At 62.7% G+C, this 460,254-nt stretch carries 395 protein-coding genes, 2 tRNA genes, 14 pseudogenes and 2 riboswitches (2 of these 413 running past the window's edge); of the genes and pseudogenes, 219 read left to right on the top strand and 192 right to left on the bottom strand.

Annotated features, from left to right (window positions below):
• A protein-coding gene (locus ACVWWD_RS14900; protein WP_023771147.1) for a LacI family DNA-binding transcriptional regulator crosses the window boundary here: on the top strand, positions 1-787 show its 3' portion. It extends 248 nt beyond the left edge of the window; the window shows 787 of its 1,035 coding nt (coding positions 249-1,035); the start codon falls outside the window, past its left edge; the stop codon is at positions 785-787.
• Here ACVWWD_RS14900 and ACVWWD_RS14905 read toward each other — a convergent pair.
• From ACVWWD_RS14905 to ACVWWD_RS14915, 3 genes are all read right to left on the bottom strand, one after another.
• Positions 775-1,728, bottom strand: coding sequence for an alpha/beta hydrolase (locus ACVWWD_RS14905; RefSeq protein WP_352552853.1), 954 nt, complete (start codon positions 1,726-1,728; stop codon positions 775-777). The genes ACVWWD_RS14900 and ACVWWD_RS14905 overlap by 13 nt on opposite strands.
• 77 nt (positions 1,729-1,805) lie before the next feature.
• Positions 1,806-2,954 carry a Gfo/Idh/MocA family protein gene (locus ACVWWD_RS14910; RefSeq protein ID WP_352552850.1) on the bottom strand — a complete coding sequence of 383 codons (1,149 nt, stop codon included), beginning with the start codon at positions 2,952-2,954 and terminating at the stop codon, positions 1,806-1,808.
• Between the two features lie 264 nt (positions 2,955-3,218).
• The gene (locus tag ACVWWD_RS14915) at positions 3,219-3,980 is read right to left on the bottom strand and encodes a DeoR/GlpR family DNA-binding transcription regulator (RefSeq protein ID WP_023771144.1); all 762 of its coding nucleotides are present in this window, start codon (positions 3,978-3,980) and stop codon (positions 3,219-3,221) included.
• A gap of 162 nt (positions 3,981-4,142) precedes the next feature.
• Between ACVWWD_RS14915 and ACVWWD_RS14920 the strand changes: the two genes are divergently transcribed.
• The 12 genes from ACVWWD_RS14920 to ACVWWD_RS14975 all read left to right on the top strand — a co-directional run bounded on the left by ACVWWD_RS14920 (position 4,143) and on the right by ACVWWD_RS14975 (position 15,697).
• On the top strand, positions 4,143-4,943 hold the full coding sequence (locus tag ACVWWD_RS14920; protein ID WP_023771143.1) for a beta/alpha barrel domain-containing protein: 801 nt from the start codon (positions 4,143-4,145) through the stop codon (positions 4,941-4,943).
• A gap of 3 nt (positions 4,944-4,946) precedes the next feature.
• On the top strand, positions 4,947-5,897 hold the full coding sequence (locus ACVWWD_RS14925) for a PfkB family carbohydrate kinase (protein ID WP_023782291.1): 951 nt from the start codon (positions 4,947-4,949) through the stop codon (positions 5,895-5,897).
• 88 nt (positions 5,898-5,985) lie between these two features.
• Positions 5,986-7,131, top strand: a complete 1,146-nt coding sequence (locus tag ACVWWD_RS14930) for an ABC transporter ATP-binding protein (protein ID WP_023771141.1) — start codon at positions 5,986-5,988, stop codon at positions 7,129-7,131.
• A 110-nt stretch (positions 7,132-7,241) separates the two neighbouring features.
• Positions 7,242-8,489 (top strand): ABC transporter substrate-binding protein, encoded by a 1,248-nt coding sequence (locus tag ACVWWD_RS14935; protein WP_352552846.1) that lies wholly within the window; start codon positions 7,242-7,244, stop codon positions 8,487-8,489.
• 120 nt (positions 8,490-8,609) lie between these two features.
• A complete protein-coding gene (locus ACVWWD_RS14940; protein WP_023771139.1) occupies positions 8,610-9,506 on the top strand; it encodes a carbohydrate ABC transporter permease in 897 nt (298 codons plus the stop codon).
• 6 nt (positions 9,507-9,512) lie between these two features.
• Positions 9,513-10,355: a carbohydrate ABC transporter permease gene (locus ACVWWD_RS14945; protein WP_023782289.1), complete on the top strand. Its 843-nt coding sequence runs from the start codon at positions 9,513-9,515 to the stop codon at positions 10,353-10,355.
• 50 nt (positions 10,356-10,405) lie between these two features.
• Positions 10,406-11,227: a sugar phosphate isomerase/epimerase family protein gene (locus tag ACVWWD_RS14950; protein ID WP_023794652.1), complete on the top strand. Its 822-nt coding sequence runs from the start codon at positions 10,406-10,408 to the stop codon at positions 11,225-11,227.
• A 4-nt stretch (positions 11,228-11,231) separates the two neighbouring features.
• Positions 11,232-12,308: a Gfo/Idh/MocA family protein gene (locus ACVWWD_RS14955; RefSeq protein ID WP_023782287.1), complete on the top strand. Its 1,077-nt coding sequence runs from the start codon at positions 11,232-11,234 to the stop codon at positions 12,306-12,308.
• Complete coding sequence (locus tag ACVWWD_RS14960) at positions 12,308-13,126, top strand: sugar phosphate isomerase/epimerase family protein (protein WP_352552842.1); 819 nt, start codon at positions 12,308-12,310, stop codon at positions 13,124-13,126. Before ACVWWD_RS14955 ends, ACVWWD_RS14960 begins: the two co-directional genes overlap by 1 nt.
• Complete coding sequence (locus tag ACVWWD_RS14965; protein WP_457103161.1) at positions 13,126-13,956, top strand: alpha/beta fold hydrolase; 831 nt, start codon at positions 13,126-13,128, stop codon at positions 13,954-13,956. The genes ACVWWD_RS14960 and ACVWWD_RS14965 overlap by 1 nt, the downstream gene beginning before the upstream one ends.
• The gene (locus ACVWWD_RS14970; RefSeq protein WP_023794649.1) at positions 13,953-14,675 is read left to right on the top strand and encodes a ribulose-phosphate 3-epimerase; all 723 of its coding nucleotides are present in this window, start codon (positions 13,953-13,955) and stop codon (positions 14,673-14,675) included. Before ACVWWD_RS14965 ends, ACVWWD_RS14970 begins: the two co-directional genes overlap by 4 nt.
• On the top strand, positions 14,675-15,697 hold the full coding sequence (locus ACVWWD_RS14975; protein WP_023794648.1) for an ROK family protein: 1,023 nt from the start codon (positions 14,675-14,677) through the stop codon (positions 15,695-15,697). Before ACVWWD_RS14970 ends, ACVWWD_RS14975 begins: the two co-directional genes overlap by 1 nt.
• A gap of 152 nt (positions 15,698-15,849) precedes the next feature.
• Here the strand turns inward: ACVWWD_RS14975 and ACVWWD_RS14980 are convergent, their stop codons facing one another.
• On the bottom strand, positions 15,850-17,178 hold the full coding sequence (locus ACVWWD_RS14980) for a dicarboxylate/amino acid:cation symporter (protein WP_023771131.1): 1,329 nt from the start codon (positions 17,176-17,178) through the stop codon (positions 15,850-15,852).
• 304 nt (positions 17,179-17,482) lie between these two features.
• Here ACVWWD_RS14980 and ACVWWD_RS14985 point away from each other — a divergent pair, with 304 nt between their 5' ends.
• The 3 genes from ACVWWD_RS14985 to ACVWWD_RS14995 are packed head-to-tail and all read left to right on the top strand — an operon-like array spanning position 17,483 to position 21,106.
• Complete coding sequence (locus tag ACVWWD_RS14985) at positions 17,483-19,300, top strand: ATP-binding protein (protein ID WP_435053973.1); 1,818 nt, start codon at positions 17,483-17,485, stop codon at positions 19,298-19,300.
• Positions 19,297-20,652 (top strand): sigma-54-dependent transcriptional regulator, encoded by a 1,356-nt coding sequence (locus ACVWWD_RS14990; protein ID WP_352546579.1) that lies wholly within the window; start codon positions 19,297-19,299, stop codon positions 20,650-20,652. Before ACVWWD_RS14985 ends, ACVWWD_RS14990 begins: the two co-directional genes overlap by 4 nt.
• A gap of 28 nt (positions 20,653-20,680) precedes the next feature.
• Entirely contained in the window at positions 20,681-21,106 is a 426-nt protein-coding gene (locus ACVWWD_RS14995) for a GNAT family N-acetyltransferase (RefSeq protein WP_352546578.1), read from the top strand.
• Here ACVWWD_RS14995 and ACVWWD_RS15000 read toward each other — a convergent pair whose 3' ends face one another.
• The 9 genes from ACVWWD_RS15000 to murA all read right to left on the bottom strand — a co-directional run bounded on the left by ACVWWD_RS15000 (position 21,107) and on the right by murA (position 31,704).
• Complete coding sequence (locus tag ACVWWD_RS15000) at positions 21,107-22,222, bottom strand: anhydro-N-acetylmuramic acid kinase (protein ID WP_457103629.1); 1,116 nt, start codon at positions 22,220-22,222, stop codon at positions 21,107-21,109.
• The gene (locus tag ACVWWD_RS15005; protein WP_352546585.1) at positions 22,222-23,181 is read right to left on the bottom strand and encodes a serine hydrolase domain-containing protein; all 960 of its coding nucleotides are present in this window, start codon (positions 23,179-23,181) and stop codon (positions 22,222-22,224) included. Before ACVWWD_RS15005 ends, ACVWWD_RS15000 begins: the two co-directional genes overlap by 1 nt.
• A 91-nt stretch (positions 23,182-23,272) precedes the next feature.
• Complete coding sequence (locus tag ACVWWD_RS15010) at positions 23,273-25,021, bottom strand: ABC transporter ATP-binding protein (RefSeq protein ID WP_352546577.1); 1,749 nt, start codon at positions 25,019-25,021, stop codon at positions 23,273-23,275.
• Positions 25,018-25,857: an ABC transporter permease gene (locus ACVWWD_RS15015; protein ID WP_352546576.1), complete on the bottom strand. Its 840-nt coding sequence runs from the start codon at positions 25,855-25,857 to the stop codon at positions 25,018-25,020. The genes ACVWWD_RS15010 and ACVWWD_RS15015 overlap by 4 nt, the downstream gene beginning before the upstream one ends.
• The gene (locus ACVWWD_RS15020; protein ID WP_023782276.1) at positions 25,857-26,816 is read right to left on the bottom strand and encodes an ABC transporter permease; all 960 of its coding nucleotides are present in this window, start codon (positions 26,814-26,816) and stop codon (positions 25,857-25,859) included. The genes ACVWWD_RS15015 and ACVWWD_RS15020 overlap by 1 nt, the downstream gene beginning before the upstream one ends.
• Positions 26,817-26,847: 31 nt before the next feature.
• Entirely contained in the window at positions 26,848-28,359 is a 1,512-nt protein-coding gene (locus tag ACVWWD_RS15025; RefSeq protein WP_457103162.1) for an ABC transporter substrate-binding protein, read from the bottom strand.
• A gap of 120 nt (positions 28,360-28,479) precedes the next feature.
• Positions 28,480-29,403, bottom strand: coding sequence for an N-acetylmuramic acid 6-phosphate etherase (murQ, locus tag ACVWWD_RS15030; RefSeq protein ID WP_352546574.1), 924 nt, complete (start codon positions 29,401-29,403; stop codon positions 28,480-28,482).
• A 166-nt stretch (positions 29,404-29,569) separates the two neighbouring features.
• Positions 29,570-30,451, bottom strand: coding sequence for an N-acetylglucosamine kinase (locus ACVWWD_RS15035; RefSeq protein ID WP_352546573.1), 882 nt, complete (start codon positions 30,449-30,451; stop codon positions 29,570-29,572).
• Positions 30,448-31,704 carry a UDP-N-acetylglucosamine 1-carboxyvinyltransferase gene (gene murA / locus ACVWWD_RS15040; protein WP_352546572.1) on the bottom strand — a complete coding sequence of 419 codons (1,257 nt, stop codon included), beginning with the start codon at positions 31,702-31,704 and terminating at the stop codon, positions 30,448-30,450. Before murA ends, ACVWWD_RS15035 begins: the two co-directional genes overlap by 4 nt.
• Before the next feature lie 152 nt (positions 31,705-31,856).
• Here murA and ACVWWD_RS15045 point away from each other — a divergent pair, with 152 nt between their 5' ends.
• Positions 31,857-32,717, top strand: a complete 861-nt coding sequence (locus ACVWWD_RS15045; protein WP_352546571.1) for a MurR/RpiR family transcriptional regulator — start codon at positions 31,857-31,859, stop codon at positions 32,715-32,717.
• Positions 32,718-32,722: 5 nt separating this feature from the next.
• Here the strand turns inward: ACVWWD_RS15045 and ACVWWD_RS15050 are convergent, their stop codons facing one another.
• The 3 genes from ACVWWD_RS15050 to ACVWWD_RS15060 all read right to left on the bottom strand — a co-directional run bounded on the left by ACVWWD_RS15050 (position 32,723) and on the right by ACVWWD_RS15060 (position 37,263).
• Positions 32,723-34,078, bottom strand: coding sequence for a glutamine synthetase family protein (locus ACVWWD_RS15050; RefSeq protein WP_457103163.1), 1,356 nt, complete (start codon positions 34,076-34,078; stop codon positions 32,723-32,725).
• A 240-nt stretch (positions 34,079-34,318) separates the two neighbouring features.
• The gene (locus tag ACVWWD_RS15055; protein ID WP_023771116.1) at positions 34,319-35,017 is read right to left on the bottom strand and encodes a GntR family transcriptional regulator; all 699 of its coding nucleotides are present in this window, start codon (positions 35,015-35,017) and stop codon (positions 34,319-34,321) included.
• Positions 35,018-35,202: 185 nt separating this feature from the next.
• Positions 35,203-37,263 carry a N,N-dimethylformamidase beta subunit family domain-containing protein gene (locus ACVWWD_RS15060; RefSeq protein ID WP_352546569.1) on the bottom strand — a complete coding sequence of 687 codons (2,061 nt, stop codon included), beginning with the start codon at positions 37,261-37,263 and terminating at the stop codon, positions 35,203-35,205.
• A gap of 436 nt (positions 37,264-37,699) precedes the next feature.
• On the opposite strand from ACVWWD_RS15060, the gene ftsZ reads away from it, so the two are divergent.
• The 12 genes and pseudogenes from ftsZ to ACVWWD_RS15120 all read left to right on the top strand — a co-directional run bounded on the left by ftsZ (position 37,700) and on the right by ACVWWD_RS15120 (position 51,149).
• Positions 37,700-38,737: a cell division protein FtsZ gene (gene ftsZ / locus ACVWWD_RS15065; protein WP_023771114.1), complete on the top strand. Its 1,038-nt coding sequence runs from the start codon at positions 37,700-37,702 to the stop codon at positions 38,735-38,737.
• Positions 38,738-39,133: 396 nt separating this feature from the next.
• Positions 39,134-39,234: pseudogene (locus ACVWWD_RS15070) on the top strand (MgtC/SapB family protein); the annotation flags it as partial.
• 103 nt (positions 39,235-39,337) lie between these two features.
• Positions 39,338-40,312, top strand: a complete 975-nt coding sequence (locus tag ACVWWD_RS15075) for a sugar-binding transcriptional regulator (RefSeq protein WP_023782268.1) — start codon at positions 39,338-39,340, stop codon at positions 40,310-40,312.
• Between the two features lie 45 nt (positions 40,313-40,357).
• A complete protein-coding gene (locus ACVWWD_RS15080; protein ID WP_023771112.1) occupies positions 40,358-41,803 on the top strand; it encodes an ABC transporter substrate-binding protein in 1,446 nt (481 codons plus the stop codon).
• A gap of 154 nt (positions 41,804-41,957) precedes the next feature.
• Positions 41,958-42,881 (top strand): carbohydrate ABC transporter permease, encoded by a 924-nt coding sequence (locus ACVWWD_RS15085; protein WP_015318968.1) that lies wholly within the window; start codon positions 41,958-41,960, stop codon positions 42,879-42,881.
• Between the two features lie 9 nt (positions 42,882-42,890).
• A complete protein-coding gene (locus ACVWWD_RS15090; protein ID WP_023782266.1) occupies positions 42,891-43,748 on the top strand; it encodes a carbohydrate ABC transporter permease in 858 nt (285 codons plus the stop codon).
• A 2-nt stretch (positions 43,749-43,750) separates the two neighbouring features.
• A complete protein-coding gene (locus ACVWWD_RS15095; protein ID WP_023771110.1) occupies positions 43,751-44,869 on the top strand; it encodes an ABC transporter ATP-binding protein in 1,119 nt (372 codons plus the stop codon).
• Complete coding sequence (locus ACVWWD_RS15100; protein ID WP_023771109.1) at positions 44,866-45,990, top strand: ABC transporter ATP-binding protein; 1,125 nt, start codon at positions 44,866-44,868, stop codon at positions 45,988-45,990. Before ACVWWD_RS15095 ends, ACVWWD_RS15100 begins: the two co-directional genes overlap by 4 nt.
• Positions 45,990-47,543 (top strand): FGGY family carbohydrate kinase, encoded by a 1,554-nt coding sequence (locus ACVWWD_RS15105; protein WP_457103164.1) that lies wholly within the window; start codon positions 45,990-45,992, stop codon positions 47,541-47,543. Before ACVWWD_RS15100 ends, ACVWWD_RS15105 begins: the two co-directional genes overlap by 1 nt.
• Before the next feature lie 10 nt (positions 47,544-47,553).
• Positions 47,554-48,594 carry a 2-hydroxyacid dehydrogenase gene (locus ACVWWD_RS15110; protein ID WP_352546566.1) on the top strand — a complete coding sequence of 347 codons (1,041 nt, stop codon included), beginning with the start codon at positions 47,554-47,556 and terminating at the stop codon, positions 48,592-48,594.
• Between the two features lie 46 nt (positions 48,595-48,640).
• A complete protein-coding gene (locus tag ACVWWD_RS15115) occupies positions 48,641-50,158 on the top strand; it encodes a glycerol-3-phosphate dehydrogenase (protein ID WP_352546565.1) in 1,518 nt (505 codons plus the stop codon).
• 49 nt (positions 50,159-50,207) lie between these two features.
• Entirely contained in the window at positions 50,208-51,149 is a 942-nt protein-coding gene (locus ACVWWD_RS15120; protein ID WP_023771105.1) for a sugar phosphate isomerase/epimerase family protein, read from the top strand.
• Between the two features lie 54 nt (positions 51,150-51,203).
• Here the strand turns inward: ACVWWD_RS15120 and fba are convergent, their stop codons facing one another.
• On the bottom strand, positions 51,204-52,268 hold the full coding sequence (gene fba / locus ACVWWD_RS15125) for a class II fructose-bisphosphate aldolase (protein ID WP_352546564.1): 1,065 nt from the start codon (positions 52,266-52,268) through the stop codon (positions 51,204-51,206).
• Between the two features lie 273 nt (positions 52,269-52,541).
• On the opposite strand from fba, the gene ACVWWD_RS15130 reads away from it, so the two are divergent.
• Genes ACVWWD_RS15130 through derI form a run of 3 tightly spaced genes read left to right on the top strand, consistent with a single transcriptional unit; the run spans position 52,542 to position 54,555 of the window.
• The gene (locus tag ACVWWD_RS15130; RefSeq protein WP_023782261.1) at positions 52,542-53,312 is read left to right on the top strand and encodes a DeoR/GlpR family DNA-binding transcription regulator; all 771 of its coding nucleotides are present in this window, start codon (positions 52,542-52,544) and stop codon (positions 53,310-53,312) included.
• Positions 53,313-53,330: 18 nt separating this feature from the next.
• Positions 53,331-54,089, top strand: a complete 759-nt coding sequence (locus ACVWWD_RS15135) for a triose-phosphate isomerase (protein WP_352546563.1) — start codon at positions 53,331-53,333, stop codon at positions 54,087-54,089.
• Between the two features lie 25 nt (positions 54,090-54,114).
• Positions 54,115-54,555, top strand: coding sequence for a D-erythrulose-4-phosphate isomerase (derI, locus tag ACVWWD_RS15140; protein WP_023771101.1), 441 nt, complete (start codon positions 54,115-54,117; stop codon positions 54,553-54,555).
• Here derI and dhaL read toward each other — a convergent pair.
• The 4 genes from dhaL to ACVWWD_RS15160 all read right to left on the bottom strand — a co-directional run bounded on the left by dhaL (position 54,552) and on the right by ACVWWD_RS15160 (position 58,251).
• Entirely contained in the window at positions 54,552-55,187 is a 636-nt protein-coding gene (dhaL, locus tag ACVWWD_RS15145) for a dihydroxyacetone kinase subunit DhaL (RefSeq protein ID WP_023771100.1), read from the bottom strand. The genes derI and dhaL overlap by 4 nt on opposite strands.
• A 10-nt stretch (positions 55,188-55,197) precedes the next feature.
• The gene (locus ACVWWD_RS15150; RefSeq protein WP_352546562.1) at positions 55,198-56,205 is read right to left on the bottom strand and encodes a dihydroxyacetone kinase subunit DhaK; all 1,008 of its coding nucleotides are present in this window, start codon (positions 56,203-56,205) and stop codon (positions 55,198-55,200) included.
• A gap of 75 nt (positions 56,206-56,280) precedes the next feature.
• Positions 56,281-56,754, bottom strand: a complete 474-nt coding sequence (locus ACVWWD_RS15155) for a 6,7-dimethyl-8-ribityllumazine synthase (protein WP_023771098.1) — start codon at positions 56,752-56,754, stop codon at positions 56,281-56,283.
• A gap of 77 nt (positions 56,755-56,831) precedes the next feature.
• Positions 56,832-56,976, bottom strand: a riboswitch (FMN riboswitch).
• Between the two features lie 99 nt (positions 56,977-57,075).
• Positions 57,076-58,251 (bottom strand): MFS transporter, encoded by a 1,176-nt coding sequence (locus ACVWWD_RS15160; protein ID WP_352546561.1) that lies wholly within the window; start codon positions 58,249-58,251, stop codon positions 57,076-57,078.
• A gap of 48 nt (positions 58,252-58,299) precedes the next feature.
• On the opposite strand from ACVWWD_RS15160, the gene ACVWWD_RS15165 reads away from it, so the two are divergent.
• Positions 58,300-58,839 carry an Lrp/AsnC family transcriptional regulator gene (locus tag ACVWWD_RS15165; RefSeq protein ID WP_023771096.1) on the top strand — a complete coding sequence of 180 codons (540 nt, stop codon included), beginning with the start codon at positions 58,300-58,302 and terminating at the stop codon, positions 58,837-58,839.
• 17 nt (positions 58,840-58,856) lie between these two features.
• On the opposite strand, the gene ACVWWD_RS15170 is transcribed toward ACVWWD_RS15165, so the two are convergent.
• Together ACVWWD_RS15170 and oiaX are read right to left on the bottom strand one after the other, a co-directional pair.
• The gene (locus tag ACVWWD_RS15170; RefSeq protein WP_023782256.1) at positions 58,857-60,179 is read right to left on the bottom strand and encodes a four-carbon acid sugar kinase family protein; all 1,323 of its coding nucleotides are present in this window, start codon (positions 60,177-60,179) and stop codon (positions 58,857-58,859) included.
• An 8-nt stretch (positions 60,180-60,187) separates the two neighbouring features.
• Positions 60,188-61,438, bottom strand: a complete 1,251-nt coding sequence (oiaX, locus tag ACVWWD_RS15175) for a 3-oxo-isoapionate-4-phosphate decarboxylase OiaX (protein ID WP_457103165.1) — start codon at positions 61,436-61,438, stop codon at positions 60,188-60,190.
• Between the two features lie 208 nt (positions 61,439-61,646).
• Here oiaX and ACVWWD_RS15180 point away from each other — a divergent pair, with 208 nt between their 5' ends.
• Positions 61,647-62,360, top strand: coding sequence for a transcriptional regulator NanR (locus tag ACVWWD_RS15180; RefSeq protein ID WP_023782254.1), 714 nt, complete (start codon positions 61,647-61,649; stop codon positions 62,358-62,360).
• On the opposite strand, the gene apnL is transcribed toward ACVWWD_RS15180, so the two are convergent.
• The 10 genes from apnL to ACVWWD_RS15230 form a co-directional block, all read right to left on the bottom strand.
• Complete coding sequence (apnL, locus tag ACVWWD_RS15185; protein ID WP_352546559.1) at positions 62,336-64,195, bottom strand: D-apionate lactonase; 1,860 nt, start codon at positions 64,193-64,195, stop codon at positions 62,336-62,338. The genes ACVWWD_RS15180 and apnL overlap by 25 nt on opposite strands.
• The gene (locus ACVWWD_RS15190; protein WP_352546558.1) at positions 64,192-65,226 is read right to left on the bottom strand and encodes a Gfo/Idh/MocA family protein; all 1,035 of its coding nucleotides are present in this window, start codon (positions 65,224-65,226) and stop codon (positions 64,192-64,194) included. Before ACVWWD_RS15190 ends, apnL begins: the two co-directional genes overlap by 4 nt.
• 2 nt (positions 65,227-65,228) lie before the next feature.
• Positions 65,229-66,293: an ABC transporter permease gene (locus ACVWWD_RS15195; protein WP_352546557.1), complete on the bottom strand. Its 1,065-nt coding sequence runs from the start codon at positions 66,291-66,293 to the stop codon at positions 65,229-65,231.
• Positions 66,293-67,834, bottom strand: a complete 1,542-nt coding sequence (locus ACVWWD_RS15200; RefSeq protein WP_352546556.1) for a sugar ABC transporter ATP-binding protein — start codon at positions 67,832-67,834, stop codon at positions 66,293-66,295. The genes ACVWWD_RS15195 and ACVWWD_RS15200 overlap by 1 nt, the downstream gene beginning before the upstream one ends.
• Positions 67,831-68,493 carry a DUF2291 family protein gene (locus ACVWWD_RS15205; RefSeq protein ID WP_352546555.1) on the bottom strand — a complete coding sequence of 221 codons (663 nt, stop codon included), beginning with the start codon at positions 68,491-68,493 and terminating at the stop codon, positions 67,831-67,833. Before ACVWWD_RS15205 ends, ACVWWD_RS15200 begins: the two co-directional genes overlap by 4 nt.
• A gap of 138 nt (positions 68,494-68,631) precedes the next feature.
• Positions 68,632-69,573, bottom strand: coding sequence for a D-ribose ABC transporter substrate-binding protein (locus ACVWWD_RS15210; RefSeq protein WP_023771087.1), 942 nt, complete (start codon positions 69,571-69,573; stop codon positions 68,632-68,634).
• A 267-nt stretch (positions 69,574-69,840) separates the two neighbouring features.
• Positions 69,841-70,668, bottom strand: coding sequence for a phosphogluconate dehydrogenase C-terminal domain-containing protein (locus ACVWWD_RS15215; RefSeq protein ID WP_352546554.1), 828 nt, complete (start codon positions 70,666-70,668; stop codon positions 69,841-69,843).
• A 107-nt stretch (positions 70,669-70,775) separates the two neighbouring features.
• Positions 70,776-71,810, bottom strand: a complete 1,035-nt coding sequence (locus ACVWWD_RS15220; protein WP_352546553.1) for an ABC transporter permease — start codon at positions 71,808-71,810, stop codon at positions 70,776-70,778.
• Positions 71,807-74,281 (bottom strand): ATP-binding cassette domain-containing protein, encoded by a 2,475-nt coding sequence (locus ACVWWD_RS15225; protein ID WP_023771084.1) that lies wholly within the window; start codon positions 74,279-74,281, stop codon positions 71,807-71,809. The genes ACVWWD_RS15220 and ACVWWD_RS15225 overlap by 4 nt, the downstream gene beginning before the upstream one ends.
• 74 nt (positions 74,282-74,355) lie before the next feature.
• Entirely contained in the window at positions 74,356-75,378 is a 1,023-nt protein-coding gene (locus tag ACVWWD_RS15230; RefSeq protein WP_352546551.1) for an ABC transporter substrate-binding protein, read from the bottom strand.
• Positions 75,379-75,725: 347 nt separating this feature from the next.
• Between ACVWWD_RS15230 and nanR the strand changes: the two genes are divergently transcribed.
• The 4 genes from nanR (at position 75,726) to ACVWWD_RS15250 (ending at position 79,542) form a co-directional block, all read left to right on the top strand.
• Entirely contained in the window at positions 75,726-76,442 is a 717-nt protein-coding gene (nanR, locus tag ACVWWD_RS15235; protein ID WP_352546550.1) for a transcriptional regulator NanR, read from the top strand.
• A gap of 72 nt (positions 76,443-76,514) precedes the next feature.
• Entirely contained in the window at positions 76,515-77,810 is a 1,296-nt protein-coding gene (locus tag ACVWWD_RS15240) for a ribulose-bisphosphate carboxylase large subunit family protein (RefSeq protein ID WP_435053971.1), read from the top strand.
• 43 nt (positions 77,811-77,853) lie between these two features.
• The gene (locus tag ACVWWD_RS15245; RefSeq protein WP_023771080.1) at positions 77,854-78,699 is read left to right on the top strand and encodes a phosphogluconate dehydrogenase C-terminal domain-containing protein; all 846 of its coding nucleotides are present in this window, start codon (positions 77,854-77,856) and stop codon (positions 78,697-78,699) included.
• 141 nt (positions 78,700-78,840) lie between these two features.
• Positions 78,841-79,542 (top strand): sugar phosphate isomerase/epimerase family protein, encoded by a 702-nt coding sequence (locus ACVWWD_RS15250; RefSeq protein ID WP_352546548.1) that lies wholly within the window; start codon positions 78,841-78,843, stop codon positions 79,540-79,542.
• A gap of 11 nt (positions 79,543-79,553) precedes the next feature.
• On the opposite strand, the gene mtnA is transcribed toward ACVWWD_RS15250, so the two are convergent.
• Positions 79,554-80,648: an S-methyl-5-thioribose-1-phosphate isomerase gene (gene mtnA / locus ACVWWD_RS15255; protein ID WP_352546547.1), complete on the bottom strand. Its 1,095-nt coding sequence runs from the start codon at positions 80,646-80,648 to the stop codon at positions 79,554-79,556.
• A complete protein-coding gene (mtnK, locus tag ACVWWD_RS15260; RefSeq protein WP_352546546.1) occupies positions 80,645-81,919 on the bottom strand; it encodes an S-methyl-5-thioribose kinase in 1,275 nt (424 codons plus the stop codon). Before mtnK ends, mtnA begins: the two co-directional genes overlap by 4 nt.
• A gap of 136 nt (positions 81,920-82,055) precedes the next feature.
• Here mtnK and ACVWWD_RS15265 point away from each other — a divergent pair, with 136 nt between their 5' ends.
• The 3 genes from ACVWWD_RS15265 to ACVWWD_RS15275 all read left to right on the top strand — a co-directional run bounded on the left by ACVWWD_RS15265 (position 82,056) and on the right by ACVWWD_RS15275 (position 85,744).
• Complete coding sequence (locus ACVWWD_RS15265) at positions 82,056-83,567, top strand: sugar ABC transporter ATP-binding protein (protein WP_457103630.1); 1,512 nt, start codon at positions 82,056-82,058, stop codon at positions 83,565-83,567.
• Positions 83,568-83,648: 81 nt separating this feature from the next.
• Positions 83,649-84,644: an ABC transporter permease gene (locus ACVWWD_RS15270; RefSeq protein ID WP_023794630.1), complete on the top strand. Its 996-nt coding sequence runs from the start codon at positions 83,649-83,651 to the stop codon at positions 84,642-84,644.
• A gap of 50 nt (positions 84,645-84,694) precedes the next feature.
• Entirely contained in the window at positions 84,695-85,744 is a 1,050-nt protein-coding gene (locus ACVWWD_RS15275; RefSeq protein WP_457103166.1) for a substrate-binding domain-containing protein, read from the top strand.
• 160 nt (positions 85,745-85,904) lie between these two features.
• On the opposite strand, the gene ACVWWD_RS15280 is transcribed toward ACVWWD_RS15275, so the two are convergent.
• On the bottom strand, positions 85,905-87,959 hold the full coding sequence (locus tag ACVWWD_RS15280; RefSeq protein ID WP_457103167.1) for a bifunctional aldolase/short-chain dehydrogenase: 2,055 nt from the start codon (positions 87,957-87,959) through the stop codon (positions 85,905-85,907).
• An 86-nt stretch (positions 87,960-88,045) separates the two neighbouring features.
• Positions 88,046-89,011 (bottom strand): sugar-binding transcriptional regulator, encoded by a 966-nt coding sequence (locus ACVWWD_RS15285; RefSeq protein ID WP_023771073.1) that lies wholly within the window; start codon positions 89,009-89,011, stop codon positions 88,046-88,048.
• Between the two features lie 203 nt (positions 89,012-89,214).
• Here ACVWWD_RS15285 and ACVWWD_RS15290 point away from each other — a divergent pair, with 203 nt between their 5' ends.
• The 4 genes and pseudogenes from ACVWWD_RS15290 (at position 89,215) to ACVWWD_RS15305 (ending at position 96,242) form a co-directional block, all read left to right on the top strand.
• Positions 89,215-90,855: an acyl-CoA synthetase gene (locus ACVWWD_RS15290; RefSeq protein ID WP_352546543.1), complete on the top strand. Its 1,641-nt coding sequence runs from the start codon at positions 89,215-89,217 to the stop codon at positions 90,853-90,855.
• 189 nt (positions 90,856-91,044) lie between these two features.
• On the top strand, positions 91,045-91,650 hold the full coding sequence (locus ACVWWD_RS15295; protein ID WP_352546542.1) for a TetR family transcriptional regulator: 606 nt from the start codon (positions 91,045-91,047) through the stop codon (positions 91,648-91,650).
• A 54-nt stretch (positions 91,651-91,704) separates the two neighbouring features.
• Positions 91,705-92,848, top strand: a pseudogene (locus tag ACVWWD_RS15300) (efflux RND transporter periplasmic adaptor subunit).
• A 247-nt stretch (positions 92,849-93,095) separates the two neighbouring features.
• Positions 93,096-96,242 (top strand): efflux RND transporter permease subunit, encoded by a 3,147-nt coding sequence (locus tag ACVWWD_RS15305; RefSeq protein ID WP_457103168.1) that lies wholly within the window; start codon positions 93,096-93,098, stop codon positions 96,240-96,242.
• Between the two features lie 69 nt (positions 96,243-96,311).
• On the opposite strand, the gene ACVWWD_RS15310 is transcribed toward ACVWWD_RS15305, so the two are convergent.
• The 16 genes from ACVWWD_RS15310 to ACVWWD_RS15385 form a co-directional block, all read right to left on the bottom strand.
• Positions 96,312-98,021, bottom strand: a complete 1,710-nt coding sequence (locus ACVWWD_RS15310) for an APC family permease (RefSeq protein WP_023771069.1) — start codon at positions 98,019-98,021, stop codon at positions 96,312-96,314.
• A gap of 251 nt (positions 98,022-98,272) precedes the next feature.
• Positions 98,273-100,642: a DUF1989 domain-containing protein gene (locus tag ACVWWD_RS15315; protein WP_352546539.1), complete on the bottom strand. Its 2,370-nt coding sequence runs from the start codon at positions 100,640-100,642 to the stop codon at positions 98,273-98,275.
• A 105-nt stretch (positions 100,643-100,747) separates the two neighbouring features.
• Complete coding sequence (locus ACVWWD_RS15320; RefSeq protein WP_023771067.1) at positions 100,748-101,371, bottom strand: sarcosine oxidase subunit gamma; 624 nt, start codon at positions 101,369-101,371, stop codon at positions 100,748-100,750.
• Positions 101,364-104,345 (bottom strand): sarcosine oxidase subunit alpha, encoded by a 2,982-nt coding sequence (locus ACVWWD_RS15325; protein WP_457103169.1) that lies wholly within the window; start codon positions 104,343-104,345, stop codon positions 101,364-101,366. The genes ACVWWD_RS15320 and ACVWWD_RS15325 overlap by 8 nt, the downstream gene beginning before the upstream one ends.
• Before the next feature lie 226 nt (positions 104,346-104,571).
• On the bottom strand, positions 104,572-104,847 hold the full coding sequence (locus ACVWWD_RS15330) for a sarcosine oxidase subunit delta (RefSeq protein ID WP_023771064.1): 276 nt from the start codon (positions 104,845-104,847) through the stop codon (positions 104,572-104,574).
• 15 nt (positions 104,848-104,862) lie between these two features.
• Entirely contained in the window at positions 104,863-106,116 is a 1,254-nt protein-coding gene (locus ACVWWD_RS15335) for a sarcosine oxidase subunit beta family protein (protein ID WP_352546536.1), read from the bottom strand.
• Positions 106,117-106,150: 34 nt separating this feature from the next.
• Positions 106,151-107,458 carry a type III glutamate--ammonia ligase gene (gene glnT, locus ACVWWD_RS15340; protein ID WP_023771062.1) on the bottom strand — a complete coding sequence of 436 codons (1,308 nt, stop codon included), beginning with the start codon at positions 107,456-107,458 and terminating at the stop codon, positions 106,151-106,153.
• A 32-nt stretch (positions 107,459-107,490) separates the two neighbouring features.
• Positions 107,491-108,819, bottom strand: coding sequence for an FMN-binding glutamate synthase family protein (locus ACVWWD_RS15345; RefSeq protein WP_015318914.1), 1,329 nt, complete (start codon positions 108,817-108,819; stop codon positions 107,491-107,493).
• Positions 108,820-108,825: 6 nt separating this feature from the next.
• Positions 108,826-109,548, bottom strand: a complete 723-nt coding sequence (locus ACVWWD_RS15350) for a GltB/FmdC/FwdC-like GXGXG domain-containing protein (protein ID WP_023771061.1) — start codon at positions 109,546-109,548, stop codon at positions 108,826-108,828.
• Positions 109,549-109,552: 4 nt separating this feature from the next.
• The gene (locus ACVWWD_RS15355) at positions 109,553-110,449 is read right to left on the bottom strand and encodes a class II glutamine amidotransferase (protein WP_015318912.1); all 897 of its coding nucleotides are present in this window, start codon (positions 110,447-110,449) and stop codon (positions 109,553-109,555) included.
• Positions 110,450-110,532: 83 nt separating this feature from the next.
• Positions 110,533-110,862, bottom strand: coding sequence for a hypothetical protein (locus tag ACVWWD_RS15360; protein ID WP_023771059.1), 330 nt, complete (start codon positions 110,860-110,862; stop codon positions 110,533-110,535).
• On the bottom strand, positions 110,859-111,548 hold the full coding sequence (locus tag ACVWWD_RS15365) for a hypothetical protein (protein ID WP_023794618.1): 690 nt from the start codon (positions 111,546-111,548) through the stop codon (positions 110,859-110,861). The genes ACVWWD_RS15360 and ACVWWD_RS15365 overlap by 4 nt, the downstream gene beginning before the upstream one ends.
• A gap of 45 nt (positions 111,549-111,593) precedes the next feature.
• Positions 111,594-112,997: an APC family permease gene (locus ACVWWD_RS15370; protein WP_457103170.1), complete on the bottom strand. Its 1,404-nt coding sequence runs from the start codon at positions 112,995-112,997 to the stop codon at positions 111,594-111,596.
• A gap of 14 nt (positions 112,998-113,011) precedes the next feature.
• Complete coding sequence (locus tag ACVWWD_RS15375) at positions 113,012-113,173, bottom strand: hypothetical protein (protein WP_015318908.1); 162 nt, start codon at positions 113,171-113,173, stop codon at positions 113,012-113,014.
• Between the two features lie 32 nt (positions 113,174-113,205).
• On the bottom strand, positions 113,206-113,583 hold the full coding sequence (locus ACVWWD_RS15380) for a hypothetical protein (protein ID WP_023771056.1): 378 nt from the start codon (positions 113,581-113,583) through the stop codon (positions 113,206-113,208).
• A gap of 11 nt (positions 113,584-113,594) precedes the next feature.
• Positions 113,595-113,882, bottom strand: coding sequence for a hypothetical protein (locus tag ACVWWD_RS15385; protein WP_023771055.1), 288 nt, complete (start codon positions 113,880-113,882; stop codon positions 113,595-113,597).
• A 285-nt stretch (positions 113,883-114,167) separates the two neighbouring features.
• Here ACVWWD_RS15385 and ACVWWD_RS15390 point away from each other — a divergent pair, with 285 nt between their 5' ends.
• From ACVWWD_RS15390 to ACVWWD_RS15405, 4 genes are read left to right on the top strand one after another with little or no spacing between them, the layout of a single operon-like run.
• Positions 114,168-115,301, top strand: coding sequence for an aminomethyltransferase family protein (locus ACVWWD_RS15390; protein ID WP_457103171.1), 1,134 nt, complete (start codon positions 114,168-114,170; stop codon positions 115,299-115,301).
• A gap of 42 nt (positions 115,302-115,343) precedes the next feature.
• Positions 115,344-115,940, top strand: coding sequence for a dimethylamine monooxygenase subunit DmmA family protein (locus ACVWWD_RS15395; protein ID WP_023771053.1), 597 nt, complete (start codon positions 115,344-115,346; stop codon positions 115,938-115,940).
• The gene (locus ACVWWD_RS15400; protein ID WP_352546534.1) at positions 115,937-116,902 is read left to right on the top strand and encodes a PDR/VanB family oxidoreductase; all 966 of its coding nucleotides are present in this window, start codon (positions 115,937-115,939) and stop codon (positions 116,900-116,902) included. The genes ACVWWD_RS15395 and ACVWWD_RS15400 overlap by 4 nt, the downstream gene beginning before the upstream one ends.
• A 9-nt stretch (positions 116,903-116,911) precedes the next feature.
• Positions 116,912-117,952: a heme-dependent oxidative N-demethylase family protein gene (locus tag ACVWWD_RS15405; protein WP_023771051.1), complete on the top strand. Its 1,041-nt coding sequence runs from the start codon at positions 116,912-116,914 to the stop codon at positions 117,950-117,952.
• Positions 117,953-118,079: 127 nt separating this feature from the next.
• Here ACVWWD_RS15405 and ACVWWD_RS15410 read toward each other — a convergent pair whose 3' ends face one another.
• Entirely contained in the window at positions 118,080-118,796 is a 717-nt protein-coding gene (locus tag ACVWWD_RS15410) for a helix-turn-helix domain-containing protein (protein ID WP_023771050.1), read from the bottom strand.
• Positions 118,797-119,054: 258 nt separating this feature from the next.
• Between ACVWWD_RS15410 and ACVWWD_RS15415 the strand changes: the two genes are divergently transcribed.
• A complete protein-coding gene (locus tag ACVWWD_RS15415) occupies positions 119,055-120,413 on the top strand; it encodes an NAD(P)-binding domain-containing protein (RefSeq protein WP_023782227.1) in 1,359 nt (452 codons plus the stop codon).
• A 10-nt stretch (positions 120,414-120,423) separates the two neighbouring features.
• Here ACVWWD_RS15415 and ACVWWD_RS15420 read toward each other — a convergent pair whose 3' ends face one another.
• The 6 genes and pseudogenes from ACVWWD_RS15420 to ACVWWD_RS15445 all read right to left on the bottom strand — a co-directional run bounded on the left by ACVWWD_RS15420 (position 120,424) and on the right by ACVWWD_RS15445 (position 128,368).
• A complete protein-coding gene (locus tag ACVWWD_RS15420) occupies positions 120,424-122,403 on the bottom strand; it encodes an ABC transporter permease (RefSeq protein ID WP_457103172.1) in 1,980 nt (659 codons plus the stop codon).
• Complete coding sequence (locus tag ACVWWD_RS15425; RefSeq protein WP_023782226.1) at positions 122,400-123,467, bottom strand: quaternary amine ABC transporter ATP-binding protein; 1,068 nt, start codon at positions 123,465-123,467, stop codon at positions 122,400-122,402. The genes ACVWWD_RS15420 and ACVWWD_RS15425 overlap by 4 nt, the downstream gene beginning before the upstream one ends.
• A 74-nt stretch (positions 123,468-123,541) precedes the next feature.
• Entirely contained in the window at positions 123,542-124,516 is a 975-nt protein-coding gene (locus ACVWWD_RS15430) for an ABC transporter substrate-binding protein (protein WP_457103173.1), read from the bottom strand.
• A gap of 473 nt (positions 124,517-124,989) precedes the next feature.
• Positions 124,990-125,754 carry an SDR family oxidoreductase gene (locus ACVWWD_RS15435; RefSeq protein ID WP_352546531.1) on the bottom strand — a complete coding sequence of 255 codons (765 nt, stop codon included), beginning with the start codon at positions 125,752-125,754 and terminating at the stop codon, positions 124,990-124,992.
• A 74-nt stretch (positions 125,755-125,828) separates the two neighbouring features.
• Positions 125,829-126,626 (bottom strand): DUF427 domain-containing protein, encoded by a 798-nt coding sequence (locus ACVWWD_RS15440; protein ID WP_352546530.1) that lies wholly within the window; start codon positions 126,624-126,626, stop codon positions 125,829-125,831.
• 88 nt (positions 126,627-126,714) lie between these two features.
• Positions 126,715-128,368: pseudogene (locus tag ACVWWD_RS15445) on the bottom strand (ABC transporter substrate-binding protein).
• Between the two features lie 116 nt (positions 128,369-128,484).
• Between ACVWWD_RS15445 and ACVWWD_RS15450 the strand changes: the two are divergent.
• Complete coding sequence (locus ACVWWD_RS15450) at positions 128,485-129,387, top strand: LysR family transcriptional regulator (protein ID WP_023771042.1); 903 nt, start codon at positions 128,485-128,487, stop codon at positions 129,385-129,387.
• Positions 129,388-129,400: 13 nt separating this feature from the next.
• Here ACVWWD_RS15450 and ACVWWD_RS15455 read toward each other — a convergent pair.
• The 9 genes and pseudogenes from ACVWWD_RS15455 to ACVWWD_RS15495 all read right to left on the bottom strand — a co-directional run bounded on the left by ACVWWD_RS15455 (position 129,401) and on the right by ACVWWD_RS15495 (position 142,802).
• Positions 129,401-131,463: pseudogene (locus ACVWWD_RS15455) on the bottom strand (dipeptide ABC transporter ATP-binding protein).
• Positions 131,456-132,334 carry an ABC transporter permease gene (locus tag ACVWWD_RS15460; protein ID WP_023782220.1) on the bottom strand — a complete coding sequence of 293 codons (879 nt, stop codon included), beginning with the start codon at positions 132,332-132,334 and terminating at the stop codon, positions 131,456-131,458. Before ACVWWD_RS15460 ends, ACVWWD_RS15455 begins: the two are co-directional and overlap by 8 nt.
• Positions 132,331-133,284 carry an ABC transporter permease gene (locus ACVWWD_RS15465; protein ID WP_352546583.1) on the bottom strand — a complete coding sequence of 318 codons (954 nt, stop codon included), beginning with the start codon at positions 133,282-133,284 and terminating at the stop codon, positions 132,331-132,333. Before ACVWWD_RS15465 ends, ACVWWD_RS15460 begins: the two co-directional genes overlap by 4 nt.
• Before the next feature lie 36 nt (positions 133,285-133,320).
• The gene (locus ACVWWD_RS15470; RefSeq protein WP_023771038.1) at positions 133,321-134,985 is read right to left on the bottom strand and encodes an ABC transporter substrate-binding protein; all 1,665 of its coding nucleotides are present in this window, start codon (positions 134,983-134,985) and stop codon (positions 133,321-133,323) included.
• A gap of 265 nt (positions 134,986-135,250) precedes the next feature.
• Entirely contained in the window at positions 135,251-136,435 is a 1,185-nt protein-coding gene (locus ACVWWD_RS15475; RefSeq protein ID WP_352546528.1) for a mandelate racemase/muconate lactonizing enzyme family protein, read from the bottom strand.
• A gap of 1 nt (position 136,436) precedes the next feature.
• Entirely contained in the window at positions 136,437-137,543 is a 1,107-nt protein-coding gene (locus ACVWWD_RS15480; RefSeq protein ID WP_023782218.1) for a mandelate racemase/muconate lactonizing enzyme family protein, read from the bottom strand.
• 34 nt (positions 137,544-137,577) lie between these two features.
• The gene (locus tag ACVWWD_RS15485) at positions 137,578-138,270 is read right to left on the bottom strand and encodes a GntR family transcriptional regulator (protein ID WP_023782217.1); all 693 of its coding nucleotides are present in this window, start codon (positions 138,268-138,270) and stop codon (positions 137,578-137,580) included.
• Between the two features lie 188 nt (positions 138,271-138,458).
• The gene (locus ACVWWD_RS15490) at positions 138,459-139,610 is read right to left on the bottom strand and encodes an efflux RND transporter periplasmic adaptor subunit (RefSeq protein ID WP_023794610.1); all 1,152 of its coding nucleotides are present in this window, start codon (positions 139,608-139,610) and stop codon (positions 138,459-138,461) included.
• Positions 139,611-139,625: 15 nt separating this feature from the next.
• Entirely contained in the window at positions 139,626-142,802 is a 3,177-nt protein-coding gene (locus ACVWWD_RS15495) for an efflux RND transporter permease subunit (protein WP_023771033.1), read from the bottom strand.
• Positions 142,803-143,293: 491 nt separating this feature from the next.
• Here ACVWWD_RS15495 and ACVWWD_RS15500 point away from each other — a divergent pair, with 491 nt between their 5' ends.
• A complete protein-coding gene (locus ACVWWD_RS15500) occupies positions 143,294-143,884 on the top strand; it encodes a TetR/AcrR family transcriptional regulator (RefSeq protein ID WP_352546582.1) in 591 nt (196 codons plus the stop codon).
• 323 nt (positions 143,885-144,207) lie between these two features.
• Here ACVWWD_RS15500 and ACVWWD_RS15505 read toward each other — a convergent pair whose 3' ends face one another.
• From ACVWWD_RS15505 to ACVWWD_RS15525, 5 genes are all read right to left on the bottom strand, one after another.
• The gene (locus tag ACVWWD_RS15505; protein ID WP_023782213.1) at positions 144,208-145,230 is read right to left on the bottom strand and encodes a LacI family DNA-binding transcriptional regulator; all 1,023 of its coding nucleotides are present in this window, start codon (positions 145,228-145,230) and stop codon (positions 144,208-144,210) included.
• A gap of 31 nt (positions 145,231-145,261) precedes the next feature.
• Positions 145,262-146,053, bottom strand: a complete 792-nt coding sequence (locus ACVWWD_RS15510) for an ATP-binding cassette domain-containing protein (protein WP_015318877.1) — start codon at positions 146,051-146,053, stop codon at positions 145,262-145,264.
• A gap of 3 nt (positions 146,054-146,056) precedes the next feature.
• Complete coding sequence (locus ACVWWD_RS15515) at positions 146,057-147,043, bottom strand: ABC transporter permease (protein WP_023794607.1); 987 nt, start codon at positions 147,041-147,043, stop codon at positions 146,057-146,059.
• Positions 147,044-147,161: 118 nt separating this feature from the next.
• Positions 147,162-148,097, bottom strand: coding sequence for a substrate-binding domain-containing protein (locus tag ACVWWD_RS15520; RefSeq protein WP_023794606.1), 936 nt, complete (start codon positions 148,095-148,097; stop codon positions 147,162-147,164).
• 293 nt (positions 148,098-148,390) lie between these two features.
• Positions 148,391-149,542 (bottom strand): fumarylacetoacetate hydrolase family protein, encoded by a 1,152-nt coding sequence (locus ACVWWD_RS15525; protein ID WP_352546526.1) that lies wholly within the window; start codon positions 149,540-149,542, stop codon positions 148,391-148,393.
• Positions 149,543-149,888: 346 nt separating this feature from the next.
• Here ACVWWD_RS15525 and ACVWWD_RS15530 point away from each other — a divergent pair, with 346 nt between their 5' ends.
• The 7 genes from ACVWWD_RS15530 (at position 149,889) to ACVWWD_RS15560 (ending at position 156,347) form a co-directional block, all read left to right on the top strand.
• Positions 149,889-150,773: an ABC transporter permease gene (locus tag ACVWWD_RS15530; RefSeq protein ID WP_352546525.1), complete on the top strand. Its 885-nt coding sequence runs from the start codon at positions 149,889-149,891 to the stop codon at positions 150,771-150,773.
• A complete protein-coding gene (locus ACVWWD_RS15535) occupies positions 150,770-151,591 on the top strand; it encodes an ABC transporter permease (RefSeq protein WP_352546524.1) in 822 nt (273 codons plus the stop codon). Before ACVWWD_RS15530 ends, ACVWWD_RS15535 begins: the two co-directional genes overlap by 4 nt.
• A 25-nt stretch (positions 151,592-151,616) precedes the next feature.
• The gene (locus tag ACVWWD_RS15540) at positions 151,617-152,687 is read left to right on the top strand and encodes an ABC transporter substrate-binding protein (RefSeq protein WP_352546523.1); all 1,071 of its coding nucleotides are present in this window, start codon (positions 151,617-151,619) and stop codon (positions 152,685-152,687) included.
• A gap of 281 nt (positions 152,688-152,968) precedes the next feature.
• Positions 152,969-153,577: a cupin domain-containing protein gene (locus ACVWWD_RS15545; RefSeq protein WP_352546522.1), complete on the top strand. Its 609-nt coding sequence runs from the start codon at positions 152,969-152,971 to the stop codon at positions 153,575-153,577.
• Positions 153,567-154,652 (top strand): ABC transporter ATP-binding protein, encoded by a 1,086-nt coding sequence (locus tag ACVWWD_RS15550; protein WP_023782208.1) that lies wholly within the window; start codon positions 153,567-153,569, stop codon positions 154,650-154,652. The genes ACVWWD_RS15545 and ACVWWD_RS15550 overlap by 11 nt, the downstream gene beginning before the upstream one ends.
• Positions 154,653-155,301: 649 nt before the next feature.
• Complete coding sequence (locus tag ACVWWD_RS15555) at positions 155,302-155,655, top strand: SnoaL-like domain-containing protein (protein WP_023771022.1); 354 nt, start codon at positions 155,302-155,304, stop codon at positions 155,653-155,655.
• 338 nt (positions 155,656-155,993) lie between these two features.
• Positions 155,994-156,347, top strand: coding sequence for an ArsC family reductase (locus ACVWWD_RS15560; protein ID WP_352546521.1), 354 nt, complete (start codon positions 155,994-155,996; stop codon positions 156,345-156,347).
• Positions 156,348-156,403: 56 nt separating this feature from the next.
• Here ACVWWD_RS15560 and ACVWWD_RS15565 read toward each other — a convergent pair whose 3' ends face one another.
• The 3 genes from ACVWWD_RS15565 to ACVWWD_RS15575 are packed head-to-tail and all read right to left on the bottom strand — an operon-like array spanning position 156,404 to position 159,029.
• Positions 156,404-156,760, bottom strand: coding sequence for a DUF488 domain-containing protein (locus ACVWWD_RS15565; protein WP_352546520.1), 357 nt, complete (start codon positions 156,758-156,760; stop codon positions 156,404-156,406).
• A 14-nt stretch (positions 156,761-156,774) separates the two neighbouring features.
• Entirely contained in the window at positions 156,775-158,040 is a 1,266-nt protein-coding gene (locus tag ACVWWD_RS15570) for an aminopeptidase (protein WP_352546519.1), read from the bottom strand.
• The gene (locus ACVWWD_RS15575) at positions 158,037-159,029 is read right to left on the bottom strand and encodes a LysR substrate-binding domain-containing protein (RefSeq protein ID WP_352546518.1); all 993 of its coding nucleotides are present in this window, start codon (positions 159,027-159,029) and stop codon (positions 158,037-158,039) included. The genes ACVWWD_RS15570 and ACVWWD_RS15575 overlap by 4 nt, the downstream gene beginning before the upstream one ends.
• A 94-nt stretch (positions 159,030-159,123) precedes the next feature.
• On the opposite strand from ACVWWD_RS15575, the gene ACVWWD_RS15580 reads away from it, so the two are divergent.
• From ACVWWD_RS15580 to sbmA, 3 genes are all read left to right on the top strand, one after another.
• Complete coding sequence (locus ACVWWD_RS15580; RefSeq protein WP_023782203.1) at positions 159,124-159,342, top strand: hypothetical protein; 219 nt, start codon at positions 159,124-159,126, stop codon at positions 159,340-159,342.
• 78 nt (positions 159,343-159,420) lie between these two features.
• Entirely contained in the window at positions 159,421-160,581 is a 1,161-nt protein-coding gene (locus ACVWWD_RS15585; protein ID WP_457103174.1) for a YbfB/YjiJ family MFS transporter, read from the top strand.
• A gap of 113 nt (positions 160,582-160,694) precedes the next feature.
• Positions 160,695-161,954, top strand: coding sequence for a peptide antibiotic transporter SbmA (sbmA, locus tag ACVWWD_RS15590; RefSeq protein ID WP_352548345.1), 1,260 nt, complete (start codon positions 160,695-160,697; stop codon positions 161,952-161,954).
• A gap of 31 nt (positions 161,955-161,985) precedes the next feature.
• On the opposite strand, the gene ACVWWD_RS15595 is transcribed toward sbmA, so the two are convergent.
• Positions 161,986-162,993 carry a polysaccharide deacetylase family protein gene (locus ACVWWD_RS15595; RefSeq protein WP_352548346.1) on the bottom strand — a complete coding sequence of 336 codons (1,008 nt, stop codon included), beginning with the start codon at positions 162,991-162,993 and terminating at the stop codon, positions 161,986-161,988.
• A 236-nt stretch (positions 162,994-163,229) separates the two neighbouring features.
• Here ACVWWD_RS15595 and ACVWWD_RS15600 point away from each other — a divergent pair, with 236 nt between their 5' ends.
• The gene (locus ACVWWD_RS15600) at positions 163,230-163,895 is read left to right on the top strand and encodes a tetratricopeptide repeat protein (protein WP_023771013.1); all 666 of its coding nucleotides are present in this window, start codon (positions 163,230-163,232) and stop codon (positions 163,893-163,895) included.
• Positions 163,896-163,956: 61 nt separating this feature from the next.
• Complete coding sequence (der, locus tag ACVWWD_RS15605) at positions 163,957-165,387, top strand: ribosome biogenesis GTPase Der (RefSeq protein WP_352548347.1); 1,431 nt, start codon at positions 163,957-163,959, stop codon at positions 165,385-165,387.
• A gap of 37 nt (positions 165,388-165,424) precedes the next feature.
• On the opposite strand, the gene ACVWWD_RS15610 is transcribed toward der, so the two are convergent.
• The gene (locus ACVWWD_RS15610; RefSeq protein ID WP_352548349.1) at positions 165,425-166,345 is read right to left on the bottom strand and encodes a LysR substrate-binding domain-containing protein; all 921 of its coding nucleotides are present in this window, start codon (positions 166,343-166,345) and stop codon (positions 165,425-165,427) included.
• 414 nt (positions 166,346-166,759) lie between these two features.
• Here ACVWWD_RS15610 and ACVWWD_RS15615 point away from each other — a divergent pair, with 414 nt between their 5' ends.
• The 7 genes and pseudogenes from ACVWWD_RS15615 to ACVWWD_RS15645 all read left to right on the top strand — a co-directional run bounded on the left by ACVWWD_RS15615 (position 166,760) and on the right by ACVWWD_RS15645 (position 172,032).
• Complete coding sequence (locus ACVWWD_RS15615) at positions 166,760-167,830, top strand: MFS transporter (protein ID WP_457103175.1); 1,071 nt, start codon at positions 166,760-166,762, stop codon at positions 167,828-167,830.
• Between the two features lie 68 nt (positions 167,831-167,898).
• Positions 167,899-169,081: pseudogene (locus ACVWWD_RS15620) on the top strand (cell wall hydrolase).
• Between the two features lie 256 nt (positions 169,082-169,337).
• Positions 169,338-169,739, top strand: a complete 402-nt coding sequence (locus ACVWWD_RS15625) for an AtpZ/AtpI family protein (protein ID WP_023771009.1) — start codon at positions 169,338-169,340, stop codon at positions 169,737-169,739.
• 57 nt (positions 169,740-169,796) lie between these two features.
• Positions 169,797-170,555, top strand: a complete 759-nt coding sequence (locus tag ACVWWD_RS15630; protein WP_023771008.1) for a F0F1 ATP synthase subunit A — start codon at positions 169,797-169,799, stop codon at positions 170,553-170,555.
• A gap of 88 nt (positions 170,556-170,643) precedes the next feature.
• Positions 170,644-170,868: a F0F1 ATP synthase subunit C gene (locus tag ACVWWD_RS15635; protein ID WP_013896722.1), complete on the top strand. Its 225-nt coding sequence runs from the start codon at positions 170,644-170,646 to the stop codon at positions 170,866-170,868.
• Between the two features lie 62 nt (positions 170,869-170,930).
• Positions 170,931-171,530, top strand: coding sequence for a F0F1 ATP synthase subunit B (locus ACVWWD_RS15640; protein ID WP_352548353.1), 600 nt, complete (start codon positions 170,931-170,933; stop codon positions 171,528-171,530).
• A 10-nt stretch (positions 171,531-171,540) separates the two neighbouring features.
• Positions 171,541-172,032: a F0F1 ATP synthase subunit B gene (locus ACVWWD_RS15645; RefSeq protein WP_023771006.1), complete on the top strand. Its 492-nt coding sequence runs from the start codon at positions 171,541-171,543 to the stop codon at positions 172,030-172,032.
• Positions 172,033-172,161: 129 nt separating this feature from the next.
• Here the strand turns inward: ACVWWD_RS15645 and ACVWWD_RS15650 are convergent, their stop codons facing one another.
• Both ACVWWD_RS15650 and ACVWWD_RS15655 read right to left on the bottom strand, forming a co-directional pair.
• Positions 172,162-172,857 carry a ribonuclease HII gene (locus ACVWWD_RS15650; RefSeq protein WP_352548356.1) on the bottom strand — a complete coding sequence of 232 codons (696 nt, stop codon included), beginning with the start codon at positions 172,855-172,857 and terminating at the stop codon, positions 172,162-172,164.
• A gap of 152 nt (positions 172,858-173,009) precedes the next feature.
• Complete coding sequence (locus tag ACVWWD_RS15655) at positions 173,010-174,164, bottom strand: PA0069 family radical SAM protein (protein ID WP_023771004.1); 1,155 nt, start codon at positions 174,162-174,164, stop codon at positions 173,010-173,012.
• A gap of 150 nt (positions 174,165-174,314) precedes the next feature.
• Here ACVWWD_RS15655 and ACVWWD_RS15660 point away from each other — a divergent pair, with 150 nt between their 5' ends.
• On the top strand, positions 174,315-174,836 hold the full coding sequence (locus tag ACVWWD_RS15660; RefSeq protein WP_457103176.1) for a glycosyltransferase: 522 nt from the start codon (positions 174,315-174,317) through the stop codon (positions 174,834-174,836).
• Between the two features lie 93 nt (positions 174,837-174,929).
• Positions 174,930-175,094 carry a hypothetical protein gene (locus tag ACVWWD_RS15665; protein WP_352548466.1) on the top strand — a complete coding sequence of 55 codons (165 nt, stop codon included), beginning with the start codon at positions 174,930-174,932 and terminating at the stop codon, positions 175,092-175,094.
• On the opposite strand, the gene moaB is transcribed toward ACVWWD_RS15665, so the two are convergent.
• The 6 genes from moaB to ACVWWD_RS15695 all read right to left on the bottom strand — a co-directional run bounded on the left by moaB (position 175,045) and on the right by ACVWWD_RS15695 (position 178,749).
• Positions 175,045-175,599 carry a molybdenum cofactor biosynthesis protein B gene (gene moaB, locus ACVWWD_RS15670; protein ID WP_352548358.1) on the bottom strand — a complete coding sequence of 185 codons (555 nt, stop codon included), beginning with the start codon at positions 175,597-175,599 and terminating at the stop codon, positions 175,045-175,047. The genes ACVWWD_RS15665 and moaB overlap by 50 nt on opposite strands.
• A complete protein-coding gene (locus tag ACVWWD_RS15675; RefSeq protein ID WP_352548454.1) occupies positions 175,586-176,509 on the bottom strand; it encodes a 4-(cytidine 5'-diphospho)-2-C-methyl-D-erythritol kinase in 924 nt (307 codons plus the stop codon). Before ACVWWD_RS15675 ends, moaB begins: the two co-directional genes overlap by 14 nt.
• Before the next feature lie 5 nt (positions 176,510-176,514).
• The gene (locus ACVWWD_RS15680; protein WP_023772965.1) at positions 176,515-176,700 is read right to left on the bottom strand and encodes a membrane protein; all 186 of its coding nucleotides are present in this window, start codon (positions 176,698-176,700) and stop codon (positions 176,515-176,517) included.
• 82 nt (positions 176,701-176,782) lie between these two features.
• Positions 176,783-177,646: a S49 family peptidase gene (locus ACVWWD_RS15685; protein WP_352548456.1), complete on the bottom strand. Its 864-nt coding sequence runs from the start codon at positions 177,644-177,646 to the stop codon at positions 176,783-176,785.
• A gap of 78 nt (positions 177,647-177,724) precedes the next feature.
• Positions 177,725-178,525 (bottom strand): tRNA1(Val) (adenine(37)-N6)-methyltransferase, encoded by an 801-nt coding sequence (locus tag ACVWWD_RS15690; protein ID WP_023772963.1) that lies wholly within the window; start codon positions 178,523-178,525, stop codon positions 177,725-177,727.
• Positions 178,525-178,749, bottom strand: a complete 225-nt coding sequence (locus ACVWWD_RS15695; RefSeq protein ID WP_015318845.1) for a putative signal transducing protein — start codon at positions 178,747-178,749, stop codon at positions 178,525-178,527. Before ACVWWD_RS15695 ends, ACVWWD_RS15690 begins: the two co-directional genes overlap by 1 nt.
• A gap of 185 nt (positions 178,750-178,934) precedes the next feature.
• Here ACVWWD_RS15695 and ACVWWD_RS15700 point away from each other — a divergent pair, with 185 nt between their 5' ends.
• The 5 genes from ACVWWD_RS15700 to ACVWWD_RS15720 all read left to right on the top strand — a co-directional run bounded on the left by ACVWWD_RS15700 (position 178,935) and on the right by ACVWWD_RS15720 (position 183,781).
• Positions 178,935-179,951, top strand: a complete 1,017-nt coding sequence (locus tag ACVWWD_RS15700; RefSeq protein WP_023772962.1) for a polyprenyl synthetase family protein — start codon at positions 178,935-178,937, stop codon at positions 179,949-179,951.
• Positions 179,952-180,048: 97 nt separating this feature from the next.
• Positions 180,049-180,717, top strand: coding sequence for a GntR family transcriptional regulator (locus ACVWWD_RS15705; RefSeq protein ID WP_352548361.1), 669 nt, complete (start codon positions 180,049-180,051; stop codon positions 180,715-180,717).
• 106 nt (positions 180,718-180,823) lie between these two features.
• A complete protein-coding gene (locus ACVWWD_RS15710) occupies positions 180,824-181,417 on the top strand; it encodes a biotin transporter BioY (RefSeq protein WP_352548363.1) in 594 nt (197 codons plus the stop codon).
• Positions 181,414-181,863: a DUF1284 domain-containing protein gene (locus ACVWWD_RS15715; RefSeq protein WP_352548365.1), complete on the top strand. Its 450-nt coding sequence runs from the start codon at positions 181,414-181,416 to the stop codon at positions 181,861-181,863. Before ACVWWD_RS15710 ends, ACVWWD_RS15715 begins: the two co-directional genes overlap by 4 nt.
• 142 nt (positions 181,864-182,005) lie before the next feature.
• Positions 182,006-183,781 (top strand): tetratricopeptide repeat protein, encoded by a 1,776-nt coding sequence (locus ACVWWD_RS15720; protein ID WP_457103631.1) that lies wholly within the window; start codon positions 182,006-182,008, stop codon positions 183,779-183,781.
• Positions 183,782-183,865: 84 nt separating this feature from the next.
• On the opposite strand, the gene ACVWWD_RS15725 is transcribed toward ACVWWD_RS15720, so the two are convergent.
• Positions 183,866-184,324: a GNAT family N-acetyltransferase gene (locus ACVWWD_RS15725; RefSeq protein WP_352548367.1), complete on the bottom strand. Its 459-nt coding sequence runs from the start codon at positions 184,322-184,324 to the stop codon at positions 183,866-183,868.
• A 202-nt stretch (positions 184,325-184,526) separates the two neighbouring features.
• On the opposite strand from ACVWWD_RS15725, the gene ACVWWD_RS15730 reads away from it, so the two are divergent.
• The gene (locus ACVWWD_RS15730; protein ID WP_352548369.1) at positions 184,527-185,471 is read left to right on the top strand and encodes a glycine--tRNA ligase subunit alpha; all 945 of its coding nucleotides are present in this window, start codon (positions 184,527-184,529) and stop codon (positions 185,469-185,471) included.
• Positions 185,472-185,474: 3 nt separating this feature from the next.
• On the opposite strand, the gene ACVWWD_RS15735 is transcribed toward ACVWWD_RS15730, so the two are convergent.
• Positions 185,475-185,651: a hypothetical protein gene (locus ACVWWD_RS15735; protein WP_023772957.1), complete on the bottom strand. Its 177-nt coding sequence runs from the start codon at positions 185,649-185,651 to the stop codon at positions 185,475-185,477.
• 195 nt (positions 185,652-185,846) lie between these two features.
• Between ACVWWD_RS15735 and glyS the strand changes: the two genes are divergently transcribed.
• A complete protein-coding gene (gene glyS, locus ACVWWD_RS15740) occupies positions 185,847-188,078 on the top strand; it encodes a glycine--tRNA ligase subunit beta (RefSeq protein WP_352548371.1) in 2,232 nt (743 codons plus the stop codon).
• 177 nt (positions 188,079-188,255) lie between these two features.
• Positions 188,256-188,471 (top strand): ATPase, encoded by a 216-nt coding sequence (locus ACVWWD_RS15745; protein ID WP_352548373.1) that lies wholly within the window; start codon positions 188,256-188,258, stop codon positions 188,469-188,471.
• Positions 188,472-188,543: 72 nt separating this feature from the next.
• Here ACVWWD_RS15745 and ACVWWD_RS15750 read toward each other — a convergent pair whose 3' ends face one another.
• Both ACVWWD_RS15750 and ACVWWD_RS15755 read right to left on the bottom strand, forming a co-directional pair.
• Positions 188,544-188,930 (bottom strand): hypothetical protein, encoded by a 387-nt coding sequence (locus tag ACVWWD_RS15750; RefSeq protein ID WP_023772954.1) that lies wholly within the window; start codon positions 188,928-188,930, stop codon positions 188,544-188,546.
• A gap of 175 nt (positions 188,931-189,105) precedes the next feature.
• On the bottom strand, positions 189,106-189,582 hold the full coding sequence (locus tag ACVWWD_RS15755; RefSeq protein WP_352576448.1) for a hypothetical protein: 477 nt from the start codon (positions 189,580-189,582) through the stop codon (positions 189,106-189,108).
• A gap of 154 nt (positions 189,583-189,736) precedes the next feature.
• On the opposite strand from ACVWWD_RS15755, the gene ACVWWD_RS15760 reads away from it, so the two are divergent.
• The 3 genes from ACVWWD_RS15760 (at position 189,737) to ACVWWD_RS15770 (ending at position 192,908) form a co-directional block, all read left to right on the top strand.
• The gene (locus ACVWWD_RS15760; RefSeq protein WP_457103177.1) at positions 189,737-190,711 is read left to right on the top strand and encodes an L-threonylcarbamoyladenylate synthase; all 975 of its coding nucleotides are present in this window, start codon (positions 189,737-189,739) and stop codon (positions 190,709-190,711) included.
• Between the two features lie 9 nt (positions 190,712-190,720).
• Positions 190,721-192,151: an FAD-binding oxidoreductase gene (locus tag ACVWWD_RS15765; protein WP_352548380.1), complete on the top strand. Its 1,431-nt coding sequence runs from the start codon at positions 190,721-190,723 to the stop codon at positions 192,149-192,151.
• A 190-nt stretch (positions 192,152-192,341) separates the two neighbouring features.
• A complete protein-coding gene (locus tag ACVWWD_RS15770; RefSeq protein WP_023772950.1) occupies positions 192,342-192,908 on the top strand; it encodes a DUF6101 family protein in 567 nt (188 codons plus the stop codon).
• A 37-nt stretch (positions 192,909-192,945) separates the two neighbouring features.
• Here ACVWWD_RS15770 and ubiA read toward each other — a convergent pair whose 3' ends face one another.
• Positions 192,946-193,929 (bottom strand): 4-hydroxybenzoate octaprenyltransferase, encoded by a 984-nt coding sequence (ubiA, locus tag ACVWWD_RS15775; RefSeq protein ID WP_352548382.1) that lies wholly within the window; start codon positions 193,927-193,929, stop codon positions 192,946-192,948.
• 89 nt (positions 193,930-194,018) lie between these two features.
• A complete protein-coding gene (locus ACVWWD_RS15780; protein WP_023772948.1) occupies positions 194,019-194,930 on the bottom strand; it encodes a LysR family transcriptional regulator in 912 nt (303 codons plus the stop codon).
• A gap of 90 nt (positions 194,931-195,020) precedes the next feature.
• On the opposite strand from ACVWWD_RS15780, the gene ACVWWD_RS15785 reads away from it, so the two are divergent.
• The gene (locus ACVWWD_RS15785; protein WP_352548385.1) at positions 195,021-195,842 is read left to right on the top strand and encodes a phytanoyl-CoA dioxygenase family protein; all 822 of its coding nucleotides are present in this window, start codon (positions 195,021-195,023) and stop codon (positions 195,840-195,842) included.
• 152 nt (positions 195,843-195,994) lie between these two features.
• Positions 195,995-197,272: a phosphoribosylamine--glycine ligase gene (gene purD / locus ACVWWD_RS15790; RefSeq protein WP_352548387.1), complete on the top strand. Its 1,278-nt coding sequence runs from the start codon at positions 195,995-195,997 to the stop codon at positions 197,270-197,272.
• A 19-nt stretch (positions 197,273-197,291) separates the two neighbouring features.
• Here purD and ACVWWD_RS15795 read toward each other — a convergent pair whose 3' ends face one another.
• Both ACVWWD_RS15795 and ACVWWD_RS15800 read right to left on the bottom strand, forming a co-directional pair.
• Positions 197,292-198,404: a glycoside hydrolase family 25 protein gene (locus ACVWWD_RS15795; protein WP_352548462.1), complete on the bottom strand. Its 1,113-nt coding sequence runs from the start codon at positions 198,402-198,404 to the stop codon at positions 197,292-197,294.
• A gap of 133 nt (positions 198,405-198,537) precedes the next feature.
• Entirely contained in the window at positions 198,538-198,774 is a 237-nt protein-coding gene (locus tag ACVWWD_RS15800) for a hypothetical protein (RefSeq protein WP_023772944.1), read from the bottom strand.
• Positions 198,775-198,983: 209 nt separating this feature from the next.
• Between ACVWWD_RS15800 and ACVWWD_RS15805 the strand changes: the two genes are divergently transcribed.
• Positions 198,984-200,753, top strand: a complete 1,770-nt coding sequence (locus ACVWWD_RS15805; protein ID WP_352548389.1) for an acyl-CoA dehydrogenase — start codon at positions 198,984-198,986, stop codon at positions 200,751-200,753.
• Positions 200,754-200,772: 19 nt separating this feature from the next.
• On the top strand, positions 200,773-201,525 hold the full coding sequence (locus ACVWWD_RS15810; protein WP_023772943.1) for a crotonase/enoyl-CoA hydratase family protein: 753 nt from the start codon (positions 200,773-200,775) through the stop codon (positions 201,523-201,525).
• An 8-nt stretch (positions 201,526-201,533) separates the two neighbouring features.
• Here ACVWWD_RS15810 and pdxH read toward each other — a convergent pair whose 3' ends face one another.
• Positions 201,534-202,151: a pyridoxamine 5'-phosphate oxidase gene (gene pdxH / locus ACVWWD_RS15815; protein WP_023772942.1), complete on the bottom strand. Its 618-nt coding sequence runs from the start codon at positions 202,149-202,151 to the stop codon at positions 201,534-201,536.
• Positions 202,152-202,191: 40 nt separating this feature from the next.
• On the opposite strand from pdxH, the gene ACVWWD_RS15820 reads away from it, so the two are divergent.
• The 4 genes and pseudogenes from ACVWWD_RS15820 to ACVWWD_RS15835 all read left to right on the top strand — a co-directional run bounded on the left by ACVWWD_RS15820 (position 202,192) and on the right by ACVWWD_RS15835 (position 205,253).
• On the top strand, positions 202,192-202,653 hold the full coding sequence (locus ACVWWD_RS15820; RefSeq protein WP_023783489.1) for an RT0821/Lpp0805 family surface protein: 462 nt from the start codon (positions 202,192-202,194) through the stop codon (positions 202,651-202,653).
• A 100-nt stretch (positions 202,654-202,753) separates the two neighbouring features.
• A complete protein-coding gene (locus ACVWWD_RS15825) occupies positions 202,754-203,686 on the top strand; it encodes a DnaJ C-terminal domain-containing protein (protein ID WP_023772940.1) in 933 nt (310 codons plus the stop codon).
• A gap of 105 nt (positions 203,687-203,791) precedes the next feature.
• A complete protein-coding gene (fabI, locus tag ACVWWD_RS15830; RefSeq protein WP_023772939.1) occupies positions 203,792-204,610 on the top strand; it encodes an enoyl-ACP reductase FabI in 819 nt (272 codons plus the stop codon).
• Positions 204,611-204,662: 52 nt separating this feature from the next.
• Positions 204,663-205,253 (top strand): annotated as a pseudogene (locus tag ACVWWD_RS15835) (histidine phosphatase family protein).
• 22 nt (positions 205,254-205,275) lie between these two features.
• Here the strand turns inward: ACVWWD_RS15835 and ACVWWD_RS15840 are convergent.
• A complete protein-coding gene (locus ACVWWD_RS15840) occupies positions 205,276-205,539 on the bottom strand; it encodes a DUF1344 domain-containing protein (RefSeq protein ID WP_023783490.1) in 264 nt (87 codons plus the stop codon).
• A gap of 183 nt (positions 205,540-205,722) precedes the next feature.
• Here ACVWWD_RS15840 and aroC point away from each other — a divergent pair, with 183 nt between their 5' ends.
• Together aroC and ribB are read left to right on the top strand one after the other, a co-directional pair.
• Positions 205,723-206,820 carry a chorismate synthase gene (aroC, locus tag ACVWWD_RS15845; protein WP_352548394.1) on the top strand — a complete coding sequence of 366 codons (1,098 nt, stop codon included), beginning with the start codon at positions 205,723-205,725 and terminating at the stop codon, positions 206,818-206,820.
• A gap of 133 nt (positions 206,821-206,953) precedes the next feature.
• Positions 206,954-208,054 (top strand): 3,4-dihydroxy-2-butanone-4-phosphate synthase, encoded by a 1,101-nt coding sequence (ribB, locus tag ACVWWD_RS15850; protein ID WP_140661422.1) that lies wholly within the window; start codon positions 206,954-206,956, stop codon positions 208,052-208,054.
• A 20-nt stretch (positions 208,055-208,074) separates the two neighbouring features.
• Here the strand turns inward: ribB and ACVWWD_RS15855 are convergent, their stop codons facing one another.
• Positions 208,075-209,295, bottom strand: coding sequence for an MFS transporter (locus tag ACVWWD_RS15855; RefSeq protein WP_352548396.1), 1,221 nt, complete (start codon positions 209,293-209,295; stop codon positions 208,075-208,077).
• Between the two features lie 120 nt (positions 209,296-209,415).
• On the opposite strand from ACVWWD_RS15855, the gene ACVWWD_RS15860 reads away from it, so the two are divergent.
• Positions 209,416-210,024 carry a TetR/AcrR family transcriptional regulator gene (locus ACVWWD_RS15860; RefSeq protein ID WP_457103178.1) on the top strand — a complete coding sequence of 203 codons (609 nt, stop codon included), beginning with the start codon at positions 209,416-209,418 and terminating at the stop codon, positions 210,022-210,024.
• An 89-nt stretch (positions 210,025-210,113) separates the two neighbouring features.
• Positions 210,114-211,098 (top strand): annotated as a pseudogene (locus ACVWWD_RS15865) (hypothetical protein).
• A 116-nt stretch (positions 211,099-211,214) separates the two neighbouring features.
• On the opposite strand, the pseudogene bluB reads toward ACVWWD_RS15865, so the two are convergent.
• Positions 211,215-211,889: pseudogene (bluB, locus tag ACVWWD_RS15870) on the bottom strand (5,6-dimethylbenzimidazole synthase); the annotation flags it as partial.
• A 3-nt stretch (positions 211,890-211,892) separates the two neighbouring features.
• A riboswitch (cobalamin riboswitch) is annotated at positions 211,893-212,074 on the bottom strand.
• A gap of 178 nt (positions 212,075-212,252) precedes the next feature.
• On the opposite strand from bluB, the gene ACVWWD_RS15875 reads away from it, so the two are divergent.
• The 6 genes from ACVWWD_RS15875 (at position 212,253) to ACVWWD_RS15900 (ending at position 217,192) form a co-directional block, all read left to right on the top strand.
• Positions 212,253-213,179, top strand: a complete 927-nt coding sequence (locus tag ACVWWD_RS15875) for a histone deacetylase family protein (RefSeq protein ID WP_023772932.1) — start codon at positions 212,253-212,255, stop codon at positions 213,177-213,179.
• A gap of 3 nt (positions 213,180-213,182) precedes the next feature.
• Entirely contained in the window at positions 213,183-213,434 is a 252-nt protein-coding gene (locus ACVWWD_RS15880; protein ID WP_015318808.1) for an exodeoxyribonuclease VII small subunit, read from the top strand.
• Positions 213,435-213,525: 91 nt separating this feature from the next.
• Entirely contained in the window at positions 213,526-213,792 is a 267-nt protein-coding gene (locus ACVWWD_RS15885) for a DUF2277 domain-containing protein (RefSeq protein WP_015318807.1), read from the top strand.
• A 39-nt stretch (positions 213,793-213,831) separates the two neighbouring features.
• Positions 213,832-214,752, top strand: a complete 921-nt coding sequence (locus ACVWWD_RS15890; RefSeq protein WP_352548402.1) for a pirin family protein — start codon at positions 213,832-213,834, stop codon at positions 214,750-214,752.
• 72 nt (positions 214,753-214,824) lie between these two features.
• On the top strand, positions 214,825-216,762 hold the full coding sequence (dxs, locus tag ACVWWD_RS15895) for a 1-deoxy-D-xylulose-5-phosphate synthase (RefSeq protein ID WP_457103179.1): 1,938 nt from the start codon (positions 214,825-214,827) through the stop codon (positions 216,760-216,762).
• A 148-nt stretch (positions 216,763-216,910) separates the two neighbouring features.
• Positions 216,911-217,192 carry a hypothetical protein gene (locus tag ACVWWD_RS15900; RefSeq protein ID WP_352548406.1) on the top strand — a complete coding sequence of 94 codons (282 nt, stop codon included), beginning with the start codon at positions 216,911-216,913 and terminating at the stop codon, positions 217,190-217,192.
• Here ACVWWD_RS15900 and ACVWWD_RS15905 read toward each other — a convergent pair.
• Positions 217,189-217,590, bottom strand: coding sequence for a GFA family protein (locus ACVWWD_RS15905; protein ID WP_023772927.1), 402 nt, complete (start codon positions 217,588-217,590; stop codon positions 217,189-217,191). The two genes, ACVWWD_RS15900 and ACVWWD_RS15905, sit on opposite strands and share 4 nt — an antisense overlap.
• 174 nt (positions 217,591-217,764) lie before the next feature.
• Here ACVWWD_RS15905 and ACVWWD_RS15910 point away from each other — a divergent pair, with 174 nt between their 5' ends.
• Both ACVWWD_RS15910 and ACVWWD_RS15915 read left to right on the top strand, forming a co-directional pair.
• Positions 217,765-218,529, top strand: a complete 765-nt coding sequence (locus tag ACVWWD_RS15910) for a TlyA family RNA methyltransferase (protein ID WP_023783499.1) — start codon at positions 217,765-217,767, stop codon at positions 218,527-218,529.
• Complete coding sequence (locus ACVWWD_RS15915; protein WP_023772925.1) at positions 218,526-219,767, top strand: class I SAM-dependent RNA methyltransferase; 1,242 nt, start codon at positions 218,526-218,528, stop codon at positions 219,765-219,767. The genes ACVWWD_RS15910 and ACVWWD_RS15915 overlap by 4 nt, the downstream gene beginning before the upstream one ends.
• 93 nt (positions 219,768-219,860) lie before the next feature.
• Here ACVWWD_RS15915 and ACVWWD_RS15920 read toward each other — a convergent pair whose 3' ends face one another.
• Positions 219,861-220,250 (bottom strand): type II toxin-antitoxin system VapC family toxin, encoded by a 390-nt coding sequence (locus ACVWWD_RS15920; RefSeq protein WP_023772924.1) that lies wholly within the window; start codon positions 220,248-220,250, stop codon positions 219,861-219,863.
• Positions 220,237-220,512 (bottom strand): AbrB/MazE/SpoVT family DNA-binding domain-containing protein, encoded by a 276-nt coding sequence (locus ACVWWD_RS15925; protein ID WP_023772923.1) that lies wholly within the window; start codon positions 220,510-220,512, stop codon positions 220,237-220,239. The genes ACVWWD_RS15920 and ACVWWD_RS15925 overlap by 14 nt, the downstream gene beginning before the upstream one ends.
• A 181-nt stretch (positions 220,513-220,693) precedes the next feature.
• Between ACVWWD_RS15925 and ACVWWD_RS15930 the strand changes: the two genes are divergently transcribed.
• Positions 220,694-220,978 (top strand): hypothetical protein, encoded by a 285-nt coding sequence (locus ACVWWD_RS15930; protein ID WP_031241070.1) that lies wholly within the window; start codon positions 220,694-220,696, stop codon positions 220,976-220,978.
• Between the two features lie 25 nt (positions 220,979-221,003).
• Here ACVWWD_RS15930 and tldD read toward each other — a convergent pair whose 3' ends face one another.
• Both tldD and ACVWWD_RS15940 read right to left on the bottom strand, forming a co-directional pair.
• Positions 221,004-222,416: a metalloprotease TldD gene (tldD, locus tag ACVWWD_RS15935; RefSeq protein ID WP_023772921.1), complete on the bottom strand. Its 1,413-nt coding sequence runs from the start codon at positions 222,414-222,416 to the stop codon at positions 221,004-221,006.
• A gap of 168 nt (positions 222,417-222,584) precedes the next feature.
• Positions 222,585-223,145 carry an invasion associated locus B family protein gene (locus tag ACVWWD_RS15940; protein ID WP_023772920.1) on the bottom strand — a complete coding sequence of 187 codons (561 nt, stop codon included), beginning with the start codon at positions 223,143-223,145 and terminating at the stop codon, positions 222,585-222,587.
• Positions 223,146-223,523: 378 nt separating this feature from the next.
• Between ACVWWD_RS15940 and coxB the strand changes: the two genes are divergently transcribed.
• The 13 genes from coxB (at position 223,524) to ACVWWD_RS16005 (ending at position 233,724) form a co-directional block, all read left to right on the top strand.
• Complete coding sequence (gene coxB, locus ACVWWD_RS15945; protein WP_023794584.1) at positions 223,524-224,390, top strand: cytochrome c oxidase subunit II; 867 nt, start codon at positions 223,524-223,526, stop codon at positions 224,388-224,390.
• Positions 224,391-224,428: 38 nt separating this feature from the next.
• The gene (ctaD, locus tag ACVWWD_RS15950; protein ID WP_023794583.1) at positions 224,429-226,081 is read left to right on the top strand and encodes a cytochrome c oxidase subunit I; all 1,653 of its coding nucleotides are present in this window, start codon (positions 224,429-224,431) and stop codon (positions 226,079-226,081) included.
• A gap of 77 nt (positions 226,082-226,158) precedes the next feature.
• Positions 226,159-227,103: a heme o synthase gene (locus ACVWWD_RS15955; RefSeq protein ID WP_352548412.1), complete on the top strand. Its 945-nt coding sequence runs from the start codon at positions 226,159-226,161 to the stop codon at positions 227,101-227,103.
• 2 nt (positions 227,104-227,105) lie between these two features.
• Entirely contained in the window at positions 227,106-227,267 is a 162-nt protein-coding gene (locus tag ACVWWD_RS15960) for a hypothetical protein (protein WP_084056264.1), read from the top strand.
• The gene (locus ACVWWD_RS15965; RefSeq protein ID WP_023772916.1) at positions 227,267-227,899 is read left to right on the top strand and encodes a cytochrome c oxidase assembly protein; all 633 of its coding nucleotides are present in this window, start codon (positions 227,267-227,269) and stop codon (positions 227,897-227,899) included. Before ACVWWD_RS15960 ends, ACVWWD_RS15965 begins: the two co-directional genes overlap by 1 nt.
• 1 nt (position 227,900) lies before the next feature.
• Positions 227,901-228,782, top strand: coding sequence for a cytochrome c oxidase subunit 3 (locus tag ACVWWD_RS15970; protein WP_015318792.1), 882 nt, complete (start codon positions 227,901-227,903; stop codon positions 228,780-228,782).
• An 85-nt stretch (positions 228,783-228,867) separates the two neighbouring features.
• Positions 228,868-229,086 carry a hypothetical protein gene (locus ACVWWD_RS15975; RefSeq protein WP_457103180.1) on the top strand — a complete coding sequence of 73 codons (219 nt, stop codon included), beginning with the start codon at positions 228,868-228,870 and terminating at the stop codon, positions 229,084-229,086.
• A gap of 21 nt (positions 229,087-229,107) precedes the next feature.
• Complete coding sequence (locus ACVWWD_RS15980) at positions 229,108-229,494, top strand: DUF983 domain-containing protein (protein ID WP_352548417.1); 387 nt, start codon at positions 229,108-229,110, stop codon at positions 229,492-229,494.
• Positions 229,491-230,246, top strand: a complete 756-nt coding sequence (locus ACVWWD_RS15985; RefSeq protein WP_352548419.1) for an SURF1 family protein — start codon at positions 229,491-229,493, stop codon at positions 230,244-230,246. Before ACVWWD_RS15980 ends, ACVWWD_RS15985 begins: the two co-directional genes overlap by 4 nt.
• Positions 230,247-230,333: 87 nt before the next feature.
• Complete coding sequence (gene ispH / locus ACVWWD_RS15990; protein ID WP_015318789.1) at positions 230,334-231,344, top strand: 4-hydroxy-3-methylbut-2-enyl diphosphate reductase; 1,011 nt, start codon at positions 230,334-230,336, stop codon at positions 231,342-231,344.
• Between the two features lie 6 nt (positions 231,345-231,350).
• The gene (locus ACVWWD_RS15995; protein WP_457103181.1) at positions 231,351-232,328 is read left to right on the top strand and encodes a homoserine kinase; all 978 of its coding nucleotides are present in this window, start codon (positions 231,351-231,353) and stop codon (positions 232,326-232,328) included.
• The gene (rnhA, locus tag ACVWWD_RS16000) at positions 232,325-232,864 is read left to right on the top strand and encodes a ribonuclease HI (protein WP_352548425.1); all 540 of its coding nucleotides are present in this window, start codon (positions 232,325-232,327) and stop codon (positions 232,862-232,864) included. The genes ACVWWD_RS15995 and rnhA overlap by 4 nt, the downstream gene beginning before the upstream one ends.
• An 83-nt stretch (positions 232,865-232,947) precedes the next feature.
• Entirely contained in the window at positions 232,948-233,724 is a 777-nt protein-coding gene (locus ACVWWD_RS16005) for a TIR domain-containing protein (protein WP_457103182.1), read from the top strand.
• Positions 233,725-233,878: 154 nt separating this feature from the next.
• Here ACVWWD_RS16005 and ACVWWD_RS16010 read toward each other — a convergent pair whose 3' ends face one another.
• From ACVWWD_RS16010 to ACVWWD_RS16020, 3 genes are all read right to left on the bottom strand, one after another.
• Complete coding sequence (locus tag ACVWWD_RS16010) at positions 233,879-234,355, bottom strand: DUF2938 domain-containing protein (RefSeq protein ID WP_352576403.1); 477 nt, start codon at positions 234,353-234,355, stop codon at positions 233,879-233,881.
• A gap of 89 nt (positions 234,356-234,444) precedes the next feature.
• Complete coding sequence (locus tag ACVWWD_RS16015) at positions 234,445-234,927, bottom strand: peroxiredoxin (RefSeq protein WP_015318782.1); 483 nt, start codon at positions 234,925-234,927, stop codon at positions 234,445-234,447.
• Positions 234,928-235,099: 172 nt separating this feature from the next.
• Positions 235,100-235,906, bottom strand: coding sequence for a protein-disulfide reductase DsbD domain-containing protein (locus tag ACVWWD_RS16020; RefSeq protein ID WP_352548434.1), 807 nt, complete (start codon positions 235,904-235,906; stop codon positions 235,100-235,102).
• 172 nt (positions 235,907-236,078) lie between these two features.
• On the opposite strand from ACVWWD_RS16020, the gene ACVWWD_RS16025 reads away from it, so the two are divergent.
• Together ACVWWD_RS16025 and ACVWWD_RS16030 are read left to right on the top strand one after the other, a co-directional pair.
• A complete protein-coding gene (locus tag ACVWWD_RS16025) occupies positions 236,079-236,687 on the top strand; it encodes a YqgE/AlgH family protein (protein WP_015318780.1) in 609 nt (202 codons plus the stop codon).
• A gap of 310 nt (positions 236,688-236,997) precedes the next feature.
• Positions 236,998-237,318: pseudogene (locus ACVWWD_RS16030) on the top strand (LysR substrate-binding domain-containing protein); the annotation flags it as partial.
• A gap of 177 nt (positions 237,319-237,495) precedes the next feature.
• On the opposite strand, the gene ACVWWD_RS16035 reads toward ACVWWD_RS16030, so the two are convergent.
• From ACVWWD_RS16035 to thrC, 4 genes are read right to left on the bottom strand one after another with little or no spacing between them, the layout of a single operon-like run.
• Positions 237,496-240,384, bottom strand: coding sequence for an EAL domain-containing protein (locus tag ACVWWD_RS16035; RefSeq protein ID WP_023772909.1), 2,889 nt, complete (start codon positions 240,382-240,384; stop codon positions 237,496-237,498).
• A gap of 3 nt (positions 240,385-240,387) precedes the next feature.
• Positions 240,388-240,984, bottom strand: coding sequence for a GNAT family N-acetyltransferase (locus ACVWWD_RS16040; RefSeq protein WP_023783511.1), 597 nt, complete (start codon positions 240,982-240,984; stop codon positions 240,388-240,390).
• A 12-nt stretch (positions 240,985-240,996) separates the two neighbouring features.
• Positions 240,997-242,289 (bottom strand): M16 family metallopeptidase, encoded by a 1,293-nt coding sequence (locus ACVWWD_RS16045; protein ID WP_352548437.1) that lies wholly within the window; start codon positions 242,287-242,289, stop codon positions 240,997-240,999.
• 14 nt (positions 242,290-242,303) lie between these two features.
• Positions 242,304-243,701, bottom strand: a complete 1,398-nt coding sequence (gene thrC / locus ACVWWD_RS16050) for a threonine synthase (RefSeq protein WP_352548439.1) — start codon at positions 243,699-243,701, stop codon at positions 242,304-242,306.
• Between the two features lie 129 nt (positions 243,702-243,830).
• On the opposite strand from thrC, the gene ACVWWD_RS16055 reads away from it, so the two are divergent.
• On the top strand, positions 243,831-244,562 hold the full coding sequence (locus ACVWWD_RS16055) for a hypothetical protein (protein WP_023794581.1): 732 nt from the start codon (positions 243,831-243,833) through the stop codon (positions 244,560-244,562).
• A gap of 42 nt (positions 244,563-244,604) precedes the next feature.
• On the opposite strand, the gene ACVWWD_RS16060 is transcribed toward ACVWWD_RS16055, so the two are convergent.
• Positions 244,605-245,294 (bottom strand): HAD family hydrolase, encoded by a 690-nt coding sequence (locus ACVWWD_RS16060; protein WP_023772904.1) that lies wholly within the window; start codon positions 245,292-245,294, stop codon positions 244,605-244,607.
• 179 nt (positions 245,295-245,473) lie between these two features.
• On the opposite strand from ACVWWD_RS16060, the gene ACVWWD_RS16065 reads away from it, so the two are divergent.
• Positions 245,474-246,607, top strand: a complete 1,134-nt coding sequence (locus tag ACVWWD_RS16065; protein WP_023772903.1) for a site-specific DNA-methyltransferase — start codon at positions 245,474-245,476, stop codon at positions 246,605-246,607.
• 64 nt (positions 246,608-246,671) lie between these two features.
• Here the strand turns inward: ACVWWD_RS16065 and ACVWWD_RS16070 are convergent, their stop codons facing one another.
• Both ACVWWD_RS16070 and mutY read right to left on the bottom strand, forming a co-directional pair.
• Complete coding sequence (locus ACVWWD_RS16070) at positions 246,672-247,283, bottom strand: HAD family hydrolase (protein ID WP_352548443.1); 612 nt, start codon at positions 247,281-247,283, stop codon at positions 246,672-246,674.
• Positions 247,276-248,430: an A/G-specific adenine glycosylase gene (mutY, locus tag ACVWWD_RS16075; RefSeq protein WP_352548445.1), complete on the bottom strand. Its 1,155-nt coding sequence runs from the start codon at positions 248,428-248,430 to the stop codon at positions 247,276-247,278. The genes ACVWWD_RS16070 and mutY overlap by 8 nt, the downstream gene beginning before the upstream one ends.
• Positions 248,431-248,482: 52 nt before the next feature.
• Here mutY and ACVWWD_RS16080 point away from each other — a divergent pair, with 52 nt between their 5' ends.
• The 3 genes from ACVWWD_RS16080 (at position 248,483) to smc (ending at position 253,575) form a co-directional block, all read left to right on the top strand.
• Positions 248,483-248,983 carry a DUF721 domain-containing protein gene (locus ACVWWD_RS16080; RefSeq protein ID WP_352548447.1) on the top strand — a complete coding sequence of 167 codons (501 nt, stop codon included), beginning with the start codon at positions 248,483-248,485 and terminating at the stop codon, positions 248,981-248,983.
• 266 nt (positions 248,984-249,249) lie between these two features.
• Entirely contained in the window at positions 249,250-249,993 is a 744-nt protein-coding gene (locus ACVWWD_RS16085) for a DsbA family protein (RefSeq protein WP_352548449.1), read from the top strand.
• A gap of 123 nt (positions 249,994-250,116) precedes the next feature.
• A complete protein-coding gene (smc, locus tag ACVWWD_RS16090; RefSeq protein WP_457103183.1) occupies positions 250,117-253,575 on the top strand; it encodes a chromosome segregation protein SMC in 3,459 nt (1,152 codons plus the stop codon).
• Positions 253,576-253,780: 205 nt separating this feature from the next.
• Here the strand turns inward: smc and ACVWWD_RS16095 are convergent, their stop codons facing one another.
• From ACVWWD_RS16095 to ACVWWD_RS16120, 6 genes are all read right to left on the bottom strand, one after another.
• Positions 253,781-254,149 carry a VanZ family protein gene (locus ACVWWD_RS16095; RefSeq protein ID WP_023772897.1) on the bottom strand — a complete coding sequence of 123 codons (369 nt, stop codon included), beginning with the start codon at positions 254,147-254,149 and terminating at the stop codon, positions 253,781-253,783.
• 237 nt (positions 254,150-254,386) lie between these two features.
• On the bottom strand, positions 254,387-255,142 hold the full coding sequence (locus tag ACVWWD_RS16100) for a GGDEF domain-containing protein (RefSeq protein ID WP_352553818.1): 756 nt from the start codon (positions 255,140-255,142) through the stop codon (positions 254,387-254,389).
• Between the two features lie 148 nt (positions 255,143-255,290).
• Positions 255,291-255,953, bottom strand: coding sequence for a thermonuclease family protein (locus tag ACVWWD_RS16105; RefSeq protein WP_352553816.1), 663 nt, complete (start codon positions 255,951-255,953; stop codon positions 255,291-255,293).
• 46 nt (positions 255,954-255,999) lie between these two features.
• Positions 256,000-257,202 (bottom strand): type 1 periplasmic-binding domain-containing protein, encoded by a 1,203-nt coding sequence (locus ACVWWD_RS16110; RefSeq protein WP_023794577.1) that lies wholly within the window; start codon positions 257,200-257,202, stop codon positions 256,000-256,002.
• A 29-nt stretch (positions 257,203-257,231) separates the two neighbouring features.
• Positions 257,232-257,600 carry a hypothetical protein gene (locus tag ACVWWD_RS16115; protein ID WP_023783518.1) on the bottom strand — a complete coding sequence of 123 codons (369 nt, stop codon included), beginning with the start codon at positions 257,598-257,600 and terminating at the stop codon, positions 257,232-257,234.
• A gap of 72 nt (positions 257,601-257,672) precedes the next feature.
• Complete coding sequence (locus ACVWWD_RS16120) at positions 257,673-269,186, bottom strand: Ig-like domain-containing protein (protein ID WP_457103184.1); 11,514 nt, start codon at positions 269,184-269,186, stop codon at positions 257,673-257,675.
• 323 nt (positions 269,187-269,509) lie between these two features.
• Here ACVWWD_RS16120 and ACVWWD_RS16125 point away from each other — a divergent pair, with 323 nt between their 5' ends.
• Positions 269,510-270,463 (top strand): transglutaminase-like cysteine peptidase, encoded by a 954-nt coding sequence (locus tag ACVWWD_RS16125; RefSeq protein WP_352552783.1) that lies wholly within the window; start codon positions 269,510-269,512, stop codon positions 270,461-270,463.
• A gap of 134 nt (positions 270,464-270,597) precedes the next feature.
• Here the strand turns inward: ACVWWD_RS16125 and ACVWWD_RS16130 are convergent, their stop codons facing one another.
• The 6 genes from ACVWWD_RS16130 to ACVWWD_RS16155 all read right to left on the bottom strand — a co-directional run bounded on the left by ACVWWD_RS16130 (position 270,598) and on the right by ACVWWD_RS16155 (position 277,243).
• The gene (locus ACVWWD_RS16130; RefSeq protein WP_023772889.1) at positions 270,598-271,239 is read right to left on the bottom strand and encodes a ribbon-helix-helix domain-containing protein; all 642 of its coding nucleotides are present in this window, start codon (positions 271,237-271,239) and stop codon (positions 270,598-270,600) included.
• Complete coding sequence (locus ACVWWD_RS16135) at positions 271,229-272,518, bottom strand: HlyD family type I secretion periplasmic adaptor subunit (protein ID WP_023772888.1); 1,290 nt, start codon at positions 272,516-272,518, stop codon at positions 271,229-271,231. The genes ACVWWD_RS16130 and ACVWWD_RS16135 overlap by 11 nt, the downstream gene beginning before the upstream one ends.
• Before the next feature lie 50 nt (positions 272,519-272,568).
• Complete coding sequence (locus tag ACVWWD_RS16140) at positions 272,569-274,701, bottom strand: type I secretion system permease/ATPase (protein WP_023783522.1); 2,133 nt, start codon at positions 274,699-274,701, stop codon at positions 272,569-272,571.
• A gap of 36 nt (positions 274,702-274,737) precedes the next feature.
• A complete protein-coding gene (locus tag ACVWWD_RS16145) occupies positions 274,738-276,186 on the bottom strand; it encodes a TolC family protein (protein ID WP_352552780.1) in 1,449 nt (482 codons plus the stop codon).
• Positions 276,187-276,697: 511 nt separating this feature from the next.
• Positions 276,698-276,772: transfer RNA gene (locus ACVWWD_RS16150), tRNA-Gln, on the bottom strand.
• 126 nt (positions 276,773-276,898) lie between these two features.
• Entirely contained in the window at positions 276,899-277,243 is a 345-nt protein-coding gene (locus ACVWWD_RS16155; protein ID WP_023772886.1) for a VOC family protein, read from the bottom strand.
• A 222-nt stretch (positions 277,244-277,465) separates the two neighbouring features.
• On the opposite strand from ACVWWD_RS16155, the gene ppdK reads away from it, so the two are divergent.
• The 3 genes from ppdK (at position 277,466) to ACVWWD_RS16170 (ending at position 282,265) form a co-directional block, all read left to right on the top strand.
• Positions 277,466-280,144 carry a pyruvate, phosphate dikinase gene (gene ppdK / locus ACVWWD_RS16160; protein ID WP_352552778.1) on the top strand — a complete coding sequence of 893 codons (2,679 nt, stop codon included), beginning with the start codon at positions 277,466-277,468 and terminating at the stop codon, positions 280,142-280,144.
• Between the two features lie 118 nt (positions 280,145-280,262).
• Positions 280,263-281,366, top strand: a complete 1,104-nt coding sequence (locus ACVWWD_RS16165) for a glycosyltransferase family 9 protein (protein WP_352552775.1) — start codon at positions 280,263-280,265, stop codon at positions 281,364-281,366.
• Between the two features lie 158 nt (positions 281,367-281,524).
• Positions 281,525-282,265 (top strand): polysaccharide deacetylase family protein, encoded by a 741-nt coding sequence (locus ACVWWD_RS16170; RefSeq protein ID WP_352552773.1) that lies wholly within the window; start codon positions 281,525-281,527, stop codon positions 282,263-282,265.
• Between the two features lie 54 nt (positions 282,266-282,319).
• On the opposite strand, the gene ACVWWD_RS16175 is transcribed toward ACVWWD_RS16170, so the two are convergent.
• From ACVWWD_RS16175 to ACVWWD_RS16185, 3 genes are all read right to left on the bottom strand, one after another.
• Entirely contained in the window at positions 282,320-282,709 is a 390-nt protein-coding gene (locus ACVWWD_RS16175; RefSeq protein ID WP_023783523.1) for a DUF427 domain-containing protein, read from the bottom strand.
• A gap of 128 nt (positions 282,710-282,837) precedes the next feature.
• Positions 282,838-283,191, bottom strand: a complete 354-nt coding sequence (locus ACVWWD_RS16180) for a hypothetical protein (RefSeq protein WP_352552770.1) — start codon at positions 283,189-283,191, stop codon at positions 282,838-282,840.
• Positions 283,192-283,356: 165 nt separating this feature from the next.
• Positions 283,357-283,947, bottom strand: a complete 591-nt coding sequence (locus ACVWWD_RS16185) for a biotin transporter BioY (RefSeq protein ID WP_352552768.1) — start codon at positions 283,945-283,947, stop codon at positions 283,357-283,359.
• 115 nt (positions 283,948-284,062) lie between these two features.
• Between ACVWWD_RS16185 and ACVWWD_RS16190 the strand changes: the two genes are divergently transcribed.
• Positions 284,063-284,971 carry an MBL fold metallo-hydrolase gene (locus tag ACVWWD_RS16190; RefSeq protein ID WP_352552766.1) on the top strand — a complete coding sequence of 303 codons (909 nt, stop codon included), beginning with the start codon at positions 284,063-284,065 and terminating at the stop codon, positions 284,969-284,971.
• A gap of 64 nt (positions 284,972-285,035) precedes the next feature.
• Here ACVWWD_RS16190 and ACVWWD_RS16195 read toward each other — a convergent pair whose 3' ends face one another.
• Together ACVWWD_RS16195 and ACVWWD_RS16200 are read right to left on the bottom strand one after the other, a co-directional pair.
• The gene (locus tag ACVWWD_RS16195) at positions 285,036-285,821 is read right to left on the bottom strand and encodes a DUF1499 domain-containing protein (protein ID WP_352552765.1); all 786 of its coding nucleotides are present in this window, start codon (positions 285,819-285,821) and stop codon (positions 285,036-285,038) included.
• A gap of 66 nt (positions 285,822-285,887) precedes the next feature.
• Positions 285,888-287,517, bottom strand: a pseudogene (locus ACVWWD_RS16200) (fatty-acid--CoA ligase).
• A 540-nt stretch (positions 287,518-288,057) separates the two neighbouring features.
• Here ACVWWD_RS16200 and ACVWWD_RS16205 point away from each other — a divergent pair.
• The 28 genes and pseudogenes from ACVWWD_RS16205 to ACVWWD_RS16340 all read left to right on the top strand — a co-directional run bounded on the left by ACVWWD_RS16205 (position 288,058) and on the right by ACVWWD_RS16340 (position 319,447).
• Complete coding sequence (locus ACVWWD_RS16205; protein ID WP_457103185.1) at positions 288,058-289,335, top strand: sugar transferase; 1,278 nt, start codon at positions 288,058-288,060, stop codon at positions 289,333-289,335.
• A 21-nt stretch (positions 289,336-289,356) separates the two neighbouring features.
• Positions 289,357-290,631 (top strand): nucleotide sugar dehydrogenase, encoded by a 1,275-nt coding sequence (locus ACVWWD_RS16210; RefSeq protein ID WP_352552759.1) that lies wholly within the window; start codon positions 289,357-289,359, stop codon positions 290,629-290,631.
• The gene (locus ACVWWD_RS16215; RefSeq protein WP_457103186.1) at positions 290,631-291,656 is read left to right on the top strand and encodes an NAD-dependent epimerase; all 1,026 of its coding nucleotides are present in this window, start codon (positions 290,631-290,633) and stop codon (positions 291,654-291,656) included. Before ACVWWD_RS16210 ends, ACVWWD_RS16215 begins: the two co-directional genes overlap by 1 nt.
• A gap of 84 nt (positions 291,657-291,740) precedes the next feature.
• The gene (locus ACVWWD_RS16220; RefSeq protein ID WP_352552234.1) at positions 291,741-292,433 is read left to right on the top strand and encodes a methyltransferase domain-containing protein; all 693 of its coding nucleotides are present in this window, start codon (positions 291,741-291,743) and stop codon (positions 292,431-292,433) included.
• The gene (locus tag ACVWWD_RS16225) at positions 292,411-293,715 is read left to right on the top strand and encodes a glycosyltransferase (protein ID WP_457103187.1); all 1,305 of its coding nucleotides are present in this window, start codon (positions 292,411-292,413) and stop codon (positions 293,713-293,715) included. Before ACVWWD_RS16220 ends, ACVWWD_RS16225 begins: the two co-directional genes overlap by 23 nt.
• Positions 293,716-293,737: 22 nt before the next feature.
• On the top strand, positions 293,738-294,481 hold the full coding sequence (locus ACVWWD_RS16230) for a glycosyltransferase (RefSeq protein ID WP_457103632.1): 744 nt from the start codon (positions 293,738-293,740) through the stop codon (positions 294,479-294,481).
• Positions 294,418-294,885 carry a glycosyltransferase gene (locus tag ACVWWD_RS16235; RefSeq protein ID WP_457103633.1) on the top strand — a complete coding sequence of 156 codons (468 nt, stop codon included), beginning with the start codon at positions 294,418-294,420 and terminating at the stop codon, positions 294,883-294,885. The genes ACVWWD_RS16230 and ACVWWD_RS16235 overlap by 64 nt, the downstream gene beginning before the upstream one ends.
• 35 nt (positions 294,886-294,920) lie before the next feature.
• A complete protein-coding gene (locus tag ACVWWD_RS16240) occupies positions 294,921-295,733 on the top strand; it encodes a class I SAM-dependent methyltransferase (RefSeq protein ID WP_352552230.1) in 813 nt (270 codons plus the stop codon).
• A 128-nt stretch (positions 295,734-295,861) separates the two neighbouring features.
• Positions 295,862-297,103: an O-antigen polymerase gene (locus ACVWWD_RS16245; protein WP_457103188.1), complete on the top strand. Its 1,242-nt coding sequence runs from the start codon at positions 295,862-295,864 to the stop codon at positions 297,101-297,103.
• Positions 297,096-298,442 (top strand): lipopolysaccharide biosynthesis protein, encoded by a 1,347-nt coding sequence (locus ACVWWD_RS16250; RefSeq protein ID WP_031247792.1) that lies wholly within the window; start codon positions 297,096-297,098, stop codon positions 298,440-298,442. Before ACVWWD_RS16245 ends, ACVWWD_RS16250 begins: the two co-directional genes overlap by 8 nt.
• Positions 298,443-298,561: 119 nt before the next feature.
• Complete coding sequence (locus ACVWWD_RS16255) at positions 298,562-299,569, top strand: glycosyltransferase family 4 protein (RefSeq protein WP_457103189.1); 1,008 nt, start codon at positions 298,562-298,564, stop codon at positions 299,567-299,569.
• Between the two features lie 34 nt (positions 299,570-299,603).
• Positions 299,604-300,731 carry a glycosyltransferase family 4 protein gene (locus tag ACVWWD_RS16260; RefSeq protein ID WP_457103190.1) on the top strand — a complete coding sequence of 376 codons (1,128 nt, stop codon included), beginning with the start codon at positions 299,604-299,606 and terminating at the stop codon, positions 300,729-300,731.
• A 438-nt stretch (positions 300,732-301,169) separates the two neighbouring features.
• Positions 301,170-301,652: a hypothetical protein gene (locus tag ACVWWD_RS16265; protein WP_352552221.1), complete on the top strand. Its 483-nt coding sequence runs from the start codon at positions 301,170-301,172 to the stop codon at positions 301,650-301,652.
• Between the two features lie 311 nt (positions 301,653-301,963).
• Entirely contained in the window at positions 301,964-302,284 is a 321-nt protein-coding gene (locus ACVWWD_RS16270; protein WP_457103191.1) for a hypothetical protein, read from the top strand.
• A gap of 124 nt (positions 302,285-302,408) precedes the next feature.
• Positions 302,409-303,085, top strand: a pseudogene (locus ACVWWD_RS16275) (tyrosine-protein phosphatase).
• Between the two features lie 32 nt (positions 303,086-303,117).
• Complete coding sequence (locus ACVWWD_RS16280) at positions 303,118-303,855, top strand: polysaccharide biosynthesis/export family protein (protein ID WP_457103192.1); 738 nt, start codon at positions 303,118-303,120, stop codon at positions 303,853-303,855.
• 44 nt (positions 303,856-303,899) lie between these two features.
• Positions 303,900-306,278 (top strand): GumC family protein, encoded by a 2,379-nt coding sequence (locus ACVWWD_RS16285; RefSeq protein ID WP_457103193.1) that lies wholly within the window; start codon positions 303,900-303,902, stop codon positions 306,276-306,278.
• The gene (locus ACVWWD_RS16290) at positions 306,166-307,425 is read left to right on the top strand and encodes a tetratricopeptide repeat protein (RefSeq protein ID WP_457103194.1); all 1,260 of its coding nucleotides are present in this window, start codon (positions 306,166-306,168) and stop codon (positions 307,423-307,425) included. The genes ACVWWD_RS16285 and ACVWWD_RS16290 overlap by 113 nt, the downstream gene beginning before the upstream one ends.
• Positions 307,422-308,384: an O-antigen ligase domain-containing protein gene (locus tag ACVWWD_RS16295; protein ID WP_352552212.1), complete on the top strand. Its 963-nt coding sequence runs from the start codon at positions 307,422-307,424 to the stop codon at positions 308,382-308,384. The genes ACVWWD_RS16290 and ACVWWD_RS16295 overlap by 4 nt, the downstream gene beginning before the upstream one ends.
• Positions 308,385-308,394: 10 nt before the next feature.
• Positions 308,395-308,757 (top strand): O-antigen ligase family protein, encoded by a 363-nt coding sequence (locus ACVWWD_RS16300; RefSeq protein ID WP_352552210.1) that lies wholly within the window; start codon positions 308,395-308,397, stop codon positions 308,755-308,757.
• Positions 308,758-308,908: 151 nt separating this feature from the next.
• Positions 308,909-309,790 carry a glucose-1-phosphate thymidylyltransferase RfbA gene (gene rfbA, locus ACVWWD_RS16305; RefSeq protein ID WP_023784586.1) on the top strand — a complete coding sequence of 294 codons (882 nt, stop codon included), beginning with the start codon at positions 308,909-308,911 and terminating at the stop codon, positions 309,788-309,790.
• Positions 309,791-310,345 carry a dTDP-4-dehydrorhamnose 3,5-epimerase gene (gene rfbC / locus ACVWWD_RS16310; protein WP_023784587.1) on the top strand — a complete coding sequence of 185 codons (555 nt, stop codon included), beginning with the start codon at positions 309,791-309,793 and terminating at the stop codon, positions 310,343-310,345. It abuts the gene before it with no gap.
• A gap of 25 nt (positions 310,346-310,370) precedes the next feature.
• Positions 310,371-311,441 (top strand): dTDP-glucose 4,6-dehydratase, encoded by a 1,071-nt coding sequence (gene rfbB / locus ACVWWD_RS16315; protein ID WP_352552207.1) that lies wholly within the window; start codon positions 310,371-310,373, stop codon positions 311,439-311,441.
• Positions 311,438-312,343 carry a dTDP-4-dehydrorhamnose reductase gene (gene rfbD, locus ACVWWD_RS16320; RefSeq protein WP_352552206.1) on the top strand — a complete coding sequence of 302 codons (906 nt, stop codon included), beginning with the start codon at positions 311,438-311,440 and terminating at the stop codon, positions 312,341-312,343. The genes rfbB and rfbD overlap by 4 nt, the downstream gene beginning before the upstream one ends.
• Entirely contained in the window at positions 312,340-315,909 is a 3,570-nt protein-coding gene (locus ACVWWD_RS16325) for a glycoside hydrolase family 99-like domain-containing protein (RefSeq protein ID WP_352552205.1), read from the top strand. The genes rfbD and ACVWWD_RS16325 overlap by 4 nt, the downstream gene beginning before the upstream one ends.
• Positions 315,902-317,155, top strand: a complete 1,254-nt coding sequence (locus tag ACVWWD_RS16330; RefSeq protein ID WP_457103195.1) for a glycosyltransferase family 61 protein — start codon at positions 315,902-315,904, stop codon at positions 317,153-317,155. The genes ACVWWD_RS16325 and ACVWWD_RS16330 overlap by 8 nt, the downstream gene beginning before the upstream one ends.
• A complete protein-coding gene (locus tag ACVWWD_RS16335; protein WP_198030281.1) occupies positions 317,152-317,955 on the top strand; it encodes an ABC transporter permease in 804 nt (267 codons plus the stop codon). The genes ACVWWD_RS16330 and ACVWWD_RS16335 overlap by 4 nt, the downstream gene beginning before the upstream one ends.
• Entirely contained in the window at positions 317,945-319,447 is a 1,503-nt protein-coding gene (locus tag ACVWWD_RS16340) for an ABC transporter ATP-binding protein (protein ID WP_457103196.1), read from the top strand. The genes ACVWWD_RS16335 and ACVWWD_RS16340 overlap by 11 nt, the downstream gene beginning before the upstream one ends.
• Here ACVWWD_RS16340 and ACVWWD_RS16345 read toward each other — a convergent pair.
• Positions 319,344-321,137 carry a capsular polysaccharide synthesis protein gene (locus tag ACVWWD_RS16345; RefSeq protein WP_352552201.1) on the bottom strand — a complete coding sequence of 598 codons (1,794 nt, stop codon included), beginning with the start codon at positions 321,135-321,137 and terminating at the stop codon, positions 319,344-319,346. The two genes, ACVWWD_RS16340 and ACVWWD_RS16345, sit on opposite strands and share 104 nt — an antisense overlap.
• 300 nt (positions 321,138-321,437) lie before the next feature.
• Between ACVWWD_RS16345 and ACVWWD_RS16350 the strand changes: the two genes are divergently transcribed.
• The 4 genes from ACVWWD_RS16350 to ACVWWD_RS16365 all read left to right on the top strand — a co-directional run bounded on the left by ACVWWD_RS16350 (position 321,438) and on the right by ACVWWD_RS16365 (position 325,375).
• On the top strand, positions 321,438-323,426 hold the full coding sequence (locus ACVWWD_RS16350; RefSeq protein ID WP_457103197.1) for a UDP-N-acetylglucosamine 4,6-dehydratase: 1,989 nt from the start codon (positions 321,438-321,440) through the stop codon (positions 323,424-323,426).
• A 41-nt stretch (positions 323,427-323,467) separates the two neighbouring features.
• Positions 323,468-323,779: a hypothetical protein gene (locus tag ACVWWD_RS16355; RefSeq protein ID WP_352732089.1), complete on the top strand. Its 312-nt coding sequence runs from the start codon at positions 323,468-323,470 to the stop codon at positions 323,777-323,779.
• 5 nt (positions 323,780-323,784) lie between these two features.
• Positions 323,785-324,717, top strand: coding sequence for a glycosyltransferase family 2 protein (locus ACVWWD_RS16360; RefSeq protein WP_352551481.1), 933 nt, complete (start codon positions 323,785-323,787; stop codon positions 324,715-324,717).
• A 118-nt stretch (positions 324,718-324,835) separates the two neighbouring features.
• The gene (locus tag ACVWWD_RS16365) at positions 324,836-325,375 is read left to right on the top strand and encodes a sugar transferase (protein ID WP_352551479.1); all 540 of its coding nucleotides are present in this window, start codon (positions 324,836-324,838) and stop codon (positions 325,373-325,375) included.
• Between the two features lie 40 nt (positions 325,376-325,415).
• On the opposite strand, the gene ACVWWD_RS16370 is transcribed toward ACVWWD_RS16365, so the two are convergent.
• Positions 325,416-326,363 (bottom strand): NAD-dependent epimerase/dehydratase family protein, encoded by a 948-nt coding sequence (locus ACVWWD_RS16370; RefSeq protein WP_352551477.1) that lies wholly within the window; start codon positions 326,361-326,363, stop codon positions 325,416-325,418.
• Between the two features lie 17 nt (positions 326,364-326,380).
• Positions 326,381-327,748 carry an O-antigen ligase family protein gene (locus ACVWWD_RS16375; RefSeq protein WP_352551476.1) on the bottom strand — a complete coding sequence of 456 codons (1,368 nt, stop codon included), beginning with the start codon at positions 327,746-327,748 and terminating at the stop codon, positions 326,381-326,383.
• Between the two features lie 469 nt (positions 327,749-328,217).
• Here ACVWWD_RS16375 and cysD point away from each other — a divergent pair, with 469 nt between their 5' ends.
• Genes cysD through ACVWWD_RS16395 form a run of 4 tightly spaced genes read left to right on the top strand, consistent with a single transcriptional unit; the run spans position 328,218 to position 333,196 of the window.
• A complete protein-coding gene (gene cysD, locus ACVWWD_RS16380) occupies positions 328,218-329,123 on the top strand; it encodes a sulfate adenylyltransferase subunit CysD (RefSeq protein WP_023771502.1) in 906 nt (301 codons plus the stop codon).
• Between the two features lie 2 nt (positions 329,124-329,125).
• Positions 329,126-331,063, top strand: a complete 1,938-nt coding sequence (cysN, locus tag ACVWWD_RS16385) for a sulfate adenylyltransferase subunit CysN (RefSeq protein ID WP_023771503.1) — start codon at positions 329,126-329,128, stop codon at positions 331,061-331,063.
• Between the two features lie 10 nt (positions 331,064-331,073).
• The gene (gene cysQ, locus ACVWWD_RS16390) at positions 331,074-331,874 is read left to right on the top strand and encodes a 3'(2'),5'-bisphosphate nucleotidase CysQ (protein WP_457103634.1); all 801 of its coding nucleotides are present in this window, start codon (positions 331,074-331,076) and stop codon (positions 331,872-331,874) included.
• Positions 331,875-331,933: 59 nt separating this feature from the next.
• Positions 331,934-333,196 carry an O-antigen ligase family protein gene (locus tag ACVWWD_RS16395; RefSeq protein WP_352551474.1) on the top strand — a complete coding sequence of 421 codons (1,263 nt, stop codon included), beginning with the start codon at positions 331,934-331,936 and terminating at the stop codon, positions 333,194-333,196.
• Positions 333,197-333,277: 81 nt separating this feature from the next.
• Here ACVWWD_RS16395 and ACVWWD_RS16400 read toward each other — a convergent pair whose 3' ends face one another.
• From ACVWWD_RS16400 to ACVWWD_RS16415, 4 genes are all read right to left on the bottom strand, one after another.
• Positions 333,278-334,420, bottom strand: coding sequence for a DegT/DnrJ/EryC1/StrS family aminotransferase (locus ACVWWD_RS16400; RefSeq protein WP_023784603.1), 1,143 nt, complete (start codon positions 334,418-334,420; stop codon positions 333,278-333,280).
• Positions 334,421-334,650: 230 nt separating this feature from the next.
• Positions 334,651-335,574: a carbohydrate kinase family protein gene (locus ACVWWD_RS16405; protein WP_023771507.1), complete on the bottom strand. Its 924-nt coding sequence runs from the start codon at positions 335,572-335,574 to the stop codon at positions 334,651-334,653.
• Entirely contained in the window at positions 335,571-336,017 is a 447-nt protein-coding gene (locus ACVWWD_RS16410) for an RbsD/FucU family protein (RefSeq protein ID WP_023784605.1), read from the bottom strand. Before ACVWWD_RS16410 ends, ACVWWD_RS16405 begins: the two co-directional genes overlap by 4 nt.
• Before the next feature lies 1 nt (position 336,018).
• The gene (locus ACVWWD_RS16415; RefSeq protein ID WP_023771509.1) at positions 336,019-337,245 is read right to left on the bottom strand and encodes an ROK family transcriptional regulator; all 1,227 of its coding nucleotides are present in this window, start codon (positions 337,243-337,245) and stop codon (positions 336,019-336,021) included.
• 191 nt (positions 337,246-337,436) lie between these two features.
• Here ACVWWD_RS16415 and ACVWWD_RS16420 point away from each other — a divergent pair, with 191 nt between their 5' ends.
• From ACVWWD_RS16420 to bglA, 10 genes are all read left to right on the top strand, one after another.
• On the top strand, positions 337,437-338,492 hold the full coding sequence (locus tag ACVWWD_RS16420) for a substrate-binding domain-containing protein (protein ID WP_457103198.1): 1,056 nt from the start codon (positions 337,437-337,439) through the stop codon (positions 338,490-338,492).
• Positions 338,493-338,649: 157 nt separating this feature from the next.
• On the top strand, positions 338,650-339,711 hold the full coding sequence (locus ACVWWD_RS16425; protein WP_023771511.1) for an ABC transporter permease: 1,062 nt from the start codon (positions 338,650-338,652) through the stop codon (positions 339,709-339,711).
• Positions 339,708-340,490 (top strand): ATP-binding cassette domain-containing protein, encoded by a 783-nt coding sequence (locus ACVWWD_RS16430; protein WP_023771512.1) that lies wholly within the window; start codon positions 339,708-339,710, stop codon positions 340,488-340,490. The genes ACVWWD_RS16425 and ACVWWD_RS16430 overlap by 4 nt, the downstream gene beginning before the upstream one ends.
• A gap of 133 nt (positions 340,491-340,623) precedes the next feature.
• Positions 340,624-343,086 (top strand): glycogen/starch/alpha-glucan phosphorylase, encoded by a 2,463-nt coding sequence (locus tag ACVWWD_RS16435; RefSeq protein WP_023771513.1) that lies wholly within the window; start codon positions 340,624-340,626, stop codon positions 343,084-343,086.
• A gap of 71 nt (positions 343,087-343,157) precedes the next feature.
• Complete coding sequence (gene glgB / locus ACVWWD_RS16440) at positions 343,158-345,371, top strand: 1,4-alpha-glucan branching protein GlgB (protein WP_352551468.1); 2,214 nt, start codon at positions 343,158-343,160, stop codon at positions 345,369-345,371.
• Positions 345,372-345,422: 51 nt separating this feature from the next.
• Entirely contained in the window at positions 345,423-346,688 is a 1,266-nt protein-coding gene (gene glgC / locus ACVWWD_RS16445; RefSeq protein ID WP_023771515.1) for a glucose-1-phosphate adenylyltransferase, read from the top strand.
• Positions 346,689-346,789: 101 nt separating this feature from the next.
• Positions 346,790-348,235 (top strand): glycogen synthase GlgA, encoded by a 1,446-nt coding sequence (glgA, locus tag ACVWWD_RS16450; RefSeq protein ID WP_023771516.1) that lies wholly within the window; start codon positions 346,790-346,792, stop codon positions 348,233-348,235.
• 3 nt (positions 348,236-348,238) lie between these two features.
• The gene (locus ACVWWD_RS16455) at positions 348,239-349,867 is read left to right on the top strand and encodes an alpha-D-glucose phosphate-specific phosphoglucomutase (RefSeq protein ID WP_352551466.1); all 1,629 of its coding nucleotides are present in this window, start codon (positions 348,239-348,241) and stop codon (positions 349,865-349,867) included.
• 16 nt (positions 349,868-349,883) lie between these two features.
• Positions 349,884-351,884, top strand: a complete 2,001-nt coding sequence (glgX, locus tag ACVWWD_RS16460; RefSeq protein ID WP_457103199.1) for a glycogen debranching protein GlgX — start codon at positions 349,884-349,886, stop codon at positions 351,882-351,884.
• Positions 351,881-353,515 carry a beta-galactosidase BglA gene (gene bglA / locus ACVWWD_RS16465; protein WP_352551462.1) on the top strand — a complete coding sequence of 545 codons (1,635 nt, stop codon included), beginning with the start codon at positions 351,881-351,883 and terminating at the stop codon, positions 353,513-353,515. Before glgX ends, bglA begins: the two co-directional genes overlap by 4 nt.
• A gap of 28 nt (positions 353,516-353,543) precedes the next feature.
• On the opposite strand, the gene ACVWWD_RS16470 is transcribed toward bglA, so the two are convergent.
• Positions 353,544-355,313 carry a hypothetical protein gene (locus ACVWWD_RS16470; protein WP_352551460.1) on the bottom strand — a complete coding sequence of 590 codons (1,770 nt, stop codon included), beginning with the start codon at positions 355,311-355,313 and terminating at the stop codon, positions 353,544-353,546.
• A complete protein-coding gene (locus ACVWWD_RS16475; protein ID WP_352551458.1) occupies positions 355,314-355,760 on the bottom strand; it encodes a TadE/TadG family type IV pilus assembly protein in 447 nt (148 codons plus the stop codon).
• 282 nt (positions 355,761-356,042) lie between these two features.
• Between ACVWWD_RS16475 and ACVWWD_RS16480 the strand changes: the two genes are divergently transcribed.
• From ACVWWD_RS16480 to ACVWWD_RS16495, 4 genes are all read left to right on the top strand, one after another.
• A complete protein-coding gene (locus tag ACVWWD_RS16480) occupies positions 356,043-357,635 on the top strand; it encodes a peptide ABC transporter substrate-binding protein (RefSeq protein ID WP_023796078.1) in 1,593 nt (530 codons plus the stop codon).
• Between the two features lie 164 nt (positions 357,636-357,799).
• Positions 357,800-358,723 (top strand): ABC transporter permease subunit, encoded by a 924-nt coding sequence (locus ACVWWD_RS16485; RefSeq protein WP_015318681.1) that lies wholly within the window; start codon positions 357,800-357,802, stop codon positions 358,721-358,723.
• Complete coding sequence (locus tag ACVWWD_RS16490; protein WP_352551456.1) at positions 358,716-359,837, top strand: ABC transporter permease; 1,122 nt, start codon at positions 358,716-358,718, stop codon at positions 359,835-359,837. Before ACVWWD_RS16485 ends, ACVWWD_RS16490 begins: the two co-directional genes overlap by 8 nt.
• Positions 359,838-359,886: 49 nt before the next feature.
• Positions 359,887-361,506 (top strand): ABC transporter ATP-binding protein, encoded by a 1,620-nt coding sequence (locus ACVWWD_RS16495; protein ID WP_352551454.1) that lies wholly within the window; start codon positions 359,887-359,889, stop codon positions 361,504-361,506.
• A gap of 39 nt (positions 361,507-361,545) precedes the next feature.
• On the opposite strand, the gene ACVWWD_RS16500 is transcribed toward ACVWWD_RS16495, so the two are convergent.
• From ACVWWD_RS16500 to ACVWWD_RS16520, 5 genes are all read right to left on the bottom strand, one after another.
• Positions 361,546-361,881, bottom strand: coding sequence for a hypothetical protein (locus ACVWWD_RS16500; protein ID WP_023771525.1), 336 nt, complete (start codon positions 361,879-361,881; stop codon positions 361,546-361,548).
• Positions 361,882-362,028: 147 nt separating this feature from the next.
• A complete protein-coding gene (locus ACVWWD_RS16505) occupies positions 362,029-362,466 on the bottom strand; it encodes a hypothetical protein (RefSeq protein WP_352551483.1) in 438 nt (145 codons plus the stop codon).
• Positions 362,467-362,468: 2 nt separating this feature from the next.
• On the bottom strand, positions 362,469-362,684 hold the full coding sequence (locus ACVWWD_RS16510; RefSeq protein WP_023771527.1) for a hypothetical protein: 216 nt from the start codon (positions 362,682-362,684) through the stop codon (positions 362,469-362,471).
• Positions 362,685-363,315: 631 nt separating this feature from the next.
• Positions 363,316-363,606, bottom strand: coding sequence for a hypothetical protein (locus tag ACVWWD_RS16515; protein WP_352551452.1), 291 nt, complete (start codon positions 363,604-363,606; stop codon positions 363,316-363,318).
• 638 nt (positions 363,607-364,244) lie between these two features.
• Positions 364,245-364,321, bottom strand: a tRNA-Pro gene (locus ACVWWD_RS16520).
• 198 nt (positions 364,322-364,519) lie between these two features.
• Here ACVWWD_RS16520 and ACVWWD_RS16525 point away from each other — a divergent pair.
• Both ACVWWD_RS16525 and ACVWWD_RS16530 read left to right on the top strand, forming a co-directional pair.
• Entirely contained in the window at positions 364,520-366,040 is a 1,521-nt protein-coding gene (locus ACVWWD_RS16525; RefSeq protein WP_457103200.1) for a phosphomannomutase/phosphoglucomutase, read from the top strand.
• A 10-nt stretch (positions 366,041-366,050) separates the two neighbouring features.
• A complete protein-coding gene (locus tag ACVWWD_RS16530) occupies positions 366,051-368,285 on the top strand; it encodes a mannose-1-phosphate guanylyltransferase/mannose-6-phosphate isomerase (protein ID WP_352553867.1) in 2,235 nt (744 codons plus the stop codon).
• Between the two features lie 6 nt (positions 368,286-368,291).
• On the opposite strand, the gene betB is transcribed toward ACVWWD_RS16530, so the two are convergent.
• The 5 genes from betB to betI form a co-directional block, all read right to left on the bottom strand.
• Positions 368,292-369,755, bottom strand: a complete 1,464-nt coding sequence (gene betB, locus ACVWWD_RS16535; RefSeq protein WP_457103201.1) for a betaine-aldehyde dehydrogenase — start codon at positions 369,753-369,755, stop codon at positions 368,292-368,294.
• An 85-nt stretch (positions 369,756-369,840) separates the two neighbouring features.
• Positions 369,841-371,493 (bottom strand): choline dehydrogenase, encoded by a 1,653-nt coding sequence (gene betA / locus ACVWWD_RS16540; protein WP_352548096.1) that lies wholly within the window; start codon positions 371,491-371,493, stop codon positions 369,841-369,843.
• On the bottom strand, positions 371,486-372,490 hold the full coding sequence (locus ACVWWD_RS16545) for a threonine/serine dehydratase (protein WP_352548098.1): 1,005 nt from the start codon (positions 372,488-372,490) through the stop codon (positions 371,486-371,488). Before ACVWWD_RS16545 ends, betA begins: the two co-directional genes overlap by 8 nt.
• On the bottom strand, positions 372,487-374,016 hold the full coding sequence (gene betC, locus ACVWWD_RS16550; RefSeq protein ID WP_352548100.1) for a choline-sulfatase: 1,530 nt from the start codon (positions 374,014-374,016) through the stop codon (positions 372,487-372,489). Before betC ends, ACVWWD_RS16545 begins: the two co-directional genes overlap by 4 nt.
• Positions 374,013-374,603, bottom strand: coding sequence for a choline-binding transcriptional repressor BetI (betI, locus tag ACVWWD_RS16555; protein ID WP_352548101.1), 591 nt, complete (start codon positions 374,601-374,603; stop codon positions 374,013-374,015). Before betI ends, betC begins: the two co-directional genes overlap by 4 nt.
• Before the next feature lie 193 nt (positions 374,604-374,796).
• On the opposite strand from betI, the gene ACVWWD_RS16560 reads away from it, so the two are divergent.
• Together ACVWWD_RS16560 and ACVWWD_RS16565 are read left to right on the top strand one after the other, a co-directional pair.
• Complete coding sequence (locus ACVWWD_RS16560; RefSeq protein ID WP_023771539.1) at positions 374,797-375,963, top strand: acetyl-CoA acetyltransferase; 1,167 nt, start codon at positions 374,797-374,799, stop codon at positions 375,961-375,963.
• 27 nt (positions 375,964-375,990) lie between these two features.
• Positions 375,991-376,995 (top strand): asparaginase, encoded by a 1,005-nt coding sequence (locus ACVWWD_RS16565; RefSeq protein WP_352548104.1) that lies wholly within the window; start codon positions 375,991-375,993, stop codon positions 376,993-376,995.
• Positions 376,996-377,004: 9 nt separating this feature from the next.
• On the opposite strand, the gene ACVWWD_RS16570 is transcribed toward ACVWWD_RS16565, so the two are convergent.
• The gene (locus ACVWWD_RS16570) at positions 377,005-378,381 is read right to left on the bottom strand and encodes a TIGR03808 family TAT-translocated repetitive protein (protein WP_352548106.1); all 1,377 of its coding nucleotides are present in this window, start codon (positions 378,379-378,381) and stop codon (positions 377,005-377,007) included.
• Positions 378,382-378,498: 117 nt separating this feature from the next.
• Between ACVWWD_RS16570 and greA the strand changes: the two genes are divergently transcribed.
• Positions 378,499-378,972: a transcription elongation factor GreA gene (greA, locus tag ACVWWD_RS16575; RefSeq protein ID WP_352548108.1), complete on the top strand. Its 474-nt coding sequence runs from the start codon at positions 378,499-378,501 to the stop codon at positions 378,970-378,972.
• Here greA and ACVWWD_RS16580 read toward each other — a convergent pair.
• The 3 genes from ACVWWD_RS16580 to ACVWWD_RS16590 all read right to left on the bottom strand — a co-directional run bounded on the left by ACVWWD_RS16580 (position 378,953) and on the right by ACVWWD_RS16590 (position 383,097).
• Positions 378,953-379,357, bottom strand: coding sequence for a type II toxin-antitoxin system death-on-curing family toxin (locus tag ACVWWD_RS16580; protein ID WP_352548110.1), 405 nt, complete (start codon positions 379,355-379,357; stop codon positions 378,953-378,955). The genes greA and ACVWWD_RS16580 overlap by 20 nt on opposite strands.
• 180 nt (positions 379,358-379,537) lie before the next feature.
• The gene (scpA, locus tag ACVWWD_RS16585) at positions 379,538-381,658 is read right to left on the bottom strand and encodes a methylmalonyl-CoA mutase (protein WP_352548111.1); all 2,121 of its coding nucleotides are present in this window, start codon (positions 381,656-381,658) and stop codon (positions 379,538-379,540) included.
• On the bottom strand, positions 381,655-383,097 hold the full coding sequence (locus ACVWWD_RS16590) for a methylmalonyl-CoA mutase subunit beta (RefSeq protein WP_352548112.1): 1,443 nt from the start codon (positions 383,095-383,097) through the stop codon (positions 381,655-381,657). The genes scpA and ACVWWD_RS16590 overlap by 4 nt, the downstream gene beginning before the upstream one ends.
• Positions 383,098-383,440: 343 nt before the next feature.
• On the opposite strand from ACVWWD_RS16590, the gene ACVWWD_RS16595 reads away from it, so the two are divergent.
• Positions 383,441-384,988, top strand: a complete 1,548-nt coding sequence (locus ACVWWD_RS16595; protein ID WP_457103202.1) for a helicase HerA-like C-terminal domain-containing protein — start codon at positions 383,441-383,443, stop codon at positions 384,986-384,988.
• Between the two features lie 35 nt (positions 384,989-385,023).
• Here the strand turns inward: ACVWWD_RS16595 and ACVWWD_RS16600 are convergent, their stop codons facing one another.
• Both ACVWWD_RS16600 and ACVWWD_RS16605 read right to left on the bottom strand, forming a co-directional pair.
• Complete coding sequence (locus ACVWWD_RS16600; protein ID WP_023771548.1) at positions 385,024-385,848, bottom strand: L,D-transpeptidase; 825 nt, start codon at positions 385,846-385,848, stop codon at positions 385,024-385,026.
• Between the two features lie 171 nt (positions 385,849-386,019).
• Positions 386,020-386,682, bottom strand: coding sequence for a haloacid dehalogenase type II (locus ACVWWD_RS16605; RefSeq protein WP_352548115.1), 663 nt, complete (start codon positions 386,680-386,682; stop codon positions 386,020-386,022).
• A gap of 155 nt (positions 386,683-386,837) precedes the next feature.
• On the opposite strand from ACVWWD_RS16605, the gene ACVWWD_RS16610 reads away from it, so the two are divergent.
• From ACVWWD_RS16610 to ACVWWD_RS16625, 4 genes are all read left to right on the top strand, one after another.
• On the top strand, positions 386,838-387,716 hold the full coding sequence (locus ACVWWD_RS16610; RefSeq protein ID WP_457103203.1) for a branched-chain amino acid aminotransferase: 879 nt from the start codon (positions 386,838-386,840) through the stop codon (positions 387,714-387,716).
• A gap of 172 nt (positions 387,717-387,888) precedes the next feature.
• The gene (locus ACVWWD_RS16615) at positions 387,889-388,491 is read left to right on the top strand and encodes a superoxide dismutase (protein WP_352548119.1); all 603 of its coding nucleotides are present in this window, start codon (positions 387,889-387,891) and stop codon (positions 388,489-388,491) included.
• 155 nt (positions 388,492-388,646) lie between these two features.
• Positions 388,647-389,084 carry a c-type cytochrome gene (locus tag ACVWWD_RS16620; RefSeq protein WP_352548121.1) on the top strand — a complete coding sequence of 146 codons (438 nt, stop codon included), beginning with the start codon at positions 388,647-388,649 and terminating at the stop codon, positions 389,082-389,084.
• A gap of 9 nt (positions 389,085-389,093) precedes the next feature.
• Positions 389,094-390,044, top strand: coding sequence for a cytochrome c (locus ACVWWD_RS16625; protein WP_352548123.1), 951 nt, complete (start codon positions 389,094-389,096; stop codon positions 390,042-390,044).
• Here the strand turns inward: ACVWWD_RS16625 and ACVWWD_RS16630 are convergent.
• From ACVWWD_RS16630 to ACVWWD_RS16640, 3 genes are all read right to left on the bottom strand, one after another.
• The gene (locus ACVWWD_RS16630; RefSeq protein ID WP_352548125.1) at positions 390,041-390,442 is read right to left on the bottom strand and encodes an SET domain-containing protein; all 402 of its coding nucleotides are present in this window, start codon (positions 390,440-390,442) and stop codon (positions 390,041-390,043) included. The two genes, ACVWWD_RS16625 and ACVWWD_RS16630, sit on opposite strands and share 4 nt — an antisense overlap.
• A gap of 139 nt (positions 390,443-390,581) precedes the next feature.
• Positions 390,582-391,208, bottom strand: coding sequence for a LysE family translocator (locus ACVWWD_RS16635; RefSeq protein WP_352548127.1), 627 nt, complete (start codon positions 391,206-391,208; stop codon positions 390,582-390,584).
• Between the two features lie 19 nt (positions 391,209-391,227).
• Positions 391,228-393,327 carry a S9 family peptidase gene (locus ACVWWD_RS16640; protein ID WP_352548129.1) on the bottom strand — a complete coding sequence of 700 codons (2,100 nt, stop codon included), beginning with the start codon at positions 393,325-393,327 and terminating at the stop codon, positions 391,228-391,230.
• Between the two features lie 114 nt (positions 393,328-393,441).
• Between ACVWWD_RS16640 and ACVWWD_RS16645 the strand changes: the two genes are divergently transcribed.
• Positions 393,442-393,810 carry an SH3 domain-containing protein gene (locus ACVWWD_RS16645; RefSeq protein ID WP_457103204.1) on the top strand — a complete coding sequence of 123 codons (369 nt, stop codon included), beginning with the start codon at positions 393,442-393,444 and terminating at the stop codon, positions 393,808-393,810.
• A gap of 449 nt (positions 393,811-394,259) precedes the next feature.
• Positions 394,260-394,688, top strand: coding sequence for a MucR family transcriptional regulator (locus tag ACVWWD_RS16650; RefSeq protein ID WP_015318648.1), 429 nt, complete (start codon positions 394,260-394,262; stop codon positions 394,686-394,688).
• Between the two features lie 87 nt (positions 394,689-394,775).
• Here the strand turns inward: ACVWWD_RS16650 and ACVWWD_RS16655 are convergent.
• Positions 394,776-395,205: pseudogene (locus ACVWWD_RS16655) on the bottom strand (SufE family protein).
• Between the two features lie 100 nt (positions 395,206-395,305).
• On the bottom strand, positions 395,306-395,653 hold the full coding sequence (locus tag ACVWWD_RS16660; protein WP_023771560.1) for a DUF5330 domain-containing protein: 348 nt from the start codon (positions 395,651-395,653) through the stop codon (positions 395,306-395,308).
• A 533-nt stretch (positions 395,654-396,186) separates the two neighbouring features.
• On the opposite strand from ACVWWD_RS16660, the gene ACVWWD_RS16665 reads away from it, so the two are divergent.
• The 3 genes from ACVWWD_RS16665 to ACVWWD_RS16675 all read left to right on the top strand — a co-directional run bounded on the left by ACVWWD_RS16665 (position 396,187) and on the right by ACVWWD_RS16675 (position 399,114).
• Positions 396,187-397,938 carry a sensor histidine kinase gene (locus tag ACVWWD_RS16665; protein WP_352548136.1) on the top strand — a complete coding sequence of 584 codons (1,752 nt, stop codon included), beginning with the start codon at positions 396,187-396,189 and terminating at the stop codon, positions 397,936-397,938.
• Positions 397,913-398,695: a peptidoglycan-binding domain-containing protein gene (locus ACVWWD_RS16670; protein ID WP_023794930.1), complete on the top strand. Its 783-nt coding sequence runs from the start codon at positions 397,913-397,915 to the stop codon at positions 398,693-398,695. The genes ACVWWD_RS16665 and ACVWWD_RS16670 overlap by 26 nt, the downstream gene beginning before the upstream one ends.
• A 71-nt stretch (positions 398,696-398,766) precedes the next feature.
• Positions 398,767-399,114 carry a DUF1491 family protein gene (locus ACVWWD_RS16675; RefSeq protein ID WP_023771563.1) on the top strand — a complete coding sequence of 116 codons (348 nt, stop codon included), beginning with the start codon at positions 398,767-398,769 and terminating at the stop codon, positions 399,112-399,114.
• Here ACVWWD_RS16675 and ACVWWD_RS16680 read toward each other — a convergent pair.
• From ACVWWD_RS16680 to ACVWWD_RS16750, 15 genes and pseudogenes are all read right to left on the bottom strand, one after another.
• Positions 399,092-400,148 (bottom strand): annotated as a pseudogene (locus ACVWWD_RS16680) (hypothetical protein). The gene ACVWWD_RS16675 and the pseudogene ACVWWD_RS16680 overlap by 23 nt on opposite strands.
• A gap of 478 nt (positions 400,149-400,626) precedes the next feature.
• A complete protein-coding gene (locus ACVWWD_RS16685) occupies positions 400,627-401,196 on the bottom strand; it encodes a DUF1254 domain-containing protein (protein WP_352548139.1) in 570 nt (189 codons plus the stop codon).
• Positions 401,189-401,773 carry a DUF1214 domain-containing protein gene (locus tag ACVWWD_RS16690; RefSeq protein WP_457103205.1) on the bottom strand — a complete coding sequence of 195 codons (585 nt, stop codon included), beginning with the start codon at positions 401,771-401,773 and terminating at the stop codon, positions 401,189-401,191. The genes ACVWWD_RS16685 and ACVWWD_RS16690 overlap by 8 nt, the downstream gene beginning before the upstream one ends.
• A 109-nt stretch (positions 401,774-401,882) precedes the next feature.
• Positions 401,883-404,036, bottom strand: a complete 2,154-nt coding sequence (locus ACVWWD_RS16695) for a transglycosylase domain-containing protein (RefSeq protein WP_352548142.1) — start codon at positions 404,034-404,036, stop codon at positions 401,883-401,885.
• A gap of 203 nt (positions 404,037-404,239) precedes the next feature.
• Complete coding sequence (locus ACVWWD_RS16700) at positions 404,240-405,496, bottom strand: Zn-dependent hydrolase (RefSeq protein WP_457103206.1); 1,257 nt, start codon at positions 405,494-405,496, stop codon at positions 404,240-404,242.
• A complete protein-coding gene (locus ACVWWD_RS16705; RefSeq protein ID WP_023771570.1) occupies positions 405,493-406,341 on the bottom strand; it encodes a BtpA/SgcQ family protein in 849 nt (282 codons plus the stop codon). Before ACVWWD_RS16705 ends, ACVWWD_RS16700 begins: the two co-directional genes overlap by 4 nt.
• On the bottom strand, positions 406,338-407,249 hold the full coding sequence (locus ACVWWD_RS16710) for a ribokinase (RefSeq protein WP_352548147.1): 912 nt from the start codon (positions 407,247-407,249) through the stop codon (positions 406,338-406,340). The genes ACVWWD_RS16705 and ACVWWD_RS16710 overlap by 4 nt, the downstream gene beginning before the upstream one ends.
• 3 nt (positions 407,250-407,252) lie before the next feature.
• Positions 407,253-408,023, bottom strand: a complete 771-nt coding sequence (locus ACVWWD_RS16715) for a glutamine amidotransferase (protein ID WP_023771572.1) — start codon at positions 408,021-408,023, stop codon at positions 407,253-407,255.
• A 30-nt stretch (positions 408,024-408,053) separates the two neighbouring features.
• A complete protein-coding gene (locus tag ACVWWD_RS16720) occupies positions 408,054-409,142 on the bottom strand; it encodes a phosphotriesterase family protein (RefSeq protein WP_352548149.1) in 1,089 nt (362 codons plus the stop codon).
• A gap of 1 nt (position 409,143) precedes the next feature.
• On the bottom strand, positions 409,144-410,163 hold the full coding sequence (locus ACVWWD_RS16725) for an ABC transporter permease (RefSeq protein ID WP_352548151.1): 1,020 nt from the start codon (positions 410,161-410,163) through the stop codon (positions 409,144-409,146).
• Positions 410,160-410,960: an ATP-binding cassette domain-containing protein gene (locus ACVWWD_RS16730; protein ID WP_435053045.1), complete on the bottom strand. Its 801-nt coding sequence runs from the start codon at positions 410,958-410,960 to the stop codon at positions 410,160-410,162. Before ACVWWD_RS16730 ends, ACVWWD_RS16725 begins: the two co-directional genes overlap by 4 nt.
• A 92-nt stretch (positions 410,961-411,052) precedes the next feature.
• On the bottom strand, positions 411,053-411,994 hold the full coding sequence (locus ACVWWD_RS16735; protein ID WP_023771576.1) for an ABC transporter substrate-binding protein: 942 nt from the start codon (positions 411,992-411,994) through the stop codon (positions 411,053-411,055).
• 132 nt (positions 411,995-412,126) lie between these two features.
• Entirely contained in the window at positions 412,127-412,744 is a 618-nt protein-coding gene (locus ACVWWD_RS16740) for a cupin domain-containing protein (RefSeq protein ID WP_023771577.1), read from the bottom strand.
• A 161-nt stretch (positions 412,745-412,905) separates the two neighbouring features.
• Entirely contained in the window at positions 412,906-413,838 is a 933-nt protein-coding gene (locus tag ACVWWD_RS16745; protein ID WP_015318637.1) for a dimethylarginine dimethylaminohydrolase family protein, read from the bottom strand.
• A 41-nt stretch (positions 413,839-413,879) separates the two neighbouring features.
• A complete protein-coding gene (locus tag ACVWWD_RS16750) occupies positions 413,880-415,466 on the bottom strand; it encodes a zinc-binding metallopeptidase family protein (RefSeq protein ID WP_352548154.1) in 1,587 nt (528 codons plus the stop codon).
• Positions 415,467-415,542: 76 nt separating this feature from the next.
• Here ACVWWD_RS16750 and ACVWWD_RS16755 point away from each other — a divergent pair, with 76 nt between their 5' ends.
• From ACVWWD_RS16755 to ACVWWD_RS16775, 5 genes and pseudogenes are all read left to right on the top strand, one after another.
• Positions 415,543-416,439 (top strand): LysR substrate-binding domain-containing protein, encoded by an 897-nt coding sequence (locus ACVWWD_RS16755; protein WP_352548156.1) that lies wholly within the window; start codon positions 415,543-415,545, stop codon positions 416,437-416,439.
• Positions 416,440-416,561: 122 nt separating this feature from the next.
• On the top strand, positions 416,562-417,656 hold the full coding sequence (locus ACVWWD_RS16760) for an ABC transporter ATP-binding protein (RefSeq protein ID WP_023784308.1): 1,095 nt from the start codon (positions 416,562-416,564) through the stop codon (positions 417,654-417,656).
• Positions 417,657-417,726: 70 nt separating this feature from the next.
• The gene (locus ACVWWD_RS16765) at positions 417,727-418,839 is read left to right on the top strand and encodes an ABC transporter substrate-binding protein (RefSeq protein ID WP_023771581.1); all 1,113 of its coding nucleotides are present in this window, start codon (positions 417,727-417,729) and stop codon (positions 418,837-418,839) included.
• A 22-nt stretch (positions 418,840-418,861) separates the two neighbouring features.
• Positions 418,862-419,696 (top strand): annotated as a pseudogene (locus ACVWWD_RS16770) (ABC transporter permease).
• Positions 419,696-420,511, top strand: a complete 816-nt coding sequence (locus ACVWWD_RS16775; protein ID WP_352548159.1) for an ABC transporter permease — start codon at positions 419,696-419,698, stop codon at positions 420,509-420,511. The pseudogene ACVWWD_RS16770 and the gene ACVWWD_RS16775 overlap by 1 nt, the downstream one beginning before the upstream one ends.
• Here the strand turns inward: ACVWWD_RS16775 and ACVWWD_RS16780 are convergent.
• Positions 420,508-421,296, bottom strand: a complete 789-nt coding sequence (locus tag ACVWWD_RS16780) for a 2-keto-4-pentenoate hydratase (RefSeq protein ID WP_352548160.1) — start codon at positions 421,294-421,296, stop codon at positions 420,508-420,510. The two genes, ACVWWD_RS16775 and ACVWWD_RS16780, sit on opposite strands and share 4 nt — an antisense overlap.
• Positions 421,297-421,618: 322 nt before the next feature.
• On the opposite strand from ACVWWD_RS16780, the gene ACVWWD_RS16785 reads away from it, so the two are divergent.
• From ACVWWD_RS16785 to ACVWWD_RS16850, 14 genes are all read left to right on the top strand, one after another.
• Positions 421,619-422,026, top strand: coding sequence for a DUF3168 domain-containing protein (locus tag ACVWWD_RS16785; RefSeq protein WP_023784313.1), 408 nt, complete (start codon positions 421,619-421,621; stop codon positions 422,024-422,026).
• 170 nt (positions 422,027-422,196) lie between these two features.
• Positions 422,197-422,496, top strand: coding sequence for a hypothetical protein (locus ACVWWD_RS16790; RefSeq protein ID WP_023771585.1), 300 nt, complete (start codon positions 422,197-422,199; stop codon positions 422,494-422,496).
• A gap of 77 nt (positions 422,497-422,573) precedes the next feature.
• Positions 422,574-423,239 carry a response regulator transcription factor gene (locus ACVWWD_RS16795; RefSeq protein ID WP_352548162.1) on the top strand — a complete coding sequence of 222 codons (666 nt, stop codon included), beginning with the start codon at positions 422,574-422,576 and terminating at the stop codon, positions 423,237-423,239.
• On the top strand, positions 423,223-424,656 hold the full coding sequence (locus ACVWWD_RS16800; protein ID WP_023771586.1) for an ATP-binding protein: 1,434 nt from the start codon (positions 423,223-423,225) through the stop codon (positions 424,654-424,656). The genes ACVWWD_RS16795 and ACVWWD_RS16800 overlap by 17 nt, the downstream gene beginning before the upstream one ends.
• 186 nt (positions 424,657-424,842) lie before the next feature.
• Positions 424,843-425,283, top strand: coding sequence for a hypothetical protein (locus tag ACVWWD_RS16805; RefSeq protein WP_352548165.1), 441 nt, complete (start codon positions 424,843-424,845; stop codon positions 425,281-425,283).
• Between the two features lie 123 nt (positions 425,284-425,406).
• Positions 425,407-426,543 carry a c-type cytochrome biogenesis protein CcmI gene (gene ccmI / locus ACVWWD_RS16810; RefSeq protein ID WP_352548166.1) on the top strand — a complete coding sequence of 379 codons (1,137 nt, stop codon included), beginning with the start codon at positions 425,407-425,409 and terminating at the stop codon, positions 426,541-426,543.
• 8 nt (positions 426,544-426,551) lie between these two features.
• On the top strand, positions 426,552-426,995 hold the full coding sequence (ccmE, locus tag ACVWWD_RS16815; protein WP_015318623.1) for a cytochrome c maturation protein CcmE: 444 nt from the start codon (positions 426,552-426,554) through the stop codon (positions 426,993-426,995).
• A gap of 32 nt (positions 426,996-427,027) precedes the next feature.
• Complete coding sequence (locus ACVWWD_RS16820) at positions 427,028-429,013, top strand: heme lyase CcmF/NrfE family subunit (RefSeq protein ID WP_352548167.1); 1,986 nt, start codon at positions 427,028-427,030, stop codon at positions 429,011-429,013.
• Positions 429,010-429,477 (top strand): cytochrome c-type biogenesis protein, encoded by a 468-nt coding sequence (locus ACVWWD_RS16825; protein WP_352548169.1) that lies wholly within the window; start codon positions 429,010-429,012, stop codon positions 429,475-429,477. Before ACVWWD_RS16820 ends, ACVWWD_RS16825 begins: the two co-directional genes overlap by 4 nt.
• 132 nt (positions 429,478-429,609) lie before the next feature.
• Entirely contained in the window at positions 429,610-431,160 is a 1,551-nt protein-coding gene (locus ACVWWD_RS16830; protein ID WP_352548170.1) for a Do family serine endopeptidase, read from the top strand.
• A 352-nt stretch (positions 431,161-431,512) separates the two neighbouring features.
• Positions 431,513-432,187, top strand: coding sequence for a response regulator transcription factor (locus ACVWWD_RS16835; RefSeq protein ID WP_023771592.1), 675 nt, complete (start codon positions 431,513-431,515; stop codon positions 432,185-432,187).
• Between the two features lie 8 nt (positions 432,188-432,195).
• Complete coding sequence (locus ACVWWD_RS16840) at positions 432,196-433,671, top strand: ATP-binding protein (RefSeq protein WP_352548172.1); 1,476 nt, start codon at positions 432,196-432,198, stop codon at positions 433,669-433,671.
• Positions 433,671-436,631 (top strand): bifunctional [glutamine synthetase] adenylyltransferase/[glutamine synthetase]-adenylyl-L-tyrosine phosphorylase, encoded by a 2,961-nt coding sequence (locus ACVWWD_RS16845; protein WP_457103207.1) that lies wholly within the window; start codon positions 433,671-433,673, stop codon positions 436,629-436,631. The genes ACVWWD_RS16840 and ACVWWD_RS16845 overlap by 1 nt, the downstream gene beginning before the upstream one ends.
• 50 nt (positions 436,632-436,681) lie before the next feature.
• Positions 436,682-437,155: an EF-hand domain-containing protein gene (locus ACVWWD_RS16850; protein WP_023771594.1), complete on the top strand. Its 474-nt coding sequence runs from the start codon at positions 436,682-436,684 to the stop codon at positions 437,153-437,155.
• A gap of 45 nt (positions 437,156-437,200) precedes the next feature.
• Here the strand turns inward: ACVWWD_RS16850 and ACVWWD_RS16855 are convergent, their stop codons facing one another.
• Positions 437,201-439,522: a PAS domain-containing sensor histidine kinase gene (locus ACVWWD_RS16855; protein ID WP_023771595.1), complete on the bottom strand. Its 2,322-nt coding sequence runs from the start codon at positions 439,520-439,522 to the stop codon at positions 437,201-437,203.
• A gap of 195 nt (positions 439,523-439,717) precedes the next feature.
• Positions 439,718-442,363: an aminopeptidase N gene (gene pepN / locus ACVWWD_RS16860; RefSeq protein WP_352548175.1), complete on the bottom strand. Its 2,646-nt coding sequence runs from the start codon at positions 442,361-442,363 to the stop codon at positions 439,718-439,720.
• A gap of 270 nt (positions 442,364-442,633) precedes the next feature.
• Between pepN and ACVWWD_RS16865 the strand changes: the two genes are divergently transcribed.
• Entirely contained in the window at positions 442,634-443,599 is a 966-nt protein-coding gene (locus ACVWWD_RS16865) for a DMT family transporter (protein WP_352548176.1), read from the top strand.
• Here ACVWWD_RS16865 and ACVWWD_RS16870 read toward each other — a convergent pair whose 3' ends face one another.
• The 3 genes from ACVWWD_RS16870 to ACVWWD_RS16880 all read right to left on the bottom strand — a co-directional run bounded on the left by ACVWWD_RS16870 (position 443,600) and on the right by ACVWWD_RS16880 (position 446,067).
• Positions 443,600-444,412 (bottom strand): helix-turn-helix domain-containing protein, encoded by an 813-nt coding sequence (locus ACVWWD_RS16870; protein WP_023771599.1) that lies wholly within the window; start codon positions 444,410-444,412, stop codon positions 443,600-443,602.
• A 53-nt stretch (positions 444,413-444,465) separates the two neighbouring features.
• On the bottom strand, positions 444,466-445,332 hold the full coding sequence (locus ACVWWD_RS16875) for a uracil-DNA glycosylase (protein ID WP_023784328.1): 867 nt from the start codon (positions 445,330-445,332) through the stop codon (positions 444,466-444,468).
• A 90-nt stretch (positions 445,333-445,422) separates the two neighbouring features.
• A complete protein-coding gene (locus tag ACVWWD_RS16880) occupies positions 445,423-446,067 on the bottom strand; it encodes a hypothetical protein (protein WP_023771602.1) in 645 nt (214 codons plus the stop codon).
• A 220-nt stretch (positions 446,068-446,287) separates the two neighbouring features.
• Between ACVWWD_RS16880 and ACVWWD_RS16885 the strand changes: the two genes are divergently transcribed.
• A complete protein-coding gene (locus ACVWWD_RS16885; RefSeq protein WP_023794913.1) occupies positions 446,288-447,967 on the top strand; it encodes an electron transfer flavoprotein-ubiquinone oxidoreductase in 1,680 nt (559 codons plus the stop codon).
• A gap of 138 nt (positions 447,968-448,105) precedes the next feature.
• Positions 448,106-448,702: a DUF922 domain-containing Zn-dependent protease gene (locus tag ACVWWD_RS16890; protein WP_023794912.1), complete on the top strand. Its 597-nt coding sequence runs from the start codon at positions 448,106-448,108 to the stop codon at positions 448,700-448,702.
• A 63-nt stretch (positions 448,703-448,765) separates the two neighbouring features.
• Here ACVWWD_RS16890 and ACVWWD_RS16895 read toward each other — a convergent pair whose 3' ends face one another.
• From ACVWWD_RS16895 to ACVWWD_RS16915, 5 genes are all read right to left on the bottom strand, one after another.
• A complete protein-coding gene (locus tag ACVWWD_RS16895) occupies positions 448,766-449,776 on the bottom strand; it encodes an endonuclease/exonuclease/phosphatase family protein (RefSeq protein ID WP_023794911.1) in 1,011 nt (336 codons plus the stop codon).
• 145 nt (positions 449,777-449,921) lie between these two features.
• Positions 449,922-451,382 (bottom strand): AMP nucleosidase, encoded by a 1,461-nt coding sequence (locus tag ACVWWD_RS16900; RefSeq protein ID WP_245273873.1) that lies wholly within the window; start codon positions 451,380-451,382, stop codon positions 449,922-449,924.
• 117 nt (positions 451,383-451,499) lie between these two features.
• Positions 451,500-451,694, bottom strand: a complete 195-nt coding sequence (locus ACVWWD_RS16905; RefSeq protein WP_015318605.1) for a hypothetical protein — start codon at positions 451,692-451,694, stop codon at positions 451,500-451,502.
• A 40-nt stretch (positions 451,695-451,734) separates the two neighbouring features.
• Positions 451,735-451,890, bottom strand: coding sequence for a hypothetical protein (locus ACVWWD_RS16910; RefSeq protein WP_023771606.1), 156 nt, complete (start codon positions 451,888-451,890; stop codon positions 451,735-451,737).
• Positions 451,891-452,098: 208 nt separating this feature from the next.
• Entirely contained in the window at positions 452,099-452,440 is a 342-nt protein-coding gene (locus ACVWWD_RS16915; protein WP_352548178.1) for a DUF2147 domain-containing protein, read from the bottom strand.
• A gap of 438 nt (positions 452,441-452,878) precedes the next feature.
• Between ACVWWD_RS16915 and ACVWWD_RS16920 the strand changes: the two genes are divergently transcribed.
• The gene (locus tag ACVWWD_RS16920) at positions 452,879-453,145 is read left to right on the top strand and encodes an SEL1-like repeat protein (protein ID WP_010915070.1); all 267 of its coding nucleotides are present in this window, start codon (positions 452,879-452,881) and stop codon (positions 453,143-453,145) included.
• A 425-nt stretch (positions 453,146-453,570) separates the two neighbouring features.
• Positions 453,571-454,692: a branched-chain amino acid ABC transporter substrate-binding protein gene (locus ACVWWD_RS16925; RefSeq protein WP_457103208.1), complete on the top strand. Its 1,122-nt coding sequence runs from the start codon at positions 453,571-453,573 to the stop codon at positions 454,690-454,692.
• A 77-nt stretch (positions 454,693-454,769) separates the two neighbouring features.
• Here the strand turns inward: ACVWWD_RS16925 and ACVWWD_RS16930 are convergent, their stop codons facing one another.
• The 5 genes from ACVWWD_RS16930 to ACVWWD_RS16950 all read right to left on the bottom strand — a co-directional run.
• Complete coding sequence (locus ACVWWD_RS16930; protein ID WP_352548182.1) at positions 454,770-456,755, bottom strand: acetyl/propionyl/methylcrotonyl-CoA carboxylase subunit alpha; 1,986 nt, start codon at positions 456,753-456,755, stop codon at positions 454,770-454,772.
• 49 nt (positions 456,756-456,804) lie between these two features.
• The gene (locus ACVWWD_RS16935) at positions 456,805-457,179 is read right to left on the bottom strand and encodes a hypothetical protein (RefSeq protein ID WP_023771610.1); all 375 of its coding nucleotides are present in this window, start codon (positions 457,177-457,179) and stop codon (positions 456,805-456,807) included.
• A gap of 120 nt (positions 457,180-457,299) precedes the next feature.
• Complete coding sequence (locus ACVWWD_RS16940; protein WP_023771611.1) at positions 457,300-457,830, bottom strand: O-acetyl-ADP-ribose deacetylase; 531 nt, start codon at positions 457,828-457,830, stop codon at positions 457,300-457,302.
• Position 457,831: 1 nt separating this feature from the next.
• Positions 457,832-459,439 carry a carboxyl transferase domain-containing protein gene (locus ACVWWD_RS16945; protein WP_352548184.1) on the bottom strand — a complete coding sequence of 536 codons (1,608 nt, stop codon included), beginning with the start codon at positions 459,437-459,439 and terminating at the stop codon, positions 457,832-457,834.
• Position 459,440: 1 nt separating this feature from the next.
• On the bottom strand, positions 459,441-460,254 hold the 3' portion of the coding sequence (locus ACVWWD_RS16950) for an isovaleryl-CoA dehydrogenase (protein WP_352548186.1). 350 nt of this gene lie beyond the right edge of the window; the window shows 814 of its 1,164 coding nt (coding positions 351-1,164); the start codon falls outside the window, past its right edge; it ends in the stop codon at positions 459,441-459,443.

Here is a 460,254-nt window from a genome sequence, read left to right on the forward strand (position 1 = left end):
CAGCCGCATCGAACGGCGCTGTCGCGACGAAGGGTTTTGGCCGATCGTCATCTCCTCGCACGGTTCGCCGAAGCTGGAGGCGGAATCGGTCAGGACGCTGATGTCGCTGAAAGTAGCCGGCGCTATCGTCGCGCCCTTGGGCTTAGTCTCCGAACCCGGCGTCTTCGAACGAATGAGCGAGGACATCCCGATCGTCTATTTCGACACCTATATCGAAGGCGACACACCATTCGTCGGCAATGACAACCACCAGAGCACCTCGACCATCGTCGATTATCTCTGCCGGTCCGGCGAACCGCCTGTCTATGTCGACATCCCGCACGTCAATCACAATTCGGGCGAACGCCTGCAGAGCTATATCGACACGATGCAGGCCGCGGGCCTGGAGCCCACCGTTCTCAAGGCGGCGGGCGACTATAGCTGGGACTTCGAGCGCATCGGCCACGAATGGATGGACAGGACGCTCGAGAAAGGCGGTCTGCCGGCCCGCACGCTGCTCTGCGCCAATGACCGTCTCGCCTTCGGTGTGATGGCGGCCGCCTTTTCGCGCGGGCTGAAGATCGGCCGCCGTGCCGATTGCGATTTTCGGGTCGCCGCCCACGACGATCATCCGCTGAGCCGCTACACCTGTCCCGCGCTGACCACCATGGCACAGGACTTCGCCGCCATGGCCGGCCGCAGCGTCGAGATCCTGCTGGCGTTGCTGGACGAGGCCGATCCACCCGGCCATGATCTGGCGCGCAACGTCAAGCTTGGCGCGACCCTTGTGATGCGTCAGTCGGCCTGAGTGGTCGGCTCCGGCGTCTGCAGGCGGAGCCAGGCCGCCGCCTCGCTTGCCGTTTGCCGCGCGGCCAGGATGTGGCGGCCCATCGAGACGAAGCCGTGGATCTGACCCGGCCAGTGTCGCAACACCAGCGGCACTCCGTCGGCGCGCAGGCGCTCGGCATAGGCCGTGCCTTCGTCGGCAAGGATGTCGTGGCCGGCGATCACGACGAAGGCCGGCGGTGCACCGGCGAGGCTGGAGGCCAGCAGCGGCGATACGCGCCAGTCCGCGATATCCTCGGGCGTTCGCACATAATGATCGCGGAACCAGGCCATGGTGGCGGCGGTGAGTCCGAAGCCGTCGCCGAAACGCCGGTAGCTGTCCGCCGTCTGGCGGGCATCGGTGTTGGGATAGATCAGGATCTGGGCGGCGAGCGGCGGCGCCAGCCTGTCGCGGGCAAGCAATGCCAGCACGGCGGCAACGTTGCCGCCGGCACTGTCGCCGGCGACGGCAATGCGGGTCGGGTCGATTCCGAGTCCTCCAGCAGCCGTGAAGCGCAGCGCTGTCGCGCAATCGTCTAGCCCGGCGGGAAACTTGTGCTCCGGCGCCAGCCTGTAGTCCGGGCAGATGACGACGGCGTTGCCGAGATTGGCCAGCCAGCGGCAGATCTCGTCATGCGAGGAGAGATTGCCGATCACCCAGCCGCCACCGTGCAGATAGAGCACCGCGCGCGCCCCGGTCCGCAGCGTGCCGATACCGCGATGGATGCGGATCGTCACCGGGCCGTTCGGCCCGTCGATCTGCCGCCGCTCGGTTGCCGCGACTGGCTCGTGCTCGCCCTGCAGCGTCGGGAACGAAGCGTTGTACGTGGCCCGCGCCGCCGCGACACTGCCGTTCTCGAAGGGTTCGCCGCCGGCGGCACGGCCGATTTCCAGGGCACGCAGCGCATCTGGGTCGAGCGTCATCGTTATCTCCGTCAAAGCAATTCCAGGAAAAGTGTGCAGCGGTTTTCCGTCCGGAATTGCGTGAAAACATGGAACGCTTAGGCGAGCAGGCCGCGCGCTTCGTCTTCGCCGAGCAGGGCCGGCTGGACGACGTCACCTGTTATGGCGACCGAACTTTTCGTCTCGCCCGAATGCAGGATCGCTTCCATGATCTCCAGCACATGCAGCGCCAGATTGCCGGAAGCGCGGGGCGTCGCGCCTGTCCGTAGCGAACGCACCAGGTCGGCGACGCCGAGCATGCGGTAGTTGGCGCGGTCGGGCGCCGCGTAAGGCCAGTTGCGGGCGCCGTAGAGTTCGCCTTCGCTGGCGAAATCCTTCCAGTCGGCGCCGCGTTCCGACAGCGACACCGTGCCGCCGAACGTATCCGGGTCGGGCAACCGCAGCGAGCCTTCCGTACCGTGCAGTTCGATCGGATGGTTGGAATGCCTGAAGACATCCCATGACGCGCCGAAAGTGACGGTCGCGCCGGAACGGAACTCGAGCAGCGACAGCACATTGGTCGGCGTGCCGACCTTGAACGTGGTGTTCTTGAACGGCCCTTCGGCCGATATCAGCCGTTCCTCCTGGCCCCTCGTCGCCATCGCCATGACGCGCGCGACCGGGCCGAGCAGGTTGACCAGCATCGTCAGATAGTAGGGACCCATGTCGAACACCGGGCCGCCGCCCGGCTGGTAGTAGAATTGCGGATTGGGATGCCAGTGTTCCATGCCGCGCCCCATCATGAAGGCGGTGCCGGTGACAGGGCTGCCGATGGCGCCCTCATCCATCAGGCGGCGCGCTTTGCGGCCGGCTGCGCCAAGGAAAGTGTCCGGAGCCGAGCCGAGCAGCAGGCCGCGTTTGGCCGCCTCCGCCACCAGACGGCGGCCATCGCTGGCCGAGGTTGCGAGCGGTTTTTCAGTGAAGACATGCTTTCCCGCCGAAAGGGCGGAGAATGAAATGTCGAAATGCGCCGCCGGAATGGTCAGGTTGAGGACGAGGTCGATCTGTGGATCGGCCAGCAGCGCATCGACGCCAAGGGGCCGGATGCCGTATTCCTTGGCCCGCAGCGCCGCCATCTCGGCTGAAATATCGGCGCAGGCGCGCAATTCGATGCCGCCGAAAAGCGCGGCATTGCGCAGGTAGGTCATCGAGATGTTGCCGCATCCGATGACACCGATGCCCAGTTTGGCTTCTGATTTTGCCTGCATTTTCCGTCTTACCTCCCAATGCGATCATCTGCCTGATCTCTCGCGACGGTGCCGGATCGCGCTCGAAATGGCTATACAACATTTTAAATATTGACGCGCGTAAAATTTTTATGGAACATGCGTAAATGCTGCCGGGGCATCGGGAGGCTGCTGGCCTTGGGAGGAGAAAATGACGGACATGAAAAACGGCCGATCGCGGGCGCCAAAGCCGGTGGGTCATCCGCGAGTCGGATATTTCGAGGGCGCCCAGCTACCGCGACGGGTTCAGGCATAGATCACCGTGGCCCCGATCCTATCAAGCTCGCTGCGTATTGTACCGGGCAGGCCATCGTCAGTGATCACCACATCGACGCCCGACAGCGAAAAGGCCTTGGAGGTCCCGCTGACGCCAAATTTGCTCGAATCCGCCAGGAGGACGACGCGCCGGGCCATGCGCACCAGGATTCGCTTCGTTCGCGCCATGTCTTCGTTCACGTCGACCACATCCAGTGACGAGTCGATCGCATGCGCTCCGACAAAGACCTGATGCGCTACCAAGCCGCCGAGAGCCGTGTCGGCATCGGTAATCAGCGTGCTCACCGTGTCTGGATAGACCCGGCCACCGATCATGTGAACGTCGAGCCCAGGCCGATGCATCAGATGCTGAACGATATTCATCGCCGTGGCCGCGACCACGACGTTGTTGAGCGGCGGTAACTGCATGGCAACCTGCATCAATGTCGAGCCGCCGTCGAAGATGACCGACTGGTTGTCCTGGAACAGCTCTACCGCTGCCCGGGCGATGCGTTTCTTCGCATCGAGGTTGGTTTGCATCCGGCGGGCGAACGCGGCCGTGGTCGAATCCGTGGTCCGGGTCACCGCCCCTCCACGGGTCTTGGTCAGCAGTCCCTTGCGGTCCAGTATCTCGAGGTCGGAGCGCACCGTGACTTCCGACACGCCAAAATCGTCTGACAGGTCCTTGATGCGAACCTGTCCGCTGCGTTGCACCTCACTCAGGATCGATTGGCGTCTCTGCTCTGACAACATTGCCTTGTCCTTGCCTCCATCTGCCAAGCAACCGCCCTGGCCTCGGCTCACTCTACCGAAAATACGCGAATTCGAAAGACTTCGAAAGATTGCATTTATTCTTTCTTTCGAAAAAACTGGATCCAGCATTTGGAAATCAATCGACTGGAGAATTTTGCACTCATGAGCCTCGGAACCCAGGTGCGCCTTGCGCGCCTCTTCTCGCATCCATCGGGCAATCTTTTCGGCGGCGCGGTCGACCACTTTGTCGGCTATGGCGACGTGCGCAAAGGAGGTCTTGCCGATCTGCCGGGCGCCCTCGCTCGCGTCATGGTGGGCAAACCCGACTATGTCAGCATCCAGCCTGGCACAGCGCGCCATCTATGGCCGCAATACGCGGGCAAGGCCTGCCTGGTGATCCAGGCCGGCTGCTTCACCCCGGACGATCGCATCAGTGAGCTGATCGCAACGCCCGAGGATGCCGTGCGCGCCGGCGCCGATGCCTTGGCCGTGGCCATTCCGGTACGCGGCGCGACCGAGGGCAAATACATACGCTGGCTGACCGATTCGGTGAACGCAGCGGCCCGCTACGGCATGCCGGTAGTCGCGCATATCTACCCTCGCGATTTCACCGACGGGGCAAAAATCGTCTTCACCCCCGACGAGATCGCCTATGCGGCGCGCATCGGCTACGAGTCCGGCGTCGACGTGATCAAGATCGGTTACACGGGCGATTTCGAATCGTTCCGAGAGACCGTTCGGACCTGCCCGGTGCCGGTTGTGATCGCGGGTGGCCCGAAGACAGATACGCTGCTCGGCGCCCTCCAGCAGACGGCGGACGCCATCCGTGCCGGTGCGCGCGGTGCCGTGGTGGGCCGCAATCTCTGGGGGCATGGCGATCCGGAGAAGGCAGCGATTGCCTTTCGGGGCGTCATCCATGACGGCCTTTCGGCGCAAGACGCCCTGGCAAGGGCGGGTGCCTGAACGATGCCCGCCGTCCCTTCAATCCTCGGCTTCGGAGCTATTGCGATCGACGACATCGTCTATGTCGATCAGCCGTTGTCGGCGGGCAAGGGGAAGGTTCTGCAAAGCGCCCGGGCTTTCGGCGGAAATGTCGCGACGGCCCTTGCCGCCGTCGCGCGGCTCGGCGGCACCGCCGGGTTCGTCGGATGGCTGGGCAGTGCCGCGGACGATGCCGTGCTGTGCGATCTCGTAGCGAGCGGCGTTGAAACTGCATTCGCGCCGCGCCACCCGCACGCCCGCCCGGTGCGCTCGCGGATCACCGTCGGCTCGGATGGCGAGCGGTTCATCGCCTATGACGACGAAGCGATGCTGGGCACCGCTCCGGACTTTCCGGACGAGGTCCTCAGCCGCGCGACAGTCCTGATCATCGATAGTTACGCGATCCGGTCGCTGGATGTCGTGGCACGGGCTCGCGATCTCGGCCTTGCGATCCTCGGTGATATCGAATGGAGCGGCGGCCCGGCCACCGAGAGGCTGATCGCGCTCTGCGACCATCTCATTCTTCCCCTGGGCTTTGCACAGACCGCTACGGGCTGCAGATCGCCGGCCGAGATGCTCGATGCATTGTGGTTGCCGTCGCGGTCCGCCGTGGTTCTGACGGATGGCGGCAGGGGCGTCTACTACCGCGGACGCGACGAGGCAGGGCTTTGGCACTTGCCTCCGCACCGGGTTGCCGTCGTCGATTCGACCGGCGCCGGCGACTGCTTTCATGGCGCCTATGCGCATGCACTGGCGCGCGGAGCCGACACCGCGGGCCGGGTCGCGTTCGCGGCCGCGGCGGCGGCGCTGTCGATAACGGGTCGTGGCGGGCGCGAGGCGCTTCCGACCGACGCCCAGGTCACGGAATTATTGGCATCGGCGAACGCTCCGTCGGCGGTCGGGCTGAAATATGCGCGGCTCGAGACCGGAACATAGGCTGGAAAGGTCCGAGGAGACGTTTCGCAGGCAAAAAATGGCCACGAATAATCAAAAATCAGTGGCTTGGACTTGTGGAGGGAGGAAGATGGCAGAAGTCGTTCTTGAGAATATCTGCAAGACCTACGGGAACAATTTTCGAGCGATTGATCAATTGAACCTGGCGGTCGAGGACGGCGAGTTCTTGATTCTCGTCGGGCCGTCGGGCTGCGGCAAATCCACCGCGTTGCGAATGATCGCGGGATTGGAGGACATCACCAGCGGCAGCCTGCGGATCGGCGGCGTCGACGTCGTCGATATGCCGCCAAAGGACCGCGACATCGCGATGGTCTTCCAGAGCTACGCGCTCTACCCGCATATGACGGTATTTGAAAACATCGCCTTTTCGATGCGGCTGGCAGGCAAGCCGAAGGCCGAGCGCAAGAAGCGCGTCGACGAGATCGCCAAAACCCTTCAGCTAACGTCGCTGCTGGACAGCAAACCCGCGAACCTTTCAGGCGGACAGCGTCAAAGGGTTGCCATGGGCCGTGCCATGGTGCGCGAGCCGGCGGCCTTTCTCATGGACGAGCCGCTTTCCAATCTGGACGCGAAGCTGCGTGTTCAAATGCGCGCCGAAATCACCAGCCTGCAAAAGCAGCTCGGCGTCACGACCATATATGTGACCCACGACCAAATCGAAGCGATGACGATGGGGGACAGGGTCGCGGTGTTGAAAGGCGGTGTGCTGCAGCAGGTCGACACACCCAAGAGGCTCTATGAATCACCGGTGAACGCCTTCGTTGCCGGCTTCATCGGCTCTCCTTCGATGAACCTTTTCGAGGCGACGCTGAAGGGCGACGAACTGACGTCCGCCGCCTTCGCCATCCGGCTGCAGGAGGCAGCCTTCGTGCGCAGGCCGGGCTTGCGGTCTTATGCCGGGCGCAAGGTCGTGTTCGGGATCCGGCCGGAGGATCTCTATGACAGCAGCCTCGACTCCGGGCGCAAGTATCAGACGATACCGGCAAAGGTGACCTCGATCGAGGAACTCGGCTCCGAACAGATTGTCCACCTGAACATCGACGCGGTCCGGGTGGACTCCGGCGATCCGGACGCGGTGGACGATTTTGGCCTGGCATCGAACGCGGTGGCGAGGTTCGAGCCAATCAGCGCCGTCCGCTCAGGCTCGGAAATCCGGTTGGCCGTGGATGATGCCAAGTTCCATTTCTTCGATCCCGAGACGCATCTGGCGATCTGAAGAACCCCGGCAAGGCCCGCAGGCGAGGGCGAGGCGCCTGCGTAAGAAGACTTCTGAATAACCAGACGATCGGCAGCATTGTGCGGTCGATCCCAGAGAAGGAGGAGAAAATGATGTTTCGTATAAAACCCGCGATGCTGAAGATGGCCGCGGCCGCATGGTTGCTTGGTGCGACCGGCGCCATGGCCGACACGACGCTGGAATTCACCCAATGGTGGGAGCCCGAACTGCCGGCCGGCTCGCTCAGGGCAATCATGAATGACTTCGAGGCCGCAAACCCCGGCATCAAGGTGACACTGGTCAGCGGCCCCTATGCGACGACGCGAGACCAGATCTCGGTTGGTGCCGCAACCGGAACGCTGAGCGACGTCGTCGGTCTTGACGGCGCCTGGGTGAACAATCTGAATGCGCAGGGTGCGCTGGCCGACATGAACCCGCTGATGGATGCGAGCAAGTTCGACAAAGCCCAGGTCGCGGATATCATCAAGGTGGACGGCAAGGCGGTGATGTTCCCGGTCGCTTCGTTCGTCTATCCGGTCTTCGTGAATTTGGACCTCGCCGCCCAGGCAGGCTTGACCAAGCTGCCGTCGACGCGCGCGGAATTTCTCGAAGCCGCCAAGAAGATGACGCACGCCGACAAGAACCAGTATGGCTGGGTGCTGCCTCTGTCGCTGCAAACGCCGTCCGGTGTCCAGAACGACATGATGTCGTGGGTCTGGGCTTCGGGCCAATCGATGATGGCGAACGGCAAGCCCGACCTCGAGGGCAAACCGGTGGTGGATATGCTCACCTTCGTCAAATCGCTCAACGACGCCGGCACCATCTCGCCCGGCATTGCCACCAAGACCGAACAGGAAAAGGTCGAGGAATTCGTCAACGACCGCGTCGGGATGATGATCGACTCGCTCGCCCATGTGAACCTCATCCGCAAGCGTAATCCCAAGCTGAACTTCGACCTAATCCCGGTCCCGGTTGTGGAGAACTATACCGGAAAGCGCGGCCTTCCCTATGCCTCCTGGGGTATCGGCATCTCGGCGGCCTCGAAACATCAGGAGGAGGCCTGGAAACTCGTCCAGTATTTGATGAGCGAAAAGGTCAACGCCAAGCTCGTTTCGCTTGCCAACGCCTTCCCGGGCAACGTCAACGCCAAACCCGACTTCGTGACATCAGACAAGGCTTTCGGCAAGGCTTTCGAGATCTTCAAGACCGGCTACCTCGCCAACGAGTTCACCGGCCTGCCGGTGGCTGAAGACCTGATGACCCAGTTCGACGTGCAGGCCCAAAAGATGCTTGCCGGCGAGCAAACGCCGGAAGAAGCGGCCGCTGCCGCGCAAAAGGGCTGGATGGCGAAATTCTGATCGTCGTCCTCCGCTCTTGCGGCCCATTTATCGGTTGGCCTGCCATTAGGCGGGCCAGCCGGCAAATGACGACTCTGAATGGTATTTGAAGCTCATTTCTCTTGTCGCGAGGTTGGCACCATGACCCAGCGGAAGCGCTCCCATCACAAGCTCAAACGAGCTGTGGCGCCCTATCTCTACCTGTCGCCCTCGCTGCTCATAATCGGCCTTCTGATGCTGTTGCCCATGGCGACGGTGATTGCCTACTCGTTCCAGAACAGCGCGGTGCTGCGTCGTGACCCATCCTTTGCCGGACTGAAACACTACCAGGCGATCTTCGACGATCCTGTGTTTTGGGCCTCGCTGTGGCACACGCTCTACTTCACCTGCATGAGTGTCGTTTTCCACATGACCATCGGCATGGTCTTCGCGCTCATGCTGAACAGCGACCGCATCAATCCGACGTTGCGCAATGTCTTGCGCGTGCTCTACATTCTGCCCTGGCTGTTCACGGCGGTGATCATCGCGGTGATCTGGCGCCTGCTGCTCGAGCCGAATGGTGTCGTGAACAGCATTCTCATGCAGTTGGGCTTCATTGGTTCCAAGGTCGAGTGGTTTTCCTCGCCGCAGACCGCGCTGCACGCCGTCACTTTCGCCAATATCTGGGCGGGCTATCCGCTTTTCATGGTCAGCCTGCTCGCAGGCTTGCAGGGCATTCCCAAGGATTTCTACGAGGCCGCCGATATCGACGGGGCGAAGGCCTACCAGAAGCTGATCTTCATCACCATTCCGCAGCTGATGCCGATCATCATCAGCATCTCGCTGCTCGACTTCATCTGGACCATGCAGGTCTTCCCGTTGATCTGGATAACGACGGGCGGTGGTCCGATCTACTCGACCGAGGTGCTCAGCACCTACACCTACAAGCTGGCGTTTTCGAGCTACAACCTGTCTCAAGCGTCGGCGAGTGCCGTGGTCATCCTGTTGATCTCTCTGGGCCTGACGCTGTTCTATATTCGCTATCAGCGGGCTAGGTAGGACGCCATGAGAAGACGAAACACCGGCAAAGACAAGCTGATCACCGTCGCGCTGCATATTGCTCTTGCGGCAGGGCTGTTCTTCGCGGCCTTCCCGATCTATTGGATGCTCAGCAGCTCATTCAAGTCGAATACCGAAATCTTCGCTTTGCCGCCAACCATCCTGCCGAAGGCCTTCACCCTGGAAGCCTACGCGGCCATCCTTGGCGACCCGGTAAAGCTGCGCTTCTTCTTCAACAGCTACTTCGTCGCGGGAGCGGTGACCGTGCTCACGGTGCTGATCGCCTTGCTGGCCGCCTATGGGTTCAGCCGCTTCAATTTCCGTGGCAAGGGCAGCCTGAACACGCTCATCATCAGCACGCAGACGATACCGCCGATCACGCTGCTGATCCCCTTCTTCGGGCTTGTCGTCTCATACGGTATCTTCGACACCTATGTCGCATTGATCCTGACTTACCTGGTGTTTACGCTGCCCTACGCGATCCTGCTGATGACGGGATATCTGAACACCTTGCCCCGCGATCTCGATGAAGCGGTGGCTGTCGATGGCGGCACCAGTTGGACAGCGCTTTGGCGGGTCATCGTCCCGATCTCACTGCCTGGTATCGTGGCGACATCGGTCTACACATTCCTGTTGTGCTGGAACGAATTTCTTTTTGCGCTGACGCTGACCAAGTCGACGTCCATGCGCACCGTGCCGATCGGCATCCAGCTGCTGATGGGGCAGCACGCCTTCGAATGGAACCAGATGATGGCAATGAGCGTGCTCGGCTCGCTACCCTTGTTGCTCATCTACCTCGTTGCCCAGAGGTACTTCCTCGCCGGCATGACCGCGGGTTCGGTCAAGTAGGATGTCGCACGGACAACTGATGGAACAGATCGGTATCAAGGAATGAAAGGATGAACGTGAAAGACCTCAAAGTCGGCTGCCAGACCTTCACCTGGGAAATGCTCGGAGACCGGTTCACCGGCGGCCCCGACGACCTGTTGAAGGCGATCGGCGATGGCGGCTATGCCGGCATCGAGATCACCGACACCATGATCGGCCACTATGGCGGCAAACCCATCGAGTTCGCCGCCGCGCTGAAGTCGTCCGGTCTGGCGCTCGTATCGTTCGCCTTCGGCTCCAGGAGCGGCTTCACGCTCAAGGACGGGATCGGCACCGATCTCGAAACCGCCAGGCGCTGGATCGATTTCGCCGCCGCCTTTCCGGGCGCACTGGTGTCGATGGGCTCGGCCACCGTCGTCTCCGACGGGCCGCGCGACGGCAAGTTCGCCATCGCCGCGGAGGTCTACAACAAGGCCGGCGAGATCGGCCGCAAGGCGGGTGTCCAGGTGGCGGTGCATCCGAGTTCGCACCACAACACGCTGCTGTTCGACCGTGCCGACTATGACGCGATGTTCGCCTTGCTCGATCCCGGTCTGGTCGGCTGGGTGCCGGACACCGGCCACATCCTGCGCGGCCACAGGGACATGGCCGACACGCTCACCACCTACCGTGACCGCATCCGCTACATCCACCTCAAGGACGTCGACGCCAACGGCACCTGGGCGATGCTGGGCCAAGGCGTCTGCGACACGCCCGCGGTCATCGAAATCGCCAGCACCGCGCCGAACTTCAACGGCTGGCTGGTGCTGGAAGAAGAATCCGACACGGCCGCCGCCGATCCGGCCGGCGCGGTCAAGACCAACCGCCAGACCATGCGCGGCTACGGGGCCTGAGACGATGATCAAGAAACAGGACAGACGCCTCAGGGTCGGTGTGCTCGGCTGCGGCCCGATCGCCCAGTTCGCGCATCTGGAATCCTGCGTCAAGGCCGGCAATGCCGACCTCTACGCCATTTGCGATGCGGCACCCGATTTGCTCGCCCGCATGGGCGCCTCCTATGAACCTCGGAAGATGTATGCCGACTATGATGCCATGCTCGCCGATCCCGAGCTCGAAGCAGTCATCGTCGCCACGTCGGATGCCTATCACGTGCCGATGTCGATCAAGGCGCTCGATGCCGGCAAGCATGTTCTCTGCGAAAAGCCGATCGGTACCTCGGTCGAGGAAGGCGAAGCGCTGGCCGAGGCGGTGAAACGCTCCGGCAAGGTGCTGCAGGTCGGCCACATGAAGCGCTTCGATCCGGCGCTGGAGGCCGCCCGCGACTTCGTCCGCGACGAGATGGGCGAGGTTCTGGCACTGAAGGCCTGGTATTGCGATTCCACCCACCGCTACACCAACACCGATGCCGTGCAGCCGCTGCCCGTCACCAGTAAGCTCGCGAAAAAGCCCGGCGGGAATCCCAAGGCTGATCTCAGGCAATATTTCATGCTGGCGCACGGATCGCATCTGGTTGACACCGCCCGCTTCCTCTGTGGCGACATCGTTGCCGTGCGCGCCCGCCTCAACGAGCGCTTCGGCGCCTATTGCTGGTTCGTTGAAACCGAATTCGCCAGCGGCGCGCTTGGCCATCTCGACCTCACCGTCGCCGTGCGCATGGACTGGCACGAAGGGTTTCAGCTCTACGGCGAGAACGGTTCCGTCATCGCCAAGACCTTCAATCCCTGGTACTTCCGCGCCAGCGAGGTCGACATCTTCCATGAGAAGGACGCGACCTCGCGAAAACCGCTTGGCGCCGACGGCCACTTCTTCCGCCGCCAGCTCGAGGGCCTTGCCGATACCGTGCTCACCGGCTCGCCGATGCGCGGCGCCAATGTCGGGGACGGCGTCGCGTCGATCCGCGCCATGGTGGCGATTGCGCGCTCTGTCGAGACTGGCGAGCGGATCGAGCTTGCCTCGGTTTCGGGTGCGGTCTGATGCGCCTCGGCATCTTCGCCAAGACATTTGCGGGTACCGACCCGGCCGCCGTGCTGGCTGCCGTGAAGCAGGCCGGCTATGAGACGACGCAGTTCAATCTCGCCTGCGCCGGCCTGCCGTCGATGCCGGATGCGGTGCCGGCGAATGCCGTCGCCGCCATTGGTGCCGCCGCGCGATCGTCAGGCATTTCGCTGGCCGCGTTGTCGGGCACCTACAACATGGCGCATCCCGACAAGGCTGCGCGCGACGACGGGCTGAGGCGCCTGGCGGTGGTCATCGACACTGCGGCCACACTCGACATCCCACTGGTGACGCTCTGCACCGGCTCGCGCAACGCAGCCGACCAATGGGCATACCATCCCGACAATTCTGATCCGTCCGCCTGGTCCGACATGGCCGTCGAAATGGCCAAGGCACTGGCGCTGGCCGAGGAGGCCGGCGTCGATCTCGGCATCGAGCCCGAGCAGGCCAACGTCGTGACCTCGGCCATGGATGCGACCCGGCTGATCGCCGAGATGGGTTCGAAGCATCTGAAGATCGTGCTCGACCCCGCCAACCTGTTCGAGCATGCAAAGCCCGATGAAGCGAGAGCCATCGTCGCCGCCGCGATCGATGTGGCCGCTGGCCACATCGCCATGGCGCACGCCAAGGATCGTTTTGCCGACGGCCGCTTCGCCACATCAGGCCAGGGCGTCGTCGACTTCCCGGATTTCGTCGCGCGGCTGAAGGGGGTGGGTTTCGATGGCGCGCTGGTCACGCACGGCTTGCCCGCCGACGAAGCCCCTGGCGTCGCTATCTTCCTGCGAGGGCTGCTCTGATGCGTGCCGCGCCGACGATCATGCTGCGCGACGACGCTGCGCTCCACGTCTTCGACGCAGGGCAGGGGCTTCCCATCGTCTTCCAGCATGGTCTCGGCGGCGATGCCGCGCAGGTGGCGCTGAACTTTCCCGACAGTCCGTCGCGCCGCCGGCTGACCATTGAATGCCGCGCGCAGGGCGGTTCGAGCGCCGGCGGCAAGCGTCCCTTCTCGATCGCGATGTTCGCCGACGACGTGCTGGCCGCCGCCGCTGCGGCTGGAATGGAGCGCTTCGTCGCCGGCGGTATCTCGATGGGCGCCGCCATTGCACTGCACCTGGCGGCCCACCACCCGGATCGCGTCACAGGTCTTGTGCTGGTGCGCCCGGCCTGGACCTTCGGTGCGGCGCCGCGAAACATGCGCCCTTACGTCGAAGTGGCGGAACTCATCAGCCGGCTGCCGCTGGACGAGGCGCGCGACGCCTTCGCTTCCTCCGCGACTGCAACCCGCTTTCGCAGCGAGGCGCCGGACAATCTCGCCTCGTTGCTCGGCTTCTTCGCGCGTGACAACGCGACCGTTTTTGCCGAGGTGATGCAAGCGATCGCAAATGATGGGCCTAGCGTGACGCGGGCCACGGCGACCGGCCTCGCAATCCCGACGCTCGTCATCGGCAGCGGCATCGACCTCATCCATCCCTTGGCGACCGCCCGCGAACTGGCTGAGACCATCCCCGGCGCCGTCTTCGCCGAGGTGACGCCGAAAGCCGTCGACAAGGATCGCCATTTCACCGAAATCCGCGCTGCCATCGGCGGCTTTCTCGATAGAAATTTCAACAACCAGGACCAATCATGATCTCGAAACCTTTGTCAGGCCCGGCCGCCATCGCCGCATTGCCGCGCGACCGTCTGATCGCCGAATTCTCATCGTGGTCGGCCAATCTCGCCAATTTCGAGAGCGACTTGCAGCGCATCGAACCCTATGTCGATATGCACCACATCGACGTCGCGGACGGCCATTTCGCGCCGTCCTTCCTGTTCTTCCCCGATCTCGTCGCCCGTATCGCCAAGCTGACGGCCAGGCCGATCCACGTCCATCTGATGGTCGACCAAGCAATCGTCGAAGAACAGACGCGCCAGTTCATCGAGGCCGGCGCCGACATGGTCAGCGTCCATGCCGAGAACGGCGAAGCGGGTCTGCGCGCGGTGCGGCTGGCGCATGAACTCGGCGCCGAGGCCGGCGTCGTGCTGAGGCTGGAGACCCCGGTAGAGGCGGTGAAGCCCTTCGTCCAAGAAGTGGCGTTCGTCACGCTTCTTGGAACCGCGATCGGCGTCAAGGGCCAAGGCCTGTCGGAGAAGGCCTGTGACAGGCTGGGCGAAGCCCGCGCCGTCCTGAGGAACGCCAGTCGCGAGTCGGCCGTGGTGCTCGCCGCCGATGGCGGCATCCGCCAGGAAACCGTGCCGTTGCTGCGCGCCGCCGGCGCCGAGACCGTGGTGCTCGGTTCGCTCGCTTTCGGCGACAAGGATCTCGCCGGCCGCATCGGCTGGCTGCATGGTTTGAAGGTCGCGGCCTGATGAGCATTGAAGTCGCCCTCGCGATTGATCTTGGCGGCACCGAGCTTCGTGCCGCCCTGGTCGACCGTGACGGCAAGATCCTGGCCTTCGCTGCTGTGCCGACGCAGGCGCAGGCCGGCCCCGAAGTGGTGATCGGCCAGATCGAGGCGCTGGCCGCGACCGTTCATGCCGAAGCGCCGGGGCTGTCGATCCTCGGCGTCGGCATCGGCGCGCCGGGGCCGCTCGATCCGCTGGCCGGCATCGCCGTCGGACCGCCGACGCTGGCCGGCTGGCACGATGTGCCGCTGGCCGACATCCTCGGGCGGCGGCTCGGCCTGCCGGTGCGGCTGGAGAACGACGCCAATGCGGCAGCGCTCGGCGAATGGCGCTTCGGCGCCGGACACGGTGTGCGTTCCCTGGTCTTCGTCACCGTCTCGACCGGGATCGGCGGCGGTGTGGTTGCCGACGGACGCATCCTGCACGGCCGCCGCGGCCTTGCCGCCGAGATCGGCCACATGACCATCACCAATGAAGGCGAGCGCTGCGTGTGCGGCGTCGTCGGCTGCTTCGAGGCCATCGCTTCGGGAACCGCGCTCGGCCGCCGCGCCAATGCCGCAACGTCTCCTCTGGACGGTTCGACGCTGCGCCGCCTCTCGGCCAACGCCGAGGTCACGGGTCGCCACGTGGTCGAAGCCGCGCGGCTGCAGGACGACCTCGCTCTGGCTCTGCTCGAGGAGGAGGCGCGGTGGCTGGGCCTTGGCTTCACCAACCTTTTGCACCTCTATTCGCCCGACGTGCTGGTCGTTGGCGGCGGCATCGCCAATGGCCTCGACCTGATGGCGCCCGTCATCGGCGCGACCATCCGCCAGCGCGCCATGCGCGCCTATCGCGACGTGCCGGTCGTCCAAGCCCAGCTCGGCCGCCATGCCGGGCTGGTCGGCGCGGCCAGCCTCGTCCTGTTCGATGACTTGGGCACGTTGGCGGCTCCCATGCCTGTCGGCCCAAGCACATGTCTGGACACGAGGAGGGACTTCAAGGGCTGAGCTCAAGCTTGCGCGGCCCTGTCTCTGCCATCTCTTCGCGGCCGATGGCAAGGCCCTGCCGCCGCTGCGCAAAGCCGCCTGATAGCGATGACACATGACCATGGCCGCAAGCGGCGTGCTTGCGGCCATGGTCCGTGGCATGAAGCCGTGGATCACTCGGCGGGAACGATGTCCGCCGGGAGGCTGTCGTCGGCGCTCCCAGCCAGCGCTCTCGCCAGCTTGGCTTCGTCGAGTTCGCCTTCCCAGCGCGCCACGACCAGCGTCGCCACCGCATTGCCGACGAAGTTGGTCAGCGCCCGGCATTCCGACATGAAGCGGTCGACGCCGAGGATCAGCGCCATGCCGGCGACCGGCACCGAGGGAACCACCGAAAGCGTGGCGGCCAAGGTGATGAAGCCTGCCCCGGTGATGCCAGCGGCACCCTTCGACGACAGCATCGCCACCAGCAGCAGCAGGATCTGGTCTGATATCGACAGATGGATGTTCGTCGCCTGGGCAATGAACAGGGCGGCAAGCGTCATGTAGATGTTGGTGCCGTCGAGATTGAAGGAATAGCCGGTCGGGATGACCAATCCGACCACCGAGCGCTTGGCGCCGGCCTTCTCCATTTTCTCCATCAGCGAGGGCAATGCCGCCTCCGACGAAGAGGTGCCCAGCACCAGCAGCAGCTCTTCCTTGATGTAGCGGATCAGGGACAGGATCGAGAAGCCGTTGTAGCGGCAGACGGCACCGAGCACGACGAACACGAACAGGAACGAGGTCGCGTAGAAGGTTCCGACCAGCATGGCGAGGTTTATGACCGAGCCGATGCCGTATTTGCCGATGGTGAAGGCCATCGCACCGAACGCACCGATCGGGGCTGCCTTCATCAGCACGCTGACCAGCTTGAACATCGGCGCCATCAGCGCCTGCAGGAAATTGAGCACCGGCGTGCCCTTGTCGCCGACCAGCGCCAGCGCGATGCCGAACAGCACCGAGAAGAACAGCACCTGCAGGATGTCGCCGTCGGCGAAGGCGCCGACGATCGTGCCGGGAATGATGTTCATCAGGAAGCCGGTGACCGACTGGTCATGTGCCTTGGCAGCGTAAGTGTTCACGGTCGAGGCGTCGAGCGTCGCCGGGTCGATGTTGAAGCCGGCGCCCGGCTGCACGACATTGGCCACGACAAGGCCGATGATCAGCGCCAGCGTCGAGAAGGTGAGGAAGTAGAGCATCGCCTTGCCGGCGACGCGGCCGACCTTCTGCAGGTCGCTCATGCCGGCGATGCCGGTTGCGACCGTCAGGAAGATGACCGGGGCGATGATCATCTTGACCAGCTTGATGAAGGCGTCGCCCAACGGCTTCATGCTCTCGCCGATCGATGGATAGTAATGGCCGAGCAGGATGCCGACGGTGATCGCCGCCAGCACCTGCACGTAGAGCTGGGCATAGAGGGGCTTGCGCTGCGCGGCGGGCGCGGCGGATTGGTCTGCGATATGCATCGAACTCTCTCCCTGGCCGGATAGGCGGAACCCGCCCTGCGTGACTTCTCCCATCGCGGCGTTCCGGTCGCCCGCCGCTGCAAGAACTTTGCAAGTGCTGTGCCAGATGCCGGATAGGACGGAATCCCTGGGTTCAGCCGTTTCTGCCTTGCCTGCGAAGGGGAGTTGTGCGGATTTCCGCACAGGTCTTGTTTGCCCGGGCGGAATTTCGCATTAGACTGGAGCAAAGCCGGGGAGCAAAGGGAGAGAGCCGACGCCACGACAGCGCATCGATAGCGGATCTCCGGGGTCTGCAGGCCGCGACCTGCTGCGCGAAGCGGTAGCGCGCCTGCGCCGCCGTTGGCTGTTTGCGGCAATAGCGCTCGCTGTGCTTGCCGGCGCGGTTGCCACCGCCGGGCGCATCGCCGAGGGTCAGGCCGCCGATGACCTGCGCAATGGGGCATTGGCCGCCTTGCCGCTGGCGGCCGGAACCTTGACCGGCGAAATCGAAAAGCAACGTCTCGTGCCGCTGGTGCTGGCGCGCGACGATGCGGTGCGTGATGCGCTGCGCCGCGCCGGGAAAGTCGAGGAAACAGCGCTCGACGCCAAGCTGAAGGCCATAGCCGGCGATGCGTCGGCCTCGGCCATCTATGTCATCGATACGGCGGGCATGGCGATATCGGCCAGCAATGCCGGCCAGCCGGACAGCTTTGTCGGCAGCGATTATAATTTTCGCCACTATTTCACCGATGCGATGGCCAAGGGCGCAGCCAGTCAATATGGCCTCGGCACGATCAGCGGCAAGCCGGGACTCTACCTTGCCGGCCGTGTCGACGATGGTGGCAAACCGCTTGGCGTCGCGGTTCTGAAGGTCGAACTCGGCGGCGTCGAAGCCAATTGGCGGGCGAGCGGCTTTCTCGTTTTCGTCACCGACGAGCGCGGCGTCGTTCTGGCCACCAGCCAGCCCGACTGGCGGTTCCATGCGCTGGCGCCGCTCTCCGCGGCGGATGCCGCCGCGGCGCATGACCAGCTTCAACTGGTCGAAGCCGCCTTCGACCCGCTGCCGATCCGGCGTGGCGCCGGTGACGGTCTGGCGACAATAGACGAAGCCGGAAAATCGCGCCGGTTCGTCGAAGTGGTGCAGGACTTGCCCGGTGCCGTCCCCGGCTGGCGCCTGTGGTTGCTGACGCCCGCCGATACCACCTTGGCCGCCGCCGCCAACACGGCGCGCCTGACGACACTGCTCGGGCTGCTGCTGATGGGGTTGCTTGCCTATGTGTTCACCCGGCGCCGGCGCACACGCCGGCTGCGCCAGGAGGCGCTGGGGCGCATGAATGCCGAACTCGAAAGCCGGGTCAGCACGCGGACCGCCGAGTTGACGCGCTCGAACACGGCTCTTGCCGGCGAAATCGCCGAGCGCGAAAACGCCGAGGCCAAGGTCCGCCGGCTGCGCGACGATCTCGCTCAGGCCAACCGGCTCTCCATCCTCGGGCAGATCGCCGCCGGCGTGGCGCATGAGATCAACCAGCCGGTCGCCGCGATCCGCACTTATGCCGAGAATGCCGGCCGTTTTCTCGAGGCCGGCAGGACCGAACCGGCGAACGGCAATCTGACCTCGATCGTGTCGATGACTGAACGCATCGGCGCGATCACCAGCACGCTGCGCACCTTTGCGCGACGACCTGGCGTCGCTGCCTCGCCGTTGCCGGTAGGCGAGGCGATCGACGGCGCGCTGTCGCTTCTATCCGGCCGCATCCGCGATTCCGGCGTCACCATCGTCAAGCCGCGCGGCACCACATCGCCCGTGGTCATGGCCAGCCGCATCCGGCTGGAGCAGATCCTCGTGAACCTGTTGCAGAACGCGCTGGACGCCATGAAGGACCGGCCCGATCCCCGCATTGAGATCAACCTCGCCGAACGCGGCGACCGCGTGCTGATTTCCGTGCGCGACAACGGTCCCGGCCTCGGCCCGGACGCGGCCGCCAATCTGTTCATGCCGTTCCAGACCACCAAGGAGAAGGGGCTTGGCCTCGGCCTGGTGATCTCGCAGGAGATCGCCCAGGAATTGGGCGGCACGCTGCGGCTCGACCCCGGCACGGCCAGCGGTGCATCCTTCACCATCGACTTGAGGCGGATCGAATGACGCAGGGATCAGGGCTGGTCGCGCTTGTCGACGACGATGCGGATCTGCTGCATGCCACCACGCAACTGCTCGAACTTGCCGGCTTCACGGTGATCGGGTTCGACAACGCCGAGGCAGCGCTTGGTGTCGTCGACCGGAACTTCGAGGGTGTGGTCGTCAGCGACATCCGCATGCCCGGCATGAATGGGCTGCAACTCTTCGACCGCGTCAAGGCTGTTGATCCCGACTTGCCGGTGATCCTGGTCACCGGGCATGGCGATGTCGATCTTGCGGTCGCCGCGCTCAAGGATGGCGTCTATGATTTCATCCCGAAACCATATGCGGGGGAGCGTCTGGTGGAGGCGCTGAAGCGTGCATCGGAGAAGCGGCGCCTGGTGATGGAAAACCGGCGGCTGCGCGAAGCCGCCGCACTTGCCGCGGACGGCATGCCGTTGATCGGCGAAGCGCTCGCCATAAGGCGGTTGCGCGAGACCTTGCGCCAGATTGCCGACATGGACGTCGACGTGCTGGTGGAAGGCGAGACCGGAACCGGCAAGGAGGTGGTGGCCGACCTCCTGCACCGGTGGGGCCGACGGCGTGCAAAGCCGTTCGTCGCACTGAACTGCGGCGCTCTGCCCGAGACCGTCATCGAAAGCGAGCTGTTCGGCCACGAGGCCGGCGCGTTTACCGGGGCGCAGCGACGGCGGATCGGCAGCATCGAGCATTCCAGCGGCGGCACGCTGTTCCTCGACGAGATCGAATCCATGCCGCCGGCCCTGCAGGTCAAGTTGTTGCGGGTGCTGGAGACGCGCAGCCTCACCCCGCTCGGCTCGAACGAAACAAGGCGCCTCGATCTCCGGGTCGTCGCGGCGACCAAGGTCGATCTCGGCCGCCAGGACCAGCGCGGCGATTTTCGCGAGGATCTCTATTTCCGCCTCAACGTGGTGACGCTGCGCATTCCGCCGCTGCGCGAGCGGCGCGGCGATATCGAGATGCTGTTCGGCCATTTCCTCGGTAAAGCGGCGGAACGGTTTAGCCGGCCTATCGCCAAGGTGAACGCCGCCGTGAGCCATCATCTCCAGTCGCACGACTGGCCGGGCAATGTGCGCGAGCTCGCCCATTTCGCCGATCGCGTCGCGCTCGGTCTTGGTCCCGATGAGGAAACCAGGTCCTCGCCCCCACGATCGCCAGCGCCTGCAGCCGCACTGCCGGAGCGGGTCGGGCATTACGAGGCACAACTCATCCGTGACGCGTTGCGCGACCATGCCGGCGACGTGCGCGGCGCCATCGACGCGCTCGGCGTGCCGCGCAAGACGTTCTACGACAAGCTCAAGCGCTATGGCATCGCCGCATCTGATTTTCGTCCCTCTTGACGTTTCCAAGCGAGTATCCGGAAAAGCCATGAACACGACATTTGAAACGACCGCCGATCCCCTGCCGGAAGAACTCGCTTTTCTCAGTGAACGGCTGACGGCGTTCAACGACGGCGATGTCGGCGCGTCCGAAAGGAAGGCGCTGGCCGTGTTCGTGCGCGACGAGATCGGGGCGATCGTCGCCGGCATTTCAGGCTACACCGCCTGGGGTTGGCTCTACGTACAGTGGCTGTGGGTCGACGAAAGGCTGCGCGGCCAGCACATGGCAGGCCGGATGCTCGACGCGGCCGAAAGCGAAGCCGTGGCGCGCGGCTGCCAAAACGCCTGGATCGATACATTCAATCCGAATGCCGCCAAGGTCTATCAGAGGCAAGGCTACCAGCCTTTCGGGACGCTGGCCGATTTCCCTGTCGGCCGCAGCCGAATCTTCCTGCGGAAGAAACTGGTCGACTGATCAGCCAGCCAGCTTTCCGCCACGCATCGGCTGCGGCGCGCCCGTCGTGCTCGGGAAACTGATCGGCAGGCCGCGCAGCACGCGAACCGCGAGGAAGGCAAAACACTCCGCCTCCACAGCGTCGCCGCTCCAGCCGAGGCTTTCGGCCAGCATCACCTCGACGCCGGCGCGGCTGGCGAGCATCGCCATCATCGTCGGGTTGTGGCGGCCGCCCCCGCTGACCACCAGCTTCTTCGGCCGGCTTGGCAGAAGGTCGAGCGCCTTGCCGACAGCCGACGCGGTGAAGGCGGTGAGCAGGGCCGCGCCATCCTCGGCGCTCAGGCCATCGGCCATGGCCGCGCCGAAGTCGAAACGGTCGAGTGACTTTGGGTACGGCTTGGTCAGATAGGGATGCTGCAACAGCTTGGCGAGCCGGGCTTCGTCCACCTTTCCCGCGCGGCCAAGCGCGCCGTCGCGGTCCATATCGCCCAGCCCTTTCGACTTGATGAAATCGTTGAGCGGCGCATTGGCGGGGCCGGTGTCGAAGGCGATGACATTGTCGGCGCCGTCCCACCAGGTGATGTTGGCGACGCCGCCGAGATTGAGCACGGCCACCTCGCCACCGGCGCCAGCGTTGCGCATCAGCGCGGTGTGATAGGCAGCGGCCAAAGGCGCGCCTTGTCCGCCGGCGCGCATGTCGGCCGAGCGGAAATCATAGGCGATCTTGGTGCCGAGGATGGCATGCATCAGCTCGCCGTCGCCGAGCTGCCGGGTCTGGCCGAGCCGTCCGATCCGCGGCGCGCGATGTAGCACGGTCTGGCCGTGAAAGCCGACGACCCCGATCTCGGCCATCGTCATGCCGTAACCTTCCACGAGTTCCTTCACCGCCGCCGACTGGGCGCGCGTCAGCGCCTCTTCGGCCCTGCGGAAAATCGCGGGTTCCGGCCCGGTGAAATTCCAGGCTCGCGCCGCTGTCAGCGTCTCTTCCAGCAGCGAACGGATCGACGCGGGATAAGGCATCAGCCGGTAAGTGCCGAAATGGTCTATCCGCTCGCCATCGGTCTTGATCAGGGCGACATCGATGTTGCCGTCAAGCACCGTGCCGGTCATCAGGCCGACGGCCCAGATAGGTTCCATCATTGAGCTCCATTGATTAGGTCGCCGACCGCTTGCCGAAGCTGAACGATCCCGCTGTCGAAATGACGTGTCGGATGGATCCGGTTGGTGAGCAAGGTCCAAGCCTTGCCCCGATCGAAGTCGATCCACAGCCCGGTGCCGGTAAAGCCGGTGTGGCCGATCGTTCCCGGACTGCACACCGCACCGCCGGACCAGCCTTCGTAAGGGCGCTCCCAGCCATGGGTGCGGGTGGCCGACAGGGGCTCGCGCATCAGCGCGATCGATTGTTCGGATGCGCCCGTTCCGTCCAGCAATCCCCGGGCGAAATCGAGCACCGAAGCAGCCGTGCCGAACAGGCCGGCATGGCCGGCACCATGCAGCGCCGAGCAATTGTCGTCGTGAACCTCGCCGGACAGCACGCGATGGCGCCAGGTGCAGTCCTCGGTCGCCGCGGCGGTATCGGGTTCCGCGAACCAGGCAAAGCCTGGGCCGGGCTCCATGGCGCGGATGCTCTTGCCCGACAGCCGCTCCATCGCGAAGCCGAGCAGGATGAAATTGATGTCGGAATAGACAGGGTCACGCGCCCGCCATTCCCGCTGCAGGATGAAGGCGCGGAGTAGTTCGGGGTCGCGCCCATAAGTGTAGATCGGCTCGACGGCGGGGAACGGCGTCTGGTGGCCAAGGCACTGGCGAAAGGTCACCTTCCGCTCCCATGCGTTCGCGTCATACTGGCGAAGGTCGGGAAGCAGGGAGATCAGCGGCGCGTCGAGATCGATGATACCGTCCTGCGCCAGCGCCAGGATACGCGGCGTGGCAAAGATCACCTTGGTCAGCGACGCCAGGTCGAACCAGGTGTTTTCCCGCATCGGGCGCGGCTTCGGCACGAGCTGCGCTGAGCCGGTCGCGCGGATGATACGTTCGCCGTTTTTGTCGACAATTCCGAGCACGCCGCCGGGGATTCGCTTGGCGGTTACTGCCATTGCGAGGGGCTGGAATGCGCTATCGAAAATCTCGGGGAGGTCGCTCAATGCCGGCCACCCTTGGAGAGATGGCGCTGTCCCGCAAACATCTCTAAGTCTCCGCCCTCGCCACATGATCCACCCCAAACCGCTCCCATTTCGCCGGCGCCGGCTCGAATCCTGGCGGGCGCACCAGCGAGGGCACCTGGCGCGTGTCGATCTCGAAATGCTCGCGCCGACGGTCGATGGCCGGAACGGCTGATATCAGCTTCTTCGTATAGGAATGCCTCGGCTTCGACAGCACGGATTGTGCGTCGCCGATCTCGACGATCTGGCCGGCATAGATGACCGCGATGCGGTGCGCTATCCGCTCGACCACCGCCATGTCATGCGAGATGAACAGATAGGCCAGCCCAAACTCGCGCTGCAGGTCGACCAGCAGCTCCAACACCTTGGCCTGCACCGACACATCGAGCGCCGACACTGCTTCATCGAGGACCACGACGGACGGGTTGAGCATCAGCGCTCGGGCGATGCACAGCCTTTGTCGTTGGCCGCCGGAGAATTCATGCGGATAGCGCTCAAGGCTGTTCTTGGGCAGGCCGACGCGTTCCAGCAGGCACGCCATTCTGGCCCGCGTTTCGGCATCCACCCGGCCGCCGGTGGCGATCACGGGTTCCGCCAGAATGCTCTCGATCGTCAGCCTCGGATTGAGAGAGGCGTAAGGGTTCTGGAACACCATCTGAATGGGCTTGGCGCTGCGCCTCGGCGAGGCCGCTCGGGCGCTGACCGAGAAGCTGCCGCGCGTCGACCGCACAAGCCCTAGCATCGCCTTGGCCGCAGTGGATTTGCCCGAACCGCTCTCGCCGACTATGGCCAGCGTCTCGCCGTGCATCAGGTCGAAATCGACGCCATCGACGGCATGCACCGCGCCGGTGGCGCGGGTGAAGAAACTGCTTCTGAGGGGAAACCGCACCACCAGGCCATCGACCTTCAAGGCCGGTTCGGCGCTCGCGCCGTCGTCACGTTGCCCATCCGAGCGCGTCGCGCGACCGCTGGCGAAATGTGGCACGGCATGCAGCAGATGCTGGGTGTAGGGATGCTGGGGGCTGTCGAGGACACGGTTGAGCTCACCCTGTTCGACGGCCTGCCCGTTCTGCATCACCATCACCTTGTCGGCGATGCCGGCAACAAGGCCGATATCGTGGGTGATGAAGATAACGGACATGCCGCTTTCGCGCTTCAGCTCGGCAAGCAGCGCCATGATCTGTGCCTGCACGGTAACATCGAGCGCCGTCGTCGGCTCGTCGGCGATCAGCAGGCGCGGGTTGCAGGCGAGGGCAATGGCGATCATCACCCGCTGCAGCATGCCGCCGGACAGCTGGTTGGGCGTGTATTTCAGCCGGCGCGCGGCATCGGGAATGCGCACGCGGTCGAGCGCGTCCCTCGCTGCCGCCGTGGCCTGCCGGCCGGTCAAGCCGCGATGCAGGCGGAACGATTCCTCGATCTGGGTGCCGATGGTCAGCACAGGGTTGAGCGAGGTCATCGGTTCCTGAAAGATCATGCCGATCTCGGCGCCGCGAATGCCGGTCAGTTGCGGTTCGGTCGCGGTCGTCAACTCGAAGATGGTCCCATCGGCCCGCTTGAGCTTCATCGAGCCACCAGTGATGCGGCCGCCACCGAAATCGACGAGCCGGTTGATCGACAGCGCCGTCACCGACTTGCCCGAGCCGCTTTCGCCCACAATGGCCAGCGTCTCGCCGTCGGCGATATCGAAACTGACGCCGCGCACCACCTCATTGGCCCAGGGATCGCGGCTGAAGCCGACGCGCAGGTCCGAGACTGACAAGAGCGGGGTCATGCGAACGCGCTCCGCGTCCTCGGGTCGAGTATGTCGCGCAAGGCGTCGCCCAGAAGGTTGAAGCCGAGGATGCTGATCATGATCGCCAGGCCCGGGAAGATCATCAGCCAGGGTGCCGTCTCCATCAGATTGCGGCTGTCGCTCAGCATAAGTCCGAGCGACGCGGCGGGCGGCTGCGTGCCGAGGCCGAGAAAACTCAAGCCGGCTTCGGTCAGCAGCGCCCAGGCGAGTGCCAGGGTCACTTGCACGGTCAGCGGCGCCACCAGGTTGAGCAGCAGGTGGCGCGTGACAATGTAGCTTGAACTGCTGCCGAAGGTACGCGCGGCATCGACGAATTCGCGTGTCTTCAGCGACAGCGCGGGGCCGCGCACCACGCGGGTGAAGATCGGCGTGTAGACGATGCCGATGGCAACGACGCTGGTCCAGGTGCCGGGTCCGGCGACGGTGACGATGAGCAGTGCCAGAAGGATCGCCGGGAAGGCCAGCAGCACGTCCATGATCCGCATAACGACGCTGTCCCAGCGGCGCCCGAGCCAGGCGGCGGCCAACCCCAGGATCGTTCCGGCAAGCGCCGCGAAGGCCACTGAGAAGAAGGCGACGGTAAAAGACTGGCCGATGCCCGCCATCAGGCGGCTGGCGACGTCGCGGCCGAACAGGTCGGTGCCCATCCAGTAGGCGGCGCTGGGCGCATGCAGCCGGTCGATACGGTACTGCGTGATCGGATTGTGCGGCGTCAACCCGAGCAGGCCGAGGATGGCAAGCAGCAGATAGACGCACACGATGACGCCACCGATGCGGCCGCTGCCATGGCCGAAGATGGCACGCAGGATGCGCATCACTGTTCCCCCAGTCGGATGCGCGGATCGAGCGCGACATAGGCGAGGTCGACCAGGAGATTGACGATCATGAAGTTGAAGGCGATGAACAGCACGCTGCCCTGCACCAGCGCGTAATCGCGCTGCAGGATGGCGTCGAGCACCATGCGTCCGAGGCCGGGCAGGGCGTAGATCTGCTCGACGATGACGGCGCCGCCCAGGAGATAGCCGAATTCCATGCCGCTCAGCGTCACCACCGGAATCAGCGCATTGGGAAGCGCGTGCCGCCAGATGACGCTGCGCGCCGAAGCGCCCTTGCTGCGCGCGGTGCGCACATAATCGTCGCTCAACACGTCGAGCATTGCCGATCGCGCAATGCGGGTGACCGATGCCGCGAAGGCGAAGCCGAGCGTGATGGCTGGCAGGATCAACTGGCTGAGATTGCGCAAGGGATCCTGCCAGAACGGCACGAATTCGCCCATCGCCGGCAGCACGCCGAAGCCCGCCGACAGCGTGTAGATGATCAACAAGCCAAGCACGAAGCTCGGCGTCGATTGGCCGATCATGGCGGCGACGCGTACACCGAGATCCGACAGCTTCTCATTGTGCGTGGCGGCGTGGATGCCGGCCGGCATACCGACCAGGAGCGCGATGATCATTGACAGCACGGCCAGTTCCAGCGTCAGCGGAAAGCGCTCGAGGATGACGTCGAGAACCGGCCTGCCATAGGTGACGGATATGCCGAAATTGCCGTGCAGGATGCCGCCGATCCAGTGCCAGTACTGGACGAACCAGGGCTGGTCGATGCCGAAATAGGCGGCGAGCGAATCCCGTTGCGCCGGCGTCAGCAGGCCGGCCTCGGTGCCCAGCATTGCCGTGATCGAATCGCCAGGCACCATCCGGATCGCCACGAAGACCAGGATGGACACGCCAAGCAGGACGAGAGGAAACGTCGCCAGCCGTCGCAGGAGATAGTTCACGCCAGGAAGACCTCTCGTCCCGTTGCCGAAGCTACTGGATCGTCACCTTGCTCAGGCTGAACAGCGTGCCGGTCGGCGTCGGCACGAATCCGGATATGTTCTTCTGCTGGGCCGTGTAGCTGTACGAGGTGTAGAGCCAGATCCACGGCGACATTTCGGCGAGATGCTTCTCGAATTCGGCGAAGATCGCTTTGCGTTTGGCCGGATCGGTTTCTGCACGGCCCTGCTGCATCAGGCTGTCGAGCGTATCGTCGATGTAGTTCGCCACCTTCTGCAGATTGCCTGATTTGGTCCAGTAACGGTTGTACATGGTATAGGGGTCGGCCCGGCCGCCATTGAGCGCGATCGCCATGTCGAAATCGCCCTTCAGCCAGGCGTCGACATAGACGTTGAGCTCCATCATCTTGATATCGAGTTTGACGCCGATTTCGGCGAGCTGCGACTGGATGACCTGCGCTTCGGCCGCTGCCGTCGGCGGCTCGCCTGTGGCGCCGATCACGGTCGCCGAAAACCCGCCGGCAAAGCCGGCCTCGGCCATCAGCTTCTTGGCCTTTTCGACATCGCGCTTGTAGCAGAACAACTGGTTCGGATCGGTGGCCAGCGCCGGGATGGTCAGCGGTCCGGTGACCTTGCCTTCGCCGAGCGAAGCGGTGTCCAGCACCTCCTGCCGGTCGATGGCGCAGGAGATCGCCTGGCGCACCTTGAGCTCGGTCATTGGCTTCCACGACGGGTTGAGCTGCAGCACGTGATAGGCCAGGACCGGCACGCGGTTGAGTTGCAGGCTGGCTTCCTTCGGCACCAGCGTGGCGACGAGCGGGTCATTCAGCAGCGCGAAATCGATCTGCTTGGTGCGCATGGCGGCGAGGATCGCCGCCTCATCCGGCAGCACGCTGATCTCGATGCCGTCGACGCCGGTCGCGCCGCCGGCCCAGTTCTTGTTAGCGCTCAAGACTTCCTTGGCATTGGGATCCCATTTGTCGAGCTTGAACGGGCCCGAACCGACCGTCTTGGTGCCGATCGAGCCGGCCTTGATCTCGGACGCCGGAACGATGGCCGCGTTGACGTCGCTCATCGCCGTCAGGATCGGCACGTCGGGTTGCGACAGGTGGAACACGACGGTCGCCGGATCGGGTGTATCGATGCTGGCGATGGACAGGAAGTTGGCGCGGGCGGCGGCGCCGGTCTTCTCGTCGAGAATGCGCTCGAACGACGCCTTGACGTCGGCCGGGGTCACGGCCGTGCCGTCCTGGAATTTCGCCTTGGGATCGAGCTTGAAGGTCAGCTCCTTGCCGTCCTTCGAAAACTCCCAGGAGGAGGCGATGGCGGGGATTATCCGCAGGCTGGCGTCGACGCGCACCAGCGGCTCGTAGATCAGCTCCAAGAGCCGCAGCGACGAAAAGGCCGTCTGCTTGTGCGGATCAAGCCCGGTGGCGTCTTGGGACCAGGCCATATGCAGCGTCGCCGCCTGCGCCGAAACCGTCGCGATGCCGAGCATCGCGGCAAGGGTGATGCCCGAAAGCAGCCTTCTTGTAAGATGAACCATTCTCGTCTCCCATTATTGAACTCGATGCCTTGCAGTTTCCGAGGACCGCTTCCAAGGCACACATGCTATGGAGTGTCGGCCCAGTCTATGCGGCTTGACGCCGTCTTGTCTAAAGCGGCTTCAGGTCGCTTCGTCGCCGATCGCCTTTCGCAGGAACCCTCCGGCCCTGGTCAAAGCGGCCCGCGCCGCGTCCACGTCGAGGCCGGTGATGGTCACCAGGATCGCCAGCTTGACGTCATTGCCGGTCCGGTCGAGCGACTCTCGTGCCTGTTGCGGAGTACAGCCGGTGGTCTGCATGATGATCCTGATCGCCCGGGCGACCAGCTTTCTGTTCGACGGGTTCAGGTCGACCATCAGATTCTGGTGGCTCTTGCCGATCCGGATCATCGAGGCCGTGGTCAGCATGTTGAGCACCAGCTTCTGCGCGGTTCCCGATTTCAGCCGCGTCGAGCCGGTCAGCACTTCGGGGCCGACGACGGGCGAGATGGCGATGTCGGCGATGCCGGCAATGGCCGATGCCGGATTGCAGGAGAGGGCGACCGTTGTCGCGCCCACCCGCTTGGCATAGTTCAGCCCGCCGATGACGTAGGGCGTGCGTCCGCTGACCGCGATGCCGACCACCACGTCGTCGGGTGTGAGTCCGATCCCTTGCAAGGCCTTGGTGGCCATCTTCGGGTCATCCTCGGCGCCTTCGAGCGAGCGCACCAGCGCGTCGGGCCCGCCGGCAATCAGGCCGACCACCATGCGTTCGGGCACGCCGAATGTCGGCGGGCATTCCGAAGCGTCGAGCACGCCAAGCCGGCCGCTGGTGCCGGCGCCCATGTAGATGAGGCGCGCGCCCCTCTGGAAGGCAAGCACGATCCGATCCACCGCGGCGGCAATTTCGGGCAGCACCTTTTCGACGGCCGCAGGGACGATCTTGTCCTCGTCATTGATCCTGCGCAGCACGTCGATGGTCGGCAGCAGATCGATGTCGACGGTCCTTGGGTTCCGACCCTCGGAAACCAAGCGATCCAGCTCGGACATCAACCCTTGCTCGGTCATCCCAGCGCTTTCAAAAATTCTGCCGCACGGCGCCCGGCAACACTCGTCTGGCAACCAGTGCGGACGGTCCTTGGTCCGTCATCGCAGTTTTTCTTTGTTAACTTTTTAGAATTTGATATTCACATCGTCAACAGAGATTTGGAATATTTTATTCCTACCCATGTGGCTATCCCTTGCAAACCGACCGCTTGGCAAGAATGATCGCGCCGGATACGGCGTCGCCGTCGGCGGGCTTCAGGCGGCGGCGCACATCGGGAGAAAGCCATGGTTCGAGCGGGCTGGCGAGGCCGCCCAGCAACGTCACGCGCGGCGCGCCCTTCTCGAACAGCACTCGCACCAGCGTGTCGATCTGTTCGGCGGCACCTTGCACGATGCGGCGCCCAACGGGATCGCCCTGGTCGGCATGGCGCATCACCATGGGTGCAAGCGCGGCATAGTCCGTGGCGCTGGCGCGGTCCATCCAGGCGACGGCCTCCATTGGGTCGCCCGCGAAGCGCTGCATGACCTCCGCCAGCAGCGCCGTGCGCTCGTGGCGGCCGTCATGGGCGCGCCATGCCAGTTGCACGGCTTTCAATCCAAGGTCGGCGCCGCTGCCTTCGTCGGAGATCGGAAACCCGTAGCCGCCGGCGCGCAGGTCGCGGCCCTCGACGAAGCCGAGGCCGATCGAGCCGGTCCCGGCGATGACGATGGCGCCGTCCTGGCCGGAATGCGCGCCTAGGCAGGCACCGATGCCGTCGCTGACGAAGTCGATGCCGGCAAAGGGGTGCGCGATTGCCCGCAACGCCTCAAGCGCGCCTTTGCGGCCGATGCCGGCAAGGCCGACGCCGGCATGGATCTTGGCGGTTTCGGCTGGCGCGAAACCTGCCTCCTCGATCGCCGCGCCGAAAGCTTTGGCGATGGAGGCCCAGGCTGCCTCGACCCCGAGCCGCGTCGTCGCCGGCCCCGACAGGCCCTGTCCCAGCACCTTGCCTTGCGCGTCCTCGACACGGGCGCGGCAACCGGTGCCGCCGCCATCGACGCCGAGAAAATAATCCGCTTCGGTATTCATGCGCCCAGCCGCTCGATGTCGGCGCCGCACAGGCGCAGCTTGCGGTCCAGTTGCTCGTAGCCGCGGTCGAGGTGATAGACACGGTTGATTGTCGTCTCGCCTTCACAGACCAGCGCGGCCAGCACCAGAGACACCGAAGCGCGCAGATCGGTGGCCATCACCTGCGCGCCGTGCAATTTCTCGCCGCCGCGCACCAGCGCCATGGTGCCTTGCAGCTTGATGTTGGCGCCGAGCCGCATCAGTTCGGGCACATGCATGAAGCGGTTCTCGAAGATGGTTTCGCGCAGCAGCGACGCACCCTGCGCGCAGCACATCAGCGCCATGAACTGCGCCTGCAGGTCGGTCGGAAAGCCCGGATAAGGTTCCGTCGTCAGATCCGCGGCCTTGAACGGTCGGTCGCGCGAGACGATCAGACCGCGATCGCCTGGCCAGACGCTGACGCCGGTAGCCTCCAGCAATTGCACGACAGAGGCCATGTGCTCGAGCCGGGCATGCGTCAGTTCGAGCTGGCCGCCGGTGATTGCGGCCGCGATGGCATAGGTGCCGGCCTCGATGCGGTCGGGGATGATGTCATGCCTGGCGGCATGCCAGCTGGTGTCGCCCGCGATCAGGATACGGTGCGTGCCGGCGCCCTCGATGCGCGCGCCCATGGCAACGAGGCAAGCGGCGAGATCGGCTACTTCCGGCTCGCGCGCCGCGTTCAGGATCTCGATTTCGCCCTTGGCCGCGGTCGCCGCCATCATCGCGGTTTCCGTCGCCCCGACCGATGGCGAGGGGAGCACGATGCGCGTGCCGGTCAGCCCGTTCGGGGCCGCGGCGACGATCAGGCCGTTCTCGACGGCGATCCTGGCGCCGAGCGCGGCGAGTGCGGCGACATGCATGTCGACCGGCCGCGCGCCGATCGCGCAGCCGCCCGGCAGCGAAACCCGGGCATGGCCGAACCGCGCCAGCAACGGCGCCAGGACAAGCACCGTCGCCCGCATTTTCCGAACCGTGTCGTAGGACGTCTCCTTGGAAACGGCGGTACTTGTGTCGATGGTGGCGGCATGGGCGGCCCGGGTGATTTCGGCGCCGTGAAGTCGCACCACGCCAAGCATGTTTTCGACGTCGGTCACATCGGGCAGATTGGTCAATTCCAGCGGATAGGGGCTGAGCAGCGCAGCCGCGATCTGCGGCAAAGCGGCATTCTTGGCGCCCGAAATGGTGACCGCGCCCTGCAGTCTCTGTCCGCCGACGATCCGCAATCTGTCCATGGCTGGAACCTTGACGGCCACATCCGGTGACCTGCCCGGGAATCCCGAGCGACGACCCCGGGCCAAGTCGAGAATTAATTCTGCGTTCTTGGCTGTCAATCAAAATTGGAATAATTTATTCCTCTTCTTGCAAGGAAGAGCGAGGGATTTCCGTGTCCGTCTTAAGCAGGATCAGTGCCGAGCTCGACGGCATGGCGCCCGGCGAACGCGAGATAGGCCGTTATATTATCGGCAATCCCGACCAGATGCTGCGGCTGTCGACGGCCGCACTCGCGGCCGAGATCGGCCGCAGCCAGTCTAGCGTCGTCAAGTTCAGCCAGAAGCTCGGCTATGGCAGCTACCAGGAGCTCAAGCTCGCCGTCAGCGAGGCCAAGGCGCAGGATTGGCAGGTGCCGGCCGGCGTCATCCACGGCTCGATCGAGGTGGGTGACGGTTTTCCGGTCATCCTGAAGAAGCTGATCGGCAGCAAGCTGCTGTCGATGCAGCAGACCGTCGCCGCCAACAGCGAGCGCATTCTCTCCCGGACGCTGGACCTGCTGGATGGCGCGCGGCGCATCCATCTGGTCGGCGTCGGCGCTTCCTCGCTAGTGGCACGTGATTTTTCCTACAAGCTGATGAAGCTCGGCCGCAATGTGCTGCATGACAGCGACAGCCACATCCAGATGGCCAACGCCTCGACGCTCGGGCCTGACGATGTGCTGTTCGCGCTGTCCTATTCCGGCGCCAGTATCGAAACCTTGCGCATCGCCGAACTTGCCAGCAAGCGTGGCACGACGGTGATCGCCGTCACCGGCCTGCACGACAATCCGCTGAGCCGCGTCGCCGACATCCGCCTCTACACCGTCGCTGACGAGGAACGTGCGCGCTCTTCCTCCATCACCGCGCGCGACGCCCAGCTGACGCTGACCGACCTTCTGTTCATCTTGCTGGTTCAGAAGCAGCCCGACGCCAACGACTACGTTCACAACAGCGAGGCCGCGGTCACGGTGCTGAAGGCCGAGCGCTCGTCGTAGAGGCCTCAGACGCTTTCGAGATAGGTCTCGATCTCGAAATCGCTCACGTTGAGGGCAAACGTATTCAATTCCTGGCGCTTGCAGGCGACGAAGGAGTCGCGCAGGATCGCCGGGAAGATCTCCGCCACATGCGTCCCGCCTTCAAAGGTTGCGATCGCGGACGCCCAGTCCGGCGGCAGTTTGGCCGGGGCGACGCCTTGCCCGTCATTCCCCGCCGGGTCGCCTGGCGACATCTGCTTCTCGATGCCGATCAGCGCGGCACCCAGTATGGCGGCAAGCACGAGATAGGGGTTGGCGTCGGCTCCCGAGACGCGATGTTCGATGCGGCGCGCGCCGGTCGGGCCGCCGGGGATGCGGATCGCGACCATGCGGTTCTCGTAACCCCAGGCGACCGCGGTCGGCGCGTAGGATCTCGGGCGCAGCCTTCGGTAGGAATTGAAATGCGGCGCGAACACCAGCGTGCTTTCGGCCATCGCCGCCAGCAGCCCGCCGACCGCGTGTCGCATGGTGTCGGAACCCTGGTCGGTGCCGTCGTCGAACACGTTGCGCCCATCGGCATCGACCAGGCTGAAATGGACATGGAAGCCGTTGCCGGCGCGGTCGCCATAGGGCTTGGCCATGAAGCAGGCGGCAAAGCCGTGCTTGCGGGCAATGCCCTTCACCGTGCGCTTGAACAACACCGCATCGTCGGCCGCCCGCAACGCGTCGGCGACATGGTTCAGGTTGATCTCGAACTGGCCGACGCCGTTTTCGGCGATGGCCGTATCGACGGGAATGCCTTGCGCGCGGCAGGCTTCATAGATGTCGTGGATGAAGGCTTCGAAATCGTCGATTTCGTCGATCGACAGCGCCGCGTCGGAATCGAGACGCCGCCCGGTGACCGGGGACACGGGCCCGACCGGCCGCTGTGATTGCGGATCGACCAGGTAGAATTCCAGTTCGGTTGCCGCGACAGGAGTGAGGCCGAGCGCCTTGTAGCGATCGAGGATGCGGGCGAGTGCCCGCCGGGGGTCGCCGAGATAGGGCGCTCCGCTCTCATCGGCTAGCCAGAGCGGGACGAGCGCCGTCGGATGCGCCGTCCATTCCACCGGCAGAATGCCGCGACCCGTCCATTGGCAAAGACCGTCGGCATCGCCGGTCGAGAAGACCAGGCTGTTGCCTTCGATGTCCTCGCCCCAGACATCGAGCCCGATCAGCGAGTAGGGCATGCGCAGCTTGCCCTCCAGCGCCTTGCGGGCCTGCTCGACGGGGATGCGTTTTCCCCGCATGATGCCGTTGAGGTCGCACACCGCGGCCCTCAGGCTCAGGATGTCGCTTCGGCTTTCAAGCCAGTTCAAAACGTCCGTAATTGCATCGCTCAATTTCAAACCTCTGGTTCCCTGCGGTGTCGCGTCTGAGGCGAGCACCCTATTTTCTACGACAAAGCAGCTGACGAGTTCATGAAGGCATCTCCGACATAGGTCGGAAATTTTCCTTCATCTTTTCAAGTCATTAGCCGGTATGTCGGGAGGCATTTCAGGAACCAATTGCGCGATCTGCGATCGCAACATAGCGACAAGGCAAGGGAAAGCCAAGTGGTCTGGGGTGCAGGAGACATCGGCCTAGCTCCTCGCTTCCGGGAATCTGACCTGCCGCAGGATGTGGGCAGCACCCTCGTCGATGTCGCGAACGATGGCCGCCCGCGCTCGCCCACCGTCCTGCGCCTCGATCGCGGCAACGACTTCCTCGTGATAGTCGATATCCAGAATGGAGGAGAGGTCGTCCTCGAATCCCATGGCGAGGTTTCTGAGAAACGGGCCGACCTGCATCCACACCGTCTCGATCAGGAAGATCATCTGCTCGTTGCCGCAATGGCGATAGATCGAGAATTTAAAATCGTGGTTCTTCCTGAGATAGTCGCCAATATCGCCTTTGCTGGCCGTCAGGGTCAGTTCTGTGCAATGGCGTCGGATCGTCCGCAGATTGTTGCCGTTGATCAGTTTCGTCGCAAGTTCGGTTGCCGGGCCTTCGAGCAGTGTGCGCACGGCGGTCAATTGCGAGAACCGCTCGGCCGAGATCACCGGCACCTCGACGCTGCCATTCGGCATCGGGCTCAGTGCCCGCAATGCCTGCAGCCGCATGAAGGCACTGCGCACCGGCATGTCGCTGGTGCCGAGTTCCTTGGCGAGTTTGCGCGAGGTCAGCTTCTGGCCGGGCAGGAATTGGCCCGACATCAGGGCTCGCACAAGCTCCAGATAGACCTTCTCGTGCAAGGGCACGGTGTCTACGGCGGTCAAACCGAAATGTGTTCTGCCGGCCATTGGCGGGGCGCACCTTCATCCGTTCTGAAAATGACCTGACGACACGCGCCGCGGACAAAGCTTAGGCCTGGCACGGCGGGAACACCCAAGCCGCCGATTGATCGAGCATGATAGACGCTTCGATCGTTGCGCGGCAAGCCAACCTCAGGAGCCGGCTCGGTGCGGCGGGCTGCCTTCCCTTCCGCCTATCGATCCGGAACCGGCCCGCTCTTCTCCAATGCCATATGCGTCAGCAAATTCCTGGTGATCCGGCCGACGTCGTTCATGGCATCGCTGACAGGCAAGGCGCCGCACCAAGCGACCGAACTCGCGCAGAAGATCAGGCCGCCCGAGGGCAGATGGCGCAGTGTCATCTCCGCGCAACGGCGCCCGTCGCGCTCTCTGTCACCTCCTTCGTACCATCGCGTGGCGTCATGGATGAAGCTGTCCGGGAACCCGGTCGCGCGCGCAATGACCATGGTGTCGGGGGATGTGCCCAGATGCGGGTCGGTGGCATCCACCTCGTAGCCGGCGGCTCCTCCAAGCACGATGCCCTCGTCGCCGAAGGTCTCGCTGGTGACGCCATCGAACAACCACGCGGCCGAGGGCTGACGGCTTTCCGGCGTACGCGTGAAAGGCCGAGCGCGATCGAAACCCATCAGCGAGATGGCGACGCCGGTCAGTGAGAACTCGCCGCGCCCGCTGGCGCGCAGGTACCCTCCCGGCTGGTTGGTAATCGACAGTGACTGTTCGGCGATAGAGCCGTCCCAGGTCCGGCCCGCCTCGAGCGGCGAGCGGCGCAATTCCATCAGATCGTCCTGGAACGCCACCTTGGCGGCAAAACCATTGCCGCCGAGATAGGCGATGCTGCCACCCGCCGCCGCGAATTGGCGCAGCGCATGCTCCATCTCGACCGACATGTATTCGGGATGGCTGCCGGTGATGACCGCCTGGTAGCCCTGCAGGCAGGCAAGACCCAGTTCGTGCAGGTCGCGGTCGGTGATGAGATCGAAGCCGATATCATTCTTGTGGCAGAAGCGCAGAAAATGCAGGTCGACGGGCAGGTTGTGCGGGCAGCCGCAGAGCGGATAATTGTAGTCGTCGCGCAGCGTCGCCTTGGGCTTCCTGGTGGAACAGATCGACACGCCGCTGAGATCGCTGTGATAGTCGTAGAGCGACTTCAGATTGTTATCGATCGCGAAGCGATGGCCGCGATCCTCGCACATCCATTCGTAGAGATGCGCCGGCAGGAATTCATCGGCATAGGCGAGATAGGTGGCCGTCGGCACCAGGAACAGCAGCGGTGCCCGGCGTGCCGTCGAGGTGATGAAGAAGACGATGCGCTCCGATCCACCGTCATGGCTGACTTCGAAGGCATAGACGCCGGCAGAGGCATCGGCAGGGATCTGCAGATGATAAGAGGGGGGCCAGCCCAACGCGCCCATGTCGTCGTCATGGCAATGCACGGCGTCGTAATGCGATGGCACCAAGCGGGGATCAAAGCTCGACCCATCCCAACGGCGTGAGGTCATGCAGAAGGCGGGCTGGTTGATCGTCTCCAGCAAGAGGACGCGATCGGTGCCTGTCGAGGCGAGCGGGCCGCTCGGCAGCAGGGTCGGAAAAATCCAGGCGATACGACCGGCCGCGGTTCGCAGCGAGATCGCCGAGAACTTGGCGTTCAGCGACCTTACATCGTTTGCCGTGCTGGTGCCGAAGACCATGTCACCGGTCAGGGGCCGCCACGGCAGGTCGAATCGATGATCCACGCGAAACGGCGACAGGAGATCGTCCGAGTCGATCCGCAGCACGGTCGCGCCGTCGTTCGACGAAATCTCGACCTTGAGCCAGGTGTTTGCCGGCAAGACCACGCCGCTATCGAGCGAGTTGCCGTCGGCGGCTGACATCAGCCGCCCGTCCTGCAAGCCGAGGCGCAGGTTCCCGCTTTCGAACAGCACGCGGGCGCCATCGTTGCGGGTCAAGTATACTTCGAAGGCGACGCCTTCGATCTCGGTGGCCTTGGCAAGTTCCGCCGCCGCGATCTTCAGGAAGGATCCGTGATCGAAATCGCGGTGAGACACGGCATTTCCCGTCGGCTCGACGCGCCAGCCCATCGGCTCGGCCGCGGGCGTGTCGAGCCGCACGACGTGCACGTGGCATACCTGCCGCGACGCCGAGACATGAAGGGCGACCGGTGTTCCGGCCGCTGTATGCCAGGGAACGGTATAGCCTGAGACGGCCATGGCGCCGTGGTCGACGGGGCGCTTCATCGCCGCGAAAATCCGCGTCGCGATCCCGGCTGTCGCAATCTAATCGATGGCAAACTGGACAATGCTTTCAAACCTTTGGGTCTGGAGGTCGTATATACCCCACGGCCTTGATTGCTGACGAAGTCCGTAGGAATCTCGCTCAGCCATCGATGGCCATCGGCAATGCGAGTTCTACGCATCCATCGCAGGCATCCGCTTGGTGCCTGATCGACGACGACATTATCGCGATCGTGCGAAACCGGACAGTCGTTCTCGCAGCTCGGCCTCTTCATCACAAAACTTGACCTTCACGCACTTGCACGTCCGGCCGCTCTCTGGCTTTTTGGGGCACCCATCCGAACGGACTGATTCGCGTCATGCCGCTCGATTGCAATGTCTTGTAGGCAGTCTGCTCGTGGGTCGTGAAGCGCACGCAATTGGCGAAGGAGAAGCAGGCATGGCCGAGTTCAAGAAGCCGGAAATCTCCGAGATGAGACCCAAGATCACCGTGATCGGCGTCGGCGGCGGCGGCGGCAACGCGATCAACAACATGATCGTGGAACAGCTTCAGGGAACCGAGTTCATTGCCGCCAACACCGATGCCCAGGCGCTTACCATGTCGAAGGCGACGCGGCTGATCCAGCTTGGCGCCCACGTCACGGAAGGCCTTGGCGCCGGCTCGTTGCCCGAGATCGGCCGTGCCGCGGCCGAAGAATCGCTAGACGAGATCATGGATCATCTGGCCGGCACCCACATGTGTTTCGTCACTGCCGGCATGGGCGGCGGCACCGGAACCGGTGCGGCCCCGATCATCGCCCAGGCGGCGCGCAAGGCCGGCATCCTGACGGTCGGCGTCGTCACCAAACCGTTTACCTTCGAGGGCAGGCGCCGCATGCAGATGGCGGAAGAAGGCATCGAGCGGCTGCGCGAAGCCGCCGACACCGTCATCGTCATCCCCAACCAGAACCTGTTCCGCATCGCCGATGCCAAGACCACCTTTGCCGATGCATTCGTCATCGCCGACAGGGTGCTTTATTCCGGCGTCAGCTGCATCACCGACCTCATCGTCAAGGAAGGCCTGATCAATCTCGACTTCGCCGACGTCAAATCGGTGATGCGCGGCATGGGCCGCGCCATGATGGGAACGGGCGAGGCCTCCGGCGACGGCCGGGCGATGAAGGCGGCGGAAGCCGCGATCGCCAATCCGCTGCTCGACGAAATGTCGATGAAGGGCGCCAAGGGCGTGCTGGTGTCGATTTCGGGCGGCCGGGACATGACCCTGTTCGAGGTCGACGAGGCGGCCACGCGCATCCGTGAAGAGGTCTATGAGGACGCCGACATCATCGTCGGCGCCATCTTCGACAAGAGCATGGAAGGCCGCTTCAGGGTCTCGGTGGTGGCGACGGGCCTCGATCGTTCGCTTGGCGAGGGTGATGCCGATGCCGGCATGGCACATGGCCATTCCATGCCGTCCGCCGCACGGACCTTGCAGTAGCCTTCCGTTCGAATTGACACTCCCGGGCAGGCGACCCGCGGTATCTGTCGCGTGCCAGGGCCGGAAACGGTGCTCTTCAGGACGCCTTCTCGCCGATGAGCTCGAATCGCTCGATCTCGCATTCGCGGGCGACCAGTGCCAGGATTGCCGTCTAGGGTTCGGGTCGCATCGGGCTGTCTCCATTCGAGATTGAACGAGTACACGAAGCGGTCGCGGCTGGAGTGATTCTCGACCTTGCCGTCGCCGCCGATGAAGCCGACGCCGGTCAGCACGCCAAGCGGCAGACGAAGCACGTCCACGCTGGCGAAGAAGTAAGAACCTCTTGCCCTCCTGAGGTGGCCCGGCCGAACCGTCGCGCGGCAGCCGACCAGACGCGACGCCATTTGAAGGTGGCGCGCCATCCTTCGGCGCGGCGATCTCTGACTGGGATCACCACCGCGGCCACCATGTGGATCATGACGATGATCGGACTTGCCTTTGGCGGGGCCAGTTTGGTCTTGCGGCAATTGCAACCGTGCTGACGCTACTGACCGCTTGACTTCGGCCAAGCCATGTGAAAAATTTTGCAGCAACTGATAAAAATATCATCGGGACGGAAACGTGGTTGGTTTTGGAAACGGCCTTTTTCGGGACGACGATGCCAGCATGGCGGCGCGGGCCGCGTGGCTTCATTACGCCGGCGGCCTGACCCAGTCCGAGGTTGCCAAGCGGCTGGGGCTGACCAGTCTCAAGGCGCACCGCCTCATCACCAAGGCCAACCAGGAAGGTCTGGTGAAGGTCTATATCGACGGCGAAGTGTCGGAATGCGTCGAGCTCGAGGACGAATTGTCCCGCCGCTACGGCCTCGACTATTGCGAGGTGGTCCCGGATTTCGATTCCGAGGATCTGCCGCTCAAGGCGCTCGGCATCGCCGGCGCGCAGTTCCTCAAGCGCGAGATCGAGCGCGGCGAGCAGGCGCTGATCGGCGTCGGCCATGGCCGCACGCTCGCGGCCTGCGTGGAATATCTGCCGCGCACCACCACCGACCGCATCCGTTTCGTGTCGCTGCTTGGTGGCCTGACCCGGAAATTCTCGGCCAACCCGCACGATGTCATCCACCGTCTCGCCGAACGCACCGGTGCCGAAGCCTATGTGATGCCGGTGCCGATGTTCGCCAACACGGCGGAGGACCGCATCGTGCTGCTGGGCCAGAAGGGGATCAGCGAGGTCTTCGATCTCGCCAGATCGGCCGACCTGCTGTTTGCTGGGATCGGCACCGCCGAACGCGAGGCTTCGCTTGTCGCCACCGGCATGATCGAGAAGGGCGAGATGGAGGAGATCCGTCGCAATGGCGGTGTCGGCGAATTGCTCGGCCATTTCTTCGACGACGCCGGCAAGGCAGTGGCGACGACCGTTTCCAACCGGGCGCTGGCACTGGCGCGCGAGGATATCGCCAGCCGCCGGATTGTCGCCGTCGCCGGCGGCAGGATCAAGGTTCGCGCCATCAAGTCGGTGCTGGAGGGGCGCTATCTCGAGGGCCTGATAACGGACGAGCGCACGGCGCGATCGCTCGTGGAAGAGACGCCGGTCGGGTAGCCGGCAACAGTCCAGTTGAAACTACCCTGTGGAGGAGAAGACGAAATGCATGAGAAAGAGAAAGACCTGATAGACGCCTTCCTGCGCGGACAAGTCGACCGTCGTGGACTGATCAAGGGCCTGGGTGCCATGGGCCTCGCCGCCGGCACCGCCGGCACGCTGCTCAACCTGGGCCAGACCCGCGCGCTCGCCGCGGACTTCGACTGGCAGGCGCATAAGGGCAAGACCATCAAGCTCTTGCTCAACAAGCATCCATATGCCGACGCCATGATCGCCAATCTTGAGAACTTCAAGAAGCTGACCGGCATGAACGTCGTCTACGACGTATTCCCCGAAGACGTCTATTTCGACAAGGTGACGGCCGCATTGTCGGCGAGCTCGCCCGAATACGACGCCTTCATGACCGGCGCTTACATGACCTGGACCTATGGCCCAGCCGGCTGGATCACCGACCTCAACGAATGGATCAAGGATCCGGCCAAGACCAACCCGAACTATGCTTGGGACGACTTCCTGCCAGGCGTTAAGAATTCCTGCGCATGGAACGGCAAGCCGGGCGGAGCTTTGGGATCGGAAGACGCCAAGCAGTGGTGCATTCCGTGGGGGTTCGAGCAGAACAACATCACCTACAACAAGGCGATGTTCGACAAGGCGGGCGTCAAGGTTCCCGGCAACATGGACGAGATGGTGGCCGCTGCGGCCAAGCTCACCAAGGATGTCGGTGGCGGCGTCTACGGCATTGGTGTGCGCGGCTCACGCTCCTGGGCGACCATTCACCCGGGGTTCCTGTCGGCCTACGCCAATTTCGACCAGAAGGACCTGAATGTGTCGGCCGACGGCAAATTGTCGGCCGCCATGAACACCGCCCAATCCAAGGCTTTCCACAAGCAGTGGGTGCAGATGATCCAGCAGAGCGGCCCGAAGGACTGGTCGACCTATACGTGGTACCAGGTCGGCACCGATCTCGGCGCCGGCGCCTCGGCGATGATCTTCGACGCCGATATCCTCGGCTACTTCATGAATGGCGGCGACAACAAGATGGCCGGCAAGCTTGCCTTCGCCGCCTTCAAGGCGAATCCGGAGGCCAAGGCACCAACGCCGAACATCTGGATCTGGTCGCTGTCGATGTCCAACTTCTCCAAGGACAAGGACGCCACATGGTACTTCATGCAATGGGCCTCCGGACCCGAGCATGCGCTGTTCGGCGCCACCAAGATGGATTTCGTCAACCCAGTCCGCCAGTCGGTCTGGAAGGATGAGGTCTTCCGCGAGAAGCTGAACAAGAGCTATCCGGGCTATGTCGAGATGTTCGACGCCTCGGCACCCGGCGCCTCGATCAAGTTCACGGCGCAGCCGCTTTTCTTCGATCTCACCACCGAATGGGCGGCGACGCTGCAGAAGATGGTGTCCAAGGAAGTGCCGGTCGACGAGGGCCTCGACAAGCTCGCCGAGAGCATCAACGGCCAGCTCAAGGAAGCCGGCCTCGGTTAAGTCGCAACGAGGGCCGGCCTGCTTGGCGGTTCGGCCCTCGCCACATCTTTCATGTTTGCGATGCGGTGCCGAAAGGTGCCATTTCGCCCCACCGGCCGCCTTGCTCCCTTGGGCGGCCGGCAGGGCGAAGCGACAGCAACAACGGAGCAGCTCGATGACTGCGGTGGTATCGCAAAGGCTCAAGCCATCCGGCTTCAGGATCAGCAAGCGGGTGCTGCCCTATGTTCTCAGCCTGCCGGCCTTGCTGGTCTGCATAGGCATCCTGATCCCGTTCCTGACCTCGGTGGTCTATTCGTTCCAACGCTACCGTCTGAGCCAGCCCTGGGCGCGCCAGTTCAACTGGGGCGACAACTATATCTCCTTCTTCACCGATCCGAAGTTCTGGAACACGTTGAAAGTGTCGCTGCTCTATGCCGGCACCACGGTCGTGCTGGAACTGCTTCTCGGTCTCGCCATCGCGCTGCTGCTGCAGAAGCGCTCGACACTCAACAACTTCATCTCGATCATGCTGTTGATGCCGCTGATGACGGCGCCCGCGCTGGCGGCACTGATGTGGAAGCTGATGACCAATCCGGGCTTCGGCGTGCTGAGCTATCTCGCCAGCCTCATCGGGCTGCAGGATTTTCGCTGGGCGTCGTCGCCGTCGACGGCGCTGTTCACCGTCGTGCTGGTCGACATCTGGGTCTACACGCCATTCATCATGATCCTGCTGCTCGCCGGCCTGCGCAGCCTGCCGACGCAGCCCTTCGAGGCCGCCGCGCTTGACGGCGTGCCGAGGAGCTTCGTCTTCTTCCGCATCACGCTGCCGATGCTGACGCCCTACATCCTGACAGCGACGCTGTTCCGGCTGCTCGATTCCATTCAGCAGTTCGACATCATCTACGCGATGACCCAAGGCGGGCCGGGCGACACGCTGACCGTGTTCCAGGTCGAGGCCTATCTCAACTTCTTCCAGTCGACCAATGTCGGCCGCTCGGCGGCGCTCATGATCATCCTGTGGGCGATCACCTATTTCCTCTCCAACATCTTCATCAAGAACTGGCTCAGGCTGCGCGAACGCGCCCGCGGCCAGGCATAGGAGGCGGCGATGGAACATACCTCGCTTCTCGAACGCATCCTGCGCGGCGCGGCACTGACGCTGGTCGTGATCTTCTTCATGTTCCCGATCCTGTGGATCTTCATGATGTCGTTCCAGACCAACGAAACCATTCTGCGCATCCCGCCGCAGCTCATCTTCAATCCGACGCTCGCCAACTACACGGCGTTGATCACCGGCAAGCTGATGACCGCCGCCGGCACGCTCGATATCGCCTTCATGCGCAACCTCTGGAATTCGGTGTTCCTGTCGGTGACCTCGGTCGCCGTTTCGCTGCTGCTCGGCGTGCCGGCGGCTTACGCCTTCGCTCGTCACAAATTCCGCGGTTCGGAGGACATCGCCTTCACGCTGCTGTCGTTCAAGTTCGCGCCGGCACTTCTGGTCCTGCTGCCGCTGACCCTCTATTTCCAGAAGCTCGGCCTTGCCAACACCTATATCGGCCTGATCTGGGTCTACCAGTTGATATGCCTGCCGCTGATCCTTTGGATCGTGCGCGGCTATTTCGAGGACATTCCGGCCGACATCGAATATGCCTACCGCATCGGCGGCCATTCCTGGTTCGCCACCTTCCGCAAGATCGCGCTGCCGCTCGCCGGCCCAGGCATCGCGGCGGCCGGCCTGCTCGCCTTCATCTTCGCCTGGAACAATTTCGTCTTCGCGCTGGTGTTGGCTTCGGCCGACAAGCAGCCGGTGACGGTCGGCGCGCTGGCCTTCATCACTTCATCGGGCATCCAGTACGGCCAAATTTCGGCGGCCATCGTCTTGTCGATCACGCCGACGCTGGCGCTCGCCCTTTACGCACAGCGCTATCTGGTCGAGGGCTTGTCGCTCGGCGCGGTGAAAGGATAGAAATGGCCAGCCTCGAACTCAGAAACGTCGTCAAGCGCTACAAGAGCCAGACCGTCCTCGACAATCTGTCGCTGACGGTCGCCGATGGCGAGACGCTAGTGCTGTTTGGTCCCTCGGGCGCCGGCAAGACGGTGCTTTTGCGGCTGGTCGCCGGCGTCATCGATCCGGACGAAGGCAAGATCCTTATCGGCGGCGAGGACATGACCGATGTCGACGCGGAATTCCGCGGCGTCGGCATGGCGTTCCAGAATTTCGCGCTCTTTCCGCATATGAGCGCTTTCGACAATATCGCGACGCCGCTGGCGGCCAAGCGCTCGTCGCAGAGCGCGATCAAGGCCGGGGTCGAGAGCGTCGCCAAATTGTTGAAGATCGGCCATGTGCTGAGCCACAAGCCGCGCGCTCTCTCCAATGGCCAGAAGCAGCGCACGGCCCTTGCCCGCGCTTTGGTCGGTTCGCCGCCGCTCCTTCTGCTCGACGATCCCTTGCGCAATGTCGACGCCAAGCTGCGTTTCGAGATGCGGCTCGAACTGCCGCGGCTGCTCGCCGATCGCGGCGCCACCGTCGTTTACGTTACTCAGGACTACAAGGAAGCCATGGCGCTCGGCGACCGCATCGCGGTGATGTCGCAAGGCGTCATCAGGCAGCTTGGTACGCCCGAGCAGATCTATCGTGAGCCGGCCAACGTCGAGATCGCGCGGCTGTTCGGCGATCCGACCATCAATCTGCTCGACGTCAAGCCCGCGCGCGATGCCCGGGGGGTCTATGTCGGCCTGTCCAATGTACAGGTCCATCTCACCGATGCTCCGGAGGCCGCCATCGGCCGCGACTGCATCATCGGGCTGAGACCCGAGGCCCTGCATTTCGTTGGCGAGAACGAACCCGGCGCCATTCCGGTGACCGTCGAGGCGGAGACGCCGCTCAACGAAAAGATCGTCACGCTGGTGCGCACCGTGCGCGGCCGTGAAATTTTGGTCTCGCGCCCGGCCGGAACGCCGGGGCGCAGCGAAGGCAAGGCGCATATCGCCGTCGACGGCAGGAGCGCCCTGCTGTTCGATCGGGCGAGCGGCGAGCGCATCGGCGCCAGGAATGTCGTCAAACTGCGCAACGGAGAAGCGGCATGAGCCCGAGCGCGCTCACCATATCAGGCGTCGACAAATTCTATGGCCCGATCGACAGGGGCGTTCACGCCGTCAAGAACCTGACGATGGAGATCGGCAAGGGCGAGATCGTGGCGCTGCTCGGCTCTTCGGGCTGCGGCAAGACCTCGACCTTGCGCATGATTGCCGGCTTCGAGGAGGTGTCGCGCGGCGCGATCGCGGTCGCGGGCCGCAAGGTACACACCTTGCCGCCGGTCAAACGCAATGTGGCGATGGCCTTCGAGGGCTATTCGCTCTATCCGCCGCTCACCGTGCGCGAGAACATGGCCTTCGCGCTCAAGGCCGCCCGGCTGCCCAGGAGCGAGGTCGACGCCAAGGTCGCCAGCATCGCCAAGCTGCTGGAGATCGAGGACATATTGGAGCGCTATCCCAGCTCCATTTCCGGCGGCCAGCAGCAGCGCGCCAGCCTCGGCCGGGCGCTGATCCGCGAGGCCGACCTGCATCTGCTCGACGAGCCGATGGGCCAGCTCGAACCGCAGCTTCGCGCCGTGCTGCGCGGCCGCATCAAGCACTTCATCAAGGAGCGTGGCCTGACCGCGATCCTGGTCACCCACGACCAGACCGAGGCCAATGCGCTGGCCGACCGCATCGCGGTGATGGAGGGTGGCGTGCTGCAGCAGTTCGACACGCCGGACCGGATCAAGGAGCGCCCGGCGAACCTGTTCACCGGCACCTTCGTCGGCGAGCCACCGATGAACGTCTTCGAGGCCTTTGTCGGCACGGCCGCCGGCCGCATCAATCTCAGGCTGCCCGACGGGCTGTCGCTCGACTACGACAAGGACGCCTTCAGCGCTCCGGTTCGCGACCAGCTGCTCAGCCGTGAGCGGGTGGTTATCGGCATCAGGCCCTACGCGGTCCGGCGCTCGAAGGAGGGTGTTCCGGCCAGGGTCTCGGCCAACCAATGGCTCGGCGACCAGACCCACATCGCCGCCGACTTCGCCGGCGGCTCGCTGGTACTGGTGGAGCATGACCGCACCCGGCTCGACCTCGGCGCGCCGATCAATGTCAGCATAGATCCCAAAAACCTGCACGTCTTCGACCAAGCGAGCGGCATTGCGATCTCGCACGGCATGGAGCTCGCGTGATGCGCGACGTACTGATCGGCATAGATGCCGGCACCTCTGTCATCAAGTCCATCGCTTTCGATACGAAGGGCCGCCAGATCGCGGCCGCGGCAACGCCGAACCACTATGAGACGCTGCCGGGCGGCGGCGCCGAACAGGATCTGTCCCGCACATGGGCCGATGCCGCCACGACCCTGCGCCAGCTTGCCGACAAGGTGCCCGATCTCGCCAGCCGGACCGTCGCCATCGCGGTGACCGGGCAGGGCGACGGGACCTGGCTGATCGACGGCAAGGGCGAGCCGGTGGCCAAGGGTTGGCTCTGGCTCGACGCGCGCGCCGCCGGCATCGTCGAAGAAATCCGTGCGCGGCCCGATGACCGGCTGCGCTTCGAAAAGACCGGCAGCGGTCTTGCCGCCTGCCAGCAAGGCTCGCAGTTCGCCTTCATGAAGCGCACCATGCCCGATATGCTCGGCAAGGCGGCGACCGCGTTCCATTGCAAGGACTGGCTTTATTTCAAGCTGACCGGCGAACGCGCCACCGATCCGTCCGAAGGGACCTTCACTTTCGGCGACTTCCGCACCCGTGACTACAGTGGGGAGGTGCTCGACGTCCTCGGCGTCGCCGATCTCAGGCACCTGCTGCCGCCGATCATCGACGGCACGAGGCACAGCGCCGGACTGTCGCCGGCCGCCGCCGACGTCACCGGCATGTTTGCCGGCACACCCGTCGTGCTCGGTTATGTCGACGTCGTCTGCACCGCGCTCGGCGCCGGCCTCCTCGACCGTGAACGCAAGCCCGGCTGCTCGATCATCGGTTCCACCGGCATGCACATGCGGCTGGCCGAGACCCCGGATGATGTGCAGCTCAACGAAGCGGCGACCGGTTACACGATGGCGATGCCGGCGCCGGGCGTCTTCGCGCAGATGCAGTCCAACATGGCGGCGACGCTCAACATCGACTGGGTGCTTGGCCTCGCTTCGGGCATCCTCGCCTCGCAAGGCATAACCCGCAGCAATGGCGAGATGATCGCGCTGGTCGATGCCTGGATCGCGGCCACGCGGCCAGCTTCGCTGCTCTACCAGCCCTACGTGTCGGAAGCCGGCGAGCGGGGACCGTTCGTCGATGCCAACGCCAGGGCAGGCTTCGTCGGCATTTCGTCGCGCCACGGCTACGCCGATCTGGTGCGCGCCGTCTTCGAAGGCTTGGCCTTCGCTGCGCGCGACTGCTACGCCGCCATGGGCCCGCTGCCTCGCGAAATTCGCCTGACCGGCGGCGCCGCCAAAAGCCCGGCGCTGCGCAGGATCCTGGGGGCCGCCATTGGTGCCGACACGCGCACCAGCGCGCGAGAGGAGGCCGGTGCGGCGGGTGCCGCAATGATCGCCGCCGTCTGCGTCGGTCAATACGCCTCCATGGACGAATGCGTCGGCGAATGGGTGACGCCGCTGCTCGGCGAGGCCGAGCCAAGCGACCCGGGCCTCGCCGCGATCTACGACAGGATGACCCCGTCCTACATGCTGGCGCACCAGGCCCTGCGGCCGGTCTGGCGTTCCATGGCGACATCGCAGGAAAATTGAGAAGTCGAGTATGCTGAGGAAAATAGCGATCATTGGCGACAACTTCATGCTGCCGGAGGTGTTTCGCGCCAAAGTCGAGAAGGTCGCCGGTGGCGACCTCGATATCAGGACATTGCAGACGGCCTGGCCCGACGAGCCGATGGAGTTCGGCAACGCCGCGCTCGGCCTCGACAAGGTCAAGGAATATTTTGGCCAGCCCGACGAGGTCGTCGATTTCATCGGCGATGCCGAAATCCTCGTCACGCAGCTAGCGCCCCTGTCGGAAGGCATGATGCGGCGTCTGCCGGGGCTCAAGCTGGTCGCGGTGTCGCGTGGCGGCCCGATCAACATCGACATGGAAGCGGCTAGGGCGCATGGCATCACCGTGGTCAATGTGCCCGGCCGCAACGCCACCGCCGTGGCCGAGTTCACTATCGGCGCCATCCTTGCCGAGACGCGGCTGATCCGGGTCGGCCACGAGGCCTTGCGCAAGGGGGAATGGCGCGGCGATCTCTACCGCGCCGACCGCACCGGCCGCGAACTCGGCGAAATGACCGTCGGCGTGGTCGGCTACGGCAATATCGGCACGAAGGTGGTGCGCCTGCTGCGCGCCTTCGGCTGCCACGTCCTGGTCAGCGATCCCTATGTGCAACTGAGCGCCGAGGATCGCAACGCTGGCGTCGAACTGGTTGGGCTCGACGACCTCCTGTCGCGCTCCGATGTGGTCACGCTGCATTCACGGGTGACGCAGGAGACACGCGGTCTGATCGGCAAGCACACCATCGCGCGTATGAAGCCGGGCGTGATCTTCGTCAATACGGCGCGTGGCCCGCTGGTCGACTACGACGCACTTTACGAGGCGCTGGTTTCAGGGCAGATCGCCAGCGCCATGCTGGAAACCTTCGCGGTCGAACCGGTGCCCTCGGACTGGCCCTTGCTGCAGCTGTCAAACGTAACGCTGACGCCGCATATCGCCGGCGCTTCGGTGCGCACCGTGACCTATGCCGCCGAGCAGGCCGCCGAGGAAGTGCGCCGCTACCTGGCCGGCCTGCCTCCGGTCAATCCGTGCTGAGAGCGATGGCCATGATGCGAGAATTCGGCAGCGGGGTGACGGCAAGATGAGCGTCGGCCCTGACATCGTCGACCTCTTCGTCATCGGCGGCGGCGTCAACGGCGCCGGCATCGCGCGCGACGCCGCCGGCCGCGGGCTTTCCGTCATCCTGTGCGAAAAGGACGATCTCGCCGAAGGCACCAGCTCGCGCTCGGGCAAGCTCGTCCATGGCGGTCTGCGCTACCTCGAATATTACGAATTCCGCCTGGTGCGCGAGGCGCTGATCGAGCGCGAGGTGCTGCTGGAATCGGCGCCGCACATCATCTGGCCCATGCGCTTCGTGCTGCCGCACAGCCCGGACGACCGGCCGGCATGGCTGGTGCGGCTCGGCCTCTTCCTCTACGACCATCTCGGCGGCCGCAAGCGGCTGCCCGCCACCCGGACGCTCGATCTGCGCACAGCGCCCGAGGGGGCGCCGATCAAGGACGGCTTCAAGCGCGGTTTTGAATATTCGGACTGCTGGGTCGACGATGCCCGCCTCGTCGTCATCAATGCGCTCGACGCCGCCGAACGGGGAGCGAAGGTCCTCACCCGCACCGCCTGCACCGCGGCCCGCCGCGAGGGCGGCCTCTGGGTTGTCGAGATGCGCGACGTCAGGACCGGCATCAAAACCAGTGTACGGGCCCGCGCGCTGATCAATGCCGCCGGCCCTTGGGTCAACGACATCGTCAACCGCGTTGCCGGCCAGAACTCCAGGCGCAATGTCCGCCTCGTCAAGGGCAGCCATATCGTCGTACCCAAATTTTGGGAGGGAAGGCAGGCTTATCTTGTCCAGAACAACGACAAGCGCGTCATTTTCATCAATCCGTACCAGAACGATCTGGCCTTGATCGGAACCACCGATATCCCCTACGAGGGCCGGCCCGAGGATGTGAGAGCGGATGAGAGCGAGATCGATTACCTCATCAAAGTGGTCAACCGCTATTTCAAGCGCGGCCTTGCGCGAGGCGACGTGGTCCATTCGTTCTCCGGTGTCCGGCCGCTCTATGACGACAACGCCGACAATCCGAGCGCGGTGACGCGCGACTATATTTTCGAACTTGACGCGCCGGACGCGCAGGCGCCGCTGCTCTCCGTCTTCGGCGGCAAGATCACCACCTTCCGCAAACTCGCCGAGCATGCGCTGGACAGGATCGCACCGTTCTTTCCCCGCATGGGCAAAGCCTGGACCGCGAAGGCGCGTCTGCCGGGCGGCGACATCGCCAATGCCGACTTCGAACAGTTTCTTGGCAGCCTCGCAAACGAGTATCCATGGATGCCGGCATCGCTGCTCAAGCATTACGGCCGGCTCTACGGCACCAGGACGCGGTCCGTGGTCGGCGGCGCCCGATCGCTCGCCGCACTTGGGCGGTGCTTCGGCAAGGATTTCTTCGAGCGCGAGGCGAACTACCTCTTCGAACAGGAATGGGCTGAAGACGCGGCCGACATTCTCGAACGGCGCACCAAGCATGGCCTGCATTTGTCCGCCGAGGAGAAGGCGGCCTTCGAGCATTGGTGCGCGAGCCGGCAGGCGAGGGCAGGCTGATGGCGCTCATTGCCCCTGTTGCGCGCCAGCGTTGAAGGGATTCGCGACCTTGCCTTTCACGCTCTCCCTCAACACCAATCCGCTGGTCAACCGCTTCGCCGAGCCGGACGATCTGATCGATACCGTCGCCTATGAGATCGGCATTCGCGACGTTCAGCTCACGCATGAATTCGTCAACCCAGGCTGGCCGGCGGCGACGATCGTCAAGTTCGTCCGCCTGTACCGCAATGCCTTGAATCGCACTGGCGTGCGCGTCACCTCCGGCATGACCGGCCCCTATGGCCGGCTGAACCATTTCGGCCATCCGGATGCCGATGTGCGCCGCTACTATGTCGACTGGTTCAAGACGTTCGCCGATATCTCGGCCGAGCTTGGCGCCGACGGCATGGGCACGCAGTTCGCCATCTTCACGCATCGGGACTATGACGACCCCGCCCGTCGCGCCAGGCTGTTCGACATCGCGCTGGACTGCTGGCGCGAGGTCGCCGAGCACGCCCGGGCGGCAGGCCTGACTTATCTATTCTGGGAGCCGATGTCGGTCGGTCGCGAATTCGGCCACACCATCGAGAATTGCCGGATGCTGCAGGAGGCGATCGACGCGGCCGGCATGGCCATTCCGCTGGAGATGATGGTCGACATCGACCATGGCGACGTCACTTCCTCCAATCCGGCCGACATCGATCCCTATGCCTGGGCCGAAGCTTTCCCTCTGAAGTCGCCGATCATCCACATCAAGCAATCGTCGATGAACAAGGGCGGCCATTGGCCATTCACCGCGGCCTACAACAAGGACGGCCGCATCACGCCTGAGAAGCTGCTGGAGACGGTGCGACGCGGCGGCGGCACCGACAACGAAATCTGCCTCGAACTATCCTTCCGCGAGCGCGAGCCGGTCGACCATCAGGTGGTCGCCATGATCCGCGAGTCGGTCGACTTCTGGGCACCGTTCATCGAGACCGGCAGGCCTGGCCTGCTGCCGAAAGCCGGATAGAGATCGGACAGGAGCCCACGTGGCTCCTGTCCATGAAATGCAACCCGATCGAACTCAGGCGAATTTTGGATCGAGGCTGCCCGACTTGTAGCGCTTGGCCATGTCCGAAACCGGCAGCGGCTTGATCTTCGGCGCATTGCCGGCGGTGCCGAACTGCTCGAAGCGCTCCTTGCAGAGCTTCCTCATCGCCGCCATCGCCGGCGTCAGATATTTGCGCGGATCGAACTCGCTGGGATTTTCGGTCAGCACCTTGCGGATCGCGCCGGTCAGCGCCATGCGGTTGTCGGTGTCGATGTTGATCTTGCGCACGCCATGCTTGATGCCGCGCTGGATCTCCTCCACCGGGACACCCCAGGTCGGCTTCATCTGGCCGCCATATTTGTTGATGATCTCCTGCAGATCCTCCGGCACCGAGGATGAGCCGTGCATGACCAGATGCATGTTCGGCAAGCGGCGATGGATCTCCTCGATCACGTTCATCGCCAGCACCGCGCCGTCGGGCTTGCGCGAGAATTTATAGGCGCCGTGGCTGGTGCCCATGGCCACCGCCAGCGCATCGACATGGGTGTCGCGCACGAACTGTTCGGCCTGCACCGGATCGGTCAGGAGCTGGTCGTGGCTGATCGCGCCTTCGACGCCGTGGCCGTCTTCCTGCTCGCCGCCGCCGCTCTCGAGCGAGCCCAGCACGCCGATCTCGCCTTCCACCGACACGCCGCCCCAATGCGCCATGTCGACGACGCGCCGTGTGATGCCGGAATTATAGGCATAGTCGGCCGGCGACTTGCCGTCTTCCTTGAGCGAGCCGTCCATCATCACCGAGGTAAAGCCGTGCTGGATCGCGGTGACGCAGGTGGCTTCGTTGTTGCCATGGTCGAGATGCATGCAGACCGGGATGTCGGGATGGATCTCGACCAGCGCGTCGATCAGCTTGGCCAGCACCACGTCATTGGCATAGGCACGGGCGCCGCGGCTCGCCTGCAGGATGACCGGGGACTTAGTCTCCTCGGCAGCCTCCATGATGGCGAGGCCCTGTTCCATGTTGTTCATGTTGAAGGCCGGCACGCCATAGCCGTATTCGGCGGCGTGATCGAGCAATTGTCTCAGTGTGATGCGAGCCAACGATTAGTCTCCCGTATCTGGTTTCGAACCTGTGGTTGCGGGCCGCCCGCGCATCGTTCAGCCCACCGATGCTTCTGGCCGGAATCCTGCGCAACCGCAACCGTGACAGACCGTCCCGGCAGCAATTCTTGTTACAGCGGCGTGATAAAAGCCGGCGAAATATCCCACGGAAATATCTCATTATCACAAAAACTATGATACTTACGCGATCATATCTGTTATATCTTCGCTCGATCAAGGAGCCAGGGGTTCTGCGTTGGCGGGTCGGCGAGAATGAAGAGCGACAACAGACGCCAAGGGATCATGGACTTCCTGGTGGACGCCGGCGCGGCGAGCGTCGACGATCTTGCCTCCCGCTTTGGCGTATCCAGGATGACCGTGCATCGCGACCTCGACGAGCTCGAGGAGAGCGGTTTGCTGCGCAAGGTGCGCGGCGGCGCGTCGATTCAGCCGAGCAGTCTGTTTGAAAGCGATTTTCGCTACCGGCAGAAGCAGGCGATCGGGGAAAAACAGCGCCTTGCGGCGGCGGCCGTGACCATGATCGAACCCGGCCAGACGGTCATCATCGACGACGGCTCGACCGCGGGCGGTATCGCGCGGTATCTCGCCGATTTCAGGCCACTGACGGTGATCACCAACAACCTCGCCGTCATCCAAGATCTGGCCGGTGCCGCAGGCATCAACATGATCGCGCTGGGCGGCCAGTACTCGAAGAAATTCCACGGCTTCTTCGGGCTGCTCGCCGAGGCTTCGCTGCGGTCGCTGCGCGCCGACGTCGCCTTCCTGTCGTCGTCCGCCATCCATGGCGCCTCCGCCTTCCATCAGGACCAGGAAGTGGTGCAGGCCAAGCGACTGATGATGGCCGCCGCGACACGCAAATATCTGCTTGTCGATCACGGCAAGTTTGGCCGCAGCGCTCTGCATTTCCTGACCGATCTCAAGGCATTCGACGCCGTCTTCACCGGGCGCGAGCCGGGGCCCGGAATGCAAGACACACTGGATGCGGCCGGCGTCTCGCTCACGGTGGTCGCCGACAAGGATTGAGGATCAAGGAGTGTACGCGTGGTTTACTGGGTCGGTACAAGCTGGAAGATGAACAAGACGCTCGCCGAGGCGCTTGATTTTGCGGGCGCACTGGCCGGCTTCGTGGCGGGTTTCGACGATCGCATCCAGCCTTTCGTCGTCCCGCCTTTCACGGCGGTACGCGAGGTCGGGCAGGCGCTGTCGGCGACGCGCATCAAGGTCGGCGCGCAGAACATGCATTGGGCCGACGCCGGCGCCTGGACCGGCGAGATCTCGCCGGTGATGCTGAACGATTGCGGCCTAGACCTGGTCGAACTCGGCCACAGCGAAAGGCGCGAGCACTTCGGCGAGACCGACCGCACGGTCGGGCTGAAGACGGCGGCAGCGGTCAAGCACGGACTGATACCGCTGATCTGCGTCGGCGAGACGCTGGCCGAGCGCGAAAGCGGCAAGGCCGATGAGGTACTGACCAGCCAGGTCGAGGGCGCACTGCGATTCATCGAGGGCGGGGCCAGGGAAGCAAAAATCCTGTTCGCCTACGAGCCGGTCTGGGCGATCGGCGACAAGGGCATTCCGGCCAGTTCCGACTATGCCGACAAGCAGCAGGCGCTGATCAAGAAGGTCGCCGGCGGTCTGCTGCCGACCGTGCCGCCGGTGCTCTATGGCGGGAGCGTCAATCCGGGCAATGCCGCGGAACTGATCGCCCAGCCCAACATCGACGGCCTGTTCATCGGCCGCTCGGCCTGGCAGGCCGAAGGCTACATCGACATCCTGCGCCGCGCGTCGGCCGCCATCTGAATCATCGAACCGGAAAGGACAAAAAATGAAAATAGCCATTGGAGCCGACAGCGCTGGCAAGCCGCTGCTCGACGTCATATCAGCGCATCTGGCGACCAAGCCGGGGCTCACCGTCAGCGACCTCAGCCAGGCCGGCTTTTATGCCGACCTGTCACGGAAACTTGCCCAGACGATCGTCGACGGCGAGAACGATCGTGGCATCCTGTTCTGCGGCACCGGCATCGGCGTCTCGATCTCGGCCAACAAGGTGCCGGGCATCCGCGCCGCACTCACCCACGACACCTATTCGGCCGAACGCGCGGCGAAATCCAATAATGCCCAGATTATCACCATGGGCGCCCGCGTCATCGGCCCGGAACTGGCCAAGGCCATTGTCGATACTTGGCTGGCCTCGGAGTTCGACGAGAAGGGACCGTCGGCCGGCAACGTTGAGGCGATCAACAAGCTCGACACGGCGAAGAGCTAAGCGAGACTGTCGCGCATCGCGCCGATGACGGTGACGGCCGAAGCCGCACCGGGATCGATATGGCCGAGCGAGCGCTCGCCGAGCCGCGACGAGCGGCCCTTGGCGGCAATCATGTCCTTGGTCGATTCCGCGCCGCGCTCGGCGGCGGCAAAAGCTGCCTGGAGGCTTTCGGCAAGGTTCTTTCCTGCTGCATTGCTGGCGCCGGCTGCTTCCGCCGCCGGTTGCCAGGCGTCGACCATTGTCTTTTCGCCGGTTTCGGCCTTGCCGCGATCCTTGATGCCTTGCGCCATGGCCTGCAGCAGCGCGACGACATCGGCATCCGCCAGCGTCGCCTTGCCCTTGACGGCGGCGGCGGCGCGCATGAAGGCGGTGGCATAGAGCGGGCCGCAGGACGCGCCGACCGCATTGAGGAATGATTTCGCCGCGGTGTTGAGGAGCGCGGTCGGCTCGGCCGCCGCAAGGTCGAGCGACGCCAGCGCATCGCGCACGGCGTTGAACCCAAGCGCCATGGCAATGCCATGGTCGGCGTCGCCGATGACGCCGTCGAGCTGGCAAAGCCGGTCCCTGTCGGCCTCCATCGCCACCGCGATCGCATCGAACATTCTTTTCAGGTCGAACGCAGCGATGGTCATGGAGCGCTCCTCAGCCGGCACGGAACATGGCGCAGTCGCAGGGGTGGTCGAGCATCGCCTGCAATTCTTCGTCCAGATGGAAAAGCGTCACCGAAGCGCCGGCCATTTCCAGCGACGTGCAGTAATTGCCGACCCAGGTTGCGTGGACGGAAACGCCGATGGCGTCGAGCCTCTGCATGACCCGGCGGTTCATGATGTAGAGTTCCATCAGCGGCGTCGATCCCAGCGAATTGATCAGCACCGCGACCTTGTCGCCGCGCTTCGGCGCCATCTCGGCGAAAATCTTGTCGAGCATCTCGTCGGTGATTTCGTCGGCGGTCCCGAGCTTGCCGCGGGCGATGCCGGGTTCGCCATGAATGCCCATGCCGATTTCCATCTCGTCGGCGCCGATCTCGAAATTCGGCCGCCGGGTCTGCGGCAGCGAGCAGGGCGACAGCGCCACGCCCATGGTGAAGGTGTGGTCGTTGGCCTTGCGCGCGACGCGCTCGACCTCGTCGAGGGAGAGCATCAGGTCGCAGGCGGCACCGGCCGCCTTGAAGATGAAGAAATTACCGGCGACTCCACGGCGCTTCGGCCGCTCGTCACGCGGCGCGGAGGCGACGTCGTCGGTGGTCAGCACCGTGCGCACCTCGATGTCGTCCATGGCGGCCATTTCGGCGGCCATGTCGAAATTCATCACGTCGCCGGCATAGTTGCCGTACATGAAGAGCACGCCGGCGCCGCCGCTGACCGCCTTGGCGCATGCCAGGATCGGATCGGGCGGCGGCGAGGCAAAGACGTTGCCGACAGCCGCCGCGTCCGCCAGCCCCTTGCCTACAAAGCCGAGAAAGGTCGGCTCGTGGCCGGAGCCGCCGCCGATCACCAGCCCGACCTTGCCGGGCCGTGGTCCGTCGCGGGCGATGATCGAGCGCGGGCTGCCGTCCACGCTTGTGAGATGGCGAGGATGCGCGGCGAGGATCCCTTCGAGCATTTCGTCGACGGCACGGTTGCCGTCATTGATGATCTTCTTGGTCTGCACCGGCATCCTCCCGAACTCGGTATTTTCCGGGATACTACAGCCCGTTACCGGGATTTCCACCCCGGCAGCGGCGCTTCAGGCCGCGATCTTTTCCCGCGCGGCGAGTATCTGCACACAGGCGTTGGCCGCTTCCTTGCCCTTGACCGTGAAATGCTCGAAGAAGAAGCGATGATGCTCGGCGCTGTCGTGAAAATTGTGCGGCGTCAGCACCGCCGAAAGCACGGGCACGCCGGTCGAGAGCTGCACGTTCATTATGCCGTCGATAACGGCGTTGGCGACGAAGTCGTGCCGGTAGATGCCGCCATTGACGACGAATGCCGTGCCGAGGATCGCGGCGTAGCGGCCGGTGCCGGCGAGCGTCTTGGCATGGAGCGGAATCTCGTAGGCGCCAGGCACGTCGAAGATGTCGACGGCAAAGCGTCCGCCGCCAATCTCGGCCAGTTCCGCCCCAAAGGCTTGCACACACTGGTCGACGATGTCGGCATGCCAGCGCGCCCTGATGACGGCAATGCGGGTTGTTTCATAGTCTTTGTGGGAATGCTGATTCATGGGTCCATCCTTCCGTTTCGAACCAGAATCAGGACGCACGATACGAAATCCGGCCCGCCGGGGCGGTCCGTCTCCCGTTTCGTTCTCTTTCATCCGGACTCTAACCGTCGGCTCCGGAATCACACCGGATCTGCTGACCTCTCCGATACCGGAAAGCGCTCGCGGGCTTCGGCCGAGACCGTTACCGCCGGTGGGGACTTTCACCCCGCCCTGAGAACATTGACGCGCTTTGTATGGAAGGCAGGGGTGCCGGTGTCAACTACGCGAAAGTCCGCTGGCCAATCACGTTGTACCGGCTGGAGCAATGCCAGGAGGAAGGTTCTATCGGGTGCGCCATGCCGCCGCGCCAGCGGCAATCAGCATCAGCAAGGCCGCGACCGCCGCGCATGTGGCGAAGCCGAAGCCGGAATAGAGCGGCCCGAAGCCGGTGGTGCCGACGAACACCGCGAGGTAGGTCACCGCGCTGTTCAGCCCCATGATCGTGCCCCGCCGCGACGGATCGAGCGCCGACAGGCGCATCACCAGCACGTTCAGCCCGAAATGATTGGCAAGTCCCCAGGCCGCGACCATGGCGAGCGTCAAGCCATAGCTGTCGCTGGTCGAGGCGATCGCCACGTAGATCATGGCGACGAGAAGATAAGCGAAGGGCATGACGCGCCGGGCGCCCAGCCGGTCGATGATGCCGTCGAAGAGCGCCGCGGTGCCAAATCCCGCGCCATAGGCGAGGGCGGCCAGGCCATTGGCGCTGACCGGCTGCCCCAGCCCGCTGTGAAGGTGATCGCCGAGATAGCCATAGACGCCGTAAAAGGCGGTCATGAAAGCGCCGCAGGCAACCAGGAGGGGCACAATGCCGGGAATGTTCAACGCGGCCAGCGGGGCGGGTGCCGGTCCGGCCTTCCTGACATCCGGGAGCGACGATGCGCTCAAGCCGCCGAGCGCCAGGGCGGCCAGCACGGCCACGGCGACAAAGACGGCGCGCCAGTGCACGAGATCGGCGAGCACCGCCGACAGCGAAACGCCGGCCACCATGCTGAGCGTCCATCCGGTCAGCACCACGCCGATCGTGCCGCTTTCCCGCCCGGGCGGGGCGATGGCCGCGGCACTGGCATAGATTGCCGGCATGGCGACGCCGGCGGCGATCCCAGCGACAAGCTGCGCGGCAACCAGCGCGCTCACCGTCGGCGCGGCCGCGCTGGCGACCAAGGCCAATACCAGCAGCAGCAAGGCCGCCTGCAACATCCGCCGCGCGCCGAGCCGGTCGATATGGCGTGCCAGGAACAGGGCGCTCGCCGATGTGCCGAGGCCGAACGCGGCCGCCGCCATCATCACCATGGGAACGCTGGTCGAGAACGACACGGCAACTGCCGGAGCGATCGGGCCCAGCACCAGCGAATTCGAGCCGATCACGGCGATGCACCCGGTCAAGAGATAGGCGAGGGCCGGGATGGGCGGCCTGGTGTCCGCGCCCAAGGCTGTAGCTTGATCGTTGTTCGACATATCATCATAATGGCCGTATTAAATTCCGTGACAATCGGGAATACCGCTATGGATGAAGAAACAGATGGCATTCCGCGGAACAGGCCGGCGGCCCGGGATGTCGACGCGACCGACCGAAAAATATTAGGCGTTCTGGTCGACGACGCGACCGTCAGCTATGCCGAGCTCGGCGATCGCGTCGGCCTGTCGCCGCCGGCCGCGCATGAGCGCGTCAAGCGGCTTCGGCGCAGCGGCGCCATTCGCAACACGGCCGCCATCATCGATCCCAACGCGGTGCGAAAGCCTCTACTCACCTTCGTCCACATCGACACCAGCGGCTGGGGCAAGACCCCTGAACTGATGGCGATCTCGGAATATCCCGAAGTCGAGGAGATCCACACCGTCGCCGGCGATACATGCGTATTGCTCAAGGTGCGCACCGAGGACACCAAGGCGCTCGAAGGCCTGTTGTTGCGTCTCTACGAGACACCCGGCGTCACCTCGACGCGCAGCTACGTGGTTCTGGCGACCTATCTCGAACGGCCGGTGCAACCCGGCATCACGGCGCAGTGGCCGACGCCGAAGCACATGGGCAAGCCGCTTTATTGAACGGCCTGGGTCGTCGCCTAGCTTCCCAGCCGGATCGTCTCGAAATAGGCGTCGGTGCCAACCTGGCCGCCTTTCAGCGCGATCTCAAGACCGTCGATTTCACCGCCGCCATGGGCCACACAGAGCGGTGATCCCGGCGATTGCGGCAGCGGCATGCGCACGGTCAGCGCGTCGATGGCCAATTGTCCGAGTGCGTGGCTGGACGTATCGCCACCGGCGATCACCGCGCGCTTGAGTTTCTGCTCGGCGATCAGACGGCGCAGGATGGTCCCCAGCGCCCGCCCGAGCGTGTTCCGGGCGCCCTCGATTCGGTCGATCTCGGCGCCGCGATCGGCCTGCGGACCAAGCGCGGTGTAGAGGACGACGCTGTGGCCCTTGGCAAGGCTGGCCAGCCCGGCCGCGACCGCCTGCTCGATCGCTTCGCCGGCGCCTTCGCGGACCAGTCGCATCGCATCCATCTCAATACCCTCGAACCCGTGGGCGAGTGCGTGGCGGATTTGCTTTTCCGTGGTTGGGGAGACGCTGCCCGACACAACGGCGAGCCGATCCACCGGACCGGGCGATGGGAATGCCGCATGCCCCGACACGATGCCTTTGGCGGCCCACGCGGCAAGCAAGGCATATTCGGCGCCGGATGATCCGACGACAAAACCATGGCCCTTTTCATGGATGCGCCAGAGTTGCTCGCCGACTCGCTGCTGAGTCCGGAGGCTGTCGACGTCGAACAGCACGATGTCCTTGTCTCGCAGGATCTGATCGACCGTTTGCGAGAGATTGTCCGCCTGCAACGTCGCCAGGTTGACCAAGCCGGAACCGAGGCTGGTCTGGCGCGAAAGGTGGACGAGCAGGTCGGCCTCGTCCATCGGCGTCACCGGATGCCTGCTCATCACCGGATGCCGGTCGATGCGGAAAAACGCGCCGCGGAATGCCGCGAAGAGATTGCCGAAGGCCGTGTAGCGCTTGAGCTGCGGCGCCCCGACCACCATCGGCACGCTCGCCTCGCCGAAAATGCGCCTGCCGATCTCGGTGGCGCGGCCGATGCTGCCGACCGCCGGGCTGGAATCGAAGGTAGAGCAGATCTTGTAGTGGCAGATCGCCGCCCCGAGGGCTTTGAGCCATTCGAAGGCCGGCGTCAGGTTTTCCTCCATCCATTGCGGCGTTTCGCTTCGGCTGGTGCCCGCTAATCCAACCGCGCGGCAATGCGAAAATCGCGCCAGCAAGGACGGGTCGGGCTGGCGCATGAACAGCACCGTCGGCACGCCGCCGAGCTCAAGCGCCTCCATGACATCAGTTGAACCGGTGAGGTCGTCGCCATAATAACTGAGGAGCAGGTTTTGCACGGCCATGCTCATGCTGTCTTGCCGTCGCCGAACTTTTCGATCGATCGGGCCAGTTCGATGTGATCGCGGGCATAATCCGCCAGCGCAATGCCCTCGACCGCGGCCTGCCAGGCTTGCAGCACGGCCCGCACGCCGGCGCCGGGCCCGTCCGGATGGCTGACGATGCCGCCGCCGCAGAGGTAGAGGAGGTCGACCGTGCGGCCGGTTCGCTCATAGGTTTCGGGTGCCTGGCCGCCCCATTGGCCGGAGCAGGCCACGGGCAGCGCGCAATCGTCTGGTGAAAACAGCGGCGTGGTCACCGCCTCGAAAGAGCGGATGAAAGAATCGTCCGGCTCCCAATATTTCGAGCCGATGCCGTTGATCTGGAACTGGTCGACGCCCAGCAGCCGCCAGAATTGCTGCCAGACCTTGAAGTCCATGCCGAGGCCGGGGTGGCGAGTGAGGATGTCCCAGCCATTGCGGTGGGCATGCAGCACCAGGCCGGAGCGCTTCCTCAGATAAGCCATGCCGCCGAAGCCAATGGAGTTGATGTTGACGACCGCGCAATTGCCGCCGGCTTCGAGCACGAGATCGTGGTTGCGCATCATCTCGTCGGGATCGGCATGCGAGATGCCGAAGGCATACATCACCTTCTTGCCGGTCTTCTGCTCATTGTCGAGAATTCTTGGCATGATCGCGTTCACCCGCTCCGCCAGCGGCGAGTAGGCCGGGCTCATCAGCTTCTCGTCGTCCTTGATGAAATCGACGCCGGCCTCGATCAGTTCTCCCACCATAGCTGCTGTCTCGTGTGGCCTGAGACCCAGCGCCGGTTTGACGATGGTGCCGATGATCGGGCGGCCCTCGACACCGGTTAGCCCGCGGCTGCCCGCAACGCCGAATTGTGGACCCGGATGGGCGCCCCGATACTGTTCCGGCAGCTTCATGTCGATGACGCGGATGCCGGACAGGCCCCTGATCGAAAAGGTGCCGCCGATGGCGATGGTCATCAGTGCCGACAGGTCGGTGCCGATGGCGTCAAAGGGGAAGCCGATATCGACATCGGCGCGCCGGAAAGGGCCGCTGCCGGATCCCGGGAGAGAGGGTTGCGCGGCATCCGGCAGGTGCCGGATCGCCAGAACGCGCGCCGCCACGCGCGCCTTCAGCTCCTCGGTCTCGCCCGGCAGCGCGACGAAGGTGCCGGTCGACTGGTCGCTGGCGATCTTGGCGGCTAGCGCCTCGATGCTGCCAGGGGTTTCGATGCGATAGGTAAGCGTGATCATGGTCGGTCGGCCGCTCGAAAAGGTTCGAAAAAAGTTTCGTCGCGCAAGAAGTCTGGTATAATGAGTACATAAGCTTTGCAAGAAATATCCGAGCTCGGCAGGACTGGTGGGCTGCGGCAAAGCTGGAGCGAACCGCTCCGGCGCGGGCATTCCGGTAATCCTGCCGGGAATGCTAAACAGGAACCGGGCCAGGGAGTGATTCGTCACGATGAACCGTTCGGAGCCGATCGTCCGGCGCAAACTTTCCGACGAAGTCTTTGCAAGACTGAAGCGGCTGATCACCAGCGGCGAACTGCAGCCGGGCAACGACATGCCGTCCGAGCGCGAGTTGATGGAGCGCTTCGAGGTCGGCCGGCCGGCGATCCGCGAGGCCATGCAGGCGCTGAGCAACATGGGGCTCGTCGCCATCTCGCATGGCGAGCGCGCCAAGGTGCTGCAACTCACCGCCAAGTCGATCATCAAGCAGGTCGACGGCGCGGCCAAGATCATCCTGTCCTCGTCCAGGGACACGCTGGAGCACCTGAAGACCGCGCGCATCTTCTTCGAGCGCGGCATGGTCAGGGAAGCCGCGGAAAAGGCCAAATCAGAGGATGTGCAATTGCTGAAGGCGACCGTGGCCGAGCAGCGCGCCGCGCGCGGCGATTCCGAAGCCTTCATCTCCGCCGACATGAAATTCCATACCCAGATCGCGTCCATTTCAGGCAATCCGATCTATGTCGCCGTCAGCGAAGCCACGCTGGGGTGGCTGAAGGAATACCATACCGAAATGCTGATCTGGACCGGCAAGGAAAAATACACGCTGACCGAGCACGAAGAGATCATCGACCGCATCGAGCACGGGGATGCCGACGGCGCCGAGAAGGCGATGATCAAGCACCTCGAGCGCTCGCGTGCGCTCTATGTGATGAATTCCGAGAAGTAACCGATCCTGGTGATCGCATAGGGCGGCATTACGAGATCGCCTTGGCCAAGCGCGGAAGCGTCGACCCGCATGTCGTTCGGTGTCAGGTTCGCCAGCCAGACGATGGTCTCGCCCGACGCCGAGCGGCCGGCCAGCGCCAGGACCCGCGTCTCGTCGCTCGTCGTGGCGGAAACATGCGTCAGCCCGGCCAACTCACAAAGCCCTTTGACGGCCTGGAAAATCGGCCGCGGCGATCCCTCTGCGACGGGTTCGCCCGATCCCGCGACCACGCCGAACGGTCCGGCGAAACTGGACAGTGTCAGCATCTCCAGTACCGCCGGCGCGACGCGCGCGGCATAGCCGATCGTCCATGCGGCGGCGAACTGCGCAGCGTGGCGCGGGTCGCGGTTCGCCATGGCGATGCGCTGCCCCTGAGGATTGTCCTTGGTCGCGCCGCCATACGGGTTCTGGCGCATGGCAATCGTCGATGGGCCGATCCGGTACGGCTTTGTCCCGAAGATCGCCCGCGTGGACCGGGTGATAAAGGGCAACGCCTCCAGAGACTGCATCACGCTGAGATCGTCGGCGGCGTGCACGATCGGGTTGGTGCAGTGGGTGATGAAATCGAGCTGGCCGGTTGGAACGCGCTTGCGGTTGAGTTCGGTGAAATAGCTGAACATGCCGCCGCCGAGGCGGAGGCCGGGAAAGGCGCGGCGGGCGGCCGCGTAGACGTCCTCGAGCGGTGGGCATGCCGGCCAGGCACTGCCGGGCGGCGTCGACTGGCGGTCGACGGCAGGCGACACCGCGATGGCGTCGAGCCGCAGGCCTGCCAGGCGCACCATGTCGGCGACCTCGGAAAGTTCAGCGTCCAGATCGCCTGCGCAAGCGACCACGCATTCCAGCGTCGTCGAAACAGGATAAGCGGCGGCGAGTCGGGCGTGGGCGCGTAGCGCATCGATGCCGTGGCCGTGCGTCGGGTCGAAGTGGAAAAGCAGTTGCCGGGGACCGAACCCTCGCAGCAACGGCAGATCGGCAAGTGTGGCCTCGACATCCTCGGGATAGACCATGATGCCGATATCAGGCAGCTGCGCGCCGGCTTGCCCAAGCTCGACGCGGACCGGTTCGGCCGGCGCCGCCGAGGCAGGCACACTGGCATCGCCGGTGATGCGCAGGCTGATCGTCTGGCGCAACGCCTGCCTTGCCGGCAGCACATAGGGCCATGGCAGCGCCAGCGGCCGCACATAGGTTTTGTAGGAAGCATCCGACCAGTTGCGCTGGTCTTCCATCTCGAATGTGTCGCCTTTCATCCGGCATTCGGCGAAAACGCCGGGCCGTACCTGATGCGTGATGGCGCGCAAATCCTTGAACGGCTGCCAGGGGTCGATCAGATCGGGGAGTTCCGTCTCGACCACGCTGCCGTCGATGTGCTCGACCGTCACCGGGCTGCCGGCGAGGCCGGCGATCGGGTGCAGGATGCAGAAGCCGCAGCGATTGGTTTCGAAATCCCTCTCCGGCAATGCGGTCACATCGAAAACCAGCCTGCCGTCGGCGGAGCCTTCGATCGTGGCGTGGAAGCCGAGCCGGCTGCCGTCCGGACCAAGGCAGCTTGCCGCGTAGGTGACGGAGAAGCGGTCGCCCTTCTGGTCGATGGTAACGTCCGTCAGGTCAGGCTCATAGGTGCCCCAGTCGCGGTCGCGCACGATGTAAGCTATGGCACGCAGTACTTCGGTGCCGCCGTGGCGGATGGTGCGCAAATTGCCGTTGTCCAGTTCCGCGCTCAATGCACCCGCACGCAGGGTGACCGGCTTGGGCTCGGCCGCGCGCGTGCCGTAAAGCTGGAAAGCGTCCGCCTTCATCTGAGCAGCGCGTCGATCTGCACCGGTTCTCGACTGGCGGCACCGGCATAGGCGGCCTCGACCAGGGCGAATGTCTTGAGATTGTCCGCGCCTGAAGTCGCCGGTTCCTGGCCTGATGCAAGGCAGTCGACCCAGTGCTGCTGGATGGCGGCGACGCTTTCCTGGATATTGTGCCAAGGCCGCGAGGCCCAGGGCAGCAGCGGCGGCGAGACGTCGCTCACCTTGGTTCCGCTCTTGCCGGTGACGGTCAGCCGGTAGCCTTGCGCCAGCCGGATCGTGCCGTCGCTGCCGTCGAGTTCGATGAGCGTCTCCGGGAACGGCTCCGCGGCAAGCTTGGTCGCATAACTGCAATCGACCACCGAGGTGGCGCCGCCAGCGTGGTCCATGAGGATCGTGGCGACATCCTCGCCGGCGATGGCCGGGTTGATGCGTTTGGTCCGCGCGGTCAGGCTCGACACGTCGCCGAGCAGGAAGCGGGCGATATCGAGGATATGGATGCCGAGGTCCTCGATGATGAAGCGCTTGCCCGTCGCGAGATAGGGCTGGCCGGAGAACACGTCGTAGCCGGAGCGGAAGGAGATGCGGCCGAAGAAAGGCGTGCCGATCTCGCCGCTGTCGAGCACGGCGCGCACCGCCTGGATCGGCGACTGCCAGCGAAAGTTTTCGTGGACCATCAGCGGGACGCCGGCATCCGCGCAAGCCTTCACCATCGCCTTGGCGTCGGCCAGCGTTGGCGCGAACGGTTTCTGGCAAATCACCGGAACGCGGTTCTCCGCAGCCATCTCGACCAGCGCCCGATGGCTGCCGACCGTCGTGGCGACGTCGACGAAGTCGAGTTTCTCCGCTGCAAACATCGCTGCCGCGTCCGTGTAGCGCCGGGCCACGCCGAACTGGTCGCCGACGAGCCTGAGCCGCTCCGGGTCCCGGTCGCAGATGGCGACGATCGAGACGCCTTCGATGTCACGCCAGGCATGCATCTGGTTGACGGCGAAGAAGCCGCAGCCGATAAGCGCTCCACTTAAACCCGCCATGCTCAACCCGCCTTGGCCATCTGCATCAGGGTAACGCGCTGCTGGAGCCGGCGCTGCGCCTGGTCCACCACGACGGCGACGATGATGACCAGCCCCTTGATCACCATCTGCCAGAACGAACTCACGCCCATCATCACCAGCCCGTCCGACAGGATGCCGATGACGAAGGCGCCGACGATGGTGCCGCCGATCGTGCCGCGCCCGCCCGACATCGAGGTGCCACCGAGCACCGCCGCGGCGATGGCGTTTAATTCGAAGCTCTCGCCTGTCGCCGGATGCGAGGCCATCAGCTCCGACGAGATGATCAGCCCGACGATCGCTGCGCAGAAGCCGGAGAACATGTAGACGAACATCTTGACCATGTTGACGCGCACGCCCGAGATGCGCGCGGCGCGCTCATTGCCGCCGACGGCGAAGATGTGGCGGCCGAGCGGGGTGTAGCGGGCGAGATAGGCAGCCCCCAGCGCCACCACGACCAGAATCCAGATCGACACCGGCAGGCCGAGCAGCCGGCCGGCACCGAGGAAGCCGAAGCCGGTGGTGCCAAGTTCCGGCTTGCCGACCAGGTTGGGGAAGGTGCGGCCGTCGGACGACAGCAGCGCGAAACCGCGCGCGACGTAGAGCACGCCGAGCGTGGCGATGAAGGGCGCGACGTTGAGCCTGGTGATCAGCAGCCCGTTGACGGCGCCAATCGCGATGCCGACCAGAAGCGTGATCAGGGCGATCTCGACGACGTCGAAATAAATGGTGTAGCCGATCTGCAGGTCGATGCCGTTGAGCACGAGATAGCCGGCCACCATGCCGCACAGGCCGACGATCGATCCGACCGAGAGGTCGATGCCGCCGGTGATGATGACGAAGGTCATCCCCATGGCCAGGAAGGCGTTGAGCGCCACGTGCTTGGCCATCAGGATGAGGTTCGCCGCCGACAGGAAGTTCGGCGCCGCGATCGAGAAGAACACCAGCACCGCGATCAACGCGATAAAGGTCCTGAGCTTCATCAGCGTCAGCAGCGCGGAGCCGCCGGAGGCGGAAGGAGCGGCCGCCTTGGCCGGAATGTCAGTCATCAGCGTTGCTCCCCATGTGCGGCCGGTCCGTGGCCCAGCGCCGACGCGGCGACGATCGCCGCCTCCGTCGCTTCGGCGCGGTCGAACATGCCGGTCAGTCTGCCATTGCTCATCACCGCGATGCGGTCGGACAGCGCCATCACCTCGTCGAGGTCTGAGGTGGCGAACAGGATTCCCAGCCCGTCGCGCGAAAGCTTGCGCATGGTGCGGAAGACATCGGCCTTGGCGCCGACATCGATGCCGCGGCTGGGCTCGTCCATCAGGAGCACTTTCGGACCGGTGAGCAGCGCCTTGCCGATCACCACCTTCTGCTGGTTGCCGCCTGACAGCGACGAGACTTCCTGCGCCGGGTCGGCGACCTTGATCGCCAGTTCCCCCACCATCTGCATCACGGCCTGCCGCTCGGCGCCGCCTCGGATATGGAACAGGCGCACGAAACGCGACAGGCTCGCCAGCGTCAGGTTGCTGGCCACCGAGAGGATCGACACCAGGCCTTCGCGCTGGCGATCCTCGGGGATAAGTGCAAGCCCGCGCTGGATACGGCGCGTCGTGTCGCGCTCCTTCACTTGCCTGCCGGCGATGAAGATCTTGCCGCTGGCATGGCCGTGACGGCCCATGATGCAGTCGAACAATTCGCTGCGCCCGGCGCCCATCAGCCCGTATATGCCGAGGATTTCGCCGGCGCGCAGCGACAGCGAGACATGGTCGACCGCCAGTCCGCCGGTGACGCGCGGCAGGCAGATCTCCTCGGCGCGGAAGATTTCCTCGCCTGGCTGGTGACCGTCGGCCTTGGCGAAATCCTTGGCATCCGAGCCGATCATCTGCCGCACGATCCACTGCGTGTCGACGTTCTTCATTTCCTCCTGGCCGGTGATGCGGCCGTCGCGCAGCACGGTGACCGTGTCGCCGATACGGATCAGTTCCTCAAGCCGGTGCGAGATGTAGACGATGGCGACGCCGCGCGCTTTGAGGTCGGCGATCACCTTGAACAGGATTTCGACTTCCGTAGCACTCAGCGCCGAGGTCGGCTCATCCATGATCAGGATCTTGGCGTCGAGCGAAACCGCCTTGGCGATCTCGACCAGCTGCTGCTGGCCGATGCGTAAATCCTCGACCAGCATGTCGGGTCGGATGCCGGCTTCTAGCCGGTCGAGGAATTCGCCCGCCCGCTTTTCCTGTGCCTTGCGATCGATCTTACCCAGGCGGTTTGTGATCTCGCGTGTGGCGAAGATGTTCTCGGCGACGGTCATGTTGCCGAACAGGTTCAGCTCCTGGAACACCATGCCGATGCCGCGCGCCACCGCGTCTCCCGACGAGGAGAAGGAAACCTCTTCGCCTTCGAGCAGGATACGGCCGAGGGTCGGCTGCTCGACGCCGGCGATGATCTTCATCAGCGTCGACTTGCCGGCGCCGTTTTCACCGACCAGCACGTTGACGGCCCCCTTGCGCACCTCGAAGTTCGCCTGCTTGACCGCGACCGTGCCTGCATAGACCTTCGAGACGTCCTCCAGCTTGAGGATGACCTCGTGAGCGGGGCTCATGGCTTCGGCCCGATCTCGGCCTCCGCCGGGGTCACCAGCGGCAGGTCCTGGCCGCCTTCGATCGTATAGGCGCCGAGCACCTTGGCGGTGCGGCCTTCAAGGGCCTCGCGCGGCAGCTTGGACAGCACGGTCTTGCCGGCATAGGCGTTGAAGGCCTTGCCGAACTGGGCGAAGTCGATCTGGTTGGTGAAGTCGTTGAACTGGACGAAATCGAGGCTGTCTCTAAGTGCAGTGCCGCGCATCGCCGGCCCGATCTGGACGCGCGCATCGGCCTTGCCGTCGCCGTCCACGTCGATGTCCATCGTGCCCGCGCGCGACTGCGTGTTGGCGGCGACGATCTTGCCCTCGACGCGGACCGCGAAGGTCCATGGCGAATTCGCCTGCTTCCTTGGATTGCCGTATTTGGTGCCGGCCGCCGCCGGATCGGTTTTCGCCAAGGCATGGACCTCGGCGAACGGCCCAGCCTTCTGCCTGAGGTAGGGGATGACCTTCGAGGCCCAGATGTCCTCGACCATCTTGTCCGGATTAAAGGCAGACGCGCTGTTTTCACTCCGCGCCACCGGCGTCGGCAGGATTTTGCAACCGCCGAGGCCAAGGCCCGCGAGCGCGACAAGCGTCAGCCAACTAAAAGGGGTTAGCCAGGTCAATGTCTTCGGCATGGCGGTCAAAAGCACCCGGAACGTGAAATTAGAGCAATTCCAGGAAAACTGTGAAACGGTTTCCCGTCCGGAATTGCATCAAAATAAAGCACTGAGGGGCGAACGCGTGTCCGCCCCTCGCAATTATATCGCGCCGGCTCAGTTCTTCAGCGCGAAGGTTTCCAGCTTGGCGGCATTTTCGCCATTGATGAGCACGCAGTCCATCAGCTGCTTTTCCTTCTCGGGCGACTTCTTGTTCTTGATGAAGTCGTTGGCCTGTTCGACCGCCATCTGCGCCTGGGCGTAGGCCGGCTGCAGCACCGTCGCCTTGATGCCGCCCGAGGTGATGGAATCACGCACGTCGTTCGAACCGTCGAAGCCGACGACGATGACATCCTTGCGGTTAGCCGCCGCGAGCGCCGCATAGGCGCCCATCGCCATCGTGTCGTTGCCGGAGATGACGCCCTTGATGTCGGGGTTGGCCTGCAGGATCGATTCCATCTTGGAATAGGCCTCGGTCTGGCTCCAGTTGGCCGACTGCTGCGCGACCATCTTCAGGTCGGGGTAATCGTCGATGACGTCATGATAGCCCTTCGAGCGGATGCCGGCATTGGTGTCGGATTCCTTGCCGACCAGTTCGACGAAATTGCCCTTCTCGCCCATCAGCTTGACGAACTCCTGCGCGCCGAGCTGGGCGCCCTGGTAGTTGTTGGAGACGATCTGCGCCACCGCAACGCCTGTGGCGTTGATCTCGCGGTCGATCAGGAAGGAGGGAATGCCGGCGTCCTTAGCCTTCTGCACGGCGGCGACGGTCGCGTCGGCGCCGGCATTGTCGAGGATGATCGCCTTGGCGCCGCGGCCGATCGCGGTATCGATCAGCTCGGATTGCTTGTTGGCGTCGTCGTCATGCACCAGCACCAGCGCCTCGTAGCCGAGTTCCTTGGCCTTGGCTTCGGCGCCGACGGCTTCCGCCTTGAAGAACGGATTGTCGTGCGATGGAGTGATGATGGCGATGAGGTCCGCCGCGTAGGCGGGCATCGCCGTGCCGAGCGCCAGCACGCCGGCGAAGGCGGCAAGCGTCATTCTGCGTGTTAGTTTCATGAAGTCCTCCCGTTTGAAAAGCCTGTGTCTCGATCGTTCGAGGCACTTGTCTGCGTTTGAATTCGTCAGCGTGTGAAGGGTGCGGACCGCCTGGGCTCAAGCCGCCGGCTCCGCCAAGGCAAGTTCCCGTCCCCATCCTCTATTCGTCTCAGCATCGAACTCCCGGCGAAGCATGATCCGAGCGAACATTAGCTTAGCTAACTGGTATGATGAGTCAACCACTAATTCAGGTGATCTGTACCTAAGGCAGATCTGTACCGAAGGCTCTCAAGTGATCCGCTGGATGCTGGCCGCGATCTCTTCGGGCTCGAAGACGCGCTTCCAGTCGTCGCGCATCAGCACCGGCTTGCCAAACTCGATCGCCTTGTTGCAGGCATCCGAGAACACGCCCTTGGTTTCGCCGAAGATGACTGCGCCGAGCACGTTCATGTGGCCAAGCAGGAAGTCGAGCGCCGCCTGCTGGTCGACGCCGCGCGCCACCACCTCGTCGACGGCTTCCTTCATGACCACCAGCAGCGAGGCGCACACCGTTTCCGAAAGGCCTGGCTCAAGCAGCGCCATCTGTTCGACGGAAACGCGGTGCGAGCGCATTACCGGCGCCCAGATGATCTTGGCGATGGCCTCGCCTTTGGCGTAATCCGCTTCTGGTCCCTGCATCAGCGCGCTGACCATGTGCTGCTTGGCCTTGACGCCGCCGAAATAGTCTTTCTTGGCCGCCATGTCGGTTTCGTCGTTGAAGATCGGGGGATGACAGGGATGGGTGACGAAGTAGGTCAGGTCGGGACGATTAGGCAGATGGCCGGCAAACGGTGCGGCGGCATCCAGCACGATGACCATCGTGCCCGGCGCAAGCTTGCTCTCGATGCCGGCCGCGACCTTGCCGATATGGGTGTCCGGCACGGCCAGGATCACCACGTCGACGCCTTCCAGCGCCTCCTCGGCGCTGACCGTGTCGAAGCCCAGTCCGTTCTTCAGCCGCTCGCGCCCGGCCTCGCTGACCTCGACATGGCGGATCGTATAGGGCGAACCGCGGAAATTGGTCGAAAGGCGGTAGCCCATTTTGCCGCCGGCACCGAACAGCGCAATCGTCGTCATCTAGCCCTTGCTCCCTAGTCGCGGACGCCGGCATTGCCGATCGTCATCTTGCCTACTGGTATGATCACTCTACCACAGCTTGGCAAGAGAAATCATCATCCCGAGTGTTATTCCGGCCGGATCGCCGCCGCACCTGACTCGGATTTCAGCGTGTCCTCGTCGCCTGCGCGGTCGACGGCGACTCGCCGCGACAGCACCTGCCGGCCGGCCAGCGCCAGAACGAAGATCACGACGATGCCTTGCACGATGTCCTGTGCACCTGGCGGCAAGCCGACGATCTGCATGGTGGTGACGATGAGGATCAAAAGGATGCTGGCGAACAGCGTGCCGACGGCGCTGGCCGAGCCGCCGAAGATCAGCGTCCCGCCCAGAACCACCGCGGCGATCGACTGCAGGAGATAGGGCTGGCCCATCTCCAGGAAAGCGCCGCCTATATAGGCGCCGAGCAGCAGCCCGTTGAGCGAAGCCAGCACCGACGAGATGATGAACGCCGCCGCGATGATCCGGTTGTTGCGGATCGCCGCCAATCGCGCGGCGGTGCGATTCTGGCCGACCGCCGACAGCAACTGTCCGAACACCGTGTAGCGCAGCACGAACGCGGTCGCGGCGACGCCGATAATGGCGATGACGGCCATGATCGGCACGCCGGAGACGCGGCCCGTCGCCAGCGTCTTCAAGAGCGGGCTGACGGCGAAACCCGATATGGCACGGTTCGACAGCAGCGTTGCCGTCGCCAGCACATAACCTGTCGCCAGCGTGGCGATGATAGCTGGTATGTTCAGCCCGACGACGAGCAGCGAATTCAAGCCGCCGACCGCGAGGCCGAGCAGGATCGCCGCACCCACGCCGATGGCGAGGTTAGCATCCTGGCCCTTGATGGTGAGCAGCGCCACGAAGGCGCTGAGCGTGATCACCGAGGCCACCGAAAGGTCGATATTGCCGCGCCCGGTGGTGACGACGAACATCTGGCCAATGCCAACCACGGTCAGGAACGACGCCGATAGAATGATGCCCGACAAGCTGGAGAGGCTGAACCGGTTGGTGACGATGGACAGCACCAGCCAAAGCACGAGCACGCCGATCGCCGACCAGACCCAGCGGTTTTTCTGCGCCCAGAGGCTAAAGGCGGCGAGGCCGTTCATTGTTCGCTCCTGCGATCGGCGGTCAGGCTGCGCAGCGTCAGCAGGGCGATGAGGATCAGCCCCTGCGTTGCCGCGTTGAAGTCGCTGCTCACGTTCAGCGTGCCGAGCAAGGCGCCGATCAAGGCCAGCGTGACCGCGCCGGCGACCGCGCCGACTGGCGAGATGACGCCGCCCAACAGCGAGCAGCCGCCCATCACCACGGCGGCGACGCTGAGCAGCGTGAACGAATTGCCGGAATTAATGTCGCTTGCCGTGTTGATCGCGGTCAGCGACAGGCCGGCGGCAGCCGCGAACAGTCCGGCGACGAGGTAGCGCACCAGCGCGTAGCGCGTCGGCGACCAGCCGGAGCGGACCATGGCGGTTGGATTATTGCCGAAGCCGCGCAGCACCACACCGAGCGGCAGCCGGTCGATCAACAGCACCACAAGCGCGACCGCGGCGATGAGGATGATGGAGGTGGGCAGGAAACCCAGAGACCAGCTGAACATCGCCGACAGCCATTCGGGGCTGGCGCCGCCCGGCGTCGGCTGCAGCGCGTAGCCTAGTCCCATCCAGATGAAGGAGGCGCCAAGCGTGACGACGATGGCCGGGATCTTACGTGCCTGGATCAGGCCGCCAAGCCCGGCATAGGCGGCGACCGCCGCCACCAGCGCCAGCGCTCCGAGCCATGGCTGATCGTAGAGCAGCGTGGCGGAAAGCACGCTGACCAGGCCGGCAAAGGCACCGACGCCGAGATCGATCTCGCTGCCGCCGACGATGAACATCTGCGCCGCCGTCACCAGCACCAGCGACAGCGCCGGCATCAGGAGCAGGTCGAGCCCGAAGATCGAAGCGACCGCCGGGTTGGCCGAGATCATCACCGCCAGCACGGCGGCGAGGCCGATGAAGGGAGCCGCGTTCACCAGCCGGCGGGCAAGCCCGGCGCTTGCGGTGCTGTGTCGCGGGCGCGGGCGCGTGTCCGCCTGCTGGGCGAAGGATGCGCCGACGACGGCCGATTCCGTGATCGCCTCTCCGCTCAATTCCTTGACGATGCGCCCACCCGAAAACACCAGCACGCGGTCGCAGGCCAAAAGCTCGGCATCTTCGGTCGTGTGCCAGACCAGCGTGCGCCCGCTGCGCGCGATCTCGTTGCAGAGCCTGTAGAAGTCCTGCTTGGTGGCGATGTCGACGCCGCGAGTCGGATCATCGAGCAGCAGGATCGGAGTGTCGGCGACGAGCGCGCGCGCAACCAGCGCCTTCTGCTGGTTGCCGCCGCTGAGTTCCAGGATGTTGGAGGCGAAGCGCTTGTCGTCGAGCTGCAGCCGGCCGGCCGCTTCGGCCGCCGCCTCGCGGTTGGCACGCTCCGAAACCAGCCCCAGTGCCGGACGGCGGGCGAGGCTGCCGATGCTGATGTTTCCAAGCACGCTCCACAGCGGGAACACGCCTTCCTTCTGGCGGTCGCCGGCAATGAAACCGGCATCGCCGCTCCTGGTCACCGCGGCCTCCCTGGTGGAATCCGGCTCGAAAATGGCGTGCAGCAACTCCTTCTGGCCGCTGCCCTCGAGCCCTGCCAGTCCGATGATCTCGCCGCGGCCGATCTCGATGTCGCGGCCGAGCCCGGCGGTCAGGAAGCCGGACAATTTGACCAGCGCCTCGCCGCTGCTGGCTGCGGCGGCGCTGTGCTGGTGGATCGAATTGGCGTCGCCGCCCATGAGCTGCACAAGTTGGCCGATCGAAGTGCCGGCGACATCGCCGCGCCAGGCGGTGCGCCCGTTGCGCAGCACCATCACCTGCGTGGCGATGTCGATGATTTCCTGCAGCTTGTGGCTGATGAAGATGAAGGCAAGGCCGGATTTGGCTCGTTCGCGGATAAAGGCCCGCAACTGCCTCGAGCGGTCGAGGTCGAGCGACGAGGTCGGCTCGTCGAGCACGATCAGCTTGACGCCGGGCGTGGCGGCGGCGCGCGCGATCTCGACCATCTGCCGCTCGGCGATGGAGAGATGGCCGACTTCGGCGTTCACATCGATGCCGTTGGCGGGAAAGACGGCGTCCAGCGCCGCCCGGGCGCGGGCTCGATAGAGCGCTCGCCATCCCGGCCGGTTGGCCGCTTCGCCTGGCGTCTCCAGGAAGAAGTTCTCGGCGACGGAAAGGTTGGCGCACAGCGACAGTTCCTGGTGCACCATGCGGATGCCGCGCCTTTGCGCCGCCGCCGTGTCGTAGTCGGCGAAGCCCACATCCTGGCCGGTGAATGAAATCGAGCCGAGGGTCGGTGACGTCGCCCCGCACAAGATACGCATCAGCGTCGATTTGCCGGCGCCGTTGCCACCGACCAGGCCGATGATTTCGCCGGCCGAGACGGCGAGGTCGATCTGCGCATTCGCCAGCGTCGGGCCGAAGCTCTTGGTGATCCGCGACAGCGAGACGACGTTTGGCCTGGTGTCGGGCACCGTAGCGGCTGCGCCCTCCGGATCGGTCACGGCAAGATGGGACATTCGTCCTCCGATTCTTACGGGCAGGGACCGGGCGCGGCCGTCTGGCGCGCGCCCGGTCCCTGGCAATGGCGATCTTACTTGCTGAGCAGGTTCTGCTTGACCCAGTCGAGCGAATAGCTGGGGCTGATGATCTGGCCGCCCGGCAGCTTGGCATATTCCTTGAGGTTGCCGGCATCGACGGTAGCCACCGGCATGATCATCATCTTCGGCGCCTTGGCGCCCTTGAGCAGCGACAGGCCGAGCCAGAAGGCGGCGCCGCCGATACCGGGCGTGGTGTTCATCGAGACCGTCTGGTAACCGTTCTTGGCGTTCTCCTCGGCCCACCATTTTACGAAGTCGGTGCCGCCGCCCCCTTCGATGACGGGCATCTTGCCCGCATAATCGCCGCCATACTGGACGAAGGCCTGGGCGATGCCGACATCGTCGCTGCCGCCTTGAGCGAGCACTGCGTCGACATGTGGCAGCGAGGGCAGGACGTTGGCGATCGCCGCCTGCGCGACCGAGGCGGTCGCCTGGCCGTAGACGGTCGCGACAACCTTGACGTCGGGATAGTTCGCCAGCACCGACTGCTGCGCGTTGAACATGTCGTTGTCGGGCGCAGAGCCCTTCACGCCGCGCACCTGGATGACGTTGCCCTTGCCGCCGATCATCTTGAAGACGGCTTCGGCCTGGGCCGCTTTGTAGCCCTTGAAGTCGAAGTTGAGCTGGTAGTTGCAGGGCGCCGAAGCAACTGAATCGAAGGAAACGACGATGATGCCGGCCTTGCAGGCCTTTTCGATGATGCCGTTGACCGCGGTCTCCGAGGCGGCGTCGACGGCGAGTACATCGACCTTCTTGAGGATCAGCTCGGCGATCTGGCTGTTCTGCTGCGCCACCGAGCCGTCACCGTTCATGATGATGTAATCGGCGATTTGGCCACCCGCCTTGGCTTCCTTGGCCGAGGCCTCGAACGCCTCCACCATCTGGTGGCGCCAGGTGTTGCCGTAATAGGCGTTGGCGAGCGCGATCACCGGTTTGTCCGACGATGCCATCGCCGGTAAAACAGAAACACTGGCCAGCGCGGCGCCGACAAGCGCCGCCACAATTGAAAACTTCATGATTTCTCCTCCCAAAAACCGGCCGACCTGGATCGGCTCGTCTGTCACTCCGTAATGCTGTCTCTTCCGAAAGACACCATACCAGCTACATGTTATACCAGCATACCAAATAGGCAAGCCGCTCGGAACTTCATTTGATTGCGTCGACAGGGCAACGCGCCCGCCGGGTTTTCTCTCTCGTCCCTGGCAGCCGGTCGGGGCGACCATGTTGCCGTCATGCGCCGCGTTGAGACTGGCCACACTGGACGCTAGGTCATCATATATGTAATGTCAAATCACAGCGGGGACCTTGCCTGTCCGTGCGACTCGGGGTCGATTGCCTCGAGAAACGATCAGGAGAGATGCGGATGGAACCGGTCCAGAAGAAGAAATTGTATGTCGAGGTTCTCGATCGGCTGATGGCGGCAATCTCGACGTCCGAATTTCCGCCTGGTTCCCAATTGCCGTCGGAAAAGGAATTGATGACGATGATCGGCGTCGGACGGCCGTCGATCCGGGAGGCGATGCTGACGCTGCAACAGATGGGGCTCATCAGGATTTCGCACGGCGAACGCGCGCGCGTCATCAACCCGACGCCGGAGGTGATCGTCGATCAGGTCTCAGCGGCTATGGTCATGATGCTGGCGACGAACTCTCGCGGGCTTGAAGACCTAAAGGAAGTCAGGCTCTTGCTGGAAACTGGCCTGGTCCGGATCGCCACCCGACATGCAACGGCCAAGAGCCTGGAACGGCTTGCCGAGACCTTGCGCCATCTGCGCGAGGCAAAGGGCGACCAGGCTCGGTTTGTAACCGCCGACATGGAATTCCACGCCGTCATCGCTGAAATGAGCGGCAATTCGATGATCGCGGCCGTGGCCAAGGGCATGCTCGAATGGCTGTCGCGCTTCAAGCGCGATCTCGTGGCGGTGAAAGGCGCCGAGCGTCTGACGGTTGAGGAGCACGAACGCATCTACAAGGCGATCGCCGGCGGCGACGCCGAAGGCGCCAGCGCCGCCATGGCGGACCATATAGGCCGCGCCAATGAACTCTATTCGAAACTGGCCGGCAGCGACGGCGGGAGCTGACAGTCGCAAAATTTTTTGATCGAGAAAACTCATGTGATGACATGATATCTTTTTGATGCTATCGCTCCCGCCATGAAGTTCATTCCAGCCGGGAAGCCTGCATTGACCGGTCGCCTTAACGCCACCTACCTGATCCAAACCCGCTATCCCATGGAGGTCGCCGCGGCCGCGATGGCGGGTGAGCAATCGAGCGGGACATTCCGTCCCATCCCTGGGGAGACGCCGGAACTGCTGCTCAGATTCGGCGCGCGCGTCGAACTCATCGAGGATCTTGGCGAGGTCGATGGCGAGGCGTTGCCGTTTTCGCGCGCGCCCCGAGATACGGCGGCCGTCAGGCCGCGCCGGGCCAAAGTGGGTCTTTCCTGGAACGTCGAGAACATGGGCACCGTGCTGGCTTCGGTCTGGTCGACGGTTCTCGGCAATCTGTTCGAGCTGCATCATTTCTCGGCCATGCGTCTGCTCGACGTCAGCTTTCCCGATGTCTTCGCTAATGCCTATCCGGGGCCGGCTTTCGCTGTCGAAGGCACGCGTCGTCTGACCGGCGTCGCGGGACGGCCGCTGGTCGGCACCATCGTCAAACCGAGCGTCGGTCTTACGCCAGCGGAGACCGCGACCCTGGCCGATACGCTGATCTCATCTGGCCTCGACTTCATCAAGGACGACGAACTGATGGGAGATCCCCCGCATTCGCCGTTCGAACAGCGGTTCGAGGCGGTCATGGCTGTCATCGACCGGCACGCCGACAGGACCGGGCGCAAGGTCATGTACGCGGCCAACATTTCCGGGGACATCGACGCCATGCGCCGCCAGCTTGATCTGATCGAGCGCCGTGGCGGCACCTGCGCCATGCTGGTCCTGAATTCCGTCGGCCTGTCGGGTGTCGTCGAGATGCGCCGGCATTCCGCCGTTGCGCTTCACGGCCATCGGGCGGGCTGGGGCCTCTTCAGCCGTTCTCCTGATCTCGGCATGAGCTATCTCGCCTACCAGAAATTCTGGCGCCTGGCCGGCATCGACCACATGCACGTCAACGGGTTGTCCAACAAATTCTGCGAGCTCGACGGTTCGGTGATGGCATCCGCCCACGCCTGCCTCACTCCGATGTTCGGCCGGGCCGACCGTCCCGATACGGTGATGCCGGTGTTTTCGTCTGGACAGACCGCGGTGCAGGCGGGCGAGACCTATGAAAGGCTCGGCTCGAACGATTTCATCTATTGCTGCGGCGGCGGGATCATGGCGCATCCAGGCGGTCCGGCCGCCGGTGTTCAAAGCCTGCACGATGCTTTCGAAGCCGCGGCGGCAGGCATTCCCGCGCGCGACTACGCCGCCACGCGTCCGGAGCTCGAGGCCGCGCTGCAAGCGTTCGGCTGAATCTGCGTCATCGGCGCCATCAAGATAAAATGGGAGAAGAGATATGAGGATATCCGTAGCGGTGCTTGGAGCAGGCGGGAAGATGGGCTTCCGCGTGACGCGTAAGCTGATCGAAGCGGGCTACGATGTCCGCGCCGTGGAGATCGGAGAGGCCGGCCGCAAGCGGCTGGGAGAAGCTGATATCGCCGCCGTCGCCATGGAGGAAGGCATTCCCGGAGCCAAAGTGGTGGTCATGGCCCTGCCGGACAACATCATCGGCCAGGTGACGCGGCAGGTCTCGCCGATGCTTGCCAAGGGCACCATGATCCTCGTTCTCGATGCCGCGGCGCCCTATGCCGGCGACCTGCCCGGCGATCGACCGGATCTCACCTATTTCGTCGGTCATCCCTGCCATCCGCCCTTGTTCGGCGACGAGACGGAGTGGGCCGCGCGTCGCGACTATCATGGCGGCATCGCCAGGCAGTCGATCGTCTGCGCCCTGATGCAGGGACCGGAAGAGGACTACGCGCTTGGCGAGGAGGTGTGCAAGGCAATGTGGTCGCCGATCATCGACAGCCACCGGGTGACGGTCGAACAGCTGGCAATCCTGGAGCCCGGCCTGTCCGAAATGGTCGCTATGCCTTTCGTCGACACGATGGTCGAGGCCGTCGAGGAGTGCGAGCGCAAATACGGTATTCCAAGGCAGGCCGCGCTCGACTTCCTGATCGGTCATCTGAATGTCGAGATCGCCATGTGGTTCGGCTTCTCGCCGAAAGTGCCGTCCGACGCCGCTCTGCGCCTGATGCGCTTCGCCAAGGGCGTCGTGGTCCGTGACGATTGGCGCGAGGCACTCTCGCCGGCCAAGGTAAAGGAAGCCTCGGAACTGATCGTCTACGGCAAGGGAGCCTGAGCCCTGCCTTCGCGGATCGTATCGGTATCGACCGCTCTCTTCGACGGCTATTCCATCGAGTTCGCCATCGAGGAGATTGCCGCTGTGGGTGCCCATGTCGAGCCGGCCTTTATCAGCGGCTATGTCGATTTCGACGAGGATATGTTTGCCGAGGCGCAGGCATTGAAGCTGCGCCGGACGGCGCAAAATGCCGGGCTTGGCATCAACGCCGTGTCGGCTCATCTCGACCTGTCGGGGCCCGATGCGATCGAAGCGTTGTCCCGGCGGATCGGCTTTGCCGCCGGTCTTGGCGCTTCGTTCCTGATCACCAATACCGGTTCGGCGAGAAACAGCGCGGCTATCCGCGCGACGATCGATGCCGTTCTGCCGCGGCTGGAACAGGCTGATGTTGTTATGGCGCTCGAGAACCCCGGGCATGGAAGCGGCGATCTGCTCGGCAGCGCTCAATCAGGGGCAAGCTTCGTCCGCGATATCGGATCGCCGTACGTCCGCCTGAACCACGATGCCGGCAACGTCTTCACCTACAGCGGCGAGACGATGCAGCCGGCTCAAGATATCGCTGATGCCATCGATTCGGTTGGACATGCTCATCTGAAGGATGTCGTCAGCACCGGGGCGGGGTGGGCGTTCTGCGCCATCGGCGACGGCTCTGTCGACTATGCATCCTACTGGGCCGTGTTGCCCGCCACGCTGCCAGTCAGCATCGAACTGCCGTTGCGGCTGCAGCGCCCGCGGCGCAGTGATCCCCAGCGGCGAAGCACGCCGGTGGATATCGGCACCATTCGCGGCGCCTTGCGGCGCTCGCTGGAATTCGTGAACGCGCTGGACAACGCCGAGTTCTGAGCGCGGCCCGACTACCCCCGCTCGGGGAACATCGCCTTCAGCCCTTCGCGCGACGCCTTGGCGACGCCGCGTTCGGTGATCAACCCGGTGACCAGCCGCGCCGGCGTCACGTCGAAGGCGGGGTTTGCCGCAGGCGTTGCTTCGGGCGAGACGCGTACCTGGGCGATCTCGCCGCTCGCTGTCTTGCCCCACACCAGCGAAACCTCGTCGCCGGAGCGTTCCTCGATCGGGATTTCGGCAAGTCCGTCGCCCACCGTCCAGTCGATGGTCGGCGAAGGCAGCGCGACGTAGAACGGCACGTCGTTGTCCGCGGCGGCGAGTGCCTTCAGATAGGTGCCGATCTTGTTGCAGACGTCGCCGTCGGCGGTGGTGCGGTCGGTGCCGACGATGACCATGTCGATTGCGCCGCGTTGCATCAGATGGCCGCCGGCATTGTCGACGATCAGCGTGTGCGGCACGCCGTGGCCGGCCATCTCCCAGGCGGTGAGCTGGGCGCCCTGGTTGCGTGGGCGTGTTTCATCGACATAGACATGGACCGGAATGCCGGCTTCGACAGCGAGGTAGATCGGTGAAGTGGCTGTCCCGTAGTCGACCGTCGCCAGCCAGCCGGCATTGCAGTGGGTGAGGATATTGACCGTCTCGCCCGGCTGCTTGCGCGCCGCGATATCCTTGATGATGGCGAGACCGTTCTCGCCGATGGCGCGGTTGAGCCCGACATCCTCGTCGGCGATCTCGTTGGCACGCCGGTAGGCGGCCGCGGCGCGTTCACCAAGCGGCAACGGCCGCAGGAAACGGCGCATCTCGTCGAGCGCCCAGCGCAGGTTGATTGCCGTTGGCCTGGTATCGTGCAGTACCTCCCACACAGTGTCGAGCGCTTCGTCGGATGCATCATCCGTCATCTGCATGGCGACGCCATAGGCCGCGGTGACCCCGATCAGAGGTGCGCCACGCACCCACATGTCGCGGATCGCGGTGGCGATGCCGGCGACAGTGACGAGCTTCTCGATGCGGAATTCATGTGGCAGCCAGCGTTGGTCGATGATCTCCACCGAGCGGCCGTCCTCGCTGAGCCAGATGGTCCGGTAGTGGCGGTCGCCGACGTTCAAATGCTGTTCTCCTGTTCGATCAGCGCGGCCAGATTATTGACCTCGTCGATGCTGTGGATCTGGCGCCGGTTGACGGCGATGTGGCGGCCGAATTTCAGTGCCTTCGCCTCACAACTGGCGCGCAGATCTTCATCGGCAATGGTCTCGAAGTCGGCATTGTGGGCGAGGCCAAGGATGCGCCTGTGCACCTCGATGCCGGCAAAACCGAGCAGATCGTCCCAGATCTGGTGCAGGACGTTGTCGAGCGCCTGCTCGGCGCCCAGCCGGTCGCCCTGATCCTCGAACAGGCTTTTTTGATAGAGCATGCCGGTGCGCTCGGTGTGCCATAACAGCGAGAACTCGGCGCGGAACACCGCCCAGGTTTCAGCCGTGACGCCGAGCAGATAGGCGCGCATGGCGTCGCGCTTCCCGTTCTGCTCATGCCCGCGCTGCGAGAAGAACGACATCCAGAAATTGGCGAGCAGCATGCCGATATCGAAGGCCATCGGACCGTAGAAGGCGAACTCCGGATCGATCATCCGCGTTTCCTGATCGGTGACCATGATCGAGCCGGAATGCAGGTCGCCATGCAGCAGCGTCTCGGCATTGGCGGCGAACATATGTTTCAGCCGCTGCGCCTCCACCTTGAGGTCGCGGTCGGCGCGCAGTTCGGCGACCAGCCCGTCGAGCTGCGGACTGGTGTGGCGGTTCATCTTGGCGTCGAAATAGGGGTCGGAAAACACCAGGTTCTCGGTGATGTCGCAAAGCTCGACATTGTCGGCGAACAGCGCCAAATCCGCCTTGCGGTCCTTGGTCACCATCGACAGGTCGGAACCGCGAAACAGCGTGCGGGCCATGAACAGACCGATATCCCTGGCAATGTTCGGCAACTGGCGCCCGTCGATCAGGGCGCGCCTGAGAATGATGTGTGGCGGCGCCAGATACTCCATGATGATCAGCGCCTGGACCTCGTCGAAGTAGTAGATCGCCGGCACCGAGCCCGGCGCGCGCGCCTCTTGCCGGGTCAGTGCGTGGTATTCGAAGAAAGAACGTTTGAGCGGCAGCGGCCAGCTGTCGCCGACGAGGCGGACATAGGGCAGGGCCTGCTTGACGATGGCGCCGCCACTGGCGCCTTCGACGATGAACACCAGGTTGAGATTGCCGTCGCCGACCTCGCGAACTTTCCAGGCGCTGGTGTCCTTCCCGATCCTGGCACACAAGGCCTCGTTCGCGCCCAGACGTGTTGCGAGCGTCTCCACCGACAATGCTTCGAACGGCAAGTTCCCAGTCATTCTTGTCCCTCCCGCCTATGTGCTCCGATCATAGGGAGCCCTAGCGGTGGGGCCAAGCTAGGAAGCTGTCTGGCAATTGTCAATCGTGTTGACAATTGCCGACATTGACCATAGCGTCATCACCAGGGAGGAACGCATGGTCGGCAATGCCGTGTTCCGCGTAGAGGGACTGAGGAAATCCTTTGGCCGTAACGAGGTGCTTGGCGGCATCGCGCTGGACCTCCATGCCGGTGAAGTGACCGTGCTGATGGGCGCCAACGGCGCCGGCAAATCCACCCTCGTCAAGATCGTCAGCGGCGTTTACGAGCGTGGCGGCGGCGCCATGACGCTCGCCGGGCAGGACTTCGCACCGAACACTCCGGCGGAAGCTATCCGCGCCGGCGTCGTCACCGTGCACCAGAACATCAATGACGGCGTCGTCGCCGACCTTGATGTCGCCACCAATCTCACGCTCGACAGGCTGAGCGGCCGGGGCGCGCCGACCCTGTTCAATCCCGCTCGCGTGCGCCGTGAGGCCAGGGCGGTCGCCGACCGCATGGGGCTGGCCATCGATTTGAAGGCGCGCGTCAGCGATCTTTCGCTGGCCGACCGCCAGATGGTGGCGATTGCCCGGGCGCTGGCGCACCAGCCGAAAGTGCTGATCCTCGATGAGCCGACCTCGTCGCTCTCCACTGCCGAGGCCGCCAGGCTGTTCGCGCTGGTCGACCGGCTGCGCGAGCAGGGCGTGGCGATCCTCTACATCTCGCACCGCATGTCGGACATCAGGCGGCTCGCGGATCGCATCGTCTCGATGCGCGACGGCGTCGTCTCCGGCGCCTTCGATACCAAGCCGCTCGACTATGAAGGCGCGGTCAACGCCATGCTCGGTCGCAAGATCCATCTCGACCGGATCGTGGCCAGGAGTTCCGCCAGGGCGGTCCTGAGCGTCGAAGGCCTGCGCATCGCGCAGGGCGCCAAGCCGATGTCGCTGACACTCGGCGATGGCGAGGTCGTCGCCATCACCGGCCTCGTCGGCGTCGGCAAGACCGCTCTTGCCGAAACGCTGTTCGGTGTGCGCCGGCCGCTCGCCGGCACCATGACGATGAACGGCAAGCCTTACGCGCCGCGCTCGGCTGGCGACGCGATCGCAGCCGGCGTGTTCCTCGTCGCCAAGGATCGTGCGACCAGCGGCATCGTCGACGGCTTCAACATCGAGCGCAATGTCAGCCTGCCCTTTCTGAAGCGCATGTCCAGTCTGAGCGTGCTCAGGCGCCGCCTCGAACGCGCCACCGCACGCAGGCAGATCGAGCAACTAGGCATCGTCTGCCGCTCCGAGAAGGACGAGATGTCGGCGCTGTCGGGCGGCAACCAGCAGAAGGTGATGGTCGCCCGCTGGATGGCGCAGAATGCCGCGCTGTTCATCCTCGACGAGCCGTTCCAGGGCGTCGACATTTCGGCCCGGCGCGATATCGCCGCCAAGCTAAGGGCAAGCGCCAATGGCCGCGCCACGCTTCTGTTCGTCACCGAACTCGACGAAGCGCTGGAGACGGCCGACCGCATCCTGGTGATGTCGGAGCACACGATCGTCGGCGAACACCGCAATGCCGATGTCGACCTCGACCGCCTGTTGGCCGAGGTTGCCGGTGGACCGCTGCACAGCGCTGCCTGAGCGTGGCGGCCGATGGAATTGGAATGGAGAGACCATGGCTTCGAGTTGGGTAAAAACGGCAGCGGCGCCGGGGTGCGCCGAATGACGCTGCGCGACTACGCCATCCGCTATGGGTTCATCGTGCTGCTGTTCGGATTGGTTGCCTATTTCGCGATCGCCGCCGACGGGTTCGTCTCGCCGCAAAGTGCCGTCTTCATCTTCCAGTCTGTCGCCATCACCGGCGTGCTGGCGCTCGGTGTCACCGCCACGCTTGTCGTCGGCGGCTTCGACCTGTCGATCGGTTCGGTCGCAACCTCGGCCATGATGGCGGCGGCCTACGTGATGGTGGTGCTGGAGCAGAATGCATTCGTGGCGGTCATCGTCTGCCTGTCGATCGGCGCCATTGTCGGCCTGATCAATGGCTGGCTGATCGTCTACATGCGCGTACCCGATCTCCTGGCGACGCTCGGCATGATGTTCCTGCTGGTCGGTCTGCAGCGCATCCCAACGGAAGGCCGCTCCATCGCTACCGGCATGACCATGCCCGATGGCTCGGTCGCCGGGGGCAAGTTCTCCGATGCCTTCCTGGCGCTTGGCCGCCACCGCTTCGACTTCTTCATCCCCAACCTCATCCCGGTCTCGGTCGTCGTGCTTCTGGTGCTGGCCGTGCTCATCTGGTTCTTCCTCGAATACACCCGCTTCGGCCGCATGATGTATGCGGTCGGCAGCAATGAGCGCGCCGCCGAACTCGCCGGCGCGCCTGTCAAGGCATACAAGATCTGGGCCTATGTTATTTCAGGCGTTTTTGCCTCGATCGGTGGCATTTTGCTCGCCGCCCGGCTTGGACGTGGCGACATCGCCTCGGGTAATAATCTGCTGCTCGATGCGGTTGCCGCGGCGCTGATCGGCTACGCGGTGCTCGGCGCCGCCAAGCCAAACGCTTTCGGCACCGCCATCGGCGCGCTGTTCGTCGGCATCTTGCTGCAAGGCCTGACAATGATGAACGCGCCCTACTACACGCAGGATTTCGTCAAGGGCGTGGTTCTGGTCGTCGCCCTTGTCTTCACCTTTGCCCTTTCGGGCAGGGGCAGGAACTAGCATTCGGCCGGATAGGATTTTGGGTTCAACAAAAAGTGGAGGAAAACAAGGTGAACATCACAAGAAGACTTCTGGGGAAAGTGGCGCTCGGGCTCACCGGCGCAACCATGCTGATGCAGGGGGCATTTGCCGCCGACAAGCCGGCGCCGTTCGACAAACCTGGCGTGAAGATCGCGCTGGTCCGCTATCTCTCGACCGGCGACTTCTTCCAGGCCTATCTGTCGGGCGTCGAGGCGCAGTCGAAGGCGCTCGGTATCGACCTGCGCGTGCTCGACAGCCGCCAGGACGCCGCCCTTCAGTCCGACATGGTCGACCAGGCCATCGCGCTCGGCGTGCAGGGCATCATCATCCAGCACGGCCTGACGGAATCTATGAAGGACGCCGCCCAGCGCGCCGTCGACGCGGGCATCAAGGTGGTGGCATTCGACGTCAATGTCGAAAACCCCAAGATCCCGCAAATCGAACAGTCGGACAAAGACCTGGCACGGCTGGCGCTTGAACAGGCAGTCAAGGACAATGGCGAGAGCTGGAATGCCGGCTATGTCTATGTCGCCGGCATCGCGCCGCTCGACCGCCGCAACGAGACCTGGGTAGACGTCAAGAAAAAGCATGCCGGCATCAAGGAAGCCGCCATGTTCGGCACGCTCGACAATCCGATCGCCAACTCCGTCGCCAACCAGGCGCGCTCGGTCCTGTCGGCACACCCCGACATCAACGTGGTGTTCGCGCCCTATGACGAGTTCGCCAAGGGCGTGAAGATCGCCGTCGACGAAGCCGGCCTGAACAAAAAGATCAAGATCTATTCGGCCGACATTTCGACGTCCGACATCGCGGCGATGCGCGAGCCCGACAGTGCCTGGGCGGCAACCGCCGCCACCAACCCGGCCGTCGTCGGCCAGGTCTCGGTGCGCGCCCTGGCGCAACTGCTCGCCGGCGAAGATCCCGGCCACAACGTGATCGTGCCGCCGACGCTGATCACCCAACAGGAGCTGATCGACAAGGACATCAAGAACATGGAAGACTTGTCGGCCAAGCTGCCGCAGTTCGCCCATGCCGACGTCGCCATGCCGGCCTGGATGCCGAACCCGAACGCGAAGTAGGTTTCGCTGCAAGCGATAAGGCTAACAACTGAGAGCCGCCTGCAGCAATTGTTGCAGGCGGCTTTTCTATCGAAGACTGTCTTCACTCACGGAACAGGTCGGAATGCGAACCGGTACCAGCAAGCTGCAATTCGTCGCCGACAACGCGGTTCTTGCAAACCTACCGTAGCGCCGCCGCTATGTTGCCGCCGTCGACCGTCGTCACATCAGCGGTCGTCCGGTCGGCCAATGCATGGTGCAGGAAGGCCTGCGCCACATCCTGCGCCGTTACTTCCTGGCCGAGCAGATTGCCGGACATGTATTCCTTCTCCGACACGCCGCGCGCGCCGGAGCGGCTGGCGATCATGGCGTCGGTCAACAGGCCCGAGCGGATGCGGTCGGCGTTGACGGCGTTGGAGCGGATGCCATGGGCGCCGTAGTCGAGCGCGTATTGCCTTGACAGGAACAGCGTCGCCGCTTTCGGCACGCCATAGGCGCCGAATTTTGGACCCGGATTGACCGCCTGCTTGGAGGTGTTGAACAGGAGTGCGCCTCCGGTGCCCTGTTCCAGCATGATCCGCACGGCGTTCTGCGCTGCCGACTGGTGGGCGAAGAAATTGAGCTCGAAGCTCTTGCGCAGCAGCGTATCGTCAAGCTCGCCGATGCGGCCTTCCCAGGCAGCACCCGCATTGGACACCAATATGTCGACGCCGCCGAAGACGGCGACCGCCTTGTCGAAGGCGGCACGCATCTGGTCCGGGTCGGTGATGTCGGCGCCGACGCCAATCGAATTGTTGCCGGCTTTCTTGGCGGCATCAGCGGCCTTTTCGGCGTCGAGATCGACGACGACGGCATGAGCGCCATTGTCGGCGAACAGTTTTGCGGTCGCCGCACCAATTGCACCGGCGCCGCCGGTGATCAGCATCACTTGGCCGGTCAGCGGCTTCGGCTTGTTGGAGGCAAGCTTGGCCTGTTCCAGCGACCAGTATTCGAGCGGGAACAGGTCGGCCTTGGATAGCGGGTGGAAACGGCCGACGGCCTCGGCGCCGCGCACGGCCTCGATCCACATCTCGCCAACGTCCGAGGCGATCCTTGCGTCCTTCAGCGTGCGGCCGTGGCCGAACATGCCGAGCCCCGGCACCAGCGTCAGCCGGGGCATCGGATCGAGCATGGTGCGCTTGACGTCGTCGAGCGCGTCAATGGTCTCGAAATAGGCGCGGTAATCCTTGGCGAAAGCGTCGACATGGTTCTGGATTACGGCCCTGTAGTCGCCGATCTTGTCGGCGTCGGGCGCTGGCACGGCCATCGGCCCGGTCTTGATGCGGATCGACAGATCCGGCGTCGACACGCCGCGTCCTGCATAGTCGGCGATCTCTGCAGAACTGATGAAATCGACGATCGCGTCCGAGGTGCGGAAGTCAGAGATCATGCGGTCGAAGCGACCTTCGCCGCATGGCGCCGCTACAGCGCCGCGCAGCATGGGCGCGATCGCCGCCGGTGACGCTAGCCTTGCCGGCAATGCCGCCTTTGCAGCCTTCGGCTTGGCATGCTCGGCCACATAAGCCTCGGCTACGTTCACATAGTGGATCATCCGATCATAGGCCTGCCTGGCATCCTCGCCGAAAGTGAAGATGCCGTGCTTGTCGAGGATCAGGCCTTCTACCGTCGGGTCGGCGTCGAACACATCGGCGGCCGCCTTGGCGAGATCGAAGCCTGGCATGATGTAGGGCACATAGCCCATTTGTGCTCCGAACACCTTTGCCACCAGCGGCTTGCTGTCTTCCTGGTCGACGATGGCCAGGATGGCGGTGGAGTGGGTGTGGTCGACGAATTTATGCGGCAGGAAGGCATGTAGCAGGGTCTCGACCGAAGGGTTGGGCGAGGCGGGGTCGATCAGGTTGGCCCGCTGCAACGCGACCATGTCCTCGTCGGAAAGCCTGTCCAGCTTGCGCGCCTTGAGCAGGGCGCCCATCCTGACGGCGGGCAGGCCCTGCGGCTCGATGACGGCCATGTCCCAGCCGCTGCCCTTGACGCACAGCACGTCCCATTCGTCGCCGACGAGGTCGGTCGCCTTGATTTTGCAGGAGGTGTTGCCGCCGCCATGCAGGACCAGTTGTGGCACACCGCCCAGAAGCCGCGTCGTGTAGACGCGCAAGGCGAGGTCGCGGCCGACGCCCTTCTTCGCATAGTCGGCAACGAGTTTTTCGGCCGCGTCGTCGTTCCACAGATTCTTCATGTTCGTTTCGTCCAGTTGCTATCTTTGATGGTGAACAGGAATGCCGCGACGCCTTGATGACAAATGCGTCGGCAAAGCGTTGGTTTTCAGGATGCCTTTTCTGCTGACATTCCGGCATGATCGAGCAGCCGCTGCGCCATATGCGCGCCGACCACCAGATGCGTGCAGAGGCCGCCGGCGATCGCCGCGAGCAGCGGCTCGAACTTGCTGTCTTCCTGCACGACCATCAGCCGCTTCCCGATCACGCGCAGTGAAGCAAGCCCCGCCGAGATGACCCGCCGGTTGTAGCTGCAGTCGAGCAACTCGCCACCGGCATCGATGATCTGCCCGGCAATAACACCCGCGGCACCTTCCCTGCGCAGCGCCGCCATCTCGGCCGCCGTCAGCGCGCCGCACTTCACCAGGTGGCTGTCGGCATCGACCGCGCCGATGGAGTAGAGCGCAAGATCGCAGTCGCTGATCCCGGCAAGCTGGTCGCGGATCACAGGTTCGGCGCGCAGGCCTTGCGCCAGTTCCTCGGTCGACAGCACCAGGGGCGCGTAGAAGTTGAGGCCCTTGGCATTGAGCCGTCGCGCGATTTCCATCGTGCATTGATCGGGACGGTAGGAATACGGCGCGCCGAGATTGCCGCAGAGCTGCACCACGGTGACGTCCTGCAGGTCGGCATAGGACATGATGTCGGCGATGGTGTAGACGGTGCGGCCCCAGGCGACGCCGATGCGGTCGCCTTTCCCGACGAGTTCCAGGAAAACGCTTGCCGCCAGCACCGCGATATCGGTCGAGGGGTCGGCGAGATAGGCGTTCTCAGGCGCGATCCAGACGGCGTCGAGCTTCAGGGCGTCTTCCAGCCTGCGCGCCATGACGTCGTCCGTGAAGAGTTGCGTCGAGGTCGAGATGTTGACGATGCCTGTCTCACGCGCCTTGCGCAGATACATGGCGACGGAAGCGCGCGAAATGTTGAGTTGATTGGCCACTTCGTCCTGGCGAAGCCCATGGGCATAGTAAAGCCAGGCCGCCTTGTGGATGAGCTGTTCTGCCGGTCGGATCGCCATGCCGCCTCCTTGGCTGACATTAGTCACGGCTCTCGACAAAAGTCAAATTTGGACAAACATGAAGAGATCTCATGCTGGCGCGGCACAATCGAGATTCCCATTCTAGCAAGTCGGTGCAGGATAGCATTCTCAGCCCTTCAAGGGGGATAGCGTGACGACGAGCGTAAGGTTAGAAAGCTCGAAAAGAGTTTGGGGAGAATGGGATGGCCAATCCCTACGAACAGGATCTCGACAGGAACGCCGCCAACCACCAGCCACTGACGCCGCTCACCTATCTGGAGCGAGCGGCAAGAACCTATCCTGATCATGTCGCCATCATCCATGGCAGCCAGCGCATCAGTTACCGCGGTTTCTGGCGCCGTTCGTTGAAGCTCGCCTCGGCCCTGCACAAGCATGGCATCGGCAAGGGCGACACGGTGACGGTCATGCTGTCGAACACGCCGCCGATGCTGGAGGCGCATTTCGGCGTGCCGATGACCAAGGCGGTGCTGCACTCGCTCAACACGCGTCTCGACGCCGCCGTCATCGCCTTCCAGCTCGACCATGCCGAGACCAAAGTGCTGATCGTCGATCGCGAGTTTTCCAGCGTGGTGCGGGAAGCGCTCGGTCTGGCCGGGGTCAAACCGCTGGTCATCGACTACGACGATCCCGAATACGCCACCGACGCGCCCTATCCGAAAGGCGAGCGGGTCGGCACGGTGGACTATGAGGCCTTTGTCGCCAATGGCGACGAGGCGTTCGCCTGGTCGATGCCCGACGACGAATGGGATGCGATCTCGCTCAATTATACGTCGGGCACCACAGGCAATCCCAAGGGCGTCGTCTACCATCACCGAGGTGCTGCGTTGATGGCCTACACCAACACCATCCATGCCGGCATGGCCAAGCACGCGGTCTATCTCTGGACCCTGCCGATGTTCCACTGCAATGGTTGGTGTTTTCCCTGGACGCTCGCCGTCCAGGCCGGCACCCATGTCTGCCTGCGCTGGGTGCGACCGAAGCCCATCTTTGACGCTATCGCCGATCATGGCGTCACCCATCTGTGCGGGGCGCCGGTGGTCATGTCGGTGCTGGTCAACGCCAGGGACGAGGACAAGCGCGCGTTTGCGCAAACCGTAACCTTCAACACGGCCGCCGCCCCGCCGCCCGAAGCCGTGCTGTCGGGCATGGCCGATGCCGGCTTTGCCGTCACTCATCTCTACGGCCTGACAGAGACGTATGGTCCCGCAGTCGTCAACGAATGGCATAATGGCTGGGACGCACTCGACAAAGGGGCGAGGGCGGGCAAGAAGGCACGACAGGGCGTGCGCTATGCCGCGCTCGAAGGCCTGACGGTAATGGATCCGGAGACCATGGCCGAGACGCCCGCCGATGGCAAGACCATGGGCGAGGTGATGTTTCGTGGCAACATCGTCATGAAGGGTTATCTGAAGAACCGCAGGGCGACTGACGAGGCTTTCGGCGGCGGCTGGTTCCACTCTGGCGATCTCGGCGTCATGCACCCGGATGGCTATATCCAGCTCAAGGACCGCTCCAAGGACATCATCATCTCCGGGGGCGAGAACATTTCCTCGATCGAGGTCGAGGAAGCGCTCTACAAGCATCCTGCCGTCGCCTCCTGCGGCGTCGTGGCGCGCCGTGACGACAAATGGGGCGAGGTGCCTGTCGCGTATGTGGAACTGAAGCCGGGCAAGGAGGCGAGCGAGGCCGAGATCATCGAGCACTGCCGGACGCTGCTCGCCCGCTTCAAAGTGCCGAAAGCGGTGATCTTCGCCGAGATACCGAAGACCTCGACCGGCAAGATCCAGAAGTTCCGGCTGCGGGAAATGGCCAAGGTCGGCTGAAGCCCCCCGGCGGTCTTCGAGAGAATATTTTCAATGGCCCGCATCCTGAGCGCGCCTTGTGACATCTACTAGATGTCACCATTTGTCACCTATCGTACGCGTACATCGAATCGGTGTTGACACCCTGCTCATTTGGATTTACGAGTGATGAAAATCGAAATTCGTCACTCGTTATTTGACAGAGAGCTAATGTCCGAAGCCGCCAACATCGTCGCCGACGTCGCCCGACAGGAAAATGTAACGCGCATTCTCGATTGCGCCGAGCGCCTGTTCCGGCACTATGGCTACGGCAAGACCAATGTCGCCGACATCGCCCGTGAACTCGGCATGTCGCCGGCGAACATCTATAGGTTCTTCGCTTCCAAGGTCGAAATCCACCAGGCCGTATGTGGCCGGATGCTCGGCGCCAGCTACAAGATGGCGTACGAGATCATGCACCTGCCGATCAGCGCCGAGGAGCGGCTGCGTCGTTATGTGCATGCACAGTACAAGCTGACGATGGAGGTCATGCTCGACGACCAGAAGGTCCACGAGATGGTCATCGTCGCGCTCGAGCGGGACTGGGGCGTGATCGACAAGCATGTCGACAGCATTCACGATCTCTTCGCCGAGGTGATCGGCGAGGGCATCGAGGCCGGCGACTTCAGAAAGCAGGACCCGGTTACCGCATCGCGGTGCTTCGGTGCCGCCACCGTCATCCTGTGCCATCCGCAGATGGTGGCGCAGTGCCTCGCCAAGACCAATCGGGCAATGCCCGACGACCTCATCGATTACGCCATCAGAGCCTTGAAATAGCCGCCGCCAGCCGGTGCCGGTGTCGACAGTCCGTCTCCAGTCGGGAGTACCAAGATGTTTTTGCCCAGTTCCATCTTTCGCAAGCTGCCGGCTGCCGGCCTGATCGTCGCGTCGCTTGCGCTCGCCGCCTGCTCGCAGGAAAAAGCCGAGGTGAAGGACATCGTCCGCCCGGTCAAGGTCGTCGAGATCGCCCAGGCGCATGACACCCGCACGCTGTCCTATTCCGGATCGGTGCGCGCCCGCACCGAGAGCACGCTGGGTTTCCGGGTCAATGGCAAGATCACCGAGCGTCTCGTCGACATCGGCCAGCACGTGGCGCCTGGCGACGTGCTCGCCCGCATCGATCCCTCCGACTATGACCTGTCGGTCAAGAGCGCGCAGGCAGCACTCGATGCCTCCGAACGGCAGGTCGAGACGGTCGAACTCGCCCGCAAGCGCGCCGAACAGCTTTTCGCCCAAGAACTTCGCGCCGAAATCGCAGCTCGAACAGGCGACACTGACCTACGACCAGGCAGTCGCCACGCGCGACTCCGCCCGCTCGACGCTTGCCCAGGCCAGGAACCAGGTCGGCTATACCGACCTCAAGGCCGACAGGGATGGCATCGTCACGGCGGTAAACGCCGATGTCGGCCAGGTGGTCGGCTCGGGCACGCCCGTGGTCACCGTCGCGGTCGACGGTGAAAAGGAAGTGCTGATCGCGGTTCCGGAAATGGAGATCGCCGAGTTCAAGCCGGGCAAGGACGTCAAGGCGGGCTTCTGGTCGGACGATCGGCTGAAGCTCGGTGGCAAGGTTCGTGAGGTCGCCGGCAGCGCCGATCCGCAGTCGCGCACCTTTGCCGTCCGCGTCAGCCTGCCCAACGACCCACGCGTGCTGCTCGGCATGACCGCCAATATCGAAGCGTCGGCGGCTAACGAAAAGCAGCTCGTGTCCATCCCGCTCAGTGCGCTGGCCGAGAAAGACAGCCAGTCAATCGTCTGGACGGTCGATCGCGACGCCGACACCGTGCATGCCCGTTCGGTCAAGGTCGCAGAGTTCGCCCCCGACGGCGTGCGTGTCGCGGAGGGATTGAAACCGGGTGACGTCGTGGTCGCCGCCGGTACGCAGTTCATGACCGAGAACCTGAAGGTGAAACTCCCTGGCGGCACCGCACAGCAGTCCGCCTCGGCCGAGGGCGACGAAGCCAGCCAGTTGCGCTGACGACAGACAGGTCGGCCGCGCGTTCCCGCGGCCGCGGGTTTCCGGGCGGCGTGCCCGAAGGTCGAGACGTCAAGGCCGATGTACCCCCGCATCGATCCTCGCGTCCCACCGCGATGAGTGTCTCTCCGCTCGAGAGCAACGCCGCCCGGAAGCCAGTATCGAACGCAGATGATTTCGTTCCGTGCGCCGCGCTTCCTAGAAGCCCCTTTTCGAAGCGCCGGCACCCAAGCAAAGTGGACCACCACCGATGACGACCCCCACTGAAGAAAAGCGGCCCTTCAACCTGTCGCGTTGGGCCATCGGCCATCCCTCGATCGCACGGTTCCTGTTTGGGCTGATCATCATCGCCGGCGCGCTCGGCTTGATGCGCATGGGCCAGAAGGAGGATCCCGACTTCACCTTCCGCGTCATGGTCGTGCAGGCGATCTGGCCGGGCTCCTCGATCCAGGAGATGGAGGACCAGGTCGTCAACAAGATCGAGCGCAAATTGCAGGAGACGCCGCATCTCGATTTCGTGCGTTCCTTCACCCGCGCCGGCAGCGCCATCATCACCGTCCAGATCAAGGGTGACACCAACGCCGCCGAAGTGACGGATGCTTTCTACCAGGTGCGCAAGAAGGTCGGCGATATCCAGGGCGATCTGCCGCAGGGCCTGCTCGGCCCGTATTTCAACGACGAGTTCGGCGACACGTTTATCACCCTGCATTCGATCAGCGGGGACGGCTTCTCCTTTCCCGAATTGAAGAAGTTCGCCATCCAGGCGCGCGATATGCTTTTGACGACGCCCGGCGTCGAAAAGGCCGTCATCATCGGCGACCAACCGGAAAAGCTCTATATCGATGTCTCGTCCAAGGCGCTGGCCGAACGCGGCCTGACGCTGACCGACCTGCAGAACGCGATCAAGGGCCAGAACAATGTCGACGCCGCGGGTTCCGTCGATACCGGCGTCAATTCGGTGCGCATCTCGGTCGAAGGCGACGTCGCCAAGGCGGCCGACATCCGCGAACTGCGCCTGCGCGCCGGCGGCCAGGTTACCCGGCTGGGCGACATCGCCACCGTCACCTCGGGCCTGGAGGACCCCTTCCAGCGCAAATACCGCTTCAATGGCCACGACAGCGTGCAGCTTGGCGTGGTCATGGCCAAGGGTTTTAAAGTCACCGATGTCGGCAAGGATGTCGAGGCGACCTACAAGCGCTTCGAGGAGGCGCTGCCCTATGGCGTTTTGGTCGACCAGATTTCCGACCAGCCGGGCGTCGTCACGGACGCCGTCAGCGAATTCATGCATGCGCTCGGCGAAGCGCTGCTGATCGTGCTCGTCGTCTCGTTCCTGTCGATCGGCTGGCGCTCGGGGCTGGTCATCGCCATCGCCATACCGCTGGTGCTCGCCGCCACCTTCGCCATCATGTACGAGATCGGCATCGACCTGCAGCGCATTTCGCTGGGCGCTCTGATCATCGCGCTCGGCCTGCTTGTCGACGATGCCATGATCGTCGTCGAGATGATGGAGCGCAAGCTCGAGGAGGGGCTGGTCAAGATCGAGGCGGCGAGCTTCGCCTATTCATCGACCGCCTTCCCGATGTTGACCGGCACACTGATCACCACCGCCGGCTTCATACCGGTCGGGTTCGCTGCTTCGACGGCTGGCGAATATGTGCGCACCTTGTTCTATGTCGTCGGCATCGCGCTGATCGTGTCGTGGTTCGTGGCGGTCTATTTCACGCCCTGGCTCGGCTATATGATCCTGAAGCAGCGCAAGCATGCCGGCAGCCATCACGACGCCTTCGATACAGGCTTCTATCGTCGGCTGCGCGCCACGGTCAGCTGGGCCGTGCGCCATCGCATCATCGTTTTGGTGATGACGCTGGCGACCTTCGGCACCAGCCTTTGGGCGTTCCAGTTCATCCCGCAGAATTTCTTCCCGCAATCGTCGCGGCCCGAAATTCTCGTCGACCTCTGGCTGCCGGAAGGCACCAGCATCAAGGAGGTCGAGGCGCAGACCAAGGCCCTGGAAGCCAAGATGATGGACGACAAGGACAAGCGTTTCATCGCCACCTATATCGGCGAGGGCGCCCCGCGCTTCTTCCTGCCGCTCGACCAGCAACTGCGCAACCCGAACTTCGCCCAGATGCTAGTCATGGCCAATGACGAGCCGGCGCGCGAGCGGCTGATCGTCAAGCTGCGCACGGTTCTGGCTCAGGACTTCCCCTCGATCCGTGCCAAGGTCGACCGCCTGTTCCTCGGACCGCCGACCGGCTGGCCCGTGCAGATGCGCGTCATGGGTCCGGACCGCCAGGAGGTGCGCCGCATCGCCGACCAAGTGAAGGCGAAGTTCCGGCAGGATCCCCTGCTCGGCGCCGTCCATGACGACTGGCTGGAGCCCGTTCCGGCGATGAAGCTGGTCATCGATCAGGACCGCGCCCGTGCGCTCGGCGTCACCTCGCAGCGCATCCGCCAGATGCTGCAGGCGACGATGTCCGGCGCGCCGCTCGACGATTTCCGCGACGGCGAGGAGACTGTGTCGATCGTCGCCCGCGAGCCGGATGCCAGCCGCAGCCTGCTGTCCTCGGTGGACTCGGTCTATATCCCGACCGATTTCGGCGGCTTCGTGCCGCTGTCGCAGGTGGCCAAGGTGGTGCCTGTGCTGGAGCAAGGCATCGAGTGGCGCCGCGACCGCCTGCCGACGATCAGCGTGCGCGCCACCTTGCCAGACGGCGTGCAGTCAAACGATGTCGTCACCAAGATGTACAAGGACATGCAGGGCCTGCGTGACGGCCTGGCGCCCGGGTACAAGATCGAGATCCAGGGCGGGGCCGAGGATTCGGCCGAAAGCCAGGCTTCGATCGCCGCCAAGGCGCCGATCATGCTGGCCGTCATCGTCGTGCTCCTGATGATCCAGTTGCAGAACTTCGGCAAGGCGATGCTGGTGCTGGCCACCGGCCCGCTTGGCATCATCGGCGCGGCCGCGGCTCTGCTGATCAGCGGTGCACCGTTCGGCTTCGTCGCCATCCTCGGTGTCATCGCCCTGCTTGGCATCATCATGCGTAACTCGATCATTTTGGTCGACCAGATCGACCAGGACATTGCCAAGGGCATGGACCGTTCCGAAGCGATCGTCGGCTCGGCCGTGCGACGCTTCAGGCCGATCGTGCTGACGGCGATGACGGCGGTGCTGGCACTGATCCCGATCTCGCGCGGCGTGTTCTGGGGACCGCTCGCCTATGCCATGATGGGCGGCATTCTGGTCGCCACCGTGCTCACCATCCTGGTGCTGCCGGCGGGCTATGCGCTCTTCTTCGGCCGCGAGCCGAAGATGGCGAAGACCGACGAGCAGGCGCCGGAGCAAGGAGAGATCGAACGCATCGGACGGCCGCAACTGCCGTTGGCGGCGGAATAAAAAACCGGCCGGTCGATTTGCGACCGGCCGGTTTTCCTTGATGCAGTGGCTTGGGCCGCGGTCAGACCATCAGATAACGAACACCCAATTGGCGATGAGCATGACCGCCACGCCGGCAACCAGCGTCAGATAGGGCAGCATGCCCGCCTTCTTGACCGAAAGGTCGGCTCCCGTCATGCCGAGATCGGCCAGCATATGGTCGGGGAACTTTCCGCCATCCTGGATGTAGTGGCGGAAGCAGAACACCGGGATGATCAACGCCGCCGTGATCAGTCCGGCCCACAGCGCCATCGGGTTCCACACCTTGGCGCCTGCGCCCATGAAGATCGCGTTGACGTAGGCGAAGATCGCTCCGATCCCCAAGAGCCAGCTCGGTGCTTTCCATGGCCGTGCGATATGGCCGTTGTCGATGCGGTGGATCCAGCCGGCATTGAGGTTGAGGAAGTTGAAGATGATGTAACCGCAGTTCGACACGGCGAGGATGAAGAAGAAGCTCGTCGCGTCGGCCGAGGCGATCGCCAGCACGACCAGATTGAAGCACAGATCGGTCCACATGGCCCGCGTCGGCGCGCCGTGCTCGTTGACGTGGCTGAGATAACGGGGCAGCCAGCCGTCGACCGAGCCCTGGTAGAGCGTGCGCGACGAGCCGGCCATCGCCGTCATGATGCACAGCACCAGCGCCAGGATCATCAGCATCACCAGCAGGCTGTGGATAAGCCTGCCGCCGCCGACCATGCCGGCCAGCGCATCGGCCACGCCGGAGCCGTCGACGATCGGTGTTGCCAACATGCCGTTCAAGCCCAGCACGCCCTGGAAGGTGAAGGGCACCAGGATGAACAAAAGCATGCAGAGCAGGCCGGAATAGAAGATGGCCTTGAACGTGTCGGTACCCGGGTTCTTGAACTCCGACGTGTAGCAGACGGCGGTTTCGAACCCATAGGTCGACCATGCGGCGATGAACATGCCGCCGAGCGCCAATGTCCAGCCAGCGATGTTCCAGGAGCCGGGCTCAGGTGCATAGGCGGCGGCGAGCGGCACCAGCGGCGAAAAGTTCGACCAGTCGATCTGGCCGGTGAAGATCGGCACCACGCCGACGATCAGCATCGGGATGATGACCAGCAGGCCGATATATTTCTGCACGCTGGCAGTGCCCAGGATGCCGCGATGCTGGATCGAGAAGATGATCAGCATCAGCACCGCGCCGATGAAGAAGGTGGCATTGAGCGTGAATGACACCGGGCCTAGCGTGTGGCTCCACAGCGTCCAGTTGCGGATCGCCGGCGTCGCGGCGGCTGTCACCGCGGTAATGGCGTCGGCAGGCGCCGTTCCGGCATGCGCGGCGATGTAGGCGACGACATCGGGCGAGGCCTCGGTGAACAGCGGCACCGGCGCCAGCGCATTGAGGATATAGGCGGCGGCGATCGAGCAGCCCAGCGACAGCACCGGCGACCAGGCGAACCAGTTGCACCACACCGACAGCGGCGCGATGAACTTGGAGTAGCGCAGCCAGGCGGTGGCGCCGTAGATCGAGGCACCGCCGGACTTGTTCGGGAACAGGCCGGCGATCTCGGCATAGGTGAAGGATTGCAGGAAGCCCATGATCATGGACACCGTCCAGATCAGGAACGCCAGCTTTCCCGTCGTGCCGGCAATGCCGCCGATCGAGAACAGGACCAGCGCCGGAACGCCACTCGCCACCCAGAAGGCGCCGCGCCAGTCGATATGCCTGAGCAGCTTGCTTTCGGCAGGCTGGTCCAGGACCGTACTTATTGTGCTCATGTGGATAAGTTCCCCTTTTTCGATGTTCCCCGCCAGTGGTGCCTCGGCTACGCGAAACTTACTCCCCGGCAAAAGATCGTTCCGGCCGCGGTGTTTCCACTCAGTCGTATTTTTTTCTTAAGAGTGAAGATTGATCCGGCGCGCTGTCACGTCAAGCGATTTGTGAAACCATGCACATCACGCTTGCGCGCGGGAACGGCAAAGCGTCCGGAGGTGCGGCCGGCGGGCGCTTTGCGGCCCAAAAGGGCAGGTCAGGAACGCGGTTTGGTCTTTTGCGGATCGTAGTGGGCAAGGGCCACGACCCGAGCCGGCAGCCGCTTGGCTTGGCCGTCGAGTTTGCCGATCTCGACCTCCGTGCCGATAGCGGCATGAGTGAGGTCGAGCCGCGCCAGCGCGATGTTCTTGCTCAGCACCGGCGAACGCATGCCCGACGTGACGACGCCGATCTGGGCGCGGCCGACATGGATGCAGTCGCCGTGGCCGACGGCGACATTGCTGTCGACGTCGAGGCCGACCAGTTTCGTCTGCGGATGATCCTTGCGCCGGATCAGCGCCTCGCGGCCGATGAAATCGTCGGTCTTGCTCTTCAGCGGCACGGTGAAGCCGATACCGGCCTCGAAGGGGTCGGTCTGGTCGGAAAATTCGTAACCGGCGAAGATCAGTCCCGCCTCGATGCGCACCATGTCGAGCGCCTGCAGGCCCATCGGCTTCAGCCCATGCGGCTGTCCGGCCTCCCAGATCGCGTCGAAAACCTTTTGCGCGTCGCGCGGATGGCACCAGATCTCGTAGCCGAGTTCGCCGGTATAGCCGGTGCGTGAAACGACGACGGGGATGCCGTTGCCGCCGCCGATCCTGGCGACGGCGAAGCGAAACCATTCGAGTTCCTCCATCGACGGCTGCAGCGGCGAGGTCCAGATCACCTCCTTCAGGATGGCGCGGCTCTTTGGCCCTTGCACGGCGATGTTGTGCATCTGATCGGTGGACGAGCGCACCAGCACATTGAGGCCGAGCTTTGTCGCCGTCTCGCGCAGCCATTCGCCGGACAGATCGTCGCCGCCAATCCAGCGGAAATTGTCCTTGCCGAGCCGCAGAAGCGTGCCGTCGTCGATCATGCCGCCATGCTCGTAGCACATGGCGGAGTAGACGACCTGGCCGACGCCGAGCTTCTTGACGTCACGCGTCAGCGTATATTGCAGCAGCGCTTCGGCATCCGGGCCGGTCACTTCGAACTTGCGCAGCGGCGACAGGTCCATGATCACGGCATCCTGCCGGCAGGCCCAGTATTCGGCGATGGCGCCTCCCCGGGCGAACGAATTGGCCAGCCAATAGCCCCTGTACTCGACGAAGTCGCGCGTGTGTTTGGCAAAGCTCGAATGGAAAGCTGTCTCGCGGGTCATTTTCGGTTCCGAATCGGGCGTCATGCGTCTGGCGATCGCTCGCGAGAATTTGTGCTGGCCGGAATAGGTCCGCACGTGGATGTCGGTCAGGTCCCAGCCATTGGCCGGCGTCGTGTCGTCGGGGCAGGCGGACGAGACGCAGACGATGTCGGTCAGCGCTCTGAGCAGAACATAGTCGCCGGCCCGCGACCATGGCTCGTCCGACACCATGACACCATGGGCGTCGATCGCCGTGTTGAAGAAGAAGTTGATCGCCATCCAGCCGGCGCGGGGATTGACGCCCTTGCCGTCCAGCGCGCGATTAAAGTTCTCCGAGCAGTTGATGTGGCCGGGATAGCCGATGTCGTCGTAATATTTCGCCGCGCAGGCGAGCGCGAAGGCATCGTGCCGGCCGCATGTGTCCTGCACCACCTCAACCAGCGGTTCCATGTCCTGATCGTAATATTTCGAATGCAGGCCAGGCATCGGATAGCTCGCGCCCATCAGCGTGCGTGTCGTCGTGACGTCGAGCGGATGGTCGAGCCCCTTGTCAAGCTTGCGCGCCGAGAAACACTGGAAGTCGGTGCACTGGCGCCCGTCGACATCGATGATCTGCAGATAGTCGCCCGCCTTGACGAAATACGATCCCGCCGTCGCCGAATGGACGCGCAGGTCGAGCACCGGATCGGCCAATGGATCGGCAAGCCGGGACTTTGTTTTCAGGCGGATCGTGTTGCGCCGCACGACGACGCTGAGCGGCGTCGCTGTGTCGTGCCCATCGACCAGCATCGGACCGCCGGGTGCGGCGATCAGCATCGCACCGTCGCGCGCGACGGTGAATGCCTGCTCGGTACCGGCTGGTGTGGTGCCGCCAAACACGCGCACCGCCTCGGCCTGCCCAAGCTGAACCTGGCGACGTTCGAGGCCGCGGCGCACAGCCGAGAGACTGTCGTCGCCCTCGGTGAGCAGCGCCTTGATGCCGGCGGCATTGCTGTTGGATTTTTCACCGAGAATGCCGGGATCACTGGCGCCTGACCTGTCCCAGGCCAGCAACTCGCAGGCCTGGCCACCCTCGGCGTTGCGAACGGTGATCGTATCGCCGGCCTCGACCTCGATCAGCACCGCGCCGTTCCCCTGTACGGTATAGCGCTCCATGCCGGCCGGCAGCGAGATCTGGCCGGGCCGCAGGATCAGGCTTGGCCTGGGCGGTCCGGCTGTCACGGTGGGGTAGGGCGACTGGCTCATCTCAGCCTTGCGGTTCGAGAAACAAGTTTGCCTGTGCGTGAAATTATTTTAGCAGCAAGAATAGCAGCGGAGCGGAGTTTGGCAAGGCGGGGAAGAAGCGCAGTGCTACGCCAAGTCCTCCGAATGCCCGATCTCGACACCATACTCGGCAGCCGAGTCCAGCATCGTGTGCCACAGGCTTTCGGCGAAGGTCGAAAACACCAGAGCGGTGAAAACAGCCTGTCCGTCCGGCGCATCATTGCCGCGCCACAGCGTGACGCTGGTGTGATCCATCGAGGTGGTTGCCGCGGCTCCGACCGGGAACGCCGCCGGATACAGATCGATCGACGACAGCTTGGCGAGCAGGGCGCGCGCCTTGTTGCCGGAAATGCTGATCAACACCCGCGCATGTGACTGGTCCGATAGCGAAGCCGAGGTCGCGAAAACCAGGGCCAGCGACTCCACTGTGTGCCTGCCCTTCGACAGCACGAAGAACTGATCCGGTCCCGACCAGATGAGCGTGGCTTCGACTGCTGCAGCCGTCTTCGGCGTTTCCGGGACCGCCACGCCGAAATGCGCGTTCGCGGCGCTCGCCATCTCGGCCGTCTTGCCGCGCCGCGCCATCACCTGGACGAGGTCGAAATTGCGGATCTCGCTCAGGGTCACGCCGGCGTCGCCCCGCGCGCCATGTGGACCGGCGACGAGTGCGCGGTGGAGAGGGCTGCGGGTTTCCCAGGCAAACTCAGCCACGCTGGCGCCCTCCATCCGGGTCATAGAAGACGGGGTTGCACAGTTCCAAATCGTAATCCTCGCCGCGTAGAGGATCGTGCGCATGCACGATCTCGCCGAACCGCTCGCGGCCGCGTTCGACAAGTGCAAGCCCGATCCATTGGTCTGATGTCGGCGAGAAGCAGACCGAGGTGACGTAGCCCTGGTCGTTGTCGGGCCCGGGTGTCTGCCCCTTCGGAATGATGTGCGCGCCGGAACGCAGGCGCCGGGCCTTGTCGGTCGGCTTGATGCCGACGACGACCTGACGATCCGCTGCGATCAGCGCCTCGCGTCCGGCCATGACGCGGCCGATGAAATCCTTCTTGGTCGACATCATCTTGCCGAGGCCGAGGTCGGCCGCGGTGGTCGTGCCGCTGAGTTCCGGACCCGCGACGTGACCCTTTTCGATGCGCATGACGCCGAGTGCCTCGGTGCCGTAAGGCGTCACGCCGAACGGCTTGCCCGCAATCATCAGATTGCGCGCCATCGCCTCGCCGTAGCGCGCCGGCACCGAAATCTCGAACGCCATTTCGCCCGAGAACGAAATGCGGAACAGCCGCGCCCTGACGCTGCCGCGCAACGCGACTTCGCGCGCGCCCATGAAGGGAAACCCTTCGTTGGAAAGGTCTTCCGAAGGATCGACGATCTCTTTCAACAGGTCGCGGGTTTTGGGGCCGGCAATCGAAAATTGCGCCCACTGGTCGGAGACCGAGGTTAACTGCACATCGAGTTCCGGAAACAGCACCTGCCGGCAGAATTCGAGATGCTGCATCACCAGGCCGGCCTTGGCCGTGGTGGTGGTGAGGAAATAGTGGTCCTCGGCCAGCCGCGACGTGGTGCCGTCGTCATAGACGATGCCGTCCTCGCGCAGCATCAGCCCGTAGCGCGCTTTTCCCACCGCAAGAGTGGAGAAGGTGTTGATGTAGACGCGGTCGAGGAAAGTGCCGGCGTCCGCGCCATGCACGTCGATCTTGCCCAGCGTCGAGACATCGCAGAAGCCGACGCCTGAGCGCACCGCCTTGACCTCGCGGGTCACCGATTCCAGCCAGTCCTTCTCGCCGGCGCGCGGATACCATTGCGCGCGCTTCCACAGGCCGGTGTCGACGAAGATCGCGCCCTGTTCGGCGGCCCAGTGATGCGACGGCGTCAGCCGCGTGGCGTGAAAATTCTCGTCACGATGATGGCCGGCGAAGGCGCCGATGGCGACCGGCACATAGGGAGGCCGGTAGATTGTCGTGCCGGTCTCGGGAATGGATTTGCCCGTGACCGCCGCCATGATGGCGAGGCCGGCGACGTTCGAGGTCTTGCCCTGGTCGGTCGCCATGCCGAGCGTGGTGTAGCGTTTTAGGTGCTCGACCGATTCGAAACCTTCGCGCTGTGCCAGCTCGATATCCGATGCGGTGACATCATGCTGCTGGTCGACGAAAGCCTTGCCCTTGCCGGCAATGTGCCAAAGCGGCGTCAGCGAAAAGGCTTCGTCGTCGGCCACCGGCGTGGAGCCTGAACCATTGCCGTGTCCAGCATCACGTGCCGCGGCCTCGCCCGCCGCAAATCCTTCGCGCAAGCAGGCGCCAAGCCCGAAGGCGCCGTTGGCGGCACCAGCCGCGACCATTCCCGGAGGCGCGCCGTCGGGCACGAAGGCGGCGATATTGTCGCGCCATTTCGGCCGGCCGCGATGATAGGAGGTGAGCCCGACCGCCGGGTTCCAGCCACCAGAAACGGCAAGCCCGTCGGCTTCCACTTCGGCCCGCGCGCCGCCGGTGAGTGAGACGGAAATCTTGCGCACGCCCTTCTTGCCGCCATCGATGCCGCTGACGGAGCCATGCAGAACCGCAAAGCCGCCCTTGCTGGCAAGCGAGCGGTGCTCGGACGAGATTTCCGCGCGCGCGTCGATCACGGCGGCGACCTGCAGTCCGGCCCCGAGCGCTGCCTCGACGGTGCGCCAGCCGTCCTCATTGTTGGTGAACAGCGCGATGCGCCTGGCCGGTGCCGCGGCATAACGTGCGATATAGCTGCGCATGGCGGACGCCATCATCACGCCCGGCGTGTCGTTGCCGGCAAAGACGATTGGCCGTTCGAGCGCGCCTGCCGCGACGACGCAGCGCTTGGCCACGATCCGCCATAGTCGCTGGCGCACCTGGTGCTCCGGCGGCGAGGGTAGATGGTCGCTGACGCGCTCGATCGCACCATAGGTGCCGCCATCATAGACGCCGAACAGCGTCGTGCGCGTCATGATGCGGACATCAGGCATGGCGGCAAGCTCACTGAGCGTGCGCGCGATCCATTCGTCGGCAGCCATGCCGTCGATCGTGCCGCCATCGGCAAGCAGGCGCCCGCCGGGAACAAAATCCTCTTCGCACAGGATGACGCGAGCGCCGCCGCGGCCTGCCGCGAGGGCGGCGGCGAGGCCCGTCGGGCCAGACCCGGCGATCAGCACGTCGCAATGCGCCCAGGCCTTGTCGTAATGATCCGGGTCGGCAATGCCGGCTGCACGGCCGAGCCCCGCGGCGCGGCGGATCGCCGGCTCATAGATCGCTTCCCAGAACTTCGCCGGCCACATGAAGGTCTTGTAGTAGAAGCCGGCGACGAAGATCGGCGCGAACAGCTGGTTGACCGACATCACGTCGAAGGCGAGCGACGGCCAGCGGTTCTGGCTGGCGGCGTCGAGCCCTTCATAGAGCTCCGCTGTCGTCGCCTTGGTGTTCGGCTCGCGCCGTGCACCGCTGCGCAGTTCCACCAGCGCGTTAGGTTCTTCCGATCCCGCGGTCAGGATGCCGCGCGGGCGATGGTACTTGAACGAGCGGCCAACCAGCTTGACGCCGTTGGCAACCAGTGCCGAGGCAAGCGTGTCGCCCTGGAAGCCTGAGAAAGTCTTGCCGTCGAAGCGGAAGCCGAGCGGCGCCGAGCGGTCGATCAGGCCGCCTGATGTCAGGCGATGGGATTGGAAGGAAGTCACGATGCTTGACCCTCATGCGGGAGCGTCGCGCCGCCCCTCATCGCCCTGCCGGGCACTTCTCCCCGTATAGTGACGGGGAGAAGGAAGCTGTCGTCGAAGATTTCGCCGATCATCGACGTTGCCAAAAGGGCGCGGAGGTCGCGGCCAGCCCCCCTCTCCCCTTCTCTACACGGGGAGAGGATGCCGGCAGGCAGGTGAGGGGCGGCGCTGACCTGGCGAAAATAATTCATTTCACAACCTGCCTCGCGCCGGCACCCGCCGCCGGTTCAACCGCCGAAATCTCGTGCGTCAGCGTGTTGCGGGTGACCTTCAGCCAGGCCCGACAGCCGCCGCCATGATACCAGTTCTCATCCATTACGCCGGCGATGTTGTCGCGCAGATAGACGTAATCGTAGACCTCGTCTTCCGATGCCCCAGGTGCTGGCCGCACCGGCCTGGCGTCGCCGAGATAGGTGAACTCGCCGAGCTCGCGTTCACCGCAGAAGGGACAGACAATACGCATGTTTTTCGACTGTCCTCAGTGCAGGTTCGGTTGGGCGCCCTGGCCCTTCTCGTCGATGACAGCACCAGACCGGAACCGGTCGAGCCGGAAGCGGGCGGCCTCGGCATGCGATTCGTCCCGAGCAAGCAGATGGGCGAAGACGAAGCCTGAGCCGGGTGTCGCCTTGAAGCCGCCATAGCACCAGCCGGCATTGAGGTAGAGCCCGTCGACCGGTGTCTTGTCGATGATCGGCGAGCCGTCCATCGACATATCCATGATGCCGCCCCATTGGCGCAACAGGCGCACGCGACCTATCATCGGCATCAGCGCCATGCCGCCTTCGCAGACATCTTCCATGACAGGCATGTTGCCGCGCTGGGCATAGGAATTGTAACCGTCGATGTCGCCGCCGAAGACCAGCCCGCCCTTGTCGGACTGGCTGACATAGAAATGGCCGGCGCCAAACGTCATGACGCCGGGAATGAGCGGCTTGATCGCCTCCGAGACGAAGGCCTGCAGCACATGACTTTCGATCGGTAGCCGCAGGCCAGCCATCGCCGCGACGCGCGATGAGGATCCGGCCACCGCCATGCCGACCTTGCCGGCGCCGATCCTGCCGCGCGAGGTCTCGACGCCAGTCACCTTGCCGTTGGTGTCCCTGACAAAGCCCGTGACTTCGCAATTCTGGATGATGTCGACGCCGAGTTCGCTGGCAGCGTGGGCGTAGCCCCAAACCACCGCGTCGTGCCGCGCCGTGCCGCCGCGCCGCTGCAAGAGCCCGCCTTGCACCGGGAAACGCGCATGGTCGAAATTCAGGAACGGCAGCATCTTCTTCAGTGCTGCCTGGTCGAGCAGTTCGGCATCGATGCCGTTGATGCGCATGGTGTTGCCGCGCCGCGCATAGGCGTCGCGCTGCGCGTCGGAATGATAGAGATTGAGAACGCCGCGCTGGCTGACCATGGCGTTGTAGTTGAGGTCCTGCTCCATCCGTTCCCAAAGCTTCATCGACAATTCGTAGAAGCCCGTATTGCCGGGCAGGCCGTAATTGGATCGGATGATGGTGGTGTTGCGGCCGGCATTGCCGGAGCCGATCCAGCCCTTTTCCAGCACGGCGACGTTTCTGACGCCGTACTCGCTGGCAAGAAACCAGGCGGTGGCAAGCCCATGGCCGCCGCCGCCGATGATCACCACGTCGTAGTGGTCTTTCGGGCTGGCGTCGCGCCAGGTGCGCTGCCAGTTCTTGTGGCCGGATAGAGCGGCACGTGCGAGCGAGAAGATCGAATATTTCATCAGGTCATTCCGAGGTCGCTCGCACTGCTGGTGCTCAGATGTCCAGCGTGTGGTCGCGCTCCCATTGCGTGAAGTGGGAAGCATAGGAATTCCATTCCTGGTGCTTCAGCTTTAGATAAGCCGACGAGAATTCCTCACCCAGCGCCGCCTTGAGCGATTTGTCCTTGTCGAACTCGCGCAACGCATCGAGCAGGTTGAGCGGCAGCTTAGGCGCGCCCTTCACCGTGTGGCCGTGCTGGTACATGTCGATGTCGTAGCGCTTGCCCGGATCGGCCTTCGAACGGATGCCGTCGAGGCCGGCGGCGATGATGACCGCCTGCAGGAGATAGGGGTTGGCGGCGCCATCCGGCAGGCGCAATTCGAAGCGGCCGGGGCCGGGCACGCGCACCATGTGGGTGCGGTTGTTGCCGGTCCAGGTCACCGTGTTCGGCGCCCAGGTCGCGCCCGAAATGGTGCGCGGCGCGTTGATGCGCTTATAGGAATTGACCGTCGGGTTGGTGATCGCGGCGAGCGCCGAAGCGTGCTTCATGATGCCGCCAAGGAAGTTCTTGCCTTTGGCGGAAAGACCGAGTTCCATCGAATTGTCGGCGAAGACATTGGTCTTGCCCGACTTGTCCCAGACAGAGATGTGGGCATGGCAGCCATTGCCGGTCAGGCCCTGGAACGGTTTGGGCATGAAGGTGGCGCGCAGCCCATGTTTTTCCGCGATCGACTTGACCATGAACTTGAAGAAGGAATGCTTGTCCGCGGTCGGCAACGCATCGTCGAACGCCCAGTTCATCTCGAATTGGCCGTTGGCGTCCTCGTGGTCGTTCTGGTAAGCGCCCCAGCCGAGCGCCAGCATGTGGTCGCAGATCTCGGCGATGACGTCGTAACGGCGCATCACCGCCTGCTGGTCGTAGCAAGGCTTCGATGCCGTGTCGTATTCATCGGAGATCGTCTTGCCGTCCGGCGAGATCAGGAAGAACTCGGCCTCGACGCCGGTCTTGACGTGCATGCCGTCGGCGGCTGCCTCCGCGATCAGCCGCTTCAGTGTGTTGCGCGGCGCCTGGTCGACCTCCTTGTCGTCCATGATGCAGTTGGCGGCGACCCAGGCGACTTCCGGTTTCCATGGCAACTGGATGACCGAGTCCGGATCCGGCACCGCCAGCATGTCGGGATGCGCCGGCGTGAGATCGAGCCAGGTGGCGAACCCGGCAAAGCCGGCACCGTCCTTCTGCATGTCGGCGATGGCTTGCGCCGGTACCAGCTTGGCACGCTGGCCACTGAACAGGTCAGTGTAGGAAATCATGAAATATTTGACGCCGTTCTTCTTGGCGAAATCGGCGAGATCGTTCCCCATTATATTTCCTCGCTTATGTCTTTGGATGTGTTCTAGAAGCCGTTCTTCCCCGGTATCCAGTTGGTGCCGGCCAGCGGCACGCCGGCCATGGCGGCAGCCTCGATCGTCAATGCGACGAGGTCCTCGGGTTCGAGATTGTGCAGGCTGTTCTTGCCGCAGGCGCGGGCGATGGTCTGCGCCTCCAGCGTCATCACCTTCAAGTAGTTCGCCAACCGGCGCCCGGCGGCCACGGGGTCGACCCGCTTCATCAGTTCGGGGTCCTGCGTGGTGATGCCGGCAGGGTCCTTGCCCTCATGCCAGTCGTCATAGGCGCCCGATGTGGTGCCGAGTTCGTTGTACTCCGCCTCCCAGCGGGGATCGTTGTCACCGAGCGCCACGAGTGCCGCGGTGCCGATCGACACGGCGTCGACGCCGAGCGCCAGCGCCTTGGCCACATCGGCGCCGTTGCGGATGCCGCCTGAGACGATGAGCTGCACCTTGCGGTGCATGCCGAGATCCTGCAGCGCCTGCACCGCCGGCCTGATGCAGGCGAGCGTCGGCTGGCCGACATTCTCGATGAACACTTCCTGCGTCGCCGCCGTTCCGCCCTGCATGCCGTCGACCACGACGACGTCGGCGCCGGCCTTCACCGCAAGCGCTGTGTCGTAGTAGGGCCGGGCGCCGCCGACCTTGACGTAGATCGGTTTTTCCCAGTCGGTGATTTCGCGCAGTTCGAGGATCTTGATCTCGAGATCGTCCGGACCGGTCCAGTCGGGGTGGCGCGAGGCCGAGCGCTGGTCGATGCCTTTGGGCAGCGTGCGCATTTCGGCGACACGGTCGGAAATCTTCTGGCCGAGCAGCATGCCGCCACCGCCGGGCTTGGCGCCCTGGCCGACGACCACTTCGATCGCATCGGCGCGGCGCAGGTCGCGCAGGTTCATGCCGTAACGCGAGGGCAGGTACTGATAGACCAGTTGCTTGGAATGGCCGCGCTCTTCCTCTGTCATGCCGCCATCGCCGGTCGTGGTCGAGGTGCCCGACAGCGTCGCGCCGCGCCCGAGCGCTTCCTTGGCGGGACCGGACAGCGAGCCGAAGCTCATGCCGGCAATGGTGATCGGGATCTTCAGTTCGATAGGCTTCTTGGCGTGGCGCGAACCGAGCACCACGGATGTGTCGCAGCGCTCGCGGTAGCCTTCCAGCGGGTAGCGCGAGATCGAAGCGCCGAGGAACAGAAGGTCATCGAAATGCGGCAGCTTGCGCTTGGCGCCGGCACCTCTGATGTCGTAGATGCCGGTCGCTGCGGCGCGGCGGATTTCGGAGAGCGTGTAGTCGTCGAAGGTCGCGGATTTGCGCGGCGTCGTCGGCGGGTTGCGATAGGTCATGCTGCCTCAATACGCGTCGGCGTTGTCGATATTGAAATTGTAGAGCGTGCGCGCCGAGCCGTAGCGCTTGAACTCCGACGGCTTGACGCCGGTCACGCCGGCGCGGTCGAGCAGATCCTGCAGCAGTTCCAGATGCTCGGGCCGCATCTCCTTGGCGATGCAGTCTGCACCAAGACTATCGACCTTGCCGCGCACGAAGAGCCGCGCCTCGTAGATGGAATCGCCCAGTGCATCGCCGGCATCGCCCAGAACAACGAGGTTGCCGGATTGCGCCATGAAGGCCGACATATGGCCGATATTGCCATGCACGACGATGTCGATGCCCTTCATCGAGATGCCGCAGCGCGACGAGGCGTTGCCTTCGATGACCAGCAGGCCGCCCTTGCCGGTGGCGCCTGCATACTGGCTGGCATCGCCCTTGATGACGATGGAACCCGACATCATGTTCTCGCCAACGCCCGGGCCGGCCGAGCCGTGCACGGTGATGGCGCTGCCGGAGTTCATGCCGCCGCAGTAATAGCCGACGCTGCCGCGCACATCGATGCTGACAGGATGGTCGACACCGACGGCGACCGAATGGCTCCCTTTCGGGTTGAGCACTTCCCACGCCGTCTCGTTCGAACCCGGAGCCAGATTGTGGAGCGCTTGATTGAGTTCGCGCAGCGACAGGATGTCGAGGTCGAAGACGCGCGCATGGCTGTCGCGCGTTGCCTTGGAGGTTGCCGGCATGAACTCAATGCTCCCAGAAATACACGGTTGCGGGCTCCGGTTCCCAGACCCTCGCATTGTCTATACCGGGCAGTTTGGTCAGCGCGCGATATTCCGAGCCGAAGGCGACATACTGGTCGGTCTCGGCCATCACGGCAGGCTTGCAGGCGATCGGATCGCGCACCACGCCAAAACCATTCTTGGTGCCGACGACGAAGGTGAAGAAGCCGTCGAGGTCGGACAGCGTGCCTTCCAGTGCCTCGCCGAGGTTCTTGCCATGCGCCATTTGCGAGGAAAGGTAAGCGGCCGCCACTTCGGTATCGTTCTCGGTCTCGAATTTCATGCCTTCGCGGATCAATTCGCGGCGGACATTGTTGTGGTTCGACAATGAACCATTGTGCACAAGACATTGGTCGGCACCGGTCGAGAAAGGATGCGCACCCATCGTCGTCACTGCCGATTCCGTCGCCATGCGGGTATGACCGATGCCATGCGTGCCGGTCATCTTGCGCACGTCGAAGCGATCGACGACGGCTTCGGGCAGGCCGACTTCCTTGTAGATTTCCACCGCTTCGCCGGCGCCCATGATGCGGATGTCGGGCCTGAGCGACTGGAGGGCTTCACGCGCCGCGTCGACCTTGTCCGGCGTGGTCCTGACCACTGCGTGGGTCGATTTCACCGCAATGCTCACCGGCGCTCCGACGGCCTTCGCGAGTTCGGCGTCCAGGCCGCGGAAATCGCGTTCCGGCTTCGGCGACTGGATGGTGATCTTGGCCTCGTTGCCGGATGTCGCGCCATAGATGGCGATGCCGGCACTGTCAGGGCCGCGATCGCTGAGCGATACCAGCATCTCCGACAGCATCGCGCCGAGCTTCGGCTCCAGCGCCTTGTCCTTCAGGAAAAGTCCAACGATTCCGCACATGTCAGCCTCCCGACGTTTGTGACTAAGATGATGTATCGAATGAAATCCTCGAATTCAATGGCATGAAAGAAATTTTCCTCTGGTTACGTATGCGGCTCAATGCCGCTCTGTGTATCGTTTCCTTCCGGCCGGGCATTGTGAGCCCATTTGGCGGTACGGATGCGGGCGATCTTGTAGGCGTCGAGGATCGACAGCGCATAGATCAGGAAGCCGCCGGCGTGACGGCCGACGAAGCTGGCGTCCGGCGGCGAAATCTTGGCGGTCACCCAGGCCAGGATGACCATGAAGAAAAGAAATTGCAGTCCGCGCACAGGGACGCCCAGAATGACATGACCGCTTGCCGGCAGCACGATTGCGGCGCCGAGGACGAGATAGGGGCTCACCGGCGGCGGCGAAGTGTTTGAAGTGCTCATGCGGCCTGCCGTTCGCTTCCGTTGATGGCGTCGCGCAGATCCGAGAGTGATACGAGCAACCGCTCGATCAGCGCAGAATCGATCCGTGTGTCTCCGAACGCGGCTTGCCGGAAGACACCGTAGCGTGCCCGCTCGGCCTCGGCCAGCAGCCACACGATGCGCACTCCGTTCGGCGTGATCAGCAACTCCTTGGCGCGGCCTTCTGAAAACGGCTCCATATGGTCGGCGATGATGCTCTGCGGGAACCGTGTGCCCCTGCGGTCTGTCCGCAGCACCGCCTCGGCCGGAAAACCGGGCGCCTTCGGCAACGTATGCTGGAGATGGTCGAAATTGGAGAACGTGGTCGGCGAGCCCGGCCGCATCATCATATCGAAGATGGCGGGTACCGAGACCTTCTCGGTGATCGATACGCTAAGCCAGCGCGCCGGCAGTTTCCGCGTCGCCAGCGTGTCGACGATGGTGCGCACCTGCACACGTTGGCCGTTCCACGATCCTTCCCAGGTGATGACGCCGGCGGTGCCGTCCGAGACATTCTCTGCATCCGCGACAATCGCGCGAATGCCCGCCTCGTCGGCCGCGAGCGATGCCGAGGCCCTGTCGCGGCTGCGGCGTGCCTGCCACGCAAGGTGAAGGACGAGAGCCAGGACAATTGCCCCGGCAAGCAGTGCTGATGTCACGTCGGACATTTTATCGTGCAAGGCCCGTCCAGATCCAGGACGGGCCTACTCCCATCAATAGCCCTGCGGTTTCGGCCACGGCATGGTGAACTGGTCCCCACGCCGCACGAATTTGTAGCGATAGAAATGGAACCACAGCGAAATCAGGAAATAGAAGGCGACCATGGCGATCAACTGAGAGCCGAAGCCGAGGAAGATGGCGAAGAAGGTCACCACGCACAGGCAGAACAGGACGATTGCCGGCAGCGGATGGAAGGGATGCGTGTAGCCGCGGCGGATCGAGCCCAGCGGCCACTTCTTCCTGAACATCATGATGTTGATGCTCATGAAGGTGTATTGCAGCACGCCCGACAGGATAGAGAAGGTGATCGCCTGGTTGAGATCGGCGATGAAGGCGAAGGCCAGCGCGATCGGCAGCAGGAACAGGATCGAGCGATAGGGCGTGCGGTATTTCGGATGCACCGCCGAAAACCAGCTCGGCAGATAGCGGTCGCGGCCGAGCGAGAACCAGGCGCGCGCCGCGTCGTTGATGCAACCATTGGCCGAGGCAAGCGCGGCGAGCAGCGTCGCTATGAACAGGAGGTTCTCGAGCAGCGGGCTGCCGGTCAGTTTGCCGGCGTCCCACAGCGGATAAGAGGTGATGCCGAGATATTCCCAAGGCATAAGCGAGGCGCAGACATACCAGGTCATGGCGGCGGCGATCAGAAGCGTGATCATGCCGGCCATGGTGCCGTAGGGCAGGGAGCGTGCCGGCGAGCGCACTTCCTCGGCGGCCTGGGTGGTTCCTTCGATGCCGAGATAATACCAGATGCCGAACTGGAAGGCGGCGATGACGCCGATCCAGCCATAGGGCAGCGCGTTGCCTGGGGTGACCAGTTCGTTGAGCTTCAGCACCGCGCCTTGCGTCCACGGGCTGACCGAGAAGAACAGGACGACGATCGAGACATAGGCGATGGCCGTGATGACGAAGTTGACGTTGAGCGTCATCAGCACGCCGCGATAGTTGAGCCAGGCCAGCACCACGATGGTGGCGGCGATGAAGGAATTGTGGGTTAGCCCTTCTACACCTGCCTTGGCGACGATGGTGTCGCCGAGCAGGATAGCGTCGGACACTTCCAGCATCGTATAGGCAAAGACCAGGAACAGCGCGACGTTGAACGCCATCAGCGGCCCGACAATGTGCTTGGCCTGCGCATACTGGCCGCCGGCGGCGGCCACTGTCGACGTTACCTCGGAATCGATCATGGCCACCGAGGTGTAGAGCAGCCCGACGACCCAGCACACGATCAGGGCAGCCAGCGCGCCGCCCTTGTCGGCCGAGAAATTCCAGCCGGTGAACTCGCCGACCAGAACTATGCCGACGCCGAGTGCCCAGACATGGGCCGGGCCAAGCACCCGAAGCAGCGACACCCGGTCGCCGTGAATTGTGGTGGTAGTGTTTTCAATCGCGACCGTCATCGATCAATCCCCACTCAGATCCGGTGTTTTTCGGAAGCGGCTTCAAGCTCGCCTTCACGCGACGAGGTCAAAACGTCCTCGGAGTAGTTCGTATCGACCTTGAACCAGTCGTAGAGCATCCACAGCGCGAGCACGATCGAGATGCCCCAGCATGCGTAAGAGAGTGCCACCCACATGATCGTGTCCCCAAAATCTTCGTCGTCAAACTTTACTTATCGTCGAACTTCTCGTTGATGACATCGCGATATTCGCGGTCGGATGCCCGGAACAGGAACACGAAATAACCGATCAGGACGGCCGCCATGATGATCAGCGTCGGCCAGTCGATGATGTAGTGGAACCGGTTCTGGATGACGTCGTGCGCGGTCTCGGGTGTATAGCCGAGCTTTTCCCAGATCGAAGCCATGGTCGGATTCTGCCCGAGCGCTTCCCAGGTCTTGGCATCGAGCGCGTCGATTGATTTTGCGGCACCGGCAAGACCAAGCTTCAGCGGCAGCCACAGCGCCACGAAGATGGCGACCACGACAACGGCGATGTCGAAGACTTGCCCGGCCTTGCTCTGCTCCGGCGGCGTATAGCGGGACATTGTTTCTCCCCTCAGGACTTGCGGTTGCGGGATGCGTCGGCGTTCTTGATGTCGAGCCCGTAGATGAACTCTTTGTCTTCCTTGTAGTGTTTGACCATCGCCAGGATGGCTGCCGTGTTGAAGATGAGCACGGCGGCGGCGGCAATGGCGACGACGGCCTTGATGCTGCCCTGAGGAATGTATGGCCATGTCATGAAGAGGACGAAGAGGATCGTCGCCCACAGGCAGATGATCAGGATCGCGGATCCGCGCAAGTCGGAGCGGTACAGCGCCTCGATGCGCTGCTGCAGGTCTGCCATCGGTTTTTCCCCTTTTTTGCCGACGCCCGGTTCCGAATCCACCGCCCGCCGCTCTCTTTCAAGAGAGTGAAATTTTTTTCATAAATTCAGGCCGAATTCCGCAATTGTCAAGATGAATTTACGCTGAGTTAACCGCTTGCTTCGACCTGCCGATTTTGCCTGACAATGAAATTATTTGCTTTAGGGGGATTGCGGGCCTCTCGCGTTTGCGATCAATATTCGACCAAGCTCCCGGCCTTGCGCACGGGAGCAGGGAACAGCAGCATTTTCGATGGAGACGAGCGGATGACGGCATCCTGGAGATTTTCGACCCTGGCGGATCGCCATCGTGCGCTGGGTTCGAAACTCGAAGACTGGAGCGGTATGGGTACCGCCTGGACCTACGACAAGGATGCCGACGAGGAATATATCGCCATCCGCACCAAGGCCGGGCTTATGGATGTTTCCGGCCTGAAGAAGGTTCACATCACAGGGCCACACGCCTCGCATCTGATCGACCTCGCCACCACGCGTGACGTCGAAAAGATCTATCCCGGCAAGTCGGCCTATGCCTGCATGCTGAACGAAGCGGGCAAATTCGCCGACGACTGCATCCTCTACCGCACGGGACCGAATTCCTGGATGGTGGTGCACGGCTCGGGCACCGGCCATGAGGAACTGCAGCGGGCGGCGATGGGACGGGACGTGTCGTTGCGCTTCGACGACAATCTGCACGATTTGTCGCTGCAGGGGCCAACAGCGGTCGACTATCTGGCCAAGCACGTGCCCGGCATCCGCGACCTCAACTACTTCCATCACATGCAGACGCAACTGTTCGGCTTCCCCGTCATGATCTCGCGCACCGGCTATACCGGCGAACGCGGCTACGAAATCTTCTGCCGTGGCCAGGATGCGGGCACGATCTGGGACAGGATTCTCGACGAGGGCAAGAGCGCCGGCATCATTCCGTGCCGCTTCACCACGCTCGACATGCTGCGGGTCGAAAGCTACCTGCTGTTCTACCCCTACGACAATTCCCAAAAGTATCCGTTCGAGAATGAAGGACCCGGCGATACGCTTTGGGAGCTCGGCCTCGACTTCACCGTCAGTCCCGGCAAGACCGGCTTTCGCGGTGCCGAGGAGCACTATCGCCTGAAAGGCAAGGAGCGCTTCAAGATCTATGGCGTCCTGCTCGACGGCAGAGAGCCGGCGGACGAGGGCGCTCCGGTCTATCGCGACGGCAAAAAGGTCGGCGTTGTCACCTGCGCCATGTATTCGCCGCTGGTCGAGAAATCGATGGGCATCGCCCGGCTCGACGTCGACTGCGCGGTCAAGGACACCACGCTCGAAATCCGCAACAAGAGCGGATCGATCCAGGCGACGGCGCAGCCCTTGCCGTTCGACGATCCCAAGAAGACCAAGCGCACGGCGAAAGGCTGAGGTATAATCGACAGCGAGGGGTTTCGAGGCACGAAGACTTAAATGGCAGTCAAGACCATCATCAGCCGGCCCATCTACGGGACCCTGTCTCCGCAACCCGGCAAGCATCATCTTTTCGTGGCGGATGCGGAAGGCGCGCTCGCGATAAGAGACATGGCCGCCAGGGCTCCGGCCAGGTTCTTCGATGCAGCCGAAATCGTCTTCATTCCCGGTCCTGACGGCAAATATGTTGCCGCTCTCGAAGCATTGAAGCCGGCGCGGCTTCATCTGGCGCCGTCCTTCGCCAGCCTGCTGCCGCGTCTGAAGCAGACGCTGACCAACGCTCATATGGGTCTGCGCCTTTATCTCGCCGGCACCGAAGGCCTGATCGGCCAGGCCATGCAGGTGGCGCTCGAAGCCGGCGTCGACCACACCTCCATGCAGACCGAGCATCGCGGCTCGCTGGCGCGCCGCATGCAATGTGTCCACTGCAAGGGCATCACCGAGAATGTGACGACACAGCCGGCGACCTGCTCGCATTGTGGCCTGCTGCTTCTCGTGCGCGATCACTATTCCCGACGCCTTGCCGCTTTCCAGGGCGTCTGCATCAATGCCGAAGATCGCAGTGAAATTCCTCCGATGGAGGAGATATTTCGATGAGCACCGGCACCACCAAGCTCGACGTCGTCGTCAGCGACGTCGTCCCGGTCAATGAGTTGGTCACCCGGTTCCATTTTCGCCGACGTGATGGCGAGCTGTTGCCGACCTTTTCCGGCGGCGCCCATGTCGTGGTCGAGATGCGCGATGGCGAGCGCACAAGGCTCAATCCCTATTCACTGATGGGCTCGCCGCTAGACACGCGCGAATACACCATCTCGGTGCGCCGCGATGATGTCGGTCGCGGCGGCTCGCTGTTCATGCACAGGTCGGTCAAGCCGGGCCTGGAGATGGTGATCAGCTATCCGGTCAATCTTTTTTCGCTCGATCTGCGCGCCAAAAAACACCTGATGCTGGCCGGCGGCATCGGCATTACGCCGTTCATGGCCCAGACCGCCCAACTGGCGGGGGAGGGCGGCAATTTCGAACTGCACTACACCTGTCGCACCGCCTCGCTTGGCACCTATGCCGATGTGCTGCGGGAACGCTACGGCCGTCGCGTCCGGCTCTATCACGATGACCTTGAGGAGCGGATCGAGCTCGACCGGTTGCTATCCACGCAGCCGCTCGGGACGCACCTCTATGTCTGCGGCCCCGCAGGCATGATCAACTGGGTGCGCGACCGCGCAGCTAGCCTGGGCTGGCCGCCGGAGACCGTCCACTACGAGCATTTCGCGGCGCCGCAGCCCGGCCTGCCATTCGACGTGACGCTTGCCATCAGCGGCAAGACCATCCGCGTCGGCGAGCAGCAGAGCCTGCTGGAAGCCATCGAAGCCGCCGGCGTCGATCCGCCCTATCTCTGCCGTGGCGGCGTCTGCGGCCAGTGCGAGACCAACGTCATCTCGTGTGACGGCAAATTCATCCACAACGACCATTGGTTGAGCGAGGAAGAGCACTGTTCGGGCAATAAGATCATGCCGTGCGTGTCGCGCTTCGAGGGCAGGTCGCTGGTCCTGGAAAGATAGGAGGCGAGAATGGGCATCACCTTTCGCAAGGAAACGTTCCGCGACGACTTCACCTTCAAGAACAGCCCGGAGCATATCAGGCGGTTTCCGTTCCCCTTCCACGAGGATGCCTACATGTATGCGGTCAACATCGAGCCGCATGTCGTCGGGCCCAAGGGCTCGGTGCTGGAAAACCTGATCGACGTCGACGAGCACTATGTCGCCGAGATGCAGGACCGCGCGATGGTGCTGGCCGAGGATCCCCTGCGCTGCCAGTCGCTGCCGCACATGACGCTCGCCGGCTGGGACCTGCTGGAGCTTCTGATGGAGCAGCAGGCGCTGGGCTATCCCGAGCATTTCACGCTGACCCGGGACGGCGACCGCTGGCGCTGGATCAACCGGCCGCTCGGCATCGACGACACCTTCACGTTCGGCGACACCTCGACTTTGCCTTACGGGCCGATGGAATACATCACCCGCCAGAGCCAGGGCGACTTCTGCATCCTCGACCAGCGCGACGGCAATCTGTGGATGGACGCCGGCATGGTCACCACCCAGGCCGACTGGTCGCTCGATTTCGACATCGGCATGAATTTCTTCGAATGGCACGCGCCTGTGCCGCTGGCGCATGAGAAGGGTATTTTCACGCGCGCCCTGAAGTTCCTCACCAACATCCAGCAGGGCAAGCCGGCACGGCGCCTGAACTGGACGATGACCATCAATCCGCGGCTGGACACCAGCCCTGAGAATTATCACAAATGGGGTCCGGACCGCGCGACGGTCACGTCGGAGAATGTCGGCGACAAGGTGCATCTGCGTGTCGAACTGCAGAGTTTCTGGCGGCTGCCGCGCTCCAATGGCATCGTCTTTCCGATCCGCTGCTACCTGATCAAGATGGACGAACTGGTGACGCAGCCGAAATGGGCACGGCGCCTGCACCGCGTCATCCGCGACCTGCCCGAGGAACTCGCCAGCTACAAAGGCCTCACGCGCTTTCGCCCGACACTGGTCGAGTGGCTGTCGAAGCTGGACGATGGGAGCCCGACGAGCCCGGGGTTCGGGCCGGATTGAAAGGCCTCCCACATCATCCGGCCGCTTCGCGGCCACTTTCTCCCCGAGGGGAGAAGAGATAGCGAAGACTGGCGCCAGGCTCCTCTCCCCTGAGGGCAATCCAGGTGAGGGGGCTGCGGCGTCCCGCCTACCCAGCACTGCCCTGCGGGTAGCAGATAATCGACAAATACCGCATCGGCAGTTTCGTCAGTCGCTCCGGTCCATGCGGTGCGTCGGCGTCGAAGAACAGGCTGTCGCCGGGCTTCATCGGATAGAGATTGCTGCCGTGCCGGTAAACGACCTCGCCCTCGAGCATGTAGAGAAACTCCATGCCTTCGTGCTGGAAGGTCGGGAACACGTCGGAATCCTCGGTCAGCGTGATCAGATAGGGCTCGACGACGACACCACTGGTGTTCGAACCGATATGGCCAAGCAGATTGTACTGGTGACCGGCGCGCGTGCCGCGGCGCTCGACGTCGAGGCCTTGGCCCGCCTTGACGAACACGGCGCTGCGTTCTTCCTCGAAGCGGCGGAAGAAGGCGGTGACGGGAACGCCGAGCGCCCGCGACAGTGCCTGCAAGGTGGTCAGCGACGGCGAGGTGATGCCGTTCTCGATCTTCGACAGCATCCCCAGCGAAATATCGGTGGCGACCGCGAGATCCGCCACGGTGATGCCGAGCTTCTTGCGGAAGGCCCGCACCTCGCGGCCGATCGCGACCTCAAGCACTTTTTCGCGGGTATCGCGAATGGCGTGGGGGTTTTGTGTCAGCGGCGCGCGTATGGTCCTGCCGTCCGCCGACACTTTCGGCGACGGCTTTGCCTTTGCGCTCGCGGGAGCCTTGGAATCCGAATTCGCCTTTGCCATGTCGCCCCTCAATCGTCGGGATTTATTTCACTCAAGGTGAACATGTCAGGTGCCGATACAGGAGCGCAACCGCAACGGCAAGCCATCTTATGTCGCGCGCGGCAGTGCGACCATCGCGGCGCCGGTGGGTTCTCCGCCAGGAATCCTCTGCGCGCAAACCCCGTTCCAGCAGATGTCTGTTGACAGCACCAAGAGGCCAATTACTGTCACTGCCAGTGAAATTTGTTTCGCTGGGGAAATCAAAAAAGGAGGCCCGGAATGAACACTCGCGTTGCCGTCATCGGAGCCGGACCGTCCGGTCTGGCTCAACTCAGGGCTTTCAAGTCGGCGGCCGACAAGGGCGCCGAGATTCCCGAGATCGTCTGCTTCGAAAAGCAGTCCGACTGGGGTGGTCTGTGGAACTACACCTGGCGTACCGGCCTCGACGAACATGGCGATCCCGTGCACGGCTCGATGTACCGCTATCTCTGGTCGAACGGGCCGAAGGAATGCCTGGAATTCGCCGACTACACATTCGAGGAGCATTTCGGTCGGCCGATCGGCTCCTACCCGCCGCGTGCGGTGCTGTGGGACTACATCAAGGGCCGCGTCGAGAAGTCGGGTCTGCGCAAATGGGTGCGCTTCAACAGCCCGGTGCGGATGGTCACCTTCTCGGACGAGACGAAGAAATTCACCGTCACCGCGCATGACCGCACCAACGACGTGACTTACTCCGAGGAGTTCGACAATGTCGTCGTCGCCTCCGGGCATTTTTCTGTGCCCAACGTTCCCTATTTCGAGGGCTTCTCGACCTTCAACGGCCGCATCCTGCACAGCCACGATTTCCGCGACGCGATGGAGTTCAAGGGCAAGGACATCCTGATTATCGGCCGCTCCTACTCGGCCGAGGACATCGGTTCGCAGTGCTACAAATATGGCGCCAAGTCGATCACCTCCAGCTATCGTTCCAAACCGATGGGCTTCAAATGGCCCGAGAATTGGAAGGAAGTGCCGCTGCTGCAAAAGGTCGTCGGCAAGACCGCCCATTTCAAGGACGGCACGACCAAGGATGTCGACGCCATCATCCTGTGCACCGGCTATCTCCATTCCTTCCCGTTCCTGACCGACGATCTCAAGCTCAAGACCGCCAACCGCATGTGGCCGTTGGACCTCTATGAGGGCGTGGTCTGGGAGAAGAACCCGAAGCTGTCCTATATCGGCATGCAGGACCAGTTCTACACCTTCAACATGTTCGACGCGCAGGCCTGGTACGCCCGCGACGTCATCATGGGCCGCATCAAGCTGCCGTCCGCCGAGGCGATGGCGGCGCATGGTGCCAAATGGCGCGCCCGCGAGGAGACGCTGGAGGATGCCGAGCAGATGATTTGGTTCCAGGGCGACTACACCAAGGAACTCATGGACCAGACCGACTATCCCGGCTTCGACGTCGAGGCGGTCAACCAGACCTTCATGGCGTGGGAGCACCACAAGGCCGAAGACATTATGAGCTTCCGTGACCATTCCTACCGCTCACTGATGACCGGCACCATGGCTCCGCTGCATCACACGCCGTGGCTGCAGGCACTGGACGATTCCATGGAAAGCTATCTCGAGGTGAAAGGAGTGGCGGCCGAGTAGGCCGCCGCCGCTATCCAAGCCTCGCCCGCGCCTTGGCCGTCCAAGCATTGAACAGCCGGTCGGCGACGATGCCGATGAAGGCGATGGCGAGGCCGGCGACGATGCCGCGGCCGGAATCGGCCTTCGACAGCGCGATGAACACTTCCTGGCCGAGATCGCGCGTGCCGACCATGGCGCAGATGATGATCATCGCCAACGCCATCAGGATGGTCTGGTTGACGCCCAGCATGATTTCCGGCAACGCCAGCGGCAGTTGCACACGAAAGAAGGTCTGGCGCGGGGTGCAGCCCGACACTTTCGCTGCCTCGATCAGTGCCGACGGCACCTGCCTTATGCCGTGATTGGTGTAACGGATCGCCGGCACCACGGCGAAGGCTATCGTTGCAATCATCGCCGTCACGTCGCCGACCCTGAACAGCATCACGACCGGGATTATGAAACAGAAGGACGGCAGCACCTGCAGGGTGTCGATGACGGGTGTGACGATCTTTTCGAAGCGGTCGCTACGGGCAGCCATCAGGCCGACGGGAATGCCGATCAGGCAGGCGAGGAAGGCGGAGATGCCGCAGAGATAGACCGTCGCCATGGTCTTTTCCCACAGGCCGGTGACCGCGCAGAAAGCGGTCAGCATTGCCACCAGGACGGCCAGCCGCGGGCCGGAAAGCTGGTAGCCGGCAAGACCGAGCAGGAACGCCGCGCCCAGCCAAGGGAAGCCTTCGCAGAAGGCGCGCACCGGATTGAGCACATTGAGGATCAGCGCCACGCGGAAGGCTTCGATGACATCGAAGAAGTTTATCGTCACCCAGTTCACCGCCGCTTTCCACAGTGGCGCGGTGGTGAAGGTGATCGCCTTCGGCACGGTCGCGAGGGCGGGAACGAACAGGCCGAGCAGAGTGGTGACGGCAAGGATGGCGATGGCGAGCGTCAGATTGGGATGGCGGCGCCAGAAACCCGGGCTGCCGGACCGGTGGACATTGCCCTTCGCCTGCTTGCGGGCGATGGCCTGGCTCAGCCGGTCGAGCGCGATGGCCAGTGCCACGATGGCAAGCCCGGCTTCCATGGCCTCGCCGACCTTGAGCGCGCGAAGCGCCAAAAGCACGTCGTAGCCTAGGCCGCCGGCGCCGATCATCGAGGCGATGATCACCATGTTAAGTGCCAGCATGATCACCTGGTTGACGCCGACCATCAGCGTCGGCCGCGCCGATGGCAGCAGCACGCGCCACAATTTCTGCCGCGCCGTGCAGCCTGCCATCTCGCTGAAATCGTCGATCTCGGACGGCACCCGAGACAGGCCCAGCATCGTCGCCCGCACCATTGGCGGCGTGGCGAAGATGGCGGTGGCGATCATCGCCGAGACCGGGCTGTTGCCGAACAGCAGCAGCATCGGGATGAGATAGGCGAAGGTGGGGATCGTCTGCATCAGGTCAAGTGCCGGGGAGACCACAAGTCGCTCGGCCCACGGCGTGCGCCAAGCCCAGATGCCGGCGAACAGTCCGGTGAGAATGCAGAACGGCACCGCGATCGAGATCAGCGCCAGGGTCAGCATGGCGCTCGTCCATTGGCCAAACAGCGCGATGTAGAGGAAACATCCGCCAACCAGCAGGCTGAGCTTCCTGCCTCCTGCCACATGGCCGGCGAGGAAGGCGACTGCGCAGACGCCAACCCAGGACAAACGCGGCAGCACGAAAGCGTCGGCGCCATGGCCGAACTTGAAATTCTTGGCCAAGAGATTGAGCGCGAAGTCGAGCGGCACGCCGAGCACCGCGGTGACCGAGCGTGTCAGCCAAGACAGGTTCGACTTGATCCAGCCCATCAGCGCGCTGACCCAGTCGGCGACGGGGACGACCGCCTCGACCGGGTAGTTGACGGCCCATGGCAGCCTGTCCTGCAGCAGGAACATCACCAGCACGGCGGCAAGCGCGAGCACCCAGATCACCAGCCACCGTTGGATCGGCGGCCTTGTCCGGCTGGCGTTTGCCGTTACCGTCATGCGCCGCCTCGCTCGATGCCGGCCAGAAGATCGATCACCGCTTGCGGCGTCACTTCGCCGATGGGCGTGCCGGTGCCGTTGATCACGGCGAAGGGTTTGCCGGCGGCAACGATGCTGGCCGAAAAACTCGATATCTTGGCCTCGGGCGCCACCGTGCCGCCGTGCTCGGCGCTAGCGCAGGTACGCATCAGGCTGCGCGCTGAGATCACCTTGGCGCGGTCGACGTCGCGGGTGAACTCGGCGACATAGTCGGTCGCCGGATTGACCACCAGTTCCTCCGGCGTGCCGATCTGGATGACTTGGCCGTCCTTCATGATGGCGATGCGGTCGGCCAGCCTGATGGCCTCGTCGAAATCATGGGTGATGAAGACAATGGTCTTGTGCAGCATGGTCTGCAGCCGCATCAACTCGTCCTGCATCTCGCGGCGGATCAGCGGATCGAGCGCCGAGAACGGCTCGTCGAGAAACCAGATCTCCGGCTTGGTGGCGAGGCTGCGGGCGATGCCGACGCGCTGCTGCTGGCCGCCCGACAGTTCGCGCGGATAGAAATGCTCGCGGCCGCGCAGACCGACAAGTTCGATGACTTCCCGGGCGCGCGCCTCGCGCGTCGGCCGATCCTGTCCCTGGATACTCAGAGGAAAGGCGATGTTGTCGAGCACGTTGAGATGCGGCAACAGCGCGAAATTCTGGAACACCATGCCCATGCGATGGCGCCTGAGTTCGATCAGGGCGGCATCGGAAATCTTGAGCAGGTCCTTGCCTTCGAATTCGACCTTGCCGTGTGTCGGCTCGACCAGCCGCGACATGCAGCGCACCAGCGTCGACTTGCCGGAGCCGGACAGGCCCATGATGATGAAGATCTCGCCCTGGCGGATTTCGAGGTCGACGGCGCGCACCGCACCCACAAGGCCTGCCGCCGAGACCTCCGCCATGCTGGCCTTGCCGTCACGCTCGCGAATGAAATTGGCGGCGTTCGAGCCGAACAGTTTCCAGACGTTGCGGCAAGCAAGTTTTATCGGGCGGGCATCCGTCGCGTCGGATGCCTGTTCAATCGCTTCCGTCATTCAGTCGTCCTTCTGGAACATCAGGAATTGAGGCCCGGCCGGTCAACAGCCGGGCCTCCCTTTCCAGTCGGAGGTCACTGCGCCCAGGCTTTCCAGTCCGCCTCGTGAGCCGCGACCCAGGCGGCGGCGACGTCTTCCGGCGTCTTGCCGTCAAGATCGATCTCGCCGCTCATCTTGTTCAACTCGTCGGTGTCGATCGTGTAGGCCTTGGCCACTTTGTAGGCGACCGGCCATTTGTCTTTCATGCCGTTCCAGGAGTACTTCCAGATCTCGCCATGCGGCTTGCCGCAGTCGTATTTGGCGTCCGGGTTCACACCCCATTTCGGGTCGCTGTAGCATTCGGGCGTGTATTCGGGAAACTGCACCCATTCGCCCTTGTATTTTGCAGGCGCCCAATGCGGCGAATAGATCCACAGCATGATCGGCGCCTTGCGCTGATAGGCGGAGTCCAACTCGGCGAACATCGCGGCATCAGTGCCGGCATGGATCACGGTGAAGGGCAGCTTCAGCGCCGCGACACGCTCGTCGTCAAAGCCTTCCCAGGTCACCGGGCCGCCGAGATAGCGCCCCTTTGGCACCGTCTCGGCGGTCGAGAACGATGCCGCGCAGGTGGCGTCGAGCAGAGCGTGCCAGTCCGGCAAGGAGGGACATTTCTCCTTCATGTATTCGGGAAACCACCACTCTTCCTTGGCCTTCGGGCCGAGCTTGCCGAGCCTTTCGGTCTGGCCGGTGGCGTCCGAGGCCTTCATCGCTTCGCCAGCCGTCGTATCCCAGAATTCCAGGCCGACATCGATATCGCCATTGGTGAGGCCGGTTGTCAGGCTGGAGAGATAATCGGCGGTCGGGTATTCGACGGCATAGCCGAGCTTTTCCAGGATGCCGCCGAGGATCTTGGCGTTGAGATTGACGCTGGTCCAGTCGAACAGCGCGATCTTGATCGGGTCGTTCGATTCCGGCGCCGCTGCCTGCGCTGTCGGCGTCAGGACACTTGCCGCGGCAAGTGCAAAAGCTCCCATTGAGAATTTCGATATCACACTGCGAAATGGCATGCTTGGTTCTCCTTCAAGCTGTGACGGTTATTGGTCGTTCCCTTGTTGCGTCTTTTCTTGATTGTGTTGGAAAGGCAGGCTGTTGCGCAAGACCGTTCTCGCCATGCCGGAGCCAAAGCCGGCACAGGCGCGATGATGCTCGATTTCGGTGATGACGGACGCTGCCGAGACAGCCAGTATCATGGCCGATCGATCGCCGCGAGAGCGATCATCCGCGGATCAATAGCGATCATCCGCCGATCAACTGCCAGTCCTGCGGCGCCCTGCAGGGTGCGAGCCATCAAGGTCCATGATCCCGAGCATTTCCGGCGGATTTGCTCTCGGCTATCGCCTGGCAAGTCCCATCTCGCCAGCGCGGTTTCATAGGATGAAAATATATATACCAACGTTCATGCAGCGCAACGATTAACGCCGCGAAGAAGCAGAATTCCGGACTGCATGCGCAGCCGGCGGGACACGGGTCCACGCCGTGTTTACCAGCAGACGTAGCCGCCATCGACGATCAGGTCGAGCCCGGTGACGAAGCTCGACGCGCGGCTGGCCAGGAAAACCGTCGGCCCGACCATTTCCTCCGGCGTCGCCATGCGTCCCATCGGCGTATCGCGTTTGAAGATCTTCACCTCTTCGGCCACCTCCGGCCTTTTGTTCATCGGCGTCAGCGTATAGCCTGGGCTGACGACGTTGACACGCAGCCCACGATCGGCCCACTCCATGGCGAGGCTCTTCGACATGTGGATGACGGCGGCCTTCGAGGAATTGTAATGCGCCTGCGTCAATCCGCGATTGACGATGGTGCCCGACATCGAGGCGATGTTGATGATCGAGCCCTTGCCTCGCGCCAGCATCTTGCGCGCTTCTGCCTGGCAGGACAGGAACACGCCGGCGACATTGACCTCGTGCACCTTTCGCCATTTATCCAGCGCCAGTGTCTCCGCTGGTTCGGAACCGGCAATGCCGGCATTGTTGACGGCGACCGTCAACGGGCCGAGTTCGGCTTCGACGCGATCCATGGCCGTGGCCAGGTCGCGCTCCGACGTCACCGTGCCCGTCAGCACCAGCGCCCTGCGGCCGAGTGCCGTGATCCGGTGAGCGGTTTCGTCCAGCCCACCCTTCGACGCATGGCCAAAACAAGCGACATCGGCGCCTGCCTCGGCGAGTCCGATCGCGATTGCCTGGCCAATGCCGCTGCCAGCGCCGGTGACCAGCGCAACGTCGCCGTCCAGTTTGAAAAGATCCATCGATAGCCCTCCCTGCTCAAGGAAGGTATGCGCTGACCTATATCTCGATCAAGCCTCAGCGGGCTGCGGCGTGCCTAGAAATATCCGTCGGACGCGGCCGTGGCTTCCTTCGAGATTTCGACGCCATCGACCAGGATCTTGTCGACCAGTTCGTGGTGGAAGCAGACCAGTCCCTTGATGCGTTCTGCCTCGTGCACCGGCTCCGGATAATACCAGACCATGTTCTCGTGCCGTTTCTTGGGCGTGGTCACGTGATAATAGTTGGAAATGCCCTTATAGGGGCAGCGTGATATGTAACGGCTGGGCGCGAACATATCGAGCCGCGTGTCGGAGATCGGCAGATAGTGGCGCACCGGGTGGCCGGTTTCGAACAGGAACACGCCGCGCCGTGAATCGGCGACTTGCTCGCCATCGAGGATGACCTGGACGCGCCGCGACGACGGCAGGCAGTCGACGCGGCGGAACGGGTCGCGGGCATGCACGAAGATCTCCTCGTCTTCCTCGAACCAGTGGCCCATCTTGCCCCACACGAACGACATGTAGCCCGAGATCGGCGGACAACCCTTGACGGGATCGAGATAGCGCCATGCACCATCTTCGACCAAGGTGATGCCTGTATTGAGCGAGTAGTGCGTGGCGACGCCCTTGTACGGATCTTCCGTCGTCGTCTTTGAGGGCAGCAGGAATTCCTCGCGCACGTCCTCGATCGGGAAATAGTAGACCGGCAGATGGTCGGATTCGTACAAAACCAATGCCCTGGTGGTGTCGGCAACGGTCATCGAACCGACCTGGACCCGCAGCCGCTTCAGCGACGGCATTGTGAAGGCGACATAGCCCGGCTCGAACTCGTACTGCTCGATAGTGTCGAGCACGGGGAAATGCGGTCCGCGACCGCGCAGATGAGGCTTGCGAATGGTAGTCTCCCGTTTCTGTCGTGGCCGAACGTTGGCGCGGCAGCCTCTATCCCAGCGACACCCGATCGAGCAGCAGCCCGGCGGCGATCGGCGGCAAGCCGCTGACATTCTTGCGCACCGGCACCAGGAGATCGGGGAAGTAGCTGAAGATGACGGGTGTCTCGTCGAGCAGCAGTTTCTGGATGTCGGAGGCTGCCGCGCGCTGCGCGCCGATATCCAGCGCCTTGAGATAGCTGGTGACCGTGTCGTCATAGGCAGGGTTCTTGAAATGCGCCGCGTTCCACGGACCGTCGCTGACCAGCGGGCTCTTGAGGAACACATTCGGCACGCTGCGATGAGCGTAGTCGGTGATGCCGAGCGGGCTGTCCAGCCAGTCTGATTGGCCGAATACAGCCTTGCCGTAATATTTGTCCTGATCTTCGATGTTGAGCGAGATGCGGGCGCCGATCTCCTTGGCGAAGTTCTGGAACAACTGCGCGTAGCCGGGGATATCGGAGTAGCGCAACGTTGTCAGTGTGATGTCGAAACCACCGGCAAGCCCCGCCGCCTCCATGAGTTGCTTGGCCTTGGCGATATCCTGCGTGCGTTGCGGCACCGATTTGTCGGTGGCCGGGAAGGCCGGCGCGAACGGGCTGTCATTGCCGGTCGCCGCCATGCCGCGGCACAGTCCGTCGACCAGCTTGGACCGATCGATGCTGAGCGCCAGCGCCTGGCGCACGCGCTTGTCGGTGAAGGGCGCCATGTCGCAGCGCATGTGCAACTGGCGATGCGCGGTCGAGGCGACGCGCAGCACCGTGATGTCGGGGCTGTTCAGCACCACCTGGCTGACGTCGAGCGGAACCGCGTCAAGAATGTCGACCTCGTCGGCCTGCAGCGCCAGGATGCGCGGCTGCACGTCGTTGTAGAACTTGAATTCGAGCCGGTCGGGCAACGCCTTCTCGCCCCAATAGTCGGGATTGCGCACGAAGGTCGCGCCGACCTTCGCGTGTAGGTCTCCATCCGGAACGGCCCGGTGCCCTCAAAGGCCTTTTCATAATCGCCTTTGTAGCTCGCCGGCAGGATGACGGCGTTGTAATTGTCGATCGACACCGAATAGGGAAAGCTGCCGTTCGGCGCATCGAGATGGAAGGCGACGGTGTGATCGTCGACCTTCCGGGTTCCACCCTTCGACAACAGGCCCTTGAACACCGACAGCGCGTTGGAGGCGCCGTTCGGATCGGCCAGCCGATCGAACGTTGCGACGACGTCGTCGGCTTTGAACTCCTCACCATTGTGGAATTTCACGCCCTTGCGCAGCTTGAAGGTCCAGACGCTGCCGTCGGCATTGGGCGACCAGCTTTCCGCCAGAACCGGCTTCAAGGTCAGATCCGGCTGGGTGATGCAAGGAATTCGGCGGTCTGGAAAACCAGCTGATAGCTGCCGCTGTCATAGAAGGTAACAGGATCGATGGCACCGCCGGGCGTGGCCACGCCGGCGCGCACCGTGCCGCCCGGCTTGCCCTCGGCGCGGGCCTTCCGCGTGCCGAAACCGGCCGCTCCCAAAATGCCGCCAAGCAACGGCAGCGATAGGCCAAGCATGCTGCCGTGGCGGAGAAAATCACGCCGGTCGAGCCTGCCTGCCATGAACTCGTCGACAGCGGAATTTTCGATTTCCGTGAGGCTTTTGCGGGCGGCGTCGATCGTCATGAAATGCCTTGGCATGGCTGCATTCCTCGCTTGCCCTCGGGAGAGTGGCCATTTAGGTCATTGTTGACCGCGACCGGAAAGCGATATTTTTTGATGGGCCCCATCGAAATTTTCGATGCTGGAGAGATGGCATGGATACCGAAAACCTGCGCAGCTTCCTGGAGGTCGCCGAGCATGGCAGTTTCACCGTCGCGGCCAGCCGGCTCAATCTCGCGCAGTCAACCGTCAGCGCCCGGATAAGGGGGCTGGAGGAGCAGTTGGGGCGCCGGCTCTTTGTCCGTGACCGCGACGGCGTCACGCTGACGCCGGCTGGCCGGCAGTTCCTCCCGCACGCCTCCTCAATCACCCGCACTTGGGAGCAATCGCGGCAGGACATCGCCGTTCCCGACGGCTACGAGTCGCTGTTGCGCTTCACCGCGCCCGCCTATCTCTGGGATCGCGTCACCTCGCCATGGATCGCATGGATGCGAGCCCAGCGGCCGAACGTGGCGCTGCGGCTCGAAGGAAGCTTTCCCGACCTGGCGATCGACCAATTGGCCCAAGGGCTGCTCGACATCTGCATTCTCTATCTGCCGCGACCGCATCCCGGCATCGTCTACGAGACGCTGGCCGTCGATCAGGTCGTGCTCGTCCAGCATTCCGCGCAGGCAGGACCGTGGACGCAGAACTATATCCTGATGGATTGGGGGCTCGAATTCCGCATCGAGCACGATCGTGCCTTCGCCGGGATGGTGCAGCCGGCAATCTCGGCCGGGCTGGTCTTCATCGGCCTGCAGCACGTGCTGTCGCAAAAAGCCGCGGCCTATCTGCCGCTCAGTGCCGTCAGCGGCTACATCGAGAACGGTGAGATGAAACGCATCGAGGATGCGCCTGTGTTTCAGCGGCCGATCTATCTCGCCTATCCCAGCAATCCCGCATCGTCGGATGTGCTCGACGTCGCATTGACCGGATTGCGGACGCTGGCAAGGGACTGGACCGGTGAGCAGGGCTTTGCCGAGGGCGACCGCTCCTTCAGCATGAGCGGCCAGGCCTAATGGATACGGGCCGCTACGCCGGCAGGGCCGCGACCGCCGCCGGTTTCTGCAGCCGCCTCAACTCGGCATAGGGAACGTGGCAACGGATCGAATGCCCCGGCTGGGCCTCGGCGAGCGGCGGCTCCTGTTGTTCGCAGATCGGCCCGATCTTGCGTGGGCAGCGCGTGTGGAAGACGCAGCCAGATGGCGGGTTGCTGGCGCTGGGGATTTCGCCATCGAGCCGGATGCGCGCTGTCTCGGCCTGATCGAGCTTGGGTACGGCCGATAGCAGCGCCTCGGTGTAGGGGTGATGCGGTCCGGAAAAACGTCTTCCGATGGCCCGATCTCCAGGATGCGGCCGAGATAGAGCACGGCGATCTTGTCGGATAGATAACGCACCACGCCAAGGTCATGCGAAATAAAGATGTAGCTGACGTCCTCCTTTGCCTGCAGGTCGGCGAGCAGGTTGAGGATCGCCGCCTGGACGGAAACGTCGAGCGCCGAGGTCGGCTCGTCGCAGACGACGATGCGCGGATCGCCGGCGAAGGCACGCGCAATGGCGACGCGCTGCTTCAGCCCGCCCGAAAGCTGGCGCGGCTTGGCCGCCAGATGCCGGTCGGTGAGCCGCACCGAGCGGAGGAGATCGTTGAGGCGTGCCTCCAGTGCGGCACCCCTCAAGCCCGCCAGCCGCTTCAGCGCACGGCCGATCAGATGGCGGATCGAATGCGAGCGGTTGAGGGCGGAGTCCGGGTTCTGGAAGACGATCTGCATCGCCTTGACCTAGTCGTCGCCGCGGTTCTCCAGCTTCGGCGCCAGCGCCTTGCCCTCGAGCTCGATGGTGCCGCCCTCATCGGGAGGCACCAGCCCGAGCAGCAGCCTGGCGAAGGTGGTCTTGCCCGAGCCGGATTCGCCGACCAGCCCGAGCGTCTCACCGGGCCTGAGATCGAGCGAAACGTCCTTGACGGCGCGCAGTGCATGGCCGTGGCTGGCGTAGGTCTTGTTCAGCCCGGCGACGCGCAGCACCGGCGCCGTTGTGGGTTTCGGTGCGGGCACCACGTTGGCGGGCGTGGCGCGTGGCAGGGCCTGCGCCTGGTCGCGGTAGTGGCAGCGCGACAGCCGCCTCCCGCGCTCGTCGGTCAGATCATAGAGCGGCGGCAATTCGGTGCGGCAGCGGTCGATGGCCAGCGCGCAGCGGTCGGCGAAGGCGCAGCCCTTGATGTCGGCGCCGATGCCGGGCAGGAAGCCGGGGATGGTGTCGAGCCGGCCCTGGTCCTTGCGCTGGCCGCCGCGCGGCAGGCAGCGCAGCAGCGCCACCGTGTAGGGGTGGCGCGGATCGTTGAAGACGACATCGGTCGGTCCTTCCTCCACCAGCATGCCGGCATAGAGCACGCCGACCCGGTCGCACATGTTGGAGACGACGGCGAGGTTGTGGCTGATGAACAGGATCGAGGCCGACAGCTCCTGCCTGAGCTGCGCGATGAGGTCGAGCACCTCGGCCTCGACCGTCGCATCGAGCCCGGTGGTCGGCTCGTCGAGGATCAGCATCGAGGGATCGTTGGCCAGCGCCATGGCGATCGCCACACGCTGCTGCATGCCGCCCGACAGCTGGTGCGGATAGCGCTGCATGACGCTTGGCGGATCGGAGATGCGCACGCGGTTCAGCATGGCAATGGCCCGATCGGTGGCCGCTTGGCCCGTGATGCCGCCAAGCTCGAAAATCTCGGTCAATTGCCGGCCGATGCGGATCGACGGGTTTAGCGCCTTTCCCGGATCCTGATAAACCATGGAGACGCTTTCGGCACGCGCGCGCCGAAGCGCCTCCGCGTCGAGCTTCATCACGTCCTGGCCGTCGAGTGAGATGGCGCCACCCGATATCGAGCCGTTGCGCGGGAGATAGCGCACCACGGTGAGGGCTACCGTCGACTTGCCGCAGCCGGATTCGCCGACCAGCCCATAGGCCTCGCCCTGGCCGATGGTGAGGCTGAGATCGCGCAGCACCGCGCGATTGCGGCCGGCGACCCGGTAGGCGACCGACAGGTCCTTGATAGCGAGCGCGTCCTTTGCCTTCCCGGTCGATGTATTGGCGGGTTCAGTCATTGAAGGCCCCATGCACGCCGTCGGCGGCCAGGTTGACGCCGATCACCAGCGAGGCGATGGCGAGCGCGTCGAACAGCACCGTCCACCAGAAGCCGCCGCCGATCATGCCGTAATTACTGGAGATGGAGAGCCCCCAGTCGGGTGACGGCGGCTGAATGCCAAAGCCCATGAAGGAGAGGGTAGCGACCGCGAAGATGGCGTAGCCCAACCGCACCGTGGTCTCGACCAGGATCGGCGGGATGACGTTGGGCAGGATCTCGATGAACATCGTATGCAGAGCGCTCTCATGCCTGAGCTGTGCGGCGGCGACATAGTCGAGCTCGCGCTCGGCCAGCACCGCCGAACGCACGGTGCGCGCGATGATCGGCGCGAAGCTCAGGCCGATGACGATGATGACGGTGGTCTTGGACGTGCCCAGCGCGACGATCGCAAGCAGCGCCACGATCACCACGGGGACCGCCATGAAGGCTTCAAGGATGCGGCTGACGACGTCGTCGACGATGCCGCGGAAGTAGCCGGTGAGCAGGCCGAGCGCGGTGCCGGCGACCGTCGCCAGCAAGGTCGCCAGCGGCGCGACCGTCAGGATATCGCGCGAGCCGGCGATGACGCGCGAGAACACGTCGCGGCCGATCTGGTCGGTGCCGAACCAGTGTTCGCGCGAAGGCGGCGCCAGGGCGTTGATGATGTCGTCGGCGAGCGGATCGTAGGGGACAAAATGTTCGCCAAACAGCGCGCAGGCAACCCAGAACAGCACGATGGCGATGCCGACCAGGAACGTTCGCGAGCGCAGCAGGGAGAAGAAGACTTCGGCCAGCGGGCCGCGGCGCCGCATGTCGTCCTGTGCGGGGGAGGGGGTCTGGACGGCGCTCATTGGTCTGACCCCAGGCGGATGCGCGGATTGAGCACGGAGTAGAGGAAGTCGGCGATCAATGTGGCCACCGCATAGACGATGCCGATGGTGAGGATGCCGGATTCCAGCATCGGAAAATCCTTGCCGCGCGCGGCGGTGAAGATCAGCGAGCCGATGCCCTGGTAGCGGAACAGCGTCTCGATCACGACCAGGCCTCCGATGAGATAGCCGGTCTGGGTGGCAACCACCGTGATGGTCGGCAGCAGCGCATTGCGCAGCACGTGGCGCCAGATCACCGTGCGCCACGGCAGGCCCTTGAGCACCGCCGTTCGCGTATAGTCGGAATCGAGCGCCTCGATCATGCCGGAACGCGCCATGCGCGCGATATAGCCGAACAGCACCAGGAATAGTGGCAGCGATGGCAGGATCAGGTAATAGAGTTGGGTGAAGACGCCGGCATCCCTGGGCCATGCGGCAGAGATCGGCAGCCAGCGCAGCCACACGCCGAAGATCAGGATCAGGATGATGCCGGTGACGAATTCCGGCAGCACGGTCACCGACAGGCCGCCGAGGCTGATGATACGATCAAGCGGGCGGTTGAGGTTGAGTGCGGCAATGACGCCGCCGAGGATGCCGATCGGCACCACCAGCACGAAGGCGACCGCCGCTAGTTTCATCGAATTGCCAAGCGCGCCGATGACGAAGGGCGCTACCGGCGAGCGGAATATGTAGGAGGTGCCCATGTCGCCCTGGACGAAGTTCGAGATCCAGCTCCAGTACTGGATGAGCAGCGGGCGATCGACGCCGAGCGTGTGATTGAGCGCGTCGACCGCGCGTTGGTCGGCGAACGGGCCGAGGATCGCGCGCCCGACATTGCCAGGCAGGACCTGGCCACCCAGGAACACCATGATGCTGAGCAGGAACAGCGTCACCAGCGACAGGGACACACGCCGCGCAAAGAAGGAGAGAATGGCTAAGACTCCTTGCAAAGCCAGCCCCCTTTTCGCTTACGCCTTCGATGCCTTTTCGAGGAACAGCTGCGACATGGCTGTCGGTTGCACGCCGGCCACGCCTTTCGCCGTCGCCGTCAGGTAGTCGTAGAAATAGCCGAAGATGACAGGCGTTTCCTCGAGCAGAAGCTTCTGGATCTTCCCGGCGTCGGCCTTCTGTGCCTCGAGGTCGAGCGCCGCGATATAGCTGGTCGCCAACGCATCGTAATCCTTGTTCTTGAAGTGCGCGGCATTCCAGGTGCCGTCGCTCTTCAGGGGAGCGGCAAGATAGACATTCGGCACGCCGCGATGGCCGTAGTCGGTGATGCCCATCACCGAATCCAGCCAGTTCGATTTGCCGAACACCGCGTCGCCATAATAGGCGCTCTGGTCGAGGATGTTGAGTTCGAGCTCGATGCCGATCTCCTTGACCCAGTTCTGGATGAGCTGGGCATATTCGGGGATTTCGAGATAGCGCTCGGTGGTCAGCGTGATCTTGAAGCCCTTGCCGGCACCAGCTGCTTCCATGAGCTGCTTGGCCTGCGCGATGTCCTGCTTGCGCTGCGGTATGCTCGTATCGGTCGAGGGGTAGACCGCGGCGAATGGGCTGTCATTGCCCAGCGACGAGCGTCCCTTCATCAGACCGGCGGCGAGCTTGTCGCGATCGAGGCAGAGCGCGATGGCGCGGCGCACACGTGCATCCTTCAGCGGACCGTCGTCGCAGCGCAGATGCAGTTGCTGGTGAGCCGACGACTTCAGGCTGATGATTTCGAAGCCCGGATCGTTGAGCAGGGCCACGCCGGCCAGCACCGGCATCTGGTTGATGACGTCGACCTGCCCACCCTGCAGCGCCAGGATCATCGGCTGCACGTCGGTAAAGAAGGTGAACTCGGTACGGTCAGGCAGCGCCTTCGCTCCCCAGTAGTTCTCGTTGCGGACGAAGGAAGCGCCGACCTTCGCTGTGTATTTCTCCACCTTGAACGGGCCGGTGCCATCGAAGCTCTTCTCGTAGTCGCCCTTGTAGTCCGCCGGGATGATGACGGCGTTGTAATTGTCCGACGAGACCATGTAGGGAAAATTGCCGTTCGGCGCGTCGAGGTGGAATTCCACCGTGTAGTCGTCGACCTTCTTGCTGGCTCCTTTCGACAGGATACCGGTGAACACTGACAGCGCGTTGGACGAGTTTGCCGGATCGGCCAGGCGGTCGATGCTCGCCACCACGTCCTCGGCCTTCATCTCGCCGCCGCTGTGGAATTTCACGCCCTTGCGCAATTTGAAGGTCCAAACCGAGCCGTTGTCGTTCGGCTTCCAGCTCTCGGCCAATGCAGGCTGCAGCACCAGGTCGGGGCCGTCGACGCAGAGGAATTCCGCAACCTGCTGCATGATCAGCAGGCCGCCGGCGTCGGCGATCGTGACGGGATCGATGGCTGCCGCCGGCACGCTGCTGGCGACACGGATGGTGGCGCCGGGCGCGCCCTGGGCGCGGGCCAGAGACGGCATGCCGCCAAGGCCGGCAGCCGTGGTGATGCCTCCAAGCAGCGGCAGCGACAGGCCAAGCAGGCTGCCATGGCGGATAAAATCGCGTCGGCTGACACGGCCGTCGACGAGACCGTCGATCAGGTGATTTTCAAGCGGCGAGCGATTGCGCCGGATCAGGTCGAGAATGCGGTAGTTCTTGATCATGGGTTTAACCCTTCCCCTGTTTCTTATGGTTTGATTAACGCGTCTCTCAGTTGACGAAGTCCGTGGAATTCTCCTGTCCCCGGCTATCAACGATGTCAGTCGACCGGGACTGTAGCATGCGGTTTTCCCTGGTCCATCCGATCCCTGCGGCGCGGGGGTCAGATTTTCTTGAGCAATGCTTCCACCCGTCCGGTCCTGCCGTCGCCATCGATCGCCGCGGCGGACTCTTGTTCTTGAAATATGTTTCCTTTCCCGTGTCGTTCTCCTAGTTCAGCGGCAAACGGCGATATGTCCCGGGCTTGGCCGGGTCGTGATATTTGTTGCAAGGGCCGTTCTCGGCAAAGTCGCGATGGCAGGCCGCGAGATTTTTCCGCGACAAGGTGACACCAAGACCGGGACCTTCCGGGACACGCACCGTATTGTTCCTGGGGCAAAACGGCCCCTCCTCGGTGATGTCCATGGGTTGCATACGAAACAGCGACTGGTTCGGCTCCCGGATCCAGCCCAGGGCCGCGCACAGATGCAGGTAGGCCGCGCTGCCGATGCCGCTGTCGCCGCTGTAGCACCAGAAATCGATGCCCGCGTGCTCGCAGGCGCCGACAAAGCGCAGCATCCGGCCGATGCCGCCATGCGCGGTGGGATTGCCGACGAATGCATCCGGCACCTTGAGGTCCATGGCGCGCGCGATGTCGATATTGTGGGTCGAGAAAGGGATCGAGCAATGCTTTCGCAACTGCCGCATCTCCTCGATCGTGGCCACCGGATCCTCCCAGTTGCGCACGCCGAGCTCTTCCAGCGGCCGCGCCAGCCGCCGCGCCGTGCTGAGCGAATAGGCCTGGTTGGAATCGATGCGTATCATCGCATCGTCGCCGAGTTGTTCGCGGATCAATTCGACCATTCTCAGCGAGATTTTTGGGTCGTCGGTCGAGAACTTACCTTCGAAGAAGGTCGTGCCATGTGTCTCGTGCAGTTCCACGCAATAGTCGGCGACTTCTTCCGGCGTCGTCTCGCCCTTGACACCATCCCCATCGCCGCGCAGCGAGAAATAGTCGGTGAACGGGATGTCCTTGCGCACGGCCCCGCCGAGCAACTGATAGAGCGGCTGGTTCCAGGCCTTGCCGCGCAGGTCCCAAAGCGCCATCTCGATGGCGCCGAAGGCCATGATGCGGGTGCGGTCGTTGATCGACTGCACGCCGGTCCAAAACGGCAGGCAGACATGTTCGGCGCCGGCAATGTCGAAGGCATCGCGGCCGACCAGCCGCTGGGCAAGAACATCATTGATGATGGCGGCCGCTGCCGGCGTTGGCGCTTCGCCCAGCCCGACAAGGCCTTCCTCGGTCTCGACTTCGACGATAACAGGGGAAAAACCGTCGAGTTCGCCGAACACCCAGGCATAGGGCGCTTCGAGGCGAAGATTGATCGGCGTGGCCTTGATGCCGCGGATCTTCATCTCAGCGTCCAACTTCGAAGAAGGGTTTGCCGAGCAGGTCGGGAACGACGTCGATGCCAAGGCCTGGACCGGCGGGAATACCCATGCGGCTGCCGGTGACCAGCGGTGCGTTCGACGCGGTGCGCACCGTCACCCATTCATGGAAGGCGATCGCGTGCAGCCGGCGCTCCTCCGGCGTCGAAAGCGACAGATGCGCCATGGCGGATGTGTCGATCTCGGCGCCGCCGGTGTCCTCGACCGTGATCATGAAGCCGAGATCGACGGCGACGTCACGGATCAGCCGGGTTTTGGTGACGCCGCCGAGCCGCGAGATCTTCAATGTCAGCCCGTCCGCCGCGCCGAGGCGATGGATTTCCAGCATAGCCTCCAGCGAGGTGACGGATTCGTCGAGCACCATCGGCTTGTCGAGCATGCGCCGCACCGACATGTTTTCGTCGATCGTCGTGCAGGGCTGCTCGAACGTATAGTCGATCGCCCGCGTCGCATCGGCGAACTGCCGCGCCTGGTATGGCGTCCACCCGGCATTGGCGTCGCAGAAAATGACAGTGCCTTTCGGCACCGAGGCGGCGACCGCCGTGACGCGCTCGACGTCGTCATGGACATTGCCGCCGACCTTGACCTGAAGCCGGCGGAAACCGTCCTCGACGATGCGCTTGGCAAGTGCGGCCATTTGATCGACCGTGCCATGGGTGACGACTTTGTAGAGTTCGGCCGTGTCGCTTTCCCTGCCGCCGAGCAGCGTCACCAGCGGCACGCCGGCGGCACGCGCCGCCAGATCCCAGCAGGCCATGTCGAGCGCCGATTTGATATAGGGATGGTCCTTGAATACCGTGTCCATCAGTCGGCCGATGCTGGCCAGCCCGCGCGGGTCCCGGCCGATAAGATGCGGTGCGATCTCCGGCACGCCGGCCCGGGTGCCGGCCGGGAAGGCGGCCGAGTAGAAATTGCCGAGCGGCGCCATCTCACCCCAGCCGGTGATGCCGCTGTCGGAGGTGATGGAGACGATCACAGCGTCGAAGCAGTCGGCCATACGCCCCTTGGACATACGATAGGGGCCGTCCACGAAAGGCTGCACGACGTGATAGGCTTTGATGGTTTCGATCTGCACGTGGGGTATCCATTATCCGCGATGAGGGGGAGGGTCAGGCGCCTTTCGACGAACGCTTTTCGAGGCCGCGCGCATAGGCAAGAAGCTCTTCGAAATCGTGGTCGATATGCTCTCGTGCGTGGCGCTGGGCGGCACGCATGTCGTCGCCCTTGAGCAGCGCCACATAGGTTTCATGAACGTCTTCGGCGGGCACGGCTTCCTTGCGCGCCTGCTGGTGCAGGGCGAAGTACATCTGCAAACGGCTGGTCAGCCTTTGCCAGGTTTCCAAGAGCACTGAATTGTCGGCCCATTCATGGATCAGGCCATGAAGTTGCAGCGCGGTCTCGATCTGCCTTGTGGTGTCGCGGTCCCGCGTCGCCTGCTTCACCGCCTCGTGGCGCCCGTCGAGCTCATCGAAAAAGCGCTGGTCGCGCAGTTCCCACGTCCGCTCGATGGCGAATTCGTCGAGCACCTTGTTGAGTGAATAGGCGTCGTGGATGTCCTTGGCGGTGACATTGATGACGAAGGTGCCGGCATAGGGAATGCTGGTCAGGATGCCTTCCTGGACCAGCTCGCGCATCGCTTCGCGCAACGGCGCGCGGCTGACCCGCATCTGTTCGGAAATCCTGAGCTCGTTGAGCTTCTGGCCCGGCTCGAGCTGACCGGTCAGGATCGCGCGTCTGAGCAGTGCCACGATCTCGGCACGGCGTGTCGTGTCGGCAATCGGACTGAATTCCGTCGTCACCATCCGGCCCACTCCCGCGAGAACAGAAGGAGAGACAATCAGATTGTCGACAATCTGACAAGAGCCAACAACCAGGGTTTTCCACTTCCCAGCGCCGACGTCGCCGCTCTGGTCGGTCTGCTCGTGAAAACGGCGCCCGCGACCGGAGAAAAGGTCGGGGGCGCCGCGCGGAAACCGGGCCTGCGGGGGATTCAGGTAGCCGGTTTCTGTGGCAGGGGCGAAATCGGCATTCCGGGGCCGATCTTCTGCAGATTGCCTGTGATCACCTGGTCGCCTTCAGCGACGCCGCTGAGGATGGCGATCATGTCGCCGCTGGTCGGCCCCAGCGAAACCAGCCGCTGGTCGACCGTATTGCCCTTGCCGACGACATAGAGATACTTGCCGAGCTGGCTTGATCCCAATGCGACCTGCGGCACCATCAGCGCATCGGGCTGTTGCTTGACGTGCAGCCGCACGCGAACATACTGGCCAGGCAAGAGTGTGAACTTGGCGTTGCCGATGGTGGCGCGTGCGGTGATCGTGCCGGTCGAGTGATCGATCGTGTTGTCGATAAAGGTGAGCTCGCCCTTCTGGTGGGCCTCCGTCTCACCGGGAAGCAGGACCTCGACCTCGATCGGGCCGGCGGCACGCGCTTCCTCGATCTGCGCCAGATCCGTCTCGCTCGGATTGAAGGTGACGTAGATCGGATCGAGCTGCACCAGCGTGTTGAGAACGGTGCCGGCAACGCTGACCAGCGTTCCCACGGAAGCCTGGTTGCGGCCCAGACGTCCAGCGAACGGTGCGTGGATTTCAGCGTAGCTCAAATTGAGCTCGGCCGTGCGCACAGCCGCCTGGTTCAGCGCCAGCGACGCCTGCGCCTCGCGCAAGGTGCTGGTGCGCTGGTCGAAGCTGTCCTTGTCCAGGTAGCCGCTCTTGGCCAGCTCGGTACCGCGGCCGAGATTGGAACGTGCATAATCGAGGGTCGCCGTGTCACGCTCAACCTGTGCCTTCGCCTGGTCGAGCGAGGCCTGGAAGTCATCGGGCGAGATCCTGTAGAGCAGGTCGCCCTGCCGCACGTCGGCGCCGTCTTGCGCCGTCTGTTCCTGCAAATAGCCGGGCACGCGTGCCTGCAGCGTGATGCTGCGGATCGGCTCGGTCCGCGCGGCATAGTCAAGATAGATCGGGATCGTCTTCTTGACCACGTTCGCTACCGGCACCGGCATGACGAACGCTGCTGGAGCCGGCGCGGCTCCGGCCGTGCCGGCATTCAGGCTGAGATTGCCCATGTCCAGCAGGTGGACACTCGCCACCGAGATCGCACCCAGCGCGACAGCCGTTCCCAACGCGATTTTCCATTTACGCATAATGATTCTCCAATATTATTCGGCCGCTTCCGCCAAGGGGGGGAAGGCGGGTTTGGCCGTTGGTTCAGTGTGTTGAGAAGCGGGCTCGTCGCCGCCGCGCCGTTCGCGCAGCTGTTCGATGACCGCGTAGAAGACCGGCACGAACACCAGCGACAGGATGGTCGCGGCGACCATGCCGCCGAACACGGTGGTGCCGATTGACTGGCGGCTGGCGGCACCCGCACCGGTGGCGATCATCAGCGGCACCACGCCTAGGATGAAGGCAAACGCGGTCATCAGGATCGGCCGCAGTCTCAGCCGGGCGGCCTCCATTGAAGCCTCGACGATGCTGAGGCCTTCCTCGCGCCGCCGTCTTGCGAACTCGACGATCAGGATCGCATTCTTGGCCGCAAGGCCGATCAGCATGACGAAGCCGATCTGCGAATAGACGTCGATCTGCATGCCGCGCACCCAAAGTGCGGCGAACGCGCCGAACAGGGCGAGCGGCACCGCCAGCAGCACCATGAACGGCATTGCCCAGCTCTCGTACTGCGCCGCCAGGATCAGGAAGACGAAGACGATGGCGAGGGCAAAGACCACCGACGCGATCGACCCCGCCTTGAGCTCCTGGAAAGTGATTCCGGTCCATTCGAAACCGAAATCCCTTGGCAGCGCGGTTGCCGCGGCCCGTTCCATGGCGGCGACCGCCTGGCCCGACGAGAAGCCGGGAGCGGCGCCGCCATTGATGGTGGCCGAGGCGTTGTTGTTGTAATGCGGCACGGTTTCCGGGCCGACGAACGGCACCAGCTTTCCCAGCGTGCTGAGCGGCACCATGCCGCCGGAAGCATTGCGCACATAGAGCCGTGAAATGTCGGCTGCACCGGCACGTGAATCCTTGTCGGCCTGGATGGTCACCCGGAAGGTGCGGCCAAACAGGTTGAAGTCGTTCACGTAGAGCGAGCCGAGATAGATCTGCAGCGTGTTGAAGACGTCGGGCAGGTTGAGACCGAGCAGCTTCGCCTTGGCGCGGTCGAGATCGTAGTTGAACTGTGGCGTCGAGGTCGAGAACGGCGAAAACAGTTGCTGCGGATTGATTTCAGGCTGCTTGCGGGCCTCGGCGATCACCGCTTGCGTGGCGTCGTTGAGGGCCGTGCTGCCGCGGCCGGTGAGGTCCTCGACGACGAATTCGAAGCCGCCCGTCGTGCCGATGCCGGGGATCGAGGGCGGATCGAAGGAGAGCGCGAAAGCTTCCGGAATCTGCATCAGCTTGCCACGCACGTCGCCGACGAGCTTCGAGGCGCTCTGGTCGGGGCCACGCTCCTCCCACGGCTTGAGGATGGCGAACTCGACCGCCGAGTTCGACTGCGCCGCGCTGGTGAGGAAGTTCAGGCCGCTGATCGAGCCGACGATGTCGACGCCTGGCGTCGCCTGCAGGATGTCGCGCGCCTTCTGGGCAACCGCATCGGTACGCTCCAGCGAAGCGCCGTCGGGCAGCTGGATGACGACGAAGAAATAACCCTGGTCCTCAACCGGAAGGAAGGTCGAGGGCAGCTTTTGCCAGACGAAGTAGGTGGCGACCAGGCCGGCCGCGAACAGGCCAAGCATGATCCAGCGCAGCCGGATAAGGATGCGCACGCCATGGGCATACGCATGCGACAGTCTGTCGAAGCCCGTATTGAACCAGCGGAACAGGAAGAATTGCGTTTCGCCGCGATGGCGCAGGAAGGCTGCACTGAGCGCCGGGCTAAGCGTCAGCGAGTTGAAGGCGGAGATGCCGACAGAGATCGCCACCGTCAGCGCGAACTGGTTGTATAGCTTGCCGGAAACACCGGGAATGAAGGCAACCGGCACGAACACCGCCATCAGCACGGCGGTGGTCGCAATGATCGGGCCGGTGACCTCGGCCATGGCGGCCTTTGTCGCCGCCAGTGGTTTCAGTCCGGCCTCGAGCTGTCGTTCGACATTCTCGACCACGACGATGGCATCGTCGACGACAAGGCCGATCGCCAGCACCATGCCGAGCAGCGAGAGCATGTTGAGCGAGAAACCCATCATCTCCATGATGACAAGCGTCGCCACCAGCGACACCGGAATGGCAATGGTCGGAATGATGGTCGTTCGCCAGCTCTGCAGGAAGATGAACACCACGGCGACGACGAGCACCAGGGCTTCGCCGAGCGTGATCAGCACGTCATGCATCGAGGCCGAGACGAAGCGCGTCGTATCGTAGTGCATCGCATAGTCGACGCCCTTGGGAAAACGGGCCGAAAGTTCCTGCATCTTGTCCTTGACGCGCTGCTGCAGATCGAGCGCGTTGGAGCCGGGCATCTGATAGACGGCGAGCACCACGGTCGGGTCCTTGCCGAAAAAGGCCGAGGACGAATATTGCAGCGCGCCAAGCTCGATACGGGCGACGTCGCGCAGCCGCACCAGCGAACCGGTATCAGTGTTGGCACGCACGACGATGTCGCCGAATTCCTTCGGGTCGCTCAACCGGCCGACGGCGTTGACCTGCATCTCGAATGCGGTGCCGGCGGGCGCCGGCGACTGGCCGATCTTGCCGGCCGCCACCTGGACGTTCTGTTCGGCGATGGCATTTTGCACATCGACGGCGGTGATGCCGAGATTGGCGAGCTTGTCCGGATCGAGCCAGACGCGCATCGAATAGCGCCGTTCGCCGAAAATCTGCACGTCGCCGACACCAGGCAGCCGCTTCAGCGGGTCCACCACCTGCAGATAGGCAAGGTTGGAGAGCGCCACCGGATCGACCGAATGGTCGGGCGAGGTCAGGTTGACGATGAGCACGAAGTTCGGGTTCTGCTTCTTGATCGTCACGCCGCCCTGGTTGACGATCGCCGGCAGCGACGAGGCCGCCTGCGAGACGCGGTTCTGGACGTCGACGGCGGCCGTGCTCAGGGAATAGCCGACATCGAAGGTGATGGTGATGGTCGACGAGCCGTCATTGGAGCTCGTCGAGGACATGTAGGTCATGCCTTGCACGCCGTTGATCTGCTGCTCCAGCGGCGTCGTCACCGTGTCTGCCACCACTTGCGCGCTGGCGCCCGGATAGTGGGCGCTGACCACGACTTGCGGCGGTGTGATGTCGGGGAACTGCGAGACGGGCAGCAGGAAATAACAAATCGTGCCGGCGAGCACCATGATGATGGCGATCGCCGAGGCGAAGATCGGACGATGGATGAAAAAGTTTACCACGACACGCACGCCTCTCCGGCCGCTCTTGCCCGCCCGAAGGCGCTGGCGACCCTGGATAACTGGCCGCGCCCGTCCCGGGACCCTTCCCGTGAACGCAGCAACGGCACCTCGCGACGCTGCCCATCGGCAAGCGAGCGCAACATGTTCTCGAACGCGCGGGGGTCGACCCCATCTGCTTTCATGACCAGCCGGATCATCGGATCCCGGACGGCCTCATCTATGGTAAGATCGCGGCGCTGTGGCATTGGCCGGCTCCTTGTCTGTCGATTCGCAGCCCATGCTCGCGAACCGTTTTTTCATCTCTTCACCGGCCGAGGCCGCATGATTGGCAATCTTTTTGTCCATCTGATCTGGTAGGACCAGTTCACGACCTTGTTATTGACGACGGACGCCATAGGTGTTACCAGTAAGTAACATTCTGGAAGTTACAGACCGGTAACACCCTAGTCAAGAGGTGGCCGAGGGTTTTTTGGAAACGAAAGGAGATCATGATGACAGATGGCGTCGTGGAGCGCTCTCGTCCTCGGGATCGGATTCTGGAGACGGCGCGTGACATGTTCCACAAGCACGGCATCAAGGGCGTCGGCGTCGACGCCATCACCGAGGCTGCCGGCACGAACAAGATGACGCTCTATCGTCACTTCAAATCCAAGGACGAACTGATCGTCGAATGCCTGCGCGCCAACGCACTGAAAGCCGGCGCGATGTGGGAAACGTTCGAGGCCGAGCATCCGGGCGACAAACTCGCTCAACTTCATGCCTGGGTTCGCAAGGCCGCCGCCATGCTCAACACCGACGGCCGTGGCTGCGACATGGCCAACGCCGCCGCCGAGCTGACCGAACCCGATCATCCGGCAAGGCGCGTCATCAAGGAACTCAAGGAAGCCCAGCGCGAACGCCTGGTCGGGCTCTGCCGGGATGCCGGCATCGGCCAGGCCGAGCTTCTCGCCGATACGCTGTCGTTGCTGTTTGAAGGCGCGCGGGTCAGCGTGCAGACCGTCGGTGCCGAGGGGCCGAGCACGCAGTTCGTGCGGATGGCTGAAGGACTGATCGTTTCCTTCCGGGGCACTGCCGCCGGTTAAGTATTGCCGTGGCTGGTGATTTGCGGTCGCGTGACCGACGATGCTTGGCTGCCCTGCAGGCTGCACGGTATCTCACCAGACCGCACGTATCTCCCATTGACCGACGAAAAAAGCCCGCTGCCGGGAGGAGGTGGCAGCGGGCTCGATTTCGAATGTGGCGCGGGAGGAGGTGCACCCCATTCAGCGTCGGCATCGCATCTGGGAGGAGTAGATGGCCGACAACCAGAACCTACGAGTTGCCCAATGATTCGGCAACAATGAATTGTGCATAGCTGCTGTGCAGATTTGCCGGGGCGGTCAGGTTCACCGGGAGATGCGGGATATCACTGCACGGGCACGTTTTCCCGGAAGATCAGTCGCGGCTCGATGAATTTGCGGGTGAGATAGGGCGCCGATGATGCGATCGAGCCGAGCAGTTGGATGACCGACTGCTCCGCGATCAGCCTGGCGTTCTGGTCGATGACGACGTCGGCGAGGTCGTCGACGAGGTAGCCGCGTGTCTCCCTTGTCAGGTCGTGGCAGATGAACACCGGCTTGCGGTTGGGCCTGGTTTCCCGGATCGCCTTGGCAATGCCGGAGCGCCCGGCGCCGACGCAATAGATGCCGAGCAGTTCCGGCTCGTTGCGCAACGCTTTCATGGTTGCCGCATAGCTGGCATCGGGCTCGTCATTGATCTCGACGGCGCTGCTGACGGTGAGGTTGGGAAACTCCTCGCCAAGCACGGAGCGGAAGCCCATCTCGCGCTCTTCGTGGCCGCGATAGGAACGCGAGCCGACGACCATCGCCAGCTGCCCCTCGCGGCCGCCGAGGAAGCGTCCCATCAAAAGTGCCGCGGTCCGTCCCGCCACGCGGTTGTCGATGCCGACATAGGCCGAGCGAGGTGCGGCCGGAATATCGGACACCAGCGTCACCAGGCGGATGCCGGCCTCCACCATGTCGCGCAGGATGTTGCGTGTCCTGGGATGATCGACCGCGATGACACCGACGCCGTTGGCGCGCAGCGACAGCTTTTCGACCGCGTTCTGCAAGGCATTGGGCGAGATACCGGCGAGATTGTGAATCCGGCAGGACGCCACCAATGGCAAGCGCGAGGCGTAGTCCTCGATGTGCTTTGCCAGGTCGTGCATGAAGTCGTTCGAGCCGATCGGCAGGAAGAATTCGAGGTTTGCCGGCTTCGAGGGAAGCGTCACCTGGTCGGCGACCGGCAGATAGCCGAGCTGCTTGGCGGCCTCCATGACGCGTTGCCGGTTGGCGGCACTCGCTCCGGGCCGATTGTTGAGCACCCTGTCGACCGTGGCGGTCGACAGCCCGCAGTTCCTGGCGATGTCGGAGACGGTAGCCTTCATGCCGCAGCCCTACACGTCGATCCGTACGTCCTCAGTGCGCCGGCTTGCCGTCGGCGAGGGCGTCGCGGATGTCCTTGTCCGACATGCCGGTGATGATGCGCTCGACTTCAGTCACGGTTGTCGTCTTCGGATCGATGTCGTCGGCGACAACCTTGCCCCTGCGCATGACGACGATGCGGTCGACCACCTGGAAGACATGGTGGATATTGTGCGCGATGAAGATGCAGGAGTGGCCGGAATCGCGGGCGTTGCGCACGAAGCTGAGCACGCCTTGGGTCTCGGCCACGCCGAGATTGTTGGTCGGTTCGTCGAGGATGATCAGGTCGCTGTCGAAATGCATGGCGCGCGCGATCGCCACCGCCTGCCGCTCGCCGCCGGAGAGCGAACCGATCGGCGTCGTTGGCGGGATGTTCTTGGAGATGCCGACCTGTTTGAGCAGATCGCGGGCTACCGTGTTCATGGCGTCCTGGTCCATGCGGTTGAGGAAGCGCGGCGGTTTGATCGGTTCTCGACCCAGGAACAGGTTGCGCGCGATCGACAGTTGCGTGACCAGGGCGGAGTCCTGGTAGATGGTCTCGATGCCGTGGGCGATGGCGTCGCTGGTATCGCGCAAGGTGACCTTCTTGCCGCGGATGAAGATATCGCCGCTGGTCAGCGGCACCGCGCCGGAGAGAACCTTGATCAGCGTCGATTTGCCGGCGCCATTGTCGCCGAGCAGGCCGACGATCTCACGCTCGTTGACATGGAAATTGGCGTCCACCAGCGCCTGGACGCGGCCGTAGGACTTGCGGATGTTGTGCATGCGGATCAATGGCTCGGCCATGATTCAAGTCCCCGCCTGGTGCCGGCGTTCCAGCCATGAGTGCAACGCCATCATGCCAAGGATGATCGCGCCGATGAAGATGTTGTAGGCAAGGCCGGGCACGCCGACCAGCACGATGCCGTTGCGCATCACGCGCAGGATCAGGATACCGAGCACGGTGCCGATGATGGTGCCGCGCCCGCCGGTGAGTGCGGTGCCGCCGATCACCACCATGGCGATTACCTCGAGCTCGTAGCCGGTACCGCTGTTGGGGTTGGCGGCGGATGTGCGCAGCGAGGAGATGACGCCGGCAAGCGAGGCCATGACCGACGACAGGACGAACAGGCCGACCTTGACACGATTGACATTGACGCCGCGGGCACGCGCCGCGTTGGGATTGCCGCCCGCCGCCTGGATCCAGTTGCCGGTCCGGCTTTGCGTCAGGACATAGCCGAGCGCGATCGCCGCGGCGATGAACCAGAACAGCGACATGTAGATGCGGAACGGCCCGATGAAGAAGTCGCCGACCAGAGCCTCCGCCAGCCAGCTGCCTTCGGCACTCCAGGTGCGCTGCGGAAACCCGTCGGTGATGAAAAGCGCGCTGCCGCGCACCACGAGCAGCATGCCGAGCGTCACCAGGAAGGACGGGATCTTGAGCTGCGTGACGAACCAGCCATTGACCAGGCCGATCAAGGCGGCAACCACCAGCGCGACAAGGAAGCCTATTTCCAGCGAGGTGACGCCGGCATTGAACAGCGTCCACATCAGCACCGGCGAGAAGCCGAACAGGGACCCGACGGAAAGGTCGAATTCGCCCGACGTCATCAGCAGCGTCATCGCCAGCGCGATCAGGCCGAGCTCGACCGTGAAGGCCAGCGTATTGGAAATGTTCTGCGGCGACAGGAAGTCGTGGTTGAAACCCCAGAAAACGGCAATCTCCACGATGAGCAGAATGAAGGGTCCGAATTCCGGCCGCGCGATCAGGCGTTGGATGAGCGAATGATTTTCCACTGGGAACCCGCGACATGGTTGGGACGGGCCGCGGGCTCCACCGCATCGGGTGGATGAGCCACGGCGCAGGAAGATATCTGGCGCCGTGCGAAAACGCGCGGCGCCAGGGGATCGCGGATTATTTGCCGGACAGGATCTTGTCGTAGACCGCCGCGGTGTCCTTCTCATAGAGCGCGCCGGTGATGACGTTGAAGCCCGGAGGAATGCCGCTGGCCGCCATGTTGGCGAGCGACAGCGCCACATAGCTGGTCGCCTGCGGATCCTGCCACTGGCCGGCATTGACATAGCCGTTCAGCACTTCCTGGGTGGTGTCGAGCGAGTTGCCCCAGCCGACCACCGGGATTTCGCCCGGCTTGACGCCGACCTGGTCGAACACGCGCTTGATCGAACCGGTTACGAGGTCGCCCAGGCCGATGATGGCTTTGACCTTGCCCTTGTGGGCGGTGAGGTAGTCGACCATGCGGTTGATCACCTCGGCCTGGTCGAGCGTCGCTTCGGTCACTTCATAGGTGATGCCGAGTGGGCCGAAGACGCTCTTGATGCCTTCCTCTTCCTGCACGCCGTAGGTGGCGCCGGGGATCTCGACCGGCATCCAGACGAAGTCGCCCTTCTTCACAAGGCCCTTGTCGACCAGATACTGCGCCCAGTGCTTGCCGAAAGTGACGTTGTCGCCGCCGACATAGGCGTTGAAATTGGCCTTGGGATCGGGCGTGTTGAAGTTGATGATCGGGACGTTGGCCGCGCGCGCTTCCTTGACGATCTCGACCAGGCTGCCCGGATCGGGGCTGGTGGTGACGATGCCGTCGGCCTTGGCCGAGAGGGCGGCGCGGACCGCCTCCTGCTGCGAGGCGACGTCGCCATTGTGGAACGAGGTGTTGACGGTGTTGCCGGTGTCCTTGGCCCATTGCTTGGCGCCTGCGAGGAAGTAGGTCCAGACCGGGTCGGCCGGCCCGCCATGTGAAATCCAGTAGAACGTCTTGGCCTGCGCGGCTGCCGGAATGACCGTCAGCGCGATCAGCAGGCCGTAGAGCACAAGTCTTAGTCTCGTCAGCATTTGATTTCCTCCCGGTTGAAGATGATCCGTCCCTTGTTCCGGCTTCAGCCGGATTGCGTCTTTTTGCCAGCGCCGCTCGGATGCCTAAGAGCATTCCCTTTTTCGGCGAATGGCAAGCCTCCATCTGCAGATGTAGTTGGCGCCTGACGCGGCGCCATCAGCGACCCCATCAGATCGCATCAGTCGGGATGATTTTTCCCGGGCAGTCGGATGATTGTCGCCGAGAGCTCAACCGGGCGGACTGTCCCGATCATGTCTGGGCGGTCACTTGGGGCGAGAACCCCAAGAGCCGCCTAGAGCAGGCCGGCCTTGGCCAGGTCGCGCATCAAATGGCTGGCGCCATAGATCCATTGCGGACAATCGGGCGACAGCCGCACGCGGTTAACCAGCGCGCCGAATTTTTCCGACGAGATGGTAACGATGTCGCCGACCTTGTGCGTAAAACCCTTGCCCTTTTCGCCGCGATCCTTCGACGGCACGAACATCGTGCCGAGATAGAGCGCCAACCCGTCGGGATACTGGTGGTGCGGCCCCATCGCCGCGGCAACAAGCTCCTCCGGCGAGCGGCTGATCTCGGCCATCGAGCTTGCCCCCTCCAGCGAAAACCCGTCCTCACCCTCCACCTTGAGGCGCACGACGGCCTGCTTCACGTCGGCGATAGAGAACGTGTCGTCGAACAGCCGGATGAAGGGGCCAAGCGAGGCCGAGGCGTTGTTGTCCTTGGCCTTGCCGAGCAGCAGCGCCGAACGCCCCTCGACGTCGCGCAGATTGACGTCGTTGCCGATGGTGGCGCCGACGATCCTGCCGCTCGCGGCGGCGATCATGGCGATCTCCGGCTCCGGATTGTTCCAGGTCGACACCGGGTGGAGGCCGACATCGGCGCCGAAGCCGACCGAGGCCATCGGCTGGCACTTGGTGAAGATCTCGGCATCCGGGCCGATGCCCACTTCCAGATATTGCGACCAGGCGCCGCGCGAAATCAGCTTGGCCTTGATCTCCATCGCTTCGGGCGAACCGGGCTTGAGCTTCGACAGGTCGTGGCCGATCAGCCCGGCAATGTCGGCGCGGATGGCGTCCGCCTTGTCAGCCGAACCGCGCGCCTGTTCCTCGATCACCCGCTCGAGCAGGCTGACGACGAACGTCACGCCCGATGCCTTGACCGCCTGCAGGTCGACCGGGGAGAGGAGATAGGGTTTTGCCGGATCGCGTTTGGCCGCAAAACTGTTGGCCGCGATGTCGTCGAGCGAGCCGATCGGCTTGCCCCTGGCTGAGCGCACGTGGCCGGCCGGGTCGGCCAGTTCGCAGACGTCGCGCACGGTGGGCGCCGCGCTCGACGTGATGTCGAAGACGGTGCCGTCGCGCACGGTGACCACCATGGGGTGCGAGGCGCTTTTGGCGCGGCCGACAAAAAGGCCTTCAGCGGGCAGATGTGTCGGGTTGGTCATGTGTGCGCTCCTTTGATCATCGAAAGATACGGCCGTGCCGGGTCGGCGCGGCACTTTCACCGGAATCCTTGCAAAGGTCTATCCCATCGATGGTGATCAAAGGTGCTGTGTTTTTGGTTGCGAAATCCCGGATTCGCGGCGACCGGTCTGTCATGTGCAGGAGAGAAGTGGCGGGATTTTTCAAGAGCATGAAACCTCGATGGATTTGCTTGCGGTGCATTCAACCTCTGTCGCGATGGCCTCGGTGAGACGTTGAGCACAACCATCCCGTCATCGGGATTCCGCTTGACAGATTTCATGAATATGAAAAACTCTTGGACAATTTCAAATCTCGGTGAGCAGGTCGATGTCGACCGTCGTTGCAACACAAGCGCAGGAGGCTCGCTCTTCATCGGGCTTCCGGCTCGCCATGCTGCTGCCGGGCGCGTTGGTCACTTTCCTGCTGATCCTGTTTGCGCTTGGCCTGGTGCTGTTTCTCGCCTTCCGCGGCAATGACGGCTCGCTGCTCGGCGTTGGGTTGACCACCGCAAACTTCGTCGCCGTGGCCACCGATCCGCTTTACTGGACGGTGACGCTGCGCTCGCTGGTCATCGCCAGCCTGGTGACGCTGGCAACAGTCGTCACGGCCTATCCCGTCGCATACTATCTCGCTTTCCACGCCGGGCGGCGGCGCGGCCTGCTCTTGTTCCTGGTGACGCTGCCGTTCTGGACCAGCTACCTGCTGCGCGTCTTCGCCTGGAAGATCGTGCTTGCCTATAATGGCGTGCTGAACTCGGCGCTGATAGAAAGCGGCATCTGGTCCCAGCCGACATTGGCCTTTCTGAATACGCCGGCGGCTGTGGTCGTCACGCTCGCCCATGCTTATGCGCCTTTCGCCATCCTGCCGATCTATGTGGCGCTGGACACCATCCCGAAATCGCTGCTCGAAGCCGCTTCCGACCTCGGCGCGCGGCCATTCACCGCTTTCCGCCGCGTCGTGCTGCCCAATTCAATGCCAGGCGTGCTGGCTGCGGCGCTCGTCGTCTTCGTACCGACGGTCGGCGACTATGTCACTCCCGCTATGGTCGGCGGCCCGGCCAGCACCATGATCGGCACGCTGATCCAGTCGCAGTTCGGCAAGGCCAATGACTGGCCGTTCGGCGCGGCGCTTTCGGTCTGCGTCATGCTGGTCATCCTGGTCGTGGTGCTGGTCGCACGCGGCGCCGACCGCAGATTTGGCAGCCGCACATGAAAGCCGAACGCGCAGGTACGAAACGGGATGGCCGCTGGCTCGCCCTCTACGTCCTTGCCTATCTCGTCTTCCTCTATCTGCCGGTCCTGCTGATCCCGCTGTTTTCCTTGAACGATTCCATCCAGGCGGCGTTCCCGCTGCAGGGGTTTACGCTGCAATGGTACGAGACGCTTTATGGGAACCCGGCGCTGTCGGGCGCGCTGTTGAACAGCCTCGTCATCGGCGTCATCGCGGCTTCCGGCGCCACGCTGTGCGGCGTCACCGTTTCCTACATGGACCTCTACGGCCGCTCGCCATTGGCAACCACCATCAGCGCCATCGCCCGGCTGCCGATCCTCATCCCCGGCGTCATCGTCGGCATATCGCTGCTGATCCTGGTCAACCTCATCGGCCTCGGGCCATCACGCGTCGCCATCGTCCTCGGCCATATCCTCGTGGCCCTGCCGACCACGGTGGTGATCATGCGCAGCCGTTTCGCCGCCATCCCGAAAACCATTCGCGAGGCGGCGCTCGACCTCGGCGCCACCGACTGGACGACGTTCCGGCGGGTGATGCTGCCGCTCAGCCTGCCTGCCGTGCTGTCGGCCTTCATGCTCGCCTTCCTGATCTCCTTCGACGAATTCATCGTCGTCTTCTTCCTTGCCGGCACCGAGCCGACCCTGCCGCTCTATATCTGGAGCCAGCTACGCTTCCCCCGCTCGCTGCCGACCGTCATGGCGCTCGGAACGGTGATTCTGGCCGTATCCTTCATCATCGCCGGCACCGCCGAGATCCTGCGCCATCGCGGGCTCGGAGCCGCGCGCCGCAATCCAGCCTGACCACAACAATGAGAGGAGAACGAAAATGGCATCCCACCTGAAATCCATATCAGGGCACAAGGCCCGGGCCGGCCTTGCCGCACTGGCGCTCGCACTGTCGTCAACCGTGGCGCTGGCCGCCGAAAAGCTGCAATATTTCACCTGGTCGGGCTACGAACTGCCCGATTTCAACAAGAGTTTTCTTGCCGCCCACCCGGACGGCGTCGAGGCCTCTATCTTCGGTGACGACGACGACGCCTTCACCAAGGTCAAGGCCGGCTTCCGTCCCGACATTGCCCATCCCTGCTACGACAAGGTGGCGCGCTGGAACAAGGAAGGCCTGCTGCAGCCGATCGACACCAAGCGCATCAAAAACTGGGATTCGATCTTCCCGGTATTCAAGAACCTGCCTGATCTGCAGGCGGGCCACGGCAAGGTGTGGATGGTGCCATGGGACTGGGGCAACACCTCGATCCTCTACCGCACCGATCTGGTGAAGAACCCCGAGGCCAGCTGGAACCTTCTGTGGGACAAGCAATATGCCGGCCGCATGGCGACCATCGACGCCGTGCACGATACGCCGATCGTTGCCGCGCTTCTGGCTGGCGTCAATCCGTTCGACATGACGCCTGCTCAGATGGACAAGGTCGCGGCAAAACTGCGCGAACAGCGTCCGCTGCTCTCCAACTACACCACCGACATGACGTCGGTCGAGCAGGCGCTGGCCAGCGGCCAGCTGGTCGCCGCCATGACCTGGAACGCGTCGGCCACCTCGCTGAAGAAACAGGGCGTGCCGGTCGAATTCATGAAGCCGAAAGAAGGCATGCTGACCTGGGCCTGCGGCTTCGTCATGCTGAAGGACGCCAAGAAGGTCGATCTCGCCTATGACTTCATCAACAGCCGGCTCGACGCCGATTCGGGCAAGTTCCTGATCCAGTCCTACGGCTATGGCAGTTCGCTGAGCACTGCTTTCGCCGGCGTGTCGAAGGAGGAACTGGAGAAGCTGCAGCTGCCGGCCGACCCGGATGTCATGCTGAAGAGCACGATCTTCACCGGACCGATGAAACAGAATGACGATATGGCGAAGATGTTCGAGAAGGTGAAAGCGGGGGGCTGAGGGCCAATCGCCGATGCTGGTGCTGCCCCTCACCTGCCTACCGGCATCCTCTCCCCGTATAGCGACGGGGAGAGGGGCGCTGTCATCGCAGATTTCGCCAATCGCCAGCGTTGCAGGAAGAAAGACGACGCGGGGGCAGCCACTTCTCCCCGTCACTATACGGGGAGAAGTGCCCGGCAGGGCGATGAGGGGCGGCGCCGGCTTCCGGCAAGATACGATCCTACTCTGATGCCGGCCTTGTCAGCCGTCGGCGCAGATGACTGCAATCGAAGGACCAACGGATGGATATAGTCGACGAAGCCGCCGAGAAACCCAAGGACGATGCCGACGTTCGCGTCGGCCGGCGCGTGCGGGCGCTGCGGCTTGAGCGCCGCCTGTCGCTGGCCGAACTGGCGGCAAAAGCCGGCGTATCAATCGGTGCGCTGAGCCAGATCGAGCGCGGCATGTCCTCGCTGCGGGTCAAGGTGATCTGGCCGCTGGCCGCCGCACTCGATATCGAGCCGTCGGCGTTGATCGGCGACGGCAACGATGCCGTCAACGATCTCTATTGCGTCCGCGCCAACAGCCGCCGCGCGATTCCCGTAAAATCGGAAGGCATCGCCAAGGCGCTGCTGTCGCCGCCCGGTGCGACGCTCACCGGCATGCTGGTGACCGTGGAAGCCGGCGGCGGCACGGCGGAAGCCTACGCCCATGCCGGCCATGAATTCGGCTATGTGCTTTCGGGCGAGGTCGAACTGGTGGTGGATTCGACGACATACGGGCTGAAGACCGGCGACAGTTTTGCCTTCAAGAGCACGCTGTTGCACGCTTTCCGCAATCCCGGCGCCGAGCAATGCCAGATCCTCTGGGTCAACACCACGAAGCCCTCCGAGGTTCGCGATGGCGCCTGATCCACTCGTCAGGCTTGAAGCCGTCTCGAAGGTTTTCCCCGGCGGCATCGTCGGGCTCGATGCTGTCGACCTCGACATTATCAGCGGCGAATTCATCACGCTGCTCGGGCCGTCGGGCTGCGGCAAGACCACCAGCCTGCGCGTCATCGCCGGCTTCGAAAGCCCGTCGAGCGGCAAAGTCTTGCTCGACGGCCGAGACATCACGGCCCTTAGGCCGTTCGACCGGCCGGTCAACACCGTGTTTCAGGACTACGCGCTGTTTCCGCATATGAACGTCGCCGAAAATGTTGGCTTCGGCTTGTCCCTGCGAAAGCTCACCAGTGCCGAGCAGGCAAACCGCGTCGGTGAAGCCCTCGACATGGTCGGTCTCGGCGACAAGCTTCGCGCCCGCGTTTTGGAACTCTCGGGCGGCCAGCGCCAGCGCGTCGCGCTCGCCCGCGCCATCGTCTGCGAACCGCGCGTGCTGCTGCTCGATGAGCCGCTGTCGGCGCTCGACGCGCATTTGCGCGAACAGATGCAGATTGAGCTGAAGCGGCTGCAGTCGCGGCTAGGCACCACCTTCGTCATGGTCACCCACGACCAGACCGAGGCGCTATCGATTTCCGACCGCATCGTCGTCATGAACAAGGGCCGCATCGAGCAGATCGCGCCGCCGGCAACACTCTATGACCGGCCCGCGACCAAGTTCGTTGCCAGCTTCATCGGCACGATGAATCTCCTGCAGTCGCGCTTTCTCGGCCGAGATGGCGAGCGTTTGCGCTTTGCCGCCGGTGACCTGCCGCTGGAGGCTACCTCCGACAATGGCGAGACGCCGGCCGCGGGCGATACACGTACCATCGGCGTGCGCCCGGAGGATTTGCTGGCGGCCGCCGAAGCAGCCGACGGCACCGCGCCGGCGCGGGTGAGCGGGGTTGTCTTCCACGGTCGCACGTTGCGCCTTCATGCCCAGATCGGGCAGGGAACCTCCGTCGTCATCGATGCCCCGCGCCAGGCCGAAGGCTTTCAATTCAACGTCGGCGACGTGGCGCATATCAGCCTGCGCCGTGGTGCCAACTGCCCGATGCTCTCCGCATAGTTCGGCGGCTACAAGCAGTCGGCAACGGCCGCGAATATGCCGACTGGGGCGATCTTACGATTTTCTGAAGGTCACGGGCATCATCGCTACGGCGCGTGGGGTATGCGGATGTACCAAGGCGAGTTCGATTTCGGAATCATCTTTGCTGCCGCCCGATCGGGGGCGGCGCATCGCGATGTCTGAGTTTGAGGTCACCCTTTCGTCATTCGGGAGCTTTCCCGGTTGCCCGGCAACGAGGGGCCCTTGGCCAAGCATCCTTTCGTGCTTCTCGCCGATGACGGACCGGTTTGTGAATTGAGCAGGAAACCCGGCGCTGAAATGTTGCGCGAGGGCCTCAAAGCTTCAGACGGTTTCGTTCCACATTTGACGCTGGCTATGACCAGAAACTTATTCCGCAACGGCCTATCGGCCCAATCAGCTTTGTCGCCCGGCAGTTCGTTCTTGTGCACAATTTGCGCGGACTGAGGAGGTACGTTTTCCCGGGATGTCGGCCGCTGAGTGCGATTTGATGCGCCGATCCTCAAATCGTCGTCACATAGCCGCGCTATATCTATCGTGCTGACACGCCTTGTCAGCTGTCGTGCGGGCAGGGGTGGCAGGCCAGCAAGTGCTTCCCTACTTCGAATGCGTCTGAACAGGAGGAACACCCATGACCATTACGGAAATTGCCAAGGATTTCACCGAGCTCCTCAAGCAGGGAGACAACAATGGTGCTGCCGAAAAATACAACGCCGACGATATCGCCAGCTATGAAGCCATGGAGGGGCCGATGGCCGTCAGCCATGGCAAGGAGGCCCTCAGGCAGAAAAGCCAGTGGTGGCAAGAGAACCACGAAGTGCATGGCGGCTCGGTAGAGGGCCCTTATGTCAATGGCGACCAGTTCGCGGTGCGCTTCACCTTTGACATAACGCCCAAAGCCACGGGCGAGCGTGTCACCATGGATGAGGTTGGCCTGTACACGGTCAAGAACGGCAAGATCACCGAAGAGCGCTTTTATTACTGAGGCCGGAACAGGCCTACCTAACTTGCTCTCTTTGCGGCAAGGTTGAAAATGAGCACGGCGGCCAGAGCGATCCTCTGGCCGCTGGGGGCGCTCAAATTGTCTTTCACATACTGCGCAAGTTCATCGCCACGGTGCCCCAGCCGTCGAAGAACCCATTTTTCATGGTTGTCGCGGGTGGAGGCGGGTCATCGAAAGTCCCGGGTCGTCAAAAAGCCGTTAGCGACACTTAGGTAATTTCCTTAGTGTTTCCGGTAATGCTGGCCAAGCTGCTGGCCAAGCGGAAAGAGCGGTTTTAGGCTGCGAAAAAGATTCGACTGTCAGCCTAGGGAAAGCGCGTCTTGACGACCACCATGTACGGCATCACGAATTGCGACACGATCAAGAAGGCGCGCGTCTGGCTGGAGAGCCATGGGGTTCCCTATCGTTTCCACGACTATCGGGCCGAAGGGATCGAGGCGGGCAAGCTGGATGGCTGGGTCGGCAAGGTCGGCTGGGAAAAGCTGCTCAACAAGGGCAGCACGACGTTTCGCGAACTGCCGGAGGCGGACAAGCAAGGCCTCGACGAGAAGAAGGCGAAGGCGCTGATGCTGGCCAAGCCGACAATGATCAAGCGGCCGGTGCTGGAGGTCGGCGACACAATTCTGGTCGGTTTCAAGCCGGATGTTTATGAAGGGGCGGTGGGCGGGAAATAGAACCGACTCTCACCGCGCTCCTTCGCGCCCCCCGCTGTCCCGCCGGTGTCGCGATATTACGTGTGGGCTCGCAAATACCCCGCCAAAGCGACGGCGTTGTTATGCGCTTCGTCATGGGCGCCATAGAGCAGCGTCACCTTGCCGTGGCCGAGCATCGCGCGCAGTTGCGCCACCGTCTTTTCATTCGCATCCAACTCGCCACGGTACCGCTTCTGAAACTCCGCCCAGCGCGCCGGCTCGTGGCCGAACCATTTGCGCAACGCGTCGCTCGGCGCGATCTCCTTCAGCCACAGGGTCAACGCGGCATCCTTCTTGGCGACGCCGCGCGGCCATATTCGATCCACCAGCACCCGCTGGCCATCGGCCTGCCCGGGTGTCTCGTAGACGCGCTTGACTGCGATATCGAAGGCCATCACACCTCCGCTGGCTAGACCCGTTGGGCCCACTCGCCCTTGCGCATCACCGGCACGCGGCCGCCATCCTTGGCGACGCCGTCAATGTCGATCTTGTCCGACCCGATCATCCAGTCGATATGGATGAAGCTCTTGTTGCCGCCGCGCGCCGCGATTTCGTCCTGGCTGAGCGAGGCGCCCTCGACAAAGCATTTCGAATAGCATTGGCCGAGCGCGATGTGGCATGCGGCGTTTTCGTCGAACAGCGTGTTGAAAAACAGCAGGCCGCTGGCCGAGATCGGGGAGGAATGCGGCACCAGCGCCACTTCGCCCAGGCGGCGCGCGCCCTCGTCGGTGTCGAGCACCTTCCTCAGGACGTCCTCACCTTTCGACGCCTTGGCCTCGACGATCCTGCCGCCCTCGAAGCGCACCGAGATGTCATTGATCAGCGTGCCCTGGTAGGACAGCGGCTTGGTCGAGGAGACATGGCCCTCGACGCGCCGCGCATGGGGGGTGGTGAAAACTTCCTCGGTCGGGATGTTGGGATTGCAGGTGATGCCGTTCTTGGCGGTCGAGGCGCCGCCCATCCACTCATGGCCGTCCGCCAGCCCGACCGTCAGGTTGGTGCCCGGTCCGGTGAAATGCAGGGCATGAAAATTATGGCCGTTGAGCCATTCGGTGCGGCCGCGCAGCGCCGCATTGTGCGCCGTCCAGTTGCCGATCGGGTCTTCCACATCCACCCGCGAGGCGGCGAAGATGGCGTCGGCGAGCTTCGCAACCGCCACGTCGTCGGCATCGCCGGGGAAAACCTGCCTTGCCCAAGCGAGATCAGGATAGGCGACGATGTTCCAGTTGATGTCGAAGCCGGTGATCTTCTCCAGCGCCGGCTGGTAGGCCATCGAATTGGCCTTGTTGGCGCGCGCCACCTTCGCCGGATCCTGCGCCGACAGGAGCGACGGATCCTCGCCGCGCACGGCAAGCCGGGCTGCGTTGTTGGAGAAGGCCTTCGCCATGCCTTCGTAGAGCCAGCCGGCGGCGTGGTCGAAGCCAGCATCGGCGCCGAAGCGGTAGCGCGCCAGCGTCATCTCGTCATCGTTGAAGATCGGCGTCACCAGCCCGGCACCGGCCCTGTAAGCGTGTTCGACGATGCGCCTGGTCAGCGGCAGGGCCGCCATCGACGATGTCAGCACCAGGTCCTGTCCGGGCTGCAATTGCAGCCCCACCTTGATGGCGACTTCCGCCAGCCTGTCGAGCTTCACCGGGTCGATCGTTGCGGAAACGCCGCGCGAATGTGTGGTCATGATCCTGCCTGTCGTCTTGGGATGTCTGATTGAACATAGACCGGTGCCGCGGTGCTTTCCACCGCGATCGTGCCGCTGGGCTCGGCGACCGACGATCCGAACCGCGCCATCGTCGCCGCGATCTCCTCCTTGATCCAGGCCTTGAAGTCCCGGACCTTGCGGCTTTCGGCCTTTGTGGTGGAGGTCACCAGCCAGTAGCCGAGGCCGCTCTGGGCGCGGATTCCGAACGGCGCCACCAGGCGCCCGTCGGCCAGCGCATCGGCCGCAAGCAATTGCCAGCCTAGCATCACGCCATGGCCGGCGATCGCCGATTCCAGGCACAGCATCGGATCGGTGAAGCGGGCGCCTTTCTGGAAGGTGACTGGTTCAACCCCGGCGGCCGCGAACCAGCTTTCCCAGTTGATCATCGCCCGCTCGTCCGTGATGGCGCAGGTCTGGGCGAGGTCACCGATCGACGTCAGTTTTCTGGCAATCCCGGGCGCGCAGACCGGGAAGACTTCCTGCGCCAAGAGCAACTCCGCCCTTCCACCCGGCCATTTGCCGTCGCCAAGCCGGATGGCAATGTCGACGTCCGAGTGATCGAGATTGGCCAGCCGCACCGAAGCGTCGATACGCAGCAGCACGTTGGGATGCCTGTCGAAGTGCCGCGACAGCCGTGGCAGTAGCCATTTGGAGGCAAAGGCCGGTGCCGCCGAAACAACCAATGTGCATTGGCTGGCTTCGTCGGCCAGTGCCACGGCCTGGGCAAGCTCGCGAAATCCGGCGCCAAGGCGGGCCGCGAAGACGGCGCCGAATTCGGTCAGCACGAGGCCGCTTGTCGTGCGCTCGAAGAGTGCCTGGCCGAGCTGTTTTTCGGTGCGGCTGATCTGCTGGCTTACGGCGCTGACGGAAACATTGAGTTCGCCGGCGGCGGTCGCGAGCGAACCGAGACGGGCGACGGTTTCCACGGCGCGAAGGCCGTTGAGATGAACGCGGTTGAGCATGGCCATTTGAGATTTTCTAAACCGATCCGGCCGAAATCTCAATTGAAAGAGATATCGAAACGGCAGACTTTACGGGTCGAAACAGGCACACGGAGCCGGAATGCTGAGCATGTTGCTGAAGGCCCTGGTCGCGGCCAATTCGCCGGGTGACACGCGCTGCGACTTCGATACGCTGAGCTGGCTCACCGATCCGCTTGCCCATCCCGCGCTGGATGTGATGTCGGAGCGCGAACTCGGTGATGTGCCGTTCCGGCTGACAGCGCGCCGGACCGTGCATGAGACTGTTTCACCGAGCGCCGGTTTCGGCGAGCGCTGCTGAGCGCGCGATCACGAACAAGGCCCTGGCCCAACGTGAGGCGGATTGTTTCACCCGCTCGCACATCTATTGTGCACTGCAATGACTTCGCCCCAATCGACAGCGCTGCGTTACGCCATCGCCGGCATGATCGCCATGGCCGTCGCCATGGGCATAGGCCGCTTCGTCTACACGCCAATCCTGCCTGGCATGATGGAGGAACTGCATCTGTCGCCGGCCGATGCCGGCTGGATCGCCTCGGCAAATTATCTGGGCTATCTCGTTGGCGCGTTGGTGGCGGCGGGCAGCTGGGCGCATCGACGCGAGCGTTTGCTGATGCTGGGCGCCCTCGGCGCTAGCGCCGTGCTGGCCGCCTCGATGGGGCTGACCGACGCCATGGCCGCCTTCGTCGCCATCCGTTTTCTGGCCGGTCTAGCGAGCGCTTTCGTCATGGTGTTCATGGCCAGCATCGTTTTCAGCCATATCGCGGCGGTGGGGCGCGGCGACCTGCAGGCCTGGCATTTCGGCGGTGTCGGCCTAGGCATAGCGATATCGGCGGCGATGATGGCGGTGCTGGTCACCGAGCATGCCGGCTGGGCGCAGGGCTGGCTGTGGTCGGGGGCGATTTCGGCTTGCGGCTTCGTCGCCGTGGCGCTGCTGGTGAACCAGGGTCCGCTCACCAACGGGGAGGTCCGACGTGAACCGGCGCTGCCGAAAGATCGGTCGCTGATGAAGGTGATCGTCGCCTATGGCCTGTTCGGTTTCGGCTATGTGGTGACGGCAACCTTCCTCGTCGCCATCGTCCGCCAAGCCGGCGGCAGCCGCGTCTTCGAGGCCGTGGTGTGGATGGTTGCCGGTCTTGCCGGTTTCCCTTCGGTCTGGTTGTGGCAGAAGATAGCGGCGCGGATCGGCCTTTATGCCGCCTATGCCTTGGGATGCTTCGTCGAAGTTGTCGGCGTGACCGCGAGCGTCGCCGCCGGCGGGCGCGTGGGGCCGCTGCTTGGCGGCGTGCTGCTCGGCGGCACGTTCATAGCCATCACCGCACTTGGCCTGCAGGCCGCCAGGCAGCAGGCCCCAGCGTCGCCCCGGCGTATCTTTGCCCTAATGACCGCCTCGTTCGGTCTTGGCCAGATCATCGGCCCGATCGCGGCCGGATTATTGGCCCAGGCGTCGGGCGATTTCTTCCTCGCCTCGATCGTCGCCGCGGCCGTCCTGGTCGTCTCCGGCGCCGTCACATGGTCGGCTGCGCCAAAATCGCCATGATTTGTGGTCTTGCTCTGCACCGGCATCGGGCAGGCATTTTCTTTCCTCCTAATGTGTGACCTTATGCCCGCCGAACCCACCTGATTTGCGCATAGATCGAGGAATTCGCCACAGTGTTCGTATCCTTCTTCCCGCAGCCGAAGCTGTTCTTCTCTTCGGCCGCCATCTGGAGCCTTGCGGCAATCCTGTTCTGGTTTTTCGGCGGAGAGCAATTGGGGGCGGTTTTCGGCATGCCTCCCGCTGCTCCCGGCGCGCCACCCATCATTGGCATCGCCATTCTGGTATCGAAGCCATTCCTCTGGTTCTACATCTACTTCGTGCTGTGCGTGGCCATCTTCTATGCGTTCTGGAGCTGGTATTCGCCGCACCCATGGCAGCGCTGGTCGATCCTGATGACGGCGGTCATCCTGTTCTTCATCTATTTCAACGTGCAGGTCAGTGTCGCCGTCAACGCCTGGTACGGCCCGTTCTTCGACTATGTACAGGGGCTGATGTCGGGCACCGGAAAGTCGACGAACGCCGAGTTCTATACCGGATTGGCCGACTTCTCATGGCTGGCCCTGGTCGGCATGAACGTGCAAGTGGTCAACGCCTTCGTCGTCAGCCATTGGATCTTCCGCTGGCGCACAGCCATGAACAATTATTTTATCGAGAACTGGAGCAGGCTGCGCCATATCGAGGGCGCTTCGCAGCGCATCCAGGAAGATACGATGCGGTTCTCGCAGATCATGGAGGATCTCGGTTCCAGCTTTGTCCAGTCGATCATGACCCTGATCGCCTTCCTGCCGGTGATGATCCAGCTGCAGGCCCATATCAGCGAACTGCCGATCATCGGCGCGATCCCGCAACCATTGGTGGTCGCGGCACTTGCCTGGTGTCTGTTCGGCACGATCTCGGTGATGATTGCCGGCATGAAGCTTCCCGGCCTGCAGTTCCGCAACCAGCGCGTCGAAGCCGCTTACCGCAAGGAGCTGGTCTATGGCGAGGATCATGCGGACAGGGCGCAACCCGCCACCACCGCCGAGCTGTTCGCCAATGTCCGGCACAATTATTTCCGGCTCTATTTCCACTACATCTATTTCAACGTCGTCCGGTACACCTACCTGCAGGCCGACAACATTTTCTCGCTGCTGATCCTGGGTCCGTCGCTGGTCGCGCACAAGATAACGTTTGGCGCGCTGAACCAGATATCGAACGCGTTCGGCAAGGTGACGGGTTCGCTGCAGTTCCTGCTTACCTCGTGGTCGACCATCGTCGAGCTGCAATCGGTGCACAAACGCCTGCGCGCCTTCGAGGCGACGCTGCAAGGCGAGCCGTTGCCCGATATCGACCAGCGCTATCTGGCAAGGCAGGGCGCCGGGGATCCGGCATAGGAATGCTCTGAATGAAACGCCGGTTGGCGGCTCAGCCGCCGACTGTCGCCTGCTTCTGGCCGCCATCCTGCCGCGAGACGTAATCGTGAAAACTAATGCACTCGACATCTGATTTGACGCAGACCTCGCCCGCAAAACGTTCCAGCGCGTTCCAGTAAGCGCCGTCATTCATCAGCGTGAAGTGGAAGCCGAGTTCCAGCGGAATGCGCTTGCCCCGATATTGCGCGTCGAAGGCGGCGTGAAAAGCATGGTAGGTCCGGTCCGCGAACTCGCCGGCGTTGCTCGGCCGCTCGAAGCCGCCGGAATGGCGGACGTACAGATTGTAGTCCATGGCGATCACCGGCCGTGATTTTGGCCCTTCCGGAATCCGCGGCAGGGAAAAGTTGGTGATGCCGCCAACGGTCGGCGGCAGGGCAGGCCCCATTGAAACGCCGCTGGCGTCGAACCGATAGCCGGCTGCCGGGAGTGCCTCGTAAAGCGCTTTGCCGGTCGACAGATACGGCGCCCGGAAACCGGCCACCGCATGCCGCGCGAATTCCCGCCAGCCCTCGGGTTCGGGCGCAATGCCGTTGATGGCATAGGCGTTCTCGAAAATGTGCTCGAAGGAGGCGAACTCTTTCAGCCAGTCGGCCTTGCTCCAATCCTTGCCGTCGAAATGGCCGCAGGCGTGGCTGGCAATGTCGTGACCCTCATGGGCGGCGAGGCCGATCTGTTCCAGCCGCTCGGCCACGTCCTGCCTTGATGCGGCAAAGCCGATGTTGGATTTGCCCGCCGTCTTGCCAGGCGCGGTGTATTGGCCGCGTGTCTCGGGCGACAACAGGAAGACACAGGACAGGAAATAGGTGAAATGCGCGCCGGTGCGCTGGGCCAGCGCCCGGCTGCGCTTCCACTGCGAGATGTCGCGCGCGCTGTCGAAGGAGATGATCACGATCTGCTTCGGCCTTGCCGGTGCTGGTGGCGCGGGCGGATCGGCCAGGGCCGCGCCGGCGGTGGCGAGTGAGGCAAGCGAGAACAAAAGAACGCGGGACAAACAAGGCACTGGCAAATTCACGGGCTCCGGGTGGTCGGCAAGCCGGCTATCGCCCAAATGTGGCGCCGGTGCGATTGGGTTTTCGTGGGTTTGCCCAGGGACAAACATTGGTTTGCCCCGGGGACAAACATTGGTTTGCCCCGGGAATAGCCGATTTTCCGGCCGAACCCCTTCCATGCCGACAAAATTTCGCTAAAACGCGGGCTCATGAACCGCCCCGGCCCGGGGCAGGAATGGTTTGATTGATGTCCGACGACAGTTTTATTCGCGAAGTCAATGATGAGATGCGTCGCGAGCAGGCGCAGAAGCTGTGGGACCGTTTTGGCCCGGCTTTGCTTGTCATTGCGGTGCTTGTGGTGCTCGGCACCGCGGCCTTCGTCGGCTATCGCTATTGGGACGAGACGCGCGCCAATCGCTCCGGCGATGCCTTCTCGCAGGCGCTGAAGCTTGCCAATGATGGGAAGAACGATGACGCGCTGGCCGCGCTCGATCAGCTGGAAAAGGATGGTTACGGCGCCTATCCGCTACTCGCCCGCATGCGCGCCGCGACCGTCAAGGCCAACAAGGGCGACGTCGATGCCGCCGTCAAGGACTTCGACGATGTCGCCGCCGACACCGCCATTCCCCAGGGCCTGCGCGACATGGCGCGGCTGAGGGCGGCGCTCCTGCTCGTCGATCATGGCTCCTTCGCCGACGTGTCGAGCCGCGTCGAGGCGCTGACATCGGACACTAACACCCTGCGCCACAGCGCGCGCGAGGCGCTTGGCCTTGCCGCCTGGAAGGAAGGCAAGACCCAGGATGCGCTGAAACTGTTCGATCAGATCGCCTCCGATGATGGCGCCCCACGCAACACGCGCGAGCGGGCGACCTTGATGTCCGAGCTGATCCGCGGGTCGGGCAGTGCATCGTGACCTCTTGCCCAAGGCGCGCGGCGGTTTGGGACCACGACATGCATGGAAGATGTAGGGTCGGATGACATTCAAAGTCGCCATCATCGGCAGACCTAACGTCGGCAAATCGACGCTTTTCAATCGGCTGGTGGGAAGAAAGCTGGCGCTCGTCGACGACACGCCGGGCGTTACCCGCGACCGCCGCGTCCACGCCGCCAAGCTTTACGATCTGCATTTCGATGTCATCGATACCGCGGGCTTCGAGGACGCCGGAGCTTTGACCTTGCCGGGCCGCATGCGCGCGCAGACCGAAATCGCCATCCGCGAGGCGGATCTGATCTTTTTCACCATCGACGCCAAGTCCGGCCTGCTGCCGGATGACAGGACCTTTGCCGAGATCGTGCGAAAATCCGGCAAGCCGGTCGTGCTGGTCGCCAACAAGGCCGAGGCGAAGGGTGCCCAGGGCGGCATGCTGGAGGCCTGGGAACTTGGCCTTGGCGAACCGATCCCGGTTTCTGCCGAGCACGGCCAGGGCATGCCCGACCTGCGCGACGCCGTGATCGAAGCGCTCGGCGAGGCGCGCGCCTTCGGTGAAGACCAGGATACAGACGACGAAGAGGCCGCCGCCAGTGAGGTGCTGATCGGCGAGGACATCGCCGATCCGGACGCCGAGCCATCCTATGACGACACCAAGCCGATGCGCATCGCCGTCGTCGGGCGGCCGAACGCCGGCAAATCGACGCTGATCAACGCGCTGATCGGCGAGGAGCGGCTGCTGACCGGACCGGAAGCCGGCATCACCCGCGATTCCATTTCGGTCGACTGGGACTGGCGCGGCCGCCGTATCAAACTGTTCGACACCGCCGGCATGCGCCGCAAGGCCAGGATCCACGAAAAGCTGGAAGTAATGTCGGTGCAGGATGGCCTGCGCGCCATCCGTTTCGCCGAGATCGTCATCATCGTACTCGACGCCACCATTCCCTTCGAGAAGCAGGACCTGCAGATCGCCGATCTGATCATCCGCGAGGGCCGGGCACCGGTGATCGCGTTCAACAAATGGGACCTGATCGACAACCCGCAGGAACTGTTGGCCGAATTGCGCGAGAAGACCGAGCGGCTGTTGCCTCAGGCGCGCGGCATCCAGGCTGTGCCGGTCTCGGCCGAGACCGGACGCGGCCTCGACAAGCTGATGGATGCGGTGTTGAGGACGCACAAGGTCTGGAACAGCCGTGTTTCGACCGGCAAGCTCAACCGCTGGCTTGAAGCCATCCTGACGCATCACCCGCCGCCCGCCGTTGCCGGGCGCCGGCTGAAGGTCAAATACGTCACCCAGGCCAAGACCCGGCCGCCGGGCTTCGTGGTCCAGTGTTCGCGGCCGGACGCGATGCCGCAAAGCTATGTCCGCTATCTCTCCAACAGCCTGCGCGAAGCCTTCGACATGCCGGGCGTGCCGATCCGCATCGCGCTGCGCACTTCGGACAATCCGTTCGCCGGCCGCGCGAAGAAGCGTTGAGGATGCGGGTGGCAACCCCCCTCCGTCGGGAGCTGCACTAAGCGACTTTTAGCAGGGTCTCTTTCATCTCGGCGCCCTCGGGCAACGCCTCGAACGCCGATTGGAGCAGGATGTCGGCCAGCCGCGCCGCGACCGGCTCGAGCTCGGCGTCCTTCTGATGCAGGTGCAGCGCCATCTTCGGCAGCGACGGCAGCCCGAGCATTCCGGGCGCGAGCGCCCGGACATTCGCGGGCAGGCCGATGTCGGTGCGGATCGTCAGCCCGAGGCCAGCCGCCACCGCCGCCCATATGCCGCCAAGGCTGGGGCTGGAGAACGCCATCCGCCAGGGCCGCCCGGCACGATCCAGCGTCTCGGTCGCCACGGTGCGCAGCAGGCAAGGCGCCTCGAACACAACCAGTTGCAGCGCCTCGCCATTGTGGGGGCCTGCCTCCATCGGTTTCGCCGGCCCGATCCAGCGCGCCTGCACGTCGGCGACATGCCGGCTATACGGCAGCGTCGTGCCATCATGCCAGGCGAGCGCAATGTCGAGGTTGCCGGAAAGGACACGCTCGGCCAATTCGTGGCTGCGTCCAATCCGTGCTTCGATCCGAACCTTGGGGTGGGCGCGAGCGAAGCGACCGAGCACCTCCGGCAACACGGCCTCGCCGAAATCCTCCTGCAAGCCGAGCCGCACCCAGCCCTCTAGTTCGACCTCGCGGATCGCCAGGGCTGCCTCGTCATTGAGCTCGATCAGGCGCCGCGCATAGCCGAGCATCGTCTCGCCGGCTTCGGTCAGTGACAGGCCGCGCCCCGCCTTACGGAAGATCGGTGTATCGGCCTGCTCTTCCAGTTTCTTCAGCTGCGCGCTGACGGCGGAGGTCGAGCGGCCAAGCCGCTCAGCTGCCCTGGCAAAACTTCCCAGTTCCATGCCGGTGACGAAAGTCCTGAGCACGTCGAGATCGAATGTGACGCGGCGCATGAGATCATCCTTATTTTCAGGATTATCGATCAAAATATTCCTGATTTTATGGACGAAGCTATGGCGCTACATGCCTCCCGTCAAGGCCGCTCGACCGGCGTCACGGGAATGGAATCATGTCTGCCACCGTCATTCGCAACGATTGCCAGCTATCCGGGCGAGGTACCATCACGACCGCGGCCGGCCGGACCTTCGGCCCCAACCACCGCTGGAAGGTCTTGGGCATCGGAGTTGCCGCGAATGCCGGTTTCTCGGCTACTTTCTCCGGCATACCGGCAACGGCGGTCGTGCTTCGTCAGGGCTATCACTTGAGCAATGCCGAGCTTGGCCTGGTGCTCGGTCTTCTTGGACTGGGGGTTGCGCTCAGTGAACTGCCATGGGGCCTGCTCACCGACCGGCTGGGGGGATCGCCGCGTGCTTCTGATCGGCCTCGGTGCAACGGCGGCCTGGCTGCTGGCGATGGCGATGCTCGTCGTGCCGACAAGGTCAAGCATTCCCGATGTCACGTTGCTGGGGGCAAGCCTGCTCGTCACGGGATTGCTCGGCGGAAGTGTCAATGGCTCGAGCGGCCGCGCCATCATGGCCTGGTTCCGGGAGAATGAGCGCGGTTTTGCCATGAGCATCAGGCAGACCGCGGTGCCGCTTGGCGGCGGCCTCGGCGCACTCGTCCTGCCTTCCCTTGCCCTGGCTTTCGGGTTCGCCGCGGTGTTCGGGCTTTTGGCGGCGGCATCCGCTCTCTCCGCCCTGTTCGCCTGGCGTTGGCTGCACGAACCGCCGATGGCGGGTGGCGGCCACGCCGCTTCATCTGAAGCGGCAGGCCCGGCGCCGTTGCGCAACATCGAGGTCTGGCGCATCTCGACCGCCATCGGCCTGCTCTGCTTTCCGCAGGTGGCGGTCCTCACTTTCGCGTCGGTGTTCCTGCACGACTTCGCCGGGCTTGGCACGACGGCGATCAGCGCCAGCCTCGCCGCTGTACAGGTCGGCGCCATGGTCATGCGCGTCTGGAGTGGCTGCTTTACCGACCGCCACGGTAACCGTCGTCAATTTCTCCGCTTGTGCAGTGCGCAGAGCGCGCTGGCCTTCGTGGTGCTCTGGTTGCTGGTTCTGGCCGCTCCCGCAATGCCTGCCAGCCAATCCTTCCTGATCGCTGTCCTGCCCCTGGTGCTTGTCGTTGCCGGCATCTCGGTCTCGGCCTGGCACGGCGTTGCCTATACCGAGCTTGCCACGCTTGCCGGTGCCGGCCATGTCGGAACCGCGCTCAGCCTTGCCAACAGCTTTGTCTTCGTCGGCTTCTTCCTGGTCCCAGTGGCCATTCCAGGGCTGCTGCACCTCTGGTCATGGCCTGGCGTGTGGCTGTCGGCAGCCGCCTGCGCCCTGGTCGCTTGGCCGATCTTCCTGCCGCGGACTGAGCCTCCCGCCGCAAAATCGCCAGACTTCGGAACCACGACCTCCAGCCGACCGAGAAAACCTGACCGACCTCGTTAACGTCCCATCAAGGTTAATGCATCATTTTGCTCTCCAGTGGGGTCAGTTGCGTTCCTGGAGAGAGTTCCGTGCATCGACGTGTCTTGAAGCGGCTGATGGCCGCCGCCGGTGAGAAACGCAGCCTTGTGTCTCCGTTCATCATCGGTCTCGGTATCTGGATCGGCTTTCCGACCGTCGCTGCCTACCAGGACATGACCAGCCTCGTTTCCGGCCTTGAATCGCCGACCACGCGCTGGAATTCCTATGTCGAGAAATCCGTCGCCGGTTCGGTCCATGCCGCCGAGATGCCGTTCGTCGATTCCGACGTCACCAGTTCGATCTCGGGTTCCGGCGTTCGCCTTCCCGGTGTCGGCGCGGTCTCGTTTCGCGGCAAGGGCGGCAAGGTCAGCGGGTCGCCCGACGAGGATCGCGTCGTGCGCGCCGACAAGAAGGGCCGCATCGTCCAGGTCTCTCCCGTGGCACCACCGAAGAACTTCAATGCCGGCTCGATCTTCCAGCGGACCTCCTCGCTGATGCGGCCGAGCATGGACGGCGACCTGAAAATGGCCTTCGCCAAACCGCGGATCAAAGGCAAGGAAATCCAGATCGCCGCGGCATTTTCATGCGCGTGAGGACAAGAAGCCGGATCCAGGCGTGCCGGCCATGCTTGCCGCCCTGGTCAACAACGACCATCCCGATGTGCTGGCGACCGCCTATGCGCAATCCGCCCCGGACTATGCCAAGGCCTCACCCTTTGAGGCCCTGCTTCAGGATGAAGAGCCCAACAGCGGCCGCTTCATTCCGCCGATGGCCAAGGGCGACCACGCCTGGATCCAGAATCCGCTTCCGGCCAGCGTCTTCTCCAAGCCGGAGCAGAAGTGCCTGGCCAACGGCATCTATTTCGAGGCCCGCGGCGAAGCCGTGCGCGGTCAGGCCGCCGTTGCCCAGGTGATCCTCAACCGGGTCCGCAATCCTGCCTATCCCAATTCGATCTGCGGCGTCGTCTACCAGAACGACAGCTGGTTCAACCGCTGCCAGTTCTCCTTCGCCTGCGACGGCAGGAAGAAGCGCATCGACAATCCGGTCGCCTACAAGACCGCTCAGGATGTCGGCATGGCCGTCACCGCCGGCAAGATCTTCATTCCGGAAGTGGGATCGTCGACCCACTACTATGCCAATTACGTCCATCCTGGCTGGGCGCGCACGATGCAGAAGATGACCAAGATCGGCCTGCATATCTTCTACCGGACCTATGGTGGTGGCTGGAGCTGAGCGGTCCGCCGCCGCCCGTGTTTTCGCGCGGTCGCACGGTCGATCGGAGAGCCATTGTCGGGGGGATTCGCGCGGCGCATCCCGCCGATCGCAAAGGGCACGATGTCGCACCTTTCTAATTATTTGATTTTACTAGGTAAAATACACAGCGCGGAACTTCCCTCCGTGGCTTGACGGGCGCAAACCCTCTAACTATGTTGCCGGCGACTTTAGAAACGGACGGACGGTGACGGTCTGCCCGGGCAGGGGGGTTGCGATGGCCGAGAAAAACAGGCCAGACGGAACCGGAGAAACCGGCCGCGGCAAGCAGCATGACCCCGAAATCCGCGACGACGATCTTGAGCGACGTCGGCGTGAACTTGGAGCATCGCTTGCGACAAGGCTGCCGAACCGGCTCGAGGGGAAAGACGACGCGAGACCAGTGACCGGATACGGTCAGGCGATCAAACTATCCAGCGAGTTTATCGCCGGGGTGGTGGTAGGCGCCGGCATCGGCTGGATCATCGACCGTATGGCGGGGACATCGCCGTGGGGTCTGATCGTTTTCCTGCTGCTTGGCTTTGGCGCCGGCGTGCTCAATGTCATGCGTTCAGCTGGCGTTGTGGCGGAATTCGGACAGGGCAACAAATCGCGCCCTGACCGGGACAACAGCAAATAGCCGCTCTCGCGCGGCAATGATAAATTTGGCCGTACGCGGCATTGACGGGGTTAGAACGTGGCAGCTGACAAGGTCGATCCGATCCACCAGTTCCATATCATCAAGCTGGTTCCGATTAATATCGGCGGCTACGACCTGTCTTTCACGAATTCCGCACTGTTCATGGTCGCGACCGTGGTCGTTGCGGCGGCCTTCCTGCTGCTGACGACGTCGAGCCGCAGCCTGGTCCCCGGCCGGCTGCAGTCGGTCTCCGAGATGGCCTATGAGTTCGTCGGCAACATGCTGCGCGACGCCGCCGGCACGCAGGGCATGAAGTTCTTCCCCTTCGTGTTCTCGCTGTTCATGTTCGTGCTGGTCGCCAATCTGCTCGGCCTGTTCCCCTATTTCTTCACCGTCACCAGCCACATCATCGTCACTTTCGGTCTCGCCGCATTGGTGATCGGAACCGTGGTGGTCTACGGGTTCATGAAGCATGGTTTCGGTTTCCTGAAACTGTTCGTGCCGCATGGCGTGCCGGTGTTCCTGCTGCCGCTGGTTGTGTTGATCGAAGTCATTTCCTTCGTGTCGCGCCCGGTCAGCCTCTCGGTTCGTCTGTTCGCCAATATGTTGGCGGGCCACATCACGCTCAAGGTGTTCTCCGGCTTCGTCGTCAGCCTCTCCGCACTCGGCGCGGTCGGCGTCGCGGGCTCGGTCCTGCCGCTGGCCATGGCGGTGGCGCTGACGGCGCTTGAATTGCTGGTCGCCTTCCTGCAGGCCTACGTCTTCGCGGTATTGACCTGCATGTATCTCAACGACGCCCTGCATCCCGGGCACTAAGGCCCCATGAGTTTCCGGCCCAAGGGTTTCCAACACTGGCGCCGGATGGAAATCGCAACGGAATTTCAGATCCAAAGGAGTTGAACAAATGGACGCAGAAGCAGCAAAGTACATCGGCGCCGGCATCGCTTGCCTGGGCATGGGTGGCGCGGGCATTGGCCTGGGCAACATCTTCGGCAGCTACCTCTCGGGCGCGCTGCGCAATCCGTCGGCTGCCGACGGCCAGTTCGGCCGCCTGATCTTCGGCTTCGCCGTGACCGAAGCTCTGGGCATCTTCTCGCTTCTCATCGCACTTCTGGCCCTGTTCGGCTGAGTACTGAGAAGATTGGACAGGCCGGCCGCGCAAGCGGCGGGCCTGATATCTGGGGATAGTCCATGTTCGTGACATCTGCCTTCGCGCAAGAGTCCGCGCCATCAGCCGACACCAGCCACGCTGCGACCGGAGGCGACACGCATTCCGGTACCACCGTGCCTGCCGAAGCGCACGGCACGTTTCCGCCATTCAATCCGGAGACGTTTCCGTCGCAGCTTCTGTGGCTGGCGATCACGTTCGGGCTGTTCTACCTCTTCCTGAAGCGCGTCGTGATGCCGCGCGTCGGGGGCATCATCGATGTCCGCAACGACCGCATCAGCCAGGATCTCGACCAGGCAGCCAAGTTGAAGGGCGAGGCCGACGCCGCCGTTGCCGCTTACGAGCAGGAACTGGCGGAAGCCAAGAAGAACGCGAACTCGATCGGCCAGCAGGCCAACGATTCGGCCAAGGCGGAAGCCGACACCGCGCGCAAGAAAATCGAGGCCGCGCTCGATGAGAAGCTTGGCGAGGCCGAGGCACGCATTTCTTCCATCAAGGCCAATGCCATGAAGGAAGTCGGCAGCATCGCCGAGGATATCGCTTCGGCGATCGTCGAGGCACTCGTTGGCGGCAAGGCCAGCAAGGCCGAGATCGCGGCCGCAGTCAAATCCGTGGCCCGGTGAGGAGCGCATCATGGACGCTACATCTCTCGCAACGCTCTGGGCCACGATTGCCCTGATCATCTTCCTGGCCATCGCCGTCTACATCAAGGTGCCCGGCATGATCGCCAAGGCGCTCGACGCCCGCGCCGCCAGGATCAGCAGTGAGCTCGACGAGGCCCGCAAGCTGCGCGACGAAGCCCAGCAACTGCTCGGCCAATACAAGAAGAAGCGCAAGGAAGCCGAGCAGGAGGCCGCCGACATTGTAGCGGCCGCCAAGCGCGAGGCCGAATTGCTGGCCGCTGACGCCCACAAGAAGACCGAGGATTACGTTGCCAGGCGCACCGCGCTTGCCGAGCAGAAGATCGGCCAAGCCGAGCGTGACGCGGTTGCCGAAGTGCGCGCCAGCGCCGTCGACATAGCCGTCGAGGCGGCGCGCGCATTGCTCGCCGCCAAGGTTGACGCCAAGGCCGGAGCCGACCTGTTCAGGTCCGCGCTGCAGGACGTGAAGGCCAAGCTGAACTGAGCGTTCTTCAGTCGCTGACATGAAGCCGCCCGGGCAACCTGGCGGCTTTTTTTGTTGGGAGAAAGCGGCGCGTCAAAGCGGCCAATCTCCGCCCTCGTGGGCAAGATCGGCATTACCACTGCCGTCGCTTTACTCCAGCCCGGCCAAGCTCTCTTCCTCAACCACATCCGTCCCGCTCAGCCGGAACGGCGCAAACGACGAGCGATGCAGTCGAGCCACTGGCCCATGCGCCTCGATCGCCGTGCGGTGCCGGACCGTGGCGTAGCCCATATGGACTTCGAAGCCGTAGCGGTCGTGATGATTGCCGCAGCCGCGCATCATGCGGTCGCGCATGACCTTGGCGACGATCGAGGCCGCGGCGATCGACTGGGAGCGCTGGTCGCCCTTGATCAGCGCGCGCCCCTCGCAGGGCAACCCCGGCGGCACGTCGCGCCCATCCGCGAGCGCGAGCTTAGCCTGCACCGGCAGCCCGACCAGTGCGCGGCGCATCGCTTCGAGGCTCGCCCTGAGGATGTTGCTGCCATCGATGCCCTCGGCGCTGATCGACGCCATCGAGACGCCGAGAGCGGAGCCGATGATGTGCAGGAACAGCGCTTCGCGCTGCAAGTGGCTAAGCCGCTTGGAATCGTCGAGACCCTCGGGAATATTGGCGGGGTCGAGCACCACTGCCGCCGCGACCACGGGACCCGCGAGCGGGCCGCGGCCGGCTTCGTCCATCCCCGCGACCGGCCACAAACCATCGGCCATCGCCTTCGTCTCGAAGGAGAAATCGGGTTTCTCGACGATTTCGAAGAGAGGCGGAGAATCAGAACGCGCGCGAGCCATGTTGCGGCGAGGTTCGCATCGGCTCCGATTCTCCGCAAGTCCCTCCGGGTCGGGTGGGGCGCCGGACCGGGAGGGCACCGTCTGCAGGCCGGGGCAGGCCGGACGGGATTTCTTTGCCACGGCGGCAATGAACAGCCGAGGCGATTTTCGGTTCAGAGCAGCATCAACTGCTCCTGGTCCTTGCCGGCCGCGACGAACTGGTCGGTCCGCAGCGTACGCCGCTCGGCATTGAGGCCGAGCCGCTTGGCGGTGATTTCGAAGCGCCGGCCGATCTGCCAGGCATAGGGTCCGGCGCCCTTCATGCGCTTGCCCCATTCCGAATCGTAGTCCTTGCCGTCGCGCATCGAACGGATCAGCGACATGACGTGGCGGTAGCGGTCGGGATAGTGGCGCAGCAGCCAGTCCTTGAAGATCGGGCTGACCTCCAGCGGTAGGCGCAGCACCACATAGCCAGCCTCGCGCGCCCCGGCATGGTGCGCCGAATCGAGTATGCGTTCCATCTCCTGGTCGGTCAGGCCCGGAATGATCGGCGCCACCATCACCGAGGCCGGGATACCGGCATCCGAAAGCTGCCTGATCGCCTCCAGCCGCTTGGTCGGCGTCGATGCGCGAGGCTCCATCGTCCTGGCCAGCATGCGGTCAAGCGTCGTCACCGACAGCGCCACTTTGGCCAAGCCCCGCTCCGCCATGCGCGACAGAATGTCGATGTCCCGCACGACCAGGGCTGACTTGGTGACGATGCCGACCGGGTGGCCGCGCGCCTCCAGCACTTCGAGGATTTCGCGCATGATCCGGTACTGCTTCTCGATCGGCTGGTAGGGATCGGTGTTGGTGCCGATGGCAATGGTGCGCGGCTGGTAGCCATCCTTTGACAATTCCTTGTCGAGCAGGCGTGCCGCGTCGGGCTTGGCGAACAACTTGGATTCGAAGTCCAGGCCCGGCGACAGGCCCATGAACGAGTGCGTCGGCCGCGCGAAGCAATAGACGCAACCGTGTTCGCAGCCGCGATAGGGATTGATCGACCGGTCGAAGGAGATGTCGGGCGATTCGTTGCGGGTGATGATGGTGCGCGGCTTTTCCACCTGCACCTCGGTCTTGAAGGGAGGAAGTTCCTCCAGCGAACTCCAGCCGTCGTCGAAGACATGCCGGCTGACAGGTTCGAACCGGCCGGACGGATTGATGCCTGCCGACCGGCCGCGGTTGCGGTCCGGACGGACCCGCATGCCGCTCTGCTCGATCATTGCATTGGCCATTTCGGCTCGTCCTGCTCCGAAGGCTGCAATGTCGGCGCGCATGATCGGTTCCATCTTCGCCCGCTCCCAAGGACTGTTCATGTTGTGTCGAATCGCTCTGCTCATGAAATTATTCCTATTTCGTCGATGAGAACAAATCAAGAACTTTCTATGGTGCGCCGCGAAAACTGGCGCCGATCGACTCTTTCCGGTATTCGGCTAATCATGCTCAGTGTTCTGATTGAAACGCACAATGACGAGGAGGGGCTCGCCCGTACGCTGTCGACGCTGATTGGCGGCGCGGTCGAGGGCGTGGTGCGCGAGGTCGTCGTCTGCGACACCGGCTCCAGCGACCAGACGCATCGCGTCGCCGAGCATGCCGGCTGCCACTATGTGGTGAGCGGCGGCATCGCCGCCGGCATCCGCCAGGCAAAGGGTGACTGGCTGCTGTTTCTCGAACCGGGTGCGAGGCTGGTGGAGGGCTGGATCGACGCCGTCCTCGCCCATACGGCTAGGCAGACAATGGCGGCCCGGTTCTCGCGGGCGCGGGGCAGCCGTCCACCGTTCCTGGCCCGGGTCTTTTCCGCGAACCGCGCGCTCGCCGACGGACTGGTAATCAGCAAGCGACAGGCGGCATCTCTGTCCAAGAATGCCGGCAGCGCCGAGGCGTTGGCACGAGGTCTGGCGACAAAGAAACTCGACGCCGAGATCTGGGCGGCGCCGCCCAGGTACAAGCGCCGCCGGTAGTGTGCTGAGAGTTCTGCAAATTCGCTGAGAGAGGGCGTTCATGGCAGGCTGGTGATGTTCAACCTCACCTGATTCCCGCGAAGGAACGCCACCATGACCAAGACCGAAGATAAATCCGCCATCGCTGCCGTCATAGACATTCTGCTTTCGAACCCCGATGGGCTGCACGAAGTGATCCGCGCGGTGATGCAGGAGGTGCTGGAGGCCTTTACGGGGCCGATTTGCCGCGCCGCAGATGTTCGTCCAGGCGCGGCATGATCTCGACGAAGTTACAGGGCATGTGCCGGTAATCGAGCTGTGGCTTGAGGATGCCGTCCCAGGCGTCCTTGCAGGCGCCGGGCGAGCCCGGCAGCACAAAGACGAAGGTGGCGTTGACGACACCGCCGGTCGCCCGGCTCTGGATCGTCGAGGTGCCGATCTTGTCATAGGAAATGCGGTGGAACACTTCCGAAAAGCCGTCCATGCGCTTTTCGAAGATCGGCTCCAGCGCCTCGGGCGTCACATCGCGTCCGGTAAAACCGGTTCCGCCAGTGGTGATCACGACGTCGATGGCCTTGTCCCGCGACCATGCCAGAACGGTGTCGCGGATTCTTTCGCGGTCGTCGGTGACGATATCGCGGGTGGCCAGGATGTGGCCGGCCTTGGTGATGCGATCGGCCAGTGTCTGGCCGGATTTGTCGTCGGCAAGGCTGCGTGTGTCGGAAACAGTCAGCACCGCGATGCGCACCGGAATGAAGGCACGGCTCTCGTCAATTCTGGCCATCTCGCCCAGCCTCCGACGCCATGCTGCGCGTTGCCGCGACGAACCAGTCGGGCTGGCGGCTGCGGATCTCGGCCGCCGCGCGCTTGGCGACATTGCCGGTCTCGAACAGGCCGAAGCACGTCGCACCCGATCCGGACATTCGTGAAAAGCCCGATCCGGCCTTATCAAGCCATGAAAGCGCCCTGCCTATGGCGGGCTGCATCGCAAGGGCTGGCTGCTCGAGATCGTTGCGGGTGATTTCCAGCCAGTTGCGCAGGCTGTGAAAATCGATACTGCGCGGCGGCGGCGGCAGCGGCTCACTATCGCGATGGGAAAGCGCGGCGAAGATTTCCGATGTCGAGACCGGAACGCCCGGATTGACCAGCACGAGACCCAGTGCCGAAAAATCCGGCACTATCGACAGTTCCTCGCCGATGCCGCGCGCGATCAGCGGCTTTGCCGCCAGGCACATCGGCACATCGGCGCCGAGCGAAAGACCGATCCGCGCCAGCTCAACGCTATCGAGCTCTAGCCCCCAGCTCTCGGTCAGCCCGCGCAGCACGGCTGCCGCATCGCTCGAACCTCCGCCCACGCCGGATGCGACCGGAAGGTTCTTTTCGAGCCTGATGTATACGGGGGGCGTGCTCCGAACGCCGGCGGCCTGCCGCAAGGCGTCGCGAGCCTTCAGCACCAGATTGCCGCCATCGAGCGGCACGTCCGCCGCAAAGCGGCCGGACACGCTGAACTCATCGGCGTCGGCCGGCGCGATCTCGATCCTGTCGCCAAAGCGCGTGAACACAGCCAGGCTGTCGATGAGATGATAGCCATCGGCGCGCCTGCCGGTGACGTGCAAAGCTAGGTTTATCTTGGCGGGTGCGGCCCATGTCCGGACACGCTGACCGGATTCCGCGGTCTCGATTGCGAGTAAAATGAGGGTCAGTCCTTGGCCAGCCGGTATTCGCCGGTCCGCGGATCCTTGACCAGCGTTCCCATCGCGCCGTTGGCCGCCTGTTTTTCGGTACGCCGCACCTTGGCCGTCACGCGTTCAGCCTCGCGCACGAAGGTGCGGTAGCCGAAATAGGCGGCGACGCCGACGACGGCGAAGAAAATGATCTGCGGCATGTCAAGCTCCTACCACGCTGGGCCGGTAAAACCGGCCGGTCGGGTCTTTCGGGCAACCATGCTAGACGCTTTCATGGCTTTTTCAAAGCCCGAAGCGCGCCCACGATGCGCGCTCTTCCGCCGCATCGATGACGCCGCTGGCGGCAGCCGCGGCGATATCGGGCGCCGAAAAGCCCTTGCTCGAGCCGAACAGGCCGAAGCGGCCGAACAAACCGCGCGGCGCCGCCACCAGCCTGAGCTGGGTCTTCGGCCCGAAGCGGGTCTTCAGCACTGTGCGCATGTCGCCCAGCGCATCGACGAGGCCGAGCTCCAGGCCTCGCTTGCCGGTCCAGAACAGCCCGGTGAACAGATCCGGATCGTCCGCCAGCTTCGTACCGCGGCGCTGCTTGACCAGATCGATGAAGGTCTCGTGCACTTCGAGCTGCAGCACCTTGAGCCGCTCGACGTCTTCCTTCTTCTCGGGCTTGAATGGATCGAGCACCGCCTTGTTCTGGCCGGCGGTGTGGACACGGCGCTCAACGCCGATCTTCTTCATCAGTTCCGGGAAGCCGAAGGAAGCCGATACCACGCCGATTGAGCCGACGATCGAGGAGGGATCGGCGAAGATCTCATCGCCTGCGACCGCGATCATGTAGCCGCCGGACGCCGCGACATCCTCGACGAAGACCAGGACCTTTTTATTCTTCTCGACCGCAAGGTCGCGGATGCGCTTGAAAATCAGCCGCGACTGCACCGGCGAGCCGCCCGGCGAATTGATCGAGATCGCGACCGCCGGCGCCTCGAAGGAAAACGCTTTTTCGATCAGTCCGGCGGTGGAAGCAAGCGACAGGCTCGGCCGGAACTGCCCCCCGCCGGCCATGATGGTGCCGTGCAGTCGGATGACCGGAACCGTAACGACGGTGGAGCGCCAGGACTTCGGCAGCAGGCGGTTGAAAAGACGTTTCACGATGGCGTGGTCTCCGGCGATGGTTGCAGGCATGTAGGGAGTTCCCGGCCAACGGCAATGTGCGGGCCAGGCAACAGTTCAGTCTCCGAACAGCGAGGCGAGCCCGTTGGTGATCATTTCGCTGCGCTCGTCGGGGCCGTTGCCCGATCGCGCGTGAAGCATCAGGGGCGGACGGATGGCGAGCTTTCCTCGTGCCCCAAGGGCCGCCCGCACGATAATGCGGATTGCGGCCGCGTCCGGGCGAGGGTGCACGGCGAGCATCTCGGCTTCGCCGAAGCGGCCTGAAATCGCGTCGAGAATGGCGCCGAGCTGTTCGGGCCGGGCGATGACGGCAAGCCCGCCGCGCGGCCTGACAACCGCCGCCGCACTGCGGATCCAGCTTTCGAACAGCCCATCCTCCATGACGTGCGCTTCCTTTCTTAGCGGCTCGGGAGTGGCGCGGTCCCGTGCGGCGTTGAAAGGCGGGTTCATGATGACGAAGTCGAAATCATTGTCGGCAAGGCCGGTGGCGGCCCGTGCGCGGCCCGACACGGTGACATCGGCGACGAGCACGGCAGCGCGATCGCTGAGGTGCGCATTGCCCGGATGGGCAAGCGTGGCTGCCGCGAAAGACGCCATCTCAGGCGCGCGTTCGACCAGCACAGCCTGGGCACCCGGACAGCGCGACAGCACCGCAAGACCGGCAGCACCGGCGCCGGCCCCGAAATCGGCGAGCCGTCCGCCAAACGAGGATGGTACGGATGCGGCCAGCATCATTGCATCCATCCCGGCGCGATGGCCGCCATGCTTGGGCTGCACGAGCCAGAACCGGCCGCGGTGGAACGCATCGACCGTATGAGCCGGCGTATCCGGGACAAGGGCGGCTGGCGCGGCCGACATTATTTCCCCCGGATCTCGTTGGCGATGCCGGCATCGGTCAGGATGCGGCGCGCGGCGTCGGCCTGGTCGGCATCGACCATGACGCGTCGCGGCAGGATACCAAGCGAGCCGTCGAGCACGCTCATGTTCTGGTCGGCGACGAAGCAGCCGATCCCGGCATCGCGCATCAGCGATTCGACAAAGGAGATGATGACGGCGTCGTTGGTGCGGATGAGCTCTATCATCGCAAGAAACTCGCAGGTTGCGGCGTGCATGTAAACGTGCGGCCGCATTCCCGCATTTCCCGGCGTTGACACGCTGTCGCCGCCGCGCCAATTCGCCACTTGCCGTGGCCGTGCCAGCGGCCCTAGAGTCTTGTCGGGACTAAGGGTGCCGTCGCACGCGTTATACCAAGACGGGAGTGATTGTCGTGGGTGTCGTTCTCAACATCGAAAACGGGAAGCGGGAGCCCGCCTCCATCAAGGATCTCATCGATCTGACTGCTGCCGATATGGGACGTGTCAACGAGCTGATCCTGTCCAAGGCCGGCTCCGACGTCGAGATGATCCCCGAGGTCGCCAACCACCTGATCTCGTCCGGCGGCAAGCGGCTCAGGCCAATGCTGACGCTAGCTGCGGCGCAGATGTTCGGCTATGCCGGCGAGGGCCACGTCAAGCTCGCCACTTCGGTCGAATTCATGCATACGGCCACGCTTCTGCATGACGACGTGGTCGATGAAAGCGGCATGCGGCGCGGCAAGAAGACCGCCCGCATGATCTGGGGCAACCAGGCCAGCGTGCTGGTCGGCGACTTCCTGCTTGGCCAGGCCTTCCGCATGATGGTCGATGTCGGCTCGCTCGAAGCGCTCGACATCCTGTCTAGTGCAGCCTCGATCATCGCCGAGGGCGAAGTCATGCAGCTGGCCGCCGCCAAGAACCTCGAAACCACCGAGGACGAGCATTTTGCCGTCATCAAGGCCAAGACCGCCGCGCTGTTTTCGGCCGCCGCCGAGGTTGGCCCGGTCATCGCCCAGGCGACCCGCAACGACCGTGCGGCGCTGCGTTCCTACGGCATGAATCTCGGGCTTGCCTTCCAGCTGATCGATGATGCGCTGGACTATGGCGGCACCAGCAAGGATCTCGGCAAGAATGTCGGCGACGATTTCCGCGAGGGCAAGGTGACCTTGCCGGTCATCCTCGCCTACCGGCGCGGCAGCAAGGCCGAACGCACCTTCTGGAAGCGCGCCATCGAGGACAATGTCACCGACGACGCCGGGCTGGAAAAGGCGATCGGCCTCATGACCCGCCACGGCGCCATTGCCGATACGATAGGGCGCGCCCGCCATTTCGGCGAAATCGCCCGCGACGCCTTGGCGCCGCTTGAAGAGACGTCGCAGAAATCGGCGCTGATCGACGTCATCGATTTCTGCATCAGCCGGGTGAACTGAGCGCCTGAAGGTTCCTAAGGGGCCGTCAGTAAAAAGACGCCTGTGAATCCGCCCTGCCGTCTCGACAAGCCGCACCACCGCAAATTATCTATAAATCATGGCAAAAGGCACGGACGACACCATAGCGGTGCGCATCGGCAAGGCGTTGGCGGACCGCATCATCTCCGGCGCGATCGAGCCGGGGGCGAGGTTGCGGCAGGATCATGTCGCCGAGGAATTCAACACCAGCCACGTTCCCGTGCGCGAGGCCTTTCGCCGCCTCGAGGCGCAGGGCCTCGCCGTCAGCGAGCCGCGCCGTGGCGTGCGTGTCGCGGCCTTCGATCTGGGCGAGGTCAAGGAGGTCGCCGAAATGCGGGCCGCGCTCGAAGTGCTGGCACTGCGCCACGCCGCGCCGCATCTGACCTCGGCCATTCTGGACCAGGCCGAGGAGGCGACAAAGGCCGGCGACAAATCCCGTGACGCCAGGTCGTGGGAGGAGGCCAATCGCGCCTTTCACCGGCTGATCCTGGCGCCCTGCGGCATGCCGCGCCTGCTTGCCACCATAGACGACCTGCACGCGGCAAGCGCGCGCTTCCTGTTCGCGGCCTGGCGCTCGGAGTGGGAGACGCGCACCGACCAGGACCACCGGGCGATCCTCACCGCCTTGCGGCAGGGAAATACCGAATCGGCCGCGGCAACATTGGGACGGCATGTCCAATGGATTGGCCGCAAGCCGGTCAGGACAGCCTCCGGCGCCACGCGCGAAGCTTTCGCCATCGTGGGTTAAGGTGCCTTTTTCCAAGCCCGGGCTTGCTATCACCCAAGAAATGTGGATTCGATAATAGATCGAAAGCAAAAATTATCTATAATTTGGATCGACCGAAGGGAAGCTTATGACCAACCTCGCATTCTCGTCCGCCAGACCGTCCTTCAGCCCGTTGCGCCTGCAGCAGCGATCGCTCGGCTGGCAGGCCGGCGCCGTCGTGCTCGGCACGCTGTTCCTGGCGCTGTGCTCCTACATCAAGGTGCCGATGGTGCCGGTTCCGGTGACCATGCAGACCTTCGCCGTGACGATGATCGGTGCGCTCTATGGCTGGCGGCTTGGCGCGGTGACGATCGCCGCATGGCTGGTCGAAGGTGCTGTCGGCTTTCCGGTCCTGGCCGGCGGTGCTGCCGGCATTCAGCATTTCGTCGGCCCGACGGGTGGCTATCTCTTCGCCTTTCCTGTCACCGGCGCGCTGGTCGGCTGGATGGCCGAGCGCGGCTGGAACGGCAACAGGGTTTTGCTTGCCTTCGCCGCCATGCTGCTCGGCAATCTTGCCTGTCTAGCGCTCGGCACAGCCTGGCTTGCCGTCATGATCGGCGCCGAAAAGGCCATCACCTTCGGCTTCGTGCCGTTCATCGTCGGCGGGTTGCTGAAATCGGCGCTTGGCGCCGCGACGCTGATGGCGCTGCCGCGCGGCAAGATGAACTTGCCCAAGCCGTGACGATCAGGTTGCGCGCCCACCATCTCCTTTGCCTGCTCACCTATGTGGGCAAGGGCTACAGCCCCGTTTTCACCGCCAATTATGACGGGATCGCGGAGCGTCTGAGCCGGGGCGAGGACATCGTCCTCGTCTCCGGCCCGGACGACATCTGCGCACCGTTGCTTTATGAGCCGGAACCGCACTGCCTGCGAGAGGGCGCGGCCGAGCGGGACCGGCAGGCCGCGGAAGACGTGGAAGCGCTGCTGGCTCGGCCCATCCGGGACGGCGCACGCCTCGATCTCGATGCGCCCATCCTGATGCGGCTGCGGCAGGCGTTTTCGGCCGGCCACGTGCGCAAGGCCTGCGGCGGCTGCGACTGGAGCGTGCTGTGCGGCGCGGTGGCAAGCAGCGGCTATCGCGATACGCGGCTGCAGCGGCCTGTTGACGCGCAAAACCGTCCCATTTAGCCATGGTTTGTTAATCGGGTGACCCGATTGTGAATTTCAGGCGGATTGAAGCGCGACCCCAAAAAGGCCATGCTTTGCCCGGAAAGATCGAGTCTGGGTCGATCCGCTGACGCGGAGATGGCGCCTGGCTGAAAGGGATATGATGCAGCAAGGACGTGTGCGCTGGCTGACAAGGCTGGCAATTGTGACGGGCGTGGCGATTTCCGCATTGCCGGCCTATGCCAAGCAATCCACCGAACCGGTCAAGATCTCGTCATTTTCGGGCGCCTATCTGGCTGCCAGGATCGCCGAGGGCGACAACGACCTCGACAGCGCCATCGCCTATTACAAGCAGGCCTTGGCCTTCAATCCTGGTGACACAGCCCTGCAGCAGAGCTTGATGCTGTCGCTGATCGCTCAAGGCCGCTTCGATGAATCGCTGGTCTATGCCGACAAGCTCAAGGAAGTGCCGGATGTCGAGCGCTTCTCGCGCTTGGCGCTGGCGGTCGATACCTTCCACAAGAAGGATTTCACCAAGGCGCAGTACTGGCTCAAGCTGTCGCTGGAATCCGATCTCGACCGGCTGATCTCCGGCGTCATGTCCGGCTGGGCCGAACAAGGTGCCGGCCAGGCCAGCGAAGCGATGGCTTCGATCGACAAGCTGCAGGGGCCGGACTGGTTCGGCCTGTTCAAATCCTTCCACCGCGCCTTGATCGCCGATGCGTCTGGTATGCCTGAAAAGGCCGAGGCTATTTATGCGGCGACGATGCAGGACACCACCGCCGGCGGTGCGGCGCCTGAAACCTGGATGCGCAATGCGCAGGCCTATGCCTCGTTTCTGGCCCGCAAGGGCGACAAGGCCAAAGCGATGTCGGTTCTCGACCAGGCCGAGGCGTTCTCGCCGGGCAAGCTGGAAATCGTCGCCTTGCGCGACAGGATCAGCAAGGGCGACAAGATCGCGCCCTTCGTGTCCGGTCCGTCCGACGGTGCTTCCGAGATCCTGCTCGATCTTGCCACCGCGCTCAACCGTGGCGGCGGCGAGCCATTCGTGCGCCTCTATTTGCAATATGCCTTGGCCCTGAAGCCCGACAGCGACGCTGCCCTCGTGCAACTCGCCGCCGTAGCCGAACAGCTGAAGAACGGCGAAGGCGCCATCGCGCTCTATCGGCGCATCCCCGACTCTTCGCCGCTGAAGGAGATTTCGGAGCTGCAGCTTGGCCTCAACCTTGCCGATCTCGACCGCCATGACGAGGCGATCACGCATCTGAAGGCCTTTGTCGAAGCTCATCCCAACGACATGCGCGCCTATCTGGCGCTCGGCGGTGTCTACTCCTCGAAGGACGATTTCCGCTCCGCCGCCAATCTCTACGACAAGGCCGTCGAGGTGCTGAAGACACCGACCGCCGCCAACTGGAACATCTTCTATCAGCGCGGCATCGCCTATGAACGGCTGAAGGAATGGCCGAAGGCCGAGCCGAATTTCCGCAAGGCGCTGGAATTGCAGCCAGACCAGCCGCAGGTGCTGAACTATCTCGGCTATTCCTGGGTCGACATGAACACCAACCTGAAGGAAGGCCTGGAGATGATCCAGAAGGCCGTCGATCTCAGGCCGAGCGACGGCTATATCGTCGATTCCCTGGGTTGGGCTTATTTCCGCCTCGGCCGGTTCGATGACGCGGTGCGCGAGATGGAACGCGCTGTCTCGCTGAAGCCGGAAGATCCGGTTCTGAACGACCATCTCGGCGACGCCTACTGGCGCGTCGGTCGCAAGCTGGAAGCCACCTTCCAGTGGAACCAGGCCCGCGACTTGAAGCCTGATCCGGATGTGCTGGCCACCCTGCAGCAGAAGCTGATGAAGGGCCTGCCGCCGATCGAGTCCAACACGGCGCAGGAAACCCCAAAGGTCAAGCCGGAGCCGGTTCCCGCCCCGAAGGGGTGAAACCGCCTTTTTGGAATGCGAACGGGGCTCTCGGAGCCCCGTTTTCGTTTGATATCCGTCCGCTTAAAACGCCTGCCGACGCGCTCAGAACATCTTTCGATAGACGACGAAGCCAGAGCGTTCGCCGACCTTGTCATAAAGCTTCATCGCCGTGTGATTGGTTTCATGCGTCAGCCAGTATACTCGGCCGGAACCGGCCGCCTGGGCGCGCTCGTAGACGCCTTCGATCAGCGCACGGCCGACGCCTTTGCCGCGCGACGATTCGTTGGTGAAAAGATCCTGCAGATAGCAGTTCGGGGCGATCGCCGTCGTGCTGCGGTGGAACAGGTAGTGGACGAGGCCAAGCAACTCGCCTTCGTTTTCCGCGACCAGCGCATGGACAGGCTCGTAGGCGTCGAAGAAGCGCGACCACGTCATTGCGGTGATCTCGCTTGCCAGCGCCGTCTCGCCCGAACGGCCGTAGAACGCGTTGTAGCCGTCCAGCGGCAGCCATCGGTCGAAATCCAGGGGCGTGAGGGGGCGGATGCTGATCGGGCTGGACATGGCTGAACCTGCTGTGCTTGGAAGGGACGCTTCGTCGAATTGGATCGCGGACCGTGGCGGCGGGCAATGGGCCAGTCGCTCGCAAAATCCTCAACATCGCCCGGCATGCTCACGGCGGGCCGCATAGGACGCGCTTGCTTGACGCTTCGCCACCGTGTCTCTAGGACGTGGCCACAAGCTAGCCTGTGTCGCCGAGGCCACCGTGACGATTGAAATCCCAGCCCATATGCATCCCAGCCGCTCGTTCCAGGGGCTGATCCTCACTTTGCACAATTACTGGGCGGCATATGGCTGCGTCATTCTCCAGCCTTATGACATGGAGGTCGGCGCCGGCACCTTTCACCCGGCAACGACGTTGCGCGCGCTAGGGCCCAAAGGCTGGAACGCCGCCTACGTCCAGCCTTCGCGCCGTCCCAAGGACGGCCGCTATGGCGAGAATCCCAACCGGCTGCAGCATTACTACCAGTACCAGGTGATCCTGAAGCCCAATCCATCGAACCTGCAGGAGCTTTACCTCGGCTCGCTTGCGGCGATCGGCGTCGATCCTCTGTTGCACGACATACGCTTCGTCGAGGACGACTGGGAAAGCCCGACGTTGGGCGCCTGGGGCCTTGGCTGGGAATGCTGGTGCGACGGCATGGAAGTCTCGCAGTTTACCTATTTCCAACAGGTCTGCGGCATCGAATGCGCGCCGGTGGCGGGTGAACTCACCTACGGCCTGGAGCGCTTGGCCATGTATGTGCAGGGCGTCGACAATGTCTACGAACTCAACTTCAACGGCCGCGAGGGCGCCGACAAGGTAACCTATGGCGATGTTTTCCTGCAGGCCGAGCAGGAATATTCGCGCCACAATTTCGAATACGCCAACACGGCGATGCTGCTCAGGCATTTCGAGGACGCCGAGGCCGAGTGCAAGGCGCTGCTCGAGGCCGGCGCGCCGGCGTCGAACGACAATCTGCCGATGCACAAGATGGTCTTCCCGGCCTATGACCAGTGCATCAAGGCCAGCCATGTCTTCAATTTGCTGGACGCGCGTGGCGTGATCTCCGTCACCGAGCGCCAGAGCTACATCCTGCGGGTGCGCAATTTGGCGAAGGCCTGCGGCGAGGCGTTCTTGAAGACGCCGGCGGGTGGGTTGGCGGCCTGAGCCTCAAGCGTCCTCGATCATTTCGAGGGAAGCACTGATCGGCGGCAGGATCTGGCCGCTCGGACCAGCCATTGTCCTTAGCGCCTGCCGCACGCCCGGCATCGAGAAGGCGCCGTGGGCCTGCGCGGTGAAGCAGGCGCTGAGCGCAAGGATCTGAAGAAGTCTGGATGCCGTTTTCATCGTCGTTCAGCCAATAGTCCCCTGCCTGAGCGTGGGTCGCTTCAGCGCAGCCTTCGGTTCATGGAAATCTTTGATCCAAGGACGGGCGGGTTCGGCTCGTCCCGACAGGCCTATTGAAATTTATGGAAAGGGTGACAGCGGCCAGCCGAGTTGCTATGCCCCGCGCGGACCACTCTCCCGCATGAGCTGACCCCGATGCCTGACCTGCTTCTTGAACTTCGTTCCGAGGAAATTCCTGCCCGCATGCAGCGCAAGGCGGCGGGCGATTTGAAGAAGATGCTGACCGACGGTCTGGTCGAGGCGGGTCTCACCTATGAGGCCGCGCGTGAGTATTGGACGCCGCGGCGCCTGACGCTGGATATACGCGGGCTCACCGCACGCTCGAAAGACATTCACGAGGATATCAAGGGGCCGTCGACATCGGCGCCAGAACAGGCCGTCCAAGGCTTCCTGCGCAAGGCCGGCCTGTCTTCGATCGCCGAGGCGCACGTCCATTCCGACCCGAAGAAAGGCGACTTCTACGTCGCCCATATTTCCAAGCCGGGCAGGGCGGCCGAAGAGATCATCGCCGGACTGGTGCCTGACATCATTCGGAATTTTCCGTGGCCGAAGTCGATGCGCTGGGGACCAGCTTCGGCCAAGCCGGGCTCGCTGCGCTGGGTGCGGCCGCTGCAATCGATTCTATGCACCTTCGGCCCCGAGACCGAGGAGCCGGTGGTGGTCGATTTCGAGATCGACGGCATCCGTTCGGGCAACATCACCTACGGCCACCGTTTCCTCGCGCCCGGCGAAATCACCGTGCGCCGCTTCGACGATTATGTGGGCAAGCTCGAGGCGGGCAAGGTCGTGCTCGACGCCGACCGTCGCAAGGAGATCATCCTCGCCGACGCCCGCAACCTCGCCTTCGCCAACGGGCTCGACCTGGTCGAGGACGAGGGCTTGCTTGAGGAAGTGTCGGGACTGGTCGAATGGCCCGTCGTGCTGATGGGCGAGTTCGAAGAGGCATTCCTTGCCATTCCAGCCGAGGTGATCCGCCTGACGATCCGCGCCAACCAGAAATGCTTTGTCACGCGGCCGCAGGGGGAAAGCGAGGCGCTCTCCAACCGCTTCATCCTCACCGCCAACATCGAGGCGAAGGACGGCGGCAAGGAGATCGCCCACGGCAACGGCAAAGTGGTGCGCGCCCGCCTGTCCGACGCGCTTTATTTCTGGACGACCGACCAGGGCGACCTGCCCGATCTCGACCAGCTCCGGGCATCCGCCGAAAAATTCGGCCTCGATCTGAAGAAGCCGCTAGACCAGCGCATGGCCCGCCTCGACCATCTCAATGTGACCTTCCACGCCAAGCTTGGCACGCAGGGCGAGCGGGTGGAGCGCATCAAGCGATTGGCGGAGGAATTGGCGGCGGTCGTTGGCGCAGACCCCACGCTCGCGGGCCGTGCGGCGGTTCTCGCCAAGGCCGATCTCACCACTGAAGTCGTCGGCGAGTTTCCCGAATTGCAGGGCGCGATGGGCCGCAAATATGCGCTGCTGCAGCGCGAGCATCCATCCGTGGCCGCGGCCGTCGAGGAGCACTACAAGCCGCAAGGGCCGTCCGATTATGTGCCGAGCGATCCAGTGTCGGTCGCCGTGGCGCTCGCCGACAAGCTTGATACGCTGGTTGGTTTCTGGATCATCGATGAAAAGCCGACTGGGTCGAAGGACCCCTACGCATTGCGCAGAGCCGCGCTTGGGATGGTGAGGCTGGCTCTGGAGAATGGAACGCGGCTATCGCTTCTTTCCACCATGGCCAACCATCGAAAGACCACTGTTGACCAGATTGATAAAAGGCAAGCCAGGGAGCAAGCCGAGTCAGGCGGCGACCATGCGCACGGGGGCGGGCAAGTCGGCGACGGGAAGTCCGTGGATCGAGACCTCCTCGCCTTCTTCCACGACCGCCTGAAAGTCTACCTCCGCGACCAGGGCGCGCGCCATGACCTCATCGACGCGGTGATCACGCCTCAGTCCGACGACCTCCTGCAGATCGTGCGCCGCGTCGAGGCGCTTGGCTCTTTCCTTGACACCGAGGACGGCAAAAACCTGCTCGCCGGCACCAAGCGTGCTGCCAACATTCTGGCGGCCGAGGAGAAGAAGAAAACGGCGGTCGCCGAAGCCGTTGAGCCGGCGTTGTTCCGGCAAGATGCGGAGAAGTCGCTGTTTGCCGCGGTGAATCAGGCCGAGAAGCAAGCCGGCGAAGCGATTCAAAACCAAGACTTTTCGGCTGCCATGCTGGCGCTTAGCGTGTTGCGTGAACCCGTTGATTCATTCTTTGAGCATGTTCTCGTGAATGATGAGGACCTGTCCGTGCGTGCCAACCGACTGGCGCTGCTCGCGCGCATTCGCACGGCTACCGGTCAGGTCGCGGATTTCTCGAAAATCGCTGGTTAAGAAGCACTTTGCCGAAAAGTCGGCACCGATTTTCGGACAAGATCATGCCGGGATAAAGGGGCCGCGGGCCGCTGGAAAAATATGTTCCGGCCGGCCCCTCGAGCCGGCTTACAGTCATATGACGATGATCTCTCCGTGGCAAAAGGGGCGTGTTCCCTACTCCAACACAGGGCTTCCATGAATTCCGATCACGAAATCGAAGTGACAGAAAAAACCTCGGCTCCTGCCGAGCCGCTTGAATTCGCTTCCGAAACCGCCCTCGATCATGCCGCTGCTGCCACCACGGTCGAGGCCGCTGATCTGTCTGACGAAGATGGCGATAACGAAGAAGGCGACGACGAAGACGGCGAAGAGTCTGACGAAGACGACGACGACAAGGAAGAAGCAGCCTGATTTTTCGGGTGACAGGTTCTCAAGGGCGGCGCTTTCGCGCCGCCCTTCCGCCGTCTTCCCAAATTGATTTGATCAGTTTTCCAGAATGCTGACGCGCACGCTGTTTTCATAAACGTCGACCTGGATCAGCGGCTCGCCATTGACGATGGCGCGCTTGGTCGAGGAACTCATCGCGCCGGGGCGCTCCAACATGCGCTGCAGGTCGGCGCGCTGGTCGTTGGTCCTGAACCAGGCGTCGCTCTCGTCGTCGCCGTCGCGGCGATGGAATTTGTGCCAGTTGGCGCGGTCTTGCCGCACCATCTGCGCGGCGCCATTTAGCGCATAGCCGTCGCTCGCCTGGTGATCGCGATCGGAAATGCGCGCGACATAGGATCCCAGCATGTCCTCCGCTTGGGCCACGCCCCCAAGCAATGACGCCAGCAGAAACCCAGCCACCGTAACGGTCTTCGAATTTTTCATGAGCAACCCCCTTTGCCTTGAACAATGCAATTGCGTCCGCCGGAGCCGCTTGGTGAAATTGAGGCGCAGAGCCGCCAGCGAGATACTCTAGACGAAATTCGCCGGACAATCGTGCGCAGGGCGCCAGACCGCCGTCAAGCCGCCGAGCATTTTGCCCGCCCGGTTGGCGAGATCGCTATTTGACCTTGCCGGCTCCCGAAGCAGGCTGGTGGGCTGGCGGTGGCTGCACGGCTGCCGCCGGTGCCGCTGCTTTCCCGTGCGCTGCCGGCGCGGGGGCTGCCGAGGCTGTCGCCGTCGCAGGGGCGGTTGGGGTGGCTGGGGCCGTTGCCGCGGCCGGCGCTTTGGCCTGCACGGGTGTCGAGAAAGCGCCGCCGACGACGCCACCCCTGATGATCATCGGGCTCTGCGCGAAGGAGTGCGTCGCCTCGGTCTTGTCCGGGATTGCCGCGACTTTCTCGTAGGTGACGTCAGGCTCGCCAAGCGCAATGACGGACACAACGTCGCTCGCCTTGCCGTCGGCCGCCTTCAGCGCAAGGATGGAGGGTGTCGCGGCCGGTGCACCGGGAAAGACCAGCGACGAGGCCTGAGCCTCGCCACCCATTGAGGCCAAAATGATGGCAAGCGCTCCCCAAATACGAACAGACACCGACATAGCTCCCCATTGCCCAGAAGCCGCATGATAGTACTTGGCGATTGATGCCGGCTTTCGTGGAAAGATAGCATTTTAGGGATTGATGAATTGCCGATGCCCGCTTGCCCCGGCGGCCCCGTCGTATTACGCAGCCGGCATCCGCGAGGTGACGAGAGTGGCTGAGATACTTGCCGTCGGCGAAGCGATGGAACCGGCGTTGGCGCTGCTCCTGGGCGGCGATGTCGTCGCCATCCCGACGGAAACCGTCTACGGGCTGGCCGGCGATGCCACCAACGGCATTGGCGTGGCGCGCATTTTCGAAGCCAAGGGGCGGCCGCGTTTCAATCCGCTGATCGCCCATGTCGCCGACATGGCGATGGCCGAGCGCATCGCCTCGTTCGATCCGCTGTCTAGGAAGCTCGCGCTTGCCTTCTGGCCGGGTCCGCTGACGCTGGTGCTGCCGCAGCGCCCCGGCAATGGCATTCATCCGCTGGTCACGGCCGGGCTCGACACGATCGCCGTGCGCATGCCGAGGGGTTTTGGCGGCGACCTGATCGCCAGGCTTGGCCGACCGCTTGCCGCGCCCAGCGCCAACTCATCCGGCAAGATCAGCGCGACGACAGCGCAAGCGGTGGCTGCGGATTTAGGCGCGCGCATCAAACTGGTGGTCGATGGCGGCGCCACGCCGGTCGGCCTGGAATCGACCATCGTCAAGGCCGAAGGCAAAAGATTGCGCCTGCTTCGGCCCGGCGGCATTGCCGCCGACGAGATCGAGGCGGCCATCCGCATGGAGCTGCAGCGCGGCGGCATTGCCGGCATCGAGGCGCCGGGCATGCTTGCCTCCCACTACGCACCGGGCGCGGCTGTTCGGCTCAATGCCGGCACGGTTGGTGAAGGAGAAGCGTTGCTTGCCTTCGGCGACCAGCGCGCGGAAGGCTGGCGCGGCGCAACCGCTTTCCTCAACCTCTCCCTGTCAGCTGACCTGCGTGAAGCGGCAAGCAATCTCTTTGCCTACATGCAGGATCTCGATCGCAGCGGCGCGCGGATTATCGCCGTCGAGCCAATTCCCTTTGACGGGCTCGGCGAGGCCATCAACGACCGGCTCTCCCGTGCCGCCGCTCCTCGTGACAACGCGCGGCCCACAACGTAGTTTTCCCAGATGACCGAAACCGCAAAGACACTCGATCCCGCTCTCGTCGATCGTTTCGCGGCGATCGTCGGCGACAAATATGCGCTGCGCGACCAGCAGGATATCGCGCCTTATCTGATCGAGCGGCGCGGCCTCTGGCATGGCGCGACGTCCCTGGTGCTGCGGCCGGGCAGCGTCGACGAGGTCAGCCGGATCATGCGGCTGGCGACAGAGACCGGAACGCCGATCGTGCCGCAAAGTGGCAACACCGGGCTGGTCGGCGCGCAGGTGCCGGACAGATCCGGCCGCGAGATCGTCCTGTCGCTGTCGCGACTGAACCGCATCCGCGAGATCGATGTACTGTCCAATACGGTCACGGTCGAGGCCGGTGTCATCCTGCAGACCTTGCAGGAAGCGGCCGATGCCGCCGACCGGCTGTTTCCGCTGTCGCTCGCCGCGCAAGGCTCCTGCCAGATCGGCGGCAACCTGTCGTCCAATGCCGGCGGCACCGGCGTGCTGGCCTATGGCAATGCGCGCGAACTGTGCTTCGGCGTCGAGGTGGTGCTGCCGACCGGCGAGGTGTTCGATGATTTGCGCAAACTGAAGAAGGACAACACCGGCTACGACCTGAAGAACCTGTTCGTCGGCGCCGAAGGCACGCTCGGTGTCATCACCGCCGCCGTGCTCAAACTGTTCCCGAAGCCGAAGGGAAGGGATGTCGCCTTCGTCGGCCTGTCGTCGCCGGACGCCGCCCTTTCCCTGTTCAGCCTGGCCATGGACCGCGCCGGAGCCGCGCTCACGGCCTTCGAACTGATCGGCAACCGCCCGTATGACTTTACCCTTGCGCACGCCCAGGGCGTCGTGCGGCCGCTGGCCGGAGACTGGCCCTGGTACGTGCTGATGCAGATATCGTCCGGCCGCTCAGCGGAGGATTCTCGGGCGCTGATCGAGGATGTGCTTTCGGCGGGTCTCGAGCAGGAATTCGTCGGCGATGCGGTCATCGCCGCCAGCCTCGGGCAGGGCGATGCCTTCTGGGATTTTCGCGAGCTGTTGCCCGAGGCACAGAAGCCGGAAGGCGCTTCGATCAAGCACGACATTTCAGTGCCGATCGCATCGATACCGCGCTTCATCGTGGAGGCCGCCGGCGCGGTGGCGTCAGTGAGCGCCGGTGCCCGCGTGGTCTGCTTCGGCCATATGGGAGACGGCAATCTCCATTATAACATTTCACGGCCCGTCGACGGCGACGACGAAGCGTTCCTGGCGCTCTACCATGCCATGAACAAGGCCGTGCATGACGTGGTGCGCAGCCTGCACGGTTCGATCTCGGCCGAGCACGGCATCGGTCAGTTGAAGCGCGACGAACTGATCGCCACCGCGCCGCCCATGGCCATCGATCTGATGCGCCGGGTCAAGGCTGCCTTCGATCCGGCCGGCATCATGAATCCTGGTAAGGTTATCTGATCCTTTCAGCATCTTGTTGCTGGTGGCATTCCGATAACCATCCCTGAGATCAGCAAAATTTAACCGACTTTCTTAAGCGCGGCGGTAAGGAGCCGGCGCTACTGTTTCCCCATAACGAGGCCGGGAAAACTGGCCCGGAGAGAACCGGACACCGGCTCTCAGGAGACAGACAGGAAGGCGCTCTATGAACGTGAACACTGGACTGAAGCCAGTCTGGGCGGGACGCAACATGCGTCTCGACCCATTCCGCCTGCCGCAGGTGGTGAGCTATGCCACACGCGACGATTATGGCGACGTAACCTTCACGATCGACCAGCGCGGCGCCGTGATCCGCCGCCTGCTCGAGATGAGCGGGCTGCCGGCGATCATCGTGCTGCCCGCCAATGCATTTCGCGGCGTCGCCGCCCGTGCGATGGAGGATCCGGAAGGCAATGTCACGGTGACCCTGGAACTCCTGCACAACGATCCGATGCTGTCGGTGCCGCTGCTGGTGGCCGACGATCTCGAAGACGTCGCCGCCGACTGGCGCGCCTGGGCCGACGCCTACCGTCTGCCGATGCTGCTCATCGAATCCGATGGCGTCGCCCGCACCCTGGAAGAATCGCTGGGCGCCGCGATCAAGACGCTGCCGCCGCAGGGGCGCCGCAAGGGCCGCGTTTCCAATATGCGCCGCCCCCGTTTCCTTGCCCGCCGCAGAGCCGGTGACCTCGGTCTCAGGCTGGTGATCGGCGGCGAGGAGATCATTTCCAGAGACTAGCCTTCTTCTCCCCGTATAGAGACGGGGAGAAGGAAGACTACACCAGCGGCTTCAGGGCCACCCACAATGCGCCGCCGATCAGGCCGAGGAAGATTAGCCAGCCGACCTGGTTATTCGACCGAAACAGCCGCAGGCACTGGTCTGGATCGTCGATATCCAGAACCGCGATCTGCCGGGCCATGTGGGCGCCGGCGGCGATCAATCCCGCCAGTGCCACCACCGGCGCCTGCGCCGAGGCGAAGGCGATGGCGAAGCAGATCAGCGTACCGCCATAAAGGCCTGCGAGCCATGTCTTGGTGTTGTCGCCGAACAGCCGCGCGGTCGAACGCACGCCGACAATGGCGTCGTCTTCCTTGTCCTGGTGGGCATAGATCGTGTCGTAGCCGATCACCCACAGGATCGAACCGATATAGAGCATGATGGCGGGTCCATCGAGATCACCGAACTCGACCGCCCACCCCATCAGCGCGCCCCAGGAAAAGGCGAGGCCTAGAAACAGTTGCGGCCAGTTGCTTATCCGCTTCATGAATGGATAGACGGCGACGATCCCCAGCGAACAGACGCCGAGCAGAATGGCAAAGCTGTTGAACTGTAAGAGAACCGCCAGACCGACCAGGGCCTGCAGGACAAGAAACAGCCAGGCCCGCCGGCGCGTGGTCTGGCCGGACGGCAGCGGGCGTGAGCGGGTGCGTTCGACCTGGCTATCGATGTCTTGGTCGACAATGTCGTTATAGGTGCACCCGGCGCCACGCATGGCGATGGCTCCAATCAGGAAGAGCACAAGGTACAAGGGCGCCGGCAGTAGCGAGAGCAGCCGGTCGCCTGGGCGCGGATAGGCGCTCGCCGCCAGTGCGGCCGACCACCAGCATGGCCACAAAAGCAACTGCCAGCCGATCGGCCTGTCCCACCGCGCCAGCTGCGCATAGGGCCAGATGGCGCGCGGCAGCACGCGATAGACCCAATGGCGGGTCGGCGCATCGGCGACGCGACCCTGGGCCGCTTTCGACTGGACAGGTTCCATTCGCATGGAGTGGCAGCAGCGGCGGAAACCGTCAAGCGGCAAGCGGCAAGCGGAGGAGCGGCAAGCGGAGGAGCGGCGGCGGCCAACGGTCACGACACGAAGATGTCGCGTGTGGAAAACCAGACTTTCGCCACCGCGATGAAAGCCAGCGCCGCATTCGACACGCGCTGATGCGTGTCGTGGGTGAGAATGATGCGCTGCATGGGCAGCGGATCCGACAGCGGTTTGCAGACGAGGCGCAAGCCGTCATAGCTGTAGTCGCCATGCGGGCGGGTATAGCTGACCGCGACGCCGAAGCCGTTGGCCACCATGCTGCGCTGGAGTTCGAACGAACTTGTGCGCATGTCGGCCACCGGCGACAGGCCACGGCCGCGGAACAGGTCGAGCATATGCTGCCAGCTATGCGGCTGGTCGGTCGTGATCAGCGGATAGCCGGCCAGATCCGCCAGGCTGACCTCGGGGCGGCCCGCCAGTGCATGGCCCGCCGGCAGCAGCGCATGCGGCCGAAGCTCGTGCAACAGGATGCGGGCGAAATGCGACGGCAGGCCGAGATCGTAGCTGAGGCCGAGATCGACGGCGGCGTCCGCCAGGCGTCGCCCGAGCGTCTCGAACGTCTCGTCACGGACGACGACCGCGACCGCTGGATGGCGTTCGGAGAAGGCGCGGATGAGGCCCGGCGCGAAATAGGGCGCCAGATCCTCGAAGCAGCCGAGCACCAGCTCGCCACCGATGGCTGAATTGCCCGAACCCAGGCTCATCAGTTCGTCGGTCTCGGCAAGAACCTGCTTTGCCTTCGCTACCGCGACACGGCCAAAGGAGGTCAGCGAGACGCCGCTTCCCCGCTGGCGTACGAACAGCTTCTGGCCGAAATCCCTTTCGATGGCGTCGATGGCCACTGAAATCGACGGCTGTGAAATGTTGATCGCCCGCGCCGCGCCGGTGACGCTGCCATGGCGTGCGACGGCGATGAGATAGCGGAGTTGCGTGAGGGTAAGGCTCATAGCCAGAACCTATGTGTCAGATGAGAAGTTATTATTTTACTGAATGAGAGGGCATTGCGATAGTGCCCTCGATCCTGAGAGGAGGACACCATGGCTCCCCAAACCGCCGCACAGCCAATCGACTCCGAAATCGTCGATGCGCGGACAATTGCCGACTATCAGCGTGACGGCGCGGTCTGCATCCGCGGAGCCTTCAAGGGCTGGGTCGACGCAATTGCCGCCGGCATCGAGCGCAACATGCGGAGCCGCAGCGCCACCGCGTCCGACATCGCTGGCGGCAAGGGCAGCTTCTTCGACGACTACTGCAACTGGGAACGCATCCCTGAATTCGTCGATGTCGTGCGCAATTCTCCGGCGGCGCGACTGGCGGCCGCGGTGATGCAGTCGCGCACCGCGCAGTTCTTCCACGACCATGTCCTGGTAAAGGAGCCCGGTACGCAGAAGCCGACGCCGTGGCACCAGGACATCCCCTATTATTTCGTCGACGGCCAGCAGACGGTGAGCTTCTGGATCCCCATCGATCCGGTGAAGGAAGCGACGCTGCGCCTGATCGCCGGCTCGCACAAATGGGACAAGATGATCCTGCCGGTACGCTGGCTGGACGATGGCGATTTTTACGCCGCCGAGGGCGATTACCGCCCGGTGCCCGATCCCGACACTGATCCGTCGATGAAAGTCATCGAATGGGAGATGGAGCCGGGCGACGCCATCCTGTTCGACTTCAGGACGGCACACGGCGCGCGCGGCAACATGACCGCGGCCCGGCGCCGGGCGTTGTCGCTGCGCTGGGTCGGCGATGATGCCCATTATGTCGAGCGACCGGGCCGCACCTCGCCGCCCTATCCCGGCCATGGCATGCAGCCGGGACAGAAGTTGCGCGAGGATTGGTTTCCGGTGGTCTTTCAGGGCTGAACCAGCGCCGGAATAGGGGCGGCGGTGGCCGGCGCCCCTATTCGACAGGGATAACGTTCCCGTGCGCAATCCACCTTGATGCCTTGACCCGTCGCCCAGAGAGCAATAGCGGGTTGTTCTCTCTATGGGATAGGCGGCATCAAGAGGTGGCCATGAACGTTCTTCTTCTCGGCTCCGGCGGCCGCGAACATGCGCTGGCCTGGAAGATCGCCGCTTCGCCGCTGCTGACCAAGCTCTACGCGACCCCCGGCAATCCGGGCATCGGCAGCGAGGCCGAACTGATTAAGCTTGATATCACCGACCACGCCGCGGTCGTTGCCTTCTGCCGGGAGAAAAAAATCGATCTCGTCGTGGTCGGCCCGGAAGGCCCGCTCGTCGCCGGCATCACCGATGATCTGCGCGCCGAAAACATCCGCGTCTTCGGGCCTTCGAAGGCCGCCGCGCGGCTCGAAGGCTCGAAGGGCTTCACCAAGGACCTCTGCGCCCGGTACAACATTCCGACCGCCGCCTATGGCCGGTTCGGCGACCTGGCCTCGGCTAAGGCCTATGTCGAGAAGACAGGCGCGCCGATCGTCATCAAGGCCGACGGGCTCGCAGCCGGCAAGGGTGTCACCGTCGCCATGACGATGGAGGAGGCACAGGCGGCCCTCGCGTCCTGCTTCGACGGGTCCTTCGGCGCCGCCGGCGCGGAGGTGGTGATCGAGGAATTCATGACCGGCGAGGAGGCGAGTTTCTTCTGTCTCTGCGACGGCACCACGGCGCTTCCCTTCGGCACCGCGCAGGACCACAAGCGCGTCGGTGACGGCGACGTCGGTCCCAACACCGGCGGCATGGGCGCCTATTCGCCGGCCCCGGTAATGACGCCTGACATGATCGAGCGCACCATGCGCGAGATCATCGAGCCGACGATGCGCGGCATGGCCGAGCTTGGCGCGCCTTTCGCCGGCATTCTGTTCGCCGGACTGATGATTACGGAAAGCGGGCCGAAGCTGATCGAATACAACACCCGCTTCGGCGATCCCGAATGCCAGGTGCTGGTGATGCGGCTCAGGGATGATCTGCTGGTGCTGCTCAATGCCGCGACCGATGGCCAGCTCGCGCATATGTCGGTACGCTGGCGCGACGAGGCGGCGCTGACCGTGGTGATGGCGGCGCGGGGCTATCCCGGCATGCCGGAAAAAGGATCGGTCATCCGCGGCGTCGAGGACGCCGCCGGTGAAGGCGTCCAGATATTCCACGCCGGTACCGCCATCAATGGCGGCGCGCTGGTCGCCAATGGCGGACGCGTCCTCAATGTCACCGCGACCGGTGCCACGGTCGGCGAGGCGCAGACGCGGGCCTATGCCGCGCTCGACCGCATCGACTGGCCGGACGGGTTCTGCCGCCGCGACATAGGCTGGCAGGCCCTGGCGCACGAACAGGCCGGCTGAAGCTCTGACCGGATGGCGGCTAGCGCTGACCTCGGTCGAGGGTTGTCGAAGCGGTGCTGACCGGGTCGGCCGCGGCAAAGGCGGCGTCGAGTTGTTCTGGGGAGCGCTGTTCGGTTCGCTTCCAGGCGACATATTGCACAATGCCGAACTCCGGCCGTCGCGGTACCGTCTTCACGACTGGCATGCGGAACCCGTCACGAAATTTTGACCAACGCGAACCAAGCACCGCGACCATTTCCTCGAATGTCGGCGGTGTTGCCACATCCGCATAGATGAGGGTGGCCTTGCCGGCGAGCGCGGCTTCGCGCGAGAGCGGCACCGGTACGCTGGCAAGATAGTCGGATGGCACGTCGATCAGCCCGCCAAAGGGCCATTGCTGGCGCAGCGTGGTGGCATCCGTCGGCGCGACGTTGACGTCGATATTGTCAGGCGTGCCGGCCACCCTGTAGGGGCAACGGAAGCGGCCGCAATTGGCTTGTGCCGAGAATTGCCAGAGCGCATAGCCCTGCCAGTTACCCATCGGAAAATGCACGTCGATATCAGGCTTGTAGCGTGCGTACCAAAGCGGCAGCCGCGACAGCAGCCGATACTTGTAGCGGTTGTCGGCGATGTATTGCGCCGTCTTGCCGTTGGTGTAGAGCACCGGGAAACGACCGATGCGCCGATGCACCTGGCGCACGAACTCCTCGGCATCGTCGAGCGACATCCATTGCGACGCATCGGTGCCCTCGATATCGAGAGCCATCAGATCGTCCGGCGCGGGATCGGCGAAATCGAGGAAATTATTAGCCTGCTCGACCGGATTGCCGGGGCGGGCGAGATGATAGGCACCCCATTTCATGCCGAGTGCTTTGGCCACGACCCGGCGCGTCTGAAACAGTTCGCGCGTCACCGCATGGCGCTTCCACAATGCCTTGCAGAGCTTCACCTCGGTGTCGCCGCCGAAGCAGAAATAAGGCGGCGGCATGCCGTCGGACGCCTTGTTGATGAAGGCGGTGATGCGCTTGTCGGTGGCAAGCCGCGCCCAGTCGATGGAATTGTATTCGTAGGCGTCGACCACCAGCGCGCGGTCGGCGTTCTTCCACGGCTCGGAAAAATCCGAGGCCTTTGCCGCTGATATCAGCACCATCATCGCCGCAAGAGCGATCGCTGAGCGGCGAAGAGGATGCGCCGGCGTTTTCAAACAGGGAATCCCCGCTGACCAAACACCGATGGTGAGCCGGTATGGTTAAGAAATGCTTCCCGATGCTGAGGCCGCGGTGAAGTCAGCGCTGGCTGAATGGTTGAAATTCGAACGGATCCGGCGCGGGCTCTTGCCGCAGCGTGCCTTCGGCGGCGCGCTTGCGGTGGTGGGCGAGCGAACATTGCGGCGAACACAATATGCCACGATCCGACCAGTAGGCAGCACCGTTTCCCAGGTCGTCGTGATAATAGGAAAACCCCGTTGCCCGATAGGGCAAGCCGCATTCGATGCAGCGATAGGCGTCAGGTCTGGCAAGGATGGGATTGTTCCGGTCGCTGGTTTTCGGTCGCCGGTCGATTTGTCCGGCATCTGTCGAATTTAATACAGCCTCGCTGATTGCAAAATCAGCGTGACAAAGTTTGACGTTTACGTAAAAAGACGATGGGAGACCGCCAAAGGCGGGTGGTTTTGCGGCGGCGCTGGCTCTAGGGTCGGCGAGGCCGATGCATTAAGGGAGGATCGAGCGGCATGTATCGGGCACCGGTCGAGGATATCGCGTTTACGCTGAAGCATGTGGCCGGCATGAAATCCGCCATCGACACGGGAGCGTTCGGAGACCTCAGCGAGGATCTGGTCGACGCCGTCCTTGGCGAGGCAGGCCGTTTCGCCTCCGAGGAGGTGGCCCCCCTTTATAAAATCGGCGACGAGCATGGCGCCGTGCTCAGGGATGCCGCGGTCACCACCCCGCCAGGCTGGAAGGAGCTCTATCGCCGCTGGATCGACGGCGGCTGGAATGCGCTCTCCGGGCCGGAAGAGTATGGCGGCCAGGCGCTACCGACCATGCTTGGCGTCGCCGCACTCGAAATGTGGAACTCCGCCGCCATGGCCTTCGGCATCGGCCCGACGCTGACCATGGGCGCGGTCGAAGCGCTCGACAAGCACGCCTCCGAGGAGCTCAAGGCGACATATCTGGCAAAGCTCGTCTCCGGCGAATGGATGGGCACGATGAACCTGACCGAGCCGCAGGCCGGATCGGACCTTGCCGCCCTGCGCGCCCGTGCCGAGCCCGCCGGCGACGGCACCTACCGCCTCTTCGGCCAGAAGATATTCATCACCTACGGCGAGCACGATTTCACCGACAACATCATTCATCTGGTGCTGGCGCGGCTTCCCGATGCGCCGGCTGGAACGCGTGGCATCTCGCTGTTCCTGGTGCCGAAATTCCTGGTCGGCGACGATGGCTCGCTCGGCGCGCGCAACGACGTCTTCTGTTCCGCCCTCGAGCACAAGCTCGGCATCCATGCCTCGCCGACCTGCACCATGATCTATGGCGACGGTTTTCAAGGCACCAGGCCTGGCGCCATCGGCTGGTTGATCGGCGAGGAGAACAAAGGCCTCGCCTGCATGTTCACCATGATGAACAATGCCCGCCTCGCCGTTGGGATGCAGGGCGTGGCGGTCGCGGAAGCCGCGACCCAGAAGTCGATTGCCTATGCCAATGAGCGCCGCCAGGGCAAGGCGAGCGATTATTTTGGCGCCGGCATGGCGCCGATCGTCCATCACCCTGACGTGCAGCGCAATCTCCTGACCATGAAAGCGCTGACCCAGATCGCGCGGGCGATCAGCTATTCCTGTGCCCACGCTATCGACATGGCGCGTGCGTCGTCTGGCGACCAGGCGGCGCATTGGCGCGACCGTGCTAATTTGCTGACTCCGCTCGCCAAGGCGTTTTCGACCGATGTCGGCGTGGAAGTCGCCTCGCTTGGCGTCCAGGTGCATGGCGGCATGGGCTTCATCGAGGAAACGGGTGCGGCCGCGTACTATCGCGACGCGCGCATCGCGCCGATCTATGAGGGCACCAACGGCATCCAGGCGATCGATCTGGTGACCCGAAAACTGCCGCTCGGTGGCGGTGAGCATGTGCATGGCTACATCGACGAACTGGCTGGTATCGCCAATGCTGTGCGAACGTCGACCCTCGACGGTTTTGGCCGCGCCGCCGACGCTCTCGATCAGGCGCTCTCCGATTTGACGCAAGCGACGCGTTTCCTGCTGAAATTGTCGGCCGAGGGCCGGACGGAGGAGGCGCTGGCCGGTGCGACGCCGTATCTCCGGCTGATCTCGCTTGCCGCCGGCGGCGCCTATCTGGCGCGGGCCGCTCTTGCCGACCAGGGCCGCATCGCGCTTTGCCGCTTCTTCGCCGAGAACCTGCTTGGCGAAGCCAGTGCTTTGAAGGGGCGCGTCATCGATGGCGCCGGCAGCCTGGCTGCTGCCGCCGAGGCACTGATTTCCGCCTGACCTTCACAAGGAAAACACCGTGACAGACCACATCCTCGTCGAGCGCCAGGGCGCCATCCAGATAATCCGCATGAACCGGCCGGACAAGAAGAACGCGCTGACGCGTGCCATGTATGCGAAAATGTCGGCGGCCCTTGCCGAAGGCGACACCGATCCGGCGGTCCGCGTTCATGTCTTTCTCGGCGTGCCGGGCGCCTTTTCCTCCGGCAACGACCTTGCCGATTTCATGGTCGTGGCCACCGGTGGCGATGGCGGCACCGAAGTCTGGGATTTCCTGATCGCCCTGGCCGGGGTCGAAAAGCCCATCGTCTCCGGCGTCGACGGCATCGCGGTCGGCATCGGCACCACGATCAACCTCCACTGCGACCTGACTTTCGCCACGCCGCGCACCGTGTTTCGGACCCCCTTCGTCGATCTCGGCCTCGTGCCCGAGGCAGGATCGAGCCTTTTGGCACCCCGCATCCTGGGCCAGCAAGGTGCTTTCGCCCTGCTCGGTCTCGGTGAGGGCTTTTCGGCCGAGCGCGCGAAGGCCGCCGGGCTGATCTACGAGGTGGTCGAGGAAGGTGGGCTGGAGGCTTCGGTGCTTGCAGCGGCTGGCCAGATCGCGGCCAAGCCACCGGAAGCGCTCAAGATCGCGCGCGACCTGATGCGTGGCTCACGCGACGACCTGGTTGCCCGCATCGAGATAGAGAGCGAGCATTTTCGCGAGCGGCTGAAATCCGACGAGGCGCGCGCGGCCCTGACGGCATTCATGACCAGGAAAAAAGGCTGAAGGTTTTTTCAGGGATAGAGCCTGGCCTTGTCCCAACCGCCTGCCGCGTTTCGTGAAAAGACGACGCGGTCATGCAGCCGGAACGGCCGGTCGTGCCAGAATTCGATCGTCTTCGGCACGATCCGGAAGCCCGACCAATGTTTCGGTCGCGGGATGTCGCCGATGGCATAACGCGCCGTGTATTCGGCGACCGCCTTTTCCAGCGCGAAGCGGCTTTCCAACGGCCGCGATTGCTTCGATGCCCAGGCGCCGATGCGGCTGCCGCGTGGCCGCGTCGCGTAATAGCTGTCGGCCTCGGCATCGCTAACGAGCTCCACCGGACCGCGAATGCGCACCTGGCGGCGCAGCGATTTCCAATGGAAACACATCGCCGCCTTCATGCTGCCAAGAATCTCCTGGCCCTTGGCGCTCTCGAAATTCGTGTAGAACACAAAGCCGCTTTCATCGAACCCCTTGAGCAGCACCATCCTTACGTCCGGCATGCCCTCGGCATCGACGGTCGCCAATGCCACGCCGTTGGCATCGTTGATTTCGCTTTTGACAGCGTCGTCCAACCATGCGGCAAAGAGGCGAAACGGCTCGGCCGCCTCGGTAAAGTCACTGCTTGTTAACTCTGTGTCACTCATAGTTTTTCTCAAATTGTCACGAGACCAGGGAGGTTGCCGATTGTCGCGTATCGCGCAAGCTTTTGACAGCAGGCAATGGGGCGTTATCGCTTCAGCCAGCACGAAAGTGGCGATCGTGGCAGTCGCCCTGCCGCTCGCGGCCTGCGGGGCAGGTGGCTTCAGCCTGCAGAAGGCCGAAGTCGACCGCTCGATCCTGACCAGCAGCACATCGGCTTCGCTCAAGCCGGCTGACTCGGATCGCGACTCCGACCAGACGACGATCGGCAATGCGGTATCGTCCGCCGATATCGAGCAACTCGGCGGCCAGGCGGTGCCGTGGGCGAACACCGGCACCGGCTCGCGCGGCTCCATCACAGAACTGGCGGAATTGAAGGACGGGGGCCAGACCTGCCGCCGCTTCAAGGCTTCGCGGGAAAGCTTTGACGGCGTTGCCATGTTCCAGGGTGAACTCTGTCTTGCCAGTGCCGGCGGCTGGCGCATGCAGGGCTTCAAGGCACTCTGATTTTCCGCCGTCGATATGAAGGTCCGCTACTGGAATTTCTTCCTATGCGAGCGCATATAGGGGGCAAGTATGGATTCAACTCATTTCCAGGGCAGGAAGCATGCGCGACCCCTATGAGGTGCTGGGCGTTGCAAAGAACGCATCGGCCAAGGACATAAAATCGGCGTACCGGAAACTCGCCAAGAAGCATCATCCGGACCAAAATCCGAATGATCCCAAGGCGAAGGACCGTTTTGCGGCGGCCAATCAGGCCTATGAGGTCATCGGCGACGAGAAGAACCGTGCGGCTTTCGATCGCGGCGAGATCGACGCCGACGGCAAGCCGCGTTTCCAGGGTTTTGAAGGTGCCGCGGGCGGTGGCGACCCCTTTGCCGGGTTCCGCCGCCAGCAACAGGGCGCAGGAGGCTCGCGATTCGAGTTCCGCTCGGGCCGTCCGGGCGGCGATCCGTTCGACGGCAACAGCGATATCTTCAGCCAGATCTTCGGCGATGCCTTTTCAGGCGCGCGCGGGCCAGGCGCGGGCGACCGCCGCCAGGCGGCGACAGCAGCCGACCTGAACGTCACGCTCGACGTCACCATCGAGGAAGCGGCCAATGCCGAGAAGGTGACGGCGATGTTCCCGGATGGCCGCAAGGTTGCGGTCAAGCTGCCGGCCTATGTCGAGGATGGCCAGACCATCCGGCTGAAAGGTCAGGGCGAGCAGGGCCCGGGCCAACCCGGCGACGCACTGGTCAAGATCCATATCCGCCGCCATCCTCGTTACCGCATTGAAGGCCGTGACCTGCACGCCGACCTGCCCGTTTCGCTGGTCGATGCGGTGCTGGGCGCCAAGGTGCCGGTCGAGACGCCGACCGGCAGGCTCGCGGTCAACGTTCCCGCCTGGTCGAGCTCGGACAAGGTCCTGCGGCTCAAGGGCAGGGGCTTGCCGGAGAAAGCCGGCGGCCATGGCGATCTCTATGCCCATGTGCGCATCATGCTGCCGGAAGGCGGCGATAGCGCGCTGGAATCGCTGTTGCGCGGCCAAAAAGGCTGATCGAGAGCTTTTGTCCCCCGAACTGTCCGGTTTGAACGCTTGAAGGGCCTGTGTGCCTGTGCGATAGGCACTCCACAAAGCAGATATCTTGCGGAGAACACGCTTATGGCGGGTGGACAGGGCCTGATGGCCGGCAAGCGCGGCCTGATTCTTGGCGTCGCCAACAACAGGTCGATCGCTTATGGCATTGCCAAAGCCTGCGTCGATCACGGCGCCGAGATAGCACTGACCTATCAGGGCGAAGCCTTCAAGAAGCGCGTCGAGCCGCTGGCGGCGGAACTGGGCGCCTTTGTCGCCGGCCATTGCGACGTAACCGATCCGGCGAGCCTGGACCAGGTCTTCGCCAATGTCGCCAGTCATTGGGGCAAGCTCGACTTCCTCGTGCACGCCATCGCCTTTTCCGATAAGGACGAGCTGACCGGCCGCTATGTCGAGACGACGCGCGACAATTTCCTGCGCACCATGGACATTTCGGTCTATTCCTTCACCACCATCGCCAAGCGCGCCGAAGCGCTGATGACCGAGGGCGGTTCGCTGCTGACGCTGACCTATTACGGCGCCGAGAAGGTCATGCCGCACTATAACGTCATGGGCGTCGCCAAGGCGGCACTGGAGGCCAGCGTGCGTTATCTCGCCGTCGACCTTGGCGCCAAGAAGATCCGTGTCAACGCCATTTCGGCCGGCCCGATCAAGACGCTTGCCGCCTCCGGCATCGGCGACTTCCGCTACATCCTGAAGTGGAACGAATACAATTCGCCACTGAAGCAGACGGTCACGCAGGAAGAGGTCGGCGATTCCGGCGTCTATTTCCTGTCCGACCTGTCGCGTGGCGTCACCGGCGAAGTGCACCATGTCGATTCCGGCTACCACGTCGTCGGCATGAAAGCGGTCGACGCGCCGGATATTTCGACAGTCAAGGATTAGGTCTCCCCGCCTTTCCTCCGTCCAGGCACTGGCCCGATCTCCGGAAGAGCTGATGTACCCGCTGGTTTATATCGTGCGCCACGGCCAGACCGCGTGGAACGCCGAGTTCCGGCTTCAAGGCCAGGCCGATACCGATCTCAATGCTCTTGGCCTCGAGCAGGCGAGCGCAAATGGGCGTCGGCTGGCCGCACTCGTCGGTGCTCCCCAGGAATTCGACTTCGTCGCCAGTCCGATGAGACGCACGCGCGAAACAATGGAACGCATCCGCGCCGCCATGAGGCTCGATCCGCTCGCCTATCGAACCGATATCAGACTGATTGAAGTCAATTTCGGCGATTGGCAGAGTTTTACCTTCGCCGAGCGCTTGAGAGGCAGTCGCCCGGAGCGAGCCGATCCCGCGCACTGGACAAGTGGAATTTTCAGCCGCCAGGTGAAGGCGCGGAGAGTTACCAGATGCTGCTCGAACGGGTGAAGCCATGGTTCGATGAGCTTCGGGGGCAGACGATTTGCGTGACGCACGGGGGTGTCATGCGCACGCTGTTTCGCTTCGTGCTTGATATGGCCGAGGACGAGGCCGCGAACCTGGAGATACCCGCAGGATCGCGTGCTAAAGCTTGAGGGCAGAAGCCTGGAGTGGCTTTAGGACGCCCCGGTGACGCCAACTCCTAGTTCGTGTCGCTGTCACCCGGCAACTGCATGTCGGTGACGACGTTTTCGCCATCGGTCACATCATAAGCAATGACGATGTCCATCCCCGGCTTCAGCGCATCGAGATCGGTTTCGGCGTTCAGCTTGTAGGATTTGCCGTCGTCCAGCGTCAGCGTCAGCGCGTCCTTGTCGACCTTCTTGATCAGGCCTTCGGTCTGCCCGGCAAAGGCGGCGGTGGAGAGCAGCAGCGTGGCGGCAACAGCGCCAATCAGGGTACGCATCATCGTCCTCTTTGGTCATTGCGCCGGCCTGGGTGGCGGCGGATCCTCAACGGCGAATGGAGGAGAGCAGAAACCAACCGAATGTGTCAAAACTAAATCCGTCGGATCACAGTTTGACCACCGTGGAAAACGCCAATAGAAGGCTGGCTTCAGCCGGTTTCGATGCCGGGCAGGGCACTTTCCATGTCTCACAACACGTTCGGCCATCTTTTTCGCGTCACCACCTGGGGCGAGAGCCATGGCGCGGCGCTCGGCTGCGTGGTCGATGGTTGTCCGCCGGGCATCCGTTTCACGCGCGATGAAATCCAGGCCGAACTCGACAAGCGCCGCCCGGGCCAGTCGCGCTTCGTCACGCAGCGTCGCGAGCCGGACGAAGTGAAGATCCTCTCAGGCTTCGTTCTCGACGAGGACGGCGCGACGATGATCACCACCGGCACGCCCGTGTCGATGCTGATCGAGAATGTCGATCAACGCTCGAAGGACTATGGAGAGATCGCCCGCCAGTTCCGGCCGGGCCATGCCGACTACACCTACGACGTCAAATACGGCATACGCGACTATCGCGGCGGCGGCCGCTCCTCGGCGCGCGAGACCGCTGCCAGGGTCGCTGCCGGCGCGCTCGCCCGCAAAGTGGTGCCGGGCATGGTGGTGCGCGGCGCGCTCGTGTCGATGGGCGAAAAGTCAATCGATCGCGCGAACTGGAACTGGAATTTCATCGGCGATGCCGAGAACCCGTTCTTCACGCCTGACCCGGCTTCGGTTCCTGTTTTTACGCAGTATCTCGACGGCATCCGCAAGGCCGGTTCCTCGGTCGGCGCGGTCATCGAGATCGTCGCCGACGGTGTGCCTGCCGGCCTCGGCGCGCCGATCTACGCCAAGCTCGACCAGGACATCGCCTCCGGCCTGATGTCGATCAACGCCGTCAAGGGTGTCGAGATCGGCAATGGTTTCGAGGCCGCCCGCATCACCGGCGAACAGAATGCAGACGAGATGCGCATGGGCAATGACGGCAAGCCGGTGTTCCTGTCCAACAAGGCCGGCGGCATCCTGGGCGGCATCTCGACCGGCCAGGCGATCGTCACCCGTTTTGCCGTGAAGCCGACTTCGTCGATCCTGACGCCGCGCAAATCGATCGACAAGGACGGCAGGGATGTCGAAGTGATGACGAAGGGTCGCCATGACCCCTGCGTCGGCATCCGAGCCGTGCCGATCGGCGAGGCCATGGTCGTCTGTGCCATTGCCGACCACTATCTGCGGCATCGAGGACAGACAGGTAGGTGAGTAGGGAGTAAGCTGCCCGGTCCGCCGACGCGTCGTTTTTTTTCTTTTCGCTATTCCCCTACTGCCTTACTGCCTTACTCCCTTACTCCCTTACTCCCTTACTCCCTGTTCCATCGAGTGAAACGAGCGCTTTATGCCTTACGACCAGAAGAAGATCGTGGAAGCCATTCGGGCCTTCGAACGTGGCGAGATCGTCGTCGTCATGGACGATGACGGGCGCGAGAACGAGGGCGACCTGATCGTCGCGGCCGTCCATTGCACGCCGGAGAAGATGGCCTTCATCGTCCGCAACACGTCGGGCATCGTCTGCACGCCGATGCCGCGCGAGGAGGCCAAGCGGCTGAACCTCGCGCCGATGGTGGCCGACAATGATTCGGCCCACACCACCGCCTTTACAGTCAGCGTCGACTTCAAGCATGGCACGACGACAGGCATTTCGGCCGACGACCGCACGCTGACCGTGCGCAACCTCGCCAACGGCAATGTCGGCGCCTCCGATTTTGTCCGCCCTGGCCACATCTTCCCGCTCATCGCGCGCGAGGGCGGCGTCTTGATGCGCTCGGGTCATACCGAGGCGGCGGTCGATTTGTGCAAGCTCGCCGGCCTGCCGCCGATCGGCGTGATCTCGGAACTGGTCAACGATGATGGCACCGTCAAGCGCGGCCCGCAGGTCGCGGCCTTCGCCGAGGAGCATGGCCTCAAGCAGGTATCGGTCGCCGACCTCATCGCTTACCGGCAACGCAAGGAAACGCTGGTCGAGCGCGTCGCCTGCTCCGACATCGAGACGCTGGGTGGCAAGGCGCAGGTCTTCACCTACACGCTGCCCTGGGACACGATGCATCACGTCGCCATCGTCTTCGGCGACATCCGCGACGGCGAGGAGGTGCCGGTGCGGCTGCATTCGGAGGATGTGGTGACCGACGTGTTCGGCACCAGCCACCGGCTCGACGGCATCATGAAGGCGATGGGTGAACGCAAGCGCGGCGTCATCGTTTATCTCAGGGAAGGCTCGGTCGGCGTCGCCCATCAGGAGCGCAACCGGCCGGCGCCAGGCGACCGCGAGGACCATGAAGAGGCGCGCCGGCGCGAGAGCGAATGGCGCGAGATCGGTCTCGGGGCCCAGATCCTGAAGGACCTCGGCATTTCCTCGATCAATCTGATTGCCTCACGCGAACGCCACTATGTCGGCCTCGAGGGTTTTGGCATTCACATCGCCAAGACCGAGATCATCTGAGCTCGACAAACCCTGCCCTGTCATTCGGCCGGGATTGCCGCCTCGCATCCTTCCAACTCGCATTCGTGGGTGGCGAGGCTGCGCTGGCCGAGCAGCACAGTGATCAGTGCGATAGCACCTGACGTCACCGAAACCCAGAACCCGTTCTGGGCGCCGAATGCATCCACCACCGCGCCGGCGGCGAACGAACCCAGCGCCATGCCGATGCCGATGCCTGTCGTCACCCAGGTGATGCCTTCGGTCAGCATCGTTTCAGGAACATGCCGTTCGATCAGGCCGAAGGCGGTGATGAAGGTCGGCGAGATCGCCACGCCGCTGATGAAGACAGTCAGCGCGAGCGCTGGCACGGTGCTGGCGGTAAGCGGCAGCAGTGTGCCGAGCCCTACCAAGGCAACCGCCATGGCGAGCTGGCGCTGCAGCGGTGCTTTCAGGTTGAGCGCGCCGATGATGATGCCGAGCACGAAGGAGCCCAGCGCATAGACGCCGATGACGAGACTGGCAGTGCCCGGCTGGCCGAGTTCCTTGGTGATCGCCACCGTGCTCACCTCCGTCGTCGCGAAGGTCGCGCCGATGAAGATCATGGCGAAGGTGATGATTTGAACCGGCCCCAGACGGATTGCCGAGCCGCTGGAGCCATGGTCCACCGGCCGCACTTGCGGCTCGGTCGAACGCTGCAGGATGAAAGCTGTCGAGCCCAAGGCGAGGAACAGCGTGCTGACGAGCACGCCCGCTTCCGGGAACAGCGCGGCGCTGAGGCCCACCGACAGCGATGCGCCGGCGATATAGACCAGTTCGTCCGCCGCCGACTCGAAGGCGAAGGCGGTGTTCATCTCGGGCCGGCCCCGGAAAATCTCGGTCCAGCGCGCCCGCACCATGGCCGGCATGCTTGGCATTGCCGCGGCCAGCAGCGCCGACGCGAACAGCGTCCATACCGGCCAGTCCTGATTGGCCGATGCGATCAGGGCCGCGAAAGCGAGCACGGAGATAATGGTGGTGGGTACGACAACCCGTGTCTGGCCGAGGCGGTCGACCAACCTCGATATTTGCGGCGCCAGGAAGGCATTGGCCAAGGCGAAAGTCGCCGAAACCGCGCCCGCCAGCCAGTATTCGCCACGCGTCTGCGACAGCATCGCCACGATGCCGATTGGCGCCATGGCGATCGGCAGGCGCGCCATGAAGCCGGCGGCGGCAAAGCCCCTGGCTGCGGGAGCGCGAAAGATTTCCGAATAGGGGTTTTGCATGGCTCTGTTCCTCGACAAGGGGCGATTCCACAATTACATACGAGACGTATAAGTGTTAAATAGAGCATACGCCGCGTATGTCAATTGGCATACGACGCGTATGTAGATAAGGCCAGAAGCATGCATCGACCGCGCAAGGAGATGATTGCCGAGACACGCGCCAAGCTGATTGCCGCGGCGCGCCAGGCTTTCGGCACCATCGGCTATGCCGAAGCGTCGATGGATGATTTCACCGCGTCGGCCGGGCTGACGCGCGGCGCCCTCTATCATCACTTCGGCGACAAGAAGGGGCTGCTTGAGGCGGTTATGGCCGAAATCGACGCGGAGATGGCGGCCCGGGTGAATGAGGTCGCGTCGCGGGCGCCGACCCGCTGGCAGCATTTCGTCGACGAATGCACCACCTATATCGAAATGGCGCTGGAGCCGGAAATCCAGCGCATCATGTTCCGGGATGGTCCGGCTGTGCTGGGCGATCCGGCACAGTGGTCGAATGCCAACGCCTGCGTCGGTTCAATGACCGATCATCTGACCGCGCTGCAAGGGGAGGGGGTGGTCGTCCCCGGCGTCGATCCGGAGTCGGCAGCGCGGCTGATCAATGGGGCGAGCAGCCAGGCTGCGCAGCGGATCGCCAATTCGCCAGATCCCGAAGGGACCTCGAAAATGGTGGTGGCCGCGTTCAAGCAATTGCTCGAAGGCCTGCTGAAAAAACCGGAAGCGCTTTCAAGATGAACCTCCATGGCAGTCCCGCCACCACCTGCAATTGACAATAGCCGGTTTGAGCGCATCCTCGGCAGCCATCTCTGAGGGGAGATTCGGGCATGTGGGATTTCGATATCGGCAGGTCGGTGTCCATCATGATGCGGACCTGGCCTTTCATTGTCTTTCGCATGATCGTCTATTTCGGCATCACGCTGGCCTACATCATGGCAACCGGCACCGGCGCATCCGTCGGCTATGGCGTCGGCCATATTTCCACCGATCCCGACGGACCATTGTCTTTTGCGATGTGGGGCGGCGTGGTCGGTTTCGGCATCGTCTCGATCGCCGTCTACTGGATCCGCGAATACATCCTCTACGTCGTCAAAGCGGGCCATATAGCCGTCATGGTGCATCTGATCGACGGCCATGATGTTCCCGACGGCCAGAACCAGATCGCCTACGCAAAAGAGATCGTGACCGAGCGTTTTGCCGAGGCCAACATCCTTTTCGTTGTCGACCAATTGGTCAAGGGCGCCATCCGCGCCATCACCGGCCTGCTCGGCGGCATCGCGGCCTTCCTGCCTATTCCTGGCCTGAGCGGACTGGTTTCCGTTCCTCAACACTGTGATTCGCCTGTCGCTGACCTATGTCGACGAGATCATTCTTGGCTACAACATCCGCATCAATTCGTCCTCGCCGTTCGAAACCGCGCGCCAAGGCGTCGTGCTCTACGCCCAGAACGGTAAGACCATGGTCAAGAACGCCGTCTGGCTGGCGGTCATCATGTGGGCCGTGTCGTTCGTGATTTTCCTGCTGATGCTCGCTCCGGCAGCCGCTATTCTTTACATCATGCCCGGGCAGCTCGCCGGCTGGGCTTTCGTGCTGGCAATCGTCTTTGCCTGGGCTTTCAAGGCGGCCTTCATCGAGCCCTTCGCCATTGCCTGCCTGATGCAGGTCTATTTCAAGACCATCGAGGGTCAGGTCCCCGATGCCGCCTGGGACGCCAGGCTGGCCGAAGCTTCGTCGAAGTTCAGGGAACTCAAGGACAAGGCGCTCTCCACTTTCGGCGGTTCGCGCTGGGGCACGGCCGGCGCGACGAGCTGATCGGCCGGGCTCGCGGGCGCACCGGCGACGGTGCCGAGGCGCGCCACTGCTGATTTGAGCGGCGCTTCGCCTTGCCCGCGAAAAGTCTCGCTCATGATCAGCTCGGGCAGCGGCAGCCGCCGGCCCCAGCCATGCGTTTCGAGGTCCGGCTTCGGTGCGAACTCGGAAACGCGGCCGACGCAGAGATAGGCGATCGGCGTCACGTGATCGGGAATCGCCAGCAGGCTTTTCAGCGCTTGCGCCTCGATGATGCTGACCCAGCCGACCCCAACGCCCTCGGCACGCGCGGCCAGCCAGAAATTCTGCACCGCGCAGACCGTGCTGTAGAGATCCATCTCCGGATTGTGCCACCGCCCCAACGGCGAGCCTTTCGAGCGCTCGCGGTCGCAGGTGATGCAGATGTTTAGCGCGCTTTCGCAAATGCCTTCGAGCTTGAGCTTGCGGTAGAGCGCCTGCCGTTCTGCCTCGATTTCAGGCAGTTCCCGTTCTCGCGCGGCCAGGAACAGGTCGCGCACCTCCGCCCGCCGCGCGGCATCGCGGATGACGATGAAGTTCCAGGGTTGCATGAAGCCGACCGATGGCGCGTGGTGGGCGGCAAGCAGCAGCCGCGCCAGCACCTCGTCGTCGATCGCCTCCGATGTAAAATGGCTGCGGACGTCGCGCCGCGTAAACATGGCACGGTAAACCGCGTCGCGCGCACTCTGGTCAAATCCATCGCCCATTTGAGCGGTCATGGCTTCCCGCATCGCTTGTCCCCTTGCGATTGCAATCGATGCCATCCGCCTGACCATGCGGATGACGATGCCTGCCAGGCCGGTCTTCTGGCTCGGGATCAACCCGCGTCCGGTGCCTTCCCGTCATCGACAGTGGCATCTACCGGCGCGGTCCCCCTCACAGCGTTGGGCACGCCACGGAGTTCAACCGTGTTCCCGATTCTCCTGCCAGGGCATTTGTAGCCAAGTGGAAACACTTGGCGTCGCGGAATGCGGCTAAAACAAACAGACCGGCAGGCACCAGGCAGTAGCGGCAGTCTTACTCCGAAGGGCCGACGACGCCAATGCCCGCAGCGACATGAATGGACGCAGGTTCGATTTTCCCCAGCGATCAAGCCGCAACGCATGGCCATCACGGCGCCGGGGCACTAGATAGGGGGCATGGCCACCCGTCTTTACACGCACCCGATCTTTCTCGAACACATCACCCCGCCCGGTCACCCCGAGCGGCCCGACCGCCTGCGCGCCATCGAGCGCGTGCTCGACGACGAAGCTTTTGCCGCGCTTGACCGCGTCGAGGCACCGCAGGGCGACGAAGCGACCATCCTCTACGCGCATCCCGCCGATTTCGTCGCGCGTGTCCGCGCCGCCATCCCCGACGAAGGCATTGCCCGCATCGACGCAGACACCACCGCCAGCCCGAAAAGCTGGCAGGCGGTGATTACGGCGATCGGTGCCGCCAATGCCGCCGTCGACGACGTCTTTGCGGGCCGCGCCGACAACGTCTTTGTCGCCGCCCGTCCGCCCGGCCACCATGCCGAAAAGACCACTGCCATGGGCTTCTGCTTCTTCAACACGGCGGCAATCGCGGCCCGCTACGCGCAGAAGAAGCACGGCGCCGAGCGCGTCGCCGTCGTCGACTGGGACGTGCATCACGGCAATGGCACGCAGGATATTTTTTGGGACGATCCCTCGGTGCTTTATTGCTCGACGCACCAGATGCCGCTTTATCCCGGCACGGGCGCGAAGAGCGAGACCGGCGCCGGCAACATCGTCAATGCGCCGCTGGCGCCTCGGACCGGCAGCGAGGTGTTTCGTGATGCGTTCCTGTCGCGCGTGCTGCCGGCACTCGACAATTTCGCGCCGGATCTGATTGTCATTTCGGCCGGCTTCGACGCGCACCATCGCGACCCGCTGGCGGAAATCAATCTGACCGAGGACGATTTCGACTGGGCGACCGGCCAGCTGATGCAGCGCGCCGCAATCCACGGCGGCAACCGGCTCGTCAGCCTGCTCGAGGGCGGCTACGATCTGCAGGGATTGGCATTTTCGGTCGCCGCCCATGTCGGGCGACTGATGAAAGGATGAATGATGACCGGTGAGATCAACGAAGACGTCAAGGCGATGAGCTTTGAACAGGCACTCGACGCACTGGAGAAGATCGTCGATGATCTGGAGCGGGGCGACGTGCCGCTCGACCAGTCTATCCGGATTTACGAGCGGGGCGAGGCGCTGAAGGTCCATTGCGACCGGCTGCTGAAGGCCGCCGAGGACAAGGTCGAGAAGATCAGGCTGTCGCGCGACGGCAAGCCGGTTGGAACCGAGCCGCTCGACGCGGACTGAGTCCGGAGCAGCCTTACCGATTTTTGGACACGATCATCATTGAGGATACAGTTCGTCCCGATTGAAACGGACAAGAGGAGATACGGAAGCGATGTGCAGAAACATCAAGACCCTGTTCAATTTTGATCCGCCGGCAACTAACGACGAAGTCCGTGACGCGGCACTGCAGTTTGTCCGCAAGCTGAGCGGCACGACGCGGCCTTCTGCCAAGAACCAGCATGCGTTCGATCATGCGGTCGAAGCCATCGCCGCATCCGCACGCGAATTGCTCGATTCCCTCGAAACCCACCAGCATCCGCGCAATCGCGAAGAGGTGGCGGCCAAATTAAAAGCAAAAGCGGCGATCCGGTTCGCCTGATATGCCCACGCGCCCGCTGACCGCTGACGAGGAGAGTTCATGAGCTTCTTCCCCGGCAAAGACCCTGAGGCCGGCGATGCCTTCGCCAGCGACCAGATCGAGCTGATGGTCATCCCCAACGCCAAGGACATTGGCGGTTTCGAAGTGCGTCGCGCCTTGCCGACCGCTAAGAGGCGCCTGGTCGGGCCGTTCATCTTCTTCGATCGAATGGGTCCCGCGATCATGCGCGCCGGCCAGGCGCTCGATGTCCGTCCGCACCCGCATATCGGCCTGTCGACCGTGACCTATCTGTTCGACGGCAAGATCAGGCATCGCGATTCGCTGGGCACCGAGATGGTCATCGAGCCCGGCGACGTGAACCTGATGACGGCTGGTCGCGGCATCGTCCACTCCGAGCGCACGCCGCAGGAATTGCGCGGCGCGCCGATGTCGATCTCCGGCCTGCAGACCTGGTTGGCTCTGCCGGACGGCAAGGAAGAGGTGGCACCGGTGTTCGAGAACACCGCGGCGCTGCGGCTTCCCGAAATCGACGCCGAAGGCGTCAGCGGCCGCGTCGTCATCGGTGAGTTCCAGGGCTTGCGGTCTCCGGTGCGGGCCGATACCGAAACACTCTATGCAGATTTGCGGGTGGCGCCCGGCGCCAGCGTCAAAATCCCGGCCGATGCCGAGGAGCGCGCCATCTACACGCTGGAGGGCGAGGTCTCGATTTCGAGTGATGTCTTTCCGGCGGAACGGCTGCTGGTGTTCCGGCCCGGCGACGAGATCGTCATATCGTCATCGACCGGGGCGCATTTCATGCTGTTCGGCGGCGCCTCGCTTGGCTCAAAGCGCTACATCTGGTGGAATTTCGTTTCCTCGTCCAAGGAGCGCATCGAGCAGGCCAAGCAGGAATGGAAGACCGGCCGCTTCGATATCGTTCCTGGTGATGAGAAAGAATTCATCCCGCTGCCGGAAGGTTGAGCGGATCGAAGGGTTGAGCGTCCGCGTCAGCGACACGCATTTACTTTCGCCTGCCGGCGGCCTATCCCGCAGATGAACAGAAAGTCTGGGCCCAACGTGAACGCAACGCCGCATACGCCGCTTCTCGATAGGGTTCGCGTCCCGGCCGATCTGCGCAGGCTGGCCGAGAGCGACTTGCCACAACTGGCATTTGAGCTTCGCGCCGAACTGGTCGATGCCGTTTCCCGCACCGGCGGCCATCTCGGTGCCGGCCTTGGCGTGGTCGAACTGACGGTGGCACTGCATTATGTCTTCAACACACCCGATGACCGGCTGATCTGGGATGTCGGCCACCAGGCCTATCCGCACAAGATCCTGACCGGCCGTCGCGACCGCATCCGCACCTTGCGCCAGGAAGGCGGTTTGTCGGGCTTCACCCGCCGAGCCGAGAGCGAATATGACCCGTTCGGCGCCGCCCATTCCTCGACATCGATATCGGCCGGCCTCGGTATGGCCGCCGCCCGCGACCTCTCAGGCGGCCGCAACAATGTCATTTCCGTCATCGGCGACGGCGCTATGTCGGCTGGCATGGCTTATGAGGCGATGAACAATGCCGGCGCGCTCGATGCGCGCCTCATCGTCATCCTCAACGACAATGATATGTCGATCGCCCCGCCAACCGGCGCCATGAGCGCCTATCTGGCGCGCCTGGCTTCCGGCAAGGCCTATGTCGGCCTGCGCGACTTCGGCAAGAAGCTGACCTCCTATCTCGGCAAGCGGGCCAATCGAGCCATCACCCGCGCGGTCGAGCATGCGCGCGGTTACGTCACCGGCGGCACCTTGTTCGAGGAACTCGGCTTCTATCACATCGGCCCGATTGACGGTCACAATCTGGAGCATCTCATCCCGGTCCTGAAAAATGTCCGTGACAACGGCAAGGGTCCGGTGCTGATCCATGTCGTCACCCAGAAGGGCAAGGGCTACGCGCCGGCGGAAGCGGCCGCCGACAAGTATCATGGCGTCAACAAATTCGACGTCATCACCGGCGCACAGGCCAAGGCGCCGGCCAATGCACCGGCCTACACCAAGGTGTTTGCCGAAAGCCTGATCCAGGAGGGCCGCGAGGACGACCGCATCGTCGCCGTCACCGCCGCCATGCCGAGCGGCACCGGCCTCGACCTGTTCGGCGAGGTGTTTCCGTCAAGGATTTTCGACGTCGGCATTGCCGAACAGCATGCGGTGACCTTCGCCGCCGGCCTGGCGACGGAAGGCTACAAGCCCTTCGCGGCGATCTATTCGACCTTCCTGCAGCGTGCCTATGATCAGGTCGTCCATGACGTCGCGATCCAGAAACTGCCGGTGCGTTTCCCCATCGATCGCGCTGGCTTTGTCGGCGCCGACGGTGCCACCCATTGCGGCGCGTTCGATACCACCTTCCTGGCAAGCCTGCCGGGCTTTGTCGTAATGGCCGCGGCCGACGAGGCGGAATTGCGTCACATGGTTCGCACCGCCGCCAGCTACGACGACGGGCCGATCGCCTTCCGCTATCCGCGCGGCAACGGCGTCGGCGTCGAAATGCCCGAGCGCGGCTCGGTTCTGGAGATCGGCAAAGGCCGCATCGTCCGGGAAGGCAGCAAGGTTGCCCTCCTGTCCTTCGGCACAAGGCTGCAGGATTGCGTTGCCGCAGCCGAGGAACTCGGCGCAGCCGGGCTTTCCACCACGGTCGCCGATGCCCGTTTCGCCAAGCCGCTCGACCAGGATCTGATCCGGCGGCTGGCCCGCTCCCATGAGGTTCTGGTAACGGTGGAGGAGGGCGCCATTGGCGGCTTCGCCAGCCATGTGCTGCAATTCCTCGCCCATGAAGGACTGCTCGAAAGCGGCCTGAAGGTACGCCCCCTGGTGCTGCCGGATGCCTTCACCGACCACGCCAAGCCAGAAAAGATGTATGCCGATGCTGGTCTCGACGTCGCAGGAATCGTGCGCACCGTGTTCACCGCGCTCGGTCATACGGTCCGTGCCCAGCGCGCTTGAATCAAAACCTCAACAGCTTGAATCAGTTTGCCGGTTCGATTTCGTAATGCGTTGTTAACGCTGCCGTTTGGCGTTTTGCTTACCCTGTCCCTTGGCCGTTTTTCAACGCCGCCCTGCTAGATCACAGGCAGGCAGGGAGACAGCGAGAATGAAGATGCTTCTGTGCGGCGCGGCCTTGGCGGTGATGGTCGTACCGGCTGCCGCCGAAACGCCCTACGACCGCAATCTCGAAAAGGCGGCGGTAGGCATTGTCGCCAGCAAGATGGGCGATATCCGCGGTGCCTTTGCCTACAAGCAAATTCCGCAGCTTGTGGTGCCGCCGGATCCTTCGCCTGTTGCGACAGAGCAAGCGCCTGAGCAGGCTTCAGGGGGTCGAGACGACGGATTGTCTCCAGCCATCGAGCGCCAGGCACCCCGAACCATCTTCTAAAACCACATGTCGCGTACGCAGCGGCCGTCGCGCGGCAGATCATCGTACGTGTCGAGGCCATCGAAATGGTCGATCGGCAGATCGGCGACGGCCTCGGGGGGCGCCAGCCGGACATTGACGGCCATGCGTCTTCGACCCGAGGCGCTGGCGCGCAGTCCGCGCCAGCCGAGCACGCAGGCGCAACGCGGGCAGAACAGGATCTCGAGCGACGGGTCTTCCTTTCCGGCGCGTGTATAGCTAGCCGTCGGCCCCGAAACGCGAATGCGTTCGTCGACATAATCATAGGCCCAGAGCGTGCCATAGCGGCGGCAAAGCGTGCAGTTGCAGGCCGTCACCGGGCCGGGGTCGCCCTCCAGCGTCCAGTGGGCGGCGCCACAGTGGCAGGTTCCCGTCAGCATTCGTTCTCCTTCGAGTTGCGACAAACAGTGGACTCTTTGTGACCAATATTCTGCCGGACCCGGCATGATGGGCGCAAGCCGCGGCCTGGTTCGATGCACCAGCCGCTCCCGTAGGAGCACTTCGGTCCATCTAATGTCCTTGCCTTCACCGCGGGCTTTCGTCAGAGAAGGCCGATGAACTCGCCTCTGCCAGCCAGCACACGCCAGCGGCTCGACGACCTGCTCGTACAGCGCGGGCTGTTTGCCAGCCGCTCGCGCGCTCGCGACGCGGTGGAGCGCGGCACGGTGATGGTCGACGGCGCCATGGCCCGCAAGGCCGGCCAGAACGTTTCGCCGCAATGCGTTGTTGCCATCGACGATCCGGCGCAAGCCTATGTCTCGCGTGGAGCGCTCAAGCTGATCGCCGGACTCGACCATTTCAGCCTCGACCCGGCCGGTCGCGAGGCCCTCGACATCGGCGCCTCGACCGGCGGTTTCACCCAGGTGCTGCTCGAACGCGGCGCGTCCCATGTCACGGCAATCGATGTCGGGCATGGCCAGATGCATCCTGATGTCGGTGGTGATCCGCGCGTGACAGTGATCGAGGGCCTGAACGCGCGCGATCTCACCGCTGCCGATCTTGCCGGCCGCAGTCCGGATTTCATCGTTTCCGACGTCAGTTTCATCTCATTGAAACTGGCGCTGCCCCCGGCACTCGCCATTGCCAAGCCCGGCGCCGGTGCGATCTTTCTGGTCAAGCCGCAATTCGAGGCCGGTCGCGAGGCGATCGGCAAGGGCGGTTTGTTGAAGGATCCCTTCGATGCCGCCCGTGTCGCGGGCTTGCTGCAGGATTGGCTGGATGCCGTTCCCGGCTGGCGCTCGCTTGGCCTGCATCTGTCGCCGATCGAAGGTGGCGACGGCAATCGCGAATTCCTGCTCGGTGGGATCAAGGATCGATGAGCGTACGCTTCACAATACGAAAGCTCGGATCGCAGGGCGACGGCATCGCCGAAACCGAGAGCGGCGATCTGTTCATTCCCTTCACGCTGCCGGGCGAGATCGTCACCGCCGCGCGCGAGCGGGATCGCGCCACGCTGATGGCGGTGCTGGAAGCCTCTCCGCTGCGCGTCGAACCCGCCTGCCGCCATTTCACCGAATGCGGCGGCTGTGCCCTCCAGCATTTCGAGATCGGAGCCTATCGCCGATGGAAACGCGAAAAGGTGGTGCATGCATTGAAGGGCAAGGGCATCGAGTGCGAGACCGGCGAACTGGTCACCTGCGCGCCGCAGTCGCGCCGCCGCGTCGTGCTTGCCGCCCGGCGCACGGACACAGGCATGCTGCTCGGCTTCAATCGCCATCTGTCGCCCGAGATCATCTCCATATCCGAATGCCCGATCTCACTGCCCGAGATCGTCGCGGCACTCGGCCAGCTGAGGGCGCTGGCCGAATTGATATGCGCCACCACCAAATCGTTCCGGATGGCGGTCACCGTTACGGGTTCCGGCCTAGACATCGCGGTGCACGAGTCAGGCAAGCTCGGCGAACACCAACGCCATATCGCCTCCAACTTCGTCATTGCGCAAGGCTTTGCCAGGCTGTCCATCGATGACGAGATCGTCATCGAGCCAAGGAAGCCCGTGGTCATGTTCGGCAGTGTTGCGGTCGCCGTGCCGCCCGGCGCCTTTCTGCAGGCGACGGAGGCCGCGGAACGGACCATGGCCGAGATTGTCGGCGGACATCTAAAGCGTGCAAAAAAGGTCGCCGATCTCTTTGCCGGTTGCGGCAGCTTTGCCTTGCGGTTGGCGGCGAGATCGGAAGTCCATGCGGTCGAAGGCGATGCGGCCGCGCTTTCGGCGCTCGACCGGGGATCACGTTTCGCGACCGGCCTCAAGCGGGTGACGGGCGAACGACGCGACCTGTTTCGCCGGCCACTGACCTTTAAGGAGTTGAACGCCTTCGACGGCCTTGTCTTCGATCCGCCGCGCGCCGGCGCCGAAGACCAGTCGAAGCAGATCGCCCGCTCGGACGTTCCGTACATTGCCGCGGTGTCTTGCAACCCGGTGACGCTGGCCCGCGACCTGCGCATTCTCATCGACGGCGGCTATACCCTGAACAGCGTGACGCCAATCGATCAGTTCCTGTGGTCGCCACATGTCGAAGCGGTCGCCTTGCTGGAGAAGCCGAGGAGAAAGCGGTAGGGCGCCTGGCGTTCAGCGTATCTCCGACGGCAAGGATTCGTACGAACGGCATCTGCAAGAGGAATCGAGCCTATGGCGGGCAGCGTACCACCGTCAGGCCTCTAGGACGTTGTCATGTCCAGCGGTTTGCGCGACCTGGATGAGCTTTCGGTCGAAGGTCACGAAGCCGTCGCAGTGGGTGGACTTTCCCAGATGCAGCGCGTCGGCGAAATCCATTCCCCTTTCAGCCAGATCGAGTGCCGCCGCAACGATCACCGCATCCTCGATTTCTACCGTGGTAAGCCCGCCGAACGCCCTTAGTGTCCGGGCGATTTCGGGAGGCATATAGCCGTAGGCACTGCGCAGCACCCACTCGACCTCCAAAATCACGGTGGTGGCGACGAAAACCCTTCCCCCATCGATCAGCCGTCGGGCGCGCGAGGATTGCTCGGGATGGTCGCCCGTTAGATAACGAACGACAAGATTAGTATCAATCGCGAGCATGGCGTCGCCGTGCCTCGGCGAGCACGCCTGCATCCATTTCTTCCAGCGTCTTCGGCTTGCCGCTGTACGGCAAGGACGCAAACACGTCCTCAGGCCGCGTCTCGGTGAAAACCGGCGTCCGCTTTAGAAGGACACCCTCAGCGGTCTCCTCGACCACAAGGCGTGTGCCGGCTACCCATTCCCTGCGTTTCCGGATCGCGCTGGGCAGGATGACCTGTCCCTTGGTCGAGACGGTGGTTATGAGCTTTTCAGAAGCGGCCATAGGATACTCCCTTCGTAAGACAAAGGTAAGATATTGGAGCGGCCAGCAAAATTCAAGCCGCTAGGTGTCGGCCCGTGTCTGAAACCGTGCGTTCGAAGGCTGCAAACGATGTCCAATCGGCGCCATTGAATTCGCTTTGCGAAACAGGCACATTCCGCGGCGGGAAAAGGGAGTGAAAAAGATGATTTCACCGGGGTTTGTGGCCGAGATATTGGGTGCGGCTTTGATTATGGCGCTCACCGGAGCGCTGGTCGCTTGGCTTTTGAGAAAGATCGCCCGCATAGGATTGGTGCCGTCCTATGCTCTTGGCATCTCGGTCATGACCTTTGTCGGCGCGGCGCTGTACGTCTCCAGCCAGAACGGCGCAGTCGATTATCTGAATGCCTGGATCAAATATGCGATTGGTGGTGTCGTCGGCTTCCTAATCCTCTATTCGACGTCGAGGCGGTCCACCAGCAAGACGTAACCGGCCGCCTCGATCAGGTTGTCATTCAAACCCGCGTGCCGCCGACCGTCATCTGGTTCATCCTGAGATGCGGCTGGCCGACGCCGACGGGTACGCCCTGGCCGGCCTTGCCGCACATGCCGATGCCATTGTCGAGCTTCATGTCGTTGCCGACCATCGATACGCGGTGCATGGCATCAGGCCCGTTGCCGATCAGCATTGCGCCTTTGATCGGCTGCGTCACCTTGCCGTTCTCGATCATGTAGGCCTCGGTGCAGCCGAACACGAATTTGCCCGACGTTATGTCGACCTGGCCACCGCCGAAGGAGACGGCGTAGATGCCGTTCTTGACGGAGGCGATGATTTCGTCCGGCTCCATGTCGCCTGACGTCATGTAAGTGTTGGTCATGCGCGGCATCGGCTGGTGCGCATAGCCTTCTCGCCGGCCATTGCCGGTGGCTTTCATGCCCATCAGCCGGGCATTCTGCCGGTCCTGCATGTAGCCGACCAGTTTGCCGTCGTCGATCAAGACGTTGCGGGCCGAAGGCGTGCCTTCGTCGTCGACGGTGAGTGAGCCGCGCCGCTCTGGGATGGTGCCGTCGTCGACGACCGTCACCCCCTTGGCGGCCACCTGCTGCCCCATCAGGCCGGCGAACGCCGACGTTTTCTTGCGGTTGAAATCGCCTTCAAGACCATGGCCGACGGCTTCGTGCAGCATCACGCCCGGCCAGCCATTGGATAGCACGATGTCGAAAGTGCCTGCCGGGGCCGGGATTGCCTCCAGGTTGACCACCGCTTGCCGGAGCGCCTCCCTGGCGGCGTGCCTCCAACTATCCTCGATCAGGAATTCGCCGAATGCCTTGCGCCCGCCCATGCCGTAGGAGCCGCTTTCCTGGCGGTCGCCGTCGCCGACGACGACCGAGACGTTGACGCGGACCATCGGCCTGATATCGCGCACTATCTGGCCGTCGGCACGAACGATCTCGACATGCTGCCAGGACGCGGCGATCGAGGCCGTCACCTGGCGCACGCGTGGATCCTCGGCGCGCAGCCAGGCATCGATTTCTTGCAGCAGCTTCGCCTTGGCCTCGAAGGAAGGAGAGGGGATCGGGTTCTCGTCGCCGTAGAGATGGCGGTTGGTACGGGCGGGGGCTGCGGCAAGCGTGCCTGAATAGCCACCCTTGACGGTCGAGACAGCTTCGGCCGCGCGCAGCAGCGACGCCTCGGACAGGTCGCTGGAATGAGCGTAGCCGCTGGCCTCGCCGGCGACGGCCCGCAGGCCAAACCCCTGGTCGGTGTTGAAATTGGCGGTCTTCAGCTTGCCATTGTCGAACATCAGCGCTTCGCTCTCGCTGTATTCGAGGAAAAGCTCGCCGTCATCGGCGCCCTTGATGGTGTCAGCGACGATCTGCTTGATGCGGTCGTCTGAAATGTCGAATTGGCCGATCAGGCTGTTCATGGCGCGTCCGTCCGTGGGATGATTGCTTTCCCCCGATGTAGGCGTGAAGCCGCGCCCGCACAATCGGCAATGAGGAATCGGCGCCGACGAATGACTTCGTTCGCTGCAGGGCATGCGTCTGGGGTCGGCAAAAGCCGCGTCCATGCCTGGTTCAGCGCGAAGCCGCGATCAGGGCAGAGCGGCGAAGCCTTCGGCGAAACCCTTGAGCTCGACGGGAATGCCGATACCCTCTTCCGGGGTCTGGAAAACGATGAATGTCGCCGATGTGCCGGTCTTCAGTGTGTCGAGCAGCGGCTTTTCGAGAATGACCTCGGCATAACAGCCGTCCTGGAAGCAGCGCACGAAGTAGGCGCGGCCAATGTCCTTGCCGTCGACGTTGAGGCCGAGGCCGTTCGGCAACAGCACGCCGAGCGGCGCCAGCACGCGCAGGATCTCGGCCTTGTTGTCGGCGGTGCGCAGCACGACGACCGAGAGCCCCATTTCCGGACGATCCTCGGCGACGACGTTCTGCATCATCACGCATTGTTCCGAGGTGGCGCCGGCCGGCGTGTCGCAGATGATCGACCATGCGCCATGCGTCGAGCGCACCGTGCCGCTTGGCTGGGCAGCATTGGCCTTGCCGGCGACGAACAGACCGGCCGCGCAAAGGACCCCTAGAAACACTGCGTTTGCCAGGGTTCTCGAAAGGCCTAGTCGCGTATGCCTCAGTCTCGAAAGCCAAGAGTTCATGACTGCTCCATTGCGAATCACGGCACTTTAAGCCGCGCCAATGCCAAGTAAAGGACGAGACCGTGGCCGGACTGTCCCTAAAAAGGCAATGCGGCGCTTTTCCTTGCCAAATTCGCCTGAATTACGACGCTTTGCGGGTGCCGCCGGCACAAGGCGTGCACCCCGCCGAACATACGCGATTCGCCATTACGGCCATTGCCCCGGAAGAGCCACGTCGGCTTGCGCGCAAAAATGCCGCACGGTTTCGACCGCTCCTTTCTTGCGGAGGGAAAAAGAGTATGGTTTGAACCAGCTTGAAACTGTCCGGGATTCCCGTCCCGGCATTGTTCGTTATTCTCGCGGGCACAGCCGGTGAGAGACTGGGAGACGAAGAGGGCGATGAGAAAATTCCTAGCGAGCACCGGTGCTGCTGCCACGTTCCTCGCCTGCGGATCCGCTTATGCGGACCAGCCCAGGCCGTGGGAGACCGGCTTCCAGGCGCCCGCGACCGACATGATGCGGCAGATCGAGTGGTTCGGAAACTACACGATGTGGTTTATCATCCCGGTCACGGTCCTGGTGCTGTTTCTGCTGATCTACTGCATCATCAAATTCCGCGCGAGCGCCAACCCGACCCCGTCCAAGACCAGCCACAACACGCTGATCGAGGTGATCTGGACTGTCGGTCCTGTCGTTATCCTGCTTTGCCTCGCCATCCCCTCGTTCACGCTCCTGACCGCCCAGTATACGCCACCGGAAGAGGCCAAGCTGACCGTTAAGGCGACCGGCAACCAGTGGAACTGGGATTACGAATACCAGACCGACAACACGCTCGCCTTCAATTCGGCCATCCTTCAGGATGGCGATCGCGCCAAGGCCGGCAAGGAGGATCGCGCCGTCTATCCGCGCCTGCTCGCCGTCGACAACGAACTGGTCGTGCCGGTCAACACGATGACCCGCGTGCTTGTCACCGCGACCGACGTGATCCATTCCTTTGCCATGCCGTCCTTCGGCATCAAGATCGACGCCATTCCCGGCCGCACCAACGAGACCTGGTTCAAGGCGGATAAAGAAGGCCTCTATTACGGCCAGTGCTCGCAGCTCTGCGGTAAGGACCACGCCTTCATGCCGATCGCCATTCGTGTTGTGTCGGACACGCAGTTCAAGACCTGGCTGGCCGCGGCCAAGACCGACCTGCCTGGTGCCAACAAGACGCTCATGGCCGAGGTCGATGGCCAGAACAAGGTAGCGGCCGCCGGCAACTGATGCCGCGGGTTAGCAAGATTTAGGGAACGGAGCGGAACATGGCAGACGCTGCAGCTCACGACGGGCACGATCACAAGCCGTATCATGGCTGGGTGCGCTGGGTTTATTCGACCAACCACAAGGATATCGGTACGCTCTACCTGATCTTCGCGATCATGGCCGGCATTATCGGCGGCGCGCTTTCGGTCGCCATCCGCATGGAGCTGCAGGAGCCTGGCATCCAGATCTTCAGCGGTCTTGCGCAGATGGTCTATGGCATGAACGGCGACGCCGCGATCGACGGTGGCAAGAGCATGTACAATGCGTTTGCCACCGCGCACGCGCTGATTATGATCTTCTTCATGGTCATGCCGGCCCTGATCGGCGGTTTCGCCAACTGGATGGTGCCGATCATGATCGGTGCTCCCGACATGGCATTCCCGCGCATGAACAACATCTCGTTCTGGCTGCTGCCGCCGGCCTTCATCCTGTTGCTCACCTCGATGTTCGTGCCGAGTGCGCCCGGAGCCTTTGGCGTGGGCGGCGGCTGGACGCTCTATCCGCCGCTTTCGACTTCGGGCCAGCCCGGACCGGCCATGGATCTGGCGATCCTGTCGATCCACATCGCCGGCGCGTCCTCGATTCTCGGTGCCATCAACTTCATCACCACCATCTTCAACATGCGCGCGCCAGGCATGACCCTGCACAAGATGCCGCTGTTTGCATGGTCGGTGCTGGTCACCGCCTTCCTGCTCTTGCTGTCGCTGCCGGTTCTGGCCGGCGGCATCACCATGCTGCTCACCGACCGCAATTTCGGCACGACGTTCTTCGCGCCTGACGGTGGTGGTGACCCGATCCTCTTCCAGCACCTGTTCTGGTTCTTCGGTCACCCGGAAGTCTACATCCTGATCTTGCCGGGGTTCGGCATCATCAGCCATATTGTCTCGACCTTCTCGAGAAAGCCCGTATTCGGCTATCTCGGCATGGCCTACGCCATGGTTGCGATCGGCGCGGTCGGCTTCATCGTCTGGGCGCACCATATGTATACGACCGGCCTGTCGCTCGACACGCAGCGCTACTTCGTCTTCGCCACCATGGTCATCGCGGTGCCGACAGGCGTGAAGATCTTCTCCTGGATCGCAACCATGTGGGGCGGATCGATCTCGTTCAAACCGCCGATGCTGTGGGCGCTGGGCTTCATCTTCCTGTTCACCATCGGTGGAGTCACCGGTGTCCAGCTGGCCAATGCCGGCCTCGACCGGTCGCTGCATGACACCTATTTCGTCATTGCCCACTTCCACTACGTGCTGTCGTTGGGCGCGGTGTTCGCCATCTTCGCCGGCTGGTACTACTGGTTCCCGAAGATGACCGGCTACATGTACTCGCCCGTCATCGCCAACACCCATTTTTGGGTCATGTTCGTCGGCGTGAACCTGGTCTTTTTCCCGCAGCACTTCCTCGGCCTCGCCGGCATGCCGCGCCGCACCATCGACTATCCTGACGCGTTTGCGGGCTGGAACATGGTTTCGTCCTATGGCTCGTATATTTCGGCCGTCGGTGTGGTGATCTTCCTCTATGGCGTGTTCGAAGCCTTCCAGAAAAAGCGTATCGCCGGCGCCAACCCGTGGGGTGAGGGTGCTACCACACTCGAATGGCAGCTGCCTTCGCCGCCGCCGTTCCACCAGTGGGAGCAGCTGCCGAAGATCAAGTGAAGGCGGCTCCCCGCTCGAATACGAAACCGCCGGCCCGCCGGCGGTTTTGGCCAACGGAATGATGGACTTGAGTACGCATGGCCCTAGTCGACAAAACCAGCATTGACGAAGCGGGCTTCCGTATGTCGGAAGCCACGGCGGGCGATTTCTTCGCCCTGTTGAAGCCGCGCGTCATGTCGCTGGTGGTGTTCACCGCCTTTGTCGGACTGGTCGCGGCACCGGCGACCATCAATCCGCTGCTGGCGGTGATCGCCATCCTGGCCATTGCGATTGGGGCCGGCGCCTCTGGCGCGCTCAACATGTGGTACGACGCCGACATCGACGCGGTGATGACCAGGACCGCCAGCCGCCCGGTGCCTTCCGGCCGGATCCAGCCGCACGAGGCGCTGAGCTTCGGCTTGGTGTTGTCGGTGCTGTCGGTGATGACGCTCGGCGTGTTGGTCAACTGGTTGTCGGCGACGCTGCTGGCCTTCACCATCTTCTTCTATGCCGTGGTCTACACGATGTGGCTGAAACGCTCGACCCCGCAGAATATCGTCATTGGCGGTGCAGCGGGCGCCATCCCACCGATTATCGGCTGGGCCGCGGTGACCGGGTCGGTCAGCCTCGAAAGCATCATCCTGTTCCTGATCATTTTCCTGTGGACGCCGCCGCATTTCTGGGCGCTCGCGCTGTTCAAGTCCGAGGACTATGGCCGCGCCGGCATCCCGATGATGCCCAACGTCGCTGGCCATGCATCGACCCGCCGTCAGATTTTCGCCTACGCACTGGTGCTGGCTCCGGTCGGCGTGCTGCCCTGGCTGCTCGGCTACACGACGCCGTTCTATGGCGTGGCCGCCTTGCTGCTGGGGGCTGGTTTCGTCTGGTATGCCTGGAAAGTGCTTGGCATGGCCGACGATGACCGCGCCATGAAGCCGGCCAAGGCCCTGTTCGCCTATTCGCTGCTCTATCTCTTCGCGATCTTCGCTGTCTATCTGGCTGACAGTGTCGTCGAACGCGCGCTTGCCATGGGTGGGGCATGACCATGGTCGAGAAAGAACTCGAAACGGTCACCTTGACCGATCGCCAGAAGAAGGCCCAGCGCAGCCGTTCTATCGCCATCGGCGTGGCGCTGGCGGTGCTGGTCGTGATCTTCTACATCGCGACAATCGTGAAGTTCGGCCACAATTTGTCGGGCTCGATGTGATGAGCGCCGAGACGTCCAAGAAGACGGTAGGCAAGACCGGCAACCGCGTTGTCGCGGCTGTCTGCCTTGCCTTCTTCACCGGCATGATCGGCATGGCCTATGCCGCCGTGCCGCTCTACAAGATGTTTTGCCAGGCGACCGGCTATGGCGGCACGACGCAACGTGTCGAGAAGCAATATGCCGGCCGCGTGCTCGACCGCGAGATCACCGTCCGCTTCGACGCAAACATCGCCGGCGTGCCATGGGAGTTCCAGCCGGTCCAACGCTCGATGACCATGAAGATCGGGCAGACCGTGCAGGCGCATTATCAGGCGACCAACAAGTTCGATCGCCCCGTCACCGGCCGCGCGACCTTCAATGTGCAGCCGGAACTGGCGGGCCCGTATTTCAACAAGGTCGAATGCTTCTGCTTCACCGATACGACGCTGAAACCGGGCGAGACGCTGGACATGCCGGTCCTGTTCTATGTGGACCCCGACATCGTGAATGTGCCGGAACTGAAGGACGTGAAGACGATCACCCTGTCCTATACGATGTTCCCGGTCGAGAAGACCAAGCCGGTGGCGTCGTCCGGGCCGGCCCAGGGCAATAGCAAGACAGTTTCAGATACCGAAGGAAATCTCGGGGGTTGATATGGCAGACGCGCACGCAAAACCACACCATGACTACCATCTCGTCGACCCGAGCCCGTGGCCCTTCCTGGGATCGGTCGGGGCGCTTGTCACCGCTTTTGGCGGTGTCTGCCTCATGGAATACCTGAAAGGCGGCTCCTTCCCGATCTTCGGCGTCAACATCGCCAATCCGTGGCTGTTCTTCATCGGCATTGTGATCGTGCTGTACACCATGTTCGCCTGGTGGTCGGACACGATCAAGGAAGCGCATGAGGGCCACCATACGCGCGTCGTGTCGCTGCACCTGCGCTATGGCATGATCATGTTCATCGCCTCGGAGGTGATGTTCTTCGTTGCCTGGTTCTGGGCCTATTTCGATGCCAGTCTTTTTGCCGGTGAGGTGCAAAACTACGCGCGTCACACGTTTACCGGTGGTGTCTGGCCGCCGAAGGGCATGGAGGTTCTCGATCCCTTCCATTTGCCGCTCTACAACACCATCATCCTGCTGCTGTCGGGCACCACGGTTACCTGGGCGCACCACTCGCTCATCCATGGCGACCGCAAGGGCCTGATCAACGGCCTGGTGCTGACCGTCGGGCTCGGCATGCTGTTCACCATGGTGCAGGCTTACGAGTACATGCACGCGCCGTTCGGCTTCAAGGATTCCATCTACGGCGCCACCTTCTTCATGGCAACCGGCTTCCATGGCTTCCATGTCATCATCGGCACCATCTTCCTGCTGGTCTGCCTGATCAGGGCGATGAAGGGCGACTTCACCCCCAAGCAGCATTTCGGCTTCGAGGCGGCCGCCTGGTATTGGCACTTCGTTGACGTGGTCTGGCTGTTCCTGTTCGCCTCGATCTACGTCTGGGGATCGGTCGGCGCGGTGATCGAAGGCCACTGATCCAGTTTTTTGGATGTCGATTTCGGGAAGGCGGTCGCGGCGACGTGGCCGCCTTTCTTCTTTTCGGCGCAAGGACAGCCGATCAATGAAAGATGCGGCTGACTTCCATTTGCGCATTGGCATTCCGGCTCTTGCCGCTGAGAAGGTCTGGTGCGCGTCGACCGGGCGAAGCGGCTTCGGCTGGTCGGGCTGGCTGCTTCAATTGGTCGACTGGACCGATGGCTGCATTGGGCTTACGGAGTCCGACATGGACCAAGTCTGGGCGATGGCGGCCGATGGGGCGCCGATCGAGATCGAGCAATAGCCATGAATGACGGCGCTACGCATGAGTGAGGACAAGGCGATCTGGCCTCCGATCGATCCGATTTCGGCCGGCCTGCACGGCCGCTGCCCGCGTTGCGGCGAGGGGCGGCTGTTTTCCGGCTTTCTCGCCGTCGGCAAGCGCTGCGTCAATTGCGGCCTCGACTATTCCTACGCCGATGCCGGCGATGGACCGGCGGTGTTCGTCATCCTGATCATCGGCTTCATCATCGTCGGTCTGGCGCTCTGGGTGGAAGTGACGCTGAGCCCGTCGCTTTGGCTGCATCTGCTGATATGGATCCCACTGGCACTGGTGCTGTGTCTGACGGCACTTCGGTTGATCAAGGGCGTGCTGCTCACCCTGCAATACAGCAACAAAGCAGCCGAGGGGCGGCTGGATCGCGGCGAATGAGCGAAGCATCCTTCAAAGATCGCGGCCATTCGCGGCCACAATCGGCACTGTTGTTCGTCCTTGGCCTTGTGCTGTTCTTGATTCTGCTGGCGCTGGGCACCTGGCAGGTCCAGCGCCTGCACTGGAAGGAAGGCCTGCTGCAGACCATCGACCATCGCACCCATTCGGCGCCACGACCGCTTTCCGAGGTCGAGAAGGAATTCGCCTCGACCGGTGACGTCGACTACACCCCGGTCACGGTCACCGGCACTTTCCTGCATTCCGGCGAGCGGCATTTCTACGCGACCTGGGAAGGGGATGCCGGCTTCAATGTGTATACGCCGCTGGTCCTCGACGACGGCCGTTTCGTCCTGATTAACCGCGGCTTTGTTCCCTACGACCTCAAGGACGCGACGAAACGCGCCAAGGGACAGGTAACAGGCAGGGTCACGGTCACCGGGCTGGCCCGCAACCCGCTGCCGACAAAGCCCTCCATGATGCTTCCCGACAATGATGTGGGGAAGAACATCTTCTACTGGAAGGACCGCGACGTCATGGCCGCGAGCGCCGGCCTGCCGGCTGGGTTCAACTTGGTGCCGGTCTTCATCGATGCCGACAAGACGCCAAATCCCGGCGGCCTTCCGATCGGGGGCGTCACCATCATCGACCTGCCGAACAGCCATCTGCAATATGCCGTCACCTGGTACGGGCTTGCCGCGGCACTCGCCGCGGTGCTTGTCCTCCGGCTTCGCCGGCCCGCGAAAGAGGAATGAACGCAAGCTACGCTCCCTTTCCACCGATACCCTTGACAGGGCAGGGGTAGGCACCTCATTTCGGCGCTGACCAACCGGCAGGATTTGATGCTTCACACAATCGCCAAGCCTCCTCTGACGATCCGGCTCTGCCAGCCGCGCGGTTTTTGCGCGGGCGTGGACCGTGCCATCCAGATCGTCGTGCTGGCGCTGAAGAAATATGGCGCCCCGGTCTATGTCCGCCACGAGATCGTCCACAACCGCTATGTCGTCGAGGGGCTGCAGAGCCTTGGAGCCGTTTTCATAGAGGAACTTTCCGAAATCCCGGCCGAACATCGGCAGTCGCCGGTCGTCTTCTCCGCGCACGGTGTGCCCAAGTCCGTGCCGGCGGACGCGCAGGCGCGCAACCTGTTCTATCTCGACGCAACCTGTCCGCTGGTCTCCAAGGTCCACAAGCAGGCGATGCGTCACCAGCGGCTTGGCCGCCATGTGCTGTTGATCGGTCATGCCGGGCACCCCGAGGTGATCGGCACCATGGGGCAGTTACCGGAAGGCGCGGTAACGCTGATCGAGACCGAGGCCGACGCCGCCCGGCTTGTGCCCGCCGATCCAAAAGCACTTGGTTTCGTCACCCAGACCACGCTCTCGGTCGAGGATACCGCCGGCATCATCCGCGCATTGCAGGAGCGCTTTCCGGACCTGCAGGCGCCGGCGGCGGAATCGATTTGTTACGCCACCACCAACCGCCAGGAAGCGGTCAAGGACACGGCGCCCGGTGCTGATCTCTATCTGATCGTCGGCGCCCCCAATTCCTCGAATTCGCGCCGCCTTGTCGAAGTTGCGGAACGGGCAGGTGCCTCGATGTCGCTTCTCGTGCAGCGCGCCGCCGAAATTCCGTGGAATGACATCGGCACCATTTCGACGCTCGGCCTGTCGGCGGGAGCATCGGCGCCGGAGATCATCGTCGATGAGATCATCGACGCGTTCCGCCAGCGTTTCGACGTCACCATCGACCTGGCCGTCACGGCCACCGAAACAGAGGATTTTCCGGTCATGCGGGTATTGCGCGATGTCGAACTGACGCCGGCCGACATGGCCTTTGTCAACGGGACCGCGTGAACGGCCATGGCGGTCTACACCGACGTTGCGGAGGGCGAACTCGGCGCTTTCCTGAAGCACTATCCGGTCGGCGATCTCCTATCCTACAAGGGCATCGCCGAAGGCACCGAGAATTCGAACTTCCTGCTGCACACATCGAGCGGCTCCTACATCCTGACGCTCTATGAAAAGCGAGTCGAGAAGGCGGATTTGCCGTTCTTCCTCGGGCTGATGGGCCATCTCGCCAGCAAGGGCGTGTCCTGCCCGCTGCCGGTGACCGCGCATGACGGCAGCGTCATCGGCACGCTGGCCGGCCGGCCGGCCGTCATCATCACCTTCCTCGAAGGACTTTCGCTGCGGCGACCGGCCGCAACGCATTGCGCCGAGGTCGGCAAGGCGCTGGCGGCGCTGCACCTGGCCGGCGCCGATTTTTCGATGACGCGTCCGAACGCGCTCGCCCTCGACGGCTGGCGCAAGCTTTGGGATGCATCTCGCGGCCGCGCCGACGAGGTCGAGCCGGGCCTTGCGGCCGAGGTCGATGCCGACTTTGCCGATTTCGAGCAGAACTGGCCCAAAGGCCTCCCCAAGGGCATCATCCATGCCGACCTTTTCCCGGACAATGTCTTTTTCCTGGGCGAGAAGCTTTCGGGGCTGATCGATTTCTATTTTGCCTGTGACGATCTCTATGCCTATGATGTCGCCACCTGCCTCAACGCCTGGTGTTTCGAGAAGGATTTTTCCTTCAACCTTACCAAGGGCAAGGCACTGCTTGCCGGTTATCAAAGCGTGCGCCCCCTGAGCCATGACGAGAAGGCGGCATTGCCGATGCTGGCCCGGGGCTCGGCCCTGCGTTTCATGTTGACCCGGCTCTACGACTGGCTCACCGTTCCCGATGGTGGCCTGGTCATGAAGCGCGATCCGACCGAATACATCAGACGGATCCGATTCCATCGGGCGATCAAATCTGCTTCGGAATATGGATTGGCCGAATATGGGACATTATGAGCAAACAGGTTGAAATCTTCACCGACGGTGCCTGCTCGGGCAATCCCGGTCCTGGTGGCTGGGGCGCCATCCTACGCTTCAAGGGCACCGTCAAGGAACTGTCTGGCGGCGAGGCCGAGACCACCAACAACCGCATGGAATTGCTGGCGGCCATTTCGGCGCTGAATGCGTTGAAGGAGCCTTGCACCGTCGAGCTTCACACCGACAGCAAATACGTCATGGATGGTATTTCCAAGTGGATCCATGGCTGGAAGAAGAACGGCTGGAAGACCGCCGACAAGAAGGCGGTCAAGAACGGCGAACTCTGGCAGGCGCTGGACGAGGCCAACAGGCGCCACAAGGTCATCTGGAATTGGGTCAAGGGCCATGCCGGCCATCCCGAAAACGAGCGGGCCGACGAACTGGCACGGCTTGCGATGGAGCCCTTCAAGAAAAAGCCGGCAAGGTCTTCGTCGGTTGTGATGGCGCCGAACGAAGATACCAGGGCGAAGGAGCGCTCGCCAAAGGTCGTCCGACGCTCGACCCAGAGTTACTGAGGCTCTGAAAGGATCAAGTCCAGACTGTCGCCTTGCCACACTCCGTCGACAGTTAGAGTTCCAGGGGAACAGCGTATATGTAAGTGATCGACCGCACGAATGCGGTTGCGACAATCCACTTAGGTTGGCATATTCCGATCATGGCCAGCAAATTTCAAGGTTCATTGGATGACCTCACAAATCGTCTCGCAACTGGCGGGATAGTCGGCGAGTGGACAGAAAAGCCGAATAGCATTTTCCAGATGAAGTGCGCAGATGGAGTAGGAATCAATTGGTCCCAAACGAAGGGAACCCTTTGGTGCGATGGGAAGTCAGAACCCAAAGAGGCGCGAGAAAAACAAATTGCAGAAATCTTGGGAACGCCTTTTGAAGCCCCTGCACAGAAGGGCTTTACCGGGGCTGCTGTCTCGCGCAAGGTGTTCGTCGTCTACGGACACGATGACAAAGCCCGTACTGAACTTGAGGCTATGTTGCGCCGGTGGGCACTGGAGCCACTGATTCTGGACCAGTTGGCATCTGGCGGCCAAACTATTATTGAAAAGTTGGAAAGCGTTCGTCGAGAGGCGAGTTTCGCCGTGGTGTTGGCCACGCCGGACGATGAGGGCCATCGAAAGGATCATCCTGAGGAAAAGGCGTTCAGGGCGAGGCAGAACGTTGTGCTTGAACTAGGAATGGTACTTTCCGTCCTCGGAAGGAAGAAAGTGGCAGTCCTTTTAAAGACAGGCGTAGAGATGGAACGTCCATCTGATATTCAAGGTCTGATCTACATTGCGTTTAAGGATGATGTGAAAGAAGCGGCTTTGACATTGGCGAAAGAAATAAACGCGCAGGGTATTCCAATCGATTTGAGCAAGGTCTAGTGCCCTTTGCGATACGGTGGCGGTCACCGGTTGTCTACAATCTTACTTCATCAATGAGACGTCAGTCGCGAAGCGGATCAGCCAGCAGGCGGCGGCAACTATTTCGCCCAAGATGTAGCGGCGTGCGGACCGATAGACAGGCAGCCGTAGAGGCTCAGCGGATCAGCAGCGCCGTGCCCCAAAGCCCGAGCGCGAACACCGTGTGCGAGACCAGATTGAGCGCCCGGACCCGCATCGGATTGGGCCGCTTCGAGGCGGCCCAGCCGGCGCCCATGCCTGGCGCCAGCAGGAACCAGCCGGCGCCGACCGTGACGATGCCGAGGATGAAAGCCGGCAGGAAGGTCGGCGCGACCAGCCAGCCCGCACCCGCCAGCACGACCAGGATGATGCCGTAGACGATACCGACGAAGTAATGGAAAGCCCAGCCCAGCGTCTGTTCATACGCGTAGGGCGCCGCATCGCCGATATTGTCGTGAAACACCTGGTCGCGGAGGTGCCAGACCCAGCGCCCGACCGGGCCCCAGTTCGGGCGTGGCTGGCCGAATGCCTTGTGCAGGAAAAAGGCCCAGACATCCATCAGGAGGGTCGCACCGACGCCGATCGCGATAGCGCGCCAGAATACGTCAAACATCGTTGAATCCCCCCGAAAGCCGGCAATTCTGGAGCGCCGCCATTTGTCAGGCGAGGCCATTGCGGCCTCGCGTGATTGGCCGTCGAAGTTCAGAGCTGACCGAGAATATGAGCCGCGCCGGACTCGTCGACGCCGGGTTTGGTCTCGACATTGAGGGCGGTGACCTTGCCGTCGTCGATGATCATCGAAAACCGCTTCGAACGCAGGCCCATGCCGCCACCGGAGTAGTCCGCGTCAAGACCGACCGCCTTGGCGAAATCGCCATTGCCGTCGGCGAGGAACAGGATCTTGCCTTCGCCGCCGGTGAAGCGGGCCCAGGCGCCCATGACGTGGACGTCGTTGACCGAAACGACGGCGATGGTGTCGACGCCGCGCGCCAGGATCGCGTCGTGGTTCTCGAGATAGCCGGGCAGATGGTTGTTGCTGCAGGTCGGCGTGAAGGCGCCGGGAACGCCGAACAGCACCACTTTCTTGCCCGGAAAAATCTCGGCCGACGTGATCGGCTTGGCGCCGTCGGCGGTCATTGTCTTGAAGGTCGCCTCGGGCAGCTTGTCGCCAACGGAGATGGTCATGAGTTCCTCGCTCGGGATGGGGGAAGACGCGTGCTTGCGTAGCGAACTCGGCGGCTTCCTGCAACTATCGCGGCAGCGGCATCACTACATGCCGCGGTTTTGGGATAACGACACGTACAAGAAGATGACCTTGCAGCGCATCGTATGGGATTCGTTTTCAATACGACGCGCTTCAAGGGAAAGGCAGCAACCCTTCGACCGCGCCCGCCGAACTCGTCAACGTGTAGTGAAGCCCGCCGTCGGTCGGCGTCGTCGAGGGGCGATCGAGGATCGGCACAGTGAAGATCAGCTTGCCGTCCTTTTCCGAGCGGGAAGGTGTTCCGAACATATAGTCGCGCTCGCCGGCAACGAAGAAATCCGCTGCCTGCGGATCGCCAGGAAAACTCGCCTCGACAACCAGCGTCTCGTGATCGCCGGACAGCACCTTGATGCCGAAGTCAGGCTTTGCAGCCGCCGGTAGTGCGGTGAAACCAGCCTTCACCAACGCCGCGTCGTCAGCATTATCGGGATCGGAAGCGGGGTCGACGCTCAGCCGTGTCTGCACGGGAATGCAGATGGATTCACAAATGCCGAGAAAGACGTCGGCATCGATGACCGCCGGCTGGTTCGGCGTCGCCAGCGTGAAAGTCACCGGCAGGGAAACCGGATAATTGTAACCGGCCCATTTGCCATAGCCATCGTCATGACGCTGCGGCGCTGGAAAAGACAGCGTCGCATCGGCTATATTGGTGCTGGCCGAAACGTCGAGCTGCGGCGGCACACCTGCGTCGCCCGGGTCGCGCCAATAAGTCTTCCAGCCGGGTTTGAGCGCGATATCGAGAACACCCTGGATGCGGCCGGCGTCGTCCGGCTTGCCTGATGTCACCAGCCGCACCTTGCCGCCTTCGCTGTTGTACCAGGCGGATGAGGAGGCGCTGGCAGGGAGGGCGGCCGCCAATCCAATGGCGGCGCCGAGCAACAGGATCTTTAAGCTTTGCATGGCGGTGATTTGATCGTCCCTTCGTGGCCGCGCAATGATTTCATGGCCGTGCTGATATCATATTTGCGTGACCTTTGCGGGCAAGCCAAGGCCGGACCCGCAATATGAGCTTTGGTCGAATCCGCTACGGCGCATCTTTTCGGCGCCGGGGAAACGCGTTACCTTCCCTGGCATGGATTTGTTGCGCCACAAAAAGACAGCCGCCGGCCGCGGCTTTCTCGACGATCAGTTCCTGATTGCCATGCCTGGTATGAAGGACGACCGTTTCACGCGCTCGGTCATCTACATCTGCGCCCATAGCGATGAAGGCGCGATGGGCCTGATCATCAACCAGACGCAGCAGATGCTGTTCCCGGACCTTCTGGTACAACTTGGCATCATGAACGAGCAGGAGGCGATCCGCCTGCCGGCACAGGCGCGCGATTTCGTCGTGCGCAATGGCGGGCCTGTCGACCGCAGCCGTGGCTTCGTCCTGCATTCGGGCGACTACCGTGTGGATTCCTCGCTCACCGTTTCCGACGACATCTGCCTCACCGCGACCGTCGACATACTGCGGGCGATATCGTCAGGGCGTGGGCCGCGGCGCGCGCTCATGGCGCTCGGTTATTCCGGCTGGGGCGCCGGTCAGTTGGAAACCGAGATCGCCGAGAATGGCTGGCTGACCTGCCCGGCGACGCCGGAATTGCTGTTCGACGCCGACATCGAACGCAAATACGACCGGATTCTCGCCTCGATCGGCATCGATCTCGCTCATCTCAGCCTCGCCGCCGGACACGCTTGAGCCTCGTCTTTGCCGGCCAGGACTCCTTCGCTAGGTTAGGCGTAGCCGGAACGCTGCGGCGTTAGCGCAATCTCATCCCATGGCGGTGCGCGAGAACTGTTCAGGCTTGGAATTGCGCAAACAGGCGAAACCGCGTGTCCGGCTTGTTATCCGCTATGCCGGCTCATAGCCGTCGTTGTCCTCACGCATCACGCGGCCGACGGCCGGCCAGCCAAGGTGCGCTCCAGCGATCCATGTTCCAGCCTCGGCCGCGTCGCGGAAAACCTTCCGGCGTGTCGCACGTGCGATCCGTTGATCGAGGGATCTCAAGGATCACCAGTGCATAGCCCTGCGTCTTCCAGGCGGTCCATCTCGGTGGGAATTCGAGTGTGCGAGAAAGTCGGTCACGATCAACGCCAGCGGCTCGCTCATAATCGACGATACTCACCTGGTGATTGAGGCGGCGCTGGCCGGCGTTGGTCTCGGTCTCGCCTATGATGAGCAAGTCGCGGAGTATATCGCGGAGCGACGGCTTGTCCGTGTCCTGGAGGAATGGACGCCGTCAATCGCAGGCTTTTTCCTGTATTATCCCAGTCGTCGGCTTCAGCCAGCGGCGCTGTCAGCATTGGTCAATGCGCTGCGACTCTCGTAACAATAGTCGCACGCGTTAGGTGTCGAGACCCTCCATCGCTTGCGTGGAAGCGGCCGGCCACGACGCGACGGGCATCTACAGCATGTCGCGGCCAATAGGATTGGCCCGACCTGCTGCAAGCTTCTGGTTTACGCATGTCATTGGTCCGGAACCGAGGACACTTCCGGGCGACATGCATTAGGCTTGCGTGAGCGGATACTGCTCCTTCAGCGTCTTCAGCACCTGGTCGCCCGGCATCGGCGCGCCGAACATGAAGCTCTGGACATATTCGCATCCCATCTGGCGCAGCTCCAGCGCATCGCGCTCGTCTGATATGCCCTCGGCGACTACCGAAAGGCCGAGCTCATGCGCCATGTTGACCATGGATTTGAGCAGCACCGTGCGTTTTGGCGTGCTGTCGTCGACGAAGCTCTTGTCGATCTTGATGGTATCGAACGGGAACCGCGTCAGATAGGCGAGCGATGAATAGCCGGTGCCGAAATCGTCCAGCGACAGGCCGATGCCGAGCTGCTTGAGCTTGGTCAGCACATGGGCCGTCTGCTCGGGATTGTCCATGACCAGCGACTCGGTCAGTTCGAGCCGGAAGCAGCGGGGCTTCAGATTGGCGCGCGCGATCACGGAACGCACGTCGCTGACCAGGTCGCGGCGGATGAGCTGGCGGCTTGACAGGTTGACCGACACCGACAGCGGCGCGTCGCCGATCTGCTTTTGCCATCCTGCCAGATCCTCGGCCGCCTGCTGCATGGCAAACAGCCCAAGCTGCACGATCAGCCCGCAGCTTTCCGCGACCGGGATGAAATCGGCCGGCGGGATCATGCCGCGGCGCGGATGGTCCCAGCGCAGCAGGGCCTCGAAGCCGGCGACGCTGCCATCCTCGAGCCGCACGATCGGCTGGTAGGCCAGGGTGAATTCGCGCCGCTCAATGGCGCGCCGCAGATCGGATTCGAACTGCAGGCGATCGGTGCCGACTGTGCGGAACGCCGGGCGGAACGGCTCGATCCTGTCGCCGCCGAAGCGCTTGGCCTGGTGCATGGCGAGCTCGGCGTCCTTGACCATGTCCTCGGCCGAGGTCTGCGCCGAGGTCCAGGTAATCAAGCCGATCGAGGCGGTCAGCACGATTTCGCGCTTGGCAAAGGTGATCGGATTGTTGATCGCATGCTTGATCGCATCGGCCACCCCGGCGATGCGGGCAGGGTCCTGCTCGGACAGCAGCATCAGGGCAAACTGGTCGCCGGCGAAGCGCGACAGCGAATCCTTCGGCTTCAACAGCCGATGCAGGCGGCGCGCTATAGTGAGCAGGATGGTGTCGCCGGCTGAAATGCCGAGCCCGTCATTGACCTGCTTGAAGCGGTCGATATCGATGACGAAGACGGTCGGCCGCACCTTCTCTTCGGTGCGAGCGATCGAAATGATTGCCTCCAGCCGGTTCATGAACAATTCGCGGTTCGGCAGGCCGGTCAGATTGTCGTGCACGGCGTCGTGCAGCAGCCGTTCCTCGGATTTCTTCTGTTCGGTGACATCGACCATGGTGCCAACGCAGCGGATCACCTCGCCGTCCGAACCGATGACAGGTCGCGCGCGCAGGGCAAACCAGTGATAGTGCCCGTCGGCGCCGCGCAGGCGGAAATTCTGTGCTACCCGGCCACGACGGTGTTCGAGAACCACGTCGAGCGTCGTGCGGAATGTGTCGCGGTCGTCGGCATGCAACACCGGCAGCCAGTTGCGCGCGGCACCGCCCAGGCTGTTGGGGGCGAGGCCGAGCTGGATGCTGACGTCGGGTTTGGTCACAACGCGGTCGCGCAGCACGTCCCAGTCCCACACCGTATCGCCCGATCCCGCGACGGCCAGCGCCTGCCGCTCGAGGTCGGAGAACAGCCCCTGATGCAGCGCACCGCCAGCAAAGGCGTGCTGCATGACGGTGAAGCCGATCAACAGGATGATCAGGATCAAGCCGCCGCCAAGTGCCGGCTGGGCGATGTCGTTGTCGAGCATGCCGGTGATCGCCATCCACGATCCGCATAGCCATAACAGCACCATGACCCAGCTGGGCACCAGCATGATCGCTCGGTCATAACCCCGAATACCGAGGAAGATGATCAAGCCCAGCCCGGTCAGTGCGGTCGCGGCGAACGAGATGCGGGCGATGCCGGCGGCGACCGCCGGATCGACGATGGCGACACCGGCGATCAAGAGCAGCCCCAGAATCCAGACCAGGGCGCCATAGCTGAAATGGCCGTGCCATCGGTTGAGGTTGAGATAGGCAAACAGGAACACCACGAAAGTCGCCGCCAGCGCCACCTCGGTGCCGGCTCGCCACATCTGCTCGTTGCCGGGCGAGATCTCGATGACCTTGTTGAGGAAGCCGAAATCGACACAGATATAGGCAAGCACCGCCCAGGCGAGGGCCGCCGTCGCCGGGAACATCGACGTCCCTTTGACCACGAACAGGATGGTCAGGAACAGCGCCAAAAGGCCGGCGATACCGATGACGATGCCGCGAAACAGCGTGTAGGAATTGACCGAATCCTTGTAGGATTCAGGATCCCAGAGGTAGACCTGCGGCAGCTTCGGCGAGGCGAGTTCGGCAATGAAGGTGATCACCGTGCCGGGGTTCAGCGTCACCCGGAACACGTCGGCGTCGGGGCTGGTCTGGCGGTCGAGCGCGAAGCCTTCGCTGGGCGTGATGGCGGCGATGCGCGTAGAACCCAGATCCGGCCAGAAGATGCCGGAATTGACCAGCCGGAAGTGCGGCGCCACGATCAGCCGATCGAGTTGCTGGTCGGTGGTGTTGGCGAGCGCGAAGACAGCCCAGTCGCCGGTCGAGCGGGCATCGTTGGCTTCGACCTCGATCCGCCGCACGATGCCGTCCGGCCCGGGCGCGGTCGACACCTGGAAGTTCTCACCCTGGTTGCGGTAGATTTCGACGGCGCGCGAAAGATCGAGCGCGACATCGTCGCGGGCGATCTTGATGGGTTCCACGGCAAAGGCCGACGAAGCCGCGCACAGCGTCAGCATCGTCGCCAGCAGAAAGGCGAACAGCGGCCCGTTTCGCAGGGAATTCGTCAAAAATCAGTCCTTCGTTCCAGCGCCCGGCGGATCGTCGGCGATCCGGGCGTAGAGGTAGTGGTCCTGCCAGATGCCGTTGATCCTGAGATAGGATCGCAGAAGTCCTTCGCGCCGGAATCCGGCTTTTTCAAGCACGCGGATCGACCTGATATTGTCGGGGATACAGGCGGCTTCGATCCGGTGCAACCTCAGTGTATCGAAGGCGAAGCGGGCCACCACCTTGACCGCGTCTGTCATCAGGCCGCGGCCGCCGAAGCGCTCGCCGATCCAGTAGCCGACATGGCCGCTTTGCGAGACGCCGTGGCGTATGTTGCCGAGCGTGATGCCGCCCGCGAGCTTGCCGCTCGATTTCTCGAAGATGAAGAAGGCGATCGCGCTTCCCTGTGCGTAGTCCTCGCGATAGCGGCTGATGCGCAGGCGCCATGCCGTGCGGTCGAGTTCGTCGGGGGTCCAGCGCGGCTCCCACGGTTCCAGGAACGCCCGGCTTTCGCCGCGCACCGCCGACCACTCGCGGTAGTCATTGGTGAGCGGCACGCGCAGCGTGACGAGGTTGCCCTTCAGTGCCGGCAGGTCACGGCGAAAGAAAGGGAGCGCGAACACGGCGCTTGGGACTTAGACGGCGAGCCTGCGGGCCGTGGTCTGCGTGCCCGGAAGCGAATCGAGGATCGCCTCGTATGGTGCCAGCGTACCCACGGGCCCGACAGCGGTAAGCGTCGGCTTGGTCGAGAACATCCGCGACGACAGGTCGGTCAGGCGCTCGATCGTCAGCGCCGCCAGGCGCTCCATCAGCTCTTCCTTCGCGATCGGCCTGCCGAAAAGGAGTAGCTGCCGCGCGATCTGCGAGGCGCGGCTGGCCGGGCTCTCGGCCGACATGATCAGCCCGGCGCGATATTGTGCGCGCGCGCGGTCGAGTTCTTCCTGCAGGATGCTCTCGCCGGCCTTCTGCAACTCGTCGATGATGACAGGCACCAGCTTGGCGATATCGCTTTGGCCCGTCGCGGCATGAACGCCGAATATGCCCGTATCGGAAAAGCCCCAGTGGAAGGCATAAACCGAGTAGCAGAGGCCGCGTTTTTCGCGGACCTCCTGGAACAGACGCGATGACATGCCGCCGCCGAGGATCATAGACAGCACCTGCGAGGCGTAGAAATCGCGCACATGGTAGGCGCGGCCCTCGAAGCCCAGCACGATCTGCGCATCCATCAGGTCGCGGTCCTCGCGGAAGTCGCCGCCGACATATTGCGCGTATTGTGGAATGGTGCTGTCGGCCTTGCTGCGGAAACCGCCGAGCCGGTTTTCGACCTCGCGCACGAACTTGTCGTGCTTGACGTCGCCTGCGGCCACGATCACCATCCGTTCGGCGCCATACTGGCGTTCGATGAAATTGTGCAACTGCTTGGAGGTGAAGGATTTTACCGTTTCGGGCGTACCCAGGATCGAGCGGCCGATGGTCTGGTGGCGAAAGGCCGTCTCGGTGAAACGGTCGAAGACGATGTCGTCGGGCGTGTCGTGCGCGGCGCCGATCTCCTGCAAGATGACGTGCTGCTCGCGCTCAAGTTCCTGCGGGTCGAATTCGGACTCCTGCAGGATGTCGGACAGGATATCGACGGCCAGCGGCATATCGTCGGAGAGCACCCTGGCGTAGTAGGATGTGGTCTCGACGCTGGTGGCCGCATTGATCTCGCCGCCGACGTCCTCGATTTCCGAGGCGATCTCGAAGGCGCTTCGCCGCTTCGTCCCCTTGAACGCCATGTGCTCGAGCAGATGGGCCATGCCGTGCTCGTCTTCGCGTTCATTGCGGGCACCCGATTTGACCCAGGCACCCAAGGCAACCGATTCGATACTTGGAAGGGTTTCGGTGGCGACTGTCAGGCCGTTCGACAGACGGCTTACCTCAACACCCATATGGCTCGTACTCCCTAACGCGCCGCCCGCGCGCGGCGACTGACGTAATCTTCCACCATTTTGAGGTCGGATGGAAGTACCGTGTATTTTTCCTCGAATGTCATCAATCCCCCTAACCATGCGGGCAGGGCGGGCGAGACACCGCTGGCGGCTTCCACTGCGGCCGGGAATTTCGCCGGATGGGCGGTGCCGAGCACCACCATCGGCACGGCGCCGGCAGCCCTGGCCGTCGCCACATGCATGGCTGCCGCCGTATGTGGATCGAGCAGGTAGTTGCTGTTTGCCAGCGTCGAGCGGATGGTGGCGGCGACCTCGTCCATATCGGCGCGGCCGGCGTCGAATTCGGTTCGCATACCGGCGATTTCCGCGGCTTCGATGGTGAAGGCGCCCGATTGTTTGAGGCCGGCCATGTAGCGCCGCACCGTTGCGGCGTCGCGGTTTGACGCCTCGAAAAGCAGGCGTTCGAAGTTCGACGAAACCTGGATGTCCATCGACGGCGAGGTGGTCGCAAAGACCCCTTTGGTCCGGTATTCGCCGGTCGCGAAGGTGCGTGCCAATATGTCGTTATCGTTGGTGGCGATGACCAGCCGGTCGATCGGCAGGCCCATCTTCTTGGCGGCGTAGCCGGCGAAGATATCGCCGAAATTGCCGGTCGGCACGGTGAAGGACACCGGCCTGTCCGGTGCGCCGAGCGACAATGCCGAGGAGAAATAATAGACGATCTGGGCCATGATGCGCGCCCAGTTGATCGAATTGACCCCCGATAGCGACACCTGGTCGCGGAAGCCGTGATCGTTGAACATGTCCTTCAGCAGGCCCTGACAGTCGTCGAAATTGCCTTCGATCGCCAGCGCATGGACATTTTCAGCCTTCGACGTCGTCATCTGCCGCTGCTGCACCGGCGAGACGCGGCCATGCGGAAAAAGGATGAAGATGTCGGTGCGGCTGCGCCTGGCAAAGGCGTCTATGGCCGCGCCACCGGTATCGCCCGAGGTGGCGCCGACGATGGTGGCGTGCTGGTCGCGTTCGGCAAGCACATGGTCCATCAGCCGGGCAAGCAACTGCATCGCCACGTCCTTGAACGCCAATGTCGGTCCGTGAAAGAGTTCGAGGACAAAAGTGTTGGCACCGGTCTGCACCAGCGGGCAGACGGCCTCATGGCGGAAGGTGGCATAGGCTTCGCGGACCAGGCGCTCGAAGACCGGCGCGGCGATCTCGCCGCCGAGGAACGGCGTCAGCACGCGCATTGCGAGGTCTGGATACGCTAGGCCGCGCATGGCTCGAATCTCGGATGGAGAGAAATGCGGCCATTCGCGCGGTACATAGAGCCCGCCATCGCGCGCCAGGCCGGCCAGGACGGCGTCGGAAAATCCAAGCGCGGGCGCTTCGCCGCGGGTACTCACATAATGCATGTCACAGATCCGTTTGCCGCCTGTTTGTCCGTTCACCACAAGGTGGTTAATTTCTGCACCGGCTCTAGTCGCATTTTTGCCGCGCGGTTGATATACGTCACCAGCTTTGCGAGAGGGAAGTGCGGTTTCATGGCGTTTCGTATATCAAGTGGTCGCTTTTTGGCGGGTCTTGCGCTCACGGGCTTTATGCTTGCCGCCGCGGGCTGCCAATCAGGCGACAATGGCATCCTGAACCTCGGTTTCGGCAAGAAGGATCCGACGGCGCCACCGCCGCCCCAGGACCCCAAGGTGTTGGCCAGCCAGCTGAACGCCTATTGCCCAAGGGTGACGGTGCGCGACGGCACGGCCTTCTTCAATACCTATGTCAACGAGGTCAAGAAGCCCAAGCCGAAGCTTAAGAAGACCGGCGATGCCGCTGCGGATGCCGCGGCTCAGGCCGCCGCCGAAGCTGCTGCTGCTACGCCGCCCGACGATTCGGCGAGGATCATTTATCAGGCGTCGATCAGCGACGTGACCCGCGATTGCAGCCGTGCCGACGGACAACTGACGATGAAGATCGCGGTGGCCGGCAAGATCGTCCCAGGACCGAAGTTCACGCCCGGCACCATCACCATGCCGATCCGCACCGCGGTCATGCACGGCACCGACGTGCTTTATTCGCAGATCCACCAGTATCAGGTTCAGGTAACCGATCCCTCGGTCGCGACCCAGTTTGTCTTCACCGATACCAATGTCGTCGTCCCGGCGCCGACGGCGGCCGACTACCAGGCCTATGCCGGTTACGACGAAACCGCGCCGAAGGCCACGACCGACAAGCCGAGGAAGAAGACCCACAGGAAGAAGACGGTCGCGACGAACTAGGCGGCTGTCGACCTAGCGTGCGTCCGGTCGGACGCATGCATCTCAGGCATCCGCCGACCACTCCGATAGAGCGGCAATGACGCTCTTCAGTTCCGCCCAGCGGCGGATCACCGTCTCGGCGCCGGCCTCTGTCAAGGCATCGGCATGGCCGGGATAGCTGTGGCTGGCGCCCGTAAAACCGATCACGCGCATGCCGGCGGCCTTGGCGCCGGTGACGCCGTGCACGGAATCCTCGATGACGAAGGTGTTCGCTGGGTTGGCGTCGAGCTTTTCGGCGGCATGTAGGAACACGTCTGGAGACGGCTTGGTCTTTCCGGTCGGCGTTTCCATCGCCGAGAAGATGCGGCCGGCGAAGAACGGCAACAGATGCACTTTCTCTAGCATGAACTCGATCCGCTCCGAACGTGAGTTGGAGCAGATGCAGCGTTGCGACGTGACCGAGGCGACCGCTTCGCGAACGCCTTCGATGGCGCGCACGTCGCTGCGCAGTTTGCGGTCGACCAGTTCCTCGGCGCGATCGATCAGCGACACCTGGAACGGGATTTTGGACTTCTCCTCGATTCGTATCAGTATGTCCTTGAAGGTCAGGCCGGCATAGGTCTCGGCAATCTCCTCCGCCGAGATTTCGTATCCGGCCAGGGTTATCAGTTCCGCTTCGACCCGCGCGGCGATGATTTCGGAATCGACGAGCACGCCGTCGCAATCGAAGATGACAAGGTCTGGCTGGGGCATGGTGATCCGGACGAGGGAGGGTGGAGGAATGGCCGCTCAGGGCCCAAGCGGCGCGGCATACACCAATGGACACGGCTTCGCAAACTCCTCCACGGCATCGATAAAGCTTCACCGAATATTTACGCTGATCGGTAACCATAACGGGCAGTAAACAGTAACGCGTGCCTTGGGTGTACAAAATGTCAGCCGTGCGTCTTCTCGACGAGCTCTCCCACGCTCCCCAGCAATCCGAATGGCTGGACACGATCCTGAAAGGCGACTGCGTCGCGGCGCTCGACCGCCTGCCGGAAAAGTCGATCGACACTATCTTCGCCGATCCGCCCTACAATCTGCAGCTCGACGGCGACCTGCACCGTCCCGACCAGTCCAAGGTCGATGCGGTCGACGACGACTGGGACCAGTTCGAGAGCTTCGAAGCCTATGACGCCTTCACCCGCGCCTGGCTGCTGGCGGCACGCCGCGTGCTGAAGCCCCACGGCACCATCTGGGTCATTGGCTCCTATCACAACATCTTCCGCGTCGGCGCCAAGATGCAGGATCTCGGCTTCTGGATTCTCAACGACGTGGTCTGGCGCAAGACCAATCCGATGCCGAATTTTCGTGGCCGCCGCTTCCAGAACGCGCATGAGACGATGATCTGGGCTTCGCGTGACCAGAAGGGCAAGGGCTATACCTTCAACTACGAAGCGCTGAAGGCGTCGAACGATGACATCCAGATGCGCTCCGACTGGCTGTTCCCGATCTGCACCGGCGGCGAGCGCCTGAAGAACGAGAATGGCGACAAGCTGCATCCGACCCAAAAGCCCGAGGCGCTGCTTGCCCGCATCATGATGGCCTCGACCAAGCCGGGGGACGTCGTGCTCGACCCGTTCTTCGGCTCCGGCACGACAGGCGCGGTTGCCAAGCGCCTCGGTCGTCACTTCGTCGGCATCGAGCGCGAGCAGGCCTATATCGACGCCGCCAATGAGCGCATCGATGCCGTGCGGCCACTCGACGAAGCGGATCTCACCGTGCTTACCGGCAAGCGCGCCGAGCCGCGCGTCGCGTTCGTCAGCCTGATCGACACCGGGCTGATGACGCCCGGCGCCACGCTCTATGACGCCAAGAAGCGCTGGGCCGCCAGGGTTCGCGCCGATGGGACCGTCGCGATCGGCGACAGCGCCGGCTCGATCCACAAGATCGGCGCCGAGGTGCAGGGACTGGACGCCTGCAACGGATGGACCTTCTGGCATTATGAGCGCAGCGGCGGGCTTACCCCCATCGACGAACTGCGCCGCATCGCCCGGCTTGGCATGGAACGGGCAGGTGGCTGAGCCCTGCAACCTGCCTCATATTTGCTGGTTCAAAGTCTCAACGGGTCGCCGCAAGCGATGGAGATCACGCCCTGATCCCCAATCGCTCAAGGTCTGCTTTAAGCGTGCTGGCATCGGTGAACAGCACCGCTTGCCAGCCCGCGGCCTTGGCGCCGTCGACATTTTTCTGGCTGTCGTCGATGAACAGCGTCGCCGACGGGTCGAGGCCGAACGCGGCCACGTGGTGATCGTAGATGCCACGATCCGGTTTGATCTTGCCGATCTCGCCCGAGATGGTGACGCCGCGCGGACGGTCGAGAAAATCGAAACGTTCGCGCGCTTCGGCCAGCGTGTCGGAAGCAAAGTTGGTCAGCATCGTCACATCGTGGCCGCTGTCGATCAGGCCAAGCATGATGGCGACACTGTCGTCATAAGCATGCGGAACCATCTCGTGCCAGTGGCGGCGGAAATTGCGGATGTTTTCGGCGTGCTCGGGGTGCGCAGCGATCAACAGCGCTTCGGCCTCTTCCCACGTCCGGCCGCGATCCTGCTCTATGTTCCAGTCATGCGTGCAGATATTGTCGAAGAACCACTTTCTCTCTTCGTCGTCGGGAATGAGGCGGCTGAACGGAATGTTCGGATCGTAATGGATCAGCACCTTGCCGATGTCGAACACGATGTGGCGGATTTCAGTCATGGGGCCTCTTCGCACTCAATGGCGACGGTTTTTTCGTCGCGCCGGGTATCGCAGCCTCGATTGCCTTTTTCATGACGGTGGGCAGCGCCTCGCCTGAAATCTCATGGGCGGGCGACCAGAAATGTCCTGCCGGGGCATCACCTTCGATGTGAGCGCGAAAGACTTCGAGTTCGAGCGTGAAATGGGTGAACACATGCGCGACTGTCCCGGCGCGCCGCCAGTCGCCGGGAAAGGGCGCTGCCGCCTCTGTGGTCGCTCCGTCCACCCGAGCTGTCCAGGCGGTGGTCGGCACTTCCGTCATGCCGCCGAGCAGCCCTTTCTCAGGCCGCTTGCGCAAAAGAATGGCACCGTCGTCACCCATGGCAACGAAAGCAGCGCCGCGCCGCAACGGCTTTTCGGCCTTTGGCGGCCGCACAGGGAAATTCTCGGGATCTCCTGAAACAACGGCGCTGCAGTCCTCGCGCAACGGGCACAGCATGCAGCGCGGCCGGCGCGGCGTGCAGATCGTGGCGCCGAGATCCATCATGGCCTGGGCGAAGTCGCCGGGCCTTGTCGCCGGCACCATGCGCTCGACATGAACCCGTATCTCGGCCTTGGCTTCGCTGAGCGGCGTCGTGATCGAAAACAGCCGTGAGATTACGCGTTCGACATTGCCGTCGACAACGGCGGCGTGGCGGTCGAAGGCGATGGCCGTTATTGCCGCCGATGTATAGGCGCCGATCCCCGGCAATTCTCGAAGTCCGGTTTCGGTGTCTGGAAACCGGCCGCCGCGCGCCGCCACCAGATCGGCGCAGGCCTTGAGGTTGCGGGCGCGGGAGTAGTAGCCGAGCCCCGCCCAGGCTTTCATTACATCCTCCGTCGGCGCCGCGGCCAGCGCTTCGACATCGGGCCATTTCTCGATAAAGGCGAGGAAATACGATTTCACCGCCTCGACGGTGGTCTGCTGCAGCATCACCTCGGACAACCAGATACGGTAGGGGTCGGGCCGCACACCGCGCGCATGCTCGCGCGGTGTCACGCGCCACGGCAAGTCGCGATGATGCGCGTCATACCAGGCGAGCAGGCGCAACGCCGTATCATCCGAGATGGCCTTGCTGGTCTGGGCCTTGCTGGTGTGGGCCTTGCGGGTCTGGTCTGCTGGTGCCATTGATCTTTGCGTTGGCCTGGCGGTATCTGCTGGGTCGTGCTGGAGAACGCACATGGCAGGGAAAAGGCGCTTCGGCAATCCCGTTCCGGTGAGCGATCTCGCCACCGACATCCTCGACCCGGTGCTGCGCAAGCGGGCAGGCATCTCGATCGGTCTGGTCCAGTCATGGGAAGAGATTGCCGGACCGCGCCTGGCCATCCACTCGCGGCCCGAAAAAATCCAGTGGCCGCGCCGCCTGCACGAGGATGATCCGTTCGAGCCGGCCGTACTGGTCATCGCCTGCGAAGGCATGGCCGCGCTTCATCTGCAGCACGAGACCGGCGAGATCATAAACCGGGTGAACGCCTTCCTGGGTTTCAGGGCGATAGGTCGCATCAGGATCGTGCAGAAGCCGATAAGCTCGGGAAGAGCCCGGCCCAAACCCGCCCTCAGGGCGTTAAGCGCGGCCGAAAAGGCGAAATTGTCCGATACTGTCGGGCTGATCGAGGATGACGGGCTGCGCGCCTCGTTGGAACGGCTGGGCGCGACTATTCTGGGCGCAAGGAAAGCCTAGACGGCTGCAATGACACTGGGGACGATCCCGGGGCCGTCTGGCCAAGGGCGAAGTGGAACGGTTACAGCCGCCCCGGTCGGCCCAAATGGAGACAACCCTTGGTTCTAACTGGAAACGGTCATAGGTTTGTCGTTAATCTCGCGCATTCGTGATCGCGCTTGTCAGGTTTCGCGATTGGATTGGGGACAGGTATGCCTTAATTCGCGCCAACTCTCGCCTTTTCGTGCCTTTGCATTGCAAAATCCAACCCTAATCAGGTGATTCGTATGAGCCGTCCCCCGTTTGGCCAAAGCTTCTCTCGCAGAAACGTCCTGACATCGCTGGCCGCGATCCCGGCGGTGGCCCTGCTCGCCGCCTGCAGTGATTCCGGCGAAGAGGCGAAGGCTGCGGACGTCAAACCCGCGAACCCCGCAACGCCCGCAAAGCCGGCCACGCCCGCCGCGGTCCAGGTGCCGGAAGAGCAGGGCAACGTCGACATGACCGAACTGATGAAGCCGGGCGCGCTGCCCGACAAGCAGCTCGGCAAGGATGACGCCAAGGTCACCATCGTCGAATACGCCTCGATGACTTGCCCGCACTGCGCGCATTTCGCCGAGACCACCTTTCCGGATTTGAAGACTAAGTACATCGATACCGGCAAGGCGCGCTACATCCTGCGCGAATTCCCATTCGATCCGAGCGCCGAAGCCGGTTTCATGCTGGCGCGTTGCGCCAAGGATAATTATTTCCCGATGGTCGACGTGCTGTTCAGGCAGCAGGCGAACTGGGTCGGCGTGTCGAACACCAAGGAAGCGCTGCTGCAAATGTCCAAGCTTGCCGGTTTTACACAGGAGTCCTTCGAGGCCTGCTTGACGGACCAGAAACTTCTGGACGATGTGAGATCGGTCCAGAAGCGTGGCGCCAATGAATTCAAGGTCGACTCGACGCCGACCTTCTTCATCAACGGTAAGACCTACAAAGGGGCGATGTCGATTGAGGAAATGTCGGCCATCATCGACCCTCTGCTCTGACATCGGCTCAGTGCTGAAGCGGCAGCGCTCCGGCGCTGCTTGCCTCTTTATCCGTTCGCACGCTCCGCGCCGTATCGCAAAACCTCGGTACACTCTTGCCGAACCGGTGTATGAGGCGCGCGAATGAAGTTTTCGCGCCTCCGCCTCCTTGGTTTCAAGTCCTTCGTCGAACCCGGCGAGTTCGTCATCGAACGCGGCCTGACCGGCATTGTCGGGCCGAACGGCTGCGGCAAGTCGAACCTGGTCGAGGCGCTACGCTGGGTGATGGGCGAAAGCTCCTACAAGAACATGCGCGCGTCCGGCATGGACGACGTCATCTTTTCCGGCTCGGGAACCCGTCCCGCCCGCAACACCGCCGAAGTCACGCTTTTCCTTGACAACAGCGACCGCTCGGCTCCATCCGCCTTCAACGATGCCGACGAACTGCAGGTGTCGCGCCGCATCGAGCGCGAGGCGGGCTCGCTCTACCGCATCAACGGCAAGGAAGCGCGCGCCAAGGACGTGCAGCTTCTGTTCGCCGACCAGTCGACCGGCGCGCGCTCGCCCTCGATGGTCGGGCAAGGCCGTATCGGCGAGCTGATTCAGGCCAAGCCGCAGGCCCGTCGCGCCTTGCTCGAAGAAGCCGCCGGTATTTCCGGCCTGCACACCCGTCGCCACGAGGCGGAACTGCGGCTTAAGGCGGCCGAGCAGAACCTCGAACGGCTGGACGATGTCGTAGGCGAGCTGGAAAGCCAGATCGAAAGCCTCAAGCGCCAGGCGCGCCAGGCGTCGCGCTTCAAGAACCTGTCGGCCGACATCCGCAAGGCGGAAGCAACGCTCTTGCACCTGCGCTGGACGCTGGCCAAGACACAGGAAGGCGAGGCGCGTTCGGCGCTGGCTACGGCCACGGCGCTCGTCGGCGAGCGCGCCGCCACGCAGATGAACGCGGCCAAGGAGCAAGGCATCTCCGCCCATCGCTTGCCTGACCTGCGCGACGCGGAAGCCGCGGCTGCCGCGGCTTTCCAGCGCCTGTCGATCGCCAGGTCGCAGATCGAGGAAGAAGCTGGCCGTATCCGCAACCGGCAGGCCGAACTCGAACGCCGGCTGCAGCAGCTCGACGGCGACATTGCCCGCGAAGAACGGATGGTGCGCGACAATGCCGACGTTCTCGAGCGCCTGCGTGCGGAAGAGGCCGCGCTGAATTCCGAAAACGCCGGCGCCGCCGAGCGCGAGGCCACCACCCGCGCGGTGTTCGAACAGGCCGCCTCGACGCTTGCTCAAAGCGAGGCCAAACTTGCCGCGCTGACCGCCGAGCGCGCCGAGGCCGCCGCCTCGCGCCACCAGATCGAACGGACTTTGCGCGAAACCGCGGAGCGGCGTGACCGGTTCTCCCGCCAACTCGGTGACGTCGACCGCGAATTATCGGACATCCTCTCCAAGGTCGCCGGCTTACCGGATCCGGCCGAGAAGCAGGTTCTGGTCGAGCAGGCGATGGCGTTGCTGGAGGAGTCCGAGGCAGCGGTGGAGCAGGCTGAACAGTCGGTCACCGACGGCCGTGGCGCTGAAAGCGCTGCCCGCCCGCCGCTTCAGGACGCCAAGGCCGAGCTCGCGCGGATCGAGACCGAAGCGCGCACGCTGGCCAAGATCCTGAACGCGGCCAGTGGCGACCTCTTCCCTTCGGTGCTGGAGCAGATCAGCGTCGAGCGTGGCTTCGAGACGGCGCTGGGGGCCGCCCTTGGTGAAGACCTTGACGTGCCGCTCGACCGCAGCGCACCGGCGCATTGGGGCGAAAGCGAAATCCAGCCCGGCGATGCCGCGCTTCCGGAAGGGATCAAGAGCCTTGCCAGCGTGGTTAGCGCGCCGGCGCAACTAGCCCGACGTCTTGCGCAGATTGGCATCGTCGAGGCCACTGACGGTCGCCGGTTGCAGGGGCTTCTGGCTCCAGGCCAGCGCCTGGTCAGCCGCCAGGGTGCGCTGTGGCGCTGGGACGGTCTGACCGCCAGCGCCGATGCACCGACCGCCGCGGCACAAAGGCTGGCACAGAAGAACCGGCTTGCCGAACTCGATGCCGAAGCGGTGCAGGCGACGCTTGTGCTGCGCCAAGCCGAGGAAGCGCTAGCGCAAGCCGAGCAGGCGCTCCGCCAGGCAAGCGAAGCCGAACGGAACACGCGCCAGGCGGGACGTGAGGCCCAGCATCGGCTGGACGCCGCTCGCAATGTGCTGGCCGACGCCGAAAGGGCCGGCGGTGAACTATCGAGTCGGCGTGCCGCGCTGGACGAGGCGCGCGCCCGCATCGTCGACAGCCATGAGGAGACGTCAGCGGCTTTCGTCGAGGCTAAGATGCTGCTGCAGGACGCGCCCGATCTCGGCGACCTGCAATTCCAGCTCGAACAGTCCTCGGCCAATGTCTCGCGCGACCGCGCCGCGCTTGCCGATGCGCGCGCCGTCCATGAGGGCTTGCGGCGAGAAGCCGAGGCACGCACACGCCGGCTTGATGCCATAGGTGCCGAACGCAGCAACTGGCTGGTGCGCGCCGAAAACGCCTCGACGCAGATCGCATCGCTCGCCGAACGCAAGGCAGAGGCCGAGGCCGAGCGCGAACGGCTGGCCGATGCGCCTGACGAGATCGACGCCAAGCGGCGTGCGCTGCTGTCGCAGCTCACCGAGGCCGAAACCTTGCGCAAGGCGGCAGCGGACCGGTTGCAGGAGGCGGAGAACAGGCAGGCCGAACTGGACAAGGCGGCCACATCAGCCATCCAGTCGCTGGCCGAAGCGCGCGAAACCCGCGCCCGCGCCGAGGAACGGCTGACGGCGGCCGACGAACGCCGGCTGGAGATCGAGGCGCGCATCCAGGAAACGTTGAACACGCCGCCGCATCTGGTCATCCGCCACACCGGCCTGGAAGCCGACGATCCGATGCCCGAAATGCCCGAGATCGAGCGCCAGTTGGATCGGCTGAAGGTCGAGCGCGAGCGGCTCGGCGCCGTCAATCTGCGCGCCGAGGAAGAGCAGAGGGAGCTTTCCGAGCGCCTGGAGGCGATCGTTTCCGAGCGCGAGGACATTATCGAAGCGATCCGCAAACTCAGGCAAGCGATCCAGAGCCTCAATCGTGAGGGCCGCGAACGGCTGCTGGCCGCCTTCGATGTCGTCAACGGCCACTTTCAGCGACTGTTCTCGCATCTGTTCGGTGGCGGCACGGCGGAATTGCAGCTGATCGAATCCGAGGATCCGCTGGAGGCGGGCTTGGAGATTCTTGCCCGACCGCCCGGCAAGAAGCCGCAGACAATGACGCTGCTGTCGGGCGGAGAGCAGGCGCTGACGGCGATGTCGCTGATCTTCGCCGTCTTCCTGACCAACCCGGCACCGATCTGCGTGCTCGACGAAGTAGATGCGCCGCTCGATGATCACAATGTCGAGCGCTTCTGCAACCTCATGGACGAGATGGCCAAGACCACCGAGACGCGTTTCGTCATCATCACCCACAATCCCATCACCATGGCCCGCATGGACCGGCTGTTCGGCGTGACCATGGCCGAGCAGGGCGTCAGCCAGCTTGTCTCTGTCGATTTGCAGGCGGCAGAGGCGATGCGCGAGGCGAGTTGACGCGTCCGACCGCTATCGCGAGTTGAAGCTTCCGGCCGTCATCGGCGGACCGCTTTGTTTTCTGATCGCGTCTGTGGGAATGGTGTTTGGCCGAGGCCCAGACGAAATAGAGCAGACTCATCTTCAGCACAGGCACGCGACAATCCCGCTCGCCATCATGCAGTTCGCGCTAGACCTTCACCTTCAGCGCCAACTTGTTGATTTGCTAATACATGCGTCGCGTAATCCAGTTCGCGCAGATCGCCGCCAGCAGTCCGCAAGCCACGCCGACGCAGTCGGCGATCCAGTCGAACACGTCGAAATCACGCTCTATCAGCGACGTGCCCTGGAGGATTTCGATCGCGGCTCCAACCAGGGCGAGGAAGATGATCAGCCTCGTCTTGCGGCCGGGCCAGCCCAGACTTCCCAGAAATGCCAGGATCGCGAAGGCGCTCGCGTGGTTGGCCTTGTCGTAGTGGAAGCCGATGTCGATGCCGAATTCGTCGAGGCGAGATATCGGCAGCAACGCGAGCACCAAGACCGCAATGAGCGTGGCGATAAAGGCAATGCGCTCGGCGGCCGAGTAAAATTTCATTCTGCTCCAACAGTGTTCCGTCGATACACCAGCCATCGAGGTCGGGTCCGGAGATATTGGTCAGGTGCCAATGTCGGGTGTCAGTGGCAGGCTGGCGTCCATGGCCACGATTGCATAAGCCGGCTTTGAAAAGCAACGAGCCCGTCTCGCGATCACGAGGACTCCCAAGGCGTGCCCGCCCGTTTGCCGGGCAGGGCACGCCCTTTCCGCCTATTGGGATGGAATGGTGCGGGGTCGTCACATTGAAGCGCGTTGGATACGCGACAGTCCAAAACCGCCTTTGCCCGACAAGCTCTCTTCGGCCGGCCGGAACATATCCTCGAAGTCCAGGTCCTGCTCGAAAACCACGCCCCCGACGGACACGGCCAGAATCTCCTCGGCTCCCTGAGGGGCGAAATAAACCTGCGAGACAGTGGCACGGATACGCTCGCCCACCGTCCTGGCGTCGGCCTCATCCGTTCCGGGAAGGAACACACCGAACATGGAGGCGCCTATGCGGCCGACGACGTCTTGCGAGCGCACGCAAGACCGGATGGTTGAAGCGATCAGACGCAAGGCCTCGTCGCCCCAGTTCAGGCCGAAGCGCAAGTTGATGGCGTTCAGGTGTTCAGGATGAATGACCAGGAAGGCGCCCGATCTCTCGCCTTGTGGGGAAGACCTGATCGCCCGTCTCTCGATCAGCGACGTGAAGACCCTCCCATTCAGGCAACCGGTCAGCGTGTCGAAGGTCGCGGCCCGGTTGAGTTCCCGCCGATAGCGACGGATCTCGGCCAGTTTCAGGCCTATGAACACAAACAGCGGCAGGCAGATCACCACAGGCAAAAGGGTTGCGGTGATCATGCCGCGCCCGAAAGGCGTCAGCGTCTCGCTGAACAACAGCAGATAGTTCAGGATCAGGGACACGCACAGGCTGCCGACGGTTCCAAGAAATGCCAGCCAGGCAATGGTCTTCCATTCGTGATGGGCCGGGACATCAGCTGCTGCATTGCTCATCGTCGATCTCCGTTCGAGCGCGAAGCATAAGACCGGCAAGTTACGATTTCGGTTTCGAAGAACAATACAATTTGACACGTCGGGTAGATAGCCAAGGTTCTGAACGGAGGATGCGGCCCCCTTGCGGCGAATTATCCGGTGCTGTCGCCTATGGTGGGCCGAAGATTCCCATCTCTGCCGCCCTCGCTGTTGCTTCGGCCTTGCCATAGATGCCGTTCGGCAAGGCCAACGCCCAGCCATTCGATACCAGCCAGGCGCCGACATCCTGTTTGCCCAGCTTGCATGTCGCCGCGACAGGGAAGCGGTCGACCACCGGAGGCACGAAACAGTTCAGCGCTCGCCCGCGCATCCAGTTGCTGAAAGCCGCGTAGGCCCGCTGTCCGCAAGGCCACGCGCTCTCGTGAAATAGGCAGACCCTGTCGGTCTGGACGCCCCGGGTTCCGCTGATGAACAGTTTACGCCCCATGGAGTCGAAACCAGCCGACGACGTAGCCACTGGATGGTACAGCAGTGTTTCCCGCCAGTCCCTGGGCATCGATGACTTGGGGCGCGTTGCGAGGCCGAGATCGCCAAGCGGCAAACGAGGTTCCACCCGCTCCATCTCAGATCCCTCGATCTGCGGAGGTGCGATGAGATCCTCGGCAATCTTGCGGGCTGAGTTGACGATCGTTCGAGCCGGACGTCGCGCGACGTCATCGCCGACATCAGGGGCTGGGTCGGTGAGGCTTCGGTCGACGGGGAACAGGGTCGCTGCCTTGACCAGCAGCAGGATGCCGACGAGAAGTTCGAGGCCAGCGAGCCCGATCACCATGCGCACGCGCCCCCGATGACCCGTCGGGCCGCCCGCGCCCAATGCGCTAGAAGCTGGACGTCGATTTGGCAACCAGTTTGAGCGCACCTTTTTCAATCCGGTAAAACGGCATCGAGCGTTCGCTGGATCCATCCGCGCGGAACCTGAACAAGCCGGTCGATCCGCGAAAGCCATTCGGGTTCTCGAAGACCTGCCTGTTGAAACCGTTGGGTCCGGCAGCGCTTGCGATGCCCGCGGTCAGCGCGACCATATCATAGGCATAAGCGACATTGACGTCGGCCTGGTAGTTGAAGCTTGCCTTGAAACGTTCCGAAATGGGGCCTGTTTCATGTTGGTCGATCGTCGCGATATAGGCGCCTTCGAAAAGCGGACTGGTCGGGTGCTCCAGCCAGCGGTTCGTGCCAACCACGGAGGTTGATTTTCCAGGAATGCCCTTTGCCTTCAGGGCGATCAGGATTGGCGATGGATTGCTGTCGCCACTGGCGACGATCACGGTGTCGGGGGCGTCCACGAGCGACCCCATGTCCGCGACCGCCTTTGCCGCGCCGTCGGCGCTGGTATAGGGGATGGTGATCGCAAGTGCGGCGCCGTACACGCTGAGGCTGTTGGCGACCCGTTTTTCGACGATATCGGCACCCGCGCCCGCCGGCACCAGCAGGACGAATTTCTTGCCGCCCTTGGCCGCGATTGCGCCGGCGCCTGCCGCGGCGCTGTCCGCCTCGCCAAGGCATACCGCATAGACGCCGGGGCCGCCGGCAAAATTGTCCGCGAGAGCCAGAACCACCGGCCGGTTTGATCCCGACAGTTTCGCGACATGCTGCGCCGCTGGCAGTTCGGTCGGACCGATGACCACTTTCGCTCCCGAAGTTATGGCCTTTACCGCCAGTTGCTGGGAGTAAGCCGCGTCTCCCCTTGTGTCCTCGACGGTAAGCGTCAGCAGCGGGTTACCGAGGTCCGTCATGGCGAGCTTGGCGGCGTCGAGCATCTTTCTGCCGTTTTCGCCCGCGGATCCGGAAGCGGACAGCGGCAGCAGCATGGCGACTTTCGTGGGTCCAGTGCCGAGGGACTGCGTCGCCTGGCTTGCGTTTGCCACGGCAACGACAGCAGCCGGCTGGTCGGCGACCTGGATGGCAGCGGGGTCGAGCGCGTCCGACACCGAGCCTTTGGATTGGCAGCCGAGCAACGATAGCGCCAGTGCGGAAGCGACCACCCATGTCCGCGGGCGGCGAACCTGTCGGTCAGATTCCATTTTCTGCCTGCGCGCTTTCGCTCCTGCGGTCAGTTCATGTACTCGACCATACGGTCATGAAAACACTCGCACTTGTTGAGCGTGTCTTCGTCCTTGTAGTTCGTCTTCAGGTAGCCGTAAGCCATGCCACAGGCGACCTTGGCTTCCGATGCCCAGACGAAGACCGGCCGGGATGAATGGATCCATTCCGGGCTGTTGGCGACGGCGACCGACTCGTCCATCAGCTTGACGACCTGTCTCGTGAGATCGACCGTGTTGTCGGTCAGCACGAGGTTGGAGGTTCCAACGGTGCGACAATAGTCGGCCACGGGTCCCTCGATGATGTCGGCGGCAAAGCCGGTCGATCCAGCCAACAGCAGCGCCGTGGCCGAAATCAGCAATCTTGAACCAATCTTCATGTAAGCCCCTCTCCAAATTACAGTTTTATGTTTCGCTAATGCATAGCATGGGAGCACGAGCGCGCAGAAGCGTTAAATCGTGACATGCTGCTGCGTGTGTGTTGCGTCGTCATAGAGGATGTTGATGGTGCCGGCAGCGGGCGCGTTCTGCAGTACAGCCACATCCACGAAGTTCGCCGCGTTGCCTGAGCCGCTGGTGTCGACGCTTACTGTGCTGGTCGCGCTGTTGTAATGCACGTAGTCGGCGATATTGCCGGCCGGTGCCTTATCGAACAGCGCCGTCAGGTCGATCTTGTCGCCCTCGGTGCCATGGTAGTCGGCGATCAGATCCTTGATGTTCAGATTGTCGATCTTGAACGTATCGGCCCCCGAAGTGCCGGCGATGGCCATCGACTGCTGCGCCGGGGCAACCAGCGAAGTATCAAGTTCCACCTCGACATAGTTGCCGCTCGTGCCGTCGGCCATCTGGAAAGTGCCGTTGCCGGTCACTGTCTGCCCGTCGATTTCGCCGACAGCCGGCTGCGCTGCCGTGCTGATGGAGACAATACCGCTGTCGGCGAGATGCGACAATTCCCCGGCGTCGCTGGTGCCATTGGCATTGGCGTCCTTCCAGATCAGCAGGCTGCTGAACGCCGCGTCGTTGTGATCGATGACGCCGTCATGATTGCTGTCGAGCGATGCCAAAGCGGCCGCGCCGCTGGCGAAGTGGCCGCCGTCGAAGTTCGGCGTGAACAGTTCCGTGCCATCGTCGATCTTGCCGTCATGATTGAGGTCGACCGCCAGCATGCCATCATTCGATGTGTTCCAGGCGAGTTGTTCCTTGGTGCCGTCGCCGTTCATATCGAACTGAACACCGTGGCCGACATCGGAGAAGGCAAAGCCGTTGTGGTTCAGATCGAGGATGACGGGATCGACCGATCCTCCGATCAGGGTGTTGAGGTTCGCCACCGTGACGTTCTGCAGATCGACCAGCGCTCCGACGCCGGCATTCGTCGTTGTCTGGGTATAGACGTAGGTGTGATTCACCCCGGAGATCGTTGCCGTGAATGCGAGCGTCGCGCCGGCGTTGCCGATGTCCGTGCCCGTGAGATACTGGACAGCCGCGGCTACGCCCGCCGTGGTGGTGATCGCCAGGGGCGAGGCGCCGGCATCGGTCCCGAAGAAACTGGCGATGCCGTTCGTGACCGAATGGGACTCGACCGTGTCCCCGCCGATCGTCAGGACGGAATCTCCCGCGCCATCGACGAGGCCGGCGGTGGCAGCCACCAGCGTGCCTGGCAGGCTCAACTTATCGGTGCCTGCGACGAAGTCAGTGATGATGTCATAGCCTGAGATCGTGCCGGCGTTGCCCGATCCGCCTATGACGGGCGTCGAGTCGCCAGTGCCGATCAAGAAGGTGTCGTTGCCGCCGCCGCCGGTCAGGAAATCGCTGCCGCCCCGCCCGACGATAATGTCGTTGCCACCGCCACCGGACAGATGGTCGATGCCGGACGTTCCGTAGATCTGGTCGGCCAATGTAGCGTCGCCATTCACGGTGATCCCGGGATCGCCCGGATCATGCGAGAAGAAGGAGAAGCTGACACTGCGAGCCTGGTAGTTGCCTCCATTGTTGTCGAAATAAGACAAGGTCCATGAGTCGCCGGCTGTCGGGGGGTGCGCGATCAAATAGGCGGCGAGTGTCGTGCTGGTGGCGTTGCCGCTGCCGTCGAGCAGGAAAATATGGTCGTAGTCGACAGTCGCCTTCATCAGGCCGGCGGTTGGATCGAAGAACCAGGTCTGCTCGAATGTTCCGGCAGTCAGATCGTCTTCGACAACCGCGAAGTGGTTGGTGCCTATGACGATTTCGACCTGGACCTCCTGCTCGCGATGCGATCCGGCACTGCTATCCCCAAACACGCCGGGATTTTGCTCCGATACAGGTATCGGCGTTACGAAGGGCGACTCTTGGAAGTCGGTATAAACGACCACCGTAGCGCTGTGAGGATCAGCAACGATGGCGTTTACTGTGGCCTGAGACAAGGTCAGCGTCGTGACCTGGTCATTTCCCGATGTAAGCGGGCTGTTGCCTTTGCCGATCTGTGACGTGTCGCTGGGCACGCTGGTCGGCGGCACTTCGTTAATGCCAACCGTCTGCGTGACATGGACTGTGCCGTCGTAGACGTCCAGCGACAAGCTTTTGTTGACCGTATCGGTCACCGTTGCAGTCGGCTTGTAGATCAGGTCGTCCAGCAGGTTGATGCCGGCGGACGGATTGTAGAGCACGGTGCCAGTGGTCAGGGCGACATAGCTCACCCCGTTGAAATAGAACGTGCCGGTAGGGATCGTCCCCGTCGCGGTGACGATCAGGTTGTCGCCATCGGCATCCGTCGGGATGGTGACCAGCAGGGGATATCCGTTGGGATAGCTCGGCGTGCCAAGGAACTGCTGCCCTGGGTCGCTCGACATCCAGTTCTGGGTGTTGGCGACGACCGGTGCATCGTTGACGTCGGTCAAATTGATGGTGAGCGTCGTCGTCGACAGGTCGCCGTCGCCATCCTTGATGGTGTAGACGAACACGTCCGTCGTGTTCGAAGTGATGCTGTGAGCCGTCGACTGGTAGGTGTAGGAGCCGTCGGCGTTGAGATGCAGGGTGCCGTGCAGGCCGGCAATGTCGGTGCCGGTCCCCGTCGTCACCGCCGTGGTGGTGTCGCCGGCAGCGGCGCGTGCGCCCACAACGCCGCCACCGGCGGCAAAGCCGTCGGCGCCGGCCACGTCATTGGCCAGAACGCCGGCCGCCGCCGTTACGGTGAGCAGGGCGCCTTCGGCGACATTGCCGCTGTTGGCGACCGCCGTCGGCACGTCGTCGACGATGTTGACGGTGATGGTTCCGGTGCTGGTGTTGCCGTTGGCGTCGGTCACCTTGTAGGTGAAGCTCTCGGCCGTTTCGGTGTTGTTGCCGTTGTTGGCATCGGGCGAGGTGTCGAACGGCTTTGTCAGCGTGTAGACATAGCTGCCGTCGTCATTGACCTGGATGGTGCCATAGGTGCCGGCGGTCGCCGCGTTGCCGCCGCTGACCAACTGGTAGTGCAGCGTGCCGACGCCACCCGAACCGTTGAGCTGGTTGCTGGTGTCGGTCTCGGCAGTCGTGTTCGGCAGCGAGCCGGTGACCGTGCCTGCCGCCAGGTCGGCGCCGTCCTTGTTGAGGTCGAGCGCGGATTCGTAGACCGTCACGTCGTTGTCGGCCGGGGCCACAATGGTGGCGTCCGCGACATTGATGGTGAGCGTCGTGGTCGACAGGTCGCCGTCGCCGTCCTTGATCGTGTAGACGAACACGTCGGTGGCGTTCGAGGTGATGTTGTTGGCCGTCGACTGGTAGGTGTAGGAGCCGTCGGCGTTGAGATGCAGGGTGCCGTGCAGGCCGGCAATGTCGGTGCCGGTCCCCGTCGTCACCGCCGTGGTGGTGTCGCCGCCAGCGGCACGTGCGCCCACAACGCCGCCACCGGCGGCAAAGCCGTCGGCGCCGGCCACGTCATTGGCCAGAACGCCGGCCGCCGCCGTTACGGTGAGCAGGGCGCCTTCGGCGACATTGCCGCTGTTGGCGACCGCCGTCGGCACGTCGTCGACGATGTTGACGGTGATGGTTCCGGTGCTGGTGTTGCCGTTGGCGTCGGTCACCTTGTAGGTGAAGCTCTCGGCCGTTTCGGTGTTGTTGCCGTTGTTGGCATCGGGCGAGGTGTCGAACGGCTTTGTCAGCGTGTAGACATAGCTGCCGTCGTCATTGACCTGGATGGTGCCATAGGTGCCGGCGGTCGCCGCGTTGCCGCCGCTGACCAACTGGTAGTGCAGCGTGCCGACGCCACCCGAACCGTTGAGCTGGTTGCTGGTGTCGGTCTCGGCAGTCGTGTTCGGCAGCGAGCCGGTGACCGTGCCTGCCGCCAGGTCGGCGCCGTCCTTGTTGAGGTCGAGCGCGGATTCGTAGACCGTCACGTCGTTGTCGGCCGGGGCCACAATGGTGGCGTCCGCGACATTGATGGTGAGCGTCGTGGTCGACAGGTCGCCGTCGCCGTCCTTGATCGTGTAGACGAACACGTCGGTGGCGTTCGAGGTGATGTTGTTGGCCGTCGACTGGTAGGTGTAGGAGCCGTCGGCGTTGAGATGCAGGGTGCCGTGCAGGCCGGCAATGTCGGTGCCGGTCCCCGTCGTCACCGCCGTGGTGGTGTCGCCGCCAGCGGCACGTGCGCCCACAACGCCGCCACCGGCGGCAAAGCCGTCGGCGCCGGCCACGTCATTGGCCAGAACGCCGGCCGCCGCCGTTACGGTGAGCAGGGCGCCTTCGGCGACATTGCCGCTGTTGGCGACCGCCGTCGGCACGTCGTCGACGATGTTGACGGTGATGGTTCCGGTGCTGGTGTTGCCGTTGGCGTCGGTCACCTTGTAGGTGAAGCTCTCGGCCGTTTCGGTGTTGTTGCCGTTGTTGGCATCGGGCGAGGTGTCGAACGGCTTTGTCAGCGTGTAGACATAGCTGCCGTCGTCATTGACCTGGATGGTGCCATAGGTGCCGGCGGTCGCCGCGTTGCCGCCGCTGACCAACTGGTAGTGCAGCGTGCCGACGCCACCCGAACCGTTGAGCTGGTTGCTGGTGTCGGTCTCGGCAGTCGTGTTCGGCAGCGAGCCGGTGACCGTGCCTGCCGCCAGGTCGGCGCCGTCCTTGTTGAGGTCGAGCGCGGATTCGTAGACCGTCACGTCGTTGTCGGCCGGGGCCACAATGGTGGCGTCCGCGACATTGATGGTGAGCGTCGTGGTCGACAGGTCGCCGTCGCCGTCCTTGATCGTGTAGACGAACACGTCGGTGGCGTTCGAGGTGATGTTGTTGGCCGTCGACTGGTAGGTGTAGGAGCCGTCGGCGTTGAGATGCAGGGTGCCGTGCAGGCCGGCAATGTCGGTGCCGGTCCCCGTCGTCACCGCCGTGGTGGTGTCGCCGCCAGCGGCACGTGCGCCCACAACGCCGCCACCGGCGGCAAAGCCGTCGGCGCCGGCCACGTCATTGGCCAGAACGCCGGCCGCCGCCGTTACGGTGAGCAGGGCGCCTTCGGCGACATTGCCGCTGTTGGCGACCGCCGTCGGCACGTCGTCGACGATGTTGACGGTGATGGTTCCGGTGCTGGTGTTGCCGTTGGCGTCGGTCACCTTGTAGGTGAAGCTCTCGGCCGTTTCGGTGTTGTTGCCGTTGTTGGCATCGGGCGAGGTGTCGAACGGCTTTGTCAGCGTGTAGACATAGCTGCCGTCGTCATTGACCTGGATGGTGCCATAGGTGCCGGCGGTCGCCGCGTTGCCGCCGCTGACCAACTGGTAGTGCAGCGTGCCGACGCCACCCGAACCGTTGAGCTGGTTGCTGGTGTCGGTCTCGGCAGTCGTGTTCGGCAGCGAGCCGGTGACCGTGCCTGCCGCCAGGTCGGCGCCGTCCTTGTTGAGGTCGAGCGCGGATTCGTAGACCGTCACGTCGTTGTCGGCCGGGGCCACAATGGTGGCGTCCGCGACATTGATGGTGAGCGTCGTGGTCGACAGGTCGCCGTCGCCGTCCTTGATCGTGTAGACGAACACGTCGGTGGCGTTCGAGGTGATGTTGTTGGCCGTCGACTGGTAGGTGTAGGAGCCGTCGGCGTTGAGATGCAGGGTGCCGTGCAGGCCGGCAATGTCGGTGCCGGTCCCCGTCGTCACCGCCGTGGTGGTGTCGCCGCCAGCGGCACGTGCGCCCACAACGCCGCCACCGGCGGCAAAGCCGTCGGCGCCGGCCACGTCATTGGCCAGAACGCCGGCCGCCGCCGTTACGGTGAGCAGGGCGCCTTCGGCGACATTGCCGCTGTTGGCGACCGCCGTCGGCACGTCGTCGACGATGTTGACGGTGATGGTTCCGGTGCTGGTGTTGCCGTTGGCGTCGGTCACCTTGTAGGTGAAGCTCTCGGCCGTTTCGGTGTTGTTGCCGTTGTTGGCATCGGGCGAGGTGTCGAACGGCTTTGTCAGCGTGTAGACATAGCTGCCGTCGTCATTGACCTGGATGGTGCCATAGGTGCCGGCGGTCGCCGCGTTGCCGCCGCTGACCAACTGGTAGTGCAGCGTGCCGACGCCACCCGAACCGTTGAGCTGGTTGCTGGTGTCGGTCTCGGCAGTCGTGTTCGGCAGCGAGCCGGTGACCGTGCCTGCCGCCAGGTCGGCGCCGTCCTTGTTGAGGTCGAGCGCGGATTCGTAGACCGTCACGTCGTTGTCGGCCGGGGCCACAATGGTGGCGTCCGCGACATTGATGGTGAGCGTCGTGGTCGACAGGTCGCCGTCGCCGTCCTTGATCGTGTAGACGAACACGTCGGTGGCGTTCGAGGTGATGTTGTTGGCCGTCGACTGGTAGGTGTAGGAGCCGTCGGCGTTGAGATGCAGGGTGCCGTGCAGGCCGGCAATGTCGGTGCCGGTCCCCGTCGTCACCGCCGTGGTGGTGTCGCCGCCAGCGGCACGTGCGCCCACAACGCCGCCACCGGCGGCAAAGCCGTCGGCGCCGGCCACGTCATTGGCCAGAACGCCGGCCGCCGCCGTTACGGTGAGCAGGGCGCCTTCGGCGACATTGCCGCTGTTGGCGACCGCCGTCGGCACGTCGTCGACGATGTTGACGGTGATGGTTCCGGTGCTGGTGTTGCCGTTGGCGTCGGTCACCTTGTAGGTGAAGCTCTCGGCCGTTTCGGTGTTGTTGCCGTTGTTGGCATCGGGCGAGGTGTCGAACGGCTTTGTCAGCGTGTAGACATAGCTGCCGTCGTCATTGACCTGGATGGTGCCATAGGTGCCGGCGGTCGCCGCGTTGCCGCCGCTGACCAACTGGTAGTGCAGCGTGCCGACGCCACCCGAACCGTTGAGCTGGTTGCTGGTGTCGGTCTCGGCAGTCGTGTTCGGCAGCGAGCCGGTGACCGTGCCTGCCGCCAGGTCGGCGCCGTCCTTGTTGAGGTCGAGCGCGGATTCGTAGACCGTCACGTCGTTGTCGGCCGGGGCCACAATGGTGGCGTCCGCGACATTGATGGTGAGCGTCGTGGTCGACAGGTCGCCGTCGCCGTCCTTGATCGTGTAGACGAACACGTCGGTGGCGTTCGAGGTGATGTTGTTGGCCGTCGACTGGTAGGTGTAGGAGCCGTCGGCGTTGAGATGCAGGGTGCCGTGCAGGCCGGCAATGTCGGTGCCGGTCCCCGTCGTCACCGCCGTGGTGGTGTCGCCGCCAGCGGCACGTGCGCCCACAACGCCGCCACCGGCGGCAAAGCCGTCGGCGCCGGCCACGTCATTGGCCAGAACGCCGGCCGCCGCCGTTACGGTGAGCAGGGCGCCTTCGGCGACATTGCCGCTGTTGGCGACCGCCGTCGGCACGTCGTCGACGATGTTGACGGTGATGGTTCCGGTGCTGGTGTTGCCGTTGGCGTCGGTCACCTTGTAGGTGAAGCTCTCGGCCGTTTCGGTGTTGTTGCCGTTGTTGGCATCGGGCGAGGTGTCGAACGGCTTTGTCAGCGTGTAGACATAGCTGCCGTCGTCATTGACCTGGATGGTGCCATAGGTGCCGGCGGTCGCCGCGTTGCCGCCGCTGACCAACTGGTAGTGCAGCGTGCCGACGCCACCCGAACCGTTGAGCTGGTTGCTGGTGTCGGTCTCGGCAGTCGTGTTCGGCAGCGAGCCGGTGACCGTGCCTGCCGCCAGGTCGGCGCCGTCCTTGTTGAGGTCGAGCGCGGATTCGTAGACCGTCACGTCGTTGTCGGCCGGGGCCACAATGGTGGCGTCCGCGACATTGATGGTGAGCGTCGTGGTCGACAGGTCGCCGTCGCCGTCCTTGATCGTGTAGACGAACACGTCGGTGGCGTTCGAGGTGATGTTGTTGGCCGTCGACTGGTAGGTGTAGGAGCCGTCGGCGTTGAGATGCAGGGTGCCGTGCAGGCCGGCAATGTCGGTGCCGGTCCCCGTCGTCACCGCCGTGGTGGTGTCGCCGCCAGCGGCACGTGCGCCCACAACGCCGCCACCGGCGGCAAAGCCGTCGGCGCCGGCCACGTCATTGGCCAGAACGCCGGCCGCCGCCGTTACGGTGAGCAGGGCGCCTTCGGCGACATTGCCGCTGTTGGCGACCGCCGTCGGCACGTCGTCGACGATGTTGACGGTGATGGTTCCGGTGCTGGTGTTGCCGTTGGCGTCGGTCACCTTGTAGGTGAAGCTCTCGGCCGTTTCGGTGTTGTTGCCGTTGTTGGCATCGGGCGAGGTGTCGAACGGCTTTGTCAGCGTGTAGACATAGCTGCCGTCGTCATTGACCTGGATGGTGCCATAGGTGCCGGCGGTCGCCGCGTTGCCGCCGCTGACCAACTGGTAGTGCAGCGTGCCGACGCCACCCGAACCGTTGAGCTGGTTGCTGGTGTCGGTCTCGGCAGTCGTGTTCGGCAGCGAGCCGGTGACCGTGCCTGCCGCCAGGTCGGCGCCGTCCTTGTTGAGGTCGAGCGCGGATTCGTAGACCGTCACGTCGTTGTCGGCCGGGGCCACAATGGTGGCGTCCGCGACATTGATGGTGAGCGTCGTGGTCGACAGGTCGCCGTCGCCGTCCTTGATCGTGTAGACGAACACGTCGGTGGCGTTCGAGGTGATGTTGTTGGCCGTCGACTGGTAGGTGTAGGAGCCGTCGGCGTTGAGATGCAGGGTGCCGTGCAGGCCGGCAATGTCGGTGCCGGTCCCCGTCGTCACCGCCGTGGTGGTGTCGCCGCCAGCGGCACGTGCGCCCACAACGCCGCCACCGGCGGCAAAGCCGTCGGCGCCGGCCACGTCATTGGCCAGAACGCCGGCCGCCGCCGTTACGGTGAGCAGGGCGCCTTCGGCGACATTGCCGCTGTTGGCGACCGCCGTCGGCACGTCGTCGACGATGTTGACCGAGAGGGTGCCGGGAGCCGAGGTGTCGCCATCGGTGTCGGTGACGGTGACGGTCATGTTGTCGAAGATGGAATCTTTGCCGGTGGCGGGATGTGTCTCGTTGTCGAGGAGCGTGTAGGTGTAGCTGACCTGCCCGGCATTGAAGCCGGTGATGGTGAGCGTGTTGCCGAGCGGGGTGGTGATGTCGATGGGCGTTGTGCCGCTGTTGGCGAGTGCGGCGGCCGAGATCGTGACGCCGTTGACGGAGATCGAGCCGATGCCGTCGGGCGAGGTGATGGTGAAGGTGCCGGTGTTGTGTTCCGACGGATCGCCATCGGTGCCAGGTGCGGCGAGTTCGCCCGAGCCTTCCGAGCCGGAGCTTGCCGGCAGTCCCTTCTCGTTCACGGTGGTGTCGCCGCCGTTGTCGGACGGCGTCAGGTTAGAGATGGTGGGCGTCGCATCGCCAATGGCGATGGTCAGCGTGGTGTGGGAGAGATCGCCGTCGCCGTCCTTGATGGTGTAGGTGAACACGTCGCTGTGGCCGCCCTGCGAGCCTGGGTCGCGGGTATAGGAGTAGGAGCCATCGGCCTGCAGCGTCAGCTTGCCGTAGAGGCCCTGGATCTGGGTGCCGACATTGGCGTCTTCGCCGCCGGCGGTCGTGCCGATCGTCACGCCAACAACGCCGCCTGTCGGGGCGGTCGTGGTTGGGCCGTCGGCACCGAACACGTCGTTGGTCAGCACCTGGCCGGTGACCGGGCCGAATTGGCCCGACGCAATGCTGTTTGTGTCCAGGGTTGCCGTCGGCACGTCGTCGACGATGTTGACCGAGAGGGTGCCGGGAGCCGAGGTGTCGCCATCGGTGTCGGTGACGGTGACGGTCATGTTGTCGAAGATGGAATCTTTGCCGGTGGCGGGATGTGTCTCGTTGTCGAGGAGCGTGTAGGTGTAGCTGACCTGCCCGGCATTGAAGCCGGTGATGGTGAGCGTGTTGCCGAGCGGGGTGGTGATGTCGATGGGCGTTGTGCCGCTGTTGGCGAGTGCGGCGGCCGAGATCGTGACGCCGTTGACGGAGATCGAGCCGATGCCGTCGGGCGAGGTGATGGTGAAGGTGCCGGTGTTGTGTTCCGACGGATCGCCATCGGTGCCAGGTGCGGCGAGTTCGCCCGAGCCTTCCGAGCCGGAGCTTGCCGGCAGTCCCTTCTCGTTCACGGTGGTGTCGCCGCCGTTGTCGGACGGCGTCAGGTTAGAGATGGTGGGCGTCGCATCGCCAATGGCGATGGTCAGCGTGGTGTGGGAGAGATCGCCGTCGCCGTCCTTGATGGTGTAGGTGAACACGTCGCTGTGGCCGCCCTGCGAGCCTGGGTCGCGGGTATAGGAGTAGGAGCCATCGGCCTGCAGCGTCAGCTTGCCGTAGAGGCCCTGGATCTGGGTGCCGACATTGGCGTCTTCGCCGCCGGCGGTCGTGCCGATCGTCACGCCAACAACGCCGACTGTCGGGGCGGTCGTGGTTGGGCCGTCGGCACCGAACACGTCGTTGGTCAGCACCTGGCCGGTGACCGGGCCGAATTGGCCCGACGCAATGCTGTTTGTGTCCAGGGTTGCCGTCGGCACGTCGTCGACGATGTTGACCGACAGCGTCCCGGGAGCCGAGGTATCACCGTCAGAGTCGGTTACCGTAACTGTCATGTTGTCGAAGATGTAATCGGTTCCCGCGTCGGGGTGAACCGCGCTGTGGACCAGCGTGTAAGTGTAGCTCACCTGGCCGGTGCTGGCGTCGTAGCCGTTGATCGTCAGCGTGTTGCCGAGAGCCGTCGTGATGTCGATGGGCGTGGCGCCGCTGTTGGCAAGCGCGGCACCCGAAATCACCTGGCCGGCGATCGTCAGTGAGCCCACACCGTCGGGGGAGGTAATGGTAAAGGTGCCGGTGTTGTGCTCCGACGGATCGCCATCGACGCCCGGCGCCGTCGCTTCGCCCGATCCCTCGGGTCCAGGGATTTCCGGCAGGCCTTTTTCGTTGACGATGGTGTCGCCGCCATCGACGGAAGGCGTCAGGTCGATGATCGACGGCGTCGAGTCGGGCAGGAGGCTCGGGAACAACTCGCGATGATCCGGCTGCCCAAACTGCAGGTCCGTCGGCGGCAGAAGCGCCGACAGTCCGAAGCCGTCGCCGATCCCGCCGGCAGGCTGTTCGAAATTCCCGCCGGCGCTCGAGGTCGTGCTGCCGCCGGCCGATATCGAGCCGTCCGCGCCGAAGGCGACATCGACATGGCTCGCTTCCAGCGCTGCGATCAGGGCCACGCGCGGCACTTCGACTTCGCCTATGATGAAGGTCGGCACATGCAGGGCACCGTCCTTGATGACGATGACCGAGCCGTCCGCCTGCTCGAGCACGAGGTTGTGGCCGTCGACCTTGATGTTGTCGATCGAGACATTGGCGGGAAGTTTGACGACGTTGCTTGCGTCCGCGACATATTCGTGCGGGGCGTTTGCCGCTGGCGGAGCTGCCGCTGGCGCGCCGCCACCGACATCGACCGGCACAGGCTCGGCCGCGGCCGGCGCTGTTTGAGCCGGTGCCGCCGCTTGCTCGGCGGGCGCGGCTTGCGCCACCACCTGGGTCAGCGCTGTCAGGTCGTGATGATCGTTGGAGACGGAATGCTCGTCCCACGAGTTCGAAAGGTTGTCCAATTCAATACTGTTCGTCATAGCTTAAACCCCTCCGGCATTTCCCGCATAGAGACAGGCGGCGGCGTGACTTTGCAACGGTCCGCCAATCCATTCTATATATTTGGATATGCCTTCGATGACTTTTTTTACGCTTGGTAAACTGTGAACATATAATCAGTTATATGTTATCTGGTAAGCATAACGCTTCGCCACCGGCGGCGCAGAAAACTTGGTAAATAGAAGTATAAATACACGTAAAATTTTACTAGAATAAGCAACGTGAATTCGTGGGAAACTTATCCATCTTCCTTTCCAGTAATTTGAGACAAAATTGGTAGCGTCCACAGTCAAAGGTGGGCGTCATGAAAAAACAAAAGAATGCTCCGGGGAAGAGCAAGCTCAAGCTGCTTCTGCTGGCGGTGGGGGTAGCCGGCTCGGCGCAGCCAGCCCTTGCCGGGCCCGTCATCAGGAATTTCATGCCCGAAACAGCACTGCTTGGAGTGGTCCAGGCGCCGCTTGGTCTCGGCGGCATTTCGCTGCAAAGATACCAGCCCTGGCAGCCGGCCACCCCCCACCGGATCAGCCTTGTCCTCAATGGCTACAGTCCCGTTTTCGCGCAAGACGGGTCCAGCACCTCGATGGCTCACGAAGGCGGGGGTATCGACCCGATTAAGACTGCGTCGATCATTCCGGGCGTTTTCGGGTCGGTTGCGCTGTCCATGCGCAATTTTCCCGTTTCGGCGCGTTGGGCACCGGTTTACCGAGCCATAACCGCTTGCACCGCGGGCAGCCCCTGTGACCACGAGAGCCCGGCCTTCGCGGCCATGGTCTCGGCTGCCCAAGGCAAGGGGTTCGTCGAAAAACTATCGTTCATCGACAGCGGCATCAACCACCTGATCGCCTATAAGAAGGACAGCGTCGTTTACGGCAAGCTCGACTACTGGGCGAAGCCTTCGGAGATCCTCGCCAATCGTGCCGGCGACTGCGAGGACTTCGCCATCCTCAAGATGACGGCGTTGCTGAGGGCCGGCATTCCGGCACGCAGCATGTCGCTCGTCGTTCTGCAGGACCGCAAGCGAGGCTTCTTCCACGCCGTGCTTTCGGTCAGCACCGCAAGCGGCGCTTACATTCTCGACAGTCTCAACGATACGGTGCTCAAGGACAGCGCCCTTCCGAATTATCAGCCACTGTACTCGTTCAGCACCGACCGGGCCTGGATTCACGGCTCCAAGTCGGGGGACGCCCAGATGGCCGATGTCAAGGGCGGTTTCGCAACCGTCGCCCCTGGGGAAGGCGTCCAGACGGAAGTCAAGTAAGGGGCCCGCGCACCGGCTTTCTTGTGCTGGTTGAATGGCGGAAGAATTGCGGGAAAGGTCCCTTGGTGGTTTTCCGGCGGAATTGCGTCAAGCACATAGGGCCGTTCGGCGTTTGCGCGAACCGATGAATGGCGCTAGCCGTTGAAGACAAAGGCCATCAGCAATTCGAGATCCAGCACTGGCGCACGCACCACGTTCAGCTGGCCCCGATAACGGCGTTCGCCGGCTCCGATCACAAATCCGCTCGCAACGGCAACGTCGCCATTGGTGTCGAGGCGGGCGAATATATCGGCCACGTTGAGATCCAGCGCCAGCTTCAGGTCCTGGCGCGTGTCTTCGTCGAATGCCGCCGGCAATTGTCGTTTGACCAATTGCTGGAACGGCGCATTGAACGTCACGATCTTCTTCGTCGAGGCCAAGGCGAAGGCCGGCGACGGGCAGGCAAGTAGAATGGCGTTTATCGTCCTGATCGATGCAAGCCTGCGCAAATTCAGATTCTCACGCCCCAACTCGCGTATGCAGGCCACCCGGATTGCCGAGGTCAGGTTTCCTTTCTCCGCGTGACCTTCGGCGATCTCGTCGACCAGCATGCCGATCGTGCATTTGCGGCTCTCAGCCATCTGTTTCAGCGAAACCCAGAAAGCCCGTTCCAGCCGAATGCCGCGCCTGATACCGCCGCGCGCCACGACGCGGAACTCGAGTTCGAAATCTTCTGTCGGGAGGGGCAGAAGCAAGAGGTCGCTACCGGTCGCGGGAGAGGTGGCGCTAGCGCTCACTCATTGCCTCCTGGCGGGCTTTGTTGATCGGCTTCAGCAGGTAGCTCAGGATCGTCTTGCGACCGGTCTTGATATCCACGGAACAGATCATGCCGGGGATGATCGAATATGCCTTTCCGTCTCGCTCCAGTGTCGATCTATCGGTTGAAACACGCACCTGATAGTAGGGCTCGCCCGTCTTCTGATCGACCAGGCTGTCGGCGGTTATGTTTGAAACCTTGCCTTCGATGCCGCCAAAGATCGAGAAATCGTAAGCCGTGACTTTGATCAAGGCATCCTGGTCTGGGCGGATAAAGGCGACATCGCGGGGCGAAACACGCGCTTCGACCAGCAATGTCTCGGAAGTGGGCACGATGCCGGCCACGACAGTACCCGGCTGGACGAAGGCGCCGACGGTGTTCAGTTCCATCGTGTTGACGATACCGTCCACCGGCGAGCGGATATCCGTTCGCGCGACCTTGTCGGTCGCGCCGCGAATGGTTTCGTCCACCACTGAAAGATCGGCCAGGGCCTGCGTCAGGTCATCGAGCGCTTCCTGCTTCAACTGCAGCCCGAGTTCCTCGACCTGGAGCTGCGCCTCGGTGATCGCCGACTTGCCCTTCTTTATCGTCTCGCCGGCCAGGTTCAATTGGCCGTTGAGTTCGGTCTGTTCCTGCTCGACCTTAAGCTGCTCGGTCCTTGCCATCAGACCTTTCTTGACCATCCCCTCGACCAGCTTCGCTTGCTGGTCGCTCACCGCCAGGTTTTTTGTCAGGCGGTCGAGATTGGCGTCCGCCTCGTCCAGTTCCTTTTCGCGCTGGTCGAGTCGCGACTTGAGCACCGACAGCTTGTTGTCGAAGTTTTCGCGCCGGGCAACGAGGAGATTTTGCTCGTTGTCACAGATTTCCGGCGCCACGGATTGGATGTCCTGCGGACAGGGAAACGATCCGGTGATGCTGCCGCTCTGTTCGTATTTGAGCCTGGCAATGCGTGTTTGCAGGGCCCGCGCCTTGGCTTGCTGTTCGCCGAGGCTGGACGTGTTCAAGGTATTGTCGAGACGGATAATGAGGTCGTTCTTCCTGACGACCTGCCCCACCTTCACGGCGATTTCCTGAACGACCCCCGGCTCGCTGGCTTGAATGACCTGGGTCTTGGAGGCCGGTATGACCTTGCCGTCGCCACGCGCGATCTCGTCGACCTCGGCGAAGGACGACCAAGCGACAAAGGCGACGAAGAGCGCCCCTATGATGAATATGGACGCCGTCGCAAAAAGCGGCGGGCGGTCTTCCCTGGCAAGCATTTCCCACGTCCCGTTATTATATCGGTTTCAGCCCGATATAATTTGTTCATTCAGGAATTCGTTCTCTGCAGCGCCTGAATGACTTGTTCTTTTGGCCCGTCAGCAACAATCTTTCCTTGTTCGACAACAATAAGGCGATCAGCCAATTCGAGCATGCTGAAGCGATGCGTCGAGACGATCAGCGTCGTGTTGTGGTCGAAAGCGGTCTTGAGTTGCTTTATCAGTTGCCGTTCCGACGCCAGATCCATCGAGCCGGACGGTTCATCCAGAAAGACGATCTTCGGCTTGGTCAAAAGCAGCCGGGCGATCGCCACCGTCTGTCTCTGCCCACCGGAAAGATTGGTGCCCCGCTCACCGACATTCATGTCGTAGCCACGCGGGTGGCGAGACACGAACTCATCGACGCCGGCGGCTTTCGCGGCTTCGATGATTTGCTCGTCGGTCGCCTCCGGAGACGCCATCAGCAGGTTCTCCTTGATGGTGCCCGAAAACAGATCGCCGGCTTGCGCGACGATGCCGACGGCGGCGCGCACCTCTGACGGGTGATACTGGCGGATGTCGATGCCATCCACCAGCAATTCGCCGGAGCTTGGCAGAAAAAGCCTGCCGATCAGGCGTCCCATCGTCGTCTTGCCCGACCCGATGCGGCCGATGATGCCGATGCGCTCTCCCGGCTTCACCGAAAAGTTCAGGCCAGACAGAACCTCGTTTTCCGATCCGGGGTAGACGAAGCCGACATTCTTGAACGTCATCGCTCCATTGCGAATCGGGCGATTGACGAAGCCCACCGTATCCGGCCGGTCCTCCGGCTGGGCCATGATGGAATTCACCATTCTCAAGGAGAGCATGGCCTGGCGAAATCTCGACAGGGTGATCGCGATCTGGCCGAGCGGAGCCACGGCCCGGCTCGCCAGCATCACCGTTCCGATGATGGCTCCTGTCGAAACATGCCCTTCCGAAAAGGCGTAGGCTCCAGCCACGACCAGGGCGACCGTCACAAGCTGCTGGATGGCCTGGGTGATGTTGCCGGCCGCCGCCGAGAGCTGCTTGATCTTCTCGGAGGTGTTGGCCGCATTCTTCGAATGCTCGCCCCACTTCCTCAGCAAATAGGCTTCGGCGCGCAGCGACTTGATCGTTTCCAGCGTGGAGATGGACTCGACCAGCAGAGCCTGGCGCTGGGAGGCTTCATTCATGGAGGCGGCGACCCGTTTGCCGATACGGCGTTGCGTGACCAGGCCAACGACTACCGACGCCACGAATGCGAGGGCCGGGATGACGACCAGCCAGCCGCCGATCGCGTAGATGACGAGCAGGAAGATGAAGACGAAAGCCGTATCGATGAACACGCTGATCGTGTTGGAGGTGAAAAATTCCCTGACGAACTCATATTGGGTGATGCGGTTGGCATATTCGCCTGTCGAGCCCGGGCGCGCGGATAGGGATGAATTCAGCACCTTCTCGAACAGCAGATACGATATCCGCAAATCCGCCTTGCGCCCGGCATAGTCGATGAGCGAAGCTCGGGCCGTTTTCAAAAGCAGATCGAAGAGAATGACGGCGCCGATGCCGATCGCCAGCACCCAAAGCGTCGATATCGCCTTGTTCGGCAATATGCGGTCATAGACATTCATGGTGAAGATCGGCGAGGCGATGGCCAAAAGGTTGATGAAGATCGCCGACAGCACGACCTTGGAATAGGTGCGCCAGAAAGCGCCCATTGTCCCCGTCAGCCAATGGCGCCGCTCGATCTGCTGCGCCGAGCCGACCTTCATGCCCTCGGTGGCGTTGGCATAGGTGATGGAGAAGGATACACCGCCACTGATGTAACTTGCGGCCAGCTCGGATTTGCCGACAGTCGTGCGCCCGTCTTCCTGCGGGGCCGTGAGATACCCGTCGCCGTCGGTTTCCGCCAGCAGGGCGATCGGCAACTGACTGACGCGGAAGAGAATTGCCGGAAGATCCACGCGACCGCGCAGGAAGTCGCGATGGTTGAATTCCTGGGTCTCGAGACCGATACGCTCGGCAAGATGTCGGATCTCGGTGACCTCGATGCGCGTGTCCGAAATCGGCACTCCGGCAAACAGCACGGTCTCGGCGCTCGGCCTGCCGAGATAGGCGGCCACCGCCGAAAAGCAGGCCTTGAACGCCTCCTTGGGCGACAGAATATGTGGCTGCTGATTCACGACCCGCCCGCCAGAACCCCTAACACCCCTTACGGCTCACTTCTTCCTGACAGGGGCGAGGATGTCGAAGGGCAGATCGTTCTTCTGTTCCGACGGAGTCCGTGCATAGGTTTCGGTGTCCGGGATCTCCGGAACCGCGAATTCCTCCTTGGCATAGGCCGCGGCCTGCTTCGGCGGCTGGATGTCCATCGTTTTCAGCAACTGCCCGGTTGCCGCCAGAAGCCGGTATTGGGCAAAGAGGGATGCGTAGGACGCGGTGTCCGCCAGCGTTGCTGTGTTGAACCGCGTATTCTGCGCATCCAGCACATCGAGCAGCGAGCGCTGTCCGACCTTGAACTGCTCGCGATAAGAGGCAACCAGCTTCTCGTTGGAAGCGGCTTGCAGCTTCAGGGTCTTTGCCAGGTCGGCTTGCCGGAAGCGGCGATCCCAAGACGTGCGAACGGCTTCTTCGATCTCCCGCAGAACCTGATGCAGCCCAAGCCGCTGTTCGCTGGCGCGGCGGATCTGCTCCTGTTCATTCGCTTTGTCGATGCCGCCCCGATACAGGTTCCACCGCAGCACCACCCGTGCCTGCAGATCGGACGTGTCTCCATTGTCGCCGTCAATGTCGTATCCGGCGCGGGCAACGCCTTCGGCGACGACCGACGGGCCGTATTTCGCCCGAGCGGCGTCAACCTGCGAGCCCGCGGCGGCGATATCGCTATTGGCCATGTGGACGCGCGGGTTGTTCTCCCGCGCAATGCCCAGCGCGTCGTCCAGGGACCTTGGCAGCGCAGAGGAAACATCGCTTGGCCGCGATGCATTGGTCAGAGGTTTCCCGACGGTCTTGAAGAAGCGTATCCTCGAGGCCTCGAGTTCCTCGGAAGCCTCCTGCATGCGGGCCTTGGCCGCAAACAAGCGCTCCTCGGCCTGTTGCCGGTCTGCTTCGTTCAACCCGCCGCCTGCTATGCCTTCCCTGATGTCGTGGAGAATCGCTTGGTGGAAGCCCAGATTCTTCTTTGCCTCGGTCACGATCGAGGCCTGAAGCATGTATTCCAGGTAATCCTGGACGACAGACAGCCCGATGAACTCGGATCGCTCCAGCACGCGGAATGAGGCGCCATCGACTCGCGAGGCTTGACGGTTGAGTTCGGCTCGCCTTGCGCCACTATCATAAAGCGTTTGCGAAACCGTCAGATCGGTCTCCGCGGGATAAAGCGCATCGTGCTCGATGGAGAGCGCGCGGCGGGAGGAGTTGTCCAGACGGCGAGCACCAGCGGATGCCTCCAGGTCGACGCTTGGAAGATAGAGCCCTTTTGCTTGCCGCAGTTCGAACTCGATGGCCTCGCGGTTTTCGATGGCTTGGCCGATTTCCGGGTTGGATTCCACCGCGACCGCCATGGCTTCCTTGAGTGTCAGTGCATGCGCCCCCCAGCAGCTCAGCATGGTAGCCGTCATCAAGAGACCAACGCCCATGACCTTGGTCGACAGACCTGTCGTCTTCATTTTCCCACCCACGTTTCCCCGCGCTTTTTAAGAGCGCCCCAGCCGGGCTTGGCGCCTGGCCTTGCCACTATCTTGCAAATTAATGTCCGCGTTTCATTATTAAGCTGTGACTTAATCATAGAATCTAAGCAGACGGCCAAAAAATGTAGCAAAAATAGCACACATTTGAGACGCTGGCGGGACCAAGTGCCGGTATCGTAGCTGAAGCCCGAGACAAGATATGGAAGATGGACAACAGCAAGCTTGTTCTCGCATATGCCGACGAGTACGCATGTCCGCAAACAAAGTTGCTCTTGCGGAGGCAACAAGGCGCCTTCAACGGTTCGGGGCAGGAGGATTTGGTCCGGCCCCACCCAGATTGACAACATGTTCTGGTCGCGCTTTCACCCGGTGTGGTTGGTGCATCGCCGAGGCACGGCCGAGCGTGACACTTCTTGGTCAAGTCTGGGCTCAGGGTATTGGGAGCAGGGCCTGTTCGGCGCGTGCTTCGGTCTCGGATGGAGTCTGCGTTTGGCTGGGGCGCCAGGATTCGAACCTGGGAATGTCGGTACCAAAAACCGATGCCTTACCACTTGGCGACGCCCCAATAGCCGTCAGAGTCGCTGTGCGGCGCGTTATTAGCAGAGCAGCCGAAAAGCACAATGCTATGAATGACTGCGAAGACGCTCGGCTGACCAGCGATGCAATCGGCGCCAGGTGATCCACAAACGGACTAGTGGGACCACACAGCCAGCTCGTTGCCGGCTGGATCGACGAAGTGGAAGCGTCGGCCGCCAGGGAATGAGAATATCGGCCTGACGATCGTTCCGCCGGCACTTTCGACGGCGCGAAGGGTTTCCTCCAGATTGTCGCTGTAAAGCACGGGCAACGGCTTGGCCGGTGCTTCCGCGGCATCGGCCTGAAAACCGCCATCCAGGCCCTCGGCGAAGGCCGAATAGGTCGGCCCATAATCCGTGAAGGACCAGGCGAAGGCGGCGCTGTAGAAGGCCTTCAACCGATCCAGTGTGCCGGCGGTCGCCGGCATCTCCAGATAGTCGAGTTTTCCAGGCTGTTTCATGGCGCACCTCTTGTTCCCTTTATGTTCTAGACGTCGCGCCGTGAGGTGGCAAGTCTTTTTGCCACAGGCCCAGGGGGAGTTTTTTCTTAATCGATTGTAGCGGCCGAACGGCTTGCCGACGCCTTGCCTTTCGCACTGCAGCATCATATCGCTCCAAAGTCGGGCACGATGGAACTTTGCGTTTCGCCAATCTTTCCAATCTCCTGCAACCGGAGAGCAAGCATGACCAAATGGGTTTTCACCTTTGGCGATGGTGCGGCGGAAGGCCGTGCCAGCGACAAGAATCTGCTGGGCGGGAAGGGCGCCAACCTGGCCGAGATGTGCAGCCTGGGGCTGCCAGTGCCGCCGGGCTTTACGATCACCACCGAGGTCTGCAATGCCTATTATGCCAACGGTCGCACCCACCCGGCGGGATTGGAGGCTGATGTCGCGGTCGCCCTCGACCATATCGGCCGGCTGACCGGTCGCCGGTTCGGCGACCCGTCGAAACTGCTCCTGGTTTCGGTGCGTTCCGGCGCCCGGGCGTCGATGCCCGGCATGATGGATACCGTGCTCAATCTCGGATTGAACGACGAGACAGTCGAGGCGCTGGCCGCCGATTCCGGCGATGCGCGCTTTGCCTATGACAGCTACCGCCGTTTCATCCAGATGTATTCCGACGTCGTCATGGGCCTCGATCACGAGGTGTTCGAGGAAATCCTGGAAGACCAGAAAGCCAGCCTCGGCCACGAGCTCGACACCGAACTGACGGCGACCGAATGGCAAGGCGTCATCGCGCTCTACAAGGCCAAGGTCGAGGAGGAACTCGGCAGGCCGTTCCCGCAGGATCCGCACGAGCAACTCTGGGGAGCGATCGGCGCGGTGTTTTCAAGCTGGATGAACAACCGGGCCATCACCTACCGGCGTCTGCACGATATCCCAGAAAGCTGGGGCACGGCGGTCAATGTCCAGGCCATGGTGTTTGGCAATATGGGCGAGACCTCGGCCACCGGCGTTGCCTTCACCCGCAACCCCTCGACCGGTGAAAAAATGCTTTATGGCGAGTTCCTGGTGAATGCGCAGGGCGAGGATGTCGTCGCCGGCATCCGCACGCCGCAGAACATCACCGAGGCTGCGCGCATCGCGGCCGGTTCCGACAAGCCGTCGCTGCAGAAGCTGATGCCGGATGCCTTCCAGTCCTTCGTCACCATCTCCGACAGCCTGGAAAAGCACTACCGCGACATGCAGGATCTCGAATTCACCATCGAGCGCGGCAAGTTGTGGATGCTGCAGACCCGGTCCGGCAAGCGGACCGCCAAGGCGGCGCTCAGGATCGCGGTTGAAATGGCAAGGGACAGCCTGATCACGAAGCAAGAAGCCGTCGCACGCATCGATCCGGCATCTCTTGACCAATTGCTCCACCCGACCATCGACCCGAAGGTCGCGCGAGACGTCATCGGCGTCGGGCTGCCGGCGTCTCCGGGGGCTGCCACCGGCGAGATCGTCTTTTCCTCCGGCGATGCCGAGGATCTGAAGACACAGGGGCGCAAGGCGATCCTGGTGCGTATCGAGACCAGTCCGGAAGATATCCATGGCATGCATGCGGCCGAAGGCATCCTGACCACGCGCGGCGGCATGACCAGCCACGCCGCGGTCGTCGCGCGCGGCATGGGCAAGCCTTGCGTGTCCGGAGCCGGCTCGCTGCGCGTCGACTACAAGGCAGGCACACTGATCTCGATGGGGCAGACCTTCCGCAAAGGTGACATCATCACCATCGACGGCGGCAACGGCCAGGTGCTCAAGGGCGCCGTGGCGATGCTGCAGCCGGAATTGTCCGGCGATTTCGCCGCCATCATGGAATGGGCGGACGCGGTGCGCCGCATGAAGGTGCGCACCAATGCCGAAACGCCGCTCGATGCCCGCATGGCGCGCTCCTTCGGCGCCGAGGGCATTGGGCTATGCCGCACCGAGCACATGTTCTTCGACGGCGCCCGCATCGTCGCGATGCGCGAGATGATCCTGGCCGACAGCGAGAAGGACCGCCGCGCGGCGCTGGCCAAGCTTCTGCCCATGCAGCGCTCGGATTTCCTGGAATTGTTCGAGATCATGGCCGGCCTGCCGGTGACGATCCGCCTGCTCGATCCGCCGCTGCATGAATTCCTGCCCAAGACCGAAGCGGAAGTCGCCGAAGTCGCGGCCGCCATGAACGTGTCGGCAGACAAGCTCAGGCAGCGCACCGAGGCCTTGCACGAATTCAACCCGATGCTAGGCCATCGCGGCTGCCGGCTCGCCGTCTCCTACCCCGAAATCGCCGAGATGCAGGCGCGCGCCATTTTCGAGGCGGCGGTCGAGGCGGGCAAGAAAGCCGGCGCGCTGGTCGTCCCCGAGATCATGGTCCCGCTGGTCGGTCTGGCGAAGGAACTCGATTTTGTGAAGGCGCGCATCGACGCCGTCGCCAAGAGCGTCATGGACGAGAGCGGCGTCAACATCGATTACTTGACTGGGACCATGATTGAACTCCCCCGCGCGGCGATCCGCGCCCATGTCATTGCCGAGTCGGCCGAATTCTTCTCCTTCGGCACCAACGATCTCACCCAGACCACCTTCGGCATCTCGCGCGACGATGCCGCCTCCTTCCTGGAGACGTATCGCCAGAAGGGCATTATCGAGCAGGATCCGTTCGTCTCGCTCGACATTGAGGGCGTCGGCGAACTGGTGCGCATGGCGGCGCGGAAGGGCAGGGCGACGCGACCCGACATCAAGCTTGGCATCTGCGGCGAACATGGCGGCGATCCCTCGTCGATCCGCTTCTGCGAGGAGGTCGGGCTCGACTACGTCTCCTGCTCGCCTTACCGCGTGCCGATCGCCAGGCTGGCAGCGGCGCAGGCCGCGGTGCAGACAACGACGACGGCTCGTGGATAGACCGGTCCGAGCTTACGGTTTTGTATGAAAACTCACGCGAACGTGCTAGAGGTATCGCGCAATCTCGCCATTGTTTCTGACCAATTTCGTGATGATCGCCAAACGTCTCCGGAAACATATGTTGCAGATTTCACCCGCTCCGTTCCGCTCGATCCTGATCATTCAAACGAAGTTTATAGGCGATATCGTCCTCGCCTCGACGCTCGCTAGGAACCTTCGGCTCGAATTCCCCGGTGCCAGCATTGCGTTCCTCTGCGAAGCGCACTTGGAGAGCTTCGTGGTTGCGCATGGCCTCGCTTCCGAGGTGGTTCCGTTCAGGCGGGCTCGCGCGCGGGGCACCCCGCTGGAGCGCGGAAAAGAGCTCTACGCAACGGTGAAGGCACTGCGCGGCTTCCGCTTCGATTTGACGATCGACTTGACCGATTCAAAGACCTCTCGGCTTCTCAGCGGCTTGGTCAACGCAAAGACGCGAGTCGGCTACAATCCCCCGGAAAGGCCGCTGAAGCTGCTGGAGCGGCAGCCGGCCAATGTGTTCGCCAAACCATTCGGGTTTGGCGGCCAGCATTTTGTTTATCGCTATCTCTCCCCTCTTGAAGCGCTCGGCATCGATCTGCGGGTGACGGTACCGAGCCTCCAGCCGCCGCCAATCGAGGCCGCGAAAGCCTTGGCGCTTCTGGGCACGCACCACATCCGTCCGAACGCCTTCGTCGCTGTCCACGCAGGCGCGAGTTTCAAGGGCCGGCAGTGGCAGCCGGAACGGTTTGCCGAGGCCATTGACCAGATTGCGGCCGAAACCGGACTGGGCATCGTCCTGGTGGGAGGGCCGGGCGAAGGTGAAACCGCCGCGCGGATCGTTGCCCAGACGGCAACGCCGGTGGTCGACCTGGTCGGAGCGCTGTCGCTCGAGACCCTGCTGGCCGTTCTGGAACAGGCTCGGCTGTTTCTGGGCAATGAAAGCGGGCCGATGCATATGGCCGCTGCCGCCGGCACCCCGGTTGTCGGCCTTTTCGGCCTGACGCATCCGTCGCGCTGGGGACCTGTCGGCGTGCCCAGCATCGCGCTTCGGCCGTCAATGCCATGTGACTGCGTGGCCAAGGATTTGTGTCGCCGAACCGATCCCAGCAAGGCGTGCTGCGTTTGGCGCCTGGAGGTGAAGCCGGTTGTCGAAGCGGCGCGCGAAATTCTCGCGCGCACTGAGCTGAAAAATGAACGCTCTGGCTGAGGGCGATGGAACGGCAAGACTGTCGCTGAACGGCTCGTCGACCAAGTGGGAGGTCAAATTGCCGCGCCAGGCGTTTTTCTGCTATCCCCCGTCCGATTTCCGCCTTCATGCGGGTCTTGGGATATCGGCTTGAAACCGCCGGTCGGGAACTTGGTTCGATGCATTTGCCGCAAAAACATCTCTGCGTGATTGCCATGTCGGTGGCGCTGATATCCAGCGCTCATGGCGCGCCGCTGGTCGAACCCACGCTGCACATCAAGCCGGCTGAAAGCGGAACCGGTCGCGTTGCGCTCACGCTCGATGCCTGCGGCGGCAGAACCGACACGCGCATTCTCTCGGCGTTGGTGGACAACAAGATACCGGCCACCATTTTCGTCACCGGCGTCTGGCTGAAGCGCAACGCCGAGGCCGTGGCGATCATGCGGGCTCATCCCGACCTGTTCGAACTGGAAAATCACGGTGGCCGTCATATTCCGGCTGTCGACACGCCCCGGAAGATTTATGGCATACGCAGTGCCGGCAGCCCGGAAGCAGTCCTTGCCGAAGTCGAGTCGGGGGCCGCGGCTCTGGCCACGACCGGCGAACCGGCGCCGAAATGGTTCCGTGGCGCAACAGCCGAATACAGTCCCTCGGCGATTGCGATGATCCGCAAGCTCGGCTTCAAGATTGCCGGCTTCTCGATCAATGGCGACGGCGGCTCGCTGCTCGGCGCCAAGGAGACGGCCAGGCGCATTGCCGCCGCCAAGGACGGTGATGTCATCATCTCCCACATCAATCAGCCGACCCATGCCGCCGGCGAGGGCGTGGTTCAAGGCCTGCTGGCGCTCAAGGACAAGGGCATGACCTTCGTGCGCCTCGACGATGCCGACGGAACTGGCAACCACGGCACCACCGACTAGGGGCCGGCATCACCTGAATATCGATGCCCCCTGAGTGTCTTCAAGCCGAAGCGTTCAGTCCGGCTTGGCCTCGATGCTGACCTTGCTGGCGTAGAACGCGCCGTGGTCGCGGATGGCGGTCATCTCGTCGAAGGGCTGCCGATAGGCCCACATCGCGTCCTTGCCCGCTTCGCCCGCCGGCAGCACGCTCCAATAGCTGGCATCACCCTTGTAGGGGCAGTGCGTCGCGTGATCCGTTCGGCTGAGCTTGTCGAAATCGATGTCGGCGAACGGAATATAGAAGGCGGCTGGGTAGGGGGCCTCCGTCAGCACCTTCGCCTTGGCGGAAGAAGCAATGACCGTACTGCCGGCGCGGATTGTGACGGTCCCGGAATAGGGCTCTATCGTGATGATCTTGTCGGGATTGCGCTGGAAGCCGGGTGCCGGGTTGGCGATCTTGTCCATGCTGGTTCTCCTTGCCCCGACCTTAGGTGTGGTGGGCGGCCGGATAGAACAAGGCCCCCGGTAACAAACAAACAGACGCCAAGCCCCCGTGCGTGGCGCAAGACTGACCTTCGCGTGGCAGCGGAAAATCAGGCAGCGGTTTTGAAGGCGTCCATCAGCCCGGCATAGGCGGCCGCGATGCCCGCCACCGGGTTGCTGCTTCTCGAGATGGTCTCGACTTTCAGCGACCCTCCGACGGTTGGCAAGGTGAGAAGCAGGAACTGGCGATTGCCGCCATCGCCGACGGATGCCGCCGCGACGTGCTGGCCTTCGCCTTCGTTCTGGACGCACATCTTGAACAGCAGTGTGCCGCCGACCGCTTCGAGGGCGCCCCCGACAACTTCGACGAACTCGTCTTCGGAAACAGTCTTTTCGTCCGGCACCAGATCGGCCAGGCTTTCGGCAAGCGTACTCTCGAGAACCTTATCGTCGAGCGCGTCCATGCGAACCTCTTTCAGTCGCCAATCGCACCCCTTTGCCCGTTAACGAAGCTTAACACCGACGATGGCCGGATTATGGCACTTTCTGCGGTTGGTCCGACCACGAGGAGTTTGCGCCGATGGAATCTATTTTAAGCTCCTGCAATTCGACCGGCGGGCGGCCAAATTTCAGGAGCGCTTCAGCAGCGACCAGACGGCCGGCACGAGGCTGGCCGCGAGCGCGACTTTGATGAGATCGCCGACGATGAACGGCACGACGCCGAACTGCCAGGATTTTTCCGGACCGATGAGCAGCGCCAGCCAGGCGAAACCCATCACCATCATCACCACTTCGGCAACCAGCATGGCGTTGAAAAGCTTGATTGGATGACGGTCCCAGCCACGGTCGGCGGCCCAGCCGACAATCGCCGCCATGACCACGAAGCCGGCGAGATAGCCGCCGGTCGAGCCAAGCATGTAGGCAATGCCGATGCCTTTTTCCGGCGTGCCCTGGAAGACCGGGAAGCCCATAGCCCCTTCCGCCATGTAGAGCAGCAGGGTGGCGACGCCGAGCCGCATGCCGAAGGCGGCGGCGATCAGCAGGACGGCAAGCGTCTGCATCGAGATGTCGACAGGCCCGAGCATCACCTTGGTCTTGGCCGAAAGAGTTAGGAGCAGCGTCCCGGCGATCGCCAGCAAAAACTGCGTTGCAAGTCGCGCGGCACCTTCCTGCGGCAAGGCCAGGAAAACAAGCGGGCGCGTCGTCGTTGCGGTTGTCATGGTCTTCCCCAATCCAATCTTGCCGCGAACCAGAAATCGCGGTCTTGCATTTTCCTATATTGGCTTGCGTGCTATGCGGCAATCTGTTTTGCCGTTCCGGGAACAAAGCGCCGACATGGCTCTCAAATTCGATACCAGCTTCGACCCCGCTTACGGCCGAGGTGTAAGCGTGGCCCCCGACGTGCAACGCCTCACGGCCTCTAATCCCAGTCCCTTCACTTTCCACGGCACCAACAGCTACGTCGTGGGCCACGATACGCTGGCGGTGATCGATCCGGGGCCCGATGACGAGGCGCATCTTCAGACCTTGCTCGACCTGATAGCGGGCCGGCCGGTGAGCCACATTTTCGTCAGCCACACGCATCGCGACCATTCTCCGCTGGCGGCCCGGTTGAAGGAGCGCACCGGCGCCCAAGTGCTGGCGGAGGGACGGCACCGGCCGGCGAGGCCCTTGCACATTGGCGAAACCAATGCGCTCGACGCCAGCGCCGACACCGCCTTCGTTCCCGATATCGCCTTGCCGGACGGCGAACTGGTCAGCGGCGACGGCTGGGCGATCCGGACCGTGCTGACGCCCGGCCATACCGCCAACCATGCGGCATTCGCGCTGGAAGGCACCGGCATCCTGTTTTCAGCCGATCACGTCATGGGCTGGGCAACCTCGATCGTCGCGCCGCCGGACGGGGCAATGGCCGACTACATGGCATCGCTGGACCGCCTGATCGAGCGCGGCGACCGGCTGCTGCTGCCTGGCCATGGGGGACCGGTGACGGCGCCGCGCGCTTTCATGCGCGGGCTGAAGACCCATCGCAAAATGCGCGAACGAGCCATATTGGAACGGATCAGGGCCGGCGACAGGACAATCCCCGACATGGTCAAGGCGATCTACAGGGATACCGATCCCCGGCTGCACGGCGCTGCCGGCCTGTCGGTGCTTGCCCATCTGGAGGACCTGGTGGCGCGCGGCGTGGTGGCGACGGACGTCGCTCCCGCAATAGATGGCATTTTCACGCCAGGCCGATAGCCCTGCCGCCACCCACCCGTTCACCCAACCACGGTCGCGGGGCGCGCGATTTGCCCGAAAAATGCTATTGTGCCGGCGCCGCGCCGATCTGGCCGGCGACTTCCTGATCCAGTTCCGCGAGGAATTCAGTGATGCGCGCGGCATTGTCGCCAAGGTCGTGGCGGCCGTAACGCGAGGCGGAGCGCATGTCGACGATGACCGTGTCGCCGTCATCCGTGACGCGAATGGCGACGTCCGCGGGAAGGCCAAGAGCGAAACTCGAGGCGACGGCGGTGATGGTCACCTCCGTCTGTCCGGCGAGTTCGGGATAAGGCTCCGAAAGGTCCCAGCCGCGCCGGTCGAGCACCGTTTCAACGGCGTTGACGACGGTCTCGAACGGCAGGTCGTAGCTGCGTGCGGTGACCAATGGATAGCTGTCCGTCTGCAACGTCTGCTCACCTGGCGTTGATGGGGACATTGCGTTCATGTCCTTGGTCCGGTCGCTGACATCGAGCAGGGGCGGTTCATCGAAATCGGTCGAAATGTCCCGCAGCGGCGGATAGATCGTCGCCCAGTAGGCGGCAACGCCGTAGGGGGTGAGCACCAGCAGCGCCAGCAAGGCGCCGACGGTGAGATCACGGCCACCACGGTCACCAAAATTCCACAGCCTCGCAAAGGCCAGGCCGGCAAACAGCAGCGCCAGCGCCGCCAGCAGGGCGGCAATGCCCAGCACCCACAGGAAGACCGGCGTTTGGATGAGGCCGAAGCGATGGCCGACAAAGTTCGTCAGCAAAAGCACCGCCGAAAAGGCGCCCGTGCGCCGCGACCAGCCGGCAGCCTTCGACGTTTGCCGTTCGGGAATGCTAACCATTATTCTCTGCGCTGCCCCAACCCGGATGAGGTTTAGTGCCTTTTTGCGGAAACACGCAACATCCTCTCAATCCGTCGGCAAGCGATAGTCCCTGAACTGCTGACGCAAGGTGATCTTCTGGATCTTGCCTGTGGCGGTGTGCGGTATCTCGCCGACGAAAGCGACGTCGTCCGGCATCCACCATTTGGCCACCTTGCCATCCATGAAATCGAGAATCCCGGCCTTGGTGGGTTCCTTGCCCGGCTTGGCAACGACGACCAGCAGGGGCCGCTCGCCCCATTTCGAATGCTTGACGCCGATGGCCGCCGCTTCCGCTACATCGGGGTGGCCGACGGCCAGATTCTCCAAGTCGATGGTCGATATCCATTCGCCGCCGGACTTGATGACATCCTTGGCACGGTCGGTGATCTGCATGTAGCCGCCGGCATCGATATGGGCGACGTCTCCAGTGTCGAACCAGCCGTCCACGTCGAATTGCTCCGCGCCCGCACCGCCATAATAGGCGCGGGCGACGGCGGGGCCGCGCACCTTCAGCCGGCCGAACGTTTTGCCGTCCCATGGCTGCGGATTGTTCTCGTCGTCGGTTACCTTCATTTCGACGCCGAAGGGCGGGTAACCCTGCTTGCTTTGGACGTCGAGCCGAGCCTCGCCCTCGAGGCCGGCATAGTCCGGCTTCAAGGTGCACAGCGTGCCGAGCGGCGACATTTCGGTCATGCCCCAGGCATGGATGACCTGCACACCGTAGCTGTCCTGGAATTTCGTCATGATCGCACGCGGGCACGACGAGCCGCCGATTACGACCTTGCCCAGATGGGGAAGCGTCTTGCCAGTCTCCTCCAGATATTGCAGCAGCATCATCCACACGGTCGGCACGGCGGCGCTGAATGTCACCTTTTCCTGATCGAGCAATTCATAGATCGAGGCGCCGTCCATTTTGCAGCCGGGCATGACCAGCTTGGCGCCGATCATCGGGCCGCTCTGGCCAAGGCCCCAGGCATTGGCGTGGAACATCGGCACCACCGGCAGGATCGTGTCGCGTGACGACAGCCCCATCGCGTCGGGCATGGACGCGATCATGGCGTGCAGCACGTTCGAGCGATGACTGTAGACGACGCCCTTGGGATCGCCTGTCGTGCCCGATGTGTAACACATGCCGGCGGCGGTGCCTTCGTCGAAGGTCTTCCAGGCGAAATCGCCATCGACCTCATCAAGCCAGTCCTCATAGGCGACGGCATTGGGCAAGGTCGTCTGCGGCATGTGTGCCTTGTCGGTGAGCACGATCACCCTTTTTCAGCGATTTGACGGCACCGGCGATTTTTTCCAGCAAAGGTATAAAGGTCAGGTCGACGAAGACGGCCTTGTCTTCGGCATGGTTCATGATCCAGACGATCTGCTCGGGAAACAGGCGCGGATTGAGCGTGTGATAGATCGCGCCGATGCCCATGATGCCGTACCACGCCTCGATATGGCGCGCGGTGTTCCAGGCCAGCGTGGCGATGCGGTCGCCCAACCCATAGCCGTCTCGCTCCAGCCGCTGGGCGACCTTGAGAGAACGGCGGTGGATGTCGGCATAGGTCGTGCGTACGATCGGCCCCTCGATCGAGCGCGACACGATCTCGCGCACGCCATGTTGCCGTTCAGCGTTGTCGATCAGCTTGTGGCACAGCAGCGGCCATTCCTGCATCAGTCCCAGCATGCCGGGTTCCTCCCTCACGCTTTTGGCGGTGCGCTTTTGATCGCATTGTGAAGCGAACCGGGGAATTGTCCAGCGTCCACAAGCGCAGCGGACGAAAGTCGGAGTTCGACCTGTATTGGCAAACGGTTGAATCCGGACGGCTTTTTGATTTCGCTCGGCTGCATCGGGCCCGGACCGGCCGTCGATGGTGGTCTGGCCAGGCGGTTGGCCGAATTGGCAGGGGCAATTGGTCGGCACCAAAGATATCGCCTTTATATCGGCTCGGGGTTCGCCCGTTTTCTTAACGAGTGGAGAATAATCCGGAACATTAGCCGCAGCTTTTAAATTACGATGCAGCAATGCTGCCGATCATAACTTCTGCCGACTAGTCCCGTTAAATAGATGCTTGCTGGTGAGGTCGCACTGGCGTAGCTCTTGATCTTGGACTGAGTCGAATCGCCAATGGTGAGCGGTCCGGTTCGATTTGCGAACGAACAGCCTGCCAAGTGTAGTGGCGATCGCCGACACGGGCACCTTTCGGGGGAAGGAAAGGGGAAGAAGTTGAATGTCGCAACATCAACGATTGTCGGAAGCCGGCACTTCCTGTTCAGAATTCGTTTCCAACTCGTCGGCGGACTGACATTCGCGATCATCGCTCCAGCACTGATCCGGATAGCATCCTATCCGGATGCGATCTATTCGGCCAATCTGCAGATAACGGTCGCGGCTGCCATCATTGCGCATGTTACCGGCTTTCTTGCCTATCGCCGCATTGGCAATTTTCCGGGCGTGGCCGCGGCCAGCTACATCCTGCCGACATTCCTCCTGTCCTACGGTCTAGTTTTCCTGACGATTTTCTTTTTCCGCTTCGAGTATAGCCGGTTTCAGGCCGCCGCCAGCTTCACGCAGTCCACGCTCTGGTATTTCGGCCTGAGCCTCATGACCCGGCGTCTTGAGCCGTACCGGCTGGCCGTCATTCCCGGCGGCAACGTCGAGCGCCTCAGGGCGTTGCCGGGCGTGCACTGGTTCTGGCTAAAGTCGCCCGGCATCGTTATCGAAAGGGTTAACGGTGTGGTCGTCGATTTGCGTGCGGACCTCGGCGCCGAATGGGAACGCTACATCGCCGACCGGGCGCTGTCGGGCACGCCCGTCTATCACGTCAAGCAGGTCAGCGAATCGCTGACGGGTCGCGTCGAGATCGAACATCTGTCGGAGAACACGCTCGGCTCGCTCAATCCGAACCAGGCTTATCTCAAGATCAAGCAAGCCATCGACTGGACCTCCGCGCTTGTCCTCGTCGTGATTCTTTGTCCCGTTCTGCTGCTGGTCGCCCTGTCGATCCGGCTGGACTCGGAAGGTCCCGTGCTGTTTCGCCAACCCCGCATGGGCTACCGGGGCAGGATCTGCACCGTCTACAAATTTCGTTCGATGAGGCAGCAGGTCGGCTCCGGCAGCGACAAGGACAAGGCGATCACGAAACCGGATGACGATCGCATCACGCGGGTCGGGAGCTTCCTGCGCAAGTTCAGGATCGACGAGCTGCCGCAGGCCATCAACATCCTGCGCGGTGAGATGAGCTGGATCGGGCCACGGCCGGAAGCCGTCGTGCTGTCGCAATGGTACGAGGCGGAACTGCCGTTCTACCGGTACCGGCACATCGTCAGGCCGGGCGTGAGCGGGTGGGCACAAGTAAATCAGGGCCATGTCGGGGCGGTCGGTGATGTCATGGAAAAATTGCACTATGATTTTTACTACATAAAGAACTTCTCACCTTGGTTGGACGTGCTGATCGTTCTCAGGACCATAAAAACGATGTTCACCGGTTTTGGTGCGCGATAGCGATCATACGTGCAGGAAGCAATGGATCTCGCCTCAAGGAAAATAGCTGTGATCGGACTTGGCTATGTCGGTCTGCCGCTGGCCGTTGCCTTCGGGGCGACCAGGAATGTGATCGGTTTCGACATCAACCCGTCGCGCGTGGAGGCGCTGAAGCGCGGCGAGGACCACACGTTAGAAGCCAGCGAGGAGGAAATCGCCGCCGCCAGAGGGCTGAAGTTCACCAGCGAGAAGGCCGATCTGCGCGACTGCGGAATTTTCATCGTTACCGTGCCCACGCCGATCGACCGGGCCAACAGGCCGGACCTGAAACCTCTCGTCATGGGGTCGACAACGGTCGGCGAGGTCATATCCCCGGGCGCGGTGGTGATCTTTGAATCCACCGTCTATCCCGGCTGCACGCAGGAAGTCTGCGCACCGCTGATCGAGAAACATTCCGGGCTGCGCTACAACAGCGATTTCTTCCTCGGCTACAGTCCCGAGCGCATCAACCCCGGCGATCGCGAGCACCGGTTGCAGACGATCGTGAAGGTCACCAGCGGTTCCACGCCGGAGGCGGCGGAGGCCATCGACGCGCTCTATGCCTCGATCGTGCCGGCGGGTACGCATCGTGCCTCCAGCATTGCCGTGGCCGAGGCCGCCAAGGTCATCGAGAACACGCAGCGCGACTTGAACATCGCCCTGATGAACGAGCTGTCGCTGATCTTCGGCAAGCTGGGCATCGACACATCGGAAGTGCTGGAGGCAGCCGGCACGAAACGGAATTTCCTGCGCTTCACACCCGGTCTCGTCGGCGGGCACTGCATCGGCGTCGACCCTTATTATCTCACTCACAAAGCCCAGGAACTCGGCTATTATCCCGAGGTGATTCTTGCCGGCCGCCGTATCAACGACAGCATGGGCCAGCACGCGGCGGACCAGACGGCCCGCCTGATGATGCGCAAGGGCATACCTGTCGTGGGCAGCCGAATCCTGGTCATGGGTGCCGCCTTCAAGGAGAACTGTCCCGATCTGAGGAATTCCAAGGTGGCCGACATCGTTGCACAGCTCCGGCAGTACAATGCCAGCATCGACATCTGGGATCCTTGGGTTGGCGCGCAAGAGTGCGCGCGCGCCTTTGGCGTAGCCAGCGTGAAGGAAAAGCCCGCGGAGCGCTATGACGGCGTCATCGTCGCTGTCGGACACGCGCAGTTCCGCGGCTTGGGCGTTGCGGGCCTGAAGGCACTTTGCAAGGACCCCAGCGTAATCTACGACATCAAGGGGCTGTTCCCGAGGGACGTTACGGACGGGCGCTTCTGATGAAGGTATTGGTCACCGGCGCTGCCGGCTTCATAGGCTATCATGTCGCCAGGCGGCTCCTGGAGCGCGGTGACGAGGTTGTCGGCATCGACAGCATCAACGATTACTACGACCCGCAAATCAAGCGGGCGCGGCTGCGGCTCCTGGACGAGGCGAGCCGCAAGACCAATGCCGGCTATCATTTCATCCACGGCGATCTCGCCGACAGGGGCGTGGTCGACGGCTGCTTTACCGACCATGCCTTCGACCGGGTGATCCATCTCGCCGCCCAGGCCGGCGTGCGCTACAGCCTGGAAAACCCGCGCGCCTATGTCGAGAGCAACATTGTCGCCTATACCAACATGCTCGAGGCCTGCCGCGGCAGCCGTGTCGGGCACCTGACCTATGCCAGCACCTCGAGCGTCTACGGCGCCAACACCGACATGCCGTTTTCCGAGCATCGGCCGGCCGACCATCCGCTGCAGTTCTACGCCGCCACCAAGCGCGCCAACGAACTGATGGCGCACAGCTACAGCCACCTGTTCGGCCTGCCGACCACGGGGCTGCGCTTCTTCACCGTGTACGGCCCCTGGGGACGCCCTGACATGGCGCTGTTCCTGTTCACCAGGAGCATCCTGGCCGGTGAGCCGATCAAGCTGTTCAACAACGGCAACCACACGCGCGACTTCACCTATGTCGAGGACATCGCCGAGGGCGTGATCCGTGCCAGCGACAGCCCCGCCGCGGCCAACCCGGCCTGGGATTCCGGCCGCCCGGATCCGGCGACCAGCAGCGCGCCCTGGCGCATCTTCAACATCGGCAACAACAATCCGGTGAAGCTGACCGCCTATGTCGAGGCACTGGAAAACGCGCTCGGCCGCAAGGCCGTGATCGAGCTGCTGCCGCTGCAGGCCGGCGACGTGCCCGACACCTTCGCCGACACTTCGGCGCTGCAGGCGGCCGTCGGCTATCGCCCCCGCACCTCCGTCACCGACGGGGTAGGGCGGTTCGTCGAGTGGTACCAGGATTATTTTGGGCGGGGATAGCGCGAAGCGATAAGGGAGGCAGTGTCGTTGCTGAGGGTGTTTGTACGCGCGAACGTGGCGGTCTCTGAATATCTTGACAGGGCCTTGCCGCCACGCCTTCGCGCGGACGGCAATCACACGTTCGCAACCGAAATCGCGCCGGCGCTGCTGTCTCCGGACGCATTGGTCTACGATCTGGGTGGAGGCGCAAGACCGCTCGTCAGCCTGCCGCAGAAGCGGCGCCTCGGGCTCGTCCTGGTAGGGCTTGATCTCGCCGCCGAGGAACTGTCCAAGGCTCCCGATGGACTCTATGACGAGCAGATCGAGGCAGACCTTACCGTGTTCAAGGGAAGGCAGGATGCTGATCTGGTCATATGCCAGGCGACCCTGGAACATGTTCGCGATGGAGAGGGCGCGCTTCGCGGCATCGCCAGTTGCGTCAAGCCGGGCGGTTTGGTTGCCATTTTCTCGCCATCACGCAATGCCGTTTTCGCCAGGTTGAACCTTTTGCCTGAGAGGATCAAGCGGCGGCTGCTGTTTGCCATCTATCCCGACAAAGGCAGGGGTCACGACGGATTTCCGGTTTTCTACGACAAATGCCTGCCAAGCGAGGTGGAAAGGATCGCGGCGCAAAATGGGTTGGAGCTTGTCCAGCGACGCCTGTTCTGGAGAAGTTCATACTTCTATTCCTTCGTGCCGGCTTTCGTCGCCTGGCGCCTCTGGCTTGGCATCACCGCTCTCTTGCTCGGCAAGGATGCGGCGGAGACCTATGCCTATGTCTTTCGGCGAAAACAGTGATCCGTCGAAGATATTCTCCGCCGGTGCTGGCCCGTTTCCGGTTGCGCCTGCTCTCCAACGGGGGAGCAAGAGCCGAACGAGGCGGTATGGCGGCGGCCGGACTGCGAATCGGATGAAGCGAACGGGGAAAGATGGAAAGTCGTCGGGCGATCCGGATGCCCGGATCGCCGTCTTCATCCCCTCGCTGCGGGCAGGTGGCACCGAGCGCGCGATGCTTACCCTGGCCCGGGAATTCGACCGGCGCGGGTTGGTGACGGATCTCGTACTTGGATGTGCGACAGGGGAATATCTTCCACTGGTTCCAGACAGTATAAGGATAGTGGATCTGCAAGCGTCTCGCATGCTGTTTTCCCTGTTCGGCCTGATTCGCTACGTCAAGGCGGAGCAGCCGCGGGTGATGCTGTCGGCGCTGCCTCACGCGAACATCCTGGCAATAGTGTCGTCCTTCCTGTCACGGCAAGGGGTGCGTACGGTCATATCCGAGAGAAGCAACCTGTCCAGGACCCTTGCGGATACGAAATTGGTCCGTGAGAGATTTCTGCCGTTCCTCATGCGAATGACATATGGTTACGCCGACAGGATAATAGCCGTCTCACATGGCGTTGCGGACGATCTGATCAGGGGCATCGGGCTCGACCCGAATTCTGTCGAAGCAATCCACAACCCATTGGATGTCGAACACATTCGGGCACAGGCCAGCGCGCCCATTGATCATCCGTTCGCGGACGAGGACGGCAGGTCCCTGCTGGTCGCCGTCGGTCGCCTCGATTTCGCAAAGGACCATGCCACTCTGATTAGCAGCTTTTCACGGGTCGTAAGGAAACGACCGGTCAAACTGGCGATTGTTGGGGAAGGGCCGCTGCGGGCGTCGCTGCAGACGATGATCGATGAACTCGAGTTGCGTTCCTCGGTCGCCCTGATCGGCTTTTCGAAAAATCCGTATCCGTGGATGCGCCGCGCCGCGCTGTTTCTCCATTCGTCGCGAAGGGAGGGCTTTCCCAATACGATTATCGAAGCGATGGCCTGCGGAGCTAGGGTGGTGAGCACGAATTGCGAAAGCGGCCCAGCGGAAATCCTGGAGGACGGCAAGTGGGGGCGGCTTGTCGCGGTGGGCGACGTGCAAGCCTTCGCGGCCGCGATATTGGCCGGGCTGGATGATGCCAACCCACCCGATGTCAGACGTCGGGCCCAGGATTTCAGTGTCGAAATAGTGGCTGACGCGTATCTGCTCGCGATGGGTATGGGCCTGGCGAGCGCCACCCGAAAGGAGTTCCAGGATTAAAGTCCTGCATGTCATCACCGGGCTGCACAATGGCGGTGCTGAGGCGGCATTGTTCCGTCTGTGCATGGCCGAGCACACTCATTCGCACGCAGTGGTCTCGCTTTCCGACGAAGGAAAATATGGCCCGCTGCTTCGGGAGGCGGGGGTGCCCCTGGCCTGTCTGTCGATGCCGAAGGGAAGGCTAAGCCTCGGCGGGCTCGCGGCATTTCGGCGTGTCTTGTCAGCCCATCGGCCTGATATAGTCCAGTGCTGGATGTACCATGCAAATCTGGTTGGTGGCGTCCTGTCGCGGCTTGCGGGTATCCGGCTGGTGGTTTGGGGAATGCACAATTCCGGTCTGGATCCGCTTGTCGCCCCCTTGGCCACGCGGATGGCGGACCGGGCCTGCGCGCTCATGTCCCGGGTGGTCCCGACCCAGATCGTGAGCTGTTCGCAACAAGCGTCACGGCGCCATATCAGTGCGGGTTACTCGGCTTCGAACTGGACGATAATTCCGAACGGTTATGATCTGGCTGTCTTCGAGCCGGATGCGAGGGCGCGCAGTCGGCTGCGTCGGGCTTGGTCGATAGATGAAGGCCAATTCGTCATCGGAAGCGTCGCCCGCTGGCATCCCGACAAGGATCACAGGAATCTCGCCGCTGCCTTGGCCAAGCTGTCGGCGCGCGCCGAGTTCCCTTTCAATGTATTCTCGCCGGCCCCGGAATCTCTCCTGAAAATAACGACCTTGCCGGACTGCTGGACCGTTACGGCGTTCGCGACAAGGTGATGCTGCTTGGTCCGAGCGACGGTGTCGCCGCTCTCATGAGTGCGTTCGACATCCATGTGCTTGCCTCGAGGCGCGAGGCATTCCCTAACGTGGTCGCCGAAGCCATGGCGTGCGGTACGCCTTGCGTGGCGACGGACGTCGGCGATATCGGCGTGATTGTCGGCAACACTGGATGTGTTGTTCCGAGCCAGGATCCCGACGCGCTTTCTCGCGCCATTACAAACATGGCTCTGGAAAACCGCAACTCGCCATCCTGGGAGACCAGACAGCAGGCATGCCGCAACCGCGTCGCCTCCGATTTTTCACTTGAGCGGATGGCAAGGGCATACAGCGCGCTATGGGAGAGATTGTCCGCCAAGGACTTGCGCACGGAAAACGACCAGGAACGGACAATTATATGGTAACCTCGCGAGTCATCAGGCAGACGGTGGGGATTGCCGTGTTGGAAACCGACAAGCTGTTCGCAGGCTCGATTCCGGAAAACTACGACCGCTACATGGTGCCTTTGATCTTTGAGCCGTTCGCCGCGGATATCGCACGACGAGCCGCGGCTCTATCGCCCGCTGCGGTCCTGGAAATCGCCGCGGGCACCGGGGTCGTCACCCGCGTATTGGCGCCAAGACTGTCGCCCGACGCAAGCTATGTCGTGACCGACCTAAACCAGCCGATGCTCGACTACGCGGCTTCGCGACAAACTCCTGACAGCCGCATCGAGTGGCGCCAAGCGGATGCCATGGCGCTGCCATTTGAAGATGGAGCCTTCGATCTTGTCTGTTGTCAATTCGGTGCGATGTTCTTTCCGAACCGCACGTCTGCCTATCGCGAAGCCAGGCGGGTCCTGAAGCCCGGCGGACGGTTTTTGTTCAACGTGTGGGATCGCATCGAGGAGAATGTGTTCGCCGATGACGTGACCAACGCTCTCGCACGGATCTTTCCCGACGATCCCCCGCGCTTCCTGGCACGCACGCCGCACGGCTATCACGACAAGGTGCTGATCCGTCGCGACCTGGAGGATGCAGGTTTCTCCCGTGTTGTGATCGAGACGAGAGCCGAACAGAGCCGCGCATCCTCGGCACGTCTTCCGGCCGTTGCCTACTGTCAAGGCACTGTTCTTCGCACCGAAATCGAGGCCAGGGGCGCTGGAAAACTGGACGCCGCAACCGATTACGCGGCATTCGCCATCGCAGAAAGACACGGCGGCGGCGAAGTCGCCGCCAAAATTCAGGCCCATGTAATCATGGCCGAGGTCTAGGTGTCGGCGGGCCCGTTCCGCACGACATGTTGCCCGCCGTACCGCACTTGCATGGCATTCGCAGCGCCACACCAGCCGGATTTGTGAGCCGCAGGGCGCGAGGATATTGGGAGCTAGGCACGAGGGTGATGGTGCGGGACGTCAGAAGAGATTACCTGGTCTCGCCCTTTGTGCTTACGCCGCAAATGCTTTTGCTTATATCGAGCCTGCTTTATTTCTTTCCATTTCTTGCCGGCGGCTTTCAGTATGTTGACGTTGGCGGAAGGAAGTATGATTTCACATATGATTTGGGCACGGGGTATGCCATCGCCGTTTCCATGGCTTGCATCGTCGCGGCGATGGTTGGCTTCGTTCCGAGACGCCAGAGTTTCGAAATTGAGGGAGATAGCCAAGGAGAGTCGTTGGTAATAATCGCGATGATCATTATTTTCGGCGGAATTTCAATTGCGAACCCGGCACTTTTCTCCGCTTCTAAGGTTGATGTTTTATCGTCAACTGGTCGATTACAGTATATATTTTACAATGCTTGTATCATCGGCGTGGTCTTTGGGGCTCTGGCGGGGTGGAGGAAATCCAAGCTTGTTATTGCCCTGAGCTGCCTTGGGCTAATCTTGACGCTCTATATTGGGCATCGATCCCCAGTTGCGATAGCTATTGTATCTATACTGTATATAAGATACAGGAATGTTCCGTTGATAATGATAAGCAAACGGAATGCAATCGGCGGGCTTTCAGCATTCTTTTTTCTGGCGATGTACAAGTCTGTCTACTCTGCGGTGAAGGCGGGGAATTTCGAGCTTGTCGGCCAGAAAATGAAATTCGACCAGCTGTCAGATTCCACCCTTGTCGGGTTGGAGCAGTTCGTGACATTGGCTCATTTGGATCTCATCGTAAAATATAACTACACATTGCCTTGTTCCAATCTCTGGTTGGTGCCGCTTTCTTTCATTCCATTCTCGGATGCGGTCTTGGGCAAGGATGGCTGCACTTACAACGAGCAGGTCCAGCCGCTGCTCTTTCCAGGCTACAGTGGCGGTGTGGCAGCAAATATCTGGGCGGAGTTCTATGCAAATTTCGGATACGCCGGATTTCCGCTGCTCGTCATTATTCTTTCCCTGGTCTGTGTCGCCATCGAAGCAATAATCCGCAACGTGCGCAGCGCGACGCTCAAGTCTGGTCTGATCGTGGCGATCATCCACCTTACCTTCTACATCCAGCGCAAGGAACTGCTCGCCGCGTTCATCTCCGCCAAGCGGATCATCCTTGTGTCGGTTTTCGTATTGGGGCTGGTGTATCTCCATCGAAAGTGCTTCCCGCAAGCGCCTGCGATGGAAGCGGGAGTGCGGGGCCTGCGCCGGGACCATGGCTGACGACATGACGGCGATAGCCAAACCTTCTGGATGGATACGCGCACGCAGGGTCGCCCGGGACGTCACCGTGACCACATCCTCAAGTGGGGTGGCGGCTTTGTGTTCCATCATCGCGTTGGCGCTCAATGCACGCTCGCTCGGCCCCGGAGATTTTGGCACCCTCGCCGTAATCCAGGCCTATGTCACGTTCATCTCCGGCCTGGCTACGTTCGAGAGTTGGCAGCCTGTCATCAGGCTGTCCGCCAGGTCGCGCTCGCGTCTTGGCCGGGCAGCATCATGCGGGATCGCGCTCGACGTTTCGGCGGCCGTTGTCGCCACTGCGGTGGCGGCCGGCGGGGTCCTGCTGTTTGGAGAGTCGATCGGCGTGTCCCACCAGGATCGGCTTCTGGCGCTGATCTATAGTCTCACCTTGCTGGCCAGCCTCGCGGGCACACCCAAGGGGGTGCTTCGCCTGAATGGGCGGTACGACGTCATTGCCGGCAATCAACTCGCCCAGGGGGCTGCCGTGGTTGTTGCCGCGCTCGTCCTCTGGGCCATCGAAGCGCCTCTGATCGCCTATGTGGCTGTGTTGGCGGCGATCGGTGCGCTCTACAATCTGACGCTGTTCGTCCGGCTGCTTGTCTATGCCCGACGCGAGAACATTAAACTATTCAATCCGCTTCGTTCCCGTTCCAGGCGGCGTTTCTTTTGGACATTCCTTGTCATGGCTACTGGGACCGGTGTGCTGTCGACACTGGTGAGTGCTAGACGACATGTAGCCTTGTTCCTTGTCGCCGGTCTTTTAGGAGATGTTGCCGCCGGCGCCTATTCCGTAGCGTCGCGTCTGGCGACGATGATGTCCCGGCTGACCGGCCCCTTGAACCAGGTGATCTTTCCCGAAATGGCGAAAGTGTCCAACGAAGAATCTCCTTCCCGCCTAAACAGGTTGAACGCTCGCATCACGATGATTTCGGCATGTGTCGCCGCGGGCATGGCGGCTGGCGGTATCGTGCTGCAAAAATTCATCGTGGTTCTGGCCGCCGGCTCGGCCTATGCCGATGCCTCGCTGCTTTTCGCTATCTTGTTCGCGGCCGAGTGCCTCGGCCTGGCCGGAATGCATTTCAATCCTTTGATCCAGGTTCTGGCCGGAACAAAACCGCTTCTCAAGATCATGGCGTCGTCATTCATCGTCTACCTGCCGCTTTCGTTCGTCCTGTCGGGCTGGATCGGAATTCCGGGTATCGCATGGGCAGGTCTGATCGCATCGGCGCTGGTCTACACGGCAATGATGCTGGTTTCGCAATTGTTGCTGAAAAAGCAGATCCGAATCACGGAAAATATCCCAGGTCTGACAGTTTGAGATACTTGTTTTGCCTACCAAGATATCACACCAATGTTGTGCCTTGGGTGCGCATACTGACCTCGGCCGGGCATCATGTTGCAGTCGACGTCGTCGAAACAGGGGCGACGGAGAACCACATGCTTGTTTCTCCCAATGTGGTGGCACCATCGGCGCTGTCACGAAGAGTTATGCACATGGGTCCGAGCGGTATCCCAAACTCGCCCTTTTCCTTTCCTGGTCTTGGTTCCTACTGGAGACATCTTCGGGTCGAGAATCCCGATGTGGTGATCGTGCGCGGCGTGACGCGATGGTTCTGCAGGATCGCCGCGTTGTGCGCGATTTTGCAAGGCCGCAAGCTGGTTATCTACGATCAGGAGGATGTCAGGCCTCAGGCATGGAGCGGCACATGGTTACGCAGAGCTGTCTTTCGGCAACTCGGGATTGCGCACTTCACGTCACGGCTTCCGTCCAATCCTGGCCCTATCGGTGCGGGAGGCGCCATGCCCCTGCCATTCGGAAATCCCTTCGAGCCGATCCAGATCGGAGGGCTGCGAGGCAGGCCGTTGCATTCGCCGCCCCGAATCCTGATGGTGGCAAAATACAGGGAGCGAAAGGGGCACAGTTTGCTTCTGAGGGCACTGGCGGTGATCTCGGCGTCCACACCATTCTCCATAACGTTGTGCGGCGAGGAGGCGACGCATTCCGATACGGCTTTTTGTGAGGCCTTGCGGCAAGAGGCCCGAGCGCTTGGACTTGCGGACAGACTTCGATTTCAAAACAACGTAGCTCATGACAGGATGATCTCGATCTATGCCAGCCATGATCTCTTGATATTGCCGTCGCGTACCGAGCCTGCCGCGGTATCTCCCGTCGAGGCCGCCTGGGCGGGATGTGCCGTATTGATGTCGCGTGACAGCGGCACGAGGCAGTACCTCCCTCCGGGTTCCGGGTTCGACTTCGATCCAGACGACCCGCAAGACATCGCCCGCGCGGTTGCCGGGCTTATTGCCCGGCCCGAGGACCTCAGGCTTGCAAGAGACGCATGCTTCACGCGCATTTCTTCAGTTGCCGATGACGATGTGATCTTGCGGCTGTTGGAGACTTTGCGGCCGCACGCCGTGCGGCTGTGCGAGACGATGGGCTGATGCATATCCGGAGGGGCGGGGAGTGGGGTCCGAAGTGGGAAGGAAGATTGTCATCTCGATCAACACGTCCTGGAACGTCGTCAATTTCCGCAAGGGCCTGATCGAGGGGTTGCGGCGGCGCGGCTATGATGTCGTCATCGTCGCGCCGAGGGACGAGTATTCATCCTTGATCCCAGGGATGGGTTGCCGCCACGTCGACATCGAAATCGACAATTCCGGCACCTCGCCTTTTCGCGACCTTGCGCTTCTGTGGCGCTACTGGCTTATCCTGCGCCGCGAGAAGCCGCTGGCGTTCGTAGGCTTCACCATCAAGCCCAACGTGTTCGGCTCTATGGCTGCAAACCTGAATGGCATTCCGGTCATAAACAATATTTCGGGGCTCGGCACTGTCTTCGTCCAGGGCGGCCTTCTCCAGGGAATCGCCAAAGCCCTTTATCGCCTGGCGCTGGCCCGTTCGAAGGTGGTCTTCTTTCAGAACGGCGACGACCGGATGCTGTTCGTCGGCGCGCGCATCGTGCGCAAGGAACGGACCGCGATGCTGCCCGGCTCAGGCGTCGATCTCGCGCGCTTCTCGCCGTCGCCGCGCCAGCGCGCGCCGTCCGATGCCGTCGTATTTCTGCTGGTGGCCAGGCTACTATGGGACAAGGGTGTCGGTGAGTTCATCGAAGCTGCCCGCCTCGTCCGTCGCCAAGCGCCTGCGGTGCGCTTCCAACTCCTTGGCTTTCTCGATGTCGAGAACCGAACCGCGATCAGCCGCGCTGAAATCGAGCAATGGGTCGACGAGGGTTTGGTCGAGTATCTCGGTGCCACCGACGACGTTCGCCCTTTCCTGGGTGCCGCCGATTGCGTCGTCCTGCCTTCCTACAGGGAGGGCACGCCGCGCTCGCTGCTCGAGGCGGCCGCGATGGGCAAACCTCTGATCGCCGCGGACGTGCCCGGCTGCAAGGAGGTGGTGGACCATGCCGTCAACGGTTTCCTTTGCAAGGTCAGGGATGCCAGCGACCTGTCGGCACGGATGATCGATTTCGTGACGATGGACGGTCACTCCAGGGACGCGATGGGGAACGAGAGCCGGAAAAAGGTTGAACGGCAGTTTTCGGAAACGATCGTCGTCGAGAGTTACATGCATCAGATAGAGAAGCTCACGGCTGCCGCCACGTGATGAGCGGCTATCGCCTTCCGCTTCTCGGCAGTGATCCGGCCGACACCGGATCTGTTCCGTCTTAGCGGCCGATCGCCGGGGCTTCATTGAGCCCCTGCCAGTCCACGATTGTCCGACCAGGCGCAAGCTGCCGTGGCTTCATCGGTGATGGTGAACCACCGTCCCCGTCCGCCAAGTCTGATCAGGAGCGCTCGCGCGCAGTTACGGGGAAAATGAAACCTCAATTGTTTGTCGGGTAATCTGAAATTCGTCGGCGATAGTCAGAACTGTTCATGCGCAATTGCTAAAGTGGTGAGATCCCAAAGGCACGAGCAAGTCAAAATTCTAGCGCCAGCGCGAAACAGGTTGGAATCGTGGCAAGAAACTGTTACGCGCTGATGTCCTGAAATTTTGATTTGGCAAATTCCAAGGAGCGGCTTCGAGAGAAGGGGAAAACGAATGAATCTCATCGTCAGAACTGTGGTGGTTGGATTTGTTGTTTCAGTCGGTTCCGTTTCCGCGTCTGCTCAGAAAGCATCTTGCAGTTGCGCGACTGCCTATCATGGTGCGTCAAATCCGGTTGGATCCATTGTTTCCGCCAAGGGCGATGTGATGGTGTCGCAGGCCGCCGGCTACAGCCCGGCCAAGGCAGGAAATACGCTTGATTCCGGCGGTCGTGTGGTGGTCGGCGCCAAGGGGTCGGCGTCCGTGGCCCTGGGCGGCTGCAACCTGGATGTGCCGGCGAATTCGAGCCTGGATATCTCTCGTGTCGAGGGCAACATCTGGCTCAAGCTGATTGGCTCCGAGCAGACCGCCGCCATCCAGCAGTCTGGCGGAGCGGTCGGCGGCTTCGGTCCGCCCGAGGGAATTTTTGCTGGTGGGCTTCTTGCGACCGGCGTGCTTGCGGCCACGCAGGACGACGACAGCGCTGTCAGTTGTTGAAGGCTGTGGCCCACTGCCGTGATTGGCCGCGGCGCGCCGATAGTGTCTTTAGACGGGTTCGTTAAACCATATTGCATTAGTACTTGTTGAAATAGTGTGGGCGATTCCTGGCAGGGAATAGCTGTTTCGGTGGGGCGGAAATGACGGGTCGAGTTGGAGTTGTTATTGCTTTTGTAGCGCTCGCAGCGGGAAATGCCTTGTTTGCCGGGTCCGCGGCTTTCGCACAGGCAGCGCAGTGTTCCTGCCTTGCAGCCATACCGGTTTCGGGAAGTGTGGTCGGCCAGTTGACCAATGTCCAAGGTGACGTGCGGATGTCACAGGCTGGCGGTTATGCCGGTGTGAATGGCGAGGCGTCGGTCTATTCGGGCGCACGCATCATGACAGGGGCGCAGGCTTCGGCTTCCCTGGTTGTGGGCACCAATTGCGCGTTCAACGTTCCGGCGAATGTGACCGTCCAGATCGACCCTGTCGAGGGCGGTATGTGCGTGTCGTTCGATGCACCGCAAGCCGCTGTCGAGCCGGCCGGTTCCGAGCCCGGCGTTTTGCCGGTTCTCCTCGGTGCCGGTGCGACTGGCGGTGGTGCGGCCCTTATTCTCGGCCTGCAGGATGACGATGACGCCGTCAGCCGCTAGTCGGCCCTCAGCGGTCCTGTTCTGAGTAAGCTTGTGAATGCGTCATTCGCCGCCATGCGGGTGATGCGTTTGTATTTTGTCGAGGCTGTGGCGTCGCTTTGCCTCCATGCAGACAGAAACGCCAATGATCGACCTGCATTCCCATATTCTGCCTGGTCTCGACGATGGCTCTTCCAGTCTGGCTGAATCGCTCGAAATGGCGCGGCTGGCAGTGGCTGATGGGACAACGCATATGGTGTGCACCCCGCACGTCATGCCTGGCCTCCATGAGAACGGCACGACAAACATTGCCCAGGCAGTCGAGGCGCTGGTCAGGGAACTTGCTCGCGCCGGCATCCCGCTTGTCCTCTACGTCGGCGCCGACGTTCATGTTTCGCCTGATCTTCCCGACCGGCTAAAGCTCGGCAAAGTGCCGACGTTGAACGGGTCGCGCTATTTGAGCGATTGAACGCATTGGGCTGCCTTATCCAGCTCACGGCGGATTCGGTCGTGGGAGCCTTTGGCCGGACCGCTCTCTACTACTCGGAAAAGCTGCTCGACGAGGGCAGGGTGGACATCATCGCATCCGATGCGCATGGCCTGTCGAGGCGTCGGCCGGGGCTTTCCCAGGCCGTGGTCGCCATAGCAAATCGGTGCGGCGAAGATGAAGCCTACAATATGGCGGTAAAACGGCCGGTCGCGATATTGCAGAATCGGCTGCTCGCGCCCATTGGAAAAGTGAGCACCAAGAAATTATATGCCGGCAGCGCGGGCCGTTTCGGCGGATTGGGTCGGCTGTTCAAGAGCGGGTCTCTGGGATGAACATTTTCGATCTTGCCAGAAACAATGCAGGTATGCCGACGCTGGCCGCGTTGCTTGCACTCTCTGCTTGCGCGAGCTCTTCTTCAACATCATCGACGGCCTCGGTCGAAGCGTTGCAACCGACATCGTCTTTGAGGGCCCTTGCCGGCGGTGGTGCGCTGCAGGTGGTGAAAGACCTGCCGGCGCCGCAAAACACGCAAAATGGCAGCGAGCAGCCGCTGTCAGCCAACGACGTGCTCGAAGTCAGCGTCTTCCAGGTCGATAATTTGAACAGGACCGTTCAGGTCGATGCCAGCGGCCAGATTTCCCTTCCGCTCATTGGCGCGATAATCGCCGCCGGCAAGACCGTTCGTCAGCTCGAGAAGGAAATCGAGATCGCGTACGGCGCAAAATATCTGCAATCGCCTGACGTGACGATTTTCGTGAAGGAATCGGTAGGCCAGCGCATTACGGTCGACGGCGAAGTCAACAGGGCAGGTATCTATCCGGTGTCCAGCAGGGCTTCCTTGCTGGATGCGATCGCGCTCGCCGGAGGATTCAATGCTGTCGGCGACGGCGGCAAGGTGTTCGTCTATCGCAATTTTGGCCAGAGCAGGCTGGTCGCCAACTACAATGTCGAGGCAATTCGCGCAGGCAAGAATCGCAACCCGCGCATCTACGGCGGCGACGTGATCGTCGTTTTCGCTTCGAAGTCGAAAATCGCGATGAACAATCTCAAGGACGCCTTGGGTCTCGCCTCGAGCGCGGCCCGCATCGCGGTCATTCCATAAGACAGGCAAGGCCGGCCACGGACAAACCAGGATGACTTTGCGCCATGCTCGATCGCAACAGGCAGCCCCAAATTGCCGGCTCCGGACATGGCCAAGGCCTGTCCGCGGATCTTTATTACGATGCGGCGCAAAATTATAGCCCGTATGGTCGCGACTATGCCGCCCAGCACGAGGGCTTCAATCCGCTCCGTTTGCTGTTCTATGTCATCCAGTATCGCTGGCTGATCGTCATGACGGCAGTGGCGGGCCTCGTCGCCGGTGTCATTGTGACGATGATGCAGACACCCAAATATCAAGCGACGACGCAGTTGGAGGTTCTGGTCCCTTCGGCAAAGGTCTTCCAGGACATTGAAGTGGTTTCAGAAAACAGTGACGTCCGGGCTTTTCTAACCGCCCGGGAGAAATTGAAGAGCAGGGCCTTGGCGCAGCGCGTGGTCTTTCAATTGGGCCTAGCCGAAAAGCCGGACTTCCTGTTTCCGACTCCGAGTTTTTCAATCGGCAACATCTTCTACCGCGCCTTCGGAATTTCCAAATCGCCCTCGATCCAGGAAAAGACCCCCGAAGAGCGGGAAGGCATGGCGATCAAGCGCGTCCTCGATGACCTCACGGTCAATCTGGTGACGAACACCAGCCTGTTGTCGATCACCTTTGTCGACCAAAAGCCGAAATATGCGAGCGATGTCGCCAATCAGGTCGCCCAGAGCTTCATCGATCAGCGTCTCGACCAGACCAGCGAGACGTCGGATCTGGCAAGGCAGTTCATTCAGGAGCAGGTCCTGCAGGTCAAACAGAAGCTGCAGAAGTCCGAGGAGGAACTGGTCGCCTATGCCAAGGATGCCGGCATAACCGTCACCGGCGGCGACAAATCGCTGATCGGGTCAAACATCGAGGCCCTCAACACGGCACTCGCGACCGCAATCCAGGAGCGTCTCGATGCCGGGCGGATGGTGGGCCAGATAGACAAGGGGCGTGGCGCCAGTCTCGGTCCGGTTCTGGAAAGCGAAGGCCTGCAGAAGCTCAGTGAAAAGCTCGCGGACCTCACAAGTCAATACCAGCAGAAATTAGGCGTCCTGAAACCTGGCTTTCCGGAGATGCAGCAGTTGCAGTCGCAGATCAAGGAGCTGCAGCGGCTCTACAACAATGGCGTGCTGGCGATAACCGACTCGCTAAGATTGAAATTTCAGGAAGCGCAGAACAAGGAAGCCGACCTCAAGGCCAAGCTTACGGAACTGGAAAAGCAGCAGATCGTCTTCAACGACAAGAACATCAAATACACCATCCTCAAGCGGGAGGTCGATTCCAACCGGTCGCAGTATGACGGCCTGATCGCCAAGCTGAACGAAGTCGGCGTGAGTTCTGAACTCAAGACGCAAAGCGCTGCCATTGTCGATTTCGCGACCCGGCCCTTGAGCCCTTATTCTCCTCGCCTCAGCATCAATCTTGCAATATCCCTGGCGCTCTTCATGGCCTTGAGTGCGTCGATCATCTACATCGTCGAATTGCTCAACAACACCTTCACAAATCCGGAGCAGATCGAAAAAGAGCTCGGATTGACCATGCTCGGCATCTTGCCGCTCGTCGACGACCGGGAACTCATAGCCAGCATAGCCGATCAGAAATCGGGGCTTTCGGAGGCCTATCGTTCGTTGCGGACGTCGCTGCAATTCTCAGGAGCGCAAGGGGCGCCGCGTTCGCTGCTGGTGACCAGCTCCGAACCGTCGGAGGGTAAATCGACCACATCGGTCAAGCTTAGCCAGGATTTTGCCGCTCTCGGCGCAAAAATTCTACTTGTCGACGGTGATTTGCGCAAACCCAATTTGCATCGACTGTTCGGCCTCGACAACGCGATCGGCTTGAGCAATCTCCTGACAAACACCGTTCGCAAGGAAGATCTAGCCGGCATCTTCAGAGCGACGAAATATCCCAATGTGACTGTTCTGACATCGGGGACAATACCGCCGAACCCGGCTGACCTGCTCTCTTCGCCCAAGATGGCGCTGATCATCACCAATCTCGGCAAGCGCTTCGATCTGGTCATCATCGATGCGCCGCCGGTCGTTGGCCTTTCGGATGCGCCGATCCTCGGCCGGCTTGCCGAAGGCACGCTGATGGTGATTTCCACCAACCAGGTAACCCGCAAATCCGCCAAAAAGGCTCTGAAGCGTCTACGAGCAGCCGGAGCGAATGTCATCGGGGCAGCGATGTCGAAATTCCAGGTGAACAAGTTCGACTACAACTACGCCTACAAATATATGAACTATCAGTATTACGAATACGGCACGAAAACCCCGAAAATCGAGGGCAGAGTCGATGGTGGAGCAGACCAGCCCGCGCATGCTAAGTCTCCTGCGTTCAGGCGTTTGGTTCGTCGCCTTCGTTCTGGTGTTGATAGCTTCGTCGATCGGGCTAAGTCGTCTTATTGAAACTGGAACGCCAAGCGTCTCTCTCGCGCTGGATCCGTTGAACGTAGATGCTTTGATAGGCGAGATCGCCGGCAAACTGAACCAGACGAACGACGGTGCCGACCTCGATGGATTAGCCATAAAGGCTCGAAATGCGCTTCGTTTCAATGTCGCGGATGCACGCCTCTATAGCCTGATCGGTGAGATCAAGTATCGCCAGGGCGAGAAGGACCAGGCGTTCGAACTCTTTGATCGGGCTCGAATGCTGTCCAAGACCGAAATACACGCATTGCAGAGATCCATCGATCGCTCCGTCGAGACGGGCAACCTGGTAAGGGCTGTAGCCGAAATCGATATCTTGCTGCGTCGGTGGCCTGATCAATTTTCAACCGTGGCCGCCGGTTGGCCGGCCATTCTCGCCAATCCCGACGGGTACGGGGCCGTGCTCGCCGCCATCCGGGCGCAGGCGCCATGGCGGGGCAAGCTTCTTTCGACCCTTGGCCAGAACCACCAGGGCTTGGCGGCCGCAAACCAACTGCTGCTCGATCTCGCGGGGTCCTCGACGCCTCCAACGTCCAACGAATTGTCGGCCGTGATCGATGGCCACATCAAGCAAAGGCAATATGACCCGGCCTATCGGCTCTTTCTCTTCAGCCTGTCCGACGAGGAACGGAAACTGGGCGGCTACATTTTCAACGGCGGCTTCGAACCGGTCCAGAGCGGCAAACCATTCGACTGGGTGATACACGACCGGTCGGGTATGGAGATCACCTTCGCCGGGTCGCGGGATGCAGGTGAAAGCGACCGCGGAGCGACGATTCGATTTCTGAACACGCCGGTCAAGAACGCGGCGCTTCAGCAATTTATCAAACTTCCTCCTGGCTCCTACAGGATTTCCCTGAACGCTTCGGCCACGACTCTCAAACTGCCGAGGGATTTGTTCTGGTCTCTCAGGTGCGTCGCTCCCTCACGCGAGATAGCGCGCTTCAACATACCGGAAGGCACCTACAACAGGCGAAGGCAGACCCTGGACTTCACGGTTGAGCCGGCGGCGTGCCCGATGCAGTTGCTGAGACTGGAAACGGACGCGATCGCACAGAGTTGGCGGTTTCGGTATGTCGGGACGTTGGTCATGCACAAATTGAGCATCGAAAGAGTATCGTCGTGAGAGAACGGTCGCGACAGCCCACGCACTGGGACAAATATCTGCTTGGCTCGGTGCTCTTTCTATCCCTGCTGATTGGTGGCGGCACCGCGAGCGGTCTGTACACCGAGACGCTGATCGAGATTGCGGCGCTCATCTCCGCCGCGGCGATCCTCTCGAGGCCGTCGCAACAGGCAATTCCCCGCGTCGTCTTGTGGTTGCTTGCTCTCGTGGTTGCGGTGTTCTGTTTTCAGGTCGTGCCGCTGCCAGCGACCCTGCTCGAAGGGGTGCGGCCCGGGGTGCTGCTTGCGGACCCATGGCTGGATGGCGGAAGCCGGCTGCGCTTCGTCAGCGTCGGAGTGGGGCGCACTGTCGAGTGCATGCTCTATTTTGTCGCGGCCGCGGTATTCTTCCTCGCCGTCCTGCGCCTGCGCGCCGAGCAGGTCTACGGTCTTCTGCCGTTCTTTTTCATGGGGGTGATCTGCAACAGCCTGGCGGCGGCGATCCAGTATTCGCTCTCCGATACCGTTGCCATTGAGGGACTGCTGCCGTTTACCATCAACGCGGGTCTCTTTGCCAACCAGAACCATTTCTCGGCCTTGCTCTTCGTCTCGATCCCGTTCGTGGTTTATTATGGCTTGTTCCGCGGCCATCTTCTTTCAGGAGCGCTCGGCCTGGTAATCCTCCTGCTGCTTCTTCTCGCCGCCGGTTCGCGGGCTGGCATTTTGATCGGGCTGGTGATCACCGCCATCTCCGTTGTCTTCCTGTCCGCGCGTTCGAGGATTGGTGGTTATGGCATCCTCGCGGTTTTCATCGGTCTTTCGATCTACACGATCGGCGCGTGGGCAAAGATCGATGCCAAAGTGGTCGACCCGGCCTTCGGACGAGCCGAATTCGCACGGACCACGATTGAGGGAATTGAACAGAATTGGACCACCGGGTGTCGGATTTGGTGCTTTTCAGAAGGTTTACCAGATCCATGAAAAAGGCAACATGATCTTCAAGTCTTATGTCAATCATGCGCACAACGATTATCTGGAATTGGCGTTGGAGGGCGGTTTGCCAGTTATCTTACTGATGGTTGCCTATGCAGTGCTGCTGTCCGCATCGTCCGCCGTAATTCGCGGAGAGCCGTTGCAGAAGGCGGCTTTTCTGTCGCTAGCTTTTCTGCTCGTTCATTCCCTCGTCGATTATCCCCTGCGAACCGCCGCCCTTGCGATGACGTTTGCCTGTTTGAACGGTATCGTCTTTCACCGCGGTTTTGCCGATCGGCTCAACCTGAGGGATGAACAGGGTAAGGCCAGCAGCCGTGACGAGGACAATCTGCTTGTCCCGGTCAGGGCATCGGCCACGTAGGACCAGGTAGGTTCGGCCGAAGCGGGAGGCGCCAGCCGATTGCCCGTGCGTGGCCAATGCGTTTGTTGTGTGCCGCATTGACAAGCCAATGCATGAAACCTAAGCACAGGCACTCAGGGCCGGGGGGCTTTGGCATGTCGAGGAGAGCTTCTTGAAAGGAATTATCCTTGCTGGAGGCAGTGGAACGCGTCTTTATCCACTAACATTAGCAGTCTCTAAGCAAATTCTTCCCATTTACGACAAGCCGATGATCTATTATCCGCTGAGCGTTTTGATGCTCGCGGGAATAAGAGAGATTTTGATCATTTCGACGCCGCGTGATCTGCCGGCTTTCCGTGGCTTGCTCGGCGACGGATCGGACTTCGGGCTGGCGCTGTCTTACGCTGAGCAGCCTCAGCCCAATGGCCTTGCCGAAGCCTTCATCATCGGCCGCGATTTCATCGGCAAGGACAGCGTGTCGATGATCCTGGGCGACAACATCTATTTTGGTGACGGGCTATCGCAGCTTTGCCGCGCCGCTGCATCGCGCCAGACAGGCGCTTCGGTGTTCGCCTACCATGTCGAGGATCCCGAACGCTATGGCGTGGTGTCCTTCGACAAGGCGACCGGGACCGCGCTGACGATCGAGGAAAAGCCACAAAGCCCGAAGTCCAACTGGGCCGTCACGGGTCTCTATTTCTACGACAATGACGTCGTCGACATCGCCCCGACCATCCGACCTTCGGTGCGGGGCGAGATCGAGATCACGGCGGTCAACAATGTCTATCTCGAGCGCGGCCAGCTTCATGTTCACCGATTGGGACGCGGCTATGCCTGGCTCGACACCGGCACGCATGACAGCCTGCATGAAGCCTCTTCCTTCGTGCGCACGATCGAACACCGCCAGGGCATCAAGGTCGCTTGTCCGGAGGAAATCGCCTTTGAGCAGGGCTGGCTGACGGCGGACATGGTGCTGGATCGTGCAACTCGCCTGGGAAAGAACGAGTATGCCAGCTATCTGCGCCGGCGAGTCGCCGACCTGTTGGAGGGGTAGATGCTCGAGGTGAGACCGCTTGGCCTCGACGGCGTGCTGGAGATCGTGCCGAAGCGACATGGCGACGCGCGCGGTTTCTTCATGGAAACCTACAATGCCGAGCGCTTTTCGCAGGCCGGCATCGACCTGGTTTTCGTGCAGGACAACCACTCCTATTCCGCCGCCGCGGGCGTGCTACGCGGGCTCCATTACCAGCTAGCGCCGCGTGCCCAGGACAAGCTGCTGCGGGTGATCCGCGGCAGCATTCTCGATGTCGCGGTCGATATCCGCCGCACCTCGAAAACCTTCGGAAAATGGGTCGCCCTCGAAGTGTCGGCGCAAAAAGGCAACCAGATCCTGGTGCCAAAGGGCTTCGCGCACGGCTTCGTCACGCTCGTGCCCGACACCGAGGTGCTGTACAAGGTGACCGACACCTATTCGCCCGAGCACGATCGGTCGATCCGTTTCGACGATCCAGCCATCGGCATCGAGTGGCCGTCGCTGACCGGCGGCTTCCAGCTTTCTGACAAGGACCTCAAGGCGCCGCTGCTCGCCGTCGCCGAGGTATTCGCCTGATGGATGTTTGCGTGAGGACCGCGGTATGAATTTTCTGGTGACGGGCGGTGCCGGCTTCATCGGCTCGGCGGTATGCAGGCATTTGTGCGCCAACCCGGCATACCGGGTTACCAATCTCGACAAGCTGACCTATGCGGGCAATCTGGCGTCGCTGCGGCCGATCGAGAACGCCCATAATTACAGCTTCGCTCAGGCCGACATCTGTGACGAGAGGGCGGTGCTCGACCTTCTGCGCCGGCACGACATCGATATCGTCATGAACCTGGCCGCCGAAAGCCATGTCGACCGCTCGATTGACGGACCGGGCGCCTTCATCGAGACCAACATCGTCGGCACCTACAAGATACTCAACGCCGCGCTGGAATACTGGCGTGGCCTGTCCGACGACAGGAAAAGCCGCTTCCGCTTCCATCACGTCTCCACCGACGAGGTGTTCGGCGACCTGCCTTTCGACGGCGGCATGTTCGTCGAGGAGACGCCCTACGCGCCGTCTTCGCCCTATTCCGCCTCGAAGGCGGCCTCGGACCATCTGGTGCGCGCCTGGCACGAGACCTACGGCCTGCCTGTCGTGCTTTCCAACTGTTCGAACAATTACGGTCCCTATCATTTTCCCGAGAAGCTGATCCCGCTCGTCATCCTCAACGCGCTCGACGAAAAGCCGCTGCCGGTCTATGGCGCCGGCGCCAATGTGCGCGACTGGCTGTTCGTCGAGGATCACGCGCGCGCCCTGGAGCTCGTCGCCACGAAAGGGCATCCGGGCGAGAGCTACAATGTCGGCGGCAATTCGGAACGTACGAACCTTGCCGTCGTCGAGACGATCTGCGATCTGCTTGACGCCAGGCGTCCGCGCGCCGGCGGCAGGCGCTATCGCGAGCTGATCTCCTTCGTGACCGACCGTCCCGGCCACGACCGCCGCTACGCCATCGATGCCGCCAAGATAAGCCGCGAGCTCGGCTGGACGCCCAGGGAGAATTTCGACAGCGGCCTGGCACGCACCGTGGACTGGTTCCTCGACAACGAATGGTGGTGGGGGCCGATCCGCGAACAGCGCTATGCCGGCGAGAGACTGGGCGAAGCCCGCAAGGTGGGCGCGTGAGGCTCCTCGTCACCGGACGCGACGGCCAGGTCGCGGCAAGCTTGCTCGCGGCCGGCCAGGCGCGCGCGGGCGTGGAGGTCGCCGCCATCGGCCGCCCGGAGCTTGACCTGGCACGGCCCGACACCATCATCGACGTCATCGCGGGTGCCAAGCCAGATATCGTCGTGTCGGCCGCCGCCTACACGGCCGTCGACCAGGCCGAGGACGAGCCCGATCTGGCCTTTACGGTCAACGCGACCGGGGCCGGCAAGGTGGCGGAGACCGCGGCGCGGCTCGGCGTTCCCGTCATCCATCTTTCGACCGACTATGTCTTCGACGGCAGTAAGGCCGGCGCCTATGTCGAGACGGATCCGACGGCGCCGCTCGGCGTCTATGGCGCCTCCAAGCTTGCCGGCGAGCAGGCGGTGGCCGCCGCCAATCCGCGCCACCTGATCCTGCGCACCGCCTGGGTCTACAGTCCGTTCGGCAAGAATTTCGTCAAGACCATGCTGCGGCTGGCCGCCGACCGCGACGAGATATCGGTGGTATCGGATCAAAGGGGAAACCCGACATCGGCACTTGATATCGCCGAGGCGATCCTGCATGCGGCTGCGGTGCTGCATGGCGACAAGAGCTTCGCCCGGTTCGGCACTTATCATCTGGCCGGCAGCGGCGAGACCAGCTGGAGCGGCTTTGCCCGCCATATCCTCGACACAAGCCTGAAGTTTGGTGGTCCCTGGGCGCGGGTACGGGATATCACAACGATGGACTACCCAACCAAAGCGCGCCGCCCCGCCAATTCAAGACTATCAAGCGCGAAATTCGCGGACGCGTACGGATGGACGGCGCCGGACTGGCGGATGTCAGCGGGGGAGGTGGTGCAGCGGCTGGTTGAAGAGACGAGACAGATATTGAGCGCATGAACAAGCATCCATCCCCTGAAAATCTGCAAGGCGCGACGCCTGATCCGCACCCGACCGACCGACGGCCGACAAAAGCCCGTACCAAGGCGAAGCCGGCGGCTGCAAAGGAGCCAGCGACGAAGCGCACATGCATCATGGTGCTCGGCATGCACCGTTCGGGCACCAGCGCGCTGACGAGGGTACTCAATCTTTTGGGGGCAACGCTCCCGGATCAAGTTATTGCCCCAGACGAAAACAATGCCAGTGGCTATTGGGAGCCGACGAGTCTCAATACTCTCAATGAGAAGTTGCTCGCGGAGGCTGGCAGTCGCTGGGATGACTGGCGCCTATTCGACCCCAGCAACCTGGCACCACCACGCGCTCTGTTCTACAGAACGGAAATTTCTCGAATTATTGACGAGGAGTACAAAGACGCCTCGGTGATAGTTCTAAAAGAACCACGAATCTCTCGTTTCGTAGGATTTTATGCTGACATTCTCAGATCGGCAAATTTTGAACTGCACTGCGTATTAGCTAACCGCAATCCGCTGGAGGTCATCGCGTCCCTTAGCGAGCGAGACGGCTCGACTTTTGTAACAGGTTCTCTGCTTTGGCTGCGATACACGCTTGAATCTGAGAGCGCAACTCGAGGTATGTCTCGCGCATTCGCCTCATATGATGCCATGATGATCGATTGGCGCGCGGAGCTGACGAATATCGTCACCACACTGTCGTTAGGCTGGCCCATGCCCTTCGGGGAAGTGGAACGGGAGATTGATGCTTATTTGTCTTCGGACCACAGACATCACGCGATCAGTGATGAACGGCTTTCTGCCGACGAACGGATTCTCGCTTGGGTTAAGAATGCCTATTCTGCTCTTCGGGTACTGGAAACGGACCCGGATGATGCCAAAGCGATGGCTACCCTCGATGGCGTCAAAAGTGAGTTCGACGCGGCGACACTTGTTTTTGGCGAAGCCGTTTTCCCAGAATTAAAAAGGCAAAACGATAGATTTCAGGTTATCGAAGAGGATCTTAATAGTTCTCTGAGGAAGATGAATCAAGAAATAGAAGACGTTAAGGAGCAATCTTTACTCCATTTTGGATCAGAAAAAGATAAATGGATTAAGCATCGCGATCGACTCAAGCGCGAGGTTTATAGATTGAAAGAACAAGCTGCGTCCGAAAAATCACTTAGAGAGGACATATCCAGAAACATTAATGTTGTTGCAAAGAAAGAACTTGGTGAACAAAGAGAGAGGGCAGGCGCTTTTGCTTTCGCTCTTGAGGAAAATGAGAAAAAATACCTCAGCGAGGTTAAGGAAAAACATAATTATATAGAGGTTTTGCAGCAAAGAATTAGTCAACTGCAGCAAGAGATCGGGGGCTGGCGCCTGGATGCCGAGCGCAAGTCGGAGGTGATCTCGGCCATGCAGAACAGCACCTCGTGGCGCGCGACAGCGAGCTTGCGGTCGATTAGGCGCGCTCAGATAGAGTTTGCGTCAAAAGTGATCTCTGCGGCCAGGCGAGCGCCCATGGAAATCTGGCGCAGTGCTCCTGTCGATGTCCACAATAAGGCAAGACTTAAAGCCTTCTTGTTTAGGCGACTCCCCAGGTTTTTCAAAGGGTCTGCTGCTTACAGGCAGTGGGTTTCGGATGCCTACAGTGTCAGCCAAGAAATAAAATCGAAAGAAAAAGTATTAATTTCCGCCCAAGCTGGTCAGAAGTTAGCTCGAGTTATTTGTTTCTATTTGCCGCAGTTTCATGAAATTCCAGAGAATGACAAATGGTGGGGTAGTGGCTTTACTGAATGGTCTAATGTGACGCCGGCTCGCGCCCAATTTAAAGGGCACAATCAGCCAAGGATTCCAGCTGACCTTGGTTATTACAATCTTCTTCAGGAGGATATCCAGAAACGGCAGATAGAGATGGCATCCTCTGCTGGAATTGAGGGCTTCTGTTTCTATTTCTACTGGTTCGGCGGCAAGCGATTGTTGGAAAAGCCCATCGACAATTACCTTTCCGACAAGACTCTCGATTTCCCATTCTGTTTATGCTGGGCGAATGAGAACTGGAGCAGGCGATGGGACGGGCTCGACAGCGAAGTTTTGATTGGCCAGGACCATTCGCCCGACGATGATATCGCCTTCATTCGTGAGATCGCTCGCTTCATGCGTGACGGCAGGTATATTCGGGTTGGAGGCAAGCCGCTACTTTTGGTTTACCGCCCTAGTTTGCTTCCTTCGGCTCGAGACACGGCCCTGCGCTGGCGTGCATGGTGCCGAGAGAATGGTATCGGCGAAATTTTTCTTGCCTGCACTCAGTCGTTCGAGCAGGCAAATCCCGCCGACTATGGGTTCGACGCAGCAGTCGAGTTTCCTCCCAACAATTCAGCCCCTCCCGACATTACCGACCGGGTTGAGGGCCTTGTGCCTAAATTTGGTGGTCGCGTGTACGATTGGACCGTCCTGTTGAGACGCAGCAGGAATTACACAAAACCAGACTATGTGACATTTAGAGGAGTCTGTCCCGCATGGGACAATACGGCGCGACGCAGAAACAAAGGCAACATATTTGTCAATAACAGTCCGCGCTTATTCGAAGAGTGGCTGAAAAATGCGATAGATGATACCTGGACAAGATTTGAAGACCCTGACGAGAGGCTGGTATTCATTAACGCTTGGAATGAGTGGGCTGAAGGTGCCTATCTTGAGCCCGACAATAGAGATGAGCTCGCTTACCTTAGGGCGGTAAGAAATTCGGTGTTTCAAGGTCACCGTTTGGAGCACCTTTCCGATTCTGTCGTGAACTCGTTGCCAGCGCTGAAGCTTTTTCCTCGCATTGCACTGGTCGTTCATGCTTACTATCCAGAATTGTTGCCGGAAATTTTGAATATTGCCTCCGAGAATCCGTTCCCGATTAAGGTTTTTGTCACGACGGTCAAGGAAAGAGAGGAACAGGTAAGGGAATGTCTTGAACAATATAGCATACCCTTCTTCCTGCAGGTCGTTGAGAACCGTGGGCGTGATATCCTGCCCTTCTTTAAGGTTCTTCCAGAAGTGCTGCGGGAGGAGATTCCCTATATCGCGAAGGTGCACACGAAGAGGTCTCTGCATCGCTCTGATGGGGACTTCTGGCGGCAGGATATGGTGAGAAAGGTTCTGTCTTACGAGGCTCTTGCTCGTTCCTTGGAGAGGTTCGAAACCGACCCGTCGTTAGGAATGATCGGACCTGCGGGACATTTCGTTTCTATGACGACATATCTCGGCTCGAACCATTCCAGGCTGGTGTGGTTAGCGGAAAGATTGGGACTAGCCGAAGGGCGCGTTTTGGATGAGGGCTTCTTCGCGGGGACGATGTTTGTCGTCCGCACTTCGAGTATCGCGCAACTCCTGCCGTTCGTGACCGACGATTTGTTTGACGAAGAAGCCGGTCAAGTGGATGGAACGTTTGCTCATGTCTTGGAGCGAGGCTTTGCGTTGAGCGTCTATTCGCTAGGCATGAAGCTTGAGGAATCTTATGTTGACAAGGACTTTGATTTCAGGAGTGAGGGGCCCAGTCAAATAAGAAATTACCCGTATGCATAACATCCTGAGACTTGTTAGCCGCGCCAGAGAAGCTCTCTTGCCTGCTTTGGTCGAAATATCTCCGGTAGATTGCCGAACGTTCTACCAAGTCGATGATCTATTTCAGTTACTGGATCGATCAATTCGGTTCTCAGACAGGGTCATCATTCAAGAGCCTGAGCGCTGGGTAGGCGCGACGCCGCACGGCCTTCGCACAGGAATGAATGTTTTCGGCGATGGGTATGCCGCTCCCATGATGTCCACGGCAAAGAGCGAGACTCGCATGAAGTCAGTCGCCTCATTTGCTTGCAATCGTGCGACTCTGCTTCCCACTACCGGCGCGGTGATCACTCGCGATAGCAAATTGATCGAGTCCACTGTCGAGAATGCGCATTATTTTGGCGGCGTCGAGTTTGTTGAGCCGTATCTATCTCGCAACGGCGAGGGCTTACTGTCTTCTTACCAGAGAGATTTGAAGGAACTAGACGTCGACGCGATTGCAAGTTTTGGAGTAGGAAGCTCGAATTATGGGCATTTTATTTTTGACGGATTGCAAGCGGCGTATATAATATACAATATACTTTCTACAAGATCGAACGTACATATCGCCACGCAGACCCTAAACTCATGGCAAAGGGAGTTCTTTTCAATTCTCGGGCTCGAGAAACGAGTTGTCGAGATAGATCGGCCAACCCGGTTTAGGTCAATACTGGGAACAACCCTAGCATCAATGCATATTTCTTATACAACTCGGTTTTGCCGGCCGCTTTTTGATGTGCTGCGTGCGAACGTGGCGTATCGAGAAGGCTCGCCCAAAAGGCTTTATGTTCAAAGGCCACCTGGTAGCACACGGGCGATGAGGAATCAGGAAGACGTTGAGGATTTGCTGAAATCTCAAGGGTTTTTGTTGGTCAGGCCGGAGCTTTTCGACGTCCGGCAGCAAATCGGGCTTTTTTCCAATGCACAGATCGTTGTGGCTCAGACCGGGGCTGCGCTCGCCAACATCGGGTTTTGCCCGCCGGGGTGCCAAGTGGTGGAAATCATGCCGGAATGCTATTTCGACCAATGGATTCGATCGACCTGTTATTTTCTAGGCCACGATTGGAAGGTCATTTTCTGCAAGGTGCCAGAGGCTTCTCGATATGGGCTCAAGGCTGGGGGGAAAGAGCATCCTCATGCGGACTTTGATTTCTCAGTGGATATGGCCGAGCTTCGACGTGCGCTAGATGCTGCGAAGGAATGCCTGGTCCCTCAGCGGAACCAATGAGTACCGGCAATATGATGAATTTGCATATTATTTTCGATCTGATTCGTCGTGAAGTTGCGGGGCGCTACCGTGGCTCTGCCTTCGGATTGTTATGGTCGCTCCTCAATCCGCTTTTCATGCTAGCGGTGTATACTTTCGTTTTTGGCGTTGTGATGAAATCGCGCTGGACGATACCGGACCAACAGAGCGCCACGCATTCAACGGGAGAATTTGCAGTCATCCTGTTTTGCGGGTTGATCGTCTTTCAGTTCTTCGCGGAGGTCGTTTCGCTCTCACCCAGCTTGATTGTGGCAAACGTCAACTACGTCAAGAGAATAGTCTTTCCGATCCAGATATTACCGGTGGTTTCAGTCGGTGCAGCATTGTTTCATGCGGCCGTAAGCCTATTGGTGCTGCTGGTCTTCGCCTATGTCGTCTTTGGAACCATTCCGCTGACGGTGGTTCTGGCTCCTCTGGTGTTCGCGCCGCTGATGATCCTTGTGCTTGGCATCGCTTGGGTTCTGGCGTCGATCGGTGTCTATTTTCGGGACATGAGCCAGATCGTGGCGCCGCTGGTGTCCGCGATCTTGTTCTTGTCGCCGGTTTTTTTCCAGAGAACCGTGCTGCCGGCGTGGCTGCAGCCTTGGCTTTCGCTGAACCCGCTCGCCATTCCAGTCGAGAATTTCCGCGATGTAGTCATTTTCGGCGTGCTGCCTGACTGGAGGTCGCTTGGTTACTATTCCTGCGCGGCTTTAGTGGTCGCCTGTCTCGGCTATCGATTTTTCCAGAAGACCCGTAGGGGCTTTGCCGATGTCCTCTGAAGTCTTCGCTGCCGACGCGGGGGAGCATCCGCATTTTGCCATTCGCGTGCGCGATGTGTCTAAACACTACGTCATGTTCAACCGCCCCGAGGATCGCTTCAAGCAGATGCTCGTGCCGCGGCTGGAACGGCTGATCGGCCGTCCGCCCCGTCGCTATTTTCGCGACTTCGCAGCTCTGTCGGGAGTTTCGTTCGAGGTTGGTCGCGGCGAAACTGTCGGCATCATCGGCCGCAACGGCTCTGGCAAATCGACGCTGCTGCAGATCATCTGCGGCACGCTGCAGCCAACCAGCGGCTCGGTCGAGGTCAACGGCCGCATCGCCGCGCTGCTCGAGCTTGGTGCTGGATTCAACCCGGAGTTCACCGGCCGCGAAAATGTCTTCCTAAACGCCTCAATCCTTGGCGTGCCGCGCAAGGAGATGGAATGGCGTTTCGACGACATCGCCCGTTTCGCCGATATTGGTCCGTTTCTCGATCAGCCGGTGAAGACCTATTCGTCGGGCATGTATGTGCGGCTGGCCTTTGCAACGGCTATCAATGTTGATCCAGACATTTTGGTGGTGGATGAGGCGCTCGCTGTGGGCGACGAGGCATTTCAGCGCAAATGTTTCGCCCGCATTGAGCAAATCAAGGACAAGGGCGGCACCATTCTTTTTGTCAGCCACGGTGCGTCGACTATCGTTCAGTTGTGTACGCGGGCGATGCTTGTAGATGGAGGCGAATTTATCCTAGAAGGTCGGCCAAAAGCAGTGGTGGCGCAATATCAGCGGTTGGTCAGCGCCAGCACGGAGGTGGCGACAGAAATTCGCACCAGGATTAAGGCGCTCCGTGCCGTTTCGCCAACTGCCAGGGCAGCAGTTGCTGACAATTTCGAAAACAAGCCTTCCGCCCCCGATCCTAAAAGGCCCGCCGCTTCGCCTACCGGAGAAGCCTCAGATGCAATCGTCGCTGTACCGATCGAGGCCGACACTGTAAGCCAGTATGCGGATTATCATGATCCCAGCCTCACGTCGAAGTCCGCTGTTTATCTCGAAGAACGCGGTGCCCGAATTCGAGACCTTCGCGTTCTGACTCTCAGTGGTGAGGGCGTGAATGTACTGCAAATGGGAAAGCGGTATGTCTTCGAATATACCGTGGATTTTTCTGCCGATGCAAGTGAGGTCGGCTTTGAGTTCCTGTTCAAAAACGTGACAGGCTTAGTGTTGGCGGGCTCGGACACGCACAGGGTAAAAGGAGAAAGAACCAGATTCGTCAGGTCTGGTTCTGAAATGACAATAAGTTTTGCCTTTAACTGTATCATGTTGCCGGGAGTATATCTGGCAAGTGCCGGTGTGCGAGGTTTGGTCAACGACGAGTTGCGTATGCTTCACAAAATTATCGAAGGCATTCTCATCCGTGTAGCCAGCGAGCCAGACCTTGCTGCAATCGGCTACGCCAACTTGGACGTAACGCCGCAGGTGGCGTTGTCGTCAGCAGAACTTCCAGGGCGTTGAGTGTCTCGACAGCCCTGGATTTGGTGTTTTCGATAACATCCAGCAGCAGGTCGCGTTTGTCCCCCTCGATGAGGTTCAAGGCAGCGCCCGTGACCTCATCCTCCTTCGCGTGCTCAATCCGATAAACAAACGGCCATCCAGAGTTGGAAAGGAGATTTGTCAGCTTCCCACCGCCGCGAATCTGATCGATAGCGATGAAGGGAACCTCATTGCGCATCGCCAGAACTGCGCCATGAAAACGAGATGTGAGCACGAGATCACAAGACGCGTATAGAGCCTCAATTTCGACAGGTGGGCGACCAGAACGGGTCAAATGGTGTTCTATCTCAAGCGATCTCACTTGATATTTTGTGGCCAAGCTGTCGAGCACATGCGCCGTAAGAGCACTAGTTCGATCGTGAAGTGAACTCTGAGGTCCATACTCACCTTGCTCGCCGCGGAGCACCAATCCGATAACAAGCGGTTCATTCAGTTCACGCGCTCGCTTTGGAGTGACCCGCGAAGGCGCAAGAATGGCGACGTCCTCAAAGCGCTGCGTCCCTCCTTCTCGAGCCAACGCAACGTCAAACGGCTGCACGTAGTTGATATGGTCTCGGCTAAAGAGGCTTATGCTGATCCCGATTTTTCTAATCGAGGGAAATCGACGAATTATCGTCTCTACAATCGGATGATCTCTGATGACTGGACCGCAAACAAAAACTAACATGGCGTAGTCACCCTCGGCGATTTCGTCTAGCGCTACCCTTTCGCCGCAAATTTCAAACGCGGTATTTGCTGTCAGGTGCCTGAAATTCAACCCCAACGCTTTCATACGGGCAGCAACACTCTGCACTGCGAATAAATCTCCGATAGTTCCATTGTCTTTTAGCGATCCATACCAGCACAAAAGGATGGGCGGCACTTTGGCCGCCGTGTCGGCGACTGTGGCATATCGGCCGCTCGGATGTGGGATGTCACAGCCGGATGGGTGCTGACCGAAGTCGCAAAGAAATTGGTAGATGCTTCCTTCGCGAGCGGCACTGTGGTCAACTTTGTGCGTAAGCTTCAAGATCGGAATCTTGGCAAGAGATATGATCTCTCTGTCTTCTTCTGAAATCGCGCCAAGCAACCGCGTCTCATAAGGTGCGAATATATGTGGGTCGTTCGCTGATATTTTTGGCACTCGGTCCCACAACACGCGAAATTTTCTGCTATTTTGATAAGCTTGGCCAAATAGGTGATGGAACCAGAAATAGTCCGGGTCATCTGCTCGGTTCAGCCAGTGTTGATGGACCAACCGGCGCCACTCATAAATTAGGTAGGAGGACTGGCTGGCAGCCAAGAACCATGAAGATAGCATTCGGGAAGGGGCGGGCCGCTCGAAGGCAAAGAAATCTTCTGACATGGCGCTATCAAGCCACTCATCGAGAGGCTGCAGACAATAGCAGGTAGCGTCGACCCACACTCCGCCATATCTGCACAGAAGCTCGATACGCACGATATCACTATAGGTCGCGTCTGAAAGCGATCTGGAGAGGATCGAATTTGGATCGCTAACATCGGGCAGAAAGTCGGCCAAATTCCCTTTGGCCAGGATTTGGATCGTCCAGCCGGGATTCATTCGCTGCCAGGAGTTCACACATGCTTTCACGATCCGCGGCGCTGTTTCGATGCCTTGCAGCCACAGCATCCAGATAATTTTAGGTGGCATCGTTCATCCCGTTTGCGACACGCGGCTTTGGCCTGCCTTAGCAGCGTGCATCCCAGTCCTCAACCCCACCCGCGTAGTGCACGTTCCTCATTCCCTGCGATCCGATAGGCAATAGACAGACAATGACTTGCGTGGGAATGCCATCCAAAAAACCGCTAGCTATGCCTCTCAACCCGCAGTATGCGATACAGCGCGGCGGGGGCCGGAAATGGTGATTTGACGGAGCGGTCGGCCACGAGTGATCTCGTGTTCGTACTTTGCCTTTGCCATCTTCGACAGCCTGGAGTTAAGTACTGCCTAATGAATACTTCCCAGGAAGCTGTGTTCGGGCTCAGGCCACAGATTCGGCGCGCCTTCATCATGGTCCAGGACGTGGTCATGGTCCTGGTCGCCGTTGCGCTCAGCCTCGTCCTGTCGCGGTCGGATCTTTCGTTCGGGGCGTTCTCCAGGCAGGGCCTTGTCACCTGGGCCGGCATCGTGGTCATCAGCCATCTGCTGTTCAGATATTGCGGCCTCTACACCACGGTCTGGCGCTTCGCCTCGACGCCTGATTTCTTCAACATTCTGAAGAGCTGCGCGATCCTGACGTTCGTGCTCTACGCCGTTTCGCTGGTCGTACGGTCCTTTCAGCCTGTCGCGGGGCTCAACGAGCGCCAGTTCATCGTCTTCCTGCTCGTCTCCTTCACCATCATCTCGGCGCCCCGGCTGTTCTACCGCTTCCTGCGTGACGGGGCGAGCTGGGGTGTTCTCAGCGGAAAGGCCGACACGGCGCGCACCAAGCAGGCCCTGTTCGTCGGCCGGCTCGGCGAGGCCGACCTGATCATTCGGTTCACGCGCACGGCGCAACCCGCCGACCATACCATCGCCGGCATCATGGCTACCGAGCATGGCGCACCGCTGGGCACGCGCATTCAAGGAGTTCCGGTGGTGGCGACCCGGCCGCGTCTGACCGATGTCCTGGAAGACTATGCGACCGGCACCAAGAGCCTCGATCTCCTGATCTTCGGCAGCGGCGCCGAGCATGAGATCGAGGAATATTCGGAGCTGGTCCGCGTCGCGCGTCACGGCGACATTGCGGTCGTGCAGTTCGCTGGCCTTTCGCAGCTGGGCCAGGAAGGAAAGCTCGTTCTCGATGCCGTCGAGATGGAAACCATCCTGCGCCGCCCGACTGTGCCGTCCGACATCGAGCGCATCGGCGCCTTCGTCGGTGGCAAGCGCGTCCTTGTCACGGGAGGCGCCGGCTCCATCGGGCGAACGCTGGTCAAACGGTCGCTGGAGCTTGGAGCCGAGGCCGTGCTGGTCGCCGACAATTCCGAATTCGGCATCTTCCAGTTGAGCCAGTATGTCGACGAGAAGCACCATGAGCGCCTCAAGGTCCGCATCGTCGATGTCGCGGACCGGCGCCAGATGACGCGCGTCGTCACCGAGTTCAAGCCCGACATAATATACCATGCCGCGGCGCTGAAGCACGTTCCGCTGCTGGAGGAGAACTGGGAATCGGCCATCCAGACCAATGTCTTCGGCACGCTTGTCTGCGCCGAGGTCGCCGCCAAATGCGGGGTGGCGCAATTCGTAATGGTCTCGAGCGACAAGGCCGTCGATCCGACCTCCGTGCTCGGCATGACCAAGCGGGCCGCCGAACAGATCGTCAGCGCCTTGCACGGCACGCCGGCCGGGGAACCGGGCCGCCGCCGCGCCGCCACCAAGTTCATCGCGGTGCGCTTCGGCAACGTCTTCGGCAGCAATGGCTCGGTGGCGACCATATTCCAGGCGCAGATCGAGGCCGGCGGGCCGGTGACCATAACCGACCGGCGCATGACGCGCTATTTCATGACTGTCGCCGAAGCCGTCGATCTCGTCATCATGTCGGCGGCCGATGCCGCCTCGCGGCCGGCCGGCCAGGACTACGCCGTCTACATGCTCGACATGGGCAAGCCCGTGCCGATCGTCGAAGTGGCCGAAACGATGATCCGCATGGCGGGAAAAATCCCCTATACGGACATTCCAATCCGCTTCACAGGCATCCGCCCGGGCGAAAAGCTCCACGAGACCCTGCACGGCGAAGACGAGGAACTGGTGGAACTCAGCATTGCCAAGATATTCGGGCTGAGCACCGATGTCGCGCAGTGGGCGGATGTCCAGGCAGCACTTGCGGCGCTGCAGCAATCCATGAAGGCAGAAGACAAGGCAGCCTCGCTCACCATCCTGGCCGATCTCGACCGCGCGACGAAGACAAGGGCGAACGCGCGGCAGGGCGCGGTCCCGAAAACGGCCGGGCAGGCGAGCTAAAGCAATTCCAGGAAAAGTGCGCAGCGGTTTTCCGTCCGGAATTGCGTGAAGGCAAAGTTGAGCAATTCCAGGAAAAGTGCGCAGCGGTTTTCCGTCCGGAATTGCGTGAAGGCAAAGTTGAGCAATTCCAGGAAAAGTGCGCAGCGGTTTTCCGTCCGGAATTGCGTGAAGGCAAAGTTGAGCAATTCCAGGAAAAGTGCACAGCGGTTTTCCGTCCGGAATTGCGTGAAGGCAAAGATGAGCAATTCCAGGAAAAGTGCACAGCGGTTTTCCGTCCGGAATTGCGTGAAGGCAAAGATGAGCAATTCCAGGAAAAGTGCACAGCGGTTTTCCTCGCGCGGCAAGGCGTTTGACATCAGTGGGTAAGACAGATCTGCGCATTGCGGTCCTGATGGGCACGAAGGATGGCGCCGCCTTTGTCGACGAGCAGATCCAGTCGCTGCTCGCGCAGTCCCATCTCCTGATCGACCTTTGGATATCCGACGACGGCTCCGCCGATGGCACGGTTGCCGTCATAGAAGCCTGGAAGCCCCGCTGGACAAAAGGTCGGATAACTTTGCTGGAAGGGCCGCGGCAAGGCTTTGCCGCCAATTTCCGGTCGATGATCCTGGACTCGGGCATCGACGCGGATTGTTACGCCTTCTGCGATCAGGACGATGTCTGGGAGCCCGACAGGCTTGAAAGCGCCCTTGGCTGGATGCAGGCATTTGATGCGGGGATCCCGCTGATGTGCTGCTCGCGAACCGCGACCATGACCGAAACTGGACGCCTGGTCGGCCATTCGCCGCTGTTTAGCCGTCCGCCGTCGTTCCGCAATGCGCTGGTGCAGAGTATCGCCGGCGGCAATACCATGCTGCTCAACCGCGCGGCGCGCGATCTGTTGGCCAAGGCCTCCGCGCGCACCGGTTTCGTCAGCCACGATTGGTGGGCCTATTTGATCGTCACCGGTGCCGGCGGGGTCGTCCGCTACGATCCGCGGCCATTGGTACGCTACCGCCAGCATGCGGCAAATCTGGTCGGCGCCAATGCATCGTGGCAGGCGCGGATCTCGCGGCTGGGCCGCCTCTTCAAGGGTCAGTTCGCGGACTGGACCGATCTCAATCTTGCCGGCCTTGCCGTCAATCGCGATCTCCTTACGAAGGATGCGGTGGCGTGCCTCGACCTGTTCGCGAACGGTCGGCGAGGTTCCCTTTTCCAACGCCTGGGCGCCCTGCGCAAAAGCGGCGTCTATCGACAGACTTTTGCCGGCACCCTTGGGCTCTATCTCGCCTTTGTCCTGGGTCGTATCTGAAAATGGCGAACCGCGCGGCGCGCTTGGTTGGGAAGGCGACCTCATGCTACGCCGGCCGGATTGACGGGCCTCGCTCGCGGTTATCGCGTAGAGCCTGGCAGGGAGTCCTATCGGCCACATGAAGACAGCCAAGAAGATCTTCGATCTCGCCGGTGCGGCTGTGCTGCTGGTGGCAACCTCTCCCATTCTATTGCTGGCCATTGTTGCCGTCCGGGTATCCTCGCCCGGTCCGGTGATTTTTTCACAAACGCGGATTGGCCGCGAAGGTGTGCTTTTTCGCTGCCACAAGTTGCGGACGATGTACCAGGGAACGCCATCCTTGCCCTCGCATGAGACCCCGGTGAGCGCCGTGACATCGGTTGGAAGGGGCTTGCGGAAATTCAAGCTCGACGAGTTGCCGCAGCTGTGGAATGTCCTGCGTGGCGAAATGAGCCTGGTCGGGCCGCGTCCTTGCCTGCCGAGCCAGACGGAATTGATCGAATGCCGCAGGCAGCTGGGCGTTTTGAAGGCTTTGCCCGGGATGACAGGCTTGGCCCAGATCCGGGGCATTGACATGTCGAACCCGCAACTTCTGGCCGAAACCGATGCCACCTATCTCAGGACCGCGTCGTTCTGGCTCGACCTTCGGATCCTGTTTGGAACACTTTATCGCGGCTGAGCAGCCCCGCTCCAGAAGCGGAAACTGTCTTTGGCAGGGATCAAACAGGGCGTCGGGGGTCTCGGAGCCGCGCTATCTCGGTCAGCCGCTCCAGCGTGCTGGTTTCCGGCGCCCAGCCTTCCGAGGCAAGCAGCGAAGGGTCGCATATTTGCGTCGCCGTTAGGCTGTCCCAGAACATCCGCTTGCCAAGCAGTGTGGCGACCGTCCGCATTGGGCCAGCCGGCACGGTCATCAGGCGCGTTGGCCTCCCCAAGCCACGGCGAAAGGCACCGATGACGGCAGCGACGGACACCGGCGGCTCGTCGCTGGCGAGATAGATCGGACGAAGTGGCTGGGAATGGCAAAGCAGATGCCACACCGCCCGTGCGGCGGATTGCGATGACAGCAGCGAACGGTTCGCCGTCAATGCGCCTGTCGGCATCGGCAGAGCCGTATCGGCGAGCCGCATCAGCGTCGCCAGGTTTCCTTTCATGCCGATCCCGTAGACTGGCGGCAGCCGCAATATGGCCGCGTCGGCACGGCCATGCGAGGCATAGGCGCCCAACACGGCAATTTCTGCTTCGCGTTTCGAGCGCCCGTAGGCGTCTTGTGGGTCGGGGATCGTGTTTTCGTCGATCGTTGCGCTGGCACGCGCGCCGATCACGGCCCGGATCGAGGAAAGATGGATGAACCGTCCGCTTGCCTGCGTGGCGGCGGCATGCGCCAGACGTGCGCTCAATTGCGCATTGGCTGCCCGAAAATCGGCTTCGGCGGCATTGCCCTGATCATTGTTCAGACCCGCGCAATGGACGACATCCGTAACATCCCTGGTCAGCGCCAGGAAAGCCTCGGCATGTGCATCGTACCCCGGCATCCGCATCGTGTCAGGCCCCGTATCAAGTCTCTCCGGCTGGCGGGAGGCAAGGCGAAGTTCGACACCGGCCTCACGAAGCAGATGGACCACCTGGCGGCCAATGAAACCCGTCGCGCCCGTAACCAGGATTTTCATTGTCTTGCCCGGACCGGCTATCGGGCGGCCGGCGGAGGTGCCAGGTCTGATGGAGTGGCTTCCGTCACCAGTGGAGCGGCTTGGCTTTTCGGTAGTGACATCGCCTGGGCTCCCACCACTGGCGGAAGGGCCTGCCTTTCCACCAACGCGGCCTGGCGCCCACAAGCAAGATATGTTCCCGACACCAGGAAGACCAAAAAGACCGAGTCCAGAATGTCATGGCCGATCAGGATGCCTGTCATGCCGGCAGACAAATAGGTGATCACGACCGCGACGATCATGGTGGCGCCGAACCGTTCGATCGGATCGTTGCTGTCGCGAAGGACCAGGGCTGCATTTCTGGCGGCAGCCACAAAGATCGCCGCCAGCGTCACCGCACCCAGGATTCCCGCTTGCACCAAGGCGGTCAGGAAGCCGTTGTGGAAGTGACTGAAACCTGCATCCATCCCGAACTGATCCTGAAAGCCCTGCTTGATCAAGAGCCTGGTGGCACCCACCCCATGTCCAAACAATGGCATCTCATGAAACGCCTTCAGGCCAATATCCCAAAGCGCGACACGTAGTCCCAAAGCAGTCGTGTGGTCACCATGGGCCGCCAGCGCATCCCAGTCGGAGTGCAGAAATGCGACACGCCCCGCTATCGTCTGGAACCCGAAAAACGCGATCGCGACCGCAATCGCGGCCAGCAGCAAAAGCACGCGAACGGCATCTCTCCCTCTTAGCTTCTGCTGGTTGATCAACAGAACGGCGACGCCGGCAATCAGCAATGCCAGCCAGACGATGCGCGTACCGGAGTAGATAACGGCGATCGTTCCGCCGAGTGCGGCGCAGGCGAGGGCGATCCTGTATTTCTCTATACCGGATAGGGCAGCGGCCACGCAGATCACCACGGCAAGGCAGAGGACCTCAGCAAAAACGATCGCATTCCCCGCCCCCCCCTCGGCGCGCATACCAAGTCGATATTGCTGATAGACCGCCAGCAGCAACGCTCCGAAACAAGCCGCCATGCTGGCCAACACAATGATGCGGACGAGCGTTGTTTTTTGCGTAGTGCTCCAGGTCGAATAAGAGATGGGAAAAAACAGAAAGGTGATCAGCGGGACAAGATGCCGTGCGTCCTTGACGATCGCGTGGTTGACGATGGACGCCAGGACATTGCTCGCGCAATAGGCGTAGATCGCGATCGTCAGCGCCATCATCGCGCGGTCGACATTGAAGTGCCTTCTCTTCAAGGCGATCAACAGGACGGACCATAGTCCGCCGCCATTGAACACGAAGCTGACCGCCGATCCGAGGATCGGTGGACAAAAGAAGCAGAGAATGGAGAAATAGACATTGATCCGCGAAGGCGTGATTTGCTGCCTTATGAATGAAAGCCGGTTCAATTTTCGGACCCGCTATTCTCGAGAAACTTTATGCGGCACATTTAGTCAAACCGAATGCGCTCGCCTCGAAACCGCCCATGCTTCATCATGCACTTGCCCGCTCTCACAAAGCGTATAGCGGCTGGGCCGCTGTTTCGATAGTGCGCCCTGATCGATTGCCGCTTAAACGCGCGGTCGGCACCGGTTGACCCTGCAGCATCCCAGGCGCTCTCTCGGGCAATATTTTTCCAGCCCTTTCCCGGCTGGAGGCTTTCCGAGCAGAAATTTCCGGGTGTTGGCGCAAGCGTGGAAAATTCATTCCCGAACGAATGGCTGACCGGCTCGTCTTGCATTGTTCTGGGCCGCGACGATCTGCTAGAACGCCCGCACGAAACACTTGTCCAGAAGCGAAGCTTTGAACCGGGCGCAAAAGGCTCGAGATTTGACGCAGGATCTTCTGTTGCAAGGCATGAGAGAACGCCCACGGACCATGATACCAGCTCTTACGCATCTGCAGCGGCTTGAAGCCGAGTCCATCCACATATTCCGCGAGGTCGCGGCAGCCTTCACCAAGCCGGTCATGCTCTATTCCGTCGGCAAGGATTCGTCGGTGCTGATGCATCTGGCGATGAAGGCGTTCTATCCGGCCAAGCCGCCATTCCCGTTTCTTCACGTCGACACCACCTGGAAATTTCGCGAGATGATCGCATTTCGCGATCAGATGGCGCAGAAGCTGGGTTTCGACCTTCTGGTTCATGTCAACGAAGACGGGGTACGCGACAACATCAATCCGTTCGATCACGGCTCGAACACCCACACCCATGTGATGAAGACCGTGGCGCTGCGCCAGGCGCTCGACAAATACGGCTTCGACGCTGCCTTTGGTGGCGCCCGTCGCGACGAGGAAAAGTCGCGCGCCAAGGAGCGCATCTTCTCTTTCCGCAATGCCCAGCATGTGTGGGATCCGAAGAACCAGCGGCCTGAAATGTGGAAGATCTTCAACACACGTATCGCGCAGGGTGAATCGATACGAGTCTTCCCGTTGTCGAACTGGACCGAGCTCGACATCTGGCAGTACATTCTGCAGGAAAACATCCCGATCGTGCCGCTCTATTTCGCCAAGCGGCGCCCGGTTGTCGAACGCGATGGCATGCTGATTCTCAAGGACGATGATCGCATGAAGCTACTGCCCGGCGAGGTCGTGCAGGACAGGTTGGTGCGATTCCGTACGCTCGGCTGCTATCCGCTGACCGGCGCCATCGAATCCGACGCCGACACACTCGAAGCCATCGTTGGCGAGATGCTGACGGCACGCACCTCCGAACGGCAGGGTCGGTTGATCGACCGCGATGAAGCCGGTTCGATGGAAAAGAAGAAGCGCGAGGGGTATTTCTGACCATGCGCCACATCATGGCAAAGAGCCTGGCTCCAACCGACGGCGTTCGCGATTATCTGGCCGCGCAGGAGAAGAAGTCGCTGCTGCGCTTCCTGACCTGCGGTTCGGTGGATGATGGCAAGTCGACGTTGATCGGACGCCTGCTCTCCGACACCAAGCAGATTTTCGAGGACCAGCTCGCCGCGCTCGAACGCGATTCGCGCAAGCACGGCACGACGGGCGACGACGTCGACTTCGCGCTGTTGGTCGACGGCCTCGAGGCGGAGCGCGAGCAAGGCATCACCATCGACGTCGCCTACCGCTTCTTTGCCACGCCCAAGCGCAAGTTCATCGTCGCCGACACGCCCGGCCACGAGCAATATACCCGCAACATGGCGACAGGTGCTTCGACGGCCGACCTGGCGATCGTGCTGATCGATGCCCGGCAGGGGGTGTTGCGCCAGACGCGGCGCCATTCGATCATCGCCTCGCTGCTCGGCATCCGCCACATCGTGCTGGCGGTCAACAAGATCGATCTCGTCGGTTTTGACCAGGCGGTCTTCAACAGGATCGTCGAGGACTACCGGCAGTTCTCACGCGACCTCGGCTTCCAGACCATCGCGCCGATTCCGATGTCAGCCCGCTACGGCGACAATGTCAGCGGCCGCTCCGAAAACACGCATTGGTATTCCGGCCCGACATTGATCGAGCATCTCGAAACCGTCGCCGTCGAGGAAGCCACGGCCGAGCTGCCATTCCGCTTTCCGGTTCAGTACGTTAATCGCCCCAATCTCGATTTTCGCGGTTTTGCCGGCACCATTGCGTCCGGTATTATTGCGCAAGGCGACGAGGTCGTGGTCGCCAAATCGGGCAAGTCCTCGCATGTCAAACGCATCGTCGCCCATGGCGGCGATCTCGAACAGGCGGTGGCCGGCCAGGCCATAACGCTCGTTCTCGACGACGAGGTCGAGGTTTCCAGGGGCAACATGCTGGTTTCCCCGTCCGCACGGCCGCAGGTCGCCGACCAGTTCGCCGCCAACATCGTCTGGTTCGACGAGCATGCGCTGCTGCCGGGCCGTTCCTATATCCTGCGCACCGAGACCGATCAGACCAGCGCCACCGTCACCGACCTGAAGTACCGCATCAATGTCAACGACTTTGCCCATGAGGCGGCCAAGTCGCTTGAAATGAACGAGGTCGGTATCTGTAACATTTCGACCCGGGCGCCGATCGCCTTCGATCCGTTTGGCGAGAACCGGACCACTGGCGCCTTTATTCTGATCGATCGCATCAGTAACGCCACGGTTGGCGCAGGCATGATCGTACACTCGCTGCGCCGCGCCGAAAACATCCATTGGCAATCGCTCGACGTCGGCAAGCGCGTGCGTGCCGACATGAAGAACCAGCGGCCCGCCGTGTTCTGGTTCACGGGGCTTTCGGGCTCCGGCAAGTCGACCATCGCCAACCTGTTCGAGAAGAAGCTTTTCGCCACCGGGCGTCATACCTACATTCTCGATGGCGACAATGTCCGCCACGGTCTCAACCGGGATCTCGGATTCACCGATGCCGATCGCGTCGAGAACATTCGCCGCGTCGCCGAAGTGGCCAAGCTGATGGCCGACGCCGGGCTGATCGTCATTGTCTCCTTCATTTCCCCGTTCAGTGCCGAGCGGCGGATGGCCAGGGAATTGATGGCCGATGGCGAGTTCATCGAGGTGTTTGTCGATACGCCTTTCGAGGAATGCGCAAGGCGCGATCCGAAGGGCCTCTATGCCCGCGCGCTGAATGGCGAGATCAAGAATTTCACCGGTGTCGATTCGCCGTACGAAGCACCGGAGAAACCGGAGATCCATCTGAAGACGCTCGGCAGATCGGCTGAAGAGATGGTAGATGCCTTGGAACACTGGCTGAACGAGCGTGACATTGCCGAAGACCAATATGACAATGGCGGCGGCATCTGACGACACGTCGATGCTTGAAATCTTCGAGCGGCTAGCGCTGGCGGCCGGGCGCGAGGTGATGCGCGTATTCCACGCTGGCTGCGCGGTCGACCGCAAGTCGGACGCCTCGCCGGTGACCGAGGCGGACCGCGAGAGCGAGAAGATCATTCTTGCAGGCCTGCGCGCCGCATTCCCGGATATTCCGTGCGTGGCCGAGGAGGAAGCGGCGGCCGGCATCATGCCGGGCGAACTTGGCGAGACCTTCTTCCTCGTTGATCCGCTTGATGGCACCAAGGAATTCGTCAACCGGCGCACCGACTTTACCGTCAACATCGCGCTTGTCCGCCATGGCGTGCCGGAAGTCGGCGTGGTCTTCGCGCCCTGCAGCGGCCGGTTTTTTTCCGGCCGGCCGGGCAGGGCGGAAGCACTCGAAGTCGATGACGACTACCGGATCGTTTCCCGCCGGCTGATTTCGGTGAGAACGGCCGCGACGCCGCTGGCCGTGGTTGCCAGCCGCTCGCACAACACGCCGGAAACCGAAGCCTATATTCGCGAGCTTGGTGCCGCCGAGATCGTCTCGGTAGGTTCGTCACTGAAATTCTGCCTCCTCGCCAATGCCGAGGCGGATGTTTATCCGCGCTTTGGTCGCACCATGGAATGGGACACCGCGGCGGGTGACGCGGTGCTACGTGCCGCCGGCGGCACGACGCGGACGCTGGACGGCAAGCCCTTGACCTATGGCAAGCGCAACCAGGCCGATGACGCGGATTTCGCCAACCCCCATTTCATCGCCAGCGGCAAGGCTGCAACCCGAGGACGCATCGATTGTTGAGGTGAAAAATCCTCGTCGATGGCTTATCCTTTACCGACGTCCCCTGAGTCGGTAAGTGAATGTCGTTGTTTCAGAAATGCCATGCCGTCATTTTGGGCGGTTTTCCCGCATGGACCAGCAATCGTGATGAAATAGTCTTCAGGATGTTGCTGGGCCTCTACGCCCTCTCTCCCGCCCTTTTCGCCTTCGTCGAAATGTCTCCAACGGTCTTGGCGCTTGTGGGGGCACTCATGGGCGCTCTCGCCCTTTTGACGAAGCGTGCGCGTTTTGGCAGAGGCACGACAGGCCTCGCAATTGCTCTCGCTCTCTTGTCAGGCTTTGTCCTTTCGAGCGCCCTGTGGTCGGTCGATGTGAGCCGCTCTCTCGTGGCGGCGAGGGACGTGTTTGGCTACTCGATCGCCGCTGTCATGCTGTCTCAGGGCATCCTCGCGCTTGCGAGCGCTCAACGCGAGCGGCTCGCGCGGGTGTCATTGGCCGGCATGTTGATCGGCGTCGTATCGGTGATGGGCTGGGAACTGTATTTCGCGTTTTTGACCGAAGATCCACGCTTTGTGGAGAACGTTTTCACCCTCCACAAGATCACGGTTTACGGGGTTTTTTTTGCCGTCATATTTCTCGCCCAGCCGAGGCTGGTCTGGAAAGGGCTTGCGGCTCTCTTCGCCGTGCTGACATTGCTCCACGGCCAATCGACCGGCGTCAATCTGGCGATTGTCTTCGTGGCGGTGATGTTTGTCATGCCCGCGAAATACCGCCAACACGTTTTGGTTGGATTTTTCGCCGTCTATTTGTCTCTTGCCCTGATCGCCCCCTTCGTCGTCGCGCCGCTGTTCGCCTACCTCAAAACAACGAGTTGGCTGGTTTTTTATCCAGGAACCTTCGCAGCGCGGCTTGATCTATGGCAGATGATTTCGCCCCACATCGCGGAGCAGCCGATCCTCGGCCATGGCGCCAATACGATGAGAAACGCGGCCGGAGTTGTCGTGAGTCCCACATATTATGCGCAGGCGGATCTCCCAAGCGCACATAATATCGTATTCGATTTGTGGTACGAACTGGGAGCGCTGGGCATCATCGTGTATGGGGTGCTCCTGGCGGCGATCATAAGAATGATCGGCGGTTTGAGCGGCCCCAGCCATTTCATAGCCAGCTGCTACCTGATGATAGCTGTCGTCGAACTCTCGGTAGACCATCGGATCTGGTTGTCATGGGTGTTGGGCACTTTGGTCTTCGCGGCGGGCATCTGCATAGTGCAGTGCCGTTCCGTGACCCGATCGGAAATGAAGGACCGGATCACAAGACACGCGGCGGCCTTCTCAAGCTAGTCTAACGGGCGAAGCGAACCGCCTGCGGCCGTCGGCGCCCTATGCCAAGGAGGTGTTGGTCAGCTATCCCGTGCCCGACGCCTATTCGGCCGCGGCCTGCGCCGAGTTCGAGCCGATATAATTGCGGATCGTTTCGATGATCCGGTCCTGGTCGGCCTCGCCGAGATAGGGGTGCATCGGCAGGCACAGGATGCGTTTCGGCAGGTCCTCCGAAACGGCAAGACCAGTCGGCGTGCGCGGGTAGTCGCGATAGGCGATCTGCTCATGCAGCGGCTTGACGTAGTAGATGACGGACGGAATGCCCTTTTCGCTCAAATGCGCTTTAAGCCCGTCGCGTTTCGGCGTCTCGATCGCGTATTGCGCCCAGGCCGAGCGGCTGCCATCCAGGTTGCGGGCTGCGGTGACGATGTCGCCGAGACCTTCAGCGTAGCGTTGGGCCACCACCTGCCGCGCCACCATCTCTTCCTCGAGGATGGCGAGCTTCTCGAGCAGGATCGCCGCCTGCAGCGTATCGAGCCGTGAATTGATGCCGACGCGGATGTTGTCGTACTGCGTCTCGCCCTTGCCGTGGAAGGCGAACGATCTGAGCGCGTCGGCCAGAGCGTCATCATTGGTGAACATCGCGCCGCCGTCGCCATAGCAGCCGAGCGGCTTGGCCGGATAGAAGCTGGTCGAGCCGACATGGCCGAACGCGCCGCACATCCTGCCTTCCAGCGAGCCACCCATGGACTGGGCTGCGTCCTCGATCACCAATAAGTCTTCGCGATTGGCAATAGTCATGAGCGCCTCATAGTCGGCGGCAAGACCGAACAGGTCGACAGGGATGATCGCCTTCGGCTTCAATCGACCTTCCTTCTTGATGGCCGCGATCGCCGCCTCGAGGCTGGCTATGTCGATGTTGTAGGTTGTCGGATCGACATCGACGAAAACCGGCTCGGCCTTGGCCAGCGCCACCACTTCCGCCGTGGCGGCGAAGGTGAAGCTCGGCACGAACACCGCGTCACCCGGGCCGATGCCAGCGGCGAACAGCGGCAAAAGCAGTGCGTCGGTGCCGTTGGCGCAGGCAATCACGTGCTTTACCCCGACATAGGCGGCGAGCTTCTTCTCGAATTCAGCGACCTGGGGACCAAGGATGTAGCGGCCATCCTCGACCACGTGATCGATCGCGGCTTTCAGCCGGTCGCGGATTCGTTCGCGCTGCGCGCCAAGATCGATAAATTGCATGTCGGCCTCAATACCTGCCAATAACCGGCCCGCTGGTACCAGACTTGGCGCGGCTGAAAAAGCCGGCTGCGGATTCGGGGACTTGGTGCAAGTGTCGCAGCCCGTTACCACATTTTGCCGGCATATTGTCCCACAAAGCCGGGAATCCGGGGTTGGCGGTACAATTCAGCTCATTCTTATCGAGGTTTTCCGGCGCCTGGAAACATAAAGTGATCGCGCTGGAGAGCCGATCAGCCGATCTCGTGCCGCCAGGGGGGATTGGCGCCGGCTCGTGATACCGTCACTGCCGCCGCCTTGGCGCCGAGCGCCAATGCTTTGCGAATAGCGTCTTCGGACAGGCTGGAAATCGCTGCCTTCGTCAACAGGCCTTGCTCATGCAGGGAGGCAAGGATGCCGGCGTTGAACGTGTCTCCGGCGCCGACGGTGTCCACCACCTTCACTGTGTCTGGCATGACGGTGACACGATGCTGTTTGCTGTAGCCAACGGCACCCTCGCTGCCATGCGTGACGACGATCAGCTTCGGGCCGCGGTCGAGCCAATTGCGCACGACATCCTCGTGCGAGCCGGCTTCGCCGAACCAGTCGAGGTCTTCGTCCGACAGTTTGACGATGTCGGCCATCGCCATCATCTCCCGGATGCGCCTGAGGTGTTTGGCCTTGTCGGGAATGAAGTTCGGCCGGATGTTGGGATCGAGCATCATCACGCGGGCCCCATGCTCGCGCTGCATGAATTCCTCATAGGCCGACCCAGCCGGCTCCGAGATCAGGCTGATGGCGCCGAACAGCATCGCCTCGATCTCGCTGCCGAGTTGCGGCAGGTCTTCGATGGTCAGCATGCGCCCGGCCGTGTTCTCGTCATAGAAGGTGTAGGTCGCCTGGCCATTGTTCAGCCGCACGAACGCCAGGGTCGTCGGTCGGGGCGAGGTGTGTGCGTAGGTGGAACTGACCTTGCTCGCCCCCAACGCGTCCCTGAATTGACCGCCGAACAGGTCCGACGACAGGCCCGAGAAGAAGCCGGCCGGCGCGCCCAAGCGGCCGAGCGCTATCGCTGTGTTGAAGACAGCGCCGCCGACATAGGGGGCAAAAGCCGGCTCATTCTCCGTGGTGGTGCGCGGCAGCATGTCGATCAAGGCTTCACCGCAGCAGAGGATCATGGCTTCTCGGTCTCCGGCGGATAGATCACGCCCTTGCGGATGATGATGTTGGCGTAAAGCCGCGGCTCGCTTGTCGCGACGATGGCATGCGCCGATTTGACCCGTGCATAGAAGTCGGCGCCGGCCAGCGCAACCACCTTACGGCCCGGCGCGCGTTTGGCGCAGATCGCTTCCATTTCACGATGGACAGGGTCGGCAAGCGACGGATCGCCTTTCACCGAGGCGCGAAACAGCGCCTCCGGCACGACATCGTCGACCGGAAGCAGCGTCAGTATCGCGTCGAGTACGGGCATGAGGGCATGGCCATCGGTCCTGATGAGGCGCCTTGCCTGCTCCTGTGCCGGATAGTTCCCGTCGACCAGGGCAATCTCGTCACCATGGCCCATGGCGCGCAACGTCGCCAGAAGCTCCGGACCAAGCAGCGCCGGAATCCCGATCAGCATTTCAAGCGCCCCTGGAGATCGTCGTCGAACCGATCAGGAAGCGTTCGGAAAGCGGCAGGCTGGCGCCCCCGAGCGCCCGGGCATGGATACCCACGCTTCCCTCGCGGACGGCCGGGAGTTTCAGCCCTTCGCCGTCGATCGCGCCGATTGCCGTCACGACCGCCTCGACCAGCCTCTGGCGCACGGCCTTCGGCATCCAGCCGTCGATCACCGCGGCTTCGAAATCGATGACCGAGGACGCTGCCACGATGGCGTAAGCGAGCGCCTGCGAGGCGCTGGCGATCCACTCGTCGAGCGCGGCGCCGATCTCCCCCCAATCCTCGGGTGAGGTCCACAGATAGGATGCCTCGACGCCACGCGCATTGAGTTTTTTTTCGAGCATGGCGATCGAGGCCACGTCGATCAGCTGGGTCGGTTTTCCATCCGGCCCCGGCACAGGCATGGAGCCGAGTGCGCCGGCATTGCCGGTCGGCCCGCCAAACAGCCGGCCGTTGAGCACGATGCCGCCGCCGGCAAAGGCGCCGATGTAGAAATAGACGAAATCCCGCGCCGCGCCCGTCTGGCCAAAGACCAGTTCGGCGCCGCAGGCAGAGGTGGCATCGTTCTGCAGATAGACCGGAAAGTCGCACTGCGCCTGGATGTCGGTCCTGATGTCTCGATGGCGCCATTCGTCCATCACGTCGCGCGGGGCGCCGGCGGTGTCGGCCCAGTTCCAGAGCTCGAACGGCATGGCGATGCCAAGTCCGGCGATGCGCTTGTCCTGTGCAGGCGTCAGCTCGCCACGCATCGTCTTCATGCCTGAAGTGACGAACTCGACCGTCTCGCGTGGGGCAGGGTAGCGGTAGGAATGCTGCAGCATCGCGCGCACCTGTCCGAGGAAATCGATCAGCACGAGTTCGGCGCTGCGGCGGCCGATCTTGAGGCCGATGAAGAAGGCGCCTTCGGGGTTGAGCGCCATGGGGATCGAGGGCTGGCCGATCTTGCCGCGCAACGGCGCTTGGCGCACGAGCAGGCTTTCTTCCTCCAACTCGCGCATGATGACCGAGACCGTCTGCGCCGAAAGTCCGGTCATGCGGGCAATGTCGGACTTCGCCAGACTGCCGTGCTGGCGCACCAGCGAAAGCACCAGGCGCTCGTTGTGGTCGCGCATGCCGCTCTGGTTGGTGCCGCGGTGAATGAGGCTCTCGTTCGCTTCGGGCGAACCATGCCTCGCAGTGGCCGTCTCCACCCTGTTCCTCCCGTCGTTTCCCCACAATGCTTTTGGGTCAGAATGAGTGAACGACGCAAGGCTGTCAATAATAAATAAGAGTGATTTAATTATTGACAGATGCCCTGGTGTGGTGTTCTTTGAGGGGGCATCCGCGCGCTGGGAGAAGTCGCCTGGATGCCGTGCGGGTGCCGGTTGGCCGGCATTCGAAAATGTTCCACTGGGAGGAAATCGTGACCAATACACAACTGTTGAAGTCCACCGTTTTCGCGGCGGCCGCGCTGGGTCTGATGGCGTTCGCTTCGTCTGCGTCCGCCGCGGGCGTCGGCGCCTGCCTGATCACCAAGACCGACACCAATCCATTCTTCGTCAAGATGAAGGAGGGCGCGACCGCCAAGGCCAAGGAACTTGGAGTCGATCTCAAGACCTATGCGGGCAAGATCGACGGTGACAGCGAGAGCCAGGTGGCGGCGATCGAAAGCTGCATCGCCGACGGCGCCAAGGGCATTTTGATAACCGCGTCCGACACCAAGGGCATCGTGCCGACGGTGAAGAAGGCGCGCGATGCGGGCCTCCTGGTGATTGCGCTGGACACGCCGCTCGATCCGATCGACGCCGCCGACGCGACCTTCGCCACCGACAATCTGGAGGCCGGCAAGCTGATCGGCGCCTGGGCGGCCGCCACGCTAGGCGACAAGGCAAAGGACGCCAAGATCGGCTTCCTCGACCTGACACCCTCGCAGCCGACGGTGGACGTTCTGCGCGACCAGGGCTTCATGATGGGCTACGGCATCGACGTGAAGGACCCCAACAAGATCGGCGATGAGACCGATCCGCGCATCGTCGGCCATGATGTGACGAACGGTAACGAGGAAGGCGGCCGCAAGGCGATGGAAAACCTTCTGCAAAAGGACAACACCATTACCGTCATCCACACTATCAACGAGCCGGCCGCGGTAGGCGCCTATCAGGCGCTCAAGGCTGTCGGCCTCGAAAGCCAGGTGCTGATCGTCTCGGTCGACGGTGGTTGCCCCGGTGTGAAGTCGGTCGCCGAAGGCGTGATCGGCGCCACCTCGCAGCAATATCCGCTGCAGATGGCCGCACTCGGCATCGAGGCGATCGCCGCTTTCGCCAAGGACGGCACCAAGCCGAAGCCGACCGAGGGCAAGAACTTCTTCGACACCGGCGTCAACCTCGTCACCGACAAGCCGGCGACGGGCGTCAAGTCCATCGACACCAAGGAAGGCCTCGCCAAGTGCTGGGGCTGATACTGGCCTGACCGGCAACGGAACCGACGCGGCCGGGGGACTTGATCCCCGGCCGCATCGGGTGGACGATGCATCACTGTAAACGCAGATAATCCCGGCGACAGACCGGAGGCGTGGACGGCGTCAGCGCGTGGCTGAAGCCCTACGGGGAGGAAACATGGCTCAAGCTCAGGAATTCGAGAAGGTTCTCTCGGCCAGTGATACAAGTGTAGCCGCTTTTGACGAGCACAAATCAGCCGTCAAGCGCATCCAGCATTTTCTGCATTCGACGCCCGCGGCGGTGCCGCTGATCGTGCTGCTTCTGTCGATCGTCATCTTCGGCATCACTATCGGAGGGCGGTTCTTCTCGTCCTACACGCTGACGCTGATCCTGCAGCAGATTGCCATCGTCGGCATTCTCGGGGCCGCGCAGACACTGGTCATCCTGACCGCCGGCATCGACCTTTCGATAGGGGTGATCATGGTGATTTCGGCGGTGATCATGGGCAATTGCGCGGTCAGCTACGGCATGCCGAGCGTGCTCGCCGTGGCGATCGGGCTTGCCGCCGGTGCGGCTTGCGGGCTGCTGAACGGGCTGCTGGTCGCCTATATGAAGCTGCCGCCCTTCATCGTGACGCTTGGCACCTGGAACATCGTCATGGCCACGAACTTCATCTATTCGGCCAATGAGACGATCCGCGACACCGACGTCGACAACCAGGCACCGCTGCTGCACCTGTTTGCCCTGAGCTTCAAGGTCGGCACGGCGGTGCTGACGCTCGGCGTCATCGCCACGGTCGTGCTCGTGATGGTTCTTTGGTACGTGCTCAACCATACGGCATGGGGCCGTCATGTCTACGCCGTCGGCGACGACCAGGAGGCGGCGAAGCTGTCGGGTATCCAGACCAAGAAGGTGCTGATGACGGTCTACACCCTTGCCGGGCTGATCGCCGCTTTCGCGGCGTGGGTCTCCATCGGCCGCAACGGCTCGATCTCGCCGTCCGCCGCTGTGACCGACTACAATCTGCAGGCGATCACCGCGACGGTGATCGGCGGTATTTCTCTCTTCGGCGGCCGCGGCTCCATCCTCGGCACGCTGTTCGGCGCGATGATCGTCGGCGTCGTCTCGATGGGGCTCAATATGCTGGGCGCCGATCCGCAATGGAAAGTACTGCTCACCGGCGTGCTGATCATCGGCGCCGTCGCCATCGACCAATGGATCAGAAAGGTTTCGGCATGACCCAGGAACCCATCCTCACCGCACGCGGTCTGGTCAAGCGCTATGGCCGCGTCACCGCTCTCGACAATGCCGATTTCGACCTTTACCCCGGCGAAATCCTCGCCGTCATCGGCGACAACGGCGCCGGCAAGTCGTCGCTCATCAAGGCGATTTCCGGCGCGGCCGTGCCGGACGAAGGCGAAATCCGGCTTGAAGGCAAACCCGTGTCCTTCAAGTCGCCGATGGAAGCTCGCGAAGCCGGCATCGAAACCGTATACCAGAACCTGGCCTTGTCGCCGGCGCTGTCGATCGCCGACAACATGTTCCTTGGCCGCGAGATCCGCAAACCCGGCTTCGTCGGCCAGTGGCTTCGCATGCTGGACCGTCCGGCAATGGAAAAGCGTGCCCGCGACAAGCTCACCGAACTCGGCTTGATGACCATCCAGAATATCAGCCAGGCGGTGGAGACCCTGTCGGGCGGCCAACGCCAGGGCGTGGCGGTGGCCCGCGCCGCCGCCTTCGGGTCGAAGATGGTTATCATGGACGAGCCGACGGCGGCGCTCGGTGTCAAGGAGAGCCGCCGCGTGCTCGAACTGATCCTCGACGTGAAGAAGCGCGGCCTGCCGATCGTGCTTATCTCGCACAACATGCCGCACGTCTTCGAGGTGGCGGACCGCATCCACATCCACCGTCTGGGCCGTCGACTGTGCGTCATCGACCCCAAGCAATATACCATGTCCGACGCCGTTGCCTTCATGACCGGGGCAAAAGCACCCCCGGAGGCGGCTTTGGCGGCCTGACTGCCAACTTGCCGCGGGGTAAGCAGACGGGGGCGTTCTCTAAATCGATTGAAAACATGTTGCAATGCACTAGGATGGGCTGGGAGAAACGGCGAAAGCCGGTATGATCAGGCCAAACCGAACGAGAGGCGATATGACATCCGCCATGACGATCGAAGCCCCCGCTCTCGACAATCCCGATCCCAAGACGCTTGCTGAAGAAGTCTTGATGTCGCTCAAGTACCGGGTCGGCAAGGACACCACCGTCGCGACCCAGTACGACTGGCTGACCGCCACGATCAAGGTCGTGCGCGACCGCGTCGTCGACCATTGGATGCAGGCGACCAAGGAAGCTTACGACCAACAGGAAAAGCGCGTTTACTACCTGTCGCTCGAATTCCTGATTGGGCGTCTGATGCGCGACGCCTTTTCCAATCTCGGCCTGATGGAGAACATGCGTGAGGCGCTGTCGTCGCTCGGCGTCGATCTCGACCTGATCGCGGCGCTGGAACCGGACGCAGCCCTCGGCAATGGCGGCCTTGGCCGGCTCGCCGCCTGCTTCATGGAAAGCATGGCCACCGTCGACATCCCCGCGCATGGCTACGGCATCCGCTATGCCAACGGCATGTTCCGCCAGGAAATCCACGATGGCTGGCAGGTCGAGTTACCCGAGACCTGGCTTGACCACGGCAACCCCTGGGAATTCGAGCGGCGCGAGCGCTCCTTCGAAGTCGGTTTCGGTGGTTCGGTCGAATCGATCACCTCGAAGGACGGCCGCCTCGAACGCCATGTCTGGAAGCCGAGGGAGCATGTGCTTGCGGTCGCCTATGACACGCCCGTGGCTGGCTGGCGGGCCAAGCGCGTCAACACGCTGCGCCTGTGGTCCGGCATGCCGATCGACCCGATCCGGCTCGACAAGTTCAACGCCGGCGACCACATAGGGGCGCTGGCCGAAAGCAACAAGGCCGATGCGCTGTCGCGGGTGCTCTATCCAGCCGATTCCCACATGGCCGGGCAGGAGCTCAGGCTTCGCCAGGAATACTTCTTCTCCACCGCTTCGCTGCAGGACATCCTGCAGCGCCATCTCAGCCAATATGGCGATCTCAAGTCTCTGCCGGACAAGGCGGCGATCCACCTCAACGACACCCATCCGGCAATCGCCGTGCCCGAGCTGATGCGGCTCTTGATGGATGTCCATGGCATGGATTTCGATCTCGCCTGGGATGTCACCAAGCGCACCTTCGGCTACACCAACCACACGCTGTTGCCAGAGGCACTGGAAAGCTGGCCGGTGCCGCTGTTCGAGCGGCTTTTGCCGCGCCACATGCAGATCGTCTACGCCATCAACGCGCAGGTGCTGCTCGAAGCCCGCGCCACCGATCAGTTCTCGGACGAGCAGATCAGCCGTATCTCGCTTATCCAGGAGAATGGCGACCGCCGGGTGCGCATGGGCAATTTGGCCTTCGTCGGCTCGCATTCGATCAACGGCGTGTCGGCGCTGCACACCGAGTTGATGAAGGAGACGGTCTTCGCCGACCTCCACAAACTTTATCCCGATCGCATCAACAACAAGACCAACGGCATCACGCCGCGGCGCTGGCTCATCCAGTGCAATCCAGGCCTCACCGCGCTTGCCCGCGAGGCGATCGGCGACCGCTTCATGGATGACATCGAAGCGATCAAGGGGCTCGATCCTCTCGCCGACGACACCGCCTTTCGCGAAAAATTCGCCGCCGTGAAACGCCAGAACAAGGTGAGGCTTGCCAATCTGGTCGCCGATCGCCTCGGCATCAAGCTCGATCCTTCGGCGCTCTTCGACATTCAGGTCAAGCGTATCCACGAATACAAACGCCAGCTGCTCAATATCCTCGAAGCGATCGCGCTCTATGACCAGATCCGTTCGCATCCCGAACGCGACTGGATGCCACGCGTGAAATTCTTCGGCGGCAAGGCCGCGCCCAGCTACCACAACGCCAAGCTGATCATCAAACTGGCCAACGACGTCGCCAAAGTGATCAACAGCGACCCTTCGGTGCGTGGGCTGCTGAAGGTCGTGTTCGTGCCGAATTACAATGTCAGCCTGGCCGAGGTACTGATGCCAGCCGCCGATCTTTCGGAGCAAATCTCGACCGCCGGCATGGAAGCCTCTGGCACGGGCAACATGAAGTTCGCGCTGAACGGCGCGCTGACCATCGGCACGCTCGACGGCGCCAATGTCGAGATCAAGGAGCATGTTGGCGACGACAACATCTTCATCTTCGGCCTCACCACCGAAGAAGTCGCCGAGCGGCGCAACAATGGCTACAATCCGCGCGGCGTCATCGAGGCATCCCCCGAACTGGCGCAGGCGGTTGCGGCCGTTTCATCGGGCGTCTTCTCGCCCGATGATCCCAATCGCTACCGCGACCTCATCAATGGCCTCTATGACAGCGACTGGTTCATGGTCGCGGCGGATTTCGACGCCTATGCCGCCTGCCAGCGCGAGGTGGACGCCGTCTGGCGCAACAGCCCCGAATGGTACGCGCGCGCCATCCGCAACGTCGCGCGGGTCGGCTGGTTCTCCTCCGATCGCACGATCCGCCAATATGCGAAAGAAATCTGGAACGTACCCGTCTGATATGATTGCATAAGGCCACGAACGATGGCCGCAAAAACAAACACTTGGTGCCCGGGGAGGGCGACCGCCTGATGAGGAAGCCGCGCGCGACCGCTGCGACAAGCGGGCCGGACGGACTGGCGCCAGCCAGCGATGTCGAGGCGATTGTCGCCGGTACGCACGGCAACCCCTTTGCGGTTCTCGGTGTCCAGGAGGCCGGCAAGAGCCTGTTCGCACGCTGCTTCGTTCCGCACGCGCAGTCTGTTACCGCCTATACTCTGAGTGGCATCGAGGCCGGCGAATTGACCAGGCGCGACGAGGCCGGTTTCTTCGAAGGCAAGCTGTCGATCAAGAAGCGCCAGCCGCTGCGCTACCACGCCCGCAATGCCGGCGGCGACTGGTGGCTGACCGATCCCTATTCGTTCGGTCCGGTACTCGGGCCGATGGACGATTATTACATCGCCGAGGGTTCGCATCTCAGGCTGTTCGACAAGCTCGGCGCGCATGTCATCGAACACGAAGGCGCTTCCGGCGTGCATTTCGCTGTGTGGGCCCCGAATGCCAGGCGCGTTTCGGTGGTCGGTGACTTCAACGACTGGGACGGCCGCCAGCACACGATGCGCGACCGTCGCGACACCGGCATCTGGGAGCTGTTCATTCCCGATATCGGTGCCGGCCGGCCCTATAAATATGAAATTATCGGTCCCGATGGCGTGAGGTTGCCGCTGAAGGCCGATCCGTTCGCCTTCAAATCAGAGCTGCGCCCGGCAACCGCCTCGGTGACCGCGGTGCCGCCGGCGCATGCATGGGGTGACGAGGCTCATCGCAGTTTCTGGCGCAACGCCGACCCTCGCCGCGAGGCCATCTCGATCTACGAGGTGCACGCCGGGTCCTGGCAGCTTGGCGATGACGGCACCTTCCTGTCATGGGATGAGCTGGCCGACCGGCTGATCCCCTATGTAATCGAGACCGGGTTTACCCATATCGAATTCCTGCCGATCTCCGAGCATCCCTATGACCCGTCCTGGGGTTATCAGACAACCGGGCTCTACGCGCCGTCGGCGCGCTTCGGCGATCCGGACGGCTTTGCCCGCTTTGTCGACGGCGCCCACCGTGCCGGCGTCGGCGTCATCCTCGACTGGGTGCCGGCGCATTTTCCTGTCGACGAGCACGGTCTGGTCCATTTCGACGGCACCGCGCTCTACGAGCATGCCGACCCGCGCAAGGGCTTCCATCCGGACTGGAACACCGCGATCTACAATTTCGGCCGCCGCGAGGTGGTGTCGTTCCTGGTCAACAACGCGCTGTTCTGGGCCGAAAAATACCATGTCGACGGTCTTCGCGTCGACGCGGTCGCCTCGATGCTCTACCTCGACTATTCGCGCAGGGCCGGCGAATGGATCCCCAATGAGAAGGGTGGGCGCGAAAACCTCGAGGCGGTCAGCTTCCTGCAGAAGATGAACAAGGAGGTGTACGGCCACCATCCGGGCGTCATGACCATCGCCGAGGAATCGACGTCATGGCCAAAGGTCTCGGCGCCTGTCCATGAAGGCGGGCTGGGCTTCGGCTTCAAATGGAACATGGGCTTCATGCACGACACGCTGGAGTATTTTTCCAAGGAGCCGATTTTCCGCAAGCATCACCACAACGAGCTGACCTTCGGCCTGACCTACGCCTTCTCGGAGAATTTCGTACTGCCGCTCTCGCATGACGAGGTCGTGCACGGCAAAGGCACGCTGCTGGGCAAGATGGCCGGCGACGACTGGCAGAAATTCGCGACCTTGCGTGCCTATTACGGCTTCATGTGGGGTTATCCCGGCAAGAAGCTGCTGTTCATGGGCCAGGAATTCGCGCAGCGTCGCGAATGGAGCGAAGCGCGCGCGCTTGATTGGGACCTGCTCGATTTCCGCACGCATCGCGGCGTCTGGCAGACGGTGCGCGACCTCAATTATCTCTATCGTTCACGCCCGGCCCTGCATGGCCGCGACTGCGAGCCGGAAGGGTTTTCCTGGCTGATCGTCGACGACAGCCAGAATTCGGTTTTCGCCTGGGTGCGCAGCGCTCCCGGCGGCAATCCCGTCGCCGTCATCTCCAATTTCACACCGGTGCCGCGCGACAATTATCGTGTGCCGCTGCCGAAGGTCGGCAAGTGGCGCGAGATCATCAACACCGACGCTTCCGAATATGGCGGCTCCGGCATGGGCAATGGCGGGATGGTCGAGGCAAGGGCGGAGGGCAAGAGCATCTCGGCAACAATGCTTTTGCCTCCGCTGTCGACGATCATGCTTGAACTCGCTGCCGACTGAACTCGTTAAGGCTGGTTAGCGCATCGATACGAGTAACTTGGGAGGGTATAAATGGCAGACTTGAAAAGAACCCAGCCGCTGGCCCGCGACGCCATGGCCTACGTGTTGGCCGGCGGGCGCGGCAGCCGCCTCAAGGAACTGACCGACCGACGGGCCAAGCCTGCGGTCTATTTCGGAGGCAAAACGCGCATCATTGATTTCGCGCTCTCCAATGCGCTCAACTCCGGCATCCGCCGCCTCGGCGTCGCCACCCAATACAAGGCGCATTCGCTGATCCGCCACCTGCAGCGGGGCTGGAACTTCCTGCGGCCCGAACGAAACGAGAGTTTCGACATCCTGCCGGCCAGCCAGCGTGTGTCGGAAACGCAGTGGTATGAGGGGACGGCGGACGCCGTCTACCAGAACATCGATATCATCGAGGCCTATGGCCCGGAATACATGGTTATTCTGGCCGGCGATCACATCTACAAGATGGATTACGAGTTGATGCTGCGCCAGCATGTCGATGCCGGCGCCGATGTCACGGTTGGCTGCCTCGAAGTGCCGCGCATGGAGGCGACCGGCTTCGGCGTCATGCATGTCGATGCCAAGGACAACATCATCGCCTTTGTCGAAAAGCCCGCCGACCCGCCCGGCATTCCGGGTAACCCGGAATTGGCCCTGGCCTCGATGGGCATCTACGTTTTCAAGACCAAGTTCCTGATGGAACAACTGCGCCGCGACGCCGCCGAGCCGGGCTCCAGCCGCGACTTCGGCAAGGACATCATCCCCTATATCGTCACGCACGGTAAGGCGATCGCGCACCGCTTCACCAAGTCCTGCGTGCGTTCGACCGCTGAGAACGAGGCCTACTGGCGCGATGTCGGCACGGTCGACGCTTATTGGGAGGCCAACATCGACCTGACCGACGTGACGCCTGAACTCGACCTCTACGACCGCGACTGGCCGATCTGGACCTATGCCGAACTGAAGCCGCCGGCAAAGTTCGTGCATGACGAGGACGGCAGGCGCGGTTCCGCGATCTCGTCGCTGGTGTCGGGCGATTGCATCGTCTCGGGCGCTTCGCTGAAGAAAAGCCTGATCTTCACCGGCGCGCGCATCAATTCCTATTCGACGCTGGAAGAGGTTGTCATGCTGCCCGACGTTCATGTCGGCCGGAACGCAAAGTTGAAGCGCGTCGTCATCGACCACGGTGTAAGGATACCCGAAGGGCTGGTGGTCGGCGAGGATCCCGTCCTCGATGCCAAGCGCTTCCGGGTTTCGGAAAAGGGTATCTGCCTGATCACACAGGACATGATCAACAAGTTGTCAACCTGAACAGGTTGATCAAAAAGCTGTCACTTTAGGGTGTTGTGCATGTCGTGGTCCAAACCGCACACGGTTTGGGCGGCATGGATGGGAAGCGGATCGTTAAGCGCATGCAGGTTCTGTCGGTCACGCCCGAAATCTTCCCGCTGATCAAGACAGGCGGGCTTGCCGACGTGGCCGGCGCGCTGCCCATTGCGCTCGCGGCCAAGGGCGTCACCATGCGCACGCTCGTTCCTGGCTTTCCCGTGGTGATGGGCGCCTTCAAGAAAAAGAAGGCCGTCTATCAGTATCCCTTGCTGCAGGGCGGCAAGGCCGCGGTCCATGCTGTCCAGGTCGCCGGGCTCGATTTGTTCGTGCTCGACGCACCGCATCTGTTTGACCGCCCCGGCGGCCCCTATGGCAACGCCTCGGGCGCGGACTGGCCGGACAATTGGCGGCGCTTCGCGGCGCTGAGCCAGGCCGGTGCCGATATCGCCGGGGGCGCCATCTCAGGCTACCTGCCAGACATCGTGCACGCCCATGACTGGCAGTCGGCGATGACGCTAGCCTATATGCGCTATGGCAAGGCGGTCGGCACACCATCGATGATGACCGTCCACAATCTCGCCTTCCAGGGCCAGTTCGGGGCTGGCATCTTCGGCGAGCTCGGCCTGCCGGCCGCGGCGATGGCGCTTGACGGGGTCGAATATTATGGCGGCGTCGGCTTCCTCAAGGCTGGCCTGCAGGCCGCATGGGCGATCACCACGGTGAGCCCGACCTATGCGCAGGAGATCCGTTCACCGGAATTCGGCATGGGGCTCGACGGTCTCATCAACATGCGTTCCAGCGATCTCCACGGCATCGTCAACGGCATCGACACCTCCATCTGGGATCCGGCAACCGACAAGCATCTGGTATCGACCTATACGGCAGAAACGTTGAAGGCCCGCGCGCCGAACAGGGCCGCCGTCGAGGACCGTTTCGGCCTAGACCGTGACGGCAGTCCCATTGTCTGCGTCGTCAGCCGGCTGACCTGGCAGAAGGGCATGGACATATTGGCGACGGTGGTCGACGGCATCGTCGCGACAGGCGCAAGGCTGGCCATCCTTGGCTCGGGCGACGCCGGCCTCGAAGGCGCGCTGCTGGCCGCGGCCGCACGCCATCGTGGCCGCATCGGCGTGGTCGTCGGCTATGACGAGGGGCTGTCGCACACCATGCAGGGCGGCTGCGACGCCATCGTCATCCCGTCGCGCTTCGAGCCTTGCGGGCTGACGCAGCTTTACGGCCTGCGCTATGGCTGCGTGCCGATCGTCGCCCGCACCGGCGGCCTGGCCGACACCATCATTGACGCCAATGAAGCAGCGTTTGCCGCCGGCGTGGCGACCGGCTTTCAGTTTGCCCCCAGCAATGGCGGCGCGCTGCTGCACGCGATCCGACGCCTGGCCGACGCCCACGCCAGTCCCGCAATCTTCGAAACCATCCAGCGCCAGGGCATGAAGACCGATGTGTCGTGGGATCGAAGCGCCGAAAAATACGTCGAACTCTATCGCCTGCTGCTTTCGAAAAGGGTTGCCTGAACCATGACACGCACCGTTCCCACCAAGCCCTATTCCGACCAGAAGCCCGGCACGTCGGGCCTGCGCAAGAAGGTGCCCGTGTTCCAGCAGGAGCACTATGCCGAGAACTTCATCCAGTCGATTTTTGATGCGCTCGACGGGTTCAAGGGCAAGACCCTGGTGATCGGCGGCGACGGCCGTTTCTATAACCGGGAGGTCATTCAGAAGGCCATCGCCATGGCGGCCGCCAATGGCTTCGGCAAGGTGATGGTCGGGCAGGGCGGCATCCTGTCGACGCCGGCGGCCTCGCATGTCATCCGCAAATACAAGACCTTCGGCGGCATCATCCTCTCGGCCAGCCACAATCCCGGCGGCCCGCACGAGGACTTCGGCATCAAGTACAATGCCGGCAATGGCGGCCCGGCGCCGGAAAAGCTGACCGACGCCATCTTTGCCAAGACCAAGACGATTTCGAGCTTCAAGATCGCCGACATCGACCCGATCGACATCGATACGGTCGGAGCAGTCGAGGCTGCCGGCATGACCGTCGAGATCATCGATCCGGTTACCGACTATGCCGAGTTGATGGAGAGCCTGTTCGATTTCGACGCGCTGCGCAAACTGTTCAAGTCGGGCTTCCGGATGCGCTTCGACGCCATGCATGCGGTGACCGGGCCTTACGCCAAGGAAATCCTCGAACACCGCCTCGGCGCACCGAACGGCACCTGCCGCAATTTCAAGCCGCTGCCCGATTTCGGAGGTCATCACCCGGACCCCAACCTGGTCCATGCCAAGCACCTTTATGACGAGATGATGGGTCCGGACGCGCCGGATTTCGGCGCCGCCTCCGATGGCGACGGCGACCGCAACCTGATCATCGGCAAGGGCATTTTCGTCACCCCTTCGGATTCGGTCGCCATGCTCTCCGCCAATGCCCGCCTGGCGCCGGGCTACAAGGATGGGCTGAAAGGCATCGCCCGTTCGATGCCGACCAGTGGCGCGGCCGACCGCGTCGCTCACAAGCTAGGTGCCGGGATTTACGAGACGCCGACCGGCTGGAAGTTCTTCGGCAATCTGCTCGACGCCGGCATGGCGACGATCTGCGGTGAGGAAAGTGCCGGCACCGGCTCAAACCATGTCCGCGAAAAGGACGGTCTGTGGGCGGTGCTCTTGTGGCTCAACATCCTCGCCGCGCGCGGCGAAAGCTGCAAGCAGATCGTCACCGAGCATTGGGAGACCTATGGCCGCAACTACTACTCGCGCCACGATTATGAGGAGGTTGAGAGCGACCGGGCCAATGCGCTGGTCGACGAACTCAGGGCCAAGCTCGGCTCGCTGCCGGGCACCAGCGTGCGCGGCCTGAAGATCGCCAATGCCGATGATTTCGCCTATCACGACCCGGTTGACGGCTCGACCAGCGAGCACCAGGGCATAAGGGTGCTGTTCGAAGGCGGCTCGCGCGTGGTCTTTCGGCTTTCGGGCACCGGTACGTCTGGCGCGACCTTGCGCGTCTATATCGAGCGCTACGAGCCCGACAAGTCCAGGCACGACCTCGACACGCAGGAGGCGCTCGCCGACCTGATTTCGGCGGCCGACGACATTGCCGGGATCAAGAGCCACACCGGGCGCAACAAGCCGAGCGTCATTACTTGAGGGCGATGGAGCGCTCTTGACCCAGCTCGGCGCCACCATCACCAGCGAAGGCATCCGCTTCGCCGCATGGTCCTCGTCGGCGAGACGGCTCTGGGTTTCGATCTTTGACGAGCAGGGAAACCGCGAACTCGATCGTCTCGAGCTGGCGTGGGACGGCAACGGCGTGCATTCACTCTTTGTCTCCGGCTTGGCCGCGGGCGCGCGCTATGGCCTGCGCGCCGATGGCGACTATGCGCCCGAGCGGGGGCTGTGGTTCGACCCCGACAAGTTGCTCACCGATCCCTACGCCGTCGAAATCGACCGGGCCTACGCCTATCACTGGCGGCTCGCCGCGCGGCGCAATGAGGGCGCCGACACCGCGTCTCTGATGCCCAAGACCGTGACCAGGGCCTTGCCCACGGCTCCACCGACCCTGCCGCCGCTGTTTCGCCCGGGCGGCCTGATCTACGAACTGAACGTCCGCGCCTTCACCAAGCTGCATCCGGATGTACCGCAAGAAAAGCGCGGTACGATCGCTGCTCTTGCCCATCCAGCCATCATCGAGCATCTGCAAAGGCTCGGCGTCTCCGCCGTGGAACTGATGCCGATCACGGCCTCCATCGACGAGCGGCATCTGCCGCCGCTCGGGCTGAGCAACGCCTGGGGCTATAATCCCGTGACCTTCATGGCGCTCGACCCGCGCCTCGCGCCCGGCGGCCTGACGGAATTGCAGGGCACTGTCGCCGCGTTGCGCCGGGCCGGCATCGGCACCATTCTCGACCTCGTCTTCAACCACACCGGCGAAAGCGACAGGCTGGGGCCGACGCTCTCGCTGCGCGGCCTCGACAATAACGCCTACTATCGGCACCGGCCGGATGGCGGACTGGTCAATGACACGGGCACCGGCAATACGATCGCTTGCGACCATCCGGCGATGCGGGAAATGGTGCTCGACACACTTCGTCACTTCGTTCGCCAGGCCGGCGTCGATGGCTTCCGTTTCGATCTGGCTCCGGTGTTGGGTCGGGTCGACGGTGCCTTCGATCCGGAAGCGCCGCTGCTCCAGGCCATCACCCATGATCCGGTGCTTTACGACCGCGTGCTGATCGCCGAGCCTTGGGACATCGGGGCAAACGGCTATCAACTCGGCAATTTCCGGCCGCCATTCCTTGAGTGGAACGACCGCTATCGCGACGACGTCAGACGCTTCTGGCGCGGCGATGCCGGCATGGTCGGTGCTCTCGCAACGCGCCTTGCCGGTTCGTCCGACGTGTTCAACAGGGCAGGGGAGCCGGCAAGCCGCGGCGTGAATTTTATCGCAGCCCATGACGGCATGACGCTAGCTGACATCGTCGCTTATGAGCGCAAGCACAACGCGGCCAATGGCGAGCAGGACCGCGACGGCCATAACGAGAACCTGTCCTGGAACAACGGCGTCGAAGGCGAGACGGACGACGCGGCGATCGTCACGGCCCGTTTCGAAGACCAGCGCGCTCTGCTCGCCACGTTGTTCGCCTCGCACGGCACCATCATGCTGACCGCAGGCGATGAATTCGGTCGCACCCAGAAGGGCAACAACAATGCCTACGCACAAGACAACCCCACTACCTGGCTTGATTGGACAGGCCGCGATCAGGCGCTGGAGCGTTACGCATGGGCGCTCGGAGCCCTTCGCCAGGCGGTGCCCGCATTGTCGGACACGCGTTTCCTGACCGGAGAACCGATTGAGGCTTCAGGCGTTCCCGACGTCGCTTGGCTGACCGAGACCGGTGAGCTGCTCGACGCGACCGATTGGAACGACACGAGCCGGCATCGCCTCGTCATGCTGTTTGGCGGCGAGGACAACCGGCTTGCCGTTCTGATCAATGGCGACCGTCGCCAATGCGTCTTCACCTTACCGGCGCGGGAAGGTTTTCGATGGCATCCGGCGATCGAAACGCAGGCAACCGACCTTGCGCGCCCACTGCCGGGGCGCAGCGTCAATTTCATGATCGAGAGCCGAGCCGGAGACGGTGGTGCCAGGAAGGGTTCGCGATGACCGGCGAGAGTTTGGGACAGGGAGCCGAATGGTGGCGCGGCTGCGTCATCTATCAGGTCTATCCGCGCTCTTTTCAGGATACTACCGGTGATGGAAGCGGCGATCTCGGCGGCATTACGTCGAGGCTCGCTTATATCGCCTCGCTCGGCGTCGACGCTGTCTGGCTGTCGCCCTTTTTCAAGTCGCCGATGGCCGACATGGGCTATGATGTGTCGGATTATCGCGACGTCGACCCGATGTTTGGAACATTGGCCGATTTTGATGCGCTGATGGCCGAAGCCCACCGGCTCGGCCTGAAAATCATCATCGACCAGGTGCTGTCGCATTCATCCGACAAGCATGAATGGTTCATCGAAAGCCGCGCCAGCCGCGATAATGCCAAGGCCGACTGGTACGTCTGGGCCGATGCGAAGCCCGACGGCGGCGCGCCCAACAATTGGCTATCGGTCTTCGGGGGACCGTCCTGGGAATGGGACGCGACCCGCCGCCAATATTACATGCACAATTTCCTCGCCTCGCAGCCAGACCTCAATTTCCACAACCCGGAAGTCCAGGATGCGTTGCTGGACACAGTGCGGTTCTGGCTCGATCGCGGTGTCGACGGCTTCCGGCTCGACACGGTCAATTACTATGTCCACGACCGCTGGCTGCGCGGCAATCCGCCCTTGGCGTCGAGCGTCGCCGGCACCAACACAGAGACCAACACATACCTCTATCAGGAGCATCTGTTCGACAAGACGCAGCCCGAAAACCTGGCGTTCCTACGGCGCTTCCGCGCGTTGCTCGACGAATATAGCGACCGCGCCGCCGTCGGCGAAATCGGCGACGAGGGTCGCTCGCTGCAGACGCTTGCCGCCTACACCTCCGGCGGCGACAAGCTTCAGATGAGCTACACTTTCGACCTGCTGGGTTCGCAGTTTTCGGCGGCGCATGTGCGCGGCTGCGTCAAGGCCTTCGAAAGCGCGGTGGCCGACGGCTGGGTTTGCTGGGCGTTTTCCAACCATGACGTGGTGCGCCATGTCAGCCGCTGGATGCGGCCTGGTGGCGATCCCGATCTTGTGGCCAAATTCTCGATCATGCTGCTCGCCTGCCTCCGCGGCTCGATCTGCCTCTATCAGGGCGAGGAACTCGGCCTTGAAGAGGCGGAGCTTGCCTACGAGGATCTGCGCGATCCGGTCGGCATCCGCTTCTGGCCAGGCGTGAAGGGCAGGGATGGTTGCCGCACGCCGATGGTCTGGGAGACCGAGGCCGACAATGCGGGCTTCTCCATAGCAAAACCCTGGCTGCCTGTGCCGGCAAGCCATCGCGCCCGCGCGGTCGATATGCAGAACGGCGAAGAGCAATCTGTGCTGTCGGCCTACCGCTCGGCGCTTGCCTTGCGCAAACAGCATCCGGCGCTGGTCGGCGGCTCGATCCGCTTTCTCGATACCGAGGGCGACGTGCTCGCCTTCATTCGCGAAGGTGGCGAGGAGCGGTTGCTCTGTGTCTTCAATTTCGCTGAGGAGCCGGCGACCTGGCCGTTGGTGGTTGATATCGGACCCGTCACGGCTGTCTTCGGCGGGACCGCTTCTATCGAGGGAAACACCCTCTCGCTGCCAACTCTCGGCTGCTTTCTCGGTCGGCTCGACTGATTGGCACTTCGGTCGTGGCTAGGCCGTCCTACTGAACGAGCACCGCTCGGCCGCAGGTCGCGCCGGTGACGCGCACGTCGGCCTGGCCGACGCCCACGCCCAAGGCCGACAGCACATTGTAGAGCAGGTCGTCGACGGGCGCGGTTACAGTGTTGAGCAGTGCCACCACTGCTGGTTTGACAGTTCCGAGCAGGGCGGTCACATCGATCCCAAGGCCAAGCAGATTGGCCGAAAGCGACAGATTGTTGACCAGTGACGTGGTGAGCGACTGCGAGATGTTTCGTGTCGAAACCGTCTTCACCGTCTTGTTGGCGATGTCGGTCGCGTTGAAGGTCAGGGTCTGCGGACTGTTGTTGGTGATTGCCGTCGCGGCCGAACCCATCACCTGGATCAACGGGATATTGATCAGCAGGAGCCTGAGGCTCACATCGGCGATGTCTGCATCCGTGAAGGTCTGCGGCTGGCTGAAGTCGGCGAAGCCGGAGGAATTGTTGCTGTTGGCCAGGTTAAGCTGGGCAACGCCCGGATGCGCGGCGATGGAAACGCTGATGCTGGAAGGCCCTGTCGGACAGGTTATGTCGGTCAGTTTGGCCTCGGCATAGGCGACTTCCACATTGAGCGGCAGGTTAACAGCGAGCAGGCTGATGCCGCCGGCGAGGCCCGGCGTGCCGATACCGACGGAGGCCGTCAGTTTGATGCGCGTCTGAGCGGTCCGCACGACGGTGCCGATACCATCGATCGCCAGCCAGGGCGAGGACTGCATCGGCTCGCCGATGGCGATGCTGAGTTTGGTGGAGAGCAGCCCCGGGATGGTGGCGCCGAGATCGATCGCGGCCTGGTTGGTACCGTTGGCGAGCACGGCGGCTGCCGTCAGCATGCCCATGGCGCTTGCGTCTACCCCGAGCCCGGACGGCTGTTGCCCGAGGCCCAGGCTGCCGACCGAACCAAGGTCGACAAGGCTGCTGAGCGGGATCTTGGCGGTGCTGGTCGATTTGGAGGCGATGGTCTGCAGGGCGACCTTGGCCGTATTGCCGAGGCCGGGAACATTGGCCATGGCGGTAGCGATCTGGCCGACCGTCGCCTTCGATGCCAGAACGTCGGAATAGGTTCCGGCCGTGATGTTCAGTTGCGTGGCGAGCGCACTGATGAAGGAAAGCACGCTCACATCCGCCGAGACCAGCCCGTTGTAATCCATGACGCTGAGCGAGATGTTGCCGCCGAGAAGTCCGCTCAAAAGTGCGTTGAGGATGCCGCCGTTGACGCTGAGCAACCGCGATCCGACCGAGAACGTCGCCAGCGGCGTCATGCTGGCCGTGGCCTGGGTGCCGATGACGGGAGTGGGGATCAACGAACTTGCGAAATAGCGGTTCGGAATCTTTGCCAAAGTGACGCGGACGGCGTTGTAAGGCGTCACACCCGCCTGGAAGCGCTGGGTGACATTGGTGGTCGATGAGGCATATCGGCCCTGCGTGACCGTCACCACCGTTTTGCCGGCGGCCGGGGCAATGGTCTGGCCCGAAGCTTGAACGACGACGCCCGGCATGCCGTTGTCGGTTAGCGTGGTGACGACCGCGGTGTTGACGTTGTTGATGTTCGAGGCGGCGGTAATCGCCGCCAGATCGACCATCGCCTGGGCTTCCCGGCGCTCGTTGTAGATGGACGCTTCGTCAATGGCCACCGCTGCCAGCGCCAATGCAACCGGCGCGCTCAATGCGGTCATGACGGCGAAGTTCGCCTTCCTGTCTCCCATCATCGACCGTGCAAGCCGACCGATACCCTTGCCCGCCCGCCGCAGCATTCAGATACCCCCGACCCTGATCGTCGACTGACGCTTGATGGTCGTCCCTGGCATCGCTATGCCAGGGAACAGATTCCAGATCGGCAGGTTGCGGGCATCGTAGGAGATGGACACCACGAACTGGCTCCCGTCGGCGACGCTGTCATTGGCCTGGTAGGTCAGTTTGCTGGCGTCCACGAAGGGGTAGCCGCCGGCATTGTTGGTGAGATAGCTGGCCACGAGCGTCCGCCGCTCGGTCTGGTTCACCCCGGCGATGGCCGTCCGGGCAGCGTCGGCTGCAATTTGCTGGATCGAATTGGCGGCGCCAAAATAGATGCCGTATGCAACCATTCCGAGCAGAAGAAGGACGAAAAGCGGTGACAGCAAGGCGAACTCGACCGCTGATGTTGCCGAATTGTCTGATCGGAACTGGCGCCTTCGAGCCTTGGAAATGAGGTTGTGGACCATAGCACCAGCATGCCCAAGTTCGCATGCAGAAAGCGAAAACTCTGGGCACAACCAAAGGGTGCGGTCGATTGAAAACGAATCTCTAATTTAGCCGTTGCTTTCTCGGCAATGGGATTGACTTAGGGTCAATCAGTACTCGGTTGAAAAGAGCTTACCTCCTGTCTAGTCTCCTGCCACCAGCCGCCGGAGGGAACCGACGGCACGCCCGAAGGAGCCAGACATCGGCTCCGGGGCGTCAACACGTAAAGGCGCGCCGATGGCAGCGCCGACAGGGAGAACTTCATGCTGAAAAATATGCTGAAGGCGACGGTATTCGCCACCACCATGGCTGTAACCGCCGGCGCATTCTACACGCCGGCTTTCGCGGAGACCGTCTATAACAGGGGCACCGCCGCTGAATCGGAATCGGTCGATCCGCACAAGACCTCTACGGTCTACGAAGCCAATGTGCTGCGTGATCTGTTCCAGGGATTGGTCATGCAGGACGAGAAGGCGAAGCTTATTCCGGGCGCCGCCGAAAGCTGGACGGTATCGGATGACGGCACCGTCTACACCTTCAAGCTGCGCAAGGACGGCATGTGGTCGGACGGCAGCCCGGTGACGGCGGACGACTTCGTCTATGCCTTCCACAGGCTGGAAGATCCGGCGACCGGGGCCGAATACGCCTCGATGCTGTATCCGGTGAAGGGCGCGGAGGACGTCAACACCAAGAAGGGCAAGCCCGAGGACATGGGTGTCAAGGCGATCGACGCCGGCACCCTGGAGGTGACGCTGAAGGCGCCGACGCCCTACTTCCTGGAGATGCTGACCCATCAGGCGACCTATCCGGTGAGCAAGGCCTCGATTGAAAAGCTTGGCGCCGACTGGATCAAGCCGGGCAATCTGGTTTCGAACGGCGCCTATACGCTGGCCGAATGGGTTCCCAACGACCACATGAAACTGGTCAAGAATCCCAAATTCTGGGACGCCGGGTCCGTCAAGTTCGACGTCGTCAACTACATTCCGACCGAGGATCGTTCATCGGCGATGAAGCGCTTCGAGGCCGGCGAACTCGACAGCTATGACGATCTGCCGACCGAACAGCTCGCCGACCTCAAGACCAAGTTCGGCGACCAGATCCATGTCGGGCCGTATCTCGGCACCTACTATTATGCCATCAAGACCGACAAGGCGCCCTGGAACAACCCTGAACTGCGCAATGCCATCTCGATGGCGATCGACCGTGATTTCATCGCCGAAAAGGTCTGGCAGAATTCGATGCTGCCCGGCTATTCGATGGTGCCCCCCGGCATCGAGGGCTACACGCCCGCAATGGCCAAATATGCCGACATGCCGCAGATCGACCGCGAGGACGCGGCCAAGAAGATCCTCGAGAAGCTTGGCTACACCCCCGAACATCCGCTGAAGATGGAAATCCGCTACAACACCTCGGAAAACCACAAGAACACGGCAGTGGCGATCCAGGAACAATTGAAGCCGCTTGGCGTCGACGTCACGCTGCTCAACACCGACACCAAGACCCACTACTCCTTCCTCGAGCAGAAGGGCGACTATGACGTGGCGCGTGCCGCCTGGATTGCCGACTACAAGGATCCAGAGACCTTCCTCGGCATCACACGCAAGGCCAGCGGCAACAACTATTCCAACTACAACAGCCCGCAATACGAAGCGGCAATGGACAAGGCCGCGGCCGCCGGCGGCAAGCCCGAAGAGCGCATGAAGGACCTCTCAGCGGCCGAGCGCATCCTCATCGACGATGTCGGCCAGATCCCGCTTCTCTACTACAGCTACCACGACATCGTTTCCTCGAAGCTGCATGGCTTCGTCGACAATGTGATGGACGTGCATCCGTCGCGCTTCGTCAGCAAGGACTGATCCCTGGCCAAGCCGCCGCGCAACTGATGCGCGGCGGCGCTGGTTTGCCATCGCATCGGCCCGGGAAGCGGAAATCGATTTTCAGAACATCCGGTGCGAAGATTCGAAGGCTGGAGCGCAATCGCCCGAGTGGACGGGCATGCTCCGGATCAAGCGGGGCACCGATGCTGCGATACGTATTCCGGCGGCTTTTGACCGCCATCCCGACGCTGTTCGTCATCGTGACGATGGCGTTCTTCCTGATGCGCGTCGCGCCAGGCGGTCCATTCAACCAGGAGCGGGGGCTGAGCCCTGAGATCAAGGCCAACTTGGAAGCCCAGTTCGGCCTCAACGACCCGCTCTGGCTGCAATATGTCCATTATCTCGGCAATCTGCTGCGTGGCAATTTCGGCCCGAGCTACAACATGCCGGATTTCACAGTCACCGAACTGTTTGCCAAGGGCCTGCCCATTTCCGTTCAGCTCGGCGCCTCGGCGCTGATCCTGGCGCTGCTGCTCGGCAGCGTGCTCGGCACCATTGCCGCGCTCAACCAGAACAAGCTTGGCGACTATACCGTGATCGCCTTGGCGACAGCCGGCAGCACCATCCCGACCTTCGTCATCGCGCCGGTGATCCAGCTTGTCTTCGGGCTGACCTGGAGGCTGTTGCCGATCGGCGGCTGGGGCGATGGCGCCTTCATCAACAAGGTCGGCCCGGTGCTGACACTTGCCTTGCCGCAAATCGCCATCGTTGCCCGGCTGATGCGCGGCTCGATGATCGAATCGCTGCGATCCCATCATATCCGAACGGCGCGCGCGCTCGGCCTTTCCGACTGGTCGGTGGTGGTCAAGCACGCGCTGCGCGGCGCTATCCTGCCGATCGTCTCCTTCACCGGCCCGGCGGCGGCGGCACTGCTGACCGGCTCGGTCATCGTCGAGACGATCTTCTCTATTCCCGGCGTCGGCCGCTATTTCGTCGATGCCGCGCTCAACCGCGATTATACGCTGGTGATGGGAACGGTGGTGGTGATCGCCATTTTTACCATCGTCTTCAACCTGATCGTCGACGTCATGTACGCGGTCGTCGACCCGAGGGTGCGCTATGACTGACATCGCAGCCACGGGCCCCGCAATCGTTGGTCGCTCGCTTTGGGGCGATGCCTGGGCGCGCCTCAAGGCAAACCGCGCCGCCATGTTCAGCCTCTACTACCTCGCCCTAATTGGGGTCATCAGCGTCTTTGGCCCGTGGTTCGTGCCGCATCAATACACGACCATCTACGCCGATTATGTGCGCATGCCGCCAAGCCTCTCGGCCTATCCGAAACCCGATATGATCGAGACGGCACTTACCGAAGCGATCAAACGCATGCGGGTCGAGATCAAGGACTGGCACCAGGAGCGGAGCCAGGTCTTCGTCACGGTCAAGTCGACCAAGCCGATCGACGACCGCAACATCCGCTACCTCGATCGCTCCGATGCCTTCGACGACACCAAGATCGAAAACAAGTCGTCCGACGGCCTCGAAGTGACGATGAGCGCGTCGGTCAAGCAGCAGTATTTCCTGTTCGGCACCGACAATACCGGCCGCGATCTTCTCTCCCGCACGCTGATGGCGGGGCGCATATCGCTGGCCATCGGTCTGCTTGCCGGTGTCGTGGCGGTGGTGATCGGCGTGATCTACGGCGCCGCCGCCGGCTTTTCCGGCGGCAAGGTCGATGAAGTGATGATGCGCATCGTCGACGTGCTCTATTCCTTGCCGTTCATCTTCTTCGTCATCATGCTGGTGGTGTTCTTCGGCCGCAACTTCGTGCTGATGTTCCTGGCGGTCGGTGCCGTGCTGTGGCTCGACATGGCGCGCATCGTGCGCGGCCAGGCGCTGTCGATTCGCCGGCAGGAATATGTCCAGGCGGCGGAAGCCATGGGCATTGGCCAGGGTGGCATCCTGATCCGCCATGTCATCCCGAACCTGCTTGGCCCGGTGGTGATCTACATGACGCTGCTGGTGCCGCAGGTCATCATCCTGGAGAGCTTCCTGTCGTTCCTCGGGCTCGGCATCCAGGAGCCGATGACCAGCTGGGGCGTGCTGATCTCGGTCGGCGCCAAGAACATCGGCACCGCCAACTGGCTGCTCCTGTTTCCCGCCTTCTTTCTGGTCTCGACGCTGTTCGCCTTGAATTTCGTCGGCGATGGCCTGCGCGACGCGCTCGACCCAAGGGATCGATAAAGATGGGGATCGATAAAGATGGGGATCGATAAAGATGGGGACCGCTGAAATGGCTGCTTCCGAAACGATCCTCAGCGTCAAGGACCTGCGCGTCCGCTTCCGCACGCTCGACGGTGCGGTCGAAGCGGTCAAGGGCATCAACATCCACGTCAACGCGGGCGAAACGGTTGCCGTGGTCGGCGAGTCCGGCTCCGGCAAGAGCCAGACGATGATGGCGGCGATGAGCCTGCTGGCCTCCAATGGCGAAGCGTCAGGCCATGTCGACTATCGCGGCCGCAACCTGCTGACCCTGAGCAAGTCCGAGCTGAACAAGGTCCGCGGCCGCAAGATCAGCATGATCTTCCAGGAGCCGATGACTTCGCTCGATCCGCTCTATTCGATCGGCAACCAGCTGATCGAGCCGATCCGGCGGCATCGCGGCCTGCGTGCCGCCGCAGCGCATGAAGAGGCGCTCAAGCTGCTGCGGCTCGTGCATATTCCCGATCCGGAACGGCGGATGAAATCCTATCCGCACGAAATGTCCGGCGGCCAGCGCCAGCGCGTGATGATCGCGATGGCGCTCGCCAATGACCCCGACATCCTGATCGCCGACGAGCCGACGACGGCGCTTGACGTGACCATCCAGGCGCAGATCCTGATGCTTTTGGCCGAACTGCAGCGCAAGCTCGGCATGGCGATCGTCTTCATCACCCATGACCTCGGTATCGTCCGGCGCTTTGCCGACCGTGTCTATGTCATGCGCCAGGGCGAGGTGGTCGAGGAAGGCGAGGCGGAAGCCATTTTTGCCAATCCACGGCACGCCTATACCAAAATGCTGCTGGCGGCTGAGCCGACAGGAACCAAGTCGCCGCCGCCAGCCGATGCGCCGGTGGTGCTCGAAGGTAGGAATGTCGAAGTCACATTCAGGATCGGCGGTGGGTTTCTGGCCGGCGAACCGCTGATGCTGCGGGCCGTCGATCACATCTCGATCCGGCTGCAGCGCAACCAGACCATCGGCATTGTCGGCGAATCCGGCTCGGGCAAGTCGACGCTCGGCCGCGCCTTGCTGCGGTTGCTGCCAAGCGATGGGCTCATTCGGTTCGGCGATCGCGATATCTCCACTGCCGACCGGCGGCAGATGCGGCCGCTGCGGCGCCAGATGCAACTCGTCTTCCAGGACCCGTTCGGCTCGCTGTCGCCGCGCATGACCGTCGGTCAGGTCGTCACCGAAGGGCTGCTGGTGCATGAGCCCAACCTTTCAGGAAAGCAGCGCGACCAGCGCGCGGTCGAGGCCCTGCGCGAGGTCGGCCTCGACCCCAATGCACGCAACCGGTACCCGCACGAATTTTCCGGCGGACAAAGGCAGCGCATCGCCATTGCCCGCGCCATGATTCTGAAGCCGAAGATGGTCGTGCTGGACGAGCCGACATCGGCGCTTGACCGCTCGGTGCAGAAACAGATCGTCGAACTGCTGCGCAAGCTGCAGGCCGACCACGAACTGTCCTATCTCTTCATCAGCCACGATCTGTCGGTCGTGCGCGCCTTGGCCGACTACATCATCGTGATGAAGCAAGGCAAGATCGTCGAAGAGGGGCCGACGGAAGAGATATTCAGCAATCCACGGGCGCCTTATACGCAGACGCTGATGAACGCCGCGATCGACGTCACTCGGTTTCGACTGAGCGCGTAAAGCGCCGGTAGGGGCAATTATCGCGGCGTCTTCTGTCGCTCAGCTCGCGCACTTGCGTGCGCGCACAGCGACAATGGCATCCTGCTGTTGCTTCAGCCGGTCGATCCTGGCCGTTTCACGGTTGGCGACCGCGGTCTTGACGCGCGATCCGCCCAGCAGCCAGCGCGGCACGCTGGTGTTGGCGACCTTGCCTCGGGTGATCGCCGTCTGCGAGATGTCGCGCGCGCTACTTCCCAGCGCACTGTTCAGCTCGCTACAGCTTAGGCTCTCGTATTTGGCCGGATCGGCCGTCCTGCCGATCGATGAGCATCCGGCAGCCAGGAAGGCCACAGCCAGAAGAGCGGGTGCCGACCTTGTCCTTGAAATCAAACTCATGCGCGCGTCCGGCCCGGCCGTTTTTGCCGCCTCCCTGATCTTCATCGATCAACCTAGCGCTGATACCCATTTCGTCAAAGTTTCACCGGCCGGCCAGTGCTCGCGTTCTGCACTTGGCTATCGGCCCGCTTATCGCTGTCGGAATTTTTACGCTGCTTGGGCGGCCAATTCGGTCATGGAGCAACCACCGCCGAGCACAATCTGGGCAATGTCGGCCGCATTGTCGTCTACATGCGCCGTCACCAGCACAATCCCCTCGCCGATACTTAGCCGCTCGGGTGTTCTGGTGGCCGCGACCATGGCTCCGAGTAATCCGCCGAGGCCGCCGCAGAACACGCTGACCAGGGCTATTGCCGACAGGCCGGTCGAGAAAAGGTTGATGTCGTAAACAGCGACGGCGCCGAGGCACGCCAACAGCCCGGCGGCAGCGGCCAGCATGACACCCGGGGACCTCAGGACATCGATTTCGTCACGATAGGGCCCGATAATGGCGATCTGTACGCGCGGGACCCCGGCCGCCAACAGGTCCCCGGCGATCCGCGCCGCTTCGGCATGGGATTCGAAAAGCTTACTGATTGTTGGCATGGTCACTCGGACGTTGCGTCCGTCAGCGTGTCGGTAACGAACGATGCGGCGATCAGATCGTCGCCGTCGATGCGGCCTCGGCCGCCTTCGATCACGGCCGCTACTTTTTGGAAGGTCTTCATTTCACCCTCGGTGATCTGAGCGTGTTGCATTCTGGTTTTGAGGCTATCTATGCGCATCCCCAATACATGGGATGTTACAGTCTCATGGTTCGACATTGTGGTGCTCATCCGTTCCCGCTTCGCTTGGTTTTCCGCGCCCGAACTCGAACTTGGTTTTCCGCGCCCGAACTCGAACTTGGGCCAAGTGGAAACGTTCCCGGCGCAGGGCTTCGGTCGGGTGGATGTCGGACCTAAGTCTGAGCCTAGAACGCATTGGTCTTGCCAAGCCTGCCGGCCGGAACAGCCGCTCTTTATCACCGTTGTCTGATTGCAAATTACGGGAGAAGTTTGATGGAAAAGAGTGTTGGTCAGGCGCGCTGGTTGCTCGCACCGATTTTCGCGGTGGCCATCACCTTCATGGTGGCTGGAATAGTCCTCAGCTAATCCCTTAGCACATTGGCTCAGCCAAGTTCCTTCGTAGGTCGATAGGCTTCGTCCGTCGCATGCAAGTGCAAGCGAGCATGGATTCGCCGAACCCTCAAGTCTTGGTGGCCAGTTCACTTCACCGAGCAGAATTCTCGCGACTTGCTTCCGAGTGGTGTGAGATATTCGGGGTTGAAACGATCCGCTTCGCATGGCTGTATTTCAGGCGAGAACTCGAAGCCATTTGCATGAAACGCGCCGCGCAGCGTGCTGGGCAAAGTCACCTGGTGGCCGGGCTCGCGAGAGCCGGGCCACCAGTCAGGCATCAGTAACCGCCGTTTTCCATCACCACCGGATGATGGTGACGGTGGTGGGTGGAGACGGAGCCGGTGACGACGACTGTATTCCGATGGTGATGCCAATGGCGACGGCCATGGTCATAGAACGCTACCCTCCCGTAGTGTCGGTAATGCAGGCGCTGGCCTTCCTCGTTGATGATCCTGACGTTGTGGTGGTGCCGATGGTGGGTCCTGATGACGACGTCAGCCTCGGCTGCCGAAGCCAAAGCGGGCAATCCCATCGAAAGCGCCAAAGCGCACATGATCATTGTTTTCATTGCAAGTTCTCCAACTGCTTTGATTAGCCCTTCGTTGGATACAACTGCTGTTGATCCCTTTGGTTCCGGTTCCCCGGGACAGCCGGACGCAGCATCGAAGGGCTGGCTATCGCGTCGCCACGATTTGAAAAAGAGGGGCTTGCTTCCGGCCATCTGCGCCGGCGGTGGCAAACACCACTCGCGTTCTGTCACTGCTAGGGAGGAACGCTCTGCCGCAAATGTGAAGACAATTCGCCCACCTGGCGCCAGATCCCGTCAGGCGACGGAACATTAGGCCGGCCTAACAGTTCTTCCCGCAGCAGACATCACGGTTTGGTGTCCGCTGAAGATCAGCAGGCAAAGGCTGATCGGCCCGCGTCCTCCGCCAGAGGCGCGGGCTTCACCGGGCAACAGGAGTGAGATTATGAACAACATTATTTGGCTGGTGGGAGCGGTGGTCGTCGTCATAGCGGTATTGAGCTTTTTCGGCCTCCGCTAGACGCCTGCACACGGTGGCAGGGACTTCGTGGCCCATGCCCCTAAGAGGAACGAATCTCGCGTCCGTTCCCAAGGAACAGGCATGATCTTGGGCAAGGCTCTATCTCTGGTGAATCTCGGGTGGGGCGCCAAGGTCGGGATGCGCTAACATACTGAATTTCTGGTCGGAGTGGCAGGATTTGAACCTGCGACCCCCTCGTCCCGAACGAGGTGCGCTACCAGGCTGCGCTACACTCCGTGACCAGATCGCGGGCTTATAGCCGCCACACTTCGTTCCTGCAAGCGGCAATGGCAGCCCTTCTGTCGCATTTCGTACGCTTTCCGCGGGCATTGCCGGATGGCCCGAATTTCGGTCGGGATAAACGCGGTTTAAAGCCTTGTGTGCTAAGCCGCTGCATTGATGCATCGTATTTCTGCCGCTTGGAGCCCTGCCGTCTTGCCCCTAAAAATCGTCGGCGAAGCTTGGCCAAACAGCTTCGAATTCGAAACCGCGGCGCTGATCAAGGCATCCGGTTTTCGTGAATATGACGCGCGCTGGTGGTTCGGCCATCCCGGTTCGACAGTGCCGCCAGAACTCAATCTGATCGGCGTCCAGGCGCTTGGCATGGGGCTCGGCACGATGATCCGGCGTCTCGGCGTCGGGCCCGACATCGTCACCGGGCATGATTTCCGTTCCTATTCGCTTGGCATCAAGCTGGCGTTGGTTTCGGGGCTGATGGCGGCCGGCGCGCGGGTGAAGGATATCGGTCTGGCGCTGTCGCCGATGGCCTATTTCGCGCAGTTCGCGCTCGATACGCCGTCGGTGGCCATGGTCACGGCCTCGCACAACGAAAATGGCTGGACCGGCGTCAAGATGGGAGCGGCGCGGCCGCTGACCTTCGGCCCCGAGGAGATGAGCGCGCTGAAGGCGATCGTGCTGGCCGGCGATTTCGACCTTGTTGGCGGCGGTTCCTATGATTTCGTTTCCGACTTTCGAGAGACGTATCTCGACGATCTGACCCGAGACAGGCGCATCACACGAAAGCTCAAAGTGGTTGCCGCCTGCGGCAATGGCACTGCTGGCGCCTTTGCACCTGAAGCGCTGGAACGGATCGGCTGCGAAGTGATCCCGCTCGATGTCGAGCTTGATCATACGTTTCCAAACTACAATCCCAATCCGGAAGACATGCAGATGCTGCATGCCATCAGGGACAAGGTGCTTAAGACCGGCGCCGATGTCGGGTTGGGATTCGATGGCGACGGCGACCGCTGCGGTGTCGTCGACAATGAAGGCAACGAGATCTTTGCCGACAAGGTCGGCGTCATGCTGGCGCGGGATATCTCGCGGCTCCATCCCGGTTCGACCTTCGTCGTCGACGTCAAGTCGACCGGACTGTTCAACACCGACGCGGTGCTGCGCGCCAACGGCGCTGTCACCGACTATTGGAAGACCGGCCATTCCTACATCAAGCGCCGGGTTGCCGAACTCGGCGCGGTCGCCGGCTTCGAAAAATCAGGCCACTTCTTCTTCAACCCTCCGATCGGGCGCGGCTATGACGACGGACTGGTCACGGCAATCGCCATCTGTCAGATGCTGGAGCGTAACCCGGCCAGCTCGATGGCCGATCTCTACCGGGGCCTGCCGCTGACCTTCGGCACCCCCACAATGTCCCCGCACTGCGCGGACGAAGTGAAGTATGGCGTGGTCGAGCGGGTGGTCTCCGACTTTCAGGCCATGATGCGCGACGGCGCCACCTTCGCCGGCCAGAAGATATCGGACCTGATCACCGTCAACGGCGTGCGCGTCGTCGCCGAGGACGGCACCTGGGGTCTGGTGCGCGCTTCGTCGAACAAGCCGGAACTGGTCGTGGTCGTCGAAAGTCCGGTCTCGTCCGAGCGTCGCCGGCAGATGTTCGATGCCGTCGACGCCGTTTTGCGCCGCAGTCCGGAAGTCGGCGCTTACAACCAGACTTTTTGACAGGGCATCCATGGGCCAGCGCATCGTCAGTTTTGTCATGAGCGGCGGCGTCGGCTCTCGGTTATGGCCGCTGTCACGCGAAGACAATCCCAAGCAGTTCCACGATCTGTCGGGCGACGGTTCCATGCTGGCCAAGACCTTGCGCCGCCTGACGGCGAGACCGGCTGGCGAGACGCCGATCTTCCTGATCGCTTCGGAGCGTCATGCCGATCGTGTCCATGCCGACTTGGCCGGTCTCGATCTTGCCGGCGGCGGCCCCCTGTTCGAGCCGGCGGGACGCAACACGGCCGCCGCCGTCGCACTGGCCACCCTGCGCACTCTGTCGGAATTCGGCGACAGTCTGGTTCTGGTGGTGCCCTCGGATCATGAAATAGCGACAGCAGGGCAATTCTGGCAAAGTATCGAGGCGGGATCGCAGGCGGCGCGCGCCGGCCGTCTGGTGGTGTTCGGCATCAAACCGACCCAGCCGGAAACCGGCTACGGCTATATCGAGGTATCGGCCGAGAGGGGCGGGGTGTTCGAGGTTTCGCGTTTCGTCGAGAAGCCCGACCTTGCGACGGCCAACGACTATCTCAAGGCGGGAAATTTCTACTGGAACACCGGCATCTTCCTGTTTCGGGCCGGTGCCATGCGCGACGCCTTCAAGACATTCCAGCCCGACATCTGGCACGCTACCGAAGCGGCTTACGAGGCGGCCACAACGGACCTGTCCGGCCTCTATATGCCGCTGGAACTTTACGCGGCGATCCCGTCGAACTCGATCGACTATGCCATCATGGAGCGGGCAAAAGACATAGCCATGGTGCCGGCCGGCTTCCGCTGGAACGATCTCGGCTCCTGGCAATCGCTCCTCGATGTCGGTCCCGCCGACGACCGGGGCAACGTCGTTGTCGGCGATGTCGTCGCCATCGATTGCGAGAATTCCTATATCCGCAGCGATGGCCGCCTGCTGTCGGCGATCGGCATGAAGGACGTTGCCATCGTCTCGACGGCGGATGCCACTTTCGTTGCCCCGGTGAGCCACAGCCAGCACGTCAAGAAGATCGTCGAACAACTGGAAAAATCGGGACGACTGGAAACCAGATTCACGCCGGCGCATGACCGCGTCATCGAAAGTGGCGCCTGGCGGCGGCGCGTGCATCACTGGCTCTTCCAGGAGACCTTGCCGTTGTGGTCGACATCAGGAGTCGACGAGCGGCACGGTGGCTTTCACGAGGCGCTGGGTTTCGACACCAACCCGCTTGTCAAGCCCAAGCGCATGCGTACCCAGGCCAGGCAGGTCTATGCCTTCGCGGTTGCCAAGGAGCGCGGTTGGACCGGGCCGGCCGACCGGCTGATCGCGCATGGCATCGACTTCATGGCGGGGCAGGGCCGCACCGAACGAGGCGGTTGGGTGCGCACGCTGAATGTCGATGGCTCCGTCGCCGATCCGGTCGAGGACGCCTACGATCATTCCTGCATTCTGCTGGCGTTGGCGCATGCGCATATGTCGGGCAATGCCGATGCCTTGCGGCTCGGCGAAGAGACCTTCGCCTTCCTTGACGCGCATCTGGAGGACAGCCGCATGACCGGCTTCCTCGACACCTCGGACGGAGCGGGCGAGCGACGCTCCAACCCGCACATGCATCTGCTCGAAGCTTTCCTGGCCTGGCACCAGGCAACCGGTGAGCGTGCGCATCTGCGTCGCGCGGCGCGCATCATCGAGCTCTTCCGCAGCCATTTCTTCGACGCTGAGAGCTGGACACTCGGCGAGTATTTCGATGCAGAATGGAAACCGGTACCGGGAGAGAAGGGGACCTGGACCGAACCTGGCCATCACTTCGAATGGGCATCGCTGCTGGTCGATTTCGCCGGCCGCAGCGGCCAGGCCGAACTGAGCGTCTTTGCCCGAAAACTCTACGCCTCGGCAGTCGCCAATGGCCTCAATCGGGCCACTGGCCTTGCCTATGGCGCAGTCTCGCGGCAAGGACTGCCGCTCGACCTGATCTCGCGCAGCTGGCCGCAGGCCGAGGCGCTCAAGGCGGCGATCGCGCTGGATGGCTCGGGCGGTCCCGATCTGAAGCCGGAGATCGAGGCGAGGGTCGGCCGGCTGTTCCGCTGGCACGTCGACCCGGCGCCGCTCGGCCTGTGGATCGATCGCATCGACGAACGCGGCCGCTCGCTGGCAACCGACGTGCCGGCGAGCATCTTCTACCATCTGGTCTGTGCGCTGACGCAGTATCTGGATGGAACGGCGGAGAAGTAGGCGGGATCAGTACGGACTGGCGACGTCCCCGGTTTCCACATAGATCGACTTCAGCTGCGAATAGAGCGCCAGCGCCGCCAGCGAATTCTCGCGCCCGATGCCGGATTGCTTGACGCCGCCGAAGGGGATTTCCACCGGCGTCAGATTGTAGGCGTTGATCCAGCAGGTTCCGGCCTGCAACTCGGCGATGACGCGATGGGCGCGCGGCAGGTCGCGTGTGAAAACGCCGGCGGCTAGACCGAACTCGGTGTCGTTGGCGCGGTCGATCACCTCATCCTCGCTGTCGAATTTCAGCACGCTCATGAGCGGGCCGAAAATCTCCTCGCGGGCGATCCGCATCGCGTCGGTGACGCCGGTGAACACAGTCGGCTCGACGAAGAAGCCGCCCTGGAAGCCCTGCAGCGACGGCACATTGCCGCCGCAGGCCAGCGTCCCCCCATCCAACTTGCCGGCCTCGATATAGCCGACGACCTTGTCTTGCTGTGCCTTGGAGACCAGCGGGCCCATCTGCGTTTCCGGGTCGAGCGGATCGCCGATGCGGATTTTCTTGGTCCGCTCGACCAGCCGCTCGACAAAGCGGTCGTGAATACCGCTCTGGACGAAGACGCGCGTGCCGTTGGAACAGATCTGGCCGGTCGAATAGAAGTTGCCGAGCATGGCGCCGCCAATGGCATTTTCTAGATCGGCATCGTCGAAGACGATCAACGGCGACTTGCCGCCGAGTTCCATCGTCGCGTGCTTCATCCTGGAGCCCGCCAGCGACAGCACCTTGCGCCCGGTCGGCACCGAGCCGGTCACCGAGACCTTGGCGACGACATCATGGCCAACAAGGCCGGCGCCGACGTCGCCATAGCCTTGCACGACGTTGAACAGCCCGTCGGGCAGGCCGGCTTCCGAGTAGATCTCGGCCAGCGCCAGCGCCGAAAGCGGCGTGTTTTCCGATGGCTTGAACACCATGGCGTTGCCCATGGCGAGTGCGGGTGCGGATTTCCAGCCGGCGATCTGGATCGGATAATTCCAGGCGCCGATGCCGACGCAGACGCCGAGCGCCTCGCGGCGCGTATAGGCGAATGGCCCGCCGAGGTCGACCGCTTCGCCGTTGAAGACAGCGACCGCGCCGGCGAAATATTCAAGGCAGTCCGCGGCGGAAGGTGCATCCGCCACCAGCGTCTCCTGGATCGCCTTCCCGGTGTCGAGCGTCTCGATGCGGGCAAGATCGGCGTTGCGGGCGCGCAAAATGTCGGCGGCGCGGCGCAGGATGCGGCCGCGCTCGACCGGCTTGAGGCGCGCCCAGGCCGGCTGTGCGGCGCGGGCGGCCTCGACCGCCAGTTCCAGCACGTTCGGCGTCGCCGAACGCAGCATGGCGATGGTCTCACCCGTAGCCGGATAGATCACCGGCAGCGGCGCGCCGCCTTCGTCCTCGATATAGCGTCCGTTGACATAGTGCGAAGCCGTGGGCTGGGCGCGCATGGGAAGTCTCCAAATCGTTTTGGCCCAAGCGACGGCTATTGGGCGGGCGCCTGTCGGGCGGCTCACTCTATCGGCGGATCATGGCCTATCTGTCGGACGCCTGCCAGCGCGGATTGATCCATGGTTCCTGGTTGGACGGCGCGAGCGGTGTGCGGCCAAGGATGTGATCGGACGCTTTTTCGCCGGTCATGATCGATGGCGCGTTGAGGTTGCCGTTAGTGACCCGCGGGAAGATCGAGGAGTCGGCGACCCGCAATCCGTCGACGCCGATAACCCGGCATTCCGGATCGACCACGCTCGATTTATCATCGACGTGGCCCATTCGGCAGGTGCCGCAGGGGTGGTAGGCGCTTTCGGCATGATCGCGAATGAACACGTCGAGATCGTCGTCCGACTGGACATGGCTGCCCGGAGAGAGTTCCTGTCCGCGATAGGCATCGAAGGCCGACTGGCCGAAGATTTCGCGGGTCAGGCGGATGCAGTGGCGGAACTCCGCCCAGTCGTCTGGATGCGACATGTAGTTGAAGCGGATGACCGGCTTCGCTTTCGGATCCGGCGAGCGTAGCGTCACCGAGCCGCGCGACTTCGAGCGCATCGGTCCGACATGCGCCTGGAAGCCGTGCGACTTCGCCGCCGCCTTGCCGTCATAACGCACCGCCGCCGGGATAAAGTGGTACTGGATGTCGGGATAGTCGACGCCTGCCTGCGAGCGCACGAAGGCGGCCGCCTCGAAATGATTGGTGGCGCCAAGGCCCGATTTGAAGAACAGCCACCGCGCCCCGATCATCGCCTTGGAGAACGGGTTCAGCACTGAATTCAGCGTGATCGGTTTGGTCGATTCCTGCTGGATGTAGAGCTCCAGATGGTCCTGCAGGTTGCCGCCGACGCCAGGCCGGTCGGCCACGACGGCAATGCCGTTTTCGCGCAAATGCCCGGCCGGGCCGATACCGGACAGCATCAGGATTTTTGGCGAGTTGATCGAGGACGCCGCGACGATCACTTCACGTCGCGCCTTAACGACTTGAATCTGCTTGTGAGCTTCGATCTCGACGCCGATGGCGCGTTGATTCTCGATGATCACTCGGCGCGCGAAGCCTTTGACCAGTCTGACGTTTTTGCGCCGGAGCGCCGGCTTCATATAGGCTGATGCCGCCGACCAGCGGCGGCCGCCCAGAATGGTCTGCTCCATCGGGCCGAAGCCTTCCTGCTTGGCGCCATTGTAGTCGTCGGTCAGTTCAAACCCTGCCTGACGGCCCGCTTCGACGAAGGCGCCATAGAGCGGATTGCGCCGCGAGCCGCGCTGCACATGCAGCGGGCCGCCGTGCCCGCGCCAGCCGTCCTCGCCGCCGTCTGAATCCTCCATGCGCTTGAAGTAGGGCAGCACGTCGGCGAAGCCCCAGCCGGTCGCGCCCTGTTCGGCCCAATGGTCGAAGTCGCGGGCGTGGCCGCGCACATAGACCATGCCGTTGATCGAGGACGAGCCGCCGATCACCTTGCCGCGCGGTGTCGCCAGCACGCGGCCACCCAGATGCGGTTCCGGTTCACTGGCGAAGCCCCAGTCGTAGAGGCTCATGTTGAGCGGTATCGACAGCGCCGAAGGCATCTGGATCAACGGCCCGATATCGGTGCCGCCGAATTCGATGACGATGACCGAATGCTTGCCGTCTTCCGACAGGCGGTAGGCCATGGCCGAACCGGCGGACCCGGAGCCGATGATGACGAAATCCGCTTCAAGCATGGTTCATATGCGCCATAAAATCGGCGAGCGAAACGTTGCCGCCGGTAGCCACCACCAGGACGGTCTTTTCCGCCACATCCACCTTGCCACCGAGCAATGCCGCCAGCGACGCCGCACCTGACGGTTCGAGCACCAGCTTCATACGCTCGAAAGCGATCCGCATCGCGCGCCGCACCGACTGATCGTCGACCGTGATGCCGCGCACGCCAGCGGTCTTGACCGCGGCGAACGGCGCGTCGCCGGGCCGGCGCGACATCAGTCCGTCGCAGATCGATTTAGGACCGATCGGCATGGTCTCGATGCTGCCACGGGCCAGCGACGAGCCCATGCCGTCGAACCCTTCGGGCTCGACGCCGACGATCTCGGTCGCCGGCGACAGATAGTGGAAGGCGAGCGAAACGCCGCCGATCAGCCCACCGCCACCGACCGAGCAGAACAGGAGATCGGCACTGGCATCCCTAGCCGACAGCTGGTCGAGCGCCTCGAGGCCGGCACCTGCCTGACCCGCGACGATCTCGGGATCGTCGAATGGATGCAGGAGCGCTAGCCCTTCTGTTTCAGCGATTTCGCGCGCCTTGGCCGCCGCGACCTCTTCACGCGCGCGATCGCCATGGTCGGTCAGCACAACGCGCGCGCCGTAGCCTGCGGTAGCATCGCGCTTGGCGGCCGGCGCGTCGATCGGCATGACGATGGTCACCGGAATGCCAAGCGCCTGGCCGGCCGCAGCCAGCCCTTGCGCGAAATTGCCGGAGGAATAGGCGACGACGCCCTTCTTCGCCTCGTCGGGCGAAAGCCGCTTCAGCCGCCAATAAGCGCCGCGGACCTTGAAGGATCCGGCCCATTGCAGCGATTCCGGCTTGATGAAAACGCGAGACGCGCCGGTCTCCCTGGCGAGCGCCGCCGATTCCAGCAGCGGCGTGACCTGTGTCGCCCGTGACGTTACCGCATAGGCCTGCCTGAGATGGTCGAGAGTGGGAACGAGAAGGTCTGCCATCATTCGCCTCGCGGATACCTTTTGCTCTCTTCGAGATTGTCCAGGTTCATGTGATTGCGCATGTACCGCTCTGACGCCTTCTGCAAGGGCTGGAAATCCCAGGGGTAGTAGGCGCCGTTGCGCAGCGCCGGATAGACGACCCAGCGGCGTGCCTGGTTTTCGCGCACGGCGGCATCGAAGCCGGCCATGTCCCAACGCGCCCGGACCTTTTCCAGGAATGCCGCCACAAGACCCGCATTGGCGGGGTCGTCGGCCAGGTTGTCCCGCTCGAGCGGATCGGCTTCGAGATCGAACAATTGCGGCGGATCGAGTTCGCAATGGACGAATTTGTATCTGCCTTCGCGGATTGCCACCAAGGGCGCATAGGACCCCTCCGCCGCGTACTCGATCAGCACCGGTGCCGTGCGCTGCCCGTCCTTGGTGAGCGGCAGCAGCGACTGGCCGTCGGTCCACGGCGCGATCGCCCCGATGTCGATGCCGGCAAGGTCGCAAAGTGTTGGTGCCACGTCGAGATTGGAGACCGGCGCCTCGATCACCCCGGCACGAATGCCCTTGCCGGCGATCATCAACGGCACCCGCGCCGAGCCTTCGAAGAAGCTCATTTTGAACCACAGGCCTCGCTCGCCGAGCATGTCGCCGTGATCCGAACAGAACAGGATGATCGTGTCGTCGGACATACGCGTCCGCGTGAGAACGTCGAGGAGCTCGCCGACCTTGTCGTCGACATAGGAGATGTTGGCGAAATAGCCGCGCCGCGAACGACGCACCTCTTCGGGCGTGATCTCGAAAGAGGGATAGTCGCTGGCATGGTACAGTCGCCGAGAATGCGGATCCTGCTCGTCTTCAGCGATGTACCCGGTTTCCGGATCCAGCACCTGGCAATGCTCATAGAGATCCCAGTACTGCTTGCGCGCGACATAGGGATCGTGTGGGTGCGAGAGCGAGACGGTCAGGCACCAGGGCCGATGGCTCGCATCGTCCTGTTCGCGCGAAAGCTGATAGAGCTTCTGAGACGCGAGGAACACGACCTCGTCGTCATACTCCATCTGGTTGGTTGTTTCCGCAACGCCGGCGCCGGTCACCGAACCCAGATTATGATACCACCACTCAATGCGCTCGCCGGGTTTGCGGTAGTCCGGCGTCCAGCCGAAATCCGCCGGATAGATGTCGGTGGTCAGCCGTTCCTCGAAGCCGTGCAGCTGATCCGGTCCGACGAAATGCATCTTGCCCGACAGGCAGGTGTAGTAGCCGGCCGCACGCAAATGATGGGCAAAGGTCGGGATCGACGAGGCGAACTCGGCGGCATTGTCATAGACACCGGTGCGCGACGGCAACTGGCCGCTCATGAAGGAGGCGCGGCCCGGCGCGCAGAGTGGCGAGGCGGTGTAGTTGTTGGCAAAGCGCGCCGAACGCGCGGCCAGCCCCTTCAGATGCGGCGTGTGCAGAAATTCCGCCGGCCCATCCGGGAACAATGTGCCATTGAGCTGGTCGACCATGACGATCAGGAAATTGGGTCGCTTCGCTGTCACTGCTTGTGCCGTCCGCCAAGTTTGATTTCGAGATAATCCTCGACCAGCGCGATCGCGGTCGCGGCGTCAGGCACGCCATCCTTCAGCGCGCGCCTGATGTAGAGCCCGTCGATCATCGCCGCCGTCGCTTCAGCGGCGCGGTCGGCTTCTGTCCTCGGCAGGATACCGGTCAATCCACTCATCAGGTTGGAATGCAGCCGCCGGGCATAGATTCTGAGCAGCCGGCGCAGCGAAGACGATTGCTGCGCCTCGACATAAAAAGCGAGCCATGCGGCGATGGTTTCGGCCCGGAACTGGACATCGGAGAAGTTGACGGCGACCACGACCGAGACGCGCTCGCGCGCGGTGCCGGCGCACTGCAGGGCGCGGCGCATATCGATGGTCAGTTCGGCCAAGATGTGCCGCATCGTCGCGAACAGCAGCTCGTCCTTGGCGCCGAAATAGTGGTGGGCAAGCGCAGAAGACACACCGGCGCGTCCGGCGATCTCCGACATGGTCACGTCAAGCGAGCCACGCTCGCCGATCGCCGAGATCGTCGCGTCGATGAGCGCCCTGCGGCGCAATGGCTCCATTCCGACTTTTGGCATGCCGTTCCCGATTTTTGCGGGAGATTATTTTTTATTGACGCGTCAATCAATAAAAAATCGACCTCGACGCGACCTGTACCAAGCGATTGTCGCGTTGCGGCCCTTCACGGCTCCGGTGAGAATGTTTATATTTGAACAATAAAGGCGAAGTGCGTCACGAGCAATGGGCGGTGGCGCCAAGATGGAGACCGCCATGACCGCATGCATCGTTGGCTGGGCGCATTCGCGCTTTGGCAAGCTTGAGGGCGAGACGCTCGAAAACCTGATCGTCAAGGTCGCGACGGACGCGCTCGACCATGCCGGCATCGGCCCGGACGAGGTCGACGAGATCGTGCTTGGCCATTTCAATGCCGGCTTTTCGGCGCAGGATTTCACGGCAAGTCTGGTTCTCCAGGCGGACGACCGATTGCGCTTCAAGCCGGCGACACGCGTCGAGAATGCTTGCGCCACCGGTTCGGCCGCCGTCAGGCAAGGTGTCCGCGCCATTGATGCGAACGCCGCCCGAATCGTGCTGGTGGTTGGCGCCGAGCAGATGACGACGACGCCCGGGCCCGAAATCGGCAAGAATTTGCTTAAGGCTTCCTATCTGCCCGAGGACGGCGAGACGCCAGCCGGCTTCGCCGGCGTCTTCGGCAAGATCGCGCAGGCCTATTTCCAGCGCTATGGCGACCAGTCGGATGCGCTAGCCATGATCGCTGCCAAGAACCACAAGAATGGCGTCGACAATCCCTATGCGCAGATGCGCAAGGATTTCGGCTATGACTTCTGCCGGCAGGAAAGCGAGAAAAACCCGTTCGTCGCCGGTCCTCTCAAACGCACCGACTGCTCGCTAGTCTCCGACGGCGCCGCTGCCCTTGTCCTTGCCGACACGGCAACGGCGCTGAAGATGCGCCGCGCGGTCGCCTTCCGCGCTAACGAGCATGTGCAGGATTTCCTGCCGATGTCGAAGCGCGACATCCTGACGTTCGAGGGCTGCGAGCAGGCCTGGACCCGCGCTTTGAAGAATGCCGGCGTAACGCTCGACGATCTCTCCTTCGTCGAGACGCATGACTGCTTCACCATCGCCGAGTTGATCGAGTATGAAGCGATGGGACTGGCCAAGCCCGGTGAGGGCGCAAAACTGGCGCTGGATGGCACAACGGCAAAAAACGGCCGCCTGCCGGTCAATCCCTCCGGCGGGCTGAAGGCCAAGGGCCATCCAATCGGCGCCACCGGCGTCTCCATGCATGTTTTGACCGCCATGCAGCTTGTCGGCGAAGCCGGCGGCATCCAGGTGCCGGGCGCGAAACTCGGCGGCATCTTCAATATGGGCGGTGCGGCGGTCGCCAACTACGTTTCCATTCTCGACCGGATCAGGTAAACCGCCCCGGCATTCGTGGGAGGTAGCATGGCAAATCCGGTTCTGATCGAAGTTTTGCGCGGCGCCATTGTCGAGAGCGCCCATCGCGGCGCCGTTGCCGTCTTCGATGCCGACGGCAAGCCGGTGCTGGAGATCGGCGATACGTCCAAGCCGGTCTTTCCGCGTTCCGCCGTAAAGGCGATCCAGGCCCTGCCGCTTGTCGAAACGGGTGCCGCGGATGCCTATGACTTCGGCAATCGCGAACTGGCGCTGGCCTGCGCCTCCCACTCCGGCGAACCGGCGCATGCCGAACTGGCGCGGTCCATGCTGGCCAGGGCCGGGCTGAACGGGTCGGCGCTCGAATGCGGGGTCCACTGGCCCTCGAACCATGACGCCGAGATTGCGCTCGCGCGTGCCGGTGGTTTACCGAATGCGTTGCACAACAACTGTTCCGGCAAGCACTCCGGTTTCCTCTGTACCTGCGTCCATTCGGGCATCGCGCATCGCGGCTATGTCAGACCGGATCACGCCATGCAGGAAATGGTGCGCGACGCCATGGAGGCAGTCACCGGCGCTGTGCACGGCCCCGAGGAACGCGCGACCGACGGTTGCTCGATCCCGACCTATGCGGTGCCGCTCAGGAGTTTCGCGCTCGGCTTTGCCCGCATGGCCGCGGCCCACGGCTTTGGCCCGGAGCGGGCGAAGGCCGCGAAGCGGCTGCTTTCGGCCTGCATGGCGGAGCCGTTCTTCGTTGCCGGCACCGGCCGCGCCGATCTGTTGCTGATGCAAGCCGCTCCCGGACGAATTTTCGCCAAAGGCGGGGCCGAGGGCGTCCACTGTGCCGCAATTCCCGAACTCGGCCTCGGCATCGCCGTCAAATGCGATGACGGTGCCGGGCGCGCCGGCGATGCAATCGCCGCCGCCGTGCTTGCCAGGTTGTTGCATGCGGACGAGGGCCTGTCCGCGAGACTGCTCGAATTGGCGAATCCGCCCATCGAAAGCCGGATTGGCGCCAAGGTCGGGGCGCTGACGCCGACGCCGGCCTTGAACTGAAAGCAACAATCAGCTGACGCGGTTGCGCTCGACGATCAGGTGCGCATAGCCGCTGCTGCTGGTCTGGGTGAGGTCTGATGTCACCGGCTCGGCCCAGCGCTGGCCGACAACCGCTCCGTTCGACGCGCCGTCGATGACGTTGTCGGAGATGACGGCCGTGCCGGCACCTTCGACTACGCTGACGACGATGCCGGTGCCTGCCTTGCGAATGATGTTGCCGGTGGCCACGACGTTGCGCAGATACGGCCCCCAGCCGATCGACATGCCGTAGAGCGGCGCGTTCTCGATGACGTTGTTGGAAGCGACGGTGTCGGCCTCGACGGCGATCCCAACGCCGAAACCGGGTGGATCCGCGGTATAGGGGCCTGATATCGACAGATTGCGCACCATGTTGCTGGAGCAGACACCCATGCGGCCGCCTTCGTTGAAGTTGACGATCGAGATGCCGTTGGCAGCGCCGTCGACGATGTTGTTGGAGATGACGGCACCCTCGAACGAGAACTCGGAATAGACCGCGGTCTCGCCCGAGCGCGAGCAGGTATTGCCCGATATCTGCAAATTGCTGGAACTGTTGGCCCGGATCGCCGAGAAGGCACAGTCCGAAACCACATTGCCCGAGATGACGACATTGCCGGCGCGGAAGGCATTGATGCCGTTGCCGTTCTGGCCTGTACCGCCGCTGCGCGCGCCAATGCGTTCGACGCGGTTGCCGGTGACCATGGTGTCATCTTCCGCCGCTTGCCAACGGTGCACCAGAATGCCGCCATTGGCGCAATCGGAGACGGTATTGCCGGTGATTGCCAGCCCTGCGGCCTCCACCGAATAGATGCCGGCGTCCGCCGCCCCGGATATGTCCGAACGCTCGATCCGGCCCGCGGCATGTTCCAGCGCCAGCCCGTTCTTGCCGCTGCCTGTGATCTGGCAGTTGTCCACCACGAGATGCGCCACCCGGCGCAGATCGAGCAGCCCTTGCGCATAGTTGCCCATAGAGCGGTTCGCGCCGTCGAAAACCAGTCCGCTGAGTTCGATATGGTCGGCCTGTTCGGCCATAAACAAATGGCCGTCGCCACCATAGACGATCCGCGTCGCGCCCGGCACACCGGAAAGACGCACGCGCTCAGGCAGCGAGAGATTGGACACCACATAGGTGCCGGGCGGCAGGAAGACCGGCATGTCACGGCCATTCGCGTCGCGCAGCAGCTTGGCGAAAGCCTTGCTCTGGTCGTCAAACGTGCCGGGCTGGACTCCAAGTTCGGTGGCGTTGATCGAGCCGCGCATCGAGGCTTTCTCGATACCGGTCAGGCTGGCGGCCGCCGCCTTGCCGAGCGCGAGGCCCATGACCGCAAAGCCGGCGGTCTGCTTCAGCAGCGTTCGTCTGTTCAACATCGGCACAGAATCCCAGTGTTTAGCCCCGGCGCCGCAGGAATCATGCCAGACGTTCAACGCGCCTCTTCTCGGCGGCAATGACTTGTCGGGCAGCCACTCGGCGCCTAAGTTCAGGGGATGAGCCGAGCTTTCACCCGCGAAGAAGACAGCGAAAACGCCATCGCCGGTGTTGGCGAGCGGCCGATCAGCACGCACCGCAACCTAGTGACGGAGCGCGGCATGGCGCAGATCGAGGACAATCTGGCCGATCTGCGCGATATCATGGCGAAAGCGGAGCGGAAAGCCGACCGCGAGCGCATTGCGGTCGTATCGCGCGACCTGCGCTACTGGACCGCGCGGCGCGAGAGTGCCGAGCTTTCCGTGCCGGAGCCCGGCAGCGATGTCGTCCGCTTCGGCATGGGTGTCACGCTGCAAAGTGACGACGGCAAGAAGGTGCACTGGAAGATCGTCGGCGAGGACGAAGCCGACCCGGCCAAGGGCAGCATTTCGCATGTCTCGCCAATGGCGGTTGCGCTATTCGGCAAGAAGGTTGGCGACGTGGCCAATGTCAACGGCAAGGAGTGGGAGATCGTCAAGCTCTCGGAGAGCTAGTCTTCAAGCTGACGACATGGTCGCGGAAAAGCGCGGCCGCACCCGCTTCGTCGATCTCGCCGGCAGCGACGGCCATGACGAATTCGTAGAGCGTGCCGTTGTCGGCCACCAGGACATGGCCGTTCACGATCAAAAATGCGCCGGCGGCGACGATCGATGTCCGTTTGTTGCCGTCGACTAAGGCATGGTTCCTGGCAATGCCGAAGACATAGGCGGCTGCAAGGTCCTCGACCGAAGGCTCCCCGTAGTTTGCCTTGTTTTCGGCGCGGGGAAGCGCCGGTTCAAGAGCATTTTCATCTCTCAGACCTTGTGCTCCGCCGTGCCTGCGCAATTGCTCTGCATGCATCGCTTCGACTGTGCGCCGGGTCAGGAACTCCCAACTCATTCGGCGAGCTTCCGAAGCGCGACCTTGTACTTGTCCACGACCTTGCGAGCAGCTTCCATCTGCCGTTCGACACTGTCATCCACCGGCTCAAGGGCAATGCCCTTATCCGTTTCGACGATCTGGAGTTGATCACCGGTCTTCAGTGCGCTGGATGTTGCAACAGATATTATAACAGTTTCGTCAAGACGATAGCAGCCGATCCAGCAGCCGCTCAGCCGCTTCCGGAATGACCGTGCCCGGCGGGAAGATTTCCGCTGCGCCTGCTTGCAGCACCGCATCGTAATCCTGCGGCGGGATGACGCCGCCGGCCACGATCAGCATGTCGCCGCGGCCGAGCTTCTTCAGCGTGTCGCGCAATTCGGGGATCAGCGTCAGGTGACCCGCTGCCAGCGATGAGGCGCCGATGATGTGGACGTCGTTCTGGACAGCCAGTTTCGCGATCTCTTCCGGCGTCTGGAACATGGCGCCGACGGTAACGTCGAAGCCGAGATCGGCGAAGGCCGTGGCGATCACCTTCTGCCCGCGGTCGTGGCCGTCCTGTCCCATCTTGGCCACCAGGATGCGCGGCTTGCCACCGTTTTTCTTTTCGAACGCATCAAGCTTGTCCTGCAGGCGGTCGACCACCGGATTGTCGCCAAGCGCTTTACCGTAGACACCGGAAATGGTCTGCACCGTGGCCACATGGCGGCCATAGGCTCTTTCCAGGGCGAACGAGATTTCGCCGACAGTGGCATTGGCGCGCGCGGCGCGGATTGCGAACTCCAGGAGGTTGTCCTCGCTCTGTGCGGCACGAGTCAGTGCGTCGAGCGCGCTTTCCACTGCGGCGACCTCACGCGTGCCTTTCAGCCGTTGCAGCTTCGAGAGTTGCCGGGCCCTGACCTCGGCATTGTCGATCTTCAGCACGTCGACCGCGATATCGGTCCCGGGGCGATGCGCATTGACGCCGACCAGCATCTGCTCGCCTGAATCGATGCGCGCCTGCGTGCGGGCCGCGGCTTCCTCGATGCGCAGCTTGGGTATGCCCTTTTCGATGGCCGCCGCCATGCCGCCGAGAGCCTCCACCTCCTCGATATGGGCGAGCGCACGCGCCGCCAGATCGTGTGTCAGCCGCTCGAGATAGGCCGAACCGCCCCAAGGATCGATGATGCGTGTGGTGCCGGATTCCTTCTGCAAGATGAGTTGCGTGTTGCGGGCGATGCGCGCCGAATGGTCGGTCGGCAGCGCCATTGCTTCATCGAAGGAGTTGGTGTGCAGCGACTGGGTATGCCCTTGGGTCGCGGCCATCGCCTCGATCATGGTGCGGATGATGTTGTTGTAGGGATCCTGCGCCGTCAGCGACCAGCCGGAGGTCTGGCAATGGGTGCGCAGGGACAGCGACCGCTCGTCCTTTGGCGCGAAGTTCTTTTTCATCAGCGTTGCCCACAACAGGCGTGCGGCCCTGAGCTTGGCCACTTCCATGAAGAAGTTCATGCCGATCGCCCAGAAGAACGACAGGCGCGGCGCGAAACGGTCGATGTCGAGCCCCGCCGCGACGCCGGCGCGGGCATATTCGATGCCGTCGGCGATCGTATAGGCGAGCTCCAGGTCGGCGGTCGCGCCGGCCTCCTGCATGTGATAGCCGGAGATCGAAATTGAATTGAACTTCGGCATGTTCTTCGAGGTGTAGGAGAAGATGTCCGAGACGATCCGCATCGAGGGCTTCGGCGGATAGATGTAGGTGTTGCGGACCATGAATTCCTTCAGAATATCGTTCTGAATGGTCCCGGCCAAATCCTTCTGCGCGACGCCTTGCTCTTCCGCCGCCACGATGTAGAGCGCCATGATCGGCAGCACCGCGCCGTTCATCGTCATCGACACGGTCATCTCGCCGAGCGGAATGCCGTCGAACAATTGCCGCATGTCGAGGATGGAATCGATGGCCACGCCGGCCATGCCGACATCGCCGGCGACGCGCGGATGGTCTGAGTCATAGCCGCGGTGCGTGGCGAGATCGAAGGCAACCGACAAGCCCTTCTGGCCGGCGGCAAGGTTGCGCCGGTAGAAGGCGTTGGATTCTTCGGCGGTCGAAAAGCCGGCATATTGCCGGATGGTCCAGGGCTGCTGGACATACATGGTCGGGTAGGGGCCGCGCACGAAGGGCGGCAGGCCCGGATAGGTGTCGAGATGCGACAATCCCTTGAGGTCGCCCTGACTGTACAGCTGCTTGACAACAAGGCCTTCCGGCGTTGTTCGCTGTCCCTTGACCTCGACAGGCGCGCGGCGCGGCGGCACCCAGCCGATCTGCCTGAAATCCGGAATCAAGAAGCAGCCCCGATGGATTGATCGATGCGGACCGGAGACAACGCTTCGCACAGGACGACGCCCTCGGTGAAGGCAGGCCGCTTCTCTGCGTCCAGCGTCTCGACCGGCCGCTCGCTTTTCAACGGATAAAGCGTGGAGCCGACAATGGCCCGCTCGCCTGACTTGAAGGCTATGGCGCGATGGGCGGCGGCGTTGCGGACGCGCTGCTGGATATGTCCGTCCCGAAGGCTGGACAGCACGCCACCTTCAGCCTCGATGGCCTCTAATTCGGCCCACGCGGCTTCGCAAAGGTCTGAGGTGAGCGCTTCGACGGCGCCGGAGCCATGGGCGGGATCGGCAACATGATCGACATGGCTTTCATTGGCCATGATCAACTGCGCGTTGCGCGCGACGCGGCGGGCAAACGCCGCCGGCAGGCCGTGCGCGATCGTATGCGGCAGGATTGAGATTGAATCGGCGCCTCCCGCCGCCGCGGCGAAGCAGCCGATCGTCGTGCGCAGGATGTTGGTTTCGGGATCCAATGCCGTCATCATGCGAAAAGATGTCTCGGCATGGATGTTGGCCGTGGAATTAGGGATCGAGCAGGCCTCCTGCACGCGTGCCCACAGCCTGCGCAGGGCTCGCACCTTGGCCATCGACAGGAACTGGTCCTGGTCGACGCTGAGCGCGAAACCGATATGAGGCGCGGCATAGACGAGCGGTTGCCGTGCCTTCTCGAACATTCTCAGATACGAGACCGCCGAGGCCAGCATAATGCCGAGTTCCTGCGATTCCGTGGCGCCGGCATTGTGGAAGACGCGACCGTCCGCCTCCAGAAGCACACCCGGAACGCCCATCGCGAAGAAATGCGCCAGCGATTGCGGCATGGATTCCTGCAGCGCCTCGATCGACATGCGCAGCCGGCCGGTGCCGGCGAGGATAGCAGCCGGATCGATGCCGAAGGACAGGTTGAGCTTTGCCGGATCCGAACGGCGCTTGCTCAGGAACGCCACCAGCCAGTCGGCCATGGGGCGGCTCCAGGGGTGGGTGTCGATACGGATCTGGACCCGGTTGAGTGGCACGCCCTCCAGCACCGTCTCGAGCGCCTGCGCCGTCCTCGGCAGGCCGTAGCCGAACGCGTTCGGGGCACCCTCGAAGACGAGCGACAATCCCGTCGCGCCCTGAGCGATATCTTCCAGGACCTGGCTCTTGGCGCGTTCGACATCGGGGTCGTCGACGCGCTGGCTGACGATCCACGGCAATTGAGGATTGGCGCGCACGATCGGTTCCGTTCCGGTCGCGCGTTCATAGAGCGGCTCGACGCGGATACTGTCGTCGGTATGCGAGACCAGCTTTTCCTCGAAGGTTGCGCCGGCCAATGCTTTTTCCGCCAGGGTCAGCCATCGCTGACGCTCCGCATTCGTTGGCTCAACATCCCTGGTCAAGGCTCCGGCGCCCATTCATCGTCCTCGTTCTATATGGCCGCACCAGCCCGGGCAGCTCAATCTACGGTTCCCGGCAAGATATCGCAATGCACGCCCAGGGCTTGAATTCGACCCACCTGATATTCGATCCACCTGATATAGGTCGCTTGCCTGGACGGACCATGAACGATTGCCAAACACCATCGAAATCCGCAAGTTCCAAAATCCGATTTTGTCGACTGGTCCGATTTGGACGATAGCCCTGATTGGCTGATTGGCCCCGCCTTGGACAATTGTCATTGTCGCTGTGCGGCGGCCTCACTATACCTTCGGGCAAAGGCTGGCTTTGGACCACATCAGTTTTGCGGAGACCCGACCTATGGCTGACGACATTAGTATTTTCATCGGCGCCAGCCGCAAACCCGACGACAGCTATCAGCGCGCCGAAAACCTGCTGCTGCAATACGGAAATCGCCACGGCCTGGTGACCGGCGCCACCGGTACCGGCAAGACCGTCACCTTGCAGATCCTGGCGGAGGGATTTTCCAACGCCGGCGTGCCGGTCTTCTGCGCCGACATCAAGGGCGACCTTTCCGGCATCGCCATGATGGGCACCGCCCAGGATTTCCTGGTCAAGCGGGCAGAACAGGTCAAGCTCGACCCGTACGACTTCCAGGAATTTCCCGTCATCTTCTGGGACCTGTTCGGCGAGCAGGGCCACCCCATCCGCGCGACCATTTCGGAAATGGGACCGCTGCTTCTGTCGCGGCTGATGAACCTGACCGACGCGCAAGAAGGCATCATGAACATTGCCTTCCGCATTACCGATGAAGAGGGCCTTCTTCTCCTCGACCTCAAGGACCTGCAGGCGCTGCTCGCCAACATCGCGGAGCGAGCCGAAGAAATCAGCGCCCGTTATGGCAACGTCACCAAGCCGTCGGTGGGGGCGATTCAGCGCACGCTTCTGGTCCTTGAGCAGCAGGGCGCGGCGAACTTTTTCGGCGAGCCGGCTTTGCGCATTGCCGACATCATGCGCACCACCCGGGACGGGCGCGGCGCCATCAGCGTGCTGGCCGCCGACAAGCTGATGATGAATCCGCGCCTCTACGCGACGTTCTTGCTCTGGCTGATGTCGGAGCTGTTCGAGGAACTGCCCGAGGTTGGCGACCCCGACAAGCCGAAGCTGGTGTTCTTCTTCGACGAGGCGCACCTCTTGTTCGACGAGGCGCCGAAGGTGCTGATCGACCGGGTCGAGCAGGTGGTCCGCCTGATCCGCTCGAAAGGCGTCGGCGTCTATTTCGTGACGCAGAACCCCTTGGATATCCCCGAAAAGGTCCTGGCCCAGCTCGGCAACCGCGTGCAGCACGCGTTGCGCGCCTACACGCCCCGCGAGCAGCAGGCGGTGAGGACGGCGGCCGAAACTTTCCGGCCCAATCCCGATTTCGACTGCGGCACCGCCATCACCCAACTCGCCACCGGCGAAGCGCTGGTGTCGACCCTGGAGGCCAAGGGCATTCCGTCCATGGTCCAGCGCACGCTGATCCGCCCGCCGTCATCGCGGCTTGGACCCATCACCCCGGCCGAGCGGCAGAAGCTGATCGGGGAAAGCCCGGTCACCGGCCAGTATGACCAGGTTATCGACCGCGAATCGGCTTTCGAAATGCTGCAGAAGAAGGCCAAGCAGGCGCAGGACGCCGAGGCGCAGGCGCAGCAGACCGGCACCGGCGGCTCGCGCTGGACCATTCCAGGCTTCGGCAATGACGATCCCGCGCCGCGGTCCGGTGGCCGGCGCGCGCCGGCGCCGCGCCCCTCCAATCGCCAGACGGTGGCCGAGGCCGCGATCAAGTCGGTGGTTCGCTCGGTCGGCTCGTCGGTCGGACGTGCCATTGTGCGCGGAATATTGGGCAGCCTGTCGCGGGGGCGGTAGATCGGGGCAGCGGCAACGCCGCTGTCCCCTGAAACTCAGAAGATCGCGTTCGTGACCGCTTTGACTGGGCCGAGCAGCACCGATCCATCCGGCACGCCGGCATCGATCGGGATCGCCTTGTGGTTGGCCGTCGCCACCATCGGCTGGCGAGCGTCGCTGGTCACGATGACCGGCGTTTTCGAGGGCACGCGGTCATAAAGGTCGATAATGTCCTGGTTCATCAGGCGCACGCAGCCCGACGACACCGATTTGCCGATCGAGCGCCATTCCGGCGAGCCGTGCAGGCGATAGAGCGTGTCCACATTGCCCTGGAAGAGATAGAGCGCACGTGCGCCGAGCGGGTTCTTCAAGCCGCCAGGCATGCCGCCATTGTCGGCGCTGTACTGCTTCAATTCCGGCTGGCGGGCGATCATCTCATCCGGCGGCGTCCATTTCGGCCATTTCTGCTTCCACTGGACGACGGCGTCGCCCGACCATTCGAAGCCGGCGCGACCAAGGCCGACCCCATAGCGAATGGCCTGGCCGCCCGGGCGAACCAGATAGAGGAAGTGGCCTGTCGTATCGACGACGATGGTCCCCGGCTTCTGCCCGGTCGGGTCGGGGACGATCTGGCGCAGGAACTGCGGATCGATTCTGTCGACGGGGATGGCCGGCAGATCGAAGCCGCCATCGTTGACCGCCGCGTACATCGACGCATAGTCGGCGAGCGGAGGCTCGACATAGGTTGGTGGCGGCGGCTCGGCTGGCCCCGGTCCGGTAGTGGCGCATGCGGAAACCGCGATCGAGGCGGCGCCCAGGGCTGCGGCGTTGAGGAAGCCGCGACGGCTCAGGCGATAGGATTCGATTTCGGTTATGGACATGGCTGCCTTCTTTAAGACTCAAATAGCAACAAAGCGTCAACACGCCGACGTTCGCTGCGGGTGCCTGACAACACCTGAGGCGATAGGCGGTTCCGATTCTGGCCCGAACGTGGACAAACAAAGGCGAAGCTGTGACTGCGCCGCCACTGTGGCGCTGGGGCCACAGGCCAGCTAGGCGCCCGATACGAGGGCCTCCAGCGATGGCAGGATCAGGGCCGGTGGCAAGTCCTGGTATTCCTCCGGCTGGTTGGAGCGGTTGATCCAGACCGTGCGGAAGCCGAATTTGGTGGCGCCCGCAATGTCCCAGCGGTTGGAGGACTGGAAGGAGACCGCGCCGGGGTAGAGGCGCCATCCGGTGGCGACCATGTCGTAGACAACAGGATCGGTCTTGAAGCGACGCACCGCATCGACCGAATAGATGTCGTCCAGGACCTGGTCGAGTGCCGCCGACTTGACCGCTGCCTCCAGCATTTCGGGCGAACCGTTGGAGAGGATCGCCAGCCTGGCGCCCGAAGCCTTGAGCGCTTTCAGGACGGCGGGCACTTCGGGATAACAGTCCAGTCGCCAATAGGCTTCCAGCAGTTTCGCCTTGAGGCTCGGATCGGCCGAAGGAACCTTGCGCAAGGCGAAATCCAGCGCCTGTTCGGTCAGCTGCCAGAAATCGACATAGGCGCCCATCAGCGTGCGAACCCAGGAATACTCGAGCTGTTTGGCGCGCCAGATTTCGGACAGGAGTTGGCCGTCCGGGCCGATCGCGTCCGCATGGCGGCGCACGGCGGCGTGCACGTCGAACAGCGTGCCATAGGCATCGAACACGTAGGCGGCGTATTGCATGGCAACAGTTTTGAGGCGAGGCGGGACAAGGTGCAAGCCTTGATTGCAGCGCACCCGTCGCTGGCCTCAACAAAACTCCCCAATGCTGGTTGACGGCGGCGGTCAAAGCATCATCCAATGTTGTCACACAAGATTGACCGGAACGGGAAAACGCGATGACACTGGCGGCGGCGGCGCAATCCGCGACATGGACTTTCGTCGATGGCGATTGGTCCGAAGGCAATGTCGCCATTCTCGGGCCGCGCAGCCATGCCATGTGGCTCGGCACCAGCGTGTTCGACGGGGCGCGCTGGTTCGAAGGCGTGGCGCCCGATCTCGAACTTCATGCCGCACGCGTCAATGCCTCGGCGATCGCGCTTGGGCTGGCGCCGAACATGACGCCCGAGCAGATCGTCGGGCTGACCTGGGACGGGTTGAAGAGATTCGATGGCAAGACGGCGGTCTACATCAGGCCGATGTACTGGGCCGAGCATGGCGGCTACATGGGCGTGCCGGCCGATCCCGCCTCGACCCGTTTCTGCCTTTGCCTCTATGAATCGCCGATGATCTCGCCGACCGGCTTTTCGGTGACCGTGTCGCCATTCCGGCGCCCGACCATCGAAACCATGCCGACCAACGCCAAGGCCGGCTGCCTCTATCCCAACAACGGTCGCGCCATCCTAGAGGCCAAGGCGCGCGGCTTCGACAACGCGCTTGTGCTCGACATGCTGGGCAATGTCGCGGAGACGGGAAGCTCGAACATCTTCCTGGTCAAGGACGGCCATGTGCTGACGCCGGCGCCGAACGGAACCTTCCTGTCCGGCATTACCCGCGCGCGCACGATGACGCTGCTCGGCGACTATGGGTTCACGACGACTGAAAAGACGCTGTCGGTGCGGGATTTCCTCGAAGCGGACGAAATCTTCTCGACCGGCAACCACTCCAAGGTGGTGCCGGTCACCCGCATGGAGAGCCGCGATCTGCAACCCGGCCCGGTGGCCAAGAAAGCACGTGAACTCTATTGGGAGTGGGCGCATTCGACCTCGGCTGGCTGAGATAGCCGGCCTTTTTGTCGCCGCGCGGCTGGTCGCAGGAAAAGCGTGTGACAGTTCCGGGGAACCCGCTTAGAAAGGGAACCGGCGCTTCACTTCCGGAGTTGCTCCAGCTCAATCCCGACCTATCTTACTCCGGTATCCACACCGGATTTTCCACGAGGGAGTACTACCCATGGCTTTCGAATTGCCCGCTCTGCCCTACGACTATGAGGCCCTGCAGCCCTATATGTCCAAAGAGACGCTGGAGTATCACCACGACAAGCATCACAAGGCCTATGTCGACAACGGCAACAAGCTCGCCGCCGAAGCCGGCCTTGGGGATCTTTCGGTCGAAGAGGTGGTGAAGCAATCGTTCGGCAAGAATGCCGGTCTCTTCAACAACGCCGCCCAGCACTACAATCACATCCATTTCTGGAAATGGATGAAGAAGGGCGGCGGCGGCAACAAGCTCCCTGGCGCGCTGCAGAAGGCTTTCGACAGCGATCTCGGCGGCTACGACAAGTTCAAGGCTGATTTCATTGCCGCCGGCACCACGCAGTTCGGTTCGGGCTGGGCCTGGGTTTCGGCCAAGGACGGAAAGCTGGCGATCTCGAAGACACCGAACGGCGAGAACCCGCTGGTTCATGGCGCATCGCCGATCCTCGGCGTCGACGTCTGGGAGCACTCCTACTACATCGATTATCGCAACGCCCGGCCGAAATACCTCGAGGCCTTCGTAGATAGCCTGATCAACTGGGATCACGTGCTCGAACTCTACGAAAAGGCGAATGCCTGATCAGTCTTCCGAAAGGCCCGGCACCCCCGGGCCTTTTCTTTTCGTTTCGAACCCCACGGCAAGGGTCGTGCAATTTCATGCGGGAGAATGGGAATATTCCACCTCCGCATCCGTTAACGTCGTGTCCTGAAATGCCTCACCACGGAGCCAAATGAATGAGAAAGCTTGTCATCGCCATCTCCATGCTCGCACTCGCCGCATCGGCGGCCTTTGCCGATCCGATCCTCGACCGGCAGGCTCTGATGAAGGAACGCGGAAAGATCGTCGGCGGCCTGTCGAAAGTGGTCAAGGGCGAGGAGCCCTTTGATGCCGCCGCGGTGCTGACCCAGTTGCAGGCACTGCAGGCAAATGCCGAGAAGTTCGATGTAGAGGCCTTGTTCCCGAAGGGCACCGACAGCGGCGACACCACGGCGGCGCCAAAAATCTGGGAAGACGTGGCTGGCTTCAAGGCGGCCGAGGATAAGTATCTCGCCGATGTCAAGGCTGCGGTCGCGGCGGCTCCGGCCGACGTCGATGCACTGAAGACGCAGATCGGCACCATCGGCTCGGATTGTGGTACCTGCCACCAGGGCTACAGGGTCAAAAAGGGCTGATCGCCAGCCATGGCATGGCTGAAGAAACTCGTCGGCGCGGCCCTCGTCCTGGGCGTCGCCGGCGCGTCGGCGGGGTGGCTGCTGTCGGCACCGGTCACGCTCGATGCGGCGACCCTGGCGCAACTCGGCCCAGGCGATGTTGCCCGGGGCAAGCGTATCTTCTATGCCGGCGGCTGCACCTCCTGCCATGCCAAGCCCGGGTCGCAGGGCGACGCACGCCTTCAGCTCGTAGGCGGGCTTGAACTCAAGACGCCATTCGGCACCTTTGTTCCGCCCAATATTTCGCAAGATCCCAACGACGGCATCGGCGCATGGTCGGTCGGGGATCTCGCTAACGCCCTGCTGAAAGGTGTGTCGCCTTCGGGCGAGCATTTCTATCCGGCATTCCCCTATGCCTCCTATGCTCGCGTGAAACCGTCAGATGTCGCCGACCTCTATGCTTTCTTGAAGACGCTTCCCGCCGTCGCCGGCAAGGCGCCAGGCAATTCGCTGGCGTTCCCGTTCAGCATCCGGCGCGGCATTGGTCTGTGGAAGCGGCTCTATCTCAGTGACAAGCCTGTCGTGCCCCTGCCTGATGGCGCGTCAGACCCTGTGATGTCAGGCCGCTACCTGGTCGAAGGGCCTGGTCATTGCGGCGAATGCCATACGCCGCGCGACTTGGCTGGCGGCACCAGGAAAAGCGAATGGCTGGCCGGTGCGGTGGCCGCCGAGGGCTCGGGCGTCGTGCCGAACATCACTTCGGGCGAGGGAGGTATCGGCAGCTGGTCCGCGTCCGACATCGCAAATTACCTCGAAACCGGATTCACGCCGGATTTCGATTCCGTCGGCGGCGCCATGGTGGACGTTCAGCGCAACATGGCCGAGCTGACGGCGGAGGACCGTGCGGCGATTGCTGCCTATCTCAAGGCGGTGCCGCCGCATCCCAACGGCTATCCGGCGCGCAAGAAAAGTACGAACTAATCCTCGGACTCCAGGTGGCGATCGCCGAGGAAATCGAAGCCCGTTTCGAAGAAAAGGTTGTAGTTGCAGGTCATCTCCTCGCCAGGCGCGATGTCGCGCAAGGCGTAGGTCTCCTCGGGCGACGAGACATCGCAATTCGGCTCGTCGTCATGGTTCATGTAGCGGGCGTCGTCGGCTTCGAAGACGATATAGGCCGGATCGCGACGGTCGGGGTAGGAATAGCGGTCGAGATAGTTCTTCACCGGCCCGGTTTCGCCCTCATAGGTCTCGACGTCGATGATCCGATCGAACCGGGGGTCGAGCTTCCACACCAGCGTGCCCTTGGCAATATGGTTCTTGGCAAACACACCGATGCCCTGGATCGGCGATTTGTCGAGATAGACGTCGACGAGCAGCATAGTGGACCCTTGTGCAAGTGCGGGCGTCGTGCCCGGGAAAATCGTGCTTTGGGTAGCGCGCGACCGTCGCAATTGCGAGCGGAAATGAGCCGCGCGGAATTCAAAAAGTGATGATCATGCCGACGTGGGTCGCCTGACCTCAGCGCTGTTGCAAGGCGAGGCGGACACCCAGGGCGCAGTAGATGCCGCCGACAACCTTGCCTTGCCATTTCAGCACTGTCGGATTTCGGCGCAGGAAACCGCCGAGCCGCCCTGCGCTCACGGCAAACACGACCGTGCTGAAAAGCCCCAGCATGACGAAGATGATCCCCAATACGGCCAATTGAACCATCACTGATCCGTTTTCGGGCCGCACGAACTGAGGCAGGAACGCCAGGAAGAAAAGCGCGGTCTTGGGGTTGAGCACCTCGGTCAGGACAGCCTTTCGAAACGCCTTGCCGGCGGAGGTTGCAAGCGCGCCGGCGGTCGGATCGGTTGGCACTTTCTCGATGATGGCCCGAATGCCGAGGTAAACGAGGTAGGCCGCGCCGATATACTTTACGATGCTGAACAGCGTCGCCGATGTGGCGATGATCGCCGAGATCCCGACCATCGCCATGACGGTATGAAACACATCGCCGGCCGCGATCCCACCGCCGGTGGCTATCCCGACCCTCGTCCCCGAACTCGTTGCGCGGGCGATCGTCAACAGCGTGGCCGGGCCCGGAACGAAGACAAAGCCGAACACAACCGCCATGTAGGCTATCGCTGTGGACAGATCGATCATCGCGGCGTTCCTCCGTGAGCTATGCCTTGTCCGTAACCTTCAGCGTGAAGGCATAAGTATAGGCGATCTCCTCCAGGCGTGAAAACCGGCCGGAGGCACCAGCATGGCCGGAATCCATGTTGATCTTGAACAGTACCGGATTGTCGCCGATCTTGCGGTCGCGCAGCCGCACAACCCATTTGGCCGGCTCCCAATAGGTGACGCGCGGATCGGTGAGACCGGCGAGCGCCAGGATCGGGGGATAGTCGAGCGCGGCGACATTGTCGTATGGCGAATAGGCGGCGATCGTAAGGTAATCGTCGGCCGACGCGATTGGATTGCCCCATTCCGGCCATTCCGGCGGGGTCAGCGGCAGGGTTGCGTCGAGCATGGTGGTGAGTACATCGACGAAGGGAACCTCGGCTACGATGCCGCCGAAGCAATCCGGCGCCATGTTGGCGATGGCGCCCATCAGCATACCGCCGGCCGAGCCGCCTTGCGCGACGATCCGGTCATGCACGGTATAGCGCTCGGCAACGAGGTGACGGGCGCAGGCGATGAAATCGGTGAAGGTGTTCATCTTGCGCGCCCGCTTGCCGTCGTCGTACCAGCCATATCCCTTGTCCTTGCCGCCGCGCACGTGGGCAATGGCAAAGACGAACCCGCGGTCCACCAGCGAGAACCAGTTGGTGTTGAAGGCCGCCGGCACGGTGATACCGTAGGAGCCGTAACCGTAGAGCAGGCATGGCGCGGAGCCATCCAGCGGCGTGTCGCGGTGATGCAGAAGCGAGATCGGCACCAGTTCGCCGTCGGCCGCTGGCGCCATCAGCCGCCTCGTGACGTAGAGATGCGGGTCGTGGCCGGACGGCACTTCCTGGGTCTTGAGCAGCACACGCTCACGAGTGCGCATATTGTAGTCGAACATCTGCGACGGTGTCGTCATCGACGAGTAGGAAAAACGCATCATCTCGGTGTCGTATTCCAGCGACCCTGAAAGGCCGAGCGAGAAGGCTTCCTCATCGAAGGAAATCAGATGCTCTTCGCCGCTGGCCCGATCCCGCACGACGATGCGTGGCAGGCCTTCCTTGCGGTCGAGCCGGACCATGTGGTCCTTGAAGCCGATCACCGACAGGATCAGCCGGCCCGGTTCATGCGGCACCAGTTCCTGCCAGTTGGCGCGGACCGGGTCGCTCGCCGGCGCCGTCATGATCTTGAAGTCCTTGGCACCGTCCGCGTTCGTCAGCACGAAGAAAATGTCGCCGCCTTCCTCAAGTTCATATTGAAGGCCGGTCTCGCGCGCCGAAACCAGCTTCGGCTCGGCAAATGGATCGCTGGCGCTCAACAGGCGGTATTCCGAAGTCTCGTGATCGTTGATGCCGATCATGATCCATTGATTGTTGCGGGTCCCGTCGACGTTCATGAAGAAGCCGGGGTCGGTTTCCTCATAGATCAGCCGGTCGTTTTCAGGGGTCTGCCCCAGTGCGTGGAACAGCACCTTCGACGGCCGGTGGTTGGGGTCGAGACGCGTGTAGAAGAACCCGTCATTGCCCGCGTCCCAGACCCCCGAACCGCCGGTGGCCTTTATCTGGTCCGCCAGTTCCTTGCCGTCGGCAAGGTCGCGCACACGCAGCGTGTAGAATTCCGAACCCTTGTCGTCGAAGGCCCACAGGAGCTTGCTATGATCGGCCGAATGATCGACGCCGCCAAGCCGGAAATAGGCCTTGCCCTCGGCCTCGGCGTCGCCGTCAAGCAGGATCTGCTCGGGTCCGCCGCCGCGCGGCGTTCGAAAATAGCGCGGCTGCTCGCCGCCGAGCTTGAAGGAAGAGCCGTAGGCATAAGGCCCGTCCTTCATGGGAACGGAAGAATCATCTTCCTTGATGCGGCCCTTCATCTCCTTGAAAAGCTGCTTTTGCAGATCTGACGTGTCGGCCATCAGCGTCGACTGATAGGTATTCTCGGCTTCGAGTTCGGCGCGGATCCGAGGATCGAGCAAGGAAGGATCCCTGAACATTTCTTGCCAGTTATCCGCTCGCAGCCAGGCATATTCATCGGTTCGCGTTATGCCGTGATGCGTGTCCGAGACGGGCCTTTTCTCGGGGGCAGGGGCGCTGGCGATTGGAAATCGGGAAGTCCTGGTCATTGCGTCTCGCTCTGGAAATATCTTGAATGACGAATGAACACGCCGATCAGGGCAGGTTCAAGAGCCGTGGCGTAGAGGTGGTGTCGGCCCATGTGACGGCCGGGAGGAGAGAAGATGACTATTCGGTCTCGTATTGCTGCGGTTTTCGCCGTCGCTTTGCTAGGTCTGGCCTTTGCCGGCCAGTCTCATGCGACCGTATTTTCGGCTTGGCAAGTGGCCAATGTGCCGTTCGGCGACACGCTCAATGTGCGCAAATATCCGTCGGGAACATCCCAGAAGCAGGCCGCCTATCCGAACGGGACCGTCCTGCAGATGACCGGGCGATGCACCGGCGGCGTAAACCTGCTCGATATCGCCAATCAACCGGCATGGAAACAGCAGCAGACGGTTCGCTATCGCTGGTGCGAAATCTGGCATGAGCCGGCCAAGAACGGCACCTTCGTGACCGCCTGGGCCTATGGCAGATACATTATCCCGTATTGAACACCATCGATTTTGGCCTCGACGGGTTCGGCCGGCGGGCATGTCGCCTGGTTGCCCGCCCGACAGAGATGAGCGGCAACCTGTGGTTTTGAGGACAGATGAGAACAACCAAGTTTGCCGAAGCGACGGCAAAGCAAACGAGAGCATTGAAACCTGATTTGTGAGTTATCGCGAATGTAATGGTGGGCTGACGTTACGTCAGGCTTTGTCGGTTTGGCGGGCGAAATATCGAAAAATTACATGATGCACGAAAGATTGAAGCTGATCGCGTAATAGTTGACCAACATTCACAAATATAATGCACACAGCGAATTGACTTACTTGACCTGCGGCCGCATTGATGTCCCCGTAACACGAATCGCAGCAGCTCTATGTGCGCAAATTCGTGCGATGCCCTGCCTGTAAAAAGGGGCACAGACCGACGTAACTCTTGTTGGGGCCTGAAGACCATGGATATTGTCGAAACACCTTCCAGAAACAATGACGCGCTGATCGAGCTCACCGCCGATGTGGTGGCAGCCTATGTCAGCAATAATCCCGTGCCGGTCGGCGAACTGCCGAACCTGATATCCGATGTCCATGCCGCCCTCGGGCGTGTGGGCGGAACCGTCGAACAGGCGCCTGCGGACAAGCAGAAGCCGGCTGTCAACCCGAAGCGTTCGGTTCATGACGATTACATTGTCTGTCTTGAAGACGGCAAGAAGTTCAAGTCGCTCAAGCGTCACCTGATGACCCACTACGATCTGACGCCCGATCAGTATCGTGAAAAGTGGAACCTGGACCCAAGCTATCCGATGGTTGCCCCGAACTACGCGGCGGCCCGCTCGCAGCTTGCCAAGAAGATGGGTCTCGGCCGCAAGCGCAAGGCGGCGCGGTAGTCGCTGCTTGCCAGATTGGATTGAAATCAAACGGCGCCTTCGGGCGCCGTTTGATTTCAGGGGGTGGGTGGAAGATCGACCGGTCGGTCAGGCAGTCTGGGCGAGCGCCATCTCGGCATCGCGTTTGATGCGCTTGACCATCGAGCGAAGGCCGTTGGCACGCTGGGGCGACAAGTGCTCGTCGAGGCCGAGTGCCTTCAGCGTCGCTTCCGCATCGGTTTTCTGGATTTCGCTGGCCGTCTTTCCAGAAAACAGCGCCAGCATGATCGCAACCAATCCGCGCACGATATGGGCGTCCGAATCGCCGGTAAAGGTGATGACGGGGTCGGGGCCCGGACCCCGTTCGGTGGTCAACCAGACCTGGCTGACGCAACCTGGCACCTTGTTAGCGGCGTTGCGCTCCGCATCGGGAAAGGGGCGGCAGCGCTTCGCCGAGTTCGATGACGTAACGATAACGATCCTCCCATTCGTCAAGGAACGAGAAGTCGTCGCGGATGGTCTGGATCGTGGTCGTCATGACCCGGATATAGTCACGCGGCGGCGCCACGTCACGGAAAAAACAAGGACACCGCGGGCGTCGAGAGGGCAGACTGCCCGCGGTGCGCCGTCGAGACGGCTTAATTGTCTATCCGCAGGTTGACCGTTTCAGGCAGGACCACTTCCGGTACGCTGCCCGTCATTGTCGAGGTGTCGGGACCGGCGGATTTGTCGTCCAGCATGGCAGCCGCGATCTTGGCGGTTTCCTTGGCGCGTGCGGTGATGGTGTGCATCGCCGACTTACCCGTCTCGCAGACATCGGGCTTGCGTTCGCAGATACCGGCGATGTCGCCGACTGCGTCTCGCGCCGCGAACAGAGCCTGGATCGGCCCGACGCTTTCCTGGCCCGTTTCATCGGACCCGACACCCAGCGGCAGCGCCAGCAACACCAGTGAAAACCAGAAAGCCATTCTTATCAGGAAGAACATGCCTTGCCTCTCGTCGTGACCGGATCATGCATCATATGGCATGACCTCTTTTATGGGCAGGATGTTGGCAGAGAGGCACGAAGGACGGCTTGCATGATCGCCGAGAATTTTCCTCAAATTTTAGGCAAATTCGAAACGAAACGTTTTGCTGCGGATTTGTTTCATATCGGGACGATTCTCCTCACCATTCGATAACCATCTATCCCGTTGAATGAATTGTGTCTTTGATGAAACAAAGCGGCTTCGCCGACTTGGCCGCCGGTCCGATGACAGGCCTGCCGGGATAACCCTCCGTTTACTATGGCTGCATTTGACCGGGTTTTCGGCCGGCGCCATCCCGATATTTGCCGCAGGGCGGGCCTTGGTCGGCCCTGCCTTATCCATTCCTTAAACGCTGGATGCGAGTTTCAAAGCCAATCAAGACAATCTGCAAAAGCAGAGCTGTTCACGACGAGTGCGAGTGCGTTGAATTGATGCCGATCGAGGCCAGATACGCTGAATTGCCTGGTGCAATGGCGGCCGGTTGTGAGCGCATGGTTCATCCCAGCGTTCTCGAACGGAGCGACCGCGAGCGCCAGCGCCGTTTCATCGGGGTAATGCTGGCCGCCCCGTTCTTTGCCGCGGGTGCCGCGGTCACGCTGGTTACATCGGGGATGGGCGCCGCGGTTACCATGGCCGCCATTTTCGCGGCCTTCGGCCTGTGCTGGTTCGTCGCCCTGCTGGTAGCCGCGACCGGCAAGATGGCTGCCGCGGGGCCGGTCGCCCTGGCGATGGCGGCGATTGCCCTTGCCGGTCTCATCGGTGCCGCCGGCGGATTGAGTTCACCTGTCGCCATGCTTGCCCTGGCGCTGCCATTCGAAGCCTGGTGGATCGGCGCGTCACGGCGTTCGGCATTATGGGGGGGCGCAACAGCCGTCATCGCCATCGCCCTTCCGTCGTTGTCGGCTGCCTTCCTTCCATTCGCGGACGCGCACATCGCCGCCTGGCACTGGCTGGTGCCATTGGCCTGGGCGCTGGCCCTCATCCCGCGCGCATCGGCTTTTCGCGGCACTTCCGGCGCGGCCGCTACGCTCCATTCGGGTGACCGACTGGAAGACATCATCGACGCGGTGGTCTTGCGGGTCGCCCGCCACGGCGAAGTCGTGGATGCATCCGCCAAGTCGCGTACGCTTCTGAAATTGCCGCCTGAGCTGTTATCTGGAACGGGCCTCTTCGACCGGGTCCACCTGTCGGACCGTGTCTCCTATCTCAGCGCCCTGGCCGACATGCGTGACGGTGCACGGTCGCGCCGCCTCGAATTGCGCATCAGGCTGCCCCAGAGTGGCAACGGCGCCCACAACGGAAACGGCTTTGTGGCCGACAATTACCAGCCATTCGCGCTCGAACTGGTGCGTGGCGAGAAACAAGGCGACGTCTTCACGCTTGTCCTGCGCCAGAATGACGAGATGGCGCGACTGCGCGAAGAACTGGCGCAAGCCAATGAGACGGCGGCCGCCGCCGAAGTGGCCAAGGGCCGGTTCCTGGCAGTCGTGAGCCATGAACTGCGCACGCCGTTGAACGCCATCATCGGCTTCTCCGACATGCTGCTGCACGAGATGTTCGGCGCCTTCAAGGATCCGCGCCAGAAGGAATATGTCGGTCTGGTGCGGGATTCGGGCCAGCATCTGCTGGCAGTCGTGACATCCATACTCGACGTATCGAGGATCGAATCGGGCGTCTACGCCACCGAGCCGGAGCCGTTCCGTTTCGTGGAAGCCGTGGACATGTGCCAGTCGATGATGCGGCTGCAGGCTCAGGCCAAGAATATCGACCTGCAGACGCAGATCTCCCCTGACGCCGGCGATATCAATGCCGATCGCCGTGCCGTACAGCAGATGCTCATCAACCTCGTTTCCAACGCGATCAAGTTCACCCCTGACGGTGGCGATGTCGTCGTCGGCGCCAAGCGGATCGGCTCACGTCTGCATTTCTGGGTGAGGGACACCGGTATCGGCATTGCCGAGGAGGATTTCGCCAATCTCGGCAAACCCTTCACGCAGATCCAGAACGATTATACCCGCCGTTTCGAGGGCACGGGTCTTGGCCTTTCCCTGGTGAAGGGGCTGGTGGCCTTGCATGAAGGGACCATGTCGATCGAAAGCATGCCGGGCGAGGGCACCACGGTGACCATTAGCCTGCCGGTCGGCGGGCCGAAGGGGCGCCCCGCCAACCCGACCGGAGTGCTGACAATGCCGGTGACGAGAGCGAAAGGGGACGGAAATGGCTCGCTCCGCAAAACAGGCTAAGGCGGTCAAACGCCGCGGCAATGCCTTTCAAGACGGCGCCATCGCCGTCGGCGGCATGATTTCGCGCAATCCTGTCCTGGTGGGAGGATCGACCGCATTCCTGGTGACGCTGTTCTACGTCTCGGCGAATGCGCTATGGTATCAGCCTTTCCCGCACGCCGGGGCGTTTTTCGCCACACGCAATTTCCAGGGCTTTCCGCACGCTGGCGCGGACGAGCCCGAGACGACAATCAACATCGTGAGGTCCAATGCCGCGCCCGCCCCGATAAAGGGCGACCCGGTGGTCGAGCAGGTGCAAGGCATATTGAAGGACCTTGATTTCTACTCCGGCACCGTCGACGGCATCTCCGGCCCGAACACGCGCAAGGCCATACAGGCCTATCAACAGAAGGTCGGACTGAACGCATCGGGCGAGATCGACGCGCTGCTCCTGGATCAACTGGGTGCAACGCCGAAGACGGCTGCCGTGCCGAAACCGCAACCCCGTCCTGACATGCCGCCAGCCGCCGTTCCCGTGTCCCTGCAGACCAACGAGGCACAGGCGAATGCCGCTTTGCAGGGGCCTGACCCCCGCATCGTCAAGATCCAGGCCGGGCTGAAGGCCTTCGGCAATGACGACATGCAACTGGATGGCGTCGTCGGCGCACGCACCAAGGCGGCGATCAAGGAGTTCCAGTCGCTGTTCGGCTTGCCGCAGACCGGCGAGCCCGACGAGATCGTCTATGTCAAGATGCGCGAGATCGGCCTCACCAACTGACGGCCGAAAACGACGCCTCGCCCTCCACGGGAAATTTCGGTAGAGAGCCCGCATGTCCTCGGGAGTCCTCCATGCGTGTAACCGCTGATCTGTGGGTCTCGGCCCTGTTGCGCCGGGTTTTCAGCGCAGGCGGATTTGCTGCCGTGGTCAATCGCGGTGCGACGGAGGCCGGGGCCGTGTTCATCCTGGCGCGGGGCAGGCTGGGTGAAACGGCTCTCTACGGGCCGGCACCGCAGACAAGCTACGATTCGGCCAAGCCCGAAGACCGTTTTTTCAGCCTTCTCGCCGCCAGCGAGGATGCCGCCGTACTCGATGCGAGACTGGAACGCGAGAAAAAATTCGATCCCGACATCTGGGTGGTCGAGATCGAGGCCGGGAGCGTTCCCGTCGAGCAGCTTATTTCCGTGAAGACGCCCTGAGGTCGGGAGCGTCGGCTTCGTCGCTGTTGGAGGCCTTGCGGCTGTCGCCGTTTGCCGGTGGTTTGCCGCGAACCGCCTTGGACAGGGTTGCGGCCTTCCACTCCCGCACTTTATCCAGGGCAGCGTCGCGATGCAGCAGGCGGTAGCGGTCGAGATAGGTGCGGATGGCCTGGGGATGCGGGAACAGGCCGGGATAGACGGCGACCGTGACCAGGAATGCCCGGTCCTCGCTGAAGTCGAGCGAGCGCAGCGCCGCAAGCAGCGGCGCATAATTCTGGTGGGCGGTCAGCGATTGCGCGATCGCAAAATCGATGTCGAGAGCGTCCGCTAGCGCGGTGTGGAACAACGCGGCGTTTCCCGTCAGTGCCGTCTCGCGCAGTTTGACAAAGGTGTCCGCACCGGGAAACGCCTCGACCTTCGCCGCCAAGGCCTGGTCGCCAGTGCGCATCATGGAGCGCAGCTTGCGCCGCGCGCTCTCGGCGGCAACGCCGGGCGTTTGCTGGCCGGGCGTTTGCTGGCGGGGCGTTTGCTGGCTTGTCGCGCTGTCCGGTGTCGCTTGCGCCTGCACGACAAGGCTCTGCGCCGGGGCTGCGTCCGGATCCCGCCTCCGCACCAGGGTCGGCCTTTCGAGCGCTCTGATCAGATCGGCGATGGTCGGGTTCAGGTCCTTGCGCCGCGCTATGGCGCGCGCATGCGGCAACCCATGCCGGCCAATCAGCGCGATCAGGTCGATATCGCTGATGGCGCGCGAGCGGATGAGCAGTGGAGCGGCAATGTCGACCGGTTCCTCGCAGAGGCGCCGCACCAGGGCCGCGGGTGCGTATTCGCATTCGGAAAGGGCGGCTGCCACGTAGCGCCGCGATTCGACGGATACATCGTCGAACAGAGGCAGCGTCAGGTCTTCGAGCTGGCCGATCTCCCGGCGCGACGGTCGCGTCAGCGAGCAGAACGCGGAAACGGCGGCGCGGAACAGCCTTTCGGCTTTTCCCGAATTGCGTCCTTATCGCGATTTGCCTGAAATCCGAAGATGACACGAAGGATACGCCTGACACCAGATACACACTCGACCTCGCGGCACCGGGACTATGCCGGTTTCGCGATTGCCTCGGTCAGAACTCTCTGACCCCGGGAACAAAGATCAATTTAGCGGCGATCCGTTAGCGCTCCGTTAACCCTCTGCCGGCCTTAATGATATTTGGAGGCGTGGCGTTGTGCTCCGGGGAAACCGAGAGGAATGCGCGAATCATGGGCATGGTACTGTCTTTCGTGCCGCGTGCGGCACCGGCCAATCGAGCCAAGCAAACCACCGAAATACCGGCGGCTGTGATCATATTTCCCGGCATCCGTTATGAGCGGTCCAGCACCGGCGAAGCCCGGCTTGCAGGGCCAGACAAGCCGGGGTCGCCACGGACGCCAGTCCCCCATCACTGAGCAGCCCCCACTGAGCTTTGCTGAAGCCATGGTGCGGTCCGTCAGGCCCTCTGCTCCGGATCCGCGATCGAGGATCGCGGCTTAGAAATCCTGCAACTCGCAGGAACTCTGATCGAGAAAGCGCGACACGATCGGCTTCCAGCTCTCGTCGGGTACGAAGCTGCGGATGACGAAGATGCCTTCATCGACGGGCGCCTCGACGAAGATCGCTCCCTGAAGATCCTCGGGCAGGTCCTTGCGCACGTCGATCATCTGCGCCGGCGTCAGCACGACGGCATCCAGCTTGCCGCCCGCCGCCGTGTGGTCGTTGAAGGAATAGATGTTGTGACCGCTGCGGTCATAGACCGACACCGACCAGAACGGGACGTCTCCCGGCGCCTTGATCCGGACCATTCCTTCCTCGAGGTCGAAGCGGCAGGCCGTTGCGTAGAACAGCGGGTCGACCGATTTCACCACCGGTGCGCCGCCCGCTTCGGCATCGAGCCGGTTCATCTTGTAGAGATCCGAAGCCATGGAGAGACGCGACCAGGCGTCGCGTTCCGAAAATTCCGGCACCAGAAGCAGGACGACAATGTGGACGATGCCGGCGCCGACGAGGCCGAGCAGGATGGCGTGCAGAAGCCTGCGCAACGCGGAACGCAATCTACGCATCGCAGCCCGCCTTGACGATCCTGGGCAGCGAAACGTCTGACAGGCCGGTGCTGCTGGCGATCGGCGTGTCGTAGAGGGTCAGGACGAAATACATCCGTCCAGAACTGTCGGTCAGCAGCCAGTTGCCCGGCATGGGTTGATGGCCTACGGAAATAATCACGGAATTGTCCGGTTGGCGCAGCACCTCGTAGGACTGAAGAGCCGCAAGCCGCGATTTGCCGGTCTCGACGACGCCGAGCGATTGATCGGCGGCATAAAGCGTCCAGAACCGCGCTGTCGGAAACCCGCCCTCGATCCTGTAGGCGCATTCCCGCTTGAGCTGGTCGCCGGCGGCATCCTTTTCAGCCACGAAGGACAGGCCCTCGGCGCGACCGAGCGCCAGCACGCCCTCACGGGCCACGCGGGCCTTGGAATAGGGGTCCGCGGCCGGTGTGCCGATGTCGGGGAAGGCAGTCCACTGGCCGATCCTGATCGCGCCGACACCGTCCTGGATCTTCAGCGCATACCAGACGCTGGCGCCGCCCCCGCCAATGGCTATGGCAAGCGAAATCAGCATCAGGAAGGCGTTCTTGAGCATGAAGGGCCAGGTGCGCGCGGAATTGCCGTTCGGGGATATCGCGGTGCGGGGCCTTGTGGCAAGCAGGCGTGATGGATTTGCCTGTCGGTCTTGTCTCAGCGGGCGGATATCACAGCGCCGACAACGTTTCGGGTGGAGCGGGGGCGTCGAGTTTGGGGGCCGCCTGGAACATCTGGCTCATGTCCCGCAACGTCTGTGTGGTCCGACTGGACAGCACCGGCGGCCGCTCGGCGGCGGCATCGGCCGCTGCCTGCTCCTCGCTCTTCTTCTGTGCCTCGGCGGCCTTGGCCGCGACCTCCTCGTCGACGAAGGGCTTGTCGATCCCCGGGATCGGCTTCAGGTCGATGTTCTGGTGCGCGTAGACCATCAACCGCTGCCACACCATCGCCGGCAGCGAGCCCCCGGTCATGTTCTTGGTCGGGGTGAAATCGTCATTGCCCAGCCACACGGCCGCCGTGTAGTTGCCGGTGAAGCCGACGAACCAGGCATCGCGGTAGGATTGCGTGGTGCCGGTCTTGCCGGCAACGACGATGTTGGGAATTTGCGCCCGCCGCGCCGTGCCCATCACCGGCACGGCCGCCAGCATGGTGTTCATCGACTTCAGGGCCTGCTCGGACAGGACGCGATGCGGCGGCGGCGCGTCCTTGGTCCAGTCATACACCACGTCGCCGGTGCGGGTTACGAGCTGGGTGATGCCGTGCCGGGAACCGACGAAGCCGTTCTGAGCGAACACGCTGTAGCCCGTCGCTTGGTCCATCACCGTCATGCCCGAGGTGCCGAGCACCATCGTCTTGTGCCCTTCGAGCGGCGATTCCACCCCAAACGATTCCGCCAATGCCTTGATCGGCGCGATGCCGAGATGGTCCTTGGCCAGCCGCACAGGCACGGTGTTGATCGACTTGGCCATCGCCATGATCAGCGTGATGTTGCCCGCCGACTCGCCGCTGTAATTGTGCGGCGACCAGTTGCCCCAGCTGATCGGCCCGCCAGAAATGATCGAGTTCGGCGTGAAGCCGTGTTCCATCGCCGTGGCATAGACATAGGGCTTGAACGACGAGCCGGTCTGGCGCAGTGCCTTGGTGGCGCGGTTGAACTGGCTGGCGCCGTAATCGCGGCCGCCGACGATGGCCCGCACCGCGCCATTGGTCTCGATGACCACCACGGCCCCTTCGGTGACGTTGTACTCCTTGCCGAACTGGCGCAGGTGGAACTCGACGGACTCCTCCGCCGCCTTCTGGATGTTGGCGTCGAAGGTGGTGTGGGCAACCAGCGAGTGCTGGCCGGGCTTGGCGATCTTCTTGACCTCGTCGAAGGCCCAATCGAGGTAGTAGTCGGGGCTCTTCTGTTCGCCGCGGTCGACGACGTCGGCCGGGTGCAGTCTGGCCTGCAGCACCTGGCCTTCGGTCATGAAGCCGGAATCGACGAGGTTGGACAGCACTACGTTGGCGCGCGCGCGCGCCGCCGGCAGGTTGATATGCGGCGCGTATTTGGTCGGGGCCTTGAACAGGCCGGCCAGCATCGCCGCCTCGGCAAGGTTCAGGTCCTTGACGCTCTTGCCGAAATAGAAGTCCGCCGCCGCCTCTATGCCGAACGTGCCACCGCCCATATAGGCGCGGTCGAGATAGAGCTGCAGGATTTCCTTCTTCGACAGATTGGCCTCCAGCCACAGCGACAGGAACGCCTCCTTGATCTTGCGCTCGAACGTGCGCTCATTGGTCAGGAACAGGTTCTTGGCCAGCTGCTGGGTGATGCTCGAGCCACCCTGGACGACCGAATTCGCCCGCACGTTCTCGAAGATCGCGCGCGACAGGCCGAGCACGTCGATACCGTAATGGTCGAAAAACCGGCGGTCCTCGGTGGCGAGCACCGCCTTGATGACATGGTCCGGCATCTCGTCGACCGGCACGGAATCGCGCTGGATGATGCCGCGCTGGCCGATCTCGTTGCCATAGCGGTCCAGGAAGGTGACGGCGAAGTCGCCCTGGGCGCGCCAGTCGCCGGTGGTATCCTGGAAAGCGGGTATTGCCAGCGCCAGCATCACCACCATGCCGCCGGCGCCGAGTGTAAAACCTTCGCTCAAAAGTTCGATGAAGCCGCGGCGCCAGCCCTTGAGACGGAAGCGCCGCGAGAAGATCGTCGCGGCCTCCCAGAACTGGCGCGCCTTGAACCCGATTTCATAGAGCGAGGAATCGAGCCACGCGTCCAGCGCCAGCAACCAGGCGGCGATCGGACCTCTTCTTCTGCGTGGTTCAGGGCTGACCATTCAAAAACCCGGCTCGGTTCTGGCGCGACCTGAAAACCGCAAGCGGGCAATTTCAGGGCGGCACCCTGTCCGACTATTCATCCATTTACGGACACTCACAAGGGCGGCGAGGACACAGGGGCACGGTTTGTTGATGCGAAGGGGCAGGGGAGGCCGCCGCGACTTCTAAAACAATGCGCCTGGCCGGTTTCAGGTCGCCGAGATCACCTTGTCCGGGTGGGGCGCGAGGCGGCTGCGATTGTTGCCTGCAGCAGGACCCGTGCGCCGATGATCGCGTCCGCCGGCTCCACATATTCCGCCTCATTGTGGCTCAGCCCGTCACGGCACGGCACGAAGATCATCGCCGTAGGCGCCACACGGGCGATGAACAACGCGTCGTGGAACGCGCCCGATATCATCCGTTTGTAGGTTAATTCCAGGGACTCGGCGGCATCCTCTATGATTTTGATCATATCGGGACAGAACGCTGCACCCGGCATGTCGAACGACCGCCTGATCGTTGCGGAGCAATGCTGGCCGTCCACCTCCGCGGCGCAGACCGCGCGCACCTCAGCCTCGATAGCATCGAGCCGCTCCAGCTGTGGATGCCGCAGATCCACTGTGAAGGTCACGGACTGCGGTATGGCATTGATCGATCCCGGCTGTGCCGATATCCGGCCGACCGTCAGTCGTGCGCTCGCGTCGAGCGGCATGATCGTCGTCTGCAGCCTGTGTATCGCGGCAATCGCGGCGACCATGGGGTCTCTGCGATAGGAAAGGCCAGTCGTGCCGGCGTGACCGGCACTGCCCTCGATGCAAACTTCCAGCCAGCGCGTGCCCTGAACGGCGGTGACGACACCGATCGGCGTCAGCTCTTTTTCGAGCGACGGCCCCTGTTCGATGTGCAATTCGATATAGCCGGATACAGGCATGCCGGTCGGGCGCAGCCTCGCTTCCGGCAAGGCCGCGATCGTCGCTTCGAGTTCCGTTGCGAGGGACGCTCCGTCGACACCGACGATCGATTTCCATGCAGCCGTATCGGTACCGGTGAAGGCCATGGAGCCCATGACGCCCGGCGCGAAGCGGCTGCCTTCTTCATTGGCCCATGCGACCACCTCGATCGGCCGCCTGGCTTCAATCATCGCGTCCTCCAACGCTTCAAGCACCTCGAAGGCGCAAAGCGTGCCGAGCGCGCCGTCGAAGCGCCCGCCGGTCGGCTGGCTGTCGAGATGGCTGCCGATCATGAGGGGCGGCAGCGCGGCATCCGAACCTTCGCGGCGGATGAAGAGGTTCGCGATGCCGTCCTGAAATATCGTGAAGCCGCGCATCAGTGCCAGTTGCGCAAGCAGGCGCCGGGCGCTGCGATCCTCAATGCTGAACGCCTGCCGGTTGACACCTCCGGCCGGTGTCGCGCCGATGCGGGCGAAGGCGTCGAGCCGTTCGAGCAGCCGCTCGCCATTGATCTCCGGCACCAAAGTCACCGCTTGAGGCCGCCTATGAAGGCTTTCACCCGTTGCGGATCGACCTCATTCCACCAGACTCCGTCATATTTCAGGGAACTGGCGACGATGACGCCATCGACGATGTCGAGGATGTCGTTGGCATTTTCAGGCGTGACTCCGCTGCCAACCAGCGTCGGCAATCCGGCCGCTTCCTTGATCATCCTGATATAGCCGAGGTCAGCGGCGTGGCCGGTGCGCTGGCCGGTGGCGATCACAGCATCGGCATCGAAGAACACCAGATCCTTGACCTGTTCCTCGACCGGCCGGTCGCCAACGATGGCATGGGCGCCATGCTTGACATGGGCATCGGCGAAGATGCGGATGCCATTGGCCCGAAGCTTGGCGCGAAAGCGCATGGCGCGCGCCGCTTCGCCTTCGATGAACCCCTCATTGGCGACATAGGCGTTGGCCCATTGATTGACGCGCACGAAGGCCGCGCCCGAGGCGCTGGCGATCGACAGCGCTGGAATGGAAGCATTGGCGAGCACGTTGATGCCAATCGGCCGGCCCAATTCCCCGCGAATACGGTCGGACACGACGGACATATAGGCGGAAGTTTCCGGCCCGATGTCATCCGGTTTGGCAAACGGCACGTCGCCGTGGTTTTCAACAATCACGCCATCGCAGCCGCCATCGAGATAAGCTTTGGCGTCGTCCAGGCCGCGCTGGTAGATGGCCTCCACCGCCTCGCCATCGTAGCGCGGCGCGCCCGGCAGGGGGGCGAGGTGAACGACGCCGATCACCACCTTGCTCCTGCCGAAGATCGACCGCAGCGCGTCGTCCGTGACTTGTTTGGATCCGATGGCTTTGGGGGATTTTATCATGCGGTTTCCGCTTCCGTCGTTTCCATGAGCGTTTTCATCTCCCGCCTGTCGGGGCAGGATTGGAGAGTGCCGGCGCGTCCGACCGAGATGGCCGCGGCGCGTACCGCGATCCGCGCCGCTTTGGCGAGGTCGATGCCTGCCGCAAGACAACCGGCGAGGCAGCCGCAAAAGACGTCGCCGGCGCCGCTGGTGTCTATCACGGCCACTTTGGGCGCCGCGATCCGTTGGATTTGTCCGCTACCGTAGGCCACCATGCAGCCCTGCGCGCCAAGGGTCACGATCGCAGCACCAGCCCCTTGTTGGATCAAAACGCGGGCCGCCTCGGCAGGCTCCGCGGCTTCGGTCAAAACTGCTGCCTCGCCGGCGTTGGCGATGACCAGGCCGACGTTACACAAATCCGGTGGATGACCGGCCGCCAGTGGGCTTGGATTGAAGATCGTCATGGCTCCCGCGGCGCGCGTGGTCCGCAGGCAAGCGACCGTTACATCCGGATCCAAATTGCCTTGCATCACCACGATGTCACCGCGTTCGATCGATTGCAGGAGATCGCTATTTGCCAGCGGATCGAAAGCCTTTGCGCAACTGGCGCCGGTAACGATGAGGTTCTCGCCACGCCCATCGACCATGACAGTCGATCTGTCGCTGGGCAGTGGCAGCATCGTCAGATGGCTGACGTCGAGCTCTCGGCTGAGTTGTTCTCTTATCCATGCTCCGGCGGCATCGTTGCCGATCGCCGCATGGAAGCGGACATCGGCACCGGTGCGGGCGGTGGCCACCGCTTGGTTCGCTCCCTTGCCGCCAAGTCCGTCAGCGTGTTCGGCAGCGTTCAACGTTTCGCCAGGCTGCGGAAACCGGTCCAACCGAAACGTCGTGTCGACGCAGACATTGCCGACGATATGGAGGTGCATAGCCTAATCCCTGGATGTCGCCCAGCCGAGCATCTGTTCGAACAGCGTCTTGTAGCCGTTCCAGGCGATGAAGCCCGGCGGCAGCCAGTGCGGGCCGACATCCGACGTCCAGGCCAACGTACGGCCCTTGCCGAATTTGCCGGTCACCAGCAGCGGCAGCGAACGGTAGTCGGAAGAAACGGTGGCCAGAACTTCAGCATCGTCTTTGACCGTGACCTCATTGAAGCCGAGCAGGATCGGCCAATCCTTGCCCAGACCTTGGAGGATCGGATGGCTCTGCGGGCCGACAACGACCGGCGCATAGCCCTCCGGAACCTCGATGCGGTCGTCCACCGGTAGGCAGGTGACCGGCAGAACATCCTCCACAGGGGTCTTGTGATAGCGCGCGCCGCCATTGATACCCTGGAAGCTGTAATAGCCGCCGAACATCAAGAGTCCGCCGCCATTGCCGACATAGTCACGTAGCAGGCGCAGCCGGTTCGGCGTCGGCTTGGAGTGGACCCAGGTGTCGGGATGAAGCAGAAGCGTGTTGGCGCCAATATCGGAAAGCACGACCGCGTCGTAGGCCGAAAGCGTCTCCATGGTCTGGGGAAAATTCCGCTGCGCCTCATGCGCTGGCATGAAGGTGACGTCGAATGGACCGTCCTTCAATGCGGCCAACAATTCGTCGGCGCCTGTGTGATAGGTCACGGTTGGAAACTGATCGAAGCCCTTGATGTGGGTCGCGGTCGAAACCCAGGACTCGCCTGCGAGAAGAACCTTCTTCCTGGACATGCATACTCCTTTATTGCTTAGGGCCGTGGCTCAGAGGCTCGCGGCGAACACGGTCTTTGGATTGTCGATGAGCATGCGGTCGATCTCCGTCTGCTCGACGCCATGGCGTTTCAGCCTCGGCACAAAATGCTTGAGGATGAAACCGTAGCCGAAGCCGCCGAAGCGGGTCAGCATGATCTTCAGGAAAACGTCCTGTGACAGCAGGATACGGTCGACCAGCCCCATGTCGATCAGCGAGCGGATCGCCTGCGCATTCTGCTCGTCGGACGGCGATTGCGCGTTCTGGTCGGCATAATAGAAATCCATGCCGATCATATCGTATTCCAGGAAGGCACCACGCGCGGCCAGGCTTTTCTGGTAGGCGAGATCGTTGTGGCTCGGGTTCATATGGCAAAGCACCGTATGCCGGAGATTCGCGCCTTCCGCCTCGATGATATCGAGCACGTCATGCGCTAGCCGCTCCCAGCCGGGCAGATGGATCGTCAGCGGCACGCCGGTGATCCTGGCCGCGCGCGCCGAAGCCCGCAGCGACTTGCGCTCCTCGTCGGTAAAATCCTTGCTGACGCCGACCTCGCCGATGATGCCGGCCATGATTTCGGGCTGCGTCTTCGCGCCGCCGACATCGTTGACCAGAAATTCGGTGACGTCGTCGACGTCCATCGCCTTCAGCCAATCGGGGTGGGTGTGCTGCAGGTAGAAGCCTGTTCCCATGACAATACGCAAGCCGGAAGAGCGGGCGATGCGCGCCAGCTTCACCGCATCGCGGCCAATGCCGATATTGGTGGCATCGACCACGGTGTGGCCGCCGAGCGCACGGTATTTCGCCAGTTCCGACAGGGCCAGGTCGCTGTCGTCGAGCGAGACGTTGTCGCGGTTCATGTAGGGGTTCATCCGCAGTTCGCCGATGATCTCCATGCTGACCGGCTGCTCGGCGATCTTCTTCTCGTCGGGATGGCAGGGGCATTTCCAGGATGTAGCGCCGTCGAGCAGGATATGCTCATGCATCAGCGTCACGCCCATATCGGCGATCGCGACCGGGCCGGTAACGGTCATCACCGTGCCGGAATGGACCCCGATCGGCGCCCGTTCCCTCGGCTTGTCGTCGAAAAGGTGATCCATGTCAGCGGCTCCGCACCGCGCCCTTGAACAGGCGGAAATTCAGCCAAATGGCAATGAGGATGATCGTACCGGTGACGATCGGGGTGAGGAACGGCGACATATGCGCCAGGATTAGGCCGTTGCCGATGACCGCGACGGTCAGTGCCCCGAGTACGGTGCCGATGATCGTGCCGCGCCCGCCGAACAGGCTGGTGCCGCCAAGCACCACGGCGGCGATGACGTCGAGTTCGAAGCCCTGGCCGGAGTTCGATGAGCCCGAACCGAGCCGGGCCGCGAGAATGATGCCGGCCGACGCTGCCGCCATGCCCGACAGTACATAGACGAACAGCGTAATGACGCGCGTGTCGACACCGGCGCGGCGCACCGCCTCTGTGTTGGCTCCGATACCGGTCACATAGCGGCCGAACGGCGTCTGGTTGAAGGCGAGGTAGGCGACAATCAGCACGACAAGGGCGAGCAGCGCCGGCACCGGCACTCCGAGGAACCACGCCCGGCCGATGCTGACGAAAAAGCTCGTCGGCTCGACCGGGATCGAATAGCCACCCGTGATCAGCAGCGCCACGCCGCGGATGACGGAAAGACCGGCCAGAGTGACGATGAAGGCCGGAATGCGCTCATAGGCGATGAAGAAGCCCTGCAAGGCGCCGATCGCCGCGCCCAGCGCCAGCATGGCGACGACGACGAGCGGCCACGGCAGGCCAGCGTGCAGCAGGACGGCTGACAGCGTCGCCGCGAGCGCCAGCACGGAGCCGACCGACAGATCGATGCCGCCGGTGGTGATAACAAAGGTCATGGCTGCCGCGACGATCAACAGCGGGGCCGACTGGCGGACGATGTTGAGCAGATTGGGCGTCGTCAGGAAGGTGCCGGTGATCATCGAAAACACCACGCACACTACGATGAAGAACAGCGCGATGGAGACGACACTGCCATTGGCCAGCGCGATATCCTTCCAGCCGTTCTTGCGGACGCGTTTGGACGACGGGGCCGCAATATCGGCCGACGGGGAGGTGGCGTTCATGGCTGTACCGCCTCATCACGGCTGGCGCGCGCCGAACGCGCGTTGAATTTCCGGCCGACGATCAGGTTGACGACCTCCTCGATGCTGGTGTCGCCGATTTTTCGTTCGGCGACGTTGCGGCCCTCATACATGACCTGGATACGGTCGCAGACCAGGAACAAATCCTGAAGCCGATGGGTAATCAGGATGACACTGACGCCGCGAGCGCTGACCGTGCGGATAAGCTCCAGCACCGCTTCGACTTCCGCCACGGCAAGAGCCGCGGTCGGTTCGTCCATGATCAGCACCGACGGATCGAAGGAGGCGGCGCGGCCGATGGCGATCGACTGGCGCTGCCCACCGGAGAGGTTCTCGACCTTGAGCCTTGTGTCCGCGATGACGATGCCGAGCCGGTCGAGCATGGTGCGCGTTTGGTCATGCATGCGCCTGTTGTCGAGAAACGGGACGCCGAGGACGTGGCGGCGCGGTTCGCGGCCGAGAAAGAGATTGCCCGCCACATCCACGGTGTCGCAGAGCGAAAGGTCCTGGTAGACCATCTCCACCCGTGAGGCGCGGGCATCCGCCGGCGACGAGAAAGAGACAGCTTTGCCGTCGATCTCGATGGACCCGGAATCCGGAATGACGGCGCCGGACAGGACTTTGCTTAGGGTCGATTTGCCCGCGCCATTGTCGCCGACCAGGCCGAGCACCTCGCCGGGCTTCAGCTGCAGCGAAACATCGTCCAGCGTCTGGATGGGGCCGTATCGTTTGGAAATACCGGTCATCCTGACGCGGTAGGTCTCGCCATCGCTCATCATGGTTCCAGTTCTTAAAGCGCGACATGTTCAATCGGTCGCCGGGCTGCGCAAGCAACCGTCAGGTCGATGCGCGGCCCGGCGGTCTTGGGATACTACTTGAACATGCCCTTGAACTGGCTGACATTTTCCTTGGTCACGATGGTGACCGGAACATTGATGATCGGATCGATCTTCTCGCCCTTCTTGAGCTTGCCGAAGGCCTCGATGGCAGCCTTGCCTTCGCCGGCCGGATCCTGCTGGACGACGGCGATGACCCAGCCCTCTTCTAGACCCTGTACCGCCGACTTGGTCAGATCCCAGCCGAATACCTTTACGTCGCCTGTACGGCCCTGGCTGGTTACGGCGGAAACCGCGCCGAGCAAGGCCGGCTCGCCAGTCGCATAAAGGGTCGTCATGTCGGCATTGGCCGTCATTAGGTTCTCGGAGGCTGACAGCGCCACGTCCTGTACGTTCTGGCCATCGACCGTATCTAGGAAGGTGACTTTCTGGCCGCTATCGGTGACGGCCTTCTTGAAGCCGTCGAGGCGCTGGTTCTGGATGAACGAATTGAGCGCGCCGACGACGCCGATCTTGGCGGTGCCGTTCAGCTTGGTCTTGACGTAGTCGGCATAGAATTTCCCGATATCTTCGCCGGCCTTGGTGTTGTCGACGCCGACGAAGGCGACGTTGTCGCCGTTCGGGATCTGCGCGTCGATGGCGATGACCGGAATGCCGGCGGCTTTTGCCGCTGTGATCGCCGGCTTCACGCCGTTGACATCGATGGCGACGAGGATAATGCCGTCGACCTTCTGGGTGATGTAGTTCTCGATCGCGTCGTTCTGCGCGCTCGGCACATTGTTGGCGTTGAAAATGACGAGGTCGACGCCGGCGGCCTTTGCCGCGGCCGTAGCGCCGTCATTGATCTGGTTGAAGAACAGGGCCTGCTGGTTGATGGTGACGAGCGCATAGGTCTCGGCCATGGCGGAAGCAGAGCCGAGGGCGAGGGTCATGGCGATGGCTGCGGCGCAGCCTGAAAGAATCTTGGTAAGACGCATTTCGGTTCCCCTTGATGTTGCAAAAAGGCCCTTGATCGGGCTCACTTGGCACTGAGCGCAAAGGGATAATTCAAGATACTTGATTTCTTGTCAAGTCACTTGAATTAGCAGCTTGAACGAAAGAAATGGGGATCAGAATGTCGCCGGCGTGTTGACCCAGAAAATGCTGGCGCGTTCATCGCCGACATTGCGATACCAGTGCGGCAGTTCGGAGTTGAAAACGAAGGAATCTCCGGCCGTCAGGCGAAACGTCTTTTCGCCGACCATCAGTTCGATCGCGCCCTCCAGGAGATAGCCGACTTCCTCGCCGGCATGCTGGATGGGGCCGGCACTTTCACCGCCTGCTTCGATATGGTGGATATTGCACTGCAGGAGATGCCCGGGCGAATAGGGAATGACGCGCTCGAGCGAAATGCCTTCGCCGCGCCGCAGCGGATCGAGAGCGATCAGCGGTCGCGACCCGGCCCGAAAGACGATGCCTTCCTCGCCGTCGGACTCCTCGAACATCCAGCCGATATTGGTGCCGAGCACCTCGACCAGCCGGTGAAGCATGGGCAGTGAGGGCGAGACCTTGCCGTTTTCGACCTTGGAAAGCAGGCTCTCGGAGCAGTTGGCGGCGGCAGCCAGCGCCTTCAGGGTCAGGCCGTGCGTCTGCCGGGAGAGTTTCAAGCGTGTGCCGAGCCGCAAGAGGCTGGTCGCGGTCGAGCGCTCGTCGCCGTGCTTGCTGTTATGGGTATCGATCTTGTTCATTGGGGTGCGCGAACATCTCCGCTGGTAGCGCTGACTCGTAAAACCGATCCCGGTCGTTGTCCATCCTGCGAAAAACGGACAGCGCGTCGTCGGATAAGGTCAAAGACCAATCCAGGGCCGCCGCCGCGCGCCTCTCCAATGCTCGTGAGAGCGGCGGTCCTCTATGCCGCCTCACGTTTCAGCGCCTGTGCCATGCAATGGATACCGCCGCCGGTCTTGGAGATTTCGCTCATGTCGACTGCCGCGACCTCGAAGCCGCGCGCCTTGAGTTTTTCGATCAGCGTCTTGCTGGACGTCGGCGCGATCACCCGGTCCTTGCCCAGCGACATGAAGTTGCAGCCGAGCGCCATCGTGTCCTGGAAGGGAACGTCGATGATCTCGTGACCCTTGCCCTTCAGCCAGTCGACGATGCCGGGCTCGGTGCAGGCGAGGCAGACGGCGGTGAGCTTTTCGGCGATCGGCACCACCATCAGGTCGATATGGACGTAATATTCGTCGATGAAGGCAATGCGTGTCTCCCAGCCTTCCTTCTCGAACCAGGCCTGCACCTGGCGGGCGCCTTCCTCCTGCGTGCGGGCGCCGCCGCAGCCGATCAGCACCACGCCGTCCTCGATGACATTGAAGTCGCCGCCCTCGAAAGTGCCGGCCGTCACCATGTCATAGATCGGGATGCCGAGCTTTTCATAGGTGCGGATGGCGGCGTAGTTCTCGCCGCGCCGCCACCAGTTGGCCATGGCGGTGATGATCGCGCCATAAGGCGTCATGACGCTGGAATCGCGGGAATAGACCTGCATCGGCAATTCCGGCGTCGGCTCGTGCCAGTGGATGTTGACGCCGAAATGCTCGTAGGCCGCGACAAGATCCTTGTGCTGCGCCTGCGCGATCTGGACGTTGCAGGGGGCTTCGCGCAGGTGCTTGCGCGACAGCGAGCTGGTCGACAGGTGGCGCAGGAAATTCGGCGATCCGAGCAGCACGTCGGTCAACACATCGGTTTCGTTGGCGAAGCCCCAGACGGTCAGCGGCTTGGTGCCGCCGGCCGGGTTGCGACGTTGAAGCGAAAACGGCTCGGCGATGATGCGGTCATGGACGGTCATGCGGGTTCTCCTCGTGGGCTCGTTCTAAAGGGTTGCTCAGGTCATGCGTTGTTTGGGATCCACCAGTCGCGGCCGCGCGCGGTGGTGACATATTCCGGCCAGCGGAAGTTGATGGGCGGGTCGTAGTCGCAGAGTGGCGCGATCCAGTTGGAGCCGCCGACGCCACCGCCGGTACGGGTGGTGAACTCGTCCTTTGCCGCGTCGCGGACGGTCTGGTCCTCGAGCAGGCGCAGCGCCGTCAGCGCGACCGTCTTGGCGGCGCAGATGACCATCGGGTCGATCGTCGCGGGAATGCCACCCAGCGCATTCATCACCCAAGAGGGATATGCGCTGCCATTCGCGGACCGGAGCGCTGGGCGGGCGACATAGAAGCGGGCGGTCGGCGCGTGCCAGCTCATGTCGGTGTAGTCGTCGGAGGTCGAGTTCACCTGAGAGGGCGGCAGGTCGCGGCGCAGGACTGCCTCGGCCTCTTGTGGCGAAATCAGCCGCTCAAGCTCCTCGATAAAGGGGTTTTCGGTAGCAGTGCCGCCGGCATTGACCTGGATTTCCCGCGCGATCGTTCTGGCGACTTGGTCCCAGCGTGGCGGCCCGACAGTCGACAGGGCTTCATAGGCAATCCCGGCCATGGCGTGGTTCGCGAGCCCAGGCCGCGACTTCGACACCCAGTGCCGCTCGTAGCGGCAGCCGCTGATCGCGGCCGCGGCCGCGGCATTGCGGTCGAGCACCGCCGTTACCTGCTCGGCCATGCCGATGGTGGGCACGCGGATCATGTACTGGATCTCCGCCAGTCCCGCCGGCAGATTGTCGGCCGTGGCCTGGCCGGCCGTCAGGATCGCCTCGCTGATCGACCAGCCGCCCTGGTGCGGCAGCATGGAATCGCGCAACGCCTTGGAGGCCATGTACATGGTCATCAGTGCGTCGTTGGCGCCCGGTGCCCTGACGGCCGAATGCGCCTGCGGGATCGGTGCGCCGTCGCTTGCGCGAACCCAATTTTCGGGTTCGTCGCAGACGAATCGATAGATCATCGCGTAGGCCGCGCCGCAATGCGTGTCCCAGCGCGCGGTATTGCAGAGCGGCAGCATGTAGAAGGGATGGAAGGAGATCATGCCGGCAAGGCCGTCATAGTAGCCTTTTGCCGCATGGATCGGCTTCGAACCGCGCACTTTCTCAGCCGGCTCGCCGGTAAAGCGCAGCGTGCCTTGAATGTCGTGGCGCTGCATGGCGGCTTTGGTGGCGAGCAGGCCGCCGAGACTTGCTATGCCGAGCCCCGAATGCGGGTCGGTATGGCCGCCGGCCTCGGCGCCAAGGCCAGGTCGCGGCTGCCTCACAGTCACGGCGTCCTGGCAATTGCCGGGCACGGCATCATATTCGGCATACATGCCCACCGTCGGTCCGGCACCGTTCGTCCAATGGGCGCAAAAGGCGGTCGGCATGCCGCCCGAGCCTTCCTCGACCGAAAATCCCTCGCGCTTGAGCCGATCGACATACCAGGCGGCCGACTGGTACTCGCGCCAGGCGGTCTCGCCGAAATCGAAGATGGTGCGTGTCCATGCCGACAGCAGGGGCTGGATGCCGTCGAGGCAGGCAAGCGCGGTCTCTTGCGCCGATGTCGTCACCGGTTTGTCCATGCTCTAGAAGAAAGCAGTGAAGCGGCTCGCCAAAAAGTGATATGTTTTCCTGGTTCATGCAAATTCGGTTCACCTCTTGAGAATTCCATCGACACAGGCGCTACGCGCGCTCGACAGTTTTGCCAGGCATGGCAGCGTCTGGCGCGCCGCCGACGAACTGCACCTGACCCGCAGCGCGGTGAGCCACCAATTGCGGCTGCTCGAGCGCGATCTCGGCTTCGATCTGCTGGAGCGCATCGGCAAGGGGGTGGCGCTCACCCCGCGTGGGCAGCGCTATGCCAGCGACGTGCGCAAGGCGCTGACCGTGCTGGGTGACGCGGTGACGCGCGATGCCGGCACTGGCGTCGGCGGCTCGTTCGCCGTCTCTTGTACACCGGGCTTCGCCTCGCTGTTCCTGTGCACCCATATCGGCGAGTTCCGGCAGATGTACCCCGATGTCGCGCTGCGCATCCTGACGCCCCGGCGGCTCGACGATGTCAGCAATGCCGAGGCAGACGCCTTCATCGCATTTGGCGTGGGCAATTGGCCGAACCGTATGGCCGAGCTGTTGTGCGAAATCTCGTTCACCCCGCTCTGCAGCCCGACGCTGCTCAACAAGGTCGGCGGCTTTTCCCGGCCGGCGGACGTGCTGCGCGCCAATCTGCTCCATCTCGACGACACCGAGGATTGGGCACGCTGGCTGGCGCTGTCCAAGGTCGAGAACCCGGACACCGAAGGCGGCATCTTCTTTTCCGACATGAACCTCGTCTTCTCGGCGGCGATTGCCGGGCAGGGGATCGCCATGGGTGACGAACTGACCAGCCGCCGTGCGCTGAGCGAAGGCCGTCTGGTCAGGCCTTTCGACATCGCGATCAATTCGCCGCGCTCCTATTTTCTGGTCTCCGAACACGCCAAGGCCTCGCACCCGGTCCTGCAAGCGTTCGCGGGATGGCTGAGGTCGACTCTCTCCGAGAACCGCATTCAGCCTTATTGAGAGGCAGGGTGGCGCCAGCCCGCCATAGATGAATGAAATTTGCCGATCAGGCGAAAACTATTTGGTTGCGGTGAGCTTCGGCCCTGCCTACGATTTGGCTCAACGGTAAGGATAGAGGCAGGATGCAGCAACCCGGCCGGGCCGCAGAGATCAAGGCAATCGGGATCGGCAAGAGCTTCGGCTCGTTCCGTGCGCTGGACAATCTAACGCTCGACATAGGCCGCGGCGAATTCCTGACGCTGCTTGGGCCCTCCGGCTCCGGCAAGACCACCTTCCTGATGATCCTGGCCGGCTTCGTGCAGCCGACCGAGGGCAGGCTTTTCAGCGACGGCGCCGATATCACCGGCCGCCCGGCCGAGCAGCGTGCCGCCGGCATGGTGTTCCAGGGCTATGCGCTCTTTCCGCATATGAGCGTCGAGGCCAACATCGCCTTCCCGCTCAAGGTCCGCAAGAAATCGGCCGCCGAGATCAAAAAGCGTGTCGGCGAGATGATCGAGCGCGTCGGTCTGGTGGGCCACGAGAAGAAATTGCCCTCGCAGCTTTCCGGTGGCCAGCAGCAGCGCGTCGCGCTGGCCCGGGCGCTAGTGTTCGAGCCGGGCGTGCTCCTGCTCGACGAGCCGTTTTCGGCGCTGGACAAGAGCCTGCGCGGCCAGATGCAGGCAGAGATGAAGCGCCTGCACCAGGAGACTGGCACCACCTTCGTCTTCGTTACCCACGACCAGAGCGAGGCGCTGGCGCTGTCTTCGCGCGTCGCCATCTTCAATCATGGCAAACTGCTGCAGGTCGGCGCGCCGGACGAGGTCTACGACCGGCCGGACAATCGCTTCGTCGCCGAGTTCCTCGGCGAGATCAACATGCTGCCGCTGAAAGGGGTTAAGCCCCTCGACAACGGCTCGACCGGCCTCTGTGAGGACCGCGCGGTCAGCATGCACTGCAAGGCTGAGAAGGTCCGTGGCGACGCCATCCTGGCGATCCGGCCCGAACACATGTCGATAGCGCGCGAGGCCGCCGCCGGAGAGAACGGCATTGCCGCGACGGCAATCGCCTCGACCTACCTGGGGGCGGCGACCAAGCTCGACCTCACCACGCGCCAGGGTGCCAAAGTCACCGTCTCGGTGCCCAACGAGGTCGCGGCGGCGGCGCTCAGCAAGGGCAACTCCGTGTGGCTGACATGGCCGGCGGAAAAGGGTTTCCTCCTTCCGGACGGAGGACAATGAGCGCCGGCGCGGCCTGATCCGCCGCACCGGCTTCCGGAATTAAAATCAACGAAAACAAAGGGGAACTGACATGAACGACACCAAGAAACAGGCCATCGAAACGCTGTCCGAAAGGACGAGGCGCGGCGAGATCTCGCGTCGTCAATTCACGCAACTCGCTGCCCTCGTGCTCGCCGGCACGCCGATGCTGCTGCGCTCGACCGGCGCCTTTGCCGCAGCGAAGGAACTTGTGCTGGTCAACTGGGGCGGCGATGCCATCACGGCCTACGACGCGGCCTATGGCCAGGCCTTCACCAAGGACACCGGCATCACCGTCAAGATGGACGGCTCGGGCCCTACCGAAGGCGCTATCGCCGCGCAATCCAAGAGCGGCGCCCCGACCTGGGACCTGGTCGACGTCGACCCGTTCTCGGCCATTACGCTCGGCGCCCAAGGCATGCTCGAGCCGATCGACTACAACATAGTCGACAAGAAGAAGATGCGGCCGGGCTTCGGCTGGGACTATGCCGCCTCGACCTATTTCTTCTCCTATGTCATCGCCTACGATTCCGAGAAATACGGCAAGGATGCACCGACCGGCATGGCCGATTTCTTCGATGTGAAGAAATTCCCGGGCAAGCGTTCGCTCTACAAATGGGGCGTGTCGAGCTGGGAAGCGGCCCTTTTGGCCGACGGCATCGCGCCGGCTTCGCTCTACCCGCTCGACCTAAAACGTGCGCATGACAAGATATCGGCCTTCAAGGAAAACGTCGTCGCCTATTGGGGCGGCGGCGCTGAGAGCCAGAGCGTGCTGCTCAATGGCGAAGCCTCGATGGCGATCGTCTGGTCGACGCGCGCCTCGCTGATCGAGCAGGATTCCGGCGGCAAGATAAAGTTCATCTGGGACCAAGGCCTGATCTCGCCCGGCGCGCTGGCCGTGCTCAAGAACAACCCAGGCGGCAAGGATGCGGCGATGAAGTTCATCGCCAGCGCCCAGGATCCGGAAAAGCAGCTCGTCATGTTCGACAAGCTCGGCCAGGGCCCGGCCAATCCGGCGACTGACGCGCTGATCCCCGCCGACAAGAAGCGCATCAACCCCGTCGATCCCGAGAACATGAAGAAGCAGATCGCGCTCGACATGGACTGGTACGCCAAGAACTATGGGCCGGCGCTCGACGAATACACCAAGATCATCTCCGCCTGAGCGGCGGCGATGCTGATCTGACATGAGAGGCGTTCTCTCCGACAGGATGGGCGCGGCGCTGTTGATGGCGCCGCTGCTCCTTTTTCTCGGCCTTGCCTATGCCTGGCCATTTCTCGGCGTGGTGAAATGGAGTTTCACCTTGCCGACGCCCGGGCTTGGCCAGTACCAGGCATTGCTCACCGACGATCTGGTCCAGTCGGTGTTCATCCGCACGCTACGCATCGCCGCGATTGTCACTATTGTGTCGGTCGCCGCCGCCTATGCCATCACGCTCGTCTGGGTTCGCGGCAGCCCGGCGCAGCGTCTCATGGCCGAATTCTGCATCCTGGTGCCGTTCTGGATCTCGGTGCTGACACGCGCCTTCGGCTGGGTGGCGCTTCTGTCCAATCGCGGCCTGATCAACACCTGGCTGCAGTCGATCGGTTTTATCTCCGAACCGCTGACTTTGGTGCGCAACGAATTCGGCGTCATTGTCGGCATGACGCATTTCCTCATTCCTTTCGCCGTCTTTCCGCTGGCTTCGGCCATGCGCAGCCTTGACGACCGTGTGCTGCTCGCCGCGCGCGGCCTCGGCTCCAGCCGCATGCGCACCTTCTGGACGGTGTTCGTGCCGATGACGCGCTCCGGCATTATCGGCTCCGCGATGATCGTGTTCGTCTTCTCGCTCGGTTTCTTCGTCACGCCGGCGATTCTCGGTGGCGGGCGCAGCGTGATGATCGCCGAACTGATCTATCTCAGGATCTTCCAGAGCCCGGACTGGGGGCTGGGGGGCTGCGATCAGCGTCGTGCTGGTATTGTTCGTCGGCGCGCTGATGGCGCTCTTGTTCCGTTATGTCAGACCGAAGCAGCTGATCTGATGCCGACTTATCGCCCCGGTCCTGTCTCGCTGGTTATCGCCGCCCTGGTGGCGCTGTTCCTGCTGTTGCCGCTGCTTGCCGTCATTCCCGTGTCGCTAACGCCGAGCCGCATGCTGGCTATGCCGACCGGGGAATTGTCGTTGCGCCACTACCGATCGCTGATCGAGGATCCGCGCTGGCTCCAGTCGATCCTGCTTTCGATCCGGATCGGCATCGTCAGCAGCGCCATTTCAACTGTGCTGGCGCTCTGCTTCAGCCTCGGCGTCTGGATGTTCCAGCCGCGCTTCACCGCGACCCTGGTCGGCTTCGTGCTGTTGCCGATGGTGGTGCCGCCGGTGGTTTCGGCGGTCACGCTGTATTTCCTGCTCACCTCGATCTCGGGCGTCAGTTCCTTCTTTGGCTACGACACCTGGCTTGGCGTTGCGATGGCGCATTCGGTGATGACGGTGCCGTTCGCGACGGTGCTGATCCTGGTCTCGCTTAGCCAGCTAGACCGACGCATCGACCTTGCCGCGCGGGGGCTTGGCGCAAGTGTCTGGGAGCGCGCCACGCGCGTCATCATGCCCAACATCAAGTTCGGCATCGTCACCGCGGCACTGCTGTCTTTCGTGCTGTCCTGGGAAGAGATCGGCGTCACCTTGTTCATCACCTCGGTCAACGCCATCACGCTGCCGCGCCTGATGTGGATGGGACTACGCGACAACATCGACCCGGCGATCGCCGCACTTTCCGTGATTTTGATCATCATCACCGTGCTGGTTCTGGCGGTGAGGAGCGTCGTGGTCAGGCTGAACCGGGGGAGCAAGCCGCTCTAGACGAACCGCACCGAGACTTTGCCAAACCTGCCCAAATCGCCAATGACTTCGTCACCGGCGGCGACGCTGATCGGTGTCACGCAAGTTCCGGTGATCACCACCTGTCCCGGCTGGAGCGCTATGCCAAGCCCCGACAGCTCATTGGCGATCCATGTGAGCGCGATACGCGGGTCTCCCAATACAGCCGCGCCCGTTCCATCGTGCCGCGACTTACCCGAGACGAGACCGGTCACGGGGTGCTCCGCGAGGTTCACGTCGCGCCAATCACCTTCCGCGGGCTGGCCGATGACAAACAGATTGGCGCAGGCATTGTCGGCGATCAGCTGCGGCGCGCCGACAGCGCGGAAATCATCATATCGTGAGTCCGGTATTTCGATCGCCGGATGCAAGGTCGCCACGGCGTCCATGACTTGAGCGATTTCATAAGGTGCCGCGCGAGGTGGGATCTGGCGGCTGAAACGGAACGCGAATTCGACCTCGGCGACCCGCATCTTGCTGGTCGCGAGCGAGACGATCCCGCCGATCTCGACCGCTTTTTCTGCAAGCAGACGCCCGGCCATCGGGCCGTCGACATTGATATGCCTTTGACCGGCCAGGCTGGTTGCCGCGATCTTCCAGCCGAAAAGCGGGGCCGCCGAACGCTCCATGACATGCGACTGGATGGCGTAACCTTCGGTGCGTGTTTTCGGCCGCTGTTCCTCGGGTATGGCGTTGAGATGGGTGCCGTTGTCCCAATGGCCTACCAGCAGACGTGACGCGGCCCTGGCCTTTTCTGTATCGAGCATGGTCAGCTCCGGAAACCGGGAACATGCCTTCTGTCCGGCCAAGCCGGCAAGGAACATTCCGTCGCATGGACCAGCCTATATGGGACAAGATCGCGTGACCAGACAATCGGAGGCAAGCTCATGGTCAATCTGCCAGGCTCTACCGCGCCGGCTGACGAGATTGTCGGCAAGTCGTATTTTCGAGATCATCGGCGTTCATAATTCCGATGACGAATCGCCATCGTCTTCGCGTGGCGAACCGCTATATCTGAGAAGGGATGCGAACATGGGCAGGCTTTACGACAAGCATTGTCGATGGCGCAACGGCTTAAGGAAATGGACGATGACCGCGCCCGGCGATTTGCAGCAGGCCCTGTTTCTGAGACTGAAAAGCGATGCGTCGCTATCGGCGCTGCTGGGCGGCGCCGGACTGCTCGAGCGGGCAACCGACAACGTAGCCTTTCCTTATGTGACTTCAGGCCAGACGTCTGCCTTCGAATGGGACACCGGCGCCGAGAACAACGACGACCAGCTGATCACGCTGCATGTCTGGTCGAAGGCGCATGGCGAGGCCGAGACGCGGGCGATCATGGATGCCATCAAGGCGCGGCTTGCCGGAGCGGTGTTGGTTATAGGCCCGCGTGGCCAGACGCGGCTGTCGCTGGAATTCAGCGAGGCGCGCTATGATGAGGAACTCCTTGTCCACCATGGGCTGCTGCGATTCCGTGCGCTGACGCAGGAAAACGCGTGACGCACTTTCAATATCACCGAAACGGAGTCTAGATTGAGCTTTCGCGGGTCTCACTGGCGGGGCGGTGAAATCCAAGGTGTCTGTCTCGCGTTGCAGGGGGTGGCGAGCATGGTTTCAGCGCGGTTCACTGTTCATTTCACGTTCAGCACAGATGCGTTACAACGCGGGTCATGAAAACGCTTCGCTTCCATTTCCGAACCGCGACCCTGGCGCTTAGTGCCGCCGGGCTGTTTGCGTCGCAGGCAATGGCGATACCGGTCATCGAGCCCGATCAGGCCAGCCCGATCGTCCTGGCTGCATCCGACTGCTATGCGATCGGTCAGCAGGTGGCTCAGCAGAATGGCGGAACGCTCGCCAAGGCCTCGGCATCGACGCGTGGCGGTCAGCCGGTCTGCGTCATCGTCGTTCTCGTGCCCGGCAAGGACGGACAACGTCCGCGCCGCTCCGAAATCGTCGTTCCACAGAACTGACCGGTCTCCCTCCGTTTCCCAGGCCGGCGGAATCGGCCTATACCTGAAATCTTCAATCAACAGGCATTGGTCCCCGTATGCGCGTACTCGTCGTCGAGGATGACAAGGATCTCAACCGGCAGATCTCGGATGCGCTGGTCGATGCCGGCTATGTCGTCGATCGTGCCTTCGATGGCGAGGAGGGCCATTTCCTCGGCGACACAGAGCCTTACGATGCCGTTGTGCTCGACATCGGCCTGCCGCAGATGGACGGCATCAGCGTGGTCGAGCGCTGGCGTCGCGGCGGCCGCAAAATGCCGGTGCTGATCCTGACCGCTCGTGACCGCTGGAGCGACAAGGTCTCCGGCATCGACGCGGGCGCCGACGACTACGTCACCAAGCCGTTCCACATCGAGGAGGTGCTGGCGCGCGTCAGGGCCCTGATCCGCCGCGCGGCCGGCCACGCCTCGTCGGAACTGACCTGCGGGCCGCTGCGTCTCGACACGAAGGCTTCGAAGGCCGATGTCAACGGCGTGCCGCTGAAATTGACGTCGCACGAATTCCGGCTGCTTGCCTATCTGATGCACCACATGGGCGAGGTCGTTTCGCGCACCGAACTGGTCGAGCATCTCTACGACCAGGACTTCGACCGTGATTCCAACACCATCGAGGTCTTTGTCGGGCGGTTGCGCAAGAAGATGGACATCGACATGATCGAAACGGTACGCGGCATGGGCTACCGCATGCGTGAGCCGGAGGCGTAAGGCGGAACCGCTCCCCACCAACCCGACCGTGGACGGACGGCTCTCGCTGCGCGCGTGGCCGCGCTCGCTGACGTTCCGCGTCATCGCCTTCTCCACGGTGTGGGCGATCCTGACCCTGGTCGTTATCTTCACCCTGATCACCACCCTCTACCGGCAGGCCAGCGAGCGGGGCTTCGACAGCCTGTTGTCGGCGCATCTGTTCAACCTGATCGGCTCCATCGGCATCTCCGACAGCGGCGCGTTGACGGGCTCCCCCGATCTTGGCGATCTCCGTTTCTCGGAACCGAATTCGGGCTGGTACTGGTCCGTCGAGCCCGCCTCGGAAGGCGTTCACGGCGATCTTCACTCGTCGTCGATGACCCGGACCATCCCGTCGCCGGACGTGGCGGATGTTCCGTTCAACGCCAATTTCCAGCGCAGCTATGCCGCGCAAGGCATCAATGGCGAGGAACTGGTGGTATTCGAAAGCGAATTCGTTCTCGACGCGAAGAACCGCGCCGCGCGCTTCCGCGTCATGGGCAACAAGACCGAGTTGGAGCAGGAAATAGGAACGTTCCAACGCCGCTTGCTGACCTATCTCAGCCTGTTCGGCATCGGCATGATCGCCATCAACGCCATTGCCATCCTGCTCGGGCTGCAGCCGCTGCGCCGGGTCCGGAACGCGCTTGCCATGGTGCGGGAGGGCACCGCACAGAAGCTCGACGGCCGCTTCCCGGCCGAGATCGAACCGCTAGCCAACGAAACCAACGCGCTGATTGAAAACAACAAACGCATCGTGGAGCGCTCTCGGACCCAGGTCGGCAACCTCGCCCATTCCCTGAAGACACCGCTCGCCGTTCTGCTCAACGAGGGCCGGGCGCTTGGCGGCGCCAAGGGACAGTTGATCGCCGAGCAGGCCGCCTCCATGCAAAAACAGATCGACCATTACCTGCAGCGTGCCCGCGTCGCGGCGCAGCGCGACAGCGTCGTCTATCGCACGCCGGTGGCACCGCTGGTGCAGCGCATGGTGCGCGTTTTGCAGAAGCTGAACCCGCAGACCAGCCTTTCGCTGTCGCTGCCGGCCACCGAGATAGTCTTTGCCGGCGAACGCGAGGACCTCGAGGAACTGCTTGGCAATCTTCTCGAAAATGCGGTGAAATGGGCAAGGAGTGCTGTCGCGGTCTCGGTCGTGCCCTTGGCCGGCAAGGATGAGAGCCTGTTCGAGATCAGCATCGAGGATGACGGACCGGGTATTCCCGAGGACAAGGCCCGTGAAGCGCTGAAGCGGGGGCGGCGCCTCGATGAGACCAAGCCTGGGACAGGCCTGGGCCTTGCCATTGTCGCCGATCTCGTCAACGAGTATGGAGGCGCCCTGGCGCTCGATCGGTCCGGCATGGGCGGACTGAAGGCGGCGGTGCGATTGCGGAGCCTGCAGTAATGCTACCCAAGCCAATCGGCAGCAATGGAAGGCGCATGTTGTGGCGGCATATCGATTGACCCCGGAGCAGCCGCCAGCGGCCAAATTTCCGACAAATATCAACACTATCGCCACGCCTACTTCTCCGATGACGCGGCCCCCGGCGCATCCATGGCAGGCTCCAACTCAAGAAAACCGGTTGTTGGCATGAAGATTCGCGTCGCGCTTGTTTCCGCATTGCTGGCCGTCTCGGGCTGCACCACCTTCAGCGGCAAGGGCCCGACCGTGGCGGCGACACCGGCCTCGACGCCTCCGGCCGGCGGCAAGGTCGTCACCAAGTCGATCATTTCCGCCATGGGCGGCGGCCTCATTGGCGGGTCGATCGGCAACGGTCTGAGCGACACGGAGAAGCGCAGCGCGCTCGAGGCCGAATACAAGGCGCTGGAATACAACACCAGCGGCCAGAAGGTGACCTGGAAGGGCGATCAGGCCTCGCGCTATGGAGAGGTGGTCCCAGCCCAGCCTTACCGCGTCGGTTCGCAGGATTGCCGCCAATACACGCAGACGGTGTTCGCGGCCGGCGCCAGCGTCACGGCGCACGGAACAGCCTGTCGCAATGCCGACGGCAGTTGGACGCCATTGACCTAGCCAACCGGGTCCCGTTGCGATCCGGCCGGTTGATTTCGATCGCGACATTCGGCGCGCGTGCCGTCAAAGCGTCGCAGGATGCCTGTGTTGGCAGGGCAGGGCTCTGCCGTTATTGGAAGAACCATGCTGTTCTGGGTCATAGCCGCAATTCTCACGCTGGGCGCCAGCCTGGCGGTGCTTTTGCCGTTGGCCGGTGCCTCCGAGGGCGCATCATCGAGCGGCGATCACGATCTGGAAGTGTATCGCGATCAACTGTCCGAACTCGACCGCGATGCCGCGCGTGGCTTGATAGGGCCCGCCGAAGCCGCGGAGGCGCGCGCCGAGATCGCGCGCCGCATCCTTCGCCTGGGCAACGCGGACATGGCGGCCAAGACGTCCGGCAGGCCATCGGGCACCGTGCGGCTTGTCGCGACCGTTGCGGTGCTGGCGGTTCCGTTGGTCAGTTGGGGGCTCTACAGTCAGATCGGCTCGCCTGACCTGCCATCGCAGCCGCTCAGCGAGCGGTTGGCCAAGAACCCCGCCGACAGTTCGGTCGATGAGCTGGTGGCGCGAGCCGAGGCCCATCTTGCCGCCAATCCTTCCGACGGCAGGGGCTGGGACGTGTTGGCGCCGGTCTATCTGCGTATGCAGCGCTTTGCCGACGCCGCGGCGGCCTACCGCAACGCCATTCGCCTCGACGGCGACAGCGCTGTCCGTCAGGCCGGTCTCGGCGAGGCGATCGCCGGTGCGGCGGGCGGCATTGTTTCGGCCGATGCCCAGGATGCCTTCGAGGCGGCCTTGAAGCTTGACCCGGCCAATGCGAAAGCCGGCTTCTACCTGGCCATGGCACTGGCGCAGGAGGGCCGTGGCAAGGAAGCGGCGGCGGCCTGGCAGGCAATGCTTGGTACGCTGCCGCCGGATTCGCCATGGCGCGGCGCTGTCGAACAGGCGCTGGCCAAATCCGGCGGCCGGGAAGTCGCCTCCGGCACGGCCGCGAAAGGCCCCGATGCCGCCGATGTCGACGCGGCGTCCTCCATGTCGCAGCAGGACAGGGAAGCCATGATCAACACCATGGTCGCCGGCCTGGACGACAAACTTCGTCAAAATCCGCGCGACCCGGAAGGATGGATGCGGCTGGTTCGTTCCTATGTCGTGCTGGGTAAGGCCGATCAGGCGCGCGATGCGCTGGGCCGCGCCATTGCGGTCTTTGGGGCCGATAGTGACGAAGCCAAGAAATTCACCGCCTTTGCCGCCTCGCTCGGCTTGACGGCGACGGAGTAGAATTGGGTATGACGCGCAAGCAGAAACGATTGTCGGTGATCGCGGGCGGATTGGTTTTTCTGGGTGCAGCCACCGGGCTGACCTTCTATGCGCTTGGCCAGAAGGCGTCCTATTTCTACATGCCGGCCGATCTGACCACGGCGAGCGTTCAGCCGGGCCAGCGCATCAGGCTCGGCGGTTTGGTCGAAAAAGGCACCATCCAGCGCGGCCAGGGCGCAACGGTTGCCTTTTCGGTCACCGACACCCACAAATCGGTCAAGGTGACCTATACCGGCATCTTGCCCGACCTTTTCCGCGAGGAGCAGGGTGTCATCACCGAGGGTACCTTCGGCCCTGACGGCGTCTTTGTCGCCGACAGCGTTCTGGCCAAGCACGACGAGCGCTATATGCCCAAGGAAGTAGCCGACGGCCTGAAGGCCAAGGGCGTCTGGCAGGAGAGCAAGAGTGAATAACTCTGGCAGAACAGCAAGCGTGAGCCGCGCGAATGGTTGAAACCGGACATTTCGCCCTGGTTCTGGCGTTCGCGCTTTCACTGGTGCAGACGATCGTGCCGCTGTTTGGCGCGCGGCTGAACAACCAGCGCCTGATGGCGGTTGGCGGTCCGGTCGCGGTCACCGGTTTCGCGTTGACGGCGTTGTCCTTCGCGGCCCTTGCGAGCGCCTATGCAAGCTCTGATTTTTCCCTGGCGAACGTCTGGGAGAATTCGCATTCGCTGCAGCCGCTGATCTACAAGATCACCGGAACCTGGGGCAATCACGAAGGCTCGATGCTGCTCTGGGTGCTGATCCTGACCTTCTTCGGCGCGCTTGTCGCCGCTTTCGGCTCCAACTTGCCGGCGACGCTGCGCGCCAATGTGCTCGCCGTGCAGGGCGCTATTGGCGCTGCCTTCTTCCTGTTCATCCTGGTGACCTCCAATCCGTTCATCCGGCTCAATCCGGCGCCCATCGAAGGCCGCGATCTCAACCCGATCCTGCAGGATCTTGGCCTCGCCATTCATCCACCGATGCTCTATCTCGGTTATGTCGGCTTCTCGATCTGCTTTTCCTTCTCGGTCGCCGCCCTCATCGAGGGTCGCATCGATGCCTCCTGGGCGCGCTGGGTGCGGCCATGGACGCTGGTCGCCTGGATGTTCTTGACCGGCGGCATCGCCATGGGATCGTACTGGGCCTATTACGAACTCGGCTGGGGCGGTTTCTGGTTCTGGGATCCGGTCGAGAACGCTTCCTTCATGCCGTGGCTGGCGGGCACCGCGCTGCTGCATTCGGCCATCGTCATGGAAAAGCGCTCGGCGTTGAAGATCTGGACGCTGCTGCTCGCCATTCTCACCTTCTCGCTGTCGCTGCTCGGCACCTTCCTGGTGCGTTCGGGCGTCCTGACTTCCGTCCACGCCTTTGCGACCGATCCGACGCGCGGCGTCTTTATCCTGTGCATCCTGACGCTGTTCATCGGCGGCTCGCTGGCGCTGTTTGCGCTGCGCGCCTCGAAGCTGACGGCAGGCGGCCTGTTTCACCCGGTTTCGCGCGAAGGCGCGCTCGTCCTCAACAATCTGTTCCTGACCACGGCGACCGCCACGGTGCTCGTCGGCACGCTCTATCCGCTGGCGATCGAGGCTTTTTCGGCCGACAAGATTTCGGTCGGAGCGCCGTTCTTCAACCTCACCTTCGCCCCGCTGATGGTGCCGCTGCTGGTGATGGTTCCCTTTGGGCCGCTGCTGGCCTGGAAGCGCGGCGATGTCTTCGGCGTCGCGCAGCGTCTGATGGCCGCGTTCGCGGCCGCGCTTCTTGCGACGCTGGTTACGGTCCTGTTCATCGACGGCGCTTCGGTGCTTGCCGCGGTTGGCGTCGGCCTCGGCGTCTGGCTGATCCTCGGCGCGCTGACCGACCTTGCTATCAAGGCGGGGATTGGCAGTGTCGCAACGCCGACAATGGTCAGGCGTCTGGTTGGTTTGCCACGCTCGGTTTTCGGGACCGCTTTGGCGCATCTTGGCCTCGGCCTGGCCGTGCTCGGCATCGTTGGCACGCTCTGCTTCGGCACGGAGAAGATCCTGTCCATGCATGCCGGCGAAACCGTCGAAATCTCCGGCCGCATGGTGCGGTTCGTCGGGCTCTATCCTGCGCAGGGACCGAACTACAACGAGGATCGCGGGCGTTTCGAGCTGATCGGCGTCAGCGGCAGCCCTGTCAGCGAAGTCAGCTCCGCCAAGCGTTTCTATCCGGTGCGGCAGATGACGACGACGGAGTCCGGCATCAAGACCATTGGCCTTTCTCAGCTCTACATTTCGCTCGGCGACGAGGGCAAGGACGGCTCGGTCGTGGTGCGTCTGTGGTGGAAGCCGCTGGTGACACTGATCTGGGGTGGCGGCCTGGTGATGATGGCGGGTGCGGCGATGTCGCTGATGGACAGGCGCCTGCGGGTCGGCGCGCCATCGCGCCGTCGCAAGCAGGCGGTGGCGCCTGCAGGCCTGCCATGAGGGCAAGGCTTTCGTTGACGTCGATAGTCCTGTTGCTGGCGTTGTTCTTCGCCGGAACGGCAATGGCGGTGAAGCCCGACGAGATGCTGGCCGACCCGGCACTCGAGGCGCGGGCGCGGGCGCTGTCGGAGGGCCTGCGCTGCATGGTCTGCCAGAACCAGTCGATCGACGAATCCGATGCCGACCTTGCCAGGGACCTGCGTATCTTGGTGCGACAACGCCTTGTCGCGGGCGATACCGACCGCCAGGTGATGGATTATGTGGTTTCGCGTTATGGCGAGTTCGTGCTGCTGAAGCCACGCTTCGATCTGCGCAACGCGATGCTGTGGGGCACGCCGGTTCTCCTGCTTTTGGCCGGCGGCGTGTTCATAGTGCTCAGTGCACGGTCACGCCGGCTTCCAGCAACGGCAGCGCTTTCGGTCGAAGAGCAGGCGGCATTGGATGCGATCCTCCGCCGCGACTGACGGTTGCCGTCGTCCGCCAACATTACCAAAGTTTCATGTGCCGGAAATGGCGTCGTAATGTGCGCTTCCCTAATTGTTGTTCCTTGAGGATGCCGATCAAGGCGCGTCCGTTTGAAAGAGGATAAGAGATCCATGAATATTGCCCCCGATTCATATTTCCGCACCCGCAAGCGTCTTCTGGCTGCTGCCGCGTCTGTCGCGGTCGCCGGTGCGATCGGCGTTGGCGCGTTGACCAGCGGAACCAGCCCCGTTCTCGCTGACGCCGTGCGCGTCGAGGCCCCGCAGGTTCCGAGCTTCGCCGATGTCGTGGAGCGTGTGTCGCCGGCCGTGGTCAGCGTCAAGGTCAAGGCCAAGATTCAGCCGACCGCCGATGATGGCTCCGACGATCAGGACGGCCTCGACAATCTTCCCAACAATCCGCAGCTGCGTCGTTTCTTTAAGGAATTCCGTGGCTTTGGCGACCAGGGCGGCCAGAACGACGAAGGTCATCGTCGCTTCGGTCATCGCGATCGCAACAACGGCGAGCCGCGCCCGGTAGCGCAGGGCTCCGGCTTCTTCATCTCCGAAGACGGTTACCTCGTCACCAACAACCACGTCGTCGAAGAGGGCACCGCCTTCACCGTTGTGACCAATGACGGCAAGGAACTCGACGCCAAGCTGGTCGGCACCGATCCGCGCACCGATCTCGCCGTGCTCAAGGTCGATGGTGGCGGCAAGTTCACCTATGTCGACTTCGCCGACGATTCCAAGGTTCGTGTCGGCGACTGGGTCGTGGCTGTCGGCAATCCGTTCGGTCTCGGTGGCACCGTCACCGCCGGCATCGTCTCGGCGCGCGGCCGCGATATCGGCGCCGGCCCCTATGACGATTTCCTCCAGATCGACGCCTCGGTCAACCGCGGCAATTCAGGCGGCCCGACCTTCAATCTCAACGGCCAGGTGGTCGGCATCAACACCGCCATCTTCTCGCCTTCGGGCGGCAGTGTCGGCATCGCCTTCGACATTCCGGCCTCGACCGCCAAGCAGGTCGTGGGCGACCTGATGAAGAGCGGTGCGGTGCAGCGTGGCTGGCTCGGCGTCGAAATCCAGCCGGTCACCTCCGACATAGCCGAATCGCTCGGCCTGAAGTCCAACAATGGCGCGTTGGTGTCCAGCGCCCAGGACGACGGCCCCGGCAAGAAGGCCGGCATATCAGCCGGCGACGTGATCACCCAGGTCGACGGCAAGGACGTTACGTCCCCGAAGGAACTCGCCCGCCTGATCGGCGCCTATTCGCCGGGCAAGTCGGTTGATGTGACGGTCTGGCGCGACGGCAAGAGTCAAACGGTCAAGGTCGATCTCGGCAAACTGCCGGCGAGCGACAAGCAGGCCTCGAACGACCAGCAACAGCAGCCTGCCGCTCCGGCAAAGCCTGACACGCTGGCCGATCTTGGCCTCACCGTCACCAAGTCTGAAAACGGCAAGGGTCTGGTGGTGACGGACGTCGACCCCGACAGCGCCGCCGCCGATCGCGGCATCCAGCCGGGCGATGTCATCACCGCGGTCAACTCGGCGGAGGTCAACGGCACCGAAGACGTCACCAAGGCCATGGCCGATGCGGTCAAATCCGGACGCAAGGCGGTGCTGATGCAGATCACCCGTGACGACAACAACCGCTTCGTCGCGGTGCCGGTGGCCAAGGGCTGAGACGACTTTTCCAATGCGGCGGTTTCAACACCCCCGAGTCGCCGCATGGGAAAGTAGAAAGGAGAGCCCGTTAGTCAGTCATCGTGCTCTTCTTCAGCGGCAGCGGGCTTCCCATCGCCCGTTGCCGCGCCCGCATGTGGGTGCCCACTCAGGCCTCGTGCCCGATGCCGGTTGGTCCCGGGTTGCAGGTAACGACATGACCGGAAACTGGCATGTTCGGCCTAACGACGCCACGGAACAAAGATTTTATCGCGTACGCTCTCGATCGTCTTGATCGCGATGCGCTTTGGCTAAGGCTAAAATGCAGATGCCGGCTACTCAACCTTCAAGCGAAATCGCGTATAACGGCCCTATGAAGATTCTCGTCATAGAAGACGATCGCGAGGCTGCGGATTATCTGCAGAAAGCCTTCACCGAAGCCGGTCATACCGCGCATGTTGCGGGTGATGGCGAGACCGGCTTCGCGCTTGCCGATGCGGGTGACTACGATGTGATGGTCATCGATCGGATGATGCCGCGCCGCGACGGCCTGTCGGTCATTGCCGCTCTCCGCTCCAGGGGCAACACGACGCCGGTGCTCATCCTTTCGGCGCTGGGCGAAGTCGATGACCGGGTCACCGGCCTGCGCGCCGGCGGCGACGATTATCTGACCAAGCCCTATGCCTTTTCCGAACTTCTGGCTCGTGTCGAGGTGCTCAACCGACGCGCCAGCGCCAAGGAGGCCGAGACCGTCTACCGGGTTGGCGATCTTGAACTCGACAGGCTCTCGCATTCTGTCCGCCGGGCGGCGCGTGAGATCACGCTCCAACCACGCGAATTCCGCCTGCTCGAATATCTTATGCGCCATGCCGGCCAGGTTGTGACGCGCACGATGCTGCTCGAAAATGTCTGGGATTATCATTTCGATCCGCAGACCAACGTCATCGATGTCCACGTCTCCCGGCTGCGCGGCAAGATCGAAAAGGGCTTCGACAAGCCGATCCTGCATACCGTTCGCGGCGCCGGCTACATGCTGAAGGGCGGCTAGGCGGCGGCATGGCGCTTTCCGTGCCCGCCATCATGAAGACGACGGCCGCGCGGCTTTCGGCGCTATATCTCTTGCTCTTCGCGCTCTGCGCCGTGCTGCTCGTCCTCTATATGACTTCGCTTTCGGCGCGCATGCTGACCGGGCAGACGCAGGAGACCATCAACGACGAGGTGCTCGGCCTTGCCCGCGCCTATCAGCGCGGTGGCCTTCCGGTATTGGTCCGCGTGGTCGAGGCCCGCTCGCGGCAGCCCGGCGCCAATCTCTATCTGATCGCCGATGCCAACGGCCAGATCCTGACCGGTAACGTGCAGAGCCTCGAGCCGGGCGTTCTCGAAAACGAAGGCTGGACCACCAGCCCATTTTCCTATCAGCGCTTTGGCGAGGGAGAACTCGATCGTCTACGCAACTTGCCTGCCGACAAGGGGACCGCACAGCCCGACCAGAGCGACACGCAAGCGCAGGGCGAGAAGGGCCACAACGCCATTGCCCTGGTGCTGCGGCTGCCGAACCAGATGATCATGCTGGTCGGCCGCGATCTGGGGGAACCAGAGCGGTTCCGTGCCGTCATCCGCCGTTCGCTGATGCTGGCGCTCGGCATGATGGCCCTGGGTGGCATCCTGATCTGGTTCTTTGTCGGCCGCGCGGCGCTGAAGCGTATCGATGGCGTATCGGAGGCAAGCCGGCGCATCATGGGCGGGGATCTCTCCGGCCGGCTGCCGGTGACCGGCACAGGCGACGAGTTCGACCGGCTTTCGGAAAACCTCAACGCCATGCTGGCCAGGATCGCCACGCTCAACGAAGGCCTCAAGCAGGTTTCCGACAACATCGCGCATGACCTTAAGACGCCGCTGACCCGGCTGCGCAACCGGGCCGAAGCGACGCTTTCCGGCAAGCAGAAGACATCGGACTATAGGCAGGCGCTGGAAGGCACCATCGCCGAGTCCGACCAGCTGATAAAGACCTTCAACGCCATCCTGATGATCTCCCGGCTGGAGGCGGGCTATTCTTCCGAGCACACCCACCGCGTCGATCTGGCGGCGGCCGTACGTGATGTCGTCGAACTCTATGAGCCGGTGGCCGAGGAGGCTGGCGTTTCGCTGGACAGCGACGTGAATGGTGTTTTTGTCGTCGACGGCAACCGCGAGCTGATCGGCCAGGCGCTCTCCAACATCGTCGACAATGCGATCAAGTACTCGACCGATTCGACGTCCAAGCCGGCGGTCCGTGTAAAGCTCGAACGCACGCACGGCGAGATCAGGCTTTCCGTCACGGACAATGGCCAGGGCATTCCAGACGACGCCGATCGCGCCCGGGCGACGGAGCGCTTCGTGCGGCTGGAGAAGAGCCGTTCGCAGCCTGGTTCTGGCCTTGGCCTCAGTCTCGCCAAGGCGGTCATGACATTCCATTACGGCCGGCTTGACCTGCTGCCTGGCAATCCTGGACTATCCGTGATCATGAGTTTCCCGGCACGCGAGGATCACTGATGGCGGCCGTTGCCAAGCGGAGCAAGACAGACTGGCTGCTCAGCCTGGAAACCCCGCTTGTCCCGCTCGACGAGGCCCGGGCACGACAGGAGCTCACCGAAATCGCGGACGCAGCGCGCGAAGAGGGGCTGACACGGGTGGCCAAATTCCTGGCCGGCAAAGGCAAGGCGCAGGATCTCCTCGCCGCTGTCTTCGACCTTTCGCCATTCCTGCGCGGTACGGCGCGCCGCCGGCCCCAAATCCTGGACGGGCTGTTCGACCTGCCGATAGAGGCCCGTCTGAAGGCGATCACCGCCGCGATCGACAAGGCGCCGTTGGCCGAAACAGTCTCGGAATCCGGCCTGATGATGGAGCTGCGCCGGCATAAGGCCGAGGCACATTTCCTGATCGCGCTCGCCGATCTTTCGGGCGAGGCCGAAACTTCGCTGACCGTAAGGCGGTTGAGCGATCTCGCCGACGCCTGCACCCGCGCGGCAGTCGATTTCCTGCTGCGTGACGCGCATGGCCTGGGCAAGCTCAAGCTGCCCGACCTCGACAACCCCTCGCATCGATCGGGCTGGATCCTGCTCGGCATGGGCAAGCTCGGCGCGCATGAGCTGAATTTCTCGTCCGACATCGACCTCGTCGTGTTCTTCGATCCGGAGGCACCCGCCGTGGTCGATCCTCTCGACGTCACCGACCTGTTCTCACGCCTGACGCGCCGGCTGGTTCGCATCCTGCAGGACCGCACCGAGCACGGCTATGTCTTCCGTACCGATCTGCGGTTGCGTCCCGATCCCGGCTCCACCCCGCTGGCCATCCCGGTTGAAGCCGCGCTTCGCTATTACGAAGCGCGTGGCCAGAACTGGGAACGCGCCGCGATGATCAAGGCGCGCCCGGTGGCCGGTGATCTCGCCGCGGGCGATGCATTCCTCAAGGAACTCCAGCCCTATATCTGGCGCAAATACATGGACTACGCGGCGATTGCCGACGTCCATTCGATCAAGCGCCAGATTCATGCCCACAAGGGCCATGGCGAGATCGCCGTGAAAGGGCACAACGTCAAGCTTGGGCGCGGCGGCATCCGCGAGATCGAGTTCTTCGTCCAGACCCAGCAGCTCATCGCCGGCGGCCGCTTTCCGGAGCTGCGCGGCCGCGAAACCGTGCCGATGCTCGGTCAGCTCGCGGCCCGAGGCTGGATCACATCGGACGCACGAGACGCACTCGCCCTCCAGTACTGGTTCCTGCGCCGGGTCGAACACGCCATTCAGATGGTGGCCGACGAGCAGACGCACACGCTGCCGGAAGACGATGAAGGGTTGGAGCGCATCGCCCGCATGCTGGGCTTTGCCGGTGCCGCCGAGTTCGCCGGGGCCTTCCGTGCCTCGCTGCAGCAGGTCGAGCGCCACTATGCGGCGCTGTTCGAAACCGCGCCCGAGCTTTCGGCCGGCATCGGCAACCTGGTCTTCACCGGTGACGTCGACGACCCGGACACGCTGCGGACCCTGCACGGCCTCGGCTTTCAGCGGCCGAGCGATATCTGCCGCGTCATCCGCGGCTGGCATTTCGGCCGCTATCGCGTCACCCAGTCGGCGGAGGCGCGCGAGCGGCTGACGGAACTGACGCCGGCACTGCTCAAGGCCTTTGGCCAGACGCGCCGGGCCGACGAGGCGCTGGTCCGTTTCGACGAGTTCCTCGCTGGCCTGCCGGCCGGCATCCAGCTGTTTTCGCTGCTGCAGTCGAATCCCGCACTGCTCAAGCTGATGGCGACGATCATGGGCGCGGCACCAAGGCTGGCGGCCATCATCACTCGCCGGCCGCATGTGTTCGACGGCTTGCTCGACCCGGCGTTGCTGACCGAGCTGCCAGACCGCGCCTATCTCTCGGGGCGGCTTTCCGCCTTGCTTGAGGGCGACAGGGCCTATGAGGACGTGCTCGACCGCTTACGCATATTTGCTTCCGAGCAGAAATTCCTGATCGGTGTGCGGCTGCTCGCGGGCTCGATCGATCCGGCCCGCGCCGGCCGTGCTTTTTCAGATCTTGCTGACCTGACCATTGCGGCGGCCTTGCAAGCGGTGATGGCCGAATTCGCGGTGCGCCACGGCACGATCGCCGGTGGCGTGGTTTCGCTGCTTGGGATGGGCAAGCTTGGCAGCCGCGAATTGACGGCCGGATCGGATGTCGATCTCATCCTGCTTTACGATCACGACGCGGACGCCGAGGACTCTGATGGTGAAAAACCGCTGGCGCCGTCGCATTACTACACCCGCTTGACGCAGCGGCTGATATCCGCGGTATCGGCACCGACGGCGGAAGGGGTGCTTTACGAGCTCGACCTGCGTTTGCGGCCGTCCGGCAACAAGGGACCGGTCGCCACCCATATCGATGCCTTCAAGAAATACCAGCGCAAGGAAGCCTGGACCTGGGAACACATGGCGCTGTCGCGGGCGCGCCCGATTGCTGGCGACGCGGGCCTCTGCGCCGAGGTTGAAGCGGAAGTCGCCGCGCTGCTCGGCCAGCCACGCGACGCGGCGAAGGTGAAAACCGAAGCTTCCGACATGCGGGCCATGATCGAGCAGGAAAAACCGCCCCGCGACCTGTGGGACATCAAGCTGATCCCGGGCGGTCTGATCGATCTCGAATTCATCGCCCAGGTGGCTGTCATCATTGGGCAGGTCGAGGCCGGGCCACGCGCCACCGGTACGGCCGAGATCCTGTCTCGTCTGACGCCCCGTTTCGCCAATGCCGTGATCAGTCAGGACCTCGGCGAGGCTTACACCCTTTATCTGGCACTGACCCAGATGATGCGGCTGTGCCTCACCGGACCGTTCGAACGTGACGACGTTCCGCCGGGGCTTTCGGATCTGCTTCTGGCGGTCGCCGACCTGCCGGATTTCGGTGTGCTGGAAGCACATCTCAAGGAGACGTCGCAAAAGGTCAGGAAGGATTTCGACCTTCTGCTTCGTACCGGAGGGTCGTGACCAACGACCGTTCGGCCGCATCGGGGGTGACGATGCAACAGGAGAAAACCATGAGAAAGACAACCAAGCTTGCACTTGCCTACATCGCCCTGGCCGGAGCCGTCGGCGGCGCGGCCTATGGCGAGAACCTCGACAGCGCCAACGTGCGTGAGCGCACCATGATGCGGCTCGACAAGGCAATGAAGGACAATGACGGCAAAATCACCTTCGAGCAGTTCTCCGATGTCATGGACGCGCGGCTCAAGAAGCTTGTCACTGACAATGGCGGCAAGCTGACTGTCGCTCAACTCGCCGACGCGCTGGAGAAGGCGCGCTTCGAACGCATGGCCAGACGCATCATCGCCCGTTACGACAGCAAGGGCGACGGCACGCTGACATCGGATGACATCACCGGCCGCGAAAAGAAGCTTTTCGCGATGCTCGACAAGAACAATGACGGCAAGATCGAGAAGGGCGAACTGCCGAAGGACGGGCGCCATGACCGTCAATGGGATGACGAAGGCAACGACGGGGGCGTGCAGTAAGATTTGGTTGAGGCGGGCTCCGAGTCGTCGACCGGAGCCTGTCGCTCAGGCCGCGGCCTTGACCGCCGTTGGCGCCTTCTTCACGGGAATGCGCACCGATACGATCGTGCCGACACTTTCGGTCGAGCGGATCTTCAGTGCACCGCCTTGCAACTCGGCCAGCGAGCGCGAAATGGCAAGGCCAAGGCCGGAGCCGGCATGGTTCTTGGAAAACTGGTTCTGCACCTGCTCGAAGGGGCGCCCCAGTTTGCCGAGGGCTTCCTTCGGGATACCGCAGCCATTGTCCTCGATCGTCAGCACCAGCGCGCCTGATGTGTTGCGGGCCCTGACCGATATGTGGCCGCCCTGGCCGGTGAATTTCACCGCGTTGGACAGGAGATTGATGACGATCTGCTTGATCGCCCGGCGATCGGCAAACAAAGTCAAGGCGTCGGCAATGCGCGTTTCCACGGTGATCGCCTTCTGCGCCGCCTGCAGCGAGACGACACGCACCGTCTCGCTGATCAGCGGACCGAGGTCGATCTGTTCCTGGTCCAGTGAGAACTGGCCGGCTTCGATCTTGGACATGTCGAGAATGTCGTTGATGACGCCGAGCAGATATTTGCCGCTGCTGTTGATGTCGGTGGCGTACTCCTCGTAGCGCTCCGAGCCTAACGGACCGAACAGCCCCTGTTCCATCAGCTCGGAGAACCCGATGATGGCGTTGAGCGGTGTGCGCAGCTCATGCGACATGTTGGCCAGGAATTCGGATTTGGCGCGGTTCGCCGCTTCGGCGCGCTCGGTTTCCTTCATGTATTTGCGGTTGAGGTCGACCAGTTCGCGCGCCCGTTCCTCTTCGGCCCGGCGGGCGAGGCTGAGATCATGGATCGTCGCCATCAGCCGGCGTTCGCTGTCGACGAGTTTCTCCTGGTGCAGTTTGATCTGGGTGATATCGGACCCGACCGAGACGATGCCACCGTCCCTGGTCCTGAGCTCGTTGACCTGCAGCCAGCGGCCGTCGGAAAGCTGGCGCTCGAACGTGGCGCCGCCCTGCGGACCGTTGGTATTGGCCAGCCGGCGTTCCGAAGCGAAGGCCAGCATCCGCTCTTCCAGGGAAGCGCGCGTCACACCCGGCATCACGTCGCGGTCCGAGAGCCCGTTGTCCTGCTGGTATTTGGAATTGCACATGATCAGGTTCTGAGCCGAATCCCACAGCACGAAGGATTCATTGATGTTCTCGATCGCGGTCCTGAGGCGAAGATCGGCCGCTTCGGAGCGCAGCGCCAGATGGCGCTGCTCGGTGACGTCGACGGCGATGCCGATGAGCTGGATCTCCGGCGCTTCCGGGTCCATGACCTGGGCGCGGGCGCGCATCCACACCCACTGGCCATCGGCATGCCGCATCCGGAACACCTGGTCGATGTGGTCGATCTCGCGCGCGACGATCCTGTTGGCGAGTTCGAACAGGTCACCGTCCTCGGGATGGATAATCTCGTCGACCTCGCCGAAGGACAGCATCGCCTCGCAGGGCTCATAGCCCAGCATGTCGTACATCGAGCGTGACCAGTACATCTTGCCGCGCACCATGTCCCAATCCCACAGGCCGCACCGGCCGCGAACCAGCGCCATGTCGATACGCTGATGCGCTTCGACATAGATGCGGTCGGCTGCTTGCGCGCGCGCCGCCTGACCGAAATAGGCATAGAGAATGATGATCAGCACGCCGGCCGTCAGCACGAACAGGGTGACGTTGAGCGAGACGGTCTTGCGCCACGTGTCGAAGACCGCCTCTTGGGGGACGAGCGCCGCCGCGGCTCCCTTCCTGTCCTTGCTCAGGCTGACCGCCGCGTACCAGTCCTGCCCGCCAATGTTGACCTCCATGACGCCAGCCCGGTCGCCGAACATGAACAGAGGTTGGCCGCCCTGGACGAGGCCGTCGAGCGAATGGCCTTGCCAGGGCACCGAACGCGGCGTCACCGCGGTGATCCTGAAAGCGCTGTCGGTGACGACCAGCACATGGCTGCGGCCCATGGCGCCCTGGCGGCTGGTGGTCTCCAGCAGGTCCTGCGTGGCGCCCGGCAGCGTGTCTGATGTGGTGGCGAGCGAACTGGCGAGCTGCGCGGCCGCCAGCGTCAGGATAGCCTTGGCATCGCGCTCCACATCGTCGCGCTCGTTCATCAGCGAGATTACACGCAGCGCCGCAATGACGAGCAGGAAGATGACGATGAGGGCCGGTATCGACCGGCGCAGCAGCGGTTCGGCCGCCAGAAGCCGCTTGTAGGCCGGTTCGGCAATGAGCCGCGTATTCCCGGCAAGGCCGTCGCCGCGCGTCTCGCGACGCGCAAAAACCATCCCGCCGGGCGCGCCCCACGCGTCCGCCTTTGCCATAAATGGCACTCCCCGATTTCAGTATGCCGCATTTCTATGTGCTGGTGATCCGGCAACACCGCACTTCCGAATCGCCATTAAAGAATCAAAGGTGATTCGCCTTGTCCAGTGGTCCGGCGAAAAAAGATTAAAAATCGACTAAAATAGTGGGCTTTTGAACCCGGCCTTCTCCCGCGGGGAAGAAGGCGGGAGCGCCTAAGCCAGCGTGCGCTCGACGATGTCGCGCAGATCCGCCGACAGGTTTTCGGCATTGGCGATCGAAACCAGCACTTCTCGGGCCTTGGCTTGCCGGCCCGGTTCGAGCGAGCGCCATGACCTGAGCGCCGTCGCCAGCCTTGCCGCCACTTGCGGATTGCGCTTTTCAACCTCAAGCACCGTTCGTGCGAAGAAGCGGTAGCCTTCGCCGTCGGCGCGGTGAAAGCCGGTCTGGTTGGCGCTGGAGAATGTGCCGATCAACGAGCGCACCCGGTTCGGATTGCCCATTGAGAAGCCGGCATGAGCGGTCAGGGCGCGAACCGTGTCCACCGCCTGCGGCCCAGGCACGCTGGCCTGGATCTGGAACCATTTGTCCATCACCAGCGGGTCCGACGCATATGTCTGTTCGAAAGCCACCAGCGCCTCGCCTGCCTCCGGCGATCCGTGGTGACGATGCGCAAGCACGGCCAATGCGGCTGCCCGGTCGGTCATGTTGGTCGCGGAGTGGAAATGCCCGGCAGCCAATGCTGCTCCACCCGGCAGCAGCGAGAGATAATCCAGCAGAATGTTGCGCAAGGCGCGCCGTCCCGCACTCGCCGCATCCGGGCTGAAAGCGCTCTCGTCGGCAAGGCTGTCGTAGAGGCCGGAAAAGGCGTCGCCATTGGCCATGCCGATCGCCCGCGCAAGCGCCTGTCGGGCCGCATGGATGGCATCGGGATCGATGTTCTTGCCGATGTCGCGGGCGATGTCGGCATCCCCCGGCAGCGCCAGCGCCAGGGCCCGGTAGGCTGGCTCCAGCGTCTCGTCGCTGGCGATGCTGCCGGCAAGCTCGGTCAGCCGTGGGGCGAAGTCCGGCTGTTTGCCGCCGAGGATCTGGCGGAAGGCAGCGATCAGCGCATCGGTCAGCAACGTGTTGAAGGCCTGCCAGCGCGAGAAGGCGTCGCTGTCATGGCGGGCGAGGAAGTACTGGTCGGCCGCCTTCTGCTCGACCGACAGCGTCACCGGCGCCGAAAAGCCACGGTTGAGCGATACCGCCGGGCGCTCGGCCACGCCCGAGAAACGCACCACATGGCGACGCTTGCGGACGTGGATGACGCCGTCCTCGACGCTGGCGCCCTCGACGTCGCTATATGCGACAGGTTTGCCGCCGGCGCCGATCAGGCCGAAGGCGAGCGGGATATGCATCAGCCGCTTGCGGCTTTCGGAGGGTGTCGGCGGCACCGACTGCTCGATCTCGAGCGTGAATTCCTGTGCGGCCGGATTGTGCGTCGAACTGACCGTAAGGTTGGGTGTGCCAGCCTGATGATACCAGAGCGCGAATTGTGACAGGTCGCGGCCGGACGCGTCCTCGAACACCTTGATGAAGTCCTCGATGGTCGCGGCCTCGCCGTCGTGGCGTTCGAAATAGAGGTCCATGCCGGCGCGAAAGACTTCGGGTCCGAGAATGGTGCGGATCATGCGCACCACTTCGGAGCCTTTCTCGTAGACCGTCGCCGTATAGAAATTGTTGATCTCGCGGTAGCGGCGCGGCCGCACCGGATGCGCCAGCGGGCCTTGGTCCTCGGGAAACTGGTGGGCCCGCAGCGTGCGCACCTCGGCGATGCGCTTGACCGCGCGCGAGCGCTGGTCGGCGGAGAACTCATGATCGCGGAAGACCGTTAGCCCTTCCTTCAGGCAAAGCTGGAACCAGTCGCGGCAAGTGATTCTGTTGCCTGTCCAATTGTGGAAATATTCATGCGCGATGATCGCCTCGATATTGGCGAAATCGACGTCCGTCGCCGTCTCCTGGTCGGCCAGCACGTATTTGTCGTTGAAGATGTTGAGGCCCTTGTTCTCCATCGCGCCCATGTTGAAGTCCGACACGGCGACGATGTTGAAGACGTCGAGGTCGTACTCGCGGCCAAACGCCTCCTCGTCCCATTGCATCGACCGCTTCAGCGCGTCCATCGCGTAGCCGGCGAGCGCCTCCTTGCCGAGCTCGACATAGATGCCGAGCTCGACCTTGCGGCCGGACATAGTGACGAAATTGTCGGCGACCTGGCCGAGATTGCCGGCCACCAGGGCGAACAAATAGGACGGTTTGGGGAAGGGGTCGTGCCATTTGGCGTAGTGCCAGCCTTCGGCGAGATCGCCGCTCTCGACCGGATTGCCGTTCGACAGGAGCAGCGGCGCCTCGTCGCGTCGCGCCTCGATGCGCACCGTGTAGACCGACAGGATATCGGGGCGGTCGAGGAAATAGGTGATGCGGCGAAAACCCTCCGCCTCGCATTGCGTGCAGTACACGTTATTCGAGCGGTAAAGGCCCATCAGGGCCTCGTTGCCGGCTGGGGCCAGCTCGGTTTCGATCAGCAGTTGGAAACGAGGTGCCGCCGGCGGTTTGAGCAGGGTAAGTTGGTCGGGGCTCGCCAGCAGATCCGCCGGTCTCACCATCTTGCCGTCGACCTCGATGCGTTTGAGCGTCAAACCATCGCCGTCGAGCACCAGCGGAGCCGACGTGGATATGTCCTCGCGGCGTTCGACGATCAGTATCGCGGTGACGACCGTTGCCTGCGGCGAAAGACGGAATTCAAGGTGGGTTTCCGGAATGAGGTAGTCGCTGGGGCGATAGTCCTCGAGTTTGAAGACTTGGCCGGTATCGGTGCGCATTCCCTGGCTTTTCCTGTCTTGTCCGGGGACCGGACATGATCTGACTGGTCCAAAAATTCGAAGTCCGCGCTCTTTACACGAAACACTCCCTCGACAAAACTGCGGCAGGGCCTAATTCAGGTCATCCTTTCCTTGTCGCGAGGCAGTCATGACGGCCGTCACACCGAAATTCGGGATGGGCGCTTTCGTTCGGCGCGCCGACAATTTCCCGTTCTGCCGTTCCGAGAGCCGCAACGTGCCCTCGACCGCGGGCAGAGACGCATTGCCAAAGTGACATCAGGAGCGGGGGCGCAAGCAGAGACGACGCGCGGCCACGGTACGCTGAGAGGCATCGTGCTGAAGATCGTCTCCGTTGCGGTTTTTGTCGGCATGCAAACCTGTATCAAGGCGGCAGGCGATGTGCCTGCCGGGCAGATCGTCTTCTTCCGTTCCTTCTTCGCCATCTTACCGATCATTGTCTTCCTGACGTTGAAGGGACATCTGGCCACGGCGTTCGTCACGAAACGCCCCTTCAACCACGTCGCGCGTGGCGTCGTCGGCGTCGGTGCCATGGGGCTCGGCTTTTTCGCGCTCACCAGGCTGCCTCTTCCCGAGGCGATCACCCTGAACTATGCACAGCCGCTGTTGGTCGTGGTGTTCTCCTCGGTCTTCCTTGGCGAGACCATCCGCGTCTATCGCTGGAGCGCTGTCGCCATCGGCCTCATCGGCGTGCTCGTCATTTCCTGGCCGGAACTGACGCTGCTCAATTCGGATGAAGGTCTCGACGACCAGGAGGTCCTGGGCGTCATGGCCGCGCTGGCGGCCGCGGCAATCTCGGCTGTCGCCATGCTGCTCGTGCGCAATCTGGTGCAGACGGAGAAGACGGCGACCATCGTGCTGTGGTTCTCGTCGACGGCAAGCGTGCTCTCATTGCTGACGCTGCCCTTCGGCTGGCAGTCGCTGACGCCGATACAAGCCACGTTGCTCATCCTCGCCGGCTTTTGTGGCGGCCTCGGCCAGATTTTGATGACCGCGGCCTATCGTCATGCCGAAGCCTCGGTCGTGGCGCCTTTCGAATACACCTCGATGATCCTCGGCGTCGTCGTCGGCTATTTCGTTTTCGGTGACGTGACCTCACCCGGCACGCTGGTCGGTGGCGTGATCGTGGTCGCCGCCGGCATCTTCATCATCTGGCGCGAACGGCAGCTGGGTCTGGAACGAACGCGCACCCGCAAGGCTGCGCTGCCGCAAGGGTGATCAGGACCGTTCCGACCGCTCGTTTGCCAAGCGTACCAGCACCACCCGTGTCTGCTCATCGGCCGGGAAAAAGGATTCGATCGCCAGTTCCGAAAGAGTGACATCCAGTGGCGTGCCAAACACGGTAATGGTGCTGATGAAGGAAAGCACCGTATCCCCATGGGCAAGCCGCAGCGGATGCACGATCGCATTCGGCTCGACCGGCTTCGGCCGGCTGCTCTGCAGGCCAGAGGGATAACCGCGAAGCTCTTGCTCCAATGCCACCAGCACCGGGTCACCGGCGGCATCGTTCTGATGTTTCAGCCGTTCGAGCAGGTGGGTGCGCCATTCCTGAAGGTTCACGATGCGCGGCGCGACACCACCTGGGTGCAGGCTGAGCCGCAGCACATTGACGGGTGGCTGGAGCAGCGAGGGTTCGGAAACATCGGCCAGGAATGGCCCGATCGCCGTGTTCGCCGCAACCAGGTTCCAGTGCCGGTCCACCGCCAATGCCGGAAACGGCTCATGCCCCTTGAGCACCATCTCGACCGCCGCCATTGCCGGTGCCAGCGTCGTATCGGTGAGCGGCCGTTCGCTGAAGCTCGGCGCGAAGCCCGCGGCCAGCAGCAATTGATTGCGCTGCCGCAGCGGGATCGCAAGCTGCTCGGCCAGATGCAGCACCATGTCGCGCGAGGGCGCGGCACGCCCGCTTTCGACGAAGGAGAGATGCCGTTGCGAAATCTCCGCTTCCATGGCGAGGTCGAGCTGGCTCATGCGGCGGCGCGTGCGCCATTCGCGGATCAAGCTACCGGCGGAGGCTTGGGGCGTTGTCATGCAGGACGACTAGGCTGACGCTGAATGCATTTCAATTACCCGCGAGGTCATCGCTAGCTCACTTCCCGCAGCTTCGCCTTCACTTCGAGAAAATCCCGCCATGCCAGCTTCTTGTGCGCGGGCGTGCGCAAGAGATAGGCCGGGTGCAATGTCGGCATGGCCGGGATGGCAACGCCGGAACCCGTTGTGTGGACGCGCCAGTTGCCGCGCAGCCGCAGGATTCCTTCCGAGGTGTTGAGCAAGGTCTTGGCCGACGGGCCGCCGAGATTGATCAGCACCTTGGGATTGACCAGTTCGATCTGGCGCTCGATGAACGGCCGGCAGATCTCGGTCTCGTGCGGCGTCGGCGTGCGGTTGCCGGGTGGGCGCCAGGGAATGACATTGGCGATGTAGACCGAGCTGCGGTCGAGGCCGATCGCGGCCAGCATCCGGTCGAGCAGGCGGCCCGAGCGGCCGACGAAGGGCAGTCCTTCAATGTCCTCGTCGCGGCCGGGGGCTTCACCGACCAGCATGACAGCGGCTTGCGGGTTGCCGTCGGCGAAAACGAGGTTCTTGGCGGTGGCCTTGAGATTGCAGCCCTCGAAAGCGGCCATGTGCTGGCGTAATTCGTCCAGCGACATTGCCGCGTTTGCCAGCTGGCGCGCCAGTGCCGCCTGCGCTTCGTCGGGCACGGCCGAGGTGGGCGGGCGCGGGGCCGGAGCATCTGGCACGGCGCGCCCATCGAGGCGGGGCGGAGCCGTGCGCGGCTCCGGTGCGCTGCTTTCGCGTGGCGCCGTCGGCATGCGCTCCGCCGGCTTCGGCACGGCCTCAGCGAACCGATTGACCGGCACATCCTCCAAAGCCTCGTCTACACCCGCGCTAGCGTAGAAGGCGAGCAGATCGGCCAAATCGACCGGATTGTTGGGAGAGGCGGCAGTCATGGCCGCACCATCGTCCGGGCCGGATCAATTTGCAACCTCGGCTAAGTCGGTGGCGGCAGCCAATCCCGCTTGCCAAGGCGAGGTCGCGGTCTAGCCAGTGGGTATGCGTGGATCCTGCACCAGATAGAAGGTCCATCGCGGCGTGTAGTCGGTCATCAGGAATTCGAAGCTGGCGGTCTTCAGCGGGTCCACCTTGCCGTTTTTGAACAGCAACCGGTCATAGGGCTCGAAATCGCGGTCGAAATCGGCGAAATTGCTCGACCAGATATTGTCGGGCGTCTTGTTGCGCTGGTCGAACGAAAGCCCGTCTCCGAACACGCTTGGCTGGTCCAGTATTTCCTGAAGCTCGAACTGGAACTCGATCCAAGCCTGGCCGCTGTTGTTGAGGACGTCAATGCGCATATACATGATGCCGTTGGCGAACTCGCCTGCTCTGCCGAATGCCTGGATCGGCTTTGTGGTGCGGATGGTCAGCGTCACGGGTGTCGCCGAATTCAGCTCTTCGGTGATGACCAGCGGATCGTCCTTGGTTCCGATGCCGGAGGCTCCGGTGATGCGGAAACCGCCAAGCTCGTCGGAGAACGAGTACGCGCCTGTCGCCCAGACCTTCACTTCATCCGCGACGGCATGATCCGGGCTCAACGCCAGAAGGGCCAAAATAAGCGCCCGGCAGGCCCGGCCGGGCGTTGATGGAAAGCGCGTCGAAGAGAAGCCGCCTGGCCCGGGAATGCGCATGGCGGGAAGTATGGCCGATAAGCAAGCCGTCGAACAATAAAAAACGCAAGCCTGGCGGGTCGCGCCGCGCGGAAATGGCTTCTCTGCCGCGCAAAGCGCGACTTTTTGGCCAATTCGGCATTGTCACGTATGCGCCGGTTTCCTGTCGCCAATTGATGCGCTATGCAGCGCAGGAGCCAGCAAGATACGCCAACGGCGGCAAGCCAGTGCGGAGGGGTTGATGAGCGATATCGAACGCGAGAGCATGGAATTCGACGTGGTCATCGTCGGCGCCGGACCGGCCGGCCTCGCCGCGGCCATCCGCCTCAAGCAGGTCAATCCCGAGCTCTCCGTCGTCGTGCTGGAAAAGGGCGGCGAAGTCGGCGCCCACATCCTGTCGGGTGCCGTCGTCGATCCGATCGGCATCGACCGGTTGCTGCCTGGCTGGCGCGAGGAGGATGGTCATCCCTTCAAGACGCCGGTCACGGCGGACCATTTCCTGGTGCTCGGCCCCGCCGGTTCGTTCCGCCTGCCCAACATCTTCATGCCGCCGCTGATGAACAACCACGGCAACTATATCGTCTCGCTCGGCAATGTCTGCCGCTGGCTGGCTGGCAAGGCCGAGGCGCTCGGCGTCGAGATCTACCCGGGCTTTGCCGCGGCCGGCCTGCTCTACAATGAAGAAGGCGCCGTCACCGGCGTCGTCACCGGAGACATGGGCGTCGAGAAGGACGGCACGCACGGTCCGGGCTTCGCGCCGGGCATGGCGTTGATGGGCAAATATGTGCTGATCGGCGAAGGCGCGCGCGGTTCGCTGGCCAAGCAGTTGATCGCTAGATATAAACTCTCCGATGGCCGCGAGCCCGGCAAATACGGCATCGGCCTCAAGGAACTCTGGCAGGTCAAGCCGGAGAACCATCGACCGGGTCTGGTGCAGCATTCCTTCGGCTGGCCGCTGGACATGAAGACTGGCGGCGGTTCGTTCCTCTATCATCTGGAGGACAACCAGGTGGCGGTCGGCTTCGTCCTTCACCTCAATTATAAGAATCCCTATCTGTCGCCTTTCGAGGAATTCCAGCGCTTCAAGACCCATCCGGCGATCGCGGGCACGTTCGAGGGCGCCAAGCGCCTGGGCTACGGCGCGCGCGCCATAACCGAGGGCGGCTGGCAGTCGGTGCCGAAATTGTCGTTCCCGGGCGGTGCGCTGATGGGGTGCGCGGCGGGCTTTGTCAACGTGCCGCGCATCAAGGGCTCGCACAATGCGGTGCTGTCGGGGATGCTGGCGGCCGAGCATGTCGCCAAGGCGATCGGCGCCGGCCGTGCCAATGACGAGCTTTCAGCCTATGAGGATGCATGGCGGGCGACCGACATCGGCAAGGACCTGAAGAAGGTGCGCAACGTCAAGCCGCTCTGGTCGCGGTTCGGCACCATCATCGGCGTCAGCCTGGGCGGCCTCGACATGTGGCTGAACACGCTGTTCGGCGTCTCGCCCTTCGGCACGCTAAAGCACGGAAAGGCCGACTACGCGACGCTCGAGCCTGCCGCCCAGCACAAGAAGATCGTCTATCCAAAGCCTGATGGCGTGCTGACCTTCGACCGCCTCTCCTCGGTGTTCCTGTCCAACACCAATCACGAGGAAAACGAGCCGGTCCATTTGCTGGTCGGCGACATGGACCTGCAGAAACGCTCGGAACATGATGTCTTTGCCGGACCTTCCACACGCTATTGCCCGGCCGGCGTCTACGAATGGGTCGACAAGGACGGCAACGCCGCCGCCGATCCGCGGGCGAAGGACGTGCGCTTCGTCATCAACGCGCAGAACTGCGTCCACTGCAAGACCTGCGACATCAAGGACCCGAACCAGAACATCAACTGGGTGCCGCCGCAAGGCGGTGAAGGACCGGTCTACCAGGGTATGTGACCCCTGCGCCGCCGGGCCGGCCAGGGCGCGGCAGCAAAATTGCAGCGGAGTTCTGACTGCAAGAGCATGCAGCACAGCAGAACCGTTGAAACTATCACCGGCTTATGGTTCCCTTCTCCGGGGACAAGGAGAAGGCCGATGCGCCGGACAGTTCTGACATGCCTCATCGTCATCGGGACACTGTGCGCGCCGGAGGCCCTGGCCGGCACCAGGGCAATCGTCCAGACGCGGACCTACGACATCACGGGAAGCTCGGGTACGGCCTTCATCGACGCGATGGACAGCAAGGGCCCCAAGCATGGCTTCATGACGCATGCCATCGCCACAACCGCCTATACGGTCGACTGGGATCTCGGCGGAGGCCAGGAGAACGGCGTCTGCCGGCTGCGGCGGGTCAACGGCACGCTCAATCTGTTCTACACCTTCCCTCGCGTAGGCTCGCCCATGGCGCCGACGTTGAAGAGGCGTTGGAACAGATTTTCCGCGGGTGTTCGCGCCCATGAGGAAACACATGGGCGCATCGCCAGGGAGATGATGCGCGTGACAGAAAGGTCGATAACTGGCCTGCGGGTCGCCAACGACCCATCATGCAACAAGGCGCGCCGCGAGGCTCGGCTTCGCATCAAGACCGTTTATGCAGAATATGAGGCGAGACAAAACGCCTTCGATCGGCGCGAGCATAGCGATGGCGGCCATGTCGAACATTTGATCGCTGCCTTGATCGGGAAACCTTGAACGAGTGATCCGTTCGCCATCTCAACGCTTCGCCGCGGCGCGGGTGCTCCATTCGTTGACGCGTCAGCTGTGCGGCTCAGCAGGCAAATCGTGCGCCGCGAGCGCAGTGGCGTGCCCATCGTCAGGCTGCTTCTCATCGGACCGGACCGAAAATTCGACCAGCACCGGCAGGTGGTCGGAGCCGGTATCTTCCAGCCGCGTCGAAGACAGGATCGTCACGCCGCCTTTGCTGAACACCTGGTCGATCGGCAGGCCTGCATAGCGGCGCAGGAAGTCCGGCAGTGTCCGGTGGATCCAGGTCGGGCCGGCGGAAGGCATGAGTGTCAGACCGCCGAGAGCCGCGACCCGCCGCACCGCGGCACTCCACGGCACGGCGTTGCAATCGCCCGCCATGATCGCGGTCTCGGCGAGCGCGGCGAGTGGCTGCGCCAGTTCGCCGATCTGCCAGTATTGCTCCTTCGGCCAGGGCCAGCTCAAATGGATCGCGGCGACATCGACATCGGTGCCGCCGAAGTCGACCGTGGCGATAGCCATCGCGCCGCGCGGCTCGCAGCGCGGCGCGGCGTCGGCGGCAAAGGGCCGGCGCGACAGCAGCGCCACGCCGAACATGCCGTTTGGGTAGGGGCAGAGGATTCGGTAGGGGTAGGCGGTGGCGATGTAGCCAAGCTCGGTCGTCCACATCTGCGACACCTCGTCGAGCGTGATCACGTCCGGATTGGTGCGGCCGATCAGTGAGAGCACTTTCTTCGGTGTCGGATTGTTGAAGCGAAGATTCATCTGCAGCAGGCTGTAAACGATCTGGCCGGTCGGCTTGGCGGCCGCCTGTTGTCGCCACCCTTTGGGCAGCGCACCCGTCGTTGTGGCCAGGCAGGAAATGGCAAAAAGCAGCCCGGCCGCCGCTTGCAGCCGAAACGGGCTGGCGAGCAGCGGCAGCGCCAGAAGTGCCATCAGCACGCTGAGATGAATACGGAAATGCGAGAAGGAATCGAACGCCGGGTGCAGCGCGCCGAAAAATCCGGCCAACAAAGCGGCGGACAATGCCGTCATCGCCAGGAATGCCAGCCCAGCCGTCATATTCAAGCGCGCGCCTGTTGTCATTGAGGTCGTGTCTGCGAGGTCGTATCCGCTGAATGTCGCCTGTCGGTCCGTTCGATCTGATATCGGCCAAATTGCGGCCTGAGCAAGACGACGAATTGCCTCGCCGAGGCTTCGCGGTCGCCTACTGGAATGCCGTTTCCGAAAAGCTCCGGAGCTTGCGCGAATGCAGCCGCTCCATCGGCATCTCCGCCAGCTTCTCCATCGCCCTGATACCGATAGTCAGGTGCTGCGCCACCTGCCGCTTGTAGAACTCGGTCGCCATCCCAGGCAACTTCAACTCGCCATGCAGCGGCTTGTCGGAAACGCACAGCAGCGTGCCGTAAGGGACGCGGAAGCGGAAGCCATTGGCGGCGATAGTCGCCGATTCCATATCGAGTGCGATGGCGCGCGACTGCGACAGGCGCTGCACCGGTCCGCGCTGGTCGCGCAGTTCCCAGTTGCGGTTGTCGATGGTGGCGACGGTGCCGGTACGCATGATGCGCTTCAAATCATAGCCCGACAGGCCGGTGACCTCGGCGACGGCTTCCTGCAGCGCGACCTGGATCTCGGCCAGCGGCGGGATCGGCACCCAGACCGGAAGATCGTCGTCCAGCACGTGGTCCTCGCGCACATAGGCATGCGCCAGCACATAATCACCCAGCGCCTGGGTGTTGCGCAGCCCGGCGCAGTGACCAAGCATCACCCAGGCATGTGGCCGAAGCACTGCGATATGGTCGGTGATGGTCTTGGCGTTGGAAGGACCCACGCCGATGTTGACCATGGTGATGCCGCCATGGTTCGGCTTCTTCATATGATAGGCCGGCATCTGCGGCAGGCGCTGTGGCGCTACGCCTTCGCTAGGCGCGCTCTGTCCGGCCCGGGTGATAACGTTGCCAGGTTCGACAAATTCCGTGTAGCCGTCACCACCCTTTTCCATCAGGTCGCGGGCGCGGGCGACGAACTCGTCGATATAGAACTGATAGTTGGTGAACAGCACGAAGTTTTGGAAATGCTGCGGGCTGGTTGCGGTGTAGTGCGTCATGCGGTGCAGTGAATAATCGATGCGCTGCGCCGTGAAAGGCGCCAGTGGCCGGGGCTCGCCGAAGGCCACTTCGAACGTGCCATTGGCGATCTGATCGTCGGTGCCGTCGAGATCCGGCACATCGAACAGGTCGCGGATCGGCCGCTTGATGCGTTCGGCGGCGGCGCCGTCGACATAGGTGCCTTCCAGAAAAGCGAAATGCAGCGGGATCGGCGTGGTCGATTCCGAGACGGTTACCGACACGCCATGATTGCGCATGATCAGCCGAAGCTGCTCGATGAGGTAGGTCTCGAACAGGTCCGGCTGGGTAACCGTGGTGGCGAAATGCCCTGGTGTTGGCATGTGGCCATAGGCCTGGCGCGAGTCGACCTGGGTGAACGAACTCGTGGTGACGCCGATCTCGGGGTAGAAGGCCCGGTAGCGCTTGCTGCTGTCGCCGCCGGCGGCTAGGGCCGCGAAGGAATCGCGCAGAAACTTGGTATTGCGTTCGTAGAGCACCTGCAGCGCGGCAACGGCCTTCTCGGCGTTATCGAAGCTTTGCCGGCCAAAAGGCTCGGGCATGACGACAGATTCGATGGCCTGGGGATAGATTCGCTTTTCCATGGCTCAATATAGAGACTTGGACGGGCGGTTGGGAGGGGGCTCGCCGCCGAAGGCGCTCAAAGCGCCCTTTTTTCTTCAACCCCGCTGCAGGCTGACCAGCAGTACGAACCCGACGCCGGACTTTCTGAGCGCCGGCGCCTCGATCGTCGAGCCGCTATCGGCGCGCATCATCGGCACCGCCAGGACCGGGGCGGCCAGCAGTATCAGGATGAGCGCCGCCCGCGGCAGGAGCCGGAGGGTCTTGGAGAGGTTGGCGGCGATGCGGTTCATGATCTCTGTGCTTTTCTTTTCGAGGTCCGGGTTCTCTGTTTCAGTGACGAAAATCGGTCGGGCAGGCGAGGTGGCACATTCTGTTGGCTTCGTCCCAGGAGCGCGGGGAACGGCCCGCTTCGGCGACGAGGATGGCGAAGAACATTCCAAACAGGCTCATCAGCAGGCAGACAATGGTGAAGCGGCGAGCAAGCATTGGGTCCGTGTCTCCTTCAACACGTATGAGAATGCCCTGACGCCTCTGAACCGGCTCTGATGCCGGCGTTCATCTGCCGTTCAAATTGATTGAAGAGATGTTGACTGGGTTGCGGGCAACCAGAATGCCGACCGAGCGCTGCCTGCTCGTCGACAAAACGAAAACGGGGCCCGCCGGGCCCCGTTGGAGATCACAAGGAAATGGTCGCTTAGAGCTTGTGCCAGGTCTGGCTCTTGCAGATCAATCCGCCGAGCACGCAACCGCTCATCTTGAGCGACGCGCCCGACAAGGTTGCCTTGCCCGAATAGGTCTTGTCATTTGCCGGATCGGTGATGTTGCCGGTGTATTTGTTGTCCCCGGCCGCCTTGAGCGAGCCAATGGTCTTGCCGGCATATTTGCCTGACTTGAGCGTGATGGAGAACGAGCTGCTGCCGGAAATGGCAGCGGTGTCGCCGGCTTGCGTTTTCCAGTTGCCCTCGATTGGATCGGCCCACGCCCCTCCGCTCAGGATCAAAGCGGCCGCTAGGGCCAGGCTCACTTTTCGAAACATGTCTTACTCCCTTTGGATAGCCAGCCGGATGCTCCGCCTCGCCGGTCTGCCGCTTACGCAAACGTAAGCTAATCCAGCTTCCGTCAAAACGAAAGCAGTGCCGCGACGGAAGGCTTTGGCATTTCGAAGCGCCTGAATTCGCCCTGTTGGCCCGGAAATGAAAACGACCGGCGCCTCGTGTTTGTTTTCTAGGGTTAGCAGAGTGTTGACCGCGCGCTCGAAAATTTTCCTCAAATTTGGCGAAAAACAGCTGAATTGCTGGCTTCGTATCCTTAACGAATTTACGCGTTTACCTCTTGTTTTACCTTTGTTTTCCTCAAATTAAGCACGCCATTTAACGACGGATTCAAGCCTGAGCGGCATTCTCGAAAGCATCGAAAGAGCGGCCCGGACAAGACGAACGGAGGCAGCTCTCGGGAGCCAGACAGGGGACTAAAAATGGCACGTTTTGAAATGCTTGAAGCAGGCTTCGGCGCCATGGGGGCAACTGCCCAGGCCGACATTCTCTTCGAACTGGGCATGATGTATGCGACCGGCCGCGATTGCGAAACCGACGTCGTTGCCGCCCACAAATGGTTCAACATCGCCGCCATCAAGGGTTCGGCCCGCGCCGCCGAACTGCGCTCGGAACTCTCGGCGGCCATGTCGAAGGTCGAGATCGCCAAGGCGCTGCGCGAAGCCCGCGAATGGATGACCATGCACTGAGTTCCGCCAGACGGGGACGCTCCGGCCAAGACCGCAGAAGACGGTCGGGCCAACAGGGACAAGGCTGCGCAGACAGCCAGGCCACGGCCATCGACAACGAGAACGCGGCACGCCGACAGGTCCAAGCCGCGCAACGAACCATGAGCCCGAACACTCCGGTTTCGCAACGATCATGGTCAACAGGAAGACAGGGAAGGTGGGTTGGGTTCACAGCGCGGGGGCGCTGGGGAAAAAGCCTGACAGGCAAAAAAGCCATGACCAGCCGAAACAAGGCTGGCGTGGCTTTTTTGCGTGGATGAGGCCACGCAGGCCCAATCGAGTGGCGCCAATGCGCCTAGACAGGTCCGATGAAGGATGAAATTGTCCCGCCTCTCTGGAAGAAGCGCGGCCGGGCGGCCGCGCGTGAGTGGAGGAGTTCTATCATCATGAAAAAAATGAGTGTTTTGAGCGCGGCCATTTTCGGCCTGATGATGAGCGCGCCGGTCGCGTTCGCCGATGCCATCACCATCTCGGTGGTCGGCCCGATGACGGGACAGCTCGCCACCATCGGCGATCAGTTCAAGCAGGGCGCACAGGCCGCCGCCGCCGCCATCAACGCGGCTGGCGGCGTCAACGGTTCCCAGATCAAGCTCGACATCGAGGACGACCAATGCGATCCCAAGCAGGCGGTGTCGGTCGCCAATCGCATCGTCGCCAACAGCGTCAAGTTCATCGACGGGCATGCCTGCTCGGGTTCGAGCATTCCGGCCTCGGCGGTCTATGCTGAGGCCGGCGCGCTGATGATGAGCCCGGCTTCCTCGAACCCGGTGCTGACCGATGCGGCCGCCAAGTCCGGCTGGTCCACGATCATGCGTCTCTATACGCGTGACGACGCACAGGGCGCGTTCATCGGCCCGTGGATCGCCAAGAAATACGCCGGCAAGAACGTCGTCATCCTGCACGACAAGAGCGCTTACGGTCAGGGCGTGGCTGATGCCGTCAAGGCAACCATGAATACCGGTGGCCTCAAGGAGGTCTATTATGACGCCATCAACCCGGGCGAGAAGGACTATTCGGCGCTTGTCACCAAGCTGAAGGGTCTCAAGGCCGACGTCGTCTATTTCGGCGGCTACCACCCTGAGGCGGGTCTGATCCTGCGCCAGTCGGCCGAACAGAATTTCAAGTTCCAGCTGATCATGCCGGATTCCATCGCCTCGCCGGAGTTCTGGCAGGTTGCCGGCCCGGCCGGCGAGGGCACGATGTTCGTGTTCCCGTCGGATCCTCAGGCAAAGCCGGAAGCCAAGGCAGCCGTCGAGAAGATCAAGGCCGGCGGCTTCGTGCCGGAAGGCTTCACGCTGTTCTCCTATGCGGTGGTCCAGGCATTCGCCGAAGGCATCAAGCGTGCCGGCAGCGACGATCCGGCCAAGGTTGCCGAGGCGCTGAAGAATGGCACGGCGATCAGCACGGTTGTCGGCGACGTCACCTTCGACGAGAAGGGCGACCTCAAGAATGCCAGCTACGACATCAACCAGTGGCATGACGGCAAGTACGCGCCGATCGCGCAGTAATCGCCCTGGCAGTCGAGTAAACGGAATGGCCGGGTTCGTCCCGGCCATTTCCTTTTGCGATACGCGGTGCGCTCCTTCTATCCGCCGGCAGCCGCGGTGGATGCGCTCTGGTCCTCGACGAACCGCACCAGCACCGTGCCGTCGGTGACCTGCGCTCCTTCACCGGCGATCTCGGCGATCACCCCATCATGCGGGGCGGCGATGATGTGCTCCATCTTCATCGCCTCGAGGATCAGCAGAGGTTGCCCTTTGATCACAGCGTCGCCTTTCGCCACGCGCACAAGCTTGACCAGACCTGGCATCGGCGCGCGCAGGCTGCCGGTGGCGGCGGCCGCTTCATCGCTCCTGGCCAAGGGATCCGGCACCGCGAAAGTATAGCCGACGGCGCCTTCGAACACCGTGATGTGGCCAGGCCAGCGGGCGAGGCGGGGAACGGCGCGAAGATCATGCGAATTGGTGCTGTCATAAGGCGCATCGAGCGCCACCTGGAAGCGCCCGTCCGATCGCACTGAAATCCTTGCCTGAATGGCTTCGTCACCGAACTTCAGCCGCATGCGCCGCGCCACGCAGTGGAAATGCGCATAGCCGGCGAGTGACGACCATGGGTCGTTCGACGACGGCAACGCTCCGGCACCCGAGGCCGCCACGGCGGCAGCCGAGATGATTTCGCCGGTCGGCGGCGCGACCGCCGTCAGCGCCTCCTGGTGTCTGCCGATCAGGCCGGTATCGATGTCTTCAGCCATAAAATCCGGATCGGCGGCAAGAGCGGCAAGAAAAGCGGTGTTGGCGGTGGAGCCGGCAGTCTCGGTTTGCGCGAGCGCGGTGCGGAGCGCTTCCAGCCCCGCCAGTCTGTCTCCGGCATGGACGACCAGCTTCGCGATCATCGGGTCGTAATAGGGCGAGATGGCATCGCCAGCCCGCACGCCGGTCTCGATGCGCATAGCGGCGCCTTCGGGGGCAACGCCCGGAAATTTAAGGTGGTGCAGCGTGCCTGTCGCCGGCAGAAACCCCTTGGCCGCATCCTCGGCATAGATGCGCGCCTCGAAAGCATGGCCGGAAAGCGTGATCTCGCTCTGTGTCTTCGGCAGTTTCTCGCCGCAGGCGACCCGTAACTGCCACTCGACGAGATCGGTGCCGGTGACCATCTCGGTGACCGGATGCTCGACCTGCAGCCGGGTGTTCATTTCCATGAACCAGAAGCGGTCGGCATCGAGGCCTTGCGAGGCGTCGACGATGAACTCGATGGTGCCGGCGCCGGAATAGTTGATTGACTTGGCGGCTTTTACCGCCGCCTCGGTCATTGTCTTGCGCAAAGCCGGCGTCATACCGGGGGCGGGGGCCTCCTCGATTACCTTCTGGTGGCGGCGTTGCGCCGAACAGTCGCGCTCGTAGAGATGCACCGCATTGCCGAAATTGTCGCCGAACACCTGCACCTCGATATGCCGCGGCTTGTCGACATATTTCTCGACCAGCACGCGGTCGTCGCCGAAAGCGGCCTTTGCTTCGCGCCGGGCGCTGGAGAGTGCCTCGGAAAAGTCATCGGGGTGCTCGACGCGGCGCATGCCCTTGCCGCCGCCGCCAGCGCGCGCCTTGATCAGGACGGGATAGCCGATCTCGCGGGCCTTTGACGCAAGCAGCACGATTTCCTGCGCCTCGCCATGATAGCCGGGAACGACCGGAACGCCGGCTTTTTCCATCAGCCGCTTGGCGGCGTCCTTCAACCCCATGGCGCGGATCGAGGCCGCCGACGGGCCGATGAAAACGAGGCCGGCCGCCACCACCTGGTCGACGAAATCGGGGTTTTCCGACAGGAAGCCGTAACCGGGATGGATAGCCTGGGCACCCGTGGCCAGGGCCGCGGCGACAATCCTGTCACCACGCAGATAGCTCTCGCCGACAGGCGAAGGACCGATATGGACCGCCTCGTCGGCCATCTCGACATGCAGGGATCTCGCGTCGGCATCCGAATAGACGGCGACAGTGTGCACGCCGAGCTTGCGAGCCGTGCGGATGACGCGGCAAGCGATCTCGCCCCGATTGGCGATCAGGATTTTCGTGAACATGGAGCCTCCCGGGTCAGTATCGGGCGGCGCCGTTTTGGCAGGCACCGGCCTATTTCGAAGCGGCGATCTCGCAGGCGCCGCCGGTGGTTACCTTGTAGTGCGTGCGCGTGGCCAGACAGGATTTCATAGCCAGTTCTTCCGCTGCCTTCTGTGACGGCGCGTTCAGATGCCCGCCGCAGATTATGTATGATGACATGATCCGGGCATAGGGCGTGGTGGCGTAGGCCGAATGGCCGCCAGCCGCCACATACGCCTTGTAGGCCTTGGTACATGGATCTTTCGAGTTTCGTGGCAAATAGGGCGGGAAACGTTTGTCTCCCTCGCTTCCCGTCAGCGATCCGGCCACGCCCAAACCGTACGAGGCGGCTAGCAGCAATGCCGAAAGTGTTAAAGTAGACACATTCCGTGAATATTTCTGTTTCATTCTCACCCCATCCCAACTGCAAAGTGCAGGAGGAGCGATAGCGAATATTCTCCGGCGCCGCCAGAGCCGCGGGATGAGCTCGCGATTTCGTGAGCGAACGAGGGGCCTGGTCTATAAAATTCAATATTCACCCAATATCGCAAGATGCCGTCGGTATAGTTTTGCCATGGCTTCGTCGAAGCAGCAGAGCACAACGATTTCGGGAAGCATGTTGTGCTTGATGAAGTCATTGACCTCATAAACGGCGACTTTGGCCGCGTCATCTTTCGGATAGCGGTATACACCGGTCGAGATAGCTGGGAACGCAACCGAGCGGCAATCATTGGCGACGGCTAGTTCAAGCGAACGCCGGTAACAGGACGCCAGCAGCTCGGCTTCGCCCTTGCCACCGCCCTGCCAGACGGGCCCGACAGTATGGATGACATGTCGAGCCGGCAGCTTGTAACCCTTGGTTATCTTGGCATCGCCGACTTTGCAGCCATTCAGCATCCGGCATTCGAATTCAAGCTCGCGGCCTGCCGCGCGATGAATGGCGCCGTCGACGCCGCCGCCACCAAGAAGCGAAGTGTTCGCGGCATTGACGATGGCGTCTACATCGAGCTTCGTGATGTCCCCGGTGTGGACTTGGATCCTGTCTTGGGCCTTGCTCATCTCACATCCTGAACACGCCGAAGCGTGTCTCCTCGATCTCGGCGTTGAGCGCGGCGGACAGGCTGAGCGCCAGCACCTCGCGTGTCCTGGCCGGATCGATGATGCCGTCATCCCAGAGCCTTGCCGAGGAATAGAGCGGATGGCCTTCATGCTCGTACTTCATCAGGATCGGCTTCTTGAATTTCGCCTCCTCCTCGGCGCTCCATTCCCCGCCCTTGCGCTCGATGCCTTCCCGCTTGACCATGGCCAGCACCGTCGCCGCCTGCTCGCCGCCCATCACCGAGATGCGCGCGTTCGGCCACATCCACAGGAAGCGCGGTGAGTAGGCGCGGCCGCACATGCCGTAATTGCCGGCGCCGAACGAACCGCCGATGATGACGGTCACCTTTGGCACCTTGGCGGTCGCCACTGCCATCACCAGCTTGGCGCCGTCCTTGGCGATGCCGCCCGCCTCGTATCTCCGGCCGACCATGAAGCCGGTGATGTTCTGCAGGAAAACCAGCGGAATCTTGCGCTGACAGCACAATTCGATGAAGTGCGCGCCCTTCAGCGCGCTTTCGGAAAACAGCACTCCATTGTTGGCTATGACGCCGACCGGCATGCCATGCAGGTGGGCGAAACCGGTGATCAGAGTGGCGCCGTAGTTCTGCTTGAACTCATCGAATTCGGAGCCGTCGACGATGCGCGCGATCACCTCGCGCACGTCATAGGGCTGGCGCAAGTCGGTCGGAACAATGCCGTAGAGTTCGTCCGCTGGATGAAGCGGCGGAATCGGTTTCTGCAAATTGAGGCTTACAGCCTTGTTCCGATTCAGGTTCCTGACGATGCGCCGGCAAATGGCGAGCGCATGCTCGTCGTCCAGCGCGTAGTGATCGGCGACGCCGGAAAGCCTGGTGTGTACATCCGCGCCGCCCAATTCCTCGGCGCTGACGTCTTCGCCGGTGGCCGCCTTCACCAGCGGCGGTCCGCCGAGGAAGATGGTCGCCTGGTTGCGCACCATGATCGTCTCGTCCGACATCGCCGGCACATAGGCGCCGCCAGCGGTGCAGGAGCCCATGACGCAGGCGATCTGCGGAACGCCGCCAGCCGACATGTTGGCCTGGTTGTAGAAGATGCGGCCGAAATGCTCGCGATCGGGAAAGACCTCGTCCTGGTTGGGCAGATTGGCGCCGCCGCTGTCGACCAGATAGACGCATGGCAAATTGTTCTGCAGCGCGATCTCCTGCGCGCGCAAATGCTTCTTCACCGTCAGCGGATAATAGGTGCCGCCCTTCACCGTGGCGTCGTTGACAACGACCATCACCTCGGTGCCCTCGACGCGGCCGATGCCGGCGATCAGGCCGGCCGACGCAATCTCCTCGCCATACATGGACCAGGCCGCGAACTGGCCGATCTCGAGGAAGGGCGAGCCGGTGTCCAGCAATTGCGCCAGGCGTTCGCGCGGCAGCAGCTTGCCACGCGAAACATGGCGCTCGCGCGCCTCTTCCGAACCGCCGCGCTCGACGGTCGTGGCCTTTTCGGCGATGTCGGCGACCAGAGCCCGCATGCGTTCGGCATTGGCGCGGAAGGTATCGGAGGAGGGCGAGATCTGGGTTTGGAGGACGGCCATGCTACACCCCCTCCGCCATGATCTCGCGCCCGATCAGCCAGCGACGGATCTCGCTGGTGCCGGCGCCGATCTCGTAGAGCTTTGCGTCGCGCAAAAGCCGGCCGGTCGGATAGTCGTTAATATAGCCGTTGCCGCCAAGCAGCTGGATGGCGTCGAGTGCCATCTGCGTCGCTTTCTCGGCGGCGAACAGCACGCAGCCGGCTGCATCCTTGCGGCTGGTCTGGCCGCGGTCGCAGGCGGCGGCGACGGCGTATACGTAGGCACGCGCGGCGTTCATCGCCGTATACATATCGGCAAGCTTGCCTTGCACCAGCTGGAATTCCCCGATCGGCTGTCCGAACTGCTTGCGCTCGTGAACATAGGGGATCGCTACGTCGAGGCAGGCCGCCATCAGACCGATCGGGCCGCCGGCAAGCACGGTGCGCTCATAGTCGAGGCCGGACATCAGCACCTCGACGCCGCGTCCTTCCTCGTGCAGCACATTGTCGAACGGCACCTCGACGTCCGAAAAGACCAGTTCGCCGGTGTTGGACCCCCGCATGCCGAGCTTGTCGAGTTTCTGCGCCACCGAAAACCCCGGCATCGCCTTTTCGACGATGAAGGCGGTGATGCCGCGCGATTTCCGGTCCGGGTCGGTTTTGGCGTAGACGACCAGCGTTTCGGCATCCGGGCCGTTGGTGATCCACATCTTGGTGCCGTTGAGCACGTAGCGGTCATTGCGCTTTTCGGCGCTCAACTTGAGTGACACCACGTCGGAGCCGGCGCCGGGTTCCGACATGGCCAGCGCGCCGACGTGCTCGCCTGAACATAGCGGC

Source organism: Mesorhizobium sp. URHB0026 (genome assembly GCF_054059755.1).

Bases quoted from the DNA above. Each gene is read 5' to 3' on its own strand.
- ACVWWD_RS15390 (WP_457103171.1), top strand. From the start codon at position 114,168: ATGACGGCATCCTGGAGATTTTCGACCCTGGCGGATCGCCATCGTGCG.
- ACVWWD_RS16405 (WP_023771507.1), bottom strand. From the start codon at position 335,574: ATGATCCTCTGCTGCGGTGAAGCCTTGATCGACATGCTGCCGCGCACC.
- ACVWWD_RS16270 (WP_457103191.1), top strand. From the start codon at position 301,964: ATGTCACAGGCTGGCGGTTATGCCGGTGTGAATGGCGAGGCGTCGGTC.
- glgA (WP_023771516.1), top strand. From the start codon at position 346,790: ATGCAGGTTCTGTCGGTCACGCCCGAAATCTTCCCGCTGATCAAGACA.
- ACVWWD_RS15100 (WP_023771109.1), top strand. From the start codon at position 44,866: ATGAGCCCGAGCGCGCTCACCATATCAGGCGTCGACAAATTCTATGGC.
- ACVWWD_RS15765 (WP_352548380.1), top strand. From the start codon at position 190,721: ATGACCGAAACCGCAAAGACACTCGATCCCGCTCTCGTCGATCGTTTC.
- ACVWWD_RS16910 (WP_023771606.1), bottom strand. From the start codon at position 451,890: ATGCTTGCTCGCCGCTTCACCATTGTCTGCCTGCTGATGAGCCTGTTT.
- ACVWWD_RS16945 (WP_352548184.1), bottom strand. From the start codon at position 459,439: ATGGCCGTCCTCCAAACCCAGATCTCGCCCTCCTCCGATACCTTCCGC.
- ACVWWD_RS15315 (WP_352546539.1), bottom strand. From the start codon at position 100,642: ATGAGCCAGTCGCCCTACCCCACCGTGACAGCCGGACCGCCCAGGCCA.
- ACVWWD_RS16215 (WP_457103186.1), top strand. From the start codon at position 290,631: ATGAAGGTATTGGTCACCGGCGCTGCCGGCTTCATAGGCTATCATGTC.
- ACVWWD_RS15520 (WP_023794606.1), bottom strand. From the start codon at position 148,097: ATGCTGACGAGACTAAGACTTGTGCTCTACGGCCTGCTGATCGCGCTG.
- ACVWWD_RS16410 (WP_023784605.1), bottom strand. From the start codon at position 336,017: ATGCTGATCGGGATTCCGGCGCTGCTTGGTCCGGAGCTTCTGGCGACG.
- ACVWWD_RS14935 (WP_352552846.1), top strand. From the start codon at position 7,242: ATGATGTTTCGTATAAAACCCGCGATGCTGAAGATGGCCGCGGCCGCA.
- ACVWWD_RS15900 (WP_352548406.1), top strand. From the start codon at position 216,911: ATGAAGATGCTTCTGTGCGGCGCGGCCTTGGCGGTGATGGTCGTACCG.
- ACVWWD_RS16695 (WP_352548142.1), bottom strand. From the start codon at position 404,036: ATGGTCAGCCCTGAACCACGCAGAAGAAGAGGTCCGATCGCCGCCTGG.
- ACVWWD_RS16830 (WP_352548170.1), top strand. From the start codon at position 429,610: ATGAATATTGCCCCCGATTCATATTTCCGCACCCGCAAGCGTCTTCTG.
- ACVWWD_RS15010 (WP_352546577.1), bottom strand. From the start codon at position 25,021: ATGACCCCGCTCTTGTCAGTCTCGGACCTGCGCGTCGGCTTCAGCCGC.
- ACVWWD_RS15610 (WP_352548349.1), bottom strand. From the start codon at position 166,345: ATGCGCCGCGTCACATTCGATCTCGACGTGCTCAGGACTTTCGTCACC.
- ACVWWD_RS16425 (WP_023771511.1), top strand. From the start codon at position 338,650: ATGGCTCAAGCTCAGGAATTCGAGAAGGTTCTCTCGGCCAGTGATACA.
- ACVWWD_RS15110 (WP_352546566.1), top strand. From the start codon at position 47,554: ATGCTGAGGAAAATAGCGATCATTGGCGACAACTTCATGCTGCCGGAG.
- ACVWWD_RS15310 (WP_023771069.1), bottom strand. From the start codon at position 98,021: ATGAGCACAATAAGTACGGTCCTGGACCAGCCTGCCGAAAGCAAGCTG.
- ACVWWD_RS16740 (WP_023771577.1), bottom strand. From the start codon at position 412,744: ATGAACAAGATCGATACCCATAACAGCAAGCACGGCGACGAGCGCTCG.
- ACVWWD_RS16560 (WP_023771539.1), top strand. From the start codon at position 374,797: ATGACCGCATGCATCGTTGGCTGGGCGCATTCGCGCTTTGGCAAGCTT.
- rnhA (WP_352548425.1), top strand. From the start codon at position 232,325: ATGAGCAAACAGGTTGAAATCTTCACCGACGGTGCCTGCTCGGGCAAT.
- ACVWWD_RS16820 (WP_352548167.1), top strand. From the start codon at position 427,028: ATGGTTGAAACCGGACATTTCGCCCTGGTTCTGGCGTTCGCGCTTTCA.
- ACVWWD_RS14970 (WP_023794649.1), top strand. From the start codon at position 13,953: ATGATCTCGAAACCTTTGTCAGGCCCGGCCGCCATCGCCGCATTGCCG.
- pepN (WP_352548175.1), bottom strand. From the start codon at position 442,363: ATGCGCACCGATACCGGCCAAGTCTTCAAACTCGAGGACTATCGCCCC.
- der (WP_352548347.1), top strand. From the start codon at position 163,957: ATGACATTCAAAGTCGCCATCATCGGCAGACCTAACGTCGGCAAATCG.
- ACVWWD_RS15295 (WP_352546542.1), top strand. From the start codon at position 91,045: ATGTCCGAAGCCGCCAACATCGTCGCCGACGTCGCCCGACAGGAAAAT.
- ACVWWD_RS16705 (WP_023771570.1), bottom strand. From the start codon at position 406,341: ATGATAAAATCCCCCAAAGCCATCGGATCCAAACAAGTCACGGACGAC.
- ACVWWD_RS16565 (WP_352548104.1), top strand. From the start codon at position 375,991: ATGGCAAATCCGGTTCTGATCGAAGTTTTGCGCGGCGCCATTGTCGAG.
- dhaL (WP_023771100.1), bottom strand. From the start codon at position 55,187: ATGACCATCGCTGCGTTCGACCTGAAAAGAATGTTCGATGCGATCGCG.
- ACVWWD_RS15705 (WP_352548361.1), top strand. From the start codon at position 180,049: ATGGCAAAAGGCACGGACGACACCATAGCGGTGCGCATCGGCAAGGCG.
- ACVWWD_RS15880 (WP_015318808.1), top strand. From the start codon at position 213,183: ATGACCGGTGAGATCAACGAAGACGTCAAGGCGATGAGCTTTGAACAG.
- glgB (WP_352551468.1), top strand. From the start codon at position 343,158: ATGAGGAAGCCGCGCGCGACCGCTGCGACAAGCGGGCCGGACGGACTG.
- ACVWWD_RS15635 (WP_013896722.1), top strand. From the start codon at position 170,644: ATGGACGCAGAAGCAGCAAAGTACATCGGCGCCGGCATCGCTTGCCTG.
- ACVWWD_RS16835 (WP_023771592.1), top strand. From the start codon at position 431,513: ATGAAGATTCTCGTCATAGAAGACGATCGCGAGGCTGCGGATTATCTG.
- ACVWWD_RS15355 (WP_015318912.1), bottom strand. From the start codon at position 110,449: ATGTGCGGAATCGTTGGACTTTTCCTGAAGGACAAGGCGCTGGAGCCG.
- derI (WP_023771101.1), top strand. From the start codon at position 54,115: ATGAAAATAGCCATTGGAGCCGACAGCGCTGGCAAGCCGCTGCTCGAC.
- ACVWWD_RS16340 (WP_457103196.1), top strand. From the start codon at position 317,945: ATGTCCTCTGAAGTCTTCGCTGCCGACGCGGGGGAGCATCCGCATTTT.
- ACVWWD_RS15995 (WP_457103181.1), top strand. From the start codon at position 231,351: ATGGCGGTCTACACCGACGTTGCGGAGGGCGAACTCGGCGCTTTCCTG.
- smc (WP_457103183.1), top strand. From the start codon at position 250,117: ATGAAGTTTTCGCGCCTCCGCCTCCTTGGTTTCAAGTCCTTCGTCGAA.
- ACVWWD_RS15780 (WP_023772948.1), bottom strand. From the start codon at position 194,930: ATGAGCCTTACCCTCACGCAACTCCGCTATCTCATCGCCGTCGCACGC.
- ACVWWD_RS15485 (WP_023782217.1), bottom strand. From the start codon at position 138,270: ATGGTGACGACGGAATTCAGTCCGATTGCCGACACGACACGCCGTGCC.
- ACVWWD_RS14905 (WP_352552853.1), bottom strand. From the start codon at position 1,728: ATGACGCTCGACCCAGATGCGCTGCGTGCCCTGGAAATCGGCCGTGCC.
- ACVWWD_RS15435 (WP_352546531.1), bottom strand. From the start codon at position 125,754: ATGGATCTTTTCAAACTGGACGGCGACGTTGCGCTGGTCACCGGCGCT.
- betI (WP_352548101.1), bottom strand. From the start codon at position 374,603: ATGCCAAAAGTCGGAATGGAGCCATTGCGCCGCAGGGCGCTCATCGAC.
- ACVWWD_RS16495 (WP_352551454.1), top strand. From the start codon at position 359,887: ATGGCTGCTTCCGAAACGATCCTCAGCGTCAAGGACCTGCGCGTCCGC.
- ACVWWD_RS16620 (WP_352548121.1), top strand. From the start codon at position 388,647: ATGAGAAAGCTTGTCATCGCCATCTCCATGCTCGCACTCGCCGCATCG.
- ACVWWD_RS15755 (WP_352576448.1), bottom strand. From the start codon at position 189,582: ATGTCGGTGTCTGTTCGTATTTGGGGAGCGCTTGCCATCATTTTGGCC.
- ctaD (WP_023794583.1), top strand. From the start codon at position 224,429: ATGGCAGACGCTGCAGCTCACGACGGGCACGATCACAAGCCGTATCAT.
- ACVWWD_RS16190 (WP_352552766.1), top strand. From the start codon at position 284,063: ATGGCTCTCAAATTCGATACCAGCTTCGACCCCGCTTACGGCCGAGGT.
- ACVWWD_RS16060 (WP_023772904.1), bottom strand. From the start codon at position 245,294: ATGCCCCAGCCAGACCTTGTCATCTTCGATTGCGACGGCGTGCTCGTC.
- ACVWWD_RS14960 (WP_352552842.1), top strand. From the start codon at position 12,308: ATGCGCCTCGGCATCTTCGCCAAGACATTTGCGGGTACCGACCCGGCC.
- ACVWWD_RS16745 (WP_015318637.1), bottom strand. From the start codon at position 413,838: ATGACCGTCCATGACCGCATCATCGCCGAGCCGTTTTCGCTTCAACGT.
- ACVWWD_RS15225 (WP_023771084.1), bottom strand. From the start codon at position 74,281: ATGTCCCATCTTGCCGTGACCGATCCGGAGGGCGCAGCCGCTACGGTG.
- ACVWWD_RS16195 (WP_352552765.1), bottom strand. From the start codon at position 285,821: ATGGTTAGCATTCCCGAACGGCAAACGTCGAAGGCTGCCGGCTGGTCG.
- ACVWWD_RS15195 (WP_352546557.1), bottom strand. From the start codon at position 66,293: ATGACTGACATTCCGGCCAAGGCGGCCGCTCCTTCCGCCTCCGGCGGC.
- ACVWWD_RS15915 (WP_023772925.1), top strand. From the start codon at position 218,526: ATGAGCGTACGCTTCACAATACGAAAGCTCGGATCGCAGGGCGACGGC.
- ACVWWD_RS16545 (WP_352548098.1), bottom strand. From the start codon at position 372,490: ATGATGGCAGACCTTCTCGTTCCCACTCTCGACCATCTCAGGCAGGCC.
- ACVWWD_RS15660 (WP_457103176.1), top strand. From the start codon at position 174,315: ATGCTCAGTGTTCTGATTGAAACGCACAATGACGAGGAGGGGCTCGCC.
- tldD (WP_023772921.1), bottom strand. From the start codon at position 222,416: ATGAACAGCCTGATCGGCCAATTCGACATTTCAGACGACCGCATCAAG.
- ACVWWD_RS16100 (WP_352553818.1), bottom strand. From the start codon at position 255,142: ATGAGCAATGCAGCAGCTGATGTCCCGGCCCATCACGAATGGAAGACC.
- ACVWWD_RS15240 (WP_435053971.1), top strand. From the start codon at position 76,515: ATGAAGTTCATTCCAGCCGGGAAGCCTGCATTGACCGGTCGCCTTAAC.
- ACVWWD_RS14920 (WP_023771143.1), top strand. From the start codon at position 4,143: ATGAGCCTCGGAACCCAGGTGCGCCTTGCGCGCCTCTTCTCGCATCCA.
- ACVWWD_RS15905 (WP_023772927.1), bottom strand. From the start codon at position 217,590: ATGCTGACGGGAACCTGCCACTGTGGCGCCGCCCACTGGACGCTGGAG.
- ACVWWD_RS16795 (WP_352548162.1), top strand. From the start codon at position 422,574: ATGCGCGTACTCGTCGTCGAGGATGACAAGGATCTCAACCGGCAGATC.
- fabI (WP_023772939.1), top strand. From the start codon at position 203,792: ATGGCGGGTGGACAGGGCCTGATGGCCGGCAAGCGCGGCCTGATTCTT.
- ACVWWD_RS16635 (WP_352548127.1), bottom strand. From the start codon at position 391,208: ATGATCGATCTGTCCACAGCGATAGCCTACATGGCGGTTGTGTTCGGC.
- ACVWWD_RS15650 (WP_352548356.1), bottom strand. From the start codon at position 172,857: ATGGCTCGCGCGCGTTCTGATTCTCCGCCTCTCTTCGAAATCGTCGAG.
- rfbC (WP_023784587.1), top strand. From the start codon at position 309,791: ATGCTCGAGGTGAGACCGCTTGGCCTCGACGGCGTGCTGGAGATCGTG.
- ACVWWD_RS16840 (WP_352548172.1), top strand. From the start codon at position 432,196: ATGGCGCTTTCCGTGCCCGCCATCATGAAGACGACGGCCGCGCGGCTT.
- ACVWWD_RS15190 (WP_352546558.1), bottom strand. From the start codon at position 65,226: ATGGCGGGTTTAAGTGGAGCGCTTATCGGCTGCGGCTTCTTCGCCGTC.
- ACVWWD_RS14910 (WP_352552850.1), bottom strand. From the start codon at position 2,954: ATGCAGGCAAAATCAGAAGCCAAACTGGGCATCGGTGTCATCGGATGC.
- ACVWWD_RS15095 (WP_023771110.1), top strand. From the start codon at position 43,751: ATGGCCAGCCTCGAACTCAGAAACGTCGTCAAGCGCTACAAGAGCCAG.
- ACVWWD_RS16665 (WP_352548136.1), top strand. From the start codon at position 396,187: ATGGTTCATCCCAGCGTTCTCGAACGGAGCGACCGCGAGCGCCAGCGC.
- ACVWWD_RS16880 (WP_023771602.1), bottom strand. From the start codon at position 446,067: ATGCGCATTCCCGGGCCAGGCGGCTTCTCTTCGACGCGCTTTCCATCA.
- ACVWWD_RS15910 (WP_023783499.1), top strand. From the start codon at position 217,765: ATGAACTCGCCTCTGCCAGCCAGCACACGCCAGCGGCTCGACGACCTG.
- glyS (WP_352548371.1), top strand. From the start codon at position 185,847: ATGCCTGACCTGCTTCTTGAACTTCGTTCCGAGGAAATTCCTGCCCGC.
- ACVWWD_RS16870 (WP_023771599.1), bottom strand. From the start codon at position 444,412: ATGACAACGCCCCAAGCCTCCGCCGGTAGCTTGATCCGCGAATGGCGC.
- ACVWWD_RS16925 (WP_457103208.1), top strand. From the start codon at position 453,571: ATGAAAAAAATGAGTGTTTTGAGCGCGGCCATTTTCGGCCTGATGATG.
- ACVWWD_RS15430 (WP_457103173.1), bottom strand. From the start codon at position 124,516: ATGCCATTTCGCAGTGTGATATCGAAATTCTCAATGGGAGCTTTTGCA.
- ACVWWD_RS16010 (WP_352576403.1), bottom strand. From the start codon at position 234,355: ATGTTTGACGTATTCTGGCGCGCTATCGCGATCGGCGTCGGTGCGACC.
- ACVWWD_RS15860 (WP_457103178.1), top strand. From the start codon at position 209,416: ATGCATCGACCGCGCAAGGAGATGATTGCCGAGACACGCGCCAAGCTG.
- ACVWWD_RS16265 (WP_352552221.1), top strand. From the start codon at position 301,170: ATGAATCTCATCGTCAGAACTGTGGTGGTTGGATTTGTTGTTTCAGTC.
- ACVWWD_RS15365 (WP_023794618.1), bottom strand. From the start codon at position 111,548: ATGTCCGACGTGACATCAGCACTGCTTGCCGGGGCAATTGTCCTGGCT.
- ACVWWD_RS16675 (WP_023771563.1), top strand. From the start codon at position 398,767: ATGCGTGTAACCGCTGATCTGTGGGTCTCGGCCCTGTTGCGCCGGGTT.
- ACVWWD_RS16110 (WP_023794577.1), bottom strand. From the start codon at position 257,202: ATGGAATCTGACCGACAGGTTCGCCGCCCGCGGACATGGGTGGTCGCT.
- ACVWWD_RS14980 (WP_023771131.1), bottom strand. From the start codon at position 17,178: ATGCATATCGCAGACCAATCCGCCGCGCCCGCCGCGCAGCGCAAGCCC.
- ACVWWD_RS15200 (WP_352546556.1), bottom strand. From the start codon at position 67,834: ATGAGCCCCGCTCACGAGGTCATCCTCAAGCTGGAGGACGTCTCGAAG.
- ACVWWD_RS16455 (WP_352551466.1), top strand. From the start codon at position 348,239: ATGACACGCACCGTTCCCACCAAGCCCTATTCCGACCAGAAGCCCGGC.
- ACVWWD_RS14925 (WP_023782291.1), top strand. From the start codon at position 4,947: ATGCCCGCCGTCCCTTCAATCCTCGGCTTCGGAGCTATTGCGATCGAC.
- ACVWWD_RS15985 (WP_352548419.1), top strand. From the start codon at position 229,491: ATGAGCGAAGCATCCTTCAAAGATCGCGGCCATTCGCGGCCACAATCG.
- moaB (WP_352548358.1), bottom strand. From the start codon at position 175,599: ATGGCCAGAATTGACGAGAGCCGTGCCTTCATTCCGGTGCGCATCGCG.
- ACVWWD_RS14940 (WP_023771139.1), top strand. From the start codon at position 8,610: ATGACCCAGCGGAAGCGCTCCCATCACAAGCTCAAACGAGCTGTGGCG.
- ACVWWD_RS15570 (WP_352546519.1), bottom strand. From the start codon at position 158,040: ATGACCACACATTCGCGCGGCGTTTCCGCAACGATCGACCCGGTGAAG.
- ACVWWD_RS15550 (WP_023782208.1), top strand. From the start codon at position 153,567: ATGGCGCCTGATCCACTCGTCAGGCTTGAAGCCGTCTCGAAGGTTTTC.
- ACVWWD_RS16850 (WP_023771594.1), top strand. From the start codon at position 436,682: ATGAGAAAGACAACCAAGCTTGCACTTGCCTACATCGCCCTGGCCGGA.
- ACVWWD_RS16020 (WP_352548434.1), bottom strand. From the start codon at position 235,906: ATGCAAAGCTTAAAGATCCTGTTGCTCGGCGCCGCCATTGGATTGGCG.
- ACVWWD_RS16900 (WP_245273873.1), bottom strand. From the start codon at position 451,382: ATGCCCGAGCCTTTTGGCCGGCAAAGCTTCGATAACGCCGAGAAGGCC.
- ACVWWD_RS16765 (WP_023771581.1), top strand. From the start codon at position 417,727: ATGAACGACACCAAGAAACAGGCCATCGAAACGCTGTCCGAAAGGACG.
- ACVWWD_RS15920 (WP_023772924.1), bottom strand. From the start codon at position 220,250: ATGCTCGCGATTGATACTAATCTTGTCGTTCGTTATCTAACGGGCGAC.
- ACVWWD_RS15105 (WP_457103164.1), top strand. From the start codon at position 45,990: ATGCGCGACGTACTGATCGGCATAGATGCCGGCACCTCTGTCATCAAG.
- ACVWWD_RS15575 (WP_352546518.1), bottom strand. From the start codon at position 159,029: ATGGCCATGCTCAACCGCGTTCATCTCAACGGCCTTCGCGCCGTGGAA.
- ACVWWD_RS16855 (WP_023771595.1), bottom strand. From the start codon at position 439,522: ATGGCAAAGGCGGACGCGTGGGGCGCGCCCGGCGGGATGGTTTTTGCG.
- ACVWWD_RS16790 (WP_023771585.1), top strand. From the start codon at position 422,197: ATGAAAACGCTTCGCTTCCATTTCCGAACCGCGACCCTGGCGCTTAGT.
- thrC (WP_352548439.1), bottom strand. From the start codon at position 243,701: ATGCATTATGTGAGTACCCGCGGCGAAGCGCCCGCGCTTGGATTTTCC.
- ACVWWD_RS15265 (WP_457103630.1), top strand. From the start codon at position 82,056: ATGGTCGGCAATGCCGTGTTCCGCGTAGAGGGACTGAGGAAATCCTTT.
- cysN (WP_023771503.1), top strand. From the start codon at position 329,126: ATGCGCCACATCATGGCAAAGAGCCTGGCTCCAACCGACGGCGTTCGC.
- ACVWWD_RS15305 (WP_457103168.1), top strand. From the start codon at position 93,096: ATGACGACCCCCACTGAAGAAAAGCGGCCCTTCAACCTGTCGCGTTGG.
- ACVWWD_RS15385 (WP_023771055.1), bottom strand. From the start codon at position 113,882: ATGGCAGACCTGCAGCAGCGCATCGAGGCGCTGTACCGCTCCGACTTG.
- ACVWWD_RS15035 (WP_352546573.1), bottom strand. From the start codon at position 30,451: ATGAATACCGAAGCGGATTATTTTCTCGGCGTCGATGGCGGCGGCACC.
- ACVWWD_RS16470 (WP_352551460.1), bottom strand. From the start codon at position 355,313: ATGCTGCGGCGGGCGGGCAAGGGTATCGGTCGGCTTGCACGGTCGATG.
- ubiA (WP_352548382.1), bottom strand. From the start codon at position 193,929: ATGGAACCTGTCCAGTCGAAAGCGGCCCAGGGTCGCGTCGCCGATGCG.
- ACVWWD_RS16350 (WP_457103197.1), top strand. From the start codon at position 321,438: ATGAATACTTCCCAGGAAGCTGTGTTCGGGCTCAGGCCACAGATTCGG.
- ACVWWD_RS16685 (WP_352548139.1), bottom strand. From the start codon at position 401,196: ATGCGTAGATTGCGTTCCGCGTTGCGCAGGCTTCTGCACGCCATCCTG.
- ACVWWD_RS16095 (WP_023772897.1), bottom strand. From the start codon at position 254,149: ATGAAATTTTACTCGGCCGCCGAGCGCATTGCCTTTATCGCCACGCTC.
- glnT (WP_023771062.1), bottom strand. From the start codon at position 107,458: ATGGGGAACGATCTCGCCGATTTCGCCAAGAAGAACGGCGTCAAATAT.
- ACVWWD_RS16690 (WP_457103205.1), bottom strand. From the start codon at position 401,773: ATGCTCAAGAACGCCTTCCTGATGCTGATTTCGCTTGCCATAGCCATT.
- ACVWWD_RS14975 (WP_023794648.1), top strand. From the start codon at position 14,675: ATGAGCATTGAAGTCGCCCTCGCGATTGATCTTGGCGGCACCGAGCTT.
- ACVWWD_RS16875 (WP_023784328.1), bottom strand. From the start codon at position 445,332: ATGACTGCCGCCTCTCCCAACAATCCGGTCGATTTGGCCGATCTGCTC.
- ACVWWD_RS15655 (WP_023771004.1), bottom strand. From the start codon at position 174,164: ATGGAACCGATCATGCGCGCCGACATTGCAGCCTTCGGAGCAGGACGA.
- ACVWWD_RS15015 (WP_352546576.1), bottom strand. From the start codon at position 25,857: ATGCGCATCCTGCGTGCCATCTTCGGCCATGGCAGCGGCCGCATCGGT.
- ACVWWD_RS15500 (WP_352546582.1), top strand. From the start codon at position 143,294: ATGACAGATGGCGTCGTGGAGCGCTCTCGTCCTCGGGATCGGATTCTG.
- ACVWWD_RS16500 (WP_023771525.1), bottom strand. From the start codon at position 361,881: ATGAGTTTGATTTCAAGGACAAGGTCGGCACCCGCTCTTCTGGCTGTG.
- ACVWWD_RS16825 (WP_352548169.1), top strand. From the start codon at position 429,010: ATGAGGGCAAGGCTTTCGTTGACGTCGATAGTCCTGTTGCTGGCGTTG.
- purD (WP_352548387.1), top strand. From the start codon at position 195,995: ATGAACGTTCTTCTTCTCGGCTCCGGCGGCCGCGAACATGCGCTGGCC.
- ACVWWD_RS16510 (WP_023771527.1), bottom strand. From the start codon at position 362,684: ATGTCGAACCATGAGACTGTAACATCCCATGTATTGGGGATGCGCATA.
- ACVWWD_RS16105 (WP_352553816.1), bottom strand. From the start codon at position 255,953: ATGGTGATCGGGCTCGCTGGCCTCGAACTTCTCGTCGGCATCCTGCTG.
- ACVWWD_RS16170 (WP_352552773.1), top strand. From the start codon at position 281,525: ATGCATTTGCCGCAAAAACATCTCTGCGTGATTGCCATGTCGGTGGCG.
- ACVWWD_RS15245 (WP_023771080.1), top strand. From the start codon at position 77,854: ATGAGGATATCCGTAGCGGTGCTTGGAGCAGGCGGGAAGATGGGCTTC.
- ACVWWD_RS15545 (WP_352546522.1), top strand. From the start codon at position 152,969: ATGGATATAGTCGACGAAGCCGCCGAGAAACCCAAGGACGATGCCGAC.
- betA (WP_352548096.1), bottom strand. From the start codon at position 371,493: ATGCTTGAAGCGGATTTCGTCATCATCGGCTCCGGGTCCGCCGGTTCG.
- ACVWWD_RS15285 (WP_023771073.1), bottom strand. From the start codon at position 89,011: ATGGCGATCCGACCGGCAGAACAGCTCATCCACAAGGCGGCCTGGCTT.
- ACVWWD_RS15165 (WP_023771096.1), top strand. From the start codon at position 58,300: ATGGATGAAGAAACAGATGGCATTCCGCGGAACAGGCCGGCGGCCCGG.
- ACVWWD_RS16775 (WP_352548159.1), top strand. From the start codon at position 419,696: ATGCCGACTTATCGCCCCGGTCCTGTCTCGCTGGTTATCGCCGCCCTG.
- ACVWWD_RS15350 (WP_023771061.1), bottom strand. From the start codon at position 109,548: ATGCCGGCAACCTCCAAGGCAACGCGCGACAGCCATGCGCGCGTCTTC.
- ACVWWD_RS15470 (WP_023771038.1), bottom strand. From the start codon at position 134,985: ATGATCAAGAACTACCGCATTCTCGACCTGATCCGGCGCAATCGCTCG.
- ACVWWD_RS16145 (WP_352552780.1), bottom strand. From the start codon at position 276,186: ATGAAGACGACAGGTCTGTCGACCAAGGTCATGGGCGTTGGTCTCTTG.
- ACVWWD_RS16710 (WP_352548147.1), bottom strand. From the start codon at position 407,249: ATGCACCTCCATATCGTCGGCAATGTCTGCGTCGACACGACGTTTCGG.
- ACVWWD_RS16530 (WP_352553867.1), top strand. From the start codon at position 366,051: ATGGGCCAGCGCATCGTCAGTTTTGTCATGAGCGGCGGCGTCGGCTCT.
- bglA (WP_352551462.1), top strand. From the start codon at position 351,881: ATGACCGGCGAGAGTTTGGGACAGGGAGCCGAATGGTGGCGCGGCTGC.
- ACVWWD_RS15055 (WP_023771116.1), bottom strand. From the start codon at position 35,017: ATGGCCGGCAGAACACATTTCGGTTTGACCGCCGTAGACACCGTGCCC.
- ACVWWD_RS16485 (WP_015318681.1), top strand. From the start codon at position 357,800: ATGCTGCGATACGTATTCCGGCGGCTTTTGACCGCCATCCCGACGCTG.
- ACVWWD_RS16580 (WP_352548110.1), bottom strand. From the start codon at position 379,357: ATGAGTTGGGAGTTCCTGACCCGGCGCACAGTCGAAGCGATGCATGCA.
- ACVWWD_RS16185 (WP_352552768.1), bottom strand. From the start codon at position 283,947: ATGACAACCGCAACGACGACGCGCCCGCTTGTTTTCCTGGCCTTGCCG.
- ACVWWD_RS16180 (WP_352552770.1), bottom strand. From the start codon at position 283,191: ATGGACGCGCTCGACGATAAGGTTCTCGAGAGTACGCTTGCCGAAAGC.
- ACVWWD_RS14965 (WP_457103161.1), top strand. From the start codon at position 13,126: ATGCGTGCCGCGCCGACGATCATGCTGCGCGACGACGCTGCGCTCCAC.
- ACVWWD_RS15080 (WP_023771112.1), top strand. From the start codon at position 40,358: ATGCATGAGAAAGAGAAAGACCTGATAGACGCCTTCCTGCGCGGACAA.
- ACVWWD_RS16600 (WP_023771548.1), bottom strand. From the start codon at position 385,848: ATGTCCATAACCGAAATCGAATCCTATCGCCTGAGCCGTCGCGGCTTC.
- ACVWWD_RS16915 (WP_352548178.1), bottom strand. From the start codon at position 452,440: ATGTTTCGAAAAGTGAGCCTGGCCCTAGCGGCCGCTTTGATCCTGAGC.
- ACVWWD_RS15215 (WP_352546554.1), bottom strand. From the start codon at position 70,668: ATGACGACGATTGCGCTGTTCGGTGCCGGCGGCAAAATGGGCTACCGC.
- ACVWWD_RS15060 (WP_352546569.1), bottom strand. From the start codon at position 37,263: ATGAAGCGCCCCGTCGACCACGGCGCCATGGCCGTCTCAGGCTATACC.
- ACVWWD_RS15220 (WP_352546553.1), bottom strand. From the start codon at position 71,810: ATGAACGGCCTCGCCGCCTTTAGCCTCTGGGCGCAGAAAAACCGCTGG.
- ACVWWD_RS16780 (WP_352548160.1), bottom strand. From the start codon at position 421,296: ATGCTCGATACAGAAAAGGCCAGGGCCGCGTCACGTCTGCTGGTAGGC.
- ACVWWD_RS14945 (WP_023782289.1), top strand. From the start codon at position 9,513: ATGAGAAGACGAAACACCGGCAAAGACAAGCTGATCACCGTCGCGCTG.
- ACVWWD_RS15130 (WP_023782261.1), top strand. From the start codon at position 52,542: ATGAAGAGCGACAACAGACGCCAAGGGATCATGGACTTCCTGGTGGAC.
- ACVWWD_RS16590 (WP_352548112.1), bottom strand. From the start codon at position 383,097: ATGGGCGCCGGAGCCTTGACCAGGGATGTTGAGCCAACGAATGCGGAG.
- ACVWWD_RS15450 (WP_023771042.1), top strand. From the start codon at position 128,485: ATGGATACCGAAAACCTGCGCAGCTTCCTGGAGGTCGCCGAGCATGGC.
- ACVWWD_RS16605 (WP_352548115.1), bottom strand. From the start codon at position 386,682: ATGCAATACGCCGCCTACGTGTTCGATGCCTATGGCACGCTGTTCGAC.
- ACVWWD_RS15840 (WP_023783490.1), bottom strand. From the start codon at position 205,539: ATGCGTACCCTGATTGGCGCTGTTGCCGCCACGCTGCTGCTCTCCACC.
- ACVWWD_RS15885 (WP_015318807.1), top strand. From the start codon at position 213,526: ATGTGCAGAAACATCAAGACCCTGTTCAATTTTGATCCGCCGGCAACT.
- ACVWWD_RS15665 (WP_352548466.1), top strand. From the start codon at position 174,930: ATGACCAAGACCGAAGATAAATCCGCCATCGCTGCCGTCATAGACATT.
- ACVWWD_RS16760 (WP_023784308.1), top strand. From the start codon at position 416,562: ATGCAGCAACCCGGCCGGGCCGCAGAGATCAAGGCAATCGGGATCGGC.
- ACVWWD_RS15725 (WP_352548367.1), bottom strand. From the start codon at position 184,324: ATGTCCAGCCCGATCAGCATCCGCCCCCTCACGCCCCTGGATTTCGAC.
- ACVWWD_RS15975 (WP_457103180.1), top strand. From the start codon at position 228,868: ATGAAAGATGCGGCTGACTTCCATTTGCGCATTGGCATTCCGGCTCTT.
- ACVWWD_RS15425 (WP_023782226.1), bottom strand. From the start codon at position 123,467: ATGACGGAAGCGATTGAACAGGCATCCGACGCGACGGATGCCCGCCCG.
- ACVWWD_RS16640 (WP_352548129.1), bottom strand. From the start codon at position 393,327: ATGACCAGGACTTCCCGATTTCCAATCGCCAGCGCCCCTGCCCCCGAG.
- ACVWWD_RS16370 (WP_352551477.1), bottom strand. From the start codon at position 326,363: ATGAAAATCCTGGTTACGGGCGCGACGGGTTTCATTGGCCGCCAGGTG.
- ACVWWD_RS15855 (WP_352548396.1), bottom strand. From the start codon at position 209,295: ATGCAAAACCCCTATTCGGAAATCTTTCGCGCTCCCGCAGCCAGGGGC.
- ACVWWD_RS15410 (WP_023771050.1), bottom strand. From the start codon at position 118,796: ATGGCAAAGGCGAATTCGGATTCCAAGGCTCCCGCGAGCGCAAAGGCA.
- ACVWWD_RS14955 (WP_023782287.1), top strand. From the start codon at position 11,232: ATGATCAAGAAACAGGACAGACGCCTCAGGGTCGGTGTGCTCGGCTGC.
- coxB (WP_023794584.1), top strand. From the start codon at position 223,524: ATGAGAAAATTCCTAGCGAGCACCGGTGCTGCTGCCACGTTCCTCGCC.
- apnL (WP_352546559.1), bottom strand. From the start codon at position 64,195: ATGAAGGCGGACGCTTTCCAGCTTTACGGCACGCGCGCGGCCGAGCCC.
- ACVWWD_RS15825 (WP_023772940.1), top strand. From the start codon at position 202,754: ATGCGCGACCCCTATGAGGTGCTGGGCGTTGCAAAGAACGCATCGGCC.
- ACVWWD_RS16660 (WP_023771560.1), bottom strand. From the start codon at position 395,653: ATGTTCTTCCTGATAAGAATGGCTTTCTGGTTTTCACTGGTGTTGCTG.
- ACVWWD_RS15395 (WP_023771053.1), top strand. From the start codon at position 115,344: ATGGCAGTCAAGACCATCATCAGCCGGCCCATCTACGGGACCCTGTCT.
- ACVWWD_RS15710 (WP_352548363.1), top strand. From the start codon at position 180,824: ATGACCAACCTCGCATTCTCGTCCGCCAGACCGTCCTTCAGCCCGTTG.
- ACVWWD_RS15785 (WP_352548385.1), top strand. From the start codon at position 195,021: ATGGCTCCCCAAACCGCCGCACAGCCAATCGACTCCGAAATCGTCGAT.
- ACVWWD_RS15565 (WP_352546520.1), bottom strand. From the start codon at position 156,760: ATGGCCTTCGATATCGCAGTCAAGCGCGTCTACGAGACACCCGGGCAG.
- ACVWWD_RS15160 (WP_352546561.1), bottom strand. From the start codon at position 58,251: ATGTCGAACAACGATCAAGCTACAGCCTTGGGCGCGGACACCAGGCCG.
- ACVWWD_RS15005 (WP_352546585.1), bottom strand. From the start codon at position 23,181: ATGGCAGTAACCGCCAAGCGAATCCCCGGCGGCGTGCTCGGAATTGTC.
- ACVWWD_RS15230 (WP_352546551.1), bottom strand. From the start codon at position 75,378: ATGAAGTTTTCAATTGTGGCGGCGCTTGTCGGCGCCGCGCTGGCCAGT.
- ppdK (WP_352552778.1), top strand. From the start codon at position 277,466: ATGACCAAATGGGTTTTCACCTTTGGCGATGGTGCGGCGGAAGGCCGT.
- ACVWWD_RS16365 (WP_352551479.1), top strand. From the start codon at position 324,836: ATGAAGACAGCCAAGAAGATCTTCGATCTCGCCGGTGCGGCTGTGCTG.
- ACVWWD_RS16165 (WP_352552775.1), top strand. From the start codon at position 280,263: ATGTTGCAGATTTCACCCGCTCCGTTCCGCTCGATCCTGATCATTCAA.
- ACVWWD_RS16210 (WP_352552759.1), top strand. From the start codon at position 289,357: ATGGATCTCGCCTCAAGGAAAATAGCTGTGATCGGACTTGGCTATGTC.
- ACVWWD_RS15335 (WP_352546536.1), bottom strand. From the start codon at position 106,116: ATGAAATATTCGATCTTCTCGCTCGCACGTGCCGCTCTATCCGGCCAC.
- ACVWWD_RS16475 (WP_352551458.1), bottom strand. From the start codon at position 355,760: ATGGTCCACAACCTCATTTCCAAGGCTCGAAGGCGCCAGTTCCGATCA.
- ACVWWD_RS16155 (WP_023772886.1), bottom strand. From the start codon at position 277,243: ATGAAACAGCCTGGAAAACTCGACTATCTGGAGATGCCGGCGACCGCC.
- murA (WP_352546572.1), bottom strand. From the start codon at position 31,704: ATGGACAGATTGCGGATCGTCGGCGGACAGAGACTGCAGGGCGCGGTC.
- ACVWWD_RS14915 (WP_023771144.1), bottom strand. From the start codon at position 3,980: ATGTTGTCAGAGCAGAGACGCCAATCGATCCTGAGTGAGGTGCAACGC.
- ACVWWD_RS15940 (WP_023772920.1), bottom strand. From the start codon at position 223,145: ATGAACTCTTGGCTTTCGAGACTGAGGCATACGCGACTAGGCCTTTCG.
- ACVWWD_RS16085 (WP_352548449.1), top strand. From the start codon at position 249,250: ATGAGCCGTCCCCCGTTTGGCCAAAGCTTCTCTCGCAGAAACGTCCTG.
- cysD (WP_023771502.1), top strand. From the start codon at position 328,218: ATGATACCAGCTCTTACGCATCTGCAGCGGCTTGAAGCCGAGTCCATC.
- ACVWWD_RS15380 (WP_023771056.1), bottom strand. From the start codon at position 113,583: ATGTCCCGCTATACGCCGCCGGAGCAGAGCAAGGCCGGGCAAGTCTTC.
- ACVWWD_RS16725 (WP_352548151.1), bottom strand. From the start codon at position 410,163: ATGAACGCCACCTCCCCGTCGGCCGATATTGCGGCCCCGTCGTCCAAA.
- ACVWWD_RS15750 (WP_023772954.1), bottom strand. From the start codon at position 188,930: ATGAAAAATTCGAAGACCGTTACGGTGGCTGGGTTTCTGCTGGCGTCA.
- ACVWWD_RS16435 (WP_023771513.1), top strand. From the start codon at position 340,624: ATGACATCCGCCATGACGATCGAAGCCCCCGCTCTCGACAATCCCGAT.
- ACVWWD_RS15890 (WP_352548402.1), top strand. From the start codon at position 213,832: ATGAGCTTCTTCCCCGGCAAAGACCCTGAGGCCGGCGATGCCTTCGCC.
- ACVWWD_RS16890 (WP_023794912.1), top strand. From the start codon at position 448,106: ATGCGCCGGACAGTTCTGACATGCCTCATCGTCATCGGGACACTGTGC.
- ACVWWD_RS16785 (WP_023784313.1), top strand. From the start codon at position 421,619: ATGACCGCGCCCGGCGATTTGCAGCAGGCCCTGTTTCTGAGACTGAAA.
- ACVWWD_RS16345 (WP_352552201.1), bottom strand. From the start codon at position 321,137: ATGCCACCTAAAATTATCTGGATGCTGTGGCTGCAAGGCATCGAAACA.
- ACVWWD_RS16920 (WP_010915070.1), top strand. From the start codon at position 452,879: ATGGCACGTTTTGAAATGCTTGAAGCAGGCTTCGGCGCCATGGGGGCA.
- ACVWWD_RS15205 (WP_352546555.1), bottom strand. From the start codon at position 68,493: ATGCCGAAGACATTGACCTGGCTAACCCCTTTTAGTTGGCTGACGCTT.
- ACVWWD_RS16280 (WP_457103192.1), top strand. From the start codon at position 303,118: ATGCCGACGCTGGCCGCGTTGCTTGCACTCTCTGCTTGCGCGAGCTCT.
- ACVWWD_RS14990 (WP_352546579.1), top strand. From the start codon at position 19,297: ATGACGCAGGGATCAGGGCTGGTCGCGCTTGTCGACGACGATGCGGAT.
- ACVWWD_RS16300 (WP_352552210.1), top strand. From the start codon at position 308,395: ATGATCTTCAAGTCTTATGTCAATCATGCGCACAACGATTATCTGGAA.
- ACVWWD_RS16610 (WP_457103203.1), top strand. From the start codon at position 386,838: ATGACACTGGCGGCGGCGGCGCAATCCGCGACATGGACTTTCGTCGAT.
- greA (WP_352548108.1), top strand. From the start codon at position 378,499: ATGAGCCGAGCTTTCACCCGCGAAGAAGACAGCGAAAACGCCATCGCC.
- ispH (WP_015318789.1), top strand. From the start codon at position 230,334: ATGCTTCACACAATCGCCAAGCCTCCTCTGACGATCCGGCTCTGCCAG.
- ACVWWD_RS16630 (WP_352548125.1), bottom strand. From the start codon at position 390,442: ATGCTGCTCGTCGACGTCTATCTCGACAAATCGCCGATCCAGGGCATC.
- ACVWWD_RS15530 (WP_352546525.1), top strand. From the start codon at position 149,889: ATGTCGACCGTCGTTGCAACACAAGCGCAGGAGGCTCGCTCTTCATCG.
- ACVWWD_RS16885 (WP_023794913.1), top strand. From the start codon at position 446,288: ATGAGCGATATCGAACGCGAGAGCATGGAATTCGACGTGGTCATCGTC.
- pdxH (WP_023772942.1), bottom strand. From the start codon at position 202,151: ATGAGTGACACAGAGTTAACAAGCAGTGACTTTACCGAGGCGGCCGAG.
- glgC (WP_023771515.1), top strand. From the start codon at position 345,423: ATGGCAGACTTGAAAAGAACCCAGCCGCTGGCCCGCGACGCCATGGCC.
- ACVWWD_RS16595 (WP_457103202.1), top strand. From the start codon at position 383,441: ATGGCTGACGACATTAGTATTTTCATCGGCGCCAGCCGCAAACCCGAC.
- ACVWWD_RS15690 (WP_023772963.1), bottom strand. From the start codon at position 178,525: ATGTCGGCCGCGCCAGCCGCCCTTGTCCCGGATACGCCGGCTCATACG.
- ACVWWD_RS15250 (WP_352546548.1), top strand. From the start codon at position 78,841: ATGTTTGCCGAGGCGCAGGCATTGAAGCTGCGCCGGACGGCGCAAAAT.
- ACVWWD_RS16735 (WP_023771576.1), bottom strand. From the start codon at position 411,994: ATGCGTCTTACCAAGATTCTTTCAGGCTGCGCCGCAGCCATCGCCATG.
- ACVWWD_RS16175 (WP_023783523.1), bottom strand. From the start codon at position 282,709: ATGGACAAGATCGCCAACCCGGCACCCGGCTTCCAGCGCAATCCCGAC.
- ACVWWD_RS16905 (WP_015318605.1), bottom strand. From the start codon at position 451,694: ATGAACCGCATCGCCGCCAACCTCTCCAAGACCCTCCGGCTCCTGCCG.
- ACVWWD_RS16490 (WP_352551456.1), top strand. From the start codon at position 358,716: ATGACTGACATCGCAGCCACGGGCCCCGCAATCGTTGGTCGCTCGCTT.
- ACVWWD_RS16935 (WP_023771610.1), bottom strand. From the start codon at position 457,179: ATGAAACAGAAATATTCACGGAATGTGTCTACTTTAACACTTTCGGCA.
- ACVWWD_RS14930 (WP_023771141.1), top strand. From the start codon at position 5,986: ATGGCAGAAGTCGTTCTTGAGAATATCTGCAAGACCTACGGGAACAAT.
- ACVWWD_RS16940 (WP_023771611.1), bottom strand. From the start codon at position 457,830: ATGAGCAAGGCCCAAGACAGGATCCAAGTCCACACCGGGGACATCACG.
- ACVWWD_RS15645 (WP_023771006.1), top strand. From the start codon at position 171,541: ATGGACGCTACATCTCTCGCAACGCTCTGGGCCACGATTGCCCTGATC.
- ACVWWD_RS15090 (WP_023782266.1), top strand. From the start codon at position 42,891: ATGGAACATACCTCGCTTCTCGAACGCATCCTGCGCGGCGCGGCACTG.
- nanR (WP_352546550.1), top strand. From the start codon at position 75,726: ATGGAACCGGTCCAGAAGAAGAAATTGTATGTCGAGGTTCTCGATCGG.
- ACVWWD_RS16335 (WP_198030281.1), top strand. From the start codon at position 317,152: ATGAGTACCGGCAATATGATGAATTTGCATATTATTTTCGATCTGATT.
- ACVWWD_RS16715 (WP_023771572.1), bottom strand. From the start codon at position 408,023: ATGTCCAGGAAGAAGGTTCTTCTCGCAGGCGAGTCCTGGGTTTCGACC.
- ACVWWD_RS16570 (WP_352548106.1), bottom strand. From the start codon at position 378,381: ATGTTGAACAGACGAACGCTGCTGAAGCAGACCGCCGGCTTTGCGGTC.
- ACVWWD_RS16750 (WP_352548154.1), bottom strand. From the start codon at position 415,466: ATGGACAAACCGGTGACGACATCGGCGCAAGAGACCGCGCTTGCCTGC.
- ACVWWD_RS15405 (WP_023771051.1), top strand. From the start codon at position 116,912: ATGGGCATCACCTTTCGCAAGGAAACGTTCCGCGACGACTTCACCTTC.
- ACVWWD_RS15280 (WP_457103167.1), bottom strand. From the start codon at position 87,959: ATGAAGAATCTGTGGAACGACGACGCGGCCGAAAAACTCGTTGCCGAC.
- ACVWWD_RS15330 (WP_023771064.1), bottom strand. From the start codon at position 104,847: ATGCGTATTGTCTGTCCCTTCTGCGGTGAACGCGAGCTCGGCGAGTTC.
- ACVWWD_RS16025 (WP_015318780.1), top strand. From the start codon at position 236,079: ATGGATTTGTTGCGCCACAAAAAGACAGCCGCCGGCCGCGGCTTTCTC.
- murQ (WP_352546574.1), bottom strand. From the start codon at position 29,403: ATGACCGAGCAAGGGTTGATGTCCGAGCTGGATCGCTTGGTTTCCGAG.
- ACVWWD_RS15640 (WP_352548353.1), top strand. From the start codon at position 170,931: ATGTTCGTGACATCTGCCTTCGCGCAAGAGTCCGCGCCATCAGCCGAC.
- ACVWWD_RS16325 (WP_352552205.1), top strand. From the start codon at position 312,340: ATGAACAAGCATCCATCCCCTGAAAATCTGCAAGGCGCGACGCCTGAT.
- ACVWWD_RS15000 (WP_457103629.1), bottom strand. From the start codon at position 22,222: ATGGAACCTATCTGGGCCGTCGGCCTGATGACCGGCACGGTGCTTGAC.
- ACVWWD_RS15475 (WP_352546528.1), bottom strand. From the start codon at position 136,435: ATGAAGATCCGCGGCATCAAGGCCACGCCGATCAATCTTCGCCTCGAA.
- ccmI (WP_352548166.1), top strand. From the start codon at position 425,407: ATGCTGTTCTGGGTCATAGCCGCAATTCTCACGCTGGGCGCCAGCCTG.
- ACVWWD_RS15460 (WP_023782220.1), bottom strand. From the start codon at position 132,334: ATGAGCGCCGTCCAGACCCCCTCCCCCGCACAGGACGACATGCGGCGC.
- ACVWWD_RS15680 (WP_023772965.1), bottom strand. From the start codon at position 176,700: ATGCCGCAGATCATTTTCTTCGCCGTCGTCGGCGTCGCCGCCTATTTC.
- ACVWWD_RS16615 (WP_352548119.1), top strand. From the start codon at position 387,889: ATGGCTTTCGAATTGCCCGCTCTGCCCTACGACTATGAGGCCCTGCAG.
- ACVWWD_RS15980 (WP_352548417.1), top strand. From the start codon at position 229,108: ATGAGTGAGGACAAGGCGATCTGGCCTCCGATCGATCCGATTTCGGCC.
- ACVWWD_RS16225 (WP_457103187.1), top strand. From the start codon at position 292,411: ATGTCTTTCGGCGAAAACAGTGATCCGTCGAAGATATTCTCCGCCGGT.
- ACVWWD_RS15360 (WP_023771059.1), bottom strand. From the start codon at position 110,862: ATGAGCACTTCAAACACTTCGCCGCCGCCGGTGAGCCCCTATCTCGTC.
- ACVWWD_RS16290 (WP_457103194.1), top strand. From the start codon at position 306,166: ATGGTGGAGCAGACCAGCCCGCGCATGCTAAGTCTCCTGCGTTCAGGC.
- ACVWWD_RS15115 (WP_352546565.1), top strand. From the start codon at position 48,641: ATGAGCGTCGGCCCTGACATCGTCGACCTCTTCGTCATCGGCGGCGGC.
- ACVWWD_RS16650 (WP_015318648.1), top strand. From the start codon at position 394,260: ATGGATATTGTCGAAACACCTTCCAGAAACAATGACGCGCTGATCGAG.
- ribB (WP_140661422.1), top strand. From the start codon at position 206,954: ATGCCTTACGACCAGAAGAAGATCGTGGAAGCCATTCGGGCCTTCGAA.
- ACVWWD_RS16065 (WP_023772903.1), top strand. From the start codon at position 245,474: ATGTCAGCCGTGCGTCTTCTCGACGAGCTCTCCCACGCTCCCCAGCAA.
- mtnK (WP_352546546.1), bottom strand. From the start codon at position 81,919: ATGACTGGGAACTTGCCGTTCGAAGCATTGTCGGTGGAGACGCTCGCA.
- ACVWWD_RS14995 (WP_352546578.1), top strand. From the start codon at position 20,681: ATGAACACGACATTTGAAACGACCGCCGATCCCCTGCCGGAAGAACTC.
- ACVWWD_RS15180 (WP_023782254.1), top strand. From the start codon at position 61,647: ATGAACCGTTCGGAGCCGATCGTCCGGCGCAAACTTTCCGACGAAGTC.
- ACVWWD_RS16250 (WP_031247792.1), top strand. From the start codon at position 297,096: ATGGCTGACGACATGACGGCGATAGCCAAACCTTCTGGATGGATACGC.
- ACVWWD_RS15155 (WP_023771098.1), bottom strand. From the start codon at position 56,754: ATGAATCAGCATTCCCACAAAGACTATGAAACAACCCGCATTGCCGTC.
- betB (WP_457103201.1), bottom strand. From the start codon at position 369,755: ATGCGCGCCCAGCCCACGGCTTCGCACTATGTCAACGGACGCTATATC.
- ccmE (WP_015318623.1), top strand. From the start codon at position 426,552: ATGACGCGCAAGCAGAAACGATTGTCGGTGATCGCGGGCGGATTGGTT.
- ACVWWD_RS16245 (WP_457103188.1), top strand. From the start codon at position 295,862: ATGGTGCGGGACGTCAGAAGAGATTACCTGGTCTCGCCCTTTGTGCTT.
- cysQ (WP_457103634.1), top strand. From the start codon at position 331,074: ATGCTTGAAATCTTCGAGCGGCTAGCGCTGGCGGCCGGGCGCGAGGTG.
- ACVWWD_RS15540 (WP_352546523.1), top strand. From the start codon at position 151,617: ATGGCATCCCACCTGAAATCCATATCAGGGCACAAGGCCCGGGCCGGC.
- ACVWWD_RS15375 (WP_015318908.1), bottom strand. From the start codon at position 113,173: ATGTGGGTGGCACTCTCTTACGCATGCTGGGGCATCTCGATCGTGCTC.
- ACVWWD_RS16420 (WP_457103198.1), top strand. From the start codon at position 337,437: ATGTTCCACTGGGAGGAAATCGTGACCAATACACAACTGTTGAAGTCC.
- ACVWWD_RS16400 (WP_023784603.1), bottom strand. From the start codon at position 334,420: ATGCAATTTATCGATCTTGGCGCGCAGCGCGAACGAATCCGCGACCGG.
- ACVWWD_RS16625 (WP_352548123.1), top strand. From the start codon at position 389,094: ATGGCATGGCTGAAGAAACTCGTCGGCGCGGCCCTCGTCCTGGGCGTC.
- ACVWWD_RS15085 (WP_015318968.1), top strand. From the start codon at position 41,958: ATGACTGCGGTGGTATCGCAAAGGCTCAAGCCATCCGGCTTCAGGATC.
- ACVWWD_RS15625 (WP_023771009.1), top strand. From the start codon at position 169,338: ATGGCCGAGAAAAACAGGCCAGACGGAACCGGAGAAACCGGCCGCGGC.
- ACVWWD_RS16045 (WP_352548437.1), bottom strand. From the start codon at position 242,289: ATGGGTGTTGAGGTAAGCCGTCTGTCGAACGGCCTGACAGTCGCCACC.
- ACVWWD_RS15745 (WP_352548373.1), top strand. From the start codon at position 188,256: ATGAATTCCGATCACGAAATCGAAGTGACAGAAAAAACCTCGGCTCCT.
- ACVWWD_RS15510 (WP_015318877.1), bottom strand. From the start codon at position 146,053: ATGGCCGAGCCATTGATCCGCATGCACAACATCCGCAAGTCCTACGGC.
- ACVWWD_RS16730 (WP_435053045.1), bottom strand. From the start codon at position 410,960: ATGATGAGCGATGGCGAGACCTACCGCGTCAGGATGACCGGTATTTCC.
- ACVWWD_RS15415 (WP_023782227.1), top strand. From the start codon at position 119,055: ATGAACACTCGCGTTGCCGTCATCGGAGCCGGACCGTCCGGTCTGGCT.
- ACVWWD_RS15370 (WP_457103170.1), bottom strand. From the start codon at position 112,997: ATGACGGTCGCGATTGAAAACACTACCACCACAATTCACGGCGACCGG.
- ACVWWD_RS15505 (WP_023782213.1), bottom strand. From the start codon at position 145,230: ATGAAGGCTACCGTCTCCGACATCGCCAGGAACTGCGGGCTGTCGACC.
- ACVWWD_RS15795 (WP_352548462.1), bottom strand. From the start codon at position 198,404: ATGATGGTGCTGATATCAGCGGCAAAGGCCTCGGATTTTTCCGAGCCG.
- rfbB (WP_352552207.1), top strand. From the start codon at position 310,371: ATGAATTTTCTGGTGACGGGCGGTGCCGGCTTCATCGGCTCGGCGGTA.
- ACVWWD_RS16080 (WP_352548447.1), top strand. From the start codon at position 248,483: ATGGCAGGGAAAAGGCGCTTCGGCAATCCCGTTCCGGTGAGCGATCTC.
- ACVWWD_RS15970 (WP_015318792.1), top strand. From the start codon at position 227,901: ATGGCAGACGCGCACGCAAAACCACACCATGACTACCATCTCGTCGAC.
- ACVWWD_RS15525 (WP_352546526.1), bottom strand. From the start codon at position 149,542: ATGACCAACCCGACACATCTGCCCGCTGAAGGCCTTTTTGTCGGCCGC.
- mutY (WP_352548445.1), bottom strand. From the start codon at position 248,430: ATGGCACCAGCAGACCAGACCCGCAAGGCCCACACCAGCAAGGCCCAG.
- ACVWWD_RS15490 (WP_023794610.1), bottom strand. From the start codon at position 139,610: ATGCGTAAATGGAAAATCGCGTTGGGAACGGCTGTCGCGCTGGGTGCG.
- ACVWWD_RS15955 (WP_352548412.1), top strand. From the start codon at position 226,159: ATGGCCCTAGTCGACAAAACCAGCATTGACGAAGCGGGCTTCCGTATG.
- ACVWWD_RS16015 (WP_015318782.1), bottom strand. From the start codon at position 234,927: ATGACCATCTCCGTTGGCGACAAGCTGCCCGAGGCGACCTTCAAGACA.
- ACVWWD_RS16720 (WP_352548149.1), bottom strand. From the start codon at position 409,142: ATGGATCACCTTTTCGACGACAAGCCGAGGGAACGGGCGCCGATCGGG.
- aroC (WP_352548394.1), top strand. From the start codon at position 205,723: ATGTCTCACAACACGTTCGGCCATCTTTTTCGCGTCACCACCTGGGGC.
- ACVWWD_RS16255 (WP_457103189.1), top strand. From the start codon at position 298,562: ATGCTTGTTTCTCCCAATGTGGTGGCACCATCGGCGCTGTCACGAAGA.
- ACVWWD_RS15925 (WP_023772923.1), bottom strand. From the start codon at position 220,512: ATGGCCGCTTCTGAAAAGCTCATAACCACCGTCTCGACCAAGGGACAG.
- ACVWWD_RS16430 (WP_023771512.1), top strand. From the start codon at position 339,708: ATGACCCAGGAACCCATCCTCACCGCACGCGGTCTGGTCAAGCGCTAT.
- ACVWWD_RS16895 (WP_023794911.1), bottom strand. From the start codon at position 449,776: ATGACGGCTGGGCTGGCATTCCTGGCGATGACGGCATTGTCCGCCGCT.
- ACVWWD_RS16115 (WP_023783518.1), bottom strand. From the start codon at position 257,600: ATGAAGATTGGTTCAAGATTGCTGATTTCGGCCACGGCGCTGCTGTTG.
- ACVWWD_RS14950 (WP_023794652.1), top strand. From the start codon at position 10,406: ATGAACGTGAAAGACCTCAAAGTCGGCTGCCAGACCTTCACCTGGGAA.
- ACVWWD_RS15290 (WP_352546543.1), top strand. From the start codon at position 89,215: ATGGCCAATCCCTACGAACAGGATCTCGACAGGAACGCCGCCAACCAC.
- ACVWWD_RS16505 (WP_352551483.1), bottom strand. From the start codon at position 362,466: ATGCCAACAATCAGTAAGCTTTTCGAATCCCATGCCGAAGCGGCGCGG.
- ACVWWD_RS16135 (WP_023772888.1), bottom strand. From the start codon at position 272,518: ATGCTTGCCAGGGAAGACCGCCCGCCGCTTTTTGCGACGGCGTCCATA.
- ACVWWD_RS15720 (WP_457103631.1), top strand. From the start codon at position 182,006: ATGCAGCAAGGACGTGTGCGCTGGCTGACAAGGCTGGCAATTGTGACG.
- ACVWWD_RS16670 (WP_023794930.1), top strand. From the start codon at position 397,913: ATGGCTCGCTCCGCAAAACAGGCTAAGGCGGTCAAACGCCGCGGCAAT.
- ftsZ (WP_023771114.1), top strand. From the start codon at position 37,700: ATGGCCGAGTTCAAGAAGCCGGAAATCTCCGAGATGAGACCCAAGATC.
- ACVWWD_RS16285 (WP_457103193.1), top strand. From the start codon at position 303,900: ATGCTCGATCGCAACAGGCAGCCCCAAATTGCCGGCTCCGGACATGGC.
- ACVWWD_RS16480 (WP_023796078.1), top strand. From the start codon at position 356,043: ATGCTGAAAAATATGCTGAAGGCGACGGTATTCGCCACCACCATGGCT.
- ACVWWD_RS16845 (WP_457103207.1), top strand. From the start codon at position 433,671: ATGGCGGCCGTTGCCAAGCGGAGCAAGACAGACTGGCTGCTCAGCCTG.
- ACVWWD_RS15875 (WP_023772932.1), top strand. From the start codon at position 212,253: ATGGCCACCCGTCTTTACACGCACCCGATCTTTCTCGAACACATCACC.
- ACVWWD_RS15600 (WP_023771013.1), top strand. From the start codon at position 163,230: ATGTCCGACGACAGTTTTATTCGCGAAGTCAATGATGAGATGCGTCGC.
- ACVWWD_RS16330 (WP_457103195.1), top strand. From the start codon at position 315,902: ATGCATAACATCCTGAGACTTGTTAGCCGCGCCAGAGAAGCTCTCTTG.
- ACVWWD_RS15735 (WP_023772957.1), bottom strand. From the start codon at position 185,651: ATGAAAACGGCATCCAGACTTCTTCAGATCCTTGCGCTCAGCGCCTGC.
- ACVWWD_RS16070 (WP_352548443.1), bottom strand. From the start codon at position 247,283: ATGACTGAAATCCGCCACATCGTGTTCGACATCGGCAAGGTGCTGATC.
- ACVWWD_RS15420 (WP_457103172.1), bottom strand. From the start codon at position 122,403: ATGACGGTAACGGCAAACGCCAGCCGGACAAGGCCGCCGATCCAACGG.
- ACVWWD_RS16805 (WP_352548165.1), top strand. From the start codon at position 424,843: ATGAAGATTCGCGTCGCGCTTGTTTCCGCATTGCTGGCCGTCTCGGGC.
- ACVWWD_RS16120 (WP_457103184.1), bottom strand. From the start codon at position 269,186: ATGACGAACAGTATTGAATTGGACAACCTTTCGAACTCGTGGGACGAG.
- ACVWWD_RS15965 (WP_023772916.1), top strand. From the start codon at position 227,267: ATGAGCGCCGAGACGTCCAAGAAGACGGTAGGCAAGACCGGCAACCGC.
- ACVWWD_RS16930 (WP_352548182.1), bottom strand. From the start codon at position 456,755: ATGTTCACGAAAATCCTGATCGCCAATCGGGGCGAGATCGCTTGCCGC.
- ACVWWD_RS15025 (WP_457103162.1), bottom strand. From the start codon at position 28,359: ATGGTTCATCTTACAAGAAGGCTGCTTTCGGGCATCACCCTTGCCGCG.
- ACVWWD_RS15270 (WP_023794630.1), top strand. From the start codon at position 83,649: ATGACGCTGCGCGACTACGCCATCCGCTATGGGTTCATCGTGCTGCTG.
- ACVWWD_RS15210 (WP_023771087.1), bottom strand. From the start codon at position 69,573: ATGAAACTAACACGCAGAATGACGCTTGCCGCCTTCGCCGGCGTGCTG.
- ACVWWD_RS16515 (WP_352551452.1), bottom strand. From the start codon at position 363,606: ATGAAAACAATGATCATGTGCGCTTTGGCGCTTTCGATGGGATTGCCC.
- dxs (WP_457103179.1), top strand. From the start codon at position 214,825: ATGAACAGAAAGTCTGGGCCCAACGTGAACGCAACGCCGCATACGCCG.
- ACVWWD_RS15580 (WP_023782203.1), top strand. From the start codon at position 159,124: ATGCTGAGCATGTTGCTGAAGGCCCTGGTCGCGGCCAATTCGCCGGGT.
- ACVWWD_RS15695 (WP_015318845.1), bottom strand. From the start codon at position 178,749: ATGATAGAGCTCATCCGCACCAACGACGCCGTCATCATCTCCTTTGTC.
- oiaX (WP_457103165.1), bottom strand. From the start codon at position 61,438: ATGATCACGCTTACCTATCGCATCGAAACCCCTGGCAGCATCGAGGCG.
- ACVWWD_RS16125 (WP_352552783.1), top strand. From the start codon at position 269,510: ATGAAAAAACAAAAGAATGCTCCGGGGAAGAGCAAGCTCAAGCTGCTT.
- ACVWWD_RS15555 (WP_023771022.1), top strand. From the start codon at position 155,302: ATGACCATTACGGAAATTGCCAAGGATTTCACCGAGCTCCTCAAGCAG.
- ACVWWD_RS16645 (WP_457103204.1), top strand. From the start codon at position 393,442: ATGACTATTCGGTCTCGTATTGCTGCGGTTTTCGCCGTCGCTTTGCTA.
- ACVWWD_RS15400 (WP_352546534.1), top strand. From the start codon at position 115,937: ATGAGCACCGGCACCACCAAGCTCGACGTCGTCGTCAGCGACGTCGTC.
- ACVWWD_RS15585 (WP_457103174.1), top strand. From the start codon at position 159,421: ATGACTTCGCCCCAATCGACAGCGCTGCGTTACGCCATCGCCGGCATG.
- ACVWWD_RS15960 (WP_084056264.1), top strand. From the start codon at position 227,106: ATGGTCGAGAAAGAACTCGAAACGGTCACCTTGACCGATCGCCAGAAG.
- ACVWWD_RS15345 (WP_015318914.1), bottom strand. From the start codon at position 108,819: ATGACCTATCGCAACCCGCCGACGACGCCGCGCAAATCCGCGACCTTC.
- ACVWWD_RS16055 (WP_023794581.1), top strand. From the start codon at position 243,831: ATGGCGTTTCGTATATCAAGTGGTCGCTTTTTGGCGGGTCTTGCGCTC.
- ACVWWD_RS15930 (WP_031241070.1), top strand. From the start codon at position 220,694: ATGATTTCACCGGGGTTTGTGGCCGAGATATTGGGTGCGGCTTTGATT.
- ACVWWD_RS15535 (WP_352546524.1), top strand. From the start codon at position 150,770: ATGAAAGCCGAACGCGCAGGTACGAAACGGGATGGCCGCTGGCTCGCC.
- ACVWWD_RS15805 (WP_352548389.1), top strand. From the start codon at position 198,984: ATGTATCGGGCACCGGTCGAGGATATCGCGTTTACGCTGAAGCATGTG.
- ACVWWD_RS16395 (WP_352551474.1), top strand. From the start codon at position 331,934: ATGTCGTTGTTTCAGAAATGCCATGCCGTCATTTTGGGCGGTTTTCCC.